The 426,120-nt window shown below is 67.1% G+C and carries 402 protein-coding genes, 5 tRNA genes, 1 pseudogene and 1 riboswitch (1 of these 409 cut by a window edge); of the genes and pseudogenes, 258 read left to right on the forward strand and 150 right to left on the reverse strand.

Annotated features, from left to right (window positions below):
- The 5 genes from AC1DGD_RS00535 to AC1DGD_RS00555 form a co-directional block, all read left to right on the forward strand.
- Positions 1-27: the end of a pentapeptide repeat-containing protein gene (locus AC1DGD_RS00535; protein WP_476855556.1), read on the forward strand. Its footprint begins 651 nt before the window's first position; the window shows 27 of its 678 coding nt (coding positions 652-678); its start codon lies off the left edge, out of view; it ends in the stop codon at positions 25-27.
- Between the two features lie 109 nt (positions 28-136).
- Complete coding sequence (locus tag AC1DGD_RS00540) at positions 137-1,348, forward strand: thiolase family protein (protein ID WP_476855557.1); 1,212 nt, start codon at positions 137-139, stop codon at positions 1,346-1,348.
- Entirely contained in the window at positions 1,348-2,181 is an 834-nt protein-coding gene (locus tag AC1DGD_RS00545; protein WP_476855558.1) for an enoyl-CoA hydratase/isomerase family protein, read from the forward strand. Before AC1DGD_RS00540 ends, AC1DGD_RS00545 begins: the two co-directional genes overlap by 1 nt.
- Positions 2,182-2,183: 2 nt before the next feature.
- Positions 2,184-3,056 carry a 3-hydroxyacyl-CoA dehydrogenase family protein gene (locus AC1DGD_RS00550; RefSeq protein WP_476855559.1) on the forward strand — a complete coding sequence of 291 codons (873 nt, stop codon included), beginning with the start codon at positions 2,184-2,186 and terminating at the stop codon, positions 3,054-3,056.
- Between the two features lie 32 nt (positions 3,057-3,088).
- Positions 3,089-3,712 carry a GNAT family N-acetyltransferase gene (locus tag AC1DGD_RS00555; protein ID WP_476855560.1) on the forward strand — a complete coding sequence of 208 codons (624 nt, stop codon included), beginning with the start codon at positions 3,089-3,091 and terminating at the stop codon, positions 3,710-3,712.
- Here the strand turns inward: AC1DGD_RS00555 and AC1DGD_RS00560 are convergent.
- Positions 3,709-4,545: an SGNH/GDSL hydrolase family protein gene (locus tag AC1DGD_RS00560; RefSeq protein WP_476850195.1), complete on the reverse strand. Its 837-nt coding sequence runs from the start codon at positions 4,543-4,545 to the stop codon at positions 3,709-3,711. The genes AC1DGD_RS00555 and AC1DGD_RS00560 overlap by 4 nt on opposite strands.
- A 153-nt stretch (positions 4,546-4,698) precedes the next feature.
- On the opposite strand from AC1DGD_RS00560, the gene AC1DGD_RS00565 reads away from it, so the two are divergent.
- The gene (locus AC1DGD_RS00565; RefSeq protein WP_476855561.1) at positions 4,699-5,436 is read left to right on the forward strand and encodes a tyrosine-protein phosphatase; all 738 of its coding nucleotides are present in this window, start codon (positions 4,699-4,701) and stop codon (positions 5,434-5,436) included.
- A gap of 11 nt (positions 5,437-5,447) precedes the next feature.
- Here the strand turns inward: AC1DGD_RS00565 and AC1DGD_RS00570 are convergent, their stop codons facing one another.
- On the reverse strand, positions 5,448-5,813 hold the full coding sequence (locus AC1DGD_RS00570; protein ID WP_476855562.1) for a hypothetical protein: 366 nt from the start codon (positions 5,811-5,813) through the stop codon (positions 5,448-5,450).
- On the opposite strand from AC1DGD_RS00570, the gene AC1DGD_RS00575 reads away from it, so the two are divergent.
- Complete coding sequence (locus AC1DGD_RS00575; protein ID WP_476855563.1) at positions 5,812-8,367, forward strand: S1 family peptidase; 2,556 nt, start codon at positions 5,812-5,814, stop codon at positions 8,365-8,367. The genes AC1DGD_RS00570 and AC1DGD_RS00575 overlap by 2 nt on opposite strands.
- A gap of 114 nt (positions 8,368-8,481) precedes the next feature.
- On the opposite strand, the gene AC1DGD_RS00580 is transcribed toward AC1DGD_RS00575, so the two are convergent.
- Together AC1DGD_RS00580 and AC1DGD_RS00585 are read right to left on the reverse strand one after the other, a co-directional pair.
- Positions 8,482-9,807 (reverse strand): globin domain-containing protein, encoded by a 1,326-nt coding sequence (locus tag AC1DGD_RS00580; protein ID WP_476855564.1) that lies wholly within the window; start codon positions 9,805-9,807, stop codon positions 8,482-8,484.
- A 234-nt stretch (positions 9,808-10,041) separates the two neighbouring features.
- Positions 10,042-10,458: a PaaI family thioesterase gene (locus AC1DGD_RS00585; protein ID WP_223913660.1), complete on the reverse strand. Its 417-nt coding sequence runs from the start codon at positions 10,456-10,458 to the stop codon at positions 10,042-10,044.
- 165 nt (positions 10,459-10,623) lie between these two features.
- Here AC1DGD_RS00585 and paaZ point away from each other — a divergent pair, with 165 nt between their 5' ends.
- Together paaZ and AC1DGD_RS00595 are read left to right on the forward strand one after the other, a co-directional pair.
- A complete protein-coding gene (paaZ, locus tag AC1DGD_RS00590; protein WP_476855565.1) occupies positions 10,624-12,726 on the forward strand; it encodes a phenylacetic acid degradation bifunctional protein PaaZ in 2,103 nt (700 codons plus the stop codon).
- Between the two features lie 189 nt (positions 12,727-12,915).
- Complete coding sequence (locus tag AC1DGD_RS00595; protein ID WP_476855566.1) at positions 12,916-13,323, forward strand: VOC family protein; 408 nt, start codon at positions 12,916-12,918, stop codon at positions 13,321-13,323.
- A gap of 164 nt (positions 13,324-13,487) precedes the next feature.
- On the opposite strand, the gene AC1DGD_RS00600 is transcribed toward AC1DGD_RS00595, so the two are convergent.
- From AC1DGD_RS00600 to AC1DGD_RS00615, 4 genes are all read right to left on the reverse strand, one after another.
- Positions 13,488-13,889, reverse strand: coding sequence for a (R)-mandelonitrile lyase (locus AC1DGD_RS00600; RefSeq protein WP_476855567.1), 402 nt, complete (start codon positions 13,887-13,889; stop codon positions 13,488-13,490).
- Positions 13,890-13,897: 8 nt separating this feature from the next.
- Positions 13,898-14,230 (reverse strand): carboxymuconolactone decarboxylase family protein, encoded by a 333-nt coding sequence (locus tag AC1DGD_RS00605; protein WP_476850188.1) that lies wholly within the window; start codon positions 14,228-14,230, stop codon positions 13,898-13,900.
- 72 nt (positions 14,231-14,302) lie between these two features.
- On the reverse strand, positions 14,303-15,331 hold the full coding sequence (locus AC1DGD_RS00610; protein WP_476855568.1) for an aldo/keto reductase: 1,029 nt from the start codon (positions 15,329-15,331) through the stop codon (positions 14,303-14,305).
- 20 nt (positions 15,332-15,351) lie between these two features.
- Positions 15,352-16,233: an aldo/keto reductase gene (locus tag AC1DGD_RS00615; protein WP_476855569.1), complete on the reverse strand. Its 882-nt coding sequence runs from the start codon at positions 16,231-16,233 to the stop codon at positions 15,352-15,354.
- A gap of 297 nt (positions 16,234-16,530) precedes the next feature.
- On the opposite strand from AC1DGD_RS00615, the gene AC1DGD_RS00620 reads away from it, so the two are divergent.
- The gene (locus AC1DGD_RS00620) at positions 16,531-17,412 is read left to right on the forward strand and encodes a helix-turn-helix transcriptional regulator (RefSeq protein ID WP_476855570.1); all 882 of its coding nucleotides are present in this window, start codon (positions 16,531-16,533) and stop codon (positions 17,410-17,412) included.
- Between the two features lie 41 nt (positions 17,413-17,453).
- Here the strand turns inward: AC1DGD_RS00620 and gad are convergent, their stop codons facing one another.
- From gad to AC1DGD_RS00655, 7 genes are all read right to left on the reverse strand, one after another.
- Positions 17,454-18,833, reverse strand: coding sequence for a glutamate decarboxylase (gene gad / locus AC1DGD_RS00625; RefSeq protein WP_476855571.1), 1,380 nt, complete (start codon positions 18,831-18,833; stop codon positions 17,454-17,456).
- A 31-nt stretch (positions 18,834-18,864) separates the two neighbouring features.
- The gene (locus tag AC1DGD_RS00630) at positions 18,865-19,566 is read right to left on the reverse strand and encodes a hypothetical protein (RefSeq protein WP_476855572.1); all 702 of its coding nucleotides are present in this window, start codon (positions 19,564-19,566) and stop codon (positions 18,865-18,867) included.
- Positions 19,559-20,935 (reverse strand): chloride channel protein, encoded by a 1,377-nt coding sequence (locus AC1DGD_RS00635; RefSeq protein WP_476855573.1) that lies wholly within the window; start codon positions 20,933-20,935, stop codon positions 19,559-19,561. Before AC1DGD_RS00635 ends, AC1DGD_RS00630 begins: the two co-directional genes overlap by 8 nt.
- A gap of 266 nt (positions 20,936-21,201) precedes the next feature.
- Positions 21,202-22,062, reverse strand: a complete 861-nt coding sequence (locus AC1DGD_RS00640; RefSeq protein WP_476855574.1) for a DUF427 domain-containing protein — start codon at positions 22,060-22,062, stop codon at positions 21,202-21,204.
- A gap of 69 nt (positions 22,063-22,131) precedes the next feature.
- A complete protein-coding gene (locus AC1DGD_RS00645; RefSeq protein ID WP_230008365.1) occupies positions 22,132-22,737 on the reverse strand; it encodes a TetR/AcrR family transcriptional regulator in 606 nt (201 codons plus the stop codon).
- Positions 22,738-22,768: 31 nt separating this feature from the next.
- On the reverse strand, positions 22,769-24,097 hold the full coding sequence (paaK, locus tag AC1DGD_RS00650) for a phenylacetate--CoA ligase PaaK (protein WP_476855575.1): 1,329 nt from the start codon (positions 24,095-24,097) through the stop codon (positions 22,769-22,771).
- 16 nt (positions 24,098-24,113) lie between these two features.
- Complete coding sequence (locus tag AC1DGD_RS00655) at positions 24,114-24,653, reverse strand: hotdog fold thioesterase (RefSeq protein ID WP_476855576.1); 540 nt, start codon at positions 24,651-24,653, stop codon at positions 24,114-24,116.
- Between the two features lie 91 nt (positions 24,654-24,744).
- Here AC1DGD_RS00655 and pta point away from each other — a divergent pair, with 91 nt between their 5' ends.
- Positions 24,745-26,856, forward strand: a complete 2,112-nt coding sequence (gene pta / locus AC1DGD_RS00660) for a phosphate acetyltransferase (protein ID WP_476855577.1) — start codon at positions 24,745-24,747, stop codon at positions 26,854-26,856.
- Positions 26,857-26,916: 60 nt separating this feature from the next.
- Here pta and AC1DGD_RS00665 read toward each other — a convergent pair whose 3' ends face one another.
- A complete protein-coding gene (locus tag AC1DGD_RS00665) occupies positions 26,917-27,180 on the reverse strand; it encodes a hypothetical protein (RefSeq protein WP_476855578.1) in 264 nt (87 codons plus the stop codon).
- 205 nt (positions 27,181-27,385) lie between these two features.
- Between AC1DGD_RS00665 and AC1DGD_RS00670 the strand changes: the two genes are divergently transcribed.
- Together AC1DGD_RS00670 and AC1DGD_RS00675 are read left to right on the forward strand one after the other, a co-directional pair.
- Complete coding sequence (locus tag AC1DGD_RS00670; RefSeq protein WP_476855579.1) at positions 27,386-28,555, forward strand: acetate kinase; 1,170 nt, start codon at positions 27,386-27,388, stop codon at positions 28,553-28,555.
- A gap of 60 nt (positions 28,556-28,615) precedes the next feature.
- Complete coding sequence (locus AC1DGD_RS00675; RefSeq protein ID WP_223913678.1) at positions 28,616-29,179, forward strand: GNAT family N-acetyltransferase; 564 nt, start codon at positions 28,616-28,618, stop codon at positions 29,177-29,179.
- Between the two features lie 87 nt (positions 29,180-29,266).
- On the opposite strand, the gene AC1DGD_RS00680 is transcribed toward AC1DGD_RS00675, so the two are convergent.
- The 6 genes from AC1DGD_RS00680 to AC1DGD_RS00705 form a co-directional block, all read right to left on the reverse strand.
- Positions 29,267-29,893, reverse strand: a complete 627-nt coding sequence (locus AC1DGD_RS00680; RefSeq protein ID WP_476855580.1) for a dihydrofolate reductase family protein — start codon at positions 29,891-29,893, stop codon at positions 29,267-29,269.
- 402 nt (positions 29,894-30,295) lie between these two features.
- Positions 30,296-32,884 carry a hypothetical protein gene (locus AC1DGD_RS00685; RefSeq protein ID WP_476855581.1) on the reverse strand — a complete coding sequence of 863 codons (2,589 nt, stop codon included), beginning with the start codon at positions 32,882-32,884 and terminating at the stop codon, positions 30,296-30,298.
- Between the two features lie 7 nt (positions 32,885-32,891).
- A complete protein-coding gene (locus AC1DGD_RS00690) occupies positions 32,892-33,674 on the reverse strand; it encodes a peptidoglycan-binding protein (protein WP_476855582.1) in 783 nt (260 codons plus the stop codon).
- A gap of 245 nt (positions 33,675-33,919) precedes the next feature.
- Positions 33,920-36,136, reverse strand: a complete 2,217-nt coding sequence (locus AC1DGD_RS00695) for a S9 family peptidase (protein ID WP_476855583.1) — start codon at positions 36,134-36,136, stop codon at positions 33,920-33,922.
- Positions 36,137-36,163: 27 nt separating this feature from the next.
- Entirely contained in the window at positions 36,164-37,267 is a 1,104-nt protein-coding gene (locus AC1DGD_RS00700; protein WP_476855584.1) for an LCP family protein, read from the reverse strand.
- Between the two features lie 74 nt (positions 37,268-37,341).
- Entirely contained in the window at positions 37,342-38,337 is a 996-nt protein-coding gene (locus AC1DGD_RS00705) for an LCP family protein (protein ID WP_476855585.1), read from the reverse strand.
- A 452-nt stretch (positions 38,338-38,789) separates the two neighbouring features.
- Between AC1DGD_RS00705 and AC1DGD_RS00710 the strand changes: the two genes are divergently transcribed.
- A complete protein-coding gene (locus AC1DGD_RS00710) occupies positions 38,790-39,041 on the forward strand; it encodes a hypothetical protein (RefSeq protein WP_343213085.1) in 252 nt (83 codons plus the stop codon).
- A gap of 53 nt (positions 39,042-39,094) precedes the next feature.
- Here AC1DGD_RS00710 and AC1DGD_RS00715 read toward each other — a convergent pair whose 3' ends face one another.
- Positions 39,095-39,718 (reverse strand): arsenate reductase/protein-tyrosine-phosphatase family protein, encoded by a 624-nt coding sequence (locus tag AC1DGD_RS00715; RefSeq protein ID WP_476855586.1) that lies wholly within the window; start codon positions 39,716-39,718, stop codon positions 39,095-39,097.
- A 126-nt stretch (positions 39,719-39,844) separates the two neighbouring features.
- Positions 39,845-40,267, reverse strand: coding sequence for an alternative ribosome rescue aminoacyl-tRNA hydrolase ArfB (gene arfB / locus AC1DGD_RS00720; RefSeq protein ID WP_476855587.1), 423 nt, complete (start codon positions 40,265-40,267; stop codon positions 39,845-39,847).
- Between the two features lie 104 nt (positions 40,268-40,371).
- On the opposite strand from arfB, the gene paaA reads away from it, so the two are divergent.
- From paaA to galU (AC1DGD_RS00755), 7 genes are all read left to right on the forward strand, one after another.
- The gene (gene paaA, locus AC1DGD_RS00725; RefSeq protein ID WP_476855588.1) at positions 40,372-41,397 is read left to right on the forward strand and encodes a 1,2-phenylacetyl-CoA epoxidase subunit PaaA; all 1,026 of its coding nucleotides are present in this window, start codon (positions 40,372-40,374) and stop codon (positions 41,395-41,397) included.
- Entirely contained in the window at positions 41,394-41,696 is a 303-nt protein-coding gene (gene paaB, locus AC1DGD_RS00730; RefSeq protein WP_079554945.1) for a 1,2-phenylacetyl-CoA epoxidase subunit PaaB, read from the forward strand. The genes paaA and paaB overlap by 4 nt, the downstream gene beginning before the upstream one ends.
- 20 nt (positions 41,697-41,716) lie before the next feature.
- Positions 41,717-42,613: a 1,2-phenylacetyl-CoA epoxidase subunit PaaC gene (paaC, locus tag AC1DGD_RS00735; RefSeq protein WP_476855781.1), complete on the forward strand. Its 897-nt coding sequence runs from the start codon at positions 41,717-41,719 to the stop codon at positions 42,611-42,613.
- Positions 42,614-42,624: 11 nt separating this feature from the next.
- Positions 42,625-43,209 (forward strand): 1,2-phenylacetyl-CoA epoxidase subunit PaaD, encoded by a 585-nt coding sequence (gene paaD / locus AC1DGD_RS00740; RefSeq protein WP_476855782.1) that lies wholly within the window; start codon positions 42,625-42,627, stop codon positions 43,207-43,209.
- A gap of 15 nt (positions 43,210-43,224) precedes the next feature.
- Positions 43,225-44,451 (forward strand): 1,2-phenylacetyl-CoA epoxidase subunit PaaE, encoded by a 1,227-nt coding sequence (gene paaE / locus AC1DGD_RS00745; RefSeq protein WP_476855589.1) that lies wholly within the window; start codon positions 43,225-43,227, stop codon positions 44,449-44,451.
- Positions 44,452-44,492: 41 nt separating this feature from the next.
- The gene (locus AC1DGD_RS00750; RefSeq protein WP_476855590.1) at positions 44,493-45,272 is read left to right on the forward strand and encodes an enoyl-CoA hydratase/isomerase family protein; all 780 of its coding nucleotides are present in this window, start codon (positions 44,493-44,495) and stop codon (positions 45,270-45,272) included.
- Positions 45,273-45,370: 98 nt separating this feature from the next.
- Complete coding sequence (galU, locus tag AC1DGD_RS00755) at positions 45,371-46,261, forward strand: UTP--glucose-1-phosphate uridylyltransferase GalU (RefSeq protein ID WP_476855591.1); 891 nt, start codon at positions 45,371-45,373, stop codon at positions 46,259-46,261.
- On the opposite strand, the gene AC1DGD_RS00760 is transcribed toward galU (AC1DGD_RS00755), so the two are convergent.
- Positions 46,258-46,722 carry an Lrp/AsnC family transcriptional regulator gene (locus AC1DGD_RS00760; protein ID WP_476855592.1) on the reverse strand — a complete coding sequence of 155 codons (465 nt, stop codon included), beginning with the start codon at positions 46,720-46,722 and terminating at the stop codon, positions 46,258-46,260. The two genes, galU (AC1DGD_RS00755) and AC1DGD_RS00760, sit on opposite strands and share 4 nt — an antisense overlap.
- A 159-nt stretch (positions 46,723-46,881) precedes the next feature.
- Here AC1DGD_RS00760 and pdhA point away from each other — a divergent pair, with 159 nt between their 5' ends.
- Genes pdhA through AC1DGD_RS00775 form a run of 3 tightly spaced genes read left to right on the forward strand, consistent with a single transcriptional unit; the run spans position 46,882 to position 50,824 of the window.
- Positions 46,882-48,111 (forward strand): pyruvate dehydrogenase (acetyl-transferring) E1 component subunit alpha, encoded by a 1,230-nt coding sequence (gene pdhA, locus AC1DGD_RS00765; RefSeq protein ID WP_476855593.1) that lies wholly within the window; start codon positions 46,882-46,884, stop codon positions 48,109-48,111.
- A complete protein-coding gene (locus AC1DGD_RS00770; RefSeq protein ID WP_476855594.1) occupies positions 48,108-49,220 on the forward strand; it encodes an alpha-ketoacid dehydrogenase subunit beta in 1,113 nt (370 codons plus the stop codon). Before pdhA ends, AC1DGD_RS00770 begins: the two co-directional genes overlap by 4 nt.
- A gap of 2 nt (positions 49,221-49,222) precedes the next feature.
- Positions 49,223-50,824: a dihydrolipoamide acetyltransferase family protein gene (locus tag AC1DGD_RS00775; protein ID WP_476855595.1), complete on the forward strand. Its 1,602-nt coding sequence runs from the start codon at positions 49,223-49,225 to the stop codon at positions 50,822-50,824.
- A 49-nt stretch (positions 50,825-50,873) separates the two neighbouring features.
- Here AC1DGD_RS00775 and AC1DGD_RS00780 read toward each other — a convergent pair whose 3' ends face one another.
- Positions 50,874-51,518: a TMEM175 family protein gene (locus AC1DGD_RS00780; RefSeq protein ID WP_476855596.1), complete on the reverse strand. Its 645-nt coding sequence runs from the start codon at positions 51,516-51,518 to the stop codon at positions 50,874-50,876.
- Positions 51,519-51,749: 231 nt separating this feature from the next.
- Between AC1DGD_RS00780 and AC1DGD_RS00785 the strand changes: the two genes are divergently transcribed.
- The 5 genes from AC1DGD_RS00785 (at position 51,750) to AC1DGD_RS00805 (ending at position 56,731) form a co-directional block, all read left to right on the forward strand.
- Positions 51,750-52,565 (forward strand): MBL fold metallo-hydrolase, encoded by an 816-nt coding sequence (locus AC1DGD_RS00785; protein WP_476855597.1) that lies wholly within the window; start codon positions 51,750-51,752, stop codon positions 52,563-52,565.
- A gap of 117 nt (positions 52,566-52,682) precedes the next feature.
- Positions 52,683-53,969 (forward strand): MinD/ParA family ATP-binding protein, encoded by a 1,287-nt coding sequence (locus tag AC1DGD_RS00790; protein ID WP_476855598.1) that lies wholly within the window; start codon positions 52,683-52,685, stop codon positions 53,967-53,969.
- A gap of 36 nt (positions 53,970-54,005) precedes the next feature.
- On the forward strand, positions 54,006-54,743 hold the full coding sequence (locus AC1DGD_RS00795; protein ID WP_476855599.1) for a GAF and ANTAR domain-containing protein: 738 nt from the start codon (positions 54,006-54,008) through the stop codon (positions 54,741-54,743).
- Between the two features lie 38 nt (positions 54,744-54,781).
- Positions 54,782-55,996 (forward strand): MFS transporter, encoded by a 1,215-nt coding sequence (locus AC1DGD_RS00800; RefSeq protein ID WP_476855600.1) that lies wholly within the window; start codon positions 54,782-54,784, stop codon positions 55,994-55,996.
- 228 nt (positions 55,997-56,224) lie between these two features.
- Positions 56,225-56,731 carry a hypothetical protein gene (locus AC1DGD_RS00805; protein WP_476855601.1) on the forward strand — a complete coding sequence of 169 codons (507 nt, stop codon included), beginning with the start codon at positions 56,225-56,227 and terminating at the stop codon, positions 56,729-56,731.
- Between the two features lie 60 nt (positions 56,732-56,791).
- On the opposite strand, the gene AC1DGD_RS00810 is transcribed toward AC1DGD_RS00805, so the two are convergent.
- Positions 56,792-57,850, reverse strand: a complete 1,059-nt coding sequence (locus AC1DGD_RS00810; RefSeq protein WP_476855602.1) for a phosphatase PAP2 family protein — start codon at positions 57,848-57,850, stop codon at positions 56,792-56,794.
- 359 nt (positions 57,851-58,209) lie between these two features.
- On the opposite strand from AC1DGD_RS00810, the gene AC1DGD_RS00815 reads away from it, so the two are divergent.
- The 4 genes from AC1DGD_RS00815 (at position 58,210) to menD (ending at position 65,286) form a co-directional block, all read left to right on the forward strand.
- Positions 58,210-59,247, forward strand: coding sequence for an o-succinylbenzoate synthase (locus AC1DGD_RS00815; protein WP_476855603.1), 1,038 nt, complete (start codon positions 58,210-58,212; stop codon positions 59,245-59,247).
- 158 nt (positions 59,248-59,405) lie between these two features.
- Positions 59,406-61,502, forward strand: a complete 2,097-nt coding sequence (locus AC1DGD_RS00820; protein WP_476855604.1) for a PhoX family protein — start codon at positions 59,406-59,408, stop codon at positions 61,500-61,502.
- A gap of 236 nt (positions 61,503-61,738) precedes the next feature.
- Positions 61,739-63,556 carry an arginine--tRNA ligase gene (gene argS, locus AC1DGD_RS00825; protein WP_476855605.1) on the forward strand — a complete coding sequence of 606 codons (1,818 nt, stop codon included), beginning with the start codon at positions 61,739-61,741 and terminating at the stop codon, positions 63,554-63,556.
- Positions 63,553-65,286 carry a 2-succinyl-5-enolpyruvyl-6-hydroxy-3-cyclohexene-1-carboxylic-acid synthase gene (gene menD / locus AC1DGD_RS00830; RefSeq protein ID WP_476855606.1) on the forward strand — a complete coding sequence of 578 codons (1,734 nt, stop codon included), beginning with the start codon at positions 63,553-63,555 and terminating at the stop codon, positions 65,284-65,286. The genes argS and menD overlap by 4 nt, the downstream gene beginning before the upstream one ends.
- A gap of 81 nt (positions 65,287-65,367) precedes the next feature.
- On the opposite strand, the gene AC1DGD_RS00835 is transcribed toward menD, so the two are convergent.
- The 4 genes from AC1DGD_RS00835 to AC1DGD_RS00850 all read right to left on the reverse strand — a co-directional run bounded on the left by AC1DGD_RS00835 (position 65,368) and on the right by AC1DGD_RS00850 (position 69,764).
- On the reverse strand, positions 65,368-66,144 hold the full coding sequence (locus AC1DGD_RS00835) for an amino acid ABC transporter ATP-binding protein (protein ID WP_028276658.1): 777 nt from the start codon (positions 66,142-66,144) through the stop codon (positions 65,368-65,370).
- On the reverse strand, positions 66,141-67,112 hold the full coding sequence (locus tag AC1DGD_RS00840) for an amino acid ABC transporter permease (RefSeq protein WP_476851222.1): 972 nt from the start codon (positions 67,110-67,112) through the stop codon (positions 66,141-66,143). The genes AC1DGD_RS00835 and AC1DGD_RS00840 overlap by 4 nt, the downstream gene beginning before the upstream one ends.
- Before the next feature lie 35 nt (positions 67,113-67,147).
- A complete protein-coding gene (locus tag AC1DGD_RS00845) occupies positions 67,148-68,101 on the reverse strand; it encodes an ABC transporter substrate-binding protein (protein WP_476851223.1) in 954 nt (317 codons plus the stop codon).
- Between the two features lie 268 nt (positions 68,102-68,369).
- Entirely contained in the window at positions 68,370-69,764 is a 1,395-nt protein-coding gene (locus tag AC1DGD_RS00850) for an isochorismate synthase (RefSeq protein ID WP_476855607.1), read from the reverse strand.
- Between the two features lie 153 nt (positions 69,765-69,917).
- Between AC1DGD_RS00850 and AC1DGD_RS00855 the strand changes: the two genes are divergently transcribed.
- The 4 genes from AC1DGD_RS00855 to AC1DGD_RS00870 all read left to right on the forward strand — a co-directional run bounded on the left by AC1DGD_RS00855 (position 69,918) and on the right by AC1DGD_RS00870 (position 74,476).
- Positions 69,918-70,709, forward strand: a complete 792-nt coding sequence (locus tag AC1DGD_RS00855; protein WP_084476083.1) for a demethylmenaquinone methyltransferase — start codon at positions 69,918-69,920, stop codon at positions 70,707-70,709.
- 12 nt (positions 70,710-70,721) lie between these two features.
- Positions 70,722-72,116, forward strand: coding sequence for a geranylgeranyl reductase family protein (locus AC1DGD_RS00860; RefSeq protein ID WP_476855608.1), 1,395 nt, complete (start codon positions 70,722-70,724; stop codon positions 72,114-72,116).
- Between the two features lie 9 nt (positions 72,117-72,125).
- Positions 72,126-73,226 (forward strand): polyprenyl synthetase family protein, encoded by a 1,101-nt coding sequence (locus tag AC1DGD_RS00865; protein WP_230007829.1) that lies wholly within the window; start codon positions 72,126-72,128, stop codon positions 73,224-73,226.
- A 428-nt stretch (positions 73,227-73,654) separates the two neighbouring features.
- On the forward strand, positions 73,655-74,476 hold the full coding sequence (locus AC1DGD_RS00870) for an endonuclease domain-containing protein (RefSeq protein WP_476855609.1): 822 nt from the start codon (positions 73,655-73,657) through the stop codon (positions 74,474-74,476).
- Positions 74,477-74,644: 168 nt separating this feature from the next.
- Here the strand turns inward: AC1DGD_RS00870 and AC1DGD_RS00875 are convergent, their stop codons facing one another.
- Together AC1DGD_RS00875 and AC1DGD_RS00880 are read right to left on the reverse strand one after the other, a co-directional pair.
- On the reverse strand, positions 74,645-75,073 hold the full coding sequence (locus AC1DGD_RS00875; protein WP_223913705.1) for a hypothetical protein: 429 nt from the start codon (positions 75,071-75,073) through the stop codon (positions 74,645-74,647).
- A gap of 20 nt (positions 75,074-75,093) precedes the next feature.
- Positions 75,094-75,759 carry a trimeric intracellular cation channel family protein gene (locus AC1DGD_RS00880; RefSeq protein ID WP_476855610.1) on the reverse strand — a complete coding sequence of 222 codons (666 nt, stop codon included), beginning with the start codon at positions 75,757-75,759 and terminating at the stop codon, positions 75,094-75,096.
- 61 nt (positions 75,760-75,820) lie between these two features.
- Here AC1DGD_RS00880 and AC1DGD_RS00885 point away from each other — a divergent pair, with 61 nt between their 5' ends.
- From AC1DGD_RS00885 to AC1DGD_RS00940, 12 genes are all read left to right on the forward strand, one after another.
- Entirely contained in the window at positions 75,821-76,567 is a 747-nt protein-coding gene (locus AC1DGD_RS00885) for a sirohydrochlorin chelatase (RefSeq protein WP_476855611.1), read from the forward strand.
- A 131-nt stretch (positions 76,568-76,698) separates the two neighbouring features.
- A complete protein-coding gene (locus AC1DGD_RS00890; protein ID WP_028276668.1) occupies positions 76,699-78,444 on the forward strand; it encodes a nitrite/sulfite reductase in 1,746 nt (581 codons plus the stop codon).
- On the forward strand, positions 78,441-79,151 hold the full coding sequence (locus AC1DGD_RS00895) for a phosphoadenylyl-sulfate reductase (RefSeq protein WP_476855612.1): 711 nt from the start codon (positions 78,441-78,443) through the stop codon (positions 79,149-79,151). Before AC1DGD_RS00890 ends, AC1DGD_RS00895 begins: the two co-directional genes overlap by 4 nt.
- Positions 79,148-80,203: a sulfate adenylyltransferase subunit CysD gene (gene cysD, locus AC1DGD_RS00900; RefSeq protein WP_476855613.1), complete on the forward strand. Its 1,056-nt coding sequence runs from the start codon at positions 79,148-79,150 to the stop codon at positions 80,201-80,203. Before AC1DGD_RS00895 ends, cysD begins: the two co-directional genes overlap by 4 nt.
- Positions 80,203-81,627, forward strand: a complete 1,425-nt coding sequence (locus tag AC1DGD_RS00905; protein WP_476855614.1) for a sulfate adenylyltransferase subunit 1 — start codon at positions 80,203-80,205, stop codon at positions 81,625-81,627. The genes cysD and AC1DGD_RS00905 overlap by 1 nt, the downstream gene beginning before the upstream one ends.
- Positions 81,628-81,910: 283 nt before the next feature.
- Positions 81,911-83,086, forward strand: coding sequence for an ABC transporter substrate-binding protein (locus tag AC1DGD_RS00910; RefSeq protein ID WP_476855615.1), 1,176 nt, complete (start codon positions 81,911-81,913; stop codon positions 83,084-83,086).
- A 43-nt stretch (positions 83,087-83,129) separates the two neighbouring features.
- A complete protein-coding gene (locus AC1DGD_RS00915; protein ID WP_018775157.1) occupies positions 83,130-83,855 on the forward strand; it encodes an ABC transporter ATP-binding protein in 726 nt (241 codons plus the stop codon).
- Positions 83,845-84,783, forward strand: a complete 939-nt coding sequence (locus AC1DGD_RS00920) for an ABC transporter permease (RefSeq protein WP_143264635.1) — start codon at positions 83,845-83,847, stop codon at positions 84,781-84,783. The genes AC1DGD_RS00915 and AC1DGD_RS00920 overlap by 11 nt, the downstream gene beginning before the upstream one ends.
- A gap of 199 nt (positions 84,784-84,982) precedes the next feature.
- Entirely contained in the window at positions 84,983-85,279 is a 297-nt protein-coding gene (locus tag AC1DGD_RS00925) for a putative quinol monooxygenase (protein ID WP_223913715.1), read from the forward strand.
- A gap of 123 nt (positions 85,280-85,402) precedes the next feature.
- Positions 85,403-86,689, forward strand: a complete 1,287-nt coding sequence (cobA, locus tag AC1DGD_RS00930; protein ID WP_476855616.1) for a uroporphyrinogen-III C-methyltransferase — start codon at positions 85,403-85,405, stop codon at positions 86,687-86,689.
- 88 nt (positions 86,690-86,777) lie between these two features.
- Positions 86,778-88,253, forward strand: a complete 1,476-nt coding sequence (locus AC1DGD_RS00935) for an FAD-dependent oxidoreductase (protein ID WP_476855617.1) — start codon at positions 86,778-86,780, stop codon at positions 88,251-88,253.
- 185 nt (positions 88,254-88,438) lie between these two features.
- Positions 88,439-89,440, forward strand: a complete 1,002-nt coding sequence (locus AC1DGD_RS00940; protein WP_476855618.1) for a DNA topoisomerase IB — start codon at positions 88,439-88,441, stop codon at positions 89,438-89,440.
- Positions 89,441-89,465: 25 nt separating this feature from the next.
- Here AC1DGD_RS00940 and AC1DGD_RS00945 read toward each other — a convergent pair whose 3' ends face one another.
- Positions 89,466-90,047, reverse strand: a complete 582-nt coding sequence (locus tag AC1DGD_RS00945) for a hypothetical protein (protein WP_476855619.1) — start codon at positions 90,045-90,047, stop codon at positions 89,466-89,468.
- A gap of 113 nt (positions 90,048-90,160) precedes the next feature.
- Positions 90,161-91,000 carry a DUF1206 domain-containing protein gene (locus tag AC1DGD_RS00950; protein WP_476855620.1) on the reverse strand — a complete coding sequence of 280 codons (840 nt, stop codon included), beginning with the start codon at positions 90,998-91,000 and terminating at the stop codon, positions 90,161-90,163.
- A 231-nt stretch (positions 91,001-91,231) separates the two neighbouring features.
- On the opposite strand from AC1DGD_RS00950, the gene AC1DGD_RS00955 reads away from it, so the two are divergent.
- Complete coding sequence (locus tag AC1DGD_RS00955) at positions 91,232-91,768, forward strand: hypothetical protein (protein ID WP_476855621.1); 537 nt, start codon at positions 91,232-91,234, stop codon at positions 91,766-91,768.
- A gap of 94 nt (positions 91,769-91,862) precedes the next feature.
- Here the strand turns inward: AC1DGD_RS00955 and AC1DGD_RS00960 are convergent, their stop codons facing one another.
- From AC1DGD_RS00960 to AC1DGD_RS00980, 5 genes are all read right to left on the reverse strand, one after another.
- On the reverse strand, positions 91,863-94,631 hold the full coding sequence (locus AC1DGD_RS00960; protein WP_476855622.1) for a cation-translocating P-type ATPase: 2,769 nt from the start codon (positions 94,629-94,631) through the stop codon (positions 91,863-91,865).
- A 28-nt stretch (positions 94,632-94,659) separates the two neighbouring features.
- Positions 94,660-95,529 (reverse strand): polyphosphate kinase 2, encoded by an 870-nt coding sequence (ppk2, locus tag AC1DGD_RS00965; RefSeq protein WP_476855623.1) that lies wholly within the window; start codon positions 95,527-95,529, stop codon positions 94,660-94,662.
- Positions 95,530-95,870: 341 nt separating this feature from the next.
- Positions 95,871-96,551 carry a FadR/GntR family transcriptional regulator gene (locus tag AC1DGD_RS00970; RefSeq protein ID WP_223913963.1) on the reverse strand — a complete coding sequence of 227 codons (681 nt, stop codon included), beginning with the start codon at positions 96,549-96,551 and terminating at the stop codon, positions 95,871-95,873.
- On the reverse strand, positions 96,548-97,840 hold the full coding sequence (locus AC1DGD_RS00975; protein WP_230008338.1) for an MFS transporter: 1,293 nt from the start codon (positions 97,838-97,840) through the stop codon (positions 96,548-96,550). Before AC1DGD_RS00975 ends, AC1DGD_RS00970 begins: the two co-directional genes overlap by 4 nt.
- Before the next feature lie 168 nt (positions 97,841-98,008).
- Entirely contained in the window at positions 98,009-99,451 is a 1,443-nt protein-coding gene (locus AC1DGD_RS00980; protein ID WP_079550035.1) for a PucR family transcriptional regulator, read from the reverse strand.
- A 146-nt stretch (positions 99,452-99,597) separates the two neighbouring features.
- On the opposite strand from AC1DGD_RS00980, the gene AC1DGD_RS00985 reads away from it, so the two are divergent.
- Together AC1DGD_RS00985 and gabT are read left to right on the forward strand one after the other, a co-directional pair.
- Positions 99,598-101,028: a gamma-aminobutyraldehyde dehydrogenase gene (locus AC1DGD_RS00985; RefSeq protein ID WP_476855624.1), complete on the forward strand. Its 1,431-nt coding sequence runs from the start codon at positions 99,598-99,600 to the stop codon at positions 101,026-101,028.
- A 90-nt stretch (positions 101,029-101,118) separates the two neighbouring features.
- Positions 101,119-102,483: a 4-aminobutyrate--2-oxoglutarate transaminase gene (gene gabT / locus AC1DGD_RS00990; RefSeq protein WP_223913725.1), complete on the forward strand. Its 1,365-nt coding sequence runs from the start codon at positions 101,119-101,121 to the stop codon at positions 102,481-102,483.
- A gap of 193 nt (positions 102,484-102,676) precedes the next feature.
- Here gabT and AC1DGD_RS00995 read toward each other — a convergent pair whose 3' ends face one another.
- Positions 102,677-103,453, reverse strand: a complete 777-nt coding sequence (locus AC1DGD_RS00995) for an AMIN-like domain-containing (lipo)protein (protein WP_476855625.1) — start codon at positions 103,451-103,453, stop codon at positions 102,677-102,679.
- A 192-nt stretch (positions 103,454-103,645) separates the two neighbouring features.
- Here AC1DGD_RS00995 and AC1DGD_RS01000 point away from each other — a divergent pair, with 192 nt between their 5' ends.
- Positions 103,646-104,518 carry a universal stress protein gene (locus tag AC1DGD_RS01000; RefSeq protein WP_223913727.1) on the forward strand — a complete coding sequence of 291 codons (873 nt, stop codon included), beginning with the start codon at positions 103,646-103,648 and terminating at the stop codon, positions 104,516-104,518.
- Here the strand turns inward: AC1DGD_RS01000 and AC1DGD_RS01005 are convergent.
- The 4 genes from AC1DGD_RS01005 to rarD all read right to left on the reverse strand — a co-directional run bounded on the left by AC1DGD_RS01005 (position 104,485) and on the right by rarD (position 108,402).
- On the reverse strand, positions 104,485-105,315 hold the full coding sequence (locus AC1DGD_RS01005) for a class I SAM-dependent methyltransferase (protein ID WP_476855626.1): 831 nt from the start codon (positions 105,313-105,315) through the stop codon (positions 104,485-104,487). The genes AC1DGD_RS01000 and AC1DGD_RS01005 overlap by 34 nt on opposite strands.
- Positions 105,316-105,365: 50 nt before the next feature.
- Positions 105,366-106,898, reverse strand: coding sequence for a putative bifunctional diguanylate cyclase/phosphodiesterase (locus AC1DGD_RS01010; protein WP_223913729.1), 1,533 nt, complete (start codon positions 106,896-106,898; stop codon positions 105,366-105,368).
- Positions 106,885-107,289: a DUF7793 family protein gene (locus AC1DGD_RS01015; RefSeq protein ID WP_476855627.1), complete on the reverse strand. Its 405-nt coding sequence runs from the start codon at positions 107,287-107,289 to the stop codon at positions 106,885-106,887. Before AC1DGD_RS01015 ends, AC1DGD_RS01010 begins: the two co-directional genes overlap by 14 nt.
- 93 nt (positions 107,290-107,382) lie before the next feature.
- A complete protein-coding gene (gene rarD, locus AC1DGD_RS01020) occupies positions 107,383-108,402 on the reverse strand; it encodes an EamA family transporter RarD (RefSeq protein WP_476855628.1) in 1,020 nt (339 codons plus the stop codon).
- A gap of 130 nt (positions 108,403-108,532) precedes the next feature.
- On the opposite strand from rarD, the gene AC1DGD_RS01025 reads away from it, so the two are divergent.
- The 7 genes from AC1DGD_RS01025 (at position 108,533) to AC1DGD_RS01055 (ending at position 117,221) form a co-directional block, all read left to right on the forward strand.
- On the forward strand, positions 108,533-109,978 hold the full coding sequence (locus AC1DGD_RS01025; protein ID WP_476855629.1) for an FAD-dependent oxidoreductase: 1,446 nt from the start codon (positions 108,533-108,535) through the stop codon (positions 109,976-109,978).
- 115 nt (positions 109,979-110,093) lie between these two features.
- Positions 110,094-111,473, forward strand: coding sequence for a GAF domain-containing protein (locus AC1DGD_RS01030; RefSeq protein WP_476855630.1), 1,380 nt, complete (start codon positions 110,094-110,096; stop codon positions 111,471-111,473).
- A gap of 145 nt (positions 111,474-111,618) precedes the next feature.
- On the forward strand, positions 111,619-113,142 hold the full coding sequence (gene exaC / locus AC1DGD_RS01035) for an acetaldehyde dehydrogenase ExaC (protein ID WP_476855631.1): 1,524 nt from the start codon (positions 111,619-111,621) through the stop codon (positions 113,140-113,142).
- Positions 113,143-113,305: 163 nt separating this feature from the next.
- Positions 113,306-114,316 carry an alcohol dehydrogenase AdhP gene (gene adhP, locus AC1DGD_RS01040; RefSeq protein ID WP_476855783.1) on the forward strand — a complete coding sequence of 337 codons (1,011 nt, stop codon included), beginning with the start codon at positions 113,306-113,308 and terminating at the stop codon, positions 114,314-114,316.
- A 16-nt stretch (positions 114,317-114,332) separates the two neighbouring features.
- Complete coding sequence (locus AC1DGD_RS01045; RefSeq protein WP_223913736.1) at positions 114,333-114,743, forward strand: DUF779 domain-containing protein; 411 nt, start codon at positions 114,333-114,335, stop codon at positions 114,741-114,743.
- Positions 114,744-114,917: 174 nt separating this feature from the next.
- Positions 114,918-116,474, forward strand: coding sequence for an amino acid permease (locus AC1DGD_RS01050; RefSeq protein WP_476855632.1), 1,557 nt, complete (start codon positions 114,918-114,920; stop codon positions 116,472-116,474).
- A gap of 141 nt (positions 116,475-116,615) precedes the next feature.
- Positions 116,616-117,221: a TetR/AcrR family transcriptional regulator gene (locus AC1DGD_RS01055; protein WP_028276965.1), complete on the forward strand. Its 606-nt coding sequence runs from the start codon at positions 116,616-116,618 to the stop codon at positions 117,219-117,221.
- Between the two features lie 8 nt (positions 117,222-117,229).
- Here the strand turns inward: AC1DGD_RS01055 and AC1DGD_RS01060 are convergent, their stop codons facing one another.
- The 3 genes from AC1DGD_RS01060 to AC1DGD_RS01070 all read right to left on the reverse strand — a co-directional run bounded on the left by AC1DGD_RS01060 (position 117,230) and on the right by AC1DGD_RS01070 (position 120,059).
- Positions 117,230-117,880: a DUF2461 domain-containing protein gene (locus AC1DGD_RS01060; protein WP_476855633.1), complete on the reverse strand. Its 651-nt coding sequence runs from the start codon at positions 117,878-117,880 to the stop codon at positions 117,230-117,232.
- A gap of 189 nt (positions 117,881-118,069) precedes the next feature.
- Complete coding sequence (locus tag AC1DGD_RS01065) at positions 118,070-119,569, reverse strand: catalase (protein WP_028276967.1); 1,500 nt, start codon at positions 119,567-119,569, stop codon at positions 118,070-118,072.
- Between the two features lie 22 nt (positions 119,570-119,591).
- On the reverse strand, positions 119,592-120,059 hold the full coding sequence (locus AC1DGD_RS01070; protein WP_026537503.1) for a Fur family transcriptional regulator: 468 nt from the start codon (positions 120,057-120,059) through the stop codon (positions 119,592-119,594).
- 102 nt (positions 120,060-120,161) lie between these two features.
- Between AC1DGD_RS01070 and AC1DGD_RS01075 the strand changes: the two genes are divergently transcribed.
- Positions 120,162-121,433, forward strand: a complete 1,272-nt coding sequence (locus tag AC1DGD_RS01075; protein WP_476855634.1) for an MFS transporter — start codon at positions 120,162-120,164, stop codon at positions 121,431-121,433.
- Positions 121,434-121,503: 70 nt separating this feature from the next.
- Positions 121,504-122,373, forward strand: coding sequence for a zinc metalloprotease HtpX (gene htpX / locus AC1DGD_RS01080; RefSeq protein WP_476855635.1), 870 nt, complete (start codon positions 121,504-121,506; stop codon positions 122,371-122,373).
- A 112-nt stretch (positions 122,374-122,485) separates the two neighbouring features.
- Here the strand turns inward: htpX and AC1DGD_RS01085 are convergent, their stop codons facing one another.
- Complete coding sequence (locus tag AC1DGD_RS01085; protein WP_018773569.1) at positions 122,486-122,977, reverse strand: YajQ family cyclic di-GMP-binding protein; 492 nt, start codon at positions 122,975-122,977, stop codon at positions 122,486-122,488.
- 196 nt (positions 122,978-123,173) lie between these two features.
- Here AC1DGD_RS01085 and AC1DGD_RS01090 point away from each other — a divergent pair, with 196 nt between their 5' ends.
- Both AC1DGD_RS01090 and AC1DGD_RS01095 read left to right on the forward strand, forming a co-directional pair.
- Positions 123,174-123,428, forward strand: coding sequence for a hypothetical protein (locus tag AC1DGD_RS01090; protein ID WP_028276970.1), 255 nt, complete (start codon positions 123,174-123,176; stop codon positions 123,426-123,428).
- Between the two features lie 172 nt (positions 123,429-123,600).
- Positions 123,601-123,682 (forward strand) — tRNA-Tyr (locus AC1DGD_RS01095).
- Between the two features lie 117 nt (positions 123,683-123,799).
- Here the strand turns inward: AC1DGD_RS01095 and AC1DGD_RS01100 are convergent.
- Positions 123,800-124,177, reverse strand: coding sequence for a LysM peptidoglycan-binding domain-containing protein (locus tag AC1DGD_RS01100; protein ID WP_476855636.1), 378 nt, complete (start codon positions 124,175-124,177; stop codon positions 123,800-123,802).
- 333 nt (positions 124,178-124,510) lie between these two features.
- Between AC1DGD_RS01100 and AC1DGD_RS01105 the strand changes: the two genes are divergently transcribed.
- The 3 genes from AC1DGD_RS01105 to AC1DGD_RS01115 all read left to right on the forward strand — a co-directional run bounded on the left by AC1DGD_RS01105 (position 124,511) and on the right by AC1DGD_RS01115 (position 126,603).
- Entirely contained in the window at positions 124,511-125,104 is a 594-nt protein-coding gene (locus tag AC1DGD_RS01105) for a DinB family protein (protein WP_476855637.1), read from the forward strand.
- Positions 125,105-125,281: 177 nt separating this feature from the next.
- Positions 125,282-125,458 (forward strand): DUF1059 domain-containing protein, encoded by a 177-nt coding sequence (locus AC1DGD_RS01110; RefSeq protein ID WP_162159079.1) that lies wholly within the window; start codon positions 125,282-125,284, stop codon positions 125,456-125,458.
- The gene (locus AC1DGD_RS01115; RefSeq protein ID WP_476855638.1) at positions 125,455-126,603 is read left to right on the forward strand and encodes an EAL domain-containing protein; all 1,149 of its coding nucleotides are present in this window, start codon (positions 125,455-125,457) and stop codon (positions 126,601-126,603) included. Before AC1DGD_RS01110 ends, AC1DGD_RS01115 begins: the two co-directional genes overlap by 4 nt.
- On the opposite strand, the gene AC1DGD_RS01120 is transcribed toward AC1DGD_RS01115, so the two are convergent.
- Positions 126,600-127,076, reverse strand: coding sequence for a DUF1810 domain-containing protein (locus AC1DGD_RS01120; protein ID WP_476851366.1), 477 nt, complete (start codon positions 127,074-127,076; stop codon positions 126,600-126,602). The two genes, AC1DGD_RS01115 and AC1DGD_RS01120, sit on opposite strands and share 4 nt — an antisense overlap.
- A 116-nt stretch (positions 127,077-127,192) precedes the next feature.
- Between AC1DGD_RS01120 and AC1DGD_RS01125 the strand changes: the two genes are divergently transcribed.
- The 5 genes from AC1DGD_RS01125 (at position 127,193) to AC1DGD_RS01145 (ending at position 131,635) form a co-directional block, all read left to right on the forward strand.
- Positions 127,193-128,125 (forward strand): ABC transporter ATP-binding protein, encoded by a 933-nt coding sequence (locus AC1DGD_RS01125; RefSeq protein WP_476855639.1) that lies wholly within the window; start codon positions 127,193-127,195, stop codon positions 128,123-128,125.
- Positions 128,118-129,710 carry an ABC transporter permease gene (locus AC1DGD_RS01130; protein ID WP_476855640.1) on the forward strand — a complete coding sequence of 531 codons (1,593 nt, stop codon included), beginning with the start codon at positions 128,118-128,120 and terminating at the stop codon, positions 129,708-129,710. Before AC1DGD_RS01125 ends, AC1DGD_RS01130 begins: the two co-directional genes overlap by 8 nt.
- A gap of 117 nt (positions 129,711-129,827) precedes the next feature.
- Positions 129,828-130,559: an MgtC/SapB family protein gene (locus tag AC1DGD_RS01135; protein WP_028276975.1), complete on the forward strand. Its 732-nt coding sequence runs from the start codon at positions 129,828-129,830 to the stop codon at positions 130,557-130,559.
- Positions 130,560-130,643: 84 nt separating this feature from the next.
- Entirely contained in the window at positions 130,644-131,186 is a 543-nt protein-coding gene (locus tag AC1DGD_RS01140) for a GNAT family N-acetyltransferase (protein ID WP_476855641.1), read from the forward strand.
- 32 nt (positions 131,187-131,218) lie between these two features.
- Complete coding sequence (locus AC1DGD_RS01145) at positions 131,219-131,635, forward strand: VOC family protein (protein ID WP_476855642.1); 417 nt, start codon at positions 131,219-131,221, stop codon at positions 131,633-131,635.
- Positions 131,636-131,648: 13 nt separating this feature from the next.
- Here the strand turns inward: AC1DGD_RS01145 and AC1DGD_RS01150 are convergent, their stop codons facing one another.
- Complete coding sequence (locus AC1DGD_RS01150) at positions 131,649-132,083, reverse strand: DUF7144 family membrane protein (RefSeq protein ID WP_043436157.1); 435 nt, start codon at positions 132,081-132,083, stop codon at positions 131,649-131,651.
- A 182-nt stretch (positions 132,084-132,265) separates the two neighbouring features.
- Between AC1DGD_RS01150 and AC1DGD_RS01155 the strand changes: the two genes are divergently transcribed.
- The 3 genes from AC1DGD_RS01155 (at position 132,266) to trxA (ending at position 134,085) form a co-directional block, all read left to right on the forward strand.
- Positions 132,266-132,994: a Type 1 glutamine amidotransferase-like domain-containing protein gene (locus AC1DGD_RS01155; protein WP_476855643.1), complete on the forward strand. Its 729-nt coding sequence runs from the start codon at positions 132,266-132,268 to the stop codon at positions 132,992-132,994.
- A 53-nt stretch (positions 132,995-133,047) separates the two neighbouring features.
- Positions 133,048-133,593 carry an acyl-CoA thioesterase gene (locus AC1DGD_RS01160; protein ID WP_223913754.1) on the forward strand — a complete coding sequence of 182 codons (546 nt, stop codon included), beginning with the start codon at positions 133,048-133,050 and terminating at the stop codon, positions 133,591-133,593.
- A gap of 78 nt (positions 133,594-133,671) precedes the next feature.
- On the forward strand, positions 133,672-134,085 hold the full coding sequence (trxA, locus tag AC1DGD_RS01165; RefSeq protein WP_018773584.1) for a thioredoxin: 414 nt from the start codon (positions 133,672-133,674) through the stop codon (positions 134,083-134,085).
- 108 nt (positions 134,086-134,193) lie between these two features.
- Here the strand turns inward: trxA and AC1DGD_RS01170 are convergent, their stop codons facing one another.
- On the reverse strand, positions 134,194-134,472 hold the full coding sequence (locus tag AC1DGD_RS01170; protein WP_223913755.1) for a putative quinol monooxygenase: 279 nt from the start codon (positions 134,470-134,472) through the stop codon (positions 134,194-134,196).
- 111 nt (positions 134,473-134,583) lie between these two features.
- Between AC1DGD_RS01170 and AC1DGD_RS01175 the strand changes: the two genes are divergently transcribed.
- On the forward strand, positions 134,584-136,272 hold the full coding sequence (locus tag AC1DGD_RS01175; RefSeq protein ID WP_476855644.1) for an AMP-binding protein: 1,689 nt from the start codon (positions 134,584-134,586) through the stop codon (positions 136,270-136,272).
- A 132-nt stretch (positions 136,273-136,404) separates the two neighbouring features.
- Positions 136,405-137,322 carry a hypothetical protein gene (locus AC1DGD_RS01180; RefSeq protein ID WP_476855645.1) on the forward strand — a complete coding sequence of 306 codons (918 nt, stop codon included), beginning with the start codon at positions 136,405-136,407 and terminating at the stop codon, positions 137,320-137,322.
- 113 nt (positions 137,323-137,435) lie between these two features.
- On the opposite strand, the gene AC1DGD_RS01185 is transcribed toward AC1DGD_RS01180, so the two are convergent.
- Complete coding sequence (locus AC1DGD_RS01185) at positions 137,436-138,416, reverse strand: DNA-3-methyladenine glycosylase family protein (RefSeq protein WP_476855646.1); 981 nt, start codon at positions 138,414-138,416, stop codon at positions 137,436-137,438.
- Between the two features lie 164 nt (positions 138,417-138,580).
- Here AC1DGD_RS01185 and AC1DGD_RS01190 point away from each other — a divergent pair, with 164 nt between their 5' ends.
- Positions 138,581-139,009 (forward strand): VOC family protein, encoded by a 429-nt coding sequence (locus tag AC1DGD_RS01190; RefSeq protein WP_476851356.1) that lies wholly within the window; start codon positions 138,581-138,583, stop codon positions 139,007-139,009.
- A gap of 34 nt (positions 139,010-139,043) precedes the next feature.
- Here AC1DGD_RS01190 and AC1DGD_RS01195 read toward each other — a convergent pair whose 3' ends face one another.
- The gene (locus AC1DGD_RS01195) at positions 139,044-140,237 is read right to left on the reverse strand and encodes an ArsB/NhaD family transporter (RefSeq protein WP_476855647.1); all 1,194 of its coding nucleotides are present in this window, start codon (positions 140,235-140,237) and stop codon (positions 139,044-139,046) included.
- Between the two features lie 81 nt (positions 140,238-140,318).
- On the opposite strand from AC1DGD_RS01195, the gene AC1DGD_RS01200 reads away from it, so the two are divergent.
- From AC1DGD_RS01200 to AC1DGD_RS01225, 6 genes are all read left to right on the forward strand, one after another.
- On the forward strand, positions 140,319-141,704 hold the full coding sequence (locus tag AC1DGD_RS01200) for a cystathionine beta-synthase (protein WP_243181137.1): 1,386 nt from the start codon (positions 140,319-140,321) through the stop codon (positions 141,702-141,704).
- 17 nt (positions 141,705-141,721) lie between these two features.
- Positions 141,722-142,942: a cystathionine gamma-synthase gene (locus tag AC1DGD_RS01205; RefSeq protein ID WP_476855648.1), complete on the forward strand. Its 1,221-nt coding sequence runs from the start codon at positions 141,722-141,724 to the stop codon at positions 142,940-142,942.
- Between the two features lie 95 nt (positions 142,943-143,037).
- Positions 143,038-143,559, forward strand: coding sequence for a winged helix-turn-helix transcriptional regulator (locus AC1DGD_RS01210; protein ID WP_476855649.1), 522 nt, complete (start codon positions 143,038-143,040; stop codon positions 143,557-143,559).
- Positions 143,556-144,932 (forward strand): MFS transporter, encoded by a 1,377-nt coding sequence (locus AC1DGD_RS01215; RefSeq protein ID WP_476855650.1) that lies wholly within the window; start codon positions 143,556-143,558, stop codon positions 144,930-144,932. The genes AC1DGD_RS01210 and AC1DGD_RS01215 overlap by 4 nt, the downstream gene beginning before the upstream one ends.
- Positions 144,933-145,040: 108 nt before the next feature.
- On the forward strand, positions 145,041-146,399 hold the full coding sequence (locus AC1DGD_RS01220; protein WP_476855651.1) for a glycosyltransferase 87 family protein: 1,359 nt from the start codon (positions 145,041-145,043) through the stop codon (positions 146,397-146,399).
- 82 nt (positions 146,400-146,481) lie between these two features.
- On the forward strand, positions 146,482-147,243 hold the full coding sequence (locus AC1DGD_RS01225) for an SDR family oxidoreductase (protein ID WP_476855652.1): 762 nt from the start codon (positions 146,482-146,484) through the stop codon (positions 147,241-147,243).
- A gap of 90 nt (positions 147,244-147,333) precedes the next feature.
- Here AC1DGD_RS01225 and AC1DGD_RS01230 read toward each other — a convergent pair whose 3' ends face one another.
- The 5 genes from AC1DGD_RS01230 to AC1DGD_RS01250 form a co-directional block, all read right to left on the reverse strand.
- The gene (locus tag AC1DGD_RS01230) at positions 147,334-147,804 is read right to left on the reverse strand and encodes a hypothetical protein (RefSeq protein ID WP_476855653.1); all 471 of its coding nucleotides are present in this window, start codon (positions 147,802-147,804) and stop codon (positions 147,334-147,336) included.
- Between the two features lie 296 nt (positions 147,805-148,100).
- Positions 148,101-149,309, reverse strand: a complete 1,209-nt coding sequence (locus AC1DGD_RS01235) for an acyl-CoA dehydrogenase family protein (RefSeq protein ID WP_476855654.1) — start codon at positions 149,307-149,309, stop codon at positions 148,101-148,103.
- A gap of 9 nt (positions 149,310-149,318) precedes the next feature.
- A complete protein-coding gene (locus tag AC1DGD_RS01240) occupies positions 149,319-150,857 on the reverse strand; it encodes an APC family permease (protein WP_476855655.1) in 1,539 nt (512 codons plus the stop codon).
- Positions 150,854-152,065 carry a glutathionylspermidine synthase family protein gene (locus AC1DGD_RS01245; protein ID WP_476855656.1) on the reverse strand — a complete coding sequence of 404 codons (1,212 nt, stop codon included), beginning with the start codon at positions 152,063-152,065 and terminating at the stop codon, positions 150,854-150,856. The genes AC1DGD_RS01240 and AC1DGD_RS01245 overlap by 4 nt, the downstream gene beginning before the upstream one ends.
- A gap of 2 nt (positions 152,066-152,067) precedes the next feature.
- Positions 152,068-152,664 (reverse strand): Tat pathway signal protein, encoded by a 597-nt coding sequence (locus AC1DGD_RS01250; RefSeq protein WP_476855657.1) that lies wholly within the window; start codon positions 152,662-152,664, stop codon positions 152,068-152,070.
- Positions 152,665-152,851: 187 nt separating this feature from the next.
- Between AC1DGD_RS01250 and AC1DGD_RS01255 the strand changes: the two genes are divergently transcribed.
- The 4 genes from AC1DGD_RS01255 to AC1DGD_RS01270 all read left to right on the forward strand — a co-directional run bounded on the left by AC1DGD_RS01255 (position 152,852) and on the right by AC1DGD_RS01270 (position 156,454).
- Complete coding sequence (locus AC1DGD_RS01255) at positions 152,852-153,505, forward strand: MOSC domain-containing protein (RefSeq protein ID WP_459385436.1); 654 nt, start codon at positions 152,852-152,854, stop codon at positions 153,503-153,505.
- 390 nt (positions 153,506-153,895) lie between these two features.
- Positions 153,896-156,013, forward strand: a complete 2,118-nt coding sequence (locus AC1DGD_RS01260) for a DEAD/DEAH box helicase (protein ID WP_476855658.1) — start codon at positions 153,896-153,898, stop codon at positions 156,011-156,013.
- Between the two features lie 233 nt (positions 156,014-156,246).
- Positions 156,247-156,318 (forward strand) — tRNA-Thr (locus tag AC1DGD_RS01265).
- Positions 156,319-156,380: 62 nt separating this feature from the next.
- A tRNA-Met gene (locus AC1DGD_RS01270) sits at positions 156,381-156,454 on the forward strand.
- 55 nt (positions 156,455-156,509) lie between these two features.
- On the opposite strand, the gene AC1DGD_RS01275 is transcribed toward AC1DGD_RS01270, so the two are convergent.
- Entirely contained in the window at positions 156,510-156,917 is a 408-nt protein-coding gene (locus AC1DGD_RS01275; RefSeq protein ID WP_476851342.1) for a hypothetical protein, read from the reverse strand.
- 132 nt (positions 156,918-157,049) lie between these two features.
- On the opposite strand from AC1DGD_RS01275, the gene AC1DGD_RS01280 reads away from it, so the two are divergent.
- From AC1DGD_RS01280 to AC1DGD_RS01300, 5 genes are all read left to right on the forward strand, one after another.
- Entirely contained in the window at positions 157,050-157,733 is a 684-nt protein-coding gene (locus AC1DGD_RS01280) for a response regulator transcription factor (protein ID WP_476855659.1), read from the forward strand.
- Positions 157,730-159,133, forward strand: coding sequence for a sensor histidine kinase (locus tag AC1DGD_RS01285; RefSeq protein ID WP_476855660.1), 1,404 nt, complete (start codon positions 157,730-157,732; stop codon positions 159,131-159,133). The genes AC1DGD_RS01280 and AC1DGD_RS01285 overlap by 4 nt, the downstream gene beginning before the upstream one ends.
- Positions 159,134-159,279: 146 nt before the next feature.
- The gene (yidC, locus tag AC1DGD_RS01290; protein WP_476855661.1) at positions 159,280-160,080 is read left to right on the forward strand and encodes a membrane protein insertase YidC; all 801 of its coding nucleotides are present in this window, start codon (positions 159,280-159,282) and stop codon (positions 160,078-160,080) included.
- Positions 160,077-160,736 carry an NAD(P)H-binding protein gene (locus AC1DGD_RS01295; protein ID WP_223913773.1) on the forward strand — a complete coding sequence of 220 codons (660 nt, stop codon included), beginning with the start codon at positions 160,077-160,079 and terminating at the stop codon, positions 160,734-160,736. Before yidC ends, AC1DGD_RS01295 begins: the two co-directional genes overlap by 4 nt.
- Before the next feature lie 85 nt (positions 160,737-160,821).
- The gene (locus AC1DGD_RS01300) at positions 160,822-162,393 is read left to right on the forward strand and encodes a Na+/H+ antiporter (RefSeq protein ID WP_028276506.1); all 1,572 of its coding nucleotides are present in this window, start codon (positions 160,822-160,824) and stop codon (positions 162,391-162,393) included.
- Between the two features lie 15 nt (positions 162,394-162,408).
- On the opposite strand, the gene AC1DGD_RS01305 is transcribed toward AC1DGD_RS01300, so the two are convergent.
- The gene (locus AC1DGD_RS01305; RefSeq protein WP_476855784.1) at positions 162,409-163,587 is read right to left on the reverse strand and encodes an ROK family transcriptional regulator; all 1,179 of its coding nucleotides are present in this window, start codon (positions 163,585-163,587) and stop codon (positions 162,409-162,411) included.
- Between the two features lie 103 nt (positions 163,588-163,690).
- On the opposite strand from AC1DGD_RS01305, the gene AC1DGD_RS01310 reads away from it, so the two are divergent.
- The 5 genes from AC1DGD_RS01310 (at position 163,691) to AC1DGD_RS01330 (ending at position 168,738) form a co-directional block, all read left to right on the forward strand.
- A complete protein-coding gene (locus AC1DGD_RS01310; protein WP_476855662.1) occupies positions 163,691-165,397 on the forward strand; it encodes a glycoside hydrolase family 13 protein in 1,707 nt (568 codons plus the stop codon).
- Positions 165,394-166,389 carry an aldo/keto reductase gene (locus AC1DGD_RS01315; protein ID WP_476855663.1) on the forward strand — a complete coding sequence of 332 codons (996 nt, stop codon included), beginning with the start codon at positions 165,394-165,396 and terminating at the stop codon, positions 166,387-166,389. Before AC1DGD_RS01310 ends, AC1DGD_RS01315 begins: the two co-directional genes overlap by 4 nt.
- A 163-nt stretch (positions 166,390-166,552) precedes the next feature.
- Positions 166,553-167,416: an HpcH/HpaI aldolase/citrate lyase family protein gene (locus AC1DGD_RS01320; protein ID WP_223913776.1), complete on the forward strand. Its 864-nt coding sequence runs from the start codon at positions 166,553-166,555 to the stop codon at positions 167,414-167,416.
- A gap of 25 nt (positions 167,417-167,441) precedes the next feature.
- A complete protein-coding gene (locus AC1DGD_RS01325) occupies positions 167,442-168,386 on the forward strand; it encodes a DUF2797 domain-containing protein (protein ID WP_476855664.1) in 945 nt (314 codons plus the stop codon).
- Positions 168,387-168,513: 127 nt separating this feature from the next.
- Positions 168,514-168,738 carry a DUF3188 domain-containing protein gene (locus AC1DGD_RS01330; RefSeq protein ID WP_476855665.1) on the forward strand — a complete coding sequence of 75 codons (225 nt, stop codon included), beginning with the start codon at positions 168,514-168,516 and terminating at the stop codon, positions 168,736-168,738.
- On the opposite strand, the gene AC1DGD_RS01335 is transcribed toward AC1DGD_RS01330, so the two are convergent.
- A complete protein-coding gene (locus AC1DGD_RS01335) occupies positions 168,728-170,425 on the reverse strand; it encodes a SulP family inorganic anion transporter (protein WP_476855666.1) in 1,698 nt (565 codons plus the stop codon). The two genes, AC1DGD_RS01330 and AC1DGD_RS01335, sit on opposite strands and share 11 nt — an antisense overlap.
- On the reverse strand, positions 170,422-170,835 hold the full coding sequence (locus AC1DGD_RS01340) for an ArsR/SmtB family transcription factor (protein WP_230008289.1): 414 nt from the start codon (positions 170,833-170,835) through the stop codon (positions 170,422-170,424). The genes AC1DGD_RS01335 and AC1DGD_RS01340 overlap by 4 nt, the downstream gene beginning before the upstream one ends.
- A 195-nt stretch (positions 170,836-171,030) precedes the next feature.
- On the opposite strand from AC1DGD_RS01340, the gene AC1DGD_RS01345 reads away from it, so the two are divergent.
- Genes AC1DGD_RS01345 through AC1DGD_RS01360 form a run of 4 tightly spaced genes read left to right on the forward strand, consistent with a single transcriptional unit; the run spans position 171,031 to position 174,414 of the window.
- On the forward strand, positions 171,031-171,510 hold the full coding sequence (locus AC1DGD_RS01345; protein ID WP_476855667.1) for an FAS1-like dehydratase domain-containing protein: 480 nt from the start codon (positions 171,031-171,033) through the stop codon (positions 171,508-171,510).
- Between the two features lie 2 nt (positions 171,511-171,512).
- Complete coding sequence (locus AC1DGD_RS01350) at positions 171,513-171,950, forward strand: MaoC family dehydratase (RefSeq protein WP_476855668.1); 438 nt, start codon at positions 171,513-171,515, stop codon at positions 171,948-171,950.
- Between the two features lie 14 nt (positions 171,951-171,964).
- A complete protein-coding gene (locus AC1DGD_RS01355; RefSeq protein WP_476855669.1) occupies positions 171,965-173,290 on the forward strand; it encodes an MFS transporter in 1,326 nt (441 codons plus the stop codon).
- Positions 173,291-173,346: 56 nt separating this feature from the next.
- Positions 173,347-174,414 carry a UDP-N-acetylmuramate dehydrogenase gene (locus tag AC1DGD_RS01360; protein WP_476855670.1) on the forward strand — a complete coding sequence of 356 codons (1,068 nt, stop codon included), beginning with the start codon at positions 173,347-173,349 and terminating at the stop codon, positions 174,412-174,414.
- A 78-nt stretch (positions 174,415-174,492) separates the two neighbouring features.
- Here AC1DGD_RS01360 and AC1DGD_RS01365 read toward each other — a convergent pair whose 3' ends face one another.
- Positions 174,493-175,011: a hypothetical protein gene (locus AC1DGD_RS01365; protein WP_476855671.1), complete on the reverse strand. Its 519-nt coding sequence runs from the start codon at positions 175,009-175,011 to the stop codon at positions 174,493-174,495.
- 89 nt (positions 175,012-175,100) lie between these two features.
- Here AC1DGD_RS01365 and AC1DGD_RS01370 point away from each other — a divergent pair, with 89 nt between their 5' ends.
- A complete protein-coding gene (locus tag AC1DGD_RS01370) occupies positions 175,101-176,207 on the forward strand; it encodes a winged helix DNA-binding domain-containing protein (protein ID WP_476855672.1) in 1,107 nt (368 codons plus the stop codon).
- Positions 176,208-176,275: 68 nt separating this feature from the next.
- Here AC1DGD_RS01370 and asd read toward each other — a convergent pair whose 3' ends face one another.
- From asd to AC1DGD_RS01420, 10 genes are all read right to left on the reverse strand, one after another.
- Positions 176,276-177,418, reverse strand: coding sequence for an aspartate-semialdehyde dehydrogenase (asd, locus tag AC1DGD_RS01375; RefSeq protein ID WP_230007393.1), 1,143 nt, complete (start codon positions 177,416-177,418; stop codon positions 176,276-176,278).
- A 45-nt stretch (positions 177,419-177,463) separates the two neighbouring features.
- Positions 177,464-177,691, reverse strand: coding sequence for an NF038396 family protein (locus tag AC1DGD_RS01380; RefSeq protein WP_028276519.1), 228 nt, complete (start codon positions 177,689-177,691; stop codon positions 177,464-177,466).
- Positions 177,691-178,284, reverse strand: a complete 594-nt coding sequence (locus AC1DGD_RS01385; protein WP_476855673.1) for a dihydrofolate reductase — start codon at positions 178,282-178,284, stop codon at positions 177,691-177,693. The genes AC1DGD_RS01380 and AC1DGD_RS01385 overlap by 1 nt, the downstream gene beginning before the upstream one ends.
- On the reverse strand, positions 178,281-179,084 hold the full coding sequence (locus AC1DGD_RS01390) for a thymidylate synthase (RefSeq protein ID WP_230007391.1): 804 nt from the start codon (positions 179,082-179,084) through the stop codon (positions 178,281-178,283). Before AC1DGD_RS01390 ends, AC1DGD_RS01385 begins: the two co-directional genes overlap by 4 nt.
- A gap of 33 nt (positions 179,085-179,117) precedes the next feature.
- Positions 179,118-179,519, reverse strand: a complete 402-nt coding sequence (locus tag AC1DGD_RS01395) for a GntR family transcriptional regulator (protein ID WP_476855674.1) — start codon at positions 179,517-179,519, stop codon at positions 179,118-179,120.
- Positions 179,516-181,162, reverse strand: a complete 1,647-nt coding sequence (locus AC1DGD_RS01400) for a hypothetical protein (protein ID WP_476855675.1) — start codon at positions 181,160-181,162, stop codon at positions 179,516-179,518. The genes AC1DGD_RS01395 and AC1DGD_RS01400 overlap by 4 nt, the downstream gene beginning before the upstream one ends.
- Positions 181,163-181,240: 78 nt before the next feature.
- Complete coding sequence (locus tag AC1DGD_RS01405; RefSeq protein ID WP_476855676.1) at positions 181,241-182,218, reverse strand: NUDIX hydrolase; 978 nt, start codon at positions 182,216-182,218, stop codon at positions 181,241-181,243.
- A gap of 11 nt (positions 182,219-182,229) precedes the next feature.
- Positions 182,230-184,494 carry an RNA degradosome polyphosphate kinase gene (locus AC1DGD_RS01410; protein WP_223913793.1) on the reverse strand — a complete coding sequence of 755 codons (2,265 nt, stop codon included), beginning with the start codon at positions 184,492-184,494 and terminating at the stop codon, positions 182,230-182,232.
- A gap of 89 nt (positions 184,495-184,583) precedes the next feature.
- Entirely contained in the window at positions 184,584-185,606 is a 1,023-nt protein-coding gene (gene mshD, locus AC1DGD_RS01415) for a mycothiol synthase (protein WP_476855677.1), read from the reverse strand.
- Positions 185,607-185,931: 325 nt separating this feature from the next.
- On the reverse strand, positions 185,932-186,630 hold the full coding sequence (locus AC1DGD_RS01420) for a winged helix-turn-helix transcriptional regulator (RefSeq protein WP_277526303.1): 699 nt from the start codon (positions 186,628-186,630) through the stop codon (positions 185,932-185,934).
- Positions 186,631-186,873: 243 nt separating this feature from the next.
- Between AC1DGD_RS01420 and AC1DGD_RS01425 the strand changes: the two genes are divergently transcribed.
- The 7 genes from AC1DGD_RS01425 to AC1DGD_RS01455 all read left to right on the forward strand — a co-directional run bounded on the left by AC1DGD_RS01425 (position 186,874) and on the right by AC1DGD_RS01455 (position 193,136).
- Positions 186,874-187,608 carry a permease gene (locus tag AC1DGD_RS01425; protein WP_223913795.1) on the forward strand — a complete coding sequence of 245 codons (735 nt, stop codon included), beginning with the start codon at positions 186,874-186,876 and terminating at the stop codon, positions 187,606-187,608.
- A gap of 167 nt (positions 187,609-187,775) precedes the next feature.
- Positions 187,776-188,390, forward strand: a complete 615-nt coding sequence (locus tag AC1DGD_RS01430) for a nitrobindin family protein (protein ID WP_476851317.1) — start codon at positions 187,776-187,778, stop codon at positions 188,388-188,390.
- A 53-nt stretch (positions 188,391-188,443) separates the two neighbouring features.
- Positions 188,444-189,193, forward strand: coding sequence for a flavodoxin family protein (locus tag AC1DGD_RS01435; protein WP_476851316.1), 750 nt, complete (start codon positions 188,444-188,446; stop codon positions 189,191-189,193).
- Between the two features lie 101 nt (positions 189,194-189,294).
- A complete protein-coding gene (gene ygfZ / locus AC1DGD_RS01440) occupies positions 189,295-190,377 on the forward strand; it encodes a CAF17-like 4Fe-4S cluster assembly/insertion protein YgfZ (protein ID WP_476855678.1) in 1,083 nt (360 codons plus the stop codon).
- A gap of 14 nt (positions 190,378-190,391) precedes the next feature.
- A complete protein-coding gene (locus tag AC1DGD_RS01445) occupies positions 190,392-190,787 on the forward strand; it encodes an ankyrin repeat domain-containing protein (RefSeq protein WP_476855679.1) in 396 nt (131 codons plus the stop codon).
- Positions 190,788-190,926: 139 nt separating this feature from the next.
- Positions 190,927-191,490 carry a PadR family transcriptional regulator gene (locus tag AC1DGD_RS01450; protein ID WP_476851314.1) on the forward strand — a complete coding sequence of 188 codons (564 nt, stop codon included), beginning with the start codon at positions 190,927-190,929 and terminating at the stop codon, positions 191,488-191,490.
- Positions 191,491-191,573: 83 nt separating this feature from the next.
- Positions 191,574-193,136, forward strand: coding sequence for an MFS transporter (locus AC1DGD_RS01455; RefSeq protein ID WP_476855680.1), 1,563 nt, complete (start codon positions 191,574-191,576; stop codon positions 193,134-193,136).
- Positions 193,137-193,152: 16 nt separating this feature from the next.
- Here AC1DGD_RS01455 and AC1DGD_RS01460 read toward each other — a convergent pair whose 3' ends face one another.
- From AC1DGD_RS01460 to AC1DGD_RS01480, 5 genes are all read right to left on the reverse strand, one after another.
- Positions 193,153-193,863 carry a GNAT family N-acetyltransferase gene (locus tag AC1DGD_RS01460; RefSeq protein WP_476855681.1) on the reverse strand — a complete coding sequence of 237 codons (711 nt, stop codon included), beginning with the start codon at positions 193,861-193,863 and terminating at the stop codon, positions 193,153-193,155.
- A 114-nt stretch (positions 193,864-193,977) separates the two neighbouring features.
- Complete coding sequence (locus tag AC1DGD_RS01465; protein WP_018773638.1) at positions 193,978-195,003, reverse strand: 6-phosphofructokinase; 1,026 nt, start codon at positions 195,001-195,003, stop codon at positions 193,978-193,980.
- A 226-nt stretch (positions 195,004-195,229) separates the two neighbouring features.
- Positions 195,230-195,484: a PspC domain-containing protein gene (locus tag AC1DGD_RS01470; protein ID WP_476851311.1), complete on the reverse strand. Its 255-nt coding sequence runs from the start codon at positions 195,482-195,484 to the stop codon at positions 195,230-195,232.
- A 3-nt stretch (positions 195,485-195,487) separates the two neighbouring features.
- Entirely contained in the window at positions 195,488-195,751 is a 264-nt protein-coding gene (locus AC1DGD_RS01475; protein WP_230011724.1) for a hypothetical protein, read from the reverse strand.
- A gap of 1 nt (position 195,752) precedes the next feature.
- Entirely contained in the window at positions 195,753-197,387 is a 1,635-nt protein-coding gene (locus tag AC1DGD_RS01480; RefSeq protein ID WP_476855682.1) for a PspC domain-containing protein, read from the reverse strand.
- A gap of 124 nt (positions 197,388-197,511) precedes the next feature.
- Here AC1DGD_RS01480 and AC1DGD_RS01485 point away from each other — a divergent pair, with 124 nt between their 5' ends.
- Positions 197,512-198,894, forward strand: a complete 1,383-nt coding sequence (locus AC1DGD_RS01485) for an ATP-binding protein (protein WP_476855683.1) — start codon at positions 197,512-197,514, stop codon at positions 198,892-198,894.
- The gene (locus AC1DGD_RS01490; protein WP_476855684.1) at positions 198,891-199,568 is read left to right on the forward strand and encodes a LuxR C-terminal-related transcriptional regulator; all 678 of its coding nucleotides are present in this window, start codon (positions 198,891-198,893) and stop codon (positions 199,566-199,568) included. Before AC1DGD_RS01485 ends, AC1DGD_RS01490 begins: the two co-directional genes overlap by 4 nt.
- An 82-nt stretch (positions 199,569-199,650) precedes the next feature.
- Here AC1DGD_RS01490 and AC1DGD_RS01495 read toward each other — a convergent pair whose 3' ends face one another.
- Entirely contained in the window at positions 199,651-200,868 is a 1,218-nt protein-coding gene (locus AC1DGD_RS01495) for a pyridoxal phosphate-dependent aminotransferase (protein WP_230008956.1), read from the reverse strand.
- Positions 200,869-201,144: 276 nt separating this feature from the next.
- On the opposite strand from AC1DGD_RS01495, the gene AC1DGD_RS01500 reads away from it, so the two are divergent.
- The 10 genes from AC1DGD_RS01500 to AC1DGD_RS01545 all read left to right on the forward strand — a co-directional run bounded on the left by AC1DGD_RS01500 (position 201,145) and on the right by AC1DGD_RS01545 (position 210,065).
- Positions 201,145-201,217, forward strand: a tRNA-Trp gene (locus AC1DGD_RS01500).
- A 79-nt stretch (positions 201,218-201,296) separates the two neighbouring features.
- Positions 201,297-201,581, forward strand: coding sequence for a preprotein translocase subunit SecE (gene secE / locus AC1DGD_RS01505; RefSeq protein WP_028276538.1), 285 nt, complete (start codon positions 201,297-201,299; stop codon positions 201,579-201,581).
- Positions 201,582-201,694: 113 nt separating this feature from the next.
- Positions 201,695-202,558: a transcription termination/antitermination protein NusG gene (gene nusG / locus AC1DGD_RS01510; RefSeq protein WP_476855685.1), complete on the forward strand. Its 864-nt coding sequence runs from the start codon at positions 201,695-201,697 to the stop codon at positions 202,556-202,558.
- Between the two features lie 129 nt (positions 202,559-202,687).
- Positions 202,688-203,119, forward strand: coding sequence for a 50S ribosomal protein L11 (gene rplK, locus AC1DGD_RS01515; RefSeq protein WP_018773647.1), 432 nt, complete (start codon positions 202,688-202,690; stop codon positions 203,117-203,119).
- A gap of 184 nt (positions 203,120-203,303) precedes the next feature.
- Positions 203,304-204,011, forward strand: coding sequence for a 50S ribosomal protein L1 (gene rplA / locus AC1DGD_RS01520; protein ID WP_018773648.1), 708 nt, complete (start codon positions 203,304-203,306; stop codon positions 204,009-204,011).
- 173 nt (positions 204,012-204,184) lie between these two features.
- Positions 204,185-205,324 (forward strand): GNAT family N-acetyltransferase, encoded by a 1,140-nt coding sequence (locus tag AC1DGD_RS01525; protein WP_476855686.1) that lies wholly within the window; start codon positions 204,185-204,187, stop codon positions 205,322-205,324.
- A gap of 167 nt (positions 205,325-205,491) precedes the next feature.
- Positions 205,492-206,601: a GNAT family N-acetyltransferase gene (locus AC1DGD_RS01530; RefSeq protein WP_028276541.1), complete on the forward strand. Its 1,110-nt coding sequence runs from the start codon at positions 205,492-205,494 to the stop codon at positions 206,599-206,601.
- A 326-nt stretch (positions 206,602-206,927) separates the two neighbouring features.
- Positions 206,928-207,521, forward strand: coding sequence for a 50S ribosomal protein L10 (gene rplJ, locus AC1DGD_RS01535; protein WP_028276542.1), 594 nt, complete (start codon positions 206,928-206,930; stop codon positions 207,519-207,521).
- Positions 207,522-207,598: 77 nt separating this feature from the next.
- The gene (gene rplL, locus AC1DGD_RS01540; protein ID WP_028276543.1) at positions 207,599-207,970 is read left to right on the forward strand and encodes a 50S ribosomal protein L7/L12; all 372 of its coding nucleotides are present in this window, start codon (positions 207,599-207,601) and stop codon (positions 207,968-207,970) included.
- 241 nt (positions 207,971-208,211) lie between these two features.
- Entirely contained in the window at positions 208,212-210,065 is a 1,854-nt protein-coding gene (locus tag AC1DGD_RS01545) for a bifunctional metallophosphatase/5'-nucleotidase (RefSeq protein WP_476855687.1), read from the forward strand.
- 95 nt (positions 210,066-210,160) lie between these two features.
- Here AC1DGD_RS01545 and AC1DGD_RS01550 read toward each other — a convergent pair whose 3' ends face one another.
- Together AC1DGD_RS01550 and AC1DGD_RS01555 are read right to left on the reverse strand one after the other, a co-directional pair.
- Positions 210,161-210,646, reverse strand: a complete 486-nt coding sequence (locus AC1DGD_RS01550; protein ID WP_223913811.1) for an aminoacyl-tRNA deacylase — start codon at positions 210,644-210,646, stop codon at positions 210,161-210,163.
- Between the two features lie 90 nt (positions 210,647-210,736).
- Complete coding sequence (locus tag AC1DGD_RS01555) at positions 210,737-211,936, reverse strand: acetyl-CoA C-acetyltransferase (protein WP_459385405.1); 1,200 nt, start codon at positions 211,934-211,936, stop codon at positions 210,737-210,739.
- 396 nt (positions 211,937-212,332) lie between these two features.
- Here AC1DGD_RS01555 and rpoB point away from each other — a divergent pair, with 396 nt between their 5' ends.
- The 7 genes from rpoB (at position 212,333) to AC1DGD_RS01590 (ending at position 225,011) form a co-directional block, all read left to right on the forward strand.
- Positions 212,333-215,848 carry a DNA-directed RNA polymerase subunit beta gene (gene rpoB, locus AC1DGD_RS01560; protein WP_028275121.1) on the forward strand — a complete coding sequence of 1,172 codons (3,516 nt, stop codon included), beginning with the start codon at positions 212,333-212,335 and terminating at the stop codon, positions 215,846-215,848.
- 105 nt (positions 215,849-215,953) lie between these two features.
- Positions 215,954-219,853: a DNA-directed RNA polymerase subunit beta' gene (locus AC1DGD_RS01565; protein WP_223913813.1), complete on the forward strand. Its 3,900-nt coding sequence runs from the start codon at positions 215,954-215,956 to the stop codon at positions 219,851-219,853.
- A 399-nt stretch (positions 219,854-220,252) separates the two neighbouring features.
- Positions 220,253-220,627 carry a 30S ribosomal protein S12 gene (rpsL, locus tag AC1DGD_RS01570; protein WP_018773658.1) on the forward strand — a complete coding sequence of 125 codons (375 nt, stop codon included), beginning with the start codon at positions 220,253-220,255 and terminating at the stop codon, positions 220,625-220,627.
- 1 nt (position 220,628) lies between these two features.
- Positions 220,629-221,099 carry a 30S ribosomal protein S7 gene (gene rpsG / locus AC1DGD_RS01575; RefSeq protein ID WP_011692813.1) on the forward strand — a complete coding sequence of 157 codons (471 nt, stop codon included), beginning with the start codon at positions 220,629-220,631 and terminating at the stop codon, positions 221,097-221,099.
- 69 nt (positions 221,100-221,168) lie between these two features.
- Positions 221,169-223,283: an elongation factor G gene (fusA, locus tag AC1DGD_RS01580; RefSeq protein ID WP_079550516.1), complete on the forward strand. Its 2,115-nt coding sequence runs from the start codon at positions 221,169-221,171 to the stop codon at positions 223,281-223,283.
- Positions 223,284-223,550: 267 nt separating this feature from the next.
- Positions 223,551-224,741: an elongation factor Tu gene (gene tuf, locus AC1DGD_RS01585; protein ID WP_018773660.1), complete on the forward strand. Its 1,191-nt coding sequence runs from the start codon at positions 223,551-223,553 to the stop codon at positions 224,739-224,741.
- A 144-nt stretch (positions 224,742-224,885) separates the two neighbouring features.
- Positions 224,886-225,011 (forward strand): hypothetical protein, encoded by a 126-nt coding sequence (locus tag AC1DGD_RS01590; protein ID WP_256860042.1) that lies wholly within the window; start codon positions 224,886-224,888, stop codon positions 225,009-225,011.
- A 17-nt stretch (positions 225,012-225,028) separates the two neighbouring features.
- On the opposite strand, the gene AC1DGD_RS01595 is transcribed toward AC1DGD_RS01590, so the two are convergent.
- Positions 225,029-226,453 (reverse strand): GH1 family beta-glucosidase, encoded by a 1,425-nt coding sequence (locus AC1DGD_RS01595; protein WP_476855688.1) that lies wholly within the window; start codon positions 226,451-226,453, stop codon positions 225,029-225,031.
- A 411-nt stretch (positions 226,454-226,864) separates the two neighbouring features.
- On the opposite strand from AC1DGD_RS01595, the gene rpsJ reads away from it, so the two are divergent.
- The 31 genes from rpsJ to truA all read left to right on the forward strand — a co-directional run bounded on the left by rpsJ (position 226,865) and on the right by truA (position 245,543).
- Complete coding sequence (gene rpsJ, locus AC1DGD_RS01600) at positions 226,865-227,173, forward strand: 30S ribosomal protein S10 (protein ID WP_003803825.1); 309 nt, start codon at positions 226,865-226,867, stop codon at positions 227,171-227,173.
- 17 nt (positions 227,174-227,190) lie between these two features.
- Positions 227,191-227,841: a 50S ribosomal protein L3 gene (rplC, locus tag AC1DGD_RS01605; protein ID WP_003803812.1), complete on the forward strand. Its 651-nt coding sequence runs from the start codon at positions 227,191-227,193 to the stop codon at positions 227,839-227,841.
- 4 nt (positions 227,842-227,845) lie between these two features.
- Entirely contained in the window at positions 227,846-228,466 is a 621-nt protein-coding gene (rplD, locus tag AC1DGD_RS01610; RefSeq protein ID WP_028275117.1) for a 50S ribosomal protein L4, read from the forward strand.
- Positions 228,463-228,768, forward strand: a complete 306-nt coding sequence (gene rplW / locus AC1DGD_RS01615; protein WP_018773664.1) for a 50S ribosomal protein L23 — start codon at positions 228,463-228,465, stop codon at positions 228,766-228,768. Before rplD ends, rplW begins: the two co-directional genes overlap by 4 nt.
- 29 nt (positions 228,769-228,797) lie before the next feature.
- Positions 228,798-229,637 carry a 50S ribosomal protein L2 gene (gene rplB, locus AC1DGD_RS01620; RefSeq protein ID WP_026266473.1) on the forward strand — a complete coding sequence of 280 codons (840 nt, stop codon included), beginning with the start codon at positions 228,798-228,800 and terminating at the stop codon, positions 229,635-229,637.
- Between the two features lie 12 nt (positions 229,638-229,649).
- Positions 229,650-229,931, forward strand: a complete 282-nt coding sequence (rpsS, locus tag AC1DGD_RS01625) for a 30S ribosomal protein S19 (protein ID WP_018773666.1) — start codon at positions 229,650-229,652, stop codon at positions 229,929-229,931.
- A gap of 38 nt (positions 229,932-229,969) precedes the next feature.
- Positions 229,970-230,335: a 50S ribosomal protein L22 gene (rplV, locus tag AC1DGD_RS01630; protein ID WP_003803798.1), complete on the forward strand. Its 366-nt coding sequence runs from the start codon at positions 229,970-229,972 to the stop codon at positions 230,333-230,335.
- Positions 230,336-231,178, forward strand: a complete 843-nt coding sequence (rpsC, locus tag AC1DGD_RS01635) for a 30S ribosomal protein S3 (RefSeq protein ID WP_028275116.1) — start codon at positions 230,336-230,338, stop codon at positions 231,176-231,178.
- On the forward strand, positions 231,179-231,595 hold the full coding sequence (rplP, locus tag AC1DGD_RS01640; protein WP_018773668.1) for a 50S ribosomal protein L16: 417 nt from the start codon (positions 231,179-231,181) through the stop codon (positions 231,593-231,595).
- 2 nt (positions 231,596-231,597) lie between these two features.
- Positions 231,598-231,927 (forward strand): 50S ribosomal protein L29, encoded by a 330-nt coding sequence (gene rpmC / locus AC1DGD_RS01645; protein WP_018773669.1) that lies wholly within the window; start codon positions 231,598-231,600, stop codon positions 231,925-231,927.
- Positions 231,924-232,232, forward strand: coding sequence for a 30S ribosomal protein S17 (rpsQ, locus tag AC1DGD_RS01650; RefSeq protein WP_018773670.1), 309 nt, complete (start codon positions 231,924-231,926; stop codon positions 232,230-232,232). Before rpmC ends, rpsQ begins: the two co-directional genes overlap by 4 nt.
- Before the next feature lie 549 nt (positions 232,233-232,781).
- Entirely contained in the window at positions 232,782-233,150 is a 369-nt protein-coding gene (gene rplN, locus AC1DGD_RS01655; RefSeq protein WP_003803789.1) for a 50S ribosomal protein L14, read from the forward strand.
- Between the two features lie 3 nt (positions 233,151-233,153).
- The gene (gene rplX, locus AC1DGD_RS01660) at positions 233,154-233,513 is read left to right on the forward strand and encodes a 50S ribosomal protein L24 (protein WP_028275000.1); all 360 of its coding nucleotides are present in this window, start codon (positions 233,154-233,156) and stop codon (positions 233,511-233,513) included.
- Positions 233,513-234,094, forward strand: coding sequence for a 50S ribosomal protein L5 (gene rplE, locus AC1DGD_RS01665; RefSeq protein ID WP_018773672.1), 582 nt, complete (start codon positions 233,513-233,515; stop codon positions 234,092-234,094). Before rplX ends, rplE begins: the two co-directional genes overlap by 1 nt.
- Positions 234,095-234,190: 96 nt before the next feature.
- On the forward strand, positions 234,191-234,589 hold the full coding sequence (rpsH, locus tag AC1DGD_RS01670; protein WP_018773673.1) for a 30S ribosomal protein S8: 399 nt from the start codon (positions 234,191-234,193) through the stop codon (positions 234,587-234,589).
- Positions 234,590-234,607: 18 nt separating this feature from the next.
- The gene (gene rplF, locus AC1DGD_RS01675) at positions 234,608-235,144 is read left to right on the forward strand and encodes a 50S ribosomal protein L6 (RefSeq protein ID WP_011692797.1); all 537 of its coding nucleotides are present in this window, start codon (positions 234,608-234,610) and stop codon (positions 235,142-235,144) included.
- Positions 235,145-235,146: 2 nt separating this feature from the next.
- The gene (rplR, locus tag AC1DGD_RS01680) at positions 235,147-235,530 is read left to right on the forward strand and encodes a 50S ribosomal protein L18 (protein WP_018773674.1); all 384 of its coding nucleotides are present in this window, start codon (positions 235,147-235,149) and stop codon (positions 235,528-235,530) included.
- A 26-nt stretch (positions 235,531-235,556) separates the two neighbouring features.
- The gene (gene rpsE, locus AC1DGD_RS01685) at positions 235,557-236,228 is read left to right on the forward strand and encodes a 30S ribosomal protein S5 (protein WP_476855689.1); all 672 of its coding nucleotides are present in this window, start codon (positions 235,557-235,559) and stop codon (positions 236,226-236,228) included.
- A gap of 3 nt (positions 236,229-236,231) precedes the next feature.
- Positions 236,232-236,438: a 50S ribosomal protein L30 gene (gene rpmD / locus AC1DGD_RS01690; RefSeq protein ID WP_018773676.1), complete on the forward strand. Its 207-nt coding sequence runs from the start codon at positions 236,232-236,234 to the stop codon at positions 236,436-236,438.
- The gene (gene rplO / locus AC1DGD_RS01695; protein WP_018773677.1) at positions 236,439-236,930 is read left to right on the forward strand and encodes a 50S ribosomal protein L15; all 492 of its coding nucleotides are present in this window, start codon (positions 236,439-236,441) and stop codon (positions 236,928-236,930) included. It begins immediately after the preceding gene.
- 187 nt (positions 236,931-237,117) lie between these two features.
- A complete protein-coding gene (secY, locus tag AC1DGD_RS01700; RefSeq protein WP_026266474.1) occupies positions 237,118-238,428 on the forward strand; it encodes a preprotein translocase subunit SecY in 1,311 nt (436 codons plus the stop codon).
- A 5-nt stretch (positions 238,429-238,433) separates the two neighbouring features.
- Positions 238,434-239,003 (forward strand): adenylate kinase, encoded by a 570-nt coding sequence (locus AC1DGD_RS01705; RefSeq protein WP_173403039.1) that lies wholly within the window; start codon positions 238,434-238,436, stop codon positions 239,001-239,003.
- A 246-nt stretch (positions 239,004-239,249) separates the two neighbouring features.
- Positions 239,250-240,077 (forward strand): type I methionyl aminopeptidase, encoded by an 828-nt coding sequence (gene map, locus AC1DGD_RS01710; RefSeq protein WP_476851482.1) that lies wholly within the window; start codon positions 239,250-239,252, stop codon positions 240,075-240,077.
- A 121-nt stretch (positions 240,078-240,198) separates the two neighbouring features.
- A complete protein-coding gene (locus tag AC1DGD_RS01715; RefSeq protein ID WP_476855690.1) occupies positions 240,199-241,233 on the forward strand; it encodes a P1 family peptidase in 1,035 nt (344 codons plus the stop codon).
- A gap of 188 nt (positions 241,234-241,421) precedes the next feature.
- Positions 241,422-241,643 (forward strand): translation initiation factor IF-1, encoded by a 222-nt coding sequence (gene infA / locus AC1DGD_RS01720; protein ID WP_009358723.1) that lies wholly within the window; start codon positions 241,422-241,424, stop codon positions 241,641-241,643.
- 69 nt (positions 241,644-241,712) lie between these two features.
- Complete coding sequence (gene rpmJ, locus AC1DGD_RS01725) at positions 241,713-241,826, forward strand: 50S ribosomal protein L36 (protein ID WP_009358722.1); 114 nt, start codon at positions 241,713-241,715, stop codon at positions 241,824-241,826.
- A 173-nt stretch (positions 241,827-241,999) separates the two neighbouring features.
- Positions 242,000-242,374 carry a 30S ribosomal protein S13 gene (rpsM, locus tag AC1DGD_RS01730; protein ID WP_028275004.1) on the forward strand — a complete coding sequence of 125 codons (375 nt, stop codon included), beginning with the start codon at positions 242,000-242,002 and terminating at the stop codon, positions 242,372-242,374.
- Between the two features lie 52 nt (positions 242,375-242,426).
- A complete protein-coding gene (gene rpsK, locus AC1DGD_RS01735; protein WP_018773682.1) occupies positions 242,427-242,828 on the forward strand; it encodes a 30S ribosomal protein S11 in 402 nt (133 codons plus the stop codon).
- A gap of 133 nt (positions 242,829-242,961) precedes the next feature.
- Entirely contained in the window at positions 242,962-243,972 is a 1,011-nt protein-coding gene (locus AC1DGD_RS01740) for a DNA-directed RNA polymerase subunit alpha (RefSeq protein ID WP_018773683.1), read from the forward strand.
- A gap of 76 nt (positions 243,973-244,048) precedes the next feature.
- Positions 244,049-244,621: a 50S ribosomal protein L17 gene (gene rplQ, locus AC1DGD_RS01745; RefSeq protein ID WP_476855691.1), complete on the forward strand. Its 573-nt coding sequence runs from the start codon at positions 244,049-244,051 to the stop codon at positions 244,619-244,621.
- Positions 244,622-244,652: 31 nt separating this feature from the next.
- Positions 244,653-245,543, forward strand: coding sequence for a tRNA pseudouridine(38-40) synthase TruA (gene truA, locus AC1DGD_RS01750; RefSeq protein ID WP_476855692.1), 891 nt, complete (start codon positions 244,653-244,655; stop codon positions 245,541-245,543).
- A 155-nt stretch (positions 245,544-245,698) separates the two neighbouring features.
- On the opposite strand, the gene AC1DGD_RS01755 is transcribed toward truA, so the two are convergent.
- Positions 245,699-247,279 (reverse strand): sensor histidine kinase, encoded by a 1,581-nt coding sequence (locus tag AC1DGD_RS01755; protein WP_476855693.1) that lies wholly within the window; start codon positions 247,277-247,279, stop codon positions 245,699-245,701.
- A 304-nt stretch (positions 247,280-247,583) separates the two neighbouring features.
- Here AC1DGD_RS01755 and AC1DGD_RS01760 point away from each other — a divergent pair, with 304 nt between their 5' ends.
- Positions 247,584-248,351: a response regulator transcription factor gene (locus tag AC1DGD_RS01760; RefSeq protein WP_476855694.1), complete on the forward strand. Its 768-nt coding sequence runs from the start codon at positions 247,584-247,586 to the stop codon at positions 248,349-248,351.
- A gap of 65 nt (positions 248,352-248,416) precedes the next feature.
- Here the strand turns inward: AC1DGD_RS01760 and AC1DGD_RS01765 are convergent, their stop codons facing one another.
- The 18 genes from AC1DGD_RS01765 to AC1DGD_RS01850 all read right to left on the reverse strand — a co-directional run bounded on the left by AC1DGD_RS01765 (position 248,417) and on the right by AC1DGD_RS01850 (position 264,879).
- The gene (locus AC1DGD_RS01765) at positions 248,417-248,917 is read right to left on the reverse strand and encodes an Hpt domain-containing protein (protein WP_476855695.1); all 501 of its coding nucleotides are present in this window, start codon (positions 248,915-248,917) and stop codon (positions 248,417-248,419) included.
- Positions 248,918-249,044: 127 nt separating this feature from the next.
- Entirely contained in the window at positions 249,045-249,929 is an 885-nt protein-coding gene (locus tag AC1DGD_RS01770) for a type II secretion system F family protein (protein ID WP_476855696.1), read from the reverse strand.
- 7 nt (positions 249,930-249,936) lie between these two features.
- The gene (locus AC1DGD_RS01775) at positions 249,937-250,872 is read right to left on the reverse strand and encodes a type II secretion system F family protein (RefSeq protein WP_476855697.1); all 936 of its coding nucleotides are present in this window, start codon (positions 250,870-250,872) and stop codon (positions 249,937-249,939) included.
- A gap of 7 nt (positions 250,873-250,879) precedes the next feature.
- The gene (locus AC1DGD_RS01780) at positions 250,880-252,388 is read right to left on the reverse strand and encodes a CpaF family protein (protein WP_476851473.1); all 1,509 of its coding nucleotides are present in this window, start codon (positions 252,386-252,388) and stop codon (positions 250,880-250,882) included.
- Positions 252,388-253,578 carry a CpaE/TadZ family protein gene (locus tag AC1DGD_RS01785; protein ID WP_476851472.1) on the reverse strand — a complete coding sequence of 397 codons (1,191 nt, stop codon included), beginning with the start codon at positions 253,576-253,578 and terminating at the stop codon, positions 252,388-252,390. The genes AC1DGD_RS01780 and AC1DGD_RS01785 overlap by 1 nt, the downstream gene beginning before the upstream one ends.
- Positions 253,575-254,336, reverse strand: coding sequence for a Flp pilus assembly protein CpaB (cpaB, locus tag AC1DGD_RS01790; protein WP_476855698.1), 762 nt, complete (start codon positions 254,334-254,336; stop codon positions 253,575-253,577). Before cpaB (AC1DGD_RS01790) ends, AC1DGD_RS01785 begins: the two co-directional genes overlap by 4 nt.
- A gap of 17 nt (positions 254,337-254,353) precedes the next feature.
- The gene (locus AC1DGD_RS01795) at positions 254,354-255,328 is read right to left on the reverse strand and encodes a pilus assembly protein TadG-related protein (RefSeq protein ID WP_476855699.1); all 975 of its coding nucleotides are present in this window, start codon (positions 255,326-255,328) and stop codon (positions 254,354-254,356) included.
- Positions 255,316-255,690: a TadE/TadG family type IV pilus assembly protein gene (locus AC1DGD_RS01800; RefSeq protein ID WP_476855700.1), complete on the reverse strand. Its 375-nt coding sequence runs from the start codon at positions 255,688-255,690 to the stop codon at positions 255,316-255,318. Before AC1DGD_RS01800 ends, AC1DGD_RS01795 begins: the two co-directional genes overlap by 13 nt.
- 86 nt (positions 255,691-255,776) lie before the next feature.
- On the reverse strand, positions 255,777-256,019 hold the full coding sequence (locus AC1DGD_RS01805; protein WP_476855701.1) for a Flp family type IVb pilin: 243 nt from the start codon (positions 256,017-256,019) through the stop codon (positions 255,777-255,779).
- A gap of 268 nt (positions 256,020-256,287) precedes the next feature.
- Positions 256,288-257,766, reverse strand: a complete 1,479-nt coding sequence (locus tag AC1DGD_RS01810; protein ID WP_476855702.1) for a pilus assembly protein TadG-related protein — start codon at positions 257,764-257,766, stop codon at positions 256,288-256,290.
- Positions 257,754-258,209: a TadE/TadG family type IV pilus assembly protein gene (locus AC1DGD_RS01815; RefSeq protein WP_476855703.1), complete on the reverse strand. Its 456-nt coding sequence runs from the start codon at positions 258,207-258,209 to the stop codon at positions 257,754-257,756. The genes AC1DGD_RS01810 and AC1DGD_RS01815 overlap by 13 nt, the downstream gene beginning before the upstream one ends.
- 82 nt (positions 258,210-258,291) lie before the next feature.
- On the reverse strand, positions 258,292-258,903 hold the full coding sequence (locus AC1DGD_RS01820; RefSeq protein WP_476855704.1) for a type II secretion system F family protein: 612 nt from the start codon (positions 258,901-258,903) through the stop codon (positions 258,292-258,294).
- Positions 258,904-259,187: 284 nt separating this feature from the next.
- Entirely contained in the window at positions 259,188-260,132 is a 945-nt protein-coding gene (locus tag AC1DGD_RS01825; protein ID WP_476855705.1) for a type II secretion system F family protein, read from the reverse strand.
- A 5-nt stretch (positions 260,133-260,137) separates the two neighbouring features.
- A complete protein-coding gene (locus AC1DGD_RS01830) occupies positions 260,138-261,586 on the reverse strand; it encodes a CpaF family protein (protein WP_476855706.1) in 1,449 nt (482 codons plus the stop codon).
- On the reverse strand, positions 261,583-262,638 hold the full coding sequence (locus AC1DGD_RS01835; protein ID WP_476855707.1) for a CpaE/TadZ family protein: 1,056 nt from the start codon (positions 262,636-262,638) through the stop codon (positions 261,583-261,585). The genes AC1DGD_RS01830 and AC1DGD_RS01835 overlap by 4 nt, the downstream gene beginning before the upstream one ends.
- A 134-nt stretch (positions 262,639-262,772) precedes the next feature.
- On the reverse strand, positions 262,773-263,501 hold the full coding sequence (gene cpaB / locus AC1DGD_RS01840; protein WP_476855708.1) for a Flp pilus assembly protein CpaB: 729 nt from the start codon (positions 263,499-263,501) through the stop codon (positions 262,773-262,775).
- 167 nt (positions 263,502-263,668) lie between these two features.
- Positions 263,669-263,881: a Flp family type IVb pilin gene (locus AC1DGD_RS01845; protein WP_476855709.1), complete on the reverse strand. Its 213-nt coding sequence runs from the start codon at positions 263,879-263,881 to the stop codon at positions 263,669-263,671.
- A 269-nt stretch (positions 263,882-264,150) separates the two neighbouring features.
- Positions 264,151-264,879 carry a prepilin peptidase gene (locus AC1DGD_RS01850; RefSeq protein ID WP_476855710.1) on the reverse strand — a complete coding sequence of 243 codons (729 nt, stop codon included), beginning with the start codon at positions 264,877-264,879 and terminating at the stop codon, positions 264,151-264,153.
- A 320-nt stretch (positions 264,880-265,199) separates the two neighbouring features.
- Here AC1DGD_RS01850 and rplM point away from each other — a divergent pair, with 320 nt between their 5' ends.
- From rplM to glmM, 3 genes are all read left to right on the forward strand, one after another.
- Positions 265,200-265,643: a 50S ribosomal protein L13 gene (gene rplM / locus AC1DGD_RS01855; RefSeq protein ID WP_015937805.1), complete on the forward strand. Its 444-nt coding sequence runs from the start codon at positions 265,200-265,202 to the stop codon at positions 265,641-265,643.
- Between the two features lie 36 nt (positions 265,644-265,679).
- Entirely contained in the window at positions 265,680-266,189 is a 510-nt protein-coding gene (gene rpsI / locus AC1DGD_RS01860) for a 30S ribosomal protein S9 (RefSeq protein WP_018773707.1), read from the forward strand.
- Positions 266,190-266,389: 200 nt separating this feature from the next.
- Positions 266,390-267,751 carry a phosphoglucosamine mutase gene (gene glmM / locus AC1DGD_RS01865; RefSeq protein WP_476855711.1) on the forward strand — a complete coding sequence of 454 codons (1,362 nt, stop codon included), beginning with the start codon at positions 266,390-266,392 and terminating at the stop codon, positions 267,749-267,751.
- 179 nt (positions 267,752-267,930) lie between these two features.
- On the opposite strand, the gene AC1DGD_RS01870 is transcribed toward glmM, so the two are convergent.
- Positions 267,931-268,875: a M15 family metallopeptidase gene (locus AC1DGD_RS01870; RefSeq protein ID WP_476855712.1), complete on the reverse strand. Its 945-nt coding sequence runs from the start codon at positions 268,873-268,875 to the stop codon at positions 267,931-267,933.
- A gap of 5 nt (positions 268,876-268,880) precedes the next feature.
- Positions 268,881-269,846: a type I pantothenate kinase gene (gene coaA, locus AC1DGD_RS01875; protein ID WP_476855713.1), complete on the reverse strand. Its 966-nt coding sequence runs from the start codon at positions 269,844-269,846 to the stop codon at positions 268,881-268,883.
- Between the two features lie 145 nt (positions 269,847-269,991).
- Here coaA and glmS point away from each other — a divergent pair, with 145 nt between their 5' ends.
- From glmS to AC1DGD_RS01915, 8 genes are all read left to right on the forward strand, one after another.
- On the forward strand, positions 269,992-271,884 hold the full coding sequence (gene glmS, locus AC1DGD_RS01880) for a glutamine--fructose-6-phosphate transaminase (isomerizing) (RefSeq protein WP_476855714.1): 1,893 nt from the start codon (positions 269,992-269,994) through the stop codon (positions 271,882-271,884).
- 4 nt (positions 271,885-271,888) lie between these two features.
- Positions 271,889-272,236, forward strand: a complete 348-nt coding sequence (locus AC1DGD_RS01885) for a holo-ACP synthase (protein WP_018773713.1) — start codon at positions 271,889-271,891, stop codon at positions 272,234-272,236.
- A gap of 68 nt (positions 272,237-272,304) precedes the next feature.
- Entirely contained in the window at positions 272,305-273,843 is a 1,539-nt protein-coding gene (locus tag AC1DGD_RS01890) for an NAD(P)H-hydrate epimerase (protein ID WP_476855715.1), read from the forward strand.
- 91 nt (positions 273,844-273,934) lie between these two features.
- Positions 273,935-276,322 (forward strand): glycogen debranching protein GlgX, encoded by a 2,388-nt coding sequence (gene glgX / locus AC1DGD_RS01895; RefSeq protein ID WP_476855716.1) that lies wholly within the window; start codon positions 273,935-273,937, stop codon positions 276,320-276,322.
- Positions 276,319-278,655 carry a malto-oligosyltrehalose synthase gene (gene treY, locus AC1DGD_RS01900; protein ID WP_476855717.1) on the forward strand — a complete coding sequence of 779 codons (2,337 nt, stop codon included), beginning with the start codon at positions 276,319-276,321 and terminating at the stop codon, positions 278,653-278,655. The genes glgX and treY overlap by 4 nt, the downstream gene beginning before the upstream one ends.
- Positions 278,656-278,706: 51 nt before the next feature.
- Positions 278,707-280,512: a malto-oligosyltrehalose trehalohydrolase gene (gene treZ / locus AC1DGD_RS01905; RefSeq protein ID WP_476855718.1), complete on the forward strand. Its 1,806-nt coding sequence runs from the start codon at positions 278,707-278,709 to the stop codon at positions 280,510-280,512.
- A gap of 15 nt (positions 280,513-280,527) precedes the next feature.
- Positions 280,528-281,568 carry an L-glyceraldehyde 3-phosphate reductase gene (gene mgrA, locus AC1DGD_RS01910; RefSeq protein WP_476850284.1) on the forward strand — a complete coding sequence of 347 codons (1,041 nt, stop codon included), beginning with the start codon at positions 280,528-280,530 and terminating at the stop codon, positions 281,566-281,568.
- A gap of 175 nt (positions 281,569-281,743) precedes the next feature.
- On the forward strand, positions 281,744-282,829 hold the full coding sequence (locus tag AC1DGD_RS01915; protein ID WP_018773719.1) for an inositol-3-phosphate synthase: 1,086 nt from the start codon (positions 281,744-281,746) through the stop codon (positions 282,827-282,829).
- 184 nt (positions 282,830-283,013) lie between these two features.
- Here the strand turns inward: AC1DGD_RS01915 and AC1DGD_RS01920 are convergent, their stop codons facing one another.
- The 3 genes from AC1DGD_RS01920 to mshA all read right to left on the reverse strand — a co-directional run bounded on the left by AC1DGD_RS01920 (position 283,014) and on the right by mshA (position 287,220).
- Positions 283,014-283,973 (reverse strand): hypothetical protein, encoded by a 960-nt coding sequence (locus tag AC1DGD_RS01920; protein WP_476850286.1) that lies wholly within the window; start codon positions 283,971-283,973, stop codon positions 283,014-283,016.
- Positions 283,974-284,152: 179 nt separating this feature from the next.
- Positions 284,153-285,865, reverse strand: a complete 1,713-nt coding sequence (locus AC1DGD_RS01925; RefSeq protein WP_476855719.1) for a formate--tetrahydrofolate ligase — start codon at positions 285,863-285,865, stop codon at positions 284,153-284,155.
- An 89-nt stretch (positions 285,866-285,954) separates the two neighbouring features.
- Positions 285,955-287,220, reverse strand: coding sequence for a D-inositol-3-phosphate glycosyltransferase (mshA, locus tag AC1DGD_RS01930; protein WP_476855720.1), 1,266 nt, complete (start codon positions 287,218-287,220; stop codon positions 285,955-285,957).
- A gap of 127 nt (positions 287,221-287,347) precedes the next feature.
- Between mshA and AC1DGD_RS01935 the strand changes: the two genes are divergently transcribed.
- Positions 287,348-287,875 (forward strand): N-acetyltransferase family protein, encoded by a 528-nt coding sequence (locus tag AC1DGD_RS01935; RefSeq protein ID WP_476855721.1) that lies wholly within the window; start codon positions 287,348-287,350, stop codon positions 287,873-287,875.
- Positions 287,876-287,944: 69 nt separating this feature from the next.
- Here AC1DGD_RS01935 and AC1DGD_RS01940 read toward each other — a convergent pair whose 3' ends face one another.
- Positions 287,945-289,405, reverse strand: a complete 1,461-nt coding sequence (locus AC1DGD_RS01940; RefSeq protein WP_476855722.1) for a family 4 glycosyl hydrolase — start codon at positions 289,403-289,405, stop codon at positions 287,945-287,947.
- A 93-nt stretch (positions 289,406-289,498) separates the two neighbouring features.
- On the opposite strand from AC1DGD_RS01940, the gene AC1DGD_RS01945 reads away from it, so the two are divergent.
- From AC1DGD_RS01945 to tsaD, 6 genes are all read left to right on the forward strand, one after another.
- Positions 289,499-290,590, forward strand: a complete 1,092-nt coding sequence (locus AC1DGD_RS01945; protein WP_476850291.1) for a carbohydrate kinase family protein — start codon at positions 289,499-289,501, stop codon at positions 290,588-290,590.
- Between the two features lie 312 nt (positions 290,591-290,902).
- Positions 290,903-292,123: an alanine racemase gene (gene alr, locus AC1DGD_RS01950; RefSeq protein WP_028275756.1), complete on the forward strand. Its 1,221-nt coding sequence runs from the start codon at positions 290,903-290,905 to the stop codon at positions 292,121-292,123.
- Positions 292,120-292,752, forward strand: coding sequence for a tRNA (adenosine(37)-N6)-threonylcarbamoyltransferase complex ATPase subunit type 1 TsaE (tsaE, locus tag AC1DGD_RS01955; protein ID WP_476855723.1), 633 nt, complete (start codon positions 292,120-292,122; stop codon positions 292,750-292,752). Before alr ends, tsaE begins: the two co-directional genes overlap by 4 nt.
- Positions 292,752-293,423 carry a tRNA (adenosine(37)-N6)-threonylcarbamoyltransferase complex dimerization subunit type 1 TsaB gene (gene tsaB, locus AC1DGD_RS01960; RefSeq protein ID WP_476855724.1) on the forward strand — a complete coding sequence of 224 codons (672 nt, stop codon included), beginning with the start codon at positions 292,752-292,754 and terminating at the stop codon, positions 293,421-293,423. The genes tsaE and tsaB overlap by 1 nt, the downstream gene beginning before the upstream one ends.
- 47 nt (positions 293,424-293,470) lie before the next feature.
- Entirely contained in the window at positions 293,471-293,938 is a 468-nt protein-coding gene (rimI, locus tag AC1DGD_RS01965) for a ribosomal protein S18-alanine N-acetyltransferase (protein WP_476855785.1), read from the forward strand.
- Positions 293,935-295,035, forward strand: a complete 1,101-nt coding sequence (gene tsaD, locus AC1DGD_RS01970) for a tRNA (adenosine(37)-N6)-threonylcarbamoyltransferase complex transferase subunit TsaD (protein ID WP_223913845.1) — start codon at positions 293,935-293,937, stop codon at positions 295,033-295,035. The genes rimI and tsaD overlap by 4 nt, the downstream gene beginning before the upstream one ends.
- 83 nt (positions 295,036-295,118) lie before the next feature.
- Here the strand turns inward: tsaD and AC1DGD_RS01975 are convergent, their stop codons facing one another.
- Positions 295,119-296,270 carry a glutamate--cysteine ligase gene (locus tag AC1DGD_RS01975; protein ID WP_476850296.1) on the reverse strand — a complete coding sequence of 384 codons (1,152 nt, stop codon included), beginning with the start codon at positions 296,268-296,270 and terminating at the stop codon, positions 295,119-295,121.
- Between the two features lie 308 nt (positions 296,271-296,578).
- Between AC1DGD_RS01975 and AC1DGD_RS01980 the strand changes: the two genes are divergently transcribed.
- Positions 296,579-297,412, forward strand: a complete 834-nt coding sequence (locus tag AC1DGD_RS01980) for a shikimate 5-dehydrogenase (protein ID WP_476850297.1) — start codon at positions 296,579-296,581, stop codon at positions 297,410-297,412.
- 96 nt (positions 297,413-297,508) lie between these two features.
- Here AC1DGD_RS01980 and AC1DGD_RS01985 read toward each other — a convergent pair whose 3' ends face one another.
- Entirely contained in the window at positions 297,509-298,732 is a 1,224-nt protein-coding gene (locus AC1DGD_RS01985) for a class I SAM-dependent methyltransferase (protein ID WP_476855725.1), read from the reverse strand.
- Positions 298,733-298,798: 66 nt separating this feature from the next.
- On the opposite strand from AC1DGD_RS01985, the gene AC1DGD_RS01990 reads away from it, so the two are divergent.
- The 4 genes from AC1DGD_RS01990 to AC1DGD_RS02005 all read left to right on the forward strand — a co-directional run bounded on the left by AC1DGD_RS01990 (position 298,799) and on the right by AC1DGD_RS02005 (position 304,289).
- Positions 298,799-299,233 (forward strand): hypothetical protein, encoded by a 435-nt coding sequence (locus AC1DGD_RS01990; RefSeq protein ID WP_476850299.1) that lies wholly within the window; start codon positions 298,799-298,801, stop codon positions 299,231-299,233.
- Between the two features lie 718 nt (positions 299,234-299,951).
- Complete coding sequence (gene groES / locus AC1DGD_RS01995; RefSeq protein ID WP_028275747.1) at positions 299,952-300,248, forward strand: co-chaperone GroES; 297 nt, start codon at positions 299,952-299,954, stop codon at positions 300,246-300,248.
- An 81-nt stretch (positions 300,249-300,329) separates the two neighbouring features.
- Positions 300,330-301,940, forward strand: a complete 1,611-nt coding sequence (gene groL, locus AC1DGD_RS02000; protein ID WP_476855726.1) for a chaperonin GroEL — start codon at positions 300,330-300,332, stop codon at positions 301,938-301,940.
- 267 nt (positions 301,941-302,207) lie between these two features.
- Positions 302,208-304,289, forward strand: coding sequence for an acyltransferase family protein (locus tag AC1DGD_RS02005; protein WP_476855727.1), 2,082 nt, complete (start codon positions 302,208-302,210; stop codon positions 304,287-304,289).
- Between the two features lie 139 nt (positions 304,290-304,428).
- Here AC1DGD_RS02005 and AC1DGD_RS02010 read toward each other — a convergent pair whose 3' ends face one another.
- Complete coding sequence (locus tag AC1DGD_RS02010) at positions 304,429-305,310, reverse strand: DUF389 domain-containing protein (protein ID WP_223913851.1); 882 nt, start codon at positions 305,308-305,310, stop codon at positions 304,429-304,431.
- Between the two features lie 381 nt (positions 305,311-305,691).
- Here AC1DGD_RS02010 and AC1DGD_RS02015 point away from each other — a divergent pair.
- The 3 genes and pseudogenes from AC1DGD_RS02015 to AC1DGD_RS02025 all read left to right on the forward strand — a co-directional run bounded on the left by AC1DGD_RS02015 (position 305,692) and on the right by AC1DGD_RS02025 (position 311,424).
- Positions 305,692-307,658, forward strand: a pseudogene (locus AC1DGD_RS02015) (acyltransferase family protein).
- Between the two features lie 271 nt (positions 307,659-307,929).
- Complete coding sequence (gene guaB, locus AC1DGD_RS02020) at positions 307,930-309,441, forward strand: IMP dehydrogenase (RefSeq protein WP_018773740.1); 1,512 nt, start codon at positions 307,930-307,932, stop codon at positions 309,439-309,441.
- Between the two features lie 132 nt (positions 309,442-309,573).
- Positions 309,574-311,424, forward strand: coding sequence for an ABC transporter ATP-binding protein (locus AC1DGD_RS02025; protein ID WP_028275742.1), 1,851 nt, complete (start codon positions 309,574-309,576; stop codon positions 311,422-311,424).
- On the opposite strand, the gene AC1DGD_RS02030 is transcribed toward AC1DGD_RS02025, so the two are convergent.
- Entirely contained in the window at positions 311,411-312,043 is a 633-nt protein-coding gene (locus tag AC1DGD_RS02030) for a hypothetical protein (RefSeq protein ID WP_476855728.1), read from the reverse strand. The genes AC1DGD_RS02025 and AC1DGD_RS02030 overlap by 14 nt on opposite strands.
- A 54-nt stretch (positions 312,044-312,097) precedes the next feature.
- Here AC1DGD_RS02030 and AC1DGD_RS02035 point away from each other — a divergent pair, with 54 nt between their 5' ends.
- The 7 genes from AC1DGD_RS02035 to AC1DGD_RS02065 all read left to right on the forward strand — a co-directional run bounded on the left by AC1DGD_RS02035 (position 312,098) and on the right by AC1DGD_RS02065 (position 323,632).
- Complete coding sequence (locus AC1DGD_RS02035) at positions 312,098-313,234, forward strand: GuaB3 family IMP dehydrogenase-related protein (RefSeq protein WP_230007196.1); 1,137 nt, start codon at positions 312,098-312,100, stop codon at positions 313,232-313,234.
- 92 nt (positions 313,235-313,326) lie between these two features.
- Positions 313,327-315,078, forward strand: a complete 1,752-nt coding sequence (locus AC1DGD_RS02040) for a glycerol-3-phosphate dehydrogenase/oxidase (protein WP_028275740.1) — start codon at positions 313,327-313,329, stop codon at positions 315,076-315,078.
- An 89-nt stretch (positions 315,079-315,167) separates the two neighbouring features.
- Complete coding sequence (locus AC1DGD_RS02045) at positions 315,168-315,656, forward strand: PTS sugar transporter subunit IIA (protein WP_028275739.1); 489 nt, start codon at positions 315,168-315,170, stop codon at positions 315,654-315,656.
- Positions 315,657-315,825: 169 nt separating this feature from the next.
- On the forward strand, positions 315,826-316,743 hold the full coding sequence (locus AC1DGD_RS02050) for an SURF1 family protein (protein ID WP_476855729.1): 918 nt from the start codon (positions 315,826-315,828) through the stop codon (positions 316,741-316,743).
- Positions 316,740-317,249, forward strand: coding sequence for a DUF3817 domain-containing protein (locus tag AC1DGD_RS02055; RefSeq protein ID WP_028275738.1), 510 nt, complete (start codon positions 316,740-316,742; stop codon positions 317,247-317,249). Before AC1DGD_RS02050 ends, AC1DGD_RS02055 begins: the two co-directional genes overlap by 4 nt.
- Before the next feature lie 174 nt (positions 317,250-317,423).
- The gene (gene guaA / locus AC1DGD_RS02060; RefSeq protein ID WP_079550220.1) at positions 317,424-319,013 is read left to right on the forward strand and encodes a glutamine-hydrolyzing GMP synthase; all 1,590 of its coding nucleotides are present in this window, start codon (positions 317,424-317,426) and stop codon (positions 319,011-319,013) included.
- A gap of 308 nt (positions 319,014-319,321) precedes the next feature.
- On the forward strand, positions 319,322-323,632 hold the full coding sequence (locus AC1DGD_RS02065) for an AAA family ATPase (RefSeq protein WP_476855730.1): 4,311 nt from the start codon (positions 319,322-319,324) through the stop codon (positions 323,630-323,632).
- Positions 323,633-323,729: 97 nt separating this feature from the next.
- Here AC1DGD_RS02065 and AC1DGD_RS02070 read toward each other — a convergent pair whose 3' ends face one another.
- From AC1DGD_RS02070 to AC1DGD_RS02080, 3 genes are all read right to left on the reverse strand, one after another.
- Positions 323,730-324,413, reverse strand: a complete 684-nt coding sequence (locus AC1DGD_RS02070) for an RcpC/CpaB family pilus assembly protein (RefSeq protein ID WP_476855731.1) — start codon at positions 324,411-324,413, stop codon at positions 323,730-323,732.
- 377 nt (positions 324,414-324,790) lie between these two features.
- Positions 324,791-325,030, reverse strand: a complete 240-nt coding sequence (locus AC1DGD_RS02075) for an FmdB family zinc ribbon protein (protein WP_476855732.1) — start codon at positions 325,028-325,030, stop codon at positions 324,791-324,793.
- A gap of 139 nt (positions 325,031-325,169) precedes the next feature.
- The gene (locus tag AC1DGD_RS02080; protein ID WP_230007623.1) at positions 325,170-325,832 is read right to left on the reverse strand and encodes a 5-formyltetrahydrofolate cyclo-ligase; all 663 of its coding nucleotides are present in this window, start codon (positions 325,830-325,832) and stop codon (positions 325,170-325,172) included.
- Between the two features lie 104 nt (positions 325,833-325,936).
- On the opposite strand from AC1DGD_RS02080, the gene galU (AC1DGD_RS02085) reads away from it, so the two are divergent.
- The 9 genes from galU (AC1DGD_RS02085) to AC1DGD_RS02125 all read left to right on the forward strand — a co-directional run bounded on the left by galU (AC1DGD_RS02085) (position 325,937) and on the right by AC1DGD_RS02125 (position 334,231).
- Positions 325,937-326,854 carry a UTP--glucose-1-phosphate uridylyltransferase GalU gene (galU, locus tag AC1DGD_RS02085; RefSeq protein WP_476855733.1) on the forward strand — a complete coding sequence of 306 codons (918 nt, stop codon included), beginning with the start codon at positions 325,937-325,939 and terminating at the stop codon, positions 326,852-326,854.
- A gap of 5 nt (positions 326,855-326,859) precedes the next feature.
- A complete protein-coding gene (locus AC1DGD_RS02090) occupies positions 326,860-327,480 on the forward strand; it encodes a GNAT family N-acetyltransferase (protein WP_018773754.1) in 621 nt (206 codons plus the stop codon).
- Between the two features lie 143 nt (positions 327,481-327,623).
- Positions 327,624-328,622: a hypothetical protein gene (locus AC1DGD_RS02095; RefSeq protein ID WP_476855786.1), complete on the forward strand. Its 999-nt coding sequence runs from the start codon at positions 327,624-327,626 to the stop codon at positions 328,620-328,622.
- 108 nt (positions 328,623-328,730) lie between these two features.
- Positions 328,731-329,543, forward strand: coding sequence for an SDR family oxidoreductase (locus AC1DGD_RS02100; RefSeq protein WP_476855734.1), 813 nt, complete (start codon positions 328,731-328,733; stop codon positions 329,541-329,543).
- Between the two features lie 46 nt (positions 329,544-329,589).
- Positions 329,590-329,662: transfer RNA gene (locus tag AC1DGD_RS02105), tRNA-Ala, on the forward strand.
- A 668-nt stretch (positions 329,663-330,330) separates the two neighbouring features.
- The gene (locus tag AC1DGD_RS02110; protein WP_476855735.1) at positions 330,331-330,603 is read left to right on the forward strand and encodes a hypothetical protein; all 273 of its coding nucleotides are present in this window, start codon (positions 330,331-330,333) and stop codon (positions 330,601-330,603) included.
- 288 nt (positions 330,604-330,891) lie between these two features.
- Entirely contained in the window at positions 330,892-332,751 is a 1,860-nt protein-coding gene (locus tag AC1DGD_RS02115; protein ID WP_476855736.1) for a hypothetical protein, read from the forward strand.
- 135 nt (positions 332,752-332,886) lie between these two features.
- Positions 332,887-333,873, forward strand: a complete 987-nt coding sequence (locus tag AC1DGD_RS02120) for a hypothetical protein (protein ID WP_476855737.1) — start codon at positions 332,887-332,889, stop codon at positions 333,871-333,873.
- 229 nt (positions 333,874-334,102) lie between these two features.
- Positions 334,103-334,231: a hypothetical protein gene (locus tag AC1DGD_RS02125; protein ID WP_476855738.1), complete on the forward strand. Its 129-nt coding sequence runs from the start codon at positions 334,103-334,105 to the stop codon at positions 334,229-334,231.
- Between the two features lie 18 nt (positions 334,232-334,249).
- Here the strand turns inward: AC1DGD_RS02125 and AC1DGD_RS02130 are convergent, their stop codons facing one another.
- Entirely contained in the window at positions 334,250-334,402 is a 153-nt protein-coding gene (locus AC1DGD_RS02130; protein ID WP_476855739.1) for a hypothetical protein, read from the reverse strand.
- A gap of 130 nt (positions 334,403-334,532) precedes the next feature.
- The gene (locus AC1DGD_RS02135) at positions 334,533-334,673 is read right to left on the reverse strand and encodes a hypothetical protein (RefSeq protein ID WP_476855740.1); all 141 of its coding nucleotides are present in this window, start codon (positions 334,671-334,673) and stop codon (positions 334,533-334,535) included.
- A 101-nt stretch (positions 334,674-334,774) separates the two neighbouring features.
- Between AC1DGD_RS02135 and AC1DGD_RS02140 the strand changes: the two genes are divergently transcribed.
- Together AC1DGD_RS02140 and AC1DGD_RS02145 are read left to right on the forward strand one after the other, a co-directional pair.
- Positions 334,775-336,601, forward strand: a complete 1,827-nt coding sequence (locus AC1DGD_RS02140; protein ID WP_476855741.1) for a hypothetical protein — start codon at positions 334,775-334,777, stop codon at positions 336,599-336,601.
- Positions 336,602-336,817: 216 nt separating this feature from the next.
- On the forward strand, positions 336,818-337,447 hold the full coding sequence (locus AC1DGD_RS02145; protein ID WP_476855742.1) for a GNAT family N-acetyltransferase: 630 nt from the start codon (positions 336,818-336,820) through the stop codon (positions 337,445-337,447).
- Here the strand turns inward: AC1DGD_RS02145 and AC1DGD_RS02150 are convergent.
- Positions 337,444-337,959, reverse strand: coding sequence for a hypothetical protein (locus AC1DGD_RS02150; RefSeq protein WP_476855743.1), 516 nt, complete (start codon positions 337,957-337,959; stop codon positions 337,444-337,446). The two genes, AC1DGD_RS02145 and AC1DGD_RS02150, sit on opposite strands and share 4 nt — an antisense overlap.
- Before the next feature lie 28 nt (positions 337,960-337,987).
- On the opposite strand from AC1DGD_RS02150, the gene AC1DGD_RS02155 reads away from it, so the two are divergent.
- Complete coding sequence (locus AC1DGD_RS02155; protein ID WP_476855744.1) at positions 337,988-338,179, forward strand: phosphodiester glycosidase family protein; 192 nt, start codon at positions 337,988-337,990, stop codon at positions 338,177-338,179.
- A 31-nt stretch (positions 338,180-338,210) separates the two neighbouring features.
- Here AC1DGD_RS02155 and AC1DGD_RS02160 read toward each other — a convergent pair whose 3' ends face one another.
- A complete protein-coding gene (locus AC1DGD_RS02160; protein ID WP_476855745.1) occupies positions 338,211-338,897 on the reverse strand; it encodes a glycosyl hydrolase in 687 nt (228 codons plus the stop codon).
- A 476-nt stretch (positions 338,898-339,373) separates the two neighbouring features.
- On the opposite strand from AC1DGD_RS02160, the gene AC1DGD_RS02165 reads away from it, so the two are divergent.
- From AC1DGD_RS02165 to AC1DGD_RS02185, 5 genes are all read left to right on the forward strand, one after another.
- Positions 339,374-339,742 (forward strand): hypothetical protein, encoded by a 369-nt coding sequence (locus AC1DGD_RS02165; protein ID WP_476855746.1) that lies wholly within the window; start codon positions 339,374-339,376, stop codon positions 339,740-339,742.
- 27 nt (positions 339,743-339,769) lie between these two features.
- Positions 339,770-340,240 (forward strand): GatB/YqeY domain-containing protein, encoded by a 471-nt coding sequence (locus tag AC1DGD_RS02170; RefSeq protein WP_018773763.1) that lies wholly within the window; start codon positions 339,770-339,772, stop codon positions 340,238-340,240.
- Positions 340,237-341,829: an ABC-F family ATP-binding cassette domain-containing protein gene (locus tag AC1DGD_RS02175; protein ID WP_476850316.1), complete on the forward strand. Its 1,593-nt coding sequence runs from the start codon at positions 340,237-340,239 to the stop codon at positions 341,827-341,829. The genes AC1DGD_RS02170 and AC1DGD_RS02175 overlap by 4 nt, the downstream gene beginning before the upstream one ends.
- A 166-nt stretch (positions 341,830-341,995) precedes the next feature.
- On the forward strand, positions 341,996-342,691 hold the full coding sequence (locus AC1DGD_RS02180) for a hypothetical protein (RefSeq protein WP_476855747.1): 696 nt from the start codon (positions 341,996-341,998) through the stop codon (positions 342,689-342,691).
- 157 nt (positions 342,692-342,848) lie between these two features.
- Complete coding sequence (locus AC1DGD_RS02185) at positions 342,849-343,172, forward strand: hypothetical protein (RefSeq protein WP_476850318.1); 324 nt, start codon at positions 342,849-342,851, stop codon at positions 343,170-343,172.
- Here the strand turns inward: AC1DGD_RS02185 and corA are convergent.
- Entirely contained in the window at positions 343,169-344,164 is a 996-nt protein-coding gene (gene corA / locus AC1DGD_RS02190; RefSeq protein WP_230009012.1) for a magnesium/cobalt transporter CorA, read from the reverse strand. The genes AC1DGD_RS02185 and corA overlap by 4 nt on opposite strands.
- 7 nt (positions 344,165-344,171) lie before the next feature.
- On the reverse strand, positions 344,172-344,711 hold the full coding sequence (locus AC1DGD_RS02195) for an Lrp/AsnC family transcriptional regulator (protein ID WP_476850369.1): 540 nt from the start codon (positions 344,709-344,711) through the stop codon (positions 344,172-344,174).
- 177 nt (positions 344,712-344,888) lie between these two features.
- Between AC1DGD_RS02195 and AC1DGD_RS02200 the strand changes: the two genes are divergently transcribed.
- A complete protein-coding gene (locus tag AC1DGD_RS02200) occupies positions 344,889-346,127 on the forward strand; it encodes an MFS transporter (RefSeq protein ID WP_476850319.1) in 1,239 nt (412 codons plus the stop codon).
- A 48-nt stretch (positions 346,128-346,175) separates the two neighbouring features.
- Here AC1DGD_RS02200 and AC1DGD_RS02205 read toward each other — a convergent pair whose 3' ends face one another.
- Complete coding sequence (locus AC1DGD_RS02205; RefSeq protein ID WP_018773770.1) at positions 346,176-346,673, reverse strand: Lrp/AsnC family transcriptional regulator; 498 nt, start codon at positions 346,671-346,673, stop codon at positions 346,176-346,178.
- Positions 346,674-346,806: 133 nt separating this feature from the next.
- Here AC1DGD_RS02205 and AC1DGD_RS02210 point away from each other — a divergent pair, with 133 nt between their 5' ends.
- A complete protein-coding gene (locus tag AC1DGD_RS02210; RefSeq protein ID WP_476855748.1) occupies positions 346,807-347,970 on the forward strand; it encodes a trans-sulfuration enzyme family protein in 1,164 nt (387 codons plus the stop codon).
- Positions 347,971-347,986: 16 nt separating this feature from the next.
- On the opposite strand, the gene AC1DGD_RS02215 is transcribed toward AC1DGD_RS02210, so the two are convergent.
- Positions 347,987-349,312 (reverse strand): MFS transporter, encoded by a 1,326-nt coding sequence (locus tag AC1DGD_RS02215; protein WP_476855749.1) that lies wholly within the window; start codon positions 349,310-349,312, stop codon positions 347,987-347,989.
- 92 nt (positions 349,313-349,404) lie between these two features.
- On the opposite strand from AC1DGD_RS02215, the gene AC1DGD_RS02220 reads away from it, so the two are divergent.
- The gene (locus AC1DGD_RS02220) at positions 349,405-350,427 is read left to right on the forward strand and encodes a LysR family transcriptional regulator (RefSeq protein WP_476855750.1); all 1,023 of its coding nucleotides are present in this window, start codon (positions 349,405-349,407) and stop codon (positions 350,425-350,427) included.
- Positions 350,428-350,585: 158 nt separating this feature from the next.
- Here AC1DGD_RS02220 and AC1DGD_RS02225 read toward each other — a convergent pair whose 3' ends face one another.
- Entirely contained in the window at positions 350,586-351,656 is a 1,071-nt protein-coding gene (locus AC1DGD_RS02225) for a nitronate monooxygenase (RefSeq protein WP_476855751.1), read from the reverse strand.
- 51 nt (positions 351,657-351,707) lie between these two features.
- Here AC1DGD_RS02225 and AC1DGD_RS02230 point away from each other — a divergent pair, with 51 nt between their 5' ends.
- The 9 genes from AC1DGD_RS02230 (at position 351,708) to AC1DGD_RS02270 (ending at position 360,695) form a co-directional block, all read left to right on the forward strand.
- Positions 351,708-352,646, forward strand: a complete 939-nt coding sequence (locus AC1DGD_RS02230; protein WP_476855787.1) for an N-acetylglucosamine kinase — start codon at positions 351,708-351,710, stop codon at positions 352,644-352,646.
- A gap of 34 nt (positions 352,647-352,680) precedes the next feature.
- Positions 352,681-353,136 (forward strand): NUDIX hydrolase, encoded by a 456-nt coding sequence (locus AC1DGD_RS02235; RefSeq protein WP_028275721.1) that lies wholly within the window; start codon positions 352,681-352,683, stop codon positions 353,134-353,136.
- A gap of 325 nt (positions 353,137-353,461) precedes the next feature.
- Entirely contained in the window at positions 353,462-354,643 is a 1,182-nt protein-coding gene (rsgA, locus tag AC1DGD_RS02240) for a ribosome small subunit-dependent GTPase A (RefSeq protein WP_476855752.1), read from the forward strand.
- A gap of 226 nt (positions 354,644-354,869) precedes the next feature.
- On the forward strand, positions 354,870-355,973 hold the full coding sequence (locus AC1DGD_RS02245) for an ABC transporter ATP-binding protein (RefSeq protein ID WP_476855753.1): 1,104 nt from the start codon (positions 354,870-354,872) through the stop codon (positions 355,971-355,973).
- Positions 355,973-356,713, forward strand: a complete 741-nt coding sequence (locus AC1DGD_RS02250; protein WP_476855754.1) for an ABC transporter permease — start codon at positions 355,973-355,975, stop codon at positions 356,711-356,713. The genes AC1DGD_RS02245 and AC1DGD_RS02250 overlap by 1 nt, the downstream gene beginning before the upstream one ends.
- Complete coding sequence (locus tag AC1DGD_RS02255; RefSeq protein ID WP_223913873.1) at positions 356,710-357,456, forward strand: ABC transporter permease; 747 nt, start codon at positions 356,710-356,712, stop codon at positions 357,454-357,456. Before AC1DGD_RS02250 ends, AC1DGD_RS02255 begins: the two co-directional genes overlap by 4 nt.
- Positions 357,453-358,418 (forward strand): ABC transporter substrate-binding protein, encoded by a 966-nt coding sequence (locus AC1DGD_RS02260; protein WP_223913874.1) that lies wholly within the window; start codon positions 357,453-357,455, stop codon positions 358,416-358,418. The genes AC1DGD_RS02255 and AC1DGD_RS02260 overlap by 4 nt, the downstream gene beginning before the upstream one ends.
- Before the next feature lie 131 nt (positions 358,419-358,549).
- A complete protein-coding gene (locus tag AC1DGD_RS02265; RefSeq protein WP_079550274.1) occupies positions 358,550-359,770 on the forward strand; it encodes a pyridoxal phosphate-dependent aminotransferase in 1,221 nt (406 codons plus the stop codon).
- Between the two features lie 70 nt (positions 359,771-359,840).
- The gene (locus tag AC1DGD_RS02270; protein WP_476850328.1) at positions 359,841-360,695 is read left to right on the forward strand and encodes a polyphosphate kinase 2 family protein; all 855 of its coding nucleotides are present in this window, start codon (positions 359,841-359,843) and stop codon (positions 360,693-360,695) included.
- Positions 360,696-360,731: 36 nt separating this feature from the next.
- On the opposite strand, the gene AC1DGD_RS02275 is transcribed toward AC1DGD_RS02270, so the two are convergent.
- Entirely contained in the window at positions 360,732-360,962 is a 231-nt protein-coding gene (locus AC1DGD_RS02275; RefSeq protein WP_476850329.1) for an exodeoxyribonuclease VII small subunit, read from the reverse strand.
- Positions 360,963-361,078: 116 nt separating this feature from the next.
- Positions 361,079-362,365 carry an exodeoxyribonuclease VII large subunit gene (gene xseA / locus AC1DGD_RS02280; protein ID WP_230009060.1) on the reverse strand — a complete coding sequence of 429 codons (1,287 nt, stop codon included), beginning with the start codon at positions 362,363-362,365 and terminating at the stop codon, positions 361,079-361,081.
- 255 nt (positions 362,366-362,620) lie between these two features.
- Here xseA and AC1DGD_RS02285 point away from each other — a divergent pair, with 255 nt between their 5' ends.
- Together AC1DGD_RS02285 and AC1DGD_RS02290 are read left to right on the forward strand one after the other, a co-directional pair.
- Positions 362,621-363,481: a hypothetical protein gene (locus tag AC1DGD_RS02285; RefSeq protein ID WP_476850330.1), complete on the forward strand. Its 861-nt coding sequence runs from the start codon at positions 362,621-362,623 to the stop codon at positions 363,479-363,481.
- 9 nt (positions 363,482-363,490) lie between these two features.
- Positions 363,491-364,579, forward strand: coding sequence for a 4-hydroxy-3-methylbut-2-enyl diphosphate reductase (locus AC1DGD_RS02290; RefSeq protein ID WP_018773787.1), 1,089 nt, complete (start codon positions 363,491-363,493; stop codon positions 364,577-364,579).
- 93 nt (positions 364,580-364,672) lie between these two features.
- Here the strand turns inward: AC1DGD_RS02290 and AC1DGD_RS02295 are convergent, their stop codons facing one another.
- Positions 364,673-365,911: a DNA recombination protein RmuC gene (locus AC1DGD_RS02295; RefSeq protein WP_230008652.1), complete on the reverse strand. Its 1,239-nt coding sequence runs from the start codon at positions 365,909-365,911 to the stop codon at positions 364,673-364,675.
- A gap of 218 nt (positions 365,912-366,129) precedes the next feature.
- Here AC1DGD_RS02295 and ychF point away from each other — a divergent pair, with 218 nt between their 5' ends.
- Positions 366,130-367,215: a redox-regulated ATPase YchF gene (gene ychF, locus AC1DGD_RS02300; protein WP_028275710.1), complete on the forward strand. Its 1,086-nt coding sequence runs from the start codon at positions 366,130-366,132 to the stop codon at positions 367,213-367,215.
- A gap of 207 nt (positions 367,216-367,422) precedes the next feature.
- On the opposite strand, the gene AC1DGD_RS02305 is transcribed toward ychF, so the two are convergent.
- The gene (locus tag AC1DGD_RS02305) at positions 367,423-368,100 is read right to left on the reverse strand and encodes a GNAT family N-acetyltransferase (RefSeq protein ID WP_476855755.1); all 678 of its coding nucleotides are present in this window, start codon (positions 368,098-368,100) and stop codon (positions 367,423-367,425) included.
- A 210-nt stretch (positions 368,101-368,310) separates the two neighbouring features.
- On the reverse strand, positions 368,311-368,814 hold the full coding sequence (locus AC1DGD_RS02310; RefSeq protein WP_230009803.1) for a DUF4188 domain-containing protein: 504 nt from the start codon (positions 368,812-368,814) through the stop codon (positions 368,311-368,313).
- 55 nt (positions 368,815-368,869) lie between these two features.
- Between AC1DGD_RS02310 and AC1DGD_RS02315 the strand changes: the two genes are divergently transcribed.
- Positions 368,870-369,439: a TetR/AcrR family transcriptional regulator gene (locus AC1DGD_RS02315; protein WP_476850334.1), complete on the forward strand. Its 570-nt coding sequence runs from the start codon at positions 368,870-368,872 to the stop codon at positions 369,437-369,439.
- A 912-nt stretch (positions 369,440-370,351) separates the two neighbouring features.
- Here AC1DGD_RS02315 and AC1DGD_RS02320 read toward each other — a convergent pair.
- A complete protein-coding gene (locus tag AC1DGD_RS02320) occupies positions 370,352-371,047 on the reverse strand; it encodes an alpha/beta fold hydrolase (RefSeq protein ID WP_476855756.1) in 696 nt (231 codons plus the stop codon).
- A 216-nt stretch (positions 371,048-371,263) separates the two neighbouring features.
- Between AC1DGD_RS02320 and AC1DGD_RS02325 the strand changes: the two genes are divergently transcribed.
- From AC1DGD_RS02325 to AC1DGD_RS02340, 4 genes are all read left to right on the forward strand, one after another.
- A complete protein-coding gene (locus AC1DGD_RS02325; protein WP_476855757.1) occupies positions 371,264-371,968 on the forward strand; it encodes a class I SAM-dependent methyltransferase in 705 nt (234 codons plus the stop codon).
- 428 nt (positions 371,969-372,396) lie between these two features.
- Complete coding sequence (locus AC1DGD_RS02330; RefSeq protein WP_223913883.1) at positions 372,397-374,178, forward strand: ABC transporter family substrate-binding protein; 1,782 nt, start codon at positions 372,397-372,399, stop codon at positions 374,176-374,178.
- A gap of 179 nt (positions 374,179-374,357) precedes the next feature.
- Positions 374,358-375,899 (forward strand): ABC transporter permease, encoded by a 1,542-nt coding sequence (locus tag AC1DGD_RS02335; protein WP_476850338.1) that lies wholly within the window; start codon positions 374,358-374,360, stop codon positions 375,897-375,899.
- 26 nt (positions 375,900-375,925) lie between these two features.
- Positions 375,926-377,044: an ABC transporter permease gene (locus AC1DGD_RS02340; RefSeq protein WP_476850371.1), complete on the forward strand. Its 1,119-nt coding sequence runs from the start codon at positions 375,926-375,928 to the stop codon at positions 377,042-377,044.
- A gap of 24 nt (positions 377,045-377,068) precedes the next feature.
- Here the strand turns inward: AC1DGD_RS02340 and AC1DGD_RS02345 are convergent, their stop codons facing one another.
- Positions 377,069-377,698, reverse strand: a complete 630-nt coding sequence (locus tag AC1DGD_RS02345; RefSeq protein ID WP_476850339.1) for a PH domain-containing protein — start codon at positions 377,696-377,698, stop codon at positions 377,069-377,071.
- Positions 377,699-377,776: 78 nt separating this feature from the next.
- On the opposite strand from AC1DGD_RS02345, the gene AC1DGD_RS02350 reads away from it, so the two are divergent.
- From AC1DGD_RS02350 to AC1DGD_RS02370, 5 genes are all read left to right on the forward strand, one after another.
- Entirely contained in the window at positions 377,777-379,603 is a 1,827-nt protein-coding gene (locus AC1DGD_RS02350) for an ABC transporter ATP-binding protein (protein ID WP_230007107.1), read from the forward strand.
- 304 nt (positions 379,604-379,907) lie between these two features.
- Positions 379,908-381,548, forward strand: a complete 1,641-nt coding sequence (locus tag AC1DGD_RS02355) for a peptide ABC transporter substrate-binding protein (protein WP_230007108.1) — start codon at positions 379,908-379,910, stop codon at positions 381,546-381,548.
- Positions 381,549-381,771: 223 nt separating this feature from the next.
- Positions 381,772-382,701 (forward strand): ABC transporter permease, encoded by a 930-nt coding sequence (locus tag AC1DGD_RS02360; protein WP_230007109.1) that lies wholly within the window; start codon positions 381,772-381,774, stop codon positions 382,699-382,701.
- Positions 382,691-383,689, forward strand: a complete 999-nt coding sequence (locus AC1DGD_RS02365) for an ABC transporter permease (RefSeq protein WP_230007110.1) — start codon at positions 382,691-382,693, stop codon at positions 383,687-383,689. Before AC1DGD_RS02360 ends, AC1DGD_RS02365 begins: the two co-directional genes overlap by 11 nt.
- Before the next feature lie 11 nt (positions 383,690-383,700).
- Positions 383,701-385,422, forward strand: a complete 1,722-nt coding sequence (locus AC1DGD_RS02370; protein WP_476855758.1) for an ABC transporter ATP-binding protein — start codon at positions 383,701-383,703, stop codon at positions 385,420-385,422.
- 255 nt (positions 385,423-385,677) lie between these two features.
- Here AC1DGD_RS02370 and AC1DGD_RS02375 read toward each other — a convergent pair whose 3' ends face one another.
- Positions 385,678-386,610, reverse strand: coding sequence for an SGNH/GDSL hydrolase family protein (locus AC1DGD_RS02375; RefSeq protein ID WP_476855759.1), 933 nt, complete (start codon positions 386,608-386,610; stop codon positions 385,678-385,680).
- Positions 386,611-386,892: 282 nt separating this feature from the next.
- On the opposite strand from AC1DGD_RS02375, the gene typA reads away from it, so the two are divergent.
- The 3 genes from typA (at position 386,893) to AC1DGD_RS02390 (ending at position 390,273) form a co-directional block, all read left to right on the forward strand.
- Entirely contained in the window at positions 386,893-388,821 is a 1,929-nt protein-coding gene (typA, locus tag AC1DGD_RS02380; RefSeq protein ID WP_079550304.1) for a translational GTPase TypA, read from the forward strand.
- A gap of 27 nt (positions 388,822-388,848) precedes the next feature.
- The gene (locus AC1DGD_RS02385) at positions 388,849-389,235 is read left to right on the forward strand and encodes a hypothetical protein (protein WP_476855760.1); all 387 of its coding nucleotides are present in this window, start codon (positions 388,849-388,851) and stop codon (positions 389,233-389,235) included.
- 228 nt (positions 389,236-389,463) lie between these two features.
- The gene (locus AC1DGD_RS02390) at positions 389,464-390,273 is read left to right on the forward strand and encodes a hypothetical protein (RefSeq protein WP_476855761.1); all 810 of its coding nucleotides are present in this window, start codon (positions 389,464-389,466) and stop codon (positions 390,271-390,273) included.
- A gap of 617 nt (positions 390,274-390,890) precedes the next feature.
- Here AC1DGD_RS02390 and AC1DGD_RS02395 read toward each other — a convergent pair.
- On the reverse strand, positions 390,891-391,139 hold the full coding sequence (locus tag AC1DGD_RS02395; protein ID WP_476850345.1) for a putative acetyltransferase: 249 nt from the start codon (positions 391,137-391,139) through the stop codon (positions 390,891-390,893).
- A 150-nt stretch (positions 391,140-391,289) separates the two neighbouring features.
- Between AC1DGD_RS02395 and fdxA the strand changes: the two genes are divergently transcribed.
- From fdxA to AC1DGD_RS02420, 5 genes are all read left to right on the forward strand, one after another.
- A complete protein-coding gene (gene fdxA / locus AC1DGD_RS02400) occupies positions 391,290-391,616 on the forward strand; it encodes a ferredoxin (protein ID WP_028275689.1) in 327 nt (108 codons plus the stop codon).
- Between the two features lie 12 nt (positions 391,617-391,628).
- Entirely contained in the window at positions 391,629-392,777 is a 1,149-nt protein-coding gene (dapC, locus tag AC1DGD_RS02405) for a succinyldiaminopimelate transaminase (RefSeq protein WP_476855762.1), read from the forward strand.
- A 228-nt stretch (positions 392,778-393,005) separates the two neighbouring features.
- Entirely contained in the window at positions 393,006-394,289 is a 1,284-nt protein-coding gene (locus AC1DGD_RS02410) for a citrate synthase (protein ID WP_028275687.1), read from the forward strand.
- A 178-nt stretch (positions 394,290-394,467) separates the two neighbouring features.
- A complete protein-coding gene (locus tag AC1DGD_RS02415; RefSeq protein WP_476855763.1) occupies positions 394,468-395,139 on the forward strand; it encodes a TetR/AcrR family transcriptional regulator in 672 nt (223 codons plus the stop codon).
- 47 nt (positions 395,140-395,186) lie between these two features.
- Positions 395,187-395,798, forward strand: coding sequence for a hypothetical protein (locus AC1DGD_RS02420; RefSeq protein WP_028275685.1), 612 nt, complete (start codon positions 395,187-395,189; stop codon positions 395,796-395,798).
- A 109-nt stretch (positions 395,799-395,907) separates the two neighbouring features.
- Here the strand turns inward: AC1DGD_RS02420 and AC1DGD_RS02425 are convergent, their stop codons facing one another.
- Positions 395,908-396,759, reverse strand: a complete 852-nt coding sequence (locus AC1DGD_RS02425) for a hypothetical protein (protein ID WP_476855764.1) — start codon at positions 396,757-396,759, stop codon at positions 395,908-395,910.
- A 111-nt stretch (positions 396,760-396,870) separates the two neighbouring features.
- The gene (gene dapD, locus AC1DGD_RS02430) at positions 396,871-397,893 is read right to left on the reverse strand and encodes a 2,3,4,5-tetrahydropyridine-2,6-dicarboxylate N-succinyltransferase (protein WP_476855765.1); all 1,023 of its coding nucleotides are present in this window, start codon (positions 397,891-397,893) and stop codon (positions 396,871-396,873) included.
- Positions 397,894-398,103: 210 nt separating this feature from the next.
- Here dapD and dapE point away from each other — a divergent pair, with 210 nt between their 5' ends.
- Positions 398,104-399,201 carry a succinyl-diaminopimelate desuccinylase gene (dapE, locus tag AC1DGD_RS02435; RefSeq protein WP_476850372.1) on the forward strand — a complete coding sequence of 366 codons (1,098 nt, stop codon included), beginning with the start codon at positions 398,104-398,106 and terminating at the stop codon, positions 399,199-399,201.
- Positions 399,202-399,321: 120 nt separating this feature from the next.
- Here the strand turns inward: dapE and AC1DGD_RS02440 are convergent, their stop codons facing one another.
- From AC1DGD_RS02440 to AC1DGD_RS02455, 4 genes are read right to left on the reverse strand one after another with little or no spacing between them, the layout of a single operon-like run.
- Positions 399,322-400,158, reverse strand: a complete 837-nt coding sequence (locus AC1DGD_RS02440) for an amino acid ABC transporter permease (protein WP_223913897.1) — start codon at positions 400,156-400,158, stop codon at positions 399,322-399,324.
- Positions 400,155-400,805 (reverse strand): amino acid ABC transporter permease, encoded by a 651-nt coding sequence (locus tag AC1DGD_RS02445; protein WP_223913898.1) that lies wholly within the window; start codon positions 400,803-400,805, stop codon positions 400,155-400,157. The genes AC1DGD_RS02440 and AC1DGD_RS02445 overlap by 4 nt, the downstream gene beginning before the upstream one ends.
- Before the next feature lie 52 nt (positions 400,806-400,857).
- Positions 400,858-401,742 (reverse strand): glutamate ABC transporter substrate-binding protein, encoded by an 885-nt coding sequence (locus AC1DGD_RS02450; protein WP_028275679.1) that lies wholly within the window; start codon positions 401,740-401,742, stop codon positions 400,858-400,860.
- Between the two features lie 58 nt (positions 401,743-401,800).
- A complete protein-coding gene (locus AC1DGD_RS02455; protein ID WP_028275678.1) occupies positions 401,801-402,556 on the reverse strand; it encodes an amino acid ABC transporter ATP-binding protein in 756 nt (251 codons plus the stop codon).
- A 213-nt stretch (positions 402,557-402,769) separates the two neighbouring features.
- Here AC1DGD_RS02455 and AC1DGD_RS02460 point away from each other — a divergent pair, with 213 nt between their 5' ends.
- The 4 genes from AC1DGD_RS02460 (at position 402,770) to AC1DGD_RS02475 (ending at position 405,892) form a co-directional block, all read left to right on the forward strand.
- The gene (locus AC1DGD_RS02460; protein ID WP_476855766.1) at positions 402,770-403,663 is read left to right on the forward strand and encodes an LOG family protein; all 894 of its coding nucleotides are present in this window, start codon (positions 402,770-402,772) and stop codon (positions 403,661-403,663) included.
- Positions 403,664-403,711: 48 nt separating this feature from the next.
- Positions 403,712-404,068, forward strand: coding sequence for a DivIVA domain-containing protein (locus AC1DGD_RS02465; RefSeq protein ID WP_476855767.1), 357 nt, complete (start codon positions 403,712-403,714; stop codon positions 404,066-404,068).
- Positions 404,065-405,471: a hypothetical protein gene (locus tag AC1DGD_RS02470; protein ID WP_476855768.1), complete on the forward strand. Its 1,407-nt coding sequence runs from the start codon at positions 404,065-404,067 to the stop codon at positions 405,469-405,471. Before AC1DGD_RS02465 ends, AC1DGD_RS02470 begins: the two co-directional genes overlap by 4 nt.
- 253 nt (positions 405,472-405,724) lie before the next feature.
- Entirely contained in the window at positions 405,725-405,892 is a 168-nt protein-coding gene (locus AC1DGD_RS02475) for a DUF3117 domain-containing protein (protein WP_079550332.1), read from the forward strand.
- A 109-nt stretch (positions 405,893-406,001) separates the two neighbouring features.
- Here AC1DGD_RS02475 and AC1DGD_RS02480 read toward each other — a convergent pair whose 3' ends face one another.
- Positions 406,002-406,634 (reverse strand): O-methyltransferase, encoded by a 633-nt coding sequence (locus AC1DGD_RS02480; protein WP_018773821.1) that lies wholly within the window; start codon positions 406,632-406,634, stop codon positions 406,002-406,004.
- A 272-nt stretch (positions 406,635-406,906) separates the two neighbouring features.
- On the opposite strand from AC1DGD_RS02480, the gene sigE reads away from it, so the two are divergent.
- The 3 genes from sigE (at position 406,907) to AC1DGD_RS02495 (ending at position 409,434) form a co-directional block, all read left to right on the forward strand.
- Entirely contained in the window at positions 406,907-407,560 is a 654-nt protein-coding gene (gene sigE, locus AC1DGD_RS02485; RefSeq protein ID WP_079550334.1) for an RNA polymerase sigma factor SigE, read from the forward strand.
- Between the two features lie 8 nt (positions 407,561-407,568).
- Positions 407,569-408,957: a hypothetical protein gene (locus AC1DGD_RS02490; protein WP_476855769.1), complete on the forward strand. Its 1,389-nt coding sequence runs from the start codon at positions 407,569-407,571 to the stop codon at positions 408,955-408,957.
- A gap of 81 nt (positions 408,958-409,038) precedes the next feature.
- A complete protein-coding gene (locus AC1DGD_RS02495; protein WP_230008673.1) occupies positions 409,039-409,434 on the forward strand; it encodes a twin-arginine translocase TatA/TatE family subunit in 396 nt (131 codons plus the stop codon).
- Between the two features lie 55 nt (positions 409,435-409,489).
- On the opposite strand, the gene AC1DGD_RS02500 is transcribed toward AC1DGD_RS02495, so the two are convergent.
- Genes AC1DGD_RS02500 through AC1DGD_RS02510 form a run of 3 tightly spaced genes read right to left on the reverse strand, consistent with a single transcriptional unit; the run spans position 409,490 to position 412,735 of the window.
- The gene (locus tag AC1DGD_RS02500; protein WP_476855770.1) at positions 409,490-410,617 is read right to left on the reverse strand and encodes an Mrp/NBP35 family ATP-binding protein; all 1,128 of its coding nucleotides are present in this window, start codon (positions 410,615-410,617) and stop codon (positions 409,490-409,492) included.
- 11 nt (positions 410,618-410,628) lie between these two features.
- Positions 410,629-411,471 (reverse strand): DUF1003 domain-containing protein, encoded by an 843-nt coding sequence (locus tag AC1DGD_RS02505; protein WP_476855771.1) that lies wholly within the window; start codon positions 411,469-411,471, stop codon positions 410,629-410,631.
- Positions 411,452-412,735, reverse strand: a complete 1,284-nt coding sequence (locus AC1DGD_RS02510; RefSeq protein WP_028275668.1) for a magnesium transporter MgtE N-terminal domain-containing protein — start codon at positions 412,733-412,735, stop codon at positions 411,452-411,454. The genes AC1DGD_RS02505 and AC1DGD_RS02510 overlap by 20 nt, the downstream gene beginning before the upstream one ends.
- 77 nt (positions 412,736-412,812) lie before the next feature.
- Here AC1DGD_RS02510 and AC1DGD_RS02515 point away from each other — a divergent pair, with 77 nt between their 5' ends.
- Positions 412,813-413,703: a YflT domain-containing protein gene (locus tag AC1DGD_RS02515; RefSeq protein ID WP_476855772.1), complete on the forward strand. Its 891-nt coding sequence runs from the start codon at positions 412,813-412,815 to the stop codon at positions 413,701-413,703.
- 103 nt (positions 413,704-413,806) lie between these two features.
- Here AC1DGD_RS02515 and AC1DGD_RS02520 read toward each other — a convergent pair whose 3' ends face one another.
- On the reverse strand, positions 413,807-415,390 hold the full coding sequence (locus tag AC1DGD_RS02520; protein WP_476850358.1) for an aminopeptidase P family protein: 1,584 nt from the start codon (positions 415,388-415,390) through the stop codon (positions 413,807-413,809).
- Between the two features lie 123 nt (positions 415,391-415,513).
- Here AC1DGD_RS02520 and AC1DGD_RS02525 point away from each other — a divergent pair, with 123 nt between their 5' ends.
- Positions 415,514-416,359, forward strand: a complete 846-nt coding sequence (locus AC1DGD_RS02525) for a PHP domain-containing protein (protein WP_230008367.1) — start codon at positions 415,514-415,516, stop codon at positions 416,357-416,359.
- A gap of 135 nt (positions 416,360-416,494) precedes the next feature.
- On the opposite strand, the gene AC1DGD_RS02530 is transcribed toward AC1DGD_RS02525, so the two are convergent.
- The 3 genes from AC1DGD_RS02530 to AC1DGD_RS02540 form a co-directional block, all read right to left on the reverse strand.
- A complete protein-coding gene (locus AC1DGD_RS02530; protein WP_223913905.1) occupies positions 416,495-417,367 on the reverse strand; it encodes a DNA-methyltransferase in 873 nt (290 codons plus the stop codon).
- A gap of 8 nt (positions 417,368-417,375) precedes the next feature.
- Positions 417,376-419,139 (reverse strand): DEAD/DEAH box helicase, encoded by a 1,764-nt coding sequence (locus AC1DGD_RS02535; RefSeq protein ID WP_476855773.1) that lies wholly within the window; start codon positions 419,137-419,139, stop codon positions 417,376-417,378.
- A 382-nt stretch (positions 419,140-419,521) separates the two neighbouring features.
- The gene (locus AC1DGD_RS02540; RefSeq protein WP_476855774.1) at positions 419,522-421,015 is read right to left on the reverse strand and encodes an RNB domain-containing ribonuclease; all 1,494 of its coding nucleotides are present in this window, start codon (positions 421,013-421,015) and stop codon (positions 419,522-419,524) included.
- 38 nt (positions 421,016-421,053) lie between these two features.
- Here AC1DGD_RS02540 and AC1DGD_RS02545 point away from each other — a divergent pair, with 38 nt between their 5' ends.
- Entirely contained in the window at positions 421,054-421,728 is a 675-nt protein-coding gene (locus tag AC1DGD_RS02545; protein ID WP_230008586.1) for a ferritin-like fold-containing protein, read from the forward strand.
- Positions 421,729-421,765: 37 nt separating this feature from the next.
- On the opposite strand, the gene thiE is transcribed toward AC1DGD_RS02545, so the two are convergent.
- On the reverse strand, positions 421,766-422,464 hold the full coding sequence (gene thiE, locus AC1DGD_RS02550; RefSeq protein WP_476850362.1) for a thiamine phosphate synthase: 699 nt from the start codon (positions 422,462-422,464) through the stop codon (positions 421,766-421,768).
- A gap of 26 nt (positions 422,465-422,490) precedes the next feature.
- Positions 422,491-422,611, forward strand: a riboswitch (TPP riboswitch).
- Between thiE and thiO the strand changes: the two genes are divergently transcribed.
- The 3 genes from thiO to AC1DGD_RS02565 all read left to right on the forward strand — a co-directional run bounded on the left by thiO (position 422,605) and on the right by AC1DGD_RS02565 (position 424,978).
- Positions 422,605-423,915 (forward strand): glycine oxidase ThiO, encoded by a 1,311-nt coding sequence (thiO, locus tag AC1DGD_RS02555; RefSeq protein WP_476855775.1) that lies wholly within the window; start codon positions 422,605-422,607, stop codon positions 423,913-423,915. It overlaps the preceding riboswitch by 7 nt.
- On the forward strand, positions 423,912-424,148 hold the full coding sequence (thiS, locus tag AC1DGD_RS02560) for a sulfur carrier protein ThiS (RefSeq protein ID WP_476855776.1): 237 nt from the start codon (positions 423,912-423,914) through the stop codon (positions 424,146-424,148). Before thiO ends, thiS begins: the two co-directional genes overlap by 4 nt.
- Before the next feature lie 5 nt (positions 424,149-424,153).
- Positions 424,154-424,978: a thiazole synthase gene (locus AC1DGD_RS02565; RefSeq protein WP_079550362.1), complete on the forward strand. Its 825-nt coding sequence runs from the start codon at positions 424,154-424,156 to the stop codon at positions 424,976-424,978.
- 955 nt (positions 424,979-425,933) lie between these two features.
- Here AC1DGD_RS02565 and AC1DGD_RS02570 read toward each other — a convergent pair.
- On the reverse strand, positions 425,934-426,120 hold a 187-nt coding region (locus tag AC1DGD_RS02570), incomplete at its 5' end, for an HNH endonuclease (RefSeq protein WP_476855777.1).

Genomic DNA, 426,120 nt, shown 5'->3' on the forward strand with positions numbered 1-426,120 from the left:
GCTCATCTGGGCGTCGTCGTCGCGTAATCCGGCGGCATCCGGTTGACCCCCTTGCCCCGCCGTGTAATCTTTATAGAACGAACGGTCGGTAAATTACTCTGCTGCCGGCCCCGCTTTCTTGGTGAAGGATGTTCTCATGGTCGAGGCTTTTCTTGTTGGCGGCGCCCGCACTCCCGTGGGCCGCTACGGCGGCGCCCTCTCCGCAGTCCGCCCCGATGACCTGGCCGCACTGGTAGTCCGCGAGGCTGTGGCCCGCGCCGGCGTCGATCCGGACACCATCGACGAGGTCATCCTCGGCAACGCCAACGGCGCCGGCGAAGAGAACCGCAACGTGGCCCGCATGGCCACCCTCCTTGCCGGGCTGCCCCTGCACATCTCCGGCATCACCGTGAACCGGCTCTGCGCCTCCGGGCTCAGCGCCATCATTATGGCCAGCCACATGATCAAGTCCGGCGCCGCGGACATCGTGATCGCGGGTGGCGTCGAATCCATGAGCCGCGCCCCCTGGGTCCAGGAAAAACCCCGGACCGCCTTCGCCAAACCGGGCGAAATCTTCGACACCTCCATCGGCTGGCGTTTCGTCAACCCCCAGTTCGCCAAGGGCGAGCTGTCCAGGGACGGCAAAATGACCTACTCCATGCCGGAGACGGCAGAAGAGGTGGGGCGAGTTGACGGCATCTCGCGGGAGGACGCCGACGCCTTCGCCGTCCGCTCCCACGAACGCGCCCTGGCCGCCATCGCCGCCGGCCGCTTCGCGGAGGAAATCGTCCCCGTGACCGTCAAGACCCGCAAGGGCGAGACCGTGGTGGACACCGATGAGGGCCCCCGCGCCGGCACCACCATGGACGTCCTCGCCGGGCTCCGGCCGGTAGTCAAGGGCGGCTCGATCGTCACCGCCGGCAACTCCTCCACCCTCAACGACGGCGCCTCCGCCATCATCGTTGCCTCGGAGGCCGCGATCCAGAAACTTGGCCTCACGGTCCGCGCCCGCATCATCGACGGCGCCTCAGCCGGCTGCGAGCCCGAAATCATGGGCATCGGGCCGGTTCCGGCCACCCAGAAGGTGCTCGCCCGTTCCGGGCTCAGCGTCGATGACCTCGGCGCCGTCGAGCTCAACGAGGCGTTCGCGACCCAGTCCCTGGCCAGCATGCGCCGGCTCGGCCTCGACCCGGAGATCGTAAACCGCGACGGCGGTGCGATCTCCCTGGGCCACCCGCTGGGGTCCTCCGGTTCCCGGATCGCCATCACACTGCTGGGCCGGATGGAGCGCGAAAACGCCAAAATCGGCCTTGCCACCATGTGCATCGGCGTCGGCCAGGGCACGGCCATGCTGCTGGAGCGCGTCTAATGGCGGCCCCGGCCCTCGACCCGGCTGGCTTCGGCACGCTCCTGGTCGAAGAGCGCGAGGACCGCGTGGTGGTGGTGCTCAACCGCCCCGAGGTCCGCAACGCGATCGACCAGCAGATGGTCGGTGAACTCCACACCGTCTGCGCCCATCTCGAGCGGCACCCCAAAGTCCTCATCATCGCCGGCTCCAAGGGGGTTTTCGCCTCCGGCGCCGACATCGGGCAGCTGCGCGAGCGGCGCCGCGACGATGCCCTGCAGGGCATCAACTCCACCATTTTCGTCCGGATCGCCAAGCTGCCGATGCCCGTCATCGCAGCCCTGGATGGCTTCTGCCTCGGCGGCGGCGCCGAACTGGCGTACGCCGCGGACTTCCGGATCGGCACCCCGTCCGTCAGGATCGGCAATCCCGAAACCGGACTCGGCATCCTGGCCGCCGCCGGTGCCAGCTGGCGCCTCAAGGAACTCGTGGGGGAGCCCGTCGCCAAGGAAATGCTGCTCGCCGGTGCCGTGCTGCGCGCAGACCGTGCCCTGGCCGTCAATCTCATCACCGAAATCCATGAACCGTCCGATCTGATGGCCGCGGCCCACAGCCTCGCCGACCGGATCGCCACGCAGGACCCGCTCGCCGTCCGGATCACCAAATCCGTGTTCCACGCCCCGGCCGAGGCGCATCCCCTCATTGACCAGCTGGCACAGGGGATCCTCTTCGAATCCCAGGCCAAGTTCGACCGCATGCAGACATTCCTGGATAAGAAATCAGATAAGAAATCAGATAAGAAATCAGTGACGAAGCCAGAGAACACGTCCGCCAAAGATTCCGGGAAGCAGAAATAGACATGGGCAACTCCGTACTCCCCGCCAACCTTCCGACAGCAGTGGGGGTTCTCGGTGGCGGCCGCATGGGCGCAGGCATCGCCCACGCCTTCCTGATCAACGGAGCCAACGTGGTGGTCGTCGAGCGCGACGAGGCCTCGGCCGAGGCCGCCCGGGAGCGGGTCGAGTCCGCCGCCGCCAAGAGCATTGAGCGCGGCGCCGTGGACGGCAACCTGGACGAGATCGTTTCCCGGCTCGCGGTCACCGTGGACTACGACGACTTCGCCGGCCGGCAGCTGGTGGTCGAGGCCGTTCCGGAGGACTGGGACCTGAAGATCACCGCGCTGCGCGGCATCGAGGAACGGCTCGCCGACGGCGCCTACCTCGCCTCCAACACGTCCTCGCTCTCCGTCAACGGTCTGGCCCGCGAACTGAAGCGGCCGCAGAACTTCCTGGGCCTGCACTTCTTCAACCCGGTGCCGGCGTCGACGCTCATCGAAGTGGTCCTCGGCGAGCAGACTTCCGACGCCCTGGCCCAGGCCGCCCGCGGATGGGTGGAGGCGCTCGGCAAGACCGCCGTCGTGGTCAACGACGCGCCCGGCTTCGCCTCCTCCAGGCTGGGCGTCGCGATCGCCCTCGAAGCGATGCGCATGGTGGAAGAGGGCGTGGCCACCGCGGAAGACATCGACAACGCCATGGTGCTGGGCTACAAGCACCCCACGGGACCGCTGCGGACCACCGACATAGTGGGCCTGGACGTGCGCCTCGGCATCGCGGAGTACCTGCAGTCCACGCTGGGTGACCGTTTCGCTCCGCCGCAGATCCTCCGCGACAAGGTGGCCCGCGGCGAACGGGGCCGCAAGTCCGGCAAGGGCTTCTTCGACTGGACCAAGTGACCGGCATTCGTCCGTGCCCCTAGGATGGTGCGGTGACCTCCCTGGACCGCCCCGCGATCGCGCCCATCACCCTGACCGGCAAGTACGTCGTCCTTGAGCCGCTGAGCCAGGACCACCATGACGGCCTTGTCGAGGCGGCACGCGACGGCGAGCTATGGCACCTCTGGTACACCAGCGTGCCCACACCGCAGCACATAGCCGCCGAGATTGAGCGTCGACTGGCCCTGCAGGACAGCGGCGCCATGCTGCCCTTCACCACGCGGCTGCTCGACCCCGCTACCGGCGGACCGGGCCGGGTGATCGGCATGACCACCTACATGAACATCGACGCCGCCACGCCCCGGGTGGAGATCGGCTCCACCTGGAACGCGGCGTCCGTGCATGGCACCGGCAGCAATCCGGACTCCAAGTTGCTGCTGCTGCGGCACGCCTTCGAGACGCTGGGCTGCCCCGCCGTCGAGTTCCGGACGCACTGGCTCAACCACCAGTCCCGCGAGGCGATCACGCGGCTGGGGGCCAAACAGGACGGCGTGCTCCGCAGCCACACGCGCAGCGCCGACGGGGCGCTGCGGGACACCGTCGTGTATTCCATCCTGGAACATGAATGGCCGATGGTCCGGAACGCCCTCGAATCCCGGCTGGCCAAGCGGCGCTAGCGTGCCGAGTAGGCCTTGGCCCCGTTAAGCGATGCGAAGTACGCCTCGTAGCCCCGGGCGTTCGGGTGGAAGTTTTCTGGACTGGCCAGGGCCGTACGGCTGAAATTGATCCACGGAGCCGCAGAGTTCACGCCGTGACCGGCGAAAGCGGCCCGGACATCGACGTACTCCGCTCCGGTGGCCCGGGCGGCGGCGGCGATGGAGCCGTTCAGGCCGTCCGCCAGGACCGTGGCCTTGTAGATGAACCGGGACATCGGATCAGCCTGGCCGGGCGCGACGGGATCGTAGAGGTAGGGGTAGCCCGTCACTACAACCTTGGCGTTGGGGGCGGCAGCCTTCACGCGCTGGATCATCGCTGTCACGTCGCCGGACAGTCGGTGGCTGGAGATCTGGCCCTCGGCGTAGGCACTGGCGGCATCGCACAGCGGACCCGCAGCGGGATTGACCATGGCGGCGCCGCAGGAGGCGAGGATTTCCGCAAACCGGAGGTTGTTGCCGCCGGCAGTGATGGTGACGAGCCCGGTGGTCCTGGTCAGCCGCCTGAGCTGGGTGTTGACGACGTCCTGGGTCGTCTTGCCGCTGCAGGCCGCGTTGGCGACGAGTTTGATGGTCTTCGTGTGGGCAGCGAGTTCGGAATAGCTGTTCTCGCTCCGGTAGCAATCATCCAGGTACGGCCCCGCCCCCAGCCCGGCGGCATAGGAGTCTCCGAGCGCGACGTACCGGGTCCTGTCCGCCGCCTCCGCCGGTACCGCCGCCACACCGGCCGCCATGGCCAGGGCGGCGAGACCGGCCGCCAGAGCCGTCCGCCGGCGTCGAAGTTTCAGACGTCCCATGGTGTTCTCCTCAGTGGCACCCTGGGTTCAGCGCCCGTGCCGTGAAAAACGTGTTGCGAAGCGTAAACCCCGCACCATGCCAATGGTCCCATTGTGTATAACGTTTGTGAATCCTGCCGCGGATCGCGCCGGTGCGTGTGCTTAGCTTTCTGGATGATGATTCCTGCAGCGCCCCTGGGCCAAGCCAAGGGGCAGGCGGTGCCCGGAACCGTGGAGTGGGATGGGGCCGTCAACGCGTGGCACGTGGCCGGGGACGTGTTCCGCATGGGACGGCGGGAGTGGCTCACCGAGGCCGGCTGGCGGCAGGTGCACCGCCGGGGCATCCGGACCGTCATCGACCTCCGCAACGAAGCCGAAATCCGGCGCCGGGAGACCGATCCGCCGGTGCGGGCTGGGGCCCTGGCCGGTTTCGACGTCGTGCTGGCCCCCACCGAAGACCCGGACAACCGCGAATTCCGCGAGCTCTGCGTGCCTTACCTGAACGACCCCGCCTGTTATGCGGACAACGCCAGGCTGTTCCCGCACCTGCTGGCCCGGGTCTTCAAGGCGGTGGCCGCCGCTGAAGGCGGTGTGGTCATCCATTGCTCCGCGGGGCGGGACCGGAGCGGCATGATCGCCGCCATGCTCCAGGACCTCGCCGGTGACGGCGACGAGGCCATTGTGAGCGGCTACCAGCGCTCCATGCGGGGCATCAACGAGCACCTCCGGCGCGCCGCAGTCCCGCATCCCCACGAGCGTTTCCTGCCCGAGAATGTGCTGGCGCCCCTGCTGGAATCCCGGGGCCAGAGCCTGCTGCAATTTGTCCGGTCCCTCAACACTGCGGACTACCTCTTCCGCCACGGCGTGACGACCCCGGAACTCGCGGCCATCCTCGGAAAGCTCGGCCGATAGGGTGGGCGCAGTTAGGGTAGGCCAGTGAAGACTCCGAAGTTCCAGCCGATGGTGCGGGCCGCCGCGGCCCTCGCGATTGCGCTTGCCGGTACCGTGCCTGCTTTTGCGCTGACCGCGGTCCCGGCGATGGCCGAAGCCAACGCCCCAGTCCCCGACGACCCGGCGCCCGCTGCGTCGGCGATGGCGACGCCGGTTTCGACGGCGGTCCCGATGCCGGTCTCGACGGCGGTTCCAGCGCCGGCTGCGTCTGCGATCTCGACGGCGGCCCCGGTGCCGTCGCCGGCTGACGCGCCTTTGGCTGGTTCTTCTCCGGTGCCGTCCGCGACGCCGATCAGCGATGCCGGCCTCGCCGAGGCCGTGCGGCGGGACCTTGGCATGACCCTCGCGGAATTCGACGCCGCCGGTGCACTTGCCCGGCGGGCCGCCGACGCCGCACCCTCCCTTCGGGCCCTCCCGGGTTATGTGGGGATCAGCCTCGCCGGCGGCAAGATCGCGGTTGAAGGCAGCGGCGCCGAGCTCCGGGCCCGCGTGGCCGAACTGAACCAGTCCGGCCCGGCTGACTTCCTGCTTGCCGCCCCCGCGGCCGCCGCCGCTGTCCCGTCAGCCGCGGAGCTGCTGGCCTCCAGCACCCAGCAACTGTTCGAGACCTATGTCCGCGAGGTCGGGGCCGCCGGGCTGCAGGCCGTCACCTACACAGACGGCCACTTTGTCATCCGCACCGGAGGCACCAACACGGCGCAGTCCGTTCCGGCTGCCGACGCCCTTCCCGCCGCCGCTGTTCCCGCCGCTGGCGCCGATGTGCAGCCGGCGAAAGCCCCGGGCATGGTGCCGAAGATGTCCGCGGCCGAATTTGTGGCCCGCTACGCCAACGTGACGCTGGAACAAGGATCCCGGATCACCACCGAGGAAGACTACTTTGGCGGCCAGGGCTACATCGTTGACGGCCAAGGCCTGTGCTCGGCCGGGTTCGGGGCCTTCAGCCCCGCGGGCGAGCATCTGGTCCTGACCGCCGGGCACTGCGCCGGTGACGGCTCCGCGAAGCAGGCCGCGATCGAAAATCCGGCGGGTGCGCCAGCGGCCGGGGGTGCAGGTTCGGGCGCAGCCGCCGGGATCCTGGGCACATTCGGGTTCAGCCAATTCGGCGGCCCCGGAAATTCCAAGATATCGACGGACGGCGCCAGCGTCGGCACGGACATCGCCGTCCTCCAGGGCATCATGAGCGGCCTGGACCTCCAGCCCGCCGTCACCCGATGGGACAAGCCCGCCGACCCGGGGCCGACGTCCGTGAAGATCGTGGGAACAGTGGCTCCTTTCCAGGGCCAGCCCGTGTGCCGGTCCGGCCGGACCACCGGGTGGAGGTGCGGCACGGTGGATTCAGTCGGCATCTGGGCCATGGTTGGGCCAAATTCACTACCGCCGGACTATGACAACGATCTCCGGGCGGTCCGAGGCTTCGACTCGACGTCCGTCACCTCCGGCGGCGGGGACTCCGGCGGCCCGTGGATCAGCGGGAACTTCGCTGTCGGGCTGCACACGGGGGCGGAAAGTACCGACGAGGGCGTCCAGACTCGGGCCATCGCGACCAGCCTCGAGGATGCCATGGGCCAGGTCCCCGGCGGTGTCCAGCTGCAACTGTTCCTGGCCAAGCCGGCGCTCGCTGCGGCCTCCAACGGAACCGTCACAGCCGGTGGGCCGATTACCGGGCACATCGATGCCGGTCCGGCCTCCGTGGTGGCTCCGAATTCCAAGGTCCGCATCACCGTCCTGAACCAGAAACCTGGCCAGACCTCCGGCCAGAAGGACGGCCAGCCCTTGGAAGTGCCGGTCGATGCGTCGGGAAACTGGCAGTTCCCCGCACCGTCGTTGGCCGGGCCCTTCACGTTCTCGGCTGAAACCGTGAACGGCTTCAGCGGCTCCGGCGCAGTCGCCCTGTCGGTCGACGTCTCCAGGCTCGCGGCTCCGGCCATCACCTCACCTGTGGACGGCCAGCCGGACGGCCCGGGACTCACCGCCATCGACACCATCGAGGGCACCGGAGAAGCCGGAGGCACGGTGCGGCTCTCCGGCGACTTCACCGGGACCGGGCTCGTCGACGCAGACGGCCGCTGGAGCATCAACGTGGCCGATCAGCCGGTCTTCGGAAAAATTTCGGTCACGGCCGTGCTCACGGCCCCCGGAGAAATGGACAGTCCCGCGGCGACCCGCACCTATACCGTCATTCCGCCGGCTCCGGCGGTGTCGAACCTCAGGGACGGCCAGCACCTGCGCCAGGACGCCCTGCCAGCCACCATCTCCGGCACAGCCCTTCGAGGTGCCGGCGTGGCCGTGGCTGTGGACGGGGTGGCCGTGGACTCCGTGCAGGCCGGTTCCGGTTCCGGAGCGGGCAATGCCGCGCTCGAGCCCGGGACCGCGCAGACCTTGGCCGGCAGTGCCCGGTGGAGTGTCACGTTCCCCGCGGAACTGGATGCCGGAGCGCACACCTTGACCGTGACGCAAACCATTGACGGCGTCGCATCGCCGCCGGCAGCCGTGGCGTTCAGCGTCGAGGCCACGCCCGTTTCCGGGGGCACTCCGGCCGGGCCGCCCGCCGGGCCGCCGGGATCCGTGCAGCCGGCAACGCCTGGCCACCCGGGGGTCCCGCAACAACCGGCGGTCCCGCAACAGCCCGCCAACCCTGCCGGGGCTCCCGCCGGACCGGTCAAACCGGCGCAAGCTCCCGCCCCGCCGTCGGACACCTCCGTCATTGTGGGCGGCACGGCAGCGGGCAGCGCATCACCGGACAACACGGCGCCAGGCAACACGCCGGGCACCTCAGGCCAGCTGGCGAGCACGGGCGCCGGCGGGCTCCTGCCCGTGGCCGGTCTCGGCGCGGGAGCCCTGCTGCTCGGCGCGGCCTTCGTGGCGTTCGGCCGGCGCCGGGCGGTGCGTTAGCCGGGGCATCCAAGCCCGGGCTCGCCGGAAAGCCGCGGGGTCGCCGTACGGCTACGGCGACCCCGCAAGCTTTGGGCGAATCCGCGCGTTCGGGAGGAAACAGCGAGCCGCGGGTTACTGGAAGTCAGCCAGCCAGAGATCCGGGCCGAAAACCTCGTACTGAATGTCCTTCGCGGGGACGCCACCGGCAATCAAGGCGCTCCGAACCGACTTCAGGAACGGCAGGGGACCGCAGAGGTAGTACTCGGCGTCGTCCGGGAGTTCGACGTCGCTGACGTCCATGAAACCGGAGAACACGGAACTGCCCGCCCCGGCCCTCTCGCCGGTTTCGCCGGTACCGCCCGCCGCGCCGGTCCCGCCGGTACCGCCCGCCTCGCCGGTTTCGCGCGCCCCGGCTCCCTCGCCCGTCTCGCAGGTCTCCGCTGTCCCCGCTGTCTCCGCGGGAGCCAGGAACCAGGTCTTCAGGGTCCCGTCCGCGAGTTTCGCAAGATCTTCCCTGACCTGCGCGCGGAGCGGGAAGGAGGCCTCGCTGTCATCGGCATGCAGCAGCATCACCTGGCGTCGTGAACCGGACTGCACCAAGTGGGAGAGCATCCCGGCCATGGGCGTGATGCCGATTCCCGCGCTGGCCATGACCAGGGGCCGGTCCGTGTACTCCAGCACAACGTCGCCGAACGGAGCTGAGAGCACCACCTCGTCGCCTACCTGGACGTCATTGTGGAGCAGACTGGACATCTCGCCGTCGGGAGTCGTAAGTCCGTGGACCCTCTTGACGGCGAACTGCCGGTGCTGCCCGTCGTCGGCCTTGGTCAGACTGTACTGCCGGGGCTGCTGTACGCCGTCGGGCATGGTCATCTTGAGAGTCACGTACTGCCCGGGCAGGGACGGCTTGACGTCCCGCTCGTCGGTCCGCTCGACGACGAACGAGACGACGTCGGCAGTCTCCTGGATCCGCTGCACCACCCGCCACGTCCGCCAAATGGTCTCGGGGGAGAGGTGCACTGCGTTGTACAGCCCGCGCTCCTTGTTGATGAGCAGGTTCGCCATCAGCCAGTAGACCTCGTCCCAGGCGGCGGCGACCTCGGGAGTGACGGCATCTCCCAGAACATCCACGATCGCCCACATGAGGTGGTCGTGGACAATCTGGTACTGGTCCGGGCTTAGTCCCAGCGAGACGTGTTTGTGGGCCACCCGGGAGAGCAGATGGTCCGGCACCTGGTCCGGTTTCTCCACGAGCATGCCGGCGAAGGCCGCGATGGATCCGGCGAGCGCCTGCTGCTGGCGGCCGTCCGCCTGGTTTCCCCGGTTGAAGAGCCCGTCCAGGAGATCCGGCTGCGCCTCGAACATATGTTTGTAGAAGCGCTTGGCGATCTCCTCGATGTGCTCGCCGACTACGGGCAGCGTTGCCTGAATGACGGGAAGTGAGGTGTCTGAGAGCATGGTGGATCCCTTCCGGTGAGACCGGTGATACCCGGCGGTGCCGGGCGACTCAGCACTTCCAAGCTAACAGCCGCGGCCGCGGGCCTTCCGGGCCGATCGGCCCTACATCGGGAGCGGGGTCCGGTGTAGGCGGCCTCCCGCCCTGGGCCCGAGTTCGCCGGAAAGCTCCCGGGTCGCCGGAACGTTACAGCGACCCCGCAGGTCTCCGGCGACCCCGAGGGTTCGGGGCAGAAGTCAGGCCTTGCGGTCCAGCAGCAGGTTGGTGATCCGCAGCGTGCAGATTCGCTGGCCGGTCTCGTTCGTGATCAGCACCTCGTGGGTGGTCAGGGTGCCGCCCAGATGGATGGGGGTGGCCGTGATCGTGATCAGTCCCTCGCGGGCCGACTTGTGGTGCGTGGCCGAGACGTCGACGCCCACCGCCGTCTTGCCCAGGGTGCTGGCGTGGATGACGGCGGCCCAGGACCCCACGGCCTCGCCCACGGCCAGTGAGGCGCCGCCGTGCAGGAGCCCGAACGACTGCCGGTTGCCCTCCACCGGCATGGTCGCGACCACGCGGTCCACGGACTCCTCGACGATCTTCACGCCCATCTTCTCGTCGAGTTCCCCCAGGGTGATTTTCCACAACTCGGTGCTGCCGGTCTCGGGCGTCATAGCGTCTCCTTTGTTGCCGGCCGGCCGGGTCCCGGACGGTCGGTGCCGCCGCGGCTAGTGTGCGGCAGGCCTCATTCATGTACTGTAGATCATATTACCGAACGGACGGTCAGTAATGTTCCGGCCGTGTTGATCTTGCTCCCCCGTTGGAAGGACCCGTCAACGATGACCACCACAGCCGCACCCACAGTAGACACTGTCGAGATCGTTCCCAGTTTCATCCGGGGTTCCTGGTGGACTCCCGACGACGCCGCCGCCGCCGGCGCGGCGCCGGTACTGGACGCCAGCACCGGCGAGCTCCTGGCGAAGGTGAGCACCGAGGGGCTCGACCTCGCCGCCGTCGTGGATTATGGCCGCACCACCGGCCAGGCGGAACTTGGCACGCTGACATTCCACCAGCGCGCGCTCAAGCTCAAGGAACTGGCGCAGTACCTCAATGGCCGCCGCGAGGAGTTCTACGCGCTCTCGGCGCAGACCGGCGCCACCAAGATCGACTCCATGATCGACATCGACGGCGGCATCGGCGTCCTGTTCACCTTCGGGTCCAAGGGCCGCCGGGAGCTGCCCAACTCCCAGGTGGTGGTGGATGGCCCCATGGAGGTGCTGTCCCGCGACGGCTCGTTCGCCGGTGAGCACATCTACACCCGCATCCCCGGCGTCGCCGTGCAGATTAACGCCTTCAACTTCCCTGTCTGGGGCATGCTGGAGAAGCTTGCCCCGGCCTTCCTCGCCGGCGTCCCCACCATCGTCAAACCCGCCACCCCCACCGGGTACGTGGCCGCCGCCGTGGTCAAGGCGATCGACGAATCCGGCATCCTGCCCACCGGCTCGCTGCAGCTGATTTCCGGCTCGGTCCGTACGCTGCTGGACCACCTGGACTACCGCGACCTCGTGGCCTTCACCGGCTCCGCGTCGACCGCCAACACGCTCAAGTCGCACCCCAATGTGGTCAAGGGCGGGGTCCGCTTCACGTCCGAGACCGACTCCCTGAATGCCGCGATCCTGGGCCCGGATGCGGTCAAGGGCACACCGGAATTCGACGCCTTCATCAAGTCCCTCGTCACCGAGATGACCGCCAAGGCCGGCCAGAAATGCACCTCGATCCGCCGCGCGATCGTGCCGCAGGAAGTCGTCGCCGACGTCACCGCCGCCGTGGGGGACCGCATCCGCGAACGCGTCGTGCTCGGTGATCCCCGCGCCGAGGGCGTCACCATGGGCGCCCTGGCCTCCCTTGAGCAGCTCGCCGACGTGCGCGCCGCCGTACAGTCCATGCTCGACGCCGGCGGGGAGCTCGCCTACGGCACGCTCGACGCGCCCAAGGTCACCAGCGCGGACGGCAGCATCGGCGTCGTCGACGGCGGCGCCTTCATGTCCCCGGTCCTGCTGAGCTGGGCCAACCCGGAAGCCGAGGAGGTCCACTCGCTGGAGGCCTTCGGCCCGGTGTCCTCGGTGATCGGCTACACCGACCTGACCGACGCCGTCCGCCTCGCCGCCCGCGGCGGCGGCTCGCTGGTCGCCACGGTCTGCACGAACGATCCCGCCGTGGCCCAGCAGCTGGTCACCGGCATCGCGGCCCACCATGGCCGCGTGCTCATGCTCAACCGCGAGGACGCCCGCAGCTCCACCGGCCACGGCTCCCCGGTCCCGCACCTGGTCCACGGCGGTCCCGGCCGCGCCGGCGGCGGCGAAGAGCTCGGCGGCATCCGCTCGGTGATGCACCACATGCAGCGCACCGCCATCCAGGGCTCGCCGAACATGCTCACCGCCGTCACCGGGCTCTGGCACACCGGAGCGGACCGCAACTTCACGCTCGAGACCGAGGGCCAGCACCCGTTCCGGAAATCCCTCGCCACCCTGCACATCGGCGACGCCATCCGCTCGGAGCTGCGTGAGGTCTCGCTGGAGGAAATCACCAAGTTTGCGAACTCCACCGGCGACACCTTCTACGCCCACACCAACCAGGAAGCCGCCGCGGCCAACCCCTTCTTCCCGGGCATCGTGGCGCACGGCTACCTCCTGCTCAGCTGGGCAGCCGGCCTGTTCGTGGAGCCCGCACCGGGACCGGTCCTGGCCAACTACGGCCTGGAGAACCTGCGGTTCATCACCCCCGTGGCCGCGGGCGATTCCATCCGCGTGACCCTGACGGCCAAGAAGATCACCCCGCGCGAGACCGACGAGTACGGCGAGGTGGCCTGGGACGCCGTCCTGACCAACCAGAACGACGAAATCGTCGCGACCTACGACGTCCTGACCCTCGTAGAGAAGTAGCCCGTCCCGCTCACTCCCGCCTTACCTCCGGTTGCGCTATCACTTGTGGCTGCCAAAAGGTCGAAATGACCGCCACAAGTGATAGTGCAACCGGGGAGGGACAGGGGCGGGCTTCGCCGTGCAGGGAGCAATTGGCGGGCTCTTTCCATCCCGCTCCGGCGTAAAATCTTGCTCGTAGGAGGTGGCGAAATGACCCTAGTACTCAATAAAGCCACAACAGTCCTGCCAGTTGATGATGCAGCGCGTGCCCGGCATTTCTACGCGGACACTTTGGGGCTCCCGCACCGTGGCGTGGCAGATGACGGAAGCGAATTGTTCGGCTCAGAAGGCGGCCCAATGCTGCAGCTGATGCCAGTCAAGGATGGAATGCATTCAGAGCACACCACCCTGAGCTTCGAAGTCAGCGAGATCGAGCGCACGGTCCAGGAAATGGAAGCCAAGGGCGTCATGTTCCAGGACTACGATCGCCCGGACCTCAAGACCGAGAACCATATTTGTACAACGGATTCAGAGAAGTGCGCCTGGTTCATGGACTCCGAGCACAATATTTTGTGCGTGCACGAGAACATCACCACGGCAGCTGATTACCAGCTCTAAACGGCGGGCAACGGCGGATTTTCGGGCGCTCCGGCTCAGCGGGGCGCCCTTTTCTGTTGCCCGCGGCCATCCAGGGCGCCTCGCCGCCTTCCGGTGGCGCCCAGGCCCAGGTTCACGAGAGGGATTGTTCCCAGCTGCGTCCCTGCAATTGGTTCGCGGGCTGGTCAGCTTCCGTTGTACTCGTCGTCGGTGATGTGCTCGCCCCACGTGGTGGTCGTCGCTGCGTCCCCGCCGTTCTGGAGCATGGCGATATGTTCCATGAAGCAGCCAGGGGCAGCCGCGTGCCAGTGCTCCTCGCCGGGCGGCGTGTAGAGCGTCTGGCCTGGGTGGACTTCGATGATCTTGCCGTCCCGGGTTCCGAACCGGCCAACTCCCTGGGTGACGCGGAGGTACTGGCCGTGTTCATGGGAGTGCCAGGCGGTGCGGGCTCCGGGCGCAAAACGGACGGTCGCGACCACCATCGTCTGATCCGGCTCGTGCGGGAGCGCGATCGGATCGAGCCAGACGTCGCCGGCGAACCGGGCCGGCGGGTTCTTCGCAGTGGGGACAGTGGGTTCGATGTTCATGGTGATCCTTACTTGCTCTCGGTGAAGAGCCGCTTGGCGACGCCCATGGCGGCCATGCCCTTGGGCCAGCCTGCGTAGAGCGTGACATGGGTGATGGCTTCGATGAGTTCTTCCCGGGTGACGCCGTTCTCAATGGCACGGCCAAGGTGGAAGCCGAGCTGTTCGGTGTTGCCGCCGGCGGTGAGTACGGCGACGGTGATAAGGCTGCGGTCACGGGCCGGAAGCTCCGGGCGGTTCCAGACGTCCGCGAAAAGGACGTCGTCGGTGAGTTCGGCGAGCTTCGGGGCGAAGTCTCCGAACATGTTCCGGCCTCCGCCGATCTGTTGGGGTTGGTCAGTCATGATTTTCCTTCTTTCAGTGGAAGCTCGAACTGCTGCACAGAGCTTCATGCAGGGCTTCAGGCGCCTCGGCGGTCACAGTTGCTTCCGTCGCCGCGCCAGGGGCGTGAGTTCGTTGGCGCCGTAGCTGTTGTCGTCCGGGTTGACGGTAACGCCGGGTGCGACGAGCTGGTCGATGCGGTCCAGCACGTCGCTGGCCAAGGTGATGTCCGGGGCGGGCAGATAAGACTCGAGCTGTTCCATGGTGCGCGGTCCGACGATGGCGGCTGTGACGCCGGGGTGGTTGATCGCGAAGGCGATGGCCAGTTCGATGAGCGTCAATCCGGCATGTTCGGCCAGTTGGGCGAGTTCTTCGACGATGTCGAGCTTGCGCTGGTTGGCCGGGCTCGTCATGTCGAACCGGGCGTTCGGACGCGCGGTTGAGGTGGGCGCGGAGGCTGCATTTTTACGCCAGCGCCCGGAGAGCCAGCCGCCGCTGAGCGGGCTGTAGGTGAGGGTTCCCATGCCGTGGCGCTGCACCGTGGGAAGGATGTCCTCCTCGATGCCGCGGACCAGGATCGAGTACGGCGGCTGCTCGGTGACAAACCGCTCCAGGTTGCGTTCCCGGGATGCCCACTGGGCTTCCACGATCTGCGACCCGGAATACGACGAGGAGCCGATGTACCGCACCTTCCCCTGGCGGACCAGATCAGTGAGGGCGCCGAGAGTCTCCTCGACGTCGGTATCCGGGCTGGGCCGGTGCACCTGGTAGAGGTCGATGTAGTCGGTGTTCAAGCGGCGTAGGGAGTCTTCCACCGCCCGCATGATCCAGCGGCGGGATCCACCCCGCTGGTTGGGATCGTCTTCGCTCATGGGCATGAAGAACTTCGTGGCGAGGAACACGGCCTCACGCCGGCCCTCCAGTGCCTGCCCGACGATTTCCTCGGATGCCCCGCCGGAGTAGACATCGGCGGTGTCGATGAAGTTAATGCCCGCGTCGAGGGCGCGGTGGATGATTCGAATGGAGTCCGCGGTGTCGTTGTTGCCCCAGGGGCCGAACATCATCGCGCCGAGGCATAGGGGACTGACCTGCACGCCTGTGCGGCCAAGGGGACGGTATTCCATGGTGGTGGCTTCTCTCGGTCTCAGGCTTCGGGGATGACCATGGCGAAACGCTCTTCGCGGGCCTCGTCGGGGTCCGGTCCGTTGCGCACACCGGTGTCGAGGGCGTCGATGGCGGCGAGTTCGTCGGCGCCGAGTTCGAAGTCGAAGACGTCGAAGTTCTCGGCGATGCGTGCGGGGTTGGTCGACTTCGGGATGGCTGAGCGGCCCTGCTGCAGGTGCCAGCGGATCATGACCTGGGCGGGGCTCTTTCCGTGTGTTTGTCCGATGCCGGCGATCGTCGGGTCTTCCATCACGTTCCTGCGCTTCTCGCCCCATCCGGGGTAAAAAGTGATGCCGCCGATCGGTGACCACGCCTGGGTAAGGATGCCGTGTTCGGTGTCCGTTGCCTGGACGGCCGGCTGGGCGAAGTACGGGTGCAGCTCAATCTGGTTCACCGCCGGGACGACGTCTGTGGCCGCCAGCAGCTGCTCCAGGTGATGCGGCATGAAGTTGCTGACACCGATCGCCCGGACGCGCCCGTCAGCAAGCAGGGTCTCCAGGGCCTTGTACGCGCCGACGGTTCTTTCGAAGCGGTCGGGGGCGGGCTGATGCAGGATGAACAGGTCCAGGTAGTCGACGCCGAGCTTGCCAACAGCCTTTTCCCAGGCGTGCAACGTCTGGTCGTAGCCGTAGTCACTGACCCAGACTTTGGTCTCGATGAACACGTCGGAACGGTCCAGGCCCGAGTTGCGGATGCCCTCACCGACCTCCCGCTCGTTGCCGTACGCCGCGGCAGTGTCGATGTGCCGGTAGCCGGCCGCCAGCGCCGCTTCGACGGCCGCCGTCGTTTGCTCCGGCGCGCTTTGGAAGACGCCCAGTCCGAGGGCGGGCATCGTGACGCCGTTATTGAGAGTAAGTTCCATGTGCATGCCTTTCACGGTATTCAGGTGTGCGGGATTATGGGAGGGCACGTGAGTACCCCCTTTTCGGATGTAGCCAGGTCAGCGGGCGGCCTCGGCCAGGGGTGCGGGTGCGGCCCCGAGCGGTGTCAGGTAGCTGGCGAGGATGATCGCCAGGATCGCCGCCGGGTGGGCAGTAGTTGCGGGTGCAGGATTCATGTTTTCCATGGAACTGTGATTTCCCAATGGAGGGGAGTCACGGTCGTTCCGGGTAATGCCAGTGCCTCCCTCGTCGCATTGGCCGCGGGTAGCGTGGAGGCCATGACACACAGCGACGACGTGCGGAAGTTCCTGACCTCCCGCCGTGCCAGGATCACGCCGGAGGAGGCCGGCCTCCCGGTCTACGGCGGAAACCGCCGCGTTACCGGGCTGCGCCGCGAGGAAGTCGCGATGCTCGCCGGGATGAGCATCGATTACTACATACGCCTTGAGCGCGGAAACCTCTCCGGCGCCTCGGACAGCGTCCTTGAAGCCCTCTGCCGTGCACTGAAGCTTGACGACGCCGAGACGGCCCACCTTTTTGACCTGGCCCGCGCGGCCACGGCCGCTCCCCGGGTGCGGCGAAAGCGCAGCCCGCAGACAGTGCGGCCGAGCGTGCAACGCGTCATTGATGCGATCACGACGGCGCCGGCCTGGGTCCGCAACGACCGCGGGGATGTCCTTGCCGCCAACGAACTCGGCCGTGCGCTCTACCTGGACATGATGGCTGAGCAGGTGACTCCGCCGAACAGTGCACGGTTCACCTTCCTGAACCCGAAAGCGCGGGAGTTCTTCGCCGATTGGGAACGCAGCGCGGACGACATCGTCGCGGTCCTGAGGTCCACCGCCGGGAAAAACCCCTACGACAGGGACCTCACGGACCTGATCGGAGAGCTTTCGACCCGCAGCGAGGAGTTCCGCACCCGGTGGGCGAGGCACGACGTGAAGTACCACCGCACCGGCCGCAAACGGCTCCACCACCCGATCGTGGGGGACCTGGACCTGAGCTTCGAAGCACTGGAACTGCCCGCGGACCCAGGACTGCGCATCAACGTCTACACGGCAGATCCCGGGACACCCTCCGAGGACGCCCTGAAGGTCCTCGCCAGCTGGGCCGCCACCCAGCGCGAAACGGCAACGGCCGCAGTCAGGGAGAAGGAATGACCGACCGTTCCTCCACCGTGCTCATTGTTGGCGCCACCAGGTCAATGCCCGGGTCCGGTGACGATCTTCTTTCGTTCGGATTCGTGCGCGCCGCCCTTCTTCGCCAGCGTTGAGCACGCCTCCTCGATATCCCGGGCGAGCGTGTCGACGTGCTCGCGGCTCATCGTTTCCTTGACCAGCGCACGCATGATCGTCACGTCCTGGGCGTTCGGCGGCAGTGTGTAGGCCGGCACCATCCAGCCGCGTTCGGCCGAGAGCTGCCAGGCAATGTCGAACTCGTCGTACCCGGGGTCGCCGGCGAGCCGGAACGCAACCAGGGGAAGCTGCTCCTCGTCGGGGCCGATGATCTCGAACCGGCCCATGGCCTCCAACTTCTCGGCGAGGGCGCGGGCGTTGGTCTGCATGTTCTGCATGATGTAGGTGTAGCCGGCGCGGCCATAGCGCACGAAGTTGTAGTACTGGGCGAGAACCATCGACGAGCCGGTGGAGAAGTTCAGGGTGAACGTCGAGTCGGTCTTGCCGAGGTAGTTCTCCTCAAAAACAAGGTCCTTGGCCAGGTCGGCCTTCTCCCGGAAGATCAGCCAGCCGATGCCGGGATAGACCAGTCCGAACTTGTGCCCGGAGACATTGATCGAGCGGACCTGCTCGAGCCGGAAGTCCCACTCGGAGTCCGGGTACAGGAAGGGCCAGACAAACCCCCCACTGGCCCCGTCCACGTGCAGCGGCACATCAAGGCCCCGCTCACCCTTGATCCGGACCAGCAGGTCGTTGATGCCGACGATGTCGTCTTTGTGCCCGGTGAACGTAGTGCCCAGCACGGCTGCGACGCCGATGGTGTTCTCATCGATATGGGCCTGCACGTCCTCCGGGCCGATCGTGTACTTCCCCGGCTGCAGGGGCACGATCCGCGGCTCGACGTCGAAGTAGCGGCAGAACTTCTCCCACACAACATGCACGTCGCCGCCGAACACCAGGTTAGGGCTCGACGTCGATGCGCCGGCGGCCTCGCGGCGTTTGCGCCAGTTCCACTTCAGGGACAGGCCGCCGAGCATGATCGCCTCGGACGATCCCTGGGTCCGGGCGCCCGTCGTCTCGCCGGGAGCGTGGAAAAGGTCTGCGAGCATCCGAATGCAGCGCTGCTCGATTTCGGCCGTGCGGGGATATTCGGCGTGGTCGATGAAATTGCGGTGCAGGTTCGCTGCGATGATCTGCTGGGCCTGCGGCTCCATCCATGTCGTTACGAAGGTCGCCAGGTTGCGGGCCGGATCACCCTCCAGCGCCAGGTCCTCCGACACCAGCCGCAAAGCGTCCTCAGCAGGAATGCCGGTCTCCGGGAACTCCCGGCTCGGAACCTCCTGGGTGACAAATCGGTTGCCGAACAGTGCCACGTCGGCGTCCGCCGGCTGGGAATTTATTGACATCACTTCTCCTAAAGAGACTGTTGAAAGGGGGTTACGGATGAGCTCCACGGCTTGCAGGAGACGAGGCGTCGGTGGATTCTGGACTCAGCATCAGAACCGCGCCGGTGAGAAAGCACAGGCCTCCCACAAATGTGCCGAGATTGGACAGCTCGGCGTTCCAGACATCGCCGCTCGACGGTATGACAAACGCCGCGACAGCCGAGATGCCGAACGCAACGGAGCCGGCCACGTTGATCACGCCGATCTTCCACGTTCGAGTCCTGGGCCGGCCGGCAATGGCGCCGCGACCGGCATCCCGCAACGCCACCCCGCTTGAAACGAGGAAGGCGACTGACCCCAAAGCGTCGGGTCGCCACACTTGCTGCTCGGTCAGCGCCGCACTGAGATTGACCCGCATTGCGTTTGCCGTACTCCAGTTGAACCACAGCGTGCCGGCAAGTTGAACCGCGCCAGCAAGCCAGCCGAGATTCCGTGGCGCCCATACCCAAAACGAATGGCGCCGCGTGGCACCCACGGCCGGGAGCGCGTCAACGGCTTCGCGGTACTGCAGGAACGCCGCACAGGTGAAGAACAGCGAACCGATGAAGAACGTGGCTGCACACAAGCGCAATCCCACGGCCTCGGCGTATAGCGGCACCGCTCCCAGGGCGAACAGACTCGAGCCAATGATGAACAACCAGGCGGTCCACCGGTCCCGTACGGTCAAACGGCCCGCGCTCGAGATCTCAGTCATTGTCGGCCCTCGAGGCAGCCCGATGGTGGACCTTGCCGCCAGCGTCAGGCGCCACGGGCCCTTTCGGGCCCGGGACCGGGAGCACGTTGGAGATCACGAAGGCCACCGCCACAGCCACCACCACCTGCGGTGTTACCGCCACACCGTCCACTCCCAGCAGCAGCGTGGCCAGCAGGGTCGACGTCAACGGCAGCCGCAGCATGGCTGCGCACATGGCTCCCATGCCCATGCCGAGTCCTGCCGCGAGATTCATTCCGGGCAACCCGCTCGCGACGATACCGAGCGCCGCACCGATGAACATCGAAGGGAACACGGGCCCACCACGAAAAGCGCTCAGGGAGAGCCCGTAGGCCAAGGCCTTACAAACGATCAGCAGGAGGAGCGCCGCAAGCGAGTAGTCCGTGGCGTGTTCGACCAGATCCGGAAGGGCGTCCTGCCCCGAAAACAAGACCTGCGTGAAGCTGTTCCCAGAGATCAACTGGTAGGCCATTGCGGCAAGACCGATCAGCAGGCCGAGCCCGGAGGTCACCAACATCCGGTTCAGGTGCACGAGCGGACGAAGCGAGAGCCCGACCCAGCGGATCAACCATCCCAACAGCGCACCGACGACGCCCATGATCACCGCCCAGCCCAGCGTCGCCAGGGTCGGCGGCACAGCAGGCGGCACGACGGGCAGCGCCAGCGAGAAGCTGCCCAGCCCGGTCCAGCCGTCCAGGCCGACGAACACCAGCGCCCCGACGCCGGACGCGAGCAGTCCGGGCAGGGCCATCAGGCTCAGCGTCATTCCCCCGATCCCGGCGGCCTCCATGATCAGGAATGCACCGAGCACGGGGGATCCGAGCAGGGTACTGATCGCTGCGAAGCTGCCAGCCGACGCCATGATCGTCAGGGCCATCGGCGGAGCGTCCTTCTTCGCCAGGTGCACCGCCAACGCCCCGAGGCCGCCACCGATCGCGATCAGCGGACCCTCCGGCCCGAGCACCGCACCCAGGCTGAGCGTGGTCAGCGCCGCGAGAATAATGCCCACGAGCTCCCGGCCGCTGGGCGGACCGCCGCCCGTCTTGAAGCCGAAAGCCGGTGAGTGGCCCCCGGTTCCCGGCAGATACCGGATGGTCGACGCCGTCAACAGCCCACACAGCACCAACCACGGAACCGGCCACCAGGCAGGAGCGGGACCCCCGAGGACTTGTTCAGGCAGGCCGACGAAGACGTACTGCTGGACAACCGCGACCAAAGCGAGAAAGCCGTACGCAATGACCGAGATGGGAACGCCCAAGACCGCAGCCAGCACGAGCGCAGAGATGTACGCCCTGGAACGAATGACGACGGCCGGATCGAAACTGGGCGGCGATGCGGCAGGCTCGCTCATTCCCGGCAACCCGGCGCGACTGTGACGATCCGGGTGACCCCGAATGTCCTTCTTCCAGGTCGGGGCGGCGTGCCCGGCCGGCAACACCGCGGGTCACCGATGATCAACGAGCAGAACATCATCCCTCCTCCTTCCGCCAGACGGCGGGAGCCTTTAGCGAGGTCTCACAAGCGATAGAGGTGGTCCTTCAGATGTTCTCCAAGCTAAACCCTTCCAAGGGGGCAGTCGTCACCCAATGCGGGTGAAAGAGAACCAAAGCGTTGCGGTCACACCCCGGGTGCCCCCGCTCCGTCCGGGCGTGACCACGGCGTGACCGGGCGCTCCTGCCGGACGCCGTCCACCGTGATGTCCACTCGCTCATTGAAGAAACTGACAAGTCCGTGGATCTGCGCGGCGTCGCGGAGCCGCCGGTCATAGCTCCACGCGACGTTCCTGCCCTGCTCGGAGCCAGGGTAGCTCCAGTAGCTCGCCTGGCCCTTGTACGGGCAAATGGTCCGTTTGGGGCTCTCTTCCATCAGATCCAGCCGCACATCCGACGGCGGAATGTAGTAGCGCACCGGCAGCATGGTTTCGTAGAGCAGCTGCGCGCCGTTCGTCGTGGCGAGCGTTACGCCGTCGAGCCCTACCTCAACGGTGAGCGAGGACGCCCGGATGTCCACACGGTGGAACGGATCACGTGGGTGGCCGATGATCTCCTCGTCGTCCTCGAGCCAGCCGAAAGCGTTGAAATCCAGCACCATGTAACCGGCGAGGTCGGGGTCCGCCGGCCGGAAGGCAGCGCGGGGCAGCCTCGCATGGGGAGTGACGACGTCGAGCTCCTCACCGGCCGCCGTGTGCCTGCCGAACGCCGTGCGCGGATCCAGCGCCCGCGGCCCCTCCCGGCTCACTCGGAAGCCGTGTTCCGGGACGTCGCCCGCCTGCTGCCCCGGCGGCGCCAGTTCGGCACGGAGGTCGCCTTCGGAAACGGCGTAGACGGGGGTGATGCGTTTGGGCTCCCACACCAAGAGCGCACCCAGAGTGTCGACGACGGCACGCCCGCCCACCATGGCACGGACCCTTTTCGCGGTGGGCTGGTAACGCAAATCGGGGAACGTGCTGAAGAGGACGTCAGATATCTTCGTGGCCATGACTACAGGGTGGGCGTCCGTTATCCCGCCGTCAACGACTGACCCGGCCACCCGCCGGCCGGCAGGCGGTCAGCGGGGGACGTGAAGGCCGTGGAACGCCATGGTGATGACGTCGTCGGACAGCTTCTCCGGGGACAGCGAGCCGCCCGGCTTGTACCACTCGACGATCGAGTTGATGGTGCCGAACAGCAGCCGGGTGACGGTGCGGGGGTCAATGTCCTGGCGGAGCGAGCCCTCATCCCGAGCCTCGGAAATCAATGCGGCGACCTTGTGGTCGAAGGTGCGGCGCCGTTCCAACGCATCCCGCTCGATCTCCGTGTTCCCGCGCAGGCGCAGCAGCAGCGTCACGAAGGGCAGCCGCTCCACCAGCACCGAGATGGTCTGGCGGACCACGAACTCCAGCCGGGCATCGGCCGAACCGGAGGTTGCCCCGGGCTGGTCCAGGATCGCCTCGAGCCCGCCCAGGGCGTGGTCCAGGGCGAGCTTCAGCAGGTCGCCCTTGGACGGGACGTGGTGGTAGATCGCGGACTTGGAGATGCCCAGGTTCTCAGCAAGGATACCCATCGAGGTGGCATCGTAGCCGTGGCGGTTGAAGACGTCGACGGCGATGACCAGCACCGACTGCTGGTCATAGCCGGGGCGGCCGCGCTTGGTGGTGGTTGCTGTGCTGGGCATAGTGGCTAGTTTCTCACGATCTGGTGCTCACTCAGCCCTTGGGGCGCATGTCGTAGATCCGGCGCAGCTTGCCGTTGGACCGCTCCAGCGAGCCGGGGTCGACGACGTCGACGGTGCAGGAGGAGCCGACGTGGATCTTGATCTGCTGCTGCAGGACCTTGGCGGCGGCCGTGGCGCCCTCGACGGTGACGGTGTCGCGGCGCTCGATCTTGACGGTCAGCTGGTCCATGCGCAGTCCCTCGGGCCGGGTCAGCTCCAGCTGGAAGTGCGGGCTGAGCTCGGGGATGCGCAGGGCGATCTCCTCGATCTGGGACGGGAACAGGTTCACCCCCCGCAGGATGATCATGTCGTCGCTGCGGCCCGTGATGCGGCCCATGCGGCGGTGTGCCGGCCGAGCGGTGCCGGGCAGGAGCCGCGTGAGGTCCTTGGTGCGGTACCGGATGATCGGCAGCGCCTCCTTGGTGAGCGAGGTGAACACCAGCTCGCCCGGTTCGCCGTCGCCCAGCACTACGGTGGGGTCGAAGGCGTCGATGATTTCGGGCCGGAAGTGGTCCTCCCAGATGTGGCTGCCGTCCTGCGTTTCCACGGCTTCGCCGGCGACGCCCGGGCCCATGACCTCGGAGAGGCCGTAGATGTCGCAGGCCTTGAGGTTCATAGTGGTCTCGAGCTCGTGCCGCATTTCCTCGGTCCACGGCTCGGCGCCCAGGACCGCGTACTTCAGCGACGTGGAGGCCGGGTCGATGCCCTGCTTGATCATGGCGTCGGCGATGGTCAGCAGGTAGGTGGGGGTGGCCAGGATGGCATCGGGCTTGAAGTCCTGGATGAGGGTGATCTGGCGCTCGGTCTGGCCGCCGGAGATCGGGATGACGGTGCAGCCGAGGGCCTCGGCGCCGGCGTGGGCGCCCATGCCGCCGGTGAACAGGCCATAGCCGTAAGCGTTGTGCACCTTCATGCCGGGCCGGACGCCGGAGGCGCGCAGCGAGCGGGCCACAAGCTTGGCCCAGTCGGCGAGGTCCTTCTTCGTGTAGCCCACCACGGTGGCGCGGCCCGTGGTGCCGGAGCTGGCATGGATCCGCGCTACCTCGTTCTGCGGCACGGCGAACATGCCGAAGGGGTACTCGAGGCGGAGGTCCTCCTTGGTGGTGAAGGGGAACTTGCCGAGGTCGGAGAGTTCACGCAGGTCCGACGGGTGGACGCCGGCCTCGTCGAACTTGCGCTTGTACAAGGGGACGCGGTCATAGGCGTAGGCCACCGTGTGCTGCAGGCGGCTGAGCTGGAGCGCCTCGAGCTCGTCGCGGGAGATGGTCTCCTCGCGGTCCAGGACAGCGTCGGAAGTGGCGGCGGCAGTTTCTTGGGTCATCAGTGGTTCCCTGTTTCTATTTCTTGGAGATGGTGCGGCTGCGGCCGCGGAACTCGGCGATGAGTTCCCACGTAGGGGCGTCGGTAGCGGTATCGGTGGGGAGCTGGCCCGGAAGGGTTGCTGCGGGGGCCGCGCCGGCCGGTGCCGCCGGGATACCCGCGCCAGGGTCGGCGGCGTAGATCTGGATGTCGTACAGCCCGCTGCGTCCGGTGCTGGCGCGGCGGTTCGCGACGGCGGTCAGCACCTGTCCGCGGAAGGCGGGCTTCAGGAAGTTGATGTCAACGCCGGCAGCAACCGTGATGTTGCCGCTGTCGATCCCGGCTTCGCCGGGTTTCGGGCTGGCCGGGTTGCAGGCGAGGGCGAAGGCGGTGTCGCCGAAGGCGAAGATCATTCCGCCGTGGGCCATGCCGAAGCCGTTGAGCATTTCCTGCCGGAGCGTCATGCGGATCGTGGCATGCCCGTCGTCCAGCGCCAGGACTTCGATGCCCATCCATTCCGAGGCGTAGTCGTCTTTCAGGATGGGGTGGGTGGCCCCGGAAACCGTCAGTTCAGCCATGCGTCGTTGCCTCCAGCTTTATTTACCGAATGTTCATTAGGTAATCCCATGTGGGTGCCCGCTGTCAAGGGGTGTAAGTATGCTGGGACACATGGCCAAAGGAATTTACGTCAGCGCGACCACCCCGGGCTCCGGCAAGTCCCTCATAGCGCTGGGGCTGGCGGACACCCTCCACCGGCACGCGGACCGGATCGGATTCTTCAAGCCTGTGGTTCACGGCAACGACGCCGCGGCGGACCCGATGGTGGCGCTGATGAAGGCCCGGTTCGATCTTGATGACCAGCGCTGCCGCGGCGGCCTGACGTTTGCCGAGGTCCGCGGGCTGCTGGCCGAGGGCAACAGGGCCGAGATCGACGCCCGCTGCGTGGAAATCTTCGCCGAAATGTCCCGCCACTGCGACGTGGTGATTGTGGAGGGGACGGACCTCACCGGCCAGGATGCCGCCGTCGAATTCGACCTCAACGCTCGCCTCGCGAACAACCTGGCCGCCTCGATCGTCGCCGTGGTGGGCGCGAAGGGGCGGACCGTCGCGGAGGCTGCCGACGCCGTCGAGGTTGCCCGCAAGGAACTGGCGGCGGAACACTGCAGCCTCCTGGCCATCATGGTGAACCGGGCCGACCCGGAGGACGTGGACGGGATCGTCGCCGCCGTGAAGCCCGGCGCGTCCGGCCGCCCCGTCTACGTCTTCCCCGAGCTGGAGGACATCGCACGGCCCACCACCGGGGAGGTGGCCTCGGCCCTTGGGATCCGCCAGGTGGCCGGCCGGCAGGACATGGAACGCGACGTCCATTCCATCAAGGTGGCGGCGATGAATGTGGCCAACTTCCTGCACGTGCTCGACGACGGCGCCCTCGTGATCGTCCCGGGTGACCGTGCGGACGTGATGGTCGCGTGCCTCGCGTCATCGTTCTCGCCGGAGTTTCCGGTGCCGTCTGCGCTCATCCTCACCGGCGGCCTGGCCCCGGACCCCAACATCTACTCGCTGCTGGCGCAGGCGCCATTCCCCGTGTTCGCGGCCCCGGACGATACCTACACCACCGCCAAACGGGTGTCCGAGGTCCGCAGCGAGATCTGGTCGGGGCACCGCCGCAAGGTGGCCTCGGCCGTGGGGCTGTGGGCTAAGCGCGTGGATGAGGCCGAGCTGGTGGAGCGGCTGCACCTGCCGCGGCTGGAGCGGATGACGCCGCTGCGGTTCCTGCACGACCTCATTGAGCGGGCCCGGCTGCAGCGCCGGCACATTGTCCTGCCCGAGGGGAACGACGTGCGGATCCTGCGGGCCGCCGAAATTCTGCACCGGCGGGACGTCTGCGAACTCACGATCCTGGGCAATGAGTCGGCGGTCCGGGAGCTGGCGTCCACCCAGGGCATCGACCTCTCCGGCATGAGCATCGTGGACCCCGCGACGTCGGAGCTGCGCCAGCAGTTTGCCCAGAAGTACGCGGAGCTGCGGGCGCACAAGGGCGTGGACCTGGCCCGGGCGCTGGAAGTCATGCTCGACGGCAGCTACTTCGGCACCATGATGGTGCAGCTCGGCGTGGTGGACGGCATGGTGTCCGGCGCCGCGCACACCACGGCCCACACCATCCGGCCCGCGCTGGAGTTCGTCAAGACCCGGGACGGCGTCAAGATCGTCTCCTCGGTGTTCCTGATGCTGATGCCGGACCGGGTGCTGGTGTACGGCGACTGCGCGGTCAACCCTGACCCGAACGCGGAGCAGCTGGCGGATATCGCGCTGGCCTCGGCCGAGACGGCAGCCCAGTTCGGCGTGGAGCCGCGGGTGGCCATGCTGTCCTACTCCACCGGCGGATCCGGGACCGGGGAAGCAGTGGACAAAGTCCGGCAGGCCACCGAAGTCGTGAAGGACCGCCGCCCGGATCTGGCCGTTGAAGGCCCCATCCAGTACGACGCCGCCGTCGACGCCGCGATCGCCGCGTCCAAGATGCCGGGCTCGTCCGTGGCAGGGCAGGCGACCGTGTTCATCTTCCCGGACCTGAACACCGGCAACAACACCTACAAGGCGGTGCAGCAGTCCTCGGGTGCGGTCGCTGTCGGGCCAGTCCTGCAGGGTCTCCGGAAGCCGGTTAACGACCTCTCTCGCGGGTGCACCGTGGAGGACATCGTGAACACGGTGGCCATCACCGCCGTGCAGGCGCAGTCCGTGGAGCCCGCTACCGAGCCTGAACCTGCGGCTGCCCGCGCATAGTCAGCAGTTCCGGCTCGGCTGTTTTCCCGGGCAGCTGTCTTCCGGGTCAGCTGTTTTCCGTCAGCTGTTTTCCGGCTGTGCCGGATTGTCGGGGTCTTCCTCCTTGGCGGGCTCATCGGCCAGGCCCGCCGGCGTGAGATCCAGGTCCTCCAGATTCTCGGGGGCCTCGGGCGCTTCGCCGACCTCGGCGGCCTTGGGGTTTCCTGTGTCGTCCAGGGCCGGGTTCGCGCCGACGACGCCGGTGGGATCCGGTTTACCGGAACCGCTGGCGGGTTCGGTGCCCGCTGGTTCGGTGCCCTCCGGCTGGGTCGCGTCGTCAGTCATGGAAATCCCCTTCGTGAGTTGTCCAGTTGGTCCGCCGACTCTAGGCGCCCGGCCCGGCTTTCGCAACGGATGGGCGCCACTGGCGTTCCGGCAATTTGGTCCGGCAATTTATAGTGGATCCCACGGAGCGCTCGGCCAGGCTCCGGCGTGATGCCAGTCCCGGCGCACCCTCGGGTAGCGTCGAAGCCAAGGCTTAGGAGGCCCCATGCTCGTGCTCGTCATCAACTCTGGCTCGTCTTCGCTCAAGTATCAGGTGCGCGACGTCGAGGCCGGCAGCGTGCTCACCGAAGGCCTGGTCGAGAAGATCGGCATGGGTGCCGGCGGTGAGGGCGACGGCCAGATCGAGGGCCCGCGCGACCACGCCCAGGCGCTGGAGCAGGTGGACGCCGCCATCCACGACGCCTTGGGGGACCGCGTACTGGATGCCGTCGGCCACCGCGTGGTGCACGGCGGGGAGCGCTTCGCCGAGCCGGTGCTGGTCAACAACGAGATCACCCGGGCCATTGAGCGGCTGAACCCGCTCGCCCCGCTGCACAACCCCGCCAACGTCCTCGGCATCCGCGCGATCTCGAAGAAGTGGCCCGAACTGCCGCAGGTGGCCGTGTTCGACACCGCCTTCCACCGCACCCTGCCCGAGCACGCCTGGCGCTATGCGGTGCCGGACGAGCTCTACACGAACCACGGGATCCGCCGCTACGGCTTCCACGGCACCTCGCACGAATACGTTGCGCACCGGGCGGCGGCGCTGCTGGATGTTCCGGTCGAGGAGTTCGACGCCGTGATCGCCCACCTGGGGAACGGCGCCTCGGTCACCGCGATCCGCGGCGGCCAGTCAATCGACACGTCCATGGGATTCACGCCCCTCGAGGGTCTCGTCATGGGCACCCGCTCCGGCGACCTCGATCCGTCCATCCTGGTCTTCCTCGGCCGGAACGGATGGTCACCCGAGGACCTGGATTCGATGCTGAACCGGCAGTCCGGGCTCAAAGGCCTGGCCGGCAACAACGACATGCGCTCCGTGGTGGAGGCCGCGGAAGCCGGCAATGCCAAGGCGGCCATGGCCCTGGCGGTCGCGTCCTACCGGCTCGCGAAGTACATCGGCGGCTACCACGTGGCCGTGGGCGGCGCGAAGGCTCTTGTCTTCACGGCCGGAATCGGCGAGAACTCGCACCAGTTCCGGAACCTGGTGGCGCAGCGGCTCGGTGCCCTCGGCGTCGAACTCGACGCCGGGCTGAACCGGGAACGGTCCAGGGAACCCCGCGTCATTTCCACCCCGACGTCGGCCCTGCCGGTCCTTGTGGTCCCCACTGACGAGGAACGGGCGATCGCGGAGGCAACGGCCGCCGCCGTCGCGCAGGCATCCGTTGCTCCATAGCCGCCCTGTTGGCCGCGCAAAACGGCGCTTCCGGAGCAACGGATGGGTAGCGTTGGGGACATGAATGAACCCAAGCCACTGCCTCCGCTGCCCATCCGCACCGAGCGGCTGGTGCTGCGGCGTTTTGCAGCCGCCGACCTCGATGCCTTCCATGCCTACCACTCGCTCCCGGAAACCGCCCGGTTCCTGCCCCGCGAGGCCAAGAGCTACACCCAGTCGATGGAAACGGTGGGACGGTACGCCAACTTCGAGTTCGAGAAGGAGGGCGACTGGGTGGCCTTGGCCATTGAGGCCCAGGATTCGCCCGGCCTCCTCGGCGAGGTGGTGCTGAAGTGGCTGGAGGGGTGCGGGCAGGCCGAGATCGGCTGGAGCCTGGCCCCGGAGGCGCGGGGACGGGGCATCGCGAGCGAGGCCGCCCGGGCACTGCTGAAGCTCGGCTTTGAGGACCTGGGCTTCCACCGCATCGACGCCAAGCTCGATGCCCTGAACACAGCCTCGGCGGCGCTTTGTGAACGGCTCGGCATGCGCCTGGAATCACGGCAGGTGGACAAATGGCATTACAAGGGCGAATGGGCCACGGAAGTGGTGTACGCCATGCTCGCGGACGAGTGGAAGGCCCGCTGACCGGGCCCGGCGCTTGAACTCGGTCAACTCCGCCTGGTGCAGCGTAGCGGCCGACTCAACCATCGGCCGCAAGCTCAACCGCGGGCCTCAGGTGCCGGACGAACCAGGCTCATAGGTCCCGTACGTCGGGAGCCCGGCCGACTCATAGACAAGAATCGCGAGTCCGCCCGGCGTCGCCTCATGGCGGACCAGACGCAGGCCCGCCGGGGCGCCGCCGGCCGGAAACAGTTGCCTGCCGTTACCGACCACCACAGGGGCGATCACCAGCCTCAGTTCGTCGATCAGCCCCTTCGCCAGCAGCGACTGGGCCAGCCGGGCACTCCCGTGGATCTGCAACTCCCGGCCGGGCTGCCTCTTCAACTCAGCGACCTGTGCGGGGACGTCCCCGGACAGGATGGTCGTGGGCGCCCAACCAGCCTGCGCCAGGCTCTGCGAGGCCACGTACTTCGGCAAACCGTTCATCTTCTCAGAGAACGGATCATCAGGGTCCGTGATTCTCGGCCAGTCCCTCGCAAAGTTGACGTAGGTGCGGCGGCCGAACAGCAACGCATCCGCCTCACCCAGCCAGTCCGCCGCCTGCTGTATGAATTCCTCGTCAAGATAGGGGACGAACCAACCTCCTTGTGAGAAGCCGTCGCTGGTATCCTCCTCGGGCGATCCAGGACCCTGCGCCACGCCGTCCAATGTGAGGAACTCTGTCAGCGTTAGTCTCATCGTGTTGCCTCTCCGTGCGGGGTGCTGGGTGCCGGGTGCTGGGGCCTGGGTGCTGGGGCCTGGGTGCCGGGTTCACCGGCCCGGGCTGGGCCTGGAATCACGGCAGGTGGCAAGTGGCACAACAAGGACGAACGGGCCACGGAAATGGTGTACACCATCCCCGCGGATGAATGGAAGGCCCGGCAGCAGGTACCCGGCGGCCGAAGGCGCAGCGAAGCCCCAATCTAAGGGACGCGCAAATCTAAGGGAAGTACCGACCTGTCGGGGTAGCGCTCTGACGGGGTGGCGGTCTGTCGGGACGCCGATCTGACGCAGATGGCCGGAATGAAGTCCTCATTCCGGCCATCTGCGTCCATTCGGAACCGATTCGGGCCCGGGCCGAACCCGATTCGGGTTCCCGACTTAGGGTGCCGGCGGCGCGGTGGATACCGGCGCCGGTGAGACCGTGCCCGGTGCGGGAGCCGCGGGTTGCGTCAGTTGCTGCCCTGCCGGCTCCGTGGCACCGGAGCCCGGGGCGGGACCGGACGACGTCGTACCGTCACTCGGCGCCGCGACTCCCGTGGCTCCCGTGGGTCCCGGGGCCGGGGCCTGCGTGCTGCCGGGGGTGGTTTCGGCAGTGGCTCCCGACGTCGTACCGGGCGTGGCAGCGGTACCGGCACCAGGCGTGGCGCCGGAGGTTGCGCCGGGCGTGGCACCGGAGGTTGCGCCGGGCGTGGCGCCCGGAGTTGGCGCTGTGCCGGCGGACCCGGCCGGGGTGGCGCTCGGATCGGCCTTGATGACAGCCATGATCTGTTCCTTGTACGCGCTGAGCCGGCCCTGGATCTCCGAGAGCGGCTGGTTCCGCAGGTCCTTGCCGTAGGCGGCGATCTCCTGCCACAGCTCGTTGAGCCTGGTCATGCCGTCGCTGCTCAGGGGCCCATCCAGGGTCAGGACAAGTTGGCTGGCCAAGGCGTAGGTCAGGCACCGGACGCAGTTGTAGTTCGCCGACGCCGAGAGATTTTCCGGAACGATCACATCGGTCTGTCCCACAATCAGGACCACCTGGAAGCCCACCGCCACGGCGGCGCAGTCCGCGCAGCTGGCAAAGGCGTACGCCTCATTCCTGGTGTCCACGGTGTCACCGTCCTCGGCCCAGACCAGGGCGAAGGCGACGTCGTAGACCACGGAACCGTCAGTGGTGTTGACCGCGAGCGACTGGTTGCCGTCGTCCTCCGGATCGGCCGGCTTGTCGAAGGGGAAGACCCAGGAAGGGGCAGCCGGCGCCGCCGCGGGGCCGGTCTGGTTTGCGGTGCTGGCCGTGCCGGACTGCCGGGGCACCAGGACCATGCTCAGCTGCGGGTCCTCGCGTGTGGGCCGCCGGGCGCCCTCCGGCCACAGGGCAACGGTCGTTCCCGACTGGCCCTCGGCCATCCGGGACGCGGCGGAGGCCGGGAAGACGGCGGTGGTGGCGTCGGCAAGGGTGCCGCGCTCGTAGGGCTGGACCGGGCGGTAGGTGTCAGCTCCCGGCCACCAGGCCCAGGCGAGGCCCGCCGCCACCGCCGCGATCGCAACGATGGCGGTGGCACGCTGGAGGGCCTTGCCGCGGGTCCTGCGCCACAGGCCGGTGGCCAGCTGGCGGACCAGGCGCAGCAGGATGTAGAAGATGCCCAGCACCGGCAGCGCCAGGCAGGCGATCGCGATCACCCGCACAGCGGCGTCGGCGACGTCCCCGGTGGCGACGCTGTGGGAAAGCATGGCCTGCTGTTTCAGGCCGTTGTCCCAGGCGGTGCCCAGAACGCGCGGCAGGGTGAGCACCATGGTGGCCATGCTGAAGAGCAGCAGGGGGACCGTGACCAGCACCCAGATGGTGACCACGGCCCGCGCCCAGGGCTTCAGGAGCCCGGCTTCGGGATCTGTCTTCCGCCACGGCACCAGGGCCAGCAGCGTGGGCTTGATGCGCTGGAACAGGTCCGGGACACCGGTAGCGTCGGCCAGGATATGGTAGCCGTCGAAGCGGACCAGCGGCATCAGCTGCCGGACCATCTGCAGGATCTGGGTAACCACCACCAGCAGCAGCGCATCGAAGCCGGTGGCCCACCAGATACCCATGATCGCGACCGCCACGATGGCGTTGAAGTACAGTCCGCCGAGGTCCGTGCGCAGCCGGCCGCCGCGCCCCAGCCGGTAGGAATCCGTGACGTCGGTATAGAAGGCCGGCCACATCAGATACAGGCCGGTCCCCATGGCGCCGGGGGTGGCCCCGCCGCGGCGGGCGGCGGCGGCGTGGCCGAACTCGTGGAAACCGGCCGAGAGCACCGTGACCACCAGGATCAGAAGCACCAGGCCGGGGTTGGCGAAGGCCTCATGCGTTGCCGATGCCAGACCCTTGACCATCAGCACCCACCAGCACGTGGCCAGGAAGGCCGCGGTCACGGCCACCACGATCAAGGGGTTGAACAGCGTGGCGAACGGCGCGGTGATCTTCCGGGTGCGGTCCGGATCGGTCACCGAGTACCGGAAGCGCATCCCCAGCAGCGGGTTCGATTTCTTTACCGCGGGCTCGGAGCCGTCCGCCAGCTGCAGGAGGCCGAGGGGGAGCAGCTGGGAAGTGATCAGGGTGCGGACGTTCTCGGCACTGACGAGCCGTCCGAAAGTGTCACTGGCGTGCCCGGCGATTTCTTCCAGGCCCCGCTCGCCGTCGATCGCCTCGAGCACCAGGTACAGCAGTCGGGTGAGCTGGATGGTCTGGCCGTCGGAACGGCGCACGAGGGACGGGGCTTCCTTGTAACCGGACCCCTTCGCCTCGCCGATCAGCTGGACGCCGGCGGCCCGCACCGGAACCGGGTGCAGGCCGACCGCCGCGGACGCCGCCGGGCCGGCAGCGTCGCCGCGTGCACCGGCTCCGGAGTCGGTGCCGGAGCCGGGCGATGTGGCGGCGGATGTGGCGCCGCCGGCGGCAGGCAGGGCCGGAGGGCCGTCCTGCCCGGACGGCCCTCCGTGCACAGTGCTCATCTAGGTGCTACTGCTTCAGGTCGGACTGCTGGTCAGCCGACGCCGTAGCGTCACCATGGATGTCCTGGTTGATGATGGCATCCTGCTGGGCGACGGCGAACGCGTTGCTGTCGATGGAGCCGATGTTGGCGCCGACGGCAGCGTCGATCGGCGCGGCCACGTTGGCGTTGGCGGCCACCGCACCGTTGATCGGTGCCGCGATGCCAGCGTTGGCGTCCAGGTTCACATCGACGTTGAGCAGGTTGCCGTTGAGGGCACCCGCGGCGCCGGCAGCGGCTCCCACGTCAGTCGGCAGCGCACCGTCCAGGTCCGGGGCCGTGCCATCCGGCAAGACGCCGGTGGCATCGGCGGGTACCGTGCCGGCCGGTACAGCGCCGCCGAGATCGGCCGTGGCGGCAGGCGTGGCCGGATCGGTGGGGGCAGGCGCTGCGGCAGAATCTGCTGTGGTCCCGGCATCCGTACCGGTGCCCTGGTCGATGACACTGTCCTGGGTGGAGTCTGCCGTGGCATCGCCTGTGACGCCCTGGTTGATAATGGTGCCCTGGTCGGCGAGGGCCTGGGACTCAGACCCGAAAGAGAGCACGTTTGCCGAGGCTGCCGCATCAATCGGCGCGGCAACGTTGGCGTTGGCCGCGACGCCGAGGTCGATCGGCGCCGCGGCGCTGATCCCCAGGTTCAGGTCGGCGTTCAGGTCCAGGACGGAGGCGACTTCCTTGTCCGGGAGAGCGGTGCCGCCCTGCGCCATCAGCTCATCATCAGTCAACGGGGTCATTCCCTGCTCAACGCTCATAACAAACTCCATCTCCGGCACCGTGTGCCCGGTCAAAGCCCTACGACGCCCCGCCCCCAGCGGACGGGTTCCACGTCGAAGTGCCCATCATGCCAGTAAATAGTAAGCATGATGAGCAAATATCGGTAGCGGGCTCCCGGATTAATGCCGGAAAGCCCGCTGACCGGCCGGAAAACGCATCGATTGCTCCGTAAGTGCCCTCATGGAGGTCCCAAAGGGCGCCCACGGAGCAACCGATGGGGTTCTTACTTCAGTCCGGATTCGGGCAGCAGTTCGGTGGCGCCGAGGGAATCGGCGACGAACGCGTAGTCCCAGGCCCGTTCGCGCCACTGCACGTACCGACCCGACGCGCCGCCGTGGCCGCCTTCCATCTCGATTTTCAGGACGACGGGTTCGCTGCCGGTGTTCACCTCGCGCAGCCGCTGCACCCACTTGGCCGGCTCCACGTAGAGCACGCGGGTGTCGTTGAAGCTGGTGACCGCGGCGATCTTCGGGTACGCCACGGCACGGACGTTCTCGTAGGGCGTGTACGACTTCATGTACGCGTACACGGCCGGGTCGGTGATTGGGTTGCCCCATTCCTCCCACTCCAGCGCCGAGAGCGGCAGGTCGGGGTCCAGGATGGTGGTCAATGCGTCCACGAACGGGACGGCGGCAACGATCGCCGCGTACTTTTCCGGCGCCAGGTTGGCGACCGCGCCCATGAGCAGGCCGCCGGCGGAGCCGCCCATCGCCGCGATCCGTGCCGGGTCGACCCAGCCGGAACCGGCGAGCCAGTCCGTGGCCGCAATGAAGTCGGTGAACGTGTTTTTCTTGTGCAGCTTCTTGCCGTCGTCGTACCAGTGCCGGCCCAGCTCGCCGCCGCCCCGGATGTGGGCGATCACAAACACGATGCCCCGGTCCAGCAGGGACAACCGGGGGATCCCGAAGCCCGGATCCATGCTCATTTCGTAGGAGCCGTAGCCGTACACCAGGCCGGCCGCCGTCGAATCCTGCCGGACGGAGGCATGGCGGAGGACCGAGAGCGGAATCCGGGTCCCGTCGGACGCCACCGCCCATTCCCGGGTGGCGACGTAGTCCGACGGCGTGTAGCCGCCCAGCACCGGGCTCTCCTTGCGCAGCAGGAGTTCACCGGCCGGGAGCTCCGGGGTGGGCAGCACAAAGTCGTAGACCCGCGACGGGGTGAAGTAGGAGGTGTAGCCCATCCGGATGACGGGCGCCTCGTAGTCGGAGCCCGCGACGCCGGCGGTATACAGCTCTTCGGCGAACGCAGGTTCCACGGCGGCGCCCTGCTCCGGGGTGCCCAGTCCTGCCAGGGGCAGGACCTGGACCCGTTCAATGGTGTCCTTGCGCACGGAGACCACCGCGTGGGTCGACGTGACGCCAGCGCCGTTGACCCGGACCTGGTCGGAATGGGCGACGACGGTATCCCAGTGCTGCTCGGCGAGCGGCTTTGCGAGCTCGGCCGGGTCCACCAGCGAGACCATGGAATTGATGGCGTCCTTGTTGTGCGTGAGCAGAATCCGCTCCCGGCCCCGTCCCGTGGCTTCCGCCAGCAGGAACGGCTCGGCCTCGTAGAGGATGCGCTCGTCGCGGGAGATCACGGTGCGCAGGCCGGCGTCGGGGTCATCAAAGCGCAGCAGGCGGGTCTCGCTGAACTCGGAGCAGCCGATGCTGAGCACCAGGTGCCGCCGGTCGGCAGAGAGCTCGAAGCCGAGCCACATGGCGACGTCGTCCTCCTGGTAGATGACCGTGTCCTCGCCGACGGGTGTGCCGAGCACGTGGGACTTGACCTGGTACGGCCGCCACGAATCGTCCACCACGGTATAGAAGATCCGGCTGCCGTCGGGGGAGAAGGAGATGCCGTAGAAGACGTTCTCGATCACATCCGGCAGCAAGTCGCCGGTGCGGAGGTCCTTGATGCGCAGGGTGAAGCGCTCGTCGCCGGCGTTGTCCACGGCGTAGGCGTAGAGGGTGCCGTCGATGGTCGTGGCGGCCCCGCCCACGGCGAAGAACGGCTTGCCCTCGGCCTCGAGGTTGCCATCGAGCAGGACCTCCTCGCCGGGGATGACGACGCCGGCCTCCACGGCCGGCGGAGTCCAGTCCGCGACGCGGTCCCCGGTGTCCTGGCCGCGCACGCGGCAGTGGATGCCGTACTCCTTGCCCTCGACCGAGCGGGTGAAATACCACCAGCCGTCCTTGCGGTTCGGGACGGAAAGGTCAGTTTCCTGGGTGCGGCCCTTGATTTCCTGGAAGATTGCCTCGCGCAGCGGCTCCTGGTGCGCGGTCACGGACTCCTGGTAGGAGTTTTCAGCTTTGAGCAGGTCCACGACCTCTGCGGACTCCTTGTCCCGGAGCCACTCGTAGTTGTCCTCGAACGCGTCGCCGTGATGGGTGCGCACCGAGGGAACTTTCCGGGCGACGGGAGGCTGCGGGGACGGCGGGGCGGGAGTCTGGGTCATGGACCCAATCTACCGAAGAGCGGCGCCTCAATTGCCGTTCTGCAGATTGTTGGCCGCCACGTAGCCGGCGAGCGTTCCCGAGCGCAGTGCGGCGGAGAGCGCTGCGGTCGCGGCAGGGTCCTTCAGGACAATCGACTGGCCGTCCCGGCTGGTCCCGGTGCCGGCGGTCGGCAGGGTGAAGAACACGCCACGTCCCGGCGGCGTGCTCCGCAGGCCGAAGGCGAGGTTTTCCAGCGACTCCAGGGTGAAGCTTGCGTCCAGGGTCACGTGCGGCAGCACCGTCTTGATGAGTTTGCGGACGGTGCCGCGGTCCGCCAGGCCGCCTTCGGAAGCCAACTTGGCCATCATGGCTTTCAAGAACGTCTGCTGGTTCCGGACCCGCTGGTAATCGCCATCGGCGAAGGCATGGCGCTCGCGGACGAAGGCCAGGGCCTGCAGCCCGTTGAGGTGGTTCACGCCCGCCGGGAAGTGCACCTTGTCATCTGCGGTGGCGGTGAATGACTGTTTGATGTTGACGTCGACACCGCCGAGCGCGTCCGTCATGGCCGCGAACCCTTGAAAATCCAGCATCACCGTGTGGTCGATGTGCGCACCCAGCAGCGCCTCCACCGTCCGCGTCATCAGCGGCAGTCCGCCCAGTTCCAGCGCGGCATTCACCTTCGCGGTTCCGTGGCCGGGGATGTCCACCCAAAGATCGCGCATGATCGAGATGCCGTAGACGCTCTTCCGGTCCGCCGGGAGGTGGATCAGCACAAGAGCGTCGCCGCGCTGGTCGGAGGTGGTGCCGCGGGCCGCCGCCGCCCGCTCATTCACCCGGCTGTCGCTCCCGATCAGCAGGATGTTGAGGGCGACGGCGGGTGGTTCCGGGGTGGGCGTGGGGGTGGGTGGCGGCGAGGGCGTGGGGCTCGGTGCCCTCGCCGTGGCGGCAGCCGGGGTGGCGGCCGGTGCCGTGGCTCCGGCCGGGCCGGTGCCACCGGGCCGCTGCACGGTGAGGACGTAGGCCGCGACGGCCACGACGACCGCGAGCAGCGCCCCCAGGAGCAGAATAATCGGACGACGGCGGCCTGCCGCAGGGGACGGGGGAGGGGACGCCGCGGAAGCCGCGGCTGCTGGCTCCGGAGCGTTCCCCATGAACGGACGCTAGCACCGCTGCTGCCGCGGGCTAAGGGTCCAAGGGTCTCTCCTGGCCCCTCAGTTGACGGGAGTCAGTTCCCGTTCTCGAACTTGTTCGTCGCGACGTATTCGCCCAGGGTGTCAGAGGCCATCGCCGCGGAGATCTTTTGGATGGCGTCCGGGTCGGCCAGCACGATCGACTGGCCGTCCGTGGACGTTCCGATGCCCCCGGTCGGCAGGGTGAACATGACGGTGTTCTGCGCCCGGATGTCCTTGAGCTCGAGCCCCAGCCCTGCCACGGCTCCCGAATCAAAGGTCTTGTCGACCGTGACGAACGGCGAGACGGCACCGACCATGTTGTTGATGGTGATCGGGTTGCTCAGCGTCTGGCCGGCAGTCGATTTCTTGATGATGGCCCGCAGGAACTCCTGCTGGTTGCGGACCCGCTGGTAGTCGCCGTCGGCGTAGGCATGGCGTTCGCGCACGAAGGCCAGGGCTTGGGTTCCGTCGAAGGTGTGCTGGCCCGGGGCGAAGGACTGGCCCGGCAGTGCGGTGGAGCTGAACGGCACCTTGATGTTCACAGTTACCCCGCCCAGCGCGTCGGTGAGGCCCTTGAAGCCCTCGAAGTCGATCATCGCCACGTGATCGATGCGCTGGTGGAAGATCGACTCGACGGTCTGCACCATCAGCGGCGTACCGCCAAGGGCCAGTGCCGAGTTGATTTTCGCCTCGCCGTGCCCGGGGATGTCCACCCAGAGGTCGCGCATGATGGACATCGTGTAGATGTTCTTGCGGTCCGCCGGGATGTGCATGAGCATCAGCGTGTCCGCGCGCTGGTTCGTGGGCGTTCCACCCGCGGCATCAGCCTCGGTGGCGCCGCGGCTGTCGCTGCCCATCACCAGGATATTCATCGCGGTGTTGGTCTTCTGCGGACGCGTGGACTCGTCGGGGAAGGCCTGCTCAATCTTGCTCGTGCCGGAGTCGAAGGTCCGGGCCAGGTTGAAGAGGTAGCCGCCAGCCACCACAGCGACGAGCGCCACGACTACGGCAACGGCGATCAGCACCTTGCGGCCCCGGTGTTTCCTCACGGGCCGCCGTTCCCTGGATCCGGCCGCGGGGACTTGGTCTGCGCTGTCGAAGGGGTGCGTCATGTATTCCTCTTGGTCAGTCGGGACGGTGCCCGGAATCTATCTGTCGCTACTCAGGCTGGCTGCACTCAGGCTGGCTGCGCCGGGGGCCAGGTGCCGGAAAGTGGGCCCGGTGGCGGCCTTCTTTACAGTACACCGGGCGCGGCAACAACAGTTTTGGACAAAGAAGGCACTAGATAACGCGGGGTTCCCCGGATATGAAGCGCACTGTTGCCTGCGTCACACTCCCTGCCTAGGCTGGGGGCGGTCGCAGCGTCGCGGCCAAACCGGTCGCAGCGTCGCGGCCAAAGCAGTAAATGCACGAACAGGGGAATCGTTTGAACCACAAACTCCGGGTTCTTGTCAGGCTCGACCTCGATTGCGGTCAGGCAGAAGTAGCAGCGCAGGGACATGTGACGGCAAGAAGCCTCCAGGCCCTGTACGTGGTGGTCAAGCGGGCGAACCACCTGAGAGAAGGACTCCATCTGGTGTTGGATGTCAGCCACGCCGTGGTGGAGCCGGCAGCCCTGGAGCAGCTGCGGGAGTGCTCAGCCTCCCACCACCTGCCCGCCGCCATTGATCCGCTTCAGTCCGAATGCCAGCTCAGCATCGTGGCGCCGGTGGAACCGATGGCGGTTCCCCGGGCCAGGAGGTTGGCGGCATAGCTCCGGGCCGTCGAACGAAAACCCCTCCGGGAGTGCCCGGCTCTTGCGGCCACTCAGCCGTTGTGGAACTCAGCTGTGGTGCGCGCGAAACGCAGGATGGTGAGGAGCGCGGGCGCGAGCTCGTACTCCATCTGCCGGTACATTCCCTCGCCGCGCCCGTAGGGATCCACGACGTCGTCCTCTGGAACGTCCTGGGCAAGTGTCAGGTGCCGGACCGCAGCGGCCCGGGCGGGCAATTCGCGCCAAAAGCTTCTCAGGTCCACCGCCGGATCCGCCGTGCCATCCCGCTGGGTGCTGCCGCGCTGTTCCAGGACCCTCAGCATGCGCGCGAACTCGCGGATGGTAAACGTGCGCCGGAGCAGGGAGGCATCCATCTGCAGTGCTTCGCCGCGGTGATGTGCGGCCATGGTCAGGACCAGATCGGTGTGGCGCAGGATCGTCGGCGTCAACTGCCGGGCGGCAAAGCCGTCCGGTGTTCCGCCATAACTCCGGATGATGTCCGCTGAGCTGGGCTGGACGGGCTCGCCCACCATGGCCCGGGTGCCGGCACTCTCTACCTCAAAGGCGCCGGGTTTCATCCGGTCAAGTCCTGCCTGGAGCAGGCGTTCCGCGACGGGGGAACGGCAGATGTTCCCTGTGCAGACGGTCAGGATCCGAATGGGTGGGGACGACTCCAAGGCTTCCATTTTCCGTTTCGTGATGCTTAGCGGCGACGTAATGTCCGAGCTTATCGTTCCCCGGGCACGGGCGCGCGTTTCCAGCTGGCTGGATGACTGGCTGGACGGCTGGATGGCTGGACGGCGCTATTCGGCGGACGGCCGCCGTCGTTGCTGTTTCGTCGCTGCCCGCTGTTCCTTTGCGGCGAGGCGTCGACGGTTCGAGCCGCGGGTGGGTTTGGTCGCCCGGCGGCGGGCGGCCTCGGGGGCAAGGCCCTCTGCCACGAGGCCGGCGAGCTTGGCCAGGGCGATCTCGCGGTTGCGCAGCTGGGAGCGCTGCTCGGCGGCGGTCACGGTGATCACTCCGGCGATGAGGCGCCGTTCAAGGCGGGTGGCCAGTATCAGCCGTTGACCATCCGAGAGCGCCGTCGAGGCCGCGACGTTCCACGAGAGTTCGACGCGGCTGTCCGAGGTGTTGACGTGCTGGCCGCCTGGCCCGGACGAGCGCGAGAACCGCCAGCGGAGTTCCGACGCGGGAATGGTGAGCGCGGCCGACACCTCCAGATCCATGCAACCAGCGTTACACGGATTCCTGTCCTTGACGCATCTCCGGCCTTCCGCATATCCTGAACGAACGGTCGGTAATTATTTATCCGAAATCATTAGGAGCAACCATGGCATCGCAGACCCTGCAGTCAGTGCCCGCCGATCCATCGCAGGCACGGCATGAACTGAGCCCCGAGGACGCGGCCCGGCTCGACGCCGAGGGCCAGGCATACTTCGACAAGGTCATGGCGGAAGATTCCCGGATCGAGCCGCGTGACTGGATGCCCCCGGCCTACCGCAAGACGCTCCTGCGCCAGATCTCGCAGCACGCGCACTCGGAGATCATCGGCATGCAGCCCGAAGCCAACTGGATCTCCCGCGCCCCGAGCCTGAAGCGTAAGGCCATCCTCATGGCCAAGGTCCAGGACGAGGCCGGCCACGGTCTCTATCTGTATTCCGCTGCTGAAACCCTCGGCCAGCCGCGCGATCAGATGATGCAGGACCTGATGGACGGCAAGGCCAAGTACTCCTCCATCTTCAACTACCCCGCCCGCACCTGGGCCGACATGGGTGCCATCGGATGGATGGTCGACGGCGCCGCGATCGCCAACCAGGTGCCGCTCTGCCGCGCCTCCTTCGGCCCCTACGGCCGGGCCATGGTGCGGGTCTGCAAGGAAGAGTCCTTCCACCAGCGCCAGGGCTTCGAGATCCTGCTGGAACTCTCCAACGGCACCCCCGAGCAGAAGCAGATGGCACAGGAAGCGGTCAACCGCTGGTACGCCCCCGCCCTGATGATGTTCGGCCCGCCGGACGACGATTCGCCCAACTCCAAGCAGTCCATGGCCTGGAACATCAAGCGGTTCAGCAATGACGAGCTCCGCAACCGGTTTGTCGGCATGATGATGGAGCAGGTCAAGGTCCTCGGCCTGACGCTTCCGGACAAGGACATCCGGTTCAACGAGGAAACCAAGAAGTGGGAGCATGGGCCGCTGGACTGGGATGAATTCCATGAAGTCCTGGCCGGCCGCGGCCCCTGCAACGCCCAGCGCCTGGAACGGCGCCGCGAGGCACACCAGAACGGCGCCTGGGTGCGCGAAGCCGCAGCCGCATACGCCGAGAAGCAGAGCCGCAAGCAGAAGGAATCAGCAGCATGACAACCGAACCCCACGCAGGCAACGTCTGGCCCATCTGGGAAGTATTCGTCCGCTCCAGCCGCGGCCTGTCCCACGTCCATGCAGGATCGCTGCACGCGCCCGACGCGGCCATGGCCCTGCGCAACGCCCGGGACCTCTACACCCGCCGCAACGAAGGGGTATCCATCTGGGTGGTCCCGGCCGAGGCCATCGCCTCCAGCGACCCCGATTCCAAGGGTTCCTTCTTTGAATCCCCCCAGGGCAAGGACTACCGCCACGCCACGTACTACACCAAGAGCGAGGGCGTGAAGCACCTGTGAGCACCACTCCCGAAACAGACATGCACGACAGCGGCCACGGCGACATCTCCGTCGGCGTATCCGGTGCGGGCGCCAGCGGTGACGGCACCGCGAGCGCCACCCGCATCACCCCCGGCAACGCCCTCCGTCCCGAAGACATCGCCCTGGCCGTCAGCCGCGGCTCCGCGAAACCGAGCGAGGACGCTGCCGAGTTCGCCCTGCGCCTGGGTGACGACGCACTGATCCTGGCCCAGCGCCTGGGTCACTGGATCTCCCGCGCGCCGGAGCTCGAAGAGGACGTCGCCCTCGGCAACATCGCCCTGGACGAACTGGGCCATGCCCGGTCCTTCCTCAGCTACGCCGGCGGCCTGGACGGGCGCAGCGAAGACGATCTCGCCTACTTCCGCCGCGAGCACGAGTTCCGCTCCGCGGCGCTCTTCGAGCAGCCGAACGGGGACTTCGCCGTCACCATCGCCCGGCAGTTCGTGGTCAGCTACTACCAGTTCGAGCTCTACCGCCGGCTGACGTCCTCCACCGACTCCACCCTGGCCGGCATCGCCGCCAAGGCGGTCAAGGAAGTTGACTACCACCGGGACCACAGTGCCCAGTGGGTGCTGCGCCTGGCCCTCGGCACGGACGAATCGCGACGGCGCATGATCCAGGCGTTCAAAGTCGTCTGGCCCTTCGTCGATGAGTTGTTCCGCGACGACGAACTCACCGGACGCCTCAGCGAAGCCGGCGCCGCGCCGCAGCCGTCGAGCCTGCGCGAGGACTTCGACCGGCTCACCGGCGAGATCCTGGCCGAAGCCGAGCTCGAGGTCCCCAACGTCCAGCCATCACCGGGCGGGGGCCGCCGCGGCCTGCACTCCGAACACCTCGGCTACATCCTCGCCGAGATGCAGGTGCTCGCCCGCGAGTACCCCGGAGCCAGCTGGTAGAGACCATGGAAATGTTTGTCTCCGATCCGGAAACCGCCGAGCGCCGCAACGCCGCCAAGGGCAATACTGCCCGGGAGAAGGCCTGGGCGGTCGCTGCCACCGTGTGCGACCCCGAAATCCCGGTCCTCACCATCGCGGACCTCGGCATCCTGCGCGATGTCCAGGTCTCGACGGAACCAAGCGCTGACGACGGCGGGATGGTTCCCGCCGTCCGGGTCATCATCACCCCGACGTACTCCGGCTGCCCCGCCATGGACGCCATCCGGGATGACCTCACCACGGCCTTCCACCGCGCCGGGTACCCGAGCGTCCGGGTCGAACTTGTCCTCTCGCCGGCCTGGACCACTGACTGGATGAGTGCCGACGGCAAGGCCAAGCTGGAGCAGTACGGGATAGCCCCACCGTCCGGCCGGACGGCTGTTGACGGAAAAGCAGTCCGGCACGCCGGCCCGGTCCGGCTCTCGCTCGCCGTCAAATGCCCCCAGTGCTCATCCCTGAACACCAAAGAACTCACCCGCTTCGGTTCCACATCCTGCAAGGCCCTCTACGTGTGCCAGGACTGCAAGGAACCGTTCGACTACTTCAAAGTCTTGTAAGGAACAGGTGCTTCCATGAAGGTTGTCCGCCAGACCGCCGCGGAGTCGGCCGCAGCCACCGGCCGCCGTCGTGCGTCCTTCCACACCCTGACGGTGGACGAAGTCCGCCGGCTCACCGACGACGCCATCGAGGTGACGTTCGGGGTCCCGGCCGAGCTCGCCGGCCAGTTCGACTACCTGCCGGGCCAGTACGTCGCGCTGCGCACCACCCTGCCCGACGCCGACGGCCAGCCTCACGAGATCCGCCGCAGCTACTCGATCTGCGCCGAACCGCGCAGTTTCGCGGACGGCAGCAGCGAAATCCGCGTGGCCATCAAGAAAGACCTCGGGGGCCTGTTCTCCACGTGGGCCAATGCCGAACTCAAGGCAGGCGACGTCCTCGACGTCATGAGCCCCATGGGAGCCTTTGTCTCCAAGCACGGACGCGACGGCAAGTCCGTGGAACAGAACGTCATGAACTCCATGAACCATCCGGAAGAGTTGGCGGGCGAGCCCGGATCTTTCGTGGCGATTGCCGCCGGCTCCGGCATCACCCCGGTGATCGCCATCGCCCGCACCCTGCTGGCGGCCCACCCGGAAACCCGCTTCGACCTCGTCTACGCCAACAAGGCCGCGATGGACGTGATGTTCCTTGAAGAACTCGCGGACCTGAAGGACAGATACCCCGCCCGGCTGGCGCTGCACCACGTGCTCTCGCGTGAACAGCGGATCGCGCCGCTGCTCAGCGGCAGGATCGACGCCGAGAAGCTGCGGGCGCTGCTGGGCACCGCGATCCACGCCGAGGACGTCGACGAATGGTTCCTCTGCGGCCCGTTCGAACTCGTCCAGCTCTGCCGGGACACCCTCGCCGCGCGCGGCGTCGCCCCGGAGCATGTCCGCTTCGAACTGTTCACTTCCGGCAAGCCGGAGCGCCCCGAGGGCAACATCGGCCGGCCCGTGGTCACGGACGAATCCAAGGAAACCTACAAGATCACGTTCAAGCTGGACGGGCTGCAGGGCGAAGTGGCCAGCCCCACCCATGCCCGCGAGTCCATCCTCAACGCCGCGCTCCGGGTCCGCCCCGATGTGCCGTTCGCCTGCGCCGGCGGCGTCTGCGGCACCTGCCGGGCCAAGGTGGTCAGCGGCAACGTCACCATGGACGAGAACTACGCCCTGGAGCAGGATGAACTCGACAAGGGCTACGTCCTGACCTGCCAGTCCCACCCCACCACACCGGAAGTCACGGTCGACTTCGACGTCTAAGGTTTTTCGACGTCCAGGCCTTTTCGAATCCAAGGAGCCCCATGATTTCCCTCTCCATTGCCGACGGCGTCGCCGAGGTCGTACTCGACGCCCCGCACAAGCTCAACTCCCTCGACGAGCAGGCGCTCGCGGATTTGTCCCGGGCGTACGACGACGCCGCTGACGCCGCCGGGCGCGGCGAGGTCCGGGCGCTGCTGCTCCGCGGCGAGGGCCGGGCCTTTTGCGCCGGCCGTGACATTGCCGGCGTTAAACCGGAGAGCGATGACGCGCAGGCCTACCTCGGCGGGCTCGTCCAGCCGCTGCTGAAGAAAATGAGCGCCTTCCCCGCGCCCACGTTCGCCGCCGCCCAGGGCGCCTGCCTGGGTGTGGGGCTGGGGCTGCTGCTGGCCACGGATGTGGTCTACGTGGCAGAGAATGCCAAGGTCGGCTCACCGTTCGCCAAGCTCGGCGCCACCCTCGATTCGGGCGGGCACTGGTATTTCACCGAGCGCCTCGGCATGCACAGGACCCTGGACCTGATCTACACCGCCGAGCTCATGAGCGGCGCCGACGCCGTGGCGCAGGGCCTGTTCAGCCGGGCCATGCCCGTGGCGGAACTGCTTGAGAATACCCGCGCCATCGTGGCCGACGTTGCCACCGGCGCCACGGGTGCGTTCCGGGCCAGCAAGGAGCTCGTCGCGCACATCCGGGACCAGCGGCTGGGGCTGTGGGAGGCCATGGAAGAGGAAAACGCAGAACAGGCACGGCTGTGCAAGAGCGAGGACTACGCCGAGGGTTTCCGGGCCTTCCAGGAGAAGCGCAGCCCGGTTTTCAAGGGCTGAGGGCCGGCCCGGTCGGGGTACCCGGAAACGCATTTCCCGGCTACTCGTCTTTGCTTCGAAGCATTCTCATTTCCGGAACCCGCTTGTAATGTTCGGTTATGACTCTGGGGAAATCTGTAAATAAGGCTGTCATACCCGCGGCGGGACTGGGAACCCGGTTCCTGCCGGCAACTAAGGCGATGCCAAAGGAAATGCTGCCCGTGGTCGACCAGCCGGCCATCCAGTACGTGGTGGAAGAAGCCGTCCGGGCCGGGCTGACGGATCTGCTCATGGTGACCGGGCGCCAGAAGCGGGCGCTGGAGGACCACTTTGACCGCGAGCCCTCGCTGGAGCACGCCCTCGAACTCAAGGGTGATTTCGACAGGCTGGAGGCCGTCCGCCACGCTTCCCGCCTGGGCCCGCTGCACTACGTGCGCCAGGGCGACCCCAAGGGGCTCGGTCATGCCGTCCTCTGCGCCCGCCAGCATGTCGGGTACGAACCGTTCGCCGTCCTGCTGGGCGATGACCTGATCGACGAGCGGGACGAGCTGCTGACCGCCATGATGGATGTCCAGGCCCGGACCGGCGGCTCGGTTGTGGCCCTGATCGAGGTGGATCCGGCGGAAATCAGTGCCTACGGCTGCGCCGACGTTTCGGTTGTGCCGGGCCAGGACCATGTGCGGGTCAACCGGCTCGTGGAGAAGCCTGCCGCCGCCGAGGCCCCGTCCAACCTGGCCGTGATCGGCCGGTACATCCTGCATCCGGAGATTTTCGATGTCCTGGAGGACACTCCGCCCGGCCGCGGCGGCGAAATCCAGCTGACCGACGCGCTGCAGACCCTTGCCGTGTCCGACTGCGAAGGCGGAGGCGTCTACGGGGTGGTCTTCCGGGGCCGCCGGTACGACACCGGAGACAAACTGAGCTACCTCAAGGCGGTCATCTCGATCGCAGCCGACCGGGTGGAATTCGGCGAAGAGCTCCGGGCCTGGATGAAAGCATTCGTCAGCTAGCGGGTGTCCAGGTCCTCGAACACCAGGAACGTCTGGGTGTCCAGGACTCCGGGCATGGACTGCAGCTGATCGAAGATCACCCGGCGAAGATCGATGTTGTCCACGGCGCGCACCAGCAGGATGACATCGAAGTCCCCGCCGACCAGAGCGATGTGATGGACCTCGGGGATCGCGCGCAGGAGTTCGCGCAACTCGCGCCAGGAATGCTGGCGCACTTTCAGCGTGACGTAGGCAGACGACTTCAACCCGGCTTTGATGGGATCCACCAGGGCGGTGAACTTGGTCAGGACGCCTTCGCCCGTGAGCCGGGCGATCCGGGTGTAGGCGTGGGCGCGGGAAATGTGGACGTTCTCGGCCACCTGTGTCACCGACATCCGGCCGTCTCGGGTCAGCTCCGCGATGATGTTCCGGTCCATATCGTCCAGCGGTACCGCCACCTGCTCTGATTCGAGCTCTGCCATTCGTCTACGACCCCCGCCGGTAATCCAGCTCACACTTACGATTTGTCTTCCAGACTAGGGCAAATTTGTGGACATCTCCACGATTCACGGGAGAGGTGGATACGAAACATCAGCTGGCGGCATACTGGGAAAGATTAGTGGCTACAGAAGGACGGACCAATGACGATCTCCGCAGACCACGCTGCGCAGCCAGCTGCGCAGCAGGCCGCGCAACAAGATCCAGCCGGTGATGCCGTGAGCAAGTTCGGTATCACCGTTGAGGACTACATGCTGCCCGCACGCCACCAGATCCAGATGGTGGGCCCGGACGGAACCCTGAATCCCCACACGGAACAGGGTACCCAGCCGGGGCACGAGTACAGCCTGCCCAGCGAGACCGAACTGATGGCCGCCTACGAGCAGCTCGTCATCGGCCGCCGCGTCAATGACCAGAACTCCGCGCTGGTCCGGCAGGGCCGCATGGCCGTCTACCCCTCGAGCCACGGCCAGGAGGCGTGCCAGGTTGCCGCCGCACTGTGCCTTGCCGAGGGTGACTGGCTGTTCCCCACCTACCGCGACTCCGTGGCCGTCATGGCCCGGGGCGTGGATCCGGTCCAGACGATGACGCTCTTCCGCGGCGACTGGCACGGCGGTTACGACCCCGCCAAGAACAAGGTCGGCATCCAGTGCACCCCGCTGACCACCCAGTTGCTGCACGGCGTCGGCGTTGCCCACGCCGCCAAGCTGCGCGGCGAGGACACCGTGGTCCTGGCCATGTGCGGCGACGGCGCCACGAGCGAAGGCGATTTCCACGAGGCCCTGAACTTCGCCGCCGTCTTCCACCTGCCAGTGGTCTTCTTCGTCCAGAACAACCAGTACGCGATCTCCGTGCCGCTGGCGCACCAGTCCGTTGCGCCCTCCCTGGCCCACAAGGCCGTGGGCTACGGCATGGCCGGCGAACGCGTGGACGGCAACGACATCGTGGCCCTGCTCGCCGTGCTCGGCCGGGCCGTCAAGCTCGCCCGGGAAGGTTCCGGCCCGCTGCTGGTGGAGGCGCACACCTACCGGATGCAGGCGCACACCAACGCCGATGACGCCACCCGCTACCGGCAGGACAGCGAAGTCGCCGAATGGGTGGCGAAGGACCCGCTGAGCCGGATGCAGACCTACCTGACGGACCGCGGCCTGCTGGACGACGACCGCGCCGCCGTGATCGCCGACAAGGCGGAGGCGGTAGCCACGCAGCTGCGCGAAGGCCTCAGCGAAGAGATTCCGGTGGAACCGCAGGATCTCTTCAAGTACGTCTTCTCCACCCCCACACCACAGCTGAAAGAACAGTCCGCCATGCTCGCCGACGAACTGGCCCGGGACGCCGCATCCGCATCCACCTCAAGGGAGGCCGGGAAATGAGCCCCACCATCACCACGTCCTCCGAGGCGAACGGCAACGTCAGCGCCGCGACCGCCCGCGCCGCCGCCAAGGCTGCTGTTGCGGCCGAGCAGGCCGGCCCGCAGACCATCACCCTGGCCAAGGCCCTGAACACCGCGATGGCGGACGCCATGCACGCGGACCCCTCGGTCCTGGTCTTCGGCGAGGACGTCGGCATGCTCGGCGGCGTCTTCCGCATCACGGACGGGCTCACCAAGACCTTTGGCACGAGCCGCTGCTTCGACACCCCGCTGGCCGAATCCGGCATCGTCGGCATGGCCGTCGGCATGGCAATGAACGGCATGCGCCCGGTCATCGAAATGCAGTTCGACGCGTTCGCGTACCCGGCCTTCGAACAGATCGTCAGCCACGTCGCCAAGATGCACAACCGCACCAAGGGCGCCCTGAAGCTGCCCATGGTCATCCGGGTCCCTTACGCCGGCGGCATCGGGGGAGTGGAGCACCACTGCGACTCGTCCGAGGCCTACTACGCGCACACTGCCGGTCTGAAGGTCTTCACCCCGGCCACCGTGGCCGACGGCTACCGGATGCTTCGCGAAGCCATCGACTCCGATGACCCCGTGATGTTCATGGAGCCCAAGAAGCTGTACTGGTCCAAGGACCAGGTGGACCTGGACGCGCTGCGCGCCGAGCACGCCGCGAACACCGAGCGCGGCACGTCCTCCGAGGGCCGGGCCGCCGTCGCCCGCCCCGGCACCGACGCCACGCTGATCGCCTACGGTCCGTCCGTTCCGACGGCGCTCGCCGCAGCGGCCGCCGCCGCCGAGGAAGGCCGCTCGCTGGAAGTGATCGACGTCCGCTCGATCGTGCCGTTCGATGATGAGACCGTCTGCGCCTCGGTCCGCAAGACCGGCCGCGCCGTGGTGATCGCCGAAGCCCACGGCTTCGCGTCCGTGGCCTCGGAAATCGTCGCCCGGGTCCAGGAACGCTGCTTCCACCACCTGGCCGCACCGATCCGCCGCGTCACCGGCTTCGACGTGCCGTACCCGGCGCCGAAGCTCGAGCACTACTACCTGCCCGGCGTGGACCGCATCCTCGACGCCGTTGACGACCTCCAGTGGGAAGACTGACCATGAGCGAACCGAAAGTATTCCTCCTGCCGGACCTGGGCGAAGGCCTCACCGAAGCCGAGCTCGTGAACTGGCTCGTGGCCGTGGGCGACGAGATCCGCGTGGACCAGCCGATCGCCGAGGTGGAGACCGCCAAGTCCATGGTGGAGGTGCCCTCCCCGTACGCCGGCACCGTGGCCGTGCTGCACGGCGAACCCGGCCAGACGCTCGACGTCGGCAAGCCGCTGATCTCTGTGATGCCGGTCGGTGTTGCTGTTTCCTCCGTTTCCGCTGGTGACGCCGCCACAGGCGATGCCGCCCCCGCCCCTTCGCCGGACGGCATTGCTGCAAGCAGCATGCCGTCCGGCTCCGACAGGCCCGATGCCACTCCCGGGGCGGCATCGCCTGCGTCGGCTGGGTCTGCGGGTAAGGCGCCGGCCGTTGTTGCTGACTCGCCTGTCGCTCCTGTTTCTTCGCCTGCTGCTGTTGCGGCTGAGGCTTATCGCGAGGAGGAGAAGGCCGGGTCCGGCAATGTCCTGATTGGTTATGGGACTCCGGGCGGGCATGGGGTTGCCCGGCGGACCCGGGCTCCTAAGCGGGCTGCGGGGGCCGAATCGGTTTCCGGGGTCTCTGCTGCCGAGAAGGCTGCCGATGACCTGGTGCTGCTGCGCACCCGGGTTCCCGGGAAACTGGGGGCCGTTATTTCTCCGCTGGTTCGCCGGATGGCGCGCGACCATGGGGTTGATTTGGGGGAACTCCACGGCTCGGGGGCCAGCGGGCTCATCATGCGGCGCGATGTTGAGGCCGTCATCAAGCCGTCGCCGGTGGTTGAGCGTCCGGCTGCTGCGGAGTCTGCCGCGCCGGCCGCGCCTGCCGCGGGTTCCGGCACCGACGCGCGCACCGGTCTGGGCATTTCCGGACGCACGGCGGTCCGGGGAGTGCGGAAGGCCGTCGCGGCAAACATGTCGCGCAGCCGCTCCGAGATCCCGGAAGCCACGGTGTGGGTGGACGTGGACGCCACTGCGCTGGTGGAGATGCGTGCCGCGCTGAAAAAGGCGGACCCGCACAACACCCCGGGCCTGCTGGCCTTCATCGCACGGTTTGTTACTGCCGGGCTCAAGAAGTTCCCGGAGCTCAACACCCGGATCGTGACCACGGAGGATGCCGCGGGTGGGGCGATGCAGGAGATTGTGGCCTTCGACGGCGTCAACCTCGGGTTCGCGGCACAGACCGACCGCGGACTGATGGTGCCGTCGGTGCGGAACGCGGACAAGCTCAGCGCCCGCGAACTGGACGCCGAAATCCGCCGCCTCACCGCCGTCGTGCGCGAGGGCAAAGCGACCCCGGCGGAACTGGGCAGCGGCACGTTCACGCTGAACAACTACGGCGTGTTCGGGGTTGACGGTTCCGCCGCGATCATCAACCACCCCGAGGTGGGGATCCTCGGCGTCGGGCGGATCATCGACAAGCCCTGGGTGGTCAACGGCGAGCTCGCCGTCCGCAAGGTCACCGAGCTGACGCTCACGTTCGACCACCGGGTGTGCGACGGCGGAGCGGCCGGCGGCTTCCTGCGCTACGTCGCGGACGCGATCGAGAACCCGGGGTCGGCACTCGCGGACATGTGAGGCTTAACCGGGGATCTGCATCCCGATTGAGGGGACAGGGGCCGCGCAATCACTCTTGTGCGGCCCCGGCGGCCCCGGCGGCCCCTGCCGTCCCCTGCCGCGCCGAAAGCCACTGTGCCAGCCACGACGCCGGCAGGAGCAGCAGCCACGCGAACGGCGTGTAGGCCTTGAGGACGAACGCCGCGGGAATTGAGAGCAGGAAGACCAGCGCCACGGCAATCCGCGCATAAAAGATCCGGCGGTGGACGTGGGCGGCCATCTCGCGGTCCATGAGCCCCGCATGCTTCGCATAGCCCCAGATGGCCGCCAGCATCAAATAGACAGCGGCAATGTTGGCGGCGTACAGGACGCTCGGCCACGGGGTGGGGTCGTCCCCGTAGTCGCTGAGGATCGACGTCGGACCGGGCAGCATGGCGATGAAGAACAAGAGGGCAAGATTCAGCCAGGCCAGGTTCGCATTGAAGCGGCGGATGAGGGCAAAGTCGGAGTGGTGGGACATCCACGTCTTGGCGATGATGACAAAGGACAGGGCGTACGCCAGCAGCTGCGGCAGGGCAGCAACCAGGGCGTCGTCCACCTGGTCCGCGGGAATTCCTTCAGGCAGTTTCAGGTCCAGGGCCAGGAGGGTCAGGGCTATGGCGAAGACGGCATCGCTGAAGAACACCATCCGCTCCAGGGACGTGCCGGATTTCAACGGGAGCCACCCCCATTCGTTCGGTGGAGCACCTGGCTCATCGAGGGAAGTAGCCCACAGGCTACACCGCCGCGCGGGCCACGACGAGGGGTCCGGGCATACCCGCCACAGGGACGGGACGGGCATGCCCTGAAGGGAAATGCCAGCCAGCGCGGGTAGAATCGAGGCCTGTACAGCACCAACAACGCTGGACCAACAATGCCGGAAAAGCGTCGGAAATACGGAGATTCAATGTCACGATGGCTCGAGGTCGGTCCGGACAACTACGTACTGACAACTCAAGGTTCCCTGCTCAACACGGGTCTGGTGGTCGGCACCGAACGCGCCATGGTGATCGACACCGGCGGCGGGCCCCGGCAGGGCCGCGAGATCCTGGCTGCCGTGCGGGAAAAGACCGGGCTGCCGCTCGTCGTGGTCAACACGCACGCCCACTTTGACCACTTCTTCGGCAACGCAGTCTTCGCCAGTGAGGGCGTCACGGAGTTCTGGGCTCACGAGAACTGCGCCGCGGAAATCGAGGAGAACGGTGACGAGCAGCGCCGGCTCGTGGCCTCCGCGGAACCCGAAATGGCGGCCGGTCAGGGCTCCGACGCTGAGTTGGTGGTTCCCAACGCCATCGTGAAGGACCAGCCGGTCCTGGTGGATCTTGGCGGGCAGACCGCCACCTTGTTCTATCTGGGCCGCGGACACACCGACGGCGACCTCCTGGTCGGCACGGCAAGCACCCTCTTCGCCGGCGACCTCGTCGAACAGGGTTCCCACCCGTCCTTCGAGGACTCATTCCCGGAAGACTGGGCCGACGCCCTCCGGCACCTCTCCGCGCTGCGGCACCGCTACGAATTCCTGATTCCCGGCCACGGCGAACCGTGCTCGGACCAGTTCGTCAAGACCATGGCCAACACCATGACCACCGCGGTCCGGCAGGCGATCCAGGCCACCCGGGAAACCCCGGACGACGCCACCAAGGCCATCCCGATCCTGCCGTACGGCCCCGAACAGTCGCGCTGGTTCATCAAGCGCCTGCAGGACACGCGGGCCCACCGCTAGGGCCGGGAAATGGGCGGTAATGGTAAGTGTGCTCATTACTGCCCCTAGACTTGTTCCTTGAACGATGTCAATCGAGCACTGCAGCGGTCTGCGCTGTGATCCCTGGGGGGAACGAACATGCCAGAACCGGTCGAAAACAAGACCGCCAACGCCCTCGCTGAAGCTGAAACAGCTGCAGAGCAGGCCCAACTCCCGCGTCGGAGAGACCGCCGCCGCGGCGACGACTCCGACGCCTGGACAGGAACCATGCCCATCATTTCGAGCAACCAGGCCGAACAGCGCCCAACAGCCCCCAGCAGTTCCTGGGCGGAGGCCGCCGCTGCCGCTGACGCGCCGGCGCGCCCGCAGCCTGCCAAACCGTCCAAGGATCCCGTGCTGAAGCCGCCTGCCCCCGAGGCCGCACCTGCCGTGCCCGCCCAGCCCACCCGTTCCACCCGTTCGGCCAGCAAAGCCGCGGCCCTGGCCGATGCCCCGCTGCCCGACTTCATCAGCTCACCGGGTCTTTTTGTCCGCGAGCAGAAGCCCCGGCCCGTCGGCGGTTTCCGCGGTGCCCTCTACAACCTGACCGGCGGCGGCCTGAACCTTGGCCCGAGCGCCAGGCAGCGTGAGGAAGACGAACTGGCCCGGCGCATCTCCCGGCAGCTCCAGGGCAGCTACAACACGGCCGTCCTGAGCCTCAAGGGTGGCATCGGGAAGACCTCCACGACGGTCGGCGTCGGACTGACCCTGGCCGAGTTCCGCGGCGATCCTCCGTGCGCCATCGACGCCAACCCCGATTCCGGCGATCTCGTCGAGCGCGCCCTCGGCGAGGGGATCTACCAGCAGCAGAGCCCGCGCACCATCACGGACCTGCTCAGGAACATCGAGTCAGTCGATTCCCTCACCGCCCTGGCCCGCTACATGCACCACGCCGGCAGGCTCCACCTCATTGCCGGCGAGCAGGACCCCGAGGTCTCAGATTCGCTGACGGCCGAGGAATACCTCCGGATCCGCAAGCTCATCTCCGCCTACTACTCCGTGGCGCTGATCGACTGCGGCACGGGCGTGACCCACAATGCCATGAGCGGCATCCTGCAGTCGGCGGACAACCTGATCATCGCGGCCGGCTATGCCGTCAGCGGCGCCAAGCGGGCCCGCAGCACGCTTCACTGGCTGGCCAGCCACGGCTACGAAGACCTGGCCCGCAACGCCGTCGTGGTCATCACCGACAAGGACGAGGTGTCCACCCGGGTGGACAAGGACGCCATCGAAGAACACCTGTCCGGCATCTGCCGCCAGTTGATCGCGGTTCCGCACGACCGCGGAGTGGCCGACGGCGACCTCGTCACCCTTGATGTGCTTCGCCCCGAAACGCGGCGCGCGTACCGGGAGATCGCCGCGGCAATCGTCGACGGATACGTCTAAGCGCGACCCGTGCCGACCTCCGCGGTACATTTGAGCATGGCCAACAACTCACTCGGGGTCGACGCCGCCCGCCACCTCCAGGACCTGCTTTTGGGGACCGACAACGTCGAGGACTTCCTGGGCCGCCTTGCGGAGTTCTCGGCCGCCACGCTGAGCCGCACGACCGGCGCCGAGATTGAGTGCGGCGTGACCCTGCAGCGCCGCAAGCGCACCATGACGGTCGCGGGCAGCAGCCCGCGGGCGGTCACCCTGGACCGCATCGAACAGACCCTCGGCGACGGCCCCTGCATCGAGGCGCTGCGGACCAGGTCCGTGGTCCTGCTGGCGGATGTCGACGCCGATCCCCGCTGGCCCGACTACCAGCGGCAACTTGCCGCCAACGGGTGCCGCAGCACGCTGGGCGTTCCGCTGGAAATCGGCGACGACGCCGCCGCGGCCCTGAACTTCTTCGGGGCGGACACCGGGCTGTTCACGGACGACATCATTGCGGAGGCGGCCGGATTCGCCGACCTCGCCGGCCGCGCCCTCCGGCTGGCCGTGCGGCTCGGAACCTTCCAATCCCGGGCCGAAGATCTCCAGGCGGCCATGGAACACCGCACTTCCATCGATCTGGCCTGCGGCGTGATCATGGCCCAGAACCGCTGCTCCCAGGACCAGGCCATGGCCATCCTCACCAGGGTCTCCAGCAACCGGAACCAAAAGCTCCGGGAAGTCGCCGAGGACGTGCTCCGGCACCTCACCAGCGAGGAAGTCCGCACCCACTTCGACGCGTAGGGCAGGGACGGCCGCGGCGGGTGCCTAGGATGAAGGGGATGACCACCACACGCCTCGCGCCCTTCAGCCTCCGCAGCATCGCCGTTCCCGCGTTCGGGCCGGCCCTCATGTTCAGCCTGGGGGAGGGCGCGATCCTGCCCGTGGTCGCCCTGTCCGCCCGTGATCTTGGCGCCTCCGTGGCCGGGGCCGCGCTGATTGTGACGCTGATCGGCCTCGGATCGTGGTTCTTCAACCTGCCGGCGTCACTGATCACCCTGAAATTCGGGGAACGCTGGGCGATTGTGGGGGCCGCGGCCGCCAGCGCGTTCGCCCTCGCCGCGGCGGCGGTCGCTCCGCTGTTTTCCGGCGGCCTCTGGGTGCTGGCGGCGGCGATGGTGGTGGTCGGCATGGCCGCCAGCGTATTCAGCCTGGCCCGGCAAAAATACCTGACCGAGGCCGTGCCGGTCATGCTCCGGGCCCGGGCCCTGTCCACCCTCGGCGGCGTCAACCGGATCGGGATCTTCATCGGCCCGTTCGTTGGCGCCGCCGTGATGCAGTTTGCCGGCATCAGCGGGGCCTACTGGGCCGGCGTCGTGGCGATGGCCGCCGCGGCGGCCGTGTCGGTCACCATCCCCGACCTCGAGGCGAAGCCGCAACCGGCCGACGGCCTTCCCGTGCAACAGCCCACCTTGCGCAGCGTCGCGGTGTCCCACGCCGGCGTCTTCCTGAGCGTGGGGGCCGGGGTGCTGCTGCTGAGCGGGCTGCGCGCCTCGCGCCAGGTGGTCATCCCGCTGTGGGCCGATCACCTGGGCCTGGACCCCACCCAGGCCTCGCTGATCTACGGGATCTCTGGGGCGATCGACATGCTGGTGTTCTATCCGGCGGGAAAGCTGATGGACCGCAAGGGCCGGCAATGGGTGGCCGTGCCGTCCACACTGATCATGGGGACGGCCATGGTGCTGATTCCGCTCAGCACGGGCTTCGTCTCGCTCATGCTGGCGGCACTCCTGATCGGTTTCGGCAACGGGATCAGCTCAGGCCTGAACATGACGCTCGGGGCCGACTTCTCGCCGGACAACGGCCGCGGCCAGTTCCTCGGCATCTGGCGCTTCATGGCCGACGCCGGCGCGACGGGCGGGCCCGTACTGCTCTCCGCCGTCACCGCCGCCGTGTCCCTGGGAGCCGGCGTGGCCGCGACCGGTGTGATCGGCTTCGCCGCCGCGGCCGTGTTCGCCGTGACCATTCCGCGGCTCAAGCACCGCCGGAACTACTGACCGGCCGGGGCGCCGGCGCCCAAGCAGGCAGTGATTAACAGGTAGCGACTACTCGGGCGACGCCTGCGTGGGCTCAGTAAGGTCGGGGAACCGCGCCGGTGCATCGAGACCGGCCCTTTGTGGGGCGGCACGAGTGCCGCAGTCAGGGTCCGCCCGTGATTATTTGCAGCGCATGGTCTCCGCCCGGATGGGTGATGCGTTTCGACGCAAAAAAATGAGGAGATGCTCATGTTAGGAAAACAGTCCCGCTGGTTCGCGCCCCTGGCCGCAACAGCGGCTCTGCTATTTGCTGCTTCGCCCGCGGGTGCAACTGTCACACGTCCGCCCAACCCGCCGGATTTTGTTGTTCCGGCCGACCTAGCGTGCGGCTTTGATCTGGGCGTCTCCGGCACCGGCGGAAAGATTACACGGATTGACTTCAAAAACGGCAACTTCTTTCAGGTTGGCAAGGGAGTCATACTGACCTATACCAACTTGAGCAACGGGAAGACGTACAGGGTAAACACGGCCGGAACAGTGGCCAAATTCACCCAAAATCCGGACGGAAAAACTTGGACGTTCAGCGCCGCAGGCCACTTTGGGTTTATCTTCTTTCCGACAGATGCGCCCGGGGCCGGGGCCTTCCAGTACACCGGACAGTTGAAGCTCACCATTGACTCGCCGGCGACCGTGAACGTGCTCTCCGTGGACTCCAGCGGAGGCAAAGCCGTGGACATCTGCGCACGTCTCAAGTAGCTATCGCAGGAACTGCTTAGGCCCGGGCGCGCTGTTGTTCCCGGGCCTACGTGCGCCGCGCTACCGTTCCTGGTGCAGGGCCCTGTCCCGCCGTCGTGGGTCCGGCTGCCGGGCGGCCAGGCCGAACAGCCACACGCCGGCCACCGTTGCGAGGTAGCCGGCGATGACGATCAGGGACGTGCCGGCCCAAAAGTAGCTGGTGGTGCTGACCTCCTGGCCGCCCGGGCCGATGCTCAGCAAGGCGACGGCCGCCACCCCGGCCGCGGCGAGACCGGTGAGGACGGGAAGCGCCACCCATACCCTGGCCGAGGCCCAGTGTTCGTTGTAGCCGTTCCAGACGTTCCAGCCCGGGCCCCGGCGGATGATCAGCCAGCCGGCCGGGATCATGAAAGCCCCGACCACCAGGAAGGCCGCCATCACATCGGCGGGCCGGTGCCACTGGTTGATCAGCGTGGACACGCCCGTGGCGACGGCGAAGCTGCCGCCCAGATAGCCGGCCAGCGGCCGCCAGCGCGGCGAAACCATGAGGAACACGGCGGCGGCGGCCGAGGCCGCCATGGTGGTGTGGCCCGAGGGCAGCGAATTCAGCTCCAGCGTCTCAACCCCGCGGTACGGCCGGACCGGAAGCCAGTCCTTCAGGATCTGGGTGGCAAGGTTGGCGCCCACACACGCCGCAATCGCAATCACCGCCGCAGACCAGCGGCGCCGCAGGATGGTGACGAACACGACCACAACCGACGCGATCACCACGGAGAGCGCCGGCAGCCAGTCCAACAGCTTGGTGGCGGCCTTGCCCGCGGTCCCGCTGAGCGCCACGGCTTCCACGAGGGCCGATTCGTCAATGAACTGGCCCGTGGTGGTACGGACAAAGAAGACATAGGTGACGGCCAGCGCAGCGATGCAGGCAACCGTGGCCAGCACGAACAAGGCTGCCGTGGCCTTGCCGGGAGACCACCGCGCCTGCGGATCCGGTGTTGTGCGGTCCCGCGTGCTGCGCTCTGGCGTCTCGGGCGCACTCGCCGGGAGGACTTGTGTTTTCGCAACCTGTGTTTCCTGGGCCTCTGTTTCATAGACCGGGGCAGACGGGTCCCAAGGGGTGCGTTCCTGCCGAAAAGTCATGCCATTAAGAGTCCCATAGAACCCTGCGCGCCAGCTGAAGGGCCGGCGCGCGGCGCGGAGGGTAGCGCCCGTCAATAAACGAGTACTCACTACTGGTGCGCCGCCGGACCGGGATTTGTAGAGTCGGGTGTGTGCCGGCGCGGCTTGTCCCCGGCACGGCGCTCCTTGAGCGGGGCCGGCGGAGACGAGTTTCCTGGACCAGGGACTCACCCCCAGTCGACGCCGGCCCAATCAAGGTCCATATCCGGCTCCCGGTGCCGCGTTCCCGCGCCCTGCGTCCCCGACCGGTGTCCGGGAAAGCTCCGCTGTACATTTCTCCCAGTGCATTCCCCGCAGTGCATTCCCAGTACAGTGGCTCCATGCCTGCCCTCCCCATGGACCCCCCGGCACGTCCCGCCGCGCCCCTGCCCGGCCTTGATGAACTCCTGGCCGGTGCCCACGTTGTGAGCCTGCCGATGCGCGTGAAGTTCCGGGGCATCCTGCAGCGCGAGGCCCTGCTGCTCCGGGGGCCGCTGGGCTGGGGCGAATTCTGTCCCTTTCCCGAATACGGCGACCCCGAGGCCTCCCGCTGGCTTACGGCCGCCCTCGAGGCCGGCTGGGAAGGGTTCCCGGAGCCCCTGCGGGACAGCATCCCGGTCAACGCCACGGTTCCTGCCGTGCCGGCGCACCGGGTGCCCGATATCCTGGCCCGCTTCGGCCGGGTGGACGCGGTCAAAGTCAAGGTCGCGGAGCGCGGCCAGAGCCTGGACGACGACGCCGCCCGGGTGGCGGCCGTCCGGGCGGCGCTGCCGGACGCCGTGATCCGGGTGGACGCGAACGGCGGCTGGGACGTGCCGGAGGCCGTTGCGGCACTGACCCGGCTCGCCGCCGTCGGGCTCGAATATGCCGAACAGCCCGTGCCGGAGATCGAGGGCCTCGCCGAGGTCAGGCGGCAGCTCCGGGCCGCCGGCGTCCCCGTGCTGATCGCCGCGGATGAGAGCGTGCGCAAGGAGGACGACCCCCTCAAAGTGGCGCGGGCCGGCGCCGCGGACCTGATCGTGGTCAAGGTGGCCCCGCTCGGGGGAGTGCGGCGCGCCCTGCGGATCGTGGCGCAGGCCGGGCTGCCCGCCGTCGTGAGTTCGGCGCTGGACACCTCGGTGGGGATCCGGGCCGGACTGGCCCTGGCCGCCGCCCTGCCCGAGCTGCCGTACGCCTGCGGCCTGGGCACGGTGTCCCTGCTCGCCGCCGATGTCACTCACGATCCGCTGGTACCCGACGACGGCGCGATCGCCCTGCGCGACGTCCGCCCGGCACCGGAGCTGCTGGCCGAACACGCCGCCTCGCCGGAACGCCGGGACTGGTGGCTGGACCGGCTGCGGCGGGTGCATGCCGTACTGGCCGCATCGACTGCTCCGTAACGGCCCTTCAGGACCTCGAAAACGGCGATTACGGAGCAACCGATGGGTTCGGCGGCCCGGCGAAGCATTCACCGGGACTTCATCTGACAGACGCCTCTCGGTAGCCAGCGGCTGGAAGGGTGGGCGCGACCGCAACTCACCCCATGGAAGGTCTCTCCATGTCTGTCACCTCCGGACGCAAATTTTCCCTGCTCCCCATGCTCGGCCACACCAAAGGCAAGCGAAGCCCCGTCACCTGCGCGCTGAAGTGCGACAACGCCTGCTCGGGCGAGGTCTGCAACACCAGCACCAACAGCTACTTCCGGGACATCGCCTCCGCCACGATGTCCCGCCGCGCCGCCCTGGGCTTCGGCGCCGCCGGCGCGCTCGCCGTCGTCCTCGGCAACGCCGTGACGTCCGCTGATAAGGCAGTGGCCGACGGCGGTCCGGGCCTCGCCGCTGCCGCCAAGGACGGGTTTGGAAAATCCAAGCTGCAGTTCACCGCCATCGCTCCGGTGGACGCCGCCGTGGATCAGTTCACCGTCCCGGCCGGGTTCACCTGGCAACCGGTCATCCGCTGGGGCGACCCGCTCTTCAACGACTCGCCGGCCTTCGACCTGGACCACCAGAGCGCGGCGGCGCAGGCCCGCCAGTTCGGCTACAACAACGACTACACCGACATCCTGCCGATCGATGGCTCCAAGGACCGCCGGGCCGTGCTCTTCACCAACCATGAATACACCAACGAGTCCATCATGCTGCCGGCCGGATTCGACGCCGCCGAGGCCCGCGCGATCGGCCGTGCGGCCCACGGCCTCACGGTGGTCGAGTTGGAGCGTGCGAACAAGAACAAGCCCTGGAGCTACGTCCGGGGCGCCGGGCTGAACCGCCGTTTCCTGACCGACACCACCTACGAGCTCGACGGCCCCGCCGCCGGGTCCCCGCTGCTGAAGACCGCCGCCGACCCCTCCGGCCGGGCCATCCAGGGCACCCTGGGCAACTGCTCCGGCGGCACCACCCCGTGGGGCACGATCCTCTCCGGAGAGGAAAACTTCAACGGCTACTTCGCCGCGCCCGGAACCTCCGACGCCGACAAGCGCTACGGCCTGACCAGCAAGCCCACTGCCCGCCAGTGGGAACTCGATGACCCGCGCTTCGACACCCGCAACCCCGGATATCAGAACGAGGCCAACCGCTTCGGCTGGATCGTGGAAGTGGATCCCTTCGATCCCTCCTCCACGCCCCGCAAGCACTCCGCGATGGGCCGCTTCAAGCACGAGGGCGCCAACGTGATCGTCGCCAAGTCCGGTCACGTGGTGGCCTATATGGGCGACGACGAGCGCTTCGACTACCTGTACAAGTTCGTTTCGGCCGGCACCTACCGGCCCGGAAAGACGGCGGAGGACCGCAGGAACAACCTCACGCTGCTCTCGGAAGGCGACCTGTACGTCGCGAAGTTCACCGGCAATTCCCCTGCCGACGGGTTCGACGGCGCGGGCAAGCTTCCGGCCGACGGCGCCTTCGACGGCGCCGGTGTTTGGCTGCCCCTCGTGGTGGGCGGACAGTCCAAGGTGGCCGGGATGTCCGTGGAAGAGGTACTGGTGTACACCCGCCTCGCCGCCGACAAGGTGGGCCCCACCAAGATGGACCGCTGCGAGGACGTCCAGCCCAGCCCGCACACCGGCAAGGTCTACGTGGTCTGCACCAACAACGCGGACCGCGGCAAGCCCGGCAAGGAAGGTGCCACCGAGGTCAACCCCCGTACCCTCAACCGCGACGGCCACATCGTCGAAATCACCGAGACCGGGGACCAGAGCTCCACAACGTTTGGCTGGAACTTGCTGATGGTCTGCGGCGATCCGGCCAAGAACTCCGCCACCTACTTCGCCGGGTTCCCTGCCAGCCAAGTCTCACCGATCTCCTGCCCGGACAACGTGGCCTTCGATTCCGTGGGCAACCTCTGGATCTCCACCGACGGCGCGCCCTCCAGCATCGGCTACGCCGACGGGCTCTTCAAAGTGACCCTGGACGGTGCCGAACGCGGCAGGGTGGAGCAGTTCCTCGCCGTCCCGCGCGACGCCGAGACCTGCGGCCCGGTCATCCACGACGAGGAGCGCACCGTCTTCGTTGCCGTTCAGCACCCGGGCGAGGAAGGCACCTTCGCCGAACAACACTCGTACTTCCCGGACTACGTCGCGGCCGGCGCCACACCGAAGCCCGGCCAGGTGCGCGCCCCGCGTCCATCCGTGGTCCAGGTGTTCCGCGCCGGCGGCTAGCTTCCTGCCGCCACGCTCCCTCACGTTTGGCAGGTTTCCTTCCCGCGCTCCCTCACGTTTGGCAGGTTTCCTTCCCACGCTCCCTCACTTCCCTTATTTTGGCGGCGGGACGTGAGGGAGCGTCGGGTTTTTGCCGGCGGGACGTGAGGGAGCGTCGGGTTTTTGGCGGCGGGACGTGAGGGAGCGTCGGGTTTTTGCCGAACTGATAATTTGGGACTGTGAATAATCCGGCCGAATTGGTTGTCCCCAGAGTCCAGGCTGCAATTGCCACCGCGTTTGGCGAAGAGTTCCGGCAGACGGATCCGGTGGTCAGGCCCTCCCAGTTCGCCGACATCCAGATCAACGCCGCCATGGCCCTGGCCAAAAAAGCCGGCCTGCCGCCGCGGGACGCCGCCGCCAGGATCGTGGACGCCCTGAACCTGGACGGCATCTGCACCAGTGTGGAAATCTCCGGACCCGGCTTCATCAACCTGAGCTTTGACGGCACCTGGATCGAGGAGCTGCTCAATGCGGAGTCGGTCCAGGCCGCGTCCCCGGCCACGGCCGTCACGCCCGCCGCGACACCGCAGCGCGTCGTCGTCGACTATTCCTCCCCGAATGTCGCCAAGGAAATGCACGTCGGCCACCTGCGCACCACCGTGGTGGGGGACAGCCTCGTCAAGGTGCTCGAAGCCCTCGGCGACACCGTGATCCGGCAGAACCATATCGGTGACTGGGGCACCCCGTTCGGGATGCTGATCGAACACTGGCTGGAGATCGGCGAGGACTCCCCGGAGGCGGCGCTGCTGGTGGAGGACCCCAGCGCGTTCTACCAGGCCGCCCGGGCCAAGTTCGATGCCTCCGCCACCGACGAGGACGGCTTCGCCACCCGGGCCCGGCTCCGCGTCGTTGCCCTGCAGGGCGGCGACCAGGAGACCTTCGCCGTCTGGCAGCGGCTGGTCGCCCAGTCCAAGCGCTACTTCAACGCCATCTACTCCACCCTCGGCATCAGCCTTACCGATGACCACATCGCCGGCGAAAGCTCCTACGACGCGCATCTGGCACAGCTGTGCCAGGAACTCGAGGAACGCGGCCTGGCCCGGATCAGCGACGGCGCCCTGTGCACCTTCCCCGCAGGATTTACCGGCCGCGACGGGCAGCCGCTGCCGCTGATTATCCGCAAGTCCGACGGCGGCTACGGCTACGGCACCACGGACCTCGCCACCATCCGCTACCGGGTCCGCGACCTGGCGGCCAACCGGATCCTCTACGTCGTGGGCGCCCCGCAGAACGTCCACCTGCGCATGGTCATGGCCAGTGCCCGGGACGCCGGCTGGCTTCCGGAGACGGTCGAGGCCGTGCACGTGCAGATCGGCAACGTGCTTGGCGAGGACGGAAAGATCCTCAAATCCCGTTCCGGTGCCCCGGTGAAGCTCATGGCCCTGCTCGAAGAGGCCGTGGACCGTGCCCGCGCCGTCATCGACGCGAGCCGGCCCGAGCTCAGCGAGGCGGAGCGCGCCGTGACCGCCCGCCAGGTGGGCATCGGTGCCGTCAAGTACGCCGACCTCTCCACCGGCCACGACACCGAGTATGTCTTCGACTTCGACCGCATGCTCGCCCTCAGCGGCAACACCGGACCCTACGTGCAGTACGCTGCGGCGCGGATCCGCTCCATCCTGCGCAAAGCCGGGGTACTGGAAGAAATCACCGGCGACGGCGGCTCGCCGTCAGCCGGCGCCGCGGGAACTCCGGCGGCCGGCACTCCGGCAGCCGAAGCATCCGGCGGCCCCGCCACGGCGATCGCCGTCGTCGAACCCGCAGAACGCGCGCTGGCCCTGCACCTGCTGGAGTTCGACGCAACGCTGAACAAGGTGCGGGACGCGCTGGAGCCGCACCGGCTCTGCGGCTACCTCTTTGAGCTCGCACAGCTCTTCACCACGTTCTACGACCAGTGCCCTGTGCTCAAGGCCGAGGAATCCGTCCGGGACTCGCGGCTGGCCCTGTGCGCGCTGGCTCTGCGCCGCCTCTCCGGCGGCCTGGAACTGCTGGGCATCGAAACGCCGGAGAACATGTGAGTCCGGCGGATTCCGCTGCCGGCTCATCCGCTCCTGGCGGCCTGACCGCGGTGGAGGCTGCGCGCATCGCCGTCGGCACGTTGCTCGCCGCCGGTGTGCGCCAGGTGGTGGTGTCCCCGGGATCGCGCTCGGCGCCCATGGCCTACGCCCTGGCCGAGGCCGAAGCCGCCGGACGGGTGGAGCTGCTGGTCCGGATCGACGAAAGGTCCGCCGGCTTCACCGCCCTGGGCCTGGCCCTGTCCGCCGGTGCGCCCGCCGCCGTCCTGACCACGTCCGGGACCGCCGTCGGCAATCTCCTCCCGGCCGTCATGGAGGCCAACCACGCCGCGGTGCCGCTCGTGGTCATCTCCGCCGACCGGCCCGAGGAGCTGCGGGGGACCGGCGCCAACCAGACCACCGTGCAGCTGGACCTCTTTGGCGACCACGTCCGCTTCGCTGTCGACGTGCCCGCGGGCAGCGATCCGCAGCGCGCCGTCGAAACGGCCCTCAGTGCCGCCACCGGAGCTTTCGAGGACGCCCCGCCCGGGCCGGTGCAGCTGAACCTCGCCTTCCGCGACCCGCTGGTCCCGGCCGTGGGCGACGGACTGCCCGCGGCCGCCGGTCACGGCATCTACCGGGCCGCCCGGAACCCCCTGGCCCTGGACTTTCCGGCCGCGTCGACGGCGCTGCCGGAACGGCGCACCGTGGTGCTGGCCGGGCACGACGCCGGCCCGGTCGCGGAGGCTTTCGCCCGCGCGCACGGCCTGCCGCTGCTGGCCGAGCCGTCTTCCAACGCCCGCTTCGGCCCCAACGCGGTGGGGCCCTACCGGCTGCTGATCGAGCACTTCGGCGCGGACGCGGCACAGCCGATCGAACGCGTGGTCCTCTTCGGCCGGCCGACGCTCTCCCGGCCGGTGAGCGCGCTGCTGGAGCGGGCGGATGTCCCGTCGGCCCTGTACCAGCCGGTTCCGGTGGCCTGGTACGAACCCGGCCGCCGCACCGAACTGCCGCTGGAAACCCTGGCGGACCTGGCGGACTTCGCCGGCCGCGGATCTGCCGCCTGGCTCGATGCCTGGCTGCTGGCAGGAGCCGCCGCGCAGCATGCCGTGGACCTGATCCTGGCCGCATCCCCGGCCGCGACCGGTCCGTCGGTGGGCGCCGAAGTCTGGAAACATGCCCGCGGGCAGCTGGTCCTGGGCTCCTCGAACGGGATCCGCGACGTCGACCTCGCCGGGGCGCCGCCCGCGGAACCCCAGGCCACAATGTTCGCCAACCGGGGCCTGGCCGGGATCGACGGCACCACGTCCACCGCGACCGGGATCGCGCTTGGCGGCGGCCAGGAAACCACCGTGCTCATGGGGGACGTGACGTTCCTGCACGACGCCGGGGGACTCCTGCTCGGCGCCGGCGAGGCCGAACCGCAGCTGCGGATCGTGGTGCTCAATGACGCCGGCGGTGCCATCTTCGGGCTCCTGGAACACGGCACCGTCGCCGCGGCGGGGCGCTACGGCGACGCCGTCGAACGCCTCTTCGCCACCCCGCAGCGGGTGGACCTCGCCGCGCTGGCCGCGGCATACGGTGTCCCGCACCGCCTGGTCGGCACGACGGCGGAACTCGCCGAGGCGCTGTCCGGCCCGCCGGAGGGCCGCAGCATCATCGAGGTGCGCACGGACCGGCACCGGCTCGGGGAACTGCACCGCGCCATCCGGGCCGCGGTGGCCACGGCCGTGGAGGGACTCCCGCAGACGTAGCGCACGTTTCCGCTACGAAAAAGGACAGCCGCTACGTGGATCCACGTAGCGGCTGCCCTAAATCGGTGCGGAAATCCGGAACTACAGCACGCGGCTGAGGAACTCCTTGGTGCGGGGGTGCTGGGGATTGGCCAGGACCTCCCGCGGGTCGCCCGACTCCACGACGATGCCGCCGTCCATGAAGGTCAGGCGGTCGCCGACCTCCCGGGCAAAGCCGATCTCGTGGGTCACCACGATCATGGTCATACCCGACTTGGCGAGGTCCTTCATCACGTTCAGGACATCGCCCACGAGCTCCGGGTCGAGCGCGGACGTGGGCTCATCGAACAGCATGAGCTCGGGGTCCATGGCCAGGGCCCGGGCAATCGCGACGCGCTGCTGCTGGCCGCCGGAGAGCTGGGACGGGTAGTGTCCGGCGCGGTCGCCGAGCCCCACCCGGTCCAGCAGCTCCAGGGCGCGTTTGCGGGCGACGGCCTTTGACTGCCCCTTGACCTGGACCGGGGCCTCCATGATGTTCTGCAGCGCCGTTTTGTGCGGGAACAGGTTGAAGCGCTGGAAGACCATGCCGATCTCGCGGCGCTGGGCGGCGATTTCCTTGGTCTTCAGGTCATGGAGCCTGCCCTTGACCTCGCGGTAGCCGATCAGGTCGCCGCCCACCGAAATGCGCCCGGCACTGATGGTCTCCAGCAGGTTCACGCAGCGCAGCATGGTGGACTTGCCCGAACCGGACGGGCCGATCACCACCGACACCTCGCCCTGGTTGACGGTCAGGTCGATGCCGCGCAGCACGTGGTGTGTGCCGTAGTACTTGTGAAGGCCCTCGATCTTGACCAGGGGCTGCTCTGTGGTGATCGTCATTTCGCCTCCTCCTCGGGGAAGTCCATCTTGAGGTCCGGCTCGGCCCCGGCGCTGGGGGCCACGGCTGCGGACGCCTTGGCGGCGGCGGGGTTGATCGCTGCCGGAACCCGGTTGTCCACGCCCTTGCCGTAGTGCGCCTCAATGAAGTGCTGGCCCACCATCAGGATGCTGGTGATGACGAGGTACCAGAAGGCGGCGACAATCAGGAGCGGAATGGGAAGGTAAATCCGGTTGGCCAGGGCGTTCGTCGCGAAGGTCAGGTCCAGTGTGAACGGCACCGCCAGGACCAGCGACGTGGTCTTCAGCATGCCGATTGTCTCGTTGCCGGTGGGCGGCACGATGACGCGCATGGCCTGCGGCAGGATGATCCGCCGCATGATCTTGCCCTTCGTCATGCCCAGGGCCTCGGCAGCCTCACTTTGGCCCTGGTCCACGGACTTCAGGCCGGCCCGGAAAATCTCTGCGAGATACGCGGACTCATTCAGGCCCAGGCCCAGGATGGCCGGGATCAGGCCGTGGGTGGGGTCCGAGGTCACCCAGGTGAAGGTTGCAGGACCAAACGGGATGCCGAGGACGATCGTCGGATAGAGAACTGTGGCGAGCCCCCAGAACAGCAGCTGGGTGTAGATCGGGGTGCCGCGGAAGAACCAGACCCAGGTCCAGCTGGACCAGCGGAACACCGGGTTGTCGGACTGCCGCATGAACGCCAGGAGGATGGCCAGGACGATGGCCAGGACCATGGACGCAAATGTCAGGAACAGGGTCCAGACGACGCCCTGGACCACCTTGGTGTCCAGGATGTAGGTGCCGACGACGTCCCAGCGGAAGTTGGGGTTCGTGAACAGGCTCTGCAGGAAGGCAAGCAGGAAGCCGACGATGATGATGGCGCTGATCCAGCGGCCGGGGTGCCGTACCGGTACTGCATTGTTCAGTACCGGTGCGGCGTGAGGGTCCTGATGGCTGTCCATCTCTGCCCCTGCTGCGGATCCGGTTGTGGGGAGGCTCAAGACGCGACCGCCGGGTTGACCTCGGACTTGGTGATGGCACCGTCGGTGACGCCCCAGCCCTCAAGGATCTTCTTGTAGGAACCGTCTTCCATCAGTTTGGTCATGGTCTTCTGGACGACGTCCGCCAGGGCCGTGTCCGACTTGGCGACGGCGATGCCCTGGGGAGCAGAATCGTAGACTTCGCCGAGCTTCTCGAGCTGGCCGTTGGTCTGGGTCAGTGCGTAGCCGATGATGGGGGAGTCGGCGGCCATGGCATCGATGCTGCCGTTGACCAGTCGGGTGGTGATGTCCGTCTGGGTCTTGAGGGTCACGATGTTAATGGGCTGCTTGCCCTCGGCGGTGCACTTCTTGTTGCGGTCCGAGAGGTCCGGATCTTCCTGGATGGTGCCGGTCTGCACGCCGATGGACTTGCCGCAGAGGTCATCGAGGGAGATCTTCTTGGGGTTGCCCTTCTGAACGGCCCAGCCGGTACCTGCCTGGTAGTAGCTGACCATGTTCACCGCGGCAAGCCGCTCCGGGTTGATCGTGAAGGAAGAGACCCCGAGGTCGTACTTCGGGCCGAGAGCCGGAAGGATGCCGGTGAATTCGGCCGTCTGGACCTGGACCTTCAGGCCCAGCGCCGCGCCGATCGCCTTGGCGATGTCGACGTCGTAGCCCACGGGGGTCTGGCCGTCGGTGCCGAGGAATTCCGCGGGGGCGTAGGAGGTATCCGAGCCCACGGTCAGGGTGCCCTTTGACTTGATCGACTCGGGCAACATGGCCGCCAGGGCATCGTCCTTCTGGACCGTGCTGGGGTCAAAGCTGGCCGCGGCACTGCCCGAAGCGGAAGCCGCGCCGGAGGGGCCGGTCTCGGAGGCGTTCGTGCAGGCCGTCAAGGCCAATGCGCCGACGGCGAGCACCGTGGCGACCTTCATTGCGGGGTTGCTCAGGAGCGAAGGGGAGATCTGCATTTTCTTACCTTTTGTTGCCGGAGGGATGCGTAACGAGGCCGATTTATAGTGTATCGCCGAACAAGAGATGTACGTCACAGAAAACTAAGTTTCACTATTGGATAACTAAACCAGACCCGAATGCAATATCTTTAATGCCCGATCTGTCTGTGATCCCGGATTCCTGTCCGTTTCGCCAGTTCCTGCGGTGCAAGTCCGACGGCCGATTCGCCGGCCCGGCCGGCGTCACGGGCCCCACCCGCATCTTGGGCCTCGCGAGCCCCGCACACTAGCTGCTGATGCCGAGCGACTCCAGCATCGGCCGGAACTTCGCCCACGTCTCGGCGAGCTCAGTCTCGGGAACCGAGCCGTCCACCACGCCGCAGCCCGCATAGAGCCGGACCGTGTGCGGGGATTCGATGACGGCGCCACGCAGGGCGATGCCCCACTCGCCGTTGCCGGCCGCGTCGAGCCAGCCGACCGGCCCGGCGTACGGGCCGCGGTCCAGGTGCTCGAGCTTGCGGATGAGCGCCCCGGCCACGGTGGTGGGGGTACCGCAGACGGCGGCGGTCGGATGCAGCGCGTTGATCAAGGCCAGGCACGTGGGGACGTGGCCTTCCACCTCAGCCAGCTCAGCCTTGACGTCCGAGGCCAGATGCCACACATTGGGCAGTTCGAGGATGAAGGGCTCGCTGTGCGCGTTCATGGCCTCGGAAAACGGAGCCAGCTGCGTGGTCAGGGACTGGATTGCGATGTCGTGTTCGTGCCGCTGCTTCTCGGAGCCGGCCAGCACCCGTTCGGCGAATTCCAGCGGCGAGCCCGCCATGCCATCGGCGTCGCGGCGGTCCAGGGTGCCGGCCAGGACGCGCGCCTGCGCGGTGCGGCCCTCCACCTGGATCAGCATTTCCGGAGTGGCCCCCACCAGCCCGTCCACCCCGTACGTCCAGCATTCGCGGTACCGGGCGGACAGTTCGCGCAGCACCTCGGCGGCCTTGACGCCGGTGGGGACGGTGGCTACGACGTCCCGCGCCAGCACCAGCTTTTCCAGGGCGCCGGTCCGGATCTCCGCGACGCCGGCGGCAACGGCGGCCATCCAGTCTTGCTCGCTGAGCGAGCCGGTGTGCAACGTTGCCCCTGCGGCCAATGGCAAAGGACGGACGACGGTGCCACCGGCCTGCGGGGGTGCCGGCACCGGGTCGTCCACCACGGTCACGCTGGTCCCGGGATTGGCGCTGGTGCCGGGATTGGCGCTGGTGCTGTGAAGCCAGCGGTCCAGGGCGGCGCGGGCACCGGCTTCGGTGAGGTCGCCGTCGTCGAACGTGAGCTGGGTCAGCCAGGCCTGGCCGTCACGGAGCCCGACAACGATTTCCGGGACCAGCAGCCGGGACTCATGGGCGGAGGCCTTGGAGAAGGCGAAGGAGCCGAAGGCGACCGGGCCGGTGCCGGGGCAGCCCACACTGCCCTGGATGTCTGCCTCCAGGACCTGGTGGCGCCACCAGATGTCCGCTTCCAGGAACCGCTCGGGTCCGGTGGCGGTGAAACGGGCTATCTCGCCGAAGCCCACGAGACCGGCCTCGCGGCGGGTCCAGCAGAGGACATCGTCCCGGACCAGAAACGACGGCAGGCCCCCGGGGAAAGTTTCGGCATCGAGGGGGACTGTCAAGGTGCGGAACGTGCTCGTCATGATGGCATAACACTAGCCCGTGATCGCCCATTGGGTGGATATACACGGGCCGGCCGGGCCTCCACGGGGCCGCCGCGGCCGTTGCCGCAGGTGAAAGCCGCGTCAATTGGCGGCCCGTTCGTGGGAGCGCCGATCATTTGAGACAATGTCAGGGTGAACCGAGCATCCTTGGATAAGCGTCCGGACGAAGTAGCCACGATGTTTGACGACGTCGCCCCCAAATACGACGTCGTCAACGATGTCCTGTCCTTGGGGCAGACGCGGCGTTGGCGCAAGGTGGTGGTGGAGGCCATGGGCGTATCGGCCGGCCAGCACGTCCTGGACCTCGCCGCCGGCACCGGCACCTCCAGCGAGCCGTACGCCGACGCAGGCATCAACGTCATCGCCTGCGATTTCTCCCTCGGCATGCTCAAGGTCGGCAAGCGCCGCCGCCCTGACATCGACTTCATCGCCGGGGATGCCACCCGCCTGCCGTTCGCGGACAACACCTTCGACGCCAGCACGATCTCCTTTGGCCTGCGCAACGTCAACGAGCCGAAGAAGGCCCTGGCCGAGATGCTGCGGGTCACCAAGCCCGGCGGCCGGCTGGTCATCGCGGAGTTCTCCCAGCCAGTGGTGCCGCTGTGGCGCACCATGTACACCGAATACCTCATGCGGGCCCTGCCGGCCATCGCCGTCAAGGCCTCCTCCAACCCCGACGCCTACGTCTACCTCGCCGAGTCCATCCGCGCCTGGCCGGACCAGGACCACCTTGCGGCCTGGCTGCAGGAGGCCGGCTGGGAATCCGTCACCTACCGCAACCTCAGCGGCGGCATCGTCGCCGTGCACCGGGCCCAGAAGCCGGCAGACCCCTCAACCGGCCCTGCCGCAGGCGCTGCGGCGCTGGCCGCCCACACCGGACCCGTGGCCAAGCTGCGCCGCAACATCACCCGGCCCGGCCGGTAGCCGATCCCTGCTGTGAATGTACTGATCGTCGGGGCGGGCCCGGCCGGATCCACCGCCGCCTACTACCTTGCCAAAGCCGGCATTGACGTCACGGTGCTGGAGAAAACCAGCTTTCCCCGCGAGAAAGTCTGCGGCGACGGACTCACCCCGCGCGCGGTCCGCGAGATCCAGAAGCTGGGACTCGCCCACCCCGAAGCCGACGGCTGGCGGCGGAACAAGGGCCTGCGCCTGATCGCCGGCGGCCGCACGATCGAACTGCCCTGGCCGGAGGTTGCCGACTTCCCGCAGTACGGGCTGATCCGGACCCGGCTCGGCTTCGACGAACAGCTCGCCCGGCATGCCCAGTCCGCGGGCGCCGTCGTGCTGGAACGCCACAGCGTCACCGAGGCGCTGCGCTCCGAGGATGGCCGGGTCACCGGCGTGCGCGCAGCGCTGCTGGACAACTCCGGGCGCAAGACCGGCGAGACGCGCGACTTCAGCGCCGACGTCGTCCTCGCCGCCGACGGGAACTCGACGCGCACCGCCGTCTCCCTGGGCATCGGCAAGCGCGACGACCGGCCGCTCGGCGTGGCCGTGCGGACCTACTTCACCTCGCCGCGGCACGACGACGACTGGATGGAAGGCTGGCTCGAGCTTCCCGGCCGCGACGGCAAACTCCTGCCCGGCTACGGCTGGGTGTTCGGCGTCGGCGACGGCACCTCCAACGTGGGCCTGGGCATCCTGAACTCCTCGAAGGACTTCGGCAAGCTGGACTACAAGCAGGTGCTGCGCGAATGGACCGCCGGCATGCCCGCCGACTGGGGCTTCACCCCGGACAACCAGGTGGGCGAAATCCGTGGTGCCGCGCTGCCCATGGGCTTCAACCGCACCCCGCACTATTCTCCGGGCCTGCTGCTCCTCGGCGACGCCGGAGGCATGGTCTCCCCGTTCAACGGCGAGGGCATCTCCTACGCCATGGAGTCCGCCCGCTTCGCGGCCGAATTCATCGCCGACGCGGCTGCCCGGTCGGCGTCCGCCGGCTGGGGGACCGGGACGGAGGCTTCCAGGGCCGCCGACGCGCACCTTGCCCGTTACGCCGACTACGTGCGCCAGCAGTGGGGCTCACACTTCACACTGGGACGGGCGTTCGCCGCCCTGATCGGCAAGCCGGCCGTCATGAAACTGGCCCTCCGGACCGGTATGCCTGTCCCCGTGCTCATGCGTTTCGTGGTGCGGATGCTGGCCAACCTTACCGATCCCGCCGCCAAGGGCTTCGAGGACCGGGTCATCCGGGTCCTGGAATCCCTGGTTCCCGCCACGTCCAATCAGGCCACGTCCAATCAGGCAACGTCCAACAAGGCCGCGTCCACCACGGACAGCGTTCCGCACTCCGGCGCCAACTCCGCGGTTTCCGCAACAAAAAGTTAGGGTTAACCCGTGACCAACTCTGCAGACCAAAGCTGGACGCACGCCGGACACGGCCTGCCGAGCGCTGAACCCAGCCTCAACACCACCGCGATCGCCACCGGCCTCCAACTGCCGGCAGGCTTCTCGGCCATCGCGGGCGACGCCGAGCTGGGCCCGGCGCTCACCACCAACCTGGCGCGCGTCGAGAAGAAGCTGCGCGAAGCCATTGCCAACTCCGATCCCCTGGCTGACGCAACGTCGCGCCACCTCGTGGAAGCCGGCGGCAAGCGGATCCGCCCGCTGCTGACCCTGCTGTGCGCCCACCTTGGCGACGCCTCCCTGCCCGCAGTGGTGCAGGCCGCCGTCGTCGTCGAGCTGACGCACCTCGCCACCCTCTACCACGACGACGTCATGGACTCCGCGCCGTTCCGCCGGGGGGCGCCGACGGCCCACGAGGTCTGGGGCAACTCCGTCGCGGTCCTGACCGGCGACCTGATCTTTGCGCGCGCCTCCATCCTGGTCTCGGAGCTCGGGTCCCGGGCGCTTGGCATCCAGGCCCGCACCTTTGAACGGCTCTGCCTGGGCCAGCTGCACGAGACCGTGGGACCGCGCCCGGACGAGGACCCCTTGGCGCACTACCTCTCCGTCATCGCGGACAAAACCGGCTCGCTCGTGGCCGCCTCCGGGCAGCTGGGTGCAATCTTCTCCGGCGCCGACGAAGCCTACGAGCCGATCCTGGTCGAGTACGGCGAGAAGGTGGGCGTTGCCTTCCAGCTCGCCGACGACGTCATCGACGTCACCGGGATCAAGGTCAAGTCCGGCAAGTCGCCGGGAACCGACCTGCGCGAAGGCGTGCCCACCCTGCCCGTGCTGCTGCTGCGCAACGCGGCCCGCGACGGCGACCAGGCCGCCGTCGAACTGCTGACGCTGATCGACGGAGACCTCAGCTCCGATGAGGCCCTGGCCGCCGCCGTGGCCGGACTCCGGGAGCACCCCGTCACTGCACAGTCCTGGGTGGTGGCACGCACCTGGGCCGATGAGGCCATTGCCGCCCTTGCCCCGCTGCCCGAAGGCGTCGTAAAGGCCTCGCTGACCAGCTTCGCCCACGCCGTAGTGGACCGCAGCAGCTAGGTCCCCGGCCGGTTCTTCCGGCTGGGTGCAGCCTGACGATTAACCTGGCTTCCGGCTTAAACGGAATGGCCCCGGTTCCTCACAACGTCCGAGTCTTCCGTTGCGCCGAACCGGGGCCATTTCTCCGTTCGCATCAGATCCACCGGAGGCATTTGGTGAACCCAGAAACAACTCTATGACAGTTATGTCATAGCGTCCAGACCTATCTGTAAATTTCTTGTCATAAGATTTCGATTCATTGCCGGACGTTGTCGCGCTGAGTTTCCCCACCTTTGGCCGGACAGCTTCGGGACACGCCGGCCGCGGGCGGGACACGCCGTCGGACATGGTCAAAAGCGGGGAATACCAGCGGCGCGGATGGTGCGGAGTTGTCCACATAACCGATGTTGTGGCCCCCGGGGCTGTCATGCCGCGTGTGTGCTTGCCCCATGGACGTTAAGGTTTATCTGGAATACGCCGGCTCGGTTGCCCGCACGGCCACGCTGCTGCAGGCAGGTTTTACGTCGAACAGGATCCGCGCTGCCGTGGCTGCCGGGGAAATTCGCCGCCTCCGCCATGGGGTGGTGGCGCTGCCCGGGGCGCGGGCGGACTTCGTGGCCGCCGTGCTCGCGAACGGCATGCTCACCTGCGCCTCCGCCGCGCCGTTCCACGGCATATGGCGCCTCCACGAGCCCGCACGGCTGCACCTGCTGTGCGCGCACGGCGCAGCGCCCGGAATGGTCATCCACCGCGGCAGCCTGGTCCCGACGGAATACCCGCGCCCCGTGGCCGGACTCACCGACGCTCTGCTCCACGCGCTGCGCTGCCTGCCCCCGGTGGATGCGGCGGTCATGGTGGAAAGTGCCTTGCTGCAGGGCCGCACCTCGCTGGACTATCTGCGCCAGCGGCTGCCGGGAAACCGGAACGGGGCCGCCCGTGCAGTCCTGGAGCTGGTTGACGGCACGGCGGATTCGGCGATCGAGGTCGTTGCCAGGCTGCTCTTCCGGAGCCAGGGAATCTACACCCAGACGCAGGTGCACCTGCCGGGGATCGGCGTCGTGGACTTCCTGCTTGAAGGATTCCTGATCGTGGAGATCGACGGGAGCACCCATCTTGAGCGCGCGCAGGTCAAGAAGGACCGGGGCCGGAACAACGCCAGCATCCTGACCGGCTACGCCGTCCTCCGGTACGGATATCACGACGTCGTTTACAACCCGCAGAAGGTGATCGACGAGGTGTGGCAGGTGCTGCGCGGCAGGGTCATCCGCTGAATTTCCCCACGTATGGAATCCCGTTGCCGCAGAATGCCGGCGGTTCCTCCGGACACGCCGGTGGGGGACGCCAAACAAGGGGAGAGTCGGCGGCAGCAGGAGAGCGGGAGAGTCGGCGGCCGCAGGAGGGGAGAGTCGGCCGGAGATGGGAGGAGAGGGCCGTGGAGCCTAGTCTTCGTCCTCGTCGTTGAAGGCCCACTCGAACATGTCGAAGACGAATTCGGAGAAGGTCCCTTCCTCGCTCTTCCACTGGCCGCGGGCGTTGTTGCGGCGGTACACGATGGGATCCGGGATGCTGAGGTCCCCGACGCGGAAGCCCCAGGTGAACTGCTCTTCCTCGTCCTCGAGGAACATGAGGAAGCCCTCGTCATCGACTTCGAGCTCTTCGGGGTCCCAGAAGTAGTGGTAGGCCTCCATGATGTCCTCGCAGCCGCCGACTGCCAGGTAGAACTCGCGCAGGACCATCGGGACCTGGAACTGGTGTTCGGCCAGGGCGGCGTCGAGTTCGTCGGCCGGGAGGCCATCTTCTTCCTGCCATTCGTCTTCGAGATACTTCGGGACAAGCGCGCGGAATTTCTCGAGGAACATGTCAGTCATGGTCTTATCCTAGCTAATCCTCAGCGGTCGTTTTCCGCGGTGTCCAGGCCCAGCCGGTGCCAGCCGCGGACCGCCAGCGGAACGTACCAGTGGCGCCGCCAGGCCGTGACCCGGAAGGCGAAGACCACCCCGGCGACGGCGCAGGCGCTCACCGCGGTGAAGGTCCCCGTGAGGGACAGGAGCACGGTCGACGCCGACCCGGCGAACGCCGGCAGCGCGTACAGATCCCTGGGGTCGAAGAGCTGCGGGACCTCGTTGGCGGTGATATCCCGCAGCAGGCCGCCACCCACCGCCGTCGTGACACCCAGCAGGACGGCGGCCACAGGATTCATCCCGGCGGCCAGCGCCTTCAGTGTGCCGGTGATGCAGAACAGGGCCAGCCCGCCGGCGTCGAACAGGATCAGCAGCGACGTGAAGCGCTGGACGCTGGAGAACAGGAAATACACCAGCACCGTGGCAAACAGGGGCGGTGCCAGGTACGCCGGGTTGGTGAACGCGGCGGGCGGGCCCGCGTTGATGATGATGTCGCGGATGACGCCGCCGCCCAGGCTCACCACCGAGGCCAGGAGCAGCGAGCCGATGATGTCGAACTGCTTCCGCGCTGCGAGCAATGAGCCGGAGACCGCAAAGAAGAACACGCCGGCGAGGTCAAGCCAGACCAGGACAAGGCTGAAGGAGAAGGTCATGAAGCGTCCCGGTCGATTGCAAGGGGGCGGATAGGGCGGCTCCAAGGTTACGCTAACGGCTATGAATACCCCCATCCTGATCGCCTGCGCCCACGGCACGTCGAGCCCGCACGGGGCCGCGGAGGTCAACGCGCTCCGGGACGGCATCGCGGGGCTCCGTCCCGGGCTGGACGTCCGCGAGGCCTACGTCGACGTGCAGGACCCGGACCTGCCGGCCGTCGTGGCGGGCCTCCCGGCGGGGGTAACCGCCGTCGTGGTTCCGCTGCTGCTCAGCGTCGGATACCACGTTAGGGTGGACATCGCCCGCGCCGTGAAGAGCCGGCCGGACACCCTGGCCGCGGCGCCGCTGGGGCCGGATCCGCGGCTCGCAGCGCTGCTCGATGCGCGGCTGCGCGAGGCCGGGGTAACGGACAACGACGCCGTGGTCCTTGCCGCCGCCGGGTCCTCCGATCCCAGCGCCGCACAGAATGTCGAGGAACTCACGGAGCAGCTCCGTGCCCTGCGTTCCAACCGGATCGTGGCCGCCTACGGCGCCTCCGCCAAACCCTCGGTTCCCGACGCCGTCGCCATGCTCCGCGAGGAGGCCGCCGGCGGTGCCGGCGCGGGGGAGTCGGCCGGAGCGGTGGACCTTGGCGGTCGCGTCGTCATCGCCTCGTATCTCCTGGCGCCCGGTTTCTTCCATGACCAGCTGGCCAAGGCCGGCGCGGACCTGGTGACGGCGCCGCTGCTGCCCTCCCCGGTCCTCGCCGAAATTGCCCTGGAACGCTACGACGCGGCGCTGGCCGGGGCCCCGCAGCCCCGGCCCTGACGGTCCGCGCGGATGCACAGCCGCAGGGCGACTTCAAGGGTTTCCGGCGGTTCGTGACGAAATGTTGCCCTAGGTGACTCCCCGTTTCTGACCCTTTGTGACGGGATTACGGCCGCCCCTACAGTCGATGCATGACTGATACAGCTCTAGCCGGAGCGTCCACGGACGAGGCTGCCGCCGGCCGCACCAAGCGCCCTCCCCGCCCGGCCGCAAAGCCGCACGGCCAGTGGAAAGTGGACGGCACCACGCCGCTGAACGCCAACGAGACCTGGAAACAGGAAGACAACGGCCTCAACGTCCGCGAGCGTATTGAGTCCGTCTACTCCAAGCACGGCTTCGACTCGATCGATGGCACCGACCTGCACGGCCGCTTCCGCTGGTGGGGGCTTTACACCCAGCGCAAACCCGGGATCGACGGCGGCAAGACCGCCACGCTTGAGCCGCACGAGCTCGAAGACAAATACTTCATGCTCCGCGTCAGGATCGACGGCGGTGCGCTCACCACCGGGCAGTTGCGCGTCATCGGCCAGATCTCCGTGGACTTCGCCCGCGACTCGGCCGACCTCACGGACCGCCAGAACATCCAGCTGCACTGGATTCGGGTCGAAGACATGCCCGAAATCTGGCGCCGGCTCGAAGGCGTGGGGCTGTCCACCACGGAAGCCTGCGGCGACGTGCCCCGCGTCATCCTCGGCTCCCCGGTGGCGGGCATCGCCAAGGACGAGATCATCGATCCCACACCGCTGATCCAGGAACTCGCCGAGCGGTTCATCGGCGACCCGGAACTGGCCAACCTGCCGCGCAAATTCAAGACCGCCATCACCGGCCACCCCAGCCAGGACGTGGTGCACGAGATCAACGACGTCGCCCTGGTGGGCCTGGTCCACCCCGAACTCGGCATCGGCTACGACCTCTGGGTGGGCGGCGCGCTCTCCACCAACCCCATGCTGGGCAAGCGCCTCGGCGCCTTCGTCCGGCCGGACCAGGCCGCCGACGTGTGGCTCGGCGTCACCAGCATCTTCCGCGATTACGGCTACCGGCGCATGCGCACCAAGGCCCGGCTGAAGTTCCTGCTGGCCGACTGGGGGCCGGTGAAGTTCCGCCAGGTCCTCGAAGACGAATACCTCGGCTACAAGCTCGCCGACGGCCCGGCCGCCCCGAAGCCCTCCACGCCCGGCGACCACATTGGCGTGCACGAACAAAAGGACGGCAAGTTCTTCATCGGCGCCACCCCGCTGGCCGGCCGCCTCTCCGGCAGCCAGCTGGTCAAGCTCGCGGACACCCTGGAGGCCCGCGGCTCGCAGCGCCTGCGCACCACCCCGCACCAGAAGCTCGTGGTCCTCGACGTGCCCAAGGATGAGGTGGACCCGCTCGTGGCCGAGCTCGACGCGCTGGGCCTGTCCGCCCGCCCGTCCGTGTTCCGGCGCGGCACCATCGCCTGCACCGGCATCGAGTTCTGCAAGCTCGCCATCGTGGAAACGAAGGTGACCGCGGCGACGGCGGTTGCCGAGCTGGAGCGCCGGCTCGCCGACCTCGCCGAGAGCAAGCAGCTGCCCCAGGCGCTGTCCCTGCACATCAACGGCTGCCCCAACTCCTGCGCCCGGATCCAGACGGCGGACATCGGCCTCAAAGGCATGATGCTGCCAACGCCCGACGGCGATCCCACCCCGGGCTTCCAGGTCCACCTCGGCGGCGGGCTGGCGTCCGACAGCCGCGAGGAGGCAGGCCTGGGCCGCACCGTCCGCGGCCTCAAGGTCACGGCCGGGGAACTGCCCGACTACGTGGAACGCGTGGTCCGCAAGTTCGTCGCCGACCGCTCCGAGGGCCAGAGCTTCGCCGAGTGGGCCTTCGCCGCGGAGGAGGGTGATCTCCAGTGACCGCAGCACTCCGCACCCACGACGAGCTCAAGGCCCTCGCCGAGGCCGGCGCCGCCGAGCTCGGCTGGGACGCCCCGGCCCGCGACGTCATTGCCTGGGTGGCCCGCAATTTCGAGCTGCCGACTGTCGCCGTCGCCTGCTCCATGGCGGATGCAGTCCTCCCGGCGCTGGTCGCGGACCAGCTCCCCGGCGTCGACGTCCTGTTCCTGGAGACCGGCTACCACTTCCCGGAGACGCACGCGACGCGCGACGAGGTCGCGGCCAACCTGCGCGTCAACGTCGTGGACGTGCTGCCGGAGAACACCGTGGAGCAGCAGGACCGGCTCCTGGGCAAGGACCTCTTCGCCCGCGACCCCGCGCAGTGCTGCGCCCTGCGCAAAGTGGCGCCGCTGCGCCGCACCCTGGCCGGCTACGAGCTCTGGTTCACCGGAGTCCGCCGCGACGAGGCGCCCACCCGCACCAACACGCCGCTGGTCACCTGGGACGAGGCCAATGGCCTGGTCAAGGTCAACCCGGTGGCGGCCTGGACTTTCGACCAGCTGGTGCAGTACTCCGACGACAACCTTCTTCCCGTCAACCCGCTGCTTTCACAGGGCTACCCGTCCATTGGCTGCCAGCCCTGCACCCGCAAGGTGGCGCCCGGCGACGACCCCCGCGCCGGACGCTGGGCAGGAACCGACAAGACAGAATGCGGACTACACGTATGAGCAATGTTGAGACTTTCGTGGCCGTCGACCCCGATGCCGCCCCCGCCCCTTCGCGGGACGGCGATGCTGCAAGCAGCATCGCGTCCCGCTCCGACAGGCCCGATGCCACTCCCTGGGCGGCATCGGGGCCGACGGCGCAGGCCCGCTTGAGCTCCCCGGCTCGCCTGTCGTCTCTGGACACTTTGGAATCGGAAGCGATTCACATCATCCGCGAGGTCGTCGCCGAGTTCGAGAAGCCTGCGCTGCTCTTCTCCGGCGGCAAGGATTCCGTGGTGATGCTGCACCTGGCCACGAAGGCCTTCTGGCCCGGCAAGGTGCCCTTCCCGGTGCTGCACGTGGACACCGGCCACAACTTTCCCGAGGTCATCGACTTCCGCGACCGCACCGTGGAACGGCTGGGCCTGAAGCTCGTCGTCGGCTCCGTCCAGGAGTTCATCGACTCCGGTGAGCTGGCCGAGCGTGCGGACGGAACCCGGAACCCGCTGCAGACGGTGCCGCTGCTGGATGCGATCCAGCGCAACAAGTTCGACGCCGTCTTCGGCGGCGGCCGCCGCGACGAGGACAAAGCCCGGGCCAAGGAGCGGATCCTGAGCCTGCGCGACGAGTTCGGCCAGTGGGACCCCCGCAACCAGCGCCCCGAACTGTGGAACCTCTACAACGGCCGGCACACGGTGGGCCAGCACGTGCGCGCGTTCCCCATCAGCAACTGGACCGAACTGGACGTTTGGCGCTACATCGAGCGCGAGAACATCGAGCTGCCGGGCCTGTACTACGCCCACCGCCGCGAAGTCTTCGCCCGCGACGGCATGTGGCGCGCCGTCGGCGAAGTCTCCCGGCCGCGCGATCACGAGGAAGTCATCACCAAGACCGTCCGCTACCGGACCGTCGGCGACATGTCCTGCACCGGCGCCGTGGAATCGGCCGCCGCCACGGTGCGCGACGTAGTCATTGAGGTTGCCGCCTCGACCATCACCGAACGTGGCGCCACCCGGGCCGACGACCGCATCTCCGAGGCCGCCATGGAAGACCGCAAGAAGGACGGCTATTTCTAATGAGCACGGAAACGTTTCTCCCGCGCCCGGACCTCGTTGCCGCGGCGCTGCCCACCACGCTGTTCCGCTTCGCCACCGCAGGCTCCGTCGACGACGGCAAGTCCACACTGGTGGGCCGGCTCCTGCACGACTCGAAGGCGATCCTCGCCGACCAGCTCGACGCCGTCGCCCGCACCTCCGCGGACCGCGGGTTCGGCGGTGAAGGGGCCACCGGCACAAAAGCGATCGACCTCGCCCTGCTGACCGACGGCCTGCGTGCGGAGCGCGAGCAGGGCATCACGATCGATGTCGCCTACCGCTACTTCGCCACGGACCGGCGCAGCTTCATTCTCGCGGACTGCCCCGGGCACGTGCAGTACACCAAGAACACGGTGACCGGTGCGTCCACCGCGGACGCCGTCGTCGTGCTCATCGACGCCCGCAAGGGTGTCCTCGAGCAGACCCGCCGGCACCTGTCCGTGCTGCAGCTGCTGCGCGTGGCACACGTGATCGTCGCCGTGAACAAGATCGACCTTGTGGATTTCAGCGAGGAAGTGTTCCGCGGGATCGAGGCGGACGTCCAGCAGGTCGGGCGCGAGCTCGGGCTTGGTTCCGATGGCGTGGCGGATCTCCGGGTCGTCCCCGTCTCGGCCCTCGACGGCGACAACGTGGTGGACCGCTCGGAGCGGACCCCGTGGTACGACGGCCCGGCGCTCCTGGAGGTCCTGGAGACGCTGCCGGCCGCCGACGAACTCGAAAGCCACCTCGAAAGCTTCCGTTTCCCGGTCCAGCTGGTGATCCGGCCGCAGGGTGCGCTGGCTCCGGACGCCATCGCGGGCGGCCTCGATCCTGAGGCCTACCGCGACTACCGTGCCTACGCCGGCCAGATCACCGAAGGCTCCGTGAAACTGGGGGACCAGGTCAGCATCCTGACCCCGGGCCAGGCCCCGCGCACCACCACCATCACCGGGATCGACTTCGCGGGCCGCGAGCTCGCCGAGGCGGCCGCACCGCAGTCCGTGGCGCTGCGCCTGGCCGATGAGTTCGACGTCGCCCGCGGTGACACGATCGCGGCGGCCGGGACGGTGCGCGAGGCATCGGCAGACCTCTACGCCGCCCTGTGCTGGCTCTCGCCCAAGCCGCTCCGGGAGGGCTCCAAGGTCCTGGTCAAGCACGGCACCCGCACGGTCCAGGCCCTGGTGCGGAACGTGACAGGCAGACTCGACCTCGCCAGCTTCGGCCTGGAGCCGACCACCACCCTGGAGCTCAACGACATCGGGCACGCGCAGCTCCGGCTCGCGGCGCCGCTGCCGCTGGAGAACTACCTGCACCACCGCCGCACCGGGGCGTTCCTCGTGATCGACCCGCTTGACGGCAACACCCTCGCCGCAGGCCTGGTCAACGACCACCCCGGCGACCACGAGGACGAGCGCTACTCGATCTAGGCCACGTGTCACATGGGCGCAGCTTGTTCCCCGGTCGGTCGCCATGGGCGGCTGTCCGGGAAACAAGCTGCCGTCTTTTGGGGCCGAATGTGACGCTGCGTGAACCCGCGTGACCCCCGGTTTCCGGGCCGTTGAACCCCGAATATGACACTCCCTATGGTGAATGAATGAAGACACAGGAACGGTTCCCCGGCCTCCCCCGCAGGGACTTCCAGGGGCGATGTCGCCGGCGCTGACCATCCGCCCGGCCCTTCCGCACACACCCCAGAACAGGACTTCACCCATGTCACACACCCCCGAAAACCCCGGGCCCGGCACACAGCCGGGCACCACCCGGATCGTCGCCGGCGAGACCGGCAAACCCAAACGCAAGCGCACCCTGGAGATCGCCCTGGTCGCGGGCCTCGTGCTCCTGATCGGCGCCGGCGCAGCAGTTGCATCCTCGCTGTCCCGCAGCCCCGAAACCGCCCCCGTAGCGGCAACGGCGGACGCCGGCCCGGCCACGGAACTCAGGCTCGGCTACTTTGGCAACATCACCCACGCCCCGGCCCTGGTGGGTGTCAACAAGGGGTTCATCGCCAAGGACCTCGGGGCGACCAAGCTCAGCACGCAGGTGTTCAACGCCGGCCCGGCCGCGATCGAGGCCCTGAACGCCGGCGCCATCGACGCCACCTACATCGGCCCCAACCCGGCCATCAACTCCTACGTCAAGAGCAACGGCCAGTCCATCAGCATCATCGCCGGCGCCGCGGCCGGCGGAGCGCAGCTGGTGGTCAAGCCCGGCATCAACTCGGCGGCCGACCTCAAGGGCAAGACGCTCGCGTCGCCGCAGCTCGGCGGCACCCAGGACGTGGCCCTCCGCGCCTGGCTCGGCAAGCAGGGGTTCAAGACCTCCACGGACGGCAGCGGCGACGTCTCGATCAACCCGACCGAGAACGCCCAGACCCTCAAGTTGTTCCAGGACGGCAAGCTCGACGGCGCGTGGCTGCCTGAGCCCTGGGCCTCCCGCCTGGTGCTCCAGGCCGGCGCAAAGGTCCTGGTCGACGAGAAGGACCTGTGGGAGAAGGGCGAGTTCGTCACCACCGTCCTGATCGTCAACAAGACGTTCGCGGCCGAGCACCCTGCCACGGTGCAGGCGCTGCTGAAGGGCCATGTCGAATCCGTGGACTGGCTCAACGCGGCGCCCGCCGCCGAGAAAGCCACCGTCCTCAACGACGGACTCAAGGCTGCCGCAGGCAAGGCGTTGTCGGCCGACGTCATCGACCGGTCCCTGAAGAACATTCTCTTCACCACCGACCCGCTCGCTGGGACGTACAAGAAGCTGCTCCAGGACGGCGTCGACGCCGGCACCACGAAGCAGGCCGACATCAACGGCATCTTCGACCTCACGGCGCTCAACAGCGTTCTGAGCGAGAGTGCCGGCAAGAAGATCTCCGCCGAGGGGCTCGGCAAGGACTAGCGCCCGGGCCCCAGCCATCCGCCACAACAGTAAGGACCAGACCATGCCAGTCGTACTGGAACACCTGGGCAAGCGCTTCGGCGCCGGCGCCCCGGTGCTGGACGACGTCAACGCCACCATCGGGCAGGGCGAGTTCGTCGCCCTGCTCGGTGCCTCCGGCTGCGGCAAGTCCACCCTGCTCAACATCATGGCGGGACTGGAGGCCCCGACGTCGGGCGCCCTGGAAGTGCCCAGCGACGGCGCCGCCTTCATGTTCCAGGACGCGGCACTGTTTCCCTGGCTGACCGCGCGGGAGAACATCGAGCTGGCCCTGAAGCTGCGCGGCGTCGGGAAAGCCGACCGCCGGGTCCGGGCGGGGGAGCTGCTGGACCTGGTGCACCTGGGCGGTGCGGGGGACAAACGGCCCCACGAGCTCTCCGGCGGGATGCGCCAGCGCGTCTCCCTGGCCCGGTCGCTGGCCCAGGACCGCCAGCTGCTGCTCATGGACGAGCCGTTCGCGGCCCTGGACGCGATTACGCGGGACCTGCTCCATGACGAGCTGGAACGGATCTGGAAGGAAACCGGCCGGACCATCGTCTTTGTCACCCACAACGTCCGCGAGGCCGTCCGGCTGGGCCAGCGAGTCCTGCTGCTCTCCTCCCGGCCCGGTCGCGTGGTGCGGGAATGGCACGTCAGCGAAGAGCACCGCACCGACGCCGGACTGGCCGGCCAGCTCACCGGCGAAATCACCGCCCGGCTACGCGAGGAGATCCGCCGCCATGCCAAGTAACCAGCTTCCCGTGGCGGAAGCGCCGGTGGAGACCCGCAAGGTCCACGCCGCCCTGACCCGTTCCTCCACCGGCAAGGAAGACCTCCGCGAGCTCGAAGCGGGCCTCGACTCCCTCCAGTCAGACTCCATCCGCAAGGTCCGCATCGACTGGAGCCGGATCCTGCTGCCGGTGGCCGCGCTCGCGGTGCTGATCATCCTCTGGCAGTTGTACGTCTCCCTCGGCTTCAAGCGGCGCGACGTCGTGCCCGGCCCCCTGGATGTCATCGGCCAGGTCGGAACCCTGTGGGGGGAGGGCAAGCTTCAAGAGGCCGTCTGGACCTCGCTGCAGCGCGGCGTCGTGGGCTTCCTGATCAGCGTGGTGATCGCGACGCCGGTGGGTCTCGTGCTGGCCCAGGTGGCACCGCTGCGGCGCGCTTTCGGGCCGCTGATCTCCGGGCTGCAGGTCCTGCCGTCGGTGGCCTGGGTGCCGGCCGCTATTCTCTGGTTTGGGATCACGGATGCCACCGTGTATTTCGTGGTGTTCATGGGTGCGATTCCCTCGATCATCAACGGCCTGATCTCCGGTGTGGACCAGATTCCGCCGCAGTACCGCAGCGTCGGAAAGGTCCTGGGTGCGTCCCGGCTCCAGCTGGCCCTGCAGATCATCCTGCCGGCGGCCCTGCCCGGGTACCTCGGCGGCCTCAAACAGGGCTGGGCGTTCTCCTGGCGCTCGCTCATGGCGGCGGAAATCATCGCCGTCGGCGGCACCATCGGCTTCGGTCTGGGCTCCATGCTGGACCAGGGCCGCGTCCTGTCCGACATGACCATCGTCATGTCCGCCATCCTGCTGATCCTCGCCGTCGGAATCCTGATCGAGCTGCTCGTGTTCGCACCGATTGAAAAGCGGCTGCTCCGCCGCCGCGGCCTCCTGGCCGGCAGCACCCGCTAAGCCAGCCACCCAGCTCCTCCAAAGCAACGCGGGGTCACCTACGGCCCATAATCCATTGGTTTATGGGCCGTAAGTGACTCCGCGTTGCTTTTTCGATGGCTCCTTGCCCGGGTACAGGCACGGGCCTACACTCACGCCTAGAGGCCGGGTTGCGGCCCCTTCCACGGCTGATGCAAAGCCCGATTCCTAGGAGGTCGCTGTGGCGGCAAAATTTGGCGTGCTGGCCCTGGTCGAAGCCAAAGCGGGGAAGGAACAGGACGTCTGGGACTTCCTGAACGGAGGGCGCGAAATAGTGCTCAACGAGCCCGGAACGCGCACCTGGTATGCCTTCCGGGTCAACGAGAACACCTTCGGCATCTTCGACACCTTCGATACCGAGGAGGACCGTCAGGCCCACCTCAGCGGCGCCATCCCCGCCGCCCTCGGCGAACACGGTCCCGCCCTGCTCGCCAAGGATCCCGACATCAAGCTGATCGAACTCATCGCCGTGAAATAGGGGTGCCCCCGGCCGCCGCAGATCAGGAGCGGCGATTGCCATTATGTGACGCGGCGTTACCTTGCGTGAACTGGTGTTGCCGCACCGTTGTTCCGCTATGTGACGCCGCCCTATCGTCGATGCATGGCAATTCAGGACATTTACCCCACGGCCCTGCGCCTCCTCGGCCGTCCCGTGCTGGTGGTCGGCGCCGGCCCGGTGGCCGCCCGGCGCACCAAGGGGCTGCTCGACGCCGGAGCCCGCGTCACCGTCGTGGCACCGGCCGCCTGCCCGGCGCTCGCTGCACTTGCCGACGCCGGCCTCCTGAACTGGGAGCCCCGCCCGTACCGGCGGTCCGACGTCGACGGCGTCTGGTTCGTCCAGACCGCCACCGGCGACGCCGCCGTGGACGCGCAGGTCTCCGCCGACGCCGAGGCGCAGCGCATCTGGTGCGTCAACGCCTCCGACCACGAAGCCTCCGCCGCCTGGACGCCCGCCGTCGCCGTGGTGGACGACGTCAAGATCGCCGTCAACGCCGGCGGAGACCCGCGCCGCGCCATGGCCCTGCGCGACGCCGTCGCCACCGCCCTGGCCACCGGAGACCTGCCGCTGCGCCGGCACCGGGTTTCCGGCACGGGGGCAACTCCCGGATCCGTGGCCCTCGTCGGCGGCGGTCCCGGCGACACCGGACTCATCACCGTCCGCGGCCGCCGGCTCCTTGGCCAGGCCGACGTCGTGGTGGCGGACCGGCTCGGCCCGCGTGAACTCCTGGCCGAACTGGCCCCCGACGTCCGCGTTGTGGAGGTCGGCAAGACCCCCGGCCACCACCCGGTACCGCAGTCTGAGATCAACCGGATCCTGGTCGAGGAAGCCCTGCAGGGCCACCGCGTGGTCCGGCTCAAGGGCGGCGACCCCTACGTGCTGGGCCGCGGCGGCGAGGAAGCCGAATTCTGCCGGCAGCACGGCGTCGAGGTCGAAGTGGTTTCCGGCGTCACGTCGGCCATTTCCGTCCCCGCCGCCGCCGGCATCCCGGTCACGCACCGCGGGCTGGCCAAAGGCTTCAGTGTGGTCACCGGCCATGAGGAACTCTCGGAAGTCCCGGCCCGTGCCGACCACACTGTGATCCTGCTCATGGGGGTGGGCCAGCTGCGCGATTCCGCAGCCTCCCTGGCCCGCGCCGGTTTGCCTCTTCAGACGCCTGTTGGCATCGTAGAGAATGGATACCTGCCAAACCAGCGGGTGACCATCGGAACCCTCGGGACCATCGCGGACCAGGCGGAGGCCGCAGGCGTAGCGAATCCCGCCGTGATCGTGATCGGCGACGTGGTCCGTGTCAGCCCGTTCGCGCCGTCGCACTTCAAGACCGCGGACTACAGCACCACCTCCCCGAACGCTCCCCGCACCACCAAGACCCGCGTACTGACCCCCTAACACCCGTCGATTGCTCCACAACTGCCGTTATCAAGCCCCAAAGGGCGTTTGTGGAGCAACGGATGCAGAAGAAAAAAGGAACACAGCCGTGTCAACTAGCACCCCCGTAGGAACCGCCGCCCGCCCGCTGCGCGTCGCCGTCGTCGGCTCCGGTCCCGCCGGCGTCTACGCCGCGGACATCCTGACCAAGAGCGAGGCCGTCAAGAGCGGCGAGCTCACCGTCAGCATCGACCTCTTCGACCGCTACCCGGCACCCTACGGTCTGATCCGCTACGGCGTGGCCCCCGACCACCCCCGCATCAAGGGCATCGTGAACGCCCTGCACAAGGTCCTGGACCGCGGCGACATCCGGTTCTTCGGCAATGTGGACTACGGCACGGACTTGTCCATCGATGACCTCCGCACCCACTACGACGCCGTCATCTTCGCCACCGGCGCCATCAAGGATGCGGACTTGAACATCCCCGGCATCGAGCTCGAGGGCTCCTACGGCGGCGCCGACTTCGTGTCCTGGTACGACGGGCACCCCGACGTGTCCCGCGAATGGCCGCTGGAGGCCAAGGAAATCGCCGTGATCGGCAACGGCAACGTGGCCCTCGACGTGGCCCGCATGCTGTCCAAGCACGCCGACGACCTCCTTGTCTCCGAAATCCCGGACAACGTCTACACCGGGCTGAAGTCCTCGCCGGTCACGGACGTGCACGTGTTCGGCCGGCGCGGGCCCGCCCAGGTCAAGTTCACGCCCCTGGAACTGCGCGAACTCTCCCACTCCAAGGACGTGGACATCATCCTCTACGCCGAGGACTTCGAGTTCGACGCCGAATCGGACCGGCAGATCCAGAGCAACAACCAGACCAAGACCATGGTGGGCACGCTCACGAACTGGATCGCCGAACAGCCCGAGGACCTCTCCGAGCTCACCGCGTCCCGCCGGCTGCACCTGCACTTCCTGCACAGCCCGGTCGAGATCTACGGAGAAGAAACCGACGGCGCCGACGCGCCCGGCCGCGTCGCCGGGATAAAGTTCGAGCGCACCGAACTGGACGGCACCGGCAACGCCCGCGGCACGGGCGAGTTTGTCGAGTACCCGGTCCAGGCCGTGTACCGCGCCATCGGCTACTTCGGTTCCGCCCTCCCCGAGGTCGAGTTCGACCACAGCAAGGGAGTCGTCCCGAACGACGGCGGTCGGGTCCTGGACGCCGCCGGCACCCACGTGCCGGGGATCTACGCGACCGGCTGGATCAAGCGCGGTCCGGTGGGACTGATCGGCCACACCAAGGGTGACGCCCTCGAAACCGTGACCTACCTGCTTGAGGACCGCGAAAACCTGCCGCTGGCCGCGGCGCCCGCCCCCGAGGCGATCGTCGAGCTCCTGGCGGGCCGCGGCGTCGAGTACACCAGCTGGGAAGGCTGGCTGGCCCTGGACGAGCACGAGCGCGCCCTCGGTGAAAAGGCCACCGCTGCCGGCGGGTCGCACGGCGTCGCCGTCCAGCGCGAGCGCATCAAGGTGGTGCCCCGCGAGGACATGGTGGAGATCTCCCGCGGCGCCGCCGTCGAGGTCTAGCCTCAACACATAGCAACACAGAGCAACACAGAGCAACGACGCAGACCAGCGCGGGGTCACTTCCCGCCCATCCCGGAAAGGGATTATGGGCGCTAAGTGACCCCGCGTTGTTTGATTTACGTGGAAACCTGGGCGGTAGTCAGTAGGCTTACCGTCATGGATGAACACTCGCCCAGGGCCGGCCAATGAGGCTCCGCCACAGCAACGCGTCCGGCCGCGGATACCGCAGGGTCCCCGCCGGGACCGGGTTCAGTTACAAGGACCTGGACGGCTCCACCCTGCCGCCGGGCCCCGTGCGGGAACGGCTCGAGGGCATCGGGATCCCGCCGGCCTGGACCGACGTCTGGATCGCCCCGTACGACAACGGGCACATCCAGGCCACGGGAGTGGACGCGGTGGGCCGGCGGCAGTACATCTACCATCCGAGCTGGCGGGAACGGAAGGACCGGCTGAAGTTCGACCGTTCGCTCCAGCTGGCTGAGACCCTGCCGACCGCACGCCGCCTGGTGACCATGGACCTGCGCTCCGAGGGGCTGACGCGGGAACGCGTGCTGGCGGCCGCCTTTCGGATGCTCGACAGCGGATCATTGCGCGTCGGCTCGGAGCGCTACACCAATGAAAACGGCAGCCATGGCCTCGCCACCCTGCTCTGCGCCCACGTCAAGGTGCGCAAGGACGAACTCCGGCTCAGCTTCCCGGCCAAGAGCGGCAAGACCTGGGAGTCGCGGATTGACGACGCCGACCTCGCCGCCGTCGTGCGCCAGCTCAAGCGCCGCGGCGGCAACGCCCGCCTGCTGGCCTACAAGGACGGCCGCAGCTGGCATCCGGTGTCGAGCGCGGACATCAACGAGTACGTCAAGGAGCGCACGGGGGAGGACTTCACCGCGAAGGATTTCCGCACCCTGCGGGGGACGGCGGCGGCAGCGGTCAGCCTGGCGCAGAGCGGCCCGCAGGCGAAAGTCTCGGCCCGGAAGAGTGCGGTGAGCCAGGCCATGCAGGACGCGGCCGCGGTCCTGGGCAACACACCGTCGATCGCCCGGAAAAGCTACGTGGATCCCCGGCTGCTGGACCACTTCGCGGCCGGGGAAACGATCGACCCGAGGCGGCTGGATTCCGCCGAGTCCGAGATCCGCGCCCTGCTGTACCAGGAAGGCGACGTGGTGCCGCTGCGGAAGGCCGCCGGCTAGTTCCCGGGCGCGGCCCGGCGGCACCTCAGAACTCGGCGTTGATGAACCCGATGACAATCGCCGTCCACCAGCACAGCTGCGAGATCACCAGGCACAGCAGCAGATGGACCCGTTGCCCGGCGGTCAGGTCCTTGAACGAGGCATCGGGCGTCAGCCTGGCCAGCCGCCGCATGAGCGGAATGAGCATGATCCCGTTAAGGCTGAGCACAAGGACGGCGGCGAGCTTGAGGTCCGTCATCGGGTTGCTCAGGTGCGGGTTCAGGAACACGCCCGTGGCCAGCATGCCGGCCAGGCCGCCCCAGATCAGCGGTGTCGCCGCGCCGTCGAGCCTGATGGTTTCGGCCAGGTCACGTCTGCCGATCAGCCACAGGAAGCCGTGCCAGTCCACCAGGACGACGGCGCCAAAGGCCACCACCATCGACAGCACGTGCAGCACGACGGCGACATGGTGGACATAGGTGTCGACTTGGACCGCGGTGGACAACGTGACCGAGAGCAGCCAGGCCGCGGCGGCCGCGGCGGACAGGGCGGCCACGAGCCGCCGCGTGGACCGCTCAGATTCACGATGCCGTCGGAGGGTGCGTCTGCTCACCGGAACGTAGCTCATGCCATACCTCTGCGAGACCTGGCGCCGGTGGCCGTCCCAGCCCGGCCCGGGGTAGCTCCACGATAGTCCCGCGGGCAGATGCCAAACAAGAAAATCCCCACCCAGGGCGGCGGCTACATCCGGCCGAAGCGCGCCCGGACCAGCGCGAACACGCCGTAGGCAATGAAGCCCGCCCCGATCGCCAGGAGCAGGTACGGGCCGAAGGGGTGGTCCCGGAGCGCCTTGAGGCTGCCGTCCAGGCCGGTGGATGAACCGGGGTTGTTGGTCGCCGCGGCCACGACGAAGAGCAGCCCGGTCAGGATCAGCGCCAGCCCTTTCGAGACGTGGCCGGTGACGCCAAGGGCGCTGATCACCCTGCCGCGGCGGGTCCCCTCGAAGTGCTGCAGTTCCTCCTTGAACTTCTTCCCGAAGCCCTTGACGATGAAATACACGCCGATTCCCATGATGGTGAGCCCGAGGCCGACCAGGGCCGGAACCCCCAACGGTGACTGGATCAGGGTCGTGCTGAAATCCCGGGTCGAGTCGCCCGAATCGCCGCGCTGGCCGAGCCCGAAGCCCGCGAAGCTCAGCCCGACGCTCCCGTACGCTATGGCAAGGAAGCCGGAGGAAATGAGTTTGCCCAGCTGCTCCCGGCGCGGCAGGTGGCGGCCCCGGAGCGTCGCCTCGCTGAGCTGCCAGAGCGCGAGGCCCGCGCAGGCGATGCAGGCCGCCCACATCACCGCCGGACCCCAGGGGTTGGCCGCGAGTTGTTCGATGGCGCCGGTGGGTTCGGCCTGGCCCGGCGCGCCCAGGACCAGGGCGACGGCGATGGCCCCGATCACGATATGAAGCAGTGCCATCACCGCGAATCCGGAACGGGCGACGACGTCGAGCGCGGTGCTGTTCGACGCCGCCTCCGCGGTGTCGACGGCGTCGCCGATGGCGGCTTCGATCCCGGACTCTTCTTCTGCCATGGTGATGCGGGTATTCCTCATCTGGTCCGATGTGCCGGTGTTGTGCCTTACGGCGGTGTGGCTATGGCGCCGATTCTACGCGGGGCGAAGTGGCAGCCGCTTGGACTACCGCGTTTTTGGTAAGTGTGCTTACCATAGCCGGGTCATGGCCCCGCTCGTGGACATGCCGCGGACCGGCAGCCTTGCTGCCCCTGCGATTCGGATTCGAAGACAGATGATAGGAAGCTCAACATGGCAGGTAATCTTGTTGCCCGATCCATTCACGACCTGACGGCAGCCGCCTGGTTCGGCGGTTCCCTGATGGGCGCCATTGGGCTCAACGGTGCCACGGCTGCTGCCAAGGACCCTGCGGAACGTACCCGCCTCTCAAGCCTGGGTTGGAAGAAGTGGGCGCCGTACCAGGCGGCGGCGTTTGGGGCGCATTTTCTTTCGGGCCTCGCCGTCATGTGGGAGAACAAGGGCCGGATGGCCAAGCAGGACGGCGTCACGCGCCTGAGCGTCTACAAGTCCGTCGTCACCCTCGCCGGTGCCGCTATGACCCTGTACGCGGGCCTGCAGGGAGCCAAGGTGGACAAGCTGGCCGCCGAGGGCGCCAAGGGTGCCACCGAGCCGAAGCCGGGTGCCTCCGAGGAACTCCGTTCCGCGCAGCAGCAGCTGAAGATCCTGCAGTGGACCATCCCCGTGTTCGCCGGCTGGGTGATCGTGCTCGGCGCCAAGCACGGCGAGATGCAGCGGCCTAAGAACGTACTGAAGGGCCTCGTCCGCTAGCCCCGGCACAGCCGGTATGCGCCACTGTTGAGGGCCGGAACATCGCGTTCCGGCCCTCAACATTGGCAGTCGCACTCTCGCCGGAACAGCACTCTCACGCCGGAACGGGGGGAGCCGGGACTGCGGCCCGGCCCTTCGATTGCCGTGCCCGCAGGATGATCTTGAAGATTTCACCGAGGAACAGCAACACCACGCCCGGCACCAGGCAGAGCAGCCACTGCTGGCCGGAAAGCGGCAGCGTGCCGAACAGGTCCTGCATCACCTTCATCTGGGTGATCAGCATCGAGCCGAGGACGGCCCACGCGAACGCCCAGAGCAGCTTCGGGTTGGACACCGTGGCGGGCCCGAAGGCGCTCTCGGTCGGGTAACGCAGATTGAGCGCCACGAAGATGTTCATCAGCCCCAGCCCCACCACAGCCATGGTCTGGCCGACCTCCAGTGAACCGTAGGTGGTTTTGCCGATCTGCACGAGGATCAGCGTCGCGGCCGCCATGAAAAGCCCGACGACGAACAGGCGCACCATCATCGACCGGACGAGGATCGGCTGGTTGAAGGGCCGTGGTTTGCGGTCCATGATGCCCGGCGTCGCGAGATCCAGGCCCATCACCGCCCCAATCGGGGCGACGATCGCCATGTGGATCCACAGCACCTGGGCCGGGCTGAGCAGGGCCGTGCCGGCTATGGCGAAGGCCGAGGATCCGATGAACGCCAGAATGAACATGAACAGGTTGGCGACCTGGATCCGGATGAACTTCTGCAGGTTGTCGTACACGAGCCGGCCCTCTTCGACCGCCGCCACGATGGTGGCAAAGTTGTCGTCGGCCAGGATCATCTTGGCCGCGCCCTTGGCGACGTCGGTGCCGGTGATGCCCATCGCGATCCCGATGTCGGCGGCCGCGATGGCCGGCGCGTCGTTCACGCCGTCGCCGGTCATGGCCACGATGTTGCCCTTGCGCTTGAGCACCTCGACCAGCCTGACCTTGTGTTCGGGGGCTACACGGGCGATCACGCCGATCCCGTCCACCTGGCTGTCGGCCTCCGCGTCGCTCATCGCCGCGAACTCGGCCCCGGTCACCGCGCGGCCCCTGATGCCCAGTTCGTCGGCGATCGCCGCAGCGGTGACGGCGTGGTCGCCGGTGATCATCCGGACCCGGATGCCGGCGTGCTTTGCCTTGGCGATGGCGGCCACCGCCTCGGCGCGCGGCGGGTCAACCTCGCCGATCAGCGCCGAAATCTCCAGATCCTGCATCAGCGCCATCAGGTCGCCCGAAGGCTGGAACGTCGCCGGGTCGAACTCGCGCTGCGCCAGGGCGAGCACCCGCCTGCCCTGGCTGGCGATGCGTTCGTTCTCGGCAAGCACCTTGCCCCGCATTTCGTCAGTGAGGCGCTCGGCGTGGCCGCCCGGCATCCGGCCGAACGAGGACCTGCTCAGGAGGACGTCGGGTGCCCCCTTCACGTAGGCCCGGATCACGGGCCTGCCATCGGCCCCCGGCATCCGGTGGAACGTGGCCATGAACTTGTAGTCGGAATCGAACGGCACCGACGCCACGCGCGGGTTGTTCCGGCGGAATTCCCTGACGTCCACGCCGCCTTTCTGCGCGAGCACGTAGAGCGCCGCCTCGGTGGGGTCCCCGACCACCTCGCCGTCGTTGATATCGGAGTCGTTGCACAAGGCGCAGGAAAACATCACGTAGTCCAGGTCCCGCTCGGCGTCCCCGGTGGTCCGTTGGATCTGGCCGTCGAAACTGTAGCCCTCACCGCTGACGGTGTAGTGGTGCTGCACTGTGGTGATCTCGCGGACCGTCATCTGGTTCAGGGTCAGGGTGCCGGTCTTGTCCGAATTGATGGCCGAGGTGGAGCCCAGGGTCTCGACCGCAGGGAGGACCTTCATGATGGCGTTCTTCTTGGCCATATTGACCGACCCGACGGACAGGATGGTGGTGACGACGGCGGGCAGCGCGTCCGGGATGGAGCCGACTGCCAGCGCCACACCGATTCCGAAGAGCACCGCGAAGGACTCGCCGGAGGCCAGGCCCATCACGACGATGGCGATAAACGCGAAGAGGGCCGCGACAATGATGAAGATGGTGAGCCGGTCCACCTGCTTGGTGAGCGGGGTCTTCTCCACTTTCTGCCCGGACAGCATGTGGGCGATGTGGCCGACCTCCGAGCCCATGCCGGTGGTGGTGACGAGGATTTCGCCGTGGCCCCGCGTCACGTTCGTGTTCATGAACGCCATGTTCAGGCGGTCGCCGATGCCGACGTCGTGCCGGCCGATGGTCTCTGTGTCCTTCTCGACGGCGACGCTCTCCCCGGTCAGGGCGCCCTCCTCGATCTGGAGGGTTGCCGCCAGGATGATCCGGCCGTCGGCGGGGACGCGGTCACCGGCATCGACCACCACGATGTCGCCGGGGACGATCTGTTCGGCGGGGAGCTCCACAACGTCACCGTCGCGGCGCACCTTGGCCATAGCCTTCATCATCTGCCCCAGGGAGGCGGCGGCTTCTTCGGCCTTGCCCTCCTGGTGGTACCCCAGCCACGCGTTGAACAGCGTCAGCAAGGCAAGCCCAATGGCGGTTCCGTATTCCGCAATCAGCAAGCTGACCAGGGCGGCGACCACAAGGACGATCTGCATGTAGTCCTGATAGTGCTTGAAGAACCGTTTCCACACCGGCTCCTGCTTAGCGGCGGCGAGGGCGTTCGGGCCGTACTCCTGCAGACGCTGCTGCGCCTCTCCCGTGCTCAACCCGCCAGCCGGATCCACCTTCAGCTCGGCCGCCACTTCAGCCGGTGCCAGCGCGTACCAGCTCGCGTCTGCCTCCGCCGGGGCCACCCCAGCTACTGCTCCGGGATCGTCGCTCATGACTTCCTCCTCATCGCCGGGGCGCTGCTTAGAACGGGGTGGGGATGTGCCGCACGGCCAGTGCCGGTTCGGTGTAATCGCCGGCCTTCTGGCGCTTGGGGAGCTCGACGTCGAGCCCCGGGTACGGCTCGTAGGGCACCCGGCTGAGAATATGGCTGATGACGTTGAGCCGGCCGCGCTTCTTGATGTCATTGTGCGCGACGTACCACGGTGCCCAGGCGGTGTCGGTCGCCTCGAACATGGCGTCCCGGGCCCGGGAATAGTCGTACCACCGTTTGTACGACTTCAGGTCCATCGGAGAGAGTTTCCAGGTCTTGCGGGGGTCGTCCATGCGGCTCTCGAGCCGCCTGGTCTGCTCGTCAGCACTGACCTCGAGCCAGTACTTGAGCAGGATGATCCCGGAGTCGACCATCGCCTTCTCCACCATCGGGGTCATGTCGAGGAACCTCTGGGTCTGTTCCGGTGTGCAGAAACCCATCACCCGCTCGACGCCCGCACGGTTGTACCAGCTGCGATCGAAGATGACCACCTCGCCCGCCGCCGGGAAGTGAGACATGTAGCGCTGGAGGTACATCTGCGACTTCTCCCGCTCGGTCGGTGTGGGGAGCGCGACCACGCGGAACACCCGGGGGCTCACCCTTTCGACGATGCGCTTGATCGTGCCGCCCTTGCCGGCCGTGTCGCGGCCTTCGAAGACGATGCAGATTTTGGCTCCGGTGGACTTCACCCACTCCTGCATGGCGACCAGTTCACCCTGCAGGACCTCCATCTCCGCTTCGTACTTCTTGCGCGGCATCTTCTTCCCGGCGCGCCCGTCCTCTTCGTCGGAGCCCTTGGACTTTTTCTTCTTCTTGCCCACCATCGACCTCCTCGCGACGTACTTGCTGAGGTAAACCACAACACTGCGACACCGGCGAGACTGTCATCCAACGAGACCGGCACCCCGGCCCGGGACTGGGGCGCGGCTGCACTTGTCGCGGGCACCCTCGTGCGGCGTCCTGCCATTCTTAGTGTTGACCGCGGCTCGGGTCCGGTCTACGGCACTAAGACCCTAATGGGCGGCGGCGGAACCGGGTGTCTCGGCCGAGCCGGCCCCTGCTGCTGGGCGCAGGGGCCGGCCGTCCGGGCTCGGCGCTGACGCCGATGATGACGGAAACCCGCCTGGCCGCGAGGCCGGTGCGCGGGTGGCGGCCGCCACTGAGACAGAGCATCTTCCGCGCACCTTGGGAAAGCCTTGGGTTAATCCTGGAGCCATTCCGCGCAGGAATTCAGGTTCCGGGTGACGCTTTCGACGGCGGCCGCCTCGTCGCGGGCGGCAATTGCGGCCACGAGTTCGTCGTGGCCCTCGTGCGGCAGGCCGTTGAAGCCTCCCCGACGCTGCTGGCGGAGCAGGTCGTTGTGGAATACGCTGCCGAAACTGACATACAGCTCATGCAGCAGCGGGTTGGCGGACGCCTCCGCCACGCGCGCATGGAAGTCCCAGTCTGCCCGGGCCCACGCGGCGTAGTCCTCGGCGAGCCAGGCGGCACGGCGGGCGGTGAGCAAACCGCGCAGGGCGGTGAGGTCGTCGGCTGTCGCGTGGCGTGCAGCGAGCCTGGCCGCCTGGGTGTCCAGCCCGACCCGGACCTCGAGGATGTGCTCCTGGGAGTGGTCCTCATACATCCGCTGCGTGGCGCCTGCGATCTCGCTCGTGGCGCGGACATACGTGCCGTCCCCGCGGCGGACCTCGAGCATTCCGCTGTGGGCCAGCGCTTTGATGGCCTCACGCAGGGTGCCACGGGAGACCCCAAAGGCGGCCATCAGCTCAGGTTCGGCCGGAATGCGCTGCTGCAGCGGCCACTCGCCCGAGTGGATCAGGGCCCGCAGCTTGGCAGTGATTTCCTCCGCCAGCGGTGGCCGGTGCGAAGCTGTGAGTGTCATCGCCGGATTCCTTCCGGGGCGTGCGGGGCGGTGGCCCGCAGCTTTTTGGCTGCCAGTTCCTTGGCCCGCAGCTCCTTCGGCCCGGCCGAGAGCAGGTGGCCCACCGCGATCTGGCCGAGGGCCACGGCCAGCAGCAGGGCCAACGGCAGCGTCCAGGAATTGGTGGCGCTGTGCAGCAGGCCCATGCCGAACGGGCCGAGCGTCGCCAGCAGATACCCGGCGGACTGCGCCACGGTGGACAGCGCGGTGGTCTCGGCCGTGCTGCGGCCGCTGCGGCTGATCATCACCATGACCAGCGGGAAAATGCCGAGTCCGAATCCCAGCAGCACCGCGGTCAGAGGAGCCCAGTCTGTCGGCACGACCAGCATCGAGAGGACGCCGAGGGCCATGGTCACAGTGGCCAGATAGAACGCGGTCCGAAGCATCCGGGGGCGTGATCCGATGGCCACCAGCACCATGCCGGCGGGGACGGAGACGAGCTGCATGAGCCCGAACATCAGCCCGCTGTCGGACGCGGAGAGCCCCGTCGTGGCCAGCATGTAGGGGAACCAGCTGAGGACGGCGTAGGCCAGGAGCGCCTGCACTGTGAAGCCCAGCGTGATCATCGCGCCGGTGCGGGTCCGCAGCAGGGGCCACGGGGAAACCCGGGCGGCCTTGCCGGGGGATGCGTTGCGATGGGCGTGCACCGCGATCGGGAGGAAGCCGAGGCACGCCCCTAGGGCCAGGAATCCGATCGCGCCGACGCCCGCCGACGGCGAGCCCAGGGCCTGGGCAACTGGAACGATCAGCACGGCGGTGGCGGTGGCGCCTGTGGTCATGGTCAGCGTGTAGACGGCGGTCATGAGGGACGTGCGGTCCGCGAAGTGCACGCGGATGAAAGAGGGCATGGCCACGTTGCAGATGGCCAGCCCGGACATCCCCGCCACGGTGCCGGCCAGCAGCATCCCGGTGGACGGGACGCCGCGGAGCAGCAGTCCGGCCGCCAGCATCACGAGGGAGAGCAGGATGGCTTTTTCCAGCCCCAGCTGCCGGGTGAGCCAGGACGTGGCAGCGCCGGCCACCGCGAAGCACAGCGTGGGGATCGAGGGGAGCAGCGCTGCGATCAGCGGGCCGTAGCCCAGGACAGCCTGCAGGTCGTGGAAAAGCGCGGCGGCGCCGGTGATGCCGGCACGCAGGTTGAGCCCGATGAGCACGAGCGCCACGACGCCGGCCACGATCACGCCCCGCGGGCGGACCGCGCCGGGTGGAGCTGTCTGGGAAAGTGCGGAAACCGCCGTGCTGCTAGCCATAGCTAAAGGTTAGACGTTTGATGTTTGAGTCTCAGCCTCTAGTGGCGAATATCTCTGCAGGTGACAGAAAGCAACGCGGGGTCACTTAGCGCCCATCCCGGGCCGCTCAATGGGCGCTAAGTGACCCCGCGTTGCCTGCGGGCCGGACTGGAAGCGCGGTCAGCGCCGTCAGCGCGGATGCCGGGCGCTGAGCCGCTGCACCGCGAGCGCGAGCCAGAGCTGCACCCGGTCCGCTGTCTGCGCGGGGTCGTATCCGGTGAGTTCGGTGATCTGCGCCAGCCGGTAGCGGACCGTATTGCGGTGCAGCGTCAGTTCCTCGGCGACGGCCGCCACCGAGCCGTTGTTGCCGAGGTAGCTTTCCAGCGTGGCCATGAGTTCGGCGCCGTGCGCCGCGTCGAAGGCCCGCAGCGGGTTCAGTGATTCGTTGGCCATGTCCGCCAGCGGAACGTCCTCGCTCGCGAGCAGCAGCGAGGTCAGACTCAGCCGCTCGGGCTCGTTGACCGGCAGCCCGTGGCTGGCCGCGTCACGGGCCTCGAAATAGCTCCAGCGCAGGCCGTTGGGCTTGGTGTACGCCCCGCCTATGCCGATCGTGGCATGGATCCCGGCCTCGGCGAGGTGGTCGCTGAGGCTGCGGGCAAGGGCGCTCGCGCCGCTGCCGTCGTCGGCCACCACCACCACGAGGTCCTTCCCGACGACGGAGCCGACAGCCGCGGCCAGCGGCTGGGGCAGCGAAGAGCTGCCCAGCTGCTTCTGGTGGGCGGCCGATTCGGCGAGCAGGACCACGTTCTTGCGGGTGCTGTTGATGCCGACGCCGGCCAGACGGCGGGTGGCTTCGGACGCCTCCAGCGTCCCGTGGATAACGTCGTCGAGGACCTGGCCCGCCAGCGCCCGCTGCGCCTGCCGTTGCTTGACCATGTTGTTGAGCTCAACGCTGATCAGGTTTTGGGCGTAGCCCACGATGCCCGTGTCCTCGAACGGCTGCTTCACCCACAGGGTGCAGGCATCGCGGCGTCCCGTGGGGATGGGATAGGACGCCCAGCCCTCGGCCTTGGGCGCCGGGTGGCCCGCAACACTGTTGTACAGCTGGGCGGTGAACTGGGTCAGGACGATCTCGGTGCGCAGCATCGACCCCAGGTGTTTCAGGAGCTCGGCCAGGCCGCCGCCCGTCAGCAGGGCGCGGGCCAGGATCTGGTGCCCGGCGATGAGCCGCTCAAGCTTGACCAGGTGGTCCGCGGACTGGGCGTCGGCCACGAGCTTTCCGATCGCGATGAACGGTGTCTCGTAGGGCACTTCCACCACCGGCAGCCCCCACCGGTTCGCTTCGGCGATCAGGGCCGGCGGAACGGCGTCGTGCGTCAGGCCGACCCCGAACCCGATGCCCACCGCGCCTGCCCGCTGGACCTGACGCACAAACCGGCGCTGCTCCGCGGCACTTTTGAGCCGCATACCGGTCGTCAGGATCAGTTCGCCGCCATTGAGGAACCGCTGCGGATCCTCCTGTTCGGTGACGGCCACCCAAAGAATGTCCTGGTGCCAGGTGGTTTCGGCGAGTCCGGCCTTGGTGAGATTCAGGGACGGAACTCCCAGTAGGGCTGCGAGTGAAATGGCCATGGATTCAGGATAGCCGGGTGCTGGTCAAGCGCACTAAAGTTCTGCGGGGATGGTGTGCAGGTGCCTATTCCCTGCCTTGACCTGCTGGCATAGGCTCGTGACCAGTCACACATCCGTCATTGGCAGTAAGAAAGAGGTTGTACACCGTGGTTCAAACCTTGCAGAACTTCATCAACGGCGAGTTTGTCACCCCCGCCGGCACAGGATTGCTGCCCATCGTGAACCCCACCAACGGTGACGTGGTGGCGCAGGCGCCGATCTCGGTGCAGGCCGACGTCGACGCCGCCATGACGGCAGCCAAGAACGCGTTCAAGACCTGGAAGCACACCACGCCCGGGCAGCGGCAGCTCATGCTGCTCAAGCTGGCGGATGCCGTCGAGGCCAACAGCGACGAGCTCGTGGAGGCCCAGCACCGCAACACCGGCCAGGTCCGCTCCCTGATCGCCTCCGAGGAAGTGGCCGCGGGCGCCGACCAGCTGCGCTTCTTCGCAGGCGCCGCCCGCATCATGGAAGGCAAGTCCGCCGGCGAGTACTTCGAAGGCCACACCTCCTACGTGCGCCGCGAGCCGATCGGCGTCGTTGCGCAGGTAGCCCCCTGGAACTACCCGTTCCTCATGGCCATCTGGAAGATCGGGCCTGCCCTGGCCGCCGGCAACACCGTGGTCCTCAAGCCCTCGGACACCACCCCCGAGTCCACCCTGGTGCTGGCCCGGCTCGCCGGTGCGATCTTCCCGGCCGGCGTCCTGAACGTTGTTCTGGGCACCGGCGAAACCGGCGCCATGATGGTCGAGCACAAGGTCCCCGGCCTGGTCTCCATCACCGGTTCCGTCCGCGCCGGCATCGCTGTCGCCTCGGGTGCCGCCAAGGGACTCAAGCGCGCCCACCTGGAACTCGGCGGCAAGGCCCCGGCCATTGTGTTCGCCGACGCCGACATCAAGAAGAGCGCCGCGGCGATCGCCGAGTTCGCCTTCTTCAACGCCGGCCAGGACTGCACGGCCATCACGCGCGTCCTGGTTCAGGATTCGGTGCACGACGACGTCGTCGCCGCCATGGTGGAGCACACCAAGACCCTGCACACCGGCTCGCAGAACGACGAAGACAACTACTTCGGCCCGCTGAACAACGTCAACCACTTCAACGCGGTCACCTCAGTTGTCGAGCACCTGCCGGCCAACTGCAAGATCGAGACCGGCGGCCACCGCGCGGGCGAGAAGGGCTTCTTCTTCGAGCCCACCATCGTCACCGGCGCCAAGCAGAGCGATGACATCGTCCAGAAGGAAACGTTCGGCCCGGTCATCACGGTGCAGAAGTTCAGCACCGAGGACGAGGCCGTGGAACTGGCCAACGACGTCGACTACGCCCTGGCCTCGAGCGTCTGGACGACGAACCACGGAACCGCCATGCGCCTGAGCCGCGACCTCGACTTCGGCGCAGTCTGGATCAACACCCACATTCTCCTCACCGCCGAAATGCCGCACGGTGGCTTCAAGCAGTCCGGCTACGGCAAGGACCTGTCCATGTACGGCGTGGAGGACTACACCCGCATCAAGCACGTCATGAGTGCGCTCGACGCATAACGCAGACGCATAACGCCGACGCATAACGCTGCTAACTCAACCTGACGCATAACTCGCGCGCCTCAACCGCACGCTTAGGAAGGCCTTCCCATGACCACCACCGCACATGACATCACCTACCGGCTCGAGCAGAAGCGCCGCGTCCAGGCCGACTTCCCGGGCCCCAAGTCCGTCGCCCTGACCGAACGCCGCAAGGCGGTCGTCGCCGCCGGCGTCGCGTCCAGCGTCCCGGTCTTCGTGGCCGACGCCGACGGCGGCATCATCCACGACGTCGACGGCAACTCCTTCATTGACCTCGGCTCCGGCATCGCCGTGACGAGCGTCGGCGCCTCGGACCCCGCCGTCGTCGGCGCCGTGAAGGAAGCCGTGGAGCACTTCACCCACACCTGCTTCATGGTCACGCCGTACGAGGGCTATGTCGCCGTCGCCGAGCAGCTGAACCGCCTCACCCCGGGCGACCACGAAAAGCGCACGGTGCTGTTCAACTCCGGCGCCGAGGCGGTCGAAAACGCCGTCAAGGTGGCCCGCCTTGCCACCGGCCGGGACGCCGTCGTCGCATTCGACCACGCCTACCACGGCCGCACCAACCTGACCATGGCGCTGACCGCCAAGGCCATGCCGTACAAGACCAACTTCGGCCCGTTCGCGCCCGAGGTCTACCGCATGCCGATGAGCTACCCGTTCCGCGAGGAAAACCCGGAAATCACCGGTGCCGAGGCCGCCAAGCGCGCCATCACCATGATCGAGAAGCAGATTGGCGGCGAGCAGGTTGCCGCGATCATCATCGAACCGATCCAGGGCGAAGGCGGCTTCATTGTCCCCGCCGACGGGTTCCTGCCCGCGCTGGCGGACTGGGCCAAGGACAAGGGCATCGTGTTCATCGCCGATGAGGTCCAGTCCGGCTTCTGCCGCACCGGTGAATGGTTCGCCGTGAACCACGAAGGTGTTGTCCCGGACATCATCACCATGGCCAAGGGCATCGCCGGCGGCATGCCGCTCTCCGCCATCACGGGCCGCGCCGATCTCCTCGACGCCGTCCACCCGGGCGGCCTCGGCGGCACCTACGGCGGCAACCCGGTGGCGTGCGCAGCAGCGCTGGCCTCGATCGGCTCGATGGAGCAGTACGACCTCAATGGCCGCGCCAAGCACATTGAAGAGATCGCCCTCGGCAAGCTGCGCGAACTCGCCGCTGAGCTTGCTGACGGTTCGGTGATCGGTGACGTCCGCGGCCGCGGCGCCATGCTGGCCATTGAACTCGTCCAGGCCGGTTCCAAGGAGCCGAACCCGGAGCTGACCAAGGCCGTCGCCGCAGCCTGCCTCAAGGAGGGTGTCATCATCCTCACCTGCGGCACCTACGGCAACGTCATCCGGCTGCTGCCGCCGCTGGTCATCAGCGACGAGCTGCTGCTGGACGGCCTCGGGGTCCTGGCCGCGGCCATTAAGGCCAACGCCTAGCCCAAGGCCCAATGAGCTGCCGGGAAGGCGATCCTTTCCCGGCGAGCCGGCGCTACCCGAAAACGGGCGACACAGCGGAGGAGCCGCGGACACCTTGTCCGTGGCTCCTCCGCTGTTTCCGGCCTGGGGCTTTTCCGGCCCTGCATCCGGGCCCTGGCTTTTCCGGCCCTGCATCCGGGCCCTGCATCAGGTCCTACTTCCAGGCGGTCGCGTCCAGCTGGATCGCCACCACGTACAGGTGCTGGCCCTGCTCGATCTTCTCCACCTCAGTGACCCGCACCTTCGTTTCCGGAATCGTGCCCATCGGACGGCCGACGCCGATCCCGTAGCTCAGCACGCCCTCGAAGTCCCCGGCCGGCGCGTAGCTGGTGAGCGCCTGGTATCCGATTGCCGGCGGCGGCGCACTGGTCACGGTGCTGGCCGTGCCGTCCGCGGTGTGTGACTGGGCCCCGCGGAAGGTCACCTCGAGGAGGGTTCCCGTGCCGGGCATCGGGATGGGCAGGCCGCTGCCGTCGTCGACGAGTTCGGGGACCGTTTCGACGTCGTAGCTGGGGAAGCCACCGGTGAACCGGAAGCTCAACTGGTCGTACGGCGGCGCGTCGGAGGGGTGCTGGCCCGCGCCGATGGCGGCCAGCGTCGGCAGCGGTGCCGCCGGCGGGGGCGCGATCGGCACAGGGTTCTTGTGGTCCGTGTGGAACGGGGTGGTTGGCCCCGGCACGGACCAGTCGTGGGTGACCGTGGAGGAGATCACCTTGTCGCCTGGTTGCGGCGGTGCCGTTTCGTCGGCATCCCCGGTTGCCGACGGCGACGGGCCGGCGGTCGGGCCGGCGGAGGCGGTCGGGGACTGCGACGGCGGCTGGCTGCCGGCGGAGGGCTGCGGGGCAGGCGGCGTGCAGGCAGTCAGGACCAGCAGGAGCGTCAGGGTTCCCAGTCCCGCGGCCCGCGTCCGTCCGTTGCGAATGGCGTCCATGGTGCGCTCCCCTCGACCATTCCAGCGTAGGTCCGGAAGATTGTGCTGGTCAGGGTAATAAGTCACCACCTTTTTGAGGTTCCGCTGGACTAGAGTCGTTCCTATCCACTGCAGGAACGCAGACCGGCCGACGTCGCCCGGAACCCCCGGGGCGCAGCTGGCATCTGCCCCAGACCCAAAAGGGGTTCATACATGCGATACGTAGTCGGCTATACACCCACCGAACGTGGTGCGGACGCCGTTGCCCTGGCCTCAGCCATGGCCCGCGCGCAGGGAGCGCATCTCGACCTGGTCTATGTGGTGGATCGGCACACGCCCTATGTGGCGATGAATCCGGAAGGAAACCAGGTCAGCGCCGCGGAGCAGCAGATCCGCTCAGCGGAACGCCAGGGAATGGAACTAGTCCCTGAGGGGCTGGAGGCGCACTTCCATGTCCGACAGGCAGAATCGTTCGCGGCCGGCCTCATTGAGGCCGCACTCGAGTACAGGGCAGGCTTGATCGTGGTGGGTGCCGCCAGCAGCGGCCTGTTCAAGCGCCATACCGTGGGCAATGTGGCCAACGCCCTGCTGCACGCTGCCCCGGTTCCGGTGGCACTGGCGCCGCGCGGCTACCGCCATACCGAAGCCATCACGCGTCTGACCCTCGCGGTGGGCCAGCGCGTCGGAGCGGAGGCGGCGATCGACGTCGCGATCGAATCCGCCGAGCGCCGCGGGGTGCCACTTCGGCTGGTTTCCCTCGTGGAACTGGACGTCGAGGGGGACGGCGGGGAGAACGTCAACGCCGCCCACATCCACGCCAACACCGTCCTCGCTGCCGCCGCGCACCGTCTGCCCGAGGGCCACCACGTCAGCGTGGAGGTCGCCCACGGCCGCACGATCGAGGAAGCGATCGATGACCTGGAATGGGACGACGGCGAGGTCATGATCGTCGGGTCCTCCCGCCTGGCGGAGAAGCACAAACTGTTCATTGGCAGCACGGCTTTCAAGGTGCTGCGGGCGCTCCCCGTTCCCATGGTCGTGGTCCCGCGCGACTACCAGCGGGTGGATGCCTTCCCGGAGGTCTGAGGCCCCGGGGCCAGGACCGCCCAATACGCGGGAATGTTGCTGGGCGGTCCACCGGCCTCCATCGGCACCGTCTTCAGGACGGTGGGTCCCTCCGCGATGAGGGTCCAGCGGTCCGGGGGAAACACGCGGGAGCGTTGCCCGGCACCGAAGTGGCCCGGTTTCGGCAACGAGCCTATGGCCTGGCGGAGCGGTCCAGGGATCCGCTTGCCGGTGGCGCCGAGTTCCCTCAGGTAGCTCAGGGCGCCGCCCGGGACGTTCGTTTCGACGAGGTAGATCCTGCCCCGGGTGCCCAGGAGCGCTTCGATGGAGCCTGCGAGGCGTGCCTGCTGACGCCGGCTGAGGACATGGAGCACGCCGCGGACAAAGACGTTGGCGTCGCCGAGTTCGCGCGCCAGCGCAGCCGCCGCGGCCGGCTGCGTGGCATCCAGGCTCCGGAAACTGAGGCCCGCGACCTGCGGCTGCGCGGAATGCGCGGCTGCCACGGCCTGGGGTGAGACGTCGACGCCGAGGACCGAGGCGAAGATGGCGGTGAGCCGCCGTGTGATGGTGCCGTTCCCGCAGCCGAGATCGATCACCGGAAGGCTGGTGTCCATCGCGCCGGCCATCACCTGCAGGTGGTGCCGGATCTCTTCGTTCCCGGCGCCCGGGGCGGCGTCCCAGATGACCGGTTCCCGGAGGGACCCCTGGGACACGCCGCGCCAGAAGGCATCCCAGCGCCGGTCCGGGCGGCTCGGACGGTGCAGGGAGAGCACGGCAACCCTGGCCGCGAGCCGGACAGTGTCCGCCACCCTGTGCACGCGTTTTCCTGTCTTGCGTGTTCCTGTCTTGCGTCTGCCCGCCGGAACGCTCACGCGACGGCGCCGTCTCTGTGCCCGAGCAGGTCCGTCATGTCCGCCACCGGGAGCGGGCGGCTGAAGAAATACCCCTGGCCGAATTCGCAGTTCAGCTGCCGCAGCCTGTTGGCTTGCTCCCTGTCCTCGATGCCTTCGGCGACTGCGCCCAGCCCGGCCGAATGGATCAGCTGCAGGATGGCGGCGACGAAGGTTTCCTGCTGCCGGTCCGTGGTCAGCCCGTCGAGCAGGGACTTATCGATCTTCGCCTGCGCGGCGGGGAGCGTGCGCAGGTAGCTGATGGAGGAATAGCCGGTGCCGAAGTCGTCGATCTCGATCCGGACGCCGAGGTCATTGAGTGACTGCATGGTGGCGGCCACCTCGGGGCCGCCGCGCATGATCGCGGTTTCGGTGATTTCGATCGAGATATGGCGGGGCTCGACGCCGTGCTGGGCCAGCAGGCCTTCGACGTAGGGTGCCAGATCGACGTGGTGCAGGTCCGCGGGGGAGAGGTTGATGTGCGTGCTGAAGTCCGCGGAAAGCCCCGGATCTGACTTCCAGCGGCCGGTTTGTGCGATGGCGTTCCGGAGCACCCAGTGGCCGATTTCCACGGTGAGCCCGGCCTCGTCGGCGGCGTCGAGGAAGGTATCCGGCCCCAGCAGGCCCAAGGCGGGGTGGCGCCAGCGGATCAGGGCCTCGGCGCCGGCGATCGCTCCGGTGCGCAGGTCCATGATGGGCTGGTACTCCAGCTCGAGCTGGTCCATCGCCAGTGCCGTCCGCAGCTCCGCCACCTGGTGGACCCGCTGCTTGGCGGCCTCGTGCATGGCCGCGGAAAACACCAGGAGGGTGTCCCTGCCGCGTTTCTTGGCCTCGTGCATGGCGATGTCGGCATCGCGGATGAGTTCCTCGCTTCGCAGGCCCGGTTCCCCCAGCCGGACACCGGTGCCGGCCGTGAGGGCGACCGCCACACCGCCGGCAACGATTCTGTCCTTCAGTGATTCGCCGAGCCGGGCAGCGGTCTGCAGCACGGACTCCGTGTCCTGGTCTGCGACGAGCACCGCGAATTCATCGCCGCTGAGGCGCGCGATCAAGTGGCCGGGTCCGGCCGCGGCGCTAAGCCGCAGGGCCGTCTCGCGCAGCACGGCGTCCCCGGCGGCGTGGCCGAGGCTGTCGTTGATGAGCCGGAAGGAATCAAGGTCCATCAGGATCAGGGCCGGCTGGCGTCCCGTGCCGGCCCCGGCAACTGCTTCGGCCACTTTTTCCTGCAGCAGCGAGCGGCTGGCCAGGCCGGTCAGCTCATCGGTGTTGATGACGCGCCGGAGTTCGGCTTTGGCCGCCTCCAGGAGCGCGGTCCGCTCGGCGACCCGGACTTCCAGGTCCTCGTACATGCTCTGGAGCTCTTCGGCCAGGAGGTTGATGCCGGTGGTGACCGCGTCTATCCCGTCCCGGGCCGGTGAGACCGGCAGCCGGTTCGACAGATCGCCCGAGGACAGTACGACGATGCCGTCCACGAGGTCCTCGAGGCGGCGGTCATCATCACGCCCCGTCATGGCCCTGCGAGGTCAGCCAGCGGACCGCCTCTTCACGGTTGGTGAAAAAGCGTGTCGGAACCGGCGCGGAATTGACGCCGAGGAAGAAGTTGGCGAGGACCCGGTCCACGGCGGAGGAGCCGAGGAGCGCGATTGCCGAGGCGTCGCAGTGCTTGGCGAACACGGCCCGGGCGGCCCGGCTGACGGACTCCGTGGTGGCCATGTCGATCAGCAGCGGCGTGGGCCGGCCGCCGCACAACTCATTGACACGATCCATGGCCAGCTGGGCGTTGGGGGCATCAATCACGACGCCGCGGGCCCACTGAAGGCGCAAGATGCCGTTGCTGTCGAAGTCCAGGGACGAGATGTCGCGCCCGCCCTGAGTTTCACGATCCTCTTGTGGCACCAGCAATCCTCAATTTCGCCCCGACATGTCCCCTTCATGATGACACTAACGCACGGCGGCAGGGGCAAGCGGGCCGCCAACCCGCCGGGGCCGGTAGTGCTAGGCGGCGGCGCGGGCCCGTTTCCGGGTCACGGAGTTCTTCCGGGCCGTGTGCAGCATGTCCACGGTCAGTACCAGCAGCGCCAGCCAGACGACGCCGAAACCGGCCCACCGGGCAGGTGTCATGGTTTCCTTGAACACGACGAGCGCCACGATGAACTGCAGGACGGGCGCGAAGTACTGCAGCAGCCCGATCGTGGTCATCGGCAGACGGCGGGCGGACGCGCCGAAGAACAGCAGGGGCACCGCGGTGATGACGCCCGACGCCACCAGCAGCCAGAAATGTTCCGCACCGTTTCCGGCCAGAGTTGCCGACCCGCTGACCGCGAGGAAGATCATGGTGGCCGCAGCTACGGGCGCCAGGACGATCGTCTCCACAGTGAGGCTTGTGATCGCCTCCGCCCGCGGGCCCACGCGCTTCTTGACGAATCCGTACAGGCCAAAGCTCAGCGCGAGTGTCAGTGCTATCCAGGGGAGCTTGCCGTAGGAGACCGTCAGCACTCCGACGGCCACGAAGCCGATGCCGACGGCGGCCCACTGCAGCGGCCGCAGCTTCTCTTTCAGGACGAAGACCCCCAGCAATACGGAGACCAGCGGGTTGATGAAGTAGCCCAGGGAGGCCTCGACGGCCTGGCCGGTGGTCACGCCGTAGGTGTACGTCAGCCAGTTCACCGCGATCAGGGCAGCGGCGATGGACAGCGGCCCAATCACCGTGCGGTCCCGGAAAGCAGCAGCCAGCACCCGCCAGGACCGTGTGACGGTGATGAGCAGGACGCAGAACAGGAGGGACCAGACCACCCGGTTGGCGACGATTTCGACCGCGCCGGCCGGATGCAGGACGTAGAAGTACAGGGGCAGCAGCCCCCAGAGCCCGTAGGCGCCGATACCGAACAGGATTCCCGCCGTCGTCTCCTTGTCCACCGGTGCCGGTCCGCCCGGCCGGGCCGGCGCCGGCCCAGCGGCCGGGCCGGCCGGCGCTGTCAATGGGGCGGGGGACAAGGATCCTTCGGGCTTAGACACAAGACCAATAACACCACCTGCGCGGCGCCTATTCCTGCCAATCGGAGCGCGAGCGGGCCGGTCACATTTAGAATGGGGGCCTGTGCGCTGTATCTACTGGCGCTGTCCCTAAGACTCAGAAGGGCTCCCGGTGTCCAACTCGGCCGAATCCACATCCTCCCGTCCCCTCCGTGTCGCGATTGTTGGCGCCGGCCCGGCCGGTGTCTACGCCGCGGACATCCTGACGAAGTCCAATGAGGTCAAGGACGGCGCCTTCCAGGTCAGCATCGACCTCTTCGAGGCGTATCCGGCGCCCTACGGCCTCATCCGCTACGGAGTGGCCCCCGACCATCCGCGGATCAAGGGCATTGTCAACGCGCTCCACAAGGTCCTGGACCGCGGCGACATCCGGTTCCTCGGCAACGTCACCTATGGCCGGGACCTGACGCTGCATGACTTCCGCGCGTTCTACGACGCCGTCATCTTCTCCACCGGCGCCATCAAGGACGCGGACCTGGATATTCCCGGGATTGGCCTGGAGGGATCCTTCGGCGGGGCCGACTTTGTCTCCTGGTACGACGGCCACCCGGACGTGCCGCGGGAATGGCCGCTGGAGGCCAAGGAGATTGCGGTGATCGGCAACGGAAATGTGGCCCTCGACGTGGCCCGCATGCTGGTCAAGCACGCCGATGAACTCCTGGTCACCGAAATCCCGGACAACGTCTACCGGGCGCTCAAGGATTCGCCGGTCACCGACGTCCACGTGTTTGGCCGCCGCGGCCCGGCCCAGGTGAAGTTCACGCCGCTGGAGCTGCGCGAACTCAGCCATGCCAAGGACGTGGACATCGTCCTGTATCCAGAGGACTTCGAATTCGACGAGGCCTCGGACGAGGCCATTCGCAGCAACAACCAGATCCGGACCATGGTCAACACCCTCACGAACTGGCTCGTCGAGGAGCACGCCGAGGCCGAGGAACCGTCCTCGCGCCGGCTGCACCTGCACTTCCTGCACAGCCCCGTCGAAATCTATGGAACAACAGACGACGCCGCGAACCCCGGCAAGGTCGCCGGCATCAAGTTCGAACGCATGCAGCTGGACGGCACCGGGAACGTCAAGGGCACCGGTGAGTTCCTCGACTACCCGGTCCAGGCCGTCTACCGCGCGATCGGCTACCACGGTTCGCCGCTGGATGAGCTGGAATACGATGCCCGCCGCGGCGTCGTCCCGAACGAAGGCGGCCGCGTGCTCGACGCCGAGGGCAACCCCGTACCCGGAATCTACGCCACGGGCTGGATCAAGCGCGGCCCCGTCGGGCTGATCGGCCACACCAAGGGCGACGCGCTGGAGACCATCGGCTTCCTGCTGGAGGACCGGCTGACGCTGCCGCCGGCGCAGAACCCGGACCCGCAGGCCATCATCGACCTGCTCCAGGAGCGCGGCATCGAGTACACCACGTGGGAAGGGTGGATCAAGCTCGATGCCCACGAGCTCGCCCTCGGCGCCGAGTGGTCCGCGGCGGAGTCCGCCAACGGCATCGAACGGGAGCGCATCAAGGTGGTGCCGCGCGAGGACATGATCGAGATTTCCCGCGGGTAGGCTGTGACAGCCTGAGGCGGCAGGCCGGTGCGTTTCCAAACGCCCCGCGCGGAACTAGACTGGGCCGGACGAGGCGGCCTTCGGCACGCCGTCGAGCCCGTCCGGTGGGAGTTCAATGAGGAAACTGGTCCATCCCGCAGCACTGTTGCCGCCGGCAGGCGGAGTCACCGCAGCGCTGCGCCAGCAATACGCCAGCGCGGGCCATGAGCAGCTGGATTCCCGTGGGATGGCGTTCTCCGAGGGCCTGCAGTTGCCCGGGATCAGCACCCTGATTCAGGAATCGTGGCAGCGCTCCGTCCGGTTGCAGGCCAACCCGGACAACCCCGAGGCGCCGCTGGCCATGGACCGCGAGGAACTCGAAGAATACCGCCGCCAGCACCCCCTGGCCGCCATCATGCCCGTGATCCACAAGCTCCTGGTCCTGCCCAGTCACGACAGCGGAATGCTGGTAGCCGTGGGTGACGAAGTCGGCAGGCTCCTCTGGGTGGAAGGGGACGCCGCCCTGCAGCGCCGGGCCGAGGGCATGATGTTCGTCCCGGGCGCCGACTGGTCCGAGGCGACGGTCGGCACCAGCGCCCCCGGCACCGCGCTGGCCCTGGGCCGGGGAATCCAGATCTCCGGCGCCGAGCACTACAAGCGCTCCGTGCATCCGTGGAGCTGTACGGCGGTGCCGTTCCACGATCCGGATTCCGGGGCCCTGCTGGGGGTTGTGGACATCACCGGCACGGAGTCGGCCGTGGCCCCGCATACGTTGTCGCTCGTAGAGGCGACGGTCGCCGCGGCCCAGGCGCATCTGCGGGTCGAGCGGCTGCAGCTGGCCGCCGCCGGCCAGTCCTCGCCGTCCAGGCGGCGGAACTCGACGCCGAAAACGGCCGGGGGACCGGGCGCCAGCAGCCTCTACCGCAACAGCCTCCAGCTGCTCGGCCGCGACCAGGCCCTGCTCAGCATTGACGGCCGCACCGTGGCCCTGTCCGCCCGCCACAGCGAGATCCTGGCCCTGCTCAGTACCCACCCGGCGGGGCTGAATGCCGAGGAGCTTTGCGCCCTCCTGTACCCCGGGGACGCCTCCACCATGACGCTGCGCGCCGAGATGGTGCGGCTGCGCAAGGTACTTCAGCAGCTCAACCCCGATGCCGTCCCGCAATCACGTCCCTACCGGCTGCCGCTGGACCTGGTACCCGACGCCGGACAGGTGCTGGACTGCCTGCAGCGCGGCGCCCACCGGATAGCGCTGGAAATCTACCGCGGCGCCGTGCTGCCCCGCTCCGAGGCCCCCGGCATCGTGGAGCTGCGGGCCAGGGTCTCCGCGCTGATGCGTGAGGCACTGTTGACGGACGGCAGCGCGGAATCGCTCCTGAAATACGCCGCACTGCCCGAAGCAAAGGACGACGTCGACGTCCGCATCGCCGCGCTGAAGCTGCTGGCGCCGCGCTCGCCCAAGCGCGCCGCCGTCGTCGCCGATCTGGAACGGCTGGACCGCGAGCTGAGCGCCTGACCGTCGCGGACCGCCGGAATGCCCCGCCAGTGACCTGGCTCACTCCGGTTGCAACCTGACAGCAACCTTCACGCGCCTACGCTGGGTGCAACGGGGGCCGGAAGCGCCTTGCAGCCCCCCATCTTGCACAGCAAAGGAGCTAGCAATGACTGTTTACGCCCAGCCCGGAACCGAGGGCTCGAAGGTCACCTTCAAGGACCGCTACGAAAACTGGATCGGCGGCGAGTGGGTTGCGCCGGTCAAGGGACAGTACTTCGAGAACATCACCCCGGTGACCGGCAAGGCTTTCTGCGAGGTGGCCCGCGGCACCGCCGAGGACATCGAACTGGCGCTGGATGCCGCCCACAAGATTGCACCGTCCTGGGGCAAGACCTCCGTGGCCGAGCGTGCCGCGATCCTGAACAAGATTGCCGACCGGATCGATGAGAACACCGAGATGCTCGCCGTCGCCGAGTCCTGGGACAACGGCAAGCCGATCCGCGAGACCCTCAACGCGGACATTCCGCTCGCCGCCGACCACTTCCGCTACTTCGCCTCCGCCGTCCGCGCCCAGGAGGGCCGGCTGTCCCAGCTCGACGACGACACCACGGCCTACCACTACCACGAGCCGCTCGGCGTCGTCGGCCAGATCATCCCCTGGAACTTCCCGATCCTCATGGCCGTCTGGAAGCTCGCCCCGGCCCTCGCCGCCGGCAACGCCGTCGTCCTGAAGCCGGCCGAGCAGACGCCGTCTTCGATCCTGGTGCTGATGGAACTCATCGGCGACCTGCTGCCGGCCGGTGTCCTCAATGTGGTCAACGGCTTCGGCGTCGAGGCCGGCAAGCCACTGGCCTCCAGCCCCCGCATCCGCAAGATCGCCTTCACCGGCGAAACCTCCACGGGCCGCCTGATCAGCCAGTACGCCAGCCAGAACCTGATTCCGGTCACGCTGGAGCTTGGCGGCAAGAGCCCGAACATCTTCTTCAACGACGTCGCGGACACCAATGACGCGTTCTACGACAAGGCCCAGGAGGGCTTCACGCTCTTCGCCTTCAACCAGGGTGAAGTCTGCACCTGCCCGTCGCGCGCCCTGATCCAGGAAGACATCTACGAATCCTTCATGGCCGACGCCGTGGCCCGGGTGGAGAAAATCATCCAGGGCAACCCGCTGGACACCGAAACCCAGCTCGGTGCCCAGGCCTCCAACGACCAGCTGGAAAAGATCCTCTCCTACATTGACATCGGAAAGCAGGAGGGCGCCAAGGTGCTCACCGGCGGTGCCCGGGCCGAAATGCCCGGAGACCTGGCCGGCGGCTACTACGTCCAGCCCACCATTTTCGAGGGCCACAACAAGATGCGGATCTTCCAGGAGGAAATCTTCGGCCCGGTGGTGTCCGTGACCCGCTTCAGCGACTACAACGACGCCATGGGCATCGCCAACGACACCCTCTACGGCCTGGGTGCCGGCGTCTGGTCCCGCAACGGCAACGTCGCCTACCGCGCCGGCCGCGAGATCCAGGCCGGCCGCGTGTGGGTCAACAACTACCACGCCTACCCGGCAGGGGCCGCGTTCGGCGGGTACAAGTCCTCCGGCATCGGCCGCGAGAACCACTCGATGACGCTGGACCACTACCAGCAGACCAAGAACCTCCTGGTCAGCTACAACGAGAACAAGCTCGGCTTCTTCTAAGCCGCACTGACCCGGGCGGGGCGGATCGCGCATGATCCGCCCCGCCCGCACCACTTGTGCACCTACACGGAGGGACGCCGGCTCACTGCACACGCCCTTTAGCCACACCCAAGTTTGATGACGCAAGGATTTCGCCATGACGACGACAATGACGACGACGACAATGCAAGCCGCGGTAGTTACCGAATTCGGCAGGGACCTCCAGATCCAGACCCTCCCCGTTCCCGTACCGGGCCGCGGTGAGGCACTCGTCAAGGTGCTGACCACCGGCGTCTGCCACACCGACCTGCACGCCGCGGAGGGCGACTGGCCGGTCAAGCCGTCCCCGCCGTTCATTCCCGGCCACGAAGGCGTCGGCGAGGTCGTCGCCCTCGGTGAGGGCGTCACTGACCTTGCCGTCGGCGATTTGGTCGGCAATGCGTGGCTCTGGTCCGCCTGCGGCGACTGCCAGTACTGCCGCACGGGCTGGGAGACCCTGTGCGAGGCCCAGCAGAACGCCGGCTACAGCGTCGACGGCTCCTTTGGCGAATACATGCTGGTCGACAGCCGCTTCGCGGCCAGGATCCCGGCCGGCTCGGACCCCGTCGAGGTGGCTCCGGTGCTTTGCGCCGGCGTGACCGTCTACAAGGGCCTGAAGATGACCGAAGCCCGGCCCGGCCAGTGGGTCACCATCTCCGGAATCGGCGGCCTCGGCCACATCGCCGTCCAGTACGCCGTAGCGATGGGCCTGCGCGTCGCGGCGGTGGACATCGCCGACGACAAGCTCGCCCTGGCCAAGAAACACGGCGCCGAACTGACGGTCAACGCCCTGCACGAAGACCCGGCCGAAGTCATCCAGCGCGAAACCGGAGGTTGCCATGGAGTCCTGGTCACGGCAGTGCACCCGTCAGCATTCGGGCAGGCCATCGGGATGGCGCGGCGCGGCGGAACGATCGTGTTCAACGGGCTGCCGCCGGGGGACTTCCCGGCGCCGATCTTCGAGATTGTGCTCAAGGGACTGACGGTCCGCGGCTCCATCGTGGGCACCCGGCAGGACCTGGAGGAGGCGCTCGATTTCTACGCCCAGGGCAAGATCCACCCCACGGTCTCCACCAGGGAACTCTCCGAAGTCAACGCCGTCCTCGACGAGATGAAGCACGCCAAGATCGACGGCCGAGTGGTCATCAAGTACTGATGAAGGACGGACTCTGATGCCAGCGACAAAGCTCGACGCCGCCGTGACCCTCCCCGGGGAGGACTTCTCCCGTGTGGCTCTCACCCCGGAGGCGGTGGAACTGCTGCTCAAAATGTGGGTGCAGCACGGACCGCTGATGTTCCATCAGTCCGGCGGCTGCTGCGACGGTTCCTCGCCAATGTGCTATCCCGCCGGTGAGTTCATCACGGGGGACTCGGACGTATTGCTCGGCCTGTTCGACATTTCCGACGGGCTGCGGCCCCAGCCGCTGGAGTTCTGGATGTCGCGGGAGCAGTTCAACTACTGGAGCCACACGCACCTGACTGTCGACGTCGTTCCTGGCCGGGGGAGTGGTTTCTCGGTAGAAGCGCCGGAAGGCAAGCGGTTCCTGATCCGCTCGACGCTGATGGAAAACTGGCCGGTCTAGGCGGCCTGGATGGTCTGAAACGGAGCAGCTACGCGCAAGCGGGCCGTGCAGGATAAACCTGCACGGCCCGCTTTTGCGTCTCACTATGTGGGATAAAAATGGCCGTCCAGTGGATGGACTCTAAGATGGATAGGTCTGTTTCCACCCCAGTTATCGAGATTGCGGACTTTCCTAATGAACCTTTTCCGGACCAAATCCATCGAGCAGTCCATGTCCGACGCCGATGAACCCGGACGCAAGCTGAAGCGCACGCTAAGCACGTGGGACCTCATGATCATGGGGGTCGCGGTTGCCGTAGGCGCCGGGATCTTCTCGGTCGGCGCCAAGGCCGCCGCGAACTTTGCCGGCCCCGCCGTCACCATCTCCTTCGCGATCGCCGCCGTCACCTGCGCGCTCGCCATCATGTGCTACGCCGAGTTCGCCACGGCCATTCCGGTGGCAGGCTCCGCCTACGTCTTCACCTACGCGACCATGGGTGAGGTCCTGGCGTGGATCATCGGCTGGAACCTGATCCTCGAACTCTTCACTGCCGGCGCCGTGATTGCGAAGTACTGGGGCATCTACCTCAGCAAAGTCTTTGCGCTCATGGGCGTGGACATTCCGCCGTCGATCTCCCTGGGCGGCGTCGACCTCTACTGGGGCGCCTTCCTGATCGTTGCCATCTTCACCGTGCTGCTGGTCCTCGGGACCAAGCTCTCCGCCCGCGTCGGCAACATCTTCACGCTCATCAAGATCGCGGTGGTCCTCTTCGTGATCGTCGTCGGCTTCACGTACGTGAAGTTCGAGAACTACGCCCCGTTCGTCCCGGCCTCCGAGCCGACCGGAGGCACCGGAACCGCGGATGTCCTCAAGCAGTCGTTCTTCGGCTTCCTGACCGGCGCCGCCCCGGCCCAGTATGGAACCCTCGGTATCTTCGCCGGCGCCGCCCTGGTCTTCTTCGCCTTCATCGGCTTCGACGTCGTCGCCACCTCGGCCGAAGAGGTCAAGAACCCGCAGAAGACGCTGCCCCGCGGCATCTTCGGCGGCCTGGCAATCGTTACCGTGCTGTACATCCTGGTGTCGCTGGCGTTGACCGGCATGGTCTCCTACACCCAGTTGGCTGAGGCCAAGAACCCGACGCTCACCACCGCCTTCGAGGCGGTCGGCAACACCGACGCCGCCAAGGTCATTGCCTTTGGCTCCCTCGTGGGCCTGACCACCGTGATCATGGTGCTGCTCATGGGCCTCTCGCGGGTGGTGCTCGCGATGAGCCGCGACGGCCTGCTTCCGCGCTCCCTGTCCAAGACCAGCTCGGTGCGGGGCACGCCGGCCCGCCTGCAGATCATCTGCGGCGCCGGAGTGGCGCTCGTCGCCGGCCTGACCAACGTGGACCTGCTCGAGGAAATGATCAACATCGGGACCCTGTCCGCCTTCGTGATGGTGAGCCTTGGCATCCTGGTGCTGCGCAAGAAGCGCCCGGACCTGAAGCCGGCCTTCCGTGTCCCGTTCGGCAAGGTGCTCCCGGTCGTCTCTGCGGTCCTGTGCCTGTACCTCATGACGAACCTGGCCGTGGAAACCTGGATCTTCTTCGCCATCTGGCTCGTGATCGGTATTGCGATCTATTTCGCCTACGGCCAGCGCCACTCCCGGCTGAATGAAAAGTTCGCGGAGGCCCGCGCCTCGGTGAACGGCACGGCCAGCGTGGCGGGAGCGCCCGCGGAGGACAACGTGGACGCGCTCACCCGCTCCTGAGAAGGGAGCGATCGGCCCCCCCGCATCGAAGTCGCCGGAGCCGTGCGAATTCGCTGGAAATTTCCGGCGAAACCGCACGGCTCCGGCGACTTCGGCGTTCGGGCGCCGCTCCGTCAGGGCGGCGCTCCCTAAGATGGACACATGGCCCGCCCAGCAAGACCGGAACGCAAATCAGAGTTGCTGTCGGCAATTCTCGACTACCTCATGGACAAGACCCTGGCGGAGCTGACGTTTCGCGGCCTGGCCGACGGGCTGGGTGTCAGCAGCTACGTCCTGGTCTACCACTTCGGGCACCGCGAACAGCTGATCAACGAGATCATCCGCGGCATCGAGTCCCGGCTGGACAGCATCCGCGCCACCGACGTCAGGGACATCGACCGGGACGCGTGGCGGGCCTTCCTGCTTGAGTCCTGGCAGTGGACCATGGCGCAGCGCAACCGGCACCTGGCCCGGCTTGAATTTGAGGCCACGGCGCAGGACATTGTGGCGGCGGTGCCGCGCGGCACAGCGCAGGAGCACTTCCGGATGCTGCACGAGAAGGCCCGGGACTGGCTGGTCATCCAGGGCATCCAGCCGGAATTCGCCGACACCGACGCCCGCCTGTTCACGGCCGCGTTCTACGGGCTGCAGTTCGATTTCGTCGTCAACAACCAGCCAGAGGAAGCCACCAAGGCCTTTGAGCTGATGATGCTGGTCTTCTTCAACAACCTCGACAGGCGCCTCGCCACCGACGGCCAGCACATCTGAGCAGAACCTCAGGGAGCAGCGTAGCGGCCCTCCCACTCCACGAGTGGGCGCAGTTGCTCCCAGCGCTGTGCCACTTCCTCCACCGCCCCGGGACCGGCAAGCCAGCCCGGCTGGCCCACGTTGACGCCGGCCGTGAGGGATTTGTGCTTGAGCAGCTCCGCCCGGGGATGGTCCTTGTCGAAGCCCCGCGGCACCGTCTTTAGCCGTTCGCCCTCCACCGCGAACCCTGCCGTCTCGACCTTCCGCACGATCGCCTGCAGGGCATCGCCGCTGTCGGGATCGTCCACGGCACCGCGAAAGCGTGCCAGCTGGGCCGGAGTGTGGGTGTGGCAGCCGCCGCCGATCAGCAGGCCGTCGGCGCTGAGCTGGATATAGAAGCCCACGCCTTCGTCCACCGCGGCGAAGGCCCCCTGCGCGGTCTTATAGGGTGATTTGTCCGGCGAGAACCGCACATCCCGGTTGGGGCGAAAGAGCTTGGCCGGTCCGAAGCGTGGCTCCAGCTCGGCCAGCAGCTGGGTCAGCGGCCCCTTCACCGCGGCCTCGTAGACCGGCTTGTGATCGAGCCACCAGTCCCGGTTGTTGTTCTGTTCAAGATCGGCGTAGAACCGGAAGGCGTCACTTGGAATGCCTGCGAATGGAGTGCCAGCGAATGCGGTCATGCCCAAATCCTACGGAGCCGCGGCACACGGTGGCGAGGGGCACGCGCACCCATGTGGATAACCGCAAAACGCCCCGCCACGGGAGTCCGTGGCGGGGCGTTTTGTTGGCTCCAGCGGTCACCGAATGCCGGTCACCGGCCGCCCAGGCGGCCGTCAAGGCCGGCCGTCAGGCAACGTTCGATGCAACCATCAGACCTTGTTGGCGGCCTCGGCGTCGGACTCAACCTGGCCGGCACCGAGGTTGGCGCGCAGCTTGGCGCCGAATTCGGCGTCGACGTTGGTCCAGTACGCGATGGCGCGTTCCTTGATGCTGGCGTTCTTGACGCCGCTGACGGCGCCGGTGACGGTCTCCAGCAGGCGGGCCTTCTCGCCGTCGTTGTACACCTCGCGGTACAGCGTGCCGGCCTGGCCGAAGTCGCCGTCCTCGGCGTGCAGGGAGTGCGCGGAGAGCGTGAGCTCGCCGTCGTTCTCCCAGCCGCCGCCCGCAACGCCGGGCTCAACGGCAGCCGGGCCGCCCACAGAGTTCGGTGCGTACACCGGAACGGACGGGGCGTTGAAGTGGTAACGCCCGGCGCCGTCCTGGCTGTAGTTGTTGACCTGGCTCTTGGGCAGGTTCACCGGGAGCTGCGCGTGGTTGGTGCCGACGCGGTAGCGGTGCGCGTCCGCGTAGGAGAAGATGCGGGCCTGCAGCATCTTGTCCGGGGAGGCGGCGATGCCCGGCACGAAGTTCGACGGCGCGAAGGTGGCCTGCTCGATCTGCGCGAAGTAGTTCTCCGGGTTCTTGTTCAGCTCCATGGTGCCGACCTTGACCAGCGGGTAGTCCGCGTGCGGCCACACCTTGGTGAGGTCGAAGGGGTTGAAGCGGTACGTCTTGGCGTCCTCGTAAGGCATGACCTGGACGTGGAGGTCCCAGGAGGGGAAGTTGCCGGCGGCAATGTTTTCCTGGAGGTCGCGGATGTAGAAGTCGCCGTCGGCGCCGGCAAGGGCCTCGGCCTCGTCCCCGGTCATGGACTTGACGCCCTGGTTGGACTTGAAGTGGTACTTGACCCAGAACCGCTCGCCCTCGGCGTTGATCCACTGGTAGGTGTGCGAGCCGTAGCCCTGCATTTCACGCCAGGAGGCCGGCAGGCCGCGGTCACCCATGAGCCAGGTGACCTGGTGGGCGGACTCGGGGGAGAGGGTCCAGAAGTCCCACTGCATGTCGGCGTCGCGCAGGTGGGTGCCGGGGAGGCGCTTCTGGGAGTGGATGAAGTCCGGGAACTTGATCCCGTCGCGGATGAAGAACACCGGAGTGTTGTTGCCGACGAGGTCGTAGTTGCCCTCAGTGGTGTAGAACTTCACGGCGAAACCGCGGGGGTCGCGCCAGGTGTCGGGGGAGCCTGCCTCGCCGGCAACGGAGGAGAAGCGGATGAGCATGTCCGTCTCAACGCCGGGCTGGAACAGTGCGGCCTTGGTGTACTTCGAGACGTCCTCTGTGGTCTTGAAGGTACCGAAGGCGCCGCCGCCCTTGGCGTGCACGACGCGCTCCGGGACACGCTCGCGGTTGAACTGCGCGAGCTTCTCGATCAGGTAGTGATCGGTCAGGATGATCGCACCGTCGGCGCCGACGGACTTGGAGTGGGCGTCGGAAGTGACGGGAGCCCCGGACTGTGTCGTGGACACGGCGGGCGCAGAGATGATCTCAGTCATAGTTCTCCTTGGGTTGGGTTTCTTAGTTTCGTTCGGAGGGAAGCTGTTGGGTGCGCTGGCAGTCCTGGCAGATGCCCTGGTACAGCACGTCCGCGATCTGGATGGTCATCGGCTTGGCGTCCGCGTTCCAGTGCGGGGTCAGGCAGGGCGCGTGGCCCACGGCGCATTCGACGTCCTCCACCCGGCCGCAGCTGATGCACACGGCATGGTGGTGGTTGTCCCCGACCCGCGTCTCGTACAGCGCGGGGGAGTGCGGGGGCTCAAAACGGCGCAGCATGTGCAGATCCGTGAGGTCCCCGAGGACCACGTAGACGGACTGGGCGGTCAGGTCCGGCAATTCCTGCCGGGCGGCGGCAAGGATTGCCTCTGCCGGCGAATGCGGGTGATGTTCGACGGCGGCCAGCACGGCCAGGCGCTGTTTGGTCACCCGGCGGCCGTGGGCACGCAGGGCGGCTGCCCATGCGTCGTGGGTGCCCGAGGAATCCGTCATACCCTCATTCAAGCACTTATTATGACTGCCTCACAATAAGGCGTGGCTAATATTGTCCGGCCGTGTCACAGGGCACTCCCGGTTCGCCACTAGAGTTGCCCGGTGGAGAAATTGTTGGCGGACATCACGCCGTTGCGTGAAAGTCCGGCCTTCCGCCGTCTGTGGCTTGGCTCCGCCGTCTCCGCCCTGGGCAGCCAACTGACCCTGGTGGCGGTCAGCCTGGAGGTCTACCGGCTGACCCAGGACAGCCTCTACGTGGGCCTGCTGAGTCTCTTCGCCCTCGTGCCGCTGGTCTTTGGGGGCCTCCTGGGCGGCTCGATCGCCGACGCCCATGACCGCCGCACCGTGGCACTCCTGGCGTCGTCCGTCCTCTGGCTGACCACCGCCGCGCTGGCCCTCCAGGCGTGGCTGGAAGTGGGCAACGTGTGGCTGCTCTATGCGCTCGTGGCGGTGCAGAGCGGTGCCCAGGCCATCAACCAGCCGGCCCGCAGCGCCATCATCCCGGTGCTGGTGCGCAAGGAGTTGCTGCCGGCCGCAAATGCCCTGAGCATGATGATTTTCGGGCTGACCATGACCGCCGGCCCGCTGCTGGCCGGCGTGCTCGTGGCGTGGGTCGGGTTTGGCTGGACGTACACGATCGACGTCATCAGCTTTGCGTTTGCGTTCTGGGCCCTCCTGAAACTGCCTTCCATGCCGCCGGGCGAGCACGCCAGGCCGGCCGGCCTGCGTTCCGTGGTGGAGGGGTTCCGTTTCCTTGGCACCCGGCCCAACCTCCGCATGACGTTCGTGATCGATCTCGTGGCCATGATCTTTGCCCAGCCCCGGGCGCTCCTGCCGGCCATCGGCGCGTTGATGATCGGCGGCGGTGAGGCCACGGTGGGGATCCTGTTGGCTTCGATTGCCGTGGGGGCGTTCCTGGCCGGCCTGTTCTCGGGGCCGCTGGGCGGCGTCCGCCGGCAGGGGGCCGCGGTGGTGTGGTCCGTGATGGGCTGGGGCGGCTCGGTCGCGGCCTTCGGCCTGGTGGTGGTCCTGGCCGGTCATTCCGGCGACGACGGCGTGGGCGTGTGGCTGCTGCCCGCCGCCCTGTGCTGCGCGCTGGCCGGCATCGCGGATTCCGTGAGCGCAGTATTCCGGACCACCATCCTGCAGGCCTCCACCCCCGACCATCTGCGCGGGCGTCTGCAGGGCGTCTTTGTGGTGGTGGTCGCCGGCGGACCCCGGATCGGGGACATGCTGGCCGGCGGCGCGACTAAACTTTTGAACGAGGGGTGGGTCCTGCTGCTCGGCGGCGTGCTGTGCATTGCTGTGGCCTGGATATTGGGCCGCCAGCAGGTCGGATTCCTGCGGTACGACGCGCGGAACCCGGTGCCGTAGCGGTTCGTTTTCCTTGGTAGGTCAGTGAATTACAGGGCATCAGCTTGCAGTACACGTATCAGGAGGACCAGTGCACAAGCATCACAACGGACTGAAGACCGCGGCGCTGTTCGGAGTGCTGTGGGCGGTCCTGCTGGGCCTGGGGGCGTTCATCGCCGCGGGGACCCGCAGTGCGGCGCCGATCTGGATCATGGCCCTGATCGGGATCGGCACCACGGCCTACGGGTACTGGAACAGCGACAAGCTCGCCATCCGTGCCATGCAGGCCTATCCCGTCACGGAGGCCGAGGCGCCCCAGCTGTACCAGATCGTCCGGGAGCTGTCCGGCCGGGCCAACCAGCCGATGCCGCGCATCTACGTCTCGCCCACCATGGCGCCAAATGCCTTCGCCACCGGCCGGAACCCGCAGAACGCGGCAGTGTGCTGCACCGAGGGCATCATGCGGATGCTGGACGCCCGCGAACTGCGCGGCGTCCTGGGGCATGAACTGATGCACGTCTACAACCGGGACATCCTGACGGCGTCGGTGGCGGCCGCCGTCGCCGGCGTCATCACTTCGGTGGCGCAGATGATGTTGCTGTTCGGCGGCGGGGACCGCCGCAATGCGAACCCGTTCGCCGCGATCGCCATGGCGCTGCTGGCCCCGTTCGCCGCGTCCCTGATCCAGATGGCCATCTCCCGTACACGGGAGTACGACGCCGACGAGGACGGCTCGTCGCTGACCGGAGACCCGCTGGCGCTCGCCTCCGCCCTGCGCAAGATCGAGCAGGGCGTGCAGCTGGCGCCGTTGCCGCAGGACCAGCGGCTGGTCAACGCCTCGCACATGATGATCGCCAACCCGTTCAAAGGCGGGGGCGTGGCCAAGATGTTCTCCACCCACCCGCCGATGGCCGAGCGGATCGGCCGGCTGGAGCGGATGGCCGGGAGGCCGCTTAACTGAAGCAGGCTGCGGGTCTGGCGACGCGCGAGTAGTTCCGCGACACGCAAAAGGGCTGGCGACACCGTCGCCAGCCCTTTTGCGCGACGCGCAAATTTGCGCCGCGGACGGGCCGCTAGCTGCGGAAGTTAACGAACTGCAGATCGGCCTCGTCGAAGCCCTTCAGCAGGTTCATGGTCTCCTGGAGATCATCGCGGGACTTCGAGGTCACCCGGAGCTCGTCGCCCTGGATCTGTGACTTGACGGACTTGGGGGCCTCGTCCCGGATCAACTTGTTGATCTTCTTGGCGAGGTCCTGGGCGATGCCCTCCTTGATGGAGGCCTCGAGCCGGAATTCCTTGCCGGAGGCGTAGGGCTCGCCTGTGTCGAGGGACTTCAGCGAAATGCCGCGGCGGATGAGCTTGGACTGCAGCACATCGAGCACCGCGAGCACCCGCTCCTCGGAGTTGGCCTTCATCAGGATCTTCTCGCCGCTGAAATCGACCTCGGCGCCGACGCCCTTGAAGTCGTAGCGCTGGGCAATCTCCTTCTGCGCCTGGTTCAGCGCGTTGGCGACTTCCTGCTTGTCTACCTTGCTGACGACGTCGAACGTGGATTCGCCTGCCATGACTTTCCTCCTGATGGTTGCCGGGTGCCTGCGTGAGGCCGGGATGTCTGCATTCCAGACTAGTACGGATGCCCCCGATGTGGCGGCCGGCCTTGCGTCCCGGGTTTCACAGTCCGCTCATAGCTCAATCACGGCGGGAACGAAGCCGGGCTGGCCAGAGTTGCAAGAGTTGGAACCGCTGCTGAAAGGCAAGAACATGCACCAAAAGGCCGTCCGCTACGTCAACCGCACCACCGCCGCCGCTGCCAGCACCCTGGCCGCGACGGCGAGCTCCGTAGCCGCCGCCGCGCTGGCGGCGTCCATCATCCTGAGCCCGGCCGCCGACGCATCAGTCCGCATGGACGGGGTCCACACGGACCTGGCCCGTGCCGTCGAGCTGAACCAGGTCACCGCCGAGCAGGCGGCACGATTCGAGGCAAGACTGGCGGGGCGGATTCTCGGCGAGGCCTGAAATTCCGCGGATTTTGGCCCTTTTTCGGCCCTTTTATGATCTGCTGAGGCGCCGATTCGATTCTTCGGCGGAAGTTCTGTAAAGTTGTCTTGCCCGCGGGTGCTGGAAGCGGAACGGACTGGAAACAGACGTTCCGGGACTGGAAACCGCGAGTGATCTTCTTTTGAAGTTCGGCAGATTACCCGAGCGGCCAAAGGGGGCTGACTGTAAATCAGCTGGCAACGCCTACGGGGGTTCGAATCCCTCATCTGCCACCCTTGGAGAAGCCTCCGGAACCATTAGGTTCCGGAGGCTTTTTCTTTGTCCGCGGCCCAACGGCCCGTCTCCACAGTGCAAAGGCCTGTCTCAAAGGCCTGCCTCAAAGGCCTGTCTCAGTCGGCCGGGGGATTCGGAATGGTTACCGTGGTGCCGGCGGGCGGAATCCATTCGCCTCCGGTCAACAGGTTCAGGTTGGCTATCCGCAAAGCATAGAGCGGGACGCCGTAGCGGCTCGCGATGCCCGAGGGAGTGTCTCCGGCGCCCACCCTGTACAGGAGCCGTCCCTGCCCGTCCTGCCCGGTCACGCTGCCGCCGGCCCCTAGCTGGGGCACGTCCACGCCCCTGAGGTCGATAATCTCTCCTGCGGCAACGGACACCGCTTCGTTGAAGCTCCTGAGGATCTCCGGAGTCATCCGGAAGTGGGCGGCGATGCCCTCCCAGGTGTCGCCGTCGACGGCCGCGTAGCGCATCGGCAGGAGGAACCCGTTCACTTCGGTCGTCCCCCGCAGGCCTCCGGACGCCGGGGACGTTGCGGGGGCGGACGCCGCAGGCCGGCCCGCCGGAACTCCGTCCGGGGCCACTGCGCCGGAAGAACAGGCTGCCAAAAGAATGGCGAGAGCCGCCGCGAGAACCGCGGCCAGAAGAACTGCGGCGGCGGGCCGGACCCGATGTGCACCGGAATCGAGATTCACCCTGGGTGTCCTGTCGATCGGAGCCTCCCCCCGAGGCCCGTTGGCGCCAATTATTCCATACGTTTTATGAAACCCGCTGTTCGGCGAGGCTGTTCTGCAAGGGAGCTCCCCGCATTCGGTATAGTGCCGGTCATGGACGACAAAGCAATCTTGCACACTTACCTGCGCACGCGGCGCCAAGACCTGCTCGGGAAGCTCGAAGGCCTCGACGAGTACGACGTGCGACGGCCCCTCACGCCCACGGGAACCAGCCTGCTGGGACTGGTCAAGCACGTGGCCAGCGTCGAACTCGGCTACTTTGGCGAGGTCTTCGGCCGTCCCAGCGAGCTGAAGCTGCCGTGGTTCGCCGACGACGCGGAGCCGGATGCGGACATGTGGGCAGCCCCCGGCGAGACGCGCGAGCAGATCACCGAGCTGCACCGGCTCTCGGCGGCCCACAGCGATGCCACCATCGATGAACTGCCGCTCAACGCGCCCGGTGTGGTGCCTTGGTGGCCGGACGAGCGCAAGCACGTGACCCTGCAGCAGATCCTCGTGCACATGTGCGTGGAGACCGCCCACCACCTCGGACACGCCGACATCCTGCGCGAACTCATCGACGGTAGCGCGGGCCAGCGACCCGGGGACCCGAACCTTTCGCCGCGCACCGCCGAGGAATGGGCCGTGCACCGGGCCCGCATCGAGGCGGCCGCCGTCGCTGCCGAAGCAGGGGCGGCAGGCCGTTAGTACGGCGGCGGGTATAGGCCGCTAGTGGACAGCCAGTGGCGGCCAACAGCATCCGGCGGCCTCTGCCGGCAACGGACCGCAGGTGACGCCGCACCGTTTCTGCGAGCAAAATCTCAGTTTTCGGCGTGGAGCCAACGTAGGGTAGTCCGGTCCGCTGTTGAAGAAGAAGGAGCATTCGTGAAGTCGTTTGCCTGTGGTGATGTGGTTCCCGGTTGTGACGCCCGCTGGGTGTGCAGTACCGACGATGAAATTCTGGTCAATGTGGCCGCCCACGCGGCGTCCGCACATGGGCTGGAGGAGCTGCCGGCCGACGTCGTGCAGTCGGTCCACAGAGCCATCGTTCCCGTTAGTTGATTCACGAGGCAGGCGGCCTCCCGCCCGACGCCGGGGCCGCGCCGGGCCCGGATTGGGAGAAGCAACTGGCGGCCGCCTGCCGGGGTGTCGGCCTTTCCGCGGCCTACCAGCCCATTGTTGATACCGCGCGCGGCACAGTGGTGGGCTATGAGGCCCTGGCCCGGTTTCCGGGTTTCGCCGAAAAGAATCCCGAGGTGTGGTTTGCCGCCGCGCGCACGCACGGCCTGGCAGCCGAGCTCGAGGCCGCAGCCTTGCGGGCGGCGCTCGCGGCGCGTCCCACTTTGCCGCCGAACTGCTTCCTGACCCTCAACGTCTCACCGGAGCTGCTGTTGACGGAGGAGATCCGTGGCATCTGGCGCGGCCAGGGAAACCTCGCCGGACTGGTGGTCGAGCTGACAGAGCAGACCCCGATCGACTCCTATCTGGAGCTTGAGCCCGACCTCAACCAGCTGCGCGCTGCCGGCGCGCTGATCGCCGTCGACGACGCCGGTGCCGGCTATGCCGGGCTCCGGCACCTGCTGGCCCTGCGGCCCTCGCTGATCAAGCTGGATCGTGAACTGATCCAGGATGTTGACCGTGACGAAGCCAAGCGTGCCCTGATCTCCATGCTCGGAACCTTTGCCAGCCGCGTCGATGCCTGGATCCTGGCCGAGGGAGTGGAGCGCGTGGAGGAACTGGACGCCCTCGTCGCCCTCGGCGTACCCCTGGTGCAGGGGTATTGCCTGGCCCGGCCCGGACCGGCGTGGGAAAAAATCGATCTCGACGTTGCCCACCGTCTGGCGTCCAACCCCCCGGCGACGCACCAGAGCATCATCCGGGACATCGTGGAACCCGCGACGACGGCCGCCACCACTGCGACGGCGGCGGCCGCGTTTGATGACAACCCGGCCCTGCAGTCGGTGGTGCTGATGGGCGATCATCTGCGGCCCGTTGCGGTGCTCGACCCCTCCGCGGCGGCCCTCGGCATCGTGAGCCCGGGAATGCGGGTCAACCTGGACACGCCGCTCAGCGAGGCCCTGGCCCGTTCCATGACGCGGACCCAGGCCAACCGGTTTGACCCCCTGCTGGTGACGGACAACGCCGGCCGCTTTGCCGGCGTCGCCCGCATGGAGCGGATGATCACGGCGCTGGCCGCGGACAGCTAACCGTCCGCCGGGTCCGGACCACCGGGTTGTCCGTCCCGCAACTGGCCTTCCAGCAGCCGGTCCGTGGCGGGATCGGACAGGCCATCGAAATAGCGGTCCAGGACGACGCGGAACACGGTTTCGCCGGGCGCGGCCCGCTGGAACAGCGTCATGGATGAGTGCAGCTTCCGGGTGTCGATGCCGCCGAAAATTTGCACCGCGGACCGCCCCTGAAGTTCGGCCACTGCGGCGGCGGCCTCCCGCAGCCGCGGGCCAAGGACGCCGTGCCGGCAGTAAGCACGGGCCTCGGCCAGGGAGGAGATGGCGTACTTCCGGGCGGTTTCGCTGCGGCCCAGGCCCGCGAGCTGGGGGAAAACGAACCACATCCAGTGACTCCTCTTCATGCCTGACCGCAACTCCGCCAGGGCGTGCCCGTAGGTTCCGCCGGCGTCCTGGGCCGCCACGAACCGTTCAAGATCGTAAGGGTCTTCCATGCCCGCTAGGCTACGTCCCCCGGTGCCGGAGTGACAGCACGGCGACAGGCCGCCCGCGGGCGAAGGGGTCATTCGGCCGGGGCGGGATTGCCGATCCCGGGCGTATCGTGTCCCCCATGGCGAATGTCTTGGAGATGGTCGGCGTTGTGAAGCGGTTCGGTCCCGTGGTTGCCTTGAATGGGTTGGACTTTTCAGTCGAGGCGGGCGAGGTCCACGGCTTCCTCGGACCGAACGGCTCCGGCAAATCGACCACGATTCGCCTGCTGCTGGGCATGCTTCGCGCCAATGCTGGCTCCATCCGGGTGCTGGGCCTTGACCCGTGGCGCGACGTCGCGAGCCTCCACCGACGCCTGGCCTACGTCCCCGGGGACGTGGCGTTGTGGCCCAACCTGACCGGCGGAGAAGTGATCGACCTCCTCGGCCGGCTCCAGGGCGGCCAGGACCTGGCCCGGCGGGCCCAGCTGTTGGAGCTCTTCGACCTCGATCCGACCAAGAAGTCCCGGGCCTACTCCAAAGGCAACCGGCAGAAAGTGGCCCTGGTCGCTGCCCTGGCCACCGACGCTGAGCTGTTCCTGCTGGACGAGCCCACCAGCGGACTGGACCCCCTGATGGAGGAGGCCTTCCGCGGCTGTATCCGGGAACTGCGTAACCAGGGCCGCACGGTACTGCTCAGCAGCCATATCCTCAGCGAGGCCGAGGCACTTTCGGACCGCGTGAGCATCATCCGTGAGGGCCGGGTGGTGGAGACGGGGCGGCTTGTTGAACTCAGGCACCTGACCCGCACCTCCGTCACTGCCGATGTCGCGGTGGTACCGGCGGGCTTGGATGCCCTGCCAGGCGTGCACGACGTCGTCGTCACGAACCACCGCGTCAGCGCCCAAGTGGAACCGTCCGGCCTGGCCCCGTTCATGCGGGCGTTGACCGACGCGGGACTCGTCGCGCTGACCAGCCAGCCGCCCACCCTGGAGGATCTCTTCCTTCGCCACTACGGCGCTGCGGTGCCCGTGGCCGCGGCCGGGTCGAGCAGCGGACGCACCGCCGATGCGTGAAACGTTGGCGGGGACCGGAGTCCTGATCAGGCTCGGGCTCCGCCGCGACCGATGGCTGTTGCCGGCGTGGATCGCCGGATTCGCCGCGACAACGTATTCAACCGCGGTGGCCGGCGCCGAGCTCTACCCCGATGTGGGGAGCCGGGTCGAGGCCGCGACGGCCCTGAATGCCACGGCCTCGCTCGTGGCCCTCTTCGGCAGGGTCTACGACCCCACGTCCCTCGGTGCCCTGTCCCTCATCAAGTACACGGCGTTCATGGCTGCCATCCTCGCCGTCCTGATGGTGTTCATTACCGTCCGCCATACCCGCAGCGACGAAGAGTCCGGGCGGCTCGAGCTCCTGGGCGGCGGCCGGATGGGCCGCGACGCGCCGCTCGCGGCCGCCCTCACCATCAGCTTCGGAGCCAGCATTGTCCTGGGGCTGGTCACTGCGGTGTCTTTGGCCGCCGGCGGACTTCCGGCGGCCGGCTCGATCGCGTTCGGACTGGGCTGGGCCGCCACCGGCATGGCATTCAGCGCCGTGGCCGGGGTCACCGCCCAGCTGACGGCCAGTGCGCGGGCGGCCACGGGAATGAGCCTCGGCGTCGTTGCCGTGACCTATGCGCTGCGTGCGGTGGGGGACCTCGCCGAACCGGGGCCCTCCGCCCTGTCCTGGCTTTCGCCGATCGGCTGGAACCAGCAGATCCGGGCCTTCGCCGGGGACCAGTGGTGGGTGCTCGCCCTCCCTCTGGTGCTGTGCGCCTTACTCGTGCCCGTGGCCCTGGCACTCCGCGCCCGTCGGGACCTCGGCTCCGGCCTGCGCCAGGAGCGCCCCGGCCCGGCTCGCGGCTCGCTCCGCGGGGTCGGGGACCTCGCTGTGCGGCTCCAGTTCCGGCTGCTGGCGGCCTGGGCGGTCGCCTTCGTGGTGTTCGGCGTGGTGATCGGATCGCTGGCCGGCAACGTCACGGACTTGTTGAGTTCGCCCAACGCGCAGGACCTGATCATGATGCTGGGCGGAACCCAGGCCATGACGGATGCCTTCATTGCAGCGGAGATCAGCATCATGGGACTGCTGGCCGCTGCCTACGGACTGTCCGCGGCCAGCCGGCTCCGTGACGAGGAGACCGACGGCCACGTCGAGGCACTGCTGGGCACCGCCACCACCCGGCCGCGGTGGGCGAGCAGCCATTTCGCCCTGGCGCTGGCCGGGGTCGCCGTGCTCATGCTGCTGGCCGGAGTGTCGGTCGGGGCCGGCGCAGCCACCGTCCTGGCCGATGCCAACCAACTCGGCCGCGTCACACTGGCCGCTGCCGCCCAGATCCCCGCGGCCTGGGTCATGACCGCTGCGGTGCTGGCGGTGTTCGGCTGGGCGCCCCGGCTCACCGGGACGGTCTGGGCCCTGCTGCTGCTCTTCGTCGCGCTTGGTGAGTTTGGCGTGCTGTGGAATGCCCCGGAGTGGCTGATGGAGCTCTCCCCGTTCCGGCACTCGCCGCTGCTGCCCCTGGATTCCGGCGCCGTCGGGCCGTTGCTCGGACTTACGGTGACTGCCGCGGCGCTCGCCGCGCTGGGGTACGCCGGCTGGCGCCGCCGGGATCTGGCCCCGTGAGCGGGCCAGAGCAGCCACTACTCGCCACTAGGGGGCAGCGGTAATATCAGATTCGGGAGTTCTTGGCGCATTCCGGCACTGACGGGACGCCACTCTCGGGCCGGGTCGGAGGGCGGGATGCAGGACGCATACGGGCTATATACCCCGACCACGCTGGTGGAAATCGGGCTTCTGCTGGCGACATTTATCCTCTGCTCCCTGATTGGCACTGAGCGGCAGGTCCGGCAAAAGGTCGCTGGCTACCGCACCCACGTCCTGGTCGGCCTCGGATCGTGCACGTTCACCCTGATCTCCGCCTACGGCTTCGCCGCCGCGCTGGCGCCAGGGGCCACCATGGACCCGTCCCGTATTGCAGCCCAAATCGTCAGCGGCATCGGCTTCCTCGGTGCCGGGGTGATTTTCAAGGGACGGAACGTAGTCCGCGGCCTGACGACGGCCGCCAGCATTTGGGTTTCTGCCGCCGTCGGCATGGCGTGCGGGGCCGGAATGCTGTCCCTGGCTGTTTCGCTGACCGCTTTCCACCTCATCACGTTGTACGTCGTTTCTCCCGTGATCAGGAAGATCCCGACCCCCGACGCCCACCGGGTTCTGCACCTGGGCTATGACGACAACCGGGGCGTGCTGCGGCAAGTGTTGGAGATCGCCACGAATATGGGGTTCAGCTCGTCGATCCTGAGCATCAATAAGGCGGGCGATGAACAAAAGCCGATCGTCCTCATGGACATCCGCTTCCATGGTCATCTTCCGCTGCGGGAACTCGTCCCCTACCTCCTTGATGTGCCCGGCGTGCAGAGTGTGACCGTTCGCGGCACCGATCCGAACGAGGACGACGACGATCCCAGCGCCTGAGAACCCCATCAAGCACACCACCGGGACTCCCGTGACTGGCGCACGCTGATTGAAGCCGTTCGGGATGACCGTTAGAGTCTGCGGATGACCGAGAACAGCGTCGCTTTGACGGATACCGTGTGCGTGCGGGTGCTGCGCAGGTCCGACGCCGGGCACCTGGCCGACGCCTACCGGCGGAACCGGGAGCACCTGGCGCCCTGGGAACCGGTGCGGTTTGAGGAATTCTTCACCGCAGAGGGACAAGCCGCCAGCATTGAATCCAAGCTCGGGTTGTTCATCGCGGGAACGGATGTGCCCTGGGTCCTCGTGGAAGGCTCCCGCATCATCGGGGTGATCAACCTCAGCGGGATTGTCCGGGGGCCATTCCTCAGCGCCCACCTCGGCTACTGGGTGGACAAGGACCTGACAGGGCGGGGAATTGGCTCGGCCGCGGTGGAGTTCGCCCTCCAGACCGCGCGCAACGAACTGGGACTGCACCGGCTGCAGGCCTCAACCCTCCCGCACAACGCCGCGTCCCAGCGGATCCTGAAGCGGGCTGGCTTTGAGGAGATCGGTTTGGCAGCCCAGTACCTTCGGATTGCCGGATCCTGGCAGGACCACATCCTCTTCCAGCGGATACTGTTCTGATGGCTGATGTTCCGGTTGCACCAGGTCCCGTTGTGCCAGTTCCCATTGCACCGGGGGACTTTGGTGCCCTGCACCATGTAGAACTCTGGGTGCCGGACCTGCAGCGGGCCAGGGACCAGTGGGGCTGGCTGCTGGGCAGGCTGGGCTACGAGGCCTACCAGGACTGGGCCCACGGGTGCAGCTGGCGCCGCGGGCCGACGTACATCGTCGTCGAGCAGTCCCCGGCGCTGACCGGAACCGCGCACGACCGCAAAGCACCGGGCCTGAACCACCTGGCGTTCAGCGCGGGGACCCGGGCTGACGTGGACGCCATGGCGGGCGAGAGCGTCAGCCACGGCTGGGCCGAGCTGTTTCCGGACAAGTATCCGCACGCAGGCGGCCCCGCCCACTTCGCCGCCTTCCTCGTGAACGCGGACGGCTACGAAGTGGAGCTGATTGCTGCAGGCTGATGGCGTCGGTGCACTACGGATTGGTTGTCGGAGGTGCCTGCTCGGCCTTCAGTTCCTCGCCGTGGGCGATGATCGCGTAGATGATCAGCACGTCCATGGCGATGACGATGACGGACCACCACGGCTGCTGCGGAATGAGCATCAGTTGAACGACCGCACTGAAGCCGGCAACGACGACGCCAACGACTCGAGCCCACGTTGCGCCGGCGAAGAGCGCGACGGCGGTGAGGATCAAGAGCACCCCGAGGGCGACATTCCACCAGCCCCACCCCTTCGCATCGAAGAGGAACAGGGTTCCCGGGGTCGACAAATAGTAGGTGTCGGGTCCGGTGAGCGCGACGAGGCCTTGAAGGCCGCTGAAAACGCCGTTGATGATCAGAATGACTCCGGCGAATCGGACCCAACCGGTCCAGCCGGTCGCAGTGACAGGGTGATGGGCAGTACTCATAGTGTCGACCGCTTTCCGTTGAATGCTCTGCCGTCGGCCTCATGGTCGGCGCAGTCGTAGGGTGAAGCTAGTACCGATTCCGATTATGTTCCTCGCAGTCCGGACCGGTCAATCGCTATAGGTCCTCGGAGCCGCCCGCGCCGGGCTCATTGCGATTGCCGTGGATCCGGGTACGTTGAACCATGACCATCCTGCTTGTTGGCGGCGGCCCGGACACTGGAACCACAGCTGCCGTCTTCGACCGCTTCGTCAAGGAACTCCGGCACCGGGCTACCGGCAGGGTTCCGCGCGTCGCTGTGGTTCTCTTTGACCATGAGGGCAGCTCGGAATATTTCCTGCCTGCCTATGTGGTGCCGTTGGAGTCCCGGACAGCCTGCGAGGTCGTCCCGGTCCTCCTCGGCTTCAACCGGGGCGCGGACCCTGCCGCGTTCGAAGACGTCGACGGCATCGTCGTCGGGGGCGGGCCGACGCCGGGCTATCTGGAAGGCTTGCTGCCGTCCGCGCAGCCCATCCGCAGTCTGGTCTCCGACGGTGTGCCGTATATGGGATTCTCAGCCGGCGCGATGGTGGCTCCGGTGCGGGCGATCGTGGGCGGCTACCGGATCCGCGGCACCGAGGTCTGCCCGGCGGATTGGTCGGAGGGTCTGGAAGAAGTGGAGATCCGCGACGGGCTGGGCCTGGTGCCTTTCGCCGTCGACGTGCACGCCGCGCAGGCGGGAACCCTCGGCCGGGCCGTTGGGGCGGTGGCAAAAGGTCTCGTGGACCGCGCGGTCGCCGTGGACGAGGACACTGCCCTGGTCCTGCACAACGCGGACCTGGAGGAGCTGGACGTGATCGGCACCGGGAACTGCTGGACGATTCGCGGCGGCGGCACCAAGGCCACCGTCTCGGTTCTGTCGGCGCACAGCTAGGTTCCGGCACCCACCCCTTGGCACACTTGTTACCCGCGGGTAACATATGACTCATGCATCTCCTGTTCCGGACACTCCTGCTGCTGTTCACGTCCTCACGCCGCTCACCGCTGAGCATCTGGGACAACTCGTCGCTGCCGCTGCGGGTCCTGCCCACGGACATCGACATCGCCCTGCACGTCAATAACGGCATGTACTTCTCGCTCATGGACCTCGGCCGCTTCGACCTCATGGCCCGCAGCGGCACTTGGAAGAAGATGCGCCGCCGGGGCTGGACGCCGGTCGCGGCGGGGGAGACCATCGCGTTCCGCCGTTCGCTGCAGCTCTGGCAGCAGTACACGATCGAGTCCAGGATCATCGGCCTGGACTCGAAGGCCATCTACTTCGAACAGCGGATGGTGGTGGACGGCGAAGTGTACGCGCGCGCCTATATCGCCACCCGGCTTCTGAGCAAGGGCAAGCCCGTCAGCCAGGAGGAAATCATCCGCGAGTTCGGCGCCCCGCCGTCGGATCTGGAGCTGCCCGGGTGGATCCACGAATGGCGCGAAACCAACGCCCTGCCCGGCGCCAGGCGTCCGGCCCCGCACGCCTGGGCGTGACCTGCCTACAGCCCCGCCCGGATGTGCCAACAGCGAAATGCCGGGGACAATCCGTGCCCGCTCCCGTACCGTTGACTCATGGCTACCGTAGACATCACAGGTGAACAGTTCGCATCGACAGTCGAGGATAACGACATTGTCCTCGTGGATTTCTGGGCCGAATGGTGCGGCCCGTGCAAGCAGTTCGGCCCCACGTACTCGGCGATCTCCGAGAAGCACCCGGACGTCGTCTTCTCCAAGGTCGACACCGAAGCCGAGCAGCAGCTCGCCGCCGAGGCCGGCATCACGTCGATTCCCACGCTGATGGCCTTCCGCGAAAAGGTCCTGGTGTTCTCGCAGCCTGGCGCCCTGAACGCGCAGCAGCTCGAGCAGGTGGTCGACGCCGTCAAGGCCCTGGACATGGAAGAAGTCCACGCCCACGTGGCCCGGTCCCAGGCCGAGGCCGCCGCAGCTGCGGCCAAGCAGGACGGCACCCAGATCCCGGAGGCCTGAACCGCCACGGCTTAATCCCAGGCTTAACGCAACGCGGGGTCACTCCGCGCCCATAAATCCCTCTGGGATGGGCGCGGAGTGACCCCGCGTTGTGGTTGGAAGGGTGGGTTAGAGCGTTTCGAGCTTGACCGGCTCTGCCAGCAGCGCGCTGAGGGATTCGTTCAGGTCCTGGACGGCCGTGCCCTTGGAGTGCTTGTCCAGGTCCGCCTGGCTGGCCCACCGTTCGGTMAGGACGAGCTTGTCCTCGCTGGCCTCGGTGAGCTCGTAGCGGATGCAGCCGGGCTCGTTGACCACCTCGTCGATCGCGATGTCCAGGGCGAGCTTCACGCGGAAGAATTCGCCGTCGTTGGGGATGAAAATGGCCTGAAGGTCAACGGGTGCACTCATGGCAATCACCCTACCGGGCTGCCGGGCAGGCGCCGGACCATGACCCAAGATTTCATAGGACTTCCAAGCTTTGCTCTTCTTTTGCCTCCGCACTGTTGGTAGCGTCACACCATGCTTGCTTACACAGCCGGGGACACTGACGTCCCGCTGCTCGAGGAAACCATTGGCGCGAACTTCGAACGGATCGCGGCGCGGTTCCCGTACCACGACGCCCTGATCGAGGCGGCCGCGGTACCCGGCGAAGAGGCCCGGCGGTGGAGCTACACCAAGTTGAACGACGACGTCGACCGCCTGGCACGTGCGCTCCTCGCCCTGGGCGTCGCGAAGGGCGAGCGGATCGGCATCTGGAGCCCCAACTGCGCCGAGTGGACCATCCTGCAGTACGCCACCGCGAAGGTCGGGGCGATCCTGGTCAACGTCAACCCCGCCTACCGCAGCCATGAGCTCGAGTTTCTGGTCACCCAGAACGGCATGCGCATGCTGGTCACCGCGCCGTCGGACAGGAACAGCGACTACACCGGGATGGCGCGGCAGGCGCTGGCGGCGTGCCCGGATCTGCGCGAGCTGGTCTTCCTCCCGGGCGCCGGCCTGGACGGGCTGACCGCCGGCGAACCCGGCACTGACGCGGAGCGCACCTATGCCGAGCTGCTCAAGCGGGCCGACGACGTCGGGCACTCCGAGCTGAAAGCGCGCATGGCGGCACTGGACGCGCAGGACCCCGTCAACCTGCAGTACACCTCCGGCACCACGGGGTTCCCGAAGGGCGCCACGCTGACGCACCACAACATCCTTAACAACGGCTTCTCGATCGGCGAACAGCTGGGCTACACGGAACACGACCGCGTGGTGATCCCGGTGCCCTTCTATCACTGCTTCGGCATGGTGATCGGGAACCTCGCGGCGCTCAGCCACGGGGCCGCCACCATCATCCCCGGCCGGTCATTCTCGCCGGCCGCGGCGCTGGAAGCTGTGCAGGACTTCGGCGGAACCTCGCTGTACGGCGTGCCGACCATGTTCATCGCCGAGCTCGCCCTGCCGGACTTCGCCTCCTACGACCTCTCGACACTGCGCACGGGCGTCATGGCCGGCTCGCTGTGTCCCATCGAGGTGATGAACCGGGTCATCACGGAAATGAACATGAAAGACGTCGCCATTTGCTACGGCATGACGGAGACCTCGCCGGTGTCCACGATGACCCGGAGCGTGGACACCATGGCCCAGCGCACCGAGACCGTGGGCCGGACCATGCCGAACCTGGAGAGCCGCATCGTGGACCCGGTCACGGGAGAGGTGCTGGAGCGCGGCGGGATCGGCGAACTCTGCACGCGCGGCTACGCGGTGATGCGCGGGTACTGGAACCAGCCTGACAAGACCGCCGAGGCGATCGACGCCGACGCCTGGATGCACACCGGAGACCTCGCCCGGATGGACGCGGACGGGTACATCGTGATCGAGGGCCGGATCAAGGACATGGTGATCCGCGGCGGCGAGAACGTCTATCCGCGCGAAATCGAGGAATTCCTCTACACCCACCCGGACATCCAGGACGTGCAGGTGATCGGTGTCCCGGACTCGAAGTACGGCGAGGAGCTGATGGCCTGCGTCATTTTGAAGCCGGGGGCTGCGCCGATGGACGCCGCCAGCCTGGCCGAGTTCTGCCGCGGCAAGCTGGCGCACTACAAGGTCCCGCGCTACGTGGATGTCCGGGAGAGCTTCCCGATGACCGTTTCCGGCAAGATCCGCAAGGTGGACATGCGCCAGGAGGCCGCGGCCCGGCTGGGCCTCCAGGCCGGCGGCTGACAGCAACGCGGGGTCACTTACGGCCCATCCCGGGGCGCCGGACGGGCCGTAAGTGACCCCGCGTTGGGGCGATTCCGGAGGGCCTGTGGATAACCTCAGCGCCGAGGCTGATCCGCGGTCACAATGGTGCGCATGGTCCGCATTGTGCCGCTTCCCGAAAGCCTCACCCTCACACCGTTCACCGTCTATGAGTCGCGCGCGCTGGGTATTCCGCCCAAACGTCTACGGGCGCAGGATTTGTCCGACGGCGGCCGCCTTATCTATCTGCCGGCCGGGCGGCAGCTTGAGATCGTCGAACGGGCCAGGGTCCTCGCCGCTGCTACCCCGGGTGCCTGGGCGTCCCATGAAACCGCGGCCGTGCTGACCAGGCTCGGGCTGCCGCCATGGTTGGGCGAATGCCACACCATCCACCTCAGCAAACCCCATGAACTGCCCAGGGTCCGCCGTGCCGGGGTCACGGGCCACCGCGTGCGGCTCATTCCGGGCGAGCTGACCGACGTCGACGGCATCCCTGTCACGGCGCCGCCCCGCACTTGGCTGGATCTGGCCGCAGTCCTGCCGCTCAACTACCTCATCGCGATGGGGGACCAGCTCATCCGACAGCCCAGGCCCAGCCTCGAACTGAGGTCGGAGCCCTACGCCTACAAGGATGGCCTGCGGTTGCTGATCCGCCAGCATCCCAACATGAAGGGCGTCGAGAAGGCGCGGCTTGCGCTGGACGAGATGCGGGTGGGAGCAGACTCTTTCCCGGAGACATTCCTGCGGCTGGCGCTGTTGGATGCGCGTCTGCCGGAGCCGGAGCTGCAATTGAGGCTCGACCCGGAAGACCCGCGCTCATCGGCTGCAGACATGGGCTACCGGAGGTACGGGATCGCCATGCAGTACGACGGCGCCCACCACCTCACGCGGGAACAACAGACCCGGGACAACCGGCGAGACGAAGCGTTCCGCAGCGCAGGATGGGCGTATTTCAAAGTCAACGCCGACGATCTTGCCGAGGGATTCGACAGCGTCATCACCCGGATCAAGAGGGCCCGGCTCCGCGCCTGAGCAAACTCCTGCCCTCCTGAACCGCCCACACCAACGCGGGGTCAGATCGCGCCCATAAAGGGGCCCCGGATGGGCCGTAAGTGACCCCGCGTTGCTTTGAGGGGGAGGGGAGGTCAGTGGCTGCGGTGGTCCTGGATGGTCATGCGCGGGCCAAATGTCGGTTTCCGGAAGCCGCTCAGCCCGATCATCCGGACCACCCGCTGCCGGTGCCCCGCCCATGGAGCCAGCAGCCTGAGCATGCCGGCGTCGTCTGTCCGGCGGCCGGTCAGGGCGGCGCCCACGTAGGCCGCAAGGTGGTAGTCGCCGACCGAGATCGAATCCGGGCAGCCGTGCGTGCGCTGCACCACCTCCGCCGCCGTCCAGACCCCGATTCCGGGCAGCGTCTGCAGCTTGGCCGCCGCCTCCGCGGCGGGGAGGGCGGCGAGCCGTTCCAGCGCGGCGGCCGAACGCAGCGCCCGCATGACGGTTCCCGACCGCTGCGGGCCCACGCCGGCCTTGTGCCACTCCCAGGACGGGATGTGCAGCCACTGCGCGGCCGTCGGCTGGACCAGCAGATTGGCGGGCGCGACGGTGCCGGCGCCCGGCGCCGCCGTCCCGAAGCGGTACATCAGGTAGCGGTATCCGCGGCGGGCCTCGATAACGGTGACCTTCTGCTCCAGGATGGTCGGCACGAGTGAATCGATCATCCTGCCGGTTGCAGGCAGCCGGATCGCGAGGTTCCGGCGCCGGGCTTCAACCACCATGCGCGGGAGGGTCGCGTGGAATGCGGGCTCGTCGAAGCCGGACCAGTCGTCGTCGCTCCCGAGCATGCGCGGGACGGAATCGACGGCGTCCCCCGCTCCGGGACCCCAGGCCTGCGCGTCCACGGCAGGGTCAGCCTGCGCCCCGGCCGTTGCCAGGCGCAGCGTGGCCGGACCGCGGGGCGTCGTGAACGCGAACCAGATGCCGTCCGGGGCAGTGCGGATGGACGGGTCGCCGTGGCCGCGCAGCAGCGTGCCGATGGTTTGCATCAAGTCGAACGGGCCGCCCGGGTGCCACCGCAATGAGGCGTCCGCCGCGGCGGCAATGCCTGCGGGGGCGTCTGCAAGGCTCATTCGAACATGTTCCCACGGCCCGCTGACAGCAGCGGCATCCGCGGCAACGACGCAGGGGCCGTAGGGCCCTTAACCTCCCGCGCTGCCGGGGCTAAAATCCGGCTGTGGCGTGATGTGTCCGCGCCCGCCTCTTGGCCCCGAATCCTTGTTCTTGGGAGAGTGTGATGGCTGGTGGAGTGGTACATTTCGAAATCCCCGCAGAAGACGAGGGCCGCGCACGCGAGTTCTACAGTTCGGCGTTCGGCTGGGAGGTAAGCCAGGTGCCGGAGATGAGCTACGCCATGATCAAGACGACGCCGACGGATGCCAACGGCATGCCCTCCGTGCCGGGCTCCATCAACGGCGGCATGTTCCGCCGCGAAGGCGACCTCACATCCCCGGTGGTCACTGTGGATGTCGATGACATCGACGCGGCGTTGGAGAAGATCAATGCACTGGGCGGCAGCACCGTCTTACCGCGCGAGGCAATCGGCACCATGGGCTGGGCCGCCTACTTCCGGGACACTGAGGGCAATGTGGTCGGCCTCTGGCAGAACGCCCCGCGTGAGGGCGGCGCCGGGGCAGCGAACGCCGGGAATGACATCGGCGCCTGACGCGCCGGGCACGCCGGCCCGCAGTGCATCCACCTCACTGCATCCCGGTGGTGAGCCACAGCGCCACGACCGCCAACGGGACGGTGAGGACGACGGCGGCCACGCCGGCGAGGGCGAAGCCTCCCCAGCGGATCTCCACATTCAGGGAGCGGAGCCGCTCGTGCCACAGCAGCGTGGCCAGGGACGCCCAGGGGGTCACCAGCGGGCCCAGGTTCACGCCGATCAGCAGGGCCGCCAGCCGGGCCGGGGAGCCGCCCACCGGTTCCAGGGCCAGATAGGCGGGGAGGTTGTTGACTGCGTTGGCTGCCCCGGCGCCCAGGCCGGCGAGCTGCAGGAGCGCCGGCAGGCTCTCGCCCGTGCCGGCGATCCCGGTCAGGAACTGGGTGAGCCCGTTGGCGTGCAGGGTCTCCACCACCATGAACAGTCCGGACGTGAGCATCAGCGGGCGCCAGGGAATCATGGACCAGCGCAGGACGGAGCGCCGCCGCCAGAGGAAGAGCAGGAGCAGGGCAGCAGCCGCCGCGAGTGCCGGGATCTGCACCGGAACCCCGGAGACAAGCGCCGGGAGCAGGACCACCATGACCCCCGACGCCGAGTACAGCAGCACCCGGTCCCGGACCTTATGGACGGGCTGGGGGCCGTACGTGCCGCGCAGGTCCTTCCGGAACGCCAGCCACAGGAGCACCAGCGGCACGAGGATGCCCACCAGGGCCGGGGCCCACACGAGCGAAGCGAACGCGGCGGGGCTGAGGTTGAGCCGCTCCTGCGCGAGCAGGTTGGTCAGGTTGGAGACCGGCAGCAGGAGCGAGGCCGTGTTCGCCAGCCACACCGTGGTCAGCGCAAACGGCAGCGGCGGAATGCGGGCGTGAATGGCCAGCAGCACGACGACGGGAGTCACCAGCACCGCCGTCGTATCCAGCGACAGGAACACGGTGGAAACGGTGGCGAGGGCGATGGCGAGGAACCACAGCAAGAGGACCCGGCCGCGGCCCAGGGCGGCCAGCCGCTCCGTGACGACGCGGAAGAGCCCGGCCTCATCCACCAGTTCGGTGACAAGGGACATCGCGACCACGAACGCCAGTATCGGCACGGTGCGTGCTGCCAGCGCCTGGAAGGCGGGGACCGGCAGCAGCCCGGACACCAGCGCCGCGCACCCGGCCAGCAGCATGCCCGCGGGCAGCGCGTAGCTCTTGAACTTCTTCAGCCGGGCGATCCTCTTCACAGCCATATCCTCGCATCTGCCAGAGCCGTGGGAGCGCTGTGGCCGCGCCGACGTGCCCGCCGCGCCGGAGACGGTAACTTTGTACCTATGAAGTACGCCCCGTCCGTCCTGGACCTCATTGGCCATACGCCGCTCGTCAAACTCAACCACGTGACCGATGGCATCGCAGCCACGGTCCTGGTGAAGCTCGAATACCTGAACCCCGGCGGTTCGATCAAGGACCGCATTGCGGTCAAGATGATCGAGGAGGCCGAACGAACGGGCCAGCTCCTGCCCGGCGGCACGATCGTGGAGCCCACCTCGGGCAACACCGGCGTCGGTTTGGCGCTCGTGGCGCAGCAGAAGGGCTACCGCTGCATCTTCGTCGTGCCGGACAAGGTCGGCGAGGACAAGCGGGCCGTCCTCCAGGCCTACGGCGCGGAAGTGGTGGTCACGCCCACCGCCGTCCCGCCGGACAGCCCGCAAAGCTACTACGGCGTCTCCGACCGGCTCGTCACCGAAATCCCCGGCGCCTACAAGCCGGACCAGTTCTCCAACCCCGCCGCCCCGGCCAGCCACTATGAGACCACGGGCCCTGAGATCTGGCACGACACCGACGGACGCATCACCCACTGCGTGATCGGCGCCGGGACCGGCGGCACGATCACCGGCACCGGCCGGTACCTCAAGGAAGTCTCCGCCGGGCGGCCCGGGGCCGAGGGTGGCGTCGTGAAGATCATCGGCGCGGATCCCGCCGGCTCGGTGTACTCCGGCGGCACGGGCCGCCCGTACTTTGTCGAGGGCGTCGGGGAGGACATGTGGCCGGCCAACTATGACAAGTCCGTCCCTGACGACGTGATTGCCGTCAGCGACGCCGATTCCTTCGCGATGACGCGCCGGCTGGCGCGCGAGGAGGGCCTGCTGGTGGGCGGGTCCTCGGGCATGGCCGTCGTGGCCGCCATGGAAGTCGCCAAGGACCTCCCGGCCGACGCCGTCGTCGTGGTCATCCTGCCGGACTCCGGCCGCGGCTACCTGGCCAAGATCTTCAACGACCAGTGGATGCGTTCCTACGGCTTCCTGGCCGGCGGGGACGAGGCGTCGGTGGGCGAGATCCTCAAGGCGAAGACCGGTGAACTCCCGGACCTCGTGCACATCCACCCGAACGAGTCCGTCCGCGACGTCATCAACATCATGAACGAGTACGGCGTCTCGCACATCCCCGTCCTGTCCCAGGAACCGCCAGTCGTCATGGGCGAGGTGCTGGGCGCCGTGGACGAACGCACCCTCACGGCCAAGCTCTTCCGCGGCGAGGCCAAGCTCTCGGACAAGATTTCCGAACACATGGAGGCCCGGCTCCCCGTGATCGGCTCGCTCGAATCGATCTCGACCGCCCGCGAACTCCTCTCCGACGCCGACACCCTCATGGTGACGTTTGTCGGCGCCCCGGTGGGGATCCTGACCCGCCACGACCTCCTCGCGTACCTCAGCAACTGACCAGTTCAAGGAGTCCCATGTCTGTGCCCGAAAGCCCGTCCTCAAAAAACCAGGGTTTCAACACCCGCGCCATCCACGCCGGCCAGGCGTTTGAGCCCCGCACCGGGGCGGTGGTGCCCCCCGTGCACTTCTCCTCGACCTATGCCCAGGACGGCATCGGCGGGCTGCGGGCCGGTTACGAATACGGCCGGGGCACCAACCCCACCCGTGACTCGCTGCAGGAGCAGCTGGCGGCCCTGGAAGGCGGGAGCGCCGCGTTCTCCTTTGGCTCCGGCCTGGCCGCCGAGGACTCGATGATCCGCGCCCTCACCCGCCCCGGCGACCACATTGTGCTCGGCAACGACGCCTACGGCGGCACGTACCGGCTCATCAGCCGGGTCCTGGGGGAGTGGGGCATCGGCAACACCCCGGTGGACATGTCCGACCTCGACGCCGTCGCGGCCGCCGTCGCCGCGGGCGGCACCGCCGACAGTACCGTCGACGGTGGCGGCAAGACCCGCCTGGTGTGGGTCGAGACGCCGTCGAACCCGATGATGAAGATCACCGACATCGAGGCGCTCGCGAAGGTGGCGCACGACGCCGGCGCGCTCCTCGTGGTGGACAACACCTTCGCCTCCCCGTACCTGCAGACCCCGCTGGCCCTCGGCGCCGATGTGGTGGTGCATTCCACCACCAAGTACATCGGCGGGCACTCCGACGTCGTCGGCGGCGCGATCGTGGTCAACGACCCGGACCTCGCCGAGAAGATCGGCTTTGTGCAGTTCGCCGTCGGCGCCGTGTCCGGGCCGATGGACGCTTTCCTCACCACCCGCGGGCTCAAGACCCTCGGGGTGCGCATGGACCGGCACAGCGACAACGCCCAGGCCGTGGCCGAATGGCTGCTGGAGCGCCCCGAAGTGGAGGCCGTGCTCTACCCGGGCCTGCCCACCCACCCCGGCCACGAGCTGGCCAAAAAGCAGATGAAGAAGTTCGGCGGCATGATCTCCGTGCAGTTCAAGGGCGGCGAGGCCGCGGCCCGCAAGGTGGCCGAATCGACCTCCGTGTTCACCCTGGCGGAGTCCCTGGGCGGGATCGAATCGCTCATGAACTACCCGTCCGAAATGACGCACGCCTCGGTCAAGGGCACGGAACTGGCGGTCCCGGTCAACCTGATCCGGCTCTCGTGCGGCATCGAGGACGTGGAAGACCTGATCGCCGACCTCGACGCCGCGATTTCCTCCCTGGCCGCCGGCAGCTAACTGCACCGTAGCTGCACCGGCCACCGACCCCGGCGCCCGGATCATTCCGCCGGGCCACCCTAGCTTTCTCTAAGAGAGTCAGCTAGGGTGGCCGCATGGCACTTCGATCCGACTGGTCCCAGCGGACCTGCAGCATGGCCCGCGGCCTCGACGTCCTGGGCGATCCCTGGAGCGTGCTCGTCCTGCGCGAGGTGTTCTTCGGCAACGGCCGCTTCGAGGCCATGAAGGCCCGGCTGGGGGCGGCCGATTCCGTGCTCACCAAGCGGCTCGCCGGGCTCGTGGACGCCGGGCTCCTGGCCCGGCGGCCCTACGACGACGGCGGCCGCACCCGCCAGGAGTACGTCCTCACCGCCATGGGCGAAGACGCCCTCCCGGTGCTCAACGCCGTCGTGATCTGGGCCGAAAAGCATCTCCCGGCGCCGTCCGGGCAGGCACACATGTTTGTCATTCACAGCGGCTGCGGGGAGCGGACCTCCTCGGCGGACACGTGTTCGGCCTGCGGGGAACCGCTGACGGCCGCCAACACGAGCTGGCACAGCCTCTCCCGCACCGCGGACCCCGTGCCGCTGGCCTCGGCCGGCACCGGGACCCCTGTCCAGAACGGAACCGCCGCATGAGCGCCCCCGAGACCACCGTGACCCCCGCTCCGGTCCGCCGCCGCATCCACCCGGCGTGGACCGTCGCCGCCGTGGCTTTCCTCGCGCTGGTCGGCGCGGCAGGGTTCCGGGCGGCCCCGGGTGTGCTGATGGTGCCGCTGCAGAACGAGTTCGGCTGGTCCACCACCGTGCTCTCCGCCGCGGTCAGCATCAACCTCGTGCTTTTCGGGCTCACGGCACCGTTCGCGGCAGCGCTCATGGAACGCTTCGGCATCCGCGCAGTCACGGCCGTGGCCCTGGTGCTGATCGGCGCCGGCAGCGCGCTGACGGTCCTCGTGACCCAGTCCTGGCAGATCCTGCTGACGTGGGGGCTGCTGATCGGGCTCGGCACCGGGTCCATGGCGCTGGTCTTCGCCGCGACCATCGCCAACACCTGGTTCGCCAAGAGCCGGGGCCTGGTCATCGGCATCCTCACCGCCGGCAGCGCCGCCGGGCAGCTCGTGTTCCTGCCCTTCATCGCGGCCCTTGCCCAGGACCCGGGCTGGCGGCAGGCCTCGCTCCTCATCGGTGCCGGCGCGCTGGCCGTGGTGCCGCTCGTGCTCATGTTCCTGAAGAACTCCCCGGCCGAGATCGGCGTGCTGCCCTACGGGGCGACGCCGCCGGCCCCCGGCCCGGACGCCGGCACGGAATCCAGCGGGCCCGAATCGAAAGGGACCGTACCGGCGGTTCCGGCAGCCGGGCAGGAAGTGCAGGAGCCCCGCCGGAACGCAGCGGTCCGTGCCCTGCAGGTCCTCAAACGGGCCAGCAAGGTGCGCACTTTCTGGGCCCTGGTGGCCGGTTTCGCGATCTGCGGCGCGACGACCAACGGGCTGATCGGCACCCACTTCATCCCCTCCGCCCATGACCACGGCATGCCAGAAACCACCGCGGCGGGCCTGCTCGCCGTCGTCGGCCTCTTCGACATCATCGGCACCATCGCCTCCGGGTGGCTCACGGACCGCTTCAACCCCCGGATCCTGCTCGCCGTGTACTACCAGTTCCGCGGGATCGGGCTGCTGGTCCTGCCGCTGCTGCTCAGCGCCACCGTCCAGCCCAGCATGATCGTGTTCGTGGTCATCTACGGCCTGGACTGGGTCGCCACGGTGCCGCCGACCGCCGCGATCTGCCGCCAGGTGTTCGGTGCCGACGGGAGCGTCGTGTTCGGCTGGGTGTTCGCGGCCCACCAGCTCGGTGCGGCCGCCGCTGCCCTGGCGGCCGGGGCGGTCCGGGACGCCACCGGCCAGTACACCTACGCCTGGTTTGCCGCCGCTGCCATGTGCACCATCGCCGCCGTCATCAGCGCCACCATCCGCAAGGACGCCCGGAAGCCGGAGTCCGTCCCGGTCCCGGCGTAGCTGTTCTGTAGACTGACCCGACAGCGAGGGCGCGTTTGCGCCGCCCTGGACGGAACCGACCAAACGGCCAGCGTCTACATCAGCAGCCCGATGGGGGAGTACATGTCAGTGCCCGTTTCAGACCGCAGCCCGGCGCGGTATTCACCCGTCCCGCACCTGTTCCGGCTCTCCGTCATCCCGGCCGTCGCCGCGGTGGGCTACTTCATCTGGATCTCGCTCGGAGTCTGGGGCAAGCACGGCCTGGACTTCAGCGTCTACTGGTACGGCGGCAAAATCCTCAACGACGCCGGCGCGGCACCCTCAGCCCTGTATGCGGGCAACGTGGACTGGGCCGGCGGACCGGCGCTGATGTTTACCTACCCGCCGTTCGCCGCCATCGTCTTCGGCCTCTTGGCCCGGCTGCCCCTGGCGGCGGCGCTGACCCTGTTCAACGCCGCCGGCGCCGGGGTGGCGATCCTGGCCGCGGTCCGAACGGTCCGGTACTGGAACGCGAAAGCCTCCTGGCGCGACACCTTCCGGGCACCGGGCAACGGCTGGGCCGCCGCCGTCCTGGTCCTGGCGGTGCTGAACCTGGGTCCCTGGCGCGAGACCCTGGTGTTCGGCCAAATCAACGCCCTGCTGATGGGCCTGATCGCCGTGGACCTGTTGGCCCGCAACCACCGCTGGACCCGGGGTTTCCCCGGCAGCGGCTTCCTGGTGGGCGTCGCCGCCGGCATCAAGCTGACGCCCCTGGTGTTCGGGCTCTACTTTCTGGTCCGCAGGGACTGGCGCGGGCTGGGCAACATGGCCGCCGGTTTCACCGCCACCGTGGTGGCCGGCTGGCTGCTCCGGCCCGCCGAATCCCTGCAGTTCTGGCTCCAGATGCTGCCGGACACCTCCCGGATGGGGGGAGCGGGCTACGTGGACAACCTGTCCATTAAGGGCGCCCTGCTGCACTTCGGGGTCCCGGAAGCGCACGTCACCGTTCCGTGGCTGCTGCTGAGCCTGGCGGTTGTGGCCGTGGGCGCCGCAGTGATCAAGGCCGCCAGCGATCAGGGTGCCCGCGTCGTGGCCGTATCGGCGACCGCGATCACCATGCTGCTGATCAGCCCGGTCTCGTGGTCCCACCACTGGGTGTGGGTCGCGGCGGTCTTTCCGGCTTTCGCCTGGACCCTGCGGGAAGCTCCGCGCCGGTACGTCGGGATGCGCTGGACCATGGGCGGCGTGCTGGGCCTGTCGATCCTCGTATTCCTGTTCTCGCCCAAGACCATCGGTACGGCCCTCGGCGCCGAAAACCTCGACATCCAGACGCCCGGGGTGTGGATCATGGCCTCCAGCGCCGGCGTCTTCTGCGCCCTGGCCCTGCTGGTGTGCTGGCTCGTGGCCCTGCGGCGGGACCCGCTGGGGCCGGAGCCGGACCTTGCACGCGGGCCGGCTGCCGAACGGGACGTCCCGGCCGCCGTCTCCACTTCCTCAGCCTCCTCGTAGGCACCGCTCGTAGCAGGCCGCGCACCTAGCAGGCCGCCACCTGGTAGGCGCCGCGCCGGCCGCCACCGCTAGGCTGGTCGGCATGAGCTCCCCCGACGGACGTAAGACGGCCCTTGTCACCGGTGTCGGCCGGCTCGCCGGAATCGGCGCAGGCATCGCACGCCGCCTCGCCGCGGACGGCTGGGACCTCGTGCTGACGTACTGGCAGGACTACGACGCGCGGATGCCGTGGGGAGTCCAGCCGGACGACGTCGAACGCCTCACCGCCGAGCTCGAGGCGATGGGCGCCGCCGTCGTGGCGCTGCCGGCGGATTTCCAGGACCCGCACGCCGTGGACAGGCTGATGTCCGCCGCCGCGGCGGAGGCCGGAACCCTGCAGGGTCTGGTGCTCAGCCACGCCGAATCCGTGGACTCCTCCATCCTGGACACGTCGCTGGAGAGCTTCGAGAGGCACTTTGCGGTCAACACCCGGGCCAGCTGGCAGTTGATTGCCGCTTTCGCCCGGCAGGCCGGTCCCGAGGGCGGCGCCATCGTGGCCCTGACCAGCGACCACACCGCTTTCAACCTGCCCTACGGGGCATCAAAGGGCGCCCTGGACCGGATCGTGATCGCCGCCGCCCGCGAACTCGGCCCGCTCGGGATCAGCGCCAACGTCCTGAACCCGGGACCGGTGGATACCGGCTGGATGGATGAGCCGCTCCGTGACGAACTGGCCCGCCGGCAACCCGGCGGCCGGCTGGGCACACCGGCGGACGTGGCCGGCACCGTCGCGTTCCTGCTCTCGCCCGAGGGCCGCTGGATGTCCGGGCAGCTGGTCAAGGCCGACGGCGGATTCTCCGCCTGAGCCGCTGGGACCGCGGGAACGCTCTGATTCATGGAGCGTGTGTGGTGTTGGGGCAGCGTCCGGTGGTGGCCGGACCCGGTCAGCCGGCGCTCAGCCGGCGGTCAGCTGGGCGAGGGCGGTTGCCAGTTCGGTGGCGGCGCCTTGGAGGAGGCAGGCCGTCTCCCGTGCCCGGGTCTTGCGTCCGGACTGGAGGTCGGCATCGATGAGTTCGAGCCGGCACGCACCGGCCTTGGATGCGGACCAGGACAGGCTTTGGGCGGCCAGGCGCGCGCCCTCCCAGTCCCCGCCGGCCAGGGCCTGGTGAATCTTTTCGACCCGGTGGGGAAGCATGAGCTGGAATGTGCTGACGAAGTCGTGGAACTTCCACGACTGGACCGTCCCCGTGCTCTCCTGAAGCCGGTCGCGGTCCAGGACGAGTGCCGCGCTGATGCGGGCCCGGTGCCGGTGGGGTCTCTGGCCGGAAGCGGACCTGTCCTGGCCGTCCCCGCCCGCGCCGGCAGTGGCGTGACGTGCCGGAAAGAAACGAAGTGTCCACGCGGCTGGCTTCGCGTTGAGACTCATGATGTCCCCCTTTACTTGGCAGCCTGTTCCACCCGTCGGGCAGGCAGGCAGGGTGCTCAGCTCCTGTGTCTGGGACGGGCGGGACGACGTCGGTTCGACCGGCCAGAGAAGAAGTGCCGTGGGCTATTTGGCTGCCTCTGCTCCGGTGGCGATGGCACCACTGTACGAATGCGCCCCCGGGAGAACACGAGTGTTGGCTACCCGAAAACCCGGCAGTCACCACTTGTATCACTGGCCTCATCCGTAGCGCGTGACGAGCGGACACGGAAACACTGCCGCGAAATACCCCGTGGCTCTCAGCGGAAGGCGGGGAGACCCGTAATGTGCTGGCCCAGGATCAGGGTGTGGACCTCGTCGGTGCCCTCGTAGGTCCGGACGGATTCCAGGTTGGCGGCGTGCCGCAGCGGGGAATAGTCCAGCGTGATGCCGTTGCCGCCCAGAATCGTGCGCGCCTCCCGGGCAATGCTGAGCGCCTCCCGCACGTTGTTCAGCTTGCCGAGTGAGATCTGCTCCGGACGCAGCCTGCCGGCGTCCTTGAGCCGGCCCAGGTGCAGGGCCAGGAGTGTGCCCTTCTGGATCTCCAGGACCATGTTCACCAGCTTCTCCTGCGTCAGCTGGTACCCGGCCAGCGGCTTGCCGAACTGCAGCCGCTCCTGGGAGTAGGCCAGCGCGGCCTCATAGGAATCCCGCGCGGCGCCCATAGCTCCCCACGCGATCCCGTACCTGGCCTCGTTGAGGCAGGAGAAGGGACCCCTCAGCCCGCGCGCCGCGGGCAGCAGCGCCTCCGGGCCCAGCCGGACGGCGTCGAACGTGATGTCGCACTGGATGGAGGCGCGCATCGAGAGCTTCTGCCCGATCGGCGTCGCGGTGACGCCCGCGGTGCCGGCAGGGACGAGGAAGCCGCGCACGCCGTCGTCGGTCATGGCCCACACCACCAGCACGCCCGCCACGGAGGCGAGCCCGATCCAGCGTTTCGCGCCGTCCAGGATCCAGCCCGCGTCATCGCCGGAGCCGTCGCGGCGGGCGAAGGTCTTCATCGAGGCAGGGTCCGAGCCGGCCGTGGGCTCGGTCAGGGCAAACGCGCCGATCAGTTCGCCGGCGGCCATCCGGGGGAGCCACTCCTGCTTTTGGTCCTCGGAGCCCCACTTGTGGATGGCCGTCATGGCGAGGGAGCCCTGCACGGAGACGAACGTGCGGACGCCCGAATCGCCGGCCTCGAGTTCCATCGCCGCGAGGCCATATTCGACGGCGGAACGGCCCGGGCAGCCGTAGCCCTCCAGGTGCATGCCGAGCACGCCGAGCTCGCCAAGTTCCGGGGCGAGCTCGAGGGGGAACACGGCGTCCTCGTACCAGCCGGCGATGCCCGGCCGGACCCGCTGGTTCGTGAAATCGCGGACGCGCTCGCGCACGCTGCGCTCCTCCGCGCTCAGCAGGGAATCGATGGCCAGGACATCGGAGACGTCGGAAAGGTTGGCCTCATTGTTCATGCCAGCTTCGTTGCTCATGCCAGCATCCTACGGCCGCACCTGCAGGGGCGCGCCGGCGTCGGGCTGGTGCTGCAGGAAGTAGCCCCGCGTGGACGGCGCGAAACGGCAGGCGGCGGCCAGCGCCACGCCCAGCCCCAGGAGCAGCACGCCGCTGATGAAGGCCCCGCCGACGCCGAAGATCTGCGTATCACCGTAGTCCGGATCCCACATCTGCACCGCCGAGACGAAGAATGCCGCAGTCAGCATAAGGGCGCCGAGCAGGGGCATGACGCCGCGGAACCAGAAGTTCCGGGCCGAGCCGCGCAGGCTCGCGCGGAAGTACCAGACGCACGCGAAGCCGGTCAGGGCGTAGTAGAACGCGATGAACAAGCTGATCGAAGTGATGGAGTCGGCGAGCAGGTTCTCGCTCAGGAGACTCATCAGGACGTAATAGGCGACGGCAGCGGCACCCATGACCTGGGTGGAATACCCCGGCGTCTGGTTGCGCGGGTGGACCTCGCCGAACCTGCGCGGCACGGCTCCGTGCACGCCCATGGACAAGGTGCCGCGGGCCGTGGGAAGGATGGTGGTCTGGGTCGAGGACAGCACCGAGGCCAGGACGGCGACGACGATCAGCCAGCCCCAGGGGCCCAGCACCACGTCCTTCATGGCCAGGAAGACATCGTTCTGGTTGGCCTCGTTGCCCAGCCCAATCCCATCCGTGCCCACCGTGGCATACATCATCACCAGCAGGGCCACAGAGACGTAGATCGCCACGAGGACAAGCGCGGAAATGACGGCGCCTCGGCCGGGCGTGGTGGCCGGGTTTTCGGTCTCCTCGTTCACCGCGAGGCAGGTGTCCCAGCCCCAGTAGATGAACAGGGCCAGCAGGGCTCCGTGCACCACCGCGCCGGGATCGGCGAACGCACCGGCGGGGTTGAACCACTCAAGGTCGAAGGCTTGGCCAGTGGCCGCGCCGGGCACCCCGCCCGCGATCCGGAAGATGATTGCCATCGCGAAGATGCCCAGCGAGAGGTACTGCACGTAGGTCAGGACCCGCTGGACATGTTCCCCGAGGCGGATGCCGCGGTAGTTCACGAAGGTCATGAACACGATGAACAGCACACCGGTGGCGGTGACCACGAGGCTGTTCCCGGCCAGCGAACCGTCGCCGATCAGCAGCCACAGGTACTGCCCGGCGACCTGGGCGAGGTTGGCCAGGACCACGACGCCGGCCAGGGCCACGCCCCATCCGCCCAGCCAGCCGGCCCAGGGACCGAACGCCCGGCGGGCCCAGATGAAGGTGGTCCCGCAGTCCGGCATGGCGCTGTTGAGCTCACGGAAGGCGAAGGCGATGAAGAGCACGGGCACGAAGCCCAGCAGCAGGATCAACGGGGTGTAGTTGCCGTTCACCGCCACGATCAGTCCCAGGGTCGCCGCGAGCGAATAGACCGGCGCGGTGGAGGCCAGCCCCAACATGACGGAGTCTCCGAGATCCAGGATCCCGGCGCGCAGTCCCTTGGCCGGAACTGCCGCGGGACCCCCGGGGCCGCCGGCCGTCGTCGTCGTCGTGGTTCCGGTGCTCATAGGGCAATACCTGCCTTGCTGGAGTGGGCCTGGTTCGAGGCCGGGGCGGGCGCGTCAATCGTGTTGGGCACGAAGCGGCAGAAGTAGTCGGTGATGGGCCCGTCCGACTCGCGGATGCCGCAGCCGACCGATTCGCCGTCGACCACCCAGAGGCCGAGCACAGGGCGGTTGCCGTCGAAATCGGGAAGGGCATGGAACTGCTGGTAACACCAGCCTTCCCGGCCATAGTCGCCGGGCTGTTCGAGGTCGATGCCGGCGGCGTGGATCCTGATGTTGTCCCCTTCGCGGCCATGCAGCGGCTTGGCCACCCACTCCGTGAGCGGCCCGGGACCGTCAAGATAGGCCGGAAGCAGGTTGGGGTGGTCCGGGTAGAGTTGCCAGAGCGCCGCGAGCAGGGCCTTGTTGGACAGGAGCATCTTCCAGGCCGGCTCCACCCAGCGCGGATTGTGGGCGCGCTGCAGCAGCCGCTGCCCGAACGGCTCCTTCATCATCAGTTCCCAGGGGTAGAGCTTGAACATGGTGCTGATCATGAAGTTGTCCAGGTCCACGAAGCGGTTGAGGTTCGGATCCCAGCCGATGTCGGACATGTTGATGCCGATGGTGGTCCAGCCGGCCTGGCTCGCGACGTCCCGCATGTAGGCTGCCGTCATCCAGTCCTCGCCGGATTCTTCCGCCTCGGAGTGGGCGACGTGGAGCGTGCTCATGCCGGTGCGGTACTGCAGCCTCTTCCACTGCCGGATGAGGGCTTCATGGATGCCGTTCCACTGGTCCTTTTCGGGATGGACGTCCTGCAGCCAGAACCACTGGGCGACGGCGGCCTCAATGAGTCCGGTAGGGGTGTCCGCGTTGTACTCCAGCATCTTGGCCGGGCCGCCCCGGCCGTCGTAGACGAAGTCGAAGCGGCCGTAGACGTCCACATCGCCGGCCTGCAGCGATGCAGCCGCCAGTTCCATGGCCTGCGGCCCGATCCCGATGTTGCCCATGGCCCCGGTGGCGAGGAACTTCGCGGCCTCGAGGCACATGCGGTGCATGTCCTCGGCGGCCTGTTCGAGGGTCTCCACTTCGTCCATGGTGAATTCGTAGTAGGCGCCTTCGTGCCAGTACTCGACGTTCGTGCCGTCCGGCAGGGCCGTGGTGGAGAAAACCAGGCCTTGTGCTTCAATCCGCTCTTTCCAGTCCGGCCGCGGCGCGGATCCCAGTCGTTTCATCCCTAGCCTCCCGTGCTTCCGCCCTTGGCGCTGCCGCCGAAGCCGCCCCTGCTGACCGTGCCGCCCTTGGCGCTGTACCCCGTGGACGCCTTGGCCCCGGTGGGAACTGTCCTGCTGTAGCTGGGGTAGCCCGACCGGTTCTGGCCCAACCCGGGCACGCTGGCGCCGCGGGAGTAGAAGTACCAGGCGTAGATGCCGGAGCTGCGGCCGTCCGTGCTGCTGTTGTTGCACTGCGCATCGTCGACCCGCTCGCCGGTGTCGTCGTTGAAGCACACCTGGGCGTAGTCGGCCTCGTCCTCGTTGCTGGCCACCATGGCGGTGATCGTGCCGGCCAGGAGCGCCGTGACGCCCAGCCCGACGACGGCGGTACGGCGCTGCGAACGCTTCTTTCGCGCCGCCGCGGCCGCCAGGCCGCGCTCGCGTTCCAGGGCGAAGGGGTCAACCACGGCGGGGGCAGTGGGGTCAGCCGGAAGTCCCGGCGGCGCGGGCTGGCCGGGCTGGTTCTGCAGCTCGGGCCGGAGCTCCGGCTGTGGAATCTGCCACGGAGGCTGCTTCCGGTCCTGCCGTGGACTGTCCGGGTGCTCGTCGTTTCGGCCCAAATGTGTCCCCTCACGTCTGGCCGCAGGGTATCCCGCGGAAGGCTTGCGTGCTTTTCCCGACGCCAGCCTAACCGGCCTCCGGATCCCGGGCGATGGAAAGGGCGTGCCGTGTCTGCGGCGGGCGCGTGGGAAGCGTGCCGGCGCTGAGTCCGGGGCCGCGGGCACGCCGCAGGCCTACACTGGTGCCATGGAAACCGCATCCGTGCTTGCTGTCTGCAGGGTTCACCAGCTGCTCGATGATCCCGGCAGCGTCGGGGTCACCGCGATCGACAAGCGCCCCGTGGACGGACCGGTGAAAGTCCACAAACTTGGCCTGCGCGGTGATATCCAGGCGAGCAGGATCCACCACGGCGGCGAGGACCAGGCACTCTACGCGTACTCGCAGGACGACGCCGACTACTGGGCCGGCGAACTCGGCCGGGACATGCCAGCGGGCATCTTCGGCGAAAACCTGCGGATCACGGGCCTCAACGCCTCCAACGCCGTGATCGGCGAACGGTGGAAGGTCGGACTGGACGTCGAGGTGGAAGTCACCTCCCCGCGCATCCCCTGCGCCACCTTCCAGCGGCGGATGGGCGAGCCGCACTGGGTCCAGCGGTTCACCGAGGCCGGCAGGGTGGGCACCTACCTCCGCGTGGTCCGGACCGGCAGCATCGAGGCCGGAGACCACATCCACCGGCTCTTTGTCCCTGCCCACGGCGTGACAATCGCCAAGTGGTTCACCGATCCCACCCTGGAGGACATGGAGGCCCTGCGCGACGCCGACGCCGACGGCCAGATCCGCCTGCAGCCCGAGTACCACCAGAGGTTCGAACAGCTGCAGCGCCGTCTCGGGGTCTAGGCGTGGGGAGCCGGTGTGCGCAAGCTCACCAGCCCCCGTCGGCCCCTCAATTACCACTGTTCCGCTCCATGCCCTACACTTGAAATATCCCCCACTCCGGAAATCCCTTATTCCTGCCCAATTCTTGAGGCAGGACTGGCAAGTGTTGGGGCCCGCAAATGTGATGCGGGCATTTTCATAGGGAGAGCCGGCAAAAGAAAACGCTGTACAGACTGCTGGGATAGCAGCCAAGAGATGCAGCGGGAAGTCCTGCCACGGGATTGCGAAAGCGCCGGACTTCTATGTGACCCGCCGGTCAACCGTACGCCCGGCAATTCGTGTCACGCGTACTGCGGCTCCGCTCACCTCGGGTTGTGCCGCTTGGCCCCTATGGATGAGGAAATTTCACCTATGCCCGAAAATCAGAACAACTCCGTCGACACCGAACTCGCCACCGAGAACACCCAGGCCGACGTCGAGACTTCTGAAACGGCTGCCCCCGCAGCCGCCTCCGCCCCGGAATTCACCGAGGCTCCTGCGAACGTTGTAGCACCGGCGGCCGAAGCTGCCCCGCAGGCTGACACCAAGACCGAGGCCACTTCCGCCCCGGCCAAGGACGAGGACGCCGAGGAAGAAGGCGTCAAGTTCGTAGACCTCGGCATCGATGGCCGTGTCCTGGCCGCCCTGCAGGACGTCGGCTACGAGAAGCCGTCCCCGATCCAGGCAGCAACCATCCCGCTGCTGCTCGAAGGCCGCGACGTCGTGGGCCTGGCCCAGACGGGTACCGGTAAGACTGCAGCATTCGCAGTACCGGCACTGTCCCGCCTGGCCGAGCTCCACGACCTCAACGGCCCGTCCCGCAAGACCCAGGCCCTGGTGCTGGCCCCCACCCGTGAGCTCGCGCTCCAGGTTGCCGAGGCCTTCACCTCCTACGCCAAGCACATCGACGACTTCACCGTCCTGCCGGTGTACGGCGGCTCCGCCTACGGCCCCCAGCTCGCCGGCCTGCGCCGCGGCGCGCAGGTTGTTGTCGGTACCCCCGGCCGCGTCATCGACCACATCGCCAAGGGTTCCCTGGACCTGTCCGAACTCCAGTACCTCGTGCTGGATGAGGCCGACGAGATGCTCCGCATGGGCTTCGCCGAAGACGTGGAGCAGATCTTCCAGCAGACCCCCGCGGGCCGCCAGGTTGCGCTGTTCTCCGCCACGATGCCGAGCCAGATCCGCCGGCTCTCCAAGCAGTACCTGAACAACCCGGCCGAGGTGCAGGTCAAGTCCAAGACCACCACGGGCGCCAACACCCGCCAGCGCTACCTGCAGGTCATGGGCCCGCACAAGCTCGATGCGCTGACCCGCATCCTCGAGGTCGAAGAGTTCGAAGGCGTCATCGCCTTCGTCCGCACCAAGATGGCCACCGAGGACCTCGCCGACAAGCTGCGCTCGCGCGGCTTCCAGGCTGCCGCCATCAACGGCGACATCCCGCAGCAGCAGCGTGAGCGCACGGTCGAGGCCCTGCGCGACGGCAAGATCGACATCCTGGTCGCCACCGACGTCGCCGCCCGCGGCCTGGACGTCGAGCGTGTCAGCCACGTGGTCAACTACGACATCCCGCACGACACCGAGTCCTACGTCCACCGCATCGGCCGCACCGGCCGTGCAGGCCGTTCCGGCGATGCGATCCTGTTCATGACCCCGCGGGAGAAGTACCTGCTGCGTTCCATCGAGAAGGCAACCCGCCAGCCGGTGGAGCAGATGCACCTGCCCACGGCCGAGACCGTCAACACGTTGCGCCTGGGCAAGTTCGCCGAGCGCATCACGGAGACCCTCGCGTCCGAGGACGTTGCAGCGTTCCGCGACCTGATCTCCTCCTACGAGGAAGAGCACAACGTGCCGGCCTCGGAAATCGCCGCCGCACTGGCCGTCATGGCCCAGGGCGGACAGCCGCTGCTGGTCAAGGAACTGCCGGCAGCGCCCGAGTTCCAGAAGCGCGAGCGCTCCAAGGACGGCTTCGGCTCACGCGGCCCGACCCGCACCCTGACCGAGGGCAACGCCACCTACCGGATCGCCGTCGGACGCCGCCAGCGCGTCATGCCGGGTTCCATCGTTGGCGCCATCGCCAACGAAGGCGGCATCTCCTCGGCCCAGATCGGCGGCATCGACATCCGCTCGGACCACTCCCTCGTGGAGCTCCCGGCGGACCTGAGCGCCGATCAGCTCAAGGCACTGTCCCGCACCCGGATCGGCGGCGAGCTGATCCACCTGGAGCTCGACAACGGCCGTAAGCCGGCCGGCGACCGCGGCTCCTACCAGGGCAACCGTGGCGGAGACCGTGGCGGCTACTCCGGCGGCAGCGGCAACTTCAAGGGCAACGGCGGCTTCAAGCGCGAATTCCGCAAGGGCGACGGCGAGCGGTCCTCCGCTGACCGTGGCGGCCGCTCCTTCAGCGAGCGTTCCGAGCAGCGCACCTTCGGCGCGGACACCCGCAAACCCCGCACCGAAGGCGGCTTCAAGCCCCGCAACAAGTGGTAACCACTAGCACCATCTGAGAACGGGCCGGCTCCCTGAGCCGGTCCGTTCTTGTTTAAGCATTCCGGCCCCGTGTTCGCTTCGTCACAGCCGCGGCCCCCGATTGGTCCCGGGAGCCGATCCGGGCCCCCAAAACCGCGCCGGGAGCCCGGATTTCCGCTGTTTCCGGCCGGTCCGGCGTCGTACGGCCGCCGATTTGTTGGTGGGCGAATCTTCCGGTAGAGTATTTACTCGTTGCCCCCCTAGCTCAGTGGTAGAGCGCGTTCTTGGTAAGAACGAGGTCACCGGATCGATTCCGGTGGGGGGCTCTGAATGAGGGCCTGTGTCAAGGCGGTTTTTGACCGGCTTAGCGCAGGTTTTCCTCATTTACGGCGGTGTAGCTCAGTTGGTTAGAGCGCACGACTCATAATCGTGAGGTCGGGAGATCGAGCCTCCCCACCGCTACAGACAAAACCCCCGGAATCATTGAGATTCCGGGGGTTTTTCTGTCTCCCCACTGTCAGTCATCGCTTCCCTTGTGCTTGTCGTCGCCGGGCTCGTTTTCGCCGTGTCCGCCGTGGTCGTCGCCCGGTTCGCTGGAGCCGGCAGGTGCCGGGGCGGGAACCGCGGTCCGGTCCTCGCCCGGTTCGCTGGAGCCGGCAGGTGCTGGGGCGGGGACCGCGTCCTCGGTGGCGGACGGACTCGGCGACGAGGCCGGGCTGCGGTCCTCGGTTCCGGACGTGCTGCCCGTGGATGTGGGGGAGCCGGAAGCGGCGGTGGTGGCGTTTTGCGGCAGGAGGACGGTATTGGCGGGGTTCGTTGTTCCGGCCGGTGAGCCGTTCAGGGTCTGGGCGTTGACTGCAAGGGCCGCGGATCCGGTGAGCAGGACACCGGCTGCCGTGAGGACGAGGACTGTTTTAGTTTTCATGTCTCCACCCTAGGAATCCGTGGGAAAGGACGGGTCTTGGGGAAATCCAAGAGTTGTCCAAGTTTGCGCCCCCGATCAGCCAACTCACGCGGATTGCGGCAGAATTCGCGGCAGGCAGGAACATAATCAAGTATGCAGATCCTGGTAGTGGAGGATGACGAATCAGTTGCCACCGGAGTCCTTGACGGACTGGGCCGGGCCGGCTTCGGGGCCAGCCACGTCGGAACGGGCGGCCAGGCCCTGGAGGTGGTCCGCGCGTCCAGTCCCGATTTTGTCCTTCTGGACCTGGGGCTGCCGGACATGGACGGCACCGATGTGTGCCGCGCCATTCGGGCGCTGACCTCGATTCCGATCATCGTGGTCAGTGCCCGGGATGAAGAGATCGACCGGGTGCTGGCGCTGGAACTGGGCGCCGATGACTATCTGGTCAAGCCGTTCGGGATGCGGGAACTCATCGCGAGGATCCGGGCGGTGGCGCGCCGCTCCGAAGAACGGCTCCCGGATGGCCGGCCCGGGACGGAGCTCAGCAGGACCATCGGCGGCCTGAGTATTGACCAGCGCTCGCGCCGCGTGCTCCTGGACGGAGCCGAGGTTTATCTGACCGCCAAGGAGTTCGAACTCCTGTATTTCCTGGCCGCCGACGCCGGCGCGGTGTTCGAGCGCCGGGAAATCCTGCGAGCGGTCTGGGACGGCGACTGGTACGGCACCACGAAGACCGTGGATGCCCACATCGCCGGGATCCGCAAAAAGCTCGGTGACCCCCGCTGGATCGAGGCTGTCCGCGGCGTCGGGTTCAGGCTCGGGGTGCCTGGATGAGATGGCGGCTGATCGGCGCCTTCATGCTCATCACCTTGCTGGTGGTCCTGGTCCAGGACATTCCGCTGGGAAACTATCTGGTCCGTGTAGAACGGGAGCGCCTCACCACGTCCCTTGAACGCGACGCTTTTCTCCTGGCCGGCCGGGCCGGCGAAGCATTGAAAGCCGGCGGTCCACTGCCTCCGGAAGTCACGGCCGACGTGCGCCGGTACGGGGAGGCGGGCGGGGCCCGTGTGGTGATCGTCGACGCCGTCGGGACGGCCGTGGCGACCTCGGACGACGATCAGGCGGCCACCGGATCGCCCTACAGTTCGCGGCCCGAGATCGCCTCCGCGCTGACCGGTCAGATCAACGCGGGCCAACGGTATTCCCAGACACTGGGCCTGGACCTGCTCTACGTCGCCGTTCCCGTCCTCAGCGGTGAGAAAATTTCCGGAGTCGTCCGGCTGACGTATCCGGCGTCGGTCGTGGCCGAACAGGTGAACGGCCAGCTGCGTACCATCTGGACCGTCGCCGGAACCACGGTACTGCTCGCCGGCATCCTGGCCTACGTCATGGCCGGCGCCGTGACCCGGAGACTCCAGCGGCTGCGGGACGCCACGGAACTGCTCGCCGACGGAAACCTGGACACCCGAACCGACGAAGGGGGCGCCCCCGAGATCAAAGCCCTCGCGGGTTCCTTCAACCGCATGGCGGACCGGATGAAACACCTGCTCGAGCAACAACGCGGCTTCGCTTCCGACGCCTCCCACCAGCTCCGCACCCCGCTGACGGGGCTGCGGCTCAGGCTCGAGAACGCCCACGACACGATCCCCGCCGACCCGGAAGCGGGCCGGACCATGGTGGCCGCCTCGCTGGAGGAGACGTACCGGCTGCAGCGCATCATCGACGGGCTGCTGTTGCTCAGCAAGGCCGAAGGCAGCCCGGCCGTGCCGGTCACCACCGACCTCGTCGAGGCAGCGAAGGCCCGCAAGGAACAATGGGAGGCCCTCGCCGAGGAGACCGGTGTGCGCCTGAGCCTGGACGGCCCGCCGGCGGCGGACATCCTGGTCCTGCCCGGGGCCGCCGAGCAAATCATCGACAACCTGATCGACAACGCCCTCGCCGTCGCCCCGCCGGGGTCACTGATCCAGCTCGTGGTCTCCCACGGTGAACAGCCAGGCACCATCGAACTGCACATCCTGGACGAGGGCCCCGGGCTTTCCCCGGAAGACTGCGAACGGGCATTTGGCCGTTTCTGGCGCGGCACCCAGGGCGGCGAGGGCAGCGGCCTCGGTTTGTCCATCGTGCACCAACTGGCCCGGGCCAGCGGGGCAGAAGCAACACTCAGGCCCAGGGCGCCCGGGTCCGCACCGGGCACCACCGGCCTGGACGCCTGCGTGCAATTCAGATCAGCCTAAAAATCAACGCCATCAGCGCAGCGCGGGCACGCCCGGACACCGGCTGAATCGTCTCCTGGTCAGCGGTGTGCCCTCCAACAACGCGAGCCCGTGACAAGCGGCACTTTTCGCCGTAGCTTTGCAGCAACTGACGGTTGGGGATATCAGTGGACCTTCTTGGCACCATCATGGCGCCGTTCAAATGGCTGGTATCAGCCATGATGGCGGGCTTCCATGACGGACTCAGCGCCATCGGCATGCCGGCGGCCAGCGGCTGGACCTGGACGCTGTCCATCATTGGGCTGGTGCTGGTGATCCGCGCCGCCCTGATCCCGGTGTTCCTCAAACAGGTCAACGTCCAGCAGCGCATGAGGCGGTTGCAGCCGGACCTGAAGAAGCTCCAGGACAAATACAAAGGCAAGACCGATCCGCTCTCCCGCCAGGCCATGGCGCAGGAACAGATGGCCCTGTACAAGGCGCACGGCACCAACCCGTTCTCCGCCTGCCTGCCCCTGCTGATCCAGATGCCCTTCTTCTTCGCGCTGTTCCAGATGCTGTCCGGCATCAGCGCCGCGGCCGGCCAGAGCGAAGCCGTCGGGGCCATGAGCCCCGAACAGGTCGCGCAGTTCGACGAGTCCACGATTTTCGGCGCCCCGCTCTCGGCCTCGCTGCTGCACGGCGTCGGCGGCAGCCAGCTCTCGGTGTGGATTCTCTCCATTGCGATGATCCTGGCCATGACGGCCTCGCAGCTCATCACGCAGCGGCAGATCATGGCCAGGAGCTTGTCCGGCGAGGCCGTGGCGACTCCGTTCATGGGCCCGCAAAAGGTGCTGCTGTACACCCTGCCGGTCGTCTTCGGTGTGGGCGGGATCGTGTTCCCCATCGGCGTCCTGATCTACTGGACCACCACCAACCTGTGGACCATGGGGCAGCAGTTCGCTGTCCGGTGGGACAGAATGGGACCATGACGCGCATCGCAATTATCGGCGGCCACGGCAAGGTGGCTTTGGAACTGTCCAGGATCCTCGCGGCGGAAGGGCACGGGGTGACCTCCTTTATCCGCAACCCGGACCATGCGGCCGACGTCGCGGCCACCGGCGCCACACCGGCGCTGCTGGACGTGGAGAACGCGACGACGGCGCAGATCGCCGGAGCCCTCCGCGGACACGACGCCCTGGTGTGGTCGGCCGGAGCCGGCGGCGGCAGCCCCGAACGGACCTACGCCGTGGACCGCGACGCCGCGATCCGTTCCATGGACGCTGCGGCGGAAGCCGGCGTCAGCAGGTACGTCATGGTGTCCTATTTCGGGGCCGGGCCGGACCACGGAGTCCCCGCGGACAACGGCTTCTTCGCCTACGCCGAAGCCAAGGCCGCGGCGGATGAGTACCTGCGCGGTTCAGGCCTTGACTGGACCGTCCTGGGCCCCGGGACGCTGACCGCGGGACCCGGCAACGGGATGATCGACGTCGACCCCGCCGACACGTCCGACGGCACCGAAACCGCCCGGGCCAACGTCGCCCTGGTGGCGGCGGCGGTCCTCGGGCTGCCGGCCACGATCGGGCGCACCATCGAGTTCCGGGACGGCACGCTCCCGCTCGCGGCAGCGCTGGAAACGTTGGGCTAGCCCAGGACTCTTCCCGATAGGGTAGTGGGGGCGGTCCGCGCATCCACCCGGGATGCCCCGGCCCGCCTCCGGGGAAAGCGGGCACATGGATCAGTTGGCACTCATCGTTGGACTTCTGCTGGCTACGGTGGGCGCTGTCGGTCTCGGAGAGAAGCTGCGGCTGCCCTACCCGGTGCTGATGCTGATCCTGGCCGTTGCCCTGACATTCATCCCCGGCTTCCCGGAGATCCAGATCCCGCCCGAGCTGATCCTGCCCATTTTCCTGCCCCCGCTGCTCTTCGCGACCGCGCAGCGCAGTTCGTGGGCTGTTTTCCGGGTCCGCTGGCGCACGTTGCTGATGCTTGCCGTCGCGCTCGTGGTGGTCTCGACGGCGGTGGTCGCGGGCGCGGCCTGGCTCATGATCCCGGGCATCGGCATACCGGCCGCGATCGCCCTGGGCGCCATGGTGGCCCCGCCCGATCCCGTGGCCGTGGACTCCATCGCCAGCCGGGTCCACATGCCGCGGCGGCTCATCAACGTGCTCCAGAGCGAGGGCCTGTTCAACGACGCCGCCGCCATCGTCATCTTCCAGGCGGCCGTGGCCGCCGCCGTCGCCGGCACCAAGATCGCCTCGGACGTTGTCCTCCAGTTTGTCCTGGGAGCTGCGATCGCGGTGGTTGTGGGGATCGGCATGGGCTGGCTCACGAGCCTGATCACCCGCCTGGTGACCTCCATGGTGGCCCGGAGCGCCGTCACCCTGGTGGTGCCGTTTGCCGCCTACATCCTGGCCGAGGAGGTGCACGCCTCCGGGGTGATCGCCGTCGTCGTCACCGCGCTGGAAATGCAGCGCCACTCCCGGCCCGGGGACGCCGCGGAGAGGGTCACCCGCACCGCGTTCTGGGACGTCGTGGAACTGCTGGTCACCGGCCTGGCGTTCGGGCTGGTGGGCCTGGAAGTACGGCAAGTCATCCACGACGAAGGCAGCGGCGTTTTCGGCATGGTCGGGACGGCTGCGGTGGTGTGCGTCCTGGTGTTCGCCGCACGCTTCGCCTGGCTGGCCATGATGTCCGGCCTCTCCCGGGCGAGGAAGGATGTTCTGCGCCCTACTTCGGCCAAGGACGTGCTGATACTCACGTGGTGCGGCATGCGCGGCCTGGCCACCCTGGCGCTGGCCCTGGCTCTTCCGCTGACCGTTGCGGACGGCACGCCGTTCCCGGCCCGCAGCGAGCTGCTGGTGATCGCCTGCGCCGTGCTGCTGGCCACCCTGGTGCTGCCCGGGCTGACGCTGCCGTGGCTCATGCGGGTCCTGAAGGCGTCCGAGGACGGTTCCGAAGAACGCGACGCCGCCCGCGTGTTGGCAAGCCGGGCGCAACAGGCAGCCATCGCGGCCCTGAAGGACAACGAGCTCATGAAGGAGCTGCCGGCGGATAAGGTGGCGCTCGTGAAGGAGAAAATGACCCGGCTGCACGCCGAGCTGCTGGACGGGAGCCTGCGGAATGAAAGCGCGGGGGAGCAGCGTAAGCGTGGCCGGGAACTGGCGATCGCGGTGCAGACGATCGCCCTCGATGCGGCCCGCCGGGAAGTCGTAGCGGCCCGGAACGAGCCGGGCATGGACCCGGAAGTCGCGGACCGGGTGCTGCGGCAGCTGGACCTGCGCACCATGATCATGCCGGACTAAGGCAACGGATCCGGGTCAGCCCCGCGCGGGGAGGGCCAGCTCCAAGGCATTCGCCTCGACGTAGTCCAGGGCGTGCCGGACCGCGCCCGCCGTGACGATCGCGTCGCCCAGGGGTGAGACTGTCACCCGCGGGGGAGTCGCGGTGAAGCGGGGAAGCAGCGCTGTGATGCCGGGCAGGAGCGCCCCGGCGGACTCGGCGACGGCGCCGCCGATCACCACCTGCTCGGGGTTGATCAGGCTCGCGATCGAGGCGATGACCCGGGCCATGCGCTCCGAAATCCGGTCCAGGATGGCCAGGGCCGCCGGGTCTCCCGCGGCCGCGTCCGCGAAGACGCGCGGCGCACTGGCAGGGCCGCCCGCGGAGGGTCCGCCGCCGGCCGCCGACCACTGCCGCACCAGGGCGGCGATGCCGTCGCTGGAGCCAACACCCTCCACCATGTCCAGATAGCCCATCTCGCCGGCGGCCCCGCCGCGGCCGTGGAGCAGGCGGCCGGATTCCATCACGCCGGCGCCGAGGCGTTCGCCGGCCAGGAGCACCACCAGATCATCCACGCCCACGCCGGACCCGCGCCAGCGCTCACCGAGCGCAGCCAGGTTGGCGTCGTTCTCCAGGAGCACGGTCCAGCCGTGCAGCTCCTTCAGCGCGGAGCGGAGCCCGACGTCGAACAGGCTCCAAAACCGCTGCGTCACCAGAACGTTGCCGTCGCGGTCCACCGGCGCTGCGATCCCGGCGCCGACGGCCAGGACCCTGCCCGGGTCAGCTCCCGCCGCTTCCAGCGCCTCGCGGCAGGCGAGATCGACGACGCCGATCCGCTCCTGCGCGGGGATGTCCGCCGCACGGAAGCTCCCGCTGGAACGGCCGATCACCGTGCCGCGGAGGTCGGCCACGGCGGCGGTGGTGGTCGCGGCACCAATGTCCAGGCCCAACACGAAACCCGCTTCCCGGTTGAAGGTAAAGCGCCGGGCCGGCCGGCCCTTCCGCGGACTGGCAGGGTCTGCGGGCTGGTCCTGCTCCACGATCCAGCCCCGGCCGATCAGATCCTCGCAGACAGCAATCACCGAGGCCCGGGTCAGCCCGGTCAGTGCCATCAACTCGGTTCCGGTGGCCACATCGGCGCCGCGGATGTGGCGCAGCACGGCCTGGGCGTTGACGCGGCGCAGCAGCTGCGGCGTGGCGGCGGCTGCGTGCGGCATCACTTCTTGACCTCTTCTGTCCCCGGAGCCATAATTGTTCAGGCAATATATTTAGCTTGTATCTAAATTACCAGAAGCCCTCCCAGACCCGAAGGAATCTCCTTTGACCAACACCGCCACGCTGGCAACCCTGTCCGGTTCCGATCTCGCCGCCGACCCCAACTGGTGGCGCCAGGCATCGGTGTACCAGATCTACCCGCGGAGCTTTTCGGACTCCAACGGTGACGGACTGGGCGACATCAAGGGCATCACCGCCAAGGTCCCGTACCTGAAGGAACTCGGGATCGACGCCGTCTGGCTCTCCCCGTTCTACCCCTCGGCGCTCGCCGACGGAGGCTACGACGTCGACGACTACCGCGACGTGGACCCCAAGCTCGGCACCCTGGCGGACTTCGACGAGATGTCCGCCGCGCTGCACGCCGCCGGCATCAAGCTCATCGCCGACATCGTCCCCAACCACTCCTCGAACCGGCACGAGTGGTTCCAGGAGGCCCTGGCCTCCCCGCGCGGCTCCGCCGCCCGCGAGCGCTACATCTTCCGCGACGGCCTCGGCGAAAACGGCGAACTCGCGCCGTCGGACTGGGAATCCGTCTTCGGCGGCCCCGCCTGGGAGCGCATCACCGAGCCCGACGGCACGCCCGGGCAGTGGTACATGCACATCTTCGCCAAGGAACAGCCGGACCTGAACTGGGCCAGCCGGGAAATCCGCGACGACTTCCTCAAGACGCTCCGCTTCTGGTCCGACCGCGGCGTGGACGGCTTCCGCGTCGACGTCGCCCACGCGCTGACCAAGGACCTCACCGAGCCGCTGATCTCCAAAGTGGAGCTCAGTGCCGCCAACACCGGAACGGACGGCTTCCCGGACGGCTCGCACCCGTTCTGGGACCGCGATGAAGTCCACGAGATCTACGCCGAATGGCGCGAGGTGTTCAACGAGTACAACCCGCCGCGCACCGCCGTCGCCGAGGCTTGGGTGCACGCCACCCGCCGCGCCCGTTACGCCAGCCCGGAGGGCCTGGGCCAGGCGTTCAACTTCGACCTCCTGCAGGCCGACTTCGCCGCAGGCGAGTTCCGCGAAATCATCGCCCGGAACCTCGCCGAGGCCACCGAGTCCGGGGCCTCCTCCACCTGGGTTTTCTCCAACCACGACGTCGTCCGCCACGCCACCCGCTACGGCCTGCCCCAGGGCGGCGGCAAGCACGCCCAGGGCCAGGACGGCAAGGGCTGGCTGCTGGCCGGCGCCCCCGTCGAGGAGCTCGACGTCGAACTCGGCCTGCGCCGGGCCCGCGCCGCGACCTTGCTGATGCTGGCCCTGCCGGGATCGGCCTACCTGTACCAGGGCGAGGAACTGGGCCTGCAGGAAGTCACGGAGATCCCCGACGCCGAGCGCCAGGACCCCACCTTCTTCCGGAACAAGGGCGTGGAGATTGGCCGCGACGGCTGCCGCGTGCCCCTGCCCTGGGCCCCGGAGGGCACCTCGTTCGGCTTTGGCGCCGGCGGGGCACACCTGCCGCAGCCGGCCTGGTTCAGCCGCTACGCGGTGGCAGCCCAGGACGGCGTGGAAGGGTCCACCCTCGAGCTCTACCGCACGGCCCTGAAGCTGCGCCGCGAACTGCAGACCTCGGAGGAACTGCAGTGGCAGGAATCCGGCAGCGCCGACGTCCTGCGCTTCAGCCGTCCCGGCGGCTGGCAGACGGTGACCAACTTCGGCGACGCGCCGGTTGACCTGCCGGCCGGCGAGGTGCTGGTCAGCAGCGGCCCGCTGGATGGCGGGCAGCTGCCGGCCAACACCGCCGTCTGGCTGCGGTGAGCCCCGCACCGCAGGCTTCGCCCGGCACGCCCGCCGGCGCCGGGAACCTTCCCCAGGAACTCGTCTACGGCTGCATGGGCCTGGGCGGCGACTGGTCGGCCGAGCCGTACTCGTCCGCGCACGTGGACGAGGCGGCCGCGGCCGTCGAAGCCGCCCTGAACGCGGGCATCACACTGTTCGACCACGCGGACATCTACACCAACGGCAAGGCCGAAGCCGTCTTCGGCGAGGTCCTGGCCCGCACCGCCGGGCTGCGGGAGGAAATCCGGCTGCAGACCAAGTGCGGCATCCGGCTCAACGAGCAGGGCCTGGAGGCCTACTACGACCTCAGCCGGGACGGCATCCTGGAGCGGGTCAACGAAAGCCTGGCCCGGCTCCGGACGGACTACGTCGACGTGCTCATGCTGCACCGCCCGGATCCCCTGATGGATCCGGCGGAGGTGGCCTCCGCCGTCGGGCAGCTCATGGCCGAAGGCAAGGTGCGGGCCGTGGGCGTGTCCAACATGTCGGGCCCGCAGATCGAGATGCTGCAGGACCGGCTCGAGGTTCCCGTGGTGGGCAACCAGCTCGAAATGAGCCTGCTGAAACGGGCGTGGCTGGAAAGCACAGTGCTCGTCAACCATGCCGAGGGCACGGACTACAGCTTCCCGCACGGGACCGTCGAGCACTGCGTCCGGAACGGCATCCGTCTGCAGGCATACGGGTCGCTGGCCCGCGGCCTCTACACCGGGGCGCCGGCGGCCGCTCGGACGCCGGCCGAGGAGGCCGCCACCTCCCTCGTGGCCGCCCTGGCCGCCGAGAAGGGGACCACGGGGGAAGCGATCGTGCTCGGCTGGCTCATGAGGCACCCTGCAGGGATTGCGCCCGTGATCGGCACCGCGAACCCGGACCGGATCCTCGCCTGCGCCGGAGCCGCCGAGGCCGCCGCGGCGATGACCCGCGCCGAGTGGTACGGGCTCTGGGTCGCGGCCCGGGGAAGCAACATCCCCTAGCCTGTCCGTCCCACCCAACTGGCCGGCAGCCGAGGCCGTTGGGAGCCCGAAAACGGCTTCTGCTGCCGGCCAGCTGGGTGTGGACGTGATTTTGGTCGTAATGGTCGCCGCTGAGGGCCGGATCGCTTAGCGGCAAGTGCCCCCGGGCGACTAGCGTAGATGCATGACCTCTACCACCACCGCCGAATCACTTCGGCCCCAACGCAACATCCCGGCCGACATCGCCCGCTCCTGGCTGCTGGTTAACGCGATGAAGACCGATCTCTTCGACCAGTCCGCCGTCTCCCGGGCCGATGCGATCATCCTCGACATCGAAGACGCGGTGGACCCCTCGCAGAAGGACGCCGCCCGCGCCAACGTCGTGAACTGGCTGACCGCCGGCGGCAGCGCGTGGGTCCGGATCAACGACGCCACCAGCCCGTTCTGGGCCGACGACCTCGCCGGCCTGCGCGGCACCCCCGGCCTGCTGGGCATCATGCTGGCCAAAACCGAATCGGCCGACCAGGTCACGGAGAGCTTCCACCGGATGGACGGCAAGACCCCGGTGATCCCCCTGGTCGAGTCCGCCGTCGGCATCGAGGAAGCCAACAACATCGCCAAGGCCCAGGGCGCCTTCCGCCTGGCCTTCGGCTCGGGCGACTTCCGCCGCGACACCGGCATGGCGGCCACCGCGGAAGCCATGGCCTACCCCCGCGCCAAGCTCGTTGTGGCCAGCCGCGTGGGCAACCTCCCCGGCCCCATCGACGGCCCCACCGTCGGCACGAACCACCCGATCCTGCGCGAACAGACCGGCATCACGGTGATGATGGGGATGACCGGGAAGCTCTGCCTCGCAATCGACCAGACGCCGGTCATCAACGAGGTCATCAGCCCCACCCCGTCCGACGTCGCCTGGGCCACGGACTTCATGGCCGACTTCGAAGCCAACGGCCGCGTCATCCGGGACGGCTCCGACCTTCCGCGCCTGGGCCGGGCCGAGAAGATCATGAAGCTCGCGGTAGCCTTTGGCGTGCAGCCGGCCCTTTAGCCGCCACACCACTCGAGGAGACCCCGTGACCGATACCCGCTATCTGGTGCACGGGGTCTTTTGGGATGCTCCGGCGCCCGGGCCCGCCGCAGCGTCCGGCGGCAGGCCGCCGGCGATGCGCCTGCAGGACCCTGGCGGCGCCCTCACCGCAGTGACGCTCGACGCCGGCACCCGCCTCGGTTTCCGGCTCGCCGCCGCGGGGAAACAGTGCCTTGGGCATCACTTGGTGCACGGACCCGCGGACCGGGACCACGTCCTGTGCCCGGACCGGGCTCCCGCCGCCAGGGGCAGCCAGTGCGGGCGGTGCTTCGTCCTGGATGAATTCCGGCTGATCCATGACTTCCACCGCGGCGGCCGGGTCCCGCCGGGCCTGCGCGCGTACCTGATGCAGCCGCACTGGCTCTACGTCGCCACCTTCGCCAACGGGGCCAGCAAGGTCGGCACCGCGTCCCACCGGCGCAAATGGAACCGGCTCGCCGAGCAGGGCGCCGTCGTCGCCCGGTACGTCGCCCGTGCCGAGGACGGCCGCGTGGTCCGCCTCCTTGAAGACATGATCACGCGCGAGGCCGGGCTGCCGCAGCAGGTCCGCGCTGCCGCCAAGGCCGCTGCGCTGCTCGCCCCGGCAGCCGCCGTCGACCTCGACGCCCTGAACGGACGGCTGGCAGGGGAGGCCCGGACCCTGATTGCCGGTGCCGGCGGGGAGGGCTTCGCGGTGGTGGATGAGCGGTGGGCCCGGCCGGAACTCTCCGCGAAGGCCTGCGCCCCGGCCGCCCGGCATGCTTATCCGCACGACCTGGCGGCCGGAGCGCACGGGTTCCGGATCGACGCGCTGAGCGGCAGCATTGCCCTCGCGGCGCTGGATGGCAGCGGACTGGAATTCGTGGTGAACCTGGGCCAGCTCAAGGCCCGGGTGATCGAACTCGGTGACCACGGCTCGGATGTCCCGGCCGTGCAGGAAGCCTTGTTCTGACGCTGGAATTGCCCCGCGGCGCGCAAATTACCGGGCGCGCCCGTTTCCCGCGTCGGCAGGCAATTTGAGTGTCGCCAGGAATTTTGCGGCTCGCGGTGTCGTCCGGCCGTCCCGGTAGACTGGCACGGTGCTGAATGAATTCTGGGCCACCGCGTCAACCGCCTACAAGGTGATCGTCTTCAGCGCCATGGGCCTGATCGCCCTCGGCATCATCCTCAGCGTGGTGGGCAACAGCACCGGCAACCAGCCCCTTGCCCTCGCCTCACTGGCAGTGATCGGACTCGGCCTGGTCCTGCACATTGCCGGGCTTGTGGTCCGCGGCCAGGCGATCCGGAAAAACCTCAAGCGCTAGCGGCCGCGTTCCGCACCACATGGCTCCGGGCATGCTCCACCGCGTCCGGGAGGGATGTGAACAGGTGCTTGTGATGCCGCAGTGAGCGGATGACCCCCACATTGGTCACGAGCTCCAGATGCTGCGGCTGGACCCCCTTCAGCAGGACCGTGACCCCGCGCAGCTCCAGCGCGGAGACCACCTCAACGAGCATGTGGGCGCCCGTGGCGTCCAGCATCCGCAGCTGGGACAGCCGGATGACGGCCACCTGGATGTCCCTGACCTGGCTGATCTCCTGCAGGACCCGCTCCGCTGCACCGAAGAACATGGCCCCGTCCAGCCGGAAGATGGCGATGTGCTCGTCGCCCGGAACAGGCGGCCCCGGGATGTCCTCGCGCCGGACCCCGCTCAGGGAAGCGAATGTCCGCAGCGTGAACACGGCGGCCGCGGCGAGTCCGATCTGGATGGCCACAATGAGGTCGAAGGCGACGGTAATGAGGGCGGTGACCACGAAGACCGCGGCGTCGGCCCGGGTGGAGCGCAGGATCGCCGTCACGGTGTGCCGCGAGACCATGCGGACGGCCGTGACCATGAGGATGCCGGCCAGCGCCGCCAGCGGGATCCTGCCGACAAGCCCCGCCGCCAGGTAGATGATGGCCAGCAGCACCAGGGCGTGCACCACCGCGGAGAGCCGGGTCTTGGCCCCGGAACGGACGTTCACGGCGGTCCGGGCGATCGCGCCCGTGGCGGGCATGCCGCCGAAGAATCCGGCAGCGATCGAGGCCAGCCCCTGGCCGGTGAGCTCCCGGTCCGGGCTGTACGCGCCGGACGGACGGCCGTCGGGGCCGACCATGCCGGCGGCCACCCGGGCCGAGAGCAGGGATTCGATGGCGGCGAGCGTCGCGATGGACACGGCCGGCATCAGCAGGCCTCCCAGCGCGGCCGGATCGACAGAGGGCATCGAGGGCGCCGGCAGGGAGTGCGGAAGCGCGCCGATCCGCGGTATGTCCAGCGCCAGCATCTCCGACGCCGCAGTGGTGAGCAGCACTGCGATCAGGCTCGCGGGCAGGGCCTTGTTCAGCCTGGGCAGCAGGTACATCACGGCCGCGACGCATGCCACCACCGCGAGCGTTTCCAGCACGGTCGGCATGGTGGCCTGCGACGCGCTCTCGACGGCGGCCAGGAGGGTGTTGTGGCCCGGCGTTCCCTCGGTGCCCGTGGCCAAGGGAACCTGCTGGAGGAAAATGATGGCGGCGATACCGAGTGTGAAACCCTCCACGACCGGCCACGGGATGAACGCGACGGCCCGGCCCAGCCCGCTGGCGCCCAGGACCACGACCAGCAGCCCGGCCAATACAGAGACCAGGGCAATGCTGCCGACGCCGTGGACGGCGACCACCGGGGCCAGGACCACCACCATGGCGCCGGTCGGGCCAGAGACCTGGACGTTGGATCCGCCCATGACGGCGGCGACAAGTCCTGCCACCACTGCGGTGATGAGTCCGGCCTCCGCCCCGACCCCGGAACTGACCCCGAAGGCCAGGGCCAGGGGGAGCGCCACAATGCCAACCGTGATGCCGGCGAACAGGTCCGTCTTCCAGGCGAACCTCAAGAGCTCGTAGTCGCGGCGGGACGGCACAAACCGGGCGAAGCGTCCCCGTGCCGTGGCAGATGTCGTCGCCGGGTCTGCTGCCTGGGCCGCGCTCACGTTGCCGTGGCGTCGAGGTGGCCGGTACTGTCGGCGTCGCCCGCGCGGTCGAGGTGGCCTGCCGGCAGCTCCTGCGCTATCCGGAGCTGTTCGCTGGAACCGGCGAGGGTGTCCAGCAGGAAGACCCGGGCAATCGCGAGCAGCTCCTTGATCTTGGGATGAGCCAGCCGGTAGGTCACGACATTCGCCGTCCGGACCGACGTCACCACACCGTGCCGGCGCAGCGTGCCCAGATGCTGGGACAGGTGCGAGGGCTCCAGCCCCGTCTCGGCGAGCAGGTAACTGACCGGCGCCGTATTGTCCGGCGCGGCCGCCAGAAGCTCGAGGATCCGGATTCGGGCCGGGTGCGCCAGAGCTTTGAACAGGTTGGCCTTGATTTCATACAGGGGGGTCTGCGCGGCGGAGATCATGGCGGGGAAACACTTTCTCGCATCCGTTCGCGGCGCGGTGCGGCGGCGCCCTCGGCGATTCGGATTGATGGATTGATGTTTTCATCATATCGCGCCGGTCAAGACCCGCCGGAGCGCCCGTCTGTGCCCGTCCGGTTCCCGGCGCGGACCCGTCACGAAGCCGGCCGGCCCGGGGCGTGGCGATAGGCTGGAACCATGACTATCAATCCGGACCTGCAGGGGCGCAGCTACCCTGCCGCAGAGGTGTATGACGTCGGCCGCGAGAAGATCCGCGAGTTCGCGCGCGCGGTCAAGGCCACCCACCCTGCCCACTTCGATGTTGCCGCCGCCGAGGCGCTGGGTCACAGGGACCTCGTGGCGCCGCCGACCTTCGCCATTATCGTCGCGCAGCGCGCTGACGCGCAGCTGATCGAGGATCCGGAATCCGGGATCGACTTCTCCCGCGTGGTCCACGCCGATCAGCGGTTCACGCACCACCGCCCGATCGTCGCGGGCGACCGGTTGGTCGCCGAACTGCACGTCGACGGCGTCCGCGCCATGGGCGGCGGGGCCATGATCACCACCCGCTCGGAAATCTTCGCGCTTGCCCCCGGCGATGCCACCGACGCCGCTGGCGTCCGGGAGCCGGTCGCCACCACCACCTCGTCCATCCTGGTCCGCGGAGAGGGACAGTAGCCATGAGCATCGACATCGCAGAACTCACGGTCGGCCAGGACATCGGCAGCCGCAGCATTACCGTCACCCGCACCGACCTCGTCAAGTACGCCGGCGCATCCGGTGACTTCAACCCGATCCACTGGAACGAGGCCTTCGCCACGGGCGTCGGCCTGCCCGGCGTGATTGCCCACGGCATGTTCACCATGGGCGCCGCCGTCCAGCTTGTGACCGACTGGGCCGGCGATCCCGCCGCCGTCGTCGACTTCCAGACCCGCTTCACCAAGCCGGTGCCGGTCGATGACACGACGGGGACCCCGGAGGCCGGTGCCGTGATCGAGGTCAGCGGCGCCATCGGAGCGATCGACGCCGACGCCGGCACCGCCCGCGTCGACCTCACGGTCGTCTCGGCCGCCCAGAAGGTCCTCGTCAAGGCCCAGGCCGTCGTCAGGCTGGCCTAGCCCATGGCGCTGCTGTGACCCGCGCTGCTTTAACCAAGAAAGGTTTCGTTCCGGCCCCCGAGATCACGCACTGGCGAAACGCCGTGGTGGTGGCCTACGCCGCGAGCGGAATCGCTTTTTCCACCTGGGTGTCCCGGCTGCCGGCCATCCGCGACGGTCTGGACCTGACCCCGGGCACGATCGGGCTGCTCCTGCTCTGCATGACGGCGGGATCCTTCGTGTCCGTGTCCGCCTCGGGCCTGATTGTCCTTCGCCTTGGCTCCAAGCGCACCATCCGGATCGGCAGCATCATGGTCGGATTCGGGCTGGCGCTGGCAGGCTTCGGCACCTCGGTGCTCGCCAGCCCGGTGGCGGTTGCCGCGGGTCTGGCAATCATCGGGCTGGGCACCGCCAGCTGGAACACCGCGTCCAACGTCGAAGGGGCGGCGGTGGAACGCGCCGTCCGGCGGCACATCATGCCCCGGCTGCACGGCTCCTTCAGCCTGGGCACTGTTGCGGGCGCCGGGCTGGGCGCCTGGGCTGCCGCCGCCGGGATCCCCGTCTTCCTGCACCTGGCCGTGGTGGGCCTGCTGGTGGCCGGCTCGGTGACCACCGCGGCGGCCTGGTTCCGGGCGGACATCACGCCCCTCGAGGCAGAGCGGCCCTTCAAGGCGTCCGGGACAGACACCTTCGAGGATCCTTCCACCGGGCCCATCCCGATCGTCCGGCAGGCGGACGCGGTCCCGGAGCCGCCGCTGGACAACAAACGCCTCATTGCCCAGGCCTGGCGTGACAGGCGCACCCTGCTGCTGGGCGTGCTGGTCCTCGGGCTGGCCCTGGCCGAAGGAGCTGCGGGGGACTGGGTGGCGCTGGCGCTGGCCGACGGCCACGGTCAAACCGACGCCGCCGGAGCTGCCGGGTACGGGCTGTTCGTCACCTTCATGACCATCGGCCGCTTCGCCGGCACCCTGGTCCTGGACCGCTTCGGCCGGGTCCCGGTGATGCGCTGGTGCGCCGCGCTGGCGGTTCTGGGCCTCGGCCTGTTCGTCTTCGCCCCGGTACCGTGGCTGGCCTACGTGGCCCTGGCCATCTGGGGACTCGGCGCGTCCCTGGGCTTCCCGGTCGGCATGTCCGCCGCGGCCGACGACCCCGTCAAGGCCGCCGCGCGGGTGTCCGTGGTGTCCACGATCGGCTACGGAGCGTTCCTGTGCGGGCCGCCGCTGCTGGGCCTGCTGGCCGAGCACGTCGGCATTCTCCACTCGCTGCTGGGCGTCATGGTGATGCTGATCGTCAGTTTCCTGCTCTCCCCGGTGGCCCGCAAACTCGCCGCGCCCGTACCCGTGCCGGGACAGTACAGCTAGCCAGGTGCCGCCAGTACCGGCTTAGCCGGGCGGATGATCCCGGCTAGGCTGGTCAGGTGACCCAGATCCAGCTCTCCGCCCTGACCACCTCCGCCGTCGGCGGCCCCGCCGGCAGCTATATCGAGGCCCGCACCGAGGCCGAGATCATCGACGCCGTGCGCACCGCGGACGCCGCCGGCCAGTCCCTGCTGATCATCGGCGGCGGCTCCAACCTGTTGGTGTCCGACGCCGGGTTCCCCGGCACGGTGCTGAAGATCGCCTCGGAGGGGTTCACCGTCGACGCCGAGGACTCCTGCGGCGGCGTGGCGGTGGTGGTCCAGGCCGGCCACAACTGGGACGCCTTCGTTGAACACGCCGTGAAGCATGCCTGGTCCGGCGTCGAAGCACTCTCCGGGATCCCCGGTGCCACGGGCGCCACCCCCGTGCAGAACGTCGGCGCCTACGGGGCCGACGTCTCCCAGACGATCGCCGTCGTGCGCACCTGGGACCGGGAACGCAACGCGGTGAAGACCTTCACGAATTCCGAACTCAAGTTCGGCTACCGGGACTCCATCCTGAAGCAGACCACCGTCAACGGCTCACCGCGCTATGTGGTGCTCACCGTGGAGTTCCAGCTCCCGCTCGGCCGGAAGAGCGCCCCGGTCCGCTACGCCGAACTCGCCCGGGTGCTCGGCGTCGAGCAGGGCCAGCGCGCCTACTCCACCGACGTCCGGCGCGAGGTGCTGCGGCTCCGGGCGTCCAAGGGCATGGTCTGGGACGCGGACGACCGTGACACCTACTCCACGGGATCCTTTTTCACGAACCCGATCGTGGCCGAGGACGTCGCGGCACGGCTGCCGCAGGAGGCCCCGCGGTACCCCGCCGGTGCGGACGGGCTGACCAAGCTCTCGGCGGCGTGGCTGATCGACCAGGCCGGGTTCGCCAAGGGCTTCGGCCTGGACCCGGACAGCGTCTCGGGCGGCCGGGCCTCGCTGTCCACCAAGCACACCCTTGCCATCACCAACCGGGGAGGGGCGAGCGCGGCGGACATGCTGGCCGTCGCGCGCGAGGTCCGCCACGGCGTCGTCGAACGTTTCGGCATTGAACTGCACCCGGAGCCGCTGCTGATCGGCGTCGATCTCTAGGGAAAATCCGGCCCAGGGAAAGGGCCGCCGCCCGGGCACGGCCGGGGGCAGCGCCGGCCCGGCCTTGCCGCGCCCCGGCTACGGTTCCGTGTGGCGGGGTGCCACCTTGCTGAAAAGCATGAAGGTGAAACCGGAGGCCGCGGCCCCGAGCAGGAAGACCTGGCAGAACGCCACGGACTGGACGCTGGGCCCGCTTTGCAGCACCAGTCCGGCGCACGCAAACGCCACGGCGCCGGCGAGGAACGCCAGGGAGCCGAGCAGGAAGGCCTGTACGGTGGCCGGAAATTCGCCGCCATAGTCGAGCTGGAGCTCCCGGCCCTGCGGGGCGATGCTTCCGTGCTTCACGGCCGCCTGCACCCGTGCCTGAGACCGTGCCCGCGGCTGCAACGCCGCGGCCGTGACGAAGCTGGCCACGGACACCGCCATGGACGAGGCGGCCACCAGCTGCAGGGTGCTCATCATGGGCGAGAGCCGGGTACCGCTGGCGATGGCGACGGCGAGCCCGGCAGCCATGCCGGCGGCGCTGGACGCCCAGCCCAGCAGGGCCAGCTTCCGGCACAGGGGCCGCAGCAGCGGCCACACCTCACTCATAGTCATGATTCAAGGGTAGGGAAGCCTGCTGGATGGCGGCTGGGAACAGCCGGGCAACAACCCGACAGGCAGCACACGCGACTTACCATGGTTCCATGGCAGCAGTGACGGGCGTCCGCCGGCTTGGCCCCGGAATCATCGGCAGGCTGCGGCTCGCCGCCCAGGGACTGCTGGGACCGGGGTTTCAGTCCGTCCCCGACGCCGTCCGCGGCATGACTGCGATGCAGGCCCAGGACCTGCAGGCCGTGCTCTGGGCCGTCGGCCAGCGCGTGCCGGGTTCCCGCGCCGAAGACGTACGCGGGGCGCTGGACCGGGCGGAGATCGTCCGTTCCTGGCCAATGCGCGGCACCTTGCACGTGCTGGCGCCCGAGGACTTGAAATGGATGCTGGCCATCACCTCCGACCGGCTGATCCAGGGCCTGGCCCGGCGCCACCGGGAGCTCGAGATCACGGCCGCGGACGTCGACGCCGCCGCGGCAACTGCCCTGCAGCTGGTCTCCGGAGGAGCTGCCAGCCGGGCGGAGCTGTTCCAGGCCTTCGAACGGGCGGGCCAGTCCACGGCGGGCCAGCGCGGCATCCATCTGCTCGGGATCCTGTGCCAGCGGGGGTTGCTGGTGCAGGGTCCGCTGGCCGGCAACCAGCAGCTGGTCGTGGCCTTCGGCGACTGGATCACCGAGTCGCGGACCCTGGACCGTTCCGACGGCATCGCCGAGTGGCTGCTGCGCTACCTTCGCAGTCACGGCCCCGCCACGGAACGTGATTTTGCCTGGTGGGCCGGCATTCCGCTGACGGAAACCCGGGCCGCCCTGGCCCGGGTGTCGGACCAGCTGGCGGAACTGGAGTTTGAGGGGACCAGCTACTGGCTCTCTGCAGAGACAGCCGCGCTGCTCGACGACGGCGTCCCCGGTCAGCGCACGGTGCTGGCGCTGCCGGGGTTCGACGAATTCCTGCTCGGCTACGCGGACCGGTCCCTCGTGCTGCCGCCGGAGCACGCCGACAAGATCGTCCCCGGCGGCAACGGCGTGTTCAAGAAGACCATTGTGGCCGGCGGCGGCGTGATCGGCACCTGGGCCGGGCCGCCGGGCCGCAGGGGAGCCGGCGTCGTGCCTGAACCCTTCGACGTCGTTAACGGGCTGCGGCCTGCAGCCCAAAAGTCTTTTGGGCTGCAGGCCGCGAAATACCGCAGATTCCTTGGCGCCTGAACAGGCGCCGGAAAAGGTGCCTGAAGGGGTGTCTGAACGTATGCCTGTAGGGTGTCCCGGACGGGCTCCTACAGGTTTCCGGTGGCGATGCGGAGCATGCGCCGCAGCGGCTCCGCGGCGCCCCACAGCAGCTGGTCGCCCACCGTGAACGCGCTGATGTACTGCGGACCCATCTCGAGCTTGCGGATCCGGCCCACCGGAATGTCCAGGGTGCCGGACGCCGCCACGGGCGTGAGCTCGGCCATTGAGGCTTCCTTGGTGTTTGGCACCACGCGGGCCCACTGGTTGTCCGCGTCCACGAGCTTCTCGATCTCGGCGATCGGGAGGTCCTCGCGCAGCTTCAGTGTCAGGGCCTGGGAGTGGGAGCGCATCGCACCGATCCGGATGCACAGGCCGTCCATGACGACGCGGTTCGCGGCGGAGGTGCCAAGGATCTTGTTCGTCTCCACCCCGGCCTTCCATTCCTCCTTGGACTGGCCGTTGCCGAGGTCCGCGTCGATCCAGGGGATCAGCGAACCGGCCAGCGGAACGCCGAACTGTGTGGCGTCGATGCCGGCGCGCTGGTGTGCCAGGACCTTGCGATCGATCTCGAGGATCGCCGACGCCGGGTCGTCCAGTTCGGTGCTGACCTCGGCGTTGAGGCTGCCGAACTGGTTCAGCAGTTCACGCATGTGGCGTGCCCCGCCGCCGGAGGCCGCCTGGTACGTCATGGACGTGCCCCATTCGACCAGGTCGTTCTTGAAGAGCCCGCCCAGGCCCATCAGCATGCAGGACACGGTGCAGTTGCCGCCGACGTAGTCCTTGACCCCGCCGGAGAGGCCGGCGTCGATGACGTCCCGGTTGATGGGGTCCAGCACGATGATGGAATCCTCATTCATGCGCAGCGTGGAGGCGGCATCGATCCAGAGGCCGTCCCAGCCGCGGCTGCGGAGCTCGCCGTGGACCTGCTTGGTGTAGTCCCCGCCCTGGGCGGTGACAATAATGGGCAGCTTCGCCAGGGTCTCGAGGTCGAACGCGTCCTCAAGCTTGCCGGCGGCGCCCGCAGCGGCGCCGGCCAGGGCCGGGGCGGCACCGCCCGCGTTCGAGGTGGAGAAGAAGACCGGGTTGATGTTGGCGAAGTCGCCCTCATCCTGCATGCGCTGCATGAGGACGGAACCGACCATGCCACGCCAACCAACCAGGCCGACGGACGGGGTAGCTGCTGTAGTCATGGGCCCAGTTTAGACTTCACGGCCCGCCCGGCGCAGTCGGTTACGTCACGCGTTATAGTCGCCGCGGGGCTCTTCCAGCAGCGCCGCCTTGCGCCGGCGCAGCGCGAAAACCGCCCCGAACGTGAAGACCTGGGTCACCACCACCAGCACGATCGCCCCGAGGATCTTGTTGCCGCCCAGGATCATGGTCAGCCCCACGACCGCGGAGAGCAGTGCGAGCAGGGGCAGGAGCATGTACCCCAGGACAAAGAGTGTTTCTGGCTTCCTCAGCATTACTTGGCCTCCGTCCGGCGCCACAGCGTGATCCGGTAGCGGGTGCCGTTGGCGGAGGTCAGCCAGCCGTTGGCCGGGAGGCTGGCCGAGACGGTCCAGTCGTAGCCGAGTTCCGGAGCGAAGGTGTCCCCTTCGGCGTTGGCGTCGATGGTGGTGACGACGGCGACGTCGGCAAGGTCCAGGGACTGGGCAAAGATTTCGCCGCCGCCGATGATCCACACGGTCTCATGGCCGGCCACGAACTGGGATTCGAGCAAGGCGTCATCGAGCGACGCGACGGCGACGGCGCCTTCCGCGCCCGGGGTGTCCTGCCAGGTGGCCTGGCGGGTGATGACGATGTTCGTCCGGCCGGGCAGGGGGCGGTACTTGTCCGGGAATGATTCCCAGGTCTTGCGTCCCATGATGACCGGGTGGCCGGTGGTGAGGCGGCTGAAGTGCGACATGTCCTCGGGCAGGTGCCACGGCATGTCACCGGCCTTGCCGATCACCCCGGTGCTGGTCTGGGCCCAGACGAGCCCGAGGCCAGTGGTGGACGCTCGGAGTTGTTCCGTGAAATCGCCGGGCTGCACGCCCGCGGTGTTGTCGTTGCTCATACGGCTATCGGGGCCTTAATCGTCGGGTGGTGCTGGTAGCCGACCACCTCGAAGTCCTCGAGGGTGTAGTCGAAGATGGAGTCCGGCTTTCGGGTGATGTTCAGCTGGGGGTAGTCGTAGGGCTCGCGGGCGAGCTGCTTGAGGACCTGGTCCATGTGGTTGTCGTAGATGTGGACATCCCCGCCGGTCCAGACGAATTCGCCCGGTTCCAGGCCGGTCTGCTGCGCGATCATGCGTGTCAGCAGGGCGTAGGACGCGATGTTGAAGGGCACGCCCAGGAAGGTGTCCGCCGACCGCTGGTACAGCTGGCACGAAAGCTTGCCGTCCGCCACGTAGAACTGGAAGAACGCGTGGCACGGGGGCAGGGCCATGTCCTTGAGTTCGGAGACGTTCCAGGCCGAGACGATGTGCCGGCGCGAATCCGGGTTGGACTTCAGGTTCTCGATGAGCTCGGCGATTTGGTCGATGTGGCCGCCGTCGGGCGTGGGCCAGGAACGCCACTGGACCCCGTAAACGGGACCGAGTTCGCCGTCGGCGTCGGCCCATTCGTCCCAGATGGTGACGCCCTGGTCCTGCATCCATTTGACGTTCGTGTCGCCGCGGAGGAACCAGAGCAGCTCCACCGCTACGGACTTGAAATGCACCCGCTTGGTGGTGATCAGCGGGAAGCTCGTGCTCAAGTCAAAGCGGAGCTGGCGGCCAAAAACGCTCAGGGTGCCGGTGCCGGTGCGGTCCGATTTGTGCGTGCCGTGCTCGAGGACGTCGCGCAGGAGGTCTTCATAGGGCGTAGGGATGCTCACCGTTCCAGTCTACTGAGAACTCGCCGGCTCTCCTTATTTGTGTGACCCTCCCTGCCTCGCCCGCAGGATCGCCAGCAGTGCCGCGTCGTCGAGGCCGGCAGTGCGGCCTTCCGCAATGCAGCGGTCGACGGCGGCGATCACCTCCACCGGGACCGTGCCCGGCGGAGGTGCGGGCGGGGTCAGGATCGGCTGGCTGCCGGCGACCACCGTGCCGTTGCGCCGCCGGGTTTCGACCAGTCCGGCCAGTTCGAGTTCCTTGTAGGCCCGCGCGACTGTCCCGGCCGCGAGGCCCAAGTCCGACGCGAGGCTGCGGACGGTCGGCAGCCGGGTTCCCGCGGCCAGCGTCCCGACGCTGATGAGGGAGGCGATCTGCGTCCGGATCTGCTCGAAAGGGGGAACTGGCGAACGCAGGTTGATGGCGATGCCCGCCGTCACGCGGCGACTTCCTTCCGCGGCAGGGGAGCGGGGGTCTTCCGGGCCAGGCCGCCCACGGGGATGACGGCGATGACCACGGCACTGGCGGCCAGGACAGCGCCGGCCAGGGTCGCCGGCCACCACGATCCGGCGGCCGGATCGACGGCGTCGCCGAACGCGTCCGGCCCGAACACCGTCGCCCAGGCATTGGTCTGGGTCAGCAGCAGGACACCGGCCTGGGCCGTGAGGGTTGCTGCGAGGGTCCGCACGACGCGGTGGACAGTGATGGCGCGCAGCGCGGCGTCCAGACCGCGCGGGGCGTCGCGGACGCCCTGGCGGGACCGGGCCCGGAGGAACGCCGGCAGGGCGGCAACGCAGGTCCCGGCGGTGAGTAGTGCAACCGGAACCCAGCCGGGATCTTCGGCCAGCAGGGCCTGTCCCGCGGCGGTGACGGCGAGGGCTGCCAGGAAGACCAGCAGCGCCAGGACCGCCGTGGTCAGCAGGGCGGGGCTGACCGGCTGCCGGGGCCAGGTGCGCGGCGCCTCCGGCGTTCCGTAGTTGCGCTGCAGGACCAGCTCGCCTCCCGCGATGACCAGCAGGACGCAGGTGCCCATCACGGCCACGAGTCCCGCAAGTCCGTAGCCGGCGGCCGCCATGATCACGGGGGCGAGGAAGGCTCCGGCGACCAGCGGCACGGCAGCCGCGAGGCCCAGGAGCGCTCCAAGTGAGGAAACCAGCCTCGCGGCCGGGTGCTGGCGGCCGGCGGCGATCCCTGATTCCGGCCGGTTCCGGACGCCCAGCCCGGCGGAAGCAAGCCGAGGCGGCCGCCACCACCACATCACGAGCAGAACCACGGTCGCCGCGAGGCCGGCGAAGTTCGTCCACGATCCCGTTTGCTGGGCCGGATCGGGACGGGCCGCGAAGTTCCCCGCGATGACCGCCAAGCCGGCAGCCACTGTGGACACTGTGCGCAGCAGCCGGTTCATCGCGATGGTCCGCAGTACAGCGTTGTCCGCCGCGTCAAGGGCCTCCAGCTGCCGGCGGCGGGCGATCAGCCACAAAACCAGCCACGTGCCGACGGCCAGCACCAGCAGGGCGCCCCCGAGCCAGGCGGCCACCTCCGGTCCGGGGATACGGCCGTCGCCGCCGCTGTTGTAGTAGCCGTATGCGCCGTCGCTGACCGTAGTGGGAGCCACGGCCGCGAACCCGGGCAGCGTGGCAGTCCGGGCGATGGCCGCGGCAGCCGAGACGAAGATTGCAGCCGTGGTCAATGCCAGCCTGCGGGGCAGGAAGTCTTTGATGCGCCGCACGGACAGCACGGCCTGCCGCCGCATTCGCCGCGGACCCGGGTAGGTGACCTGTCCCAGGGCATGCACGCCCAGGCAGCCCAGGACCGGCCATGCCAGCGCCGGGATGATCGAGTCGGCGCCCACCACGGCGGACGCTGACGGATTGGCCGGGATGATGCCCAGGGTCATGGCGCCCTGGAGTGAGCTCGCGAGCCAGCCGATCACACCTACCCACAGCCCGTGCTCCGACACTGTCTGCGGCGACGTTCCGGTCCCGGGAGCCCAGATCACCCACCGCAGGACGGCATACACCAGCAGGGCGGCGATCCCCGGGCCGAGCAACAGCATCGGCGGCACGTTCAACAGGACCGGCACGGAATCCCCCAAGATTCAGCAGTAATGTATCAAGCTATTGATACAAACTAGGCTTAGGGCCCCCCGGGGTCAAGGACCTCAGTCGTCAAACGGCTTGAACCGCTCCACCGCGACCACTTTTTTCTTGCTGCCGCGGGCGACGTGGCAGACCACGATCTCGCCCGGCGCCAGGAACGGGTCCGAGGACGGCAGCAGGTCCCGCAGCCGGGAGTTCATGTGCTTCGCGAGTTGCTTCAGGACCGTGGGCAGCGCCGGACGGTGCGTGCACAGCGCCACGGCCCGCTGCTTGTCGAACAATCCCTCGACGACGGCTGCCGTCTTGTGCGGGCTGCGGCTGTGCCGGTGCTCGGTGAGGGCCTCGTTGAGCTTGACCTTGGCGTCGGCCGCCTTGGCGTAGGGTGCGATGGTGGCCACGCACCGCAACCACGGGCTTGAAACGATCCGCGCAGGCTTCCACGCCTGCAGGAGCCGCCCCACCGACTGCGCCTGCCGCATGCCGGTGGCGGCCAGCGGGCGGTCGCCCTCGGCCTTGGACCAGGACGAGCGGGGCTTGGCCTTCGCATGGCGCACGATCAGCAGCGGCCAGGTCGCCAGCTCCCCGCGGTCGTGGGCGTTCACCAGGTGCTGCAGCGGCTCGATGTCGCTCGGGTTGCTCAGGAGGCGGGCGGCCTTCTCGGGCGGGCACCACATGACGCTGTCGACTTCCGTGCCGTCCGGGATCAATACGGCGCCGTCGACGTCGACCGCCCAGTAGTGGACCACCTTCAGCCCGGCCGCCACGTGGTAGTGGATGGGCGGGAGCGGGATCCCCAGCGGAGCGGTGAGCCCGATCTCCTCCTCCACCTCGCGCACGGCGCACTCCGGGATGGTCTCGCCGGCGTCGATTTTGCCCTTCGGCCAGGACCAGTCGTCATACCGCGGACGGTGGATCAGCAGGACCTCCAGCTGGTCCTTGTTTACCGAATTTAGGCGCCACGGGATGGCGCCCGCCGCCGTGACGGAAACCTCTTCGCCGGGTTGGTCAGCCTGGTCCGCAACCAGTGCATCGCTGCTCACACTCACGATCCCTACCGCAGGCTGGTCGAGCGCTGGCGCGAGCGGGAGGCGAGCAGCCAGGACTGCACGTCCTTGAGGTCCTGGCCGTCTTCCGCCAGGTGGTGGCGGGTCCATTCACCCTGCTTGTCCAAATGCCAACTCGCGGTTTCGGGCACCATGTAGCGGTTGAGCAAGTCCAGGACGTAACTCGTGTCGTCGCCGCTCGTCAGCTGCACGAGGGCTTCCACGCGGCGGTCGAGGTTGCGGTGCATCATGTCGGCCGAGCCGATGTAAACCACCGGGTCGCCGGCATTGGCGAAAGCGAAGACGCGGGAGTGTTCCAGGAAGCGGCCCAGCACGGAGCGGACCGTGATGTTCTCGCTCAGGCCCGGAACGCCGGGCCGCAGGGAGCAGATGCCGCGGACAATGACATCCACCTGCACCCCGGCCTGGGACGCGCGGTACAGGGAATCGATGATGGCTTCGTCCACCATCGAATTGACCTTGATCTGGACGCGGGCGGGGATGCCGGCCCGGGCGTTCCTGATCTCGGTTTCGATCCTGTCGATCAGCCCGGAACGGACCGAGCGCGGCGCCACGAGCAGCCTCTTGAACGTGGACTTCGGCGCGTAGCCGGAGAGCTGGTTGAACAGCTTCGACAGGTCTTCGCCGACCTGTTCGTTCGCCGTCAGCAGGCCCAGATCCTCGTAATAGCGGGCCGTGCGGGGGTGGTAGTTGCCGGTGCCGATGTGGCAGTAGCGGCGCAGGCCGTCCACTTCCTGGCGGACCACGAGGGAGAGCTTGCAGTGGGTCTTGAGCCCCACGATGCCGTACACCACATGGACGCCGGCCTGTTCCAGTTTCCGGGCCCAGGAGATGTTCGCCTGCTCGTCAAAGCGCGCCTTGATCTCCACGAGCGCCAGGACCTGCTTGCCGGCCTCGGCGGCGTCGATCAGGGCATCGACAATCGGGGAGTCACCGGAAGTGCGGTACAGGGTCTGCTTGATGGCCTGGACTTTGGGGTCCGCGGCTGCCTGTTCCAGGAACGCCTGGACCGACGTGGAGAAGGAGTCGTACGGGTGGTGCAGGAGGATGTCCCGTCGCCGCATGGCGGCAAAGACGTTGGCCGCCTTGGACGTTTCCGATTCGTTGAGGTAGCGCGAGGTGTGCGGGACGTGCTTGGGGTAGTGCAGGTCCGCCCGGTCGATCCCGGCAATCACCGAGAGCCCGCGCAGGTCCAGCGGCGCCGGCACGGAGTAGACCTCGGATTCCTCGACGCCGAGCTCGCGGATCAGCAGGGCACGGATGTTCGGGTTGATGTCATTGGTGACCTCAAGGCGGACGGGCGGGCCGAACCGGCGGCGCAGGAGTTCCTTCTCCAAGGCCTGCAGCAGGTTTTCGGCGTCGTCCTCTTCGACCTCGACGTCCTCGTTGCGGGTCACGCGGAAGATGTGGTGTTCCAGGACCTCCATGCCGGCGAACAGCTGGTCCAGGTGCACGGCGATCACTTCTTCGAGCGCTATGAACCGTGCCACCCGTCCCGGGACGGAGCCGGCGCGGGCGCCGTCGATGGAGATCAGGCGCGGGAGCTGGTCAGGGACCTTGACACGGGCGAAGAGCTCCTTGTCGCTGACCGGGTTGCGGACCACCACGGCGAGATTCAGGGACAGCCCGGAGATGTAGGGGAACGGGTGCGCCGGGTCCACGGCCAGCGGCGTCAGGATCGGGAAAACCTTTTCCGCGAACATGGCGCTGAGCTGGTCCTTGGCCTGCGAGTCGAGCTCCTCCCAGTGCATCAGGTGGATGTGCTCATAGGCCAGCGCCGGACGGATCTGTTCGGCGTAGACCCGGGCGTGGCGCTGCTGCAGCCGGTGGGCCTCCTCGCCGATCTGCTCCAGGACCTGCATGGGGCTCAGCCCGGCAGGGGAGGGGACGGCGAGCCCCGTGGCGATCCGCCGCTTCAGCCCGGCCACCCGGACCATGAAGAACTCGTCCAGGTTGGAGGCGAAGATGGACAGGAAGCTGACCCGCTCCAGCAGGTACAGGTTGGGGTCCTCGGCCAATTCCAGGACCCGCGCGTTGAACGCAAGCCAGCTCAGTTCCCGGTCCAGGAACCGGTCGGGGCGGATGTCGCCTTCCGGTTCCAGGTTCGGCGCGAACTCCGGAATGTCGATCCGGTCCTGCGTGGCGCGCGAGGCCGGCACTTCGGAGGAGCCAAAGCGGGCACGTACCGGACGCGCCCCCTTTTCCGGCGTTGCTGGTTCAGACGTGGATGTCCGGGCGGTATCCCGTGGCATGGTGTCTCCTCAATGCTGGCGCGATGTAGCTTCAACCTTACAAGCAATCATGGCCGGATGACCCCAGGTTTCGGCCCGGGCCGGGACGGTTATCCGCCGACTTGACTAACGCCGTCCGGCGCGGGAGCGGCGGCCGGTGATGGCTGCTGCGGCAGCGGCGCGTACATCACGTCGACATCCCAGCGGGTGAATCCGAGCCGGCGGTACAGGGCGACGGCGGGGGTGTTGTCGGCATCGACGTAGAGCATGACGGCGCGGAGCCCCAGGTCCTGAAGATGCCTGATGCCGGCGACCGTGAGGGCCTTGCCCAGCCCGGACCCCTGGGCGTCGGGGGTCACGCCCACCACGTAGACCTCGCCCATTGCGGGGTGGTCGCCGTGCCGGGGGTGCACCTTGGTCCAATGGAATCCCAGGAGCCGGTCCGCCGGGTCGGCGGCCAGCAGGAAGCCCGCGGGATCAAACCACGGTTCGGCCATCCGGGCGTCCAGATCGGCCCGCGTCATGTTGCCTTGCTCCGGGTGGTGGGCGAAGGCGGCCTTGTTTGCGGCCAGCCAGGCGTCCTCGTCCCGGCCGGGCACGAAGGCGCGGAGCTGTACGCCGTCCGGGAGTTGGACCTCCGGCAGGGCCGCTGCCGCCGTCATCAACCGCATCTTCCACAGCTCACGCACGGCGCCGTAGCCGTAGCGGGCCGCGAGGTCGGCCGCGGCCTCGTGGTTTCCGTGGGACCAGGCTTTCAGGCCGGCGAAGCCGCGGACGGTCTTCAGTTCGCCCAGCAGGCGGTCACCCACGCCCTGGTTGCGGTAGCTGGGATGGACGGCGACCTCGAGGATGCCGGTGCCGTCCGGTTCCTCAATGACGACGGCGACGCCGGCCAGGTCCTGCGCCGTCGCGGGATCCAACTTGTCATCCGGGGCATAGAGGGCCAGGGCAAGCACCGAGTGCTCGCCCGCATCGCCGGCGCGCAGCGTGACAAGGGTCTGTTCGGACAACGGCGGATTGCCGTCGGACTCTTCCGCCGCGGCGACAAGGGCGGCGACGTCCCGCAGCAGCGCGGCGTCCACCGTTCCTTTTTCAGTGTGTACGGGCCAGTTTTCCGGGTGCGCAGGGCTCATGGTGCAAGGCTATCGGGTGCATGGGGGTCAGCGGCCGATTTTGTCGAACTGCGGAAGGCCGCGTATAGTCGTTATCTCGTCCGGCGTTGAGCCAGATGCGAGGGGGATCCACCACTGGGGTGGCCTCGATACGTTCGACCCGTATGTCCTCCACTGAGAAATACTGCTAGATACTGAAAAGTTTGTGCCGATGGTTTGGTGCACCAAGAAGGCCCCGGACTCTGGATTCCAGAGTCCGGGGCCTTCTGCGTTCAGTGCCTGTGTAAAGTGCCTGTCTACCGTGCCTGCGTAGCGGCGCCGCCGCGCTGTGGCGGTCGTGGCGCGCTCAGGCCTCGGTCAGTTCGTCCTCGGGCTGACGGACCAGGGTCAGGCGGTAGCCGACGTTGCGGACGGTGCTGATCAGGTTCTCGTGGTCGGCGCCCAGTTTGGCCCGCAGCCGCCGGACGTGGACATCCACGGTGCGCGTGCCGCCGTAGTAGTCGTAGCCCCAGACTTCGGTCAGCAGCTGCTGGCGGGTGAACACCCGGCCGGGGTGCTGGGCCAGGTATTTCAGCAGTTCAAATTCCTTGAAGGTCAGGTTGAGCGCGGCGCCGTTGACCCGTGCGGTGTAGCTGGCCTCGTCAATCACGACGCCGGCGGCCCGGATTTCGGTCGGCACGTCTTCCTTGTCCGGAACGGCGCGCGCGACGCCGAGCCGGATCCTGGCCTCGACTTCTGCCGGGCCCGCGGATTCCAGGAGGATGTCGTCCACGGCCCACGCCGAGGAGACCGCGGCCATGCCGCCCTCGGTGAGGATCAGCATCAACGGGGCGCTGAGGCCGGTGGCCTTGAGCAGCTGGGTGAGGGAACGTGCGCCGACCAGGTCCTTGCGGGCATCGAGCAGGACGATGTCGCAGGGGTCGGTCTCGAGCAGGGCAGTGGGCTCGGCCGGAAGGATATGCACCCGGTGGTTCAGCAGTTCCAGAGCAGGCAGGACGTCCACGGATGTTCCCGTGCTGTTCGTCAATAGCAGGATGTGCGACATTGTTCCTCCAAGGGGTGTCCGCGCATCGTTGGGCGTCTTGTTGCTGATGTTGAGTATACCTAAAGGCCCCATTCCGGCCATGGTCCCGTCACCTCCGGCGCCTCCTTTTGCGACACATACCGTTCACATAGGGCAGGATTGAACCGTCAGGGCCCGCGGCCCGTCGAAATTGAGCCGAGTCGAATTGGGGTCCGCAGTGAGCGAAGGTCTGGCCATGCTGGGTCTGCCGATGGCGAGCAGACAGTGAAGCCGTGGAGCGTCGGGATCATCGGCCTGGCCGGTCTCGCGGCGATTGTCGCCGGAGCCTATGCCTCGCCTGAGGTCCTCCTGGCCGTCGCGGCGCTCGCCGCCGCCGGCATCGGTATCGGCTGGCCCTACTTTCTCGGCATCCCCGCCAAGAAGACCCTCGCGGTCTTGATTGGCCTGCCCGGCGTCGGGTCGGCAGTGGCTGCGACCTATCTCCCGGCTCCGGGCTTCCTGGACTGGACGCCGTCATTCCTGGCCGTCGGGGTCATGGCAATCTTCGTCATGCAGCTGATCCGGGGCACCGGTCAGGCCCAGCGCCTCGAATCCACCCTGGGCTCGTGCGCGGGTGTCCTGCTCTCCTGCCTCGGCGCCGGCTGGATTGCGAGTTCGCGCTTCAACGGGGTCCGCGAAATGATCCTCGTGGCGGCCATCAGCTCGGCGATCGCGCTGCTGGCGGGGCTGATCCGCTGGCCGGACCGGATCGTGGCGCCGCTGGGCATCGTGAGCGCCGGCCTTGCCGGGCCGCTCGCCGGCCTGGTGTTCTCCGACATCGCCGTGCTGCCGGCGGCCCTCGTCGGCGTCGTCGTGGGGGCGGTGCTGGTGAGTTTCCGCCGCCTCGTCATCCTCAACGGTGAAGGCCTTAATGTTTTGGCGGCCGTGGGCATGGGGCTCGGGCCGGTTTCTGCTGTCGGTTCCCTGGCCTACTTCATAGACAAACTACTCATCTACTAAGCGTTAGGATGGCATCATGTCCGTACTTGCATATGAGATCTTTTTCCTTGTCCTGCTTGGCGTGGCCAGCCTGTCCATGGCGTGGTTTGCCGGCTTTGTCGTGTACCGCCTCTTCAAAGGCCAGAAGTAACACGTTCCAGACCCCGTAGCTTCCAGAGGTAGATGCTGTGCCGATTGAAATCCCTACTGATCTGACCCCCGAAATCGTTCCGCTGTCCTGGCTCATTGGTGAGTGGGAGGGCAGCGGCCGGCTGGGGGCTGGAGACGAGGACTCCGAGCACTTCCTGCAACACGTCTCGTTTACGCACAACGGCCTGCCGTACCTGCAGTACCGCGCCGAGAGCTGGCTGACCGACGACGAGGGCACGAAGCTGCGTCCCCTCACTGTCGAGACCGGCTTCTGGGCGCTGGAGCGTAAGCAGCGCGAGGAGGACGGCGGCCCCGGCCTGATCCCGGCGGACATCGTCCCGGTGCTCAAGAGCGCCGACGAGGTGGAGGCCCTGCGCAACAGCGACGGCGGCTTCGACATCTCGGTCTCCATCGCCCACCCCGGCGGGATCTCGGAGCTGTACTACGGCCAGATCAAGGGCCCCCAGATCCAGCTCAGCACCGACATGGTGATGCGCGGCAGCCACTCCAAGGAGTACACGGCGGCCACCCGGATCTTCGGGCTGGTGGAAGGAAACCTGCTGTGGCGCTGGGACGTGGCCACCGGCAAGAATTCGACGGCGGGCGGCGGCCTGGAGGCCCACGCATCGGCCATCCTCGCCAAAGCAGGCTAATTACGCGGTCTCACTGATTTTTCCGTTGTCACCATCGACCCAGGAGAAATACCGTGAATGACACAGTCACCAGCTCAGCCGGCAGCACAGCACCCGGCAGCGCCAGCTACGCCGACCTCAAGGCCGTGTTCTTCAACGGCACGCTCAAGAAGTCCCCGGACGTGTCCAACACGCAGGGCCTGATCGAGGTCAGCCGCCGGATCATGGAGAAGCAGGGCGTCAGCACCCGCGTGATCCGCACGGTGGACCACGACATCGCCAGCGGGGTCTACCCGGACATGCGCGAACACGGCTGGGCCACCGATGAGTGGCCGGAACTCTACCCGGCCGTCCAGGAAGCGGACATCGTCGTCGTCGCGGGGCCCATCTGGCTGGGGGACAACTCCTCGCAGACGAAGAAGCTCATCGAGCGCCTCTACGCCCACTCCGGGCAGCTGAACGCGAAGGGCCAGTGGGCCTACTACCCGAAGGTGGGCGGCTGCCTCATCACCGGCAATGAGGACGGCATCAAGCATTGCGCCATGAACGTCCTGTACAGCCTCCAGCACGTCGGCTTCACCATCCCGCCGCAGGCCGATGCCGGCTGGATCGGTCCCGTCGGGCCGGGACCGAGCTACCTTGACCAGGGGTCCGGGGGGCCGGAGAGCGATTTCACCAACCGCAACACCACCTTCATGACCTGGAACATGCTGCACCTGGCGCGCATGCTCAAGGACGCGGGCGGCATTCCCGCCTACGGAAACCTGCCCGACGCCTGGAAAGCGGGCACCCGCTTCGACTTTGAAAATCCGGAATACCGCTAGGACCGGCCTGCCCCACAGTCCGGCGGAGCCAGATTGTCCCTGCCGGGGCCGGAACCTGCCGGGGCCGGAATACGCACAGAGCTAAGGACGTTCCTTTCAATATGACTATCAAAAGCCCCCTGTTGTCGCGCCCGGCCGCGGTTGAGGCCGGCGGCGCCGATGCCGGCGTCGCCGCCCACTACGGCGAGCCGCTCCGGGAGCAGCGGGCGCTGGCCGCCGGCACCGCCGTCGTCGATCTCTCACACCGCGGCGTGGTGACGGTCAGCGGGCCGGACCGCCTGAGCTGGCTCAACACCCTGTCCTCCCAGCAGCTCACTTCCCTGGCCCCTGGCCAGTCCACCGAACTGCTGTTGCTGAGCGTGCAGGGCCGGATCGAATTTGACGCCAGGGTGGTGGACGACGGCGCCACGACCTGGCTGATCGTCGAGGCAGCCGAGGCGGCCCCGCTCGCCGAATGGCTCAACAAGATGAAATTCATGCTCCGGGTCGAAATCGCGGACGTCTCCGCCGACTGGGCCGTACTCGGCTCCACGCACCGCATCCCGGAATGGGACGCGCTGCAGGCGTGGGAAGACCCGTGGCCGCACGTCGGCGCCGGCGGCTACTCCTACGCTGTGGTGGGCGAGGACGCCCATCCAGGACTGGAACGGCCGTGGTTCGAGTACCTGGTCCCCGCGGACGAACTGGTCGCGACCGTGGGCGACCGTGCCCTCGCCGGCACCATGGCCTCCGAAGCGCTGCGGATTGCGGCGTGGCGGCCCCGGTGGGGCGCGGAAACGGACGACAAGACCATCCCGCATGAGCTCGACCTCCTCCGCACTGCCGTGCACCTGGCCAAGGGCTGCTACAAGGGCCAGGAGACGATCGCGCGCGTCCACAACCTGGGCCACCCGCCGCGCCGTCTCGTGTTCCTCCAGCTCGACGGTTCCCAGCACACCCTGCCCGCGGCCGGCAGCGAGGTGCGTGCGGGCGAGCGCAAGGTGGGCACCGTGACTTCCGTGGCGCAGCACTACGAGATGGGCCCCGTCGCCCTGGCCGTGATCAAACGCTCCGTCGCCCCGGACGAGGTCCTGACCGTCGTGGACGGGGACGAGCCGTACTCCGCGGCCCAGGAAGTCATTGTGGCCCCCGACGCCGGCCAGGTGGTGGGCCGCCAGACCGGCTTCCTGCGGGGCACCCGATGAACGGCGGGTCCAAAGTGAACGAGCCGGGCGCCGCGCCCGACGACGAGACACTCGCGCTGGCGCACGCGCTCTTCGACGCCGCCCGCGAGGGCAACTCCGCGCTGCTGGGCAACTACCTGGCCGCCGGTGCCCCGGCCACGCTGACCACCTCCTCCGGCGACTCGCTGGTGATGCTGGCGGCCTACCACGGCCACGCCGGCACTGTCCGGCTGATCCTGGACCACGGCGGCGACGCCAACACGCCGAACGACCGCGGCCAGACCCCGCTGGCCGGTGCTGTCTTCAAGGGCTACACGGACGTGGCCCGGGAACTGCTGGACGCCGGGGCCGATCCGGACGCCGGCACCCCCACCGCGCGGGCCGCCGCGCAGATGTTCGCCCGGACGGACATCCTGGCCCTCCTCGGCTGACCAATCGCGCCTGGGGCCGGGGCGCGGCCGGCCCGGGTTGGGGAGGATTGCCCTCAAATACTCCACGTGGAATAATCTTTAGTGGAGTAACTGCCGTTTAGGCCGAAGAGAACACTGCTAAACCGAGAAGGACTGCACCATGGCCCGGGCAACCGCATTGACACCCCTGGGTGTCGCCGCACTTTCCCTGCTCGTGGAAGAACCGATGCATCCCTACGAGATGTACCAGCTCCTGATCGCGCGGCACGAGGACCGGCTGGTCAAGGTGCGGCCAGGAACGCTTTATCACGCCGTCGGGCGGCTCGAGGATCAGGGGCTGGTCACAGCCACGGGAACGGACCGGGGAGGCAACCGTCCGGAGCGCACCACTTACACGATCTCGGCTGCCGGCCGCGAAGCGTTCACGACGTGGCTGCAGGACATGCTCGCCGCCCCGGTCAACGAATACCCGGCCTTCCCGCTGGCCGTCTCCGAGGCCTACAACCTGCCCGCCGGCGTCGTCGTCGAACTCCTCGACCGGCGCCTTCAGGCGTTGGAGGAGCAACTCGGCTTCCTGGTCTCCGGCGAGGAACTGCTCGCGAAGAAGGGTGTGGAGCGCAAGTACTGGATCGATGTCCAGTTCCAGCAGAGCACGCTGCGCGCCGAAATCGCCTGGATCCGCAGCCTTCAGGACCAGCTCCGCTCCGGCGAACTGCCGTGGTGAACTCCGCACAGGACCGCGGCCGGAACCCGGCCGCCCCCACACACAGCCCATCCACCGTTTCACACCAGCCCCTAAGGAACCGCATGGAAAACGTAGCCCGGCCATGGCCGGCACTCTGGTCTCTGGTGATCGGCTTCTTCATGATCCTGATCGACACCACCATCGTCTCGGTGGCCAACCCCAGCATCATGGAGGGCCTCAACACTGACATTAACTCGGTGATCTGGGTCACCAGCGCCTACCTGCTCGCCTATGCCGTGCCGCTGCTGATCACGGGCCGGCTCGGGGACCGTTTCGGTCCGAAAAAGCTCTACCTCTCCGGACTCGTCGTCTTCACCGTGGCATCGCTGTGGTGCGGCCTCTCCGGCAGCGTCGAGATCCTCATCGCGGCCCGTGTGGTCCAGGGCCTTGGCGCGGCGATGATGACGCCGCAGACCATGGCCGTCATTACCCGGATCTTCCCCCCGGACCGCCGCGGAGCGGCTATGGGCATCTGGGGTGCCACGGCCGGCGTCGCCACGCTGGTTGGCCCGATCCTCGGCGGCGTGCTGGTGGACGGCCTCGGCTGGGAATGGATCTTCTTCATCAACGTTCCCGTCGGGATTGTCGGCTTCATCCTCGCCCAGCGTTTCGTGCCCTCGCTGACCACCCACCCGCACAAGTTCGATATTCCCGGCGTGCTGCTCAGCGCCCTCGGCCTGTTCCTCCTGGTCTTCGGCATCCAGGAGGGCGCGACGTACGACTGGGGCACCATCGCCGGCCCCATCACCGTCTGGGGCCTGATCATCAGCGGCATCGCCGTGCTGGTGGTCTTCGTCCTGTGGCAGAAGTTCAACACGGGCGAACCGCTGCTGCCCCTGTCCCTTTTCAAGGACCGGAACTTCTCGCTCGCCAACATTGCGATCACCACGGTGGGCTTCACCGTCACCGCGTTCAGCCTGCCGCTGATCTTCTACTACCAGATCGTCCGCGGACTGACCCCGACCCAGTCGGCGCTCATGATGGTGCCGATGGCGCTGATCTCGGGCGGGCTCGCCCCCGTCGTCGGCCGGATCATCGACAAGGTCAACCCGAAATTCATCACCGCGACCGGCCTGGTCCTGATGTCCGTGGCGCTGTTCTGGAATGCCCTGCTCATGCACCCGGACACCCCCATCTGGCTGTTCCTGCTGCCGAGCGCAGTGCTGGGCTTCGCCAATGCAGGCATCTGGGCGCCGTTGAGTTCCACGGTCACACGCAACCTGCCGCCGCGGCAGGCCGGAGCCGGCTCAGGCGTCTACAACACGACCCGCCAGATCGGTGCCGTACTCGGCAGCGCCGCCATCGCCGTCCTGATCCAGTCGCGGCTGGCGGCCGAGCTCCCCGCCCGGCCCGGAGCAGGCGCAGACGCCAGCCCGATGGGCTTCGGCGGGGCCCTGCCGGCGGAGCTTCATGAGGGGTTCTCGACGGCGATGGGCCAGTCCATCCTGCTGCCGGCGGCGGTCATCCTGCTCGGCGCTGCCGTGGCGCTGTTCTTCGCCAAGCCCAAGCCGGTCCAGGGCTGGGGCGAACCAGATGCTGCCGCAGCCACAGCCGCAGCAGCGGACACGGGTAAGGCAGACACGGACAGGGCCGCCGCAGGCAGGGCCGCCGCGGAGCGCGGCTAGCCTGGCGGCATCCGGATCAGCCCAGCAGCACGCTGGTCTGGATGCCGCCCGCGGAAAATCCCAGGCTCCGGGCCAGCGCCAGCGACCCCTTGTTGCTGACTTCTGAACGCCACTGCAGCGTCAGTCCGGCTGTGAGGGCCTCGTGGGCGGCTACTGAGGCGGCCAGCTTGCCCAGGCCGTGGCGCCGCCATTCGGGCGCGACCAGAACGCCCATATGGGCCAGGAGCCCTTCCCATTCGGCATACGCCCCGCAGGCCACGGGCGTCCGCCGCCCGTCTTCCAGATGCAGGACGGTGAAGCGGTGTTCCAGGTCGGCGAGGCCCACCTCGTTGACGTCGTCGGGCGGGCAGAAGGTCTCCAGCTCGATCGCTTCCGGGTTCCCGTGCGAGACCGTCAGCTCCCCGGCAGGCTGCTGCAGGGGGAGGTCGTCGGCGAAGAAGAGTGCCGCGGCGCCGAGCCCGTGGCCGCCGTGCCCGCGGGTGATGGTCAGCAGCGTCACGTGCTGGGCCAGTTCCTCGTCCGAGAGACCCTCGGCGGCGTCCAGCGCCCACTGCGGGCCCACCAGGGCGGAGTTGCCGAACAGGCGGACGAACTGCAGCGACCGGGCTGTCTCATCCGCCCGGGTGAGCCTCACGCCGGCGGCAGCCGCGAAGGCGCCGTCGTCGAACCCCAGGCGGCGCGCCCATGCGAGCTGGACAATTTCTGCGGAACCGGGCTCAAGAGTCATGAATCAACCCTACCCATCGCGGCCGCGCGCCCGGCTCTTCCCTGCCTGGCTGCGGCGCTGCCCGCCCGCTTCTTCCCTGCGGGCCGTCCCCGAGCCGGACCCGCCGGTGTCCGCTTAGCCGAAGAGGACTGCGGCCTCGTCGTAGCGGCTCTGCGGTACGGACTTGAGGTTGCCGAGTGCGGCGTCGAAACCGACGTGCACAATATCCGTGCCGTGCAGCGACACCATGGTGCCCCAGCGCTTTTCCACTACCGAATCGATGGCGGCCATGCCCAGGCGGGTGGCCAGGACCCGGTCGAACGCCGTCGGGACGCCACCGCGCTGGATGTGGCCAAGGACCGTCGCGCGGGTCTCGATGCCGGTGCGTGCCTCCAGTTCGGGGGCAAGCATTTCGGCGATGCCGCCGAGGCGGGGCCGGCCAAAGGTGTCGAGGCCGCGCTCCGAATGCGGGGACTCCTGGCCTTCGGGCACAAACCCCTCGGCGACGACAAGCAGCGGGGCGCGGCCACGGTCGTGGGCGGAGACGACCCATTCGGCGATCTGTTCCATGGAGGCCTTCTGCTCCGGGATCAGGATGGCGTGGGCGCCCGAGGCCATGCCGGCGTGCAAGGCGATCCAGCCCACATGCCGTCCCATGACTTCGGCAATCATGCAGCGGTGGTGGGACTCTCCGGTGGTGCGCAGCCGGTCGATTGCCTCGGTGGCGATTTCCACGGCCGTGTCGAAGCCGAAGGTGTAGTCCGTGGCGTCGAGGTCGTTATCGACCGTCTTGGGCACGCCCACGATTTTGAGGCCGGCGTCGGTGAGCCGCTTTGCGGCGGCCAGCGTGCCCTCGCCGCCGATGGCGATGATGGCGTCGATCCCGAGCCGGTCCATGTTGGCTTTGATGACCTCGGGACCGCCGCCGTTCTCAAACGGGTTGGTGCGGGACGTGCCCAGGATGGTGCCGCCCTGCTTGGCGATGCCGCGGACCATGGTGCGGGGAATTTCCACGATGTCGCCCTCGACAACGCCGCGCCAGCCATCCTTGAATCCTACGAACTGCTGGCCGTGGACCGCGATTCCTTTGAGGACGGCGCCACGGATGACGGCGTTCAGGCCGGGGCAGTCTCCGCCGCTGGTGAGGATTCCAATTTTCATGTCTTGGCTCAAATCCTGGTTTGAAGGGGTACAGGCAGAGCGCCACGCTGAGCTCACCCTAGAGTCTAGTGGCGGGTGTGGGGCAGGACACAAACGGTTACAAAAGGTGCCCCCGCCATGATGGCGGGGGCACCTTTTCGTGGTGCGGCGCAGCTACCGGGGAAGGTTGCCGCCGGGCCGGGCCGCGGGGCCGGGCCGGCCTGTGACGGATGGCCTGTGATGGATGTCAGGGCCGGGAGGAACGCTTCGAGAGGAAGCTTTCGAGGACGATTGCGTTGCGCTGGTCCGGGAGGAGGAGCCAGGCCGCGAGGTAGACCACGAACGCCGGGCCAGGGAGCAGGCTCAGGAGCAGGTAGGCGATCCGGACATAGGCCACATCAACGTTCAGTTTGGCGGCAACCCCGCCGCAGACGCCGCCAACCCAGCGCTGCGGACCACGTTTCAGGCCGAGGCCCCGGATGGTGTCAAAGAATTTATCCATGGGTCAAGACTTCCCTGTAGTTGACTTATTGTCACGCCTGCGTGCCGAGACCAGGCCGCCCACGACCAGGGCACCCCCGGCCCCGATCATCAGGCCGATCAGCACATAGGTGCCGTTGAGGGCCACGAGGCCGAGCCGGGAAATGATGATCAGTGCAGCCAATGCCACCACTGTCAGTCCCCAGACCACTGTGCCCACCCGGGCGGGCGAGCCCGCTTCGCGGTCGTGCCCGGCATCGGCCAGCGGCGAGTCGTCATAGCTGCTCATGTCAGTTGCCTTCCTTGATGGTCACGTTGCTGACGGTGCCGGAGATCTCCAGGACCAGCCGGGCGCCAGGTTTCGCGGTGTTGTAGTCGCTTTGCTGCGTCGTCATGCCGCCGCGGTCCTGGTTGCCGTCGTGGAGGTTGCCCATGGTCATGTCCGCCTGGACGTGCACCGGAACGGTGGCGGGGATGACGACGGTGAGGTTGCTGGCCGTCGCGTCGATCGGAACTACGACGTCGGAGCCCAGGGGCGGATTCAGCGCCAGCTTGGTCAGGTCCACGGTTCCGGCGCCGCCGGTGATCTCGAAGCCGCCTTGGGCCTGCTGAATGCTCGCGGGCGTCCAGTCGGCGTTCTGGAAGCGGAACCGGTCCCCGTGCGGGATCACGCTGAAAATGGCGCCGATCAGCAGGGCCACGACCGCGAAGAAGCCCAGGATCCCGGAGGTCCGGCCCCGCAGCCCTGCGAACAGGATCCCGAGGCCCAGGATGGCCGCGCCGAAGGCCCAGACCAGCGCGTTGCCGGCATCGCCGAGATCGATCACGTTGGCGGCGTCGAGGGCCTTGATGCCCCCGCCCACCACGAGGGCGGAGCCGACGGTGATGGCGACCGCCGGAGCGCCCGGGCCAAGGTTGCGCGCGGCCGGTGCAGGCGGTGTGGCGCCGGACCCCGGTCCGTAGCCGCCTGGGGGAACAGGACCGGGCGGGACGGGGCCGGACGCAATGGGTCCCGACGGCGGAGGCGGACCCCAGCCCGGGCCGGTGCCGGTGACTCGAGAGCTGTCAGCCGGGTCGCCATACGTCCGGCCGCCGCCCTGCGGGAAGCTGCCTGCTGATTGCGGCCCGGCGGCGGTGCGGGGGCCAGCTGCAAAAGCCGCGGCGCCGGCCGGGCTGCCTGAGTCGTAACGCGAAGGCATGCCAGTGGCTCCGTCCCGGATCTTGTTGCGTTGGGTCAGGTAGTAGACGAGGTAGATGGCACCGCCCACCCAGAAGACGGTCCAGACGAAGGCGCCGAAGCCGAAGCGGTCCCAGCCCCAGACCCCGGTGCCCAGGCTGGGGAAACCGATGACCGAGGTGATGAGCGCGCCGGTCATGCCGGCTGTCCACCGCCCTGCGGCGGCCTCCTGGACGTGAATGCGGCCGTCGGGTTCGGGCAGCAACGCCCAGGCCAGGCCGTAGGCGAGAACGCCAATTCCGGCGAAGACGGTCAGGACGATCAGGACGCCGCGGATAATCAGCGGATCGACGCCGAGCCGGTGGGCTATGCCGCTGGCCACGCCGCCGATCCAGCGGTCGCGTCCGCGGTAAATGCCCTGGCTGCGGATCCAGTCGAAGAAATTCTGGGTTTGCCGGCCGGGCAACGGCCCATTCGGGTCGCCGGGCGGGTAAAGCCGCGGCGGCTCCGGCGGCGCGCCGCCCGGCCCGGAGAAGGCCGGAGCGGGCTGGCCCGTGCCTGGAAGTTCGGGGTCGGGACGTTCCGTATGCGGAAGGTCCGTGACGGAACGCTCAGTGTGCGGAAGATCCGTGGCGGGAGGTTCCGGTTCTGGAAGTTCCGATTCTGGAAGTTCGGGGTGGGATCGATCCGTGGCCGGCCGGTCTGCGGAGGCCGGGCCTTCATCGGGGTGCGGAGTGTGCGGGTTCATACTTCGATCCTTCCCGTTCCCGGCGCCGGCCTCTACTGGGGAACACCCTGAACGGTCCCTGAGTGGCCCCCGGTTGGGCCCTCAAACGCGTCCGGGAAACCCCGATCCGTGCTTGGATTGAGGCATGACAACCGCGCCCGCCCGCCCGCCGCTGGTCCGCAGCAGCGACCGCGTGATTGCCGGCGTGTGCGCGGGCCTCGCCAACCACCTGGGCTGGCCGGTGCGCATGGTCAGGATCGGCATGGCAGTGGCTGCGCTCGCCGGCGGGGCCGGGGTGGCCTTCTACGCCTGGCTTTGGATCATGGTCCCCACTGCGGATGAAAACGCCCGGCGCAACGCCCGCCGCCCGGCGTCGCCCATCGCTCCGGCAGTGAGCTTCCCGGACACCCCAGGCGTGGCAAACCTGCCCGACGCCCCCGGCATGCCTGGAGCCCCCGGAACCAGTGGAACGCCAACGACGGCGGCGCCGGGGTCCTGGCGGTCCAAAGTTTCCGGCATGCCCTTCGGCAAGGAGATCCTGCTGGGCGCGGGCCTGTTGCTGGCCGCCGGGATCCTGATCGCCCGGCTCCTGGGGGTCGACGTGCCGCTGGGTACCCTGATCCCGGTCGCGGCGATCCTGGGCGGTGCCGCGATCGCCTGGATGCAACTGGACGAGACCCGCCGGGCGGGGCTCGTGGACAAGACCAAAGCGGACCAGGCCGGCGGCTGGGCCCGCCTCGCGGCCGGGCTCGCCCTCGTCGTGGCCGGCGTGCTGGTCATGGTGTCCGGCTCGGGGTCCTGGGAACAGACCTGGCTCGCCCTCCTGGCCTCGGTGGCCGTGCTCGGCGGCGTGGCCCTGGTGCTTCTGCCATGGGGGCTGAAGTTCTGGCGCGACCTGGAAACAGAGCGCGCGGGGCGGGTCCGCGCCACCGAGCGTGCCGAGATCGCCGCCCACCTCCATGACTCCGTGCTGCAGACCCTCGCCCTGATCCAACGCCGGGCCGGCAACGAGCACGATGTCATCAGGCTGGCCCGCGCGCAGGAGCGCGAGCTGCGTGGCTGGCTGTACCGGGACGCCGACAAGGAATCCGGTCAGCTGTCCGACGGCATCAAGGCCGCCGCAGCCGAGGTCGAGGACGCCCTGGGGAACGCCGTCGAGGTGGTCAGCGTGGGGGACTGCGCCATGACCCAACGCCACGAGGCCCTCGTCCAGGCATCCCGAGAGGCCATGCTGAACGCCGCCCGGCACGGCGGCGGCGCCGTGTCCGTCTACCTGGAAGTCACCGACGCCGCCGCGGAAGTTTTCGTCAAGGACAGGGGCCCGGGCTTCGATCCGGATTCCGTTCCCCCGGACCGGCTCGGCGTCAGGGAATCGATCATCGGCCGGATGAACCGCCACGGCGGCACCGCCGCGATCACCAGCAGCCCGGACGGCACCGAAGTGCGGCTCCGGCTGCCCGTCGCCGCCGCCTCTGCCGGAACTGCCTCGGCCGCCGCCAACAACGCCAACGGAGAGGCCAAACCGTGACCAGCCCAGCATCAGCATCAGGAAACCCCGCACCGATTCGCGTGGTGATCGTGGACGACCACGCCATCTTCCGCTCCGGGTTGAAGGCGGACCTGGACCCGGACATCGTCGTCGCGGGGGAGGCCGGAACGGTGGAGGAGGCAATCGCCGTCATCGCAGTCCAGCGCCCCGACGTCGTGCTCCTTGACGTTCATCTTCCCGGCGGCCGGGGTGGCGGCGGACGCGAGGTCCTGGCCGGCTCGGCGACCCTGCTGGGCACCACGCGGTTCCTGGCGCTGAGCGTCTCCGACGCGGCAGAAGATGTGGTGTCCGTGATCCGGGCCGGCGCGCGCGGCTATGTCACCAAGACCATTTCCGGCGCGGAGATCAGCGGCGCCGTCCGCCGCGTGGCAGGCGGCGACGCCGTCTTCTCACCCCGGCTGGCGGGCTTCGTCCTGGACGCGTTCGGCACGGCCCCCGCGGACATCGCCGACGACGAGCTCGACAAACTCTCGGCGCGGGAGCTCGAAGTGATGCGCCTTATCGCCCGCGGCTACAGCTATAAGGAGGTGGCCAAAGAACTGTTCATCTCGATCAAGACCGTTGAAACCCACGTCTCGGCCGTGCTGCGCAAGCTCCAGCTCTCCAGCCGCCACGAGCTGACCCGCTGGGCCGCCGAGCGCCGCCTGCTTTAACCCAAGGATGCGCTATCACTTAGGGTCCTTATCGCACTGGAATAAGGACCCGAAGTGATAGCGCATCGGGGTTTGTGACGTGTTAGTTGGCCTTGCCGAGGAAGTCCTGCAGGCGGGCGACGCCCGTGGCCAGGTCGTCGTCGCCGAGTGCATAGGACAGGCGCAGGTAGCCGGACGGGCCGAACGCCTCGCCGGGAACCACGGCCACCTCGACCTCGTCCAGGATCAGCGCCGCGAGTTCGGCAGAGGTGGCCGGCCGCACCGGGCCGTTCGCAGACGGGAACTCCTTGCCCAGCAGCGCGCGGACGTCCGCGTACACGTAGAACGCGCCCTTCGGCGTCGGGCAGTCAACGCCGTCAATCGCGTTCAGGCCCGCGACGATCGCCTTGCGGCGGCGGTCAAATGCCACCTTCATCTCATCGACGGCGGTCAGCGGCCCGGACACGGCCGCGAGGGCGGCGACCTGGGGGATGTTGGAGACGTTCGACGTCGCGTGCGACTGCAGGTTGGTGGCGGCCTTGATGACGTCCGCGGGCCCGATCATCCAGCCCACGCGCCAGCCGGTCATGGCATAGGTCTTGGCGACGCCGTTGAGGATGACCACCTTGTCGCCGAGCTCGGGCACCGCGGTGGCGATCGAGGTGAACGGCACGCCGTCGTAGGTCAGGTGTTCGTAGATCTCGTCGGTGACAACCCACAGGCCCTTGGACGCTGCCCACTGGCCGATCTCCTTGACCTGCTCCGGCGAGTACACGGCGCCGGTGGGGTTGGAAGGGGAGACGAAGAGCAGGATCTTGGTGCGCTCGGTGAGGGCCGCTTCCAGCTGGTCCACGGTGACCAGGTAGCCCTGCTCCGGGCCCGCGAACACCTCTACCGGCACGCCGCCGCCCAGCCGGATGGCCTCCGGGTATGTGGTCCAAAACGGGGTAGGAACAATGACCTCGTCGCCCGGATCCAGCAGGGTGGCGAAGGTGTTGTAGACGGCCTGCTTGCCGCCGTTGGTCACCAGCACCTGGGACGCCGCCGCCTGGTAGCCGGAATCCCGGAAGGTCTTGTCCGCGATGGCCTGCTTCAGTTCGGGGAGCCCGCCGGCGGGGGAGTAGCGGTGGTATTTCGGCTGGCTGGCGGCCTCGATGGCGGCCTGCACAATGTAGCCGGGGGTCGGGAAGTCGGGTTCCCCGGCTCCGAAGCCAATGACCGGACGGCCGGCTGCCTTCAGCGCCTTCGCCTTGGCATCGACGGCCAGAGTGGCGGATTCGGCTATGGCGGAAATGCGCTGGGAAATGCGGGCAGCAGACATGGGCGGGTCCGTTCTTCGCTTGCAGCTGGAAGGCTGGATGTGGGATTCGACGAAATCTACTCTATGCTGTTCAGCGGATCCCCCGGGGTGCCTGAACCCGAATGTGACTGACGGCTGTCAGTTGGTTTTCGCAGGCACGCAGGGGTCCGAAGAGGGCCGGTTCGACGTAGACGCAGTTGTTGCGTAGACTGGTTCTCCGGTGTTGAAAACACGATGATGGCCTGCGCCTCAGGGAAGCCTGTGGGACGCATCGGCCGGAGCGGTTTTTCTCCCCGAAGGGTAGTGGCGCAATTGGTAGCGCAGCGGTCTCCAAAACCGCAGGTTGCAGGTTCGAGTCCTGTCTGCCCTGCGCATGCTGTTCCGGATTATCCGGAACCAGCGCAGCAACCATGGTTCAGTTCAGAGCCGGGTATCCGATCATTGCGAGGATGAGTGAGGACCAGGTGACCGAAACAGCTGCCAGCAGCTCCAAAGGCCGCCCCGCCAAGAATGCCGCCAAGCCCGGCTTCTTCGCTCGTATCGCGATCTTCATCCGCCAGGTCATTGGCGAACTGAAGAAGGTCGTCGCACCGACCCGTAAAGAACTGATCAACTACACACTCGTGGTACTGGTGTTCGTGACCATCATGATGGTGATCGTCACCTTGCTGGACCTGGCCTTTGGGACCGCGGTCAGCTGGGTCTTCGGCGGCAGCGGCCCCACGGACAGCTAAGGCGACCGGTCCGCAGACTGCGTGGATGCCCCGGGAAACCGGAGATTCCGCGGGGTGTGCGGAATTGAGTCATTTAAATAGGCATGTTAGGCAATGAGGAAGCAGGAGACCAAGTGTCTGAGCAGGAGCTCGAGGTAACTGAGACTGAGCTGGATAAGAGCCAGGACGCCGCGGTGGAAGCCGCGGAAGAGTCCGAGGCTGTGTCTGCTGCGCCCGAATCCGACGTCACTGACGAGGCCGTAGCCACGGAAACAGAAGCGGCAGACGACGCAGAGGCAGCAGTTGCAGCCGACGCTGACGCCGACGCTGATGAGGCTGACACCGACGCTGATGAGGCTGACGCCGACGTGCTGGCAGCGGCGGCCGCCAAGGCCGACGTCGACCCCGCGGACGAGTTCAAAGCCAAGCTGCGCCGCCAGGAGGGTGACTGGTACGTCATTCACTCCTACGCAGGCTACGAGAACCGCGTCAAGGCCAACCTTGAGACCCGCATCCAGACCCTGGACATGGAAGATTACATCTTCGAAATCCAGGTTCCGATGGAGGAAGTCGTTGAGATCAAGAACGCCCAGCGCAAGGTCATCAACCGTGTCCGCATCCCCGGTTATGTCCTGGTCCGCATGGACCTGACCGACGCTTCCTGGGGTGCCGTCCGCCACACCCCCGGTGTCACCGGCTTCGTGGGCAACGCCCACAACCCGGTCCCGCTGCGCCTCGATGAGGTCTTCTCCATGCTCGCGCCGGTCTTCGAAGAAGAGCAGGCCGAGAAGGGCAAGCCGGTCAAGCACGCCGCCGCCCAGGTCGACGTCGACTTCGAGGTTGGCGAGTCGGTCATCGTCAAGGAAGGCCCGTTCGAGACCCTCCCCGCCACGATCTCCGAGATCAAGATCGATTCCCAGACCCTCGTGGTGCTGGTGTCCATCTTCGAGCGCGAGACTCCGGTCACCCTGGCGTTCAACCAGGTCAGCAAGATCTAGCTTTTCCCCAAGAATTCGCCCCGGGCTGCCCGCTTAGCAGCCACGGAGCGGCCGGCCGCCTTGCCATGGCGGCCACCAACCTGAGGCACGCTCCTGTGCCCCAGGACGTATTTGAGAGAAGGACCTACATTGGCTCCCAAGAAGAAGGTCACCGGCCTCATCAAGCTGCAGATCCAGGCAGGTGCCGCTAACCCGGCCCCGCCGATCGGTCCTGCGCTCGGCCAGCACGGTGTCAACATCATGGAATTCTGCAAGGCGTACAACGCTGCGACGGAAGCCCAGCGCGGCAACGTTATCCCCGTGGAAATCACGGTCTACGAGGACCGTTCCTTCACGTTCATCACCAAGACCCCGCCGGCTGCAGAGCTCATCAAAAAGGCTGCAGGCGTCGCCAAGGGTTCGGCTACCCCGCACACCGTCAAGGTTGCCAAGCTGACCCAGGCCCAGGTCAACGAGATCGCCACCACCAAGATGGAAGACCTCAACGCCACCAGCCTCGAAGGCGCAGCGAAGATCATCGCCGGCACCGCCCGCTCCATGGGTATCACCGTCGAGGGTTAATTCCCCACCGCTGATGCGCCGGGATCGGGAAACCGGTCAAGACGCCGTCAGCACCGCCGGCCAGCCGGCACCACCTAAACAATGAAGAGCGGAATTCCGGAACGGATACACCAGCCGGAATGCCGCCTGTGGCAGGGCCCAGCGCGGTCCGCAGACCACAACTGCACAAGGAGAAATAAGCAGCATGGCAAAGCGCAGCAAAGCATATGAGGCAGCCGCGGCCAAGATCGACGCGGAGAAGTTCTACGCGCCGTTCGAGGCAGTGACGCTCGCCAAGGACACCAACCCGTCCAAGTTCGACGCCACCGTTGAGGTCGCTTTCCGCCTCGGCGTTGACCCGCGTAAGGCCGACCAGATGGTCCGCGGCACCGTCAACCTGCCGCACGGCACCGGTAAGGTCGCCCGCGTCCTCGTCTTCGCAACGGGCGACAAGGCTGAGGCCGCAATCGCGGCCGGCGCCGACTTCGTTGGTTCCGATGACCTGATCGAAAAGATCGCAGGCGGCTGGACCGACTTCGACGCCGCCGTCGCCACCCCTGACCTCATGGGCAAGGTTGGCCGCCTCGGTAAGGTCCTGGGTCCGCGTAACCTGATGCCGAACCCGAAGACCGGCACCGTGACCGCTGACGTCGCCAAGGCCGTCAACGACATCAAGGGCGGCAAGATCGACTTCCGCGTCGACAAGCACTCGAACCTGCACTTCATCATCGGCAAGGTTTCGTTCGACGCCATCAAGCTGGCCGAGAACTACGCAGCCGCACTGGAAGAGGTCCTCCGCCTCAAGCCGTCCGCTTCCAAGGGCCGCTACATCCAGAAGGCCACCGTGGCCACCACGTTCGGCCCGGGCATCTCGGTTGACCCCAACGTCACCAAGGTCCTGACCGAGGTCTAGTCCTCACCGGATCCACGGAACTGCGGCTTCGCTGACGTCGCCGGTTCCAGCCAAAGGCCGTCCCGCAACTGCGGGGCGGCCTTTTGCCGTCCTGCGCCGGGACCCCGTGGCGTGCGAAACGTTTGGCATCCGGGACCCTTGGTGCCGCCGGACTTGCCGGTTAGGCTGTCCCGGTGACTACGCCGTCGTACCTCATCGAGGAACTCTCCCTGCCCGCCAGCCTTGATGCTGCCGACACCGATGCCGCTGATACGGCAGAGTTCCTCGAATTCATGGAACTCTGTGATGAGCTCATCCTGCAGACTTGGGGCAACCTGGACCGGGCATCGTCCGCGGCGGCCCGCCTGCAGTACTGGCGGGACACGGCGTACACCCGGCTGCGGCTCTTCTTCGTCCGCGTCGACGGGCGCATGGCGGCCAACTCCTGGGTCCGCTGTGAACTGCAGGAGAATCTGGGCAGTGCGCTGCTGCACGTGAGCGTCCTGGATGCCTTCGCCGGGCGGGGGATCGGCCGGGCACTGCTGGAGCACGCCGAGGCGCTGGCCTCCGCCGACGGGAGGACCATCCTGCAGACCTTCACCGAGCACCCGGCCGATTTCGACGTCGATGGCACCAACCTCATCAAGCCCGCCACGGGGACCGGAGCGCTGCCCGCCGGCGCGCCGGGCGTCCGCTTCGCCGGAAAAGCCGGCTACCGCCTGGAGCAGGTCGAACGGTTCAGTTCGCTCGACGTCCCGCCCGCCGCGGACCTCGACGCCCTGGAACGGGACGCCCTGGCCCGCGCGGGGGACTATGAGCTGCTGCACTGGACCGATTCCTGCCCGGAGGAACATGCCGCCCAGCTCGCGGTGCTCATGTCCCGCATGAGCACCGATGCCCCCTCCGGTGCGCTGAGTTACGAGCCGGAAATCTGGGACGTCGCCCGGGTCCGCCACGTCGAGGACACCTGGCGGCGCGCCGGCCAGTCCTCCCTCGTGGTGGCGGCACGGCACCGGGCCAGCGGCGAACTGGCCGCCTATACCGTCCTGCAGACAACAGCCGACAAGCCCTGGCTGGCCAACCAGGACGATACCCTCGTCGCTGTGGGCCACCGCGGCCACCGGCTTGGCATGCTCATCAAGATCCGCAACCTGCGCCTGCTGGGGGAGTCCTACCCAGCGGTCCGGCGCGTCCTGACGTACAACGCCGCCGAAAACGACCATATGCTCGGCATCAACATCGCGTTGGGCTTCAGGCCGGCGGGCTACGACGGCGAATGGCAGCGGACCGCTGCCGCCGCGGACGCAGCCACCGGCAATGAGATCCGGAACTGACCAGGCGCCGGCTGGGGCGGAAGCTGCCGGGCGCAGACTGGAGCGGAAACTGCCCTGCGTCACCAATGGAACAGCGGCCCAAACCAGCATATGCTGGCGGTTGAAAGCCCGGTTTGAGCCGGGCCGTACCGATGGTGGGTGGCACAACGGCTGGGAAGATGCCCTCTATGGCAAACGATGTACGGATTGAGCAGCTGTGGATCCCCGATTCCCTTGACGCGCCCGATGCCGCCGACTTTCTCGCCGCCATCGAGGTGGGGCGCAGGGTCCGGATGCAGACCTGGGGCACCGACGACCTCGCCTACGCGCCGCAGGAAAAGCTGCTTGAGATGGCGGACCCCTACGAACGCCAGGTGATCCTCGTCGCCAAGATCGACGGCGTGATTGTCGGGACGGCGGACATCGCCCTGCCGCTCGTGGACAACCTCGATCTCGCCGAATTCACCCTCGACATCCTGCCGGAATTCCGGCGCCAGGGCGTGGGGAGGCAGCTGCTGGCGGCCGCCGAACATTTTGCCCGGGACGAGGGCCGCCACACGATCCTGATCGACACCAACCACCCGGGATCAACCCTGACGGACCCGGAGGCCGAACAGCTCGTGCCCGGCAGCGGTGTCGGGTTCGTCCCGCTGGGCAGCCGTGACGTGGAATTTGCCCGCCACACCGGCTACACCCTGCAGCACATCGAGCAGTTCAGCTCCTGCGCGTTGCCGCTGGACACCAAGCTCGTCGCCGACCTCGAGGCCGAGGCCGAGGAAGCCAATGCCGGCCGCTACCGTCTGCACCACTGGACGGACCGGTGTCCTGACCAGTGGCTCGAGGCCGTCGCCGCGCTGGAAAACCAGGCAGGCGAGGACGAAGTGCCGGGGCCGGATGCCCAGGAAATGGTGTTCGACGGCGGCATCCTCCGGGAAGCGGAGGAAGTCACCATAGCCCAGGGCCGCCGGACGGTGGTCACTGCCGTCGAGCACATCGCCAGCGGAACGCTCGTGGGCCTGACCACCATCAGTGTCCTGGCCCTGCGCCCGGACGTCGTCTTCCAGGACGACACGGTAGTGCTGCAGGAACACCGCGGCAACAAGCTCGGGCTGCTGATCAAGGTCGCCAACATGGAACGGCTCAGCGAACAGTTCCCGGACGCCCGGGTCCTGTACACGTGGAACGCCCCGGAGAACCGCTACCTCCTGAAGGTCAACCAGCAGCTGGGCTTCACGACAGCGGGCGTGACGGGTCTCTGGCAAAAAGAACTCCCCAACTTCGGACCGGCTGTCAGCTGAGGGCTGTTCACCCAGCACTGCCCGCCGGGCCCGATTTGGAACACGCGCGCCGTGTCCCGTAAGCTTGGAGGACCAAAGACCGTCGGTTGTTGGAAATCCACTCTCCCAAGCAAGACTCACTTCTGCAGTCGCGCCGGGAGAGCGCAGTGGATTTCCGGACGAAGGACCCTGAACATAGGGCGGCCGGCGCAGGTGAACGAAGCAAAGCTCCGCGGTCATGGACCGCGTCGAGACAAGCCCCGTGCATCTGCGCGGGGCGTTTTTTAGTTTTTAGCTCTTTTGAGCGGGGACCCGGACATACCGGCACTATCCCCGGAAGGAGGGTTATGGCAACGCCTAGCAAGGTTTCAGCAGTAGCTGAGATCACTAACGATTTCAAGGAATCGAACGCCGCTGTCCTGACCGAATACCGCGGGCTCACCGTTGCACAGCTCAAGCAGCTGCGTGTCTCTCTCGGCCAGGAAACCAAGTTCTCGGTCGTCAAGAACACCCTGACCGCCATTGCAGCCAAGGAAGCTGGTGTCGAAGCATTCGACGGTCAGCTCGCCGGCCCCACTGCAATCGCGTTCATCAAGGGTGACGCAGTTGCAGCTGCCAAGAGCCTGACGGATTTTGCCAAGGCCAACAAGCAGCTGGTCATCAAGACCGGTTACTTCGAGGGCAAGGCACTGAACGCCAGCGAAGTTGCTGCCCTGGCAGCACTCGAGTCCCGTGAGCTGCAGCTCGCCAAGGTTGCAGGGATCCTCAAGGCTCCTGCTGCCGCCGCTGTACGCATCATCGACGCACTGCGCCTCAAGCTTGAAGAAGAGAACGGTGCACCGGCAGCAGCCGAAGCACCCGCCGCTGAAGAAGCTCCCGCAGCAGATGCAGCAGCCGAGGCCGAAGCACCGGCCGAAGCCGCAGCCCCCGAAGAGAACTAGTCCTCTTCTCCATAAGACTCCGGTGCGACAGCGAGCCTCAGGGCCGCAGCGCACCACTATAGGAAGGACGCCACACCATGGCGAAGCTCACCAACGAAGAGCTCATTGAAGCTTTCAAGGAACTGACCATCATCGAGCTCTCCGAGTTCGTCAAGCTCTTCGAAGAGACCTTCGAAGTTACTGCTGCTGCCGTTGCCGTTGCCGGCCCCGCCGCTGCTGCAGAAGAAGCTGAAGAGAAGACTGACTTCGACGTCATCCTCGAAGCTGCTGGCGACAAGAAGATCGCAGTGATCAAGGAAGTTCGCGCCATCACCTCCCTGGGCCTCAAGGAAGCCAAGGACCTGGTTGACAGCGCACCCAAGGCTGTTCTCGAAGGCGCCACCAAGGAAGCTGCCGAGAAGGCAAAGGCTCAGCTCGAAGAAGCTGGCGCCCGCGTTACCCTCAAGTAACACCCGCCGTCCGGATCCATCGCGGTCCGCACTGCTCAAAGGAAACCCCGTCCACTCAGTGGGCGGGGTTTCCTGCGTTCCCGGACCGGAATCCACGCTGGCTGGAGCGCTCCCGTCGCCCGGGATGAACGGCGTCCAAGGATTTGGCAAAGTTTTTCTGATACCCCTGTCGCAGTTTTAAAGCCGCCCCTAGACTGTGGATTTGTGCCCACCGGCCCCTACGTTCAGGAGTTCACCCACCATGCCGAACCCACACGATGCACCCTCCCGCCGCGCGATGCTCACAGCCGCCCTCGTCGGCGGCAGCGCTGCCGCAGCCGCACTGGCGGGAGCCCCCGCAGCCCAGGCCGCTGGCGAACGGGCGGCCACGGGCGGGCCGGACGGCAAGGAGCACTTCACGCTTACAGTGCTCGGCACCACAGATCTGCACAACAACGTCTTCAACTGGGACTACTTCAAGAACGTGCCCTATGCCGACGCCGTCGGGAACAAGATCGGGATTGCCCAGGCTGCCACCCTGATCAACGCAATGCGGGCCGAGCGCGGAGCGGCGAACACCTTGACCATCGACGCCGGGGACACCATCCAGGGCACGCCCCTGGCCTACTACTTCGCCAAAATCCAGCCCATCTCGGCCACCGTGAAACACCCCATGGCGCTGGCCATGAACGCGATCGGCTATGACGCCGCGGGGCTGGGAAACCACGAGTTCAACTACGGCATTCCACTGCTGCGCACCTGGGAGAAGCAGCTGGACTTTCCGCTCCTGGGCGCCAACGTGCACGACGCCGTCTCGGGCCAGCGCGCCTTCACGCCGTACGTCCTGAAGCGGGTCAAGACGGACAACGGCTGGGTGACGGTGGGCCTGGTCGGGTTCGTGACGCCCGGCTGCGCCCTCTGGGACCGCGACAACGTCCAAGGCAGGCTCGATTTCAACGGCATCGTCGAAGAGGCCAAAGCTGTCATTCCGCAGGTGAAGGCCGCCGGCGCGGACATCGTCATTGTCACGAGCCATTCCGGGGCGACTCCGGGGTCTTCCTACGGCGACGCCCTGCCGTTCCCGGAGAACGCCTCCACCCAGCTGGCGGAGGAAGTGCCCGGCATTGACGCCATCCTGGTCGGGCACGCCCACCTGGAGATCCCCGAGCGTTTCGTCACCAACAAGGCCACCGGCAAGCAGGTGCTCCTGACCGAGCCGCTCAAGTGGGGCATGCGGGTATCTGTCATGGACCTCGAGCTCGCCAAGGTGCAGGGGCGGTGGGCCGTCACGTCGGCGCATTCGCACTTGCTGGACGCCAAGACTGTGAACCCGGATCCCGCCGTCGTCCGGGCCGTGCAGGCCGGGCATGAGGCCACGGTGAACTACGTCAATGAGGTCATCGGAACCTCCACGGCACCGCTCAGCACGGCCACCGCCTGCTGGGAGGACTCCGCAGCGATCGACGCCATCAACTACGTCCAGGCGAGCACCATCAAGGCTGAGCTGGCCAACGGTCCTGCGGCCGGGCTGCCCGTGCTGTCCATTGCCGCGGCCTTCTCCCGCGCCGTTGATGTCAAGGCCGGGGCACTCACCATCCGCGACGTCGCAGGGCTGTACATCTTCGACAACACGCTGCTCTCCGTCAAGGTCACTGGCGCGCAGGTCAAGGCATACCTGGAGTGGTCCGCCCAGTACTTCAAACCGGTGACCGCTACCACAGCCAGGGCCCAGGACGTCACCAATGCCGTGACCGCCACGGCACCGAACGGCACGCCGGACTACAACTACGACGTTGTCTACGGCCTGGACGCGCCGCTGAACTACGAGATCGACCTCGCCCGGCCGGCAGGGGACCGGATCGTCAAGCTGACCTACGGTGGCGAGCCGCTGCGGCTCGAGCAGGAATTCGCGCTGGCCATCAACAACTACCGGCAGAGCGGGGGCGGCAACTTCCCGGCCGTGAAGAGCGCGCCCGTGCTGTCCAACAGCCAGCAGGAGATCCGGCAGCGCATCATCGACTACGTCGTGGACCGCGGGACCTTGGACGTCGCCGTGTTCAGCCAGGCCAACTGGCGCCTCACCGTCAACGGGACGCCATTGACGGTCACCGCCTAACTCCAACTCCAACAACAACGCGGAGTCACTTTGCGCCCATCCCGGCGGTCGGGATGGGCTCCAAGTGACCCCGCGTTGTTGTTAACCCGGGCGCGCTAGTTGGGTTCAGTGATGTCGGCGACGACGGCGCCCAGCGCCGCCGTCAGGGCATCCGCGTCCACGAACGCGCTGTAGCCATGTTCCCCTGCGCCCATGGAGATCCGCCGGCCCGTGATGGTCTGGTCGGCGTAGACGGGCCAGGGGCGGATGCTGCCGAGCGGCGTGATGGTCCCGCGCTCGTACCCGGTGGCCTCGAAAGCCGTATCCGCCGCCGGCAGCGAGAGCTTGTTGACGCCCAGCAGCGCCCGCAGCTTGGGCCAGGAAATCTGGCGGTCTCCGGGGACCAGCGCGAACAGGAAACTGCCGTCCTTGTGCTTGACCACGAGCGACTTCACGATATCCGCGGGCCGGATCCCGAGGATACCGGCCGCCTCCTCAAGGCTGCGGGCGGCGAGGCGTTCGACGATCTCCACGTCCAGCCCCCGCGCCGCGGCGTCGGCGAGGAACCGTTCGCGGCCGCTGGTTGTTTTCTGCTCTGGCATCGCGTCAAACCTTCCTGACTCCTGGCGGCTGTTTCCGGTCCGCCCGGCCGCCCTGTGGTCCGGGCCCGCCCGGCCCGCCGGTTACCGGTCTTAGTCGCGGTACAGCAGCAGCGCTTCGCCCTGGCCGCCGCCGCCGCACAGGGACACGGCTGCCTTGCCGGTACCCCGGCGCTTGAGTTCGTGGGCCGCGTGCAGGGCCAGCCGGGCCCCGGAGGCCCCGATCGGGTGGCCCAGGGCGATGGCCCCGCCATGGATGTTGCACTGCTCCAGCGGATAGTTGAGGTCCTTCAGGGACTGCACCGCGACGGAGCCGAAAGCCTCGTTGATTTCGATGAAGTCGAGGTCCGCGGCGGACCAGCCGGCCTTGTCCAGGGCGTTCTTGATGGCGTTCGACGGCTGGGAATGCAGCGAGTTGTCCGGACCGGCGACCTGGCCCGGCTTGCCGACCACCGCGAGATACTCGAGGCCGTTGTCCTCGGCGAACTTCCGGCTGCTCAGCACCAGGGCGGCAGCGCCGTCGGACAGGGGAGAGGAGTTGCCGGCGGTGATGGTTCCGTCCGTGACGAACGCCGCGCGCAGGCCGGCCAGCGACTCGACGGTCGTGTCGGGCCGGATGCCCTCGTCGGAGGTGACGGCGATCGGATCGCCCTTGCGCTGCTTGACGCTCATCGGGGCGATCTCGCCGTCGAAGACGCCGTCCTTCGCGGCCCGGGCGGCACGCTGGTGCGACTGGGCCGCCACCTCGTCCTGGGAGGCCCGGTCAATGCCGAGGGTCAGGTTCTTGCTCTCGGTCGACAGTCCCATGGACTGCCCGTCGAAGGCGTCGGTCAGGCCGTCGTGCGCGGCCACGTCCAGGGCCTGGACCGTGCCGTACGCCCAGCCCTGCCGGGAACCGGGCAGCACGTGAGGTGCGCGGGTCATGGACTCCTGGCCGCCGGCGACCACCACCGTGGCGTCCCCGCTGCGGATCATCCGGGCGGCGTCGATCACGGCGGTGAGGCCCGAGAGGCAGACCTTGTTGATGGTCACCGTCGGCACGTTCCAGCCGATGCCGGCGCCGATGGCGCTCTGGCGCGCAGGGTTCTGGCCCGCGCCGGCCTGCAGGACCTGGCCGATGATCACGCTGTCCACCTGGTCGGCCTTGACGCCGCTGGCGGCCAGGGCCGCGCGGATGGCGTGGGTGCCGAGCTCGACGGCGGTGAAGCTGGCCAGCTGCCCGTTCAGGCGCCCCTGGGGGGTGCGGGCTGCGGCGAGAATGACAACATCGTTGTTGTCTGCAGGATTGCTCATGGTGTTTTCTTCCGATCTTCTTTCGACTTATGTCTACGTTATCGTGAGCCCCGTCACCTATCCATTCGGCAGGGCGGACACCGTCGCCGCGAGGAGTCGGGGAAATTCCGCCAAACTTCGTGCTTGCAATCCCGCCGGAAGTGGGGTAGACAAGTAGGTTGCTTTGCCGTATCGTAGATATTTGCGTCTTCCCTGTTTACCTTCAGCCTTCATATAGCGGTGGGCTTAGCCTGACAGCTGTTCCATCAATGTGCCGTCTACCACGTGCACCAGCTATGGACAGCGCGGGTCCCGGGTCATATAGCGGAACCGGACTGGTAGCGCTGCGGAGTCATTCTGCAGAGTGCATAACGGGGGAGATCTGACAACGCCTGAAGGTCTGTGGAAGGATCCCTCTTGGTCGCCTCGAGCACCTCTAATGTAAACAACGCTACCGCTATCAATGCCGACAGCACCGACGGTGCAACCCGCCGGCTCTCATTCGCAAAGATTCACGAACCCCTTGATGTTCCGAATCTGCTCGCCCTGCAAACCGACAGCTTTGACTGGCTGGTCGGGAACGAACGCTGGCAGGCGCGCGTTGCGAAGGCCGTCGAAGAAGGCGACCTCAGCGTCGCCACCTCCTCGGGTCTGTCCGACATCTTCGAAGAGATCTCCCCGATCGAAGACTTCCAGGGCACCATGTCCCTGAGCTTCTCCGAGCCGGAGTTCGCTGACCCCAAATACACCATGGCTGAGTGCAAGGACCGGGACGCAACGTACTCGGCTCCGCTGTACGTCAAGGCCGAGTTCATGAACAACAACACGGGCGAAATCAAGCAGCAGACCGTGTTCATGGGTGACTTCCCGCTGATGACCGAGAAGGGCACCTTCGTCGTCAACGGCACCGAGCGTGTCGTCGTCTCCCAGCTGGTCCGCTCGCCGGGCGCCTACTTTGAGCGCACCGCCGACAAGACCAGCGACAAGGACATCTTCACCGCGAAGATCATCCCCTCCCGCGGCGCCTGGTTCGAGCTCGAAATCGACAAGCGCGACCAGGTCGGCGTCCGTCTTGACCGCAAGCGCAAGCAGTCCGTCACCGTGCTGCTGAAGGCCCTCGGCTGGACCGAAGGCCAGATCCTCGAGGAATTCGGCCAGTACGACTCCATGCGCGCCACGCTGGAGAAGGACGCCACCGAGACCCGCGAAGACGCGTTGCTGGACATCTACCGGAAGCTGCGACCGGGCGAGCCGCCCACGGTTGAGGCTGCCCAGTCCCTGCTGGACAACCTGTACTTCAACTCCAAGCGCTACGATCTGGCCAAGGTCGGCCGTTACAAGATCAACCGCAAGCTTGGCATCGACCGCTCCCTTGGCGACAAGGAAGCTTCGGTCCTGCACGTTGAAGACATCGTGGCCATGATCAAGTTCCTGGTTGCGCTGCACGCCGGCGAGAAGACCCTCATGGGCAAGCGCGACGGCCAGGACCACGAGCTCCGCGTCGAGATCGATGACATCGACCACTTCGGCAACCGCCGCATCCGCGCCGTCGGCGAGCTCATCGAGAACCAGGTCCGCACCGGCCTGTCCCGCATGGAGCGCGTTGTCCGCGAACGCATGACGACCCAGGACGTCGAGGCCATCACGCCGCAGACCCTGATCAACATCCGTCCCGTCGTGGCAGCCATCAAGGAGTTCTTCGGAACTTCCCAGCTGTCCCAGTTCATGGACCAGAACAACCCGCTCTCGGGTCTGACCCACAAGCGCCGCCTGTCCGCGCTTGGCCCGGGTGGTCTGTCCCGTGACCGTGCCGGCATGGAAGTTCGTGACGTGCACCCGTCCCACTACGGACGTATGTGCCCCATCGAAACTCCTGAAGGCCCGAACATTGGTCTGATCGGTTCGCTGGCTTCCTACGGACGCATCAACCCGTTCGGTTTCATCGAAACCCCGTACCGCCTTGTCGCCGAGGGTGTCGTCTCCGATGAGGTCAAGTACCTCACGGCCGACGACGAAGCCGAGGTCCTGATCGCACAGGCCAACGCACCGCTCGACGAGAACAAGCGTTTCGCGGAAGAGACCGTCCTGGTCCGTGCCCGCGGTGGTGGAGGCGAGCCTGTGCTGGTTCCCGCCGCCGACGTCGAGTTCATGGACGTTTCCCCGCGCCAGATGGTGTCTGTGGCTACCGCCCTGATCCCGTTCCTCGAGCATGACGATGCCAACCGTGCACTCATGGGTGCCAACATGCAGCGCCAGGCCGTGCCGCTGGTCCGTTCCGAGGCACCGTTCGTCGGTACCGGCATGGAGCGCGCCGCAGCCGTCGACGCCGGTGACGTTGTCATCGCCAAGAAGGCCGGTGTGGTTACCGAGGTCTCCGCTGAGCTGGTCATCATGCTCAACGACGACGGTACGGAAACCAACTACCGCATCAACAAGTTCGCCCGTTCCAACCAGGGCAACTGCTACAACCACCGTGTCCTGGTAAGCGAAGGCCAGCGCCTGGAGGTCGGCGGCATCATCGCTGACGGCCCGGCAACGGACCAGGGCGAGCTCGCCCTCGGTAAGAACCTGCTCGTGGCATTCATGTCATGGGAAGGCCACAACTTCGAGGATGCCATCATCCTCTCCCAGCGCATCGTGGCCGAGGACGTCCTGTCCTCGATCCACATCGAGGAGCACGAGATCGATGCCCGCGACACCAAGCTTGGTGCCGAGGAAATCACCCGTGACATCCCGAACGTGTCTGAGGAAGTCCTGGCAGGCCTGGACGAGCGCGGCATCATCCACATCGGTGCCGAGGTTGAGGCCGGCGACATCCTGGTCGGTAAGGTCACCCCCAAGGGCGAGACCGAGCTGACCCCGGAAGAGCGCCTGCTGCGCGCCATCTTCGGTGAGAAGTCCCGCGAAGTGCGCGACACCTCCCTGAAGGTGCCGCACGGCGAGTCCGGCACCGTGATCGGTGTCCGCGTCTTCGACCGCGACAACGACGACGAGCTGCCCCCGGGCGTCAACCAGCTGGTGCGCGTCTACGTCGCTGCCAAGCGCAAGATCACCGACGGCGACAAGCTTGCCGGCCGCCACGGCAACAAGGGTGTTATCTCCAAGATCCTTCCGATCGAGGACATGCCCTTCCTTGCCGACGGCACCCCCGTTGATATCGTCCTGAACCCGCTGGGTGTTCCGGGCCGCATGAACGTCGGCCAGGTGCTGGAAACGCACCTCGGCTGGGTTGCCAAGACCGGCTGGAAGATCGAGGGCGAGCCCGAGTGGGTCAAGCAGCTGCCGAACCTGCCGCGCGAGAGTGGCCAGACCACTGTGGCGACGCCGGTCTTCGACGGTGCGCGTGAAGAGGAAATCACGGGCCTGCTCGATTCCACCAACGTCACCCGCGACGGCGACCGCCTGATCAACTCTTCCGGCAAGACCCGTCTGTTCGACGGCCGCTCCGGCGAGCCGTTCCCGGATCCGATCTCGGTCGGCTACATGTACATCCTGAAGCTCCACCACCTGGTGGACGACAAGATCCACGCCCGCTCCACCGGCCCGTACTCCATGATCACGCAGCAGCCGCTGGGTGGTAAGGCACAGTTCGGTGGCCAGCGCTTCGGTGAAATGGAAGTGTGGGCGCTCGAAGCTTACGGCGCCGCGTACACGCTCCAGGAACTGCTGACGATCAAGTCGGATGATATCCACGGTCGTGTGAAGGTCTACGAAGCCATCGTCAAGGGCGAGAACATCCCCGAGCCGGGCGTTCCTGAGTCCTTCAAGGTCTTGATCAAGGAAATGCAGTCGCTGTGCCTGAACGTGGAAGTGCTTTCCACGGACGGAACCACAATTGAAATGCGTGACTCTGATGACGCAGTCTTCACGGCTGCGGAAGAACTGGGCATCGATCTGTCTCGTGCAGAGCCCAGTTCCGTAGAAGAGGTTTAGCAGGGGGTTTACGACGGCGGGTTCGCACTCGCCGTCGTAAGCCACCTCCCTCTTCCCGTAACCCAAGACTTCAGAATTTAGAGAACAAGAGAGAACAGGGACCATATGTCCAGCGAATCCTCCTTCGGCCTCATGCAGATCGGCCTCGCCACCGCGGAAGACATCCGTGGCTGGTCGTACGGCGAGGTTAAGAAGCCGGAAACCATCAACTACCGCACGCTCAAGCCCGAGAAGGACGGCCTCTTCTGCGAGAAGATCTTCGGCCCGTCCCGCGACTGGGAATGCTACTGCGGTAAGTACAAGCGCGTGCGCTTCAAGGGCATCATCTGCGAGCGGTGTGGCGTTGAGGTCACCCGTGCGAAGGTCCGCCGTGAGCGCATGGGCCATATCGAACTCGCCGCCCCGGTCACGCACATCTGGTACTTCAAGGGTGTTCCCTCCCGCCTGGGCTACCTCCTTGACCTGGCACCGAAGGACCTCGAAAAGGTCATCTACTTCGCCGCCTACATGATCACGAGCGTCGACGCCGACAGCCGCCACGAAGAACTGCCCAACCTCCAGGTTGAGCACGACATCGAGAAGAAGCAGCTGATCGACAACCGCGACTCGGACATCGCCACGATCGCCCGCGACCTTGAGAACGAGCTTGCCCGTCTCGAAGGCGAAGGCGCGAAGGCTGCCGACAAGAAGAAGGCCCGCGACTCCGCTGACCGCCAGATGGCGAACGTCCGCAAGCGTGCCGACGCCGAAATCGAGCGCCTCGAGCAGGTCTGGGACCGCTTCAAGAACCTCAAGGTCGCCGACCTCGAAGGTGACGAAGGCCTGTACCGCGAACTGCGCGACCGCTACGGCATGTACTTCGAAGGCTCCATGGGTGCCGAGGCCATCAAGAAGCGTCTTGAGAACTTCGACATGCAGGCCGAGTCGGACATGCTGCGCGACATCATCGCCAACGGCAAGGGCCAGCGCAAGACCCGTGCCCTGAAGCGGCTCAAGGTGGTCAACGCGTTCCTGACGACCAACAACAGCCCGCTCGGCATGGTGCTGGACGCCGTCCCGGTGATCCCGCCGGAACTGCGCCCGATGGTCCAGCTGGACGGTGGCCGCTTCGCGACCTCCGACCTCAACGACCTCTACCGCCGCGTGATCAACCGCAACAACCGCCTCAAGCGCCTGCTTGACCTCGGTGCTCCGGAGATCATCGTCAACAACGAGAAGCGCATGCTTCAGGAAGCTGTTGACAGCCTCTTCGACAACGGCCGCCGCGGCCGTCCGGTCACCGGACCGGGCAACCGTCCGCTGAAGTCCCTGAGCGACATGCTCAAGGGCAAGCAGGGCCGTTTCCGCCAGAACCTCCTCGGCAAGCGCGTCGACTACTCCGGCCGTTCGGTCATCGTCGTCGGCCCGCAGCTGAAGCTGCACCAGTGTGGTCTGCCCAAGCAGATGGCCCTGGAGCTCTTCAAGCCGTTCGTGATGAAGCGCCTGGTGGACCTCAACCACGCCCAGAACATCAAGTCGGCCAAGCGCATGGTGGAGCGTTACCGTCCGCAGGTCTGGGACGTCCTCGAAGAGATCATCACCGAGCACCCCGTGCTGCTGAACCGTGCACCTACCCTGCACCGTCTCGGTATCCAGGCGTTCGAGCCGCAGCTTGTTGAAGGCAAGGCAATCCAGCTGCACCCGCTGGTTTGTGGCGCTTTCAACGCCGACTTCGACGGCGACCAGATGGCAGTCCACCTGCCGCTGAGCCCCGAGGCCCAGGCCGAGGCCCGCATCCTGATGCTCTCCTCGAACAACATCCTGAAGCCGTCTGACGGCCGCCCGGTGACCCTGCCGTCGCAGGATATGATCATCGGTCTCTACCACCTGACCACCAAGCGTGTCGGTTCAGCTGGCGAAGGCCGGATCTTCTCCTCGGTCGCGGAAGCCATCATGGCCTACGACCTTCACGAGCTGCACCTGAACTCCAAGGTCAAGATCCGGCTCGAGGGCTTCGTGCCCTACGCCGGCTGGGAAGCCCCGGAGGGCTGGGAGCCCGGTCAGATGGCACTGGTCGAGACCTCCCTCGGCCAGGTCATCTTCAACCAGACGCTGCCCGCGGATTACCCGTGGGTTGAGGATGTTGCCGACAAGGGCGAGCTGTCCCGGATCGTCAACGACCTCGCCGAGCGCTACCCGAAGGTGATCACGGCGGCAACGCTGGACAACCTGAAGGATGCCGGTTTCTACTGGGCCACCCGCTCCGGCGTGACCGTTGCCATCTCCGACATCGAGGTGCCCACGGACAAGCCGCGGATCCTCGCCGGTTACGAGACCATGGCCGCCAAGATCCAGGGCCAGTACGACAAGGGCCTGATCGACGACGACGAGCGTCGCCAGGAACTGATCGAGATCTGGAACAAGGCAACGAACGAGATCGCCCAGGCGATGCGTGACAGCCTGTCCCCGATGAACACGATCAACCGCATGGTGTCCTCGGGCGCACGTGGTAACTGGATGCAGGTCCGTCAGATCGCGGGTATCCGTGGCCTGGTGGCCAACCCTAAGGGTGAAATCATCCCGCGTCCGATCAAGTCCTCCTACCGCGAGGGCCTCTCGGTGCTGGAATACTTCATCGCCACGCACGGTGCCCGTAAGGGTCTGGCTGACACCGCCCTGCGTACCGCCAACTCGGGTTACCTGACCCGTCGTCTGGTGGACGTGTCGCAGGACGTCATTGTCCGCGAAGAGGACTGCGGTACCGAGCGCGGCCTGATGACCGCCATCGCGGTGGCCGACGCCAACGGCGTCCTCGTCCTGGACGAGAACGTCGAGAACAGCGCCTACGCCCGCACCCTGGCCGTCGACGTCGTCGACTCCAAGGGCAAGGTCCTGGCAGCTGCCGGCACCGACTGCGGCGACGTCGTCATTGCCGAACTGTTCGCAGCCGGCATCACCGAGGTCAAGGTCCGCTCCGTACTCACCTGTGAGTCCAGCGTCGGCACCTGCGCCCTGTGCTACGGCCGTTCGCTGGCCACTGGCAAGACCGTCGACATCGGTGAGGCCGTGGGCATCATTGCCGCGCAGTCCATCGGTGAGCCGGGTACCCAGCTGACCATGCGTACGTTCCACACCGGTGGTGCTGTTTCCGCCAGCGGTGGCGACGACATCACCCAGGGTCTGCCCCGTATCCAGGAGCTCTTCGAAGCCCGTACTCCGAAGGGTGTCGCACCGATTGCTGAAGCAGCCGGCCGCATCACCATCGAAGAGTCCGAGCGCCAGATGCGCCTGGTCATCACCCCGGATGACGGATCTGAAGAGATCGCCTACCCGGTGCTGCGCCGTTCACGTCTTCTCATCGAAGACGGCGATCACGTCAGCGTTGGCCAGAAGCTCATCAACGGCCCGGTCGACCCCAAGCAGGTGCTGCGCATCATGGGTCCCCGTGCCGCGCAGAAGTTCCTGGTGGACGAAGTCCAGGGCGTGTACCGCAGCCAGGGCATCGGTATCCACGACAAGCACGTCGAGGTTATCGTCCGCCAGATGCTGCGCCGCGTCACGGTCATCGAGTCCGGCGAATCGGATCTGCTGCCCGGCGAGCTCGCCGAACGCAGCCGTTTCGAAGAGGCCAACCGCCGCGTTGTGTCCGAGGGCAAGACGCCGGCATCCGGGCGTCCCGAGCTCATGGGCATCACCAAGGCGTCCCTGGCGACCGAGTCCTGGCTGTCCGCAGCTTCCTTCCAGGAGACCACCCGCGTCCTGACGCAGGCGGCCATGGAAGGCAAGAGCGATCCGCTGCTCGGCCTCAAGGAAAACGTCATCATCGGTAAGCTCATCCCGGCCGGCACGGGTCTCCCGCGCTACACCGAGGTCACCGTGGAACCCACTGAAGAAGCAAAGGCCAACCTGTTCACCGGCCCCAGCGCATTCAGTGACTTCTCCTACGACTCGCTGGGCGGCGACGGAGCTCCCGAGTTCCACGCCATCCCGCTGGATGACTACGATCTCGGCAGCGACTTCCGCTGAGCTGAGTGACTGACAGGCCCCGTTCCCACCTCGGTGGGGGCGGGGCCTTTCCAGTGGTAAAACCCCGCCGATTAAGGGCTGGGACCCGTCCGTGTTAGACTTGAGACTAATTGTTATTGTGGCAGTGGATGAGTGCGCCGGTTTGAGCCAGACAGCTTGCAGCTGAAAGGTTCAACCAGGACGACGTTTCCGGTTTGCAGGGTTCTTGTGCAACGTATGCCACATTTTCGCATGCCTAGGGGCAGTTCGGGTCGAAAGTCCTTGGACCCCGGCGTGCGGTCCGACTATTAAGGCTTCGCCTCAGCTGCTCTGGAGAGAACTTCAAAGCTCGGGCGGCGAGGCGCAGCGACAAGAGAGCGGCCGCCAACGGCCGCTCCGGATAAAACGGAGAACACGAGAGTGCCTACGATTAACCAGCTGGTCCGCAAGGGCCGCACGCCTAAGGTCAAAAAGACCAAGGCTCCCGCGCTTAACGGCAGCCCGATGCGCCGCGGTGTTTGCACCCGCGTTTACACGACGACCCCGAAGAAGCCGAACTCGGCTCTGCGTAAGGTTGCTCGCGTACGCCTCAACGGCGGCATTGAAGTCACCGCATACATCCCCGGTGTGGGCCACAACCTGCAGGAGCACTCCATTGTGCTCGTCCGCGGCGGCCGCGTGAAGGACCTTCCGGGTGTCCGCTACAAGATCGTCCGTGGCGCCCTCGATACCCAGGGTGTCAAGAACCGTAAGCAGGCTCGCAGCCGCTACGGCGCAAAGATGGAGAAGAAGTAATATGCCTCGCAAGGGTCCGGCCCCCAAGCGGCCGCTAGTTCTAGATCCCGTTTACGGCTCCCCGCTGGTCACCCAGCTCATCAACAAGGTGCTGGTTGACGGCAAGAAGTCCACCGCAGAGCGCATCGTTTACGGTGCACTCGAGGGTGCTCGCGCCAAGTCCGGCGGCGACCCCGTTGCAGCCCTCAAGAAGGCCATGGAGAACGTCAAGCCTTCGCTTGAGGTCCGCTCCCGCCGTGTTGGTGGCGCCACCTACCAGGTCCCCGTTGAGGTCAAGCCGGGCCGTTCCACGGCCCTCGCCCTCCGCTGGCTGGTTGGCTACTCCAAGGCCCGCCGCGAAAAGACCATGACCGAGCGCCTCCAGAACGAAATCCTGGATGCCTCGAACGGTCTCGGTGCCGCTGTGAAGCGTCGCGAAGACACCCACAAGATGGCCGAGTCCAACAAGGCCTTCGCACACTACCGCTGGTAATACTTCCCGGACGCCGCCGGCTCGACTGAGCCGGCGGCGAACGTGCAGTCCATCCGAAAGGGAGACACCGTGGCACAGGACGTGCTTACCGACCTTAGCAAGGTCCGCAATATCGGCATCATGGCCCACATCGATGCCGGCAAGACCACTACTACCGAGCGCATCCTCTTCTACACGGGTGTGAACCACAAGATCGGCGAAACGCACGACGGCGCTTCGACGACTGACTGGATGGAACAGGAAAAGGAACGCGGCATCACCATCACGTCTGCCGCCGTGACCTGCTTCTGGGAAAACAACCAGATCAACATCATCGACACCCCCGGCCACGTTGACTTCACGGTCGAGGTTGAGCGCTCCCTGCGCGTCCTCGACGGCGCAGTCGCCGTGTTCGACGGCAAGGAAGGCGTGGAGCCGCAGTCCGAGACTGTTTGGCGCCAGGCTGACAAGTACAACGTTCCGCGCATCTGCTTCGTCAACAAGATGGACAAGCTCGGCGCTGACTTCTACTTCACCGTCGACACCATCATCAGCCGCCTCGGTGCCAAGCCGCTCGTCATGCAGCTGCCGATCGGCGCCGAGAACGACTTCATCGGCGTCGTCGACCTCCTTTACATGCGTTCGCTGGTCTGGCCCGGCGACGCCAAGGGTGACGTCACCATGGGTGCCAAGTACGAGATCCGCGAGATCCCGGCTGACCTCCAGGCGAAGGCCGAAGAGTACCGCGCAACGCTCATTGAGACCGTTGCCGAGTCCTCCGAGGAACTCATGGAGAAGTACCTTGAGGGCGAAGAGATCAGCATCGATGAGCTCAAGGCCGGCATCCGCAAGATGACGATCAACTCTGAGATCTACCCGGTCTTCTGTGGTTCTGCATTCAAGAACCGCGGCGTTCAGCCCATGCTCGACGCTGTGGTGGACTACCTGCCGAACCCGCTCGACGTCCCGCCGATGATCGGTCACGATCCCCGCGACGAAGAGAAGGAGCTTACCCGTAAGCCCTCCTCTGAAGAGCCCTTCTCCGCACTGGCGTTCAAGATCGCCGCGCACCCCTTCTTCGGCCAGCTGACCTTCGTCCGCGTGTACTCCGGTCACGTGGAAGCAGGCTCGCAGGTGGTCAACTCCACCAAGGGCAAGAAGGAGCGCATCGGCAAGCTGTTCCAGATGCACGCCAACAAGGAAATGCCCGTCGAGGGCGCTACCGCCGGCCACATCTACGCAGCGATCGGCCTCAAGGACACCACCACGGGCGACACCCTGTGCGATCCGGCCAACCAGATTGTCCTCGAGTCCATGAGCTTCCCGGAGCCCGTGATCTCGGTTGCGATCGAGCCGAACACGAAGGGTGACCAGGAGAAGCTCTCCACGGCCATCCAGAAGCTCTCCGCTGAGGACCCGACCTTCCAGGTCTCCCTCAACGAGGACACCGGCCAGACCATCATCGCCGGCATGGGCGAGCTCCACCTGGACATCCTGGTGGACCGCATGCGCCGCGAATTCAAGGTCGAGGCAAACGTTGGCAAGCCGCAGGTTGCTTACCGCGAAACCATCAAGCGTGCTGTAGAGCGTCACGACTACACGCACAAGAAGCAGACCGGTGGTTCCGGCCAGTTCGCAAAGATCCAGATCGCGATCGAGCCGCTGGACACCTCAGGTGGCGAGCTGTACGAGTTCGAGAACAAGGTCACCGGTGGCCGCGTTCCGCGCGAGTACATCCCGTCGGTCGACGCCGGCATCCAGGATGCGCTTAACGACGGCGTCCTGGCCGGTTACCCGGTTGTCGGCATCAAGGCGACGCTGATTGACGGCGCTTACCACGATGTTGACTCCTCGGAAATGGCGTTCAAGATCGCCGGCCGTATGGCTTTCAAGGAAGCCGCACGCAAGGCGAACCCTGTCCTGCTCGAACCGCTGATGGATGTCGAGGTCCGCACCCCTGAGGAATACATGGGTGAAGTTATCGGTGACCTCAACTCCCGCCGTGGCCAGATGCAGTCCATGGAAGATGCCCAGGGCGTCAAGGTTATTCGCGCACACGTCCCACTGTCCGGCATGTTCGGCTACATCGGTGATCTGCGCTCGAAGACCCAGGGCCGCGCTGTGTACTCCATGACGTTCAACAGCTACGCCGAGGTCCCGAAGGCAGTCGCCGACGAGATCATCCAGAAGAACCGCGGCGAGTAGTCTTCTAGACGCCTCGCAGCAACAAGAAACTCGGGTGCGTCTCCGCCAGCGGAGACACATCTGGTGCAAGTGGCCGGACTCCGGTCAGCTGTAGTCCGGCCGGGCCGGAGTTCGGCCGCCTGCACGAACAGGCTCTAGGCACTAGCATTAGTACCTGAATCTGCAATTTCATCAATCCAAAGCCCCCCAAGTAGACTTACTGGAGTTTCTGCCGCGACAAGCGCGGCCGAAGGGTAAGTCAATTTGAAAACGTTCTAGGAGGAACCTGTGGCAAAGGCAAAGTTCGAGCGGACTAAGCCGCACGTTAACATCGGTACCATTGGTCACGTTGACCACGGTAAGACGACGCTGACGGCCGCCATTTCCAAGGTGCTGTACGACAAGTACCCGACTCTCAACGAGAAGCGTGACTTCGCGTCGATTGACTCTGCTCCCGAAGAGCGTCAGCGCGGCATTACCATCAACATCTCCCACGTTGAGTACCAGACCGAGAAGCGCCACTACGCACACGTAGACGCTCCGGGTCACGCTGACTACATCAAGAACATGATCACCGGCGCTGCTCAGATGGACGGTGCAATCCTCGTGGTTGCCGCCACTGACGGCCCGATGGCTCAGACCCGCGAGCACGTTCTGCTCGCCCGCCAGGTTGGCGTTCCCTACCTGCTGGTCGCGCTGAACAAGGCTGACATGGTTGACGACGAAGAGCTCCTCGACCTCGTTGAAATGGAAGTTCGCGAGCTGCTCAGCTCGCAGGGCTTCGATGGCGACGAGGCTCCGGTTGTTCGCGTTTCCGGCCTGAAGGCCCTCGAAGGCGACCCCGTCTGGGTCAAGTCCGTTGAGGACCTCATGGCTGCTGTCGACGAGTCCGTTCCGGACCCCGTACGTGACCGTGACAAGCCCTTCCTGATGCCGATCGAAGATGTCTTCACGATCACCGGCCGTGGCACCGTTGTTACGGGCCGCGCCGAGCGTGGAACCCTCGCCATCAACTCCGAGGTCGAGATCGTCGGCATCCGCCCGGTCCAGAAGACCACGGTTACCGGTATCGAGATGTTCCACAAGCAGCTCGACGAAGCATGGGCCGGCGAGAACTGTGGCCTACTGCTCCGCGGTCTGAAGCGCGACGATGTCGAGCGTGGCCAGGTTGTCGTCAAGCCGGGTTCCATCACCCCGCACACCGACTTCGAGGCTAACGTCTACATCCTCTCCAAGGACGAAGGCGGACGTCACAACCCGTTCTACTCCAACTACCGCCCGCAGTTCTACTTCCGCACCACGGACGTAACCGGCGTTATCACCCTGCCGGAAGGCACGGAAATGGTTATGCCCGGCGACAACACTGAGATGACCGTTGCGCTCATCCAGCCGATCGCAATGGAAGAGGGCCTCGGCTTCGCTATCCGCGAAGGCGGCCGCACCGTTGGTTCAGGACGCGTCACCAAGATCATCAAGTAATTACTTGCCGATCTGATGCTTTGCCCCTGATCAGCCAGCCGTCTGGCAGCTGAGAAGAGGATCGGGAACAGCCCCGCTGCACTTGCAGCGGGGCTGTTCCTTTTAAGTTCCTGATACCTTTGCAGGAAGGGAAGGGAGCTCACCATGGGCTGGTTCATTTTTCTGTTGATCGCCGCCGCGGTCGTCGTCGCGTTCTTTTGGGCGAAGAGGCACTTCCGCCAGGAGATCGAGCGCGCCAAGCGCATCAATAGGTCCAACCGCAACCAGTAGCAGCGGCCGGGCGGGGCTCAGGCCCGGCGTGCCCGCGCGAGGGCCTGGTACCAGTAGTACGAGTCTTTCGGCGTGCGCTTGAGGCTCGTGAAATCGACGTGCACCAGGCCGAAGCGCTGCGAGTAGCCGGCCGCCCATTCGAAGTTGTCCATCAGCGTCCAGACGTAATAGCCGAGCAGTTCGACGTCGTGGGCCACGCCCCCGGGGGAGGTCGCCTCCACCGCCTGGCTGAGATGTGCGGCGAGATAGCTGATCCGGCCGGCATCGGGAATGGGGCCGGTGACGTGGTCCGGTTCGGGGAAGCTCGCCCCGCTCTCGGTGATGTAGAGCGGCGGCAGCGAGGACCCGTACCGGTCCTTCAGCTCCCGGAGCAGGATCCCCAGGTGGTCAGGAGCGACCGGCCAGCCGAATCCTGTGCGTTCATACTCCGGGAACGCGGCCATGTGGAACGGGACTTTCAGCATCGCCTCCGCGGTTGCCGAGGGGCTGTCGACGCCGCGTCCCGTGGCCACCTTGACGGGGTAGTAATAGTTCAGGCCGTAGAAATCCAGCGGCTGGTGGATCGTGGCCAGGTCCGCGTCGCTGATGCTCCGCATTGAACGGAACCACGGCCGGGCGATCAGCGGCAGCCGGGGAAAACGGCCCAGGAGGATCGGGTCAGCGTAGAGCCGGTTCAGCACGAAGTCGAACACCCTGGCCAGCATCCTGTCTGTTGGCGAACCGGAAGCAGGCCGGACGGGGGAATGCAGGTTCGTGACCCCGACGGCGCCGGCGACGCCCTCCGCGCGCAGCGCCTGAACCGCCAGCCCGTGCCCCAGGAGCTGATGCCGCACCGACGGCAGGGCATCGAAGAGCAGGCCGCGGCCGGGTGCGTGGACGCCCAGGGCGTAGCCGTTGAGGGTAACCGAGGCGGGCTCGTTCAGCGTCACCCACTGCGCCACGCGGTCGCCGAGCCGCTTGCCGGCGGCCGCGCTGTACTCGGCGAACCGTTCCGCCGTCGAACGGTTCATCCAGCCGCCCCGGTGCTCGAGGGGCAGCGGCGTATCCCAGTGGTAGAGAGTGGCCATGGGGGAGATGCCGGCGGCGAGGAGCCGGTCGATCAGGCGGTCGTAGAAGTCCAGCCCGGCCGCATTGAAGCGGCCGCTGCCCTCGGGCTGGACCCGCGGCCACGAGATCGAAAAGCGGTAGGAATCGATCCCGAGATCCCGCATCAGTTCGATGTCTTCCTCGGCGCGGTTGTAGTGGTCGCAGGCCACGGCGGGGGAGTGCCCGTGCAGGATGTTGCCGGGCTTTTCGGCAAAGGCGTCCCAGCCGGAGGGGCCGCGGCCGCCGGCGGCAAGGCTGCCCTCGATCTGGAATGCCGCGGAGGAGACACCCAGGGTGAATCCCGGGCTCAGGCGTGCGGCGAGGGCCTGAACTGCTACAGAGTCCTGCACAGTCATGCCCCTATCATCCATTCGACGGCGATTCAGGACAATGGCCCTCCGGCAGTGATTGCACCGCCGTGCAGAGGGGCTGATTCGCTTCTGCCCGCAAATTCCGGCATACTAGATGAGTTGTTCAAGCGCTCTTTCGCGTCCCGATCCGGATAATGCCGGATGCCAGGGTCCAAGTAAGAGACCAAACATAACCCACTCCCCATGGAATTGCGGACGCGTACGTGTGAAAACATGCGACACGCCCGACCGCGGGGGTCGGTTGCGTCGGCAGGTTGAGGAACCCGGATCTTTCCGGATTCAGCTTGTGCGGCGGGTGGTAGTCACGACTTCAAATGCTTCGGCAGCCATACAACTAGTAAGTGAACAGGGCAGCCCTAATCAGGGGAAGCACAGACTGAAAGAGAGTCAGGCGACATGGCGGGACAAAAAATCCGCATCCGGCTGAAGTCATATGACCACGAGGTCATTGACGTTTCAGCACGGAAGATCGTTGAGACGGTCACGCGCGCAGGCGCAACTGTAGTTGGCCCCGTGCCGCTGCCGACGGAGAAGAACGTTTACTGCGTTATTCGCTCTCCGCACAAGTACAAGGACAGCCGCGAGCACTTCGAAATGCGCACGCACAAGCGTCTTATCGACATCATCGACCCCACGCCCAAGGCTGTTGATTCGCTCATGCGTCTCGACCTGCCGGCCGACGTGAACATCGAAATCAAGCTGTAGGGAGGTGCTGAGAGACTATGACCGCAACCCGTAACGTAAAGGGCCTGCTGGGCACGAAGCTCGGCATGACCCAGGTCTGGGACGAGAACAACAAGCTCATCCCCGTCACTGTGGTCCAGGCTGACTCGAACGTCATCACGCAGCTGCGCAACGCAGAAACTGATGGCTATGTCGCCGTTCAGATCGGCTACGGCCAGATCGATCCCCGCAAGGTCACCAAGCCGCTGGCTGGTCACTTTGAAAAGGCAGGCGTCACGCCTCGCCGCCACGTCGTAGAACTGCGCACTGCAGATGCTGACTCTTACGAGCTGGGCCAGGAGCTCTCCGTAGAGCTCTTCGAAGCCGGCCAGAAGATCGACGTCGTTGGCACCACCAAGGGTAAGGGCTTCGCCGGTGTTATGAAGCGTCACGGCTTCCACGGCGTTGGAGCTTCCCACGGTGCCCACAAGAACCACCGTAAGCCCGGTTCAATCGGTGGCGCATCCACCCCGAGCCGCGTCTTCAAGGGCATGAAAATGGCCGGCCGCATGGGCGCCGTTCGTCACACCACGCTGAACCTCACGGTCCACGCGGTTGACGTCGAGAAGTCGCTGCTCCTGATCAAGGGCGCCGTTCCCGGCGCCCGCGGCCAGGTCGTACTCGTACGCACCGCCGTGAAGGGAGCCTAGTTCAATGACTAGCACTGTCAAGGTTGACCTGCCTGCAGAGATCTTCGACGTACAGACCAACGTGCCGCTGCTGCACCAGGTCGTCGTTGCCCAGCTCGCTGCTGCTCGCCAGGGTACCCACAAGACCAAGACCCGCGCCGAGGTTTCCGGTGCAGGTCGCAAGCCGTTCAAGCAGAAGGGCACCGGCCGCGCCCGTCAGGGTTCCATCCGTGCTCCTCACATGACCGGTGGTGGCGTTGTCCACGGCCCCACGCCGCGTGACTACAGCCAGCGCACCCCCAAGAAGATGATTGCTGCTGCACTGCGCGGCGCACTCTCGGACCGCGCCCGCAACGGCCGCGTCCACGTCGTTGCTGACCTGGTTGCCGGCTCCACGCCGTCCTCCAAGGAAGCACTGGCAACCCTGCGCGGAGTTTCCGAGCGCAAGAACCTGCTCGTTGTCATTGAGCGCGCCAACGATGTTGCTGCACTGTCCGTGCGCAACCTCGAGGAAGTTCACGTTCTGTACGCAGACCAGCTGAACACCTACGACGTTCTCGTTTCCGACGACGTAGTCTTCACCAAGGCTGCCTACGAAGCATTCGTTGCTGACAAGGTTGCAAAGAACGAGGAGGATGCCAAGTGAGTGCAGCCACCATCAAAGACCCGCGCGACGTCGTGCTTGCACCCGTTGTCTCGGAAAAGAGCTACGGCCTGATCGACGAGGGCAAGTACACCTTCCTGGTGGACCCCCGCTCGAACAAGACCGAGATCAAGCTGGCCGTGGAGAAGATTTTCTCCGTCAAGGTCGAATCGATCAACACCATCAACCGTGCCGGTAAGCGCAAGCGCACCAAATTCGGCTGGGGTACCCGCAAGAACACCAAGCGTGCAATTGTGAGCCTCAAAGAAGGCACTATCGACATCTTCGGCGGTCCGCTTTCATAGCGGAGACCACTTTAACGAGGAAATAAATTATGGGAATCCGTAAATACAAGCCGACTACCCCGGGCCGTCGCGGCTCGAGCGTAGCGGACTTCACTGAAATCACGCGGTCGACGCCGGAAAAGTCGTTGGTACGTCCCCTCCCGAAAAAGGGTGGCCGTAACAACTCCGGTAAGATCACGACCCGTCACAAGGGTGGTGGACACAAGCGCCAGTACCGTCTGATCGACTTCCGTCGCCACGACAAGGACGGCGTCAACGCCCGCGTTGCCGAAATCGAGTACGACCCGAACCGCACGGCTCGGATCGCCCTCCTGCACTACGTTGATGGCACCAAGCGTTACATCATCGCCCCGAACAAGCTGTCCCAGGGCGACTTCGTAGAGGCCGGCGCCGACGCTGACATCAAGCCCGGCAACAACCTTCCGCTGCGCAACATCCCGGTCGGTACCGTAATCCACGCAGTCGAACTGCGTCCGGGTGGCGGCGCCAAGATGGGCCGCTCCGCCGGCGCATCGATCCAGCTCGTTGCAAAGGAAGGCCGTTTCGCCCAGCTGCGTCTGCCTTCCGGCGAAATCCGCAACGTTGACGTGCGCTGCCGCGCAACCGTCGGCGAGGTCGGCAACGCCGAGCAGTCGAACATCAACTGGGGCAAGGCCGGCCGTATGCGGTGGAAGGGCGTTCGCCCGACCGTCCGTGGTGTCGCCATGAACCCGGTTGACCACCCCCACGGTGGTGGCGAGGGTAAGACGTCCGGTGGACGTCACCCCGTCAACCCGAACGGTAAGCGCGAAGGCCGCACCCGCCGTCCCAACAAAGAGAGCGACAAGCTTATTGTTCGTCGCCGTCGTACTGGCAAGAACAAGCGATAGGAGCCTGGACACATGCCACGCAGCCTGAAAAAAGGTCCTTTCGTTGACCAGCACCTCTTTGTAAAGGTAGCCAGGGAAAACGAAAAGGGCACCAAGAACGTCATCAAGACCTGGTCCCGCCGTTCGATGATCGTCCCCGACATGCTCGGCCACACGATCGCCGTACACGACGGACGCAAGCACATCCCCGTGTTTGTCACTGAGTCGATGGTCGGGCACAAGCTCGGCGAATTCGCTCCCACGCGGACATTCCGCGGCCATGTCAAGGACGACCGTAAGGGCAAGCGCCGCTAGGCGCCTGCACTTACGTCAAAGACGAGAGAAGGAAAGCAATGGAAGCCAAGGCAATTGCGCGTCACATCCGCGTAACGCCTATGAAGGCCCGGCGCGTCGTCAACCTTGTTCGTGGTAAGCAAGCGAATGAGGCTCTGGCAATTCTGAAGTTTGCCCCCCAGGCAGCTTCGGAGCCGGTATTCAAGGTAGTTCAGTCGGCAATCTCCAACGCCCGGGTCCTCGCGGACCGCGACGGCGTGGCGTTTGACGAAGGTGACCTCATCATCAGCGAAGCGTTTGTTGATGAAGGCCCGACCATGAAGCGGTTCCAGCCGCGAGCCCAGGGTCGTGCATTTCAGATCAAGAAGCGCACGAGCCACATCACCGTGGTAGTCGCTACCCCGGAGAAAGAGGAGGCTCGCTAAGTGGGACAGAAAGTTAACCCGCACGGGTTCCGACTCGGCATCACCACCGATCACGTATCGCACTGGTTCGCCGACAGCACCAAGGCCGGCCAGCGGTACAAGGACTTCGTTCGCGAAGACATCCGTATCCGCCAGCTCATGTCCACGGGCATGGAGCGCGCCGGTATCGCCAAGGTCGAAATCGAGCGCACCCGCGACCGTGTCCGCGTGGATATCCACACGGCACGTCCGGGCATCGTCATCGGCCGCCGCGGCGCTGAAGCAGACCGCATCCGCGGCGAGCTTGAGAAGCTCACGGGCAAGCAGGTTCAGCTGAACATCCTCGAGGTCAAGAACCCCGAGATGGAAGCCCAGCTTGTTGCCCAGGGCGTTGCAGAGCAGCTGACTTCCCGCGTGGCTTTCCGCCGTGCGATGAAGAAGGCCATGCAGTCCGCACAGCGCGCCGGTGCCAAGGGCATCCGGATCGCTTGCTCGGGTCGACTGGGCGGCGCAGAAATGTCCCGCTCGGAGTTCTACCGCGAAGGCCGTGTGCCCCTGCACACCCTGCGTGCGAACATCGACTACGGCTTCTACGAGGCCAAGACCACCTTCGGCCGCATCGGCGTGAAGGTCTGGATCTACAAGGGCGACGTCACTGCCAAGGAACTGGCTCAGCAGGCAGCTGCTGCTCCGTCCCGTGGCCGTGCCGGCGACCGCCCGGGCCGCCCGGGTGGCGCCGACCGTGGTGACCGCCGCCGTCGTCCCGACCGCCCCGCAGCCGAGGCAGCACCTGCCGCCGAAGCTCCGGCTGTCGAAGCCGGTGCCGCAGGCACGGCACAGTCAGTAGAAGGAGGACAGGCTTAAATGCTTATCCCACGTCGAGTCAAGCACCGTAAGCAGCACCACCCGGGTCGTTCCGGCGCTGCTACGGGCGGCACCCAGGTCTCCTTCGGTGAGTGGGGCATCCAGGCGCTGAGCCCGGCCTACGTCACGAACCGTCAGATCGAGTCTGCCCGTATCGCGATGACCCGCCACATCAAGCGTGGCGGAAAGGTCTGGATCAACATTTACCCGGACCGTCCGCTGACGAAGAAGCCGGCCGAAACCCGCATGGGTTCCGGTAAGGGTTCTCCGGAATGGTGGGTCTCAAACGTCAAGCCGGGCCGGGTTCTCTTCGAACTCTCCGGTGTCAGTGAAGAGGTAGCTCGCGAGGCCCTGCGCCTGGCAATCCACAAGCTGCCGTTGAAGGCACGCATTGTGCGTCGCGAAGGTGGTGAGTAGAAATGGCAGTAGGATCCAAGGAACTTGCATCCGCACAGCTGGACGGTTTCGACAACGAGCGTCTCGTTGAAGAACTCCGCAAGGCCAAGGAAGAGCTGTTCAACCTGCGTTTCCAGTCCGCCACCGGTCAGCTGGAGAACCACGGTCGTCTGCGCGCGGTAAAGAAGGACATCGCCCGCATCTACACCGTTCTCCGTGAGCGCGAGCTCGGCATTCGTGCCGAGGTTGCCGCACCGGTTGTGGAAGCCAAGGAAGAGAAGAAGTCCAAGAAGGCTGCAACCAAAAAGGCTGAGAAGGCTGAAACGGTTGAATCCGAGGAGGATGCCAAGTGAGTGAAAAGGACGAGAACGTGACGGAAACTGTTTCCGACGCAGCCAAGGCTGACGAGCGCGGTTACCGTAAGACGAAGCGCGGCTACGTCGTCTCGGACAAGATGGAAAAGACCATCACTGTCCAGGTCGAAGACCGCGTGAAGCACGCCCTCTACGGCAAGGTCATCCGCCGCAACGCCAAGATCAAGGCTCACGACGAAGAGAACAGCGCCGGCATCGGCGACCTCGTGCTCCTCGCCGAGACCCGCCCGCTGTCCGCTACCAAGCGGTGGCGTCTGGTCGAGATCCTCGAGAAGGCCAAGTAACACCTGCACCTGTTTGTCTGGTGATACAGCAGAAGCCCTCGTTCCCCTTTGGGGGAGCGGGGGCTTCTGCGTTGCCGGCAGCCGCCGCAGCCGGCAGCCTGCGACTGGCGGCAGCAGTTTACCGTGCCCGTCACGCGAAGCAGCCTTCGGGGGGCTTACGACGCCGGCGGGCCGGGTTCCCGGGGTGCGCGGCGGCGGGCGGGCCCAAAGCCTGTCCGGCGTGGCGGCGTGGCGGCTGCGCGGGAGGGGTGTGCGGGCTCCATGGCTGTGATATTGGGATACGCCCAAAACGTGCTAAGATTTTGAGTTTGTATGGCGCCTTTTGCGCGCCGTCATCAACCTCGTAAACAATCGTGCCACGGCATAGTGCCCCCTTGCGCCCCGACTCGTCGGGAACCGCCTGGGAAGCAAATGTTTTTGGCACGGGCGTTTAGGCCTGGTCTGGCAAAATCCAGGCAGGTCAAGAGACACCCCGATCAACCGTTCCGCAAGGCTCATTCCGTAGGAAGATTTTCGGTCTGAGAACCAGCGCGACGCAAGGAGTAAATAGTGATTCAGCAGGAGTCGCGACTCAAGGTCGCCGACAACACGGGTGCTAAGGAAATCCTTACCATTCGCGTTCTCGGTGGATCTGGCCGTCGCTACGCAGGCATTGGCGACGTAATCGTCGCTACCGTCAAGGACGCAATTCCGGGCGGCAACGTAAAGAAGGGCGACGTCGTCAAGGCTGTCATCGTCCGTACCAAGAAGGAACGCCGCCGTGCGGATGGTTCCTACATCAAGTTTGACGAGAACGCGGCCGTCATCCTGAAGAACGACGGTGACCCCCGCGGTACCCGTATCTTCGGACCGGTTGGTCGTGAACTTCGCGACAAGAAGTTCATGAAGATCGTTTCTCTGGCTCCGGAGGTGCTCTAGTCCATGGCTAAGATCAAAAAGGGTGACCTCGTTCAGGTCATCACTGGCGCCAAGGCTGAGCGCGGCGGCGACAAGGGTAAGCAGGGCAAGGTTCTGCGCGTGTACCCGGAGACCAACCGCGTGTTGGTTGAAGGCATTAACCGCGTAACCAAGCACACCAAGGTCGGTCAGTCGCAGCGCGGCACCAAGACCGGTGGCATCGAGGTCGTCGAGGCTTCGATCCACATCTCCAACGTGGCTCTGGTTGACCCGTCCACCAAGAAGCCCACCCGCGTCGGTTTCCGCACCGAGACCGTTGAGCGCGATGGCGTGAAGCGTGACGTGCGCGTCCGCGTGGCCAAGAGCTCAGGGAAGGACATCTAATGACTGAGACTCTCGAGACTCCGGCAAGCAAGATCGTTCCTCGTCTGAAGACCAAGTACGCCGATTCCATCAAGAACACGCTGACTGAGGAATTCAAGTACCAGAACGTCAACCAGGTTCCCCGCCTGGTGAAGGTCGTTGTGAACATGGGTGTTGGAGATGCCGCCAAGGACTCCAAGCTGATCGACGGCGCTGTCCGCGATCTGACCCTGATCACCGGCCAGAAGCCGCAGGTAACCAAGGCCCGCAAGTCGATCGCACAGTTCAAGCTGCGCGAAGGCATGCCGATCGGTGCACACGCAACTCTGCGTGGGGACCGCATGTGGGAATTCCTGGACCGTCTGGTCACGCTGGCCCTGCCGCGTATCCGCGACTTCCGTGGCCTCAGCGGCAAGCAGTTCGATGGCAACGGCAACTACACCTTCGGTCTGACCGAGCAGGTTATGTTCCACGAGATCGACCAGGATTCCATTGACCGCGTTCGCGGTATGGACATCACCGTCGTGACCACTGCCAAGACCGACGACGAAGGCCGCGCGCTGCTGAAGGCGCTTGGCTTCCCGTTCAAGACCGAAGACTAATCTAGCTACGTAAAAGGTCCGCCCGCGCTCCTTTCCGAATTCTGTTCGGGACAACCAGCACGGCGGAAACCGTTATGAGGAAGGGCAAGAGCCCACATGACAATGACAGATCCCGTCGCAGACATGCTTACGCGTCTGCGCAACGCTAACTCGGCATACCACGATTCCGTGACCATGCCGTACAGCAAGCTCAAGGCACGCGTTGCCGACATCCTGAAGGCTGAAGGTTACATCGCCTCCTGGAAAGAAGAAGACGCTGAGGTTGGCAAGAAGCTGACCCTCGAGCTCAAGTTCGGTCCGAACCGCGAGCGTTCAATCGCTGGCGTTCGTCGTATTTCCAAGCCGGGACTGCGCGTTTACGCAAAGTCCACCAACCTGCCGCACGTGCTCGGTGGCCTGGGTGTCGCAATCCTGTCCACCTCTTCCGGCCTCTTGACTGACAAGCAGGCCGGCAAGAAGGGCGTGGGCGGCGAAGTCCTCGCTTACGTCTGGTAACGGGAAAGGAAGAGAATAATGTCACGTATTGGACGTCTCCCCATCACCGTTCCTGCCGGCGTTGAGGTCAAGGTTGACGGCTCTGTCGTCAGCGTCAAGGGTTCCAAAGGCGAGCTGAGCCACACTGTGGCCAGCCCGATCGAGGTTTCCCTGGAAGATGGCACCCTGACTGTCGCCCGCCCGAACGACGAGCGCGCCTCACGTTCGCTGCACGGCCTGACCCGCACCCTGATCGCCAACATGATCCAGGGTGTCACCGCAGGCTACGAGAAGAAGCTTGAGATTGTCGGTACCGGTTACCGCGTCCAGGCCAAGGGTTCTGACCTGGAGTTCGCTCTGGGCTACAGCCACCCGGTCAACGTCTCGGCACCGAACGGCATCACCTTTGCAGTTGAGACCCCGACCAAGCTCTCTGTTTCAGGTATCTCCAAGCAGCAGGTCGGCGAGGTTGCTGCCAACATTCGCAAGCTGCGGAAGCCGGACCCCTACAAGGGCAAGGGCATCCGTTACGCAGGCGAAGTCATCCGCCGCAAGGTCGGAAAGGCTGGTAAGTAACCATGGCGATCGCAATTAACAAGAAGCGTACGAACAAGAGCAAGTCTGCCCAGCGCAGCCGCCGCCAGCTTCGTATCCGCAAGCGCATCTCCGGAACGGCTGTACGCCCGCGTCTGGTCGTCAACCGCTCCGCACGTCACGTATTCGTCCAGGTTGTCGATGACACCAAGGGCCTGACCGTGGCAAGCGCCTCCACACTGGAAGCCGACCTTCGTGCATTCGACGGTGACAAGACCGCCAAGGCCAAGCGCGTTGGCGAACTGGTCGCCGAGCGTGCCAAGGCTGCCGGTATCGAAGCAGTTGTCTTCGACCGCGGTGGTAACAAGTACCACGGCCGGATCGCCGCCGTCGCTGACGGCGCACGTGAAGGTGGGCTGGCACTGTGACCGAAAATAACGAAAAGGACATTCAGGTGACTGAAGCTGTAGCTGCTCCGGCAACTGAGACCGCTGCGCCTGCTACCACTGACGACCGCCGTGGTGGCGCTCGTCGTGGCGAGCGTGGCGACCGCGGCCAGGGCCGTGGCGACCGTGGTGGCCGTGACGGCGGCCGCGAGGCCGAGAAGAGCCAGTTCGTAGAGCGCGTCGTAACCATCAACCGCGTTTCCAAGGTCGTCAAGGGTGGTCGTCGCTTCAGCTTCACCGCCCTCGTCGTCGTCGGTGACGGCAACGGCATGGTCGGCGTCGGCTACGGCAAGGCAAAGGAAGTTCCTGCCGCTATCGCGAAGGGCGTTGAAGAGGCCAAGAAGTCCTTCTTCCGCGTTCCCCGCATCGGCAGCACCATCCCGCACCGCGTTCAGGGTGAGGCCGCCGCAGGCGTCGTCATGCTGCGCCCGGCTTCCGCCGGTACCGGTGTTATCGCCGGTGGCCCGGTCCGTGCAGTACTGGAGTGCGTGGGCATCCACGACATCCTCTCCAAGTCGCTCGGTTCTTCCAACGCCATCAACATCGTTCACGCGACCGTTGACGCGCTGAAGCGCCTCGAAGAGCCGGCAGCAGTGGCAGCACGCCGCGGCCTCCCGCTCGACGAGATCGCCCCGCCGGCAATGGTCAAGGCGCTCCTGAACCAGAAGGCAGGTGTCTGAGTCATGGCTAAGAACGTGCTTGTCTCCGACGCAAAGTTGGAGATCACTCAGATCAAGTCCGCCATTGGCGGCAAGCAGAACCAGCGCGACACCCTGCGGTCCCTCGGCCTGAAGCGGATCGGACACACCGTTGTCCGCACCGCCGACGCCGTGACCGTCGGGATGCTCAACACGGTTCCGCACCTGGTAAAGGTAGAGGAGGCGAAGTAAATGGCAGAGAAGAACACCGCCGAAAAGGCACAGGGCGCCGCTGAGAAGCAGAACGCACTGAAGGTTCACCACCTGCGTCCCGCCCCGGGTGCCAAGACCGCCAAGACCCGTGTTGGTCGTGGTGAAGGTTCCAAGGGTAAGACCGCTGGTCGCGGTACCAAGGGTACGAAGGCCCGCTACCAGATCAAGGCTGGCTTTGCCGGCGGCCAGCTGCCGCTGCACATGCGCCTGCCGAAGCTGCGCGGCTTCAAGAACCCGTTCCGGGTTGAGTACCAGGTTGTAAACCTGGACAAGCTCAACGAGCTGTTCCCGGAAGGTGGCGCTGTCACCGTGGAGAACCTGGTCGAAAAGGGTGCCGTTCGCAAGAACCAGCCCGTCAAGGTGCTGGGCACCGGCGACATCACCGTCAAGGTTGACGTCACCGTCCACGCATTCTCGGCCAGCGCTGCTGACAAGATTGCTGCAGCAGGCGGAAGCACCACCGCCCTCTAACGAGGCGGCGGGGCAGTTGCCCGTTGTTGAAACTCCCGGTACCAGGGGCTCAGGCCCCCGGTGCCGGGAGTTTTTTTCATTTTCCGGGCCCCGCCGATTGTTCGCGGGGCGCATCCACCCGTTAGACTCGGTTGTTGGGTTTATTTGACCTGTCTCACACGACTTTACTTATTACTCAGGAGGACGCTTGCTTAGCGCATTTGGCCGGGCCTTTCGCACGCCTGATCTGCGACGCAAGTTGTTGTTCACGCTGGGAATCATCACAATCTTCCGCTTGGGTGCCTTCATCCCCTCGCCTGGTGTGAGCTACCAGAATGTCCAGCAATGCTTGCAGAACGGTCAGACCTCGGGCGGGATCTACCAGCTCGTCAACCTGTTCAGCGGCGGTGCATTGCTGCAGGTGTCCATCTTTGCCCTCGGCATCATGCCGTACATCACCGCCAGCATCATCGTCCAGCTGCTCCGGGTGGTCATTCCCCGTTTCCAGCAGCTGTACGAGGAGGGCGCGTCAGGGCAGTCGAAACTGACCCAGTACACCCGCTACCTCACGATCGCACTTGGCCTGCTCAATGCCACGACACTGGTGTCGCTGGCACGCTCCGGCCAGCTGCTGCCTAACTGCCAGCTGCCCATCATCCCGGACAGCTCGATCGTCACCACGGTCCTGATCATCATCACGCTCACGGCCGGCACAGGCCTGATCATGTGGATGGGCGAGCTCGTGACGGAAAAGGGCGTCGGCAACGGCATGTCCCTGCTGATCTTCACGTCCATCGCCGCAGGCTTCCCCGGCTCGCTCGGTGCGATCTGGAAGGCACAGGGCCCCGGCACGTTCTTCCTGGTCCTCATCATCGGCCTGCTCACCGTGGCACTCGTGGTCTTCGTGGAGCAGTCCCAGCGACGGATCCCGGTGCAGTACGCCAAACGGATGATCGGCCGCCGCACGGTCGGCGGAACCAGCACCTACATCCCCATCAAGGTGAACATGGCCGGCGTCGTGCCCGTCATCTTCGCCTCGTCCATGCTCTACCTGCCGGGGCTGATCTCACAGTTCAACCAGCCCAAGGCCGGCGAGCCGGTGCAGCCCTGGGTTGAGTGGATCAACAACAACCTCACCAAGGGCGACCACCCGATCTATATGGCACTGTATTTCGCCATGATTGTGTTTTTCACCTACTTCTATGTTGCGATTACTTTCAACCCCGAAGAGGTCTCGGACAACATGAAGAAGTACGGCGGCTTCATTCCGGGCATCCGCGCCGGCAAGCCGACCGCGGACTATCTTCAGTACGTCCTATCCCGGATCACCCTGCCCGGCGCCTTCTACCTCGGCTTCGTGGCATTGATCCCGCTGGTTGCACTGGTCCTGATTAACGCGAACCAGAACTTCCCGTTCGGCGGCACCTCGATCCTGATCATGGTGGGCGTCGGTCTGGAGACCGTGAAGCAGATTGATGCGCAACTACAGCAACGTCACTACGAAGGGCTTTTGCGATGACGAGAATGTTGATTATCGGACCTCCCGGGTCCGGCAAGGGAACGCAGGCGGAACGCATTTCAGAACGCCTCGGCGTCGTTGCGATCTCCACCGGAGACATCTTCCGCGCCAACGTCAAGGGTGAGACTCCGCTCGGCGTCGAAGCCAAGAAGTACATGGACGCCGGCGACTTCGTCCCGGACAGCGTCACCAACAAGATGGTGCGCGACCGCCTCAATGAGGACGACGTCGAGGCAGGCTTCCTGCTCGACGGGTACCCGCGCACCACCGCGCAGGTGGACTACCTCGAAGACATCCTCGCCGGCGCTGACCAGAAGCTCGACGTCGTGCTCCAGCTCACCGCTGACGACGAGGAGCTGGTTACCCGCCTCCTGGGCCGTGCCAAGGAAACTGGCCGCAGCGACGACAACGAAGGCGTTATCCGTCACCGGCTGGACCTGTACCACGAGCAGACCGAACCTGTGGTGGCCAAGTATGCCGAACGCGGCATCCTGACCCAGGTGGACGGCATCGGTGCCATCGACGAAGTCACCGAGCGCGTCATGGAAGCGATCAAGTCGGCCCAGGCCGCCTGATCCTCACCCCCTGATCCACGCATGCTCATTGCGGCTGACGCAGAACAGAGACGCAGTGCAGAAGGGCGCGTTCCGTACCATCGGGTACGGGACGCGCCCTTCGGCGTTGGGCGGCCCCGCAGCGAGCCCGTTCCGAACCGTTGAACCGGTACGGGAGAATAGAGCTTGAAGACTTGGGTTGATGACCCATGGTGGAGGCCCGGGATCCAGCCCGCCCGGACCGCGAGAGAAAATTTTGAGGTAGCGATGGCATTCGGCCAGGCACGCATTGAATACAAGACCAACGCCCAGATGCGCACGATGCACGAGGCCGGACTGGTCCTGAGCCGGGCACTGGATGCGGCGGTGGCCGCCGCGGCCCCCGGCGTCACCACTGCCCGGCTGGATGAGGTCTTCGCCGCCGTGCTCCAGGACGCCGGCGCCAAGTCCAACTTCCTCGGCTACCACGGGTTCCCGGCCACGATCTGCACCTCGGTGAACGAAGAGGTGGTGCACGGCATCCCCGGCGGCCGGGTCCTGGCGGACGGCGACATCATCTCGATCGACGGCGGCGCGATCGTGGACGGCTGGCACTCCGATTCGGCGCGGACCGTGATTGTCGGCACCGCCGATCCCGAAGACGTTCGCCTCTCCGAGGTTACCGAGGAAGCCATGTGGCGTGGCATCGCAGCCCTGGCCACCGGGAAATTCGTGGGCGATATCGGCAACGCCGTGGACGACTACGTCTCCTCCGTGCCGGGCAAACCGCTGGGCATCCTGGAGGACTATGTAGGGCACGGAATCGGCTCCGAGATGCACATGGCGCCGGACGTGCTGAACTACCGCACCGGCCACCGCGGGCCGAAGATCCGCCCGGGGCTGTGCCTCGCAATCGAGCCCATGCTGGTCCGGGGCAGCATCGAGACCGCAATCCTGGACGACGACTGGACCGTCGTCACCACGGATGGCAAGCGCTCCTGCCAGTGGGAGCACTCGGTGGCCGTGCACGAGAAGGGGATCTGGGTCCTCTCGGCACCTGACGGGGGAGCGGCGAAACTGGCGCCGCTCGGCGTCGTGCCCGTCCCGATTCCCTAGGCCCGAACTACAAGGCGACTCGCGGGATTTCTGGCGACGCGCAAAATCCCTGGCGACACCGGAATACGGTAGCGCCAGGGATTTTGCGTGTCGCAGGTCAGCCGGGGCGCACAATGGAGCCATGGGAGCAACAGGAGCCATCACAGACGTGGCCGGCATCCGGATAGGCCATGTCCAGAAGTCCGGCGACGGCTGGCTGAGCGGAGTGACTGTGGTTCTCCCGCCGCCGGGCACCGTCGGCTCGGTCGACGTCCGGGGCGGCGGGCCCGCGACGCATGAGACGGACTCACTGGATCCCACCACGCTGTCCCAGACCGTGGACGCCGTGGTCCTGACCGGGGGCAGCGCCTTTGGCCTCGCAGCCGCGGGCGGCGCCATGCGCTGGTGCGAGGAGAACGGCCGAGGCTTCACGGTCCCCGGCGGGCTTGTTCCGATCGTGCCGGCGGCCGCGATTTTCGACCTGGGCCGCGGCGGCGATTTCTCCGCCCGCCCTGGAGAGGCGATGGGCTACGCGGCGACGGCCGCCGCCGCCGGGCAGCCGGAAGGGCACGACGTCGAACGCGGCAACGTCGGCGCCGGCACAGGAGCGGCAATCGGCAGGGGCACGTACAAAGGGGGAGTGGGCACAGCCTCCCTCACCCTAGAAAACGGGGTGACCGTCGGCGCCATTGCGGTCGTCAACGCGCTCGGACTGCCGTGGGGCACATCGCCGCAGCAGGCGGAACCCGGCAGCGTGCGTCTAAGCGACGAAGGAGCGAGCACGCAGAGGGTTTCGGCTGTTGGGGCGGGAGGTGAGGCCGAAGCCGCAGACTACGGCGTTGGCGGTACGCCCCCGCCGCTCAACACCACGCTCGTCGTCGTCGCCACGGACGCCGTCCTGGACAAGGCGGACTGCAAACGCACCGCCTCGGCGGCCCATGCCGGACTGGCCCGGGCTTTGAATCCAAGCCACACCCTCGCCGACGGCGATACCGTGTTCGCGCTGGCGACGGGCGCCGTCGCGCTTGACCGCAGCACCCCGGCGGCCCGGCAGATCAGCCTCATTACCCTGCAGAGCGCGGCCGCCGACGTCGTCCGGCTGGCCATCCTCGACGGGATCTCGCAGGCGGAGGCAGTGACGACGGCGGCCGGGACGCTAGGTGCGTACGGACGCTGAGTGCGCTACGATGGGCGGATTTAACTTCGGATTTAACAATCCGGCCGCGATGGCGTAGTGTTGTCTGTTGGTTGTCTGCCCCGTTGTGCCCTTTTGGGGTCGGGTGGCACCAGCCAATCAATCAAAAACGTCCGCGGTCATGACCGGTGCAAACCGGGAGGCTGCGGCAACAACAGTTAGCGGAGGGTATGGCCAAGAAGGACGGGGTCATTGAGATCGAGGGCGTTGTGACCGAGGCGCTGCCCAATGCGATGTTTCGCGTTGAGCTCACCAACAAGCACATCGTTCTGGCACACATCTCTGGAAAGATGCGCCAGCACTACATCAGGATCCTCCCCGAGGACCGCGTAGTGGTGGAGCTGAGCCCTTACGACCTGACACGTGGTCGTATCGTCTACCGCTACAAGTAAACACTGGGCGGCCAGGGCAATAGCCGAGGGCCGGTCCAGCTGACCAACTGCAACACGCAAAGGAACGCCATGAAGGTCAAGCCGAGCGTCAAGCAGATCTGCGAAAAGTGCAAAGTGATCCGCCGTAATGGCCGGGTCATGGTGATCTGCGAGAACCCGCGCCACAAGCAGCGCCAGGGCTAATTTCCTTCACTGGAAACCCTGGGTTGCTAACCCACGCAAGTAAATAAAGGCAGCACAAGCTGAACTGGGACGTATGAGCCCGGACAGCTAACCCCCGGTCGGAGGCTGGGGCCGCACTGAACATGCGGGTGTACTGCCTACGACCTCCGGTTTATACAAGGAGTACTGCCAATATGGCTCGTCTCGCTGGCGTAGACATTCCCCGCGAAAAGCGGCTGGAAATTGCGCTTACTTACATCTACGGCGTGGGCAAGACCCGTGCACACGAAACCCTGGCTGCTACCGGCATCAGCGCTGACGTTCGGGTCAAGGACCTGACCGACGCGCAGCTGGTTGAGCTGCGTGACTACATTGAAGGCAACTACAAGGTTGAGGGTGACCTTCGCCGCGAAGTAGCCGCTGATATCCGCCGCAAGGTTGAAATCGGCAGCTACGAAGGTATTCGCCACCGCAAGGGCCTGCCAGTGCGCGGTCAGCGTACGAAGACGAACGCGCGTACCCGCAAGGGTCCGAAGCGCACCGTCGCAGGCAAGAAGAAGGCCCGTTAATCCCTGAGGGATTAACTCGGTTTTCCCCCGATAACTTTCTGTAGGAGAAAAAATGCCCCCGAAGACTCGTGGCGCGGTTCGCAAGCCGCGTAAGAAGGACAAGAAGAATATCGCGCTGGGCCAGGCGCACATCAAGAGCACCTTTAACAACACCATCGTGTCCATCACGGACCCGAACGGTGCTGTCATCTCCTGGGCTTCGTCCGGTGAGGTTGGCTTCAAGGGCTCGCGTAAGTCCACCCCGTTCGCTGCCCAGATGGCCGCCGAAGCCGCCGCAAAGCGTGCACAGGAGCACGGCATGCGCAAGGTTGACGTGTTCGTCAAGGGACCGGGTTCCGGACGCGAAACCGCCATCCGCTCGCTGCAGGCCGCTGGCCTCGAGGTTGGCTCCATCCAGGACGTCACCCCCAGCGCCCACAACGGCTGCCGTCCGCCGAAGCGCCGCCGCGTCTAAGGCTTTCCAGCGCCCAGGAGCTTGCCCGGACCCTCACCGGTCCGGGCAGGCCCGGCCGCGTTAAGTCTTCAGACCGATCTTTCCACCACCTGTGTTGCGTCATATAGCGGATGCTCGCCGAAAGGAAACCTAAGTGCTCATTGCACAGCGCCCCACCCTCTCCGAAGAGGTCGTCTCCGAAAACCGCTCACGGTTCATCATCGAACCGCTGGAGCCGGGCTTTGGTTACACCCTCGGAAACTCCCTCCGCCGTACCCTGCTCTCCTCCATCCCCGGTGCCTCTGTAACGAGCATCCGGATCGATGGCGTGCTGCACGAGTTCACCACGGTTCCGGGTGTCAAGGAAGATGTCACTGAGATCATCCTGAACATCAAGAACCTGTCGGTTTCCTCCGAGCACGACGAGCCGGTTGTTGCTTACCTGCGCAAGCAGGGACCGGGAGTCGTCACCGCCGCGGACATCGCTCCGCCGGCCGGCGTCGAATTCCACAACCCGGATCTGCACATTGCCACGCTGAACTCGAAGGGCAAGTTCGAACTCGAACTGACCATCGAGCGCGGTCGCGGCTACGTTTCGGCAGCTCAGAACAAGTCCGGCGACTCCGAGATCGGCCGCATCCCGGTCGACTCGATCTACTCGCCGGTTCTGAAGGTTACTTTCCGCGTGGAAGCTACCCGTGTTGAGCAGCGCACTGACTTCGACAAGCTCATTGTCGACGTCGAGACCAAGCAGGCAATCGCCCCGCGCGACGCCGTTGCTTCGGCAGGTACCACCCTGGTGGAACTGTTCGGTCTGGCCCGCGAGCTGAACACCGCAGCTGAAGGTATCGAGATCGGTCCGTCGCCGACGGACGCTGCCCTGGCAGCCGACATGGCACTGCCGATCGAGGATCTGGACCTGACGGTCCGTTCCTACAACTGCCTCAAGCGTGAGGGCATCCACACCGTGGGTGAACTCGTTGCCCGCTCCGAGGCTGACCTCATGGACATCCGCAACTTCGGCGCGAAGTCCATTGATGAGGTCAAGGCCAAGCTGGTCGAACTGGGCCTGTCCCTCAAGGACTCCCCTCCCGGTTTCGATCTCGCAGCACGTGCCGCAGCCATCGAAGAGGACGACGCCGCGTTCAGCGACGACGAGCTCTAACCAACAGATCTTGGCCGGCTGGCTGGATGCACCCTGGTGTGCGCAGCCCGACGGCTTCCAATGAGGAGAAACTATAATGCCTACCCCCGCTAAGGGTCCGCGCCTCGGAGGCGGAGCGGCTCACGAGCGTCTTATGCTCGCGAACCTGTCCGCCGCACTTTTCGAGCACAAGCGGATCACCACCACGGTGACCAAGGCCAAGCGCCTGAAGCCGTACGCCGAGCGCCTGGTGACTTTCGCCAAGCGTGGCGACCTCGCGTCCCGCCGTCGTGTACTCGGCCTGATCAGCAACAAGGGCGTCGTCCACGAGCTGTTCACCGACATTGCACAGGCAGTGGAAAACCGCGATGGCGGCTACACCCGCATCACCAAGATCGGCAACCGCAAGGGCGACAACGCCCCCATGGCTGTCATCGAACTGGTTCTCGAGCCGGTTTCCGCAAAGCAGGCCGTGGTAGCCGAGGCTACCTCTGCTGCCAAGCGCGACGCTGACAAGAAGGACGCCGAAAAGGCCGAAGCGGCTCCGGTTGCCGAGACCGAAGAGGCTGCTGAGACCGAAGAGGCTCCAGCCGCTGAGACCGAAGCCGCTACCGAAGAGGCTCCGGCCGCTGAGGAAGCAGCCGCTGAGTCCGAGAAGGACGCGAAGTAATTCGCTAAATCTTTCTTATAGACTTAAGTCTATGAACGAGCTCAAACCCGCTGCCCCCGTCTTGGGGGGCGGCGGGTTTTTGCGTATCCGGCTGGATGTGGCGTACGACGGCGGCCCGTTCAGCGGGTGGGCCGTGCAGCCGGGACTGCGCACCGTCCAGGGCGTCCTGGAGGAGGCCCTCGCGCTGCTGATCCGACGCCCCGTCCGGGTTACGGTTGCCGGGCGCACCGACGCCGGGGTTCACGCCCGCGGCCAGGTGGTCCACCTGGACCTCAGCGAGGCGGAGTGGCTGGGCCTGAACCGGGGCGCCGAACTGGATCCCGCCGTCGCCCTGCTCCGCCGCATCCGCGGTGCCTTGAGCCGTGGCCTGGGCGACCTCAGCGGCGCCATCGAGGTGCACCGGGTGAGTGCGGCACCCGTTGGCTTCGATGCCCGGTTCTCCGCCCTCTGGCGCCGCTATTCGTACCGGATCGCGGACGGCCCCGCGCTGTGGGACCCGCTGGGACGCGCCTCGACCCTGTGGCACAAGGTTCCGCTGGACGTCGGTCTCCTCAACGAGGGCGCCGCGCCGCTGCTGGGCCTGCAGGACTTCCGCTCGTACTGCAAGCCCCGCGAGGGGGCCACGACCATCCGTGAACTGCAGCGCTTCGAATTCGAGCGCGGCGCGGACGGCGTCATTGTCGTCACCGTTCAGGCTGACGCGTTCTGCCACAACATGGTCCGCTCCCTGGTGGGCTCGGCGTTGTACGTGGGGGAGGGCGAAGAGGCCCCGGAATGGCTCTACGAGCGGCTCCTCGCCCGGCAGCGCGACGCCCGCTCCGTTCTCGCAGCCCCCCACCCGCTGGTGCTCGAGGAAGTGGCCTACCCGACAGAGAGCGGCATGCTGGCCCGGGCCGAACTGACGCGGGCACTGCGGGCCTAAACTGCGCCACCGATTTTCCCCACCTTTGCCGGAGCGAGGCCGCTCTACGCCGGCGGGTCGGCGCAACACGCCGGCGTCGGCCGCCAAAGGTGGGGAAACTTCGACGCCACCACAGCCATGTGGGCACGAAAAGGCGGTGGGCCTGCGGGCCTAAATTAGGCGGGAAGCTCGAGGGTGAAGGTGCTGCCGTGGCCCGGACTGGTGCGGCACGAGATGGATCCGCCGTGCCCTTCCACGATGGCCTTGGTGATGGACAGCCCTAAGCCGGCGCCCGGAATGGATCCGTCCCGGACGGCCGGGCTGCGGAAGAAACGGGTGAAGACCCGCCCGGCGTCGGCGGCGGTCATGCCCATCCCGGTGTCCTCGACGTGAAGGCGCACCAGGCCGTCGCCGGAGCTGGCGGAGACCCGCACCGATCCGCCGTCGGGCGAGTACTTGATCGCGTTGGAAACGAGGTTGTCCAGGGCCTGGCTGATCCGGAGCGGGTCCACGTGGGCCCAGAGCGGACCCTGGACGTCCGTGGCGAGGCAGACGCGGGACGCCTGGGCGTGGGCCTGGGCCGAGCCGAGGCTCGCCTCCACGATGCCGGCGAGGTCGGTGCGGCGCGGATGGACATGGACGGCGGCGCTGGCGGACATGAGAAGGTCCGAGACCAGGGCCAGCAGCCGCTCCGCGTTGCGCTGCGCCACTTCGACGCGGCGGACCACCGGACTGTCCAGGCCCTCGGTGTCGGCGAGCACCAGGTCCAGGTTGCCGATGATGGACGTCAACGGCGTGCGGAATTCGTGGGAGACAGTGGAGACGACCTCGTCCTTCGCTGCCAGGGCGTCCACCAGGCCGGTGACCTCGTTGAAGACCACCACGGCGCCGCGGAAGTCGCCGGCGTCGTTCTTCAGGGGCCGGGCCCCGGTAGAGACCACGCGGCTGGCCGCCGCCTCACCGAAGCAGACAAGGTAGTCGGCAAACGACTCGCCGGCCAGCGCCCGCCGGATGGGACGGCGCTCCAGCGGCAGGGGGGTGCTTCGGTCCTGCCCGGTCAGCACGAGCCGGCCCTCTTCCTCCGGCAGTACTTCCCCCGCCGGTTCGGCCGTAGGACGGGGCGCCGCGGCCGCGGATTCCTCGAGTTCGGCCTGCCACGTGTTCGTGAGCAGCCGGCGGCCGCTGGCATCCACTGCCACGATCCCGACGTCGACGGTGTCAAGAATGGTGTTCAGGAGCCGTTCGCGCTCCCGGCTGTCCGCGAGCAGGACCTCCAGCTCGGCTTCCTTGGACTTGATCCGCCGCTGCTCGCGCCGCAGGCGCGCCCGCGCGAAACGCATGGCCAGGGAGACCGCGAGCATCATCAGGGGCATCAGCAGGGCTTCGGCCGTGCGGGCCGCAAGCGGTGCCGGCCGGTCCGCCAGGAGCCAGGGCAGGGCGGCCAGGAGGGGCACCGAGAAACTCAATGAAAGGCTCGCGGGGGCGGAGAGCCTGGACGCCGAAATCCACACCACGGGCAAGACGGAGAGCACACCTGGATCCGGGAGCCCGGCGGAGGTGCCATCCCGGAGCAACCCAATCGCAACCAGGTCCAGGACAGGGATGACGAGCGGCGCCAACGGCCCAAAACGCTGCCAGGGGACCAGTACGCAGGCCACCAGGAGGGCGGCCTGCAGGGCAAAGGCGTACCGGCACAGGATGCTGTCCGGAAGGCCGGGCCAGGCGGCCGGGGCAGCCATGACGATTCCGGCCAGCATCACGGCCAGCGGCAACTGGCATACGAGGACCCGCCCGCGCGGCCCCAAAGCCTTCCCGTGTCGATCCAAACTGCGGATCAGCCGCTGTCTAAGCAAAGACGCCGTGCCCCCTTCCCGTTGCTCCAGTTTTACACCCTGTGTCACGCAAATTTGACATAAGTCGAAGTTTTGCCATTTCTGTTACCGGGCAGCCGCGAATTTGCCCCTTAGGGTGGGTATTCTGACATTGCTGGTGGGGGCCGGCGAGATAATTGCTGCCGCCGCATCCGCGAACGGCAGCGTAGCGTGACACATGAGGGGGGCCATGACCGACATGGGAGTCGCCGTCGTTGTAGAAGACGACGAAGATGTTCGGAACCTTGTCGAAGCCGTATTGAGCCAGGCGGGGTTCGAAGTCCACTCGGCGGCCGGCGGACGTGAAGGGGTCGACGTCGTGAGGGCACGGGAGGCAAACGTGGTCACCCTCGATGTCGGGCTTCCCGACATCGACGGTTTCGAGGTGCTGCGCCGGATCCGGCAGTTCAGTGACGCGTACGTGGTCATGCTGACAGCGCGAACCGACGAACTGGACACCCTGACGGCGTTTCATACCGGGGCTGATGATTTCCTGGCGAAGCCATTCCGGCCCCGGGAGCTGCGCGCCCGCGTGGGTGCCATGATGCGCCGGCCCCGGCAGGACCTCGGCGCCGCGGACGGATCCGCGATGGATTCTGGGGCGGCCGCCGCCCCGGCAGCGTCCCAGAGTCCAGTGCTGCACCACAACGGCCTGGACCTGAACCCCGAGACCCGGTCCGTGAGTGTCGACGGCGTGGCGGTCAGCCTGACCCGCAGCGAGTTCGACCTCTTGCAGGCGCTCCTGAAGGGCGCCGGCGCCGTGCGGTCCAAGACCGAGCTGGTGCGCGTGGTCCGGGGCGATTACTACCGGGCGGACGCCTACATCAGCGAATCCGACGAACGCGCCGTCGAGGTGCATATCGGCAACCTGCGGAGGAAACTCGGCGAGGACCCCGTGCAGCCGCGCTGGCTGCAGACCGTCCGCGGCGTGGGCTACCGGCTGTCGCCGGCGCGGTAGCCCCCGGAGGGGCTTCCGGTGCCCGGCACCCGGGAAACCTGTAGGCGGCAGCGGTCCCGCCGGTCCTAGCTGTCCCACAGGACGTAGCTGAACTGGAGCTCGTCGACGGTTTCCCCGCCGCGCGCGGCAACGTCGCGCAGGAGCGACAGTGCGCGGCCAATGTCTCCGGCCCTGAGGGCGTTCTCCAGTTCGCCGGCGAGCTGGGCCAGGCGCAGGCCTCCGACCATGGCCGAGGACGTCTTCAGGCTCAGCACAGCGTCCATCGAGCCCGCGAGATCCCCGCGTTCGAGGGCCGAGGCCAGCGAGCGGTAGCGCTGGTCCCACATCCGGGTGTAGTCCCTGGCAAATCCCTTCGCCACGGCCGGATTTTCCAGCTGTGCACCCAGGTCCTGAAGCGCGGCAGGGTCCACGAGCGGGGCCGTCGGCAGGTCCTCGGGGAGGACCTCCGGGAAGGCCGCTGCCGCGCTGGATGCCGTGAGGGCAGGCGCCGGCAGTCCCGGAGAGGTGGTGGGAGCGAGGGCAATGCCCGCATCTCCGTCGTCGGGGCAAGCGCTTGGAAGGGACATGTGACCACGCTACTTGCTGATGCGGCCGATGCCTTGCAGCCCGGTCTATCCTGCGGAAACCCTGAGGCTTTCCCGAGGGGAACCAATCCCGGCCGCTGGTGCCGGCCGTGGCCGTGTCGGCGGCCGTTTACTGGCCACTGAACGTGTCGATGGCGTTGATGACGGCCGGGCCCAGGATGGCGATGAAAAGCACGGGGAAGATGAAGAACAGCAGGGGAAACAGGATGGTGACGGGCAGCTTCATGGCCTTCTCCTCGGCCCGTTGCCGGCGCTTGACCCGCATGACCTTCGCCTGCACCCGCAACACCCGGCTGATGGCAATGCCGTAGGTGTCGGCCTGGACCACGGCCTGGACGAAGCTGCGCAGCTCGGGCACGTTGGTCCGTTCCGCCAGTGCCACGTATGACTCGCGCCGGCTGCGCCCTACCTGCATGTCCTGCAGGGTCCGGATAAGTTCCTCCGCCAGGGGGCCCTTGCCGTTCTCGCCGGCCCGGGCCATGGCGCCTTCGAAGCCCAGGCCCGCTTCCACGGAGATCAGCATCTGGTCCAGCGTGTTGGCCAGTTCCAGCTGCATGGTCTTCTGGCGTTCCTGCCCTTTGCTGTACAGCAGGAGGTCGGGGATGAAGTAGCCGAGCAGGAACACAAAGATTCCCACGAGCTTGAGGATCGGCGTCGGGCTGTTGGCGCTGATCCAGAAGCCCAGCAGGGCGCCCAGCAGCCCAAGGAGTGGCTTGGCTGCGAGCACGCGGCCCAGCGGCAGAGACGCGGGGCGCCCGGCGAGGGACAACAGCCGGTCCAGTTTGCGGACGTACGCCGCGGGAGTCAGCCGGTGCCCGGCCCGTTCCAGCAGGCTGCTGCGCTCCCGATGGATGAGCTCGGCCGGGTCGGTGCCCAGCGCCAGCATTTCCCGCATGGCGCGCTGTGACCTCCGGTCGACGGAGAGCAGCGACCACGCCAGATAGCCGAGCGGCAATGCCACCAGCAGCGTGGCAAGGAGTACAGCAGGTGCCATGGCCGCCTCAGAACTTCAGGTCGATGATTTTGCGCATCCACAGCCCGCCAATGGTCATGAGGATGACGGAGGCGGCGACCATGCCCCAGCCCAGCGGGTGCGTGAACATGGCGTTCATGTAGCCGGGATTGACCAGCATCAGCATCACCACGATCCCGATCGGCATGGCCATGAGGATGTACGCGGAAAACTTTCCCTCGGCGGCGAGGGATTTGATGTGTCCTTTGATCTCGCTGCGCTCGCGGATGGTCTCGTTGACCTGGTCCAGGACTTCGGCCAGGTTCCCGCCCACTTCGCGGTTGATCTGGATGGCCTGGGCGATCCAGACGAAGTCCTCGTTCCGCATCCGGTCCGCGGTGTCGCTCAGGGAGTCCAGGAGGTCCCGGCCCAGGCTGGTCTCTGTAACCACGCGGCGCATCTCTTCCGACGTCGGGCTTTGCGATTCGGACGCGGCGGCGTCAATGGCGCGCATGATGCTGTGCCCGGCCCGGAGGCCGCCGGAGAGCAGCTGCAGGGTATCGCCGAGCTGCTGGTCGAACTTGGTGCGGCGCTTGCCGGCCAGGATGCGGAGCACGAGGTGGCCCACGACCGGCGCCAGGAGCACCAGGAGGACCGCCAGTAACGGGCCCGCGACGACGAACCCTGCGAGGCCCCCCGCAACCGCTCCGGCCAGGAGCAGGACGTAGAAGTCGGCCTGGCCCAGGCGCAGGCCGGCCTGTTCCAGCGACTCGCGGTTGAAGAGCCGGACTTTGCGGCCGGAAAAGAATCCGTCGACCAGGTGGACGGCCGAGCCGGCGAACCGCGTCAGCTGCGAGTCGGCCTGGCCCTGGACGGGCCTGCGCCTGTCCAGGGGGACACTGGCCCCGCCGGGGGAGAGCAGCGCGAATCCCAGGACCACCACTGCGCTGAAGAGCAGGCCGACGCCGATGGGCAGCAGAGTCATGGACAGATCACGCCCTTCCAGCCGGGGTCAGCGGCGCGGCAAACACAGCGGGGGAGACATGGATGCCCAGGTCCTCGAAACGGTCGATGAAACGCGGGCGGATGCCTGTGGGGACGGGCCTGCCAAGGAACCGGCCGTGGGCGTCGACGCCGGCGGCGTAGTCGAACACGAAGGCGTCCTGAAGCGTGACGATGTCGCCCTCCATGCCCTGGACCTCCGTGACGTGGGTGATCCGCCGGGTGCCGTCCCGCAGCCGGGAGATCTGGATAATCAGGTTGACGGCCGAGGCGATCTGTTCCCGGATGGCGCGCAGCGGCAGGTCCATGCCGGCCATGAGCACCAGCGTCTCCAGACGGGCCACGGCATCCCGGGGCGAGTTGGAGTGCACGGTCGAGAGCGACCCGTCGTGGCCTGTGTTCATGGCCTGGAGCATGTCCAGCGATTCGCCGCCGCGGACCTCGCCCACCACGATCCGGTCCGGTCGCATGCGCAGGGAGTTCCGCAGCAGTTCGCGGATGGTCACCTCGCCCTTGCCCTCAGTGTTCGACGGCCGGCTTTCCAGCCGCACCACGTGTTCCTGCTGGATCTGGAGTTCGACGGCGTCCTCGATCGTCACGATCCGCTCGTCGTGGGGCAGGAACGAGGAAAGGACATTCAGCAGTGTCGTTTTGCCGGTGCCGGTGCCGCCCGAGACGATGATGTTGAGCTTGGCCTTCACGCAGGCGTTCAGCAGTTCCGCCATTTCCGGCGTCAACGTGCCGAACTCGATGAGGTTCCGGACAGTCAGCGGCACCTTGCTGAACTTTCGGATGGTCAGCGACGAACCGCCGACGGCGAGCGGCGGGATAACGGCATTGACGCGGGACCCGTCCTCGAGCCGAGCATCCACGAGGGGCGAGGACTCATCGATGCGCCGGCCCACTTTGGAAACGATGCGCTCGATCACCTTGCGGAGGTGGTCCTCGGAGCTGAACCGCGACTCCGTCAAGGTCAGTTTGCCGTTGCGTTCCACGTAGATCTGGTCCATCCGGTTGACCATGATTTCCGTGACGGCGGGATCGTCCAGGAGGCGCTGCAACGGGCCGTAGCCCAGGACGTCGTCGGCCACGTCGCGGACCAGCCGGGAGCGCTCTTCGGCGGACAGGGGGACCTGTTCGGCGTCGATGATGCGCGTCAGCTCCTCCCGCGCGGAGGTGCGGAGGTCCTCTTCCGTGGTTGCCGAATCGTTGAAGCGGGTTCCCATGCGCTCGAACAACGCAGTGGCGGCCCGCTGTTTGAGGGCGGCGAAAGCGTCGACGGGCTGCTGGCCACGGGCGCGGGAGTCCTGGTGCTCCGGGAAAGCCGGCAGCGGTGGGCGGTCAGTCTTCTGGAGCACGACGGCGGCCGGCGCTGCCGCCGTCGTCGCGCTTCCTCCGGTGGGGGACATGGCCAACGGAGATGCGGCCTGAGGGGATTCGGCCCGTGGGGCGGACGCAATCGTTCCCTCGGCGGAGCGGAGCCGTTCGGACAGTTTCATCAGACCACCACCCGGCGGTGCAGTTTCTTCTGGGCGGTGGCGCGCCAGGCGGGATCGAACCGGTTGACGAGCTGTTTCAGTCCCTTGATGGCAGGATCTTTGCGTCCGTCCTGGAGGACCGGGATGCCGCGGTTGGTGGAGAACGCCACTGCCTTGGACCGCGGGATGCTGACGTCCACGGGCGCGCCGATGGTCGCCTCGACGTCCTGGACGCTCAACCCGGACTTCGAGTCCGCCATGTTCAGCACCACGTGGCGGGTCTCGGGCAGCAGGTCCAGGCGCCGGAGGATATCCAGGCCGGAGCGCAGCCCGCGGATACTCGGCACGTCCATGGCAGTCACCCAGACGGCGTCGGTGCACTGCTCGAGGGCGGCCAGCCCGACCTCCGGGAGCCCGGGTGCGGTGTCGACCACGACGTATTGGAACTGTTCGGCCAGTTGTTCTAGCAGGCGCGTGACCTGCTGGGGTGTGATGTCGTCGGCCTCCTCGGGCGTCCGGGGGGCGCAGAGGGCGTAGATGCTCCCGGGATGGACGGTGAGGAAGGCTTTGAGGACGAGGGAATCCTGGCTGGCCGCGGACGAGACGGCGTCGGTCACGGTGTGCTCCGGGTGCAGGTACAGGCCTGAGGCCACGTCCCCGAACTGCAGGTCCAGGTCCACAATGACCACGCCCATGGGCGCCACTTTGCCCAGCCCGATGGCGATGTTGGTGGCGATCGTGGTTTTGCCGACCCCGCCTTTGGGGGAGAAGACGCCGATCACCAACCCCCTGGCGCTGTCAGGCTGGCTGGCCGCCGTGGTTCGGTTGCGGGTGGCGAACGACTGGCAGGCCCGCTCCAGCAGCACCCGGATCTGGGCCGGGTCCGCCGCCGGGCTGAGGATGTCGCGGATGCCGGCCCGCATGGCCAGCAGGACGAAGTTCGGATCGGCCTCGCCGACCAGGATGACGCTGAGCTCGGGAAGCTGGACGTCGAATACCGTCGCCAGGCGCAGGGCGTCCTCCACCGGCACGTCCGGTCCCAGGATCAAGACCTCGGGCCGTTCCTGGTTGAGGCTGGCGAAGAGCTCCGCCGGGTTCGCGGGATTGACGAACGCGAAGGTCTGCAGGCCGCCCGGAAGGCCGCCGGCCAGGGCCTGGCGGACGCGGGCATCGAAATCAGTGTTCGGCGAAATCAGGACAAAGCGGCTCATTTGTACACCTCTGGTCGCGTTACGATGCCGGGGCGGCCGCTGTCCGTGGCGTTGAGCGGTTCCTTGCTCAGCCAGATGCTGGCCGATTCCGTGAAGTTTGCGGCATAGACAATCTTTGTGGCTTCCATATCATTCACGGCGACCGTAACGATCATGGAGCCGGTGGGGAGCGACGTGTCCTCGGCTTCCGCGGGGGAGCCGGCGGCAGAGGGCTGCGGGGACGGGGCCACCACCGGGGCGCGCTGGACAGCCGTCACGAGAGCCTTGTGTACCGTCAGTTGGGTAGTCTCTTTGTCTGCCTTCGCCTCGAGGCCGCCGTCCTTGAGGTTGATGAAGACACCCACATGGTCGCCCGCCGCGAGACGGCCGCCGACGAGCCGCTGGGGCTCGAGCTGGAAGGAAACCTCCTGCAGGCCCTTAGGCACTTCAATCGCTCCGCTCGCCTTTAGTGCCTCCGGCTCAATCAGCCGCTCGGCGACGAGCTGTTCGCCAGGGAGGAGGTCGACGGCGGTGACTTTGCCGGCCAGCCCGTCCAGGTTCGTGAGAGCCGACTTCGAGACGGCTTTTCCGGGAAGATCCTGGCTGGTCACGAATGCTTTCAAGGCCGCGACCGACGTGCCGGCCGGCACAGCTTTCGACACCACGAGAACGGTGACGGGCTGCAGGCCCTGCACCGCCCTGCTGTCGGCGCCCTGCGCGTAGCTGACTACCAGGACGGCTCCGACGACGGCCAGCACCAGGGCCGCGATTCCTGCCAATAAGCGTGACTTCACTGTTAGGGCACTCCAATGGTAAGTCGGACTATTGAGGTCCCGTAGTCCGGTGCCGCGCCGAGTGCGAAGGCGTCGGACAGAGAGACATATCGGACGAAATAGCCCCTGATGGTTTTGTTCTTGATCGTCCCGCCTAAAGACCAACTGTTCGTGGCAAAGTGGTAACCGGTGACATGGAAGGCGGCAAATCCCTTCACGTAGTACTTGCCGCTGGAGCCGTTGCCGGTGGCCACGTCGTACAGCGGGAAAAGGACTGTTTGGTCGTTCATCTTGCTCAAGTCCGCAGCGGTGCATTCGCCTGGTGCGCTCGCGCCCGTGTTGCTGGAAAACCAAACGCCAGAGTTGTTTGCTTGTCCGGCTGACAGGGTGACTCCGCATTTTGCATCGCTGTCCGAAATCCAGCCGAAGCCACCCGGGATCTCGCCACAGCCGCCGGAATCCATGTCCAGGACCTGTTCGGCGCCAGCCAGCGAACCTGGCGGCAGGTTGAGCTTGCATTGGGCAATGGCCAGGGGCAGAAGGATCGTGCCCGTGGACGGCGTTCCCCACTCCACGCGGGAGGTAGCGGTTACTTCGGCGCTTGAAAGGCCCAAGGCCCGGGCGAAGAGCAGGGTAACCCGGTTAGGCGCTTTCCCGGTTTCCTGTGCCCCGGCTGTCACTTTCACGGTGCGGGCGGCCTTGTCCAGTACGAGGTCGGCAACGTTGCTTTTCCCGTCAGCAGCATTGCTATCGGCGAGGCTGCGGGCGAGGGCGGAGGTGGTGGAACAATCGGCGTCGTTGATGTTTTTCGCGCACTTCTGCGCGATGGCCAGGGCTGCGGCATCAGCCCCGTTGCGCAGTTGGGTCCGCTCGGCATATAGCATGCCGACGTCGACCGCCAGCGCCGCGAACCCCAACAGGGTAACCATGAGGATCGCGACCAGGATGCTGATGGCGCCGCGCTCGCCGTTGGCTGGTGACGCTGCTAGCCGCCGCACAGCATGACTCCTTTGCCTTCCATGGTGAACGGACCCGCGATGCCGGTCATCGTCGAGAGCGAATAAGTGATCTTGAGGGTCACTTGGATTCCGGTGGCGCAGGTGGCGGGGGTGATGGTGATATTGGTGTCGCTGAGCGCCGGCTTCAGCGCGGTGGCTGAATTCCTGGCCGCCGTCCGCGCAGCACTGGGGCTGTTGCTGATGGCCATGACCCGGACGCCTTCGCGGGCGGCGCTGGAGAGGCTGACCTGGGCGTTGTAGGCCCGGCCGAATTCGCTGATGCCGAGCAGCAGCATCACCAGGATTGGCGCGAGAAGAGCGAATTCCACGGCGACGGCGCCCCTCTCCGATGTTTTGGACATGGGCGACCGCCTTCCGTTCGAGTGTGGGCTCTGGATGCGACAGGGTGGCAGCGGCCCAGGGCCACTGCCACCCGCTGGCAGTCTGACTAGCGGCAGGAAGAGGCCGCTGCAGTCACACCGGTGCTTGCCGGCACGGCTGCCGTGTACGACTTACCGCTGACGCTGCACGATACCGATTCAAATGTGGTCGCCAAAGTGCCGCCGAGCATCGTGACGGCGACGATGATCACGACCGCGATGAGGGAGACCATGATGCCGTATTCGACGGCGGTGGCGCCGCGCTGGTCGCGGCGAAGACGGGCTGCGAAGCTGGAGAGAATGGAACGCATTGGTGACTCCTGAGCGAGTTGGGAGGCTGGCCCTGCACCAGCACTGAGAGGAACTTAGCAACCGCCGACACGCCCACGATTGCCTTTGCCGCATCCTGTGCCAAGGCTTCCCAAACTGCACGTTTCCTGTACATTCCCTGCGCGCATCTTGCGCCTGGAATGCAACATTGCTGTAGCCGGGCCCACAGAATGACCCCCTTGGCTCTGGTCCAAGGGGGTCCGGTATCTGGGTCTCCTGCGGCCGGCCCCGTGCACGCCGGCCGATCATTCAGCTCGGGATCCGTATCAGCCGGGAGTTGGAACTGATCGCATTGACCGCAGAGACGAAGATCGGGCCGAGTTCGTTTCCGCTTGCTGCGCAGAAGAAGAAGTCTCCGTCGGAGTTCTCGGTAGTCCGGAGCGCCGCTGTTGAGCAGTCGTTGTCGGCGTCGCTGGCGACGCCGTGTGAGTCCTTCGATGCCGCGGTGGCCAGGACGTTCCGGACAAACGCGCCGCCGCTGCCGCACTGCGCGGTTGTTGCGTCTCCGAAGGCGACCGTCACGATGAGCAGGCCCGCCGCCTTGGCGTTCGTTGCGACCGCGTTGAAGTTGTTGCACGCAGCTGACCCGTTGGTAGTCCCGATGTCGTTTGCGTTGTTCAATGAGTTGTCGGATCCCGCGACGTTCTGCTCGTTGGGTTGGCCGTCCGTTTCCAGGATGATGGCCTTGCGCGCCGTTCCAGCGCGCGGGGGCAGGCTTCCCAGGTTGTTTGAGGGCATGCCCAGCACGTACCGTGAGGCGGCTTTGAGGGGTGCCGCCAGATACGTTCCTCCGCTCGACGCCGACAGGCACGTCAGGGCCTTGACGAGCGTGCTGCTCGTGTTCAGTGGTGGCGTTCCGCCTGGAATTGCGGGGTTCTGGGTGTAGTCGTTGGAGAACGGAACGGGGATCCAAGGACCTGTGTTGTCCGTGGATGGCGTGGTGATACAGCTTCCGGGAGATGCCTTGCTTCGGTGGATCGTGCCCAGCGCTACGTATTGCTGATCCCTGGTCATGGTCTGCAGGGTGCTCTTGATCCCGGTGACCATCAGGTCCCGATTCGCGGTGCTCATGCTGCCGGTTCGGTCTGCCACTATAGCGATATCCATGGGATTCGGGATCTGGGCGCCGCAGGAACCCTTACAGGCATCTGACGCCAGCGAGCCCGTATTGCCGGTATTAATCCCGATCACGGGCGCGAAGTTGAACGCGACGTCCTTATCGTCGGTCACAGTGATCGAATTACAGGCGTTGCTGCCCCCCGGGATGCAGGGGATCGCGCAGATGGTTTCGCTGCATCTGGCACCGGCGATCGTTCCGGGGTTGCAGACGCTCGGGATCTGGCTGCTCAGCACGGTCCGGCCGGCGCCTGTTGACGCCACCACACACCAGTAGGTGATCGTGGGGGCTGCTGCGGGGTCGTTGGCCCGGGCGAATGACGCGGCCGCGTTGCGGGCGGTCACCGGGTCGCCGGGGAGGTACGACGCACCAGCCAGCGCGGCGGCGTCCAGCGCATTGCTCAGATGCTGGCGCTCGTAGACCAGCTTGCCGACGTCGACGGCCATTGCAAGGGCTCCGAAGAGTACGGGAACCATCAACGCGAAAATGACCGTCGCCGCCCCTCGCTCCCGGGATGCCCTACCGTGTGTGTTCTTGTCTTTCAATTGCCCCCGGTTATTACCGACGCTACGTATCCACTTCAGGAACGATCCTGGTGTCAGGGAGTGCATGATCCTCCGGTCCAACGCTGTGCGCCCGCGGCCACAGTCGCGGGGCTTTCCATTTTCATGACGGCTTTTGCTTCGAACACGCCGCCTAGTACCCACGAATAGAACCCGCTCAGCGACGACTGGGGGTAGCGCAAGCAGACGACCATAAGCCCGGGAGCCCCAGCCAACGTGTCGACGGCGAATCGCACCTGGAGCTTGCTGCTGTCAAGCGATCCCCGTGCGCGGTTTGCGGACGCAATGACGTCACCCTGTGTGACTCCCTGCCGCGCGCTTTCCCGTGCCGCCCCTTGCAGGCTGACGCTTTGCCCGAGGGCCGTCCCAAAATCAATTACCCCAAGGAGCATGGACAGGAGCAAAGGAAGCACCAAGGCAAATTCAACTGCCGTCGCACCGCGCTGCCGGTCATCCCGAACCTTTCGATGTCCTGTCCTGGACCTAAACATCTGTTGCTCCTTACAATCTGGTTGATTCCTGCCCACTCCGGCGAGGTGAGGGATGAATTGCGTGCCGGCTTAGTTGCTTTCGCTACCGGCCCGAAAACGTGGCGATTGCATTGATGACGGCAGGGCCGAGGATTACGATAAACAGCGGCGGAAAAATAAAGAGAAGCAACGGAAAAACCACAGCCACGGGAAGTTTCATTGCTTTTTCCTCTGCCCGAAGACGTCTCTTGATCCGCATCTGGTCCGCCTGGGGTTTCAGGACCCGGGCGACCGAAAGGCCCTGCACATCGGCCTGGATGACAGCGCCCACGAAACTCTTCAAATCCGCAACTGAGGACCGCGCGGCCATGGCTTTGTAGGCCTCACGGCGGGTTCTTCCGGCCTGGATGTCCTGCAGGGTGCGCACCATCTCGTCCGCCAGCGGACCCTTTCCGCTCGTCCCCACGCGGGCCATGGCGGCTTCAAAACCGAGGCCGGCCTCGACCGAGATGAGCAATTGGTCCAAGACATTGGGCAGATCCAGCTGCAATCTCGCCTGGCGTTTTGTGCTGCTGTTGTAGACCAGAAGGTCGGGGAGGAAGTAGCAGGCTGCCGTGAGGCACACTGACAGCAGGACCCCCTGCGGAGTCTTTGTGCCGCCCAAAAGAAGTGCCAACAGAACTCCGCCAAGGGCCGCAAACGGTTTCAAGCTCAAGAGGCGGTCCAACGGCATGGATGCCGGCCGGCCCGCATTCCCGAGCATCCGGTCCAAGTGGGACACATAGGCCGCGGGTGTCAGCCTGCGGGCAAGAAGCAGCAGCCAGTGAGGGCCCGCCGGGGAGGCACCTGCCTGCGGGGCCGAAACGGCAGCCAGCCTGGATTGGATCAAGCGGCCGGATGACCTGTCGACGCCGATCAGGGACCAGGTGAAGTAGGCCAAAGGAAGGATGATGCTGGCGATCAGCAGCCAGACTGTGGGGGTCATGTGCTCAGCTCCTTTTAGAATTCGATCTTGACCATGCGGCTGATCCAGAAGGATCCGATGGCCATCATGACCACGCTGGCTGTGATGAGGACCCAGCCCAGCACAGTGGTTGTCAGGACCGACATGTATCCCGGATTGACGAGATTGATGAAGATTGCGACAAAGAACGGCAGCGCAATCAGGATGTATGCCGAGAACTTTCCTTCTGCCGCCAAGGCACGGACCTGGCCCTTGATCTGAGCCCTTTCGCGCACGGTCTCCGCGACATGGTCGAGCACTCCGGCCAGGTCGCCGCCAACTTCACGGTTGATCTCAATCGCCTGGCTGAGCCATTCGAAGTCCTCACATTGCATCTTGCGGCCCACCTCGGCCATCGACTCCGAAACCGGCCGGCCGACCCTGGCCTCGTTGACGATCCTGGCGAGTTCCTCGCCCATCGGCGCCGGCATCTCGACGCTGGCCGTGTGCATGCTCTGGGCAATGCTGTGGCCGGCACGCAGGCTGCCGGAGAGGGACATGAGCATGTCGCTGAGCTGGCCCTCGAAGGCGGCGCGGCGGCGGCCGGTCTTGAAGGAGAGCAGCGCCTTAGCGCCCACCGGACCGATGGCCGCGAACAGGACGGTGAGAAGCCAGCCTTGCAGCACGTAGCCCGCCAGACCCAGAATGAAGGAGGCAACCAAGATCAGGACGATGAATTCGGACGGCCGGAGTTTCAGGCCCGCCTCGCCGAGTGCATCGCGGCCGAATGGGCCGCTGCTCTTGTGCCCGACGCGACGCTCCACGGCGGCGACTGTGACGCCGCTCAGCTTCGAAATCATCGACGAGTTGGACTCCGCCGGCGGCCTCCTCCGGTCGACGTGGATGTCCGCGTACCGGGGACGGAGGGCGACAAAAAGGGCGAGGGCCAAGCCAGACAGAATAAGTACAGTGCCGGCCAGCAGAGCGTAATCGTGGGTCACGGTGCTCACCGTCCTGTCTTGGCGGAGGCGGGGAAGAAGATTTCGCCGGGAACGCTGATTCCCAGGTCGGCGAACCGTTCGACGAAGCGCGGGCGGACACCCGTGGGAACAGGCTTGCCGATGAATCGGCCATCCTGGTCAACGCCCGCCGCGTAGTCGAAGACGAATGCGTCCTGGAGAGTCACCACATCACCTTCCATGCCGAGGACCTCGGTGATGTGGGTGACCCTTCGGGTGCCGTCCTTTAGCCTGCTCAATTGGACGATCAGATGGACTGCGCTCGCGATTTGTTCGCGGATGGCCCGCAGTGGAAGATCCATCCCCGCCATAAGCACAAGGGTCTCCATACGGGCTACGGCGTCCCGGGGGGAGTTCGAGTGCACGGTGGAGATGGATCCGTCATGGCCAGTGTTCATGGCCTGGAGCATGTCCAGGGCTTCCCCGCCTCGGACTTCTCCGACCACGATCCTGTCCGGCCGCATACGCAGGGAGTTCCGGACGAGGTCTCTGATGCCAACGGCTCCGCGGCCTTCGACGTTTTCGGGACGGCTTTCCAAACGGACCACGTGCTCCTGCTGCAATTGCAGTTCCACGGCGTCCTCAATGGTGACGATGCGTTCGTCGTCGGGAATGAACGAGGAGAGAACGTTGAGCAGTGTGGTCTTTCCCGTGCCGGTACCACCGGAGACGATGATGTTCAGGCGAGCCTGTACACAGGCGTGGAGCAGCTGTGCCATGGCCGGTGAGACGGAATCGAACTTGATCAGGTCCTCGACGGTCAGTGGTACGGCGGAGAACTTTCGGATCGTCAAGGAGGGGCCGTCCACGGCGAGGGGCGGGATTACGGCATTGACTCGCGAACCGTCCTCAAGCCTGGCGTCAACCAGCGGCGAGGACTCGTCAATGCGGCGTCCCACCCGCGAGACAATCCTTTCGATGACTCTGCGCAGGTGGGCATCCGAACTGAACGTTGTCCCGGTCAAGTGCAGTCGGCCGCCGCGTTCCACGTAGATGCGGCCAGCGCCGTTGACCATGATCTCGGAGACCAGCGGGTCGTCTAGCAGCCGCTGCAGCGGCCCGAGGCCCAGGACTTCGTCCACGATCTCCCTGATGAGACGCCGCCTTTCTTCCGGTGTCAGGGGGACCTGCTCGTCATCGATAAAGGAGCCAAGGGCCTCGCGCACCATGCGGCGCACGTCGCCTTCGTCCAGGCTGCTGTCGGTGATGCGATTGCCAAGACGGGCTGTCAGCTCCTCGGCCGCGCGCTTCTTGATCCCTGCCAGGGCGTCCGAGGAAGCGGCTTGGGGTGCCACGGCCAGGGTTCCCAGCAGATTGTTGCCGGCAGGTACGGCCGCCGGCAGAACCGGAACCGTGGCGGTACCGGGCGTGTGGTCCGGCCGGGCGGGGCCTTCCGTGGCCATCCGGACGGCTTCAAGTCGGTCAACAAGACTCATGGCTTTTCGCCCCTTCGGTTTGGACGCTTGCTGGCGGGTGGGGACGAATTCTGCCCGAAAAGCGCAATAAGGTTTCTCAACCCTTTCAGGGCAGGATCCCGACGGTTGTCCTGGATCAGCGGGACGCCGGCATTCGTTGAAAACGGCAATGTGCGGGACCACGGCAGGATGATGTCCACCGGCAGGCCAACCGTGGCTTCAACGTCTTGGACGGTTAGTCCGCTGCGCTTGTCGGCGAAGTTGAGGACAATTGTGTTCGACGGGGGCATCAGGTCCAGTTGCCGCAGCACGTCCAATCCGTGGTTGAGGCCACGGATGCTGGGAATATCCATGCCGCAAACCCAAACCCCGTCGGTGGCCAATTCCAGGACCGCCAGGACTTCTTCCCCGAGGCCCGGTGACGTATCCAAAATGACAAACGGGAACTCCAGCGAGAGCTGGTTGATCAGAGTCGTCACGTGCGCCGGCTTGATCAGGTCGGCATCTGCCGGCCGGCGCGGCGCACACATGGCGTACGCCCCCGACGGATGCGGGCTGAGGAAAGCCTTGAGCACCATGGCGTCACTTGATGCGGCACCCGAGACTGCGTCATTGATGGTGTACTGGGGCTCCAGGCCAAGCCCTGAGGCCACGTCGCCAAATTGAAGGTCGAGATCGACAATGACCGCCCCCATCGGTGCCAGTTTGGCCAGACCAACGGCCAAATTGGTGGCAACGGTGGTCTTCCCCACTCCGCCCTTCGGGGACATCACAGAGATCACCCGCCCACGTACCCGTTTCTGGCTGGCATCATCGGCGGCAATCTGCTTGCGGCTCCTGGACGTTTCGGCAGCGTGTTCCAACGCTTGACGCATTAGTCCAGGCTCCGTGTCCGGCGGCAGGACATCGCGGATGCCGGACCGCATGGCGGCCAGCGTAAGCTCGGGTGCCGCGACTGCCGCCAGCACGAGCACAATGTCCGGGAAAGCGTGCTCCAAGCTTGCCGCCAGGGTGAGCATCTGCTCCGACCGGACGTCCGGGCCGAAGACCATCACATCGATGGCGCCGCCCAAGTTTTGGGCCAGCAGATGGCCGGGGCTGCCGCCCGCGGCTTCGGATGCAAGGACCTGGACGTCGTGGGTGTCGCCCAGGGCTGTGGCGAGATGGCGCTCGAACTCCGGGGATGAGGTCAGGACTAGGAAGCGGCTCATTGGAAGATCCCGCTGGTGGTGACGGCTGTGCGCTGGCTCGCGGGTGTCTTCGCCGTTTGTTTGGTCAGCCAGATATTGCCTACGCGGGCACTGAGAATGATCTTGGCGGAGTCAGTGGAATTGCGGGCGAGGGTCACAAACGAGGAGCCGGTGGGAACAGCGGACGTTCCATCTGCCGTGTTGCCGCTGCTGGGCGGCGCCTGCTGGATTGCAGTCACCAGAACCTTGTCAAAGACCAGCTGAGTGCTCATGACTTGCGGAGCCGCAGGATCCCCCTGGGTAACGTAGAGTCCCACCAAGTCTCCGGCACGAAGGGTGCCGCCGACCACGCTTTCCGGGGGCAGGAGAACGGTGACTTCCTGCATGCCGGCGGGCACCTCCACTGCGCCCGGGGTGACACGCTGGGACGGGTCCACCAGCCGGCTTGCCAGCAACTGTTCGCCCGGTTCCAGGGCCACAGCCGTGACCTGACCCGTGATTCCGTCCAGCGAGGACAACGCACCGTCGGCCTTTGCCGCATCCGGAATGGACCGGAGCCGTACGTGCGAACGGAGTTCTTCCACCGTCGCGCCGGCCGGAACCGCTGAATCGACCACGACGACGTCGACGGGCTGGAGAGATTCTTGTGCCCGACGGTCTGCATTCGACACGTAATTTACCAACATCAGGGTGCCGGCGATCGCCAGGACTAGCGCAGCCAGCCCCGCGACTAAACGAGATTTCATGACTAATTCCTCACCTCTTGGAAAACCTCAAGATTGCTTGGGCGCACATTAGGGCGTCAGCCTGGGCGCGGCTTGCCGCACCGTACGCCCTCCGCCGAAACGCCTCTGCCGGCTGCCCGGTGTGGCGGACAGCCGGCAGAGTGGCGTGCGTTGTGGGCGGTTGGCCGCTACGGTCCTACCCGCGGTGCGACCTGGCGGGCGATGTCGCCGAAGGCCGTGTTGAGGTTGTTGCCAAGGGTGGTAACCGCGCCGATGATCACGACCGCGATCAGGGCGACCATGATGCCGTATTCAACGGCGGTGGCGCCCTTCTCCTCGTCCGAGAGGCGGTTCTTGATTCCAGAGACAAAAGCGAGCATTGAGACCATGAGACCAGTCATTTTCTTATTCCTTTTCCAGAGTTTTGAATAGTGAACGAATTTCCAGCAAATCCCCTTCGCTTATTTGCTGGAGCTTCGTTGGAACAACATTTGCACGGCCGCAAACGGCACGGCAATGAAGTTCGATACTCGACTTTTGGAAGGAAAATGCGGGCACCACCTGCCCGCATTTGAGAGGTGTACTCAGTTTCCAAGTAGGGGCAGGGCTCGATTACTTGGTTTGATAAGGCGTCTTACTTAATCGGCACCCTTGCACATGCGGAGGCCACCTAGGGCAGCAGCAGGATAACGGCCAGTCCGGCAGCCAGCATCGAGGGCCCGTAGGCCACTTCATTCGGCTTGTTTCCGCGATTTTTCAGCACTATGACCACTGAAGCGGCGCCACCCGCGACGAACCCCAGGGCTCCGCCATAGAACAAGTGGGACCAGCCTAGGTAGCCCAAGTACAGGCCAAGTGGTGCCGCGAGCTTCACATCACCCATTCCGAGGCCGTTTCGGCTGGTCAGGGCCAGAAAGAGGTACAAAACGAACAATATTAAGGCGCCGGCGACCCCGCGTAGCAGGCTACCTGCCTCGTTGGACACCCCGGCGGCGGCCCCGAGTAACACAATTCCGACCACCAATAGGGGTAAAACCATCCGGTTCGGCAGTAAGTGGTGCAAAAGGTCGATCCGCGCCAGCTGGACGCCGGCTGCCGCCAGCAATACATAGGCGGGTAGCTCCGGGGAGGCGCCGAACCGACAGGCCAGCAGTGCGGACAGCGCGAAGGTGGCCGCCGCCGTCGTAAGCCTCATGCGTACCGTCAGGGGTCCGCCTAGGCGGGGGAGCGTGCGCCGGATGATGAACTCGGCCAGCAGGGACAGGCATGCCCCGGCGACACCAATGCTGACTATGAAGGCGATGAAGGGAAGGCCGGTGAGCGATCCGGTCGGCTGCGCCAGGATGGTCGGCTGCCCAAGCAGCAGGGAGATGGTGCCGGCGGCGGCGGGATCGGACACGGTTCCTCCAGGGATGCGACGGGCCGGCACGGGGCTGTCTGACGAAACAGGGAGCAGACAGGATGCATCCGGACACCCCATTTTGACCCAACAGGCCGCCGTCGGCTATTCTTGGTAGTCGTTGTGCGTGTCCTATCTCGATGGTGCGTGCCCGCTTGAGAATCCGGTTGCAGGATAGCTACTCAACGTGCACATTCGAGACCTCAGGATGACTGGTTACATGGAGCCCTCACCTCTGTTCCGGTAGCGCATAGATAGTAGGTGCACCGTAAGAGTGACGCCTAAAACAAGAACGCCAGAACAAGAACGAGGCAAACACCGTGCGTACGTACACCCCGAAGCCCGGCGATATCAACCGCCAGTGGCACGTCATTGACGCCACCGACGTTGTCCTTGGTCGTCTCGCCAGCCAGACCGCAATCCTGCTGCGCGGCAAGCACAAGGCCACCTTTGCGTCCCACATGGACATGGGCGACTTCGTCATCATCATCAACGCTGAAAAGGTTGCCCTCACCGGCGCAAAGCTGGAGCAGAAGCGCGCATACCGCCACTCCGGCTACCCGGGCGGCCTGACCTCCGTCAACTACGCGGAGCTGCTTGAGTCCAACCCGGTTCGCGCCGTGGAGAAGGCCATCAAGGGCATGCTCCCGAAGAACTCCCTCGCTGCCCAGCAGCTGGGCAAGCTGAAGGTGTACCGCGGTGCAGAGCACCCCCACGCCGCCCAGCAGCCCAAGACTTTCGAAATCACCCAGGTCGCCCAGTAGTCCTGGCCACCAACCAACTTTTTATCAAGGAGAATCGTGGCTCAGAACGAAGAACTGACCACCGAAGCCGTCGAGGCTGAGGAAAACCTGACCAGCTACACCTCGGAGAGCGGTGCTGCGGAAGCAGCTGCGCCGAAGAAGGAACGCCCGGCACTGACCGTTGCCGGCGCTGCAGTTGGCCGTCGTAAGGAAGCCGTTGCGCGCGTTCGCGTTGTGCCCGGCTCCGGCAAGTGGACCATCAACGGCCGCGAGCTGGCGAACTACTTCCCGAACAAGCTGCACCAGCAGGACGTCAACGAGCCCTTCAAGATCCTCGATCTTGACGGCGCCTACGACGTCATTGCCCGCATCCACGGTGGCGGCATCTCCGGCCAGGCCGGTGCCCTGCGCCTCGGCATCGCCCGTTCGCTGAACGAGATCGACACCGAGAACAACCGCGCCACCCTGAAGAAGGCCGGTTACCTGCGCCGCGACGCTCGCGTCATCGAGCGCAAGAAGGCCGGTCTCAAGAAGGCCCGTAAGGCTCAGCAGTACTCCAAGCGCTAAAAATGCGCCTACCCAACCGTCGGCCGCTGGCGCGACCGACGGTTGGGGCCCTCGGCGCTTTTTAGCGCTCGGGTCCAGAAGCGTTAATTCTGCTTCCAAGCGCTTCTGGCGCTTGCACGAAAGCCCGTTCCGCCACTCGGCGGGGCGGGCTTTCGCCGTTTAAGCCGGACTTGCCCCGGCCATCGACTAAACTTGGTCCGATGTCTAGATTATTTGGAACCGATGGAGTCCGGGGCCTGGCGAACGGGTTGCTGACCGCCGAGCTCGCCTTGCAGTTGGCCCAGGCCGCCGCCGTCGTACTTGGCCATGACCGCAACACGACCGGGAAACGGCCGATCGCCGTGGTGGCACGGGACCCGCGGGCCAGCGGCGAGTTCCTCGCGGCTGCCGTGGAAGCGGGGCTCTCCAGCTCGGGAATCGACGTCTACGACGCCGGCGTGCTGCCCACCCCGGCCGCCGCCTACCTCGTGGCGGACCTCAACGCCGACTTCGGCGTCATGATCTCCGCCTCCCACAACCCCGCGCCGGACAACGGCATTAAGTTCTTCGCCCGCGGCGGCCAGAAGCTGCCCGACGACGTCGAGGACGCCATTGAAGTGCAGCTCGGCAAGGAGCCCTTCCGGCCCGTCGGCGGTGAGGTGGGACGCATCCAGCGCTTCTCCGACGCCGAGGACCGCTACATCGTGCACCTGCTGGGCACGCTTCCGCACCGCCTGGACGGCCTGAAGGTCGTCCTCGACTGCGCCCACGGCGCTGCCAGCGGCTGTTCCCCGCAGGTGTTCAAGGACGCCGGCGCCAACGTGATCGTCATTGGCGCCGAACCTGACGGGCTCAACATCAACGAAGGGGTCGGCTCCACGCACCTCGGCCCGCTCAAGCGGGCCGTCCTGGACCACGGGGCGGACCTCGGCATCGCGCACGACGGCGACGCCGACCGCTGCCTCGCCGTGGACCACGAAGGCAACGAGGTGGACGGCGACCAGATCATGGCCATCCTGGCCGTGGCACTCAAGAACGCCGGAAAGCTTAAGGACGATGTCCTCGTGGCCACCGTCATGAGCAACCTCGGCCTGAAGATCGCCCTGCGCGACGCCGGGATCAGCCTGCGCGAAACCGGTGTGGGGGACCGTTACGTCCTCGAGGAAATGCGCAACGGCGGCTACAGCCTTGGCGGCGAGCAGTCAGGGCACGTAATTTTTGCCGACCACGCCACCACCGGCGACGGCGTACTGACGGGACTGCAGATTGCCGCCCAGGTGGCACTCACCGGCCGCCCGCTCAAGGAGCTGTCCACGGTGATGACCAAGCTGCCCCAGGTCCTCATCAACGTCAAGGGCGTGGATCGTACCCGGGTCAAGGGCGATGCGGTGGTGGCGCAGGCGGTATCCGCCGCCGAAACCGAACTCGGCGACACCGGACGCGTCCTGCTGCGCCCTTCGGGCACCGAGCCGGTGGTGCGCGTGATGGTGGAGGCCGGAGACCACAAAACCGCCCAGGGCGTCGCTGAGCGCCTGGCCCAGGTGGTCCGGACCGAACTGGCTTTGGAGCTCGTCCCCGAGTAGCCGGCCGGCAACGGATCCGTCCGCGAATCGCTGTGCCCGGCGACGCCGGGTTTCCCCACCTATGCCCGCGTCCGACGGCTTGTGGGCCGGTTGCGCCGGCGTGTACCGGCGTCGTGGAGGCAAAGATGGGGAAATTCCGCGCGGACCGACGCGCCGCCCCACGGGTAGGCCGGCGGCGCCTACAAGTACGCCGGGGCGGCTTCCAGGCCGAAGTATTCCTCGAGCGTGCCGATGCCGCGGGCGCGCATGTCCCCGGCCGCCTCCTTGCCGACGAAGCGCAGATGCCATGGCTCGTAGAAATACCCGGTGATTTCGTGCAGCATCCACGGGTAGCGGACCACGAAGCCGAAGCGGTGGGCATTCGCCTTTGCCCAGATCGCCGCCGGGCGGTCCTTGAACTGGGGCGTGAAAGAGTCCGCCCCGCTGCCGTCGCCGATGTCGAACGCCCAGCCCGTCTGGTGCTCTGAGTAGCCAGGCCGGGCCGAGGCGGTGTCAGCCTCCGCCTGACCGCGGGAATTCACGTAGCTGCCGTAGGTTGCCCGCTGCGTCGCGAACGAACGGTACCCGCTGGCCAGGGTGATGATGACGCCGTCGGCAGCCGCTGCCGCGAACATCCTCTCAGCCGCTGCCGCCGTCGTGCCGTTCACCAGTACCGCCTCGCCCGACGTCGCCAAACGGACGGCCGGGCGGGCCAGATCCGGCGGCACAAAGGTGGCGGGGGAGAGTGGGCGGTGCTTGTTGACGACCACCCACGGGCTGGTGGGGTCCGAGAGGGAATGTTGCGGCCCCGGCGCCGCGGCCGAAGGAGGGTGCGCCGCGGCCGATGGCGGGACAGCTGACGGCGCCGGCGTCGCCGCAGTGGTGCTTTCCGGAACGGAAGCCGACGATGAGGTTGCCGGCGGGGTCGACGCCGCGGCGGCGGCGGTCGGCGTCGAACTGCCGGTGGCGGTGCCCGGCGTCGGCCCCGGCGTGCCGGACGGCGTGAAGGACTGGGCCGGGGTGCAGGCGGACAGCGCCGCGAGGCCCGTGCCCGCCAGCAGGAGGCGGCTGAAGGCCCGGCGGCTCGGCGATTCCGGGCCGGCTTCCTGCCGTCCCGCCGTCCCGTCCGCGTCGTCGTAGCACATCTGTGCTAGACCTTCCTCAGCAGCATCCGGCGGATGGAGTGGTCGGCGTCCTTGGTGAGGACCAGTTGCGCGCGGCCCCGGGTCGGGAGGACGTTTTCCTCGAGGTTGGGCTCGTTGATGCGCTTCCAGATCTCACGGGCGGTCTCTTCGGCCTCGGCATCGGAGAGTGTTGCGTAACGGTGGAAGTACGATTCCGGCTGGGCGAAGGCTGTGCTCCGCAGTTTGCGGAACCGGTCCACGTACCACTCCTCGATATACGTAGTTTTCGCGTCGACGTAGATGGAGAAATCGAAGAAGTCACTCAGGGCCAGGCCCTGCCTGCCGTCCTGCCGCGGCCGGGCCGGGGCCAGGACGTTCAGCCCCTCGACAATCAGCACGTCCGGACGGCGCACCACCACTTCCTTGCCGGGGACGATGTCATAGGTGACGTGGGAATACCAGGGGGCCCGGACCTCCTCGGCGCCGCCCTTGATCTCGCTCACGAAGCGCAGCAGGGAACGGCGGTCGTAGGACTCCGGAAAACCCTTGCGCTCGAGCAGTTGCCGGCGCTTAAGCTCGGCGAGCGGGTAAAGGAATCCGTCCGTGGTGATGAGCTCCACGTTGGGGGTGCCGGGCCAGCGCCGGAGCATTTCGCGCAGGACGCGGGCGATGGTGGACTTACCCACGGCCACCGAACCGGCCACGCCGATCACGAACGGCGTGCGCTGGGTGCTTTCGCCGAGGAAGGTGGTGGTGGCCGCGTGAAGCTGGCCCGCGGCTTCCACGTAAAGGTGCAGGAGCCGGGACAGCGGCAGGTAGACCTCGCGCACTTCCTTGATGTCGAGGGGGTCCCCGAGGCCGCGAAGGCGGAACACATCCTCTTCATTAAGGGGCTGCTCCATCTGGGCAGCGAGCCGGGACCAGGTCTGCCGGTCCAGCTCCACGAACGGGGAGACACCTTCCCCGTTCGCTTCATTGCGTTGCAAAGTCACCCTAGAGATTCTGCCCTTCACAACGCCGAGAGCGAAATGGACTGGCCGGTGGAAGCCGGGGCAGGCCGTCCTGAGCCCCGCGCAGGGGCCTTCACGCCCCGCCGTCCCACGTCCTCCCTCCCGGAAACCCGCTAGGCTTATGACCATGTGTGGAATCGTTGGATATGTGGGCCACTCAGATGGCCGGGTAAATGCTGGACACAATGCCTTGGACGTTGTCCTTGAAGGATTGCGGCGCCTGGAGTACCGCGGCTACGACTCCGCGGGTATCGCTGTAGTGGCCGACGGCACGATTTCTTCCCGGAAGAAGTCCGGCAAACTGAGCAACCTCATTGCGGAGCTGGACGCCCGCCCGCTGCCGGAATCCCTCACGGGAATCGGCCACACGCGCTGGGCGACGCACGGCGGCCCGACGGACCAGAACGCGCACCCGCACCTGTCCGACGGCGGCAAGCTGGCCCTGATCCACAACGGCATCATCGAGAACTTTGCCGAGCTCAAGCTCGAGCTCCAGCGCAAGGGCGTCACCTTCGAATCCGAGACCGACACGGAAGTGGCGGCCGCCCTGCTCGGGGACATCTACCGGAACCAGCTCGGCGGTGACGCCGGCAACGGCGGCCTCACCCGGGCCATGCAGCTTGCCTGCCAGCGGCTCGAAGGCGCTTTCACGCTCCTCGCCGTCCACGCCGACCAGCCCGACGTTGTGGTCGCTGCCCGCCGGAACTCCCCGCTCGTCGTCGGCCTCGGCGAAGGCGAGAACTTCCTCGGGTCCGACGTCTCCGGCTTCATCGACTACACGCGGCGCGCCGTGGAACTCGGCCAGGACCAGATCGTCACGATCACCGCCGACTCCGTGGAAATCACGGACTTCTACGGCGCCCCGGCCGAGGGCAAGGAATACCACGTCAACTGGGACCCGGCCTCGGCGGAAAAGGGCGGCTTCCCGTCCTTCATGGAAAAGGAAATCCACGACCAGCCGGATGCCGTGCTCCAGACTTTGCTGGGCCGTTCCGACATCCACGGCAAGCTGACGCTTGATGAGCTCCGCGTCGATCCGCAGCTGCTCAAGAACGTCAACAAGATCATCGTCCTCGCGTGCGGCACCTCCGCCTATGCCGGACAGGTGGCGAAATACGCCATTGAGCACTGGTGCCGGATCCCCACCGAGGTCGAGCTCTCGCACGAATTCCGCTACCGGGATCCGATCGTGGACGAGAACACGCTGATTGTCTCCATCTCCCAGTCCGGCGAGACCATGGACACTCTCATGGCGGTCCGCTACGCCAAGGAACAGGGCGCCAAGACCGTCTCCATCTGCAACACCAACGGCTCCACCATCCCGCGCGAATCGGACGCCGTGCTCTACACGCACGCCGGACCCGAAATCGCCGTGGCCTCGACCAAGGCGTTCCTGGCCCAGATCACGGCCGCCTACCTGCTGGGCCTTTATTTGGCACAGCTGCGCGGCAACAAGTTCCAGGGCGAGATCAAGGACATCCTGGCCGACCTGGGCAAGATCCCGGCCAAGATCCAGCGCATCCTCGACAACGAGGCCCAGATCAAGGAACTCGGCCAGTCCATGGCTGACGCCAAGTCCGTGCTGTTCCTGGGCCGCCACGTCGGTTTCCCGGTGGCGATGGAGGGTGCGCTCAAGCTCAAGGAACTCGCGTACATCCACGCCGAGGGCTTCGCCGCAGGAGAACTCAAGCACGGCCCGATCGCGCTGATCGAGGAAGGCCAGCCAGTCTTCGTGGTGGTCCCCTCCCCGCGCGGCCGCGACTCGCTGCACTCCAAAGTGGTCTCCAACATCCAGGAAGTCCGTGCCCGGGGCGCCAAGACGATCGTGATCGCCGAAGAAGGCGACGAGGCCGTCAAGGCGTACGCCGAACACGTCTTCTACATCCCGGAGACCCCCACGCTCCTGGCGCCGCTGCTCGCAACGGTTCCGCTGCAGATCTTCGCCCTCGCACTCGCCTCGGCCAAGGGTTACGACGTGGACCAGCCACGCAACCTGGCCAAGAGCGTGACCGTAGAATAACGCCATGATCGTAGGCATAGGCGTAGACGTCGTAGACATTGAGCGGTTCGGGCGCCAGCTCGAGCGCACCCCCGGGCTGCGCGACAGGCTGTTCGTCCCCGCCGAGCGGGAACTGAACACGCGGTCCCTCGCCGCGCGGTTCGCCGCGAAAGAGGCCGTGGCCAAGGTGCTGGGGGCGCCGGCCGGCATGAACTGGCAGGACTGCTGGATCGGGCTGGACCAGAACGGCCCCACCGTCCAGGTCAAAGGCACCGTGCTGGCCGTGGCGGAGTCCAAGGGCGTCAAGCGCTGGCACTTGTCCATGAGCCACGACGGCGGGATCGCCACCGCGACGGTTGTCGCCGAAGGCTGAGACGGCCGTCCAGGCAGAACCGGCCCCAGCGCCGAGCATTCCCCAGCGACCGCGAATGGACTGAAACCATGATCAGCGCCTACACCGGAACCCAAGTGCGAGAGGCCGAAAAGCCATTTCTCGACGACACACTGGGCTCCGGTGCGGGCGCTGTTCTTATGCAGCGGGCCGCGTACGGCCTCGCCAACGCCGTGATCCGCGAACTGCGGAGCCGCGGGCAGCGGCTGTACGGCTCCAGCGTGGCCGTGCTGGCGGGCAAGGGCAACAACGGCGGAGACGGGCTCTTCGCCGCCGCGCTGCTGGCCCGCCGCGGCATGCGCACGACGGCGGTGCTCACCGCGGGCGCGGCCCACGACGCCGGGCTGGCGGCGTTTCGGAAGGCCGGCGGCCATGCCGTGGCCCTCACCGGGGACAACGTGGCCGAACTCGCCGCGCTGGCCGGCGGCGCCGACGTCGTGCTCGACGCAGTCCTCGGGACCGGAGCCCAGGGCGGGCTGCGTGGACCGGCCGCCGAACTGGTCGCGGCCCTGGAGCGTTCCCGGCCAGGCTCCCGTTCCCCCTTGGTGGTGGCCTGCGATATCCCCAGCGGGGTGGACGCGGACACGGGGGAGGCGCACGCACCGGTGCTGGCGGCCGACATGACGGTGACCTTTGGGGCCGCCAAGGCCGGCCTGCTGGCGGACCCGGGCGCGGACTTCGCGGGCGCCATCCGGGTGGTCCCGATCGGAATCGAGCAGGCGCTGCCATGGCCGTCCCTGCGACGGCTTGAGGCCGCAGACCTGTCCGCCCTCCTGCCACGCCCGCAGCGGCGGGCGCACAAGTACTCCCGGGGGGTGCTGGGGGTGGTCGCGGGCTCCGGCGCTTATCCCGGCGCCGCGGTGCTGGCCTGCCAGGGCGCCCTGGCAGCCGGCGTTGGAATGGTGCGGTACCTGGGGCCGCCGGACGTCGCCGACCTGGTCCGCCGTTCCTGTCCCGAGGTGGTGTGCAGCGCCGGCGCCGTGGCCGACACGCACGTTCAGGCCTGGCTCGTTGGCTCCGGACTCGATGACTCCGATGAGGAGCAGCTGCAGCGCGCCCGCGACGCCGCAGACTCGGGCCTGCCGACGATTGCCGACGCCGGCGCGTTGCCGGCCCTGCCTGATGTGCTGGCCCCGCAAGTGATCCTGACACCCCACGCCGGCGAACTGTCGGCATTGCTTCAGCGCCTCGGGGTGGCAGTGGACCGCTCCGCGGTAGAAGCTTCCACGCTCAGCGCGGTGCGGCGGGCTGCTGGCCTGACCGAAGCCACTGTGCTGCTCAAGGGCGCCACGACCCTTGTGGCCTCCCCCTTCCAGGACTTCTTCAGCCAGTCCGAAGGCACGCCCTGGCTCGCCACGGCAGGCAGCGGCGACGTCCTGGCCGGAGTCATCGGCGCGCTGCTGGCCCAGTCGGGCGCCGACGTCGGGCGCTTCGGTGCATATGACATCGACCCCGACGCCAGATGGGCGGCGATCGCGGCGATGGCAGCCAGCATCCACGGTCTTGCCGGAGTCCGGGCTTCCCGCGGGGGGCCAGTGACCGCAACGGCCATCGCCCGTGCCATTCCGGAGGTGATGCGGGAGCTGTAACAAACGGGGGCGCTCCGAGCGCCCGGGCAAATACTAACCCTACTTACAAGTAGTCTGTCTAGAGAATATTCGTTCCGCACGAGGAGTACACATGGAAGTCTGGCCCGGATCGGCTTACCCGCTGGGAGCCACTTTTGACGGCACTGGCACCAACTTTGCCCTGTTCAGCGAGCGTGCCGAGCGGGTGGAACTGTGCCTCCTCGCTGACGACCTCACCGAAACCCGGATCGACTTGACCGAAGTGGACGGCTACGTGTGGCACTGCTACCTGCCGCAGGTCCAGCCCGGACAGAAGTACGGCTACCGGGTCCACGGCCCGTACGAACCCGAACACGGCAACCGCTTCAACCCGAACAAGCTGCTGATGGACCCCTACGCCAAGGCCGTCCAAGGACAGATCGACTGGGACCCGGCGCTCTTCACCTACGAATTCGGCGACCCCGACTCGCGCAATGACAGCGACTCGGCCCCGCACACCATGCACGGCGTCGTCATCAACCCGTTCTTCGAGTGGGACGGCGACCGCCAGCTGCGGATCCCCTACCACCAGTCGGTCATCTACGAGGCGCACGTCAAGGGCCTGACCGAGCTCCACCCGGAAATTCCCGAAGAGCAGCGCGGCACCTATGCCGGCGTGTCCCACCCGGCCGTGATTGAGCACCTGAAGAAGCTCGGCGTCACCGCGATCGAGCTCATGCCCGTCCACCAGTTCGTCAACGACGGCACGCTCGAGGAGAAGGGCCTCAACAACTATTGGGGCTACAACACCATCGGCTTCTTCGCCCCGCAAAACACCTACAGCTCCTCCGGCGACGTCGGGCACCAGGTGCAGGAATTCAAGGCCATGGTCCGCGAGCTGCACAAGGCCGGCATCGAAGTGATCCTGGACGTGGTGTACAACCACACCGCTGAAGGCAACCACCTCGGCCCCACGCTGTCCTTCAAGGGCATCGACAACCAGGCCTACTACCGGCTGGTGGACGATGACCTGAAGCACTACATGGACTACACCGGCACCGGTAACTCCCTCAACGTCCGGCACCCGCACTCCCTTCAGCTGCTGATGGACTCCCTGCGCTACTGGGTGACGGAAATGCACGTCGACGGCTTCCGCTTCGACCTCGCCTCCACCCTGGCCCGCGAGTTCTACGACGTGGACAAGCTGTCCACCTTCTTCGAACTCATCCAGCAGGACCCGATCGTGTCGCAGGTGAAGCTGATCGCCGAGCCGTGGGACATCGGCCCGGGCGGCTACCAGGTGGGCAACTTCCCGCCCCAGTGGACCGAGTGGAACGGCAAATACCGCGACACGGTCCGCGACTTCTGGCGCGGCGAGCCCTCGACCCTGGGCGAATTCGCCTCCCGCCTGACCGGTTCCGCGGACCTCTACGAAAGCTCCGCCCGGCGCCCGGTGGCCTCGATCAACTTCGTCACGGCGCACGACGGCTTTACCATGCGCGACCTCGTGTCCTACAACGAGAAGCACAACGACGCCAACGGCGAAGGCAACAACGACGGCGAATCCCACAACCGCTCCTGGAACTGCGGCGAGGAAGGGGACACGGACAACGACCAGGTCCTGACCCTCCGTGCCCGCCAGCAGCGCAACTTCATCGCCACCTTGCTGCTCTCGCAGGGCGTCCCGATGCTCCTGCACGGCGACGAGCTCGGCCGCACCCAGCAGGGCAACAACAACACCTACTGCCAGGACTCCGAGCTGAGCTGGATCCACTGGGACGCTATGGACCAGCCGCTGGTGGAGTTCACCGCCGTCGTCAACAAGATCCGGCACGACCACCCGACGTTCCGCCGCAGCCGCTTCTTCGACGGCCGCCCGGTGGTCCGCGGTGAGGGCGAGAAACTGCCGGACATCGTCTGGCTGAAGACCGACGGCACCGGAATGCTCCCGGAGGACTGGGGCAGCGGCTTCGGCCGGACCATCGGCGTGTTCTACAACGGCCACGGCATCCAGGAACAGGACTCCCGCGGACGCCGGATCACCGACGACAGTTTCCTGCTCGGCTTCAACGCCCACGACGGCGACGTGGACTTCGCCCTGCCGGCCGAGGAATACTCACGGTTCTGGGACGTGCTGGTGGACACCGCGGACCAGGCGGACACTGAGGCCCCGCTGAAAGCCGGGTCTGTGCTGAAGCTGGCGGCAAAGTCGATGGTGGTGCTCCGGGCCCACTCCGGCCCCGAGGTGGAGGTGGACTACTCCGCGGCAGCCTCCCTCGCCGCGATGGCCGAGCACGAGGATTCGGCGGATGCAGGTTCCGCGGTCCAGGCACCGGAAACTCCGGCGGACCCGGCACCGGAGGCGCCGGCTCCGGCGGACCCGGCTCCGGAGGCGCCGGCTCCGGCGGACCCGGCTCCGGAGGCCCCGGCAACCGGCGCCACCAAGGGCTCGGCTAAAGCCTCCGGCTCGAAAAAGGCGGGGGCCGACAAGCCGAAGACCCCGAAGGGCCGGGCTAAATGAGAACCCCCGTCTCGACGTACCGGCTGCAGATCCGGCCCGGGTTTACGCTGCAGGACGCCGCGCAGACCGTGCCGTACCTGAAGTCGCTGGGCGTGGACTGGATCTACCTCTCGCCGATCCTCACGGCGGAGCGCGGCTCGGACCACGGCTACGACGTCACCGATCCCTCCGCCATTGATCCGGACCGGGGCGGCGCGGACGGCCTGCTGGCGGCGTCGGCCGCCGCGCGGGAGGCCGGCATGGGTGTGCTGGTCGACATCGTGCCGAACCACGTCGGCGTCGCGACCCCGGCCCAGAACCCGTGGTGGTGGTCGCTCCTGAAGGAGGGACAGCAGTCCCGCTACGCGCAGGCGTTCGACGTCGACTGGGGCATCGGCGGCGGCCGGGTGCGGATCCCGGTGCTGGGGGACGACTCCGACGTCGACGCGCTGGAAATCAAAGACGGGGAACTGCGCTACTACGACCACCGCTTTCCGCTTGCAGAGGGCACGTACACCGCAGGTGACTCCACTGCCGACGATCCCCGCGAGGTCCACGACCGTCAGCACTACGAACTGATCGGCTGGCGCCGGGCCGACAGGGACCTGAACTACCGCCGGTTCTTTGCCGTCAACAGCCTGGCCGGGATCCGGGTGGAGATCCCCGAGGTCTTCGATGAAGCCCACGCGGAGGTTGTGCGCTGGTTCCGGGAGGGGCTCGTCGACGGGCTGCGGATCGACCACCCGGACGGCCTCGCCGATCCGGAGGGATACCTGCACCGGCTGCGGGAGGCCACGGGCGGCAGCTACCTGCTGATCGAGAAGATCCTGGAACCGGGCGAGGCCCTGCCGGCCGGCTTCGAGTGCGAGGGCACCACCGGCTACGACGCCCTCGCTGACGTGGACCGGGTGTTCGTCGACGCCGCGGGCCAGGCGCCGCTTGACGCGCTCGACGCCGAACTGCGCGGCGGCGCTGCCGACTACGAGGACATGATCCGCGGCACCAAACGCCGGATCACGGACGGAATCCTGCACTCGGAGATGCTCCGGCTGGCACGGCTGGTCCCTGCCGCGGCAGGACTGGGCCAGGAAGCCGCGGCGGACGCACTGTCCGAGATCATCGCCGCGTTCCCGGTCTACCGCAGCTATCTTCCAGAGGGTGCTGACGTCCTGAAGGAGGCATGCGAACTCGCGGTCCGCCGCCGCCCCGAACTGGAAGGCGCCGTCGGCGTGCTGCTGCCGCTGCTGCTCGACGCGCAGGCAGCCCCCTCCGCAGAACTGGGCATGCGCTTCCAGCAGACCTCCGGGATGGTCATGGCCAAGGGCGTGGAAGACACCGCGTTCTTCCGCTACACCCGGCTGGGCACCCTGACCGAAGTCGGCGCCGACCCCACCGAGTTCGCCGTGGCACCGGAGGAATTCCACACCCGGATGGCCCGGCGCCAGGCCGAGCAGCCGTTGTCCATGACCACCCTCAGCACCCACGACACCAAGCGCAGCGAGGACACCCGGGCCCGGATCTCGGTGCTGGCCGAGCTCGCACCGGAATGGCAGGCATCCCTGCAGCGGCTGCAGAAGCTGGCGCCGCTGCCGGACGGCCCGCTGGCCAACCTGCTGTGGCAGGCCGTCGCAGGCGTCTGGCCCGCAGACCGGGACCGGCTGCAGTCCTACGCGCAAAAAGCCGCCCGGGAGGCCGGGAACTCGACCAACTGGATCGATCCGGACGAGGCCTTCGAGGCGAAACTTGCAGCCGCCGTCGACGCCGCCTTCGACACCCCGGAGGTGACCGCCGAACTGGACTCCCTCGTGGCCCTGCTGGAGCCCTACGGCGCCGCCAATTCCCTGGGCGCCAAGCTCGTGCAGCTCACCATGCCCGGGGTGCCGGACGTCTACCAGGGCACCGAATTCTGGGACCGCTCGCTGACCGATCCGGACAACCGGCGGCCGTTCGACTTCGGTGCCCGCCGGCGCGCCCTCGCCGCGCTCGACGCCGGTGAGCGTCCGGCGTCGTTCCTGGACGAGGCAGCGAAACTCCTCGTCACCTCGCGGGCCCTGCGGCTGCGACGGGACCGGCCGGAGCTGTTCACCGGGTACGCCCCGGTCACCGCCACGGGCTCCGCCGCTGCGCACCTGCTCGCCTTTGACCGCGGGACTCCCGCAGCCCCGGGCGCGCTGACGCTCGCCACCCGGCTGCCCCGCGGCCTGGAGCAGCGCGGCGGCTGGCAGGACACGACCGTCGAGCTCGCCGCGGCCATGGCCGATGAACTGACCGGTGCCACACACGGTCCGGGCGCCGTGGCGGTGGGGGAGATCCTGCGGGACTACCCCGTGGCCCTCCTGGTGCCCACCGCCTAAGCAGACCTTCGATATGGGGAATAGTACCGACATGGGGAACGGAAGAATGCCATGACCTTGCCTGCACACGGAAGCGACCGCTTCGATCTCTGGGCACCGGAAGCGCAGGACGTCACGCTCCTCGCTGACGGCCGGAAGTACGACATGACCCGCCGCGGCGCGGAGGCACCCGGCTGGTGGACCGCCGCCGGGGCGCCCGCCGCCGGGGACGTGGATTACGGCTACCTGGTGGACGGGGATCCCACCCCGCTGCCGGACCCGCGGTCCCGCCGCCAGCCCGCGGGCGTGCACGCGCTCTCCCGCACGTTCGACGCCGGAGAATACCAGTGGGCTGACGGCCAGTGGGCGGGGCGGGAGCTCAAGGGCGCCGTCATCTACGAACTCCATGTGGGCACGTTCACGCCGGAGGGAACACTGGACGCCGCGGCAGGGAAGCTGTCGTACCTGGCGGAGCTGGGCATCGACTTCGTCGAGCTGCTGCCGGTCAACGGGTTCAACGGCACCCACAACTGGGGCTACGACGGTGTCCTCTGGTACGCCGTGCACGAAGGCTACGGCGGACCCGCCGCGTACCAGCGCTTCGTGGACGCCGCCCACGCCGCCGGCCTGGGCGTCATCCAGGACGTCGTATACAACCACCTCGGCCCCAGCGGCAACTATCTTCCCCGGTTCGGGCCCTACCTGAAATCGGGGGAGGGCAACACCTGGGGCGACTCGGTTAACCTTGACGGCCCGGAGTCGGACGAGGTGCGCCGCTACATCCTGGACAACGCCGCGATGTGGCTGCGCGATTACCACGTGGACGGCCTGCGCCTGGACGCCGTGCACGCCTTCAAGGACGAGCGCGCCGTGCACCTGCTGGAGGACTTCGGCGCCCTCGCCGACGAAATAGCCGCCGAGACCGGACGTCCGGCCACGATGATCGCGGAATCGGACCTGAACAACCCGCGCCTGCTCTACCCGCGGGACACCAACGGGTACGGGCTGGCCGGGCAGTGGAGCGATGACTTCCACCACGCCGTCCACGTCAACGTCAGCGGCGAAACCACCGGCTACTACGCCGACTTCGACTCGATCGGGGCTCTGGCCAAGGTCCTGGAGCGCGGGTTCTTCCACGACGGCAGCTACTCCAGCTTCCGCGCCCGCCACCACGGCCGGCCCATCGACCCGGCCCAGGTCCACCCGGCCGCGCTGGTGGTGTGCAGCCAGAACCACGACCAGATCGGCAACCGTGCCACCGGGGACAGGCTGTCCCAGACCCTTGGCTACGGGCCGCTCGCGCTCGCCGCCGTCGCCACCCTGACTTCGCCGTTCACGCCCATGCTGTTCATGGGCGAGGAATACGGGGCCACCACGCCGTGGCAGTTCTTCACCTCCCACCCGGAACCGGAGCTGGGCAAGGCGACGGCCGAGGGCCGGATCAGGGAGTTCGAGCGCATGGGCTGGGACCCCGCCGTCGTCCCCGACCCGCAGGATCCGGAGACCTTCACCCGGTCCAAGCTGGACTGGGCCGAGGCCTCGGGAGGGGACCACGCCCGCCTCCTGGAGCTGTACCGGGCGCTCATCGCGCTGCGCCGCACCACGCCGGACCTGACGGAACCCGGTTTCGAGGACACCGCCGTCGACGTCAGCGAGAACGAGGGCTGGCTGCTGCTGCGCCGCGGCCGCACCGAGGTGGCGATGAACTTTTCCGCCGAGGCGCGGCGGGTCCCGGTCCGCGGGGCGGCCCTGGCCCTGGCAACCGACGACGGCGTCCGGCTGGACCCGGCTTCCGATGCTGAACCCGCTCCTGGCGGCGCGGCGCCGGCCACACCACTGCATCTACCCGGCCACAGCGCCGCGGTACTCACCCACTAAGGCAGGATATGACGTATGACATATTTGGCAGCTGATACCCGCTACGACTCCATGCCCTACCGCCGCGTGGGGCGCAGCGGCCTGAAACTCCCGGCCATCTCACTGGGCCTGTGGCACAACTTCGGCGACGACAAGCCGTTCGAGATCCAGCGCGCCATCCTGCGCCGGGCCTTCGACCTGGGCGTCACCCACTTTGACCTCGCCAACAACTACGGCCCGCCCTATGGCAGCGCCGAGACCAACTTCGGCCGCCACTTCAAGGACGACTTCAAGCCGTACCGCGACGAGCTGATCATCTCCAGCAAGGCCGGCTACGACATGTGGCCGGGCCCGTACGGCAACTTTGGCTCCCGCAAGTACCTGCTGGCCAGCCTGGACCAGTCGCTGGGCCGGATGGGCCTGGACTATGTGGACATCTTCTACAGCCACCGCCCGGACCCCGAAACGCCGATGGAAGAAACCATGGGCGCCCTGGACCAGGCCGTGCGCTCCGGCAAGGCGCTCTACGCAGGCATTTCGTCCTACACCCCGGAACAGACCATCGAGGCCGCGGGGATCCTCAAGGAACTCGGCACCCCGCTGCTGATCCACCAGCCCAGCTACTCCATGCTCAACCGCTGGACCGAGAACGGCAGCCCCAACCTCTTCGAGGCGCTGGAGCAGGTGGGCGCCGGATCCATCGCGTTCTCGCCGCTGGCCCAGGGCATGCTCACCGACCGCTACCTGAAGGGCATTCCGGCCGACTCCCGGGCCGCCCAGCACAAGTCCCTGGGCGAATCCATGATCACCGAGGAGAAGCTGGACCGCGTGCGCGGGCTCAACCGGATCGCCGAGGGCCGCGGGCAGACGCTCGCGCAGCTGGCCATCGCCTGGATCCTGCGCGATCAGGGCAAGGGCTCGTCGGTCACGTCCGCACTGGTGGGCGCGTCCAGCGTCCGGCAGCTTGAGGACACCTTGTCTGCGATCAACAACCTGGATTTCACGGCCGATGAGATCGACGCGATCGATGAATTCGCCGTCGAATCAGATATTAACCTGTGGGCGCAGAAGTCGTAGGCATCCGCAGTTAACACAAGTGCCGGGGCCGCCGGGGAACAACCGCGGCCCCGGCGGCGTTGACTAGACTACTAAGGGCGCCTTACGGCGTCGTGTCCGCCTGCCGCCCGCACAACTGATGCAGTACCTCAGAGTGCGGCCGCGCCGGTCACCCTTGTTTCTCAAAAGGAGTTCCGTGTCTTCACATCCGATTCGTGTTGCAATCGTCGGCGTAGGTAACTGCGCCGCTTCGCTGGTCCAGGGCGTCCAGTACTACAAAGATGCCGACCCCAAGGCCACGATCCCGGGCCTGATGCACGTGGAGTTCGGCCAGTACCACGTCGGCGACGTCCAGTTCGTTGCCGCGTTCGACGTCGACGGCAAGAAGGTGGGGCAGGACCTGTCCGACGCCATCCTGGCCAGCGAAAACAACACCATCAAGATCGCCGATGTCCCGCCGACCGGCGTCACGGTCCAGCGCGGCCACACCCTGGACGGCCTGGGCAAGTACTACCTCGAGACCATCGAGCAGTCCCCGGAGGAGCCGGTCGACGTCGTCCAGGCCCTCAAGGACGCCCAGGTTGACGTCATGGTCTGCTACCTGCCGGTCGGCTCCCAGCAGGCCGCCGAGTTCTACGCCCAGTGCGCGATCGATGCCGGCGTGGCGTTCGTCAACGCCCTGCCGGTCTTCCTGGCCGGCACCAAGGAGTGGGCGGACAAGTTCACCGCCGCGGGCGTGCCGATCGTGGGCGATGACATCAAGAGCCAGATCGGTGCCACCATCACGCACCGCGTCATGGCCAAGCTGTTCGAGGACCGCGGCGTCACCCTGGACCGCACGTACCAGCTGAACGTCGGCGGCAACATGGACTTCAAGAACATGCTCGAGCGCGACCGCCTGGAGTCCAAGAAGATCTCCAAGACCCAGGCCGTTACCTCCAACGTCGAGGCCGAGCTCGCCGCCAAGGACGTCCACATCGGCCCGTCCGACTACGTCCAGTGGCTCGATGACCGCAAGTGGGCCTTCGTCCGTCTTGAGGGCCGCAACTTCGGCGACGCCCCGGTGTCGCTGGAATACAAGCTCGAAGTCTGGGACTCGCCCAACTCCGCCGGCGTGATCATCGACGCCATCCGTGCCGCCAAGATCGGCCTGGACCGCGGCATCGGCGGCCCGCTGGTCTCGGCGTCGAGCTACTTCATGAAGTCCCCGCCGGAGCAGTTCAACGACGACCTCGCCCGTGAAAAGGTCGAGGCCTTCATCCGCGGCGACCTGGAGCGCTAACCGCCCCCGCTGCCGCCCTGCCTCTGGACGCTCCCTCACGTTTGGCGTGTTCCAACCCGACGCTCCCTCACCAATGGTGGGGGAGCGTCGTCGTTTTCGGATTGGGTCCGGGATGCTCCCTCACCTTTGGCCGATACCGACCCGATCCTCCCTCACGTCTTGCAGACATCGGCGGCTCGCTGCCTCAGATTGCGCTGGAAAAGCCAGCTGCGGCCGGCGGGCTGAGGTATGAGGTGCGGAGGATTCGCTTCATCTTGGTGACGGCGCCGGAGAAGCCATCCGCGAGGTCATCTTTTGTCAGGACGAGCACTGTCCATCCGGCTGCCTCGAAGGCCTTGTCACGGCGGCGGTCGCTGAAGATCTGTGCGGGGAGCAGGTGGTGCCCGCCGTCGTACTGAACCGCCAGCCGCCGACGGCGATACCCAAGGTCCGCCGTCGGCGCGGCAGGACTGTCCGGTCGCAGCGGGAGCTGCAGTTCCGGTTCCGGGAGCCCGGCGTCGCACATCGCCAGCCGCAGCAACGTCTCCGGCGCTGAATCCGAGCCCACGCGCATCAAGTCCAGTGCGGCACGGGCGCGGACGATTCCCTGCAGGTTCGGGTGACGGCCCACCATCCAACGCAGCTCATCGATGGTCGCAAAGGGATCACTGCGCCCTTCCAACCCCAGTCGGGGAATCCGCACCAGCTCATCACCCAGGCAGACCAACTCCGGCAGGCTCAACCGCAGGGCGAGGTCGAGCCACGTCCGGGAGCGCGTGCTGATCCGGATCCCGTCCACTGTCTCGACCTCGCCCTCCAACGCAAGAACCGTGTGTCCGAGAATGCCTTTGCGCCGGACCTCCGGGAGCGCCCGCGGCTTGCTCAGGTGTAGCTCCTCCGAGTCCGAGAGCCAAGGAGGCAATATCTGGCATCGGAGCCTGGCAGCGGTGACGTGGGAGATCCAGGCGCCGGGCGACGCTGCGGCCAACGCACGAGCCGCCGCCTCCAGCTCGAAGTCCCAATCCGTGGGCCGGTAGAGACCCCGGCTGATGTGAATTACGTCGGAGTGCCTGAGCCTGGTTCTCGGCACTCCCAAGGACCTTGCATCCGCGATGGTAAAGGGTGCTGCGCTGAGTGGACCGGGAAGCTTCGTAGGCTTTTCCATGCTGGCATTTTGAACCTATTTGGAGAGCCGCGCAGGAGTTATCCACAGATGTCCCGGATCGGCCCGCGGCGGCAGGCGCAAGCGCCGCGCCGGACCTGAGGGAGCGTCGGTTGGGGAGTTGCCGGACCTGAGGGATCGTTGGTTGGGGGGATGCAGGAGGTGAGGGAGCGTCAGGTGGGTTAGAAGAGGCCGACCGGGTTGCCGGCGTCGTCGACGTCCATCCGCATCGCTGCCGGCACCTTGGGCAGGCCCGGCATGGTCATCACGGCGCCGGTGAGGGCAACGATGAAGCCCGCACCGGTCTTGGGGATGAGATCCCGGACGTGGATGGTGAAGCCCTTGGGCGCGCCGAGGCGGGTGGCGTCGTCGGTGAAGGAGTACTGGGTCTTCGCCATGCACACCGGCATCCCGGACCAGCCGTTCTTCTCGATCTCGGCCAGCCGTTTGAGCGCGGGCACGGAGAAATCCACGCCGTCGGCGCCGTAAATCTCCTGCACGATGGTCCGGATCTTGTCCTCCACGGACATCTCCAGCGGGTACAGGTGCCGGAAGCCGTGCGGGGCGTCGATCGCGGCCGCCACCTTCGCCGCGAGCTCGTCGCCGCCGTCGCCGCCACCGCCGCGGCCCCAGACATCGGCCACCGCGGCCTGGACACCCTCCGCGGCGCACCACTGAAGCAGCCAGTCCAGCTCCTCGGCGGTGTCCGTGGCGAATTTGTTGACCGCCACGACCGGGGTGATGCCGAACTTCTCGACGTTGCGGATGTGGCGCCGCAGATTGGCGACGCCGGCGGCCAGCGCCTCCACGTTGGGCTCCTTGAGCAGGTCTTTCGGCACGCCGCCGTGCATCTTGAGCGCCCGGACGGTGGCCACGAGGACGACGGCGGACGGGGCGACGTCGGCCATCCGCGCCTTGATGTCCATGTACTTTTCGGCGCCGAGGTCCGCGCCGAACCCCGCCTCGGTGATGACGATGTCCGCAAGGCGGCGGGCCGTCTGCGTGGCGATGAGGGAGTTGCAGCCGTGGGCGATGTTGGCGAAGGGCCCGCCGTGCACCAGCGCCGGGGTGCCGGCGATGGTCTGCACGAGGTTGGGTTTGATCGCGTCCTTGAGCAGCATGGTCAGGGCGCCCTGGACGCCGAGGTCGGCCACGGTGACGGGCCGGCGGTCGTAGGTGTAGCCGAACGTGATCCGGCCGAGCCGGTCGCGCAGATCGTTCAGGTCCGTGGCGAGGCAGAACACGGCCATGATCTCCGAGGCCACGGTGATGTCGAAGCCGTCCTGCCGCGGCGTGCCCTGGGCGGGCCCGCCGAGGCCGATCACGACCTCCCGGAGGGACCGGTCGTTCATGTCCAGGACGCGCTTGAACGTCATCCGGCGCGGATCGATGTTGAGTTCGTTGCCCTGGAAGATGTGGTTGTCCACGAGGGCCATGAGGGCGTTGTTCGCCGAAGTGATGGCGTGGAAATCGCCCGTGAAGTGCAGGTTGATCTGGTCCATCGGCAGCACCTGGGAGTAGCCGCCGCCGGTCGCGCCGCCCTTCATGCCCAGGATGGGGCCGAGCGAGGGCTCGCGCAGCGCGATCATCACGCTGTGCCCGGCCCGGGCCAGGGAATCCGCGAGCCCCACCGTCGTGGTGGACTTGCCTTCGCCGGCGGGGGTGGGCGACATCGCGGAGACCAGCACCACCTTGCCGGGCGCGCGCACGGGGGCGCCCGCCGGAACGGTCAGCTTCGCCGGGTCGATCTTGGCCTTGTAGGGTCCGTAGAATTCCAGCGCGTCCGGGGCGATGCCGGCGGCCGCCGCAATCTCCCCGATCGGCTTCATGACTGCCCGCTGGGCAATTTCCAGGTCGCTGGGGACGTTGTTCCCGGCAGTGGTGGTCTCAGACATCGTTGTCCTTCGGCTCGTGGCGTCGGCGGGTTTGTCCCGGTCCGGTGTTGCCGGGCGGGGTTGGAGCGGGCGGAGGGGGTGGAACCGGTTCAGGGTGTGTGGCCCACCGGGATGGTCAGGCTTCCAAAATACTGGCTTACGGCGGTGTGGTAGCTCTCCAGCGTAATCGCGGCGGTGCGTTGCCAGCCGAACTCCTGGGCATGGATCGCGGCGGCGCGCCCCATGTCGGTGCGGGTTTGGGTGTCGTCGAAGAGCGACTCGAGGGCGTCCGCCCAGTCGCTGGCCTTGTGGCCCTCGATCAGCATCCCGGTCCGTCCGTCCTGGACGGCGCGGGAGAGGCCGCCGACTTTCGTGGCGAGGACCGGCGTCCCGCAGGCCTGCGCCTCCAGCGCCACCAGGCCGAAGGACTCGCTGTAGGAGGGCATCACCACCACGTCGGCGGACCGGTACCAGCCGGCCAGCTCCGGGGCGTTCACCGGCGGGTGGTGGGTGGCGACGTCGTCCATTCCGGCGGCGCTGATCAGCGTCTTGAGGTTGAAGTCCTTGGCGCCGCTGACGGCCCCCAGGATGGTCAGCTGCAGGTCGATGTCCGGGCGCCGGGAGCGCAGGAGCGCCGCCGCCTTGATCAGGATCTGCGGGCCCTTGAGCCGCTGGATCCGGCCCGCGAACAGCAGATGGAACTTGCCCGGGGCGATGCCGTGCTGGGCCCTGGCCCGGTTCCTGAAGGCCGGCGTGAAGACGGCCAGGTCCACGCCGGGCGGCGCGACGTCGATGTGGTCGATGTCGGCGTTGTAGTGCGAGACCAGCTCGGCCGCTTCGGTGCCGGTATTGGCGATCAGCCGGGTGGCGCCGTCGACAATCCGGTGCTCGCCGTCCTCACGCCGCCGCGGCTCCGGCTGTTCGCCGGACTCGAGGAGCTGGTTCTTGACCTTCGCCATCGTGTGCATGGTGTGGACGAGGGGCAGCCGCCACAGCTCCGCGAGCTCCAGCCCGGCCACCCCGGAGACCCAGTAATGGGAATGGATGACGTCATACCGGCCGTGCGGCTGGAGCAGCCGGATCCGGTTGATCTCGGCGACCATGCTGTGCAGCAACCCCGGGAGCTCCTCCTTGGGCAGCTTACGGGGCGGGCCGGCGAGGACGTTGTGCACGCACACGCCCGGGGACGGGTGTTCGACGGCGGGCTGCGTGGCCGAGGTGGACCGGGTGAAGATCTCCACTTCCACGCCGGTTTCGGCGAGGGCGGCGGCCAGCGCCCGGACGTACACGTTCATGCCGCCGGCGTCACCGGAGCCGGGCTGTTCCATGGGCGAGGTGTGCAGGGAAAGGAAAGCGACGCGGCGGATCAGCGACACGGTTCCCCTTTCCTCTGCCCATTTCTTTCTGCCCAATGCATGTCGATAAAACATTACTCCTGAAGTGCCGGCCGGTTCACGGGCCCGTTCGGTTCGCAGACCGGGGCGTGCTGCTAACGTGGCCGCTGTGAACACAACGACAGGACAAGAACCTGCAGCCGGCTGGACCATCCGGGAGGCCCGCCCGGAGGACTGGCCGGGCATCTGGGCGATCCTGGAACCCGTCGTCCGGGCCGGGGAGACCTTCACCTGGGACCGGGACACCGCCGAGGACGAGGCCCGCGCACGCTGGTTCAAACAGGCGCCGGGCCGGACATTCGTCGCGGTTGCCTCCGACACCGGCGCGATTCTTGGCACCGGCGAGCTGCACCCCAACCAGGGCGGCGGCGGCAGCCATGTGGCCAACGCAGGTTACATGGTCCACCCGGGCCAGGCCGGCCGCGGACTGGCCCGGGCCCTCTGCGCCTATTCGCTCGACGCCGCGCGCGACGCCGGTTTCCGGGCCATGCAGTTCAACGCCGTGGTGGAAAGCAATGTCCGGGCCGTGGCAGCGTGGAAATCCATGGGCTTCGAGGTGCTCGCGACCATTCCCGAGGCGTTCAACCACCCTGAACTGGGCTACGTGGGCCTGCACGTGATGTACCGAAAGCTGTAGGGTAGCCGGCCCGGTGCCGCGGGACCGCCGGGACGCTGATGTTGGCGGGCCGTTAAGGCCCACGGGCAGCTACGGCCCGCCGCGCCAGAGACGGCCCAGCTCCGGGAAGGCTGCTTCATAGCCGGCCAGCAGTTTTCCGGCGAGGTCATCCGAGTCCACGAGCGGATGCCTGGCGAACGCGGCGAGGGCCGCCTCCCGCCGGCCGGTCGTCGCCGCCTCCACCACGAGCCGTTCGACGTCCTTGACGCGCCGCAGCAGCTCCAGTTGCGCCGGTCCCGGGCGGTCCTGCGGGACCGGCCTGGCGCCGTCGGGCGTCACCCGGCACGGAACTTCGACGACGGCGTCGGCCGGCAGCCCCGGGACAGCCGGCACCACCTGCGCTCCGGACCCGGCGCCGCCCGCTTCCGGGCCGGCGGGCGCCGCTTCCGGGCCCGCGGCCCCGGCGGAGGTGACGGCGTTGCGCGTGTTGAGGATCAGGTCCGCCGGGCCGCCGCCGGAGAGGGCGCGCATGGCCGCCAGCGCCACCCGCTCGTAGCCGCCGCCTGCGAGATCGGTCTCGTCGCGGCGTTCGCCCGAGGTGCGGGCCTCCGCGAGGTAGCCCTCCTCGCGGGACCTGCGGGCATCCTCCCACAGCGCAAAAGCCTCGGCTCCGGCGGCAGCCAGACGGGGATAGAGTTCGGCCTGCTGCCGGGCGATCGATTCCCCCCGGGTCTGACCTGCGGCGCGCATGCCGGCCACCGCACGAACGGTGTCGTAGTAGTAGAAAAGATATTCATTCGGCAGGCAGCCAAGGCTGGCCAGCAACCCGGGCGGGAACAGCCGGCCTTCCTCGAATTCCGACAGCGCCGCAGGGTTCGCGAGCAGTGCCGGGAGGGCGTCCCGGCCCCCGGCCTCCAGCCGGTACAGCCAGCCGAGGTGGTTCAGGCCGTAGTAGCCCACGCCGTCGAGCGTGCCCTCGGGCAGCGCGACGCCGGCGGCCCGCGCCGCGCGGTGCACCAGGCCGCTGGCGGAGTCGCAAATCCCGATCACCCTGGGGCCGAGCACGGGGACCAGGGCCTCCGTGACCATGCCGGCGGGGTTGGTGAAGTTGAGCAGCCACGCCCCGGGGCACCGGCTCCGCATTTCCTCCGCGAGCCGAAGCATCGGCGGAATGGAGCGCAGCGCGTAGGAGATCCCGCCGGCGCCGGTGGTTTCCTGGCCCAGGAGTCCGAGGTCCAGGGCGATCCGCTCGTCGGCGGTCCGGCCGGCGGTGCCGCCGGGCCGGATGGCGGCGAAGACCATGTCGGCGCCGTCCAAGGCCTCGGGGAGCGAGGACACGGCACGGATCTGCGGGCCGGAACCCGGCGGGCTGGAACCCGGCGGGCCCTGCCGGGCCAGGGAGGCCAGGACCGCCTCGATGGCCGCCAGCCTGGCGGGGTCGACGTCGTAGAGCACCAGCTCCCGCACCAGCCCCGCGAAAGGCCCGGCAGAGAGCGCCCGGTAGACCAGGGGGACGCGGAAGCCGCCCCCGCCGGCGATCGTGAGCCGCATGCGGACAGTCTATTCCCCGCCTTGTTCGCCGCCGGTTTGGGCCCCGCTTTCCCCTGGTATCCCTCGACGGCGGTACGGCGTAATGTGCCGTATATGGACGCGACCCCGGCGCGGCGATTTGATCCGCTCTCTGCCGTCCGCAGCCCGGCCGCGGACGGATTCGACTTGCTCCTGACCGGGACCGTGTTCCAGGACATCATCTTCACCGGGCTGCCCCACGCGCCGCAGCCCGGCACGGAAATCTGGAGCGACGGGATGGGCAGCTGCCCCGGGGGCGTCGCCAATCAGGCCATCGCCGCCTCCCGGCTGGGACTGCGGACCGGTCTTGCCGCCGTGTTCGGCGATGACGGCTACGGTGACTACAACTGGAAGATTCTGGCCGCCCAGGAACACGTGGACCTGTCCCTGTCCCGGCGTGTTCCGGGCTGGCATTCGCCCGTCACGGTGTCCCTGAGCGTGGAGAAGGACCGGTCCATGGTGACGCACGGGCACCCGGCGCCGGTGACTTCCACCGAGCTGGTTGGATGCCCGCCGCCGGCGCTCGCAGCCGTTGCGGAGCTGGGGGAGGAACTCGAACCGTGGGCTGTCGACGCGCACAAGAACGGCGTCCAGCTGTTCGGCGATGTCGGCTGGGACCCCACCGGCGCGTGGTCCTCGACCCGGCTGGACCACCTGAAGTATTTCCACGCTTTCATGCCGAACCAGCACGAGGCCATGAACTTCACGGGCTGCGACGACCCCTGGTCCGCCCTGTACTCGCTTGCGGACCGGGTTCCGGTGGCGGTGGTCACCCTCGGCGCCCAGGGATCCATGGCCGTGGATTCGGAAACGGGGGAGGAGGAGTGGGTCCCGTCCCTGCCGGTCCGGGCCTACGATCCCACCGGCGCCGGTGACTGCTTCGGTGCGGCCTTCATTGTCGGCTCCCTGGCCGGCTGGCCGCTGGGAGACCGTCTCCGCTTCGCCAATCTGTGCGCCGCCTTGGCCGTCCAGGAGGTGGGCGGCTCGCTGGCCGCGCCCGGCTGGGGCGACATTGCCGACTGGTGGCAGCGGGCCAACGCACGGAAGGAACGGCAAAGCAGCCAATGGCTTCGCCGCTACCGCTTCCTGGAAGAGATCGTGCACGACGTCCCGCCCGAGGCGCAGCGGCGCGCGACGGCGACCATCGCCCACCAGTCCGACGCGTAGACGGGCGGGCGCGGCTGGGTTTTCGTGGCTGGCACCAGTGGACATGTCCTCCGCTTCGGCCGGGGCGTGGGCATGGACCCGTTGTGCGCGGCCTTGGGTGTGAAGATTGGGCATGTCCCGGGGTGGGATGCGGCCGGATTCGTGGCACCAGTGGGCATGTCCTCCGCTGGGGCCGGGGCGGGGGCATGGACCCGTTCTGCGCGGCCTTTGGTGTGAAGAATGGGCATGTCCCGCGGGGAGGAATGGGCATGTCCAGCGGTGGCCGGGCCCGGCCGATTATTCGGCCCGCAGCGCCGCGCCTAGAATCGTTAGGTGACTTACCAAGCAGCAACAGGCGATCTCCTGCCCGGTTCGGCGGCAGTGCCGGCCCACGCTGAGGAGCGCTCAGCCGTAATCGATCTCGACGCCATCCGGCACAACGTCCGCCGCATCGCAGCGGTGGCCTCACCCGCGCAGGTCATGGCCGTGGTCAAGGCCGACGCCTACGGGCACGGCGCCGTCCAGGTGGCCCGCGCGGCCCTCGGCGCGGGGGCCAGCTGGCTTGGCGTCGCCCACATCTCCGAGGCCCTCGCCCTGCGCGCCGCCGGGATCGAGGCGCCCCTGCTGGCCTGGCTGCACACCCCGGACAGCAACTTCGCCGCCGCAGTGGCCGCAGGAATCGACATCGGCTGCTCGGGCTGGGAACTGGACCGGATCGTGGCCGCAGCCCGCGAGCAGGAACGGCCCGCCCGCGTCCACCTGAAGGTCGACACCGGGCTCGGCCGCAACGGCGCCACCCTCGACGCCTGGGACAGCCTGGTCGGCGAAGCCATGGAACACCAGGACCAGGGCCTGCTCCGGGTCGTGGGGATCTTCTCCCACCTGGCCGTCGCCGACGAACCCGAACGGCCCGAAACCGACGAGCAGCTCGCCGCGTTCCGCCAGGTCCTCGCCGTCGCCCAGGACGCCGGCGTGGACCCCGAGGTCCGCCACCTCGCCAACACCCCGGCCACCCTCTCCCGGCCGGACACCCACTTTGACCTCGTCCGCGTGGGGCTGGGCCTGTACGGGCTGTCACCCTTCGAAGGGCAAAGTCCGGCCGAGCTCGGGCTGCGCCCGGCCATGACGGTCCGCACGGTGGTCTCGCACTGCAAGGACGTGCCCGCCGGGCAGGGCGTTTCCTACGGGCTGAACTACCGCACGGACGGCGTCAGCACCCTCGGGCTCATCCCGCTGGGCTACGCCGACGGCGTGCCGCGCATCGCCACCGGCGGCCCCGTCCGGGTCGAGGGCGTGAACTATCCGGTAGTGGGTCGCATTGCGATGGACCAGATGGTGATCGACCTCGGACCCCGCCACGTGGCGGCCGGAGGCCCGAGCATCCTCGGCGCCGAGGCAGTGCTGTTTGGCGACGGCGCCGACGGCGGACCCACGGCAGATGACTGGGCCAAGGCCGCCGGTACCAACAACTACGAGATCGTCACCAGGATCAGCCCCCGCGTGCCGCGCCGCTACCTGAACGAAGAGCCCTCCACCGGCGAAGAGCGGCCGTGAGCGCGCCCGCGTGGGAACGGAGCCTTGAGGTCCACACGGCGGCGCAGACGCATGCGCTCGCCGCGGCCCTCGGCGCCGTGCTGGAAACCGGCGATCTGCTGGTCCTGACCGGCGAACTGGGTGCCGGCAAGACCACGTTCACGCAGGGGCTGGGGGAGGGCCTGGGAGTGCGGGCCGGCATCATCTCGCCGACCTTTGTCCTGGTGCGCATCCACCCCAACCTGCCCGGAGGACCCCGGCCGGGCGGACCGGACCTGGTGCATGTGGACGCCTACCGGCTGGAGTCGGCCGCTGAAATCGACGACATCGATCTTGAAAACACCATGGACAGCGCCGTGACCGTGGTCGAGTGGGGCCGCGGCCGGGTTGAGCACCTCAGCGACAGCCGGCTGGAGGTCGAACTCCACCGCACCCGCGGAGGCGCCGCCGCTTCCGCCGAAACCCCCGAAGCCCCCGCCGAAACCGGCGCCAGTCCCGTTCTGGATTTCGACACGGACGACGACGACGAACCGCGGACCGTCGTGATCCGCGGCTTCGGTCCGCGCTGGGCTGAAGCGCCGACGCTGCCCGGTGCCGAGCCCCGGCCCCTSCCCGGGACCACGCCCCAGACCCCGGAACGGAATCCCTGATGCTGATCCTCGCCATCGACACCTCAGCTGTCGCCAGCGCCGCCCTGGTCTCCGATGATGCACCGGAATCCGTGCTCGCCAGCTTCGCCACCGAGGACACGCGCACCCACGCGGAGGTCCTGGCCCCGGGGATCGACGGGCTCCTGGCTGAGGCCGGCGTCAGCGGGCACGACGTCGACGCTATCGTCACCGGCGTCGGCCCCGGCCCGTTCACAGGACTGCGCTCCGGGATCGTCACGGCCCGCACCCTCGCCTTTGTCTGGGGCAAGCCGCTGTACGGCGTCATGAGCCTGGACGCGATCGCCCTGGAAGTAGCCGAATCCACCGACTCGGCCGCGGAGTTCATTGTCGCCACCGATGCGCGCCGCAAGGAAGTGTACTGGGCCCGGTACACCCTCTCCGATGCCCAGCTGCCGCATCTGGAGGACGGCCCGCACGTGGGATTCGCCGCGGACCTGCCGGATCTGCCCGTGTACGGTGCAGGGGCAGGAATCTACTCCGACGTCGTCAAGGCGGTCGCGGAATTCAGCACCCGCCAGCCGGAGGCCCTCTCGCTCGGCCAGTTCGCACTCGCCCGGCTCTCCGCGGGGGAACAGCTCCTGGACTCCACCCCCCTGTACCTGCGCGAATCCGACGCCCAGGTACCCGGACCCCGGAAGCGTGCCCTGTGAGCGCGGAGCGAGCCGTCCGGCTGCCCGGCGGAGTCACCCTGCGGGACATGGACGCCGCGGACATCCCCGCCATCCACGCCCTGGAACTCCGGCTCTTTCCCGTGGATGCCTGGCCGCTGCAGATGTTCCACGACGAGCTGGCGCAGGTGGATACCCGCCGCTACCTCGTGGCGGAGATCCACGGCGGGATCGTGGGCTATGCCGGGCTCATGTGCATCGAACCGATCTCGGACGTCCAGACGATCGCCGTGGTGCCCGAGCAGGAAGGCAAGGGCATCGGCTCTGCCCTGCTCACCGAGTTGATCGCGGAAAGCCGGCGCCGGCACGCCCAGGACGTGCTGCTCGAGGTCAGGGCGGACAACCCCCGGGCCCAGCAGCTCTACCTGCGCTTCGGCTTCGAACAGATCCACGTCCGGCCCCGCTACTACCGGGACGGCGTCGACGCCCTGATCATGCGGCTCCAGCTGCCCCGCGAACCGCTCAGCCCCCAGCCAACGGAAGCAGGCCGACCATGAACCGCACCCAGCCGCTCGTGCTCGGCATCGAGTCCTCCTGCGACGAAACCGGCGTCGGCATCGTCCGGGGAACCACCCTGCTGACGAACACCGTCTCGTCCTCCATGGACGAACACGTCCGCTTCGGCGGCGTGATCCCCGAGATCGCCTCCCGCGCCCACCTCGACGCGTTCGTCCCCACCCTCGAGGAGGCCCTCGCGGAGGCGGGAGTGACGCTCGCGGACATCGACGCGATCGCCGTCACCTCCGGGCCGGGCCTGGCAGGTGCCCTCATGGTGGGAGTGTGCGCGGCCAAGGCGCTCGCCGTCGCCACCGGCAAACCGCTCTACGCCATCAACCACCTGGTGGCGCATGTCGGCGTCGGGCTCCTGCAGCAGGGCGCCGGCGCGCCGTCGCCGCAAACAACGCCGCACGCCCTGCCGGAGAATATGGGCGCGCTCCTGGTCTCCGGCGGCCACACCGAGATCCTGCGGATCCGGAGCATCACGGACGACGTCGAGCTGCTGGGCTCCACGATCGATGACGCCGCCGGCGAAGCGTATGACAAGGTGGCGCGGCTCCTGGGCCTGGGCTACCCGGGCGGTCCGGCCATCGACAAGCTCGCGCGCACGGGCAACGCCAAAGCCATCCGGTTCCCGCGCGGGCTCACCCAGCCCAAGTACATGGGGACCGCCGAGGAGCCCGGGCCGCACCGCTACGACTGGTCCTTCAGCGGGCTCAAGACCGCCGTCGCCCGCTGCGTGGAGCAGTTCGAGGCCCGCGGCGAGGAGGTGCCCGTGGCGGACATCGCCGCGGCCTTCCAGGAAGCCGTGGTGGATGTCATTACCGCCAAGGCAGTGCTCGCCTGCCGCGAAAACGGCATCACGGAGGTCCTCCTGGGTGGCGGGGTCGCCGCCAACTCGCGGCTGCGCCAGCTCACCGAACAACGCTGCAGTGCGGCCGGCATCCGGCTGACGGTGCCGCCGCTGCCGCTGTGCACGGACAACGGCGCCATGGTGGCCGCGCTCGGGGCGCAACTGGTGATGGCCGGCGTGAAACCGAGCGGGATCGGCTTCGCGCCGGATTCCTCAATGCCGGTCACGACAGTCTCCGCCTGAGGCCACAGCCTGAGGCTTCGTCCGCGTGGAGCTAGACGGCCTGGGGCTTCGGCCGCCTGCGTGGCGGCTGTTGGGCGCCGGAGCTAGGCGTCCGGGCCCTGGCGCATCTGCTTGACCAGGTCCAGGACGACGGCGCGCAGGTCCCCGCCGTGCTCGGCGGCGACCCGGCGCTGCCGCTGGTAGCCGGCGCCGCGCTCGATGATCTTCTCGACGTCGGCCAGTTCGGCGCTGCAGCCCAGCTTCGCCGCCACCGGCTCAAGCCGCTTGAGCGTCTCGCGCAGGTGCTCTGTTACGAGCTGCTCGTTGCCGTCGGCGTCGAGGATGATGATCGCGTCCAGGCCATACCGGGCCGCGCGCCACTTGTTTTCCTGCACATGCCACGGGGGCATCGTGGGAATGGTGCCGCCGTTGTCCAGCGTCGTGGAAAACTCGTCGACGAGGCACTGCGTCAGGGCGGCGATGGCCCCGACTTCCTCGAGCGTGGCCAGGCCGTCGCAGATGCGCATCTCGATGGTGCCGAAGTGCGGGACGGGCCGGATGTCCCAGCGGATCTCCGAGAGCGAATCGATCACGCCGGTGGTGAACATGTCCTGGGCGTACGCCTCGAAGTCCTCCCAGCTGGAGAACTGGAAGGGCAGCCCGGCGGTCGGCAGCTGCTGGAACATCAGCGCCCGCTGGGAGGCGTATCCGGTGTCCTCGCCGCCCCAGAAAGGGCTGGACGCGGAGAGCGCCTGGAAGTGCGGAAAGTAATTGACCAGGCCGTCCAGCACCGGAAGGACCTTGTCCCGGCTGTCGAGTCCGACGTGCACGTGGACGCCGTAAATGACCATCTGCCGGCCCCACCACTGGGTCCGGTCAATGAGCTTGGCGTAGCGTTCCTTGTCCGTGACGGGCTGCAGCTGGGGCGGGCTGAAGGGGTGGCTCCCGGCGCAAAAGATCTCCACACCCATCGGATCGGTCACGTCCCGGACCGCCGCGAGCGAGCTGCTCAGGTCCGCCTTGGCCTCCGCAACAGTGGTGCAGATGCCCGTGACGAGCTCCACGGTGTTCAGCAGCAGCTCCTGCTTGATGTGCGGGTGCTCGTCGTCCTCATTGAGTTCGGGATGCCGGGCAGCGACGCCGCGCAGCACCTGGTTCGCCACGGAGGCCAGCTCACCGGTCTCGGCGTCGACGAGCGCCAGCTCCCATTCCACGCCAAGAGTCGACTGCCTGGATGAAGCGAACTCGATCTTCATGTGGTCCCTTCACTGTTCTGCTGTCGCTGGCCGTGGTCCTGGTGGGGAAATGCGCTGGCGAACATCCTCGGACATGCCTCTGGACATGGCACCGGCGGTGTCACGTGCAATTTCCCACACACCAGTGCGCCGGCCGGGGGCCGGCAGGGCTACGGGTGGTCCAAGTCTAGTGCAGGGGCGGCCCCGGGACGGTGTCAAAGTTGCCGCTGCTGCGTGAGTGTATTCACAACGTCGCTGGTCAGCGACGGCGCGCGCGGTTGCGCGTTGGGCTGCGGGTGGCCGGAGCGATCCTGGCGTTTAATGGAGCTGTGCCCATTCTGAACAAAGACATGACCCTGTGTATCTCGCTCTCGGCCCGGCCCAGCAACAATGGGACGCGCTTCCACAACCACCTGTACGAACAGCTGGGCCTGAACTGGATCTACAAGGCCTTTGCCCCAACCGACCTCGCCCAGGCGATCGCCGGGGTGCGCGGCCTCGGCATCCGCGGCTGCGCGGTGTCCATGCCTTACAAGGAGGACGTGATCGCCCTCGTTGACGTCATGGACCCGTCGGCGAAGGCCATCGACTCGGTCAACACCATCGTCAACGACGGCGGCCGGCTCACGGCGTACAACACCGACTACACCGCAATCGAGCAGCTCTTGCAGAGCAATGCAGTCCCCACGGACTACTCGGTGCTGGTCCTGGGCTCCGGCGGCATGGCCAAGGCCACCGTGGCCGCGCTCCGGGATGCCGGGTTCAAGGACGTGACCGTCGTGGCCCGCAACGAGGGCTCCGGCCGCGCCCTGGCCGAACAGTACGGCTTCGCCTGGCGCGCGGACCTGGGCTCTGCGGACTCCGGTACCGGCACGGCGGACATGCTCATCAACGTCACCCCCATCGGGATGGCCGGCGGCCCGGACGCCGCCTCGCTGCCCTTCCCGCAGGAGGCCATCGATGCCGCCAAAGTGGTGTTCGACGTCGTCGCGCTCCCGGCCGAGACACCGCTGATCAAGGCCGGCCGCGCGGCCGGCAAGACCGTGATCACCGGAGCCGAGGTCGCCACGATCCAGGCGCTCGAGCAGTTCGTGCTGTACACCGGCGTCCGGCCGACCGACGAGCAAATCCGGGCAGCCGAGGAGTTCACGCGGGCCCAGTAGCCCGACAGCCCAGTTGACCGGCCGCTTCGCTGACATCCGGCGGCGGCGGGGCACGGCGCCGCGGGGCACTCGGCCGGTGGGATCCCGCTGGCGGGGCTAGACCGGCTCCACCGAGACGGCCACCCGGTCCTCGCCGATCCTGGTGAGGACCAGGGTGGCGGATTTCTTGTCCTTGTGCTTTGCGCTGCCGCCGGGCAGGAGTTGCCTGCGCAGCTCTTCGGGCGTGACAGCCATACCGCGCTTCTTGATGTCCAGGACCCCGATGCCTTGATCCTTGACCCAGGTCTTGAGTGCCTTGACGTTGAACGGCATCACCTCCAGGACCCTGTACGCCTTGGCGAACGGGGTGTCATGCAGCTCCGGGGCGCAGATGTAGGCGATGTGCTCGTCCACGAGGTGCCCGCCCAGCTGGAGGGCGACGTCGGCCACCAGGCCGGCGCGGATCACCGCGCCGTCGGGCTCATACAGGTACCCCTCCACGGGTCCCACGGGCGCCACCGGGCCGGCGCCGAAGTCCTCGCCGCTGGTGAGCTCAGCGGAACCAAGGGGGCCGAGCACGAGGGCCGCGCGCCGCACCCCCGGACGCCGCACTGCGTTGAACCACAGGGCCACCTCGGTCACGTCCCCGGCCACGGAAACCCACTGGGCCTCGCAGTCAGCCGGCACGGAGTCGTGTGGCATGCCCGGCCCCATTTTGACGCCGACGGCGCGCCCGGAGCCGGCCAGTGATTCCACGAAGGACAGCGGCGGGGAAAAATCTTCCGGATCCCAGATCCGCTTGGTGCCCGAGGTGGACGTGGTGCGCCGGGCCGGGTCCAGCCAGACGCCGTCGATCCCCTCGAGCGAAACCGAGGTGGCATCGGAGTGGACCACGGTGGCGTTGCGGAAGGGGATCAGGTTCATGGTGGCGCAGGCGGCCGTGGCCTCGTCCATTTCCACAGCGGTGACCACCAGGTCCAGGGATGCCAGGGCCATCGTGTCGGCCCCCAGCCCGCAGCCGAGATCGGCGACATGGCCGATTCCGGCCTCCGCGAACCGCTGCGCGTGCCGTGCCGCCACCGTGAGCCGGGTGGCCTGTTCCAGACCGGCCTTCGTGAAAATCATCTGCCGGGCAAATTCGCCGAACTTCGCCTCGGCCTTGGTCCGCAGCCGGGACTGGGTGAGCACGGCCGAGACCAGCTCGGGGGAGTGGCCGGCCTTGCGCAGCGACGCCGTGAGGCGGAAGGCCTCGTCCTCGCGGTACGGGCCCAACGACGCCAGCAGCTCCCAGCCCTCGGGGGTGAGGATCGGGGCAATCTGTTCCTGCGGTGCGTCAGTCATGGCATCCAGCGTAGTTGAGGTCAGCGGGCGCGCTGTGACCGGACGGCGGGGGCTAGGCTTGATGGCATGGAAGACAGCGGCACAGGCGACAGCATCTCAGCGGACACGGCCGGGCAGGACACGGCCGGCGACGACGACGCCAGGCAGGAGCGCCGGCGGCCGCAGGGACTTGCCCGCTACGCAAAACCGGCGCTGATCGCCGGCGCGGTGATCGCCGTCGTGTCCGTCGCACTTTTGGTGATTATCTTCTTCCTCGATTCCTTCAACGCCACCGTGTATTCCGTCGGCGGCAAGAACGTCCAGGACGCCACGGACGAGGCCCGGGCCATCCGCGAGACCTATGCCGCGGCCCGGCTCGGCGGCATCATCTTCCTCGTCGCCGGCATTCTGCTGGCCGCCGCCGGCGCCGTGCTGTCGTTCCGGCACCGGAATGACGAAGGCCAGAACACGGACGAAGACGACGGCGAGGACGTGGACTTCGACGACCTCGCAGACCAGTAGCCATCGAGTAGGCGCGCGAATAGACGCCGCTGGTGGGCGCGCACCGCACCGCCAAACGGCCAACGGCCACGGGCCATGGGCCACGGGACATGCCCAGCCTCCTGCGCCACGGATGGACATGTCCTCCCCGGCAGCCCGGACCCGTTGGGTATGTCCATCGCTCAGCGCGGGCACAGAGTACGACGCCCAAGTGTCCTCTGGCCGCAGCAAAAAATGGGCATGTCCTCCCGGGCAGCCCGCGCCCGTTGGGTATGTCCATCGCTCAGCACGGGTACAGAGCATGACGCCCAAGTGTCCTCTGGTCGCAACGCAGAATGGGCATGGCCCTCTGGACCGGACGCCGTCGTAGGGCATGTCCATCGCTCGGGCTTATGAGTGGATATTTCCCAACTTGCTCGCCCGCGCAGGTCCCGCGCACCTTGGGCATGTCCATCGCTCAGCGCGGGCACAGAGCATGATGCCCAAGTGTCCTCTGGCCGCAGGCAAAAATGGGCATGTCCCCTAGGGGGAAATGTTCACCCGGAACGAATTTCTGGCACTCGCCTTGACCGAGTGCTAACCATTTACATAGAGTCGTCATTAGCACTCTCCCTAGGAGGGTGCTAACACATGAAGCGCGTTCCGCCAGGCACGCTGCCGGCACCGCGACGACGGTCTGTGCGCCTTGGCATCACCGCTTCATAGTCCACGAATTTGCTGACGAAAAGGAGAGGTCCGAGTGTCGGTCTCTATTAAGCCTCTTGAGGATCGTATTGTTGTCCGCCCGCTCGAAGCCGAGCAGACCACGGCTTCCGGCCTGGTTATCCCGGACTCCGCGCAGGAGAAGCCGCAGGAAGGCGAAGTTGTTGCAGTAGGCCCCGGCCGCTTCGATGACAACGGCAACCGCGTTCCCGTTGACGTTGCCGTTGGCGACGTCGTCATCTACTCCAAGTACGGTGGAACCGAAGTCAAGACCGGCGGCACCGAGTACCTCGTGCTCTCCGCCCGCGACGTTCTGGCGATCGTCGTAAAGTAACTCTCTTGGACCCCCGCGCAGCCGATCCTTTCGCATTGAATGGATCAGTTGCGCGGGGTTCTGTCTTGAAAGGACAAAACCATGGCAAAGCAGCTTGCGTTTAACGACGCTGCCCGCCGGTCGCTTGAAGCCGGCATCGATAAGCTCGCCAACACCGTCAAGGTCACGCTGGGTCCGCGCGGCCGCAACGTCGTACTGGACAAGAAGTGGGGCGCCCCCACGATCACCAACGATGGTGTGACCATCGCCCGTGAAATCGAGCTGGATGACCCCTACGAGAACCTTGGCGCGCAGCTTGCCAAGGAGGTCGCCACCAAGACCAACGATGTTGCCGGCGACGGCACCACCACCGCCACCGTCCTGGCCCAGGCCCTGGTCAAGGAAGGCCTGCGCAACGTAGCGGCAGGCGCCGCGCCGGGCGAAATCAAGCGCGGCATCGAGGTTTCGGTCGAGGCCGTCGCCGCCCGCCTGCTGGAGAACGCCCGCCCGGTTGAAGGCACGCAGGTTGCCAACGTTGCCGCAATCTCCGCCCAGAGCGACGAGGTCGGCGAGCTGCTGGCCGAGGCGTTCGGCAAGGTCGGCAAGGATGGTGTGATCACCATCGAGGAGTCCTCCACCACGCAGACCGAGCTGGTACTGACCGAGGGCATGCAGTTCGACAAGGGCTACCTGTCCCCGTACTTCGTCACCGACGCGGAACGCCAGGAGGCCGTCCTCGAGGACGCCCTGATCCTGATCAACCAGGGCAAGATCTCCTCAGTGCAGGATTTCCTGCCGCTGCTGGAAAAGGCGCTGCAGAGCTCCAAGCCGCTCTTCATCATCGCCGAAGACGTCGAGGGCGAGGCCCTGTCCACGCTGATCGTCAACCGCATCCGCGGCACGCTGAACGTCGTCGCCGTCAAGGCGCCGGGCTTCGGTGACCGCCGCAAGGCCATGCTGCAGGACATCGCGACCCTCACCGGTGCGCAGGTTGTCTCCGCGGAGCTGGGCCTGAGCCTGGACACCGTTGGCCTCGAGGTGCTCGGCACCGCACGCCGCATCACGATCACCAAGGACAGCACCACGATCGTCGACGGCGCCGGTTCGGCCGAGGACGTCGCCGCCCGTGTTGCCCAGCTGCGCGCCGAGCTGACCCGCACCGATTCGGACTGGGACAAGGAAAAGCTGCAGGAACGCCTGGCCAAGCTGGCCGGCGGCATCGGCGTGATCAAGGTCGGCGCCGCCACCGAGGTTGAGCTGAAGGAAAAGAAGCACCGCATCGAGGACGCCGTGTCCTCCACCCGCGCTGCCCTCGAAGAAGGCATCGTGGCCGGCGGCGGCTCCGCCCTCATCCACGCGCTGAAGGCGCTCGACGAGGACGCTGCCGTCCAGGCCCTCGAAGGTGACGCGGCTGCGGCCGTCGGCATCGTCCGCCGCGCCCTGGTCCAGCCGCTGCGCTGGATCGCCCAGAACGCCGGCTTCGACGGCTATGTCGTGGCTGCCAAGGTCGCCGAATCCGCCGTGAACCAGGGCTTCAACGCCAAGTCCGGCGAATACGAAGACCTGATCGCCGCCGGCGTGATCGACCCCGTGAAGGTGACGCGTGCGGCTCTGCGCAACGCGGCCTCCATCGCGGCGCTGGTCCTCACCACGGAAACCCTCGTGGTGGAGAAGCCGGCTGACGAAGACGAGCACGCAGGGCGCAAGCACTAGGCTCTGCCCGCAGGGGGACGGTCCGGCATCTGCCGGGCCGTCCCTTTTTCTGTCGAGTCACTGCTGCCGTTCTGCCGTGTTCGTGGCCGCAAGTTGCCGTGATTCTGGCAGAGTTAACCCGTCAGGTGCCGCTCCAGCGTCGCGGGTTCACTGGAAACTCCCACGTTGGCATGCCTCAATGGGGATCAGTGGCGCCGTGACGATTGGCCATCAAAATTACGTTTTGGTAACATGGAGGCTTTGGTTATCTGGTTGAGGGGTAGTTCTATGACACAGCAAGGAACCTTGCCCCGGCCTGCCCGGCACATTGCCGCGGCGGGGCATGATCCCGCAGCCAAGGCCGGCCGAAAATCCACCTTCAGGCCTGAAATCCAGGGCCTCCGGTCCCTCGCTGTGCTGATGGTCATGAGCTATCACATCTGGCTGGGCCGGGTTTCCGGCGGCGTGGACGTCTTCCTGCTGATCTCGGCCTTCCTTATGACGCTGCAGTTCGTGGGCCGCTACGAGCAGGGCCGGTCCATGGCCCTCATCAAACACTGGCTGCACCTTTTCCGGCGCCTCGTCCCTGCCGCCGTCACCGTCCTGGTGGCCATCCTTGCCGCAACTGTCCTCTTCCTGCCCCGGACCCGGTGGATGGAAATCATCAACCAGGGCTGGGCCTCCCTGGGCTATGCCGAGAACTGGCTCCTGCAGACCCAGGCGACAAACTACTACGCCGCGGACCACAGCCAGGCCAGTCCCTTCCAGCATTTCTGGTCCCTTTCGATCCAGGGCCAGGTCTTTATCCTGTGGCCGCTCATCTTTGTGGGGGCCGCGTTCGTCGCCAAGCGCTTCAGGCTCCGCTACCGTGTGCTGCTGTCCTACGTCTTCGCCGTGATCTTCGTTGTTTCGCTGCTCTACTCGATCGCCTTCACCCAGGCGAGCCAAACGGAGGCGTACTTCGACACCTGGGCCCGGCTGTGGGAGTTTGCCCTGGGCACGCTCGTGGCTTTGGCCCTTCCTGCCCTGCGGCTTCCGCGGGGCTGGCGGATCGGGCTTGGCTGGCTGGGCATTGTGGCCATGCTCAGCTGCGGCCTCCTGCTCAACGTCCAGGCTTCCTTTCCCGGGTTTGTGGCGCTCTGGCCCACCCTGGCGGCCGCCTGTGTCATCGCAGCCGGGCAGTCGGGCAGCAAGCTGGGCGTCGACCGGATCCTGAGTTCGAAGCCCTTGGTCCGGCTGGGCGACATTTCGTATGCCCTGTACCTGTGGCACTGGCCGGTTCTGGTCATCTCCCTTGCCGTGATGCACAGGGAAAAAGCGGGTCTGATCACAGGCGCCGTCATCGTCACTGTTTCGCTGGTGCTCGCCTACCTCACCACCCGCTTTATTGAGAAGCCCTGGCGTGAGTGGCAGTGGCCGGAGGTGCGGCGGCGCCGCGCCCTCGTTGCCATCGCCGTGGCCGTGGTCACCGCCGCCGTGCCGCTGGCGGGGATTCAGATCCAGCAGCACCTCGAAAGCGAAGCAGTCCTGGCCCAAGCCCCGAAGAACAACCCGGGCGCCTTGGCGCTGACGCCGGGCTTTGTGGACCAGGCCGACGCCAACGCCGTCCTGCTCCCCACCCCGCAGACGCTGCCGCAGGACTGGGCCAGCCTCCCTAACTCGTGCTCCGGTGACCTGCAGCCACAGGACCCGGTCCTTCAGAAGGACTGCTTCCAGAACAATCAATCCGACACCGGAGCGAAAAAGGTCCTCGTGATCGGGGATTCCCACGCACAGCAATGGCTGGGCTCGATTGCTCCCCTCAGCGATGAGAAGGGCTGGCGGCTCTACGCCATGCTCAAGGGTGCCTGCAAGCCCAACATCGCGCCGCAGCACGTCTCGGCGGATTGCGACAATTTCAATGCGGCCGTCGCATCGGAAGTGAAGAACAACCCGCCGGACGCCATTATCATCGTGGGCACGGAGGCGGCTCCGTCGTCGCCACAGGAGACTGTGATCCCGGGCTTCGAAGCCACCGCGAAGTCTTGGACGGACGAGGGCATCAAGGTCGTGGCCCTCCGGGACAATCCGCGTTTTACCTTCAACATGGCGGAGTGCGTAGCGACCAAGGGTGCCGACGCGCCGGACTGCAGGCCGCGCGAGCAGGGCATGCTTGCGGCAACGAATCCCTTGGCCGCGCTGGATGGCAAGGTGCCGGGCGTCGCGTTCGTTGACATGACTGACCTGATCTGCAATGGCACGGAATGCCCGGGCGCGGTCGGCAACACCTACGTCTACCTGGACGACAACCACCTCAGCCGGAGCTATGCGGCCAGCATGGCCCCCATGTTCAGCCAGAGGCTCCTCGCCGCGACCGGATGGGGCCCCTAAGCTCCACGGTCCCCGGGCCTGCCGGCCGTAGTCCCCGCAGCTCCACGGTCCCCGGGCCCCTAAGCTCCACGGTCCCCGGGCCTGCCGGCCGTAGTCCCCAGGACTGCCGGCCGTTGCGGGCACCTGCGGCGCCCGTGCGTCAGTGCTGGGAGCGGTCCGCCCTGCGCCGCAGCTGGCGGGCAGTGTCCGGTGCCAGCCGCTTGGTCACCAGCCGGTAGAACAGCAGGACCCCGACGGCGGCCACCACGATTCCGAGCAGGTTCAGGAACAGCTGCAGGGCGGAGCCGGCTGCCTTCTGGTACTCGCCCAGGACCAGTGCCACGGCCACGAACCCGGCTGCCGGCACCGTCGTGACGGAGATGAACACCCCGATCAGCGCCGCCGAGCGCCGGCTGATGACCGACAGCATCCCGGCTGTCCCGGCGAGGACGGCGACGATCAGGGAATAAGGGCCGGGGTGGTAGATGAATTCAACTGCTGAACCGTGGTCCAGCGCGTCCGCGGGGAACAGCCCGAGTGGCACGGAGAGCCACGCGGTCAGCGCGGCGGCCAGCATCGCGACGGGAAAACCGACGCCGAGGGCCAGCGCCGCGTCACGTCCGAGCCGCCGCTGGCGCCGGACCAGGGCTACGGCCAGGGCAGCCAGCGGGCCGAACTCCGGGCCCACGGCCATGGCGCCGACGATCGCAATGGTGGAGTCCGTCACGATGCCGATGGCCGCCAGCTGGGTCGCCAGGACCAGGAACGCCAGGAAACTCCACGTCAGGCGCGAATCCTCGCCGGTCTGCCGCGACACCTCGTCCCAGATCACGGCGTCCGCGCCCTCACCTGGAGCCTCCGCCTCCGCCCTGTCGGCGCGGTCCGAGAGCACAAGGTCCGGTGCGATGACCGTAATCGATCCCCGTTGCTGGACGTCGAGGGCGTGCAGCTTCTCCACGAGCCCCTCCACGGATTCCCGGGCCAGCAGAACCTCGATGACGTCCCCGGGCGGCGTGACGGAAGAGGCCTTCGCGAGCGCCACTTCCGAGACGCCGACGTGGTTTGTACAACTTTCGAGAACAACTCCGGACAATTCACCCGGAACACAAATGCGCACCTGCACGATCACGTGGCGGCCTCCTCAGACTCCTACCAGCCTAGCTTCCGCCCCGCGGCCGACGGCGCCGCCGCCCCCCTGGGTGCGCCGCCGGCCAGGCGTGTGAAGGACACCGCTGGGCCCGTGTGATTGGCAAAGAAAATTACGTTTCGGTAACATTGATGTTTTGGAAACCGGCCTGAAGGGATCTTTGTGTCGAACGAGCGAACCACCTTCACCCCGCCACGGGCGGATGCAGGTTCTCCGGCGACCCGAAAAACAAGCTACCGCCCCGAAGTCCAGGGCCTTCGCGCCCTCGCGGTCCTCATGGTGGTCACGTACCACGTGTGGCTGGGCCGGGTCTCCGGCGGCGTGGACATCTTCCTCCTCATTTCAGCCTTCCTGATGACACTCAGCTTCACGCGGAAAGTCGAAAGCGGCGCGCCGCTGCGGCTGCTCAGCCACTGGCTGCATCTGCTCAAGCGCCTGCTGCCCGCCGTCGTCGTGGTGGTTCTCGGCGTCCTCGCCGGCACCTGGGCCATCCTGCCGCAAAGCCGCTGGCCCGACGTCCTTGAACAGGCCTGGGCCTCCCTGCTGTACCGGCAGAACTGGCTCCTGGCGGACAGCGCCGTGGACTACTACGCCCAGGACCATTCGGGTGCGAGCCCGCTCCAGCACTTCTGGTCACTCTCGATCCAGGGCCAGGTGTTCGTGCTCTGGCCGCTCGTCTTTGCCGGCACCGCACTTCTTTCCCGCCTGCTCCGCCGCCGGACCCGCCAGGACCACGTCCTGCTGCGTTACCGCTCCCTGCTGGCCGCGGCCTTCGGCGCCATCTTCGCGGTGTCCCTGGCCTACTCGATCCAGCAGACCGCAACGAACCAGGCCCACGCCTACTTCGACACCGGAGCCCGGCTCTGGGAGTTCGCGCTCGGCTCGCTCCTGGCCCTCGCCCTGCCGTACCTGAAACCGGGCAGGGTCCTGCGCGTCGTGCTCGGCTGGGGCGGCCTCGTGGCCATGCTCTCCTGCGGGCTCCTGCTGACCGTGGACCGTTCGTTCCCCGGATTCATCGCGCTGTGGCCCACGCTGGCCGCCGCGGCGATCATCACCGCCGGTCAAAGCGGCAGCCGCTTCGGGGTTGACCGCTTCCTGACCTGGAAACCCCTGGTGGCGCTGGGGGATAACTCCTATGCGCTCTATCTCTGGCACTGGCCGCTGCTGGTCCTGGCCCTCGCCGGGGCGGGCATCACGGCGCCCAACCTTTTCCAGGGGCTGTGCATCGTTGCCGCGTCCCTCGTCCTGGCCGTGCTCACCACCCGTTTCGTCGAGAAGCCCCTGCGCGAATGGCACTGGCCCAAGCGCCGCGCCTGGCGCACCGCCGTCGTGATTGCCGCCTGTGGTGCCCTGCTGGCGGGTCCCGTCGCCGTGTGGCAGAGCCAGCTCCTGGCCGACGAAGCCGAGGCGGCGTCCCAGCCCAAGGAACTGACTCCCGGCGCGGCCGCCCTGGCACCGGAAAACGCCGGCAAGCCCACGCCGGAAGCCAAGATCATCCCCGCGCCGGCGGCGATGAAGAACGAGTGGGCGGACATCGACGGGCTGTGCACGGACGCCAACGTCCCCAGCGACCCCCTGCTACAGGGGTGCCTGCAGAACAACAAGCCGGACAAGGTCACCAAACGGATCGTGGTGCTCGGTGACTCCCATGCCCAGCAGTACATGGCGGCGCTGGGCCCCATCGCGAAAAGCCACGGCTGGGAAGTTGTCACGCTGCTGAAGGGCAACTGCCGCTTCGGCGGGGAGTCCCCGGAGCGGGACGCGGACTGCAACGCCTTCAACCGGGCCAGCGCGCAGTACGTCCTGGACCACCGCCCCGACGCCGTTTTTACGGTTGCGTCCCTGACCCACAAGGAAGCGCCGTTCGAGACCGAAGTGCCTGAGTACCTGGCGGGCATCAAGCCCTTCACCGACGCCGGCATGGACGTGGTGGGCATCCGCGACAACCCCCGCTTCACCATCAATATGCCCGAGTGCGTCCAGAAGAACGGCCCGGATGCCTCGGAGTGCAACGTGCGCAGGAATCGCTCGCGGGGTCCTCACCGCTGGACGCGTACCGCGGCCAGGTGCCCAGGCTGCACCTCATGGACATGAGCGATTTCATCTGCGCCAACGGAACATGCCCCGCGGTGGTCGGCAACGTGTACGTCTACAAGGACGACAACCACCTGACCAAGACGTACGTCCAGACCATGATCCCCATGTTCGAACGGCGGCTGCTCGCCGCCACCGGCTGGAAGTAGTCCGACGCCGACCGGCCGGGGAGCAGGCCCGGCCGGACGGGGGAGCCGGGGGAGCCGTCCGGCATGGGGCGGCTCACATTGAAACCGGACATTACCGCCCGGAATATGGCTATCGCCGCCAAGGTTCTACTATTTATTGAGGACTTCTGCACGAATCATCTGCACGAACCTTCTGCATGACCTTCTGCACAGGCCAGACCCGTAATGACGGGCTGGTCATCTGTTGCAACCCCTACCCGTGAACCCGTAACCCAAGGTAAGAGGCGCACTCATGACCCAGCCCGAACACGATCCCTTCGGCTTCATCGGCCTGACGTACGACGACGTCCTGCTCCTGCCCGGCCACACCGACGTGATCCCCTCGGAAGCGGACACGTCGTCCCGGATCTCCAAGCGCATCACGGTCCAGACCCCGCTGCTCTCCGCCGCGATGGACACCGTCACGGAGTCCCGGATGGCCATCGCCATGGCCCGCCAGGGCGGTCTCGGCGTCGTGCACCGCAACCTCTCCATCGCCGACCAGGCCGACCAGGTGGACCGGGTCAAGCGCAGCGAATCCGGCATGATCACCAACCCCCTGACCATCGGCCCCGAGGCCACGCTGGCCGAGCTGGACGAAATCTGCGCACGCTACCGCGTTTCCGGCCTGCCGGTCGTGGACGAGGGCAACAGGCTGCTGGGCATCGTCACGAACCGCGACACCCGCTTCGTGCCCGAATCCGATTTCCCGCTGCGGCTGGTCAGCGATGTCATGACCAAGATGCCGCTCGTGACCGGACACGTCGGCATCAGCCGCGAGGAAGCCTCGCACAAGCTGGCCACGAACAAGATCGAGAAGCTCCCGCTCGTTGACGAGCAGGGCCGGCTCAAGGGCCTGATCACCACGAAGGACTTCACCAAGGCCGAGCAGTACCCGCTCGCCACCAAGGACGACGAAGGCCGCCTGCGCGTCGGCGCGGCGATCGGCTTCTTCGGCGACGGCTGGGAACGCGCCATGGCGCTGATCGACGCCGGTGTGGATGCCCTCTTCGTGGACACCGCGAACGGCCACTCCCAGGGTGTGCTGGAAATGATCCGCCGGCTCAAGTCCGATCCCGTTGCCGCGCACGTGGACATCATCGGCGGCCAGGCCGCCACCCGCGAAGGCGCCCAGGCCCTGATCGACGCCGGTGCCGACGGCATCAAGGTCGGCGTCGGTCCCGGGTCCATCTGCACCACCCGTGTGGTGGCCGGCGTCGGCGTCCCGCAGATCACGGCCATTTACGAGTCGGCGAAGGCCGCCATCCCGGCCGGCGTGCCGCTGATCGCCGACGGCGGCCTGCAATACTCCGGTGACATCGGCAAGGCGCTCGTCGCCGGCGCCGACACCGTGATGCTCGGTTCCCTCCTGGCCGGTTGCGACGAATCCCCGGGCGACCTGATTTTCGTCAACGGCAAGCAGTTCAAGAGCTACCGCGGCATGGGCTCCCTCGGCGCCATGCAGACCCGCGGCAAGAACACCTCGTACTCCAAGGACCGCTACTTCCAGGCCGACGTCTCCGGCGATGACAAGCTCATCCCGGAAGGCATCGAGGGCCGGGTCGCGTACCGCGGTCCGCTGTCGTCGGTGGCGTACCAGCTGGTCGGCGGGCTCCGCCAGACCATGTTCTACACCGGCGCACCGACCGTGGCGGAGCTGAAGGCGCGCGGCAAGTTCGTCCGCATCACCGCGGCCGGGCTCAAGGAGTCGCACCCGCATGACATCCAGATGACGGTCGAAGCCCCGAACTACGGGTCGCGCTAAGACCCGCTGCCCGAACCGGGTGAGCCCGCCGAAACCACAGTTTCGGCGGGCTCACCCAGTTTAAGGGCGCCCCGAATCCCGGCGGCAGTGCCGCTCACGCCCGGCTCCGGGTCCCGGAACTAGGCTGGAGGCATGTCCGAACTCCTGCCGGCACGCGCGCCCAAACGCAAGCTCGCGCTCAAGCCCTACGCCCGCGCCGTGGCACAAGTGCTGCGGGTGAGCTTCCGCGCCTCGCCCGCCGCCGTCGTCATGAAGGTCCTGGGCTCGCTGATCTCGGCACTGCTGCCGCTGGTCACGACGTACTTCGCCGCCCTGACCACCACGGCGCTGGCCGCCGCCTACGCGGGCGACGCCGACGCCGGCGCGCAGGCCGTCGTGTACGTCATCATCACCGCGGCACTCGGGCTCTTCTGGGGATCGTTCAGCAGCGTGGACCGCTACATCCAGCAGCTCATGAGTTTCCGGGTCGGCGCGATCGTCGGTGACCTGATGTACGAGCGCTTCCTGACCCTGGACTTCTGGCGCTACGACGACAAAGAGACCGTGGACCTGTACGACCGGGCGAAGCGTTTCTCCGACTCCTACGCCCGCGTCCTGGACCGGATCGCCGCCATTTTCACCCAGCTGGTCTCCGTGCTGCTGGCGATCGGCGCGCTGCTGCTGGTCAGCTGGTGGATCGCCGTGATCGTCCTGGTTGCGATCGTCCCCAGCGTCTACCTGCAGTTCAAGCTCTCCCGCGAACAGATCGCGCACTGGAACACCCAGGTCGATTCGCGCCGGCAGCGCAGGATGATCGAAACCAACCTCCTGCGGCCGCAGCACATCGCCGAGATGCGGCTTTACGGGATTGTCGGCTACCTGATGGGCCTGCGCTCCCGCCTGCGGGACGCCGATGAAAAGCGCCGGCTGGACTTCCAGAAGCGCTACATCCCCAAACAGCTCGCGGCCGATGCCCTGCAGTACGGCGCCGAGGTGGTCTCGCTGATCTGGGTGGTGGGCCAGATCATCGCCCGGGCCCAGCCGGTGGGGCAGTTCCTCTATGTCCAGCAGATTGTCAGCCGCGCCCTCTCGACCGCCAACAGCCTCGTCTCCTCACTGAGCTCAATCGACGAGGACCTGGCGAACCTCACGGACTACGAGCTCTTCATGGCCCTGCCCGTGCCGTCCGGCCACGCGCCGCCGCTGCTGCAGGCGCCGAAGACGGTGGAACTGCGGGACATCCGCTTCACGTACACCGGCAGCGAACTGGAGGTGATCCGCGGCATTTCGATGACCATCAGGCAGGGCCAGCACATCGCGATCGTGGGGGAGAACGGCGCCGGCAAGTCCACCCTGATCCGTATCCTGGCCGGGCTGTACCGTCCCGACTCCGGGCAGGTGATGCTCGACGGCGTGGACCTCGCGGCCGTCGACGTCACCTCCTGGCACCGGCACCTGGCGGTGCTCAGCCAGGAGTTCCTGAAGTATGAATTCGCCACCGCGGCGGAAAACATCTTCTTCGGCGACGTCGATTCGCCCCGCGACGACGGACGGGTCCGGCGCTCCGCCGCGGATGCCGAGGCCCTCGAATTCATCAACAAACTGCCCAACGGCCTGGACAACCACGTCAGCAACTGGATGGAGGACCCGCGCGGGCGGAAGGGCTCCGGCCTTTCCGGCGGGCAGTGGCAGCGGCTGGCGATGGCCCGGAACTTCTACCGCGGCGCATCGTTCATGGTGATGGACGAGCCGACGTCGGCCATCGACGCGCTGGCGGAACACCGGATCTTCACGCGGCTCTTCGCCGACCGCAGCAGCACCATCATCGCCATCAGCCACCGCCTGGCCACGATCGAGAAGGCCGATGTGGTCTACATGCTCGAGGAAGGCCGCATCGTGGAACAAGGCACCCACAGGGAACTTGTGGCGCGCCGCGGCCGGTACTTCCGGATGTTCGAGTCCCAGCTCACCGTCCCGGACACCGAGAACGTCAGCGGCGAGTAAGCGGAGCGCCCTCGATGGTCGTCCGCACCCGGGCCAGGCTGGGTTCGGGCGGGACGCTGCTGAAGCCGAAGCTGACGGCGGGGCGGATGGCGGTGAGCGGGCCGGCGTCGGCGCCGTCCCAGCTGACGGTCGCGGAGTCGATGCGGTGCAGATCGGTGACCCCGTAGTATTCCCGCCGGCCGCCCTTGGCCGTGCCCGCAGTGCGCACGCCGGGGAAGATTCTGCCCGCAATGGGGTTGACCGCACGCAGCCAGCGCGGATGCACCGCCAGAGCCCGGGGGACCAGCCGCGCCACGGCGCCCAGCCGGGTGCGGGACCCGAGCCGGGCGCGGATCCGCAGCGGCCCGGCGTCGACGGCGAGCTGCCCCGCCCCATGCTCTGATGCCAGGGGCACGATGCAGGTCTCGTCGAAGTTATAGACCGCGCTGATGAAGCCGGCGGCCTCGACGCTCGGTGCCAGCAGGATCCGGTGGCCGGAGGGCAGCTGGACCATCGCGTCGGTGAAGGACCCGAACGGGGACTGCGTCCACAGGCCCACCACCGCGCGCAGGCCCGATCCCGTGCCGAGTCCGGCAATGTGTCCGTCGAAGATCCAACGCTGTCCGTTACGCCAAAGCATGACGCCACAGTACGCCGAAGCGGCGCCCCGCGTCCGCTGGGATAACCTAGAGCAGTGACTTACGAGATTGAGATTGGCCGTGGCAAGCGTGGGCGTCGTGCCTACTCCCTGGATGACATTGCGATCGTCCCCAACCGGCGCACCCGTGACCCCAAGGACGTCTCCGTCTCCTGGCAGATCGATGCCTACAAGTTCGACATGCCGGTCATCGCGGCGCCGATGGATTCGGCCATGTCGCCGGAGACCGTCATCGCCCTGGGCCGCCTCGGCGGACTCGGTGTGCTCGACCTCGAAGGCCTGTGGACCCGGTACGAGAACCCGCAGTCCGTACTGGACGAAATCGCGGGCCTCGCTGACGAGACCAACAGCCCGGCCGTCACCCGGCGCATGCAGGAGCTCTACCAGGCGCCGATCCAGCCTGAGCTGATCACCTCCCGCCTCGCCGAGATCCGCGCCGCCGGCGTCACGGTGGCCGGCTCCCTGACCCCGCAGCGTACGCAGGAACACTACAAGACCGTGGTGGCCGCCGGCGTCGACATCTTCGTCATCCGCGGGACCACTGTCTCGGCCGAGCACGTCTCCAAGGACCACGAGCCGCTAAACCTCAAGCAGTTCATCTACGAACTCGACGTCCCCGTGATCGTCGGCGGGGCGGCGGGCTACACCCCGGCCCTGCACCTGATGCGCACCGGCGCCGCCGGCGTGCTGGTCGGCTTCGGCGGCGGAGCCACCACCACCACCCGGCGCGCCCTGGGCATCCACTCGCCCATGGCCTCCGCGATCTCCGACGTCGCGGCGGCCCGCCGGGACTACATGGACGAGTCCGGTGGACGCTACGTCCATGTGATCGCCGACGGCGGCATGGGCTCCTCCGGCGACATCGTCAAAGCCATCGCCATGGGCGCCGACGCCGTGATGCTGGGCAGCGCCCTGGCCCGCGCCGACGAAGCCCCCGGCAAGGGCTGGCACTGGGGCCAGGAAGCCCACCACCTCGAACTGCCCCGCGGCGACAGGGTCAACGTGGGAACGGTCGGGCCGCTCGAAGAGGTTCTGTTCGGGCCCGGCCACCACACCAACGGCACCTCCAACCTCGTCGGCGCGCTGCGCCGTTCAATGGCGACCACCGGCTACTCGGACCTGAAGGAATTCCAGCGCGTCGACGTCGTCGTCTCGCCGTACGCCGGCAACTGAAACCGCGCGCGGGCCGTTGAGGGCCCTGCCCATCCGGGAAACTTGGACGTAGTCTGGTGCCCTACGAGGTTTGATCCGGATGGAGGCGTGACATGAACAGTTTTCCCGGCGGTTCTGCCGAGGCCGGAGGTGCCCTCGGGCCAGCGGCTCGCGAGGCTTCAATCACTGTGCTCAGGGGCAGCACCGCCCCCGGCAAAGAGCTCGACATCCTGATCGTGGGCGGAGGCATCGTGGGTGCCGGCGCCGCCCTCGACGCCGTGACCCGCGGGCTCAGTGTGGGCATCGTCGAGGCGAACGACTGGGCTGCGGGGACGTCGTCGCGGTCCTCGAAGCTCATCCACGGTGGCCTCCGGTACCTCGAAATGCTCGACTTCGGCCTGGTCAAAGAGGCACTGCATGAGCGCGGCCTCATTCTCTCCGTCCTGGCGCCGCACCTGGCCCGGCCGGTCCCGTTCCTGTACCCGCTCCACAAACCATTCCTGGAGCGGCCCTATGTCGGCGCCGGAATCGCCCTGTACGACGCGATGTCCATCACCGGCGGGCACAGCCGCGGCGTCCCCTTCCACAAGCACCTGTCCCGGCGAGGGACCCTGCGCGCCGCCCCCAGCCTCAAGGACGACGCCTTCGTCGGATCCATCCGCTACTACGACGGCCAGGTCGACGACGCCAAGTACGTCGCCAACCTCGTGCGGACCGCGGCGCACTACGGCGCCCACGCGGTCAACCAGATGTCGGTTGTGGACTTCGTGCGCGAGGGCGAGCGCGTGGTCGGCGCCAAGGTGGTCAATCACGAGGACGGCTCCAGCTTCAAAATCCGCGCCAAGCAGGTCATCAACGCCACCGGGGTCTGGACGGACGAGACCCAGGCCATGGTGACAGACCGCGGGCAGCTCAAGGTGCGGGCGTCCAAGGGCATCCACCTCGTGGTGCCCCGCGACCGGATCCAGTCCACGGTGGGGCTGATCCTGAGGACCGAGAAATCCGTGCTCTTCGTGATCCCCTGGGGCAGGCACTGGATCATCGGGACCACTGACACCGACTGGCACCTCGACAAGGCCCACCCCGCGGCCTCCAGCAAGGACATCGACTACCTGCTCGAGCACGTCAACAAGGTCCTCAAGCGCCCGCTGACCCGCGAGGACGTCGAGGGCGTCTACGCGGGGCTGCGGCCGCTGCTGGCCGGGGAAAGCGATTCCACCGCGAAGCTCTCCCGCGAACACGTGGTGGCCCACCCCGTGCCGGGTCTCGTGGTGGTGGCGGGCGGTAAATGGACCACCTACCGGGTCATGGCCAAGGACGCGGTCGACGAGGCGACGCGCAGCATGGACGAGCGCGTCCCGGCCAGCTGCACGGAATCCGTCCCGTTGCTGGGGGCGAGCGGTTTCAAGGCCGCGTGGAACCAGCGGAACCGGATGGCGGAGGAGACCGGCGTCCACGTTGCCCGGATCGAACACCTCCTCAACCGCTACGGTGCCATGACGCCGGAGGTCCTGGCGCTCATCGCCGACAGCCCGGAACTGGCCGAACCGTTGCCGGGTGCTGACGACTATTTGGCCGCCGAAGCCGTCTACGCGGCCACGCATGAGGGCGCCCGGCACGTCCAGGACGTCCTGACCCGCCGCACCCGGATTTCGATTGAAGCGTGGGACCGCGGTGTGTCCGCCGCTCCGGTAGTCGCTAAACTAATGGGAGACGTTCTCGGCTGGAGTGATGCGCAGCGCGAGGGCGAAATCAAGCACTATCTGGCCCGGGTTGATGCCGAGCGCCTGAGCCAACAGCAGCCGGACGACGAATCCGCCGACGCCGCACGGCTGGGCGTGGAGGACATCGTGCCCCTGCGCTAAGACTCAGCGCCGGCCGGCAGTGCAGGATTACAACGCTAGTCATTGGACTGCCGGCCGGCGTCACTGACGCCACTTCGAAGGGACATCTCTTGGCGGAACCACTGGACCGGTACGACGCCGAGCTCACCACACCCGAGATGGTGATCCTCGAAATGGATGCCACGGACAAGCTCGACGCCACTGCCCAGCTCGCTGAACGCATGCATGCTGCCGGACGAATCTCCGATCTCGAGGGCTTCCTCAAGCAGGTCAATGCCCGGGAGCACCAGCTCGCCACCGGCCTGCCCGGCGGTGTCGGCCTGCCGCACGCCCGCAGCGAGCTCGTGTCACAGACATCCATCGCGGTCGGCATCACGAAGTACGGCAGGGCGCTGGACTTCGGCGCGGCCGACGGCCCGGCCACAGTGATTCTGCTCATCGCCACCCCGGCGAGCTCCTTTTCCGATCACCTCGAAGTGCTCGCGACGCTGGCACGCTCACTGTCGAAAGAGTCCTTCCGCGAATCGCTCCGCCGCGCCTACGACGCCGAAGTGATCGCCGAACTGATCAATTCCAGCCTGGTGTTCTTCGACCACTGAGATTGGGGCAGGCCCTTTCGTGTCGACTCCGTCGCCACGCAGGGACCCGGCTGCCCCTCTCTAGGGGCAGGCCCTTTCGTGTCGACTCCGTCGCCACGCAGGGACCCGGCTGCCCCACTCTCGATGGCCCGTTTCGCTGTTCTACACAGGGACGAAGTACCTTTAAGGGGTGCTGAAAACTGCCCTCAAACCCCGCTGGATCGCAGGACTCGTGTTCGCGATCGCCATTTCCGGGGTCTTTGTGCTGCTCAGCCAGTGGCAATTCGGCCGTTCAACGCAGGCCGAAGCCCCGGTCTCCACCACAACGGAGCAAACGCGGCAGCTGACCTCGGTCCTGCAGCCGGGTGGTTTCTTCCCCGGATCCGTGGCTGACCAGATGGTCTCCGCCACCGGCAGCTACGACCCACAGAAGCAGGTCCTCGTCCCCGGCCGGCTCAATGACGGTGCGAAGGGCTACTGGATCCTGTCGGCCTTCGCCGTCAAGGATGCCCCGGCCCTAAAAGGCGGCGGGGCCACACCGCAGACCTGGATTCCGGTCGCACGCGGATGGGTGGCGGATCCCGCGGATGCCGTGGCGCCGCCGTCGGGCACCATCGAACTGACCGGGCGGCTGTTGCCGTCCGAGTCCCCGCTGCCGCGGACGGATCCCGGACCCGGCCGCGCCAGCGCCGTCTCGGTTGCCGAACTCATCAACGACTGGAACGTCAGCAGCTACCCGGGCTTTGTCGCAGCGACCACCGAACTGGCCGGCGGCACCGACGTCGGGGCCGCGGCCGCAGGCGGCGACGTCAAACCCCTCCGGATCGGCCCGCAGCCGCCCGCGCAGCAGGTCAACTGGCTCAACCTCTTTTATTCCGTGGAATGGGTGGTCTTCGCCGGTTTCGCGTTGTTCATCTGGTGGCGGCTCGTCAAGGACGACTACCGCCGCGACCTCGAAGACGCGCTCGACGAGGAAACGGCCGGCGAAGAGCCCCCAACCGACCGCCACGCGGCCCACCACAACGCGGCCCACCACCAGGCGGCCCAAACGCCCACCGACTCCCATCCCACAGCCCCCCAACCCACAGACCCGAGAGTGCAATCATGATCGAGCCCCAGCCCGCCATCCAGCCGCAGTCCACCAACGGCACGGGGAAAGCCGGGAAGAAGCGCCGCTTCGGCGGCACCGAGGCCCAAATCCGGTCCGCCCTGAAGTTCTACAAGGTGCTCGCCTACCTGACGGGCACGATGCTGCTGCTGCTCTGCGCCGAACTGATCGCCCGGTACGGCTTCGGTCAGTACCTCTTCGCCGGCGGCACCAACGCCGTCACCGGCCAGCCGTTCGGCCTCGGATTCGCCGACGCCGAGCCGCCAGGGGTGATCGGGGGCGTCAACCTCTCCATCACGGTCCTGATCGTGCACGGCTGGATGTACGTCGTGTACCTGATTTCCAACTTCCGGCTGTGGTCGCTCATGCGCTGGCCGTTCACCAAGCTGGTGGTTATGGCCCTGGGTGGCGTCGTGCCGTTCCTGTCCTTCTTCGTCGAGAAGAAGTTCCACGCCGAGGTCGAGGCCGAACTCGCAGCAAACCCGCAGGCGCCCCAGCGGTACTGAACCCCTCCTGACCCGGCGCCCTTCCTGATCCGTCCCGATCAGTCCTTCCGGAACAGTGACACGACGCCGGCAGCCGCCGTCGGGCATGTGAGTTCGCTTACCTCGGCCCGCGATTCGGGCCCGCACCGGCTTCTCAATGTGCGGGCGGGCAGCGGCGCAAAGTAGGCTAGTGGGGTGACTACTCCCACTGCATCCCAGACGTCCCACAGGCCGGTTCTGGTTGTTGACTACGGTGCCCAGTACGCGCAGCTGATTGCCCGCCGCGTCCGGGAAGCGAATGTGTATTCGGAAGTGGTTCCGCATACGTACAGCACCGAGCAGCTGCTGGCCAAGAATCCCGCCGCGATCATCCTCTCGGGAGGGCCCTCGAGCGTCTACGCCGACGGCGCCCCCAGCGTCGGTGCCGACCTCTTCGAGGCCGGCGTCCCGGTGTTCGGCATCTGCTACGGCTTCCAGGCCATGGCCAACGCCCTCGGCGGCAAGGTGGCCCAGACGGGCCTGCGCGAATACGGCGCCACCGAGACCACCACCCTCGGCGAGGGCCGCTCCATCCTGGCCGGCATGCCCCAGCACCAGAGCACCTGGATGAGCCACGGCGACTCCGTTCACGAAGCCCCCGAGGGCTTTGAGGTCCTGGCGACGACGGCGGGCGCCGACGTCGCGGCGTTCGCCAATGAGGACAAGCGCCTCTACGGCGTCCAGTGGCACCCCGAAGTCAAGCACTCGGCCTACGGCCAGCAGGTCCTGGAAAACTTCCTCTTCAAGGGCGCCGGGCTGGAACCGAACTGGACCACCGGCAACATTCTGGAAGAGCAGGTCCAGCGGATCCGTGACCAGATCGGCGACGCCAGGGTCATCTGCGGCCTCTCCGGCGGCGTCGACTCGGCTGTGGCCGCCGCCCTGGTACAGCGCGCCGTCGGCGACCAGCTGACCTGCGTCTTCGTGGACCACGGGCTGTTGCGCGAGGGCGAAGCCGAACAGGTCGAACGCGACTTCGTGGCCGCCACCGGCGTCAAGCTCTACGTCGCCAACGAGCAGGAGCGCTTCCTGAGCGCCCTAGCCGGCGTCAGCGATCCCGAGACCAAACGCAAGATCATCGGCCGCGAATTCATCCGCGCCTTCGAGGAAGCCGAACTGGCGATCATCGCCGAGGCAGCGGCGCACGGGGAGAAGATCAAGTTCCTCGTCCAGGGCACCCTGTACCCCGACGTCGTCGAATCCGGCGGCGGCGAGGGTGCGGCCAACATCAAGAGCCACCACAACGTGGGCGGGCTCCCCGAGGACCTGCAGTTTGAACTGGTTGAACCGCTGCGCGCCCTGTTCAAGGACGAGGTCCGCGCGGTCGGTGCCCAGCTCGGCCTGCCGCAGGAAATCGTCGGCCGCCAGCCGTTCCCCGGCCCGGGCCTCGGCATCCGGATTGTCGGCGATGTCACCAAAGAACGCCTGGACCTGCTCCGCAAGGCCGACGCGATCGCCCGCGCCGAGCTGACCGCGGCCGGACTGGATGACGAAGTGTGGCAGATGCCCGTGGTGCTGCTGGCGGACGTCCGCAGCGTGGGCGTCCAGGGCGACGGCCGCACTTACGGACACCCGATTGTCCTGCGCCCCGTGTCCTCCGAGGACGCCATGACCGCCGACTGGTCGCGGCTGCCCTACGATCTCCTGGCCCGGATTTCCAACCGGATCACCAACGAGGTGGAAGGCGTCAACCGCGTGGTGCTGGATGTGACCAGCAAGCCGCCGGGAACCATCGAGTGGGAATAGCAATCTGAGTGGCCGGCCTTTCGAGGCCGGCCATTTCATTTTGTTCCTGACAATGTTTCTGACAATTCAGCCTGAATTTCGCACCGCCCAGTGTTGCGGCCCCGCACCTGCGGGGGATTCGGGCTACCCTCGAAAGCATGCCGGTATGGTCCAAGGCGTCCCGCGCGAGCCTGGCAACCGCGACCACACAAGATGCGGCCAGGGAAAGCGCGGACGCAACACAGACGAGCGTTGATACGACGAACCCGCCAGAGTCGAGCCCGCCGCGGTCCGGCACAGAGAAGTCGAGCACAGAAAAGAAGGCAGCAGTGTCAGTTGGTCAAGGCCACCCCGAGGGCTCCGAGGAGTTCAGGAAATGGCTGTCGGGGCTCAAGCCCGTCACCGGTGCAGATACCATGCTGCGCTTCACCAAGACGCCCGAAGGCTCAATTGACCTGACTCATGCCCATCCCTCGGGGCTCGCCCAGCTGATGGCAGGGCGGCGTACCCGGCTCTCGACCCTGATCCGCGACCGCCAGCAATTCGTTGTCGCGGCCAGGGCATCACGAAACCTGCGCTCCAAGATTTTCGAACTCGCCAATGACCGCGGCATCGACGCGGGGTATTTCTCCGCCGGCACGGTCGTCTGGACGTCCGCCGTCGGCGGTAAGCCGCAACGGATCTCGGCCCCGGTCATGCTCACCGCCATATCCCTCACTGTGCGCCCCGGCGAGGACGACTATGAGTTGCAGCTCACCGAACAGGCGCAGATCAACCCGGCGCTGGTCCGGCACCTCAAGACCGTCCACGGGATCGTTTTCGACGTCAACGCGGTGACGCGGATGGCGTACAGCACGGCCCGTTACGACCCGCAGCCCGTTCTGGACCGCCTGGGCACCCTGGTCCAGCCGATTCACGGCGCGGAGGTCGAACACAACCTGCTCGTCTCCACCTTCGCCGACCTCTCCGGCAACCTCGATGATCCGTGGATCAACCAGAACAACCCCCTGGTCACCGCGCTGGCCCGGTCCGGTTCCGGCGAACTGGTCGACGTGCCTGCTCTGGAACCCGGCCGCTTCCCCAGCACGGACGACCGTGACCCCGCGGACGAGCTTCTGCTGCTCGACGCCGACACGGACCAGCAGTATGTGGTCGACGCCGTCCGGGCGGGCGACTCGCTGGTGGTCAGCAGCCCGCCGGGCACGGGCCAGACCCAGACAGTCATCAACACCATCGGCGCCCTGGTGGACGAGGGCAAGTCCGTCCTGGTGGTTGGCGACAGGCGGGCCAGCCTCGCCGAGATCTCCGGGCAGCTGGATGGCCTCGGCCTGGATTCGGTCCTCTTGCAGCTGACGGGCAGCGCCAGCCCGCTGCAGCTGAAGGGCCAGCTGGTCCGGGCGATCGTCCGCAACGAGAAGTCGCTGCAGCCGCAACTGAGCAACCTGCACGCCACCCTGACCGGGCACCGCCACGCCCTCATGGACCACGTAGCCTCCCTGCACAACGTCCGGGCGCGCTGGGGTTGCTCGCCGTATGAGGCCATGCAGTCCCTTGCAGAGCTGACCTCCATCCAGCCGGCACCGGCGACGACCGTCCGGCTCAAGCGCAGCGTGCTGGACAATATCCGGGACCGCGAGGAGCTCGCAGGCCGGCTCCGCCGCGCCGCCGAGCTCGGCAGCTTCAGCCGGGCGTCGACCACCAGCCCCTGGCACGGCGCGCGCCTGCTGACCCGCAAGGAGACGCAGGAAGCGCAGGGCGTTGCCCAGTCCGTTGCGGAAAAACTGCCGTTGCTGCGCGGGCGCATGGATGCCGTGGCGGAACACGCAGAGATCCGGCTCGGCCGGACCTTCGCCGAATGGGGCGAGCAGATTGAACTTCTCGTGGCCGTCCGCGAAAGTCTGGACAAATTCACTCCCGACATCTTTGACCGGCCCGTCCACGACCTGATCTCGGCCACCGCGTCCTCTGCCTGGCGCAGGGAACGCGGGATCGAAATGCCGTCCATGCAGCGCTCACGCCTGCGCAGGGTGGCCAAGGAGTACGTCCGGCCCGGCGTGCACATCGCGGACCTGCACAGCTCCCTGGTCCTCGTGCAGGAACAGCGCGCCGCCTGGTCCGGCTACGCGACCACGCAGCGGCACCCGGCCGTGCCGTCCGGGCTGGCTGAAATCAGCGGCCTTTACCGGGAGCTCGCAGCGGAACTGGCTGAACTGGGCCTGGCTGTCAAGCACACCGCCGCCGGCGGCGACTTGGAGCGCGCACCCTACGACGAACTCCTGCCCCGGGTGCGGCGGCTCGTCGCCGACACCGCGACCCTTGAAACCCTTCCGGAGCGCACGCTGCTCGTCGAAAGCATGCGAGAGCACGGCCTGGGCGAGCTTCTCGCCGACCTTGCCGAGCGAGAGGTCCCGGAGGGTTCGGTGACCGCCGAACTCGAGCTGGCCTGGTGGCAGTCGGCCCTGGAGGCCATGATCAGCGGCGATGACTACCTCGCCATGTCCGACGGCGACGCCCTGCGCCAGCTTGAGGCGGAGTACCGTCTCGCGGACAACGCCCATATCGCCAGCGGCGCTGCCCGGCTGCGCTGGAACCTGTCCGAGCGCTGGCGCACTGCCATCTCGGCGTACCCCCGCCAGGCCGAGCTGTTGCGCAGCCTGCTGAAGGACGGCCGGGTGACCCTGGCCGCCCTGAGCGGCCAGGCGCAGGAGCTGCTGCCCACACTGGTACCGGTGTGGTCCGTCAGCCCCTACCTCATGACGGGTCTGCTGCCGATCGAGCAGACCTTCGATGCCGTCGTGATCCTCGACGCCGAGACGACCTCGTTGCAGGCCGTCCTCCCGGCGATCGCCCGGTCCCGGCAGGTCATCGCCTTCGGCGACGAACAGATCGCCAGCCCCCGGACCTTTACCGTGGGCGTCGAACGGCTCGCCGCGGGGGAGAGCTCCTACCAAAGCGTTGAGAGCTCGTACCGGGCACTCTCTGCCGTGCTTCCGGTCTGGAACCTGAGGACCGTGTACCGTGCGGTCGATGAAGACCTGGTGCGCCAGCTCAGCAAGGGTTTTTACGGCGGGGAACTCACCCGCCTCCCGGAGGGCCAATCCGCCACAGGGCTGGACCGTACCCTCAGCGTGGAGTACCTCCCCGACGGCACGGGGCTGCCCAGCGCTGACCACGACGGCGTCGAATCGGTTGTTGCCGAGGTCAACCGCGCGGTGGAGCTGGTCTTCGAGCACGCCCGGCTCCGCCCCCGGACGTCGCTGGCCGTGGTGACCGGCAGCCTTCGCCATGCCGCCCGGATCGGCGAGGCCATCAGGGCGCAACTGCCCAACTACCCCATGCTGGGCAGCTTCTTCACTGCGGGGGATGAGTCCTTCCGCGTAGTGGATCTGGAACGGGCCCAGGGCCTGGTGCGCGACCACGTCATCTTTTCCCCGGGCTATGGCCGCACCCCGCATGGGCGCACCCTCCACAGCCTCGGGCCGCTTTCCGCCGAAGGTGGCCGAGCAAAATTCGCCCTGGCGATGACGCGTGCCCGCCGGTCCCTGCACGTGCTCAGCTGCTTCCGGCCCGAAGACCTTGATGTCAGCCGCCTCAGCCACGGCGCCGTGGACTTCTACGAGCTCCTGGACCGTGAGATCGCGGGCAACACGGATCTTGGCAGCCCCGCCTCCCGGGCCGCGGCCAGCGAGCAGGCGCTCGGCGCCGATCCGCTCGTGGCCGACCTGGGTGACCGGCTCCGGGCCCGCGGGGCACGGGTGTGGCACCAGTACGACGGTGTCCTGAACATGGTGGCGGCCGCCGATCCGATGACCACGATCGGCCAGGACGATGCGGAGATTCCCCGTCCGGTGGCGATCGAGTCGGATGGCACCAGCCACTACCGGCGGATGAGCGTCCGTGAACGGAGCAGGCTCCGGCCGCAGCTCCTGGAGCGGCTTGGCTGGCGGTACATGCCCCTGTGGACCATAGAGGTCTTCACCGACCCCTCGGCCTGCGCCGACCGGATTGGCGGGTACCTCGGGTTGGAGAAGCCCGCCGTGTCCAGCCGGCTGCGGACATCGCACGGTTTCTTCGACGACGGCATCGAGCATTTGGCGATTGACGAGGCGCGGGCCGCCGAGTACCACGTGGCGGCCGAACCCGCGGGACAGGTATTCCGCGGCCACGAAACTGCCGGCCAAGAATTCCGCCGGCAGGCACCAGCATCAGCAATGACAGGCAATACAGGCAGTAAGGAGGCCGGCGGCATGAGTGCGGACGGCATCACTAGCAACACCGGCGACACCGGCAACACGAACACCGGCAACACGAACGACGCCGGCGCCACCGGCGCCCGCGAAGCCGGCGCGGCGGGCGCCGCGGCCGACACCGCGGGGCCGAAGACCGGCGAGTCGACGGAGGCCGCGGCCGACACCGCAGGGTCGAAGGCCGGCGAATCGACCGGGGAATCGACCGGCGACGGGCCGGACCAGGAGGCCGCGAAGGAGACGTCCCGCCGTTCGGAGGCACAGGCCACCGTTCCGGAGGGTGTGCTGCCGAACAAGGCGGCGGAAGACGACCCCCGGCGCTGGGGTGACCAGCCTGATAATTACGATCACGACGCCTGGCTCCAGGAACAGAAGCCGCCGCACTGGGGCTGACGTGGCGGCCCGCAGCCCAGAGCCTGCGGGCGCGGCCCGCGTCGGAGCATACGGCCCGGGCCACTGGCCCGGCGGAAACGCCCTGCTGGCTGGACAGCTAGCCCGGCGGTGAAGCCACAAGCACGAAAAACAATTTGCCCTGGGTAGACGCGCCCGCCAGCCTACGGGCCTGGTCGGCCGTCGCTGCCACCACCACCAGCCCGTCAGTCTCCGCAGTGGCGGGCCAGGAGCCGGCTTTGCCGCCCTGCGTCGACGTCCAGAGCACTGGTACGGCTTCGGCCAGGATTTGGCTTTCGCCGGGTTGTTCCATGCCGTTGCCGGCAGTGAGCACCACGTTGACGAGCTGCCCGGGGGAGACCAGCTGGATGGAGGCCGGATCTGCCATCCTCAGCGGCACGGCCGCAGAGCCTCGCGGGCTTCCGGCGAGCAGGCCCGGTCCCAGGATCTGGGCGTCGGTGAGGAGCTGGCCCTGGCGCAACGGTGCGGCGAGCTGTTTTCCCACGAACGCGGTCTCGCTGCCGGGGCTGCCCGCAGGAATAAGGCCGGGTGGCACGCTGATCCTACTGAGATCGCCGGGTTCCAGGGACTTTCCAGCGGGCAGATCGGCCGCGGCGGCGAAGGCTGCGACAGTGTCAGTGGGCGCTGGAGCCAGTTGCTGAACTGTCAGTCCGGCGGGGATGCAGAACAGGAGGGCCGCGATAAGCCGCCGGTTCCGGTTCAGCCAGCCGCGCAGGCGGCGCCACGACGGACGGCCGCGGGGCGGACGCCGGCGGGGTTTCACGGGACCGATCCGGCTCCGGAACGGAAGGCCTGCGGCGGAAAACGTGGCGGCAGGAAGGCTCGTTGGACGGATACCGGTACGGGACCAGCGGCCGGGGCCAGCTTCAGGCATTGCGGCGCGGAAAGGCCTGAATAAAGGCGTGGAAGACGGCACAGGCGCCGCCGGGGCAGCCGTCTTGAACGAAGGCGGGGAAACCGCGGTGAGGAAAAGTTCCATGCCGCCACGCTACGGATCTGCGCAGAGCGGCGGCAGCTGCGGAACGTCCTATGTGGACAACGGCAACAGCGGCAACGGCAACAGCGGACAGGGATTCAGGCAGTGCCCAGAATCAGCCGGCCGTAGCCCAGCCGGTGGCCGGCGCCAACCCGGCAGGTGCCTTAGCTGGCCGCGGCGGCGGGCGCGGGAGCTGCAGGAGCCGGGGAAACCGTGCTGCCCTTGGTGTCGCGCGAATCGGTCCGGTAGAAGCCGGAGCCCTTGAACACTACGCCGACGCTGTTGAACTTCTTGCGCAGCGTGCCCTGGCACTCGGGGCAGGACGTCAAGGAGTTGTCGCTGAACGACTGCACGATCTCGAAGGCGTGGCTGCAGTCCTTGCAGGCGTATGCATACGTGGGCACTGGAAATCCTCCTCAGGGGCAAACGAGCAGGTCCCGTGCTGCGGAGTCCGGATCACCGCCGATATGTCTATCGACCTGTTCCGTCCTTAGCAGTCGCAGGGCCTGAGTGCCAATTCTATCACCTTGGCGGGACCCCGGATCAGGCGGGCCGGGATCGGCCGAGGCGGACGATCCCGCCCGGGGTCAGCGCCGTGTCGACTTTCCGGTCGAACGACTCCGCGGGGATGCTGCCTGCGGGCAACACCTCCGTGTCATAGACGACGGCGGCAGTCGGCAACGCGACAGCGTCGGCCGCAGCGTCGGCCGCCCCGGCGTCCGCCCCGCCGGACGCGGAGGACATAGCAGCCAGGGCGGCAAGGAACTTGTCGTAGTAGCCGCCGCCTTGCCCGATTCGGTTGCCCGAGAAATCCACCGCGGTGGCCGGCAGGAAGATTGCGGTGGCGTCCCGCATGACTTCGGTTCCGTGGCGCTCTCCGACAGGCTCCTGGATGGGCGCGTACCGGCTGCGGACAAACCCGGACTGGGGAGTCCAGTACACCCAGCTGAGCTCGATGTCGGGTTCGCAAACGGGCAGCAGCACCCGGTGCCCGGCCTCGACCAGGGCAGTCAGCAGTGGCAGTGTGGGCGGTTCGGCACCCACCCCGAGGTACGCCGCGAAGGTGCCCTGGCGGCCGCGGCCAAGCCCGGAGGCCCAAGCGAGCCCGTGGCTGGCGATGCCCGCCGCGGCGGTGTCCTGTGCGGCCAGCGGGAGTGCGGAACGCGCCGCCCTGTGGCTGGAGCGAATTTCCTCTTTTGACGCCATCTTGGCCCGTCCTCTGCCTTTTGCGGCCGCGCTGCACCGGGGGGCCCGGCAGGCGGTTCGCATAATGATTACGCAATGATTGGTCCCTCCGTTAGATTAGTCGTGTGAATACACCCATCGCTTCCGTCCGCAAGGCCGTTATCCCCGCCGCGGGCCTTGGTACCAGGTTTCTCCCGGCCACAAAGGCCATGCCCAAGGAAATGCTGCCTGTCGTTGACAAGCCGGCCATCCAGTACGTCGTCGAGGAGGCCGTGAATGTCGGCCTGAACGACATCCTGATGATCACTGGCCGCAACAAGCGGGCGTTGGAGGACCACTTCGACCGCGTCCCCGCGCTGGAGTCCACCCTGGAGGCGAAGGGTGACACTGCGAAGCTCGAATCCATCCAGGCCGCCAGCAACCTCGGTGACATCCACTACGTCCGCCAGGGCGATCCCATGGGCCTCGGCCACGCCGTCCTCCGGGCCAAGCAGCACGTCGGGCATGAGCCGTTCGCCGTCCTCCTGGGAGATGACCTCATTGACGCCCGCGATGAGCTCCTCAGCACCATGATCGAGGTCCAGGCCAAGACCGGCGGGTCAGTGGTCGCCCTGATCGAGGTGGACCCGTCCCAGATCAGTGCCTACGGCTGCGCGGACGTCGAGGCAATCGGCGGTGAGGACTACGTCCGCATCAACCAGCTCGTGGAGAAGCCCGATGTCGCGGACGCCCCGTCCAACCTGGCCGTGATTGGCCGCTACGTGTTGCACCCGGCCGTCTTTGAAGTGCTGGAGCGCACCGCGCCCGGCCGCGGCGGGGAAATCCAGCTCACGGACGCCCTGCAGGAACTCTCGGCCGGCACCGGCGAGGGCTACGGCGTGTACGGCGTCATCTTCCGCGGCCGCCGCTACGACACCGGCGACAAGCTCAGCTACCTCAAGGCCTGTGTCCAGCTCGCCTGCGACAGTGAGGACCTCGGCCCGGGCCTGCGCGAATGGCTGCCCGGCTTCGCGTCCAGCCTGGCCCCCAGCCTCGCCAAATAACTCCCGTGGGGGGCAGCTTCACCTGGCCGGTGACCTTGGAGAGCGGCGAAATCGTGTTGCGCCCGATCCGGTACCGGGACCGCAAGGAGTGGACAGCGCTCAGGTCCCGCAACTGCGAGTGGCTGGCCCCCTGGGAGGCATCGAACCCGGTCCCCGGCGGCGGCCTGCCGGACTACCGGCAGATGGTGCGCTCGCTCAAGGCCCAGGCCGCGCAGGCCACGGCCCTGCCGTTCGTCATCGCGGAATGGACACCAGGCCATCAGGCGCCGGTGATCGTGGGGCAGCTGACGGTGTCCTCGATCGTCTGGGGATCGGCCATGATGGCGACGCTTGGCTATTGGGTCGACAAGGAACGGGCCGGCCGGGGGATCGCCCCGACCGCCGTGGCCATGGCGACCGACTATTGCTTCGGCACCCTTGGCCTGCACCGCATGGAGATCAACATCAGGCCGGAGAACGCGCCGAGCCTGCGCGTGGTGGAAAAACTCGGGTTTCGTGACGAGGGATTCCGGCCCAGGTTCCTGCACATCAACGGTGAATGGGCAGACCACCGGACCTTCGCGCTCACGGCTGAGGAAGTGCCGGAAGGCCTCCTCGCGCGGTGGCTGAGAACCCGCCAGTCCTGAGGCCCATGAGAGCCGCCTGACCAGCCAAGACGCCCCGACGCCGGCCAGTCGCCGCTGCGCGCGCGACACACCCCTGACAATGCGGGGCAGCACCCCATATACCTCATACGGTTTTGAGTGTGGACTTCCCTCTTAGCAGCTCTGTGATCCTTGTCATTGCTGTTGCGCTCTGGATCGTGTGGGTGGCGCCTTACGTTCTCCGGAACGGACGCCACCAGCTGCAGCCTGCAGGCGAATTCCTGGCGGATGTCATTGACATGGAACCAGCAGATCCACATGCGGGGAAGGTTATGAAAATGGCGGCGCAGCAGGAGAAACCCATGATCAGCACACAGCGCGCAGACCCGGCCGGCGGCACACCTGGGCCTGGGGCGGGCAACGCGGCGACCCCTCGGGCGAATCCGATTGCGCAGTCGGGCTCCCCGGCATTCCGGATTCGTTGGGGGCGGCTGGTGCTGGCGGTAGCCGGGCTCCTGGCTCTCCTCACGGCAGTGGTGTCCGGAGCCCTTCGACTTTTCGGCATCGGTTCAGGCTGGCTGCCGGTGACCGCCCTCCTGGGCGCCTTCGCCGCAGTGGCGCTGCTTCGTCGTCTTGCCGTCCGCGATCGCCGGCGGAAGATGAACGCTGCATTCCGTGCAGCCATGGGCAGCCCGGAACGCACCCCTGCGCGGCCGTCGGTGCCCGAACAGACACCCTCCCTTCCCGACGGACGTCCCGCTGCCCGGCCGGAAAGCCCGCTCTTCGACGCCGAAGCGGGCCGCGACACGCCCGAGCCCGCGCCGAAGCCGCTGACCGCACTGGAACTCCGCCAGGCCGCCCTCGCTGAAGCCGTCGCCTCTGGGGATGCCTCGGCGGCCATGGCAGCCGACGCAGGTGCAGTAGCGGAGGGCACGAGTTGGGAGCCCGTCGAGGTTCCCAAGCCCACCTACGTCGAAGCCCCGAAGGCCGAACGTGCGGCCCCAATGCCCCTTGACCTTCCCGAGACGCCGAAGGCCGTAGGGAAACCGTCTCTCAAGCAGGCCTCGGCGCGACCGGCAGCGTCCGATCCGCAGACCGCCGACGATTCTGAGACTAAGCAGCTCAGCAAGGCCCAGAGCGCCTTGAGCAACCTTGATGATGTCCTCCAGCGGCGCCGCGCCTGATCGGCCCCGTCCTTCCGGAGATTACCCCGGGCAGCCAGCGATGGCGGCCCGGGGTTCTTCATTTCCCCGCAGCGTCGCCGGCGGGCTTCGCTGCGGTAGCCTCGGGTCATGACAAGGATCTGCGTTGCCGGTGGAACCGGGCAAGTGGGCCGAGAAGTGGTGCGCCTGGCCGTCGACGCCGGGCACGCCGTGGCCGTCCTCAGCCGCAACCCGCCGGGGGCCGGCGCCGCCGGCAACATCCCGGGCGCGGAGTACTTCCGCGCGGACGTCACGACGGGAGAGGGGATAGCGGCCGCCCTGGCCGGCGCCGACGTCGTGATCGATTGCCTGGAAGGGCGCGCCGGGAAGGCGCGCAAGAACTTCGCCGACGGCGGTGCGCGGCTTCTGGCCGCTGCACAGGACGCGGGAACGGCCAGGGCCGTCATGCTGTCCATCGTGAACTGCGATCGCAGCAACTCCTCCTTCTACCGGTCGAAAGCTGCCAAAGAACACGCCTACGAGCTGTCCGGACTCGAGACCGTGGTGGTCCGGGCCACCCAGTTCCACTCGTTGCTCGCGATGATGTTCGACGCCGGCTCAAAGCTGCGGATCATCCCCGTGGTCAGAGGTGCCCGGTTCCAGCCGGTATCGCCGGCCGACGCAGCCGCGGTTCTGCTGGAGACCGCCCTTGAACCGGCGCCCGTTCCAGCCGCGGGCCCGCGGCACCGGGTACTGAACCTCGGCGGCCCCGAATCCAAAGACATGGTCGACTTTGCCCGGGAATGGCAGCGGGCCACCCGCGCAAAGGGTCAACTCGTGCGCTTCCCACTGCCCGGCGCGATGGGCCGCTACCTGCGCGAGGGGTTGAACCTGGTGCCGGAGGCGCGACACGGCACCGAGACTTTCCGGGGCTGGCTGGAAAACAGCGCAGATAGTTTGTAGCCTAGGGACACCGGCAACGCCGTTCCGTCAGGACCGGCGTTGCTTCGGGGCTATAGCTCAGTTGGTAGAGCGCTTCGTTCGCATCGAAGAGGTCAGGAGTTCGAATCTCCTTAGCTCCACAGATTTCAAGGGTTTTTGAACCTTTGAGTGCTCGAATAAATACTTTGATAACACTTTGCTTCAGAACCTTGCTCAGCCGGGGCTATACATTTCTGTGTCATGCGCTCAGTGTAGTGAGGACCAGCACGATCTCTTAGGATTTCCGACGCTGAGCAAGCCGCGGATGTGGACAGGGGAAGGCGTGAGCATACGGCAGCGTTTGTACCCCGACGATGCCGGAACGACAGGCCCGGATAGGAATCATACGCCGGGTAGCCTGACCGTCCGGGATTTTCGACGAGGTATTCCCTAGCCCAACGTTCGGCCACATCGTAGGAGACCGTAAGACCGCCAATCGTCAGTGTCAGCATGGAGCCACCCTAGCGACGGCACGCTGAAGAACTCTTGTTGGCGCGCTGCCAACCCAGGCCTTAGATGATTTCGTCCATGGCAGGGCCATGTCCTGATTTGACGAAGCGTAGGGCTGGTCGGCGTCGGTGAAAGGGGCCACGAAGAGGCTCGGGACGGGTTTTCCGTCCGGCCCGACGACCTTTCCGGTGATGATGGAATCGTAGGCTAGCGCCTGGGCCGGTGCCGCTCCGGCGACAAGAGCAAGATCTCCGTCAAGGTCACCTCCACGATCGAAGGCAAGATCCTGACGACCCAGACGATCAACACCCCGACGAAAGTGGCCGCTGCGCCCCTGGTTGCGGCCACCCCGACGATTTCCGGCACCCTGAAGCCCGGCAACGTCCTGGCCGTCAAGCGCGGCACCTGGACCTGGGGCACTGCCTTCACGTACCACTGGCTCCGCAACGGCGTCCCGATTCCCGGGGCCACGGATTCGACCTACAAAGTCCGGACCGCCGACAAGGGGACCAGGATCACGGTCCGGGTTACCGGCTCGCGCCTCGGCTACACCACGGTCACCAAAACGAGTGGCGCCTACGCCGTCCGCTGACACGTCGGTGCTACTTGCCGGCGGGGACGGAGAGGCCGGGCTAGCTGTACCCGTGGTGGAGGACGGCGCGCAGCTGGGCGTTGCGGGTGCCGACCCGGCTGGTCTTCCCGGTCTTGTGGTGCCGGCTGTCTGGTCGGCGTGGACACCGGCGGCCTCGGTGCCGACGCTGCATTCGCGGACGGCTGGAGATCGCCGCTGTCATTCAGTGCTCAATCATCGCGTCATCGGGCCGATAGGCACTACGATCTGCTATGGGGCCGGGGAGCCGGCTAAAAGACTGGGGGAAAATTGAACACGAAGACCATCCGTCTCGGAGCCGCCGGGGCACTCATCGCCCTGTCCCTGGCCGGGTTTGCCGTTCCGACGCACGCCGCAACCGAAGCGTCTTGCGGTCCCATCGTTGATTCGGTCAAGATCTGCACGTCGCCGGACGGGACGCGGTATCCCGTGCTGCTCAACAGCGCGGCCTCCGGCCCCCGGCCCACTGTCGACGGAGCCCTGTTGGTAGGTAACACCCTGAGCGTTTTTGACGGCGCCTGGGACCCCTCGGACGCGAGGCTCACGCACCAGTGGGTGCGCAACGACGTTCCCATCCTCGGCGCTGCGGGCACCAATTACACGCCCACCAGGGCGGACATCGGCAAGTACGTCCGAGTCAAGACCACAGCGACGGCACCGGGCTATGCCACGACAACCATGTGGTCCCTCAAGACCGCGGCTGTCACGAGCGCCGCCGGCGCCGTTCCGTCGGTCAAGGCGCCGGCGACCGTAGGGGTCAGCCGGCGCGACAGCGACACGGACGCGCCCAACCCCATCCTGGACGCCGCCCCCGGCATCTGGGCTGGTGCCCCGGGCATCAGGTTCCGTTACCAGTGGCTCCGGGACGGTACGGCCATCCCTGGCGGCACCGCGGCATCGTTCAACACGACCGGCGAGGGAAAAGCCCTGTTCAGCGTCAGAATTACCGGTTACGCCGCGGGCTACGATCCGGCCACCCTGACCTCCGCCGGGGTAGCCATCTCACCCTGGAACCCGACACCCGGTGCCGTGGTCACGGGGAGCACCGGGCTCGGGGATGTCCTCACCGGAGTTGATGACGTTCCCTGGATCGACTTCAACGGCCGGGGCGAGACGGACTACGCGCACGACTATCAGTGGCTGCGTGACGGTGCGGCAATCCCTGGCGCCACCGATCTGACCTACACGATAACCGCCGAGGACCAGGGGCACACCCTGGTCCTGTTCACCGACACGGACACATTCGATGCATACTCCAACGCGGTGGTTGTTCCGGCTGCTGAGGTGCCGTCGGTCCCGGACGTTGAGCTGAAGCCGCTGACGAACGTCACCAAACCGGTCCTGACCGGAACCGGCGTGGCAGGCACTCCGATGACCGTAACGGCCGGCACCTGGTCCGAGCCAGCCAACAAACTGACCGTCACCTACTACTGGCAGTCCCCAGACGGGAAGGTCTCAGCCACCGGCCCGACGTTTACCCCAAACATGACCCAGCTCGGGGCGACCGTCACGCTTATAGCGACCGCCACGGCTCCCGGCTACGAAACCGCCTGGGCAAAGGTCACCGCGCCCAAACCCGTGACCGCACCTGACCCGACCCAGACCAAAGCCCCCGCTATCCGCGGCACCGCGACCGTGAGGCAGAAGCTCACCGTCTCCGCGGGATCGTGGTCCGGCTATGCCCTGGGGCTGACCGAGACCCGCCAGTGGCTGCGTGACGGTACCCCGATCGCCGGCGCCAAAGGCCGCGACTACACCCTGGTGGGAGCAGACTTCGGCAAGAAAATCTCAGTCAAGGTCACCTCCACCCTGGGCGGCAGGATCCTGAAGACCCAGACGACCGATGCCACGGCGAAAGTGGCCGCGGCGGTCCTGGTTTCGGCCACGCCGACGATCGCCGGCACCACCAAGGTGGGGAATGTGGTGACCCTGAAGCGGGGCACCTGGACCTGGGGCACCGCCTTCAAGTACCGCTGGTTGCGCAACGGCGTTCCGATCTCCGAAGCCACGGATTCGACTTACAAGGTCCGGACCGCCGACCGGGATAAGAGGATCACCGTCCGGGTCACCGGCTCTCGGCTCGGCTACACGACAGTCTCCCAGACCAGCGGAGCGTACTTCGCCCGCTGATCGCAGGCCTTGCCCAGGCGTGAGGCAAGGGATCCTGGCATCACCGGACGCCTTTCCTCGGAGTGTTCTTATTCCGGGCAGGGGGCTACCATCAACGACAGTGGCCGGGGATCCGGCTCAAAGACTGGGGGAAAATTGAACAAGAAGATCATCCGCCTCGGCATCGCCGGGGCATTCGCTGCGCTCTCGATGACCGGCCTCGCTGTCCCGGCCCATGCCGATGACATATCCCAACCTGCCCCGCCCGTCACGACCTACCCCAAGGCGCCAGCCGGGCCTGCGGCCGCGGACGTGGAGCTGAAGCCGCTGTCGAACGTCACCGAGCCGGTCGTTACCGGGACCTTCATCACCGGCTCTGTGATGAAGGTTACGGCCGGAACCTGGTCGGAACCGACCGGCAATCTGACGGTCACCTACAGCTGGTTCTCCCCGGACGGGAAGGTGCTGGCCAGCGGCCCGAGGTTCACGCCAGGCGTGTCCGAGGTCGGTGCGACCGTCACAGTCCTCGTGACGGCCACAGCCCCGGGCTACGACACCGCCGAGGTGCGGGTCACGGCACCCAAGCCCGTGACCCTGCGTGACCCGGCCCAAACCAGACCGCCTTACATCCAAGGCACGCCGACCGTGGGGAAAGCCCTGACCGTCGTCCCCGGCCTCTGGGCACGTAATGAAATGAACGTGGTGCGTGAATCCTACCTATGGCTGCGCGACGGCGTGACGATCTCCGGGGCCACTGGCCGCCACTACACGCCTGTGGGTGCCGACTTGGGCAAGAAGATCGACATCTGGGTCACCTCGACGCTGAATGGCAGGATCTTGAAGACCCAAGGGGCCTTCTCTTCGGCGAAGGTGGCTGCCGGGACCCTGACTTCGTCCACGCCGACGATCGCCGGCACCGTCAAGGCCGGGAACGTCCTGACCGTGAAGCGGGGCACCTGGACCTTGGACTCGTCCTTCAAATACCGCTGGCTGCGCAACGGCGTCCCGATCTCGGGAGCCTGGTATTCGACCTACAAGGTCCGGACCGCCGACAGGGGCACCAAGCTCACCGTCAGCGTCACCGGTTCCAAGATCGGCTACAAGACCGTCACCACGACCAGCAGCGTGTATTCCGCCGGCTAATCCGGGAGCATCCTTGACCGAGCCTTTGCGGTTGGGGCATTCTCGCTTTGTAGCCTGTCAGTCACGGTGGTCCCGTGAGTCTGACGCAGCGTATGTTCCTCGACGAGGACCAGGCCCAGTTCACTGTCCTCCCGTCGGTATCCGTCCGGTGACTCCGCCGACCTGACGACCATCGGCGTGGCCTGGGGAGTGCCAACTGCCCGCACATAGGATCGGGGCATGAAAATAGATGCCGCGGCCGCTCCCGGTCACGCAGCTGGAGGGCCAGCCGAGCATCAATGACGTCCTGCTCGAGCTCGGCCAGGCGCGGGTGGTGCACCCTGCGCCGGGCACTGCCCACGAGCTGCACTTCTTCTAGCAAGCGAATACGTGCCGCTCAGGCAACGGCCCGGGCGACGATCCTGCTCATCAGGCCCAGGTATGCTGCGCCGATCCGCTCCACCGTGGCGCGCGCGTCGGCGTCGTCCACCCAGCCGAAGAGTGAGCCGCCAGCGTCGCGGACAGCAACGGCCAGCTCCCCGTAGCGCATGCCAAGGACAGGCGTCCGGCCGGTGGGGGGGCCTTCATGCCGGCCCGGAGGGTGGCGACCTCAGCTTTGAACCACGGCTACTGATTCGGACTGGCGGTGCAGGCGAGCATCACGAGCGACCGCATTGGAATTAACCCGATTCAATGGCGAGCTGAGGGCCAAACGCGAGGTAGTCAGGGCAGGCGGTCGCCTGCATGAAGCCGGCCCAGCGCTGGTCCTGGACTCCGGCTGCGTTGACCGCATACCCGTGACCAGTGGCGAGCTGCGACATCGCTTCAGGCCCCTGACCTGCGCAATCATTGTGGAACTGGTGCCTAAGCACTATGCTCGGCGACGGGGGAGCCGGGAACCGGCTAAAAGACTGGGGGAAAATTGAACAAGAAGACCATCCGCCTCGGCATGGCCGGGGCACTCGCTGCGCTCTCGCTTGCGGGCCTCGCCGTTCCGGCGCAGGCCGATGAGGAAATGTGGGCCACTCCGAACTCAGACTCCTGCGGCCCGGTGGTCGACTCAGTCAGGTTCTGCACGGCGCCGGACGGGCATCCGTACCCGGTGCAGGTCAACGGCGGTGCCGTCGCCGGCACGCAGCCCGGCATCAGCGGGGCCCTCCAGGTCGGCAGCACCCTGACCGTTGTTGACGGTGACTGGGACCCCGCCGCCGCGAAGCTCACGCATCAGTGGCTGCGCAACGATGTGCCGGTCCTGGGCGCCACCGGCCCCACGTATCTGCTCACCACGGCGGACCTCGGCAAGGGCATCCGGGTCAAGACCACGGCGGCAGCGCCGAGCTATGCAAAGACGACCCTGCAGTCCACCAAAACCGCCCCTGTCACGAACGCCGGCGGCACCGTCGCGTCTGTCGTGTATGCGGGGTATGTTGGTATCTATTCATTTAACACCCACCCGGATAGGCCCAGCCGCCTCGTGTCCGGTGGGGCGACTTTTAAGGGCGCTCCGGTCATCCACGAGCAGTTCCAGTGGTTCTGCGACGGCAAGCCTATCCCGGGTGCCACCGCGGAAATGTTCGACCCGAGGGGCTGCCGTTCAACGGGGCTATTCAGCGTCAGGGTCACGGGTCACGCGCCCGGGTTCAAGCCGGCCACCGTGACCTCTAAACAGCGAAAGGTTTCTGACTTCGATCCAGCCCCCGGCGCCGTGGTCACCGGCGGCACCGGCCTGGGGGACGTCCTCACCGCCGCTGATGATGTTCCCTGGACTTCCAGCCCGCGCCCGCACACCTACCAGTGGCTGCGCGACGGCGTCGCGATTTCCGGAACCACCGCGCTGACCTACAAGATCACGGCCAAGGACCAGGGCCACACCCTTGTCCTGGAGTCCGGCATTTGGTACGACACCCACATCTACTCCAACCCGGTCGCCGTGCCGGCGGCCGGGGAGCTGAAGCAGCTGACGAACGTCACCAAGCCGGTCGTGACCGGGGACGCCGTGACCGGCTCTGTGATGAAGGTTTCGGCCGGCACCTGGTCCGCACCGGCCGACAAGCTGACATTCACCTACAACTGGCTCTCCTCGGCCGGGAAGGAACCGGCCAGCGGCCCGACGTTCACCCCGGACACGCCCCAAGTTGGCAAGACCCTCACCGTCGTCGTGACCGCGTCCGCCCCCGGCTACGAGACCGCCTGGGTACAAGTCACCGCACCCAAGCCCGTGACCGTGCGTGAGTCGACGCGGGCCATCAGCGGGACCCTGACCGTCGGGTCGAAGGTGACTTTGACTCCCGACCCCTGGTATGACCGGGCGGGGATCACCTCGGACGTAATGTGGCTGCGCGACGGCGCCCCGATCGCCGGGGCCTACGGCTGGAGTTACGTCCTGACGAAGGCCGACGCCGGCACGAAGCTCTCGATCAACGTGAACCCGACTGTCTCGGGCGGCAAGGGCCAGACGCTCAACGCTTCGTCGAGGGTGGCGGGGTTGCCCCTGACGTCGGCCACACCGACGATTGCAGGCACCGTCACGGCCGGGAACGTCCTGACCGTGAAGCGGGGCACCTGGACCTGGGGCACCGCCTTCACGTACCGCTGGCTGCGCAACGGCGTCCCGATCTCAGGAGCCACAGAGTCGACCTACAAGGTCCGGACCGCCGACAACGGCACCAAGCTCACCGTCCGCGTCACCGGCTCACGGTTCGGCTACACCACCGTGTCGCGGACCAGCGGAGCGTACCTCGTCCGCTGACCAACGGCTTTCCCGGGCCCGCCGCATGCCCGCGTGGTCCGGGAGGCCAGGCTAGCCCGTCCCGGCTCCACACTGGCCTTACATGCTGCTGGCCTGACGTACTCGTAATCCGACACGACCCCGGTCGGCTCGCCTGTAGGCCTCCGGCCGGATCGTCCATGTATGCTCCAGGGCGACGCCAGGGCGCACGCTCACGCCCGCAAGACGAGGAGCAAAGTGACTGCCGCAGAGATCGGGACCCGGCCGACGTCGAACGTCACCTTGCACGTCGGTCCACCGGGGCCCGCCGTGGCCCGCGAGACCGCAGCGCTGCTCAACGAATCCCTCGGCTTCGGTTTCATCCAGCCGTCGGCTCTGGCGCAACTCACAGTCGAAGGCGGTGGAGTCCTCTTCCGCGCCCGCGGCCGGGACGGCGGGCTCCTGGGCGCGGCAACCGCCCGCGTCCTGGACCAAGCGTCCCACGCCGTACTGCAGGACCGCCTGCGTCTCACCGGGGTCGATGCCGGCCTGGGCGGGCGTCGGGTCGGGGAGCTGAAGTCCATCGTCGTCGCGCCCGCAGCCAGGGGGACGGGCGTCGGCTCGACCATGCTCGCGGCCAGCCTGGACTTTCTGAAGGCCCGCGGCTGCCGCGATGTCGTGTCCGCGTCCTGGGTCTCGGCCGATCCTGAGCACTCTTCCCTGGGGATGCTGGAACGGGCCGGTTTTGCGCAGGTGGCGACGATCCCCTGCTTCTGGGCGGACGACCAACAGGCAGCCGGCTACCTCTGCCCCCTCTGCGGCGCCGGGTGCGTCTGCGTGGCCGTCATCCTGGTGCTCCCACTCGGAGGCAGGGCCAGCCGCGGCTAGAGCGCTTCCTTGGCCAGGGCCGCAGCGCCGGGAGGGGTTGTGCGGCCGAGCCGGTCGTCCAGTCTGACGCGCAGCCTGGCGCCGGCGACCAGAACCCGGTGATGCGAGAGGGCCGCCGAGCCGGTAACTTGCGCAGCGACGTTCTGCCCGCTGCCTGTGCTTTCACCGGCCCCGTACACGGACTCCCACGCGATGTCCAGAAGCTCAAGCTCCTCGTTGCGGGCCAACTCGCTGCGGGCGAGCACATCCAGCGCTGCCAACCCCAGGGCTTTGCTGTCCCCGTCCTCGCCCAGGGCACGGTCCAGCGCCCATTGGGTCCGTTTCCACCACTCGGCCCGGTCGTCGGCGACGGCCTTCTGGCGCAGAGTCCGCCAGGCCATGAACGCTCCCACGGCTGCCGCTACAAGTACAGCAACAGGGGCAAGCGCGGCAACGATCTGCCACCACTCGGCCGGACCCGCGTGGAGGAGGACTTCAACCGGAACCGGAGACGGGGCAGGTGTTGGCGGCATGCGACCAGCCTAAGCCGCGGCCCGGACAGTGAGGGATGCGGACGTCGCAGCGTCACGGGGCATGGTCCAGGCGATCAACCTGGACGGCGGCGGCTCAACAACAGCTGTTGCCGGAAGAACCGTCCTGAATGTTCCTTCGGGCGGTGCGGAACGGCCCGTCGGCGACGCGCTCCCCGTGTTGCCAACCCGCAAGGATGAGCCGGACAGCACGGACAAGTAGCGGCAGGTCTCTCTCCGAGTCTGACGGGAAGTCACAGCGAAGCGTACAGCCGGCCGAGTGAGGTCAGCCGGCCGTTCGTCTGATAGAGGGCAGACGGGCCCATGGCGGGGTCACCAGGATCCCTGGATTTCCAGGCAAACCGTTCGACGAAGGGCATCATGCGCATGCCGGCTACCGCAGCCTGCATGAAGTACGCGGTCTCGCGGGTCGTGTACTTGGAGGGGCGTGCCGGGGTTGCCTGCCAGTCCGCAACGGCAAATTCGGTAACCCAGACCGGCCTCCCATATCTGTGATGCAAGTACCAGACTCTTGCGAGGAAACTCTCTGGGTTCGGCGAGCCGTAGTGATGCATCGTCATGAAATCGATGCGGAGGTTCGCCTGCCGCGCCCTGGCCATGAAGTCGTCCAGCCACGGGCTCCTGACACCGACCGTGGCCGGAGATCCCAGACGCAGGCCGGTGGATTGAAGGTGGGGCCACAACCGGATGGCCTCATCAACGGACATGCTGGCCTGGCCTGGGTGGTCCGGCTCGTTGAAAGCGAGGAGGTGTTTAGTCCTCGTCTGGGGAAGTTGCCTGGCCACGTCGCCAAGGGCGTCCTTTCTGAGCAGAGAATTCGCGCTCCACACCATCGGGACAAAGGCCGGGTTGGTCGTGACGGTATACGCGGATCCCCAGGAGTAGTACCAGCTGGCGTTGAGACTCCGGATTTGTCTCAATGCCAGCGCATCATCTCCGCCGTGGGCTGCGCCTTTGAGAGCCCGGGAGGCAGAGATGGCCGTACGGGCAAGGGATGGTCTGGAGGGGGCCGGAACCGGCCCGGGGGGTGTGGCAGCGGAACTGGCCCCGGCCGCAGCCAGGGCAGCTGCCATTGCGGTGAGAAAAGTCCGGCGATCCATGGATTCCTTCTTCCGAAGCGAAGCGGGCCGATACCAATCCTCAACCGGATGTGACGAGAGTCACGCTACGCTAGTCTCTCTCCATTTGGAACAGCCGCAACGTGTCGCACTACCGGAGACCCCTGGTGCGGGCAAAAAGAGTTTTCATGAGATGGTGTGAACCTGCGTGAACGGCGCCGTGGCCGCGCCGGCGCAGCAATCCGCGCGGCAAGACCATCGTGCAATCCAGTGGCAAGGCAGCCGAATCCAGCGCAGGCATCCAAGACAGACATCCAGCGCAGACAAGGCCACCACCGATGAAGAACACCACCCCGATCGCCCTGGCCCTGCTGTCTGTTCTGCTGACCGCGGCCTGCTCCGCCTCCCCGAGCCCCGAGCCGTCCGCCGGGACCCCTGCGGCGGGCCTGCCGACGTCGCTGCCCAAGCCTGACCCGGCCCAGCAGGAAGCCCTCCTGGCCGCGCTGGCCAAGATCAACCCCCGCCTGCCAGACGACCAGGCAATCGACAAGGCCCGCCGCCTGTGCGGCCGACTGCTGGGGCAATCGACGGCGGACCAGCTCATCGCTGCCGCAAAGACGGAGTTCAGCGGGGACGTCCCCGCCCTCCCGGACGAAGACGCCCAGCGGATCATCTCGGCGATCGGGGCCAACGGGTTCTGCCGCTAGCCTTGTTAACAACACGAGGAGAACTATATGACCACCCTGAAAGAACGCCTGCACGCCGACGTCGTGAGCCACATGAAGGACCGCAACAAGGTTGCCCTGACCACCGTGCGCAACGTCCTGGGCGAGATCGAGACCCGGGAGAAATCGGGCAAGACGCCAATCGTGCTGGACGACGCACAGGTGACCGCACTCCTGCAAAAGGAAGCCGCCAAGCGCCGCGACACGGCCCGCATCTACACCGAGGCCGGCGAAGCCGAGCGCGCCGCGGCCGAGATCGCCGAGGCCGAGGTGATCGAGGCCTACCTGCCCAAGCCACTGACCGCGGCGGAAGTCGAGACGATCGTGGACGAGGCCATCGCGGCGCTCAAGGCCGACGGCGTCGAGCTGTCCATGCGTCAGCTGGGGGCAGTGATGAAGCCCGTCACCGCCACGGTGGCCGGACGTTTTGACGGCAAGGCCGTCAGCGAAATCGTCCGCAACCGTCTCGCGCAGCAGTGAGCCTGGTCCGGCTGCACGACGTCAGCGTCCGCTTCGACAACACACAGATCCTCCGCGAGGCGTTCTTCCGTCTGGAGCCCGGGGACCGGGTGGGCCTGATCGGCAAGAACGGCTCCGGGAAGACCTCCATCCTCAAGCTCGTCCTGGACCAGGTCTCCCCGGACACCGGAACGGTCACCGTGGAGCAGGGAACCAGGGTGGGGTACTTCTCCCAGTTTTCCGAGCTCGACGGCGAGGCAACCATCCTTGCGGTCCTTGACGGACTGTTTGTCGAGATCAAGGCTGCCGAGGCCGAGCTGGCAGCCATCGACGCCGCCATTGCGGCTGACCCCGCCGAGGCGGAGCTGGACCGGCTGATCCGGCGCCAGGCCGAGCTGTTCGAGGACATGGACCGCCTCGACGGATGGGATTACAAGCGGCGCATCGACACGGTCCTGACCACTCTGGGGTTCAGCGACGCCCACCGCACGTGCGCGATCGACGAACTCTCCGGCGGGTGGCGCAACCGCGCCGCCCTGGCCAAGATCCTGTTGGAGGGCCCGGACGTCCTGCTGCTGGATGAACCCACCAACTACCTCGACGTGGCCGGTGTCGAATGGCTCGAAAACTGGTTCCGCGACTACCGCGGCGCCGCGATCATCGTCTCGCACGACAGGAAGTTCCTCGACGCGGTGGTCACCCGGATCATCGAAGTGGAAAACTTCCACCTGCACGAGTACCCCGGCAACTTCGCCGAGTACGTGGTCCAGAAGCAGTTCCGGCTCAAGACGCTCGAGGCCCAGTTCGTCCATGAGTCCGAGCTACTGGCTTTTGAGGCGGAGGGCATCGCCGACCGCCGGGAGGCCGCCAAGGCCGCCAGCCGCGGGTTGGGGAACCAGCTGGCCAAGATCAAGAAAGCGCGGACACCACGTCCCGTGGACCAGATCGTCACCGAGATCTACGGCGGGCTGCACGTGAAGGATGTCCTCTGCAGGGTCGAAGGACTGGGCAAGTCCTATGGCGACAAGGTCTTGTTCGAAGACCTGAGCTTTGAGATCCGCCGCGGCAACAGGATTGTGGTCCTGGGCTCCAACGGCAGCGGCAAGTCCACGCTGCTGAAAGTGCTGACCGGGGAGGAACCGGCGGATTCCGGTGAAGTGGTCTGGGCGAAGGGGCCGGGTTTTGTTTCCTACAACAAAATGCTGGAAGAGCTCGACGACGCCGACACCGTTTCGCACGCGGTGAACGCGCTGCCGGACAGCCTGGCCTTCAGCGCCACGAAGAAGTCCGTCAACAGGTTCCTCGCCATGTTCCAGTTCTCCGAAGCCGACCTCAAACAGAAGATCGGGAACCTCTCCGGCGGACAGAAAGCCCGCGTCGCCATGGCCCAGTGCCTGCTGTCCGGGGCCTCGGTGTTGCTGCTGGATGAGCCCACCAACCACCTGGACATGTCCAGTACCCAGGTGATGGAGCGGGCACTGCTCCACTTCCCCGGCGCGGTCGTCGTGGTCAGCCACGACCGCTTCTTCACCGAAAAGATCGCCACCCGTCAGCTGGTCTTCGGCACCGACGGCGCAGAACCCGGCGAGGTCGACGTACGGGCGGCCTAAGGACGTGGTGATTGCCCCGAGGCTCAGTGTTTGCTCAACATTGGCTCAGGATGTGGCCTGAGCGGCTAAAGGGCCGACAAGTGGTCGTTTCCGAGCGGTAGTGTGGCGCTGGCTGCCGACCGGGGGGACGGCAGCGGTCTCTTATCCGCTTTGAAAGGAATCTCCCGTGGCAGGAATCATCGGCTGGCTCAGTGCTCTGAGCACCACAGGCAAGGCAGTAGTAGTGGCCTCCGTCGTCGTCACTGGCGGCGCCGGCGCAGCGGCGGCCACCGCGACCACCAATCTCCCGGCTGACCCGACGTCAACCATGACGGCGACCGGCACCGAAACCTCTGAGCCGGCCGGGTCGGCCGGGTCGGCCGGGTCGGAGACTCCGGTAGTGGGCGACCAGGAAGCCGCCGATCACGAATCGTCTGAATCGTCTGAACCGGGCGATCCGGCTGAATCGTCTGAACCGGGCGATCCGGCTGAGTCGGATGACCAGGAGGCGGACGATCAGGGCACAGAGGCGGACGCGGACGATCAGAACGCGGACGATCAGGGTGCGGAAGAGGTCGCGGACGACCAGAACGCGGACGACCAGAACGCGGACGACCATGGCGCGGAAGAGGTCGCGGACGCTCAGGAGCCTGCTGCCCCGGCTCCGGCCCCCGCTGCTCCGGCCCCGGCGCCCGCCGGAGACGATGCGAAGGATTCGGCCGACGCGCCGGTAGCCGACGCGTCCCACGCATCGAACGGCAACAGCGGATGGGCACACCAGAACGCCGCTGAACACCGCGCCGCTCCGGCCGGTCTTGAAAGCGATCACGCCGCCAAGAACAGCAAGCGCGGCGACTCGGGCGGGCACGGCCACAGCAAGTAGCCCAATCGGCATGCAATGACGGGGCCCGGACCACTGGTCCTGGCCCCGTGTCGTGACGGCACGAAAATGTTTCAGCGCGAAAGTGTTTCAGCGCGAAAGTGTCCAACGGTTCGGTCTCAGGGGCGCGGCGTTTCCGGGCCCGCGGGATAATGGAACCATGACCAATCAGCAGCAGGACCGCGACCCGTGGGAGGAGTTCGACAAGCTCCAGCCCGCCGGTCCGGACCGGGTTGCCGGGTACCCCGGTGGGAAACCGCAGGGCTTCGGCTTCCGCACGGGCGTCCGCAGCGCCAGGGTAGCCCTCGGATTTGCCGTCTACTCCCTGGCGCTGGGGAGCATTCTGGTCCTCACCGGGGCCATCGTTTTCATCGGCAGCGGAAAGTGGCTGCTGCTCGGGCTGATGGTGCTGATCGAGGTCGTGTTCGTCCTGGCGTTCCGACGGCTCATGGTCCAGGTCCGGAACCGCCGCGCCGCTGGCTAGAGCCAGCCTTTCTTCTTGAAGATGGCGTACATCAGCGCCGCCGTGCCGGCCATGAGCGTGATTGCCATCGGGTAGCCAAGCGTCCAGTGCAGCTCCGGCATGTTGTCGAAGTTCATGCCATACAGTCCGGCCACAAATGTCGGCGCGAAGAAGATCGCGGCCCACGACGAGATCTTCTTGACCTGCTCGTTTTGTTCCGCGCTGGCCTCGTTCTGGCGGTTGGCGGTCAGGGTTCCGTCCAGGGTGAGCGCATTCTGCAGCAGGTCACGGAACGAATCGGCGCGGGAAATCAGCCGCTCCACGTGGTCCTCGACGTCGCGCAGGCTGTGCTGCAGTTCGATGTCCACCCGGTACTTCTCGAAGCCCCGGCGGAGCTGTTGCATCATTGCCGGGAGCGGGTGGATGGCGCGCTGGAAATGGATGACTTCACGGGCGAGCTCGTAGATCCGCCGGGACACCAGGGGGTCGCCGCTGAAGAGCTGGTCCTCGATCTCGTCGATGTCGTTTTCCAGCCCGGCTACCACGGGACCGTAGTCATCCACCACCTGGTCCATGAGCGCGTACAGGACGGCCTCGGGCCCGTGGCGCAGCAGATCGGGCCGGCCCTCCATCCGGCGCCTGACCTGGCCCACGACTTTCGTCTCGGCGTGCCGGACGGTGACCACGAAGTTGCGCCCCGTGAAGACGTGGAGCTCGCCGAACTCCACGGTTTCGGTCTCGTCCAGGTACCTGGCGGGGCGGAGCACAGTGAACAGGTTGTCGTCGTAGCGTTCCAGTTTGGGGCGCTGATGGGCAGAGATCGCGTCCTCCACCGCCAGCCCGTGCAGGTTGAATTCTGCCGCCACGGCCGCCATTTCCTCAGTGGTCGGCCGGTACAGGCCGATCCAGGCCATGCCCCCGTGCTCGGTCAGGGTCTCAAAAGTCTGCTCGAGGTTCCGCGGCTCGGCGCTGCGGATGCCGTCAACGTAGACGGCGTTGTCGATGATAGTCACCGGGACATTATCCTTTGTCCACCTGGAATTCGGCGGACCCGGCCCGCCGCGACGCGGACCGGCCGGGGGCGAGCGCGTTGCCTTGGGCGAGCCGGCTGATCAGCGGCTCGGTCCGGTACGGGATATGGGTGTGCAGCGCCAGGACGGTCTCGGTGCGGATGACGCCTTTGATCCGAAGGATCGACCGGAGGGCCGCCTGGAGATTGTGCGTATCCGTCGCCACCACCCGGCACCAGACGTCGCCGCGCCCGGAGATCTCGTGGACTTCCAGAACCTGGGCGATCAGCCGCAGGGCCCCCACGACGCCGTCGAGTTCCCGGTGGTTGACCTCGATCGTCACGAAGGCGACGACGTCGTACCCTACCGCCTCCAGATCGATTTCACGGCCGCCGTCGTGCAGCACACCGGAGCGCAGCATGCGCCGCACGCGCGACTGGGCGGTGTTCCGGGCGATGCCCAGGGCGTCACTGAGCTCGCCGATCTGGATCCGCGGATCCCGGATCAGCTCCAGCAGGATCTTCAGGTCGGTGGGGTCCAGACTGTTCAAATCATCACTCCGGTTCACTTGAGCAGTCTGAGAATGACTGTTTTGCTCAATTTTGGCACAGAACTTGGCCATCCAGATCATTGGTATTGCATTCTTTAGGTACCAATCTTTTCGACCGGGCCGTCGGTGTTCCCCACAGGGAACGCATGCGGCCCGATTTCATGCAAGGGCACGGCCATGACAGTCTTTAGCGAACTCCGCATGCGCCCGGCCACAGCTGACCGCTGGGGCTGGGACGCTTCCACCACCGCACGGCTCGTGATGGCCGGGGTTGTGATCTTTACGCTGCTGGTCGGCGCGAATCTTGCGACGCCGCTGTACCCGCTGTTGCAGGCAAAACTTGGAATCACGGCGCTCGATGTCACGGTGGCGTTCTCGGCCTACGTCCTGGCCCTCGTGGCCACACTCGTCCTGGCCGGCCACTGGTCCGATCACATCGGCCGCCGCGCCGCCCTCGTACTGGCAGTGCTGGTGGGCCTGGCCGGCGGCTTTGTCTTCGCCACCGCGGGCAACCTCGTGGCGCTCTCCGCCGGGCGCGCCCTGCAGGGCGTCGCCGTAGCGCTCGCCACCGGGGCCAGCTCGGCTGCCCTGCGCGAGCTGCTGCCCAGCCGGCCGGAGTGGGCCTCACGGTTCACGCTCCTGGCCTCCGCCGGCGGGGTGGCGGCCGGCCCCGCAATCGGCGGAATGCTGTCCCTCCTGCCGGGCCCGACGTCGACGCCGTACTACCTGCACTCCATCGTCCTCGCCGCCGTGCTGGTGCCCTTGTACCTGCTCAAGGCCCGGCCTGCCATCAGCCTGCATGCCGGTCCCCAGACCCTGCGGGTCCTGGCACCGCGGCGACCCTCGGTCTCCAGCGACGCGCGCGGCGCCTTCTGGCTGGCGTCGTCTGTGGGCTTCCTGAGCTTCACCGTTTTTGGTTTCTGCCTCTCGCTCGCACCCGGCTATTTCGCCCAGATTGTCCACGCCGATTCGCGGCCGCTGATCGGCCTGCTGGCAGGGCTGACGCTGGGGTCCTCAGCCCTGAGCCAGCTGCTGGCCATCCGGGGACGATTTGCCGTGTCCGCCGGCCTGGCCGTCCTGGGCGTCTCCGTCCTGCTGATCGCCGCGGCCGCCGCCTGGAGCAGCCCGTGGCTGCTGATTCTGGCCAGCATCACTGCCGGCGTGGGGCAGGGCGTGGCCTTCCGGACCGTGTTCAATGACGTTGCCGGCAGGGTGGAGGCCGCGCGGCACGCCCAGATCATCAGCACCGTCTATGTGATCACGTACCTTGGCAGCGCCTTCCCGGTGATCGGGTTGGGGCTCGCAGCCGGGATCGTCGGGCTGCAGAGCGCCGTCGCCGGTTTCGTCACGGTGTGCGCCGCCGCCGCGCTGACGCTGGCGGCCGTTACGCTGCGAAGCGCACTGCGCCGGGGCTAACTGCGCAGGGTCTAATTGCGCCGGCCCTAACTGCGTCGGCCGGGCCCGTTAGGGCAGCGGGCCGTGGTTGCCCTGGATGTGGTCGAAGACCAGCGTGGTTTCGGTGTGGCCCACCACGGGGTCGGTGGCCAGGTTGTCCAGAACCCAGTCCCGGAGGTCCTCGGTGGTGGCGACGGCGATGTGCAGCAGGTAGTCCACTGACCCGGACGTGTGGAAGGTCGAGAGCACTGCCGGCAGTTTGGGCACCCGGGCAGTGAAACGGTCGATCTGCTCGCGGTCATGGGCCCGGAGCCGAACCGCAATGAGGGCCTGGACCGAACGCCCGATCGCGGACAGGCTCAGATTGGCCTCAAAGCCCTCGATGATGCCGCGCTCGGACAGGGCGCGGGTGCGCATCAGCGCGGTCGACGGCGCGATCCCCACGAGCTCTGCCAGCTGTTTGTTCGAGATGCGGGCGTCCGCGACGAGGGCAGCGAGCAGGCGCTCGTCGATCGCGTCCAGCGGCTCGCTGGCTCCCGGCCGAACATTCTTCGCGGTGCTGCTCACGGATCCTCCTAGTAGTGTTCTCCGTTCATCATAAACGGCGTTATCCGACAGTTCCATTCAGAACCTCTACAAAAGCGCGAATTATTGCCAGATACTTGCGGAATTCAATGGTGAATATTCGTAAGGAGCAAGGGTGCTTTCTCAAGATTCATTGGCGGTCCACGCAGGCCGGAGCGGGCTCACGGAACTGGGCGTCCACGCGGTGCCCATCGATCTGTCCACGACGGCGCCCCTGCCGTCCGTGCACGACGGAGGCCTTGCCTACGAGCACATGGCCACCGGCGGCTCACATGTGGAGGGGCAAAGCACGGTCTACCAGCGGCTGTGGAACCCCACGGTGGCACGCTTCGAAGAAGGCGTCGCTGTCCTGGAAGGCACGCCCGAGTCTGTCGCCTTTGCCACCGGAATGGCGGCGCTGAGCGCCGTGCTCCTCGCGGTTGTGGCCGCGGGCAAGAAGCATGTTGTCGCCGTGCGCCCGCTGTACGGCGGCAGCGACTACCTTTTGGCCTCCGGCGTCCTTGGCAGCGAGGTCACCTTCACGACGCCGGAGGGCGTCGGCGCCGCCCTCCGCCCGGACACCGGCCTGGTGATCCTCGAGACGCCGGCCAACCCGACCCTCGAGCTGGTGGACATCGCCCGCGTGGCAGCCGCCGCCGACGGTGTGCCGCTCCTGGTGGACAACACGTTCGCCAGCCCGGTACTGCAGCAACCCTTCAAGCACGGCGCGGCCATGGTGCTGCACAGCGCCACGAAGTTCCTGGGCGGCCACGGGGACGCCATGGGCGGCGTGGTGGCCGCAGGCTCTGAATGGGCAGTGCGCCTGCGCCAGATCCGGGCCGTGACCGGCGGCATCCTGACCCCGTGGCCGGCGTACCTGCTGCACCGCGGGCTGGCAACGCTCCCGGTCCGGGTCCGCGCCCAGCAGGCCGGCGCCGAAAAAGTCGCGGTTGCCCTGGCAGGGCACGGGCTCGTGAGGCGGGTTTACTACCCGGGACTGGCCGAATGCGACCCGCAGGGCCTGGTGGGCACACAGATGTCCGGGCCGGGATCGCTCATGGCCTTCGACCTCGCCAGCGCCGAGCACGCCGAGCGGATCCCGGCCGCCGTCGGCATGATCACCCACGCCGTGTCCCTCGGCGGGATCGATACCCTCATCCAGCACCCGGCCGGCCTGACCCACCGGCCGGTCGAAGCCGCGGCCAAGCCGCACGCAAACCTGCTGCGGATCTCGGTGGGGCTGGAGGACCCGGCCGACATCGTCGCCGACCTCGTGCAGGCGATCGAGGCAACGCAGTAGCCCGCGGGTCCGGTGCCTAGCCCGATGCCGTGACCCTGCCGGCGGCCGCGGTGCCGGTTGCGGGCACCGGCGCGGGATGCGCGACGGCGGTGATTGCCGCCRTCGCGCCGGCCAGTCCGATGACCGTCAGCGCAAGGGCCGTCCAGCCGAACCGCTGGAAGACCAGGCCGCCGGCCCAGCCAAGCACGCTGGAGCCGAGGTAGTAGGCAAGGTTGTACAGCGAGGCGGCCTGCGCCCGGCCCGTCGTGGCGATCAGCCCGGTCCAGCCGGATCCGATGCTGTGTGCCGCGAAGAAGCCGCCCGTGAACAGCAGCAATCCCGCCAGGATCGCGGCCAGCTGTTCCGTGAGCGTCAGGGCCAGGCCGCCTGCCATCAGTGCGGTGCCGGCGATCAGGACGGTGCGCCGGCCGAACCGCGACGTCAGGCCCGCTGCCCAGCGCGCCGAGACGGTTCCGGAGAGGTAGGCCAGGAAGATCAGGCTGATCGCGGTGGCGGGCAGGCTGAACGGTTCCCCTGAGAGCCGGAATCCGAGGTAGTTGTAGACGGCCACGAAACCGCCCATGAGCAGGAATGCCTGGACGTACAGGGCCAGGAGCCGGGGATTGCGGCCATGGCCGGCCAGCGTGCGAAAGGCCCCGCGGAAGCCGCCCGCGGCCGCGGCGGTGAAGCCCTTGGCCCGGGGCACCAGAACAAGGAACAGGACTGCCGCTCCGCTAGCCAGAACGGAGACCGCCAGGGCCGCGGCCCGCCAGCCCCACAGTTCGCCCGCAGGCCCGGCGACCAGCCGGCCGGCCAGGCCGCCCAAGGTGGTCCCGGCGACATAGCTCCCGGCGGCGACGGCGGCGTGGGCCTTGTTGACCTCCTCGTTGAGATACGCGATCGCGATCGCCGGGATGCCGCCGAGGGCCATTCCCTCCAGCATCCGCAGGCACAGCAGCACGGGGAAGCTGGGGGCCAGGGGGACCAGCAGGCCCAGGACGGTGGCCGCGGAGATGCCCCACATCATTGCCCGGACCCGGCCGATCCGGTCGGCCAGGAAGGACCACGGGAGCACAGTCAGGGCCAGCCCCACCGTAGCCAGGGAAATCGTCAGCGCGGCCTCGGCGGCCGAGACGCGAAGATCCGCCGCCAGGAGCGGGAGCACCGCCTGGGTGGAGTAAAGCTGCGCGAAAGTTGCGACGCCGGCAAAGGCAAGCCCTGCGAGGATCCGGCGGTAGGCCGTGGAGCCCTTCGGATGGCCAGCCCATGCGGCAGCGTTGGCTGCAGGATCAGCTGCGAGATTGGCTGCGTCCTTGGCCGCGGGGCGTGGGCCGGTGCCGGTGGGTGCGGAAATGCGTGGCATGCCTTCAGGCTAAAGCCTGCCCGAGGGATGCTTCCAATGCATGATTTCCATATCATAGATAGCAAATATGGATCAGTGTGCTGGAGGGGAACATGGACGTCGAACACAGGCAGCTCGTGCAGCTGCTGCCCCTGCTGCCGATGCTGGCGGAACTGGGGCGGACGGAGCACATTACCGAGACGGCCGAGCTCCTGGGCCTGCCGCAGTCGACCGTGAGCCGTGCCATTGCGCGGGCCAGCGCCATCGTTGGGACGGAGCTGCTGATCCGGGACGGCCGGGGCGTGCGGTTGACGCCCGCGGCGAAGGCGCTCATGCCCCACATCGAGGCTGCCCTGGCCGAATTCCAGACGGGGCTGGACAGCGTCAGGCACGAGTCGGAGGTGGTCCGCGGCCGGATCGCCGTGTCGTTCCAGCACACCTTCGGCGAGGCAATGCTGCCGCTGCTCATCAGTGCGTTCCGGAGCAGGCACCCGCAGACTGCTTTTGACCTCAGCCAGGGTGCACGGGACGGCTGCCTCGCGGAACTGGCCGCGGGCTCCGCCGACGTGGCGCTCACGGCACCCGTTGCCACACCCAGCAAGCGAATCGGTTCGGCCGCGCTGTACCGCGAACCGTTGCGCCTGGTGGTCCACCACCGGCATGCCCTGGCCGGCCGCCGTCGGGCCAAGGTTGCCGAGATCCGGCAGGAGCCCTTCGTGGCGATGGGGTCCGGCTACGGCATGCGCTCGCTGACCGACGCGTTGTTCCGGGAGGCGGGGTTCCGCCCGCGCATTGCCTTCGAGAGCCAGGACTCGCACACCGTCCGCGGCCTCGTCTCGGCCGGGCTCGGCGTCAGCATTCTGCCGCCCGGCGGCTCCGCACCCGGCAGAGCCGCACAAAACAGCCACCACCCGTCGCGGGGCACCGAAGCCGACGACGGCGGGCCGGGCTGGGTGGAGATTCCCCTAGATTCAGTCCTGGCGTTCCGCGAGATCGGCCTCGCGTGGCGGGAGCCGGTTTCGCGGAATGCCGTGGCCGATGCCGAGTCCGATCCCGTGCGCTTGTTCCGCGAATTCGTGCTCCGCGACGGTCCGGCGCTCCTGGCAGGCTTCGTGCGCGAACGCTCGGCAGGCTGAGCCGGGCCGGTGCGCTGAGGCCGAGCCGGAGCCCGTGCGCTCAGGCCGGTGCGCTCCGGTCGCCGGTTGGCCCCGAGGTCGCCGTAAAGTGACGGCGGTTTGGCACGTTTCCGGCGACTTCGGGGTCCTGACGGGGTCGGCGGGGGCTGCTGCTGCGGTCAGCGGCCGGCGAGCAGCCCTTGCACGACGCGGGCCACGGGTCCGGCTTGTGCCTTCTGCCAGCCCGTGCCCGCCCACAGGTTCAGGCGTTCCGCGTCGCCGGCTGCGGTGGCCGCGGCCCGCAGGGGCGCCGTGAGGTGGTGGACGGCAGGGTAGGCCTCCGGCGCCTCGGGGTGGTCGCGGACGAATTCGTTCTCCAGGGCCCGGGCCTGCCGGCCGGTGAAGGCGCGTGTCAGCCGGGTTCGGGTGAAGTGCGGATCGGCCAGGGCATCTTTGTGCAGCTGCTTGGCGCCGCTTTGGTCAGTGCGGAGAAACGCGGTGCCGAGCTGGGCTGCGACGGCCCCGGCACGCAGCACGGCGTCCAGCCCGGCCGCATCCATGATGCCGCCCGCAGCCACCAGCGGAAGGTCGACGACGGACCGCACCTCGGCGAGCAGCTCCGCCGTCGTGCCGCCCGGCTGCGCAGTTGTGCCGCCCGGCTCCGCTGTGTAAGCCGGTTGCGGCTCCGGGGCCGGAAGGAACGCTGCGCTGTGTCCGCCGGCGCTCGTGTGCTGCACGACGAGGGCGTCCACGCCTTGCCCTGCCGCCTGCACGGCCTCGGCCGCGGTGGTGACAGTGGCCAGCACCGCCGACCCCGCCCGCTGCAGGGCCCGAACGACGTCCGGGCCGGGCAGCCCGAAGGCGAAACTGACCAGCTCCACGGGGTCTGAGAGCAGGGCATCGATCTTTCCCTGCCATTCGTCGTCGTCGTCGAGCCGCAACTGCGGAAGCTCGACGCCGTAGCGCCGGGCGTCGGGGCGCAGCTGCTGCCGGTAATCCTCGAGTTCCGCCAGCACCGCCGCGGAGGGCGGCAGCTGGGCCGGATCCGGGACAAACACATTCATGCCGAACCGGGCGCCGGACTCCCGGATGGTGCGGATTTCCGCCTGCATGGCCGCCACGCTCTTGTAGCCGGCCGCGAGGAAGCCCAGCCCGCCGGCCCGGTGTACGGCTTCGACGAAGGCCGGTGTGGAGGTGCCGCCGGCCATGGGCGCCGCGATGACGGGTGTGCCGAAAAGATCGTGGGGCATTGCGGGCTCCTTGCAGCGATTCAGTAACCTGTTCCAGTGACTAACACTGATATGCCGCCGGCGGCGGACTCCGTTCCATCTTCCACCACGCCATCTGCCACGGCGAGGACGGGTGCCGTGATCGGACTGGACATCGGCGGCACCAAAACCCGGGGCGTCAGGTTCGAGGACGGCGCGCCCGTTGCCGATGAATCGGTGGGCAGCTCCAATGTCCAGAACGTCAGCCCCGAGGAAGCCGCCTTCAACCTCGCGGAACTCTTCGCCAGGATCGGCGGGGGAGACGTCGCCCAGGTCTACGCCGGAGCCGGCGGCATCGACACCGATGACGACGCCGCGGCGCTCGCGGCACTGATTGCCCCGCACGTGCCCGGTGCCCGGATCACGGTGGTCCACGACTCCCGGCTGCTGCTTGCCGCTGGCGGTGCCAGCACCGGCGTCGCGGTCATCGCCGGCACCGGATCGGCCGCGTGGGGCAAGAACGGCCGCGGCGAGGAAGCACGGGCCGGTGGCTGGGGCTACCTGCTCGGCGACGAGGGCAGTGGCTATTGGCTGGGCCGGGAGGCAGTCCGCCATAGCCTGCGCCGGATGAACCAGGGGCTGGAACCCGACGAACTCTCCACTGCCCTGCTGGCATCCTGCGGGGTGGATGACCCGAACAAGCTGATCGCCATGTTCCACTCGCCCGAGACCGGGCGCCGGTTCTGGGCCCAGCAGGCCCGTCTCGTGGTGGAGGCTGCAGACGCCGGGCATGCGCCGAGCCGGGCCCTCATGGAGCAGGCCGGGCGCGACCTCGCCGACCTCGCCGCGCAGACCGTCCGGCAGCTCGGCATCGAGGGCCCCGTCATCCTGGGCGGCGGACTCGGCATGAACGTGCCGGGGCTCCAGGAGTCGTTCCGCACGGCACTGGCCGCCGCGGGGATCACCGATGTCCGGGTCCTGGCGCAGGAGCCGGTGTTCGGGGTGCTGCAGCTGGTGGCGGAACAGGAGTAGGCGGAGGCAATCCTCCGGCCACTACGCTGGGGTGATGAGCATGCAATTCGACACCCGGCCCGCCGCCTACGCCGTCATCATCCGGGATGCCGGGATCCTCCTGGCGTACTGGAAGCAGGACGGCCGCGAGGGCTGGACGCTGCCCGGCGGCGGCCTGGACCTGGCCGAACACCCGGTGGACGGGTGCCGACGCGAGATTCACGAGGAAACCGGTTACGACGCCGAGGTCGGCGCCATGCTGGGGATCGACGTCGGGCACTGGCCGTCCGAAGTCCGGCTCGACGGCGGCGTACGGGACTTCCAGTCGCTCCGGCTGGTCTACGAGGCGACGATCACGGGCGGGGAACTGCGTCACGAAGTGAACGGCAGCACCACCCACGCGGCCTGGATTCCACTGGATGAGGTGGCGCAGCTAAACCGGGTCTCGCTCGTGGATGCCGGGCTGCGTCTGTACCGTGAGCGGCCGCTGAACGGAAAACTTTCCGGCTAAACCGCTGGCCAGGCACGGGCACCATCGCTATCCTGTAGAAACCGCCGGCCGCAGCAGACCGGCAATCGACGGGGAGGTGGAAGCAATGAATGCGATATTTCTGAGCGCGCAGCGCACCGATACAAGCCATGTCATTACTCCTGCCCCGTCCCACGGCGCAGCCTAGCCATCGAGCGCTAGTCTCCGCGCGCGGCATCCAAACCGCCGCAGCCCGCAATGCGCCGCACCACGGGGCCCCACCAAAGGGTTTTCGTTGACCATTTATCCTGCATCCCGGGGCGCCGGCAGCGCCCTCATTACCAATTCATCCGAACCTCATTTATCTGTGCTTCATACGGCCGTGCCCTCCGATGAGGCTGGCCCCGAAGGTCCTGTCCTCTACGGCTACACGGCCGGCGTCGCCGAGCGGTTCGCGGCCCAGCCGGTGCCGGGCGGCGACCGCCCTGGCCGCGTCATCCGGGTGGACCGCAACCTCGTCCTGGTGGCCGAGGGCGGCGGAACCGCCCACCTGCCCTACCCGCGCGGCGGGGAGCTTCCCGCCACCGGGGACTGGGTCTGGCTGGGTCCGAACGCGGCGGGGGAGCCCGCCATCGTGGGCATCCTGCCCCGCCACTCGGAGCTGAGCCGCAAGCGTGCCTTCGAGGCCTCGTCCGAGGCGCAGGTCCTTGGCGCCAACATGGACGTCGTCGGGATCGTCGTTCCGGTGGATCGTCCGCTCACGCACAACCGGCTCGAACGGACCCTGGTTGCGGCGTGGGACTCCGGTGCCACGCCGCTCGTGATCATCACGAAGGCGGACATTGCGGACCTCGCGGACGACGTCGTGGCGACGGTCGTGCGCCAGGCAGCCGGCGTCGACGTCGTCACCACCTCTGCCGAGAACGGCGATGGCCTCGAGGAAGTGCTGGGCCATCTGCCGCCCGGCGGCACGCTGGTGCTGCTGGGGCCCTCTGGCGCCGGAAAATCTACGCTCATCAATGCCCTCGCCGGCGTCCCGGCCCAGGAGACGGGGGCAGTGCGGGCGGGCGACGGCAAGGGCAGGCACACCACCACGTCCCGCGCGCTCGTTCCCCTGCCCGGCGGCGCCGTCCTGATGGACACGCCGGGGGTGCGCGGCTTCGGGGTCTTCGACGCCGAGGGAGGAATGGAGGAGATGTTCGGCGACCTCGAAGAGCTCTTCGAGCACTGCCGCTTCTCGGACTGCGCGCACGGCCGGGAGCCCGGCTGTGCCGTGCAGGCCGCGCTCGCCGACGGCGTACTGGAGGACCGCCGGTGGGCCAGCTACCTGAAGCTGCAACGCGAACTCGCCGCCCTGGCGCGCCGCCACGACGCGGCCGCGCGGCGCGCCTACCAGCGCGAATGGCACCAGAAGATCGTCGTAGCGGGCAAGAGCCAGCGGTCAGCCGAACGGGACAACCACGAGAACGCGCACGGCGGCGGAAAGAGCCGCCAGGACGGAAATAGCAGAAATAACAGTGGCGCGAAGGGTGCACGGCGGCCCCGCTGAAGCACACCGCCCGGTGAGACAAGGGCCGCGGTGGCGCGCCGGAAGGATTTCCGGCGCGCCACCCATCCAAAATCGTTGTGCTTCCGAAGCCTTACGGGAGCCCCGCGCCGCTGACATAGTCCGGGGTGCTGGTTAGTCTATGAGCTAACTGCTTTATGGCCAGCACACTGACGAACCGTGCGCTGGCCCGACCAATGTTGCCGCCAACAGTTAGGTAAGCCCGGAAATGGCCGAAGCCATGATCGAGTTCCAGAACGTCACCAAGCAGTACCAGGGCGGTCAGGCCGCCGTTGACGGGCTGAACATGTCCATCGATAAGGGCGCCATCACTGTCTTCGTCGGACCCTCCGGCTGCGGTAAGACCACGTCCCTGCGGATGATCAACCGCATGGTGGAGCCCACGTCCGGCGTCATCACCGTGGACGGGGCCGATGTCACTTCAATCCCTGCCGCGCAGCTGCGGCGGTCCATGGGCTACGTCATGCAGTCCTCCGGGTTGATGCCGCACCGCTCCGTGCTGGACAACATCGCCACCGTTCCCCGGCTCAACGGCGTGTCCAAAGCCGACGCCCGCAAGCGCGCCCAGGAACTGCTCGACGTCGTCGGGCTGGCCTCCTCGCTCGGCAAGCGGTACCCGTCCCAGCTCTCGGGCGGACAGCAGCAGCGCGTAGGAGTGGCCCGGGCACTCGCGGCCGATCCTCCGGTGCTGCTCATGGACGAGCCCTTCAGCGCCGTGGACCCGGTGGTCCGCGACGAACTCCAGAAGGAGCTCCTCCGGCTCCAGCACGACCTGGCCAAGACGATCGTCTTCGTCACCCACGACATCGACGAGGCCACCGTCCTGGGCGACAAAGTGGCCGTGTTCGCCGTCGGCGGCAAGCTGGCGCAGTACGCCGCCCCGGCGGAGATCCTGCGGGCCCCGGCAAACGAGTTCGTGGCCTCCTTCGTGGGCCGTGACCGCGGGTTCCGGCACCTTGCGTTCAGCCCCTCGGACGGTGTCACCATCCACCCCGTCCCCACTCTCACGCCCGATCAGCTCAGGGGTGAGGGCAGCTCCGATGAATGGCAGCTGGTGGTCGACGACGCTCTCCGGCCCCTGGGCTGGGCCGGGCCCCGCAGCGCCACCGGAACCGCCCCGGCGATGGTTCCCGGAGGCTCCCTGTTCCGGAAGGGGGACACGCTCCGCCGGGCACTGGACGCGGCCCTGTCCTCACCCTCGGGCCTCGGCGTCGCCGTGGACGACGACGGCCGGGTGGCCGGAGTCATCGGAGCCGCCGAAGTCCTCGCCGTCATCGAGTCAGACCGCAACGTCCGGCACGGAGGGCTCTGATGGAGTGGTTCCTGGCCAACAGGGCCGAAGTCTTCAGCCTCGCCGGCCAGCACCTCATCCTGGCCATCCTGCCGATGGTGTTCGGGGTCCTCATAGCCGTTCCGCTGGCCCAGTTCGCCCGGCAGAGCCGCGCGCTCCGGTCCTTGGTGCTCACCGGGTCCTCGCTGCTGTACACGATCCCCTCGCTGGCGCTTTTCATCATCCTGCCGACCATCCTCGGAACCCGGATCCTGGATCCGGTCAACGTGGTGGTGGCCCTGACCATCTACGCCATCGCCCTGCTGGTGCGCGCCACGCTGGATGCCTTCGACTCGGTGGACGAGGACCTACGGCAGGCCGCCGTCGCCATGGGCTTCAAACCCTTCGCCCGCTTCATGCAGATCGACCTGCCGCTGTCCTTGCCGGTGCTGTTCGCCGGGCTGCGCGTGGTCTCGGTCAGCAATATCTCGCTGGTCAGCGTCGCGGCACTGCTCGGCATCGGCAACCTCGGAATGCTCTTCACCTCCGGCCTCCAGCGTGACTTCGTCACCGAAGTGGTGGTGGGCATCATCGCCATCCTTCTCCTGGCTCTGCTGATGGACGCCGTCCTGGTGCTGCTTGAACGGCTGCTGACGCCCTGGACCCGGGCCGCGGCGGCCACGGGTGGCAGCACCGGTTCGGGCGCGGGCCCGGACAGGACTGGCCCCGCCGCGGCGGCGATGCGGTTTTCGCGTCCCAAGACCGGAGGGGGAAACGCGTGAATAACGTCGTCACGGACACCTTTGCCTGGCTCAGCGACCCGGAGAACTGGTCCGGCAGCGCCGGAATCCCGGTGCGCCTGGCCGAACACCTGTTCTACACGGGCCTGGTGATGGTGATCGCCATCGCCATCGCCGTCCCGATCGGCCTGTTCGTCGGGCATACCGGCCGCGGGCGGGTTGCGATCGTGTCAGTCGCGGGCGCGCTGCGCGCCCTGCCCACCCTCGGCTTGCTCACCTTGTTCGTCCTGCTCGCCGGCATCGGGCTGATGCCGCCGATCTGGGCTCTCGTGATCCTGACCGTGCCGCCGCTGCTCGCCGGCACCTACGCCGGAATCTCCAGCGTCGACCGCAACGTGGTGGATGCCGCCCGCGCCATGGGCATGACCGAGTGGCAGGTCCTGTTCCGGGCGGAATTCCCGAACGCGCTGCCGGTGATGTACGGCGGGTTCCGGACCGGGGTGCTCCAGGTGATCGCCACCGTTTCCGTGGTCGCCTACATCAACCTGGGCGGCCTGGGCCGTTACCTGTTCGACGGGCTCGTGCTCTCCGACTTCCCGCAAATGCTGGGAGGCTCGCTGCTGATCGCCGCCCTTGCCATCAGCGTCGACCTTATCCTTGCCCTTATTCAGAGGCTGTTCCTGTCACGGGGCGCCTCATCCAAGCCGAACCGCAGCCAGCAGGCTGCGGTTGATCTCACAGACCCCGTGATCGCGGAGACTGTTGTTCAAGGAGGTACGTCATGAAGGAATCCCGCCAACGAGGCCTTGGCCGGCGCGCATTCGGCGGCCTGGCCGTCGGCGTCGGCCTGGCCATGGCCCTGTCCGCCTGCGGAGGCTCGTCAAACCCGCTGAGCTCGGCCCCGGCCAGCAGCGGTGCCGCCTCCGGTTCCGGCGGTGCCCTGGTGATCGGGTCGGCTGATTTCCCCGAGAGCCAGATCCTGGCCGAGGTCTACGCCGGTGCCCTGAACGCCGCGGGCGTCACCGCCAGCACCAAGCCGAACATCGGCTCGCGCGAGGTCTACATCAAAGCAGTCCAGGACGGCTCGGTGGACGTTGTTCCCGACTACAGCGGCAACCTGCTGCTGTATGTAAACAAGGACGCCACCGAGGTCTCCGCCGAAGACATCGCGAAGGCACTCCCGACCAAGCTCCCGCAGGGCCTTGCCGTGCTCGATGCCTCCAAGGCTGAGGACAAGGACGCCATGGTGGTCACCAAGGCCACGGCCGAGAAGCACCAGCTGAAGTCCATCGAAGACATGGCGAAGGTCTGCGGCGATCTCGTCATCGGCGCCCCGGCGACCTTCGCCGAGCGCGCCTACGGCCTGCCGGGCCTGGCGAAGAACTACAACTGTGTGCCCAAGAAACTCGAGCCGTTCAGCGACGGCGGCGGCGCCGTCACGCTCAAGGCGCTGCTCTCGGACCAGGTCCAGGTCGCGGACATCTACACCACCACCCCGTCCATCCCGGACAACGACCTCGTGGTGCTGGAGGATCCGAAGAACAACTTCATCGCCCAGCAGGTGCTGCCGCTGTACAACTCGGCCAAGATGACGGACAAGGCAAAGGAAACGCTCAACGCGGTGTCCAAGGTCCTCACCACGGAAGACCTCATCAACCTCAACCGTGCCGTGAGCGGCAGCCAGAAGCAGAACCCGAAAGATGCCGCCGACGCGTGGCTGAAGGAAAAGGGCCTCGCCCAGCAGTAGGCCACTGGCGACCCTGCGACGCCGGTGTCCGGGCTTACAGCCCGGGCACCGGCGTCGTTGTTGTTACTGCGGCGCCCGTGTGTGAGTCATGTCTCAGCGGAAGTACATCCTCCATATGGCATATTTGATGAATGGCAGAATTCAAGCAGTCCACCAAGCTTCATAATGTCCTTTACGACATCCGTGGACCGATTCTTCAGGCCGCCCAGCAGATGGAGGCGGAGGGTCATCGCATCCTCAAACTGAACATCGGAAACCCGGCCCCGTTCGGGTTTGAAGCGCCGGACGCGATCCTGGTGGACATGATCCGCCACCTGCCGCATGCCCAGGGCTACAGCGACTCGCGCGGCATTTTTTCGGCCCGCACCGCCGTCTCGCAGTACTACCAGACCCGCGGGATCCAGAACATCCACGTGGATGACATCTACCTCGGCAACGGCGTCAGCGAACTGATCACAATGTCGCTCATGGCCCTGCTCGACGACGGCGATGAGGTCCTCATCCCCACCCCGGACTACCCGCTGTGGACGGCCTCGGTTGCCCTGGCCGGCGGGAAGCCCGTGCACTACCTCTGCGACGAAGAATCCGGCTGGCAGCCCGACCTCGAGGACATGGAAGCGAAGATCACGCCGCGCACCAAGGGCATCGTGGTCATCAACCCGAACAACCCGACAGGTGCGGTGTACCCGAAGGCGACGCTGAAGAAGATCGTTGCCCTCGCGGAGAAACACGGCCTGGTGCTCTTCGCCGACGAAATCTACGAGAAGATCCTCTACGAAGACGCGGTACACGTAAACCTCGCCTCGCTCACCGGCGACGATGTCCTGTGCCTGACGTTCAGCGGGCTCTCCAAGGCCTACAGAGTCTGCGGCTTCCGGGCCGGCTGGATGGCCATCTCCGGGCCGAAAAAGGCCGCCGCGGACTACCTCGAGGGCATCAACCTGCTGGCCAACATGCGCCTCTGCGCCAATGTGCCGGCCCAGCACGCCATCCAGACCGCCCTCGGCGGCTACCAGAGCATCAACGACCTCATCCTGCCCGGCGGGCGCCTCCTGGAACAGCGGAACAAGGCCTATGACATGCTCAACGCCATCCCGGGCGTCAGCACGCAGCAGGCGCGCGGGGCCATGTATCTGTTCCCGAAGCTGGACCCCGAGGTCTACCACATCCGCGACGACGAGAAATTTGTCCTGGACCTGCTCCGCGAGCAGAAGATCCTGCTGTCCCACGGAAGGGCGTTCAACTGGGTCCGGCCGGACCACTTCCGGATGGTGACGCTGCCGAACGTCAAGGACCTCGAGGAAGCAATCAACCGCATGGCGGACTTCCTGAGCCGGTATAAGGGGAACTAGGCTTCGGTCAGCAGCGGAGCTCGGGGACTCGCCCGCGCAGCGGCTGCACGAAACTGGAAAGAGGCTTTCCATGACAGATGCTGTGATGTTCGAGCGGCACCCCGCCGAGACGCTGCTGGTCGGAAAAAAATTCAAGCTGAAGGACTGCGACCCGGACTCCACCCCGGGCTACCCGGGCGGGAAATCCGACGGCGAGGCGCTCCTGGCAGAGCTCGATGGCAAGCTGACCACCCTGCAGGAGCAGCTTTTCGCCGAATCCCGGTTCGGCGGCACCAAGCGCATCCTGCTGGTCCTGCAGGCGATGGATACCGCAGGCAAGGGCGGGATCGTCAACCATGTCATGGGCCAGATGGACCCGCAGGGTGTCCAGCTCAAGTCCTTCAAGGCGCCGACCCCGGAGGAGAAATCCTACGATTTCCTCTGGCGGATCGAGAAGGCAGTGCCGGGGGCCGGCATGGTGGGCGTCTTTGACCGCTCGCATTACGAGGACGTCCTGATTCACCGGGTCCACCGCTGGGCAAGTCCCGAGGAACTGGAGCGGCGCTACAAGGCCATCAACGAATTCGAGGCAAGGCAGGCGGCAGCCGGGACCACGGTGGTCAAGGTCATGCTCAACATCAGCCGGGACGAGCAGAAGGACCGGCTGCTCGCCAGGCTGGATGACGAAACCAAGGTGTGGAAGTACAGCAGCACCGACCTCAAGGAGCGCGCCTTCTGGAACGACTACATGGATGCGTACCAGGAGGCGTTCGAGAAGACGGCCACTGACATCGCGCCCTGGTACGTCGTGCCGGCCAACAAGAAGTGGTACGCCCGCATCGCGGTGCAGCAGCTGATGCTGGACGCCCTGGAAGGGCTGAAGCTGCAGTGGCCGGATCCGGAGTTCGACGTCGATCTGGAACGGGATCTGGTCGAGCGCTCCTAATACGGAGGGAACCGGCACGCCGCGGCGTGCCGGTGCCTAGCTCTTGTCCGCGGCCTGGTCCCGGGCCGCGGCGAGCCGCTTGCGGGCGCCTTCCAGCCACTGTTCGCAGCGCTTGGCCAGCGCTTCGCCGCGTTCCCACAGCGCAAGCGATTCCTCCAGGCTTGCGCCGCCGGCCTCCAGCTTGCCCACCACGGCGACCAGCTGCTCGCGGGCGTCCTCGTAGCTGAGGGCCTCGATGTCGGCGTTCGGGTTGGGTTCTGCTGCCATGTGGGTGCTCCTTGATTGTCGCGGTTTGTGCCGCGGTGACGCTGTCTGTGGTGCTGACGGGGGTGCCTGTTCGGGGCGCTGACGGGTGGCCGTGTGGGCACGTCCGTCCGCCGGGGTTATTCCTCGGCCGGTTCCTGGCCGCCGGTGGATTGGGCCGTGAACCGGCCGCCGGCCACCCGAACCGTGAGGTCCGTGCCGGCGGGCACCTGGGACGGATGGCGCACAACGTCCCGGTGCGCCGCGGGGGCGTTTCCGTCGCCGGCGAGCTGGACCACCGCGTAGCCGCGATCCAGTGTCTTTTGCGGCGAGAGTGCGCGCACCTGCGCCTTGAGGTGGACCAGTTGGTCCGCTGCCCGCACGACGGCGGCGCTGATCGCCGAGTGCGAGCGGACCTTGAGCCGTTCGACGTCCTCGTGGCGCTGGCTGATCATGACGTCGGGGGAGAGCAGCACGGGGCGCGAACGCAGGGAGGCCAGCCGGTCGCCCTCGCGTTCAACGAGCCGGGTGACCCCGCGACGGAGCTGGTCCCGTGCCTGCCGGACCCTGACAAGCTCCTCGGCGACGTCGGGAACTATCCTCTTCGCGGCGTCGGTGGGCGTTGATGCCCTGAGGTCTGCGACGTCATCGAGGATGGGCCGGTCCGCTTCGTGCCCGATCGCGCTCACCACGGGGGTGGACGCGTCCGCGACGGCCCGGATGAGCTCCTCGCTGCTGAACGGCAACAGGTCCTCGAGGGCGCCCCCGCCGCGGGCGATGACGATGACGTCGACCACGGGGTGCGCGTCGAGTTCCCGCAAGGCCGCGATCATCTGGGCTACGGCGGTGTTCCCCTGGACCGCTACTTCGCGGATCTCGAATTCGACGGCCGGCCAGCGCAGGGCGGCATTGCGCAGCACATCCTTCTTGGCGTCAGAGTCGCGGCCGGTGATCAGGCCGATCCGGTGCGGGAGCAGTGGAAGCCGCTTTTTGCGGGAATCGGCAAAGAGTCCTTCGGCGGCGAGGGCCTGGCGCAGCCGCTCGATCCTGGCCAGGAGGTCGCCGAGGCCCACGGGCCGGATGTCCTTCACAGACATGTTCAGCCGGCCCGTCTTGAGCCAAAATTCGGCCTTGATCAGGGCTACAACCCGGGAACCGCGTTCCAGCGGGGCGGCCTGGCGGTCCAGCACTGTGGTCCAGACCGATGCCGGCAGCGAGATTTCGGCGTCGATGTCCCGCAGGGTCAGGTAGGCGTTGCTGCCACGCCGGTTGAGTTCGATTACCTGCCCCTCAACCCATGCCGAGGGCGCGCGGTCGATATGCATCTTGAGCTTCTGGGACAGCAACTGCAGCGGCCAGGGGTTGTCCGGACTGGTTTGGGCCGCGGTGGCCGGTAGCGTGGTGGCCGCCGCCGCGTCCTCAGGCATGCGTGGGCTCCATGGCCGGGAGTGCCTGGTGGAGTGCCTTGTGCATATGTGTGCGTGTCCTTTGCTGCGTGCCGTTTACTGCATGTCCTTACACCGCGACTGCCGGCGGCCCGCTCCCCGGCGGGTGGGCCAGCCGGCAGCCGGAAGTTGTCTCTGTCAACTCTATCCATAGCTCTACCACCGGGGTCCGACTTTATGGCCGCGCCCGGCCCCGCCCTAGGATGGGAGGGATGCCATCAACCTCCTAGGAATCCCTTGCGCACTTTTGTCTCTGCCGTCGCCGTCCTCATCGGGCTCCTGATGGCAGCCGTCGCCGTTCCAGCCATGTGGGTGGACCAGAACATCGTCCAGGAAGAGGGCTTCGTTGCCCTGACCGCGCCGCTGGGCAAGGACCCGGCGTTCCAGCAGCGGCTGGCCGCGGCCGCCGTTGACGGCCTGGCCGCCAGCGCCGGCATTCCCGAAGCCTTCACGGAGCTGGCCCGGCCGGTCCTGGACAGCGCGGCGCGCTCGCTGACGGGACTGCCCGGCTACCCCGAGGCCTGGGCTGAAACCCTGCGCAAGAGCCACCGCCTCACGTTCGCCGACCCCAGCACGCTGCCGCCGGAGGTTGACGGGTCGTCCTCGCTCACCCTGGATGTCGCGCCGCTTGCCGGGCTGGTGGCCAAGCAGGTCACTGCGGCGACCACCCTTCCGCTGGAGGCGCCCGGCCAGGTGCTGATCCATATCGGGCAGTCCGACCAGCGCCAGATGATCGAACGCGTCACCGTCTACGCCCCGATGGGCTACGCCGTTGCCGTCGGCGCGGCCATCGCCTTCATTCTGGCGTTCGTTGCGGCCCGACGCCGGTGGACCGTGCTGGTCGGAATGGGCGTTGGGACGCTGGTGCTCGCGGGGGTATGGAAGCTTGCCAGCGATGCCGCCGGCGCCGCTGTCGCCGGGACCTCGAGCGGTAACGATGTGGCGGAGCTGTTCAAGAACGAGTTCGTCGCGGCGTGCTCTGCCAGCTTCGGCCAGTGGATCGTCGTTGGTGCCGTCGCGGGAGCAGCACTGGTAGCCACGGGAGTGGCTGTCCGGGTCGCCGGCGGCCGCAAACGGGGCAGGATTGAACACCGGTAGCATGGGAGCATGACCACCACCGCTGTCTCCGTTCCGATGCCATCCGTTCCGCGCAGGCGGCGTTCCCCGGAAGACGTCCTGGCCGCGGCCCCGGTCGCCGGTCCCAAAAAGGTCCTCCTGGCAGCCCCGCGCGGCTACTGTGCCGGCGTGGACCGTGCAGTCATCGCGGTGGAAAAAGCCTTGGAACACTACGGCCCGCCGGTATATGTCCGCAAGCAGATCGTGCACAACGTCCATGTGGTCAGCTCCCTGGAGGAAAAGGGCGCCATCTTCGTCGATGAAACCGACGAGGTTCCGGAAGGCGCCCTCGTGATCTTTTCCGCGCATGGAGTCTCGCCCGCCGTCGTCCAGTCCGCCGAGGACCGCGGCCTGCGCACCATTGACGCGACCTGCCCGCTGGTCACCAAGGTGCACCGCGAAGCCGTCCGGTTCGCCAAGGATGACTTCGACATCCTGCTGATCGGCCACGACGGCCATGAGGAAGTCGAAGGCACCGCCGGCGAGGCCCCCGAACACATCCAGATCATCAACGGCCCGCACGAGGTCGACAAGGTCACGGTCCGCGACCCGGAAAAGGTCATCTGGCTCTCGCAGACCACCCTCAGCGTGGACGAGACCATGGAGACCGTGCGCCTGCTCAAGGAGCGGTTCCCCACCCTGCAGGACCCGCCCAGCGACGACATCTGCTACGCCACCACCAACCGCCAGGTGGCCATCAAGAAGATCTCGCCCCAGGCGGATCTGGTGATCGTGGTGGGCTCCGCCAACTCCTCAAACTCGGTCCGCCTCGTGGAGGTGGCGCTGGAATACGGCGCCAAGGCCTCCTACCGGGTCGACTTCGCCAACGAGGTTGATGAGACGTGGTTCGAGGGCGTCGCCACGGTGGGCGTGACGTCGGGGGCCTCTGTCCCGGAAGTCCTCGTCAAGGATGTGCTGCGGCTTCTCGCCGACTACGGCTACGGATCGGTCGAGGAAGTCGTCACGGCCGAGGAAGACCTCCTGTTCTCCCTGCCGAAGGAGCTCCGGGCCACCCTGAAGCAGGCCGGCGACGTCACCCGCGCCCTCGGCGGCCGCGGCACCCGCCCCGAACAGTCCTAGGCACCGGACACTCCTAGGCGCTGGACAGTCCTGGGTACTGGACACTCCTGGGCATTGGACAGTCCTGGGGTACTGAGACCAAGCGCAGGGCACCTAGGCCGCGGACTCTTCTGACTCGTCACGGGACTGAAGTTCCGGGGCCGCGACTGCCCGCGGTGTAACTTCGACGGCGGGAGGAGTGGCCAGTCCGGCGGCTTCCAGGGCGTTGAGTTTCCTCGCGGTCGGCAGGACGCGCGCCTCAAGGGTCCCGACCATGGAGTTGTACCGCTCAACCGAGGTCTTCAGCGAGGACCCCAGCTTGGTGACGTTCTCGCCGAGCGTGCCCATCCGGTCGTAGAGCTGCCGGGCGAGCTCGAAGAGTTCCCGGGCGCTGTCCGTCAACACGTCCTGCCGCCACGTGAACGCCACCGACTTCAGCACCGCCAGCAGGGTCCCGGGGGAGGCCAGGACCACGTTCTTGGCCAGTGCGTAGTCCAGCAGGGCCGGGTCGGCCGTGAGGGCGGCGGCCAGGATTGATTCCGCCGGCAGGAAGCAGACCACCAGCTCCGGAGAGTTGCCTGGGATGTCCCAGTACTTCTTGCTGCCCAGCGCGTCCACATGGGCCTTCAGGGCCTTGGCATGGGCGGCGAGGTGCGCCTGCTGGCTGCCGGGCAGCTGCGAGGACTGCTGGCCCGCCTGGGCGGCGCCGAGGTCCTGGGCGGCAAGATACGACGCCAGCGGGACCTTTGCGTCGACCACAAGCTGCTTGTCGCCGGGCAGCTGCACCACGAGGTCGGGCCGGAGGCTGCCGTCCGTGCCGGAGCTGTGGGCCTGCCCGCTGTGGAGCTGTTCGTGGAAGTCCACGTGCCGCAGCATGCCTGCCGCCTCGACCACCCGGCGCAGCTGGACCTCGCCCCACTGGCCGCGGGCGCTGTTGGAGCGCAGGGCGGACTCCAGCGCATGCGTGGACCGCAGCAGCTGCTCATCGGACAGGCGGGCCTCCTGCAGCTGCTGGGCCAGCTGGCCGTACTGCTCCAGCCGGTCGCGTTCGAGCAGGGATACCTGCTGCTGCACGGCAGTGAGCTTTTCTGCCACCGGCGCCAGCGCACGGAGCACACTGCCGTCGTGGTTCCGGGACTCGCCGAGTTCCCGGTTCTGGGCCGCGAGCAGGCGCCTCTCGGCGTCGGCGGCGGCGAACTGGGCGCTGACCTCGGACAGCCGGGCTGACACGCCGTCGAAGTCCTGTTCCACGGCCAGATAGCGCCGGCGCAGCAGGACATAGACGACGGCGGCGCCGGTGACGGCGCCCGTGAGCAGCATGAGCAGGGCGAGAATCAGAGAAAAAGCTTCCATGTCTTCACTGTGACATGCCCCTGTGACAGTTTTGGCTTCGACGCCCGGAACACCCTGGAACACCCTGGAACACTCCGGGATGTACCCGCCGCACCACCCGACAACGCCCCGGGAACACCCCACACCGCCCCGCGCCCGCGCCGGCACCCTGCCGCGCCACAGGCGCAGCCGCAGGCCGCAGCAACGGCCGGCGGCTGGTGCGGGTAGAATATATGCTCGTGGCTCTTACTATTGGCATCGTCGGACTGCCCAACGTCGGCAAATCAACCCTTTTCAACGCACTGACCCGCAACCAGGTCCTCGCGGCGAACTATCCGTTCGCCACGATCGAGCCCAACATCGGCGTCGTGAACCTGCCGGATGCCCGGCTTGAAAAGCTGGCCGGCATCTTCGGCTCCGCGCGCCTGCTGCCCGCCGCCGTGTCCTTCGTGGATATCGCCGGCATCGTCAAGGGCGCCTCCGAGGGCGAGGGCCTCGGCAACCAGTTCCTCGCCAACATCCGTGAGGCCGAGGCCATCGCGCAGGTTGTCCGCGTGTTCGATGACCCGGACGTCATCCACGTCGACGGCAAGGTCGATCCCAGCTCCGACATGGAGACGATCAACACCGAGCTGATCCTGGCCGATCTGCAGACCATCGAAAAGGCCATCCCGCGGATCGAAAAAGAAGTCAAGATCAAGAAGCGGGAGGCCGCCGAACTGGCGGCCATCCTGGCGGCGCAGGCAGTGCTGGAACGCGGCGACACCATCTTCTCGTCCATCAAGAGCGACAAGCTGGAGATGGAGCACCTCAAGGAACTCGGCCTGCTCACGGCCAAACCCTTCATCTATGTCTTCAACTCCGACGAGGGAATCCTCGGCAGCCCGGAGAAGCAGGCCGAACTGCGGGCCCTCGTGGCCCCCGCCGACGCCATCTTCCTGGACGCCAAGCTCGAGTCCGACCTGGTGGAGCTCGACGAGGCAGAAGCCCGCGAGATGCTGGAAATGAACGGCCAGGATGAATCCGGGCTCGACCAGCTCGCCCGGGTTGGCTTCCACACCCTCGGACTGCAGACCTACCTGACGGCCGGCCCCAAGGAAACCCGCGCGTGGACCATCCGCCAGGGCGACACCGCCCCGCAGGCGGCCGGCGTGATCCACTCCGATTTCCAGCGCGGCTTCATCAAGGCCGAGGTCGTCTCCTTCGATGACCTGATCGAGGCCGGTTCCATGGCCGAGGCGAAGGCCCGCGGCAAGGTCCGGATCGAAGGCAAGGAATACATCATGGCCGACGGCGACGTCGTGGAATTTAGATTTAATGTGTAGATTCTTCGCCTGAATCAGTAGAAATGCCGCCCTCCGTGAAACGTACGAGGGCGGCATTTCTTGTAACAGAATTGATAGTCGTAGCGTCGAGGACCTTCGGACGGAGTCCGGGTGCATAGGAAATTTCGGGGTTTTTCCCCGGATACCCAATGACCTGCGACTCCAACGCGAGGCGATGCGGGTCTTTCCCTTACCAGCGCTCACGAGTCATTTCACAGCTAACCCCTTGATGCCGACCGGGGAGGGGGCCATCCCGGTCGTTTCCTTATGGCCCGATTCCGTCGGAGGCAGATCCGGTACGCTCCGTGGACCTGCAGTCCACTCCCGGTCCAGTATTCCGAAGACGAACTCGCTTCCCCACGTACCTTTGAAAAGGACGTTTTCGTGGAAGTGGGCTTCCCTCCGCATTCCCACCCTCTCAAGAAGCCGGGCCGCAGAATCGTTGAGCGCGTCGGTGACAGCTAGTATGCGGTGGAGATGCAACTGCTCGAAGGCGTAGCCGAGGAGCCCCAGAACCGCCTCACGGCCATACCCGTGCCCCTGGTGCTCGGGCGCTAGCGTAAATCCCAATTCCGCCTCGCTCTTTTCAGTGTCGTTCACCTTTAATGCAACATCGCCGATGAGAATGCCGTCGGCACGTCTTTCGAGGGCGAACTGGTACCACTCTCCCGGTATGCCGGGCTGGATGTTTTGCATCGAGTTGATGAGGGTGCGACCTTGTTCAAGGGTGTAATTGCTCCAGCTTTGGTACCGCTCGACCTGGGGCTGGGCGCGATAGGCGGCAAAGGCTTCTGCATCTGCCGGATGGAATGGGCGGGCATGAAGGCGCGGTGTTTCGAAATGGGCGACAGCGGGTCCTGTTTCGGGGCCGTTGAAAGTCGGCATTTAGTTTCTTCTCCTCGTAGGAACTTTGGATTTGTTTCGGGAGTGCTGCGGCCCGTTCGCACGGTGGTGAGGCTTGCTGCGCCGGGTTCACCGGAAGCGTGCCGGGTCGCCGTCCGTGGCGGAGAATCGCGGCGATGACTCCAATCAACAGGCTCTGCCTTCACTATTGGCCGGGGACCTTGCACAGTGAGAAACTGCAATCTAGACGGCTCATTCGGACAGACGCCAACTTACCTCGTCTGCCTCCAAGCGCTGGCGTGCGGTGTTCAGTCCCGCTCCCACTGGTACGTGACCGGTAGCGGCTGCCAGCCCGAAGACCGGCATATCGCTATACACGCTTTCCCTGCCACCGGGCATCGTCTCGTAGGTTTCGTGCCATACGCCGATGTCGCCAGTACCGGCGGATTCGCGCATGAATCGGCGCCAGGGCTCAAGGTGCGGCGCCGACCGGTCGGCCGCGAACCGCTGCAGATGCTCCGGGCTCCTCCAGTAGCTGACCATGATGGTCGTCCGCCCGAACCATTGCTGGTAGCCCAACAATCCAGCCTCCGGCGTCTTGGCCAGGTGGGCAAGCATCCTGGGCATGGCCGCCCCCACCCTTGCCACTTTCCCGAATTTCCACCACCGGTTGGCGCGCATCCCAATCAGGAAGATTGTCACCGGGCCGCCTCCGGGATCGGCAGTGAAACGTCCTGCGTGCACTTGCTCCGACATGGGCTTCTCCTATTCATAACGCTGTTACAGAACAGTGTTATGCCATACTTGTCCTATGGCAAGACCCATAGTCCACGATGAGACCCTGCGTCGCAGGCTGCTCGACACCGCAGCCTCCCTCATCGCCCGCGACGGCGCCGCCTCCTTATCGCTGCGCAGTATTGCCGCTACCGCTGGGACGTCGACGACGGCGGTGTATTCGCTCTTCGGGGGCAAGGCGGAGCTGTTGACTGCCGTGCTCGACGATGGCTTCGCTTCCTTTGCTGCCTCCCAACAAGAGGTCGCCGCTGCCGGCCTCGAAGCATTGGGCCGGGCTTACCGAACTTGGGCACTGGAGCATCCGATCCTCTACGGCCTGATGTTCGGCGGCTCACTGGCCGGCCAGGTGCCGTGTCGGCCGACGCCGGGTGCCACTGAGCCGTCGATCGCGCCGCTGTTCGCCGCGGTTGCCGCAGCGCTGCCCGGAGCAGCGGATGACGAGATCGCCTCGATGGTCGCCGTCGTGTGGGGCCAAGTCCACGGGCTGGTGTCACTGGAGCTGGCCGGTGCACCGGCTGCTGGCTGGATCTGGGATGTGGCCTATGATGCCGCTATCAGCCAGATTGGCCGCTCGCTGCGACGCTAGGGAACATTAGTCCTCAAGCAGCCGGCGGACCATGGGGTCGCAGTAGCCGTCGAAATCCGGATCTCGTGATGGTCGACCAGTATGTTCGTCAGCGTACCCCCTGTTCTACAACGGGTTGTTTGGCCGACGGCGACGTGGTTGAGTTCCGCTTTAACGTCTGAGTCAGCTCCGGTACCTCCCGGGAATCCTCGGCCGAAGTGTTGGGGAACTTAACGTTCTTCCGAGACGGTGATTGTTCCCGAGGCGGTGGCGGCTCGGAGTGCGCTAGCCTGAACGGCGTGGACCGCATAGACATGGATGACGCTGCAACGCTCGTGACCCTGCTGCATGATGGGAGGCGCTCCTCGTCGCTCCGTGCGCTGCTGCCGGGGTGGGACATGCTGCAGGCCGACGTCCCTTCCCGGGAACGGGTAGAGACGGCAATAGCGGTCCTGGTCGGTTCCAGCCTTGCTGAGGTCGACTCATCCTGGGGGATGCGGCTCACGGAGCAGGGCGTGCAGCTCAGGCGGTCCGTGAAAGGTGCTCGGGGGATGCGGGAGATCCCGGGGGCAATCAGCGATCTGCTGGTAGGACGCCAGTTGAGCCGTGCAACGCTGAGTCTTCCTCACGAGGTCTTTGATGCGGCGCGCGAGTACTATCTGGACGCGGCCCAACGCAGGGCTGAGCGCCGATCGCGACATCGCTGGTGGTGGCCCGACCCATCCAGGCCCCGTCCAAGGAAGCCGCCATCCTCGACCTCCTGAGAAGCACGAACGGCCAACCCGTGACGTTGTTCGACTGCCGAACGTAGTGGAGTTCCGCTTCAACGTCTGGTTTCTGATCTCCCTGAGGCCAAAAGCGATAGCCGCTAAGAACACGTGTTCTTGGCGGCTATCGCTTTTGCGAGCGGGTAAGGGCTTCACGGACAGTTGGCTATGTGGCGGACTCAAGCCAGGAGCTTACGGCGTCCCGTGCGGCGGCGGGCTGCTCATGGAACAGGAAGTGGCCGGCACCCTCGACGACGGTGAACCGGGCCGTGGGCAGCGCTTCTGCCATTTCTTCCGCAGCGTTCAGAGGGATGAGGCGGTCCTGGGCTCCGTGGATGATCGCTGTCGGGCAGGCGATGGACGGCAGAATCGAGCGAAGATCGGCGCGCTGCACGACTGCCTGCTGCTGTCGGAGAAAGGCTTCTGCACCGACTGGGCTGGTCATGGAGCGCCAAGTGGCTAGGAGTGCATCGTCGGATTCGTTGTCTGCCGCGACGACGCCAGGGAAGGCGGCGTCGACAAGAGCGTCGAAATGCCCGCCTTCAACGAGCGCGGACTGGCGCGCCCGCGCTTGGAGATGCTCCGCGGAGTCGGCTCGGGCGGACGTGCTTACGAGTGCGAGAGCGGTGACGCGATCGGGCGCCTGGCGGATGACTTCGAGGGCGACGTACCCTCCCATGCTTGTTCCGAGAACAGCAATGTCGCCGACGTTCTCGCGGAGGATCCGTTCGGCCATGGCCGCAATGGTGTCGTCGTGCCGGGTGTCGGCCAAAGTGACTTGCCCGCGCGTCCAGACGGTGTCGATCACCGGGGCGTAAGCGAGCGGAGAGCAGAGCAGAGGCGGTATCAGGACAATATTCACGTTCTCAGTCTTGCTGCACCTGCCGACAATAAACTATCGACGCAGGCGTTCTGGCTCACGGTAATCATTTCGACCACCAGAACAGACCAACCGCGTTGATCCAACACACGAAACCGAATCTGTTATCAACGGGCGATGCTTACGGGCTTTACGGCCACGTTGTTAGGATCGGGCCGACCCTACTGACCATGAGCGTTTACCCGAGAGCGAGGATCCGTGAAAGCCGACCATTATGACAGTTTTGCCGAGAGCTACTCGGCGGAAAACGAGTCCAGCCTCCTCAACGCCTACTACGAGCGGCCGGCGATGATTGGCCTCGCCGGCGACGTCGACGGCCACCGGGTCCTGGATGCAGGGTGCGGCTCCGGGCCCCTGTCCGCGGCACTGAGCGCGAAGGGCGCGATCATGACCGGATTCGATTCCAGTCCTGCGATGCTCGAACTGGCAAGACAGCGACTTGGCGGAACCGCGGATCTATACTTGGCCGACCTCAGCAAGCCGCTGCCTTTCGCGGATGGCTCCTTCGACGACGTTGTCTCGTCTTTGGTTCTGCACTACCTGGAGGACTGGTCAGCGCCGCTTGGCGAACTGCGGCGCGTGCTGAAGCCGGGCGGTCGCCTGATCCTGTCGGTCAACCACCCCACCGTCAGCGTGATCACCCAACCAGCCGAGGACTACTTCGCCATCCGGCAGTACTCGGAGGATTACGAGTTCGATGGCGAGCCTGCGGTTCTGACCTTCTGGCACCGACCACTTCACGCGATGATCAACGCCTTCACATCGGCGGGATACCGCGTCGCCACCGTGAGCGAACCAGGGCCATCTCCAAACACACCGCACGAACTCCTTCCGCCGCGCATCCTCACCGGCGAGAAGACAGCGTTCCTGTCCTTCATCTTCTTCGTCCTCGAAGCCGGCTGATGGCAGCTGAGGAACGTGAGGACACGAGCCGCCGCCGTCCCAGTTCACGCCAACGACCTGTCGCGATGGTCAGCCGTGATGAGACGGAGGCTCTCCGCCGCCGCTCAGCGCGGTAATTCTGCCAAGTAATTAAGGATTAACTGGAGGGGCCCCGATTCTCGGATTGGGGCTTTTTCTGTGTGCGGCGCTTTTATCCTTTTGTTACGCCGCCGTCAACGTTTTGTGGGAAAGCTGTCCCTGTGGAACCTGCCCAATGTTGCAGCTCCATAACGAACTTTACGGTGAGTCAACTTTGGTGGCTCCGGACGGTCTTTGGGGTTACGCTTCATGCCATGTGAGACGGGCCACACTGCCGCTGGGGGAGTGTGGACGTCTGTCTGGCGCCTTCGGCGCCGGTCTCACCCACACCACAGAAACAAGGAGGCGGAATGCGCTTGGGTCGTATTTCCAAAGCAGTGGGCGTGGCGGCAGCAGCTGCCATCGCCCTCAGCGCCTGCGCGGGCAACAGCGGCGGGACAACCCCGACCACTGCGGCGGCAGCAAGCAAGCAAGGCGGATCGGCAACTGTAGTAGAGGTCAACGCATTTAATACGTTCAACCCGAACACGGCCGATGGAAACACTGACATCAACTCAAAGGTCAGCTACGCCACGCACTCGGGCTTCTTCTACATCGATAACAAGCTCAATGTTGTCCGCAATGAGAAGTTCGGCAAGATGGAAAAGGTCTCTGACGATCCGCTGACGGTGAAGTACACCATCAACGACGGCGTGAAGTGGTCCGACGGCACTCCTGTTACCGCAGCCGACCTTGTGCTGCAGTGGGCCGCCTTCTCCGGTTACTACAACGACGCCGACGCGGAAGGTAAGACCGGAACGTCCTACTTCTCCTACGCCGGTGACCCCACCGGTATCGCCCTCACCGACTTCCCGGAACTCGGTGACGACGGCCGCAGCATGACGCTGAAGTACTCCAAGCCCTTCGCGGACTGGGAAATCGCCATCGGCGGCCCCGGCGTCGACATCCCCGCCCACGTCCTGGCCAAGAAGGCAGGCCTGGCGGACACCAAGGCGTTCATTGACCTGCTGAAGGGCATGCCCCGCGGCGATTCCAAGGCCCCCAAGCCGGCGAACGCCCAGCTCAAGGCTATGGCGGACCTGTGGAACACCGGCTTTGACACCAAGACCCTGCCGGCCGATCCGAGCCTTTACCTCTCCAACGGTCCGTTCATCGTCAAGAGCGTCAACCAGGACCAGTCCCTGACCATGGTCAAGAACAAGGACTACAAGTGGGGACCGGAAGCCAATCTGGACGAAATCACCGTCCGCTACATCGGTGAGGCACCCGCCCAGGTCCAGGCTCTCAAGAACGGCGAGGCCGACATCATCGCCCCGCAGGCATCCGCGGACACCGTGGAGCAGCTCAAGGCACTCGAAAGCCAGGGCGTGACGGTCGACGTCGGCAACCAGCTCGCGTACGACCACATCGACCTGAACTACTCGGGCCCGTTTGCCGACAAGAACGTCCGCGAGGCGTTCATGAAGGCCGTCCCGCGTACGGACATCGTCGACAAGATCGTCAAGAAGCTGGACCCGAAGGCTGCACCGCTTGACTCCCAGCTGTTCGTTCCGGACCAGGCCCCGTACGCCGACTCGGCCAAGAACAATGGTTCCTCCGCCTACCAGGGTGTGGACATCGAGGGTGCCAAGAAGCTCCTCAACGGCGCCACCCCCGAAGTTCGCATCATGTACAACAAGGACAACCCCAACCGTGTTGACGCTTTCTCCCTGATCAGCGAGTCCGCCACCAAGGCCGGCTTCAAGATCGTCGACGGCGGCCTCGGCAAGTCTGACTGGGGCAAGGCCCTCGGTGACGGCAGCTACGATGCCACCATCTTTGGCTGGAGCAACTCGGGTGTCGGCGTGTCCGGCGTTCCGCAGATCTTCAAGTCCGGCAACGACTCCAACTTCAACCAGTTCAGCGACCCCGCAGCCGACAAGCTGATGGACGAACTGATTGTCACCACCGACAAGAGCAAGCAGGACGGCCTCGTTGCGCAGATCGACAAGATGATCTGGGATTCGGCCTACGGCCTGCCGCTGTTCCAGTCGGTTGGCGTGGACGCGTACAGCGACCGCATCACCGGTGTGAAGTACATGCCGAACCAGACCGGCGTTTGGTGGAACTTCTGGGAATGGGCGCAGAAGTAGCCCGCGACCCCAAGTAACACTGCTGGAAAGGCGTCGGGACCACAGCTTCTTCGGTCCCGGCGCCTTTCTGGCGACATCCCTGACGATGCCGTGGTCCCGCCGCCACATCGGCGGGAACCGGCCAAACTCCGCGACCGGTCCGGGCAATCCCTGGGCCTGAATTCCGAGGTTCTATTCCAATGGTGACCTACATCTTCCGGCGGCTCGTGACTGCCGCCCTCATCCTTCTCGGTGCGTCTTACCTCGTATATCTCCTGACAGCGGCGTCCGGCGATCCCCTCGAGGAATTCCGCGCCAACCCCACGCCCCAGAAGCAGCAGCTCATGGACGCGAGGACCGAGCTCTTGCAGCTGGACACCCCGGCCCCGCTGCGGTACTTCAAATGGTTCGGCGGCGCTGTCCAGTGCCTCGTTCCGTTCGCCAACTCCTGTGACCTCGGGAAAAACATCGCCGGTCAGCCCATCACCGAGGCCCTCGGCTTCGCGCTCGTCCAGACCCTGACCCTCGTCACCGCGGCAACGGTGCTCGCCATCCTGATCGGCATCACCCTGGGCATCGTCACCGCCCTGCGGCAGTACAGCACCCTGGATTACGGCGTGACGTTCATGGCCTTCCTGTTCTTCTCACTGCCGATCTTCTGGGTCGCCGTCCTGCTCAAGGAATTCGGCGCCATCGGCTTCAACGACTTCCTGCGGAACCCCGACGTGCCGCTGCCCGCGGCCCTCGGGATCGGCGTCGTCGTCGGCGCAGTGACAGCCGTCGCGGCGGGCGGGACCATGCGGCGCCGGCTGCTGGCCGGCGCCGTCGCCTTCGCCTTCGTCACCGCGGTGCTCATTTACTTCTCCGCCACCGAATGGTTCAAGACCCCGGGCATGGGCCCCGTGGTCATCGCCATCGCCGGTGTCGGCATCGCGTTCGCCGTGACCCTGCTCTCCGCCGGGCTGAAAAACCGCAAGGCCCTGCAGTCGGCCCTCATCGCCGTCGGCGTCGGAGTCGTGCTCTACTTCCTCCTTCAGCCGCTGCTCAACGAGGCTACGTTCCTGATGATCGTGCTCCTGGCGGTCGCCTTCGTCCTGATCGGCATGGGCATCGGCTACCTGGTGGGCGGCTACGACCGCGGGCAGTCCATGCGGGCGGCAGCCATCACCTCGTTCCTGGTCGGCTTCCTGATCCTGCTGGACCGGTACATGCAGGCGTGGCCCAGCTACTTCAACAACAGCCGTGTGCGCGGCCGGCCGATCGCCACCATCGGTGCCAGCACGCCGAACATCCAGGGCGACTTCTGGGTCCTGAGCCTTGACTCCTTCACCCACCTGATCCTGCCCACCCTGGCCCTGATCCTCATTTCACTGGCCAGCTACACCCGCTTCACCCGGGCCTCGATGCTCGAAATCATGAACATGGACTACATCCGCACGGCCCGGGCCAAAGGCCTGAGCGAGCGGACCGTCATCATGCGCCACGCCTTCCGCAACGCCCTGATCCCGATCGCCACGATCGTGGCCTTCGACATTGGGGCCCTGATCGGCGGTGCCGTCATCACCGAAACCGTCTTCTCGGTCCGCGGCATGGGCTTCCTGTTCCTGGACGGGATCGCGCACACCGATCCCAACCCGGTCATGGGCGTCTTCATCTGCGTGGCCATCACGGCCATGGTCTTCAACCTCATCGCGGACCTCGCCTACTCCGCACTGGATCCGCGCGTAAGGGTAAAAGCATGAGCCAGCCAAGTCAGCAGGAAGTAATCATGGCCGAAGACGAAGCCTCGCGGATATCAGCCGCGGCCGGCGTTGAGCCGGTCCTTGAGGCCAAGGGCCTCAGCCAGGGCCAGATCGTCCGGAAACGTTTCCTCGGACACTCCGGCGCCATTATCGGCCTCGTGGTGTTCGCCTTCATTTTCATCCTGGCCTTCACCTCGGTGGGTTACCTGGGAATCCCCGGCTGGTGGAAGTACTCCCACACGCAAGTCTCGCCACTGGTCAACGGCGGCGCACCGACCTCCTCGCTGTGGCCGCTGGCCTGGGGCGAACATCCGTTCGGCCAGGACCGGATCGGCCGCGACCTCTTCGCCATGACCATGCGCGGCGCGCAGCAGTCCATCACCATCATGATCGTGATCGGCCTCATCGCCGGCCTGATCGGCGTCGTGGTCGGTGCCATCTCCGGGTACTTCCGCGGCTGGTCCGAGGCCATCCTGATGCGCCTGACCGACGTCATCATCATCATTCCGGCCCTGTTGCTGGCCGCCGTCATGGCCGCCCTCGCCGGCCGCCGGGACCAGGGGAGCTGGTTCGCCTCCTTCGCCAGCACCAACGGCGTCCTGGCCCTCGGAATCTTCCTGGGCCTGATCAGCTGGGTCGCCCTGGCCCGACTGATGCGCGGCGAATTCCTGTCCCTGCGCGAACGTGAGTTCGTGGATGCGGCCCGGATTTCCGGCGCCAGCAACGCCAGGATCATCTTCAAGCACATCCTGCCCAACGCCGTCGGCGTGCTGATCGTGAACGTGACCCTGACCATGTCCGCCGCGATCCTCACCGAAACGGCGCTGAGCTACCTCGGCGTCGGCGTCAAGGCCCCGGACACGTCACTGGGCCTGCTCATCTCCCAGAACCAGCAGGCCTTCGCCACACGGCCCTGGCTCTTCTGGTTCCCGGGCATGTTCATCGTGCTCATTTGCCTCAGCATCAACTTCATCGGCGACGGCCTGAGGGACGCCTTTGACCCACGGCAGAAGAAGTTCAATGCCAAGAAGGCGGCCGATCATGGGGGTGCCGCGGTGCAGGCAGGTACCGTCACCGGACTTGGCGCCTCGGCGCCTGAGGATCCCCGCAACGACGGGCCGGCTGACGGAACACGGGGCCAGTAGATGCCGGCCCCGTGCAGGACCGCTCTAACCGGCGGTAATCGCCAGGTAGCTTGCCGCCAGGAGCAGTACGACGGCGCCAATCGCCACCCAGCGGACGGTCACCGTTGCCGCGGTGCTGGCAGCGTCGCCGGCGGCGAGCTGTCCGCCTTCCACAAGGTCATGCCACCGGGCCCGCACCAGCATGGCAGCCTGGCCGGAGTCCGTGGTCTTCAGATCTCCCGGACGGACCGACTTGCCGGGACCGTAGGTGGTTGCCGGCAGGCCGTGGAGGTCCTCCGGGCGGGCATGGCGGCCGCCCCAGATACCGGGGGCCGGCGCGGCCCAGGAGGTGTAGCTCTTCCGGGCGGTGACCAGCGTCAGCGCAAAACGGGTATCGACGTGCACCAGCGCTGCCCACGGCACCTCAATCGAGCGGAACGGATTCTCCAGGGTGACGCCGGCATCGTGGACTACAACGGACGGCATCCAGAACAGTTGCCAGCCCATGAAGGCAATGAAGGCCAGCGGGGCGATGCCGCCCAGCGCCCCCGGACCGGCCATGACGACCGTGACCACGACACCGAACGCGGCCACCGCCCAGGACAGCAACGCGAACCACTTGTTGGTTCGTGCTTTGAAGACTTCAACATTTCCGGCGTGCGGCGTAGAGCTCATGCCCCCAATAATTCAGTATTCCGAGCCGCAGCACTAATCCCCGGTGCACCGGCGGCCCGGGCGGAAGGATAGCCCATCATGACTGACTTCATCACCCTCGATCCGCCGGCGTCACCTGTGCCTGGCAAAGGCGAACCTGTCCTGGAGGTCCGGGATCTCAGCGTGGATTTCGGCGTGGACAAGAAATGGGTCCCGGCAGCGATCGGCCTGAACTACGAGGTCCGGGCCGGCGAAGTGCTCGCCATCGTGGGGGAGTCCGGCTCCGGAAAGAGTGCCAGTTCGATGGCGCTGCTGGGCCTGCTGCCGAGTAACAGCCGTGTGACAGGAAGTGTCAAGCTTGCCGGCCGTGAGCTGCTGGGGAGCAATGAGGCCAATATCCGCGCGGTGCGCGGCAAGGACGTCGCGGTGATCTTCCAGGAGCCGATGACGGCCCTGAACCCGGTGTACACCGTGGGGTCGCAGATCGTCGAAACTGTGCGTCTGCACAATGAAGTTTCCCCGGAAGAAGCCCGGCTCCGGGCCCTGCGCATGCTGGAACTTGTCGAACTGCCCGATCCGGAGAAGGCCTTCCGGTCTTACCCGCACCAGCTTTCCGGCGGCCAGCGCCAGCGCGCCATGATCGCGCAGTCGCTCTCCTGCGACCCGAAGCTGCTCATTGCCGATGAGCCGACCACGGCCCTCGACGTGACCGTCCAGGCCGAAATCCTTGACCTCATGCGCAACCTGCGGAACAAACTGGACAGCGCCATTGTGCTCATCACCCACGACATGGGAGTGGTGGCCGACCTCGCCGACCGGATCGCCGTCATGCGCAAGGGCCTGATCGTGGAGACGGGCACGGCAGCGCAGATCTTCCACAACCCGCAGCACGAGTACACCAAGGCGCTGCTGGCTGCGGTCCCACACCTGGGCCAGGGCGGCGCGGATTCCACGGCGGACGTGGACGTCACCGCTGCCCTCGCCGCCGCGACCCACGTCGAGATCCTCTCCATTCCTGAAGACGAGCTGATCCGGCGCGAGCGCGAAAACGCCGCCGCCCTGGCCGCGGCCGAAGCGGCCAAGCCGAAGGGCGAGCCGGTCCTGGAGCTCACCGATGTCGCCATCGAGTACCCGAAGCAGGGCCGGGTGCCGGCCTTCCGTGCCGTGGAAGGGGCCAACCTGGTCATCTATCCCGGACAGGTGGTCGGTCTCGTCGGCGAGTCCGGCTCCGGAAAGACCACCATCGGCCGGGCCGCCGTCGGCCTGCTGCCGGTGGCGGCAGGCACCATGCGGGTAGTCGGGCAGGACATTTCCGCCGCCAAGAGGAACGGCCGGCAGCTCCACGAGATGCGCCGGCATGTCGGCATGGTGTTCCAGGATCCGTCGTCGTCCCTGAACCCCCGGCTGCCCATCGGGGAAAGCATCGGGGAGCCGATGTTCCTGGCACGGGCCGCGAAGGGCGCCGACCTGCAGCGGCGGATTGAGGCGCTGCTGGACCAGGTCGAGCTGCCGCGCGACTACCGCAACCGCTACCCGCACGAGCTCTCCGGCGGGCAGAAGCAGCGCGTGGGGATCGCGCGGGCCCTCTCGCTCAAGCCCAAGCTGATGGTCGCCGACGAGCCCACCTCCGCCCTCGACGTCTCAGTCCAGGCCAAGGTGCTCGATCTGTTCCAGAACCTGCAGAAGGAACTGGGGTTCGCCTGCCTCTTCGTCACCCATGACCTCGCGGTGGTGGACGTGCTCGCGGACCGGATCTGTGTCATGCAGCGCGGCAGGATCGTGGAGCAGGGGACCCGCGACCAGATCCTCCGCAATCCCCAGGAGCCCTACACCCAGCGGCTTTTGGCGGCGGTTCCGCTGCCGGATCCGGACAAGCAGCGCGAGCGCCGCGAACTGCGCGCGCAGCTGCTGTCAGGGGCCAGCTGAGGCTTCCTGGAGGGGGTTGGAACAGGGGCTAACACCGGCAGATTCCAGTTAAGGGCGAGTAACCCAGGTCACACCGCGGGCGAATACTACCAGCCGGTAGCGTGTGACTTGAAATACACTCCGCTTGACGTTACTCGTCATGAGATTGTCGGATCACGGTTTGGCAACAGAGTTCCAACATTTGGACGGTTTAGGGCTAGGCTACTTCCATATGTAGGCCACGTCACAGGGGATACCCCTGTGCCTGCTTACGGGGAAGCATAAGTTTTTCCCTCACGAACTCCCACAACTCATAGGAGGCGGAATGCGTTTTTCGCGCACTTCCAAAGCACTGGGCATGGTGGCTATCGCCGCCCTCGCCCTGACCGGATGCGGTGCCAGCGGCTCCGCAACCGGTAGCGGCAGTACCGGCGGCGACACCAGCAAAGTGATCCTCGCCGACGGCTCCGAACCCCAGCGTCCCCTCATGCCCGCCGACACCAACGAAGTCGGCGGTGGCAAGGTCATCGACATGATCTTCGCGGGTCTGGTCAGCTACGACCCCAGCGGCAAGCCGGTCAACGAACTCGCCGAGTCCATCGAGGGCAAGGACGGCCAGCACTTCACCATCAAGGTCAAGAAGGACCAGAAGTTCACGAACGGCGAGGCCATCACGGCCAAGTCCTTCGTCGATTCCTGGAACTTCGGCGCCGCAGCCAAGAACGCCCAGCTCAGCGGTGGCTTCTTCGAAAGCATCAAGGGCTACGACGAAGCCAGCGCAGAGGGCTCCACGGTTGAGACCATGTCCGGCCTGAAGGTCGTTGACGACCAGACGTTCACCGTCGAACTGAAGCAGCCGGAATCTGACTGGCCGCTTCGCCTTGGCTACACCGCGTTTGTTCCGGTTCCCTCCGGTGCCCTGAAGGACCCGAAGGGCTTCGGCGAGAAGCCGGTCGGCAACGGCCCGTACAAGCTCGCGGACGGCGGCTGGCAGCACAACGTGCAGATCCAGCTCGTTCCGAACCCGGACTACAACGGCCCGCGCAAGGCCAAGAACGCCGGCGTGACGTTCAAGATCTACCAGAACGACGACTCGGCGTACCAGGACCTGATGTCCAACAACCTGGACATCCTGCAGACCATCCCGACCAGCGCGCTGAAGAACTTCAAGTCTGACCTCGGCGACCGCACCATCAACAAGCCGTACGCCGGCAACCAGACCATCGCCATCCCGGAATACCTGCCGGAATGGAGCGGCGACGCCGGCAAGCTCCGCCGCCAGGCGATCTCCATGGCGATCAACCGCGAAGAGATCACCAAGGTGATCTTCAACGGTGCACGCCAGCCCGCCAAGGACTTCACGGCACCCGTGCTTGACGGCTACAGCGACTCGATCGCCGGAGCCGAGAACCTGACTTTCAACGCCGACAAGGCCAAGGAAGCCTGGGCCAAGGCTGACGCCATCCAGAAGTGGGACGCGAACAAGACGTTCACCATTGCCTACAACGCCGACAAGGGCGGACACAAGGCCTGGGTTGAGGCAGTAGTCAACCAGCTCAAGAACACGCTCGGCATCAAGGTTGAAGGCAAGCCGTACGCCACCTTCAAGGAAGCCCGCAACGACGCCACCGCCAAGACCCTCACCGGCTCCATCCGTGCCGGCTGGCAGGCAGACTACCCGTCGCTGTACAACTTCCTCGGCCCGATCTACAAGACCGGTGCCGGCTCCAACGACGCCAGCTACGCCAACCCGACGTTCGACAAGGCCATCTCCGACGGCCTGAACGCCGCGTCGGTCAGCGACGGCAACAAGGCCATGAACAAGGCCCAGGAGATCCTCCTGACGGACCTGCCGGCCATCCCCCTGTGGTACCAGGTTGCCCAGGGCGGCTGGAGCGACAAGGTCACCAACGTCGACTACGGCTGGGACGGCGTCCCGCTGTACTACAACGTAACCGGTAAGTAACAACAAAACGACGGCGGGGGCCGCCCATACTGGGGCCTCCGCCGTCGTCGTGTTTCCCCTCCATTTATTTTCTTGATGCCCGGCTCTTTCGGGCGAACTTTTCGCAGCCCTGCCGCCGTGAGCAAACCGGCGCCGGCCTGCATCCATAGTGAAAAGGTTCTTTGATGAACAACTCCGCCGCATCCCTGGACAGGATGCCTGCCAACGAGGGTGTGACTCGCTGATGTCGACATACATCCTCAAGCGTTTCCTGCAACTGATTCCCGTCTTCCTGGGCGCAACACTGCTGGTCTATTTCCTGGTCTTCAGCCTGCCCGGTGACCCCATCGTGGCCCTGTTCGGCGACAAGCCGGTGAACGAGGCGGTCGCAGCCAAGCTGCGCATGCAGTACCACCTTGACCAGCCGTTCTGGATGCAATACCTGCTTTACCTCAAGAGCATCTTCACGTTCGACCTCGGCCAGGACTTCTCCGGACGCCCCATCGCCGCCGTGCTCGGCGAGGTCTTCCCCGTCACGGCGCGGCTGGCCATCATGGCGCTGATCTTCGAGGCCTTTTTCGGCATCATCTTCGGCCTCATCGCCGGCCTGCGCAAGGGCAAGCTCTTTGACGCCACGGTCCTGATCTTTTCGCTGATCGTAATCGGCATCCCGATCTTCGTCCTCGGCTTCCTGCTGCAGTTCACCATCGGAGTCCAGCTCGGCTGGGCCAAACCGACCGTCAGCTCCGCGGCGACCATCCCGGACCTCATCCTGCCGGCGATCGTGCTGGGACTGGGATCGTTCGCCTACGTCCTGCGCCTGACCCGCACGTCCGTCATCGAAAACATGAACGCCGACTATGTGCGCACCGCCACCGCCAAGGGCCTCTCCCGGTTCCAGGTGGTCCGCGTCCACATCCTGCGCAACTCCCTGATTCCCGTCATTACCTTCCTGGGCGCCGACCTCGGTGCCTTGATGGGCGGGGCAATCGTCACGGAAGGAATCTTCAACGTTCCGGGCGTAGGCAACCGGCTCTACCGGGCCGTGTTGTCCGGCGAAGGGCCCACGGTGGTCTCGATCGTCACCGTCCTGGTGCTGATCTACTGCCTCTCCAACCTGCTCGTTGACCTGCTTTACGGCTGGCTTGACCCGAGGATCCGTTATGACTCCTGATAACACCACCACCACCGCACGGCACGCCGATTCGCGCCGCCCGGCCCGCCGGACCGTGCACTTCGTGGCCGATGTCTCCGAGACTCCGCTCCAGGTAACGGACCGGGTCAAGGACGAAGCCGCACCGCTAAGCCTGTGGGGTGAGGCCTGGAAGAACCTGCGCAAGCAGCCGCTCTTCATCATCTCCGTGTTCCTGATCCTCGTGGTCGTGGCGGTGTCGCTCTTCCCGGGGCTCTTCTCGCCGATCGACCCGACCTCGGAGGCCTGCCAGCTGGCCAACTCCGACGCCGGCCCCGCCGCGGGCCACCCGCTGGGCTTCACCCAGTTGGGCTGCGACGTCTACGCCCGCGTTATCTTCGGTACGCGGTCCTCGGTGACCGTGGGCCTGTTGACCACCATCGGCGTGCTGCTGATCGGTGGCATCATGGGTGCCGTCGCCGGCTATTACGGCGGCTGGATCGACTCGGTCCTGGCCCGCATCAATGACATCTTCTTCGCCCTTCCCCTGATCCTGGGCGCGATCGTGCTGATGCAGCTGCCGATGTTCCGGGCTAACAAGACCGTGTGGACGCTGGTGCTCATCCTGATCATCTTCGGCTGGCCGCAGATTGCCCGCATCACCCGCGGCGCCGTCGTTGAGGTCCGGAACGCCGACTTCGTCACGGCCGCCCGCTCGCTGGGCGTCTCGAAGTTCGGCGCCCTCATGCGCCACGTCCTGCCGAACTCGCTGGCCCCGATCATCGTCGTGGCCACCATCTCCCTGGGAACGTTCATCGTGGCCGAGTCCACGCTGTCCTTCCTCGGCATCGGGCTGCCGGCCAGCGTCATGTCCTGGGGCAATGACATCGACGCGGCGAAGGCCTCCCTCCGGTCCAACCCGATGCCACTGATCTACCCGGCCATCGCGCTGTCCATCACCGTCCTGAGCTTCATCATGCTGGGCGATGCCCTGCGTGATGCCCTCGATCCCAAAGCCCGCAAGCGATGAAAGGGGACACCATGAGCGCCTCTGTTGACTTCCAGGAAGCTGAGTACGCCACTGAGCGCCCGCTGCTTGAAATCAAGGACCTGGCCATCGGGTTCACCACCAGCAACGGCGAGGTCAACGCCGTCCGCAACGCCCACCTCACCGTCATGCCGGGCGAAACCGTCGCGATTGTGGGCGAGTCGGGCTCCGGCAAGTCCACCACCGCGCTGGCTGCTATCGGCCTGCTCCCGGGCAACGGGCGGGTCGCGGCAGGCCAGATCCTGTTCGATGGCGAGGACATCTCCAACGCCAGCGAAAAGCGGATGATCGAACTGCGCGGCAACAGCATCGGCATGGTCCCGCAGGACCCGATGTCCAACCTGAACCCGGTGTGGAAGATCGGCGACCAGGTCCGCGAGACGCTGAAGGCCAACGGACTCCCGAGCGGCCCCGACGACGTCGCCAAGGTCCTTTCCCAGGCCGGGCTGCCCGACGCCGGAAGCCGCGCCAAGCAGTACCCCCACGAGTTCTCCGGCGGCATGCGCCAGCGCGCGCTGATCGCGATCGGGCTCGCCTGCCAGCCGCGCCTGCTCATCGCGGACGAGCCGACCTCGGCGCTCGACGTGACCGTGCAGCGCCAGATCCTCGATCACCTGGACAAGATGACCACGGAACTGGGCACCGCGGTGCTGCTGATCACGCACGACCTCGGCCTCGCCGCCGAGCGTGCCGATCAGGTGGTGGTCATGTACCGCGGCCAGGTTGTCGAATCCGGACCTTCGCTGGAGCTGCTGCAGAACCCGCAGCACCCGTACACCCAGCGGCTGGTCGCCTCGGCGCCGTCGCTGGCGTCCCGGCGCATCCAGGCGGCCAAGGAACTCGGCGTGGAAACCGACGACATGCTCGCCCCGAGCGAGACCGGCGTGGTTGAGCCGGCCAAGTCCGACGACGTCCTGCAGATCCAGAACCTCAGGAAGGTCTTCAAGCTGCGTTCGGGCCTGGGCAAGTCCACGGACTTCACCGCCGTCGACGACATCTCCTTCAACGTCAAGCGGGGAACCACGACGGCGATCGTGGGGGAGTCGGGTTCCGGCAAGTCCACCGTGGCGCAGATGGTCCTGAACCTCCTGACGCCGACCTCCGGCAAGATCATCTTCGACGGCGTGGACACCTCCACGCTGAAGAGCAAAGAGCTCTTCGCCTTCAGGCGCCGGGTACAGCCGATCTTCCAGGACCCGTACGGTTCCCTGGACCCGATGTACAACATCTTCCGGACCATCGAGGAACCGCTGCGGACCCACAAGATCGGGGACAAGGCCAGCCGCGAGAAGAAGGTCCGGGAATTGCTGGACCAGGTGGCGCTGCCGCAGTCCACCATGCAGCGGTACCCCAACGAGCTCTCCGGCGGCCAGCGCCAGCGGGTCGCGATCGCCCGCGCCCTGGCCCTGGACCCCGAAGTGATCATCTGCGACGAGGCCGTCTCGGCACTGGATGTGCTGGTGCAGGCGCAGGTGCTGAACCTGCTCGCCGAACTGCAGTCCAGGCTCGGCCTGACTTACCTGTTCATCACCCACGACCTCGCGGTGGTCCGGCAGATCGCCGACCGCGTGTGCGTCATGGAGAAGGGCAAGCTGGTGGAAACAGGCTCGACGGACGACGTCTTCGAGTCGCCGCAGCAGGACTACACCCGGGCGCTGCTCAACGCCATCCCCGGCGCCGGCCTCATGCTGCCGCCGGAAATGGACGTGGCCTGAGCGGCCGCTTCCTGAGGGCTTGAAGAAGTCCGCCGCCAGCAGCGCTTAGCGGCTGGCAGTACAGGAGCCGGTGTCCTCCCTTCGGGGCGGACACCGGCTCCTTTGTTGTGCTGTGGCCCGTGCGCCGGCGGTGCCTGCGCCGGTGGGACAAGCCTGCGCCGGCGGTGCCTGCGCCGGTGGGACAAGCCTGCGCCGGCGGTGCCTGCGCCGGTGGCCCGGCGCTGGCGGTGCCTGCGCCGGTGGGACAAACCTGCGTTAGTGGGATAAGCCGGCGAGCATGCCGGGGTCGGCGTAGTCAAACCCCAGGGACTGCAGCCGCTGGCCGAAAACGGCGCCCAGGGCCGCGTGGCCCTGCCGGTTCAGGTGGACCCGGTCCGCCATCGAGCCCGTCAGGTTGTACCGGGTGAGCCAATCGCCTGCGCTGACGAACGACAGCCCGTGATGGTCCGCCACCCGCCCCAAAAGCGCGTCCACCTCGCTCCGGCGTCCTCCGCCGTAGTGGGCGCCGCGCCCGAGTGTGCCGACGATGAGTATCCGGGCATCGGGGTAACGCTGCTGGATGCTGGCGATCAGCCGTTCCGCGTTGGAGACGATCTGCGCGTCGGAGGCGCCGCGTGCGGCATCGTTCCCGCCGCCTTCGATCACCACGAGGGGAGGAGCGCCGTACGGGAGTTTCCAGTCGCCGCGCTGAAGCGCGTCGATGTAGTTGCCGGTCTTGCCGTTGGACGCCACGAAACCGGTTCCGCCCCGGCCACAGAAGAAGACTTTGTACCCAGCAGCGGCCAGACCCTGCCTGGGCCAGCCGTAGGAAGGTTCCGATTGCGAGTCGCCAATCAGCACGGCGACATTGCTGGTGTCCTTGACGATGATCTCGTTGCGGCCGTTGGCAGGATTGTGGTAGGTCGAGCCGCTCGGCAGTGCGGCGGGGTCGATGGTGGACCCGATGCGCGTCTTGGCCGCGGACCCGGCCGCGACCGGGACTCCGGCGCCAACGGCCGCTCCGGCCCCGCTGCCGGTCAGTGACGTGCCCACAGCTTCCGACTCTGATGATCCAGCGTCGGAAGAGCCCACTTCGGAAGAGCCCGCGTCGGGCGCAGGTGAATAAGAGGTCTGTCCGCAGCCGCCAAGAACCACGCCGGTGGCGATCATCATTGCGACGAAGCGGGACAGGGCCGAGGCGTTTCGCATGAATGTCTCCGGGCTTGCTTGCTGCTATCAGAGCAATGATGGTGCATGGGCGCTGGAAAATCCAGTGACTTTACTCACACGTGATAGACCATTTCCGTGCGCCCGTCCTGCTCTGGCGACAGCGCGGACGCTGGTCACCGATCCGCATTTTAGGCCAATAAATGACCTAGCGTTTAGAATGGTAGTAGGTGCCCTGTGCCAAAGGGACTTATCTGTCGTGCGTTCCGGTTGGAAATGTCGCGATACCACAGCTGACTTCACCACTGAATCGAGCAATAACGCATGTCTGAAACCACCACCAACACCGCGGTAGCCACTGCATCGCGCAGTGACCTGCGCAACGTCGCGATCGTGGCCCACGTTGACCACGGCAAGACCACGCTGGTCGACGCCATGCTCAAGCAGACCAACTCCTTTGCCGAGCACAACCACCTCGAAGACCGCGTCATGGACTCCGGTGACCTGGAACGCGAAAAGGGCATCACCATCCTGGCGAAGAACACCACGGTGGCCTACAACGGACCGTCCTCCAACGGCGAAACCATCACCATCAACGTCATCGACACCCCCGGCCACGCCGACTTCGGTGGCGAGGTGGAGCGCGGCCTGTCCATGGTCGACGGCGTCGTCCTCCTCGTCGACGCCTCTGAGGGCCCGCTGCCCCAGACCCGCTTCGTGCTGCGTAAGGCCCTCGCCGCGCACCTGCCGGTGATCCTCCTGGTCAACAAGACCGACCGCCCCGACGCGCGGATCGAAGAAGTTGTCCACGAATCCATGGACCTGCTCCTGGGCCTGGCCTCCGACCTCGCCGACGAAGTTCCGGACCTCGACCTGGACAAGATCCTGAACGTGCCGGTTGTTTACGCCGCCGCCAAGGTCGGCCGCGCCTCCCTCGAGCAGCCCGCCGACGGCAGCGCCCCGGAAAACGAAGACCTCGAGCCGCTCTTCCGGGCCATCATCGAGCACATCCCGGCCCCGACCTACAACCCGAACGGTGTCCTGCAGGCACACGTCACCAACCTGGACGCCTCACCGTTCCTGGGCCGCCTGGCGCTGCTGCGCATCTACAACGGCACCCTGCGCAAGGGCCAGACCGTGGCCTGGGCACGCGCCAATGGCGAGCTCAAGAACGTCAAGATCACCGAACTTCTCGCGACCAAGGCACTGGACCGCGTCCCGGCTGAGTCCGCTGGCCCGGGCGAGATCGTCGCCGTCGCCGGCATCGAGGAGATCACCATCGGTGAGACCCTGACCGACGCCGAGAACCCGCAGCCGCTGCCGCTGATCACTGTTGACGACCCGGCCATCTCCATGACCATCGGTATCAACACTTCCCCGCTGGCCGGCAAGGTCAAGGGCGCCAAGGTCACGGCCCGCCAGGTCAAGGACCGCCTCGACAAGGAACTGATCGGTAACGTCTCCATCAAGGTTCTCCCCACCGAGCGTCCCGACGCCTGGGAAGTCCAGGGCCGTGGCGAGCTTGCACTGGCCATCCTGGTCGAGCAGATGCGCCGCGAAGGCTTTGAGCTGACCGTCGGCAAGCCGCAGGTGGTTACCAAGACCGTCGACGGCAAGGTCCACGAGCCGATGGAACACATGACCATCGACGTGCCCGAAGAGTACCTCGGCGCCGTCACCCAGCTGATGGCCGCCCGCAAGGGCCGCATGACCAACATGGCCAACCACGGCACCGGCTGGTGCCGCATGGAGTTCATCGTTCCGGCCCGCGGCCTCATCGGGTTCCGCACGAAGTTCCTCACGGACACCCGCGGCGCCGGCATCGCCGCCTCCATCTCCGAAGGCTACGAGCCGTGGGCCGGCCCCATCGAATACCGCACCAACGGTTCGATGATCGCCGACCGCGCCGGTGTTGTGACCCCGTTCGCCATGATCAACCTGCAGGAACGCGGATCCTTCTTCGTCAAGCCCACCTCCGAGGTGTACGAGGGCATGATCGTGGGCGAGAACTCCCGCGCCGACGACATGGACGTGAACATCACGAAGGAAAAGAAGCTCACCAACATGCGTGCAGCTTCCTCGGACACCTTCGAGAACCTGACGCCCCCGCGCGACCTGACCCTCGAAGAGTCCCTCGAATTCGCCCGCGAAGACGAGTGCGTTGAGGTTACCCCGGATTCAATCCGCATCCGCAAGGTCATCCTGGACACCAACGAGCGGGCCAAGGCCAACCGCGCCCGCGCCAAGGTCTGATCCCGGTCTCCGGGCTTCAGCCACAACGTGATTAAGAGAGCTGCCGGTACGGCAGGCGGCATTGCCGCCGCCGTGCCGGCAGCTCTTTTTGTTGCCCTGGCCGGCACCGCCCTGCACCGCCACGATCTGGTCCTGGGCGGAGTGGACGTCCCGTGGGGCGCCGTCGCTGCGCTCGTGCTGCTGGGCTCGGTCCAGCTGTGGCTGGGGGCGGCATTCCGTTCTGTCATCCCGACGGCGGCTTGCGGAGTCCTCTGCTACGCGCTGATTGGCTGGTGGTCCACCCTGGAAACGGGCAAGCGCCTGGTCATCGGCGACGCCGCGGGCAATATCTGGGTCTTCGGCATCGCAGGCATCACCGTGGCCATGCTGGCCTGGTGCCGGCGCTACAGGAGGCCGACCGGCCAGGACCGGTGACGACGGGCCAGGACCGGACCGCCCTGCCCGGCTCCCCTCGGGACATGCCCATTTTTCGGTCGCTCGAGTGGGCGCAATGGCATTATGTCCGGCCCCGGGTTGGTGCGCGGGACATGCCCCGCCCTCATGGTCGGACCTGTCCGGCACCGCCCCAGCCGGCCGGTGCAGTTTTCCACATAGTGCGGGATCCGACTTCCAGGGCGCAGAGTGCGGCTCCACCATGGGTGAATGGCCAACATCATCGAGGTGCTCTCGAATTACGACGGCGTCGCCCGCGCCAAATACATTGCCGCCGCGGGGGTCTCCGATTTTCAGCTCAAGTCCGCGATGGCCTCGGGAGCCGTGTCACGGGTGGCCCGCGGCGTCCATGCGTTGCCCGGTGCAGACGCGCAGCTGATCGCCATACGCTCGCTTCCGGCGGAACCGGCGTGCATCACCGCGGCGCACTTCAGCGGGCTGTGGGTCCTTGAAGCCCCGGCCCAGCCGCACGTTGCCCTCACCCACAGCAGGAGCTACCAGGGCTTCGTCTGCCACCGGGCGCCCGCGCCGCCGACACTCCTGGACACGGTTATCCAATGCTTGCGCTGCCTACCCGAACCTCACGGGCTGATCATCGCCGAATCCGCCGTCGTGCTGAAGGGACTCCCGCTGGGTTCATTGCGTCGGCGCCTCGATGGCCGGAACGACACCCGGGAGCGCCGGATCGTGTCGGAGATTGTCCCGCAGTCGCAGTCGCTCATTGAGTGCCTGGCCCGGTTCCTGCTGCGGCGGGCCGGCTTCCATGTTGAATCGCAGGTCAACGTTCCAGGGATGGGACACCTGGACCTGATGGTCGACGGCCGTCTCGGCATCGAGACTGACGGGGCGGGATTCCACATGGACAGGGCAAGCTTCGAGGAAGACCGGCGGCGTTGGAACGTCACCACGCGCCGCGGAATCCCAACTCTTGTTGTGACGTACCCGCTGCTGAGGGACCACCCCGAGGATTTCATCGCCATGGTCCGCGAAGCCCTGAACAGGCTGTCTGCCGCCGCCTAGAGTCAGACTCCACGTCCGGCTTCGTGTGCCCTTGCGATGCGGTTCGGCACTGTGGTCCTGCACTCTGATCCTGCACCGCGCCCAGCCACCGCTGAAATTGTCCCGCGCTCTTTCGATGCACCACTGGACATGTCCCTTGTTCTGTTGGTTTACCGCTGGACATGTCCCTGGCTCCGTCGATTCACCACTGGACATGTCCCGCGCTGGGTGGCGGCGATGAGCACGGTGTCGAAATGTCCATCTCCAGCAGCAAGGGGAGTGCATGTCCATTGATGGCCGGAGGTGGGGCTGGACATGTGCGTGGTTGGCCAGCAGGGGAGGGCATGTCCATTGATGGCCGGGGGCGGGGCTGGGCATGTGCGTGGTTGGCCAGGTGGGGAGGGCATGTCCATTGGTGGCCGGAGGTGGGGCTGGGCATGTGCGTGGTTGGCCAGGTGGGGAGGGCATGTCCATTGGTGGCCGGGGGCGGGGCTGGGCATGTGCGTGGTTGGCCAGCAGGGGAGGGCATGTCCATTGGTGGCCGGGGGTGGGGTTGGGCATGTGCGTGGTTGGCCAGCAGGGGAGGGCATGTCCCCTCGGCGCAACCACCACCGACGCGCCCACGCCGGAACCGCCCGTCAGCGCTCCTGCACCCGCGGGGCGCGGCGCGGCGGGGGCGGCGGGACTTCCTTGGCTGCCACGACAAGGGGGAGGGCAATGACGACGTCGGAGCGGCGGGTGCGGACGGTGCATACGCCGTCGGCGCGATCCACGAGCTCGCCGAGGGCATCCGTCAGGCCGCCGTCGATCCTGTACCGGACCACAACGCGGGTGCCGAGCGGGGCGGCGGAGAGAAACTGCTGGGGCAAGGGCAAAGGCGAGCTCATCAGATCATCGTAAGACGCGGAGCATGTGTGACGTCCGGCTAGGTTCGCGGGAACAGGCTGGGAGATAATAGGCTCAGAAGTCAGCAGCCCGGCTCAGGGCCTGGAAATCATCCGGCCGGTCGCCGGAACCAACGTGGAGAGGCCAGGGACGTGACGTACGTAATCGCGCAGCCGTGTGTAGATGTCAAAGACAAGGCATGTATTGAGGAGTGCCCCGTCGATTGCATTTACGAGGGTGAGCGTTCCCTGTACATCCACCCCGACGAGTGCGTGGACTGCGGTGCCTGTGAGCCGGTCTGCCCCGTGGAGGCGATCTACTACGAGGACGACACCCCCGAAGAATGGGCCGACTACTACAAGGCCAACGTCGAGTTCTTCGACGAACTCGGGTCCCCGGGCGGCGCCGCGAAGGTTGGGAACACCCACACCGACCACCCCATGATCGCCGCCCTGCCGCCGCAGAACCAAGAGAACTAGGACGGCGCTACGGTGACATCCGCGGTGCGCACCTTCGGCCTGAGCCTGCCCGATTACCCGTGGGAGGCCATGGCGCCGTATCTCGCCACGGCAGCCCGGCACCCGGCAGGAGCCGTCAACCTTTCCATCGGAACCCCGGTGGACGCGACGCCGGCCCTCATCCAGGACGCACTGCGCGCCGCCGCGGACGCCCCCGGCTATCCCACGGTGCACGGGACGCCGGCCCTGCGGGAAGCCATCGCCGGCTGGTTTGCGCGCCGGCGCGGCGTCCCCGGGCTCGACCCGCAGAATGTGATGCCAACGGTGGGTTCCAAGGAACTCGTCGCGTGGCTGCCGTTCCTGCTCGGCCTGAAGCCGGGCGACGTCGTCGTCCGGCCCACGGTTGCGTACCCCACCTATGACATCGGGGCCACCTTCGCCGGTGCGGAGCAGGTCGCCGCGGACGACCTTGACGAGCTCGACGCCGGCACCCGGGCCCGCGTGCGCCTGGTCTGGGTCAATTCGCCGGCCAACCCCACCGGCAGCGTCCGGGACATCGCGTCGCTGCGGCGGATCGTCCGGCAGGCCCGCGAGCTCGGCGCCGTCGTCGCGTCCGATGAGTGCTACGCCGAACTCGGCTGGGGGGAGTGGGACCTCCAGCGTGGCGGCGCCCCGGTCCCGAGCGTCCTGGATCCGCAGGTCGCAGAAGGCTCCCACGATGGCCTGCTCGCCGTCTATTCGCTGAGCAAACAGTCCAACGTGGCCGGTTACCGGGCGGCATTTGTCGCCGGCGATCCGGTGATCATGGCGAACCTGGTCAACAGCCGCAAGCACGCCGGGATGATTGTGCCCTATCCGGTCCAGGAAGCCATGCGCGTGGCCCTCGGCGACGACGCCCACGTCCAGGCCCAGAAGGACCTGTACCGGGGCCGTCGGGAACGGATCGTGCCCGCGCTCAAAGGTTTCGGCCTGACAATCCATGAATCGAGGGCAGGCCTTTATCTGTGGGCCACCGCCGGCGAGGCGACGTGGGACACCGTGGGCCGGCTCGCGGACCGCGGAATCGTCGTTGGCCCCGGGGTCTTCTACGGCGACGCCGGCAACGGGTTCATCCGGGTGGCGCTGACCGCCAGCGACGAAAGGATCGACGCCGCCGTCTCGCGGCTGGACCCGGAAGCGTAACAATGCTGTGACGCGTGCCACATGTGGCGTGTTTTTGGCGTTTTGCGGGCCCCCCGGATTAGTGCCACCCGCGAAGTGAAGGTACTTTTTAACTGACGATCAATGGTGGCTTTCCACAAGAAGGCAGCGCAGCCTTTGGAAATCCTGTCCGCACAGGATCCGCGGGCAGCTTCACCAGATGTTGGACCAGCTTTCGACAGAGGCCCCGATGCCTCATGAGGAGACTCCATGACTGAAACCACCAGCGCAACCCTGCGCCATGCCGGCGGCGAACTCGAACTCCCGCGCATCAAGGTTGTAGAAGGGAACGAAGGCTACGACGTTTCCAAGCTGCTGAAGCAGACCGGCGCCGTCGCCTTCGACCCCGGTTTCATGAACACCGCGGCCACCACCTCGGCGATCACCTACATCGATGGTGACGCCGGCATCCTGCGCTACCGCGGCTACCCGATCGAGCAACTGGCCCAGCACTCGAGCTTCCTGGAAGTCTCCTACCTGCTGATCTACGGCAACCTGCCGACCCCCACCGAGCTGGAGTCCTTCGACCAGCGGATCCGCCACCACACCCTGCTGCACGAAGAGCTCAAGGGCTTCTTCAGCGGCTTCCCCCGTGACGCCCACCCGATGCCGGTGCTGTCCTCGGCCGTGTCGGCGCTGTCGACGTTCTACCAGGACTCGCTGGATCCGTTCAACGCCGAGCAGGTGGAGGTGTCCACCATCCGCCTCATGGCCAAGATGCCGGTCATCGCCGCCTACGCCCACAAGAAGTCGATCGGGCAGCCCATGCTGTACCCGGACAACTCGATGAACCTGGTGGAGAACTTCCTGCGCCTGAGCTTTGGCCTGCCGGCCGAGCAGTACGAGGTGGACCCGGTCATCGCCAAGGCCCTGGATCTGCTCCTGATCCTGCACGCCGACCACGAGCAGAACTGTTCGACGTCGACCGTCCGCCTGGTAGGTTCCTCGAACGCGAACCTGTTCGCCTCCGTCTCCGCGGGCATCAACGCCCTCTTCGGCCCCGCCCACGGCGGTGCCAACGAGGCCGTCCTGAAGATGCTGCGCCAGATCCAGGCCGACGGCATCAAGCCCGAGGACTACATGGAGAAGGTCAAGAACAAGGAAGACGGCGTCCGCCTCATGGGCTTCGGGCACCGCGTCTACAAGAACTACGACCCGCGTGCCAAGATCATCAAGGCCACGGCCCACGAGGTCCTGAGCAAGCTCGGCGGAAACGACGAGCTCCTCGACATCGCCATGCGCCTTGAAGAGAAAGCCCTGGGCGATGACTACTTCATCCAGCGCAAGCTCTACCCCAACGTGGACTTCTACACCGGCCTGATCTACAAGGCCATGGGTTTCCCGGAGAAGATGTTCACCGTGCTGTTCGCCATCGGGCGCCTGCCGGGCTGGATCGCCCAGTGGCGCGAGATGATCAGCGACCCCAATACGAAGATCGGCCGCCCGCGCCAGCTCTACGTCGGCGAACCGGAACGCAACTACCCGTCGCTGTAGCCCGCCCGCCGGCCACGGCGCGCGATAGACAGGACGACGCCGGCCGCGCACCTTTTGCTGAGGTGCGCGGCCGGCGTCGTCCTTATGGGGGCACTGTGTCGCTGTGACCCGCGCCACGTCCCCGCCGGGACCGGTGTGGCCCGGGGCGGCCGCGGCACGTACGTGCTAAAAAAGACCAGTGCCTAAATTTGTCGACGCCGTCATCCGGCGCCAGGAAATAGTTGACGCAGTCTTCAGGATCATCGCAACGGATGGCCTCGAGCGGGCCTCGCTGCGGGAAGTTGCCGATGAAGCGCAGCTGGCCGTCGGCTCGGTGCGGCACTACTTCGCCAGCAGCGACGAGCTATTGACCCACGCGTTCGCCGTGGTGGTGAATCGAATCGTCGGCCGCCTCACCGACGCGGACTCCCGGCTGGGCGATACGCCGCCGGTTTCAGGGGAGCAGCGTGCGGCCGTCCTGGCACTGCTGGGTGAGTTTCTTCCACTTGACGAGCAACGGGCGGTTGATGCCTGCGTCTGGATGGCCTTCAAGAATGCCGCCCGGACAAGGCCGTTCCTGGCCGCTGAGGCCGACCGCAGCCACCGGGCGGTGGCAGCCGTCGTGGGCGGGCTCATCCTGGGCCTGGCCGAGGCTGAAGGCGTTGACGCCGACCACGCGGCCGGCCTCGACCAGCAGGTGCTCGTCACCGAAGCGGAACTGCTGCTGGCAGTCCTGGACGGCCTGACGATGCACGCCCTCCTGCAGCCCGAGTGGATGACGGCCGTGATGTGCAAGGATGTGCTCGAAGCCCACCTGGCGGGCCTGAACCGACGGCTGGCGGCCGGGCAGCCAGCCGTTAACGCCTCATAACAACAGGAATAGACTGAGATCGTACGTCTTGCCAAGGAGGCAATTGGATGCACCACACCGGCGGACCAGGCTGGCGGATCACTATGGATACTTCTGGTCCCATGCTCATTGCCCTCTACGTTCGTGACGCCGCCGGCTTGGACACCGCGGGACACCCGGCGCTCTGCCATGCGGCACCGAAGATCCGCGCCTCGGACCACTCCCACCTGATCGCCGAGGTTGGCGGCCCGGCTGCGCTCAAGACCGAATGGGAGGCCTGGTGGGAACAGCTGCTGAAAGACCACCCGGAAATGTCCCCCGAGCTCTCCCCGCCGGGCTTCCGTGCGTTCAGCAATTCGCCGGCCCTCCGGCGCGTGCTGCAGGCCCACTTCGGGGCCGCTTTGACGTGGGCCCGGGAACGCCTCGCCGAATACGGAACCCTCGAAGCGGAGCGCGAAGCCAACGGCAACAACGAGCTGCTGGCCGACATGGTGGAGGACCGCCTGCTTGACGTGGGACGGGCTTCAAAGGATTTCGGCCTGACGATCATCGAGCTCCCGCTTGCGGAGCCGCGGGCCTGGTATCTCGAGCCCGACAAGATCATCATGAGCCACGAGCTGTTGTCCCAGCCGGAGCTGTTCCGCAGCTACGTGCAGCCGGTGGTCGATCTCCTCGTCTGAGCCCGCCCGGTGACGGCTGACCCCGCTGGCAACTGACCCGCTGGCAACTGACCCGCTGGCAACTGACCCGGTGGCAACTGAGCCGCTGCCAACTGACCCCCGGTAGCGGTCAGGTGCCGGGGGCGTCTGCGACGGTAACCCTGACCTGGCCGGCCGGGACTTGGGCCGGCTGCCAGCCGTCGCGGGACTGCCGGTTCCAGGCGCGGCCCTCGACCTCCACGCTGGTGATTTCAAGCTCCTTGGCGTTGGCCACGGCCCACTGGCCCACAGCCCAGGCCTGGGTTCCTTCGGCCTCCACGAGCAGGGTCCGGCCGTCGGTGGACGCCGTCACGTCCCCGAGTGCAGCGGTCAGCCCTGCGGTGACGGCGGCAGGATTCCCGGCGGCGTCGGGGGAGCGCAGCGAGCAGTCCAGGCCTGCGGGCGTCTGCCCGCTCAGGGCGGAGGCGAACGCGCGGGCCATCACCTCATGCTGGGCGTAGGCCTCCGGGTACGCCGAGCGCTGGACGCGCTGGGCGGCAACGGTGATATCCAGCGACTCGTACCCGGAAACCTCGACGAGGGCATCGTAGAACGCATTGCTGGCGTGGTACGGGTCCATCACCTGCGCCGTGGTGCCCCAACCCTGGGACGGCCGCTGCTGGAACAGTCCTCGGGAGTCGGGACCGGCCTGGTCGCCATGGCCGATGTTGCGCAGTTTTGATTCCTGCATCGAGGTGGCCAGCGCGATGCTGGCGGCCCGGGCCGGAAGTCCCCGCCGGACCGCGACGGCGGTGATGAGGGAGGCGTTGGCCGCCTGGTCGGTGGAGAGGTCATCGCCGCCGCTTCCCGTGGCCGTGCAGCGTTCGGTGATCAAGGTCTCCGACCGTTGCAGGAACGTCACCGCGGTGTAGATGCCGCCCGCGACCATCGCCAGGGTCAGCAGAAGGACAATCCGGCGCCGCCAGCTCCCTCGTCGTGCCACGAAAATACTCCCTCAGGCCCCTGCGGGCTGCGTCATCGGCTTTTTCGTCGGGGCGGGTCGGCCCCGCCCGCGCGGTCTTCGCCGCCCGCCATACCGTACCAGCCGGTGCGGTCAGTTGGCGTGCAGGGCCTCGTTGAGCTCCACCGTCTGGCCCTTGCGGGGGAGGACCTCAACCTCACCAGTGGTGGAATTGCGGCGGAAGAGCAGGTTCGGAACGCCGGAAAGGTCCACGGCCTTGACGATCCGGCTGGTGTCTTCGCCGTCGGCGTCCTTGGGGCCGATCACGCGCACACGGGTGCCGGCGGTGACGTAGAGGCCTGCCTCCACCACCGAGTCGTCGCCGATGCTGATGCCCACGCCGGAATTGGCGCCGAGGAGGACCCGCTCGCCGAGGGAGATCTTTTCCTTGCCGCCGCCGGAGAGGGTTCCCATGATCGAGGCCCCGCCGCCAACGTCGGACCCGTCGCCGGTGATGACGCCGGCCGAGATCCGGCCCTCGACCATGGAGGTACCCAGAGTTCCGGCATTGAAGTTCACGAAGCCCTCGTGCATGACCGTGGTGCCTTCGGCCAGGTGCGCACCGAGCCGGACCCGGTCGGCGTCGGCGATCCGGACGCCGGAGGGAACGACGTAGTCCACCATGCGCGGGAACTTGTCCACGCCGAACACCGTGACGGCGCCGCGCTTGCGCAGGCGCGCCCGGGTCAGCTCGAAGTCCTCCACGGCTGCGGGGCCGAAGTTGGTCCACACCACGTTGGGAAGCTTGCCGAAGATGCCGTCAAGGTTGATGGTGTTGGGCTGGACGAGCCGGTGGGAGAGCAGGTGCAGGCGAAGGTAGGCGTCCGCCGTGTCCGCGGGTGCCGCATCCAGGTTGATCTGGGCGAAGACAACGATCTGCTCTGTGCCCCGGTCCGGGTCAATGCCGCTGGCGGCGATGTCGATCAGCGACTGGTCCGCGTTCTCCACGTCACGCTGGTGCTCCGCGGCGACTCCGAGCGCGGGCGCCGGAAACCACACGTCCAGCACGGTGGCGTCACCGTTGCGGGTGGAGACGGTGGCCACCCCGTAGCCATAGGCAGAGCGGGCGTCAGAACGGGCGTCGGCGGGCACAGCGGAAGCAGCAGTTTCAGTCATGGCCCAAGTCTAACGAGAGGCCCGTCGGGCGCTGAAACTCATGACAACCCGATTGACACGCTGCAGGGACCTCTTGACGCCTGGAAACGGCCCCTGCAGCGACTCAGGTGGGACGGGGAGGCAAACAGATAAGGTGGAACGGTGACCCCCACGAACCCGCGCACCCCTGCCAGTGCCACCGCCAGCGTCCCTGTCCGCACACCGGTCCATCTGGACCTCCGCCAGGACGTCGCCCTGCTCACGGCCGCCCTGATCGACATCAACAGCGTCTCCGGCAACGAGGGGGTCCTGGCCGACGCCGTGGAACATGCCCTCCGCCAGCTGCCGCAGCTGGAGCTGGTCCGCGACGGCGATTCGATCATCGCCCGCACCAACCTGGGCCGGGCCGAGCGCGTCATCCTGGCCGGCCACCTGGACACCGTGCCGTTGCCCACCACAGAGGGCTCGCTGGGGACCGTGCCGGCGTACTGGCCCTCCGGGGCCCCTGGAGAGGGGATCCTCTACGGCCGCGGCGCCACTGACATGAAGGGCGGCGTCGCCGTGCAGCTGGCGCTGGCGGCCACCATGTTCGACGGCGGGGCGGAACCAGGCAAGGACGTCACGTTCGTCTTCTACGACCACGAGGAGGTCGAGGCCGTGAAGAGCGGCCTGGGCCGTCTGGTGCGCAATCACGGCTCCCTGCTCGGCGGGGACTTCGCGATCCTGCTCGAGCCGACCGACGGGACGGTGGAGGGCGGCTGCAACGGCACCAGCCGCTTCGAAGTGACCACGAACGGCGAGGCTGCCCACTCGGCCCGGGCCTGGATGGGCAGCAATGCCATCCACGCCGCGGCCCCGATCCTGGCCCGGCTGGCGGCGTATGAGCCGCAGACCGTGACGGTTGACGGCCTGGACTACCGCGAAAGCCTCAACGCCGTGAAGATCCACGGCGGCACGGCCGGAAACGTCATTCCGGACAAATGCGTCGTGGAAATCAACTACCGCTTCGCGCCGGACAAGACCCCGGACGGAGCCGAGGCCGTCGTGCGCGAACTGCTGGACGGATTCGACGTCGTGCGCACCGACAGCGCGGCCGGCGCGCGGCCGGGCCTGCACCACCCCGCGGCGGCGTCCTTCGTCGCCGCCGTCGGCGGGGAGCCGAAGCCCAAGTACGGCTGGACCGACGTCGCACGCTTCAGTGAACTGGGCATCCCCGCGGTGAACTTTGGACCCGGCGATGCTCTGCTGGCGCACAAGGACAACGAACACGTCGAGGCGGACGCCATCCGCGAATGCCTGCGGGCGCTGCGGACCTGGCTGAGCGCCTAGCAAAGCCCAGGAACCAACGCCCAGGACACCACGACCAGGAAACAAGGCAGGAAACAAGGCGCAACGCACAAAGGGTCCGGAACCTCCGAGAGGTTCCGGACCCTTTGTGGGCGGGACGGCTTACTTGGCGGCCGGAATACCGGCGACCGGCACGTGCGCCACGCCGCCGGCGGCGCGCTTGGAACCGCGGCGTTCGAGCCAGATGGCCAGGCGGGAGACCGCCAGGTCGATCGCGATGTAGATGGCCGCGGCCACGAAGAACACCGGGAACAGGTACTGCGGACCCAGGAAGTCCGCCATGACCTGCACGGCCCGGAGCAGCTCGCCGTAGGCGACGATGTAGCCGAGCGACGTGTCCTTCAGCAGCACCACGAGCTGCGCGACCAGGGACGGCAGCATGCGCCGGATGGCCTGCGGCAGCTCGATGGTCAGCCGGCACTGGAAGCTCGTCAGGCCGATCGCCAGGCCGGCCTCACGCTGACCCTTGGGCAGCGACTGGACGCCGGCGCGGATGATCTCGGCGAAAATCGCCGAGTTGTAAAGGACAAGGCCGGCCACGACGGCGATGAACGAGCTGGTGGCAAAGACGAGCAGCACGAACAGCATCATGAGCACGACGGGCATGCCGCGCAGGAATTCCAGCACGATCCGGGTGGGCACCCTGATCCAGGCGTTGTCCGAGATGCGCATCAGGCACAGGAGCAGGCCCAGCGGGAAGGCAATCACAGCCGACACGGCCGCGGCGGCCAGCGTGGCGCCGATGCCGGCGGCGATCAGGGCCCAGACCTCGGGAAGCTGGAAGACCGCCCAGCGTTTGGGGTCGAAGATTCCCTGCTGGGCGAGGGTCACGACTGCCAGGACGAGGAGGCCACCGATCACGATCACGCCGATGATGGAGCCGATCAGCGAGACCCGGCGGGCTTTGGGGCCGGGGACGTCATAGAGAACAGAGCTCATCGTGCGATCGCCACCTTTCGTTCAACGACGCTGGCGAGGAAGCCAAGCGGGATGGTTATCAGCAGGTAGAAGAATGCGATGCCGACCAGGACCCACATGACGGCGTCGCCGTTGGCATTGGCCAGTTGCTTGCCCTGGCCGAAGAGTTCCAGCACATAGAACGCGCCGGCCACAGAAGAGTTCTTGACCAGGGCAATCAGAATGTTGATCAACGGCGGGATCACGGTGCGCAGGGCCTGCGGCAGGATGATCAGCGAGAGCACCTGGGTGAACTGCATGCCGATGCTGCGGGCGGCCTCCGCCTGGCCCACCGGGACGCTGTTGACGCCGGAGCGCACGGCCTCGGCAATGAAGGCCGAGGTGTAGGCGCTCAGGGCGATGATGGCGGCGACCTCGAACTGCTGGAACGTAACGCCGAGGCGGGGCAGAACCACTGCGGCGAAGAAGAACGCGATGGTCAGCGGGGTGTTCCGGACGATCTCGACGTACGTCATGCTGAAGCCACGCAGCGCGGCGACGGGCGAGACACGGGCGGCAGCCAGGATGGTGCCGAAGACCAAGGCGATAATCCCCGAGACCAGGGACAGGAAAAGGGTTCGGAGAAAACCGTCCCAATACTGGGGGAGGTTTTCAATAATGACGTCCATAAGTTCCTTCAGCTGCGTTGAGGGGATTCCAGGCGAAAGACGGGAGTGGCGGCTAGTAGCGGTCGATCGTGGGAAGCGCGGGCGTGGTCTTGATGACGGTGCCGGCCGTGTCTTCCCAGGCCTTCTTGTAGGACCCGTCCTTGTCGGAGGCCTCCAGCTGGTCATTGACCCACGTGCGGAAGGCGGTGTCGTCCTTCTTCAGGCCGATGCCGTAAGGCTCCTTGGTGAAGGTCTGATCCGATGCCAGCTTGAAGGCGTCCGGTTCCTTGGACACGAAACCGGCCAGGATGACGTTGTCGGTGGTGACGGCTTCAACCTGGTGGTTCCGCAGCGGTTCCAGGCAGGCTGAGTAGGTCGCGGCCGGAACCAGGACGGCTCCGTACTTCTCCACGATCGTCGAGGCTGGCGTGGAGCCGGTCACGGAGCAGACGTTCTTGCCCTTGACGTCTTCGGGCTTGGTGATGGAGTTGTTGTCCTTGTTCACCATGAGCGCCTGTCCGGCCTCGTAGTACGGTCCGGCGAAGTCGACTTCGGCCTTGCGCTTGTCATTGATGGTGTAGGTGGCGACGATCATGTCCACCTTGCCCTGCTTGAGGAACTGCTCGCGGTTGGCGGAGACAGTTTCGACCCACTCGATCTTGTCGGCCGGAATGCCCAGCTTGGCAGCCATCAGCTTGCCGATTTCGACGTCGAAGCCGACGGGCTTGCCGTCGAGGCCCTTCTGGCCGAAGAGCGGCTGGTCGAACTTGGTGCCGATGGTGATCTTGCCCGCGGATGCAAGCTTGGCCATGGTGGAATCGGCAGGAAAGCTCGGCTTCTCGGCTACGGGCGGGTTGGTGGTCGTGGAGGAGCTGCCGCCACAGGCGCTCAGGCTGAGTGCCAGTGCTGCGGAAGCGGCAACCAGAAGGGATTTCCTTCGGGTCAAAAATGCCATCATGACATTCCTTTCATTGGGCGGCCGCCGTCCGGCAGCCAGGGTGCGAAAACGTAGTCGGTCAGTGTGTCAGCAGCTTGGACAGGAAATCCTTGGCCCGGCTGCTCTTGGGGTTGTTGAAGAATTCCTCGGGGGTCGCGTCCTCAACGATCTGGCCGTCGGCCATGAACACGACGCGGTCGGCCGCCTTGCGGGCGAAGCCCATCTCGTGGGTGACCACGATCATCGTCATGCCTTCTTTGGCGAGCTGGACCATGACGTCCAGGACCTCGTTGATCATTTCCGGGTCGAGGGCAGAGGTGGGCTCATCGAAGAGCATCACCTTGGGCTTCATGGCCAGGGCACGGGCGATGGCAACGCGCTGCTGTTGGCCGCCGGAGAGCTGGGCCGGAAGTTTGGGGGCCTGATGCCCGACGCCGACCCGCTCCAGGAGGGCCATGGCGTCCTTGTCGGCCTCGGACTTGGCAACGCCCTTGACCTTGATGGGGCCGAGGGTGACGTTTTCCAGAATGGTCTTGTGGGCGAACAGATTGAACGACTGGAAGACCATGCCGACGTCGGCGCGCAGCTTGGCCAGCTCCTTGCCCTCCTCGGGCAGTTCCTTGCCATCGATCTTGATGTCGCCGTCGTCGATGGTCTCGAGGCGGTTGATGGCGCGGCAGAGCGTCGACTTGCCGGAACCCGAGGGGCCGATGACAACAACAACTTCACCCTTGCGGACGTTCAGGTTGATGTCCTTCAGGACGTGCAGCTGGCCGTAATGCTTGTTCACGGCCTTCAGGGAGACGAGGGCATCGCCGGGCACTTGAGTAGTCATAGTACGAATCTAGCGAAGATTGACCAGATATGACGGCAATCACTCATTTTGGTGCAGATCGTGATTCAAGAGATACCTGCACGTCAGGCCCCCTGCTGGACTGCGTCGGACATTCGCCGTTGACCTCGGCATACGGCCTCGGCAGGCGGCTGCGGCCGTGCGGCGCCGACGCGCCGACGCGGCGGCGGCCGAGTTCCGCGCTAGCCTATGGGCATGAGTACCGATCCGCAGCACGGCCCCAAGCAAAACCCCGAACAGAACCCGGAACAGAATCCCGGCGGAAAGCCGGCAAGGGAGGCCCGGAGCACACCGGCGCCCAACGGGATCCGCCACAAGGGTCCGCTTGAGCTGCGCCGCAAGGCCGCCAAGGTCACGATGTCCGACCAGACCTTGCTGGACACCAAAGGGCCGGGACAGTTCGTCCACACCGACCCCTGGCGCGTGCTGCGGATCCAAAGCGAGTTCGTGGAAGGATTCGGCGCGCTGGCCGATCTCGGTCCGGCAGTCAGCGTCTTCGGTTCCGCCCGCACCGTGCCGGGGAGCCCGTACTACGAACTCGGCGTCGAGGTCGGACGCCGGCTGGCCGAGGCCGGACTGGCCGTGATTACGGGCGGCGGCCCCGGCTCGATGGAGGCCGCCAACATGGGCGCCGTGCAGGGCAACGGCGTCTCCGTGGGGCTCGGAATCGAACTGCCCTTCGAACAGGGCATGAACCAGTGGGTGGACCTGGGCATCAACTTCCGGTACTTCTTCGCCCGCAAGACCATGTTCGTCAAGTACGCCCAGGGCTTCATCGTGCTCCCCGGCGGCCTCGGCACCCTGGATGAGCTCTTCGAAGCCATGGTCCTGGTCCAAACCCGCAAGGTCACTTCCTTCCCGATCGTCCTGGTGGGAACCGCGTTCTGGAGCCCCCTGCTCGAGTGGGTCCGGGACACTCTCGTCGCGGAGGGAATGGTCTCGGCCGAGGACCTGGACCTCGTGCAGGTGGTGGACGACCCCGCGCGGGCCGTCGAGCTGGTCGTGGAAGGCGCCGCCCGCCACCGGAACCCGAACGGCGGCTCCACCAACGGGACCGGCACGGCAAACATCAAGGGAACGCGGGGCTGATCCGTCCGCCTGAGCGCTCCGGCGTCCGGCTTCTGGCACGATGGTCTAGTGAGTCTCTTCCTGGTTTTCCTGGCGATTGTGCTGATCGGCGTCGCCGTCCTCCTGGGCACCGGCCTGGCACCGAAAATCTTCCGTCGCCGCCGGGACGGTGGTGCGGGCGGTTCCTTTGACGACGGTTTCGACGAGCCGGTCGCATCCCTGCCGCCGGTCCTGTTGCCCGAGCGCGCGGCCGCGGCGGACATTGACCGTCTGCGCTTCGCCGTCGGACTCCGCGGCTACCGGATGGACCAGGTGGATCAGGTCCTGGATGACCTGCGGGAGCAGATCACCGCCAAGGACCAGGAGATCGAGGCACTCGGGGAGGAACTGGAGCGCCTCCGTCCGCCGACCGAACAGCGTCCGTGAGCCGCGTGGAAGACCCGAAGACCGTCGCGGCGCCTGAGGCCCGGAAGCCCCAGGGGTTGAACGCGGCCCTGTGGAGCCGCATCGCCGCCGCGGGCGCCAGGATGGCGCGGTGGCCCTGGTGGGCGCAGGTGGCCGGACTTTACATCGCCGCCAGGCTGGTCAGCGCCTGCATCTTCATGGCCGCCGCCCTGCACCAGGGCGTGAATCCGTGGTTTCCCGCCAAGCCCGACTATTGGAACTTCATCAACATCTGGGATGCCCGCTGGTACGCCCAAGCGCTGCAGGCGGGGTATCCGGCGCTCCTACCGACCGACGACGCCGGCACCGTCCAGGAGAACACGTGGGCCTTCTACCCCCTGTTTCCCGTGCTGGGCCGGGTGGTGTCCGGGCTGACAGGCACGGGCCCGGCGTGGTCCCTGACGGCCATCGCCCTGGTCTCCGGAGTGGGTGCAGCCCTCGTGGCGTACAGAATTTTCCGGCACCGGGCCACGCACCGCACGGCGCTCTGGGGGACCGTGTTCCTAGCGGCTTTCCCGGTGGCGCCGGTGCTGCAGGTGCCCTACGCCGAATCCCTCAACCTGCTGCTCCTCGGCGCCGCGCTGCTGCTTGTCATGGAGCGCCGGTACCTGTGGGCCATGCCCGTTGTGGTCCTGATGTGCCTTTCCCGGCCTACCGGGGTTCCGTTTGCCGCGATGATGGGCCTGTTGCTGCTCTACCGTCTCTGGCAGCGCCTCACTGCGCAAACCCGTACTGCGCAGACCCGTGCTGCGCAGACCCGCACTGTGCAGCACCCCACGGCACAACAAGCCACGGCACAACACCCCGCGAACCAGAGCCCCGCGACACAGGGCGTCACAGTGCAACGCCGCGACGGCCTCGCCCTCCCCGGCAAAGCCGAGCTGTGGTCACTGGGCGGGCTCACCGCCGTCAGCGGCATCGGTGCCCTGCTGTGGCCGGCCATCGCCTGGGCCGCGACCGGCGATCCGGGCGCCTACACCAAGACCGAAACCGCATGGCGCGGCGAAGACCTGGTGCCGTTCAAGCCATGGTTCGACGCCGGCATCATGCTCTTCGGGCCGACTTTCGGCGTGCTGGCTCCCTTCGTGTTCGTTGCCGCGTTCACGCTGCTGATGATGTCCCGGCCGGTCGTCGCCCTGGGCACCGAGCTGAGGCTCTGGTGCTGCTGCTATATGGGCTACCTGCTGGTCTTCCTGCACCCCCAGACCAGCACGTTCAGGATGCTGCTGCCGCTGTTCCCGCTCGCCCTCAGCGCCGCCCTTCTCTCGCGTTCCCGCGCCTACCGCGGCACCGTGGTGGTCATGTTCGTGCTGCTGCAGGTCGTCTGGATTGTGTGGCTGTGGGCGTGGGCGCAACTGCCGGGCGGAGGGGACTACCCGCCGTGACGCACAGCACCATTTGGCGGTGCCGGCCCGGCCTGGCGGGACGCGCTGGAAAGTCCAACGATTAGCTACGGGCGGATTGTTACGCGATAATAGAGGATAAGCAAGGACAAGAAGCACACAGTTTGTAAGCGGTTTATTTGTGAGTTTGCCGGTCACGGCAGCCTCCTGGAGCGCTGCCGGACGGCTTGATTGGCCAAGCGGACGCAGCCCGGCCGGGCTGGTATGTCAGGGACTAATGGAGGGGATATTCCTTATGGCGGCAATGAAACCACGCACCGGCGACGGCCCTATGGAAGTGACGAAAGAGGGACGAAGCCTGATCATGCGTGTTCCGCTCGAAGGCGGGGGGCGGCTTGTAGTCGAACTCAATGCCGCTGAGGCGACGAACCTCAAGGAATGCCTCGTCGGCGTCACCGAATAGCGTCACGCCAAGAGCTTTGCAACAGGGCGGGGTCCCGGCCACCAGGCTGCGGACCCCGCCCTTTGCTGTCAGGGCCCGCCCCTGCACCCGGGCTAGTGAATCCTGGCGGCTACTTCTTCACCGCGATCAGCAGGCCGTCTCCGGTGGGCAGCATGGCGGAAGCGAGACGGTCGTCGTCGCGGATGGACTTGCCGATCTGGCGCAACACCACGGTGGTGGCCTCCCGGGCGGCCGGGTTCGCGACCCGGTCCTTGTCGAGGGCATCGTTGACGATCAGCAGCCCGCCGGATTTGAGCAGCCGCACGGCCTGTTCGACGTAACTGGGGTAGTTCGGTTTGTCCGCGTCAATGAAGACGAGATCATAGGCGCCGTCCGTAAGCCGGGGCAGGACATCCCCGGCCCGGCCCGAAATGGTGCGGGTGCGGTTGGCGGGGCTGCCGGCCTCCTGGAACGCTTCGCGGGCTGCCTTGAGGTGTTCGACGTCGACGTCGATAGTGGTCAGGACAGCCTGCGGACCCAGCCCGCGCAGGATGCACACGCCGGACACGCCTGCGCCGGTGCCGATCTCCACGGCGGTCTGTGCCTTGGACGCCGCCGCCAGCACCGTCAGCACGGCGCCCACGCCGGGGCCGATCGGGGTCACGCCAAGCTCGAAGGACCGTTCGCGCGCGTGCAACAGGACCTCATCCTCGGCAGGCAGATCTTCTGCATAGGACCAGCTCGTGGACTTATCGGCGCTCATGGGATATCGCTTTCTGGGCGGCAGGGGAGTGTTCCCTACAGCGTACTGTGTCCGGCGTGACGGGACGCGGAAGCGGCAGCACCGTGGCCCCGGCCGGAGGGGGTCGTTCTGCCTTCGGCGGAAGACCGCGGTGGATCAGGAAATTCCCAGCTTATTTTGAAATGATGGGTATCCGCTCATCCGCGTGGTGATCGGCGTCGAATGAAGGGTGCAGGAACCTGTGCAAGCAGGCACAATTCAGGCGTAGGTACCATCCACGAGGGGAGTGGACGATGTCGATTCTGGCACCTGTCCCGGCAACAGAGGCAACAGATTCAACCGGCCAGTCCCGGACCGCGGCGGAAGCCGAATGGGTCCGGCCGACCTGGGAGGAAGTGGTGACGAACCACTCCGCCAAGGTCTACCGCCTTGCGTACCGTCTGACCGGAAACAAGTACGACGCCGAGGACCTCACCCAGGAGGTGTTCGTGCGGGTCTTCCGTTCGCTCGAGAACTTCAAGCCCGGCACGCTCGATGGCTGGCTGCACCGGATCACCACCAACCTGTTCCTGGACCAGGCCCGGCGCAAGAGCCGGATCCGCTTTGATGCGTTGGCCGACGACGCCGAGTCGCGGCTGCCGGGCCGGGAGCCCGGGCCGGAGCAAAGCTTCGAATTCAACAACCTCGACGTCGATGTCCAGGCAGCGCTCGAGGAACTTCCGCCCGACTTCCGCGCCGCCGTCGTGCTGTGCGACCTCGAAGGGCTCTCCTACGACGAAGTCGCCGCCGCGTTGGACATCAAACTCGGGACCGTCCGGTCCCGGATTCACCGCGGCCGGACAATGCTCCGTGAAAAGCTCGCGCACCGCGACCCGCGCCCGGCGCAGCCGGCCAAGCAGTCCCTCAAGCCGCGGCTCAAGATGCCGCGCATCGCCGGCCTCCTCTGAACCGGTCAATGGGTCTGCTGAGACGGCTGCTGGGAGCACCAGGCTGCAGGTTCTGGGGCGGGCCCGGGGCTACCCGGAAATGGGCCGCCGGCCGCCACGATCACGTGGAATCGTGTGCCGAATGCCGCGCCCGGCAACAGCGCGAACGCCAGTACCTCGAGAAGCTCCGCGGCGCCGCCGTGCCCGAGGCCAGTGAGGACCTGACTGCACGGCTCCTGGCACGGACCGGTCAGCTGGCCGCGGAACGGGCGGCGGCTGAACGGACAGCCGAAGCGGAGCGGGAACAAACAGCCCCGGAAGCTGCGGTGCCTGCAGCTACAGCTACAGCTCCTACACCTTCGGCACCTTCAGCTCCGGAACGGGCCATGGCGGAACGCCCCGACCCGGCGGGCACAGCGGAAGTATTGGATCCAGCGGAACGGCCGGGCGCGGCGGACGCCGCCGGGGCAGGCCATCGTCCGTGGCCCTCGGACCGGTTCCCGGCAGGACACCCCCTGCCGGGCCGGCCAGGGACCGCGGGACCGGTCGCCGGTCGCGCCGCCGCCGCGGGTCCACACGGCGCCCGTCGCCGCGGCCCGCGCCTGCCGGTGCTTGCTGTCGGCGGAGCCGTCGCCGCTTTGGCCCTCATGACCGGCACCGCGTACGTCATGGGAGGCGACGACGCGGTCCCCGCCGAGGGCGCAGGGACTGCCACCCTCGCCCACCCGGATGCCCCCGGGCTGCCCGGCAGCGGTGAGCCGCTCGGTGCAACGGAGCTGTTCGACGCCAGCGGATCCGGCGTCCCCGGCGCTGAGGGAACCGGGCCCCGTGTTGCGTTCGGCCTCGGCGGCGAGCCCGACTTCACCCCTGCCGGGACGCTGAACACCGGTGAGCTTGCTGCGTTCCGGTCGCAGGGGTGGACATGTCCGGAGCTGCGCGAGCTCGGATTCCACCTCATCTGGGCCCGTGCCGGCGTCATCTCCGGGGACGAGGTCCTGGAACTTCGCCTCACGGATGGCCGGCACTTCGCCACGGTCCTTGAACAGCACGCTTCGACGCGGGCGCCCGCGGCGCCCCCCGCACCCGCACAGGCCGAAGATTCGCCCATCAACGTGCTGACCGGACACGCCGCCGTGGCTGACGGCTTTATCCCGGCCAAGGCCGGCACGCCGTCGGCCGCCCCCGAACCCGGGTATGGCTTTCTTTGGGTCAACCCCGCCCCGCCCTACCGGGCCATCTACCAGACGTCGGCGGCGACATACACGTACATTTCGGACCTGCCGGCCGAGCAGGCGGACGACGGCGTTGCCGCGCTGACCCGGGTCAGCAGTCGCACTCCCGTGCCGGCCTCGCACAACGGAATTCCGGAACGGATCGAGCGCGGATTGAGCCGAATCCTGGAGCACCTGGCACCGTGAGGCAGGGACGGGCCGGACATGGCCGGCATACGGACTTCGCGGAATCGTCGCCAGCCCGAGCGAGAGGGTAACCTTCCTAAAGTGCTTGGAATCAATGGACCGGAGTTCTTACTTCTGCTGATCATCGGCCTTCTGGTGATTGGTCCCAGCAGGCTGCCCGAATACACCCAAAAACTTGCCAATATTGTCAAGGAAGTGCGCCGGATGGCGTCAGGTGCGCGGGAACAGATCAAGGAAGAAGTCGGCATCGACATCGATGAGGTCGACTGGAAGAAGTACGATCCGCGCCAGTACGATCCCCGCCGGATCATCAAGGAAGCGCTCCTTGACGATGACACCAAGCCGATGAGCGCCGGGGCACCGGCAACGGTCTCCACGGCCGCTGCCGCGACTGCTGTCGCCGCGCACCGCCCCGAGCGGGTGCTCGAGCGGCTGCCCGAGGGCGAACCGGCACCCTTCGACTCAGAGGCGACCTAGGACTTCCCGCGGCGGGCCCGCCGCAGTGCCTGCGCAGGGATGCGGCCGGCCGCTGTCAGCGGGGCTGCAGACCCAGCGGCATGCCCTTGAGGCCGCGGGGAACCGACGCCAGCCTGCCGGCGATCCCCGCCAAGGCCAGGGCCGCAGGCGTCTCCGGACGGCCCAGCACCAGCGGCACTCCGGAATCCCCACCCTCACGCAGCAGGACTTCGAGCGGAATCTGGCCCAGCAGCGGCACGTCCTCACCAACAGTGGCCGAGAGGCGCCCGGCGAGCACGGCGCCGCCGCCGCTGCCGAACAGTTCCATCCTGCCGCCGTCGGGCATTTCAAGGTAGGACATGTTTTCCACGACGCCGGCCACGGTCTGGCCCGTCTGGGTGGCGATCGCACCCGCCCGCTCGGCAACATCCGCGGCGGCCGCCTGCGGGGTGGTCACGACGAGGATCTGCGCCTTGGGCAGCAGCTGGGCGACGGAGATCGCGATGTCGCCGGTGCCGGGGGGCAGGTCCAGGAAGAGGGCGTCGAGGTCGCCGAAGTAGACGTCGGTGAGGAACTGCTCCAGCGCCCGGTGCAGCATCGGGCCCCGCCACGCCACGGGCTGGTTCCCGGTGACGAACATGCCGATGGAGATGACCTTGACCCCGTAGGCCACGGGCGGCAGGATCATGTCGTCCACCCGCGTGGGGGCCTGTGTGATGCCCATCAGCGCCGGAACGGAGAAACCGTACACATCCGCGTCCACGATCCCCACACGGAGCCCCTGGGCGGCCAGGGCGCACGCCAGGTTGACCGTGACCGAGGACTTGCCCACGCCGCCCTTGCCGCTGGCGACGGCGTACACCTTGGTCAGCGAGCCCGGCGCGTTGAACGGGATGCCGCGCTGGGCGCCGGCTCCCCGCAACTGCTCCTTGAGGGCGTCGCGCTGGACCTGCGTCATGACTTTGAGGTCCACGTCCACGCCGGTGACGCCCGGGACGGCGGACAGGGCAGCCTCGGTGTCCGCCGTGATGGTTCCGCGCAGCGGGCAGCCCGCGATGGTCAGCAGCACCGCGATCCGCACACGGCCGCCGTCGCCGATCTCAACGGACTCCACCATGCCGAGCTCGGTGATGGGGCGGCGGAGCTCAGGGTCGATCACGGTGGCAAGTGCGCCGTGCACTGCCTGTTCCAGCGGGGTGCTCATGCGGGCGATGCTCAGCTTTCGGGGATGGTGCGGTGTGCGGGCTGGCGGGTGGGATCGGCCGCGGCCCCGGAGTGGTTCGCCGACGGGTTCGGCAGTTTCCCCGAAGGGTTCCCTGTCGGGTCCTGCGAAGAGCCCTGCGAAGAGCCCTGGGCACGGTCCCTCGCCGGGTCATCGCGCTTGCCGCCGGCTTTTACCCGGGGGATTTGCTGGGTCCGGGGGCTGCGCTGCTTGTCGCGCCGCTCCTTCATCTTTTCCTTGACCTTTTCCCGCGGGGTCTCGTGGGCGCCGGCGGAAGGATCGTGGGTGCGCAGTTCCTCCTGGGCCTCCAGCATGTCCTCCAGCAGGCTGCGGAGCTCGGCGCGGACGTAATCGCGGGTGGCGACCTCGCGCAGCGCGATGCGCAGGGACGCAAGTTCCCGGGTCAGGTATTCAGTGTCGGAGAGATTGCGCTCGGCCCGCTGGCGGTCCTGCTGCAGCGAGACCTTGTCGCGGTCGTCCTGGCGGTTCTGGGCCAGCAGCAGCAGGGGCGCGGCGTAGGAGGCCTGCAGGGACAGCATGAGGGTCAGCAGCGTGAAGCCCAGCGCCCGTGAATCGAACTGCCATTCCTCCGGCGCCCACGTGTTCCAGCCCAGCCAGAACAAGCAGAACACCGTCATGTACATCAGGAACGCGGGGGTGCCCATGAAACGGGCGAAGCCTTCCGTGGCATGGCCGAAGGCGTCCGGGTCGGGACGGAAGTTGGGCAGGATACGCTGCCGGCCGCTTAGTGGCGTGTCGAGGCCGCCGGTGGTCCTGCCGCCAGGGCGGACATTGGAGGTCCGTGGTGCTGTGGGATCAGCCAATGCGGCCTCCAAGCTTTCTTATCGGGGCATCGTCCTCGTGGGCGCGCCAGTCGTCCGGCAACAGATGATCAAGCACGTCGTCAACAGTCACCGCCCCCACAAGCCGTCCGTCATCGTTGACAACTGGAAGCGAGTTGAGGTTGTACGTTGCCAGCGCGCGGGCGACCTCGCTGATGTGGGCCTGGTCGGAGACCGGCTCCAGGCTTTTGTCCACCAGATTGCCCAGCGGCTCCGGCGGCGGAAAGCGCAGGAGCTGCTGGATATGGACGACGCCGAGGAATCGTCCCGTCGGCGTCTCCAACGGGGGCCGGGCGACGAAGATCGACGACGCCAGGGCGGGGGAGAGTTCCTCCCGGCGTACGTGCGCGAGTGCCTCGGCGACGGTTGCTTCCGGGGGCAGGATCACCGGCACGGGCGTCATGAGCCCGCCGGCGGTGTCCTCGTCGTATTCGAGCAGGCGGCGGACGTCTTCGGCGCCTTCAGGTTCCATCAACTGCAGGAGTTCTTCAGCCTGGGCGCTGGGGAGTTCGGCGAGGAGGTCGGCGGCGTCGTCCGGATCCATCTCCTCGAGGACGTCGGCGGCACGGTTGACGTCCAGGGCGGAGAGGATCTCCACCTGATCACCTTCGCGCATCTCCTGCAGGACGTCCGCGAGCCGTTCGTCCTGGAGTTCGCTCGCAACCTCGAAGCGGCGCTTGTCGCTCATTTCCTGCAGGGCCTCGGCGAAGTCGGCGGGCTTGAGGTCCTCGTGCGTGGCCACGAACTGGGTGGCGGCCTGGGGCTCGGTCTTGGCGCCTTGCCGGGCATCGGCCCAGTCGATGATGAGGGTTTCATTGCGGCGCAGCCGGCTCAGGGGCGAGAGGGAGTGGCCGCGGCGGACGAAGAGCTTGCTGACGAACCAGTCGCCGGAGCGGTGCCGGTCCATGGCGATGTCCTCGATGGTTGCGTCGCCGCTGCCGTCCGCAAGGGTCACCCGGCGGTCGAACATTTCGGCCACCACGAGGGTTTCCGCGCCGCGCTGTTCGAAACGGCGAAGATTGACCAGCCCGGTGCAGATGACCTGGGTCTGGTCTATGGACGTAATCCGGGTCATCGGCACGAAGACGCGCTTCTTGCCGGGGACCTCGACGACGATGCCCACCACGTGCGGGGCGCCCCTGGTTCCGCGGGAGAGCACCACGACGTCGCGCAGCCGACCCAGACGGTCACCCAATGGGTCGAAGACGTCCAGTCCGAGGAGGCGCGCGACAAACACTCGCGAAAGATTCGTGCTCACCCCTACAGGCTACCGAGTCTGCTCTCTTTTAGCTGAATTTCCAGCCGCACACCAGCCCGATGGGTGAGAATGGGCATATGTCAAACATTTTTGGTGCTCCCAGGGCCGGTGCCCCCAACGGCTCGGACGAGGCACGCACCGTCCCGAGAGGCGACGTTGTCGGTTCCTACAACTCCTACCTGGATGCCCAGAAGGCGGTGGACTACCTGGCTGACCAGCAGTTCCCCGTGCAGATGGTGTCGATCGTGGGCAATGACCTGAAGATGGTCGAGCGGGTGACCGGCCGGCTTACCTACCCCCGCGTCGCCCTCTCCGGCGCCCTCAGCGGCATGTGGTTCGGCCTGTTCGTCGGCGTCATGCTGTCGTTCTTCTCCACAACCCCCGGTTATTTCTCGATTGTGACGTCAGTGCTGATGGGTGCAGCGTTCTTCATGCTGTTTGGCATCGTCACCTACGCCATGCAGCGCGGCAAGCGTGACTTCACCTCAACCAGCCAGGTGGTGGCGACCAATTACGACGTCGTGGTCTCCTTCGAGGCCGCCGGCGAAGCGCGGCGCCTGCTCCACCAGCTGCCCATGACGGCGCATGACGCGTCCGGTGCCGCGGCCGGCGGTTTCGCGCAGCACGACTACCGTCATCAGCCACCGCAGCAGCCGGGCCCGCAGCAGCCGGGACAGCAGAGTCATGCGCCGCAGCGCCCCGCGGGCTGGAACGACCCGTACGGCCAGAGAACGCCGGAGACCGGCGCAGACCCCGCCGGACAGTACCAGGGCGGTGCACCCCAGCAGGAGGGCCCCGCAGGCCCCGCACCGACGGCACCGGCCCCAGCTGAGGAGGCGGCGGCCCGCCCGGCCGGCCGGGTTTCTGGGGTGAGCTATCCGGATCTCCCGGACGGCCGCCCGCAGTACGGGGTCAGGGTCACGGACAGCGAGAAGCCCGCGGCAGGCCAGGACGGCCAGCAGCACTGATTCAGGCAGGAAACAGCAGCAAATAGCAGCAAATAGCAGCAAAAAGGGAGCGTCCCGGTGCCGGGACGCTCCCTTTTTGCTTGTTGTTTACTGCCTGGCTGACCTACGGCGTCTGGCCGTCCGCTTCCAGGTAGATGCCCGCCATCCAGGACTCGACGTCGTCGGCCTTGCGCGGCAGTGCGGCGCTGAGGTTGACCGGGCCGTCGGCCGTCATGAGAATGTCGTCCTCGATCCGGACGCCGATGCCGCGGTATTCCTCGGGGATGCCGATGTCCTCGTTCTTGAAGTACAGGCCGGGTTCGATCGTGAACACCATGCCGGGCGTGAGCACGCCGTCGAGGTAGAGTTCCCGCTTCGCCTGGGCGCAGTCGTGGACGTCGAGGCCGAGGTGGTGGCTGGTGCCGTGCGGCATCCACCGGCGGTGCTGCTGGCCCTCGGTGCTCACGGCTTCCTCGACGGAGACGGGCAGGAGGCCCCATTCGGCGAGCCGCTCGGCCAGCACCGTGGTGGCCGCGGTGTGGATGTCCCGGAACTTCGTGCCCGGCTGGGCAGCGGCAAAGCCGGCGTCGGCGGCGTCGAGCACTGCCTCGTAGACCTTGCGCTGGACCTCGGAGAACTTGCCGTTGGCCGGCAGGGTGCGGGTGATGTCCGCGGTGTAGAGGGAGTCGGCCTCGACTCCGGCGTCCAGGAGCAGCAGTTCGCCGGCGTTGATCTTGCCGGTGTTCCGGGTCCAGTGCAGCACGGTGGCGTTGTTGCCGGAGGCGGCGATGGTGTCGTAACCGAGCTCGTTGCCTTCCTCGCGGGCCCGGGCGAAGAACGCCCCTTCCACGACGCGCTCGCCGCGGTGGTGGGTCAGCGCCCGCGGGATCGCCTTGACCACCTCCGTGAAGCCGGCCACGGTGGCGGCGACGGCGATCTTCATCTGTTCGATTTCCCACTCGTCCTTGAGCAGGCGCAGTTCCGAGAGGGCCTCTGTGAGTTTCTCGTCCAGGGCGTCGAGCACACTCAGGTCGAGGTTGTCGGGGTCCTTGGCCGTGTTGTAGCGGGCAGTGTCGACGAGGGCATCAATGTTCTCGTCAACCTTGCGGACCAGCCTGATGGATATTCCGCCGATCTCCGGCGCACCGACATTCTTGGTGATGGCGAGTTCGAGTTCGGCGATGTCGGCCGTGTCCAGTCCCAGCTTGGCCTTGAACTCGGCCAGGGTCGGGCGTGCGCCGATCCAGAACTCCCCGGAGCGGGAATCGGCGTAGAACTGCTCGGTGTCGCGGCCGGCCAACGGGCGGAAGTACAGCGTGGCGTGGTGGTTTCCGCCGTCGTCGCCGGTGCCCTCCGCGACCGGTTCCAGGATCAGGACCGCATCAGGTTCGTGGTCCAGGCCGAGGCCGGTGAGGTGCGCGAAGGCGGAGTGCGGCCGGAAGCGGTAGTCGCAGTCGTTCGAGCGGACCTTCAGCGGGCCGGCGGGGATGACCAGGCGTTCACCTTTGAACTGGCCTGAGATGGAGCGGCGCCGGCCTGCGGCGTGGCCCGCGACGGCATCCCGCTCGGGGAGCTGTTGCGAGGCCGGCGCCCAGTTGCTGGCCATGAAGGCCTTGAAGGCGTCGGAGCTGGGCCGCTGCGAGCGGTTGTTGACGCGCTCTTCGAGGGGCTGGGAAGCGGAGACTAGGGTGTTATCTGCATCGTTCACCGTCCCATAGTCTCACCAGCGCCGCGGCTTAGGCCAACGGCGCGCTCGCGCTGCAGGGCCGCTGCCGGGCCCCGGCACTACGGGGCCGAGGCTTTGGATCCTGCCATCTACTAGGCTGGTGAGGTGAGGATCGACCTGCATGCGCACTCCAACGTTTCCGACGGCACCCAGGCGCCGGCCGGCGTCATGGAGTCCGCCGCCGCCGCGGGCCTCGACGTCGTCGCCCTGACCGATCACGATTCCACTGCCGGGTGGGCGGAGGCCGCCGTCGCCGCCCGGAAAGCCGGGGTCGCGCTGGTCCCGGGGATGGAGATCTCCTGCCGCACCGCGGAAGGCATCAGCGTTCACCTGCTCAGCTACCTCCACGACCCCGCGCATCCCGGACTGCTTGAGGAAATCACCAAGTCCAAGGACGCCCGGCACACGAGGGCGCAGAAGATGGTCACCCTTTTGTCGGAGGACTACCCGCTGACATGGGACGACGTGATTCACCACGTCGCGCCGGGGGCCACCCTGGGTCGCCCCCACATCGCCGACGCGCTCGTCGCGGCCGGTGTGGTGGAAGACCGGGCCGAGGCTTTTGGTTCCATCCTCACAGCACGCTCGCGCTACTGGGTCCAGCACTATGCGCCGGAGCCGGCGCTCGCCGTCGAACTGGTCCGTGCAGCCGGGGGCGTCCCGGTGTTCGCCCACCCAGTGGCATCCGCCCGCGGCCGGATCGTGGGGGAGGGGACCTACCGGGAGATGATCGACGCCGGCCTGGCCGGCCTGGAAATCTACCACCGGGACAACCCCGAGGAGGGCCGGACGTTCCTGCGCCGCATCGCCGAACGCTATGGCCTTCTGATCACAGGGTCCTCCGATTACCACGGCGCGGGAAAGCCGAACCTGCTGGGCGAGAATCTGACCTCCGCAGAAGTCTTTGCCCGGATCGAGGAACTGGGCACGGGCTCGTCCGTGGTGCGCTGAGACCCAGTCCGCTGAGACCCTGGACCCGTGTTGAGCTATCACTTAGCGTCCCTATGCGGCCCCCCAGGACCCGAATAGCCGCCACAAGTGATAGCGCAACGGGCGGGAACGGCGGGGCGTGGTGAGGGCGGCGGGTCAGAGGGTTGGGAAAGACGTGAACTGCGCCTGCGCGGCCAGGCGTTTGGCCATCACGTCGATGGCCGGCTGGTTCTGGTCCACGCACACGAACCTGCGGTCGAGTTTCGCGGCCACGGACCCGAGCGTGCCGGAACCTGCGAAGAAGTCCAGGCACCAGTCGCCCGGCCGGCTCGAGGCCGCAACCACGCGGCGGATCAGCCCCTCCGGCTTCTGCGTCGGGTAGCCGGTTTTCTCCTTGCCGGTCGGCGAAACGATCGTGTGCCACCACACGTCCGTGGGCAGCTTGCCGAGCTCGCGCTTGGCGGGGGTCACCAGTCCGGGCGCCATGTAGGGCTCACGGTCCACCTCGGCGCTGTCGAAGTGGTACTTCGCCGGGTTCTTGACGTAGACGAGGATGTTGTCGTGCTTGGTGGGCCAGCGGTACTTGGCCCGTGCACCGTAGTCGTACGCCCAGATGATCTCGTTCAGGAAGCATTCGCGGCCGAAGATCGCGTCCAGCATGACCTTTGCGTAGTGCACCTCGCGGTAGTCCAGGTGCAGGTACAGGGTGCCGTCGTCGGCCAAGAGCCGCCAGGCTTCCACGAGCCGGGGCTCGAGGAAGGACCAGTAGTCGCTGAACGCGTCGTCGTACTTGTGCAGCGCGCCCTTGATGGTGTCGTAGGACCGGCCCTTGAACCCGACGCGGTCACCCTCGCCGCCGGCGTTGAGCACCATCCTGGTTTCCTGGCGCCGCTGGACCCGGCCGGTGTTGAAGGGCGGGTCCACGTAAATCAGTGTGAAGGCGCCGTCCGGCAGCGTGGGGAGGTATTCCGCGTTGTCCGCGTGAACCACCAGGTTGCTGCCGTCCGGCGCCCAGACGGTGTCAGTCATGGAGGGGATTAGGCCTCGGCGCCGCTCGGCTGTGCGTCGCCGCCGGCCACTACCTCGCCGTTGCGGCGGCGGGTGCGGGTCCGGCGCCGGGCACGGGTCGCCCGGTCCACCTCGGTGGGGGCCTTCGCCGGCGCGGCGGCAGCAGCTTCCGGTCCCTGTCCGTTCGCGGTGGACGCCGTGGCGGCATCGGCCTCGGCGGGACGGCGACGGCGGTCGCCGGAGCGTCCGCCGGCTTCGGTGCCGCTGCGGCGCGAGTCACGTCCGCCGGTGCGGCTGCCCTCGCGGGCGCCGTCACGGCTGCTCGTGCGGCTGCCTTCACGGGCGCCGTCACGGCTGCTCGTGCGGCTGCCGTCCTTTGCGCCGTCCTTTGCGCTGGTGCGCGAGTTCTTCTTGCCGGTCTCGCCGAGGTCTTCGAGGACCTCCGCGTCGACCCCGGCCAGCACACGCTTGTCGCGCGGCAGCCGGCCCTTGGTGCCTGCGGGGATGTCGAGTTCCTCGAACAGGTGGGGCGAGGATGAGTAGGTTTCCACGGGCTCGGGGTAGCTCAGGCCGAGGGCCTTGTTGATGAGCCCCCAGCGCGGCATGTCGTCCCAGTCGACAAAGGTCACGGCGGTGCCCTTGTTGCCGGCACGGCCGGTGCGGCCCACGCGGTGCAGGTAGATCTTCTCGTCTTCGACGCACTGGTAGTTGATCACGTGGGTGACGTCGTCGACGTCGATGCCGCGGGCGGCGACGTCGGTGGCAACGAGGACGTCCACCTTGTTGTTGCGGAAGGCGCGCAGCGCCTGTTCGCGGGCGCCCTGCCCGAGGTCACCGTGGATGGCGGCCGCAGCAAAACCGCGGTCCACCAGTTCCTCGGCCACCTTCGCGGCGGTGCGCTTGGTCTTGGTGAAGATGATGGTCCGGCCGCGTCCGCGGGCCTGCAGGATGCGGGCCACCACTTCCACCTTGTCCATGCTGTGGGCACGGTAGATCAGCTGGCGGATATCGCGCTTGGTCAGGCCCTCGTCGTCCGGGTCCGCGGCGCGGATGTGTGTCGGCTGGGTCATGTAGCGGCGGGCCATGGCGATGACCGGGCCGGGCATGGTGGCGGAGAACAGGAGCGTCTGGCGGACCGCGGGCGTGCCGGCGATCAGGGTCTCGACGTCCGGCAGGAACCCGAGGTCCAGCATCTCGTCGGCTTCGTCGAGGATAACGATCTTGACGTTCTTCAGGCTCAGGTGCTTCTGCTTGAAGAGGTCGATCAGGCGGCCGGGGGTACCGACGACAACCTCGACGCCGTTCTGCAGCGCCTCGACCTGCGGCTCGTAAGCGCGGCCCCCGTAGATGGTAGCGATGCGGGCGTTGCGCTTCTTGGCGGCGTTTTCGAGGTCTTTGGCTACCTGGACGGCGAGCTCGCGGGTGGGCACGATCACCAGGGCCTGCGGGGCGCCGGGAACGGCCAGTTTGTCGAAGCCGGCGTCGTCGCGGCCGACGACGCGCTGCAGCGCCGGGATGCCGAAGCCGAGGGTCTTGCCAGTACCGGTCTTGGCCTGGCCGATGATGTCATGCCCTGCCAGTGCGACCGGCAGGGTCATGGCCTGGATCGGGAAGGGGTGCGTGATGCCGGCGTCGGCCAGGGACTCCACGATGTCGGCACGGACATTGAAGTCGGCAAAGGTCTTCTCGGCAATCTCGTGCGGCTTTTCGTCCGAGATGATGGTCTCTTCGGGCTCGATGGTCTCCGTGCCGGACTCATCGGTCAGAAGCTGGTGCGTGTGCAATTCACTCACAGGGGAGTTTCCTTATTCATTTTGGGCTGCGCTGCTTGCTCAACGGGGCCGGCCGTGGTGGCCGTTCCGGAGCACGCTCAGGCGCGCAAGCAATTCCAGTGGAAGCCGATCGCGGGCTATCTAAATGCTGGCACTGGGGACCAGCGGGTGTATCTCAAGATCGCGTAGGGGCGGGCTTGTTGAATTCGAAAATCATGGAAATCAACGACCGGGCATCCATTTCTACCTCTTCAGTCTAGCTGTACAAGGCGTGGATCCTCGACTGGGCGGGTGATTACGCCTCGGGAGGTGACCGGGAGGGCGGCCGGCAGCGCTGGCTGGCGACGGCGTGGGGACGGCGTGAGGACGGCCAGCGGGCCGTCAACGGACCGATAGGGGGCCGTCAGCCCACGAGCTCCAACTGGATTTCCCGCGTGACGATGTCCGAGGACACCACCCGGACCCGGACTTTGGTGCCCGGTTCCAGCTCGCCGGGGCATCGTGCGGTCACGGCGGGCTCGGCGATCTGGACGATCCCGGACGGGCCGTTTCCGTTGCCGTTGGTCTTCCCGCCGTTGCCGTTGCTGGTGCCGTTGGTGCCCTTGGCCGGCTTGGGACCGGAGATGACGACAGCGTCGAATTCCTGGCCGACGTGGTTGACGAGCAGCGCCGCCTCAACGGTGTCCAGCGACAGCCGCTCCAGTTTCGCGGCCAGCTGGTCCGAGGTGCCCATGATGGCGGGGAGGGACGGCAGCGCCTCCCGGGCCCAGGCAGGAACTTCGGTGCCGTTGCTCAGTGCCTCACAGATTACCAGCACGAAGCGGTCGACCAGCCGCCGCAGGGGTGCCGTGGAATGGGCGTACGCGGCGCCGATGGCGGACTGGACGGCGGCGTTGGGCACTGTGCCGTCGAAGGGTGTGTATCCGGCACCGCGGAAGAGCATCCCGGCCGAATGCACAATGGCCAGCTGCCGGGGGTCCGTCGGGTCAAGGGTCCGCAGGTACTCGCCGTAGCGCATTTCCCCGTCCCAGGGCTTGCCGAGGGCGTGGGTCTGCCGGTGGAAGTGGCGCAGTGATGCCTCGTCCGGGGCGGGCATGGTGCGCAGGATGCCGACTTTGCCCTGGAGCATGAGCGCCGCGGCGGCCATCCCGGTCATGAGTGAAATCTGGGCGTTCCAGTCCTCCACCGGCAGCGGCGGGGCCGCTACGATCCGGTAGCCGCCGTCGGGCAGTTGCTGGATCTCCTGTTCCGGCATGTTCAGGCTCGCGCCGCCGCGCAGTCGTTCCAGTTCCACCCGTTTGAGGCCTACTTCTTTCAGCAGCTGCAGCACGGGCGCCGCGGTGCCGGCGTCGAGCTCGGCCTGGACGCCTTTGTAGTTGAGCTTCGCGCGGCTGCGGACCTGTGCCCGGCGCACGAGGACCGAGGCGACCTCTGCCGCGGCGTCGAGCTCGAACTCCCAGACGAACGCCGCGCACAGCTGCCCGGCGAGCAGGCTGCCGGCGGCCTCGCTGATAATCTCCGGATGCAGCGGAATCCGGCCGTCCGGGGTGTAGAAGGTCTGGCCGCGGCGCCGGGTCTCGGCGTCCAGCGCCCCGCCCGGGGCGACAAAGGAGGGGACGTCGGCGATGGCGTAGAAGACCTTGTAGCCGCCGTTGCTCCGTTCGATAAACAGGGCCTGGTCCAGGTCGGTGGACGATGCCGGATCGATAGTCACGAACTCGACGTGCGTGAGGTCAAGGTCCGGGAGCTTGTGCTCGGCCACCGCCGCCTCCGCGTCGCGCAGCACATCCTCGGGGAACGGGCCGGGCAGTTCCAGCGTGGTGCGCAACGCCTTGAGTGCCCCGGCAAGCTGGTTCTGCTGCTCGTGGACACTGGGGGTCAGGCGATGATGTGACACGAAAATCAGGGTAGCCCGATTTCCGCTATTAGTCTTGGATGATGAGCGCAACTGCGGACGATCCTGCCCTCTACAACAGCTTCCTTGCCGACCTGCTGGGAGTCTTGGCGTACGGCGAGCTTTCCGCCTTCGAGCGGCTGTCCTCGAGTGCCCGGTATTCGCCCACGCTGCATGACCGTGCGTTGCTGGGCAGGATGGCGGTGGTCGAGTTCCAGCATTACGAACTCGTCCGAATCCGGCTCGAACACATGGGCCTGGATACGGAGGCCGCCATGCTGCCGTTCCAGCCCTCGGTGGACCACTTCCACGAACGCACGCGCCCGTCGGACTGGTACGAGGCCCTCATGAAGGCCTACGTGATCGACACGGTCGCCGCGGACTTTTACGGCGTCGTGGGCCGGTACGTCGACGCCGCGACCCGTGAGTTGATCGGGCAGGTCCGCTCCACCGGTGAGTCCACGGCCGTGCTGCAGGCGCGCATCAAGGCGGCCCTGGCCGATGACCCCCGGCTGGCGTCGCGCCTGGCGTTGTGGGCCAGGCGTCTGCTGGGGGAAGTACTGAACCACGCCCAGCGTGTCAGCGCCGAGCACGCGTTCCTCGGCGGACTGTCGGGGCTGGACGACGCCGGCGCCCGGGCGCTGGTCAACGGCCTGGCGGCCGAACTCGCAGCGAATCACGCGCGCCGGATGACGGAGCTGGGTCTCGCCGGATAGTTTCAGTGCCGGCCGGCATTACGGGCTGGGGACCTGCTTAGGATGCGGCGGCGTCCAGCGCCGCCAGCAAGGCTCCGGCGGCGTGGGCCGGATCAGTGGCGTCGGTGATCGCCCGGACCACGACGATCCGCCGGGCACCGGCATCGACTACCTGCTCCACGTTACTGAGGTCGATCCCGCCGATCGCGAACCACGGCAGCACGCTTTCGTCGACCTTGCCGGTTCCCTCCGCGTCCGCCCCGCCGATCGCCTGGGCGGCGTAGCGCACCAGATCGAGGCCGACGGCGGCGCGTCCGGGCTTGGTGGGCGTCGCCCACACGGGGCCCACACAGAAATAATCGAGCCCTTTGCGGCCTGGCGCGGCAGCGATGGCGGCGTCCACCTGCTTCGGGCTGTGGGTGGACAGGCCGATCACGGCATCCTTGCCGAGAAAGCCGCGGGCGGCGTCGAGCGAAATGTCCTTCTGGCCGACATGGAACACCGGAGCCCCGGACAGGGAGGCGATGTCCGCCCGGTCATTGACGGCCCACAGCCGCCCGTGGCGCTGCGCTGCGGTGTGCAGGACCTCCAGCAGTTCCAGCTCCTCGGAGGCCTCGAGCGACTTGTCGCGCAACTGGATGATGTCCACGCCGCCGGCGAAGGCGGCGTCCACGAAGTCCTCGAAGTCGCCGCGGTCCCTGCGGGCGTCGGTGCAGAGATAGAGGCGGGCGGTGGTGTGGAGAGGGTCCTGGCTCATGGGACCAGCCTAGTTCCTCTAAACTGGGCGCATACCGCGGGAGCCCGCAGCAGCCATGTCGCCGCTGCCCGGCTGAGAGGGCGTCAGAGCCGACCGCTTGACCTGATCCGGCTAGTACCGGCGTAGGGAAGGAATTTTTCATGGGCACACGAGCAGGCCGTGCAGCCGGAGCCGCAAATGACGCCGCCGCCCAGGTTTGTGACACAGGGACCGGTACCGCAGAGGGAATCATCGCGGGGGATACGACTGCCGACGTGGCCGTGATCGGCGGCGGGGTGATCGGCCATGGCATCGCGTTCGAGGCCATCCGCTCGGGCCGATCCGTGGTCCTGATCGATGATGCTCCCGGCAGCGGAGCCAGCTGGGCCGCGGCCGGCATGCTGGCCCCCGTGAGTGAACTGCACTACCAGGAGGAACAGCTCCTGGAACTGATGCTCGAGGCCTCCCGGTTGTGGCCAGGATTCGCTGCGGCTCTCGACGCCGGTGCCGCCGGCGCGGATCCGCCGGCAGGTACGGGCTACTTAACGACGCCGACCTTGGCGGTGGGGGCCGACGCGGCGGACCGGCGCGCGCTCGCGGACTTGAGGGAAGTCCAGCAGACATGCGGCCTGGCCGTGGAGCCACTGACAGTGCGCGAGGCGCGCACCCGGGAGCCCCTGCTGAGTCCCGGCATCTCGTGTGCCTTCGACATCCCGGCCGACCACCAGGTGGACCCCCGCCTGCTGATCACCCGGCTCGCCGGCGTGCTCGGTGCGGAAGGCGGCAGCTTCGTCCGGCGGCGCGCGGCAGGCCTGCTGTGGCAGGACGGACAGGTGGCAGGTGTGCGGTTGGCTGGCGGCGGTACCGTGCGGGCTGCCGAGACCGTGGTCGCCAACGGGCTCGGCGCCGCCGCGCTCGAGGAGCTTCCGGCCGGGCTGGCGCTGCCGCTGCGGCCCGTCTACGGCGACATCCTCCGGCTCCGCGTGCCTCCGCATCTGCAGCCGCTGCTCACGGCCACCGTGCGGGGCATGGTGCGCGGCATCCCGGTGTACATCGTCCCCCGCCAGGACGGCACCGTGGTGATCGGGGCCACCCAGCGGGAGGATGGACCGTCGGATCCGCACGCGGTTTCCGCCGGCGGCATTTACCAGCTGCTGCGGGATGCCCAGCAGCTGGTGCCTGCGGTCGCCGAGCTGGAGCTTTTGGAAGCCACGGCGCGGGCGCGGCCCGGAACCCCGGACAATGCCCCGCTGCTGGGGCGGATCGCACAAGCGGACGGCGGCGACGTCCCGGGACTCATTATCGCCACAGGATTCTTCCGGCACGGCGTCCTGCTGACCCCCGCCGCTGCCGCCGTGTGCCGGCAACTCATGGATTTCACGCCGGACCCGCGCTGGGCCGGGTTCCGCCCCGACCGTTTTTCCCGCATCCCGGTTACGTCCGGGGACAGCCCTAAGAAGGAAGCAGCATGAACATCCGACTTAACGGAACGGATCAGAGCGTCGCCGACGGCGCCTCCGTCTCCGCACTCGTCAGCCGGCTCACTGGCCGGAGCATCGGCCCCGACGGCCGCGCCGCCGACGGGCGGAAGCTCGGTGTCGCCGTCGCCCGCAACGCCGAAGTGGTGCCGCGCAGCCAGTGGCACGCCACGGCGCTCGCCGACGGCGACGACGTCGAACTTGTCACGGCAGTCCAGGGAGGATGACCAGCATGAACGAGACGACGTTCGCAGGAACACAGGCCGTCCCCATGACCGGTGCGGTGGCCGATCCGTTCGTGGTCGACGGCGTAAGGCTCGGCTCCCGCCTCATCATGGGAACCGGCGGTGCGCCGAGCCTGGACGGGCTCGGGGCGGCGCTGGTGGCGTCCGGGACGGAGCTGACCACGGTGGCGATGCGCCGCTATTCGCCGGCGGAGACGGGCTCGCTGTTCCAGCTGCTCGAGGACCATCAGATCCGGGTACTGCCCAACACGGCAGGCTGCTTCACCGCCAAGGACGCCGTCCTTACCGCCGAGCTGGCGCGGGAGGCCCTGGAAACGGACTGGGTCAAGCTCGAAGTCATTGCCGACGAGCACACACTGCTGCCGGACGCCGTCGAACTCGTGGACGCAACCGAACAGCTCGTGGCCCGAGGCTTCAAGGTCTTCGCCTACACGAACGACGACCCCGTGCTTGCCCTCCGGCTCGAAAACCTCGGCGCGACGGCCGTGATGCCGTTGGGCGCCCCGATCGGCACCGGACTGGGCATCCTGAACCCGCACAACATCGAGCTGATCGTCTCGCGCGCGTCCGTGCCCGTGGTGCTGGATGCCGGGATCGGCACGGCCTCGGACGCTGCCCTGGCGATGGAACTCGGCTGCGACGCCGTGCTGTTGGCTACGGCGGTGACCCGTGCGCAGAATCCGGTGCTCATGGGCGAGGCCTTCAAACATGCCGTCATCGCCGGCAGGCTGGCGAAAGCGGCCGGCAGGATCCCGCGGCGGGAACACGCATTGGCGTCCTCGGCAATGGAAGGCCGGGCCGAGTTCCTCTAACGCCCGCTCGGCCGGCGGGGCTGATCTGGTTGCGCCGGCCGGACCTCCTGATCACCCTTGCTCTTGATGACGCGCCGGCGCGATCATCGGTAGGCCCGGCCCGGTCCGGCCCGGCCGGGTCGACGTGCGGCGGGGACGAACCGGGTATGCCGTCGGTCCGCATCCGGATGGTCCACAGTCCTCGTGGATCACGTGGTTGTGCGAGTACGCAGGGTCCCATTAGCGCGCTGGTGAAACTTTCACGAAGAATGGCGTTGCCACTTCTTTGCCTTTCCAGCTGCCCTTTTCGAGGTCAGGTGCCATCCCTTGCAGCCTCCGCATGGGTATACGCTCGCGGGCAACTTGCCCCCAGATGACGAGCCCTGCCGGATGATTTCCTTGAGCGCGCGGTTCGCGTGCCAGGGGGTGGAGTAGGTGATCTTGGTGCAGCTTGCCATCGAGCGAAACCCTTCTTGAAAGAGTACGCGCGTGGCTCATATCCACACTTGAGCGCCACCTAACAGTGGCGTCCCAGGTTCCACATGATTGTGTCGTTCAAGGCACAAACTATCGCAGCCCTAACTGCGTTGCAATCGTGAGTCTTCGGCGCAAGATTCTCTGAGGAATAACCACCGCTCGCAGAGCTCTTATTATCGACCTGTCCCGTTGTCCAGCCCAGTGGTTCCGGCGCGGAACTACTACGTGATTGGGTGGGCTTCGCCCCCGGACGCGGAGAGATTCGGCCGGTGTCCAGGACCTGGCCCTCGCCGCCGAGGACGACGGGGATCATGTCGAAGTCGCAGCCGATATTGCGCGCGGTGGAGGCGGTGACGTGTCGGCGGGACTAGCCGTAAGCGCCGCGGGGCGCTACTGGTGGGGGCGGAAGTATCTGTTCCACCCGGCCGTCCGGGCCGCTGCCGTTCGACCCCCACGGTGACCCGGCCGTCAGGGCTTCTGTCACGCGGCGGCCACGGGGTCACTCCAGGCGGAAGTAGGTGTTCCGGCGGGGTGTCCGGGCGGGGTCGAGGTGGGGTGGCGGGATGAACCAGGGGATGCCGGTGCGCATCTGGATGCTCCAGTGTTCCTTGTGGATCAGATGGTGGTGATGGGAGCAGAGCAGGGTGCCGTTGCCGGCTCCGGTGGTTCCGCCGCGGGACCAGTAG

The organism is Arthrobacter sp. 05T45, from assembly GCF_056395875.1.

Excerpts from the sequence above, each read along its gene's own strand:
- AC1DGD_RS02100 (WP_476855734.1), top strand. The coding sequence starts at position 328,731 with ATGACAAGGATCTGCGTTGCCGGTGGAACCGGGCAAGTGGGCCGAGAA.
- AC1DGD_RS00850 (WP_476855607.1), bottom strand. The coding sequence starts at position 69,764 with ATGACGAGCACGTTCCGCACCTTGACAGTCCCCCTCGATGCCGAAACT.
- AC1DGD_RS02460 (WP_476855766.1), top strand. The coding sequence starts at position 402,770 with ATGAGTACCGATCCGCAGCACGGCCCCAAGCAAAACCCCGAACAGAAC.
- AC1DGD_RS02445 (WP_223913898.1), bottom strand. The coding sequence starts at position 400,805 with ATGGACGTCATTATTGAAAACCTCCCCCAGTATTGGGACGGTTTTCTC.
- AC1DGD_RS01565 (WP_223913813.1), top strand. The coding sequence starts at position 215,954 with ATGTCCAGCGAATCCTCCTTCGGCCTCATGCAGATCGGCCTCGCCACC.
- AC1DGD_RS00905 (WP_476855614.1), top strand. The coding sequence starts at position 80,203 with ATGAGCACGGAAACGTTTCTCCCGCGCCCGGACCTCGTTGCCGCGGCG.
- AC1DGD_RS01890 (WP_476855715.1), top strand. The coding sequence starts at position 272,305 with ATGATCAGCGCCTACACCGGAACCCAAGTGCGAGAGGCCGAAAAGCCA.
- treZ (WP_476855718.1), top strand. The coding sequence starts at position 278,707 with ATGACCTTGCCTGCACACGGAAGCGACCGCTTCGATCTCTGGGCACCG.
- AC1DGD_RS01945 (WP_476850291.1), top strand. The coding sequence starts at position 289,499 with ATGGACGCGACCCCGGCGCGGCGATTTGATCCGCTCTCTGCCGTCCGC.
- thiO (WP_476855775.1), top strand. The coding sequence starts at position 422,605 with ATGGGCACACGAGCAGGCCGTGCAGCCGGAGCCGCAAATGACGCCGCC.
- AC1DGD_RS00655 (WP_476855576.1), bottom strand. The coding sequence starts at position 24,653 with ATGGCTGAACTGACGGTTTCCGGGGCCACCCACCCCATCCTGAAAGAC.
- AC1DGD_RS02005 (WP_476855727.1), top strand. The coding sequence starts at position 302,208 with ATGACACAGCAAGGAACCTTGCCCCGGCCTGCCCGGCACATTGCCGCG.
- AC1DGD_RS02340 (WP_476850371.1), top strand. The coding sequence starts at position 375,926 with ATGGCCGAAGACGAAGCCTCGCGGATATCAGCCGCGGCCGGCGTTGAG.
- AC1DGD_RS01000 (WP_223913727.1), top strand. The coding sequence starts at position 103,646 with ATGCGATACGTAGTCGGCTATACACCCACCGAACGTGGTGCGGACGCC.
- AC1DGD_RS02475 (WP_079550332.1), top strand. The coding sequence starts at position 405,725 with ATGGCGGCAATGAAACCACGCACCGGCGACGGCCCTATGGAAGTGACG.
- AC1DGD_RS02235 (WP_028275721.1), top strand. The coding sequence starts at position 352,681 with ATGAGCATGCAATTCGACACCCGGCCCGCCGCCTACGCCGTCATCATC.
- AC1DGD_RS00545 (WP_476855558.1), top strand. The coding sequence starts at position 1,348 with ATGGCGGCCCCGGCCCTCGACCCGGCTGGCTTCGGCACGCTCCTGGTC.
- AC1DGD_RS01765 (WP_476855695.1), bottom strand. The coding sequence starts at position 248,917 with ATGTCCCTTCCAAGCGCTTGCCCCGACGACGGAGATGCGGGCATTGCC.
- AC1DGD_RS01715 (WP_476855690.1), top strand. The coding sequence starts at position 240,199 with ATGGGAGCAACAGGAGCCATCACAGACGTGGCCGGCATCCGGATAGGC.
- mshD (WP_476855677.1), bottom strand. The coding sequence starts at position 185,606 with ATGAGCCCTGCGCACCCGGAAAACTGGCCCGTACACACTGAAAAAGGA.
- AC1DGD_RS00970 (WP_223913963.1), bottom strand. The coding sequence starts at position 96,551 with ATGACACTCACAGCTTCGCACCGGCCACCGCTGGCGGAGGAAATCACT.
- AC1DGD_RS00800 (WP_476855600.1), top strand. The coding sequence starts at position 54,782 with ATGACCACCACACGCCTCGCGCCCTTCAGCCTCCGCAGCATCGCCGTT.
- AC1DGD_RS02165 (WP_476855746.1), top strand. The coding sequence starts at position 339,374 with ATGAAGAACACCACCCCGATCGCCCTGGCCCTGCTGTCTGTTCTGCTG.
- AC1DGD_RS00775 (WP_476855595.1), top strand. The coding sequence starts at position 49,223 with ATGAGCGAACCGAAAGTATTCCTCCTGCCGGACCTGGGCGAAGGCCTC.
- AC1DGD_RS01350 (WP_476855668.1), top strand. The coding sequence starts at position 171,513 with ATGAGCATCGACATCGCAGAACTCACGGTCGGCCAGGACATCGGCAGC.
- AC1DGD_RS02130 (WP_476855739.1), bottom strand. The coding sequence starts at position 334,402 with ATGCGCTACGGGGAGCTGGCCGTTGCTGTCCGCGACGCTGGCGGCTCA.
- AC1DGD_RS02395 (WP_476850345.1), bottom strand. The coding sequence starts at position 391,139 with ATGAGCTCGCCTTTGCCCTTGCCCCAGCAGTTTCTCTCCGCCGCCCCG.
- paaC (WP_476855781.1), top strand. The coding sequence starts at position 41,717 with ATGCACGACAGCGGCCACGGCGACATCTCCGTCGGCGTATCCGGTGCG.
- AC1DGD_RS00870 (WP_476855609.1), top strand. The coding sequence starts at position 73,655 with ATGGACGTTAAGGTTTATCTGGAATACGCCGGCTCGGTTGCCCGCACG.
- AC1DGD_RS01150 (WP_043436157.1), bottom strand. The coding sequence starts at position 132,083 with ATGAGTACTGCCCATCACCCTGTCACTGCGACCGGCTGGACCGGTTGG.
- AC1DGD_RS01155 (WP_476855643.1), top strand. The coding sequence starts at position 132,266 with ATGACCATCCTGCTTGTTGGCGGCGGCCCGGACACTGGAACCACAGCT.
- AC1DGD_RS02530 (WP_223913905.1), bottom strand. The coding sequence starts at position 417,367 with ATGACTGACACCGTCTGGGCGCCGGACGGCAGCAACCTGGTGGTTCAC.
- AC1DGD_RS01830 (WP_476855706.1), bottom strand. The coding sequence starts at position 261,586 with ATGAGTCTTGTTGACCGACTTGAAGCCGTCCGGATGGCCACGGAAGGC.
- AC1DGD_RS01785 (WP_476851472.1), bottom strand. The coding sequence starts at position 253,578 with ATGAGCCGCTTTGTCCTGATTTCGCCGAACACTGATTTCGATGCCCGC.
- AC1DGD_RS01450 (WP_476851314.1), top strand. The coding sequence starts at position 190,927 with ATGGCCCGGGCAACCGCATTGACACCCCTGGGTGTCGCCGCACTTTCC.
- rpsH (WP_018773673.1), top strand. The coding sequence starts at position 234,191 with ATGACAATGACAGATCCCGTCGCAGACATGCTTACGCGTCTGCGCAAC.
- dapD (WP_476855765.1), bottom strand. The coding sequence starts at position 397,893 with ATGACTGAAACTGCTGCTTCCGCTGTGCCCGCCGACGCCCGTTCTGAC.
- AC1DGD_RS02250 (WP_476855754.1), top strand. The coding sequence starts at position 355,973 with ATGGAGTGGTTCCTGGCCAACAGGGCCGAAGTCTTCAGCCTCGCCGGC.
- rplQ (WP_476855691.1), top strand. The coding sequence starts at position 244,049 with ATGCCTACCCCCGCTAAGGGTCCGCGCCTCGGAGGCGGAGCGGCTCAC.
- AC1DGD_RS00640 (WP_476855574.1), bottom strand. The coding sequence starts at position 22,062 with ATGGCCACGAAGATATCTGACGTCCTCTTCAGCACGTTCCCCGATTTG.
- rpmC (WP_018773669.1), top strand. The coding sequence starts at position 231,598 with ATGGCAGTAGGATCCAAGGAACTTGCATCCGCACAGCTGGACGGTTTC.
- AC1DGD_RS02370 (WP_476855758.1), top strand. The coding sequence starts at position 383,701 with ATGAGCGCCTCTGTTGACTTCCAGGAAGCTGAGTACGCCACTGAGCGC.
- AC1DGD_RS02375 (WP_476855759.1), bottom strand. The coding sequence starts at position 386,610 with ATGCGAAACGCCTCGGCCCTGTCCCGCTTCGTCGCAATGATGATCGCC.
- AC1DGD_RS00810 (WP_476855602.1), bottom strand. The coding sequence starts at position 57,850 with ATGACTTTTCGGCAGGAACGCACCCCTTGGGACCCGTCTGCCCCGGTC.
- AC1DGD_RS00570 (WP_476855562.1), bottom strand. The coding sequence starts at position 5,813 with ATGCCAAGGTCCCGCCGCACGGCCTCGGCGAGGCCGGCATCGCTGATC.
- AC1DGD_RS01800 (WP_476855700.1), bottom strand. The coding sequence starts at position 255,690 with ATGTCCAAAACATCGGAGAGGGGCGCCGTCGCCGTGGAATTCGCTCTT.
- AC1DGD_RS01495 (WP_230008956.1), bottom strand. The coding sequence starts at position 200,868 with ATGTCTGCTGCCCGCATTTCCCAGCGCATTTCCGCCATAGCCGAATCC.
- AC1DGD_RS00790 (WP_476855598.1), top strand. The coding sequence starts at position 52,683 with ATGCCAGAACCGGTCGAAAACAAGACCGCCAACGCCCTCGCTGAAGCT.
- AC1DGD_RS01885 (WP_018773713.1), top strand. The coding sequence starts at position 271,889 with ATGATCGTAGGCATAGGCGTAGACGTCGTAGACATTGAGCGGTTCGGG.
- AC1DGD_RS01555 (WP_459385405.1), bottom strand. The coding sequence starts at position 211,936 with ATGAGCAATCCTGCAGACAACAACGATGTTGTCATTCTCGCCGCAGCC.
- AC1DGD_RS01380 (WP_028276519.1), bottom strand. The coding sequence starts at position 177,691 with ATGCTGAGGAAGCCAGAAACACTCTTTGTCCTGGGGTACATGCTCCTG.
- AC1DGD_RS02490 (WP_476855769.1), top strand. The coding sequence starts at position 407,569 with ATGGGTCTGCTGAGACGGCTGCTGGGAGCACCAGGCTGCAGGTTCTGG.
- rpmJ (WP_009358722.1), top strand. The coding sequence starts at position 241,713 with ATGAAGGTCAAGCCGAGCGTCAAGCAGATCTGCGAAAAGTGCAAAGTG.
- AC1DGD_RS00600 (WP_476855567.1), bottom strand. The coding sequence starts at position 13,889 with ATGAACATCGAACCCACTGTCCCCACTGCGAAGAACCCGCCGGCCCGG.
- AC1DGD_RS00785 (WP_476855597.1), top strand. The coding sequence starts at position 51,750 with ATGTCACGATGGCTCGAGGTCGGTCCGGACAACTACGTACTGACAACT.
- rplX (WP_028275000.1), top strand. The coding sequence starts at position 233,154 with ATGGCTAAGATCAAAAAGGGTGACCTCGTTCAGGTCATCACTGGCGCC.
- AC1DGD_RS01460 (WP_476855681.1), bottom strand. The coding sequence starts at position 193,863 with ATGACTCTTGAGCCCGGTTCCGCAGAAATTGTCCAGCTCGCATGGGCG.
- AC1DGD_RS00875 (WP_223913705.1), bottom strand. The coding sequence starts at position 75,073 with ATGACTGACATGTTCCTCGAGAAATTCCGCGCGCTTGTCCCGAAGTAT.
- AC1DGD_RS02200 (WP_476850319.1), top strand. The coding sequence starts at position 344,889 with ATGACAGTCTTTAGCGAACTCCGCATGCGCCCGGCCACAGCTGACCGC.
- rplP (WP_018773668.1), top strand. The coding sequence starts at position 231,179 with ATGCTTATCCCACGTCGAGTCAAGCACCGTAAGCAGCACCACCCGGGT.
- AC1DGD_RS00795 (WP_476855599.1), top strand. The coding sequence starts at position 54,006 with ATGGCCAACAACTCACTCGGGGTCGACGCCGCCCGCCACCTCCAGGAC.
- AC1DGD_RS00550 (WP_476855559.1), top strand. The coding sequence starts at position 2,184 with ATGGGCAACTCCGTACTCCCCGCCAACCTTCCGACAGCAGTGGGGGTT.
- AC1DGD_RS01010 (WP_223913729.1), bottom strand. The coding sequence starts at position 106,898 with ATGACGGGGCGTGATGATGACCGCCGCCTCGAGGACCTCGTGGACGGC.
- map (WP_476851482.1), top strand. The coding sequence starts at position 239,250 with ATGGCATTCGGCCAGGCACGCATTGAATACAAGACCAACGCCCAGATG.
- guaB (WP_018773740.1), top strand. The coding sequence starts at position 307,930 with ATGACCCAGCCCGAACACGATCCCTTCGGCTTCATCGGCCTGACGTAC.
- rplO (WP_018773677.1), top strand. The coding sequence starts at position 236,439 with ATGGCAGAGAAGAACACCGCCGAAAAGGCACAGGGCGCCGCTGAGAAG.
- AC1DGD_RS01590 (WP_256860042.1), top strand. The coding sequence starts at position 224,886 with ATGGGCTGGTTCATTTTTCTGTTGATCGCCGCCGCGGTCGTCGTCGCG.
- AC1DGD_RS01775 (WP_476855697.1), bottom strand. The coding sequence starts at position 250,872 with ATGACTCTGCTGCCCATCGGCGTCGGCCTGCTCTTCAGCGCAGTGGTG.
- AC1DGD_RS02135 (WP_476855740.1), bottom strand. The coding sequence starts at position 334,673 with ATGTCGCAGCTCGCCACTGGTCACGGGTATGCGGTCAACGCAGCCGGA.
- sigE (WP_079550334.1), top strand. The coding sequence starts at position 406,907 with ATGTCGATTCTGGCACCTGTCCCGGCAACAGAGGCAACAGATTCAACC.
- AC1DGD_RS01160 (WP_223913754.1), top strand. The coding sequence starts at position 133,048 with ATGCATCTCCTGTTCCGGACACTCCTGCTGCTGTTCACGTCCTCACGC.
- AC1DGD_RS00805 (WP_476855601.1), top strand. The coding sequence starts at position 56,225 with ATGTTAGGAAAACAGTCCCGCTGGTTCGCGCCCCTGGCCGCAACAGCG.
- AC1DGD_RS02480 (WP_018773821.1), bottom strand. The coding sequence starts at position 406,634 with ATGAGCGCCGATAAGTCCACGAGCTGGTCCTATGCAGAAGATCTGCCT.
- AC1DGD_RS01485 (WP_476855683.1), top strand. The coding sequence starts at position 197,512 with ATGACAACCGCGCCCGCCCGCCCGCCGCTGGTCCGCAGCAGCGACCGC.
- infA (WP_009358723.1), top strand. The coding sequence starts at position 241,422 with ATGGCCAAGAAGGACGGGGTCATTGAGATCGAGGGCGTTGTGACCGAG.
- AC1DGD_RS01260 (WP_476855658.1), top strand. The coding sequence starts at position 153,896 with ATGCCCGAAAATCAGAACAACTCCGTCGACACCGAACTCGCCACCGAG.
- pdhA (WP_476855593.1), top strand. The coding sequence starts at position 46,882 with ATGACGATCTCCGCAGACCACGCTGCGCAGCCAGCTGCGCAGCAGGCC.
- AC1DGD_RS00760 (WP_476855592.1), bottom strand. The coding sequence starts at position 46,722 with ATGGCAGAGCTCGAATCAGAGCAGGTGGCGGTACCGCTGGACGATATG.
- AC1DGD_RS02055 (WP_028275738.1), top strand. The coding sequence starts at position 316,740 with ATGATCGAGCCCCAGCCCGCCATCCAGCCGCAGTCCACCAACGGCACG.
- trxA (WP_018773584.1), top strand. The coding sequence starts at position 133,672 with ATGGCTACCGTAGACATCACAGGTGAACAGTTCGCATCGACAGTCGAG.
- AC1DGD_RS00585 (WP_223913660.1), bottom strand. The coding sequence starts at position 10,458 with ATGACGCCCGAGACCGGCAGCACCGAGTTGTGGAAAATCACCCTGGGG.
- ygfZ (WP_476855678.1), top strand. The coding sequence starts at position 189,295 with ATGACTATCAAAAGCCCCCTGTTGTCGCGCCCGGCCGCGGTTGAGGCC.
- paaA (WP_476855588.1), top strand. The coding sequence starts at position 40,372 with ATGGCATCGCAGACCCTGCAGTCAGTGCCCGCCGATCCATCGCAGGCA.
- AC1DGD_RS00980 (WP_079550035.1), bottom strand. The coding sequence starts at position 99,451 with ATGGCCATTTCACTCGCAGCCCTACTGGGAGTTCCGTCCCTGAATCTC.
- AC1DGD_RS01135 (WP_028276975.1), top strand. The coding sequence starts at position 129,828 with ATGCAGGACGCATACGGGCTATATACCCCGACCACGCTGGTGGAAATC.
- AC1DGD_RS01210 (WP_476855649.1), top strand. The coding sequence starts at position 143,038 with ATGGCACTTCGATCCGACTGGTCCCAGCGGACCTGCAGCATGGCCCGC.
- AC1DGD_RS01085 (WP_018773569.1), bottom strand. The coding sequence starts at position 122,977 with ATGGCAGGCGAATCCACGTTCGACGTCGTCAGCAAGGTAGACAAGCAG.
- AC1DGD_RS01595 (WP_476855688.1), bottom strand. The coding sequence starts at position 226,453 with ATGACTGTGCAGGACTCTGTAGCAGTTCAGGCCCTCGCCGCACGCCTG.
- groL (WP_476855726.1), top strand. The coding sequence starts at position 300,330 with ATGGCAAAGCAGCTTGCGTTTAACGACGCTGCCCGCCGGTCGCTTGAA.
- rplC (WP_003803812.1), top strand. The coding sequence starts at position 227,191 with ATGACCGCAACCCGTAACGTAAAGGGCCTGCTGGGCACGAAGCTCGGC.
- AC1DGD_RS01065 (WP_028276967.1), bottom strand. The coding sequence starts at position 119,569 with ATGACTGAGATCATCTCTGCGCCCGCCGTGTCCACGACACAGTCCGGG.
- AC1DGD_RS01920 (WP_476850286.1), bottom strand. The coding sequence starts at position 283,973 with ATGGAAAAGCCTACGAAGCTTCCCGGTCCACTCAGCGCAGCACCCTTT.
- AC1DGD_RS00975 (WP_230008338.1), bottom strand. The coding sequence starts at position 97,840 with ATGGCTAGCAGCACGGCGGTTTCCGCACTTTCCCAGACAGCTCCACCC.
- AC1DGD_RS02170 (WP_018773763.1), top strand. The coding sequence starts at position 339,770 with ATGACCACCCTGAAAGAACGCCTGCACGCCGACGTCGTGAGCCACATG.
- AC1DGD_RS00645 (WP_230008365.1), bottom strand. The coding sequence starts at position 22,737 with ATGCCCAGCACAGCAACCACCACCAAGCGCGGCCGCCCCGGCTATGAC.
- glmM (WP_476855711.1), top strand. The coding sequence starts at position 266,390 with ATGTCTAGATTATTTGGAACCGATGGAGTCCGGGGCCTGGCGAACGGG.
- AC1DGD_RS01305 (WP_476855784.1), bottom strand. The coding sequence starts at position 163,587 with ATGCCGCACGCAGCCGCCGCCACGCCGCAGCTGCTGCGCCGCGTCAAC.
- rpsS (WP_018773666.1), top strand. The coding sequence starts at position 229,650 with ATGCCACGCAGCCTGAAAAAAGGTCCTTTCGTTGACCAGCACCTCTTT.
- AC1DGD_RS00605 (WP_476850188.1), bottom strand. The coding sequence starts at position 14,230 with ATGACTGACCAACCCCAACAGATCGGCGGAGGCCGGAACATGTTCGGA.
- rplA (WP_018773648.1), top strand. The coding sequence starts at position 203,304 with ATGGCAAAGCGCAGCAAAGCATATGAGGCAGCCGCGGCCAAGATCGAC.
- AC1DGD_RS00945 (WP_476855619.1), bottom strand. The coding sequence starts at position 90,047 with ATGAGCTACGTTCCGGTGAGCAGACGCACCCTCCGACGGCATCGTGAA.
- AC1DGD_RS02185 (WP_476850318.1), top strand. The coding sequence starts at position 342,849 with ATGACCAATCAGCAGCAGGACCGCGACCCGTGGGAGGAGTTCGACAAG.
- rplD (WP_028275117.1), top strand. The coding sequence starts at position 227,846 with ATGACTAGCACTGTCAAGGTTGACCTGCCTGCAGAGATCTTCGACGTA.
- AC1DGD_RS02245 (WP_476855753.1), top strand. The coding sequence starts at position 354,870 with ATGGCCGAAGCCATGATCGAGTTCCAGAACGTCACCAAGCAGTACCAG.
- AC1DGD_RS01230 (WP_476855653.1), bottom strand. The coding sequence starts at position 147,804 with ATGAGTCTCAACGCGAAGCCAGCCGCGTGGACACTTCGTTTCTTTCCG.
- AC1DGD_RS01345 (WP_476855667.1), top strand. The coding sequence starts at position 171,031 with ATGACTATCAATCCGGACCTGCAGGGGCGCAGCTACCCTGCCGCAGAG.
- AC1DGD_RS00960 (WP_476855622.1), bottom strand. The coding sequence starts at position 94,631 with ATGAGCGACGATCCCGGAGCAGTAGCTGGGGTGGCCCCGGCGGAGGCA.
- AC1DGD_RS00950 (WP_476855620.1), bottom strand. The coding sequence starts at position 91,000 with ATGGCAGAAGAAGAGTCCGGGATCGAAGCCGCCATCGGCGACGCCGTC.
- AC1DGD_RS02295 (WP_230008652.1), bottom strand. The coding sequence starts at position 365,911 with ATGGAAGCTTTTTCTCTGATTCTCGCCCTGCTCATGCTGCTCACGGGC.
- AC1DGD_RS01845 (WP_476855709.1), bottom strand. The coding sequence starts at position 263,881 with ATGACTGGTCTCATGGTCTCAATGCTCGCTTTTGTCTCTGGAATCAAG.
- AC1DGD_RS02305 (WP_476855755.1), bottom strand. The coding sequence starts at position 368,100 with ATGCCGACTTTCAACGGCCCCGAAACAGGACCCGCTGTCGCCCATTTC.
- AC1DGD_RS01300 (WP_028276506.1), top strand. The coding sequence starts at position 160,822 with ATGGATCAGTTGGCACTCATCGTTGGACTTCTGCTGGCTACGGTGGGC.
- pta (WP_476855577.1), top strand. The coding sequence starts at position 24,745 with ATGGCCAAAGGAATTTACGTCAGCGCGACCACCCCGGGCTCCGGCAAG.
- paaE (WP_476855589.1), top strand. The coding sequence starts at position 43,225 with ATGAAGGTTGTCCGCCAGACCGCCGCGGAGTCGGCCGCAGCCACCGGC.
- AC1DGD_RS02275 (WP_476850329.1), bottom strand. The coding sequence starts at position 360,962 with ATGGCAGCAGAACCCAACCCGAACGCCGACATCGAGGCCCTCAGCTAC.
- AC1DGD_RS00940 (WP_476855618.1), top strand. The coding sequence starts at position 88,439 with ATGAGGCTCCGCCACAGCAACGCGTCCGGCCGCGGATACCGCAGGGTC.
- asd (WP_230007393.1), bottom strand. The coding sequence starts at position 177,418 with ATGACTACAGCAGCTACCCCGTCCGTCGGCCTGGTTGGTTGGCGTGGC.
- rplF (WP_011692797.1), top strand. The coding sequence starts at position 234,608 with ATGTCACGTATTGGACGTCTCCCCATCACCGTTCCTGCCGGCGTTGAG.
- AC1DGD_RS01545 (WP_476855687.1), top strand. The coding sequence starts at position 208,212 with ATGCCGAACCCACACGATGCACCCTCCCGCCGCGCGATGCTCACAGCC.
- AC1DGD_RS01245 (WP_476855656.1), bottom strand. The coding sequence starts at position 152,065 with ATGAAACGACTGGGATCCGCGCCGCGGCCGGACTGGAAAGAGCGGATT.
- AC1DGD_RS00635 (WP_476855573.1), bottom strand. The coding sequence starts at position 20,935 with ATGAGCGAGCCTGCCGCATCGCCGCCCAGTTTCGATCCGGCCGTCGTC.
- AC1DGD_RS00880 (WP_476855610.1), bottom strand. The coding sequence starts at position 75,759 with ATGACCTTCTCCTTCAGCCTTGTCCTGGTCTGGCTTGACCTCGCCGGC.
- AC1DGD_RS01340 (WP_230008289.1), bottom strand. The coding sequence starts at position 170,835 with ATGATCTCCGCCGCGCAGACCCCCCTGTATGAAATCAAGGCCAACCTG.
- AC1DGD_RS02265 (WP_079550274.1), top strand. The coding sequence starts at position 358,550 with ATGGCAGAATTCAAGCAGTCCACCAAGCTTCATAATGTCCTTTACGAC.
- AC1DGD_RS00885 (WP_476855611.1), top strand. The coding sequence starts at position 75,821 with ATGAATACCCCCATCCTGATCGCCTGCGCCCACGGCACGTCGAGCCCG.
- AC1DGD_RS00560 (WP_476850195.1), bottom strand. The coding sequence starts at position 4,545 with ATGGGACGTCTGAAACTTCGACGCCGGCGGACGGCTCTGGCGGCCGGT.
- AC1DGD_RS00915 (WP_018775157.1), top strand. The coding sequence starts at position 83,130 with ATGCCAGTCGTACTGGAACACCTGGGCAAGCGCTTCGGCGCCGGCGCC.
- rplJ (WP_028276542.1), top strand. The coding sequence starts at position 206,928 with ATGGCAACGCCTAGCAAGGTTTCAGCAGTAGCTGAGATCACTAACGAT.
- AC1DGD_RS02450 (WP_028275679.1), bottom strand. The coding sequence starts at position 401,742 with ATGATGGCATTTTTGACCCGAAGGAAATCCCTTCTGGTTGCCGCTTCC.
- AC1DGD_RS01370 (WP_476855672.1), top strand. The coding sequence starts at position 175,101 with ATGGCAGCAGTGACGGGCGTCCGCCGGCTTGGCCCCGGAATCATCGGC.
- AC1DGD_RS01175 (WP_476855644.1), top strand. The coding sequence starts at position 134,584 with ATGCTTGCTTACACAGCCGGGGACACTGACGTCCCGCTGCTCGAGGAA.
- AC1DGD_RS01255 (WP_459385436.1), top strand. The coding sequence starts at position 152,852 with ATGGAAACCGCATCCGTGCTTGCTGTCTGCAGGGTTCACCAGCTGCTC.
- AC1DGD_RS02290 (WP_018773787.1), top strand. The coding sequence starts at position 363,491 with ATGACCACCACCGCTGTCTCCGTTCCGATGCCATCCGTTCCGCGCAGG.
- AC1DGD_RS01475 (WP_230011724.1), bottom strand. The coding sequence starts at position 195,751 with ATGAGCAGCTATGACGACTCGCCGCTGGCCGATGCCGGGCACGACCGC.
- arfB (WP_476855587.1), bottom strand. The coding sequence starts at position 40,267 with ATGGATCTGGAGGTGTCGGCCGCGCTCACCATTCCCGCGTCGGAACTC.
- AC1DGD_RS01240 (WP_476855655.1), bottom strand. The coding sequence starts at position 150,857 with ATGAGCACCGGAACCACGACGACGACGACGGCCGGCGGCCCCGGGGGT.
- AC1DGD_RS01200 (WP_243181137.1), top strand. The coding sequence starts at position 140,319 with ATGAAGTACGCCCCGTCCGTCCTGGACCTCATTGGCCATACGCCGCTC.
- AC1DGD_RS02220 (WP_476855750.1), top strand. The coding sequence starts at position 349,405 with ATGGACGTCGAACACAGGCAGCTCGTGCAGCTGCTGCCCCTGCTGCCG.
- AC1DGD_RS01045 (WP_223913736.1), top strand. The coding sequence starts at position 114,333 with ATGCCAGCGACAAAGCTCGACGCCGCCGTGACCCTCCCCGGGGAGGAC.
- paaD (WP_476855782.1), top strand. The coding sequence starts at position 42,625 with ATGTTTGTCTCCGATCCGGAAACCGCCGAGCGCCGCAACGCCGCCAAG.
- AC1DGD_RS01810 (WP_476855702.1), bottom strand. The coding sequence starts at position 257,766 with ATGCACTCCCTGACACCAGGATCGTTCCTGAAGTGGATACGTAGCGTC.
- AC1DGD_RS02565 (WP_079550362.1), top strand. The coding sequence starts at position 424,154 with ATGAACGAGACGACGTTCGCAGGAACACAGGCCGTCCCCATGACCGGT.
- AC1DGD_RS01215 (WP_476855650.1), top strand. The coding sequence starts at position 143,556 with ATGAGCGCCCCCGAGACCACCGTGACCCCCGCTCCGGTCCGCCGCCGC.
- AC1DGD_RS00910 (WP_476855615.1), top strand. The coding sequence starts at position 81,911 with ATGTCACACACCCCCGAAAACCCCGGGCCCGGCACACAGCCGGGCACC.
- AC1DGD_RS00820 (WP_476855604.1), top strand. The coding sequence starts at position 59,406 with ATGTCTGTCACCTCCGGACGCAAATTTTCCCTGCTCCCCATGCTCGGC.
- rimI (WP_476855785.1), top strand. The coding sequence starts at position 293,471 with ATGGACGCCGCGGACATCCCCGCCATCCACGCCCTGGAACTCCGGCTC.
- AC1DGD_RS01940 (WP_476855722.1), bottom strand. The coding sequence starts at position 289,405 with ATGCGGCTCACGATCGCCGGCGGGGGCGGCTTCCGCGTCCCCCTGGTC.
- AC1DGD_RS00540 (WP_476855557.1), top strand. The coding sequence starts at position 137 with ATGGTCGAGGCTTTTCTTGTTGGCGGCGCCCGCACTCCCGTGGGCCGC.
- AC1DGD_RS02420 (WP_028275685.1), top strand. The coding sequence starts at position 395,187 with ATGCACCACACCGGCGGACCAGGCTGGCGGATCACTATGGATACTTCT.
- AC1DGD_RS02150 (WP_476855743.1), bottom strand. The coding sequence starts at position 337,959 with ATGCCGCCAACACCTGCCCCGTCTCCGGTTCCGGTTGAAGTCCTCCTC.
- AC1DGD_RS01125 (WP_476855639.1), top strand. The coding sequence starts at position 127,193 with ATGGCGAATGTCTTGGAGATGGTCGGCGTTGTGAAGCGGTTCGGTCCC.
- AC1DGD_RS01190 (WP_476851356.1), top strand. The coding sequence starts at position 138,581 with ATGGCTGGTGGAGTGGTACATTTCGAAATCCCCGCAGAAGACGAGGGC.
- glgX (WP_476855716.1), top strand. The coding sequence starts at position 273,935 with ATGGAAGTCTGGCCCGGATCGGCTTACCCGCTGGGAGCCACTTTTGAC.
- thiE (WP_476850362.1), bottom strand. The coding sequence starts at position 422,464 with ATGAGCCAGGACCCTCTCCACACCACCGCCCGCCTCTATCTCTGCACC.
- AC1DGD_RS01990 (WP_476850299.1), top strand. The coding sequence starts at position 298,799 with ATGGAAGACAGCGGCACAGGCGACAGCATCTCAGCGGACACGGCCGGG.
- AC1DGD_RS02545 (WP_230008586.1), top strand. The coding sequence starts at position 421,054 with ATGATGAGCGCAACTGCGGACGATCCTGCCCTCTACAACAGCTTCCTT.
- AC1DGD_RS00840 (WP_476851222.1), bottom strand. The coding sequence starts at position 67,112 with ATGGACAGCCATCAGGACCCTCACGCCGCACCGGTACTGAACAATGCA.
- AC1DGD_RS02365 (WP_230007110.1), top strand. The coding sequence starts at position 382,691 with ATGACTCCTGATAACACCACCACCACCGCACGGCACGCCGATTCGCGC.
- AC1DGD_RS01285 (WP_476855660.1), top strand. The coding sequence starts at position 157,730 with ATGAGATGGCGGCTGATCGGCGCCTTCATGCTCATCACCTTGCTGGTG.
- AC1DGD_RS00955 (WP_476855621.1), top strand. The coding sequence starts at position 91,232 with ATGGCAGGTAATCTTGTTGCCCGATCCATTCACGACCTGACGGCAGCC.
- AC1DGD_RS00695 (WP_476855583.1), bottom strand. The coding sequence starts at position 36,136 with ATGACCCAGACTCCCGCCCCGCCGTCCCCGCAGCCTCCCGTCGCCCGG.
- AC1DGD_RS02040 (WP_028275740.1), top strand. The coding sequence starts at position 313,327 with ATGAACAGTTTTCCCGGCGGTTCTGCCGAGGCCGGAGGTGCCCTCGGG.
- AC1DGD_RS01705 (WP_173403039.1), top strand. The coding sequence starts at position 238,434 with ATGTTGATTATCGGACCTCCCGGGTCCGGCAAGGGAACGCAGGCGGAA.
- AC1DGD_RS01925 (WP_476855719.1), bottom strand. The coding sequence starts at position 285,865 with ATGTCTGAGACCACCACTGCCGGGAACAACGTCCCCAGCGACCTGGAA.
- AC1DGD_RS01055 (WP_028276965.1), top strand. The coding sequence starts at position 116,616 with ATGGCCCGCCCAGCAAGACCGGAACGCAAATCAGAGTTGCTGTCGGCA.
- secE (WP_028276538.1), top strand. The coding sequence starts at position 201,297 with ATGAGTGAGGACCAGGTGACCGAAACAGCTGCCAGCAGCTCCAAAGGC.
- AC1DGD_RS01070 (WP_026537503.1), bottom strand. The coding sequence starts at position 120,059 with ATGACGGATTCCTCGGGCACCCACGACGCATGGGCAGCCGCCCTGCGT.
- AC1DGD_RS02260 (WP_223913874.1), top strand. The coding sequence starts at position 357,453 with ATGAAGGAATCCCGCCAACGAGGCCTTGGCCGGCGCGCATTCGGCGGC.
- AC1DGD_RS00920 (WP_143264635.1), top strand. The coding sequence starts at position 83,845 with ATGCCAAGTAACCAGCTTCCCGTGGCGGAAGCGCCGGTGGAGACCCGC.
- AC1DGD_RS00680 (WP_476855580.1), bottom strand. The coding sequence starts at position 29,893 with ATGAGACTAACGCTGACAGAGTTCCTCACATTGGACGGCGTGGCGCAG.
- AC1DGD_RS01805 (WP_476855701.1), bottom strand. The coding sequence starts at position 256,019 with ATGCGTTCCATTCTCTCCAGCTTCGCAGCCCGTCTTCGCCGCGACCAG.
- AC1DGD_RS02315 (WP_476850334.1), top strand. The coding sequence starts at position 368,870 with ATGGCAAGACCCATAGTCCACGATGAGACCCTGCGTCGCAGGCTGCTC.
- AC1DGD_RS02030 (WP_476855728.1), bottom strand. The coding sequence starts at position 312,043 with ATGCTTTGGCGTAACGGACAGCGTTGGATCTTCGACGGACACATTGCC.
- AC1DGD_RS00890 (WP_028276668.1), top strand. The coding sequence starts at position 76,699 with ATGACTGATACAGCTCTAGCCGGAGCGTCCACGGACGAGGCTGCCGCC.
- AC1DGD_RS01050 (WP_476855632.1), top strand. The coding sequence starts at position 114,918 with ATGAACCTTTTCCGGACCAAATCCATCGAGCAGTCCATGTCCGACGCC.
- AC1DGD_RS01195 (WP_476855647.1), bottom strand. The coding sequence starts at position 140,237 with ATGGCTGTGAAGAGGATCGCCCGGCTGAAGAAGTTCAAGAGCTACGCG.
- AC1DGD_RS01385 (WP_476855673.1), bottom strand. The coding sequence starts at position 178,284 with ATGAGCAACGACAACACCGCGGGCGTGCAGCCCGGCGATTTCACGGAA.
- AC1DGD_RS00575 (WP_476855563.1), top strand. The coding sequence starts at position 5,812 with ATGACCCTCGCGGAATTCGACGCCGCCGGTGCACTTGCCCGGCGGGCC.
- AC1DGD_RS02390 (WP_476855761.1), top strand. The coding sequence starts at position 389,464 with ATGGCCAACATCATCGAGGTGCTCTCGAATTACGACGGCGTCGCCCGC.
- AC1DGD_RS01130 (WP_476855640.1), top strand. The coding sequence starts at position 128,118 with ATGCGTGAAACGTTGGCGGGGACCGGAGTCCTGATCAGGCTCGGGCTC.
- AC1DGD_RS02455 (WP_028275678.1), bottom strand. The coding sequence starts at position 402,556 with ATGACTACTCAAGTGCCCGGCGATGCCCTCGTCTCCCTGAAGGCCGTG.
- AC1DGD_RS01755 (WP_476855693.1), bottom strand. The coding sequence starts at position 247,279 with ATGCTGGCCGGAATCGTCATGGCTGCCCCGGCCGCCTGGCCCGGCCTT.
- cpaB (WP_476855708.1), bottom strand. The coding sequence starts at position 263,501 with ATGAAATCTCGTTTAGTCGCGGGGCTGGCTGCGCTAGTCCTGGCGATC.
- AC1DGD_RS01780 (WP_476851473.1), bottom strand. The coding sequence starts at position 252,388 with ATGAAACTGTCCGAACGGCTCCGCTCCGCCGAGGGAACGATTGCGTCC.
- AC1DGD_RS00615 (WP_476855569.1), bottom strand. The coding sequence starts at position 16,233 with ATGGAACTTACTCTCAATAACGGCGTCACGATGCCCGCCCTCGGACTG.
- AC1DGD_RS02310 (WP_230009803.1), bottom strand. The coding sequence starts at position 368,814 with ATGTCGGAGCAAGTGCACGCAGGACGTTTCACTGCCGATCCCGGAGGC.
- AC1DGD_RS00665 (WP_476855578.1), bottom strand. The coding sequence starts at position 27,180 with ATGACTGACGACGCGACCCAGCCGGAGGGCACCGAACCAGCGGGCACC.
- glmS (WP_476855714.1), top strand. The coding sequence starts at position 269,992 with ATGTGTGGAATCGTTGGATATGTGGGCCACTCAGATGGCCGGGTAAAT.
- AC1DGD_RS01530 (WP_028276541.1), top strand. The coding sequence starts at position 205,492 with ATGGCAAACGATGTACGGATTGAGCAGCTGTGGATCCCCGATTCCCTT.
- AC1DGD_RS02410 (WP_028275687.1), top strand. The coding sequence starts at position 393,006 with ATGACTGAAACCACCAGCGCAACCCTGCGCCATGCCGGCGGCGAACTC.
- AC1DGD_RS01985 (WP_476855725.1), bottom strand. The coding sequence starts at position 298,732 with ATGACTGACGCACCGCAGGAACAGATTGCCCCGATCCTCACCCCCGAG.
- cobA (WP_476855616.1), top strand. The coding sequence starts at position 85,403 with ATGGCAATTCAGGACATTTACCCCACGGCCCTGCGCCTCCTCGGCCGT.
- AC1DGD_RS00610 (WP_476855568.1), bottom strand. The coding sequence starts at position 15,331 with ATGGAATACCGTCCCCTTGGCCGCACAGGCGTGCAGGTCAGTCCCCTA.
- tsaB (WP_476855724.1), top strand. The coding sequence starts at position 292,752 with ATGCTGATCCTCGCCATCGACACCTCAGCTGTCGCCAGCGCCGCCCTG.
- rpsG (WP_011692813.1), top strand. The coding sequence starts at position 220,629 with ATGCCTCGCAAGGGTCCGGCCCCCAAGCGGCCGCTAGTTCTAGATCCC.
- truA (WP_476855692.1), top strand. The coding sequence starts at position 244,653 with ATGAACGAGCTCAAACCCGCTGCCCCCGTCTTGGGGGGCGGCGGGTTT.
- AC1DGD_RS01280 (WP_476855659.1), top strand. The coding sequence starts at position 157,050 with ATGCAGATCCTGGTAGTGGAGGATGACGAATCAGTTGCCACCGGAGTC.
- paaB (WP_079554945.1), top strand. The coding sequence starts at position 41,394 with ATGACAACCGAACCCCACGCAGGCAACGTCTGGCCCATCTGGGAAGTA.
- galU (WP_476855591.1), top strand. The coding sequence starts at position 45,371 with ATGACTCTGGGGAAATCTGTAAATAAGGCTGTCATACCCGCGGCGGGA.
- AC1DGD_RS00685 (WP_476855581.1), bottom strand. The coding sequence starts at position 32,884 with ATGAGCACTGTGCACGGAGGGCCGTCCGGGCAGGACGGCCCTCCGGCC.
- exaC (WP_476855631.1), top strand. The coding sequence starts at position 111,619 with ATGACTGTTTACGCCCAGCCCGGAACCGAGGGCTCGAAGGTCACCTTC.
- treY (WP_476855717.1), top strand. The coding sequence starts at position 276,319 with ATGAGAACCCCCGTCTCGACGTACCGGCTGCAGATCCGGCCCGGGTTT.
- AC1DGD_RS02225 (WP_476855751.1), bottom strand. The coding sequence starts at position 351,656 with ATGCCCCACGATCTTTTCGGCACACCCGTCATCGCGGCGCCCATGGCC.
- AC1DGD_RS01365 (WP_476855671.1), bottom strand. The coding sequence starts at position 175,011 with ATGACTATGAGTGAGGTGTGGCCGCTGCTGCGGCCCCTGTGCCGGAAG.
- rplL (WP_028276543.1), top strand. The coding sequence starts at position 207,599 with ATGGCGAAGCTCACCAACGAAGAGCTCATTGAAGCTTTCAAGGAACTG.
- AC1DGD_RS01770 (WP_476855696.1), bottom strand. The coding sequence starts at position 249,929 with ATGGCACCTGCTGTACTCCTTGCCACGCTGCTGGTGGCATTGCCGCTC.
- xseA (WP_230009060.1), bottom strand. The coding sequence starts at position 362,365 with ATGCCTGAGGACGCGGCGGCGGCCACCACGCTACCGGCCACCGCGGCC.
- AC1DGD_RS01465 (WP_018773638.1), bottom strand. The coding sequence starts at position 195,003 with ATGAAAATTGGAATCCTCACCAGCGGCGGAGACTGCCCCGGCCTGAAC.
- AC1DGD_RS01550 (WP_223913811.1), bottom strand. The coding sequence starts at position 210,646 with ATGCCAGAGCAGAAAACAACCAGCGGCCGCGAACGGTTCCTCGCCGAC.
- rpsK (WP_018773682.1), top strand. The coding sequence starts at position 242,427 with ATGCCCCCGAAGACTCGTGGCGCGGTTCGCAAGCCGCGTAAGAAGGAC.
- AC1DGD_RS01225 (WP_476855652.1), top strand. The coding sequence starts at position 146,482 with ATGAGCTCCCCCGACGGACGTAAGACGGCCCTTGTCACCGGTGTCGGC.
- AC1DGD_RS01410 (WP_223913793.1), bottom strand. The coding sequence starts at position 184,494 with ATGCCACGGGATACCGCCCGGACATCCACGTCTGAACCAGCAACGCCG.
- AC1DGD_RS02330 (WP_223913883.1), top strand. The coding sequence starts at position 372,397 with ATGCGCTTGGGTCGTATTTCCAAAGCAGTGGGCGTGGCGGCAGCAGCT.
- AC1DGD_RS02080 (WP_230007623.1), bottom strand. The coding sequence starts at position 325,832 with ATGGCGTCAAAAGAGGAAATTCGCTCCAGCCACAGGGCGGCGCGTTCC.
- AC1DGD_RS01185 (WP_476855646.1), bottom strand. The coding sequence starts at position 138,416 with ATGAGCCTTGCAGACGCCCCCGCAGGCATTGCCGCCGCGGCGGACGCC.
- AC1DGD_RS01030 (WP_476855630.1), top strand. The coding sequence starts at position 110,094 with ATGAGGAAACTGGTCCATCCCGCAGCACTGTTGCCGCCGGCAGGCGGA.
- AC1DGD_RS00620 (WP_476855570.1), top strand. The coding sequence starts at position 16,531 with ATGACACACAGCGACGACGTGCGGAAGTTCCTGACCTCCCGCCGTGCC.
- gad (WP_476855571.1), bottom strand. The coding sequence starts at position 18,833 with ATGTCAATAAATTCCCAGCCGGCGGACGCCGACGTGGCACTGTTCGGC.
- AC1DGD_RS01060 (WP_476855633.1), bottom strand. The coding sequence starts at position 117,880 with ATGACCGCATTCGCTGGCACTCCATTCGCAGGCATTCCAAGTGACGCC.
- AC1DGD_RS01090 (WP_028276970.1), top strand. The coding sequence starts at position 123,174 with ATGCACCAAAAGGCCGTCCGCTACGTCAACCGCACCACCGCCGCCGCT.
- rplE (WP_018773672.1), top strand. The coding sequence starts at position 233,513 with ATGACTGAGACTCTCGAGACTCCGGCAAGCAAGATCGTTCCTCGTCTG.
- AC1DGD_RS01180 (WP_476855645.1), top strand. The coding sequence starts at position 136,405 with ATGGTCCGCATTGTGCCGCTTCCCGAAAGCCTCACCCTCACACCGTTC.
- typA (WP_079550304.1), top strand. The coding sequence starts at position 386,893 with ATGTCTGAAACCACCACCAACACCGCGGTAGCCACTGCATCGCGCAGT.
- AC1DGD_RS01235 (WP_476855654.1), bottom strand. The coding sequence starts at position 149,309 with ATGAGCAACGAAGCTGGCATGAACAATGAGGCCAACCTTTCCGACGTC.
- rpmD (WP_018773676.1), top strand. The coding sequence starts at position 236,232 with ATGGCTAAGAACGTGCTTGTCTCCGACGCAAAGTTGGAGATCACTCAG.
- AC1DGD_RS01480 (WP_476855682.1), bottom strand. The coding sequence starts at position 197,387 with ATGAACCCGCACACTCCGCACCCCGATGAAGGCCCGGCCTCCGCAGAC.
- AC1DGD_RS02350 (WP_230007107.1), top strand. The coding sequence starts at position 377,777 with ATGACTGACTTCATCACCCTCGATCCGCCGGCGTCACCTGTGCCTGGC.
- AC1DGD_RS02440 (WP_223913897.1), bottom strand. The coding sequence starts at position 400,158 with ATGAGCTCTGTTCTCTATGACGTCCCCGGCCCCAAAGCCCGCCGGGTC.
- AC1DGD_RS01140 (WP_476855641.1), top strand. The coding sequence starts at position 130,644 with ATGACCGAGAACAGCGTCGCTTTGACGGATACCGTGTGCGTGCGGGTG.
- AC1DGD_RS00595 (WP_476855566.1), top strand. The coding sequence starts at position 12,916 with ATGACCCTAGTACTCAATAAAGCCACAACAGTCCTGCCAGTTGATGAT.
- rplB (WP_026266473.1), top strand. The coding sequence starts at position 228,798 with ATGGGAATCCGTAAATACAAGCCGACTACCCCGGGCCGTCGCGGCTCG.
- gabT (WP_223913725.1), top strand. The coding sequence starts at position 101,119 with ATGACCACCACCGCACATGACATCACCTACCGGCTCGAGCAGAAGCGC.
- AC1DGD_RS01815 (WP_476855703.1), bottom strand. The coding sequence starts at position 258,209 with ATGTTTAGGTCCAGGACAGGACATCGAAAGGTTCGGGATGACCGGCAG.
- AC1DGD_RS01975 (WP_476850296.1), bottom strand. The coding sequence starts at position 296,270 with ATGAAGATCGAGTTCGCTTCATCCAGGCAGTCGACTCTTGGCGTGGAA.
- AC1DGD_RS00835 (WP_028276658.1), bottom strand. The coding sequence starts at position 66,144 with ATGACGATCACCACAGAGCAGCCCCTGGTCAAGATCGAGGGCCTTCAC.
- AC1DGD_RS00690 (WP_476855582.1), bottom strand. The coding sequence starts at position 33,674 with ATGAGCGTTGAGCAGGGAATGACCCCGTTGACTGATGATGAGCTGATG.
- AC1DGD_RS00580 (WP_476855564.1), bottom strand. The coding sequence starts at position 9,807 with ATGCTCTCAGACACCTCACTTCCCGTCATTCAGGCAACGCTGCCCGTA.
- AC1DGD_RS01275 (WP_476851342.1), bottom strand. The coding sequence starts at position 156,917 with ATGAAAACTAAAACAGTCCTCGTCCTCACGGCAGCCGGTGTCCTGCTC.
- AC1DGD_RS00630 (WP_476855572.1), bottom strand. The coding sequence starts at position 19,566 with ATGACTGAGATCTCGAGCGCGGGCCGTTTGACCGTACGGGACCGGTGG.
- AC1DGD_RS01320 (WP_223913776.1), top strand. The coding sequence starts at position 166,553 with ATGACCTCTACCACCACCGCCGAATCACTTCGGCCCCAACGCAACATC.
- adhP (WP_476855783.1), top strand. The coding sequence starts at position 113,306 with ATGCAAGCCGCGGTAGTTACCGAATTCGGCAGGGACCTCCAGATCCAG.
- AC1DGD_RS02355 (WP_230007108.1), top strand. The coding sequence starts at position 379,908 with ATGCGTTTTTCGCGCACTTCCAAAGCACTGGGCATGGTGGCTATCGCC.
- AC1DGD_RS00700 (WP_476855584.1), bottom strand. The coding sequence starts at position 37,267 with ATGGGGAACGCTCCGGAGCCAGCAGCCGCGGCTTCCGCGGCGTCCCCT.
- tsaD (WP_223913845.1), top strand. The coding sequence starts at position 293,935 with ATGAACCGCACCCAGCCGCTCGTGCTCGGCATCGAGTCCTCCTGCGAC.
- AC1DGD_RS00845 (WP_476851223.1), bottom strand. The coding sequence starts at position 68,101 with ATGCAGATCTCCCCTTCGCTCCTGAGCAACCCCGCAATGAAGGTCGCC.
- rplV (WP_003803798.1), top strand. The coding sequence starts at position 229,970 with ATGGAAGCCAAGGCAATTGCGCGTCACATCCGCGTAACGCCTATGAAG.
- AC1DGD_RS00815 (WP_476855603.1), top strand. The coding sequence starts at position 58,210 with ATGCCTGCCCTCCCCATGGACCCCCCGGCACGTCCCGCCGCGCCCCTG.
- AC1DGD_RS00675 (WP_223913678.1), top strand. The coding sequence starts at position 28,616 with ATGAATGAACCCAAGCCACTGCCTCCGCTGCCCATCCGCACCGAGCGG.
- cysD (WP_476855613.1), top strand. The coding sequence starts at position 79,148 with ATGAGCAATGTTGAGACTTTCGTGGCCGTCGACCCCGATGCCGCCCCC.
- AC1DGD_RS01420 (WP_277526303.1), bottom strand. The coding sequence starts at position 186,630 with ATGTCGCACATCCTGCTATTGACGAACAGCACGGGAACATCCGTGGAC.
- AC1DGD_RS01205 (WP_476855648.1), top strand. The coding sequence starts at position 141,722 with ATGTCTGTGCCCGAAAGCCCGTCCTCAAAAAACCAGGGTTTCAACACC.
- paaK (WP_476855575.1), bottom strand. The coding sequence starts at position 24,097 with ATGACCCAAGAAACTGCCGCCGCCACTTCCGACGCTGTCCTGGACCGC.
- AC1DGD_RS00750 (WP_476855590.1), top strand. The coding sequence starts at position 44,493 with ATGATTTCCCTCTCCATTGCCGACGGCGTCGCCGAGGTCGTACTCGAC.
- rpsJ (WP_003803825.1), top strand. The coding sequence starts at position 226,865 with ATGGCGGGACAAAAAATCCGCATCCGGCTGAAGTCATATGACCACGAG.
- AC1DGD_RS02025 (WP_028275742.1), top strand. The coding sequence starts at position 309,574 with ATGTCCGAACTCCTGCCGGCACGCGCGCCCAAACGCAAGCTCGCGCTC.
- paaZ (WP_476855565.1), top strand. The coding sequence starts at position 10,624 with ATGACCACCACAGCCGCACCCACAGTAGACACTGTCGAGATCGTTCCC.
- AC1DGD_RS01295 (WP_223913773.1), top strand. The coding sequence starts at position 160,077 with ATGACGCGCATCGCAATTATCGGCGGCCACGGCAAGGTGGCTTTGGAA.
- rpsM (WP_028275004.1), top strand. The coding sequence starts at position 242,000 with ATGGCTCGTCTCGCTGGCGTAGACATTCCCCGCGAAAAGCGGCTGGAA.
- AC1DGD_RS01120 (WP_476851366.1), bottom strand. The coding sequence starts at position 127,076 with ATGGAAGACCCTTACGATCTTGAACGGTTCGTGGCGGCCCAGGACGCC.
- AC1DGD_RS01455 (WP_476855680.1), top strand. The coding sequence starts at position 191,574 with ATGGAAAACGTAGCCCGGCCATGGCCGGCACTCTGGTCTCTGGTGATC.
- AC1DGD_RS01470 (WP_476851311.1), bottom strand. The coding sequence starts at position 195,484 with ATGGATAAATTCTTTGACACCATCCGGGGCCTCGGCCTGAAACGTGGT.
- AC1DGD_RS02500 (WP_476855770.1), bottom strand. The coding sequence starts at position 410,617 with ATGAGCACCCCGCTGGAACAGGCAGTGCACGGCGCACTTGCCACCGTG.
- AC1DGD_RS02230 (WP_476855787.1), top strand. The coding sequence starts at position 351,708 with ATGCCGCCGGCGGCGGACTCCGTTCCATCTTCCACCACGCCATCTGCC.
- AC1DGD_RS02360 (WP_230007109.1), top strand. The coding sequence starts at position 381,772 with ATGTCGACATACATCCTCAAGCGTTTCCTGCAACTGATTCCCGTCTTC.
- AC1DGD_RS00670 (WP_476855579.1), top strand. The coding sequence starts at position 27,386 with ATGCTCGTGCTCGTCATCAACTCTGGCTCGTCTTCGCTCAAGTATCAG.
- AC1DGD_RS02515 (WP_476855772.1), top strand. The coding sequence starts at position 412,813 with ATGTCAAACATTTTTGGTGCTCCCAGGGCCGGTGCCCCCAACGGCTCG.
- AC1DGD_RS02335 (WP_476850338.1), top strand. The coding sequence starts at position 374,358 with ATGGTGACCTACATCTTCCGGCGGCTCGTGACTGCCGCCCTCATCCTT.
- AC1DGD_RS01870 (WP_476855712.1), bottom strand. The coding sequence starts at position 268,875 with ATGTGCTACGACGACGCGGACGGGACGGCGGGACGGCAGGAAGCCGGC.
- AC1DGD_RS02270 (WP_476850328.1), top strand. The coding sequence starts at position 359,841 with ATGACAGATGCTGTGATGTTCGAGCGGCACCCCGCCGAGACGCTGCTG.
- AC1DGD_RS00995 (WP_476855625.1), bottom strand. The coding sequence starts at position 103,453 with ATGGACGCCATTCGCAACGGACGGACGCGGGCCGCGGGACTGGGAACC.
- AC1DGD_RS02125 (WP_476855738.1), top strand. The coding sequence starts at position 334,103 with ATGCCGCGGCCGCTCCCGGTCACGCAGCTGGAGGGCCAGCCGAGCATC.
- AC1DGD_RS00770 (WP_476855594.1), top strand. The coding sequence starts at position 48,108 with ATGAGCCCCACCATCACCACGTCCTCCGAGGCGAACGGCAACGTCAGC.
- AC1DGD_RS01760 (WP_476855694.1), top strand. The coding sequence starts at position 247,584 with ATGACCGACATGGGAGTCGCCGTCGTTGTAGAAGACGACGAAGATGTT.
- mgrA (WP_476850284.1), top strand. The coding sequence starts at position 280,528 with ATGACATATTTGGCAGCTGATACCCGCTACGACTCCATGCCCTACCGC.
- AC1DGD_RS00565 (WP_476855561.1), top strand. The coding sequence starts at position 4,699 with ATGATGATTCCTGCAGCGCCCCTGGGCCAAGCCAAGGGGCAGGCGGTG.
- thiS (WP_476855776.1), top strand. The coding sequence starts at position 423,912 with ATGAACATCCGACTTAACGGAACGGATCAGAGCGTCGCCGACGGCGCC.
- AC1DGD_RS02345 (WP_476850339.1), bottom strand. The coding sequence starts at position 377,698 with ATGAGCTCTACGCCGCACGCCGGAAATGTTGAAGTCTTCAAAGCACGA.
- AC1DGD_RS01105 (WP_476855637.1), top strand. The coding sequence starts at position 124,511 with ATGGACGACAAAGCAATCTTGCACACTTACCTGCGCACGCGGCGCCAA.
- rplR (WP_018773674.1), top strand. The coding sequence starts at position 235,147 with ATGGCGATCGCAATTAACAAGAAGCGTACGAACAAGAGCAAGTCTGCC.